This window comes from Sphaerisporangium siamense (assembly GCF_014205275.1).
Lineage (GTDB): Bacteria > Actinomycetota > Actinomycetes > Streptosporangiales > Streptosporangiaceae > Sphaerisporangium > Sphaerisporangium siamense.
The window spans coordinates 1-457,672 of the sequence record NZ_JACHND010000001.1; the positions used below are offsets into that span (position 1 = coordinate 1).

406 protein-coding genes, 6 tRNA genes, 7 pseudogenes and 1 riboswitch (1 of these 420 cut by a window edge) are annotated in these 457,672 nt (G+C 70.8%); of the genes and pseudogenes, 183 read left to right on the forward strand and 236 right to left on the reverse strand.

Annotated features, from left to right (window positions below; genetic code table 11):
- The 11 genes from rpoB to BJ982_RS00055 form a co-directional block, all read right to left on the reverse strand.
- A partial coding sequence (gene rpoB, locus BJ982_RS00005; RefSeq protein ID WP_184875302.1) for a DNA-directed RNA polymerase subunit beta occupies positions 1-3,429 on the reverse strand: 3,429 nt, incomplete at its 3' end.
- A 457-nt stretch (positions 3,430-3,886) separates the two neighbouring features.
- The gene (locus BJ982_RS00010; RefSeq protein WP_311772213.1) at positions 3,887-4,483 is read right to left on the reverse strand and encodes an Rv1363c family protein; all 597 of its coding nucleotides are present in this window, start codon (positions 4,481-4,483) and stop codon (positions 3,887-3,889) included.
- Positions 4,453-5,070, reverse strand: a complete 618-nt coding sequence (locus tag BJ982_RS00015) for an Rv1363c family protein (RefSeq protein ID WP_184875304.1) — start codon at positions 5,068-5,070, stop codon at positions 4,453-4,455. The genes BJ982_RS00010 and BJ982_RS00015 overlap by 31 nt, the downstream gene beginning before the upstream one ends.
- Before the next feature lie 226 nt (positions 5,071-5,296).
- Positions 5,297-5,689, reverse strand: coding sequence for a 50S ribosomal protein L7/L12 (gene rplL / locus BJ982_RS00020; protein ID WP_184875306.1), 393 nt, complete (start codon positions 5,687-5,689; stop codon positions 5,297-5,299).
- A 107-nt stretch (positions 5,690-5,796) separates the two neighbouring features.
- Positions 5,797-6,336: a 50S ribosomal protein L10 gene (gene rplJ / locus BJ982_RS00025; protein ID WP_184875308.1), complete on the reverse strand. Its 540-nt coding sequence runs from the start codon at positions 6,334-6,336 to the stop codon at positions 5,797-5,799.
- Positions 6,337-6,659: 323 nt separating this feature from the next.
- A complete protein-coding gene (locus BJ982_RS00030; protein ID WP_184875317.1) occupies positions 6,660-7,547 on the reverse strand; it encodes an SCO4651 family lipoprotein in 888 nt (295 codons plus the stop codon).
- A 259-nt stretch (positions 7,548-7,806) separates the two neighbouring features.
- Positions 7,807-8,526, reverse strand: a complete 720-nt coding sequence (rplA, locus tag BJ982_RS00035) for a 50S ribosomal protein L1 (protein ID WP_184875319.1) — start codon at positions 8,524-8,526, stop codon at positions 7,807-7,809.
- 100 nt (positions 8,527-8,626) lie between these two features.
- Positions 8,627-9,058 carry a 50S ribosomal protein L11 gene (gene rplK / locus BJ982_RS00040; protein ID WP_184875321.1) on the reverse strand — a complete coding sequence of 144 codons (432 nt, stop codon included), beginning with the start codon at positions 9,056-9,058 and terminating at the stop codon, positions 8,627-8,629.
- Positions 9,059-9,238: 180 nt separating this feature from the next.
- Positions 9,239-10,012, reverse strand: a complete 774-nt coding sequence (gene nusG, locus BJ982_RS00045) for a transcription termination/antitermination protein NusG (protein WP_184875323.1) — start codon at positions 10,010-10,012, stop codon at positions 9,239-9,241.
- An 83-nt stretch (positions 10,013-10,095) separates the two neighbouring features.
- On the reverse strand, positions 10,096-10,347 hold the full coding sequence (secE, locus tag BJ982_RS00050; RefSeq protein ID WP_184875325.1) for a preprotein translocase subunit SecE: 252 nt from the start codon (positions 10,345-10,347) through the stop codon (positions 10,096-10,098).
- Between the two features lie 75 nt (positions 10,348-10,422).
- Positions 10,423-10,495: transfer RNA gene (locus BJ982_RS00055), tRNA-Trp, on the reverse strand.
- A gap of 210 nt (positions 10,496-10,705) precedes the next feature.
- On the opposite strand from BJ982_RS00055, the gene BJ982_RS00060 reads away from it, so the two are divergent.
- Positions 10,706-11,911 (forward strand): pyridoxal phosphate-dependent aminotransferase, encoded by a 1,206-nt coding sequence (locus tag BJ982_RS00060; protein ID WP_184875328.1) that lies wholly within the window; start codon positions 10,706-10,708, stop codon positions 11,909-11,911.
- Positions 11,912-12,002: 91 nt separating this feature from the next.
- Here BJ982_RS00060 and BJ982_RS00065 read toward each other — a convergent pair whose 3' ends face one another.
- Both BJ982_RS00065 and BJ982_RS00070 read right to left on the reverse strand, forming a co-directional pair.
- Complete coding sequence (locus tag BJ982_RS00065; protein ID WP_184875330.1) at positions 12,003-12,803, reverse strand: hypothetical protein; 801 nt, start codon at positions 12,801-12,803, stop codon at positions 12,003-12,005.
- On the reverse strand, positions 12,800-13,300 hold the full coding sequence (locus BJ982_RS00070) for a SigE family RNA polymerase sigma factor (protein WP_184875333.1): 501 nt from the start codon (positions 13,298-13,300) through the stop codon (positions 12,800-12,802). Before BJ982_RS00070 ends, BJ982_RS00065 begins: the two co-directional genes overlap by 4 nt.
- 97 nt (positions 13,301-13,397) lie before the next feature.
- Here BJ982_RS00070 and BJ982_RS00075 point away from each other — a divergent pair, with 97 nt between their 5' ends.
- A complete protein-coding gene (locus tag BJ982_RS00075) occupies positions 13,398-14,411 on the forward strand; it encodes an adenosine deaminase (protein ID WP_184875335.1) in 1,014 nt (337 codons plus the stop codon).
- A gap of 101 nt (positions 14,412-14,512) precedes the next feature.
- Here the strand turns inward: BJ982_RS00075 and BJ982_RS00080 are convergent, their stop codons facing one another.
- Both BJ982_RS00080 and BJ982_RS00085 read right to left on the reverse strand, forming a co-directional pair.
- Positions 14,513-16,162, reverse strand: a complete 1,650-nt coding sequence (locus tag BJ982_RS00080; RefSeq protein ID WP_184875337.1) for a hypothetical protein — start codon at positions 16,160-16,162, stop codon at positions 14,513-14,515.
- Between the two features lie 32 nt (positions 16,163-16,194).
- Complete coding sequence (locus BJ982_RS00085; protein ID WP_184875340.1) at positions 16,195-17,925, reverse strand: RNA polymerase sigma factor; 1,731 nt, start codon at positions 17,923-17,925, stop codon at positions 16,195-16,197.
- Positions 17,926-18,137: 212 nt separating this feature from the next.
- Between BJ982_RS00085 and BJ982_RS00090 the strand changes: the two genes are divergently transcribed.
- Positions 18,138-18,794: a hypothetical protein gene (locus BJ982_RS00090; protein ID WP_184875342.1), complete on the forward strand. Its 657-nt coding sequence runs from the start codon at positions 18,138-18,140 to the stop codon at positions 18,792-18,794.
- A gap of 35 nt (positions 18,795-18,829) precedes the next feature.
- Here BJ982_RS00090 and BJ982_RS00095 read toward each other — a convergent pair whose 3' ends face one another.
- Both BJ982_RS00095 and BJ982_RS00100 read right to left on the reverse strand, forming a co-directional pair.
- Complete coding sequence (locus BJ982_RS00095) at positions 18,830-19,594, reverse strand: hypothetical protein (protein WP_184875344.1); 765 nt, start codon at positions 19,592-19,594, stop codon at positions 18,830-18,832.
- Positions 19,581-20,090: an RNA polymerase sigma factor gene (locus BJ982_RS00100; protein ID WP_221482252.1), complete on the reverse strand. Its 510-nt coding sequence runs from the start codon at positions 20,088-20,090 to the stop codon at positions 19,581-19,583. The genes BJ982_RS00095 and BJ982_RS00100 overlap by 14 nt, the downstream gene beginning before the upstream one ends.
- Before the next feature lie 236 nt (positions 20,091-20,326).
- Between BJ982_RS00100 and BJ982_RS00105 the strand changes: the two genes are divergently transcribed.
- From BJ982_RS00105 to BJ982_RS00115, 3 genes are all read left to right on the forward strand, one after another.
- Positions 20,327-21,058 carry a class I SAM-dependent methyltransferase gene (locus BJ982_RS00105; protein ID WP_184875347.1) on the forward strand — a complete coding sequence of 244 codons (732 nt, stop codon included), beginning with the start codon at positions 20,327-20,329 and terminating at the stop codon, positions 21,056-21,058.
- A 182-nt stretch (positions 21,059-21,240) separates the two neighbouring features.
- Complete coding sequence (locus BJ982_RS00110) at positions 21,241-21,954, forward strand: response regulator transcription factor (protein ID WP_184875349.1); 714 nt, start codon at positions 21,241-21,243, stop codon at positions 21,952-21,954.
- 64 nt (positions 21,955-22,018) lie between these two features.
- A complete protein-coding gene (locus BJ982_RS00115) occupies positions 22,019-23,374 on the forward strand; it encodes a sensor histidine kinase (RefSeq protein WP_184888254.1) in 1,356 nt (451 codons plus the stop codon).
- Between the two features lie 66 nt (positions 23,375-23,440).
- On the opposite strand, the gene BJ982_RS00120 is transcribed toward BJ982_RS00115, so the two are convergent.
- From BJ982_RS00120 to BJ982_RS00160, 9 genes are all read right to left on the reverse strand, one after another.
- On the reverse strand, positions 23,441-24,412 hold the full coding sequence (locus BJ982_RS00120; protein ID WP_184875351.1) for an NAD(P)-dependent alcohol dehydrogenase: 972 nt from the start codon (positions 24,410-24,412) through the stop codon (positions 23,441-23,443).
- A gap of 10 nt (positions 24,413-24,422) precedes the next feature.
- Positions 24,423-24,746 (reverse strand): helix-turn-helix transcriptional regulator, encoded by a 324-nt coding sequence (locus BJ982_RS40815; RefSeq protein WP_376697680.1) that lies wholly within the window; start codon positions 24,744-24,746, stop codon positions 24,423-24,425.
- Positions 24,635-25,063 carry a hypothetical protein gene (locus tag BJ982_RS00130; RefSeq protein WP_184875356.1) on the reverse strand — a complete coding sequence of 143 codons (429 nt, stop codon included), beginning with the start codon at positions 25,061-25,063 and terminating at the stop codon, positions 24,635-24,637. Before BJ982_RS00130 ends, BJ982_RS40815 begins: the two co-directional genes overlap by 112 nt.
- 580 nt (positions 25,064-25,643) lie before the next feature.
- Positions 25,644-26,789 carry an acetyl-CoA C-acetyltransferase gene (locus BJ982_RS00135; RefSeq protein ID WP_184875358.1) on the reverse strand — a complete coding sequence of 382 codons (1,146 nt, stop codon included), beginning with the start codon at positions 26,787-26,789 and terminating at the stop codon, positions 25,644-25,646.
- Between the two features lie 103 nt (positions 26,790-26,892).
- Positions 26,893-28,680 carry a hypothetical protein gene (locus BJ982_RS00140; RefSeq protein WP_184875360.1) on the reverse strand — a complete coding sequence of 596 codons (1,788 nt, stop codon included), beginning with the start codon at positions 28,678-28,680 and terminating at the stop codon, positions 26,893-26,895.
- Positions 28,681-28,866: 186 nt separating this feature from the next.
- Complete coding sequence (locus BJ982_RS00145) at positions 28,867-29,772, reverse strand: class F sortase (RefSeq protein WP_184875362.1); 906 nt, start codon at positions 29,770-29,772, stop codon at positions 28,867-28,869.
- 13 nt (positions 29,773-29,785) lie between these two features.
- Positions 29,786-30,664 (reverse strand): hypothetical protein, encoded by an 879-nt coding sequence (locus BJ982_RS00150; protein ID WP_184875365.1) that lies wholly within the window; start codon positions 30,662-30,664, stop codon positions 29,786-29,788.
- A gap of 413 nt (positions 30,665-31,077) precedes the next feature.
- The gene (locus BJ982_RS00155; protein ID WP_184875367.1) at positions 31,078-31,404 is read right to left on the reverse strand and encodes a DUF397 domain-containing protein; all 327 of its coding nucleotides are present in this window, start codon (positions 31,402-31,404) and stop codon (positions 31,078-31,080) included.
- A complete protein-coding gene (locus tag BJ982_RS00160) occupies positions 31,338-32,177 on the reverse strand; it encodes a helix-turn-helix domain-containing protein (RefSeq protein ID WP_184875369.1) in 840 nt (279 codons plus the stop codon). Before BJ982_RS00160 ends, BJ982_RS00155 begins: the two co-directional genes overlap by 67 nt.
- Before the next feature lie 143 nt (positions 32,178-32,320).
- Between BJ982_RS00160 and BJ982_RS00165 the strand changes: the two genes are divergently transcribed.
- Positions 32,321-32,806, forward strand: a complete 486-nt coding sequence (locus BJ982_RS00165; protein WP_184875371.1) for an ATP-binding protein — start codon at positions 32,321-32,323, stop codon at positions 32,804-32,806.
- On the opposite strand, the gene BJ982_RS00170 is transcribed toward BJ982_RS00165, so the two are convergent.
- Complete coding sequence (locus BJ982_RS00170; protein ID WP_184875373.1) at positions 32,803-33,585, reverse strand: hypothetical protein; 783 nt, start codon at positions 33,583-33,585, stop codon at positions 32,803-32,805. The two genes, BJ982_RS00165 and BJ982_RS00170, sit on opposite strands and share 4 nt — an antisense overlap.
- Positions 33,582-33,896, reverse strand: coding sequence for a hypothetical protein (locus BJ982_RS00175; protein ID WP_184875375.1), 315 nt, complete (start codon positions 33,894-33,896; stop codon positions 33,582-33,584). Before BJ982_RS00175 ends, BJ982_RS00170 begins: the two co-directional genes overlap by 4 nt.
- A gap of 303 nt (positions 33,897-34,199) precedes the next feature.
- Between BJ982_RS00175 and BJ982_RS00180 the strand changes: the two genes are divergently transcribed.
- Positions 34,200-34,886 carry a class I SAM-dependent methyltransferase gene (locus BJ982_RS00180; RefSeq protein ID WP_184875377.1) on the forward strand — a complete coding sequence of 229 codons (687 nt, stop codon included), beginning with the start codon at positions 34,200-34,202 and terminating at the stop codon, positions 34,884-34,886.
- 54 nt (positions 34,887-34,940) lie between these two features.
- Here BJ982_RS00180 and BJ982_RS00185 read toward each other — a convergent pair whose 3' ends face one another.
- Positions 34,941-35,816: a class F sortase gene (locus BJ982_RS00185; RefSeq protein ID WP_184875379.1), complete on the reverse strand. Its 876-nt coding sequence runs from the start codon at positions 35,814-35,816 to the stop codon at positions 34,941-34,943.
- A complete protein-coding gene (locus tag BJ982_RS00190) occupies positions 35,813-37,135 on the reverse strand; it encodes a hypothetical protein (protein ID WP_184875381.1) in 1,323 nt (440 codons plus the stop codon). The genes BJ982_RS00185 and BJ982_RS00190 overlap by 4 nt, the downstream gene beginning before the upstream one ends.
- A 267-nt stretch (positions 37,136-37,402) precedes the next feature.
- Here BJ982_RS00190 and BJ982_RS00195 point away from each other — a divergent pair, with 267 nt between their 5' ends.
- The 3 genes from BJ982_RS00195 (at position 37,403) to BJ982_RS00205 (ending at position 39,963) form a co-directional block, all read left to right on the forward strand.
- Complete coding sequence (locus tag BJ982_RS00195; RefSeq protein WP_184875383.1) at positions 37,403-38,548, forward strand: acyl-CoA dehydrogenase family protein; 1,146 nt, start codon at positions 37,403-37,405, stop codon at positions 38,546-38,548.
- Positions 38,549-38,782: 234 nt separating this feature from the next.
- Positions 38,783-38,947, forward strand: coding sequence for a hypothetical protein (locus tag BJ982_RS00200; RefSeq protein WP_184875385.1), 165 nt, complete (start codon positions 38,783-38,785; stop codon positions 38,945-38,947).
- A 386-nt stretch (positions 38,948-39,333) separates the two neighbouring features.
- Positions 39,334-39,963, forward strand: a complete 630-nt coding sequence (locus BJ982_RS00205; protein ID WP_184875387.1) for a hypothetical protein — start codon at positions 39,334-39,336, stop codon at positions 39,961-39,963.
- Positions 39,964-40,116: 153 nt separating this feature from the next.
- On the opposite strand, the gene BJ982_RS00210 is transcribed toward BJ982_RS00205, so the two are convergent.
- From BJ982_RS00210 to pdxH, 4 genes are all read right to left on the reverse strand, one after another.
- Positions 40,117-42,339, reverse strand: coding sequence for an ATP-binding SpoIIE family protein phosphatase (locus tag BJ982_RS00210; RefSeq protein WP_184875390.1), 2,223 nt, complete (start codon positions 42,337-42,339; stop codon positions 40,117-40,119).
- 171 nt (positions 42,340-42,510) lie between these two features.
- Positions 42,511-43,215, reverse strand: coding sequence for an iron-dependent transcriptional repressor DtxR (locus BJ982_RS00215; protein ID WP_184875392.1), 705 nt, complete (start codon positions 43,213-43,215; stop codon positions 42,511-42,513).
- 235 nt (positions 43,216-43,450) lie between these two features.
- Positions 43,451-44,647 carry an MFS transporter gene (locus tag BJ982_RS00220; RefSeq protein ID WP_239123035.1) on the reverse strand — a complete coding sequence of 399 codons (1,197 nt, stop codon included), beginning with the start codon at positions 44,645-44,647 and terminating at the stop codon, positions 43,451-43,453.
- 125 nt (positions 44,648-44,772) lie between these two features.
- The gene (pdxH, locus tag BJ982_RS00225; RefSeq protein ID WP_239123034.1) at positions 44,773-45,426 is read right to left on the reverse strand and encodes a pyridoxamine 5'-phosphate oxidase; all 654 of its coding nucleotides are present in this window, start codon (positions 45,424-45,426) and stop codon (positions 44,773-44,775) included.
- 168 nt (positions 45,427-45,594) lie between these two features.
- Between pdxH and BJ982_RS00230 the strand changes: the two genes are divergently transcribed.
- Positions 45,595-46,701, forward strand: a complete 1,107-nt coding sequence (locus BJ982_RS00230) for a citrate synthase 2 (protein ID WP_184875398.1) — start codon at positions 45,595-45,597, stop codon at positions 46,699-46,701.
- Positions 46,702-46,961: 260 nt separating this feature from the next.
- Positions 46,962-48,074, forward strand: coding sequence for a phosphoserine transaminase (serC, locus tag BJ982_RS00235; RefSeq protein ID WP_184875400.1), 1,113 nt, complete (start codon positions 46,962-46,964; stop codon positions 48,072-48,074).
- A 39-nt stretch (positions 48,075-48,113) separates the two neighbouring features.
- Here serC and BJ982_RS00240 read toward each other — a convergent pair whose 3' ends face one another.
- From BJ982_RS00240 to BJ982_RS00280, 9 genes are all read right to left on the reverse strand, one after another.
- Positions 48,114-48,530: a BlaI/MecI/CopY family transcriptional regulator gene (locus BJ982_RS00240; RefSeq protein WP_184875402.1), complete on the reverse strand. Its 417-nt coding sequence runs from the start codon at positions 48,528-48,530 to the stop codon at positions 48,114-48,116.
- A gap of 93 nt (positions 48,531-48,623) precedes the next feature.
- The gene (locus tag BJ982_RS00245) at positions 48,624-49,280 is read right to left on the reverse strand and encodes a rhomboid family intramembrane serine protease (RefSeq protein WP_184875404.1); all 657 of its coding nucleotides are present in this window, start codon (positions 49,278-49,280) and stop codon (positions 48,624-48,626) included.
- 177 nt (positions 49,281-49,457) lie between these two features.
- Complete coding sequence (locus tag BJ982_RS00250) at positions 49,458-50,222, reverse strand: crotonase/enoyl-CoA hydratase family protein (RefSeq protein ID WP_184875406.1); 765 nt, start codon at positions 50,220-50,222, stop codon at positions 49,458-49,460.
- 16 nt (positions 50,223-50,238) lie between these two features.
- Positions 50,239-51,012, reverse strand: a complete 774-nt coding sequence (locus BJ982_RS00255; RefSeq protein ID WP_184875408.1) for an SDR family NAD(P)-dependent oxidoreductase — start codon at positions 51,010-51,012, stop codon at positions 50,239-50,241.
- Positions 51,013-51,059: 47 nt separating this feature from the next.
- Positions 51,060-51,401 (reverse strand): STAS domain-containing protein, encoded by a 342-nt coding sequence (locus tag BJ982_RS00260; protein ID WP_184875410.1) that lies wholly within the window; start codon positions 51,399-51,401, stop codon positions 51,060-51,062.
- A 142-nt stretch (positions 51,402-51,543) separates the two neighbouring features.
- The gene (locus tag BJ982_RS00265; protein WP_203959123.1) at positions 51,544-52,287 is read right to left on the reverse strand and encodes an energy-coupling factor ABC transporter ATP-binding protein; all 744 of its coding nucleotides are present in this window, start codon (positions 52,285-52,287) and stop codon (positions 51,544-51,546) included.
- Between the two features lie 2 nt (positions 52,288-52,289).
- Positions 52,290-53,054, reverse strand: coding sequence for a cobalt ECF transporter T component CbiQ (cbiQ, locus tag BJ982_RS00270; protein WP_184875415.1), 765 nt, complete (start codon positions 53,052-53,054; stop codon positions 52,290-52,292).
- Between the two features lie 16 nt (positions 53,055-53,070).
- Positions 53,071-54,102, reverse strand: a complete 1,032-nt coding sequence (locus BJ982_RS00275) for an energy-coupling factor ABC transporter permease (protein ID WP_184875417.1) — start codon at positions 54,100-54,102, stop codon at positions 53,071-53,073.
- Positions 54,103-54,199: 97 nt separating this feature from the next.
- Complete coding sequence (locus tag BJ982_RS00280) at positions 54,200-56,032, reverse strand: glycosyltransferase family 2 protein (protein WP_184875419.1); 1,833 nt, start codon at positions 56,030-56,032, stop codon at positions 54,200-54,202.
- Positions 56,033-56,172: 140 nt separating this feature from the next.
- Here BJ982_RS00280 and BJ982_RS00285 point away from each other — a divergent pair, with 140 nt between their 5' ends.
- From BJ982_RS00285 to bluB, 4 genes are all read left to right on the forward strand, one after another.
- On the forward strand, positions 56,173-56,544 hold the full coding sequence (locus BJ982_RS00285) for an STAS domain-containing protein (protein ID WP_184875422.1): 372 nt from the start codon (positions 56,173-56,175) through the stop codon (positions 56,542-56,544).
- Positions 56,545-56,686: 142 nt separating this feature from the next.
- Entirely contained in the window at positions 56,687-59,002 is a 2,316-nt protein-coding gene (locus tag BJ982_RS00290; protein ID WP_184875424.1) for a HelD family protein, read from the forward strand.
- A 216-nt stretch (positions 59,003-59,218) separates the two neighbouring features.
- Complete coding sequence (locus tag BJ982_RS00295) at positions 59,219-60,472, forward strand: monooxygenase (protein ID WP_184875426.1); 1,254 nt, start codon at positions 59,219-59,221, stop codon at positions 60,470-60,472.
- A 244-nt stretch (positions 60,473-60,716) separates the two neighbouring features.
- A riboswitch (cobalamin riboswitch) is annotated at positions 60,717-60,915 on the forward strand.
- Between the two features lie 31 nt (positions 60,916-60,946).
- Complete coding sequence (gene bluB / locus BJ982_RS00300) at positions 60,947-61,567, forward strand: 5,6-dimethylbenzimidazole synthase (RefSeq protein WP_184875428.1); 621 nt, start codon at positions 60,947-60,949, stop codon at positions 61,565-61,567.
- 4 nt (positions 61,568-61,571) lie between these two features.
- Here the strand turns inward: bluB and BJ982_RS00305 are convergent, their stop codons facing one another.
- Together BJ982_RS00305 and BJ982_RS00310 are read right to left on the reverse strand one after the other, a co-directional pair.
- Complete coding sequence (locus BJ982_RS00305; RefSeq protein WP_184875430.1) at positions 61,572-62,684, reverse strand: winged helix DNA-binding domain-containing protein; 1,113 nt, start codon at positions 62,682-62,684, stop codon at positions 61,572-61,574.
- Positions 62,685-62,829: 145 nt separating this feature from the next.
- Complete coding sequence (locus tag BJ982_RS00310; RefSeq protein ID WP_184875432.1) at positions 62,830-64,383, reverse strand: glycosyl hydrolase family 18 protein; 1,554 nt, start codon at positions 64,381-64,383, stop codon at positions 62,830-62,832.
- A gap of 401 nt (positions 64,384-64,784) precedes the next feature.
- Here BJ982_RS00310 and BJ982_RS00315 point away from each other — a divergent pair, with 401 nt between their 5' ends.
- Both BJ982_RS00315 and BJ982_RS00320 read left to right on the forward strand, forming a co-directional pair.
- Positions 64,785-65,105 carry a trypco2 family protein gene (locus tag BJ982_RS00315; RefSeq protein WP_184875434.1) on the forward strand — a complete coding sequence of 107 codons (321 nt, stop codon included), beginning with the start codon at positions 64,785-64,787 and terminating at the stop codon, positions 65,103-65,105.
- Positions 65,106-65,112: 7 nt separating this feature from the next.
- The gene (locus BJ982_RS00320; RefSeq protein WP_184875436.1) at positions 65,113-68,733 is read left to right on the forward strand and encodes a tetratricopeptide repeat-containing S1 family peptidase; all 3,621 of its coding nucleotides are present in this window, start codon (positions 65,113-65,115) and stop codon (positions 68,731-68,733) included.
- Between the two features lie 22 nt (positions 68,734-68,755).
- Here BJ982_RS00320 and BJ982_RS00325 read toward each other — a convergent pair whose 3' ends face one another.
- The 5 genes from BJ982_RS00325 to BJ982_RS00345 all read right to left on the reverse strand — a co-directional run bounded on the left by BJ982_RS00325 (position 68,756) and on the right by BJ982_RS00345 (position 71,874).
- A complete protein-coding gene (locus BJ982_RS00325) occupies positions 68,756-69,304 on the reverse strand; it encodes a DinB family protein (protein ID WP_184875440.1) in 549 nt (182 codons plus the stop codon).
- 277 nt (positions 69,305-69,581) lie between these two features.
- Positions 69,582-70,166, reverse strand: a complete 585-nt coding sequence (locus BJ982_RS00330; RefSeq protein ID WP_184875441.1) for a hypothetical protein — start codon at positions 70,164-70,166, stop codon at positions 69,582-69,584.
- Between the two features lie 327 nt (positions 70,167-70,493).
- Complete coding sequence (locus BJ982_RS00335) at positions 70,494-70,832, reverse strand: alpha/beta fold hydrolase (RefSeq protein ID WP_184875443.1); 339 nt, start codon at positions 70,830-70,832, stop codon at positions 70,494-70,496.
- Positions 70,833-70,840: 8 nt separating this feature from the next.
- Positions 70,841-71,452: an alpha/beta fold hydrolase gene (locus BJ982_RS00340; RefSeq protein WP_184875445.1), complete on the reverse strand. Its 612-nt coding sequence runs from the start codon at positions 71,450-71,452 to the stop codon at positions 70,841-70,843.
- On the reverse strand, positions 71,449-71,874 hold the full coding sequence (locus BJ982_RS00345; RefSeq protein ID WP_376697706.1) for a DUF6461 domain-containing protein: 426 nt from the start codon (positions 71,872-71,874) through the stop codon (positions 71,449-71,451). The genes BJ982_RS00340 and BJ982_RS00345 overlap by 4 nt, the downstream gene beginning before the upstream one ends.
- Before the next feature lie 30 nt (positions 71,875-71,904).
- On the opposite strand from BJ982_RS00345, the gene BJ982_RS00350 reads away from it, so the two are divergent.
- Positions 71,905-72,819 carry a hypothetical protein gene (locus BJ982_RS00350; protein WP_184875449.1) on the forward strand — a complete coding sequence of 305 codons (915 nt, stop codon included), beginning with the start codon at positions 71,905-71,907 and terminating at the stop codon, positions 72,817-72,819.
- A 56-nt stretch (positions 72,820-72,875) separates the two neighbouring features.
- Here BJ982_RS00350 and BJ982_RS00355 read toward each other — a convergent pair whose 3' ends face one another.
- The 3 genes from BJ982_RS00355 to cuyB form a co-directional block, all read right to left on the reverse strand.
- Positions 72,876-73,304, reverse strand: a complete 429-nt coding sequence (locus tag BJ982_RS00355; RefSeq protein ID WP_239123033.1) for a GNAT family N-acetyltransferase — start codon at positions 73,302-73,304, stop codon at positions 72,876-72,878.
- A 93-nt stretch (positions 73,305-73,397) separates the two neighbouring features.
- Positions 73,398-75,050: a flavin monoamine oxidase family protein gene (locus BJ982_RS00360; protein WP_184875453.1), complete on the reverse strand. Its 1,653-nt coding sequence runs from the start codon at positions 75,048-75,050 to the stop codon at positions 73,398-73,400.
- A 91-nt stretch (positions 75,051-75,141) separates the two neighbouring features.
- A complete protein-coding gene (cuyB, locus tag BJ982_RS00365; RefSeq protein WP_184875455.1) occupies positions 75,142-75,873 on the reverse strand; it encodes a cysteate racemase in 732 nt (243 codons plus the stop codon).
- A gap of 136 nt (positions 75,874-76,009) precedes the next feature.
- On the opposite strand from cuyB, the gene BJ982_RS00370 reads away from it, so the two are divergent.
- Positions 76,010-77,047 carry an Lrp/AsnC family transcriptional regulator gene (locus BJ982_RS00370; RefSeq protein WP_184875458.1) on the forward strand — a complete coding sequence of 346 codons (1,038 nt, stop codon included), beginning with the start codon at positions 76,010-76,012 and terminating at the stop codon, positions 77,045-77,047.
- Between the two features lie 3 nt (positions 77,048-77,050).
- Here BJ982_RS00370 and BJ982_RS00375 read toward each other — a convergent pair whose 3' ends face one another.
- Together BJ982_RS00375 and BJ982_RS00380 are read right to left on the reverse strand one after the other, a co-directional pair.
- A complete protein-coding gene (locus tag BJ982_RS00375; protein WP_184875460.1) occupies positions 77,051-78,268 on the reverse strand; it encodes an amidase in 1,218 nt (405 codons plus the stop codon).
- A gap of 136 nt (positions 78,269-78,404) precedes the next feature.
- Entirely contained in the window at positions 78,405-79,280 is an 876-nt protein-coding gene (locus BJ982_RS00380) for a LysR family transcriptional regulator (RefSeq protein WP_184875462.1), read from the reverse strand.
- A gap of 113 nt (positions 79,281-79,393) precedes the next feature.
- Between BJ982_RS00380 and BJ982_RS00385 the strand changes: the two genes are divergently transcribed.
- Genes BJ982_RS00385 through BJ982_RS00400 form a run of 4 tightly spaced genes read left to right on the forward strand, consistent with a single transcriptional unit; the run spans position 79,394 to position 83,626 of the window.
- Positions 79,394-80,962, forward strand: a complete 1,569-nt coding sequence (locus BJ982_RS00385) for an amidohydrolase (protein WP_184875464.1) — start codon at positions 79,394-79,396, stop codon at positions 80,960-80,962.
- An 11-nt stretch (positions 80,963-80,973) separates the two neighbouring features.
- Positions 80,974-81,936 carry an ABC transporter substrate-binding protein gene (locus BJ982_RS00390; protein WP_184875466.1) on the forward strand — a complete coding sequence of 321 codons (963 nt, stop codon included), beginning with the start codon at positions 80,974-80,976 and terminating at the stop codon, positions 81,934-81,936.
- A gap of 2 nt (positions 81,937-81,938) precedes the next feature.
- Complete coding sequence (locus BJ982_RS00395) at positions 81,939-82,847, forward strand: amino acid ABC transporter permease (RefSeq protein ID WP_239123032.1); 909 nt, start codon at positions 81,939-81,941, stop codon at positions 82,845-82,847.
- 29 nt (positions 82,848-82,876) lie between these two features.
- On the forward strand, positions 82,877-83,626 hold the full coding sequence (locus BJ982_RS00400; RefSeq protein WP_184888256.1) for an amino acid ABC transporter ATP-binding protein: 750 nt from the start codon (positions 82,877-82,879) through the stop codon (positions 83,624-83,626).
- A 52-nt stretch (positions 83,627-83,678) separates the two neighbouring features.
- Here the strand turns inward: BJ982_RS00400 and BJ982_RS00405 are convergent, their stop codons facing one another.
- Positions 83,679-84,614 carry a TIGR03619 family F420-dependent LLM class oxidoreductase gene (locus BJ982_RS00405; RefSeq protein WP_203959119.1) on the reverse strand — a complete coding sequence of 312 codons (936 nt, stop codon included), beginning with the start codon at positions 84,612-84,614 and terminating at the stop codon, positions 83,679-83,681.
- Positions 84,615-84,711: 97 nt separating this feature from the next.
- Here BJ982_RS00405 and BJ982_RS00410 point away from each other — a divergent pair, with 97 nt between their 5' ends.
- The 8 genes and pseudogenes from BJ982_RS00410 (at position 84,712) to BJ982_RS38760 (ending at position 92,132) form a co-directional block, all read left to right on the forward strand.
- A complete protein-coding gene (locus BJ982_RS00410; protein WP_184875470.1) occupies positions 84,712-85,917 on the forward strand; it encodes an ABC transporter substrate-binding protein in 1,206 nt (401 codons plus the stop codon).
- Positions 85,917-86,774: a branched-chain amino acid ABC transporter permease gene (locus BJ982_RS00415; protein WP_184875472.1), complete on the forward strand. Its 858-nt coding sequence runs from the start codon at positions 85,917-85,919 to the stop codon at positions 86,772-86,774. The genes BJ982_RS00410 and BJ982_RS00415 overlap by 1 nt, the downstream gene beginning before the upstream one ends.
- Entirely contained in the window at positions 86,761-88,608 is a 1,848-nt protein-coding gene (locus tag BJ982_RS00420) for a branched-chain amino acid ABC transporter ATP-binding protein/permease (RefSeq protein ID WP_184875474.1), read from the forward strand. The genes BJ982_RS00415 and BJ982_RS00420 overlap by 14 nt, the downstream gene beginning before the upstream one ends.
- A gap of 15 nt (positions 88,609-88,623) precedes the next feature.
- Positions 88,624-89,307, forward strand: a complete 684-nt coding sequence (locus BJ982_RS00425) for an ABC transporter ATP-binding protein (protein ID WP_184875476.1) — start codon at positions 88,624-88,626, stop codon at positions 89,305-89,307.
- The gene (locus BJ982_RS00430) at positions 89,304-90,884 is read left to right on the forward strand and encodes an amidohydrolase (protein ID WP_239123031.1); all 1,581 of its coding nucleotides are present in this window, start codon (positions 89,304-89,306) and stop codon (positions 90,882-90,884) included. The genes BJ982_RS00425 and BJ982_RS00430 overlap by 4 nt, the downstream gene beginning before the upstream one ends.
- 37 nt (positions 90,885-90,921) lie before the next feature.
- The gene (locus BJ982_RS00435) at positions 90,922-91,419 is read left to right on the forward strand and encodes a MarR family winged helix-turn-helix transcriptional regulator (protein ID WP_184875478.1); all 498 of its coding nucleotides are present in this window, start codon (positions 90,922-90,924) and stop codon (positions 91,417-91,419) included.
- Positions 91,420-91,532: 113 nt separating this feature from the next.
- A pseudogene (locus BJ982_RS00440) lies at positions 91,533-91,706 on the forward strand (low molecular weight phosphatase family protein); the annotation flags it as partial.
- Positions 91,698-92,132, forward strand: a complete 435-nt coding sequence (locus tag BJ982_RS38760) for a GNAT family N-acetyltransferase (protein WP_311772303.1) — start codon at positions 91,698-91,700, stop codon at positions 92,130-92,132. The pseudogene BJ982_RS00440 and the gene BJ982_RS38760, both read left to right, overlap by 9 nt.
- Here BJ982_RS38760 and BJ982_RS00450 read toward each other — a convergent pair.
- From BJ982_RS00450 to BJ982_RS00455, 3 genes and pseudogenes are all read right to left on the reverse strand, one after another.
- The gene (locus tag BJ982_RS00450; protein ID WP_203959118.1) at positions 92,126-92,479 is read right to left on the reverse strand and encodes an acyl-CoA dehydrogenase family protein; all 354 of its coding nucleotides are present in this window, start codon (positions 92,477-92,479) and stop codon (positions 92,126-92,128) included. The two genes, BJ982_RS38760 and BJ982_RS00450, sit on opposite strands and share 7 nt — an antisense overlap.
- Positions 92,430-92,633, reverse strand: a pseudogene (locus BJ982_RS40820) (acyl-CoA dehydrogenase family protein); the annotation flags it as partial. The gene BJ982_RS00450 and the pseudogene BJ982_RS40820, both read right to left, overlap by 50 nt.
- A gap of 74 nt (positions 92,634-92,707) precedes the next feature.
- Positions 92,708-93,433: a MaoC family dehydratase gene (locus BJ982_RS00455; RefSeq protein ID WP_239123030.1), complete on the reverse strand. Its 726-nt coding sequence runs from the start codon at positions 93,431-93,433 to the stop codon at positions 92,708-92,710.
- On the opposite strand from BJ982_RS00455, the gene BJ982_RS00460 reads away from it, so the two are divergent.
- The 3 genes from BJ982_RS00460 (at position 93,432) to BJ982_RS00470 (ending at position 97,532) form a co-directional block, all read left to right on the forward strand.
- Entirely contained in the window at positions 93,432-94,967 is a 1,536-nt protein-coding gene (locus BJ982_RS00460; protein WP_203959117.1) for a M1 family metallopeptidase, read from the forward strand. The genes BJ982_RS00455 and BJ982_RS00460 overlap by 2 nt on opposite strands.
- A 324-nt stretch (positions 94,968-95,291) precedes the next feature.
- The gene (locus tag BJ982_RS40175; RefSeq protein ID WP_184875480.1) at positions 95,292-96,623 is read left to right on the forward strand and encodes a M20 family metallopeptidase; all 1,332 of its coding nucleotides are present in this window, start codon (positions 95,292-95,294) and stop codon (positions 96,621-96,623) included.
- A gap of 99 nt (positions 96,624-96,722) precedes the next feature.
- The gene (locus tag BJ982_RS00470; RefSeq protein WP_203959116.1) at positions 96,723-97,532 is read left to right on the forward strand and encodes an IclR family transcriptional regulator; all 810 of its coding nucleotides are present in this window, start codon (positions 96,723-96,725) and stop codon (positions 97,530-97,532) included.
- Positions 97,533-97,575: 43 nt separating this feature from the next.
- Here the strand turns inward: BJ982_RS00470 and BJ982_RS00475 are convergent, their stop codons facing one another.
- From BJ982_RS00475 to BJ982_RS00490, 4 genes are read right to left on the reverse strand one after another with little or no spacing between them, the layout of a single operon-like run.
- Positions 97,576-98,454: an alpha/beta fold hydrolase gene (locus BJ982_RS00475; protein WP_184875482.1), complete on the reverse strand. Its 879-nt coding sequence runs from the start codon at positions 98,452-98,454 to the stop codon at positions 97,576-97,578.
- 38 nt (positions 98,455-98,492) lie between these two features.
- The gene (locus BJ982_RS00480) at positions 98,493-99,383 is read right to left on the reverse strand and encodes an alpha/beta fold hydrolase (RefSeq protein ID WP_184875484.1); all 891 of its coding nucleotides are present in this window, start codon (positions 99,381-99,383) and stop codon (positions 98,493-98,495) included.
- Positions 99,380-100,336, reverse strand: a complete 957-nt coding sequence (locus tag BJ982_RS00485) for a DODA-type extradiol aromatic ring-opening family dioxygenase (protein WP_184875486.1) — start codon at positions 100,334-100,336, stop codon at positions 99,380-99,382. Before BJ982_RS00485 ends, BJ982_RS00480 begins: the two co-directional genes overlap by 4 nt.
- A 36-nt stretch (positions 100,337-100,372) precedes the next feature.
- A complete protein-coding gene (locus tag BJ982_RS00490; protein WP_203959115.1) occupies positions 100,373-101,620 on the reverse strand; it encodes a Rieske 2Fe-2S domain-containing protein in 1,248 nt (415 codons plus the stop codon).
- Between the two features lie 264 nt (positions 101,621-101,884).
- Here BJ982_RS00490 and BJ982_RS00495 point away from each other — a divergent pair, with 264 nt between their 5' ends.
- The gene (locus BJ982_RS00495; protein ID WP_184875488.1) at positions 101,885-102,871 is read left to right on the forward strand and encodes an NAD(P)/FAD-dependent oxidoreductase; all 987 of its coding nucleotides are present in this window, start codon (positions 101,885-101,887) and stop codon (positions 102,869-102,871) included.
- Positions 102,872-102,917: 46 nt separating this feature from the next.
- Positions 102,918-103,262 (forward strand): ferredoxin family protein, encoded by a 345-nt coding sequence (locus BJ982_RS00500; protein ID WP_184875490.1) that lies wholly within the window; start codon positions 102,918-102,920, stop codon positions 103,260-103,262.
- A 49-nt stretch (positions 103,263-103,311) separates the two neighbouring features.
- Here BJ982_RS00500 and BJ982_RS00505 read toward each other — a convergent pair whose 3' ends face one another.
- From BJ982_RS00505 to BJ982_RS00525, 5 genes are all read right to left on the reverse strand, one after another.
- Positions 103,312-104,346 (reverse strand): LuxR C-terminal-related transcriptional regulator, encoded by a 1,035-nt coding sequence (locus BJ982_RS00505; protein ID WP_184875492.1) that lies wholly within the window; start codon positions 104,344-104,346, stop codon positions 103,312-103,314.
- 151 nt (positions 104,347-104,497) lie between these two features.
- The gene (locus tag BJ982_RS00510) at positions 104,498-104,962 is read right to left on the reverse strand and encodes a flavin reductase family protein (RefSeq protein WP_184875494.1); all 465 of its coding nucleotides are present in this window, start codon (positions 104,960-104,962) and stop codon (positions 104,498-104,500) included.
- Between the two features lie 29 nt (positions 104,963-104,991).
- Positions 104,992-106,203 (reverse strand): acyl-CoA dehydrogenase family protein, encoded by a 1,212-nt coding sequence (locus BJ982_RS00515; protein ID WP_184875496.1) that lies wholly within the window; start codon positions 106,201-106,203, stop codon positions 104,992-104,994.
- Positions 106,204-106,243: 40 nt separating this feature from the next.
- On the reverse strand, positions 106,244-107,743 hold the full coding sequence (locus BJ982_RS00520) for an aldehyde dehydrogenase family protein (protein ID WP_203959114.1): 1,500 nt from the start codon (positions 107,741-107,743) through the stop codon (positions 106,244-106,246).
- Position 107,744: 1 nt separating this feature from the next.
- Entirely contained in the window at positions 107,745-108,137 is a 393-nt protein-coding gene (locus BJ982_RS00525; protein ID WP_184875498.1) for a YybH family protein, read from the reverse strand.
- A gap of 983 nt (positions 108,138-109,120) precedes the next feature.
- On the opposite strand from BJ982_RS00525, the gene BJ982_RS00530 reads away from it, so the two are divergent.
- On the forward strand, positions 109,121-110,206 hold the full coding sequence (locus tag BJ982_RS00530; protein ID WP_184875500.1) for an AAA family ATPase: 1,086 nt from the start codon (positions 109,121-109,123) through the stop codon (positions 110,204-110,206).
- A 5-nt stretch (positions 110,207-110,211) separates the two neighbouring features.
- Entirely contained in the window at positions 110,212-110,883 is a 672-nt protein-coding gene (locus BJ982_RS00535) for a DUF4276 family protein (protein WP_184875502.1), read from the forward strand.
- 675 nt (positions 110,884-111,558) lie between these two features.
- Here the strand turns inward: BJ982_RS00535 and BJ982_RS00540 are convergent.
- Genes BJ982_RS00540 through BJ982_RS00565 form a run of 6 tightly spaced genes read right to left on the reverse strand, consistent with a single transcriptional unit; the run spans position 111,559 to position 122,880 of the window.
- Positions 111,559-116,967: a non-ribosomal peptide synthetase/MFS transporter gene (locus tag BJ982_RS00540; RefSeq protein ID WP_184875504.1), complete on the reverse strand. Its 5,409-nt coding sequence runs from the start codon at positions 116,965-116,967 to the stop codon at positions 111,559-111,561.
- A complete protein-coding gene (locus BJ982_RS00545; protein ID WP_184875507.1) occupies positions 116,967-118,073 on the reverse strand; it encodes a 2-oxo acid dehydrogenase subunit E2 in 1,107 nt (368 codons plus the stop codon). Before BJ982_RS00545 ends, BJ982_RS00540 begins: the two co-directional genes overlap by 1 nt.
- Entirely contained in the window at positions 118,066-119,049 is a 984-nt protein-coding gene (locus BJ982_RS00550) for an alpha-ketoacid dehydrogenase subunit beta (RefSeq protein ID WP_184875509.1), read from the reverse strand. The genes BJ982_RS00545 and BJ982_RS00550 overlap by 8 nt, the downstream gene beginning before the upstream one ends.
- Complete coding sequence (locus BJ982_RS00555; protein WP_184875511.1) at positions 119,046-119,987, reverse strand: thiamine pyrophosphate-dependent dehydrogenase E1 component subunit alpha; 942 nt, start codon at positions 119,985-119,987, stop codon at positions 119,046-119,048. The genes BJ982_RS00550 and BJ982_RS00555 overlap by 4 nt, the downstream gene beginning before the upstream one ends.
- On the reverse strand, positions 119,984-121,480 hold the full coding sequence (locus tag BJ982_RS00560) for a condensation domain-containing protein (RefSeq protein ID WP_184875513.1): 1,497 nt from the start codon (positions 121,478-121,480) through the stop codon (positions 119,984-119,986). Before BJ982_RS00560 ends, BJ982_RS00555 begins: the two co-directional genes overlap by 4 nt.
- Positions 121,477-122,880, reverse strand: coding sequence for a class I adenylate-forming enzyme family protein (locus BJ982_RS00565; protein WP_203959113.1), 1,404 nt, complete (start codon positions 122,878-122,880; stop codon positions 121,477-121,479). Before BJ982_RS00565 ends, BJ982_RS00560 begins: the two co-directional genes overlap by 4 nt.
- A 313-nt stretch (positions 122,881-123,193) precedes the next feature.
- On the opposite strand from BJ982_RS00565, the gene BJ982_RS00570 reads away from it, so the two are divergent.
- From BJ982_RS00570 to BJ982_RS00585, 4 genes are read left to right on the forward strand one after another with little or no spacing between them, the layout of a single operon-like run.
- Positions 123,194-129,274, forward strand: coding sequence for a non-ribosomal peptide synthetase (locus BJ982_RS00570; RefSeq protein ID WP_184875515.1), 6,081 nt, complete (start codon positions 123,194-123,196; stop codon positions 129,272-129,274).
- Positions 129,271-129,507 (forward strand): acyl carrier protein, encoded by a 237-nt coding sequence (locus tag BJ982_RS00575; protein WP_184875517.1) that lies wholly within the window; start codon positions 129,271-129,273, stop codon positions 129,505-129,507. The genes BJ982_RS00570 and BJ982_RS00575 overlap by 4 nt, the downstream gene beginning before the upstream one ends.
- Positions 129,504-130,805, forward strand: a complete 1,302-nt coding sequence (locus BJ982_RS00580) for a condensation domain-containing protein (RefSeq protein WP_184875519.1) — start codon at positions 129,504-129,506, stop codon at positions 130,803-130,805. Before BJ982_RS00575 ends, BJ982_RS00580 begins: the two co-directional genes overlap by 4 nt.
- Positions 130,802-132,658 (forward strand): N,N-dimethylformamidase beta subunit family domain-containing protein, encoded by a 1,857-nt coding sequence (locus BJ982_RS00585; RefSeq protein WP_184875521.1) that lies wholly within the window; start codon positions 130,802-130,804, stop codon positions 132,656-132,658. Before BJ982_RS00580 ends, BJ982_RS00585 begins: the two co-directional genes overlap by 4 nt.
- Before the next feature lie 548 nt (positions 132,659-133,206).
- Here the strand turns inward: BJ982_RS00585 and BJ982_RS00590 are convergent.
- The 3 genes from BJ982_RS00590 to BJ982_RS00600 all read right to left on the reverse strand — a co-directional run bounded on the left by BJ982_RS00590 (position 133,207) and on the right by BJ982_RS00600 (position 138,805).
- Positions 133,207-133,971, reverse strand: a complete 765-nt coding sequence (locus tag BJ982_RS00590; protein ID WP_184875523.1) for a lytic polysaccharide monooxygenase — start codon at positions 133,969-133,971, stop codon at positions 133,207-133,209.
- Between the two features lie 206 nt (positions 133,972-134,177).
- Entirely contained in the window at positions 134,178-137,063 is a 2,886-nt protein-coding gene (locus BJ982_RS00595) for a peroxidase family protein (RefSeq protein ID WP_203959112.1), read from the reverse strand.
- A gap of 314 nt (positions 137,064-137,377) precedes the next feature.
- Positions 137,378-138,805 (reverse strand): oxidoreductase, encoded by a 1,428-nt coding sequence (locus BJ982_RS00600; protein WP_184875525.1) that lies wholly within the window; start codon positions 138,803-138,805, stop codon positions 137,378-137,380.
- A gap of 994 nt (positions 138,806-139,799) precedes the next feature.
- Between BJ982_RS00600 and BJ982_RS00605 the strand changes: the two genes are divergently transcribed.
- A complete protein-coding gene (locus BJ982_RS00605) occupies positions 139,800-141,878 on the forward strand; it encodes a trypsin-like peptidase domain-containing protein (RefSeq protein ID WP_311772214.1) in 2,079 nt (692 codons plus the stop codon).
- Positions 141,879-142,244: 366 nt separating this feature from the next.
- On the opposite strand, the gene BJ982_RS00610 is transcribed toward BJ982_RS00605, so the two are convergent.
- From BJ982_RS00610 to cysS, 3 genes are all read right to left on the reverse strand, one after another.
- A tRNA-Thr gene (locus BJ982_RS00610) sits at positions 142,245-142,317 on the reverse strand.
- 100 nt (positions 142,318-142,417) lie between these two features.
- Complete coding sequence (gene rlmB, locus BJ982_RS00615; RefSeq protein WP_184875529.1) at positions 142,418-143,380, reverse strand: 23S rRNA (guanosine(2251)-2'-O)-methyltransferase RlmB; 963 nt, start codon at positions 143,378-143,380, stop codon at positions 142,418-142,420.
- A 21-nt stretch (positions 143,381-143,401) separates the two neighbouring features.
- Positions 143,402-144,796, reverse strand: coding sequence for a cysteine--tRNA ligase (gene cysS, locus BJ982_RS00620; protein ID WP_184875531.1), 1,395 nt, complete (start codon positions 144,794-144,796; stop codon positions 143,402-143,404).
- A gap of 372 nt (positions 144,797-145,168) precedes the next feature.
- On the opposite strand from cysS, the gene BJ982_RS00625 reads away from it, so the two are divergent.
- A complete protein-coding gene (locus BJ982_RS00625; protein ID WP_184875533.1) occupies positions 145,169-146,542 on the forward strand; it encodes a DUF2637 domain-containing protein in 1,374 nt (457 codons plus the stop codon).
- A 202-nt stretch (positions 146,543-146,744) separates the two neighbouring features.
- Here the strand turns inward: BJ982_RS00625 and BJ982_RS00630 are convergent, their stop codons facing one another.
- The 3 genes from BJ982_RS00630 to BJ982_RS00640 form a co-directional block, all read right to left on the reverse strand.
- The gene (locus BJ982_RS00630; protein ID WP_184875535.1) at positions 146,745-147,020 is read right to left on the reverse strand and encodes a GlsB/YeaQ/YmgE family stress response membrane protein; all 276 of its coding nucleotides are present in this window, start codon (positions 147,018-147,020) and stop codon (positions 146,745-146,747) included.
- Between the two features lie 197 nt (positions 147,021-147,217).
- Positions 147,218-147,721: a 2-C-methyl-D-erythritol 2,4-cyclodiphosphate synthase gene (gene ispF, locus BJ982_RS00635; RefSeq protein WP_184875537.1), complete on the reverse strand. Its 504-nt coding sequence runs from the start codon at positions 147,719-147,721 to the stop codon at positions 147,218-147,220.
- Positions 147,722-147,723: 2 nt separating this feature from the next.
- Positions 147,724-148,206, reverse strand: a complete 483-nt coding sequence (locus tag BJ982_RS00640; RefSeq protein WP_114028347.1) for a CarD family transcriptional regulator — start codon at positions 148,204-148,206, stop codon at positions 147,724-147,726.
- Positions 148,207-148,469: 263 nt separating this feature from the next.
- Here BJ982_RS00640 and BJ982_RS00645 point away from each other — a divergent pair, with 263 nt between their 5' ends.
- The gene (locus BJ982_RS00645; RefSeq protein WP_239123029.1) at positions 148,470-149,099 is read left to right on the forward strand and encodes a copper chaperone PCu(A)C; all 630 of its coding nucleotides are present in this window, start codon (positions 148,470-148,472) and stop codon (positions 149,097-149,099) included.
- Positions 149,100-149,176: 77 nt separating this feature from the next.
- Here the strand turns inward: BJ982_RS00645 and BJ982_RS00650 are convergent, their stop codons facing one another.
- Together BJ982_RS00650 and BJ982_RS00655 are read right to left on the reverse strand one after the other, a co-directional pair.
- Positions 149,177-149,857 carry a response regulator gene (locus BJ982_RS00650; protein WP_507763466.1) on the reverse strand — a complete coding sequence of 227 codons (681 nt, stop codon included), beginning with the start codon at positions 149,855-149,857 and terminating at the stop codon, positions 149,177-149,179.
- Between the two features lie 5 nt (positions 149,858-149,862).
- A complete protein-coding gene (locus BJ982_RS00655; protein ID WP_239123039.1) occupies positions 149,863-151,047 on the reverse strand; it encodes a sensor histidine kinase in 1,185 nt (394 codons plus the stop codon).
- 106 nt (positions 151,048-151,153) lie between these two features.
- Here BJ982_RS00655 and phoU point away from each other — a divergent pair, with 106 nt between their 5' ends.
- Positions 151,154-151,813 carry a phosphate signaling complex protein PhoU gene (gene phoU, locus BJ982_RS00660; protein WP_184875543.1) on the forward strand — a complete coding sequence of 220 codons (660 nt, stop codon included), beginning with the start codon at positions 151,154-151,156 and terminating at the stop codon, positions 151,811-151,813.
- 61 nt (positions 151,814-151,874) lie between these two features.
- Here phoU and BJ982_RS00665 read toward each other — a convergent pair whose 3' ends face one another.
- The 3 genes from BJ982_RS00665 to mshA form a co-directional block, all read right to left on the reverse strand.
- Complete coding sequence (locus BJ982_RS00665) at positions 151,875-152,618, reverse strand: phosphoglyceromutase (protein WP_184875545.1); 744 nt, start codon at positions 152,616-152,618, stop codon at positions 151,875-151,877.
- Between the two features lie 66 nt (positions 152,619-152,684).
- Positions 152,685-153,173 carry a type III secretion system chaperone family protein gene (locus BJ982_RS00670; RefSeq protein ID WP_184875547.1) on the reverse strand — a complete coding sequence of 163 codons (489 nt, stop codon included), beginning with the start codon at positions 153,171-153,173 and terminating at the stop codon, positions 152,685-152,687.
- Positions 153,174-153,229: 56 nt separating this feature from the next.
- Positions 153,230-154,519 (reverse strand): D-inositol-3-phosphate glycosyltransferase, encoded by a 1,290-nt coding sequence (mshA, locus tag BJ982_RS00675; RefSeq protein ID WP_275411692.1) that lies wholly within the window; start codon positions 154,517-154,519, stop codon positions 153,230-153,232.
- Between the two features lie 243 nt (positions 154,520-154,762).
- Between mshA and BJ982_RS00680 the strand changes: the two genes are divergently transcribed.
- Positions 154,763-155,503: an SDR family NAD(P)-dependent oxidoreductase gene (locus BJ982_RS00680; protein ID WP_184875551.1), complete on the forward strand. Its 741-nt coding sequence runs from the start codon at positions 154,763-154,765 to the stop codon at positions 155,501-155,503.
- Complete coding sequence (locus BJ982_RS00685) at positions 155,500-156,318, forward strand: class I SAM-dependent methyltransferase (RefSeq protein WP_239123028.1); 819 nt, start codon at positions 155,500-155,502, stop codon at positions 156,316-156,318. Before BJ982_RS00680 ends, BJ982_RS00685 begins: the two co-directional genes overlap by 4 nt.
- 4 nt (positions 156,319-156,322) lie before the next feature.
- Here the strand turns inward: BJ982_RS00685 and BJ982_RS00690 are convergent, their stop codons facing one another.
- Positions 156,323-156,838: an O-acetyl-ADP-ribose deacetylase gene (locus BJ982_RS00690; RefSeq protein WP_184888279.1), complete on the reverse strand. Its 516-nt coding sequence runs from the start codon at positions 156,836-156,838 to the stop codon at positions 156,323-156,325.
- A 2-nt stretch (positions 156,839-156,840) separates the two neighbouring features.
- On the reverse strand, positions 156,841-157,461 hold the full coding sequence (locus BJ982_RS00695) for a TetR-like C-terminal domain-containing protein (protein ID WP_184875553.1): 621 nt from the start codon (positions 157,459-157,461) through the stop codon (positions 156,841-156,843).
- Positions 157,462-157,539: 78 nt separating this feature from the next.
- Between BJ982_RS00695 and BJ982_RS00700 the strand changes: the two genes are divergently transcribed.
- The 8 genes from BJ982_RS00700 (at position 157,540) to BJ982_RS00735 (ending at position 164,308) form a co-directional block, all read left to right on the forward strand.
- A complete protein-coding gene (locus tag BJ982_RS00700) occupies positions 157,540-158,604 on the forward strand; it encodes a substrate-binding domain-containing protein (protein WP_184875555.1) in 1,065 nt (354 codons plus the stop codon).
- Positions 158,601-159,605, forward strand: coding sequence for an SDR family oxidoreductase (locus BJ982_RS00705; protein WP_184875557.1), 1,005 nt, complete (start codon positions 158,601-158,603; stop codon positions 159,603-159,605). Before BJ982_RS00700 ends, BJ982_RS00705 begins: the two co-directional genes overlap by 4 nt.
- Positions 159,606-159,711: 106 nt before the next feature.
- The gene (locus BJ982_RS00710; RefSeq protein ID WP_184608353.1) at positions 159,712-160,068 is read left to right on the forward strand and encodes a BlaI/MecI/CopY family transcriptional regulator; all 357 of its coding nucleotides are present in this window, start codon (positions 159,712-159,714) and stop codon (positions 160,066-160,068) included.
- Positions 160,065-160,991, forward strand: coding sequence for a M56 family metallopeptidase (locus BJ982_RS00715; protein ID WP_184875559.1), 927 nt, complete (start codon positions 160,065-160,067; stop codon positions 160,989-160,991). The genes BJ982_RS00710 and BJ982_RS00715 overlap by 4 nt, the downstream gene beginning before the upstream one ends.
- Positions 160,992-161,061: 70 nt before the next feature.
- Positions 161,062-161,544 (forward strand): helix-turn-helix domain-containing protein, encoded by a 483-nt coding sequence (locus tag BJ982_RS00720; RefSeq protein ID WP_184875561.1) that lies wholly within the window; start codon positions 161,062-161,064, stop codon positions 161,542-161,544.
- A 3-nt stretch (positions 161,545-161,547) separates the two neighbouring features.
- Positions 161,548-161,997 (forward strand): hypothetical protein, encoded by a 450-nt coding sequence (locus BJ982_RS00725; RefSeq protein ID WP_184875563.1) that lies wholly within the window; start codon positions 161,548-161,550, stop codon positions 161,995-161,997.
- 258 nt (positions 161,998-162,255) lie between these two features.
- Positions 162,256-162,588, forward strand: coding sequence for a DUF2516 family protein (locus tag BJ982_RS00730; protein ID WP_184875565.1), 333 nt, complete (start codon positions 162,256-162,258; stop codon positions 162,586-162,588).
- Between the two features lie 88 nt (positions 162,589-162,676).
- On the forward strand, positions 162,677-164,308 hold the full coding sequence (locus BJ982_RS00735; RefSeq protein WP_184875567.1) for a DUF2207 domain-containing protein: 1,632 nt from the start codon (positions 162,677-162,679) through the stop codon (positions 164,306-164,308).
- A 41-nt stretch (positions 164,309-164,349) separates the two neighbouring features.
- On the opposite strand, the gene BJ982_RS00740 is transcribed toward BJ982_RS00735, so the two are convergent.
- Positions 164,350-165,306, reverse strand: a complete 957-nt coding sequence (locus tag BJ982_RS00740) for an asparaginase (protein ID WP_184875569.1) — start codon at positions 165,304-165,306, stop codon at positions 164,350-164,352.
- Between the two features lie 110 nt (positions 165,307-165,416).
- Between BJ982_RS00740 and dtd the strand changes: the two genes are divergently transcribed.
- Complete coding sequence (gene dtd / locus BJ982_RS00745) at positions 165,417-165,842, forward strand: D-aminoacyl-tRNA deacylase (RefSeq protein ID WP_184875571.1); 426 nt, start codon at positions 165,417-165,419, stop codon at positions 165,840-165,842.
- A 105-nt stretch (positions 165,843-165,947) separates the two neighbouring features.
- On the opposite strand, the gene ygfZ is transcribed toward dtd, so the two are convergent.
- Positions 165,948-167,054, reverse strand: coding sequence for a CAF17-like 4Fe-4S cluster assembly/insertion protein YgfZ (gene ygfZ, locus BJ982_RS00750; protein ID WP_184875573.1), 1,107 nt, complete (start codon positions 167,052-167,054; stop codon positions 165,948-165,950).
- 126 nt (positions 167,055-167,180) lie between these two features.
- The gene (locus tag BJ982_RS00755; protein ID WP_184875575.1) at positions 167,181-167,603 is read right to left on the reverse strand and encodes a type II toxin-antitoxin system VapC family toxin; all 423 of its coding nucleotides are present in this window, start codon (positions 167,601-167,603) and stop codon (positions 167,181-167,183) included.
- A 5-nt stretch (positions 167,604-167,608) separates the two neighbouring features.
- On the opposite strand from BJ982_RS00755, the gene BJ982_RS00760 reads away from it, so the two are divergent.
- Positions 167,609-167,857, forward strand: a complete 249-nt coding sequence (locus BJ982_RS00760; RefSeq protein WP_184875577.1) for a hypothetical protein — start codon at positions 167,609-167,611, stop codon at positions 167,855-167,857.
- A 186-nt stretch (positions 167,858-168,043) separates the two neighbouring features.
- Here BJ982_RS00760 and BJ982_RS00765 read toward each other — a convergent pair whose 3' ends face one another.
- Together BJ982_RS00765 and BJ982_RS00770 are read right to left on the reverse strand one after the other, a co-directional pair.
- Complete coding sequence (locus BJ982_RS00765; protein WP_184875579.1) at positions 168,044-168,538, reverse strand: Fur family transcriptional regulator; 495 nt, start codon at positions 168,536-168,538, stop codon at positions 168,044-168,046.
- A gap of 394 nt (positions 168,539-168,932) precedes the next feature.
- On the reverse strand, positions 168,933-169,421 hold the full coding sequence (locus BJ982_RS00770) for a heme-binding beta-barrel domain-containing protein (protein ID WP_184875582.1): 489 nt from the start codon (positions 169,419-169,421) through the stop codon (positions 168,933-168,935).
- A 98-nt stretch (positions 169,422-169,519) separates the two neighbouring features.
- Between BJ982_RS00770 and BJ982_RS00775 the strand changes: the two genes are divergently transcribed.
- A complete protein-coding gene (locus BJ982_RS00775; RefSeq protein WP_184875584.1) occupies positions 169,520-169,882 on the forward strand; it encodes a DsrE family protein in 363 nt (120 codons plus the stop codon).
- Between the two features lie 23 nt (positions 169,883-169,905).
- On the opposite strand, the gene BJ982_RS00780 is transcribed toward BJ982_RS00775, so the two are convergent.
- From BJ982_RS00780 to BJ982_RS00795, 4 genes are all read right to left on the reverse strand, one after another.
- Complete coding sequence (locus BJ982_RS00780; protein ID WP_184875586.1) at positions 169,906-170,619, reverse strand: type 1 glutamine amidotransferase; 714 nt, start codon at positions 170,617-170,619, stop codon at positions 169,906-169,908.
- Positions 170,609-171,838, reverse strand: a complete 1,230-nt coding sequence (locus tag BJ982_RS00785; protein WP_184875589.1) for a MurT ligase domain-containing protein — start codon at positions 171,836-171,838, stop codon at positions 170,609-170,611. Before BJ982_RS00785 ends, BJ982_RS00780 begins: the two co-directional genes overlap by 11 nt.
- Positions 171,839-171,913: 75 nt before the next feature.
- Positions 171,914-174,979: an ATP-binding protein gene (locus BJ982_RS00790; protein WP_239123026.1), complete on the reverse strand. Its 3,066-nt coding sequence runs from the start codon at positions 174,977-174,979 to the stop codon at positions 171,914-171,916.
- Between the two features lie 62 nt (positions 174,980-175,041).
- Positions 175,042-176,970, reverse strand: coding sequence for a hypothetical protein (locus tag BJ982_RS00795; RefSeq protein ID WP_239123025.1), 1,929 nt, complete (start codon positions 176,968-176,970; stop codon positions 175,042-175,044).
- 223 nt (positions 176,971-177,193) lie between these two features.
- On the opposite strand from BJ982_RS00795, the gene BJ982_RS00800 reads away from it, so the two are divergent.
- The 3 genes from BJ982_RS00800 to BJ982_RS00810 are packed head-to-tail and all read left to right on the forward strand — an operon-like array spanning position 177,194 to position 179,200.
- A complete protein-coding gene (locus tag BJ982_RS00800; RefSeq protein ID WP_184875595.1) occupies positions 177,194-177,862 on the forward strand; it encodes a hypothetical protein in 669 nt (222 codons plus the stop codon).
- Positions 177,862-178,521, forward strand: coding sequence for a hypothetical protein (locus tag BJ982_RS00805; RefSeq protein WP_184875597.1), 660 nt, complete (start codon positions 177,862-177,864; stop codon positions 178,519-178,521). The genes BJ982_RS00800 and BJ982_RS00805 overlap by 1 nt, the downstream gene beginning before the upstream one ends.
- 4 nt (positions 178,522-178,525) lie before the next feature.
- Positions 178,526-179,200, forward strand: a complete 675-nt coding sequence (locus tag BJ982_RS00810) for a hypothetical protein (RefSeq protein WP_184875599.1) — start codon at positions 178,526-178,528, stop codon at positions 179,198-179,200.
- On the opposite strand, the gene BJ982_RS00815 is transcribed toward BJ982_RS00810, so the two are convergent.
- A complete protein-coding gene (locus BJ982_RS00815; RefSeq protein ID WP_184875601.1) occupies positions 179,164-180,525 on the reverse strand; it encodes a hypothetical protein in 1,362 nt (453 codons plus the stop codon). The two genes, BJ982_RS00810 and BJ982_RS00815, sit on opposite strands and share 37 nt — an antisense overlap.
- A 181-nt stretch (positions 180,526-180,706) precedes the next feature.
- Here BJ982_RS00815 and BJ982_RS00820 point away from each other — a divergent pair, with 181 nt between their 5' ends.
- From BJ982_RS00820 to BJ982_RS00830, 3 genes are read left to right on the forward strand one after another with little or no spacing between them, the layout of a single operon-like run.
- On the forward strand, positions 180,707-181,375 hold the full coding sequence (locus BJ982_RS00820) for a hypothetical protein (protein WP_184875602.1): 669 nt from the start codon (positions 180,707-180,709) through the stop codon (positions 181,373-181,375).
- A complete protein-coding gene (locus BJ982_RS00825; RefSeq protein ID WP_184875604.1) occupies positions 181,375-182,034 on the forward strand; it encodes a hypothetical protein in 660 nt (219 codons plus the stop codon). The genes BJ982_RS00820 and BJ982_RS00825 overlap by 1 nt, the downstream gene beginning before the upstream one ends.
- Positions 182,031-182,867 carry a hypothetical protein gene (locus BJ982_RS00830; protein ID WP_184875606.1) on the forward strand — a complete coding sequence of 279 codons (837 nt, stop codon included), beginning with the start codon at positions 182,031-182,033 and terminating at the stop codon, positions 182,865-182,867. Before BJ982_RS00825 ends, BJ982_RS00830 begins: the two co-directional genes overlap by 4 nt.
- Here the strand turns inward: BJ982_RS00830 and BJ982_RS00835 are convergent.
- The 10 genes from BJ982_RS00835 to BJ982_RS00875 all read right to left on the reverse strand — a co-directional run bounded on the left by BJ982_RS00835 (position 182,752) and on the right by BJ982_RS00875 (position 189,025).
- A complete protein-coding gene (locus tag BJ982_RS00835; RefSeq protein WP_184875608.1) occupies positions 182,752-184,101 on the reverse strand; it encodes a hypothetical protein in 1,350 nt (449 codons plus the stop codon). The genes BJ982_RS00830 and BJ982_RS00835 overlap by 116 nt on opposite strands.
- Positions 184,102-184,350: 249 nt before the next feature.
- Entirely contained in the window at positions 184,351-184,653 is a 303-nt protein-coding gene (locus BJ982_RS00840) for a DUF1416 domain-containing protein (RefSeq protein ID WP_184875610.1), read from the reverse strand.
- Positions 184,650-185,489 carry a sulfurtransferase gene (locus tag BJ982_RS00845; RefSeq protein ID WP_184875612.1) on the reverse strand — a complete coding sequence of 280 codons (840 nt, stop codon included), beginning with the start codon at positions 185,487-185,489 and terminating at the stop codon, positions 184,650-184,652. Before BJ982_RS00845 ends, BJ982_RS00840 begins: the two co-directional genes overlap by 4 nt.
- Before the next feature lie 15 nt (positions 185,490-185,504).
- A complete protein-coding gene (locus tag BJ982_RS00850; RefSeq protein ID WP_184875614.1) occupies positions 185,505-185,915 on the reverse strand; it encodes a DUF4395 domain-containing protein in 411 nt (136 codons plus the stop codon).
- Between the two features lie 84 nt (positions 185,916-185,999).
- Complete coding sequence (locus BJ982_RS40825; RefSeq protein WP_358546035.1) at positions 186,000-186,083, reverse strand: putative leader peptide; 84 nt, start codon at positions 186,081-186,083, stop codon at positions 186,000-186,002.
- Between the two features lie 32 nt (positions 186,084-186,115).
- Positions 186,116-186,562: a TlpA family protein disulfide reductase gene (locus BJ982_RS00855; protein WP_373869643.1), complete on the reverse strand. Its 447-nt coding sequence runs from the start codon at positions 186,560-186,562 to the stop codon at positions 186,116-186,118.
- A 41-nt stretch (positions 186,563-186,603) separates the two neighbouring features.
- The gene (locus tag BJ982_RS00860; RefSeq protein WP_260413495.1) at positions 186,604-187,389 is read right to left on the reverse strand and encodes an anti-sigma factor family protein; all 786 of its coding nucleotides are present in this window, start codon (positions 187,387-187,389) and stop codon (positions 186,604-186,606) included.
- Positions 187,386-187,937 (reverse strand): sigma-70 family RNA polymerase sigma factor, encoded by a 552-nt coding sequence (locus BJ982_RS00865; RefSeq protein ID WP_203959110.1) that lies wholly within the window; start codon positions 187,935-187,937, stop codon positions 187,386-187,388. The genes BJ982_RS00860 and BJ982_RS00865 overlap by 4 nt, the downstream gene beginning before the upstream one ends.
- Positions 187,930-188,607 carry an LmeA family phospholipid-binding protein gene (locus tag BJ982_RS00870; protein ID WP_184875619.1) on the reverse strand — a complete coding sequence of 226 codons (678 nt, stop codon included), beginning with the start codon at positions 188,605-188,607 and terminating at the stop codon, positions 187,930-187,932. The genes BJ982_RS00865 and BJ982_RS00870 overlap by 8 nt, the downstream gene beginning before the upstream one ends.
- 160 nt (positions 188,608-188,767) lie before the next feature.
- Positions 188,768-189,025, reverse strand: coding sequence for a MoaD/ThiS family protein (locus BJ982_RS00875; protein ID WP_184875620.1), 258 nt, complete (start codon positions 189,023-189,025; stop codon positions 188,768-188,770).
- A gap of 308 nt (positions 189,026-189,333) precedes the next feature.
- Here BJ982_RS00875 and BJ982_RS00880 point away from each other — a divergent pair, with 308 nt between their 5' ends.
- Positions 189,334-190,053, forward strand: a complete 720-nt coding sequence (locus BJ982_RS00880; protein ID WP_184875622.1) for a response regulator transcription factor — start codon at positions 189,334-189,336, stop codon at positions 190,051-190,053.
- A gap of 61 nt (positions 190,054-190,114) precedes the next feature.
- On the opposite strand, the gene BJ982_RS00885 is transcribed toward BJ982_RS00880, so the two are convergent.
- Positions 190,115-191,827 carry a bifunctional metallophosphatase/5'-nucleotidase gene (locus tag BJ982_RS00885; protein WP_184875624.1) on the reverse strand — a complete coding sequence of 571 codons (1,713 nt, stop codon included), beginning with the start codon at positions 191,825-191,827 and terminating at the stop codon, positions 190,115-190,117.
- A gap of 101 nt (positions 191,828-191,928) precedes the next feature.
- Here BJ982_RS00885 and mshD point away from each other — a divergent pair, with 101 nt between their 5' ends.
- Complete coding sequence (gene mshD, locus BJ982_RS00890) at positions 191,929-192,837, forward strand: mycothiol synthase (protein WP_184875626.1); 909 nt, start codon at positions 191,929-191,931, stop codon at positions 192,835-192,837.
- Between the two features lie 127 nt (positions 192,838-192,964).
- Positions 192,965-196,732 (forward strand): tetratricopeptide repeat protein, encoded by a 3,768-nt coding sequence (locus tag BJ982_RS00895; RefSeq protein WP_184875628.1) that lies wholly within the window; start codon positions 192,965-192,967, stop codon positions 196,730-196,732.
- Between the two features lie 13 nt (positions 196,733-196,745).
- On the opposite strand, the gene BJ982_RS00900 is transcribed toward BJ982_RS00895, so the two are convergent.
- The 3 genes from BJ982_RS00900 to dcd form a co-directional block, all read right to left on the reverse strand.
- Complete coding sequence (locus tag BJ982_RS00900; RefSeq protein ID WP_184875630.1) at positions 196,746-197,744, reverse strand: inorganic phosphate transporter; 999 nt, start codon at positions 197,742-197,744, stop codon at positions 196,746-196,748.
- Positions 197,745-198,362 carry a DUF47 domain-containing protein gene (locus BJ982_RS00905; RefSeq protein ID WP_184608389.1) on the reverse strand — a complete coding sequence of 206 codons (618 nt, stop codon included), beginning with the start codon at positions 198,360-198,362 and terminating at the stop codon, positions 197,745-197,747. It lies immediately after the preceding gene.
- 640 nt (positions 198,363-199,002) lie between these two features.
- Positions 199,003-199,578, reverse strand: coding sequence for a dCTP deaminase (gene dcd, locus BJ982_RS00910; RefSeq protein WP_184875632.1), 576 nt, complete (start codon positions 199,576-199,578; stop codon positions 199,003-199,005).
- 142 nt (positions 199,579-199,720) lie between these two features.
- On the opposite strand from dcd, the gene BJ982_RS00915 reads away from it, so the two are divergent.
- Positions 199,721-199,794, forward strand: a tRNA-Gly gene (locus tag BJ982_RS00915).
- A 91-nt stretch (positions 199,795-199,885) separates the two neighbouring features.
- Here the strand turns inward: BJ982_RS00915 and BJ982_RS00920 are convergent.
- The gene (locus BJ982_RS00920; protein ID WP_239123024.1) at positions 199,886-201,118 is read right to left on the reverse strand and encodes a tyrosine-type recombinase/integrase; all 1,233 of its coding nucleotides are present in this window, start codon (positions 201,116-201,118) and stop codon (positions 199,886-199,888) included.
- Here BJ982_RS00920 and BJ982_RS00925 point away from each other — a divergent pair.
- Positions 201,027-202,243 (forward strand): IS3 family transposase gene (locus tag BJ982_RS00925; RefSeq protein ID WP_184875636.1). Its coding sequence is split into 2 segments (ribosomal slippage): positions 201,027-201,336 and positions 201,336-202,243, totalling 1,218 coding nucleotides; the frame shifts between segments, so codons are not numbered across the junction. The genes BJ982_RS00920 and BJ982_RS00925 overlap by 92 nt on opposite strands.
- 429 nt (positions 202,244-202,672) lie before the next feature.
- Here the strand turns inward: BJ982_RS00925 and BJ982_RS00930 are convergent.
- Both BJ982_RS00930 and BJ982_RS00935 read right to left on the reverse strand, forming a co-directional pair.
- Positions 202,673-204,847 (reverse strand): tetratricopeptide repeat protein, encoded by a 2,175-nt coding sequence (locus tag BJ982_RS00930; protein WP_184875639.1) that lies wholly within the window; start codon positions 204,845-204,847, stop codon positions 202,673-202,675.
- A gap of 1,048 nt (positions 204,848-205,895) precedes the next feature.
- Positions 205,896-206,336: a tyrosine-type recombinase/integrase gene (locus tag BJ982_RS00935; RefSeq protein WP_184875641.1), complete on the reverse strand. Its 441-nt coding sequence runs from the start codon at positions 206,334-206,336 to the stop codon at positions 205,896-205,898.
- Positions 206,337-206,598: 262 nt separating this feature from the next.
- Between BJ982_RS00935 and BJ982_RS00940 the strand changes: the two genes are divergently transcribed.
- Positions 206,599-207,117 (forward strand): ribonuclease FAU-1 family protein, encoded by a 519-nt coding sequence (locus BJ982_RS00940; protein WP_184875643.1) that lies wholly within the window; start codon positions 206,599-206,601, stop codon positions 207,115-207,117.
- A 471-nt stretch (positions 207,118-207,588) separates the two neighbouring features.
- Here BJ982_RS00940 and BJ982_RS00945 read toward each other — a convergent pair whose 3' ends face one another.
- Positions 207,589-207,945 (reverse strand): helix-turn-helix domain-containing protein, encoded by a 357-nt coding sequence (locus BJ982_RS00945; protein WP_239123021.1) that lies wholly within the window; start codon positions 207,943-207,945, stop codon positions 207,589-207,591.
- Positions 207,942-208,232, reverse strand: a complete 291-nt coding sequence (locus tag BJ982_RS00950; RefSeq protein ID WP_239123023.1) for a type II toxin-antitoxin system RelE/ParE family toxin — start codon at positions 208,230-208,232, stop codon at positions 207,942-207,944. The genes BJ982_RS00945 and BJ982_RS00950 overlap by 4 nt, the downstream gene beginning before the upstream one ends.
- 389 nt (positions 208,233-208,621) lie before the next feature.
- Here BJ982_RS00950 and BJ982_RS00955 point away from each other — a divergent pair, with 389 nt between their 5' ends.
- A complete protein-coding gene (locus BJ982_RS00955) occupies positions 208,622-209,578 on the forward strand; it encodes an alpha/beta fold hydrolase (RefSeq protein WP_184875646.1) in 957 nt (318 codons plus the stop codon).
- A 100-nt stretch (positions 209,579-209,678) separates the two neighbouring features.
- The gene (locus BJ982_RS00960) at positions 209,679-210,077 is read left to right on the forward strand and encodes a hypothetical protein (protein WP_184875648.1); all 399 of its coding nucleotides are present in this window, start codon (positions 209,679-209,681) and stop codon (positions 210,075-210,077) included.
- A 50-nt stretch (positions 210,078-210,127) separates the two neighbouring features.
- Here the strand turns inward: BJ982_RS00960 and BJ982_RS00965 are convergent, their stop codons facing one another.
- Positions 210,128-210,964 carry a TetR/AcrR family transcriptional regulator gene (locus tag BJ982_RS00965; protein WP_203959099.1) on the reverse strand — a complete coding sequence of 279 codons (837 nt, stop codon included), beginning with the start codon at positions 210,962-210,964 and terminating at the stop codon, positions 210,128-210,130.
- Positions 210,965-211,171: 207 nt separating this feature from the next.
- On the opposite strand from BJ982_RS00965, the gene BJ982_RS00970 reads away from it, so the two are divergent.
- A complete protein-coding gene (locus BJ982_RS00970; RefSeq protein ID WP_184875650.1) occupies positions 211,172-212,725 on the forward strand; it encodes an MFS transporter in 1,554 nt (517 codons plus the stop codon).
- Positions 212,726-212,863: 138 nt separating this feature from the next.
- Here the strand turns inward: BJ982_RS00970 and BJ982_RS00975 are convergent, their stop codons facing one another.
- The 3 genes from BJ982_RS00975 to BJ982_RS00985 all read right to left on the reverse strand — a co-directional run bounded on the left by BJ982_RS00975 (position 212,864) and on the right by BJ982_RS00985 (position 214,753).
- A complete protein-coding gene (locus BJ982_RS00975) occupies positions 212,864-213,010 on the reverse strand; it encodes a hypothetical protein (RefSeq protein ID WP_184875652.1) in 147 nt (48 codons plus the stop codon).
- Positions 213,011-213,320: 310 nt separating this feature from the next.
- On the reverse strand, positions 213,321-214,196 hold the full coding sequence (locus tag BJ982_RS00980) for an ATP-grasp domain-containing protein (protein WP_184875654.1): 876 nt from the start codon (positions 214,194-214,196) through the stop codon (positions 213,321-213,323).
- Positions 214,197-214,273: 77 nt separating this feature from the next.
- Entirely contained in the window at positions 214,274-214,753 is a 480-nt protein-coding gene (locus BJ982_RS00985) for a hypothetical protein (protein ID WP_184875657.1), read from the reverse strand.
- Between the two features lie 303 nt (positions 214,754-215,056).
- Between BJ982_RS00985 and rph the strand changes: the two genes are divergently transcribed.
- Complete coding sequence (gene rph, locus BJ982_RS00990; RefSeq protein WP_184888288.1) at positions 215,057-217,651, forward strand: rifamycin-inactivating phosphotransferase; 2,595 nt, start codon at positions 215,057-215,059, stop codon at positions 217,649-217,651.
- A gap of 14 nt (positions 217,652-217,665) precedes the next feature.
- Here rph and BJ982_RS00995 read toward each other — a convergent pair whose 3' ends face one another.
- Both BJ982_RS00995 and BJ982_RS01000 read right to left on the reverse strand, forming a co-directional pair.
- The gene (locus tag BJ982_RS00995; protein ID WP_184875659.1) at positions 217,666-218,244 is read right to left on the reverse strand and encodes a hypothetical protein; all 579 of its coding nucleotides are present in this window, start codon (positions 218,242-218,244) and stop codon (positions 217,666-217,668) included.
- Positions 218,245-218,364: 120 nt separating this feature from the next.
- Positions 218,365-220,296 carry a primary-amine oxidase gene (locus BJ982_RS01000; protein ID WP_184875661.1) on the reverse strand — a complete coding sequence of 644 codons (1,932 nt, stop codon included), beginning with the start codon at positions 220,294-220,296 and terminating at the stop codon, positions 218,365-218,367.
- Between the two features lie 1,011 nt (positions 220,297-221,307).
- On the opposite strand from BJ982_RS01000, the gene BJ982_RS01005 reads away from it, so the two are divergent.
- The 7 genes from BJ982_RS01005 to BJ982_RS01035 all read left to right on the forward strand — a co-directional run bounded on the left by BJ982_RS01005 (position 221,308) and on the right by BJ982_RS01035 (position 227,713).
- Positions 221,308-222,882: a pyridoxal phosphate-dependent decarboxylase family protein gene (locus tag BJ982_RS01005; protein ID WP_184875663.1), complete on the forward strand. Its 1,575-nt coding sequence runs from the start codon at positions 221,308-221,310 to the stop codon at positions 222,880-222,882.
- The gene (locus BJ982_RS01010) at positions 222,879-224,420 is read left to right on the forward strand and encodes a phenylacetate--CoA ligase family protein (protein ID WP_184875665.1); all 1,542 of its coding nucleotides are present in this window, start codon (positions 222,879-222,881) and stop codon (positions 224,418-224,420) included. Before BJ982_RS01005 ends, BJ982_RS01010 begins: the two co-directional genes overlap by 4 nt.
- A gap of 45 nt (positions 224,421-224,465) precedes the next feature.
- Entirely contained in the window at positions 224,466-224,969 is a 504-nt protein-coding gene (locus tag BJ982_RS01015) for a DUF8788 domain-containing protein (RefSeq protein ID WP_184875667.1), read from the forward strand.
- A 25-nt stretch (positions 224,970-224,994) separates the two neighbouring features.
- Entirely contained in the window at positions 224,995-225,777 is a 783-nt protein-coding gene (locus BJ982_RS01020) for a hypothetical protein (RefSeq protein WP_184875669.1), read from the forward strand.
- Positions 225,778-225,811: 34 nt separating this feature from the next.
- Positions 225,812-226,270, forward strand: a complete 459-nt coding sequence (locus BJ982_RS01025; protein ID WP_507763465.1) for a DUF8788 domain-containing protein — start codon at positions 225,812-225,814, stop codon at positions 226,268-226,270.
- Complete coding sequence (locus tag BJ982_RS01030) at positions 226,267-226,815, forward strand: DUF8788 domain-containing protein (RefSeq protein WP_184875672.1); 549 nt, start codon at positions 226,267-226,269, stop codon at positions 226,813-226,815. The genes BJ982_RS01025 and BJ982_RS01030 overlap by 4 nt, the downstream gene beginning before the upstream one ends.
- 145 nt (positions 226,816-226,960) lie before the next feature.
- The gene (locus BJ982_RS01035) at positions 226,961-227,713 is read left to right on the forward strand and encodes an MBL fold metallo-hydrolase (RefSeq protein ID WP_184875674.1); all 753 of its coding nucleotides are present in this window, start codon (positions 226,961-226,963) and stop codon (positions 227,711-227,713) included.
- A 15-nt stretch (positions 227,714-227,728) separates the two neighbouring features.
- Here BJ982_RS01035 and BJ982_RS01040 read toward each other — a convergent pair whose 3' ends face one another.
- Positions 227,729-228,343: a TetR/AcrR family transcriptional regulator gene (locus BJ982_RS01040; protein WP_184875676.1), complete on the reverse strand. Its 615-nt coding sequence runs from the start codon at positions 228,341-228,343 to the stop codon at positions 227,729-227,731.
- A gap of 200 nt (positions 228,344-228,543) precedes the next feature.
- On the opposite strand from BJ982_RS01040, the gene BJ982_RS01045 reads away from it, so the two are divergent.
- From BJ982_RS01045 to BJ982_RS01075, 7 genes are all read left to right on the forward strand, one after another.
- Entirely contained in the window at positions 228,544-230,133 is a 1,590-nt protein-coding gene (locus BJ982_RS01045) for an MFS transporter (RefSeq protein WP_184875678.1), read from the forward strand.
- A gap of 125 nt (positions 230,134-230,258) precedes the next feature.
- On the forward strand, positions 230,259-231,260 hold the full coding sequence (locus BJ982_RS01050) for a phosphotriesterase family protein (protein WP_184875680.1): 1,002 nt from the start codon (positions 230,259-230,261) through the stop codon (positions 231,258-231,260).
- A gap of 48 nt (positions 231,261-231,308) precedes the next feature.
- Positions 231,309-232,262: a phosphotriesterase family protein gene (locus BJ982_RS01055; protein ID WP_184875682.1), complete on the forward strand. Its 954-nt coding sequence runs from the start codon at positions 231,309-231,311 to the stop codon at positions 232,260-232,262.
- Positions 232,263-232,276: 14 nt separating this feature from the next.
- A complete protein-coding gene (locus BJ982_RS01060; RefSeq protein WP_184875684.1) occupies positions 232,277-233,440 on the forward strand; it encodes an FAD-dependent monooxygenase in 1,164 nt (387 codons plus the stop codon).
- Between the two features lie 4 nt (positions 233,441-233,444).
- Entirely contained in the window at positions 233,445-234,371 is a 927-nt protein-coding gene (locus BJ982_RS01065; protein ID WP_184875686.1) for an alpha/beta hydrolase, read from the forward strand.
- The gene (locus BJ982_RS01070; protein WP_184875688.1) at positions 234,368-235,300 is read left to right on the forward strand and encodes an MBL fold metallo-hydrolase; all 933 of its coding nucleotides are present in this window, start codon (positions 234,368-234,370) and stop codon (positions 235,298-235,300) included. The genes BJ982_RS01065 and BJ982_RS01070 overlap by 4 nt, the downstream gene beginning before the upstream one ends.
- A 20-nt stretch (positions 235,301-235,320) precedes the next feature.
- On the forward strand, positions 235,321-237,051 hold the full coding sequence (locus BJ982_RS01075) for a CocE/NonD family hydrolase (protein WP_184875690.1): 1,731 nt from the start codon (positions 235,321-235,323) through the stop codon (positions 237,049-237,051).
- Between the two features lie 42 nt (positions 237,052-237,093).
- Here BJ982_RS01075 and BJ982_RS01080 read toward each other — a convergent pair whose 3' ends face one another.
- Entirely contained in the window at positions 237,094-237,999 is a 906-nt protein-coding gene (locus BJ982_RS01080) for a hypothetical protein (protein ID WP_203959098.1), read from the reverse strand.
- A gap of 275 nt (positions 238,000-238,274) precedes the next feature.
- Here BJ982_RS01080 and BJ982_RS01085 point away from each other — a divergent pair, with 275 nt between their 5' ends.
- A complete protein-coding gene (locus tag BJ982_RS01085; RefSeq protein ID WP_184875693.1) occupies positions 238,275-239,489 on the forward strand; it encodes a cytochrome P450 in 1,215 nt (404 codons plus the stop codon).
- A gap of 12 nt (positions 239,490-239,501) precedes the next feature.
- Here the strand turns inward: BJ982_RS01085 and BJ982_RS01090 are convergent, their stop codons facing one another.
- From BJ982_RS01090 to BJ982_RS01115, 6 genes are all read right to left on the reverse strand, one after another.
- On the reverse strand, positions 239,502-239,855 hold the full coding sequence (locus BJ982_RS01090; protein ID WP_184875695.1) for a cupin domain-containing protein: 354 nt from the start codon (positions 239,853-239,855) through the stop codon (positions 239,502-239,504).
- 158 nt (positions 239,856-240,013) lie between these two features.
- Entirely contained in the window at positions 240,014-240,901 is an 888-nt protein-coding gene (locus BJ982_RS01095) for a VOC family protein (RefSeq protein ID WP_184875697.1), read from the reverse strand.
- 53 nt (positions 240,902-240,954) lie between these two features.
- Positions 240,955-242,139, reverse strand: a complete 1,185-nt coding sequence (locus BJ982_RS01100; RefSeq protein ID WP_184875699.1) for an acyl-CoA dehydrogenase family protein — start codon at positions 242,137-242,139, stop codon at positions 240,955-240,957.
- Between the two features lie 166 nt (positions 242,140-242,305).
- The gene (locus BJ982_RS01105; protein WP_221482256.1) at positions 242,306-242,911 is read right to left on the reverse strand and encodes a TetR/AcrR family transcriptional regulator; all 606 of its coding nucleotides are present in this window, start codon (positions 242,909-242,911) and stop codon (positions 242,306-242,308) included.
- A 166-nt stretch (positions 242,912-243,077) separates the two neighbouring features.
- The gene (locus BJ982_RS01110; protein ID WP_184875701.1) at positions 243,078-243,290 is read right to left on the reverse strand and encodes a hypothetical protein; all 213 of its coding nucleotides are present in this window, start codon (positions 243,288-243,290) and stop codon (positions 243,078-243,080) included.
- 97 nt (positions 243,291-243,387) lie between these two features.
- Complete coding sequence (locus BJ982_RS01115; RefSeq protein WP_184875703.1) at positions 243,388-244,551, reverse strand: 3-ketosteroid-9-alpha-monooxygenase, oxygenase component; 1,164 nt, start codon at positions 244,549-244,551, stop codon at positions 243,388-243,390.
- Positions 244,552-244,815: 264 nt separating this feature from the next.
- Between BJ982_RS01115 and BJ982_RS01120 the strand changes: the two genes are divergently transcribed.
- On the forward strand, positions 244,816-246,261 hold the full coding sequence (locus BJ982_RS01120) for an MFS transporter (protein WP_184875705.1): 1,446 nt from the start codon (positions 244,816-244,818) through the stop codon (positions 246,259-246,261).
- 59 nt (positions 246,262-246,320) lie between these two features.
- Here BJ982_RS01120 and BJ982_RS01125 read toward each other — a convergent pair whose 3' ends face one another.
- Positions 246,321-247,820: an MFS transporter gene (locus BJ982_RS01125; protein WP_184875707.1), complete on the reverse strand. Its 1,500-nt coding sequence runs from the start codon at positions 247,818-247,820 to the stop codon at positions 246,321-246,323.
- Between the two features lie 240 nt (positions 247,821-248,060).
- A complete protein-coding gene (locus BJ982_RS01130; RefSeq protein ID WP_184875709.1) occupies positions 248,061-249,521 on the reverse strand; it encodes an FAD-dependent oxidoreductase in 1,461 nt (486 codons plus the stop codon).
- A 389-nt stretch (positions 249,522-249,910) separates the two neighbouring features.
- Here BJ982_RS01130 and BJ982_RS01135 point away from each other — a divergent pair, with 389 nt between their 5' ends.
- The 3 genes from BJ982_RS01135 to BJ982_RS01145 are packed head-to-tail and all read left to right on the forward strand — an operon-like array spanning position 249,911 to position 253,288.
- Positions 249,911-251,395 (forward strand): FAD-dependent oxidoreductase, encoded by a 1,485-nt coding sequence (locus BJ982_RS01135; protein ID WP_184875711.1) that lies wholly within the window; start codon positions 249,911-249,913, stop codon positions 251,393-251,395.
- The gene (locus tag BJ982_RS01140; protein WP_184875713.1) at positions 251,376-252,920 is read left to right on the forward strand and encodes an FAD-dependent oxidoreductase; all 1,545 of its coding nucleotides are present in this window, start codon (positions 251,376-251,378) and stop codon (positions 252,918-252,920) included. The genes BJ982_RS01135 and BJ982_RS01140 overlap by 20 nt, the downstream gene beginning before the upstream one ends.
- Positions 252,917-253,288 carry a nuclear transport factor 2 family protein gene (locus BJ982_RS01145; protein WP_184875715.1) on the forward strand — a complete coding sequence of 124 codons (372 nt, stop codon included), beginning with the start codon at positions 252,917-252,919 and terminating at the stop codon, positions 253,286-253,288. Before BJ982_RS01140 ends, BJ982_RS01145 begins: the two co-directional genes overlap by 4 nt.
- A gap of 165 nt (positions 253,289-253,453) precedes the next feature.
- Here BJ982_RS01145 and hsaA read toward each other — a convergent pair whose 3' ends face one another.
- The 7 genes from hsaA to BJ982_RS01180 form a co-directional block, all read right to left on the reverse strand.
- Entirely contained in the window at positions 253,454-254,674 is a 1,221-nt protein-coding gene (gene hsaA / locus BJ982_RS01150; protein WP_184875717.1) for a 3-hydroxy-9,10-secoandrosta-1,3,5(10)-triene-9,17-dione monooxygenase oxygenase subunit, read from the reverse strand.
- On the reverse strand, positions 254,671-255,693 hold the full coding sequence (gene dmpG, locus BJ982_RS01155) for a 4-hydroxy-2-oxovalerate aldolase (protein WP_184875719.1): 1,023 nt from the start codon (positions 255,691-255,693) through the stop codon (positions 254,671-254,673). Before dmpG ends, hsaA begins: the two co-directional genes overlap by 4 nt.
- A 19-nt stretch (positions 255,694-255,712) precedes the next feature.
- Positions 255,713-256,615: an acetaldehyde dehydrogenase (acetylating) gene (locus tag BJ982_RS01160; RefSeq protein ID WP_184875721.1), complete on the reverse strand. Its 903-nt coding sequence runs from the start codon at positions 256,613-256,615 to the stop codon at positions 255,713-255,715.
- A 10-nt stretch (positions 256,616-256,625) separates the two neighbouring features.
- Complete coding sequence (locus BJ982_RS01165; protein WP_184875723.1) at positions 256,626-257,426, reverse strand: 2-keto-4-pentenoate hydratase; 801 nt, start codon at positions 257,424-257,426, stop codon at positions 256,626-256,628.
- 67 nt (positions 257,427-257,493) lie between these two features.
- Entirely contained in the window at positions 257,494-258,528 is a 1,035-nt protein-coding gene (locus tag BJ982_RS01170) for a ferredoxin--NADP reductase (protein WP_184875725.1), read from the reverse strand.
- Positions 258,525-260,198 (reverse strand): FAD-binding protein, encoded by a 1,674-nt coding sequence (locus tag BJ982_RS01175; RefSeq protein WP_184875727.1) that lies wholly within the window; start codon positions 260,196-260,198, stop codon positions 258,525-258,527. Before BJ982_RS01175 ends, BJ982_RS01170 begins: the two co-directional genes overlap by 4 nt.
- Positions 260,195-261,064 carry an alpha/beta fold hydrolase gene (locus tag BJ982_RS01180; RefSeq protein ID WP_184875729.1) on the reverse strand — a complete coding sequence of 290 codons (870 nt, stop codon included), beginning with the start codon at positions 261,062-261,064 and terminating at the stop codon, positions 260,195-260,197. The genes BJ982_RS01175 and BJ982_RS01180 overlap by 4 nt, the downstream gene beginning before the upstream one ends.
- A gap of 249 nt (positions 261,065-261,313) precedes the next feature.
- Here BJ982_RS01180 and BJ982_RS01185 point away from each other — a divergent pair, with 249 nt between their 5' ends.
- Positions 261,314-261,916: a flavin reductase family protein gene (locus BJ982_RS01185; RefSeq protein ID WP_203959097.1), complete on the forward strand. Its 603-nt coding sequence runs from the start codon at positions 261,314-261,316 to the stop codon at positions 261,914-261,916.
- Positions 261,917-261,928: 12 nt separating this feature from the next.
- Here the strand turns inward: BJ982_RS01185 and BJ982_RS01190 are convergent, their stop codons facing one another.
- Both BJ982_RS01190 and BJ982_RS01195 read right to left on the reverse strand, forming a co-directional pair.
- Entirely contained in the window at positions 261,929-262,822 is an 894-nt protein-coding gene (locus BJ982_RS01190; RefSeq protein WP_203959096.1) for an IclR family transcriptional regulator, read from the reverse strand.
- A gap of 423 nt (positions 262,823-263,245) precedes the next feature.
- A complete protein-coding gene (locus BJ982_RS01195; protein ID WP_184875731.1) occupies positions 263,246-264,064 on the reverse strand; it encodes an enoyl-CoA hydratase/isomerase family protein in 819 nt (272 codons plus the stop codon).
- Positions 264,065-264,481: 417 nt separating this feature from the next.
- Between BJ982_RS01195 and BJ982_RS01200 the strand changes: the two genes are divergently transcribed.
- Complete coding sequence (locus BJ982_RS01200) at positions 264,482-264,814, forward strand: DUF6247 family protein (RefSeq protein ID WP_184875733.1); 333 nt, start codon at positions 264,482-264,484, stop codon at positions 264,812-264,814.
- A 250-nt stretch (positions 264,815-265,064) separates the two neighbouring features.
- On the opposite strand, the gene BJ982_RS01205 is transcribed toward BJ982_RS01200, so the two are convergent.
- Positions 265,065-265,733: a hypothetical protein gene (locus BJ982_RS01205; RefSeq protein ID WP_184875735.1), complete on the reverse strand. Its 669-nt coding sequence runs from the start codon at positions 265,731-265,733 to the stop codon at positions 265,065-265,067.
- A gap of 147 nt (positions 265,734-265,880) precedes the next feature.
- On the opposite strand from BJ982_RS01205, the gene BJ982_RS01210 reads away from it, so the two are divergent.
- Together BJ982_RS01210 and BJ982_RS01215 are read left to right on the forward strand one after the other, a co-directional pair.
- Entirely contained in the window at positions 265,881-267,017 is a 1,137-nt protein-coding gene (locus BJ982_RS01210) for a sensor histidine kinase (protein WP_184875737.1), read from the forward strand.
- On the forward strand, positions 267,014-267,700 hold the full coding sequence (locus tag BJ982_RS01215; protein WP_184875739.1) for a response regulator: 687 nt from the start codon (positions 267,014-267,016) through the stop codon (positions 267,698-267,700). Before BJ982_RS01210 ends, BJ982_RS01215 begins: the two co-directional genes overlap by 4 nt.
- Before the next feature lie 116 nt (positions 267,701-267,816).
- Here BJ982_RS01215 and BJ982_RS01220 read toward each other — a convergent pair whose 3' ends face one another.
- The 3 genes from BJ982_RS01220 to BJ982_RS01230 all read right to left on the reverse strand — a co-directional run bounded on the left by BJ982_RS01220 (position 267,817) and on the right by BJ982_RS01230 (position 270,047).
- The gene (locus BJ982_RS01220) at positions 267,817-268,062 is read right to left on the reverse strand and encodes a hypothetical protein (protein ID WP_184875741.1); all 246 of its coding nucleotides are present in this window, start codon (positions 268,060-268,062) and stop codon (positions 267,817-267,819) included.
- Between the two features lie 133 nt (positions 268,063-268,195).
- Entirely contained in the window at positions 268,196-268,915 is a 720-nt protein-coding gene (locus BJ982_RS01225) for an MBL fold metallo-hydrolase (protein WP_184875743.1), read from the reverse strand.
- A 637-nt stretch (positions 268,916-269,552) separates the two neighbouring features.
- Entirely contained in the window at positions 269,553-270,047 is a 495-nt protein-coding gene (locus tag BJ982_RS01230) for a DUF4232 domain-containing protein (protein WP_184875745.1), read from the reverse strand.
- Positions 270,048-270,275: 228 nt separating this feature from the next.
- Between BJ982_RS01230 and BJ982_RS01235 the strand changes: the two genes are divergently transcribed.
- Entirely contained in the window at positions 270,276-271,160 is an 885-nt protein-coding gene (locus tag BJ982_RS01235; protein ID WP_184875747.1) for an alpha/beta fold hydrolase, read from the forward strand.
- 13 nt (positions 271,161-271,173) lie between these two features.
- Positions 271,174-271,824, forward strand: coding sequence for a histidine phosphatase family protein (locus BJ982_RS01240; RefSeq protein WP_184875749.1), 651 nt, complete (start codon positions 271,174-271,176; stop codon positions 271,822-271,824).
- Positions 271,825-271,845: 21 nt separating this feature from the next.
- Here the strand turns inward: BJ982_RS01240 and BJ982_RS01245 are convergent, their stop codons facing one another.
- Positions 271,846-272,784, reverse strand: coding sequence for a GNAT family N-acetyltransferase (locus tag BJ982_RS01245; RefSeq protein ID WP_203959095.1), 939 nt, complete (start codon positions 272,782-272,784; stop codon positions 271,846-271,848).
- 274 nt (positions 272,785-273,058) lie between these two features.
- Positions 273,059-274,684 (reverse strand): amidase, encoded by a 1,626-nt coding sequence (locus tag BJ982_RS01250; RefSeq protein ID WP_184875751.1) that lies wholly within the window; start codon positions 274,682-274,684, stop codon positions 273,059-273,061.
- 351 nt (positions 274,685-275,035) lie between these two features.
- On the opposite strand from BJ982_RS01250, the gene BJ982_RS01255 reads away from it, so the two are divergent.
- The 3 genes and pseudogenes from BJ982_RS01255 to BJ982_RS40835 form a co-directional block, all read left to right on the forward strand.
- The gene (locus tag BJ982_RS01255) at positions 275,036-275,368 is read left to right on the forward strand and encodes a YciI family protein (RefSeq protein WP_239123020.1); all 333 of its coding nucleotides are present in this window, start codon (positions 275,036-275,038) and stop codon (positions 275,366-275,368) included.
- A 76-nt stretch (positions 275,369-275,444) separates the two neighbouring features.
- Positions 275,445-276,671: pseudogene (locus BJ982_RS40830) on the forward strand (RNA polymerase sigma factor); the annotation flags it as partial.
- 90 nt (positions 276,672-276,761) lie between these two features.
- Positions 276,762-277,559: pseudogene (locus BJ982_RS40835) on the forward strand (tyrosine-type recombinase/integrase); the annotation flags it as partial.
- A gap of 15 nt (positions 277,560-277,574) precedes the next feature.
- Here the strand turns inward: BJ982_RS40835 and BJ982_RS01265 are convergent.
- Entirely contained in the window at positions 277,575-278,168 is a 594-nt protein-coding gene (locus BJ982_RS01265) for a dihydrofolate reductase family protein (RefSeq protein ID WP_184875757.1), read from the reverse strand.
- Positions 278,169-278,386: 218 nt separating this feature from the next.
- On the opposite strand from BJ982_RS01265, the gene BJ982_RS01270 reads away from it, so the two are divergent.
- Positions 278,387-279,139: a peptidylprolyl isomerase gene (locus tag BJ982_RS01270; protein ID WP_184875759.1), complete on the forward strand. Its 753-nt coding sequence runs from the start codon at positions 278,387-278,389 to the stop codon at positions 279,137-279,139.
- Between the two features lie 50 nt (positions 279,140-279,189).
- Entirely contained in the window at positions 279,190-280,068 is an 879-nt protein-coding gene (locus tag BJ982_RS01275) for an aminoglycoside phosphotransferase family protein (RefSeq protein ID WP_239123019.1), read from the forward strand.
- Positions 280,069-280,115: 47 nt separating this feature from the next.
- On the opposite strand, the gene BJ982_RS01280 is transcribed toward BJ982_RS01275, so the two are convergent.
- The 8 genes from BJ982_RS01280 to BJ982_RS01315 form a co-directional block, all read right to left on the reverse strand.
- A complete protein-coding gene (locus BJ982_RS01280) occupies positions 280,116-281,624 on the reverse strand; it encodes an alpha/beta fold hydrolase (RefSeq protein ID WP_184875761.1) in 1,509 nt (502 codons plus the stop codon).
- Positions 281,625-281,886: 262 nt separating this feature from the next.
- Positions 281,887-283,422: a multicopper oxidase family protein gene (locus BJ982_RS01285; RefSeq protein WP_184875763.1), complete on the reverse strand. Its 1,536-nt coding sequence runs from the start codon at positions 283,420-283,422 to the stop codon at positions 281,887-281,889.
- Between the two features lie 10 nt (positions 283,423-283,432).
- A complete protein-coding gene (locus BJ982_RS01290) occupies positions 283,433-283,894 on the reverse strand; it encodes a hypothetical protein (RefSeq protein ID WP_184875765.1) in 462 nt (153 codons plus the stop codon).
- A 190-nt stretch (positions 283,895-284,084) separates the two neighbouring features.
- Positions 284,085-285,140: an LLM class flavin-dependent oxidoreductase gene (locus BJ982_RS01295; RefSeq protein ID WP_203959094.1), complete on the reverse strand. Its 1,056-nt coding sequence runs from the start codon at positions 285,138-285,140 to the stop codon at positions 284,085-284,087.
- A gap of 94 nt (positions 285,141-285,234) precedes the next feature.
- The gene (locus tag BJ982_RS01300; protein WP_203959093.1) at positions 285,235-285,960 is read right to left on the reverse strand and encodes a phytanoyl-CoA dioxygenase family protein; all 726 of its coding nucleotides are present in this window, start codon (positions 285,958-285,960) and stop codon (positions 285,235-285,237) included.
- 57 nt (positions 285,961-286,017) lie between these two features.
- The gene (locus BJ982_RS01305) at positions 286,018-286,479 is read right to left on the reverse strand and encodes a MaoC family dehydratase (RefSeq protein ID WP_184875767.1); all 462 of its coding nucleotides are present in this window, start codon (positions 286,477-286,479) and stop codon (positions 286,018-286,020) included.
- 75 nt (positions 286,480-286,554) lie between these two features.
- Complete coding sequence (locus BJ982_RS01310) at positions 286,555-286,971, reverse strand: VOC family protein (RefSeq protein WP_184875769.1); 417 nt, start codon at positions 286,969-286,971, stop codon at positions 286,555-286,557.
- 5 nt (positions 286,972-286,976) lie between these two features.
- Complete coding sequence (locus tag BJ982_RS01315) at positions 286,977-287,357, reverse strand: helix-turn-helix transcriptional regulator (protein WP_203959103.1); 381 nt, start codon at positions 287,355-287,357, stop codon at positions 286,977-286,979.
- A 301-nt stretch (positions 287,358-287,658) separates the two neighbouring features.
- Here BJ982_RS01315 and BJ982_RS01320 point away from each other — a divergent pair, with 301 nt between their 5' ends.
- The gene (locus BJ982_RS01320; protein WP_184875773.1) at positions 287,659-289,089 is read left to right on the forward strand and encodes an alkaline phosphatase PhoX; all 1,431 of its coding nucleotides are present in this window, start codon (positions 287,659-287,661) and stop codon (positions 289,087-289,089) included.
- A gap of 80 nt (positions 289,090-289,169) precedes the next feature.
- On the opposite strand, the gene BJ982_RS01325 is transcribed toward BJ982_RS01320, so the two are convergent.
- From BJ982_RS01325 to BJ982_RS01330, 3 genes and pseudogenes are all read right to left on the reverse strand, one after another.
- The gene (locus BJ982_RS01325; RefSeq protein ID WP_260413516.1) at positions 289,170-290,072 is read right to left on the reverse strand and encodes an alkaline phosphatase D family protein; all 903 of its coding nucleotides are present in this window, start codon (positions 290,070-290,072) and stop codon (positions 289,170-289,172) included.
- 82 nt (positions 290,073-290,154) lie between these two features.
- A pseudogene (locus BJ982_RS40180) lies at positions 290,155-290,376 on the reverse strand (alkaline phosphatase D family protein); the annotation flags it as partial.
- A complete protein-coding gene (locus BJ982_RS01330) occupies positions 290,373-291,470 on the reverse strand; it encodes a serine hydrolase domain-containing protein (RefSeq protein ID WP_184875775.1) in 1,098 nt (365 codons plus the stop codon). The gene BJ982_RS01330 and the pseudogene BJ982_RS40180, both read right to left, overlap by 4 nt.
- A gap of 164 nt (positions 291,471-291,634) precedes the next feature.
- Between BJ982_RS01330 and BJ982_RS01335 the strand changes: the two genes are divergently transcribed.
- The 3 genes from BJ982_RS01335 to BJ982_RS01345 all read left to right on the forward strand — a co-directional run bounded on the left by BJ982_RS01335 (position 291,635) and on the right by BJ982_RS01345 (position 294,121).
- On the forward strand, positions 291,635-292,024 hold the full coding sequence (locus tag BJ982_RS01335; protein WP_184875777.1) for a RidA family protein: 390 nt from the start codon (positions 291,635-291,637) through the stop codon (positions 292,022-292,024).
- A 247-nt stretch (positions 292,025-292,271) separates the two neighbouring features.
- Entirely contained in the window at positions 292,272-293,570 is a 1,299-nt protein-coding gene (locus BJ982_RS01340; protein WP_184875779.1) for a PP2C family protein-serine/threonine phosphatase, read from the forward strand.
- A 257-nt stretch (positions 293,571-293,827) separates the two neighbouring features.
- Positions 293,828-294,121, forward strand: coding sequence for a hypothetical protein (locus tag BJ982_RS01345; protein WP_184875781.1), 294 nt, complete (start codon positions 293,828-293,830; stop codon positions 294,119-294,121).
- A gap of 51 nt (positions 294,122-294,172) precedes the next feature.
- On the opposite strand, the gene BJ982_RS01350 is transcribed toward BJ982_RS01345, so the two are convergent.
- Positions 294,173-294,574 carry a DnaJ family domain-containing protein gene (locus BJ982_RS01350; RefSeq protein WP_184875782.1) on the reverse strand — a complete coding sequence of 134 codons (402 nt, stop codon included), beginning with the start codon at positions 294,572-294,574 and terminating at the stop codon, positions 294,173-294,175.
- Positions 294,575-294,833: 259 nt separating this feature from the next.
- Here BJ982_RS01350 and BJ982_RS01355 point away from each other — a divergent pair, with 259 nt between their 5' ends.
- The 3 genes from BJ982_RS01355 (at position 294,834) to rnhB (ending at position 298,299) form a co-directional block, all read left to right on the forward strand.
- Positions 294,834-295,946 (forward strand): methyltransferase domain-containing protein, encoded by a 1,113-nt coding sequence (locus BJ982_RS01355; protein ID WP_311772215.1) that lies wholly within the window; start codon positions 294,834-294,836, stop codon positions 295,944-295,946.
- Positions 295,947-296,305: 359 nt separating this feature from the next.
- Positions 296,306-297,355 (forward strand): alpha/beta fold hydrolase, encoded by a 1,050-nt coding sequence (locus tag BJ982_RS01360; RefSeq protein ID WP_239123017.1) that lies wholly within the window; start codon positions 296,306-296,308, stop codon positions 297,353-297,355.
- A gap of 155 nt (positions 297,356-297,510) precedes the next feature.
- Positions 297,511-298,299: a ribonuclease HII gene (rnhB, locus tag BJ982_RS01365; RefSeq protein WP_184875784.1), complete on the forward strand. Its 789-nt coding sequence runs from the start codon at positions 297,511-297,513 to the stop codon at positions 298,297-298,299.
- Positions 298,300-298,339: 40 nt separating this feature from the next.
- Here the strand turns inward: rnhB and BJ982_RS01370 are convergent, their stop codons facing one another.
- Both BJ982_RS01370 and recQ read right to left on the reverse strand, forming a co-directional pair.
- A complete protein-coding gene (locus BJ982_RS01370; protein ID WP_239123016.1) occupies positions 298,340-299,335 on the reverse strand; it encodes a sulfite exporter TauE/SafE family protein in 996 nt (331 codons plus the stop codon).
- 95 nt (positions 299,336-299,430) lie between these two features.
- Positions 299,431-301,452: a DNA helicase RecQ gene (gene recQ, locus BJ982_RS01375; protein ID WP_184875786.1), complete on the reverse strand. Its 2,022-nt coding sequence runs from the start codon at positions 301,450-301,452 to the stop codon at positions 299,431-299,433.
- Positions 301,453-301,617: 165 nt separating this feature from the next.
- Between recQ and BJ982_RS01380 the strand changes: the two genes are divergently transcribed.
- A complete protein-coding gene (locus BJ982_RS01380) occupies positions 301,618-301,863 on the forward strand; it encodes a hypothetical protein (RefSeq protein ID WP_184875788.1) in 246 nt (81 codons plus the stop codon).
- Positions 301,864-301,991: 128 nt separating this feature from the next.
- On the forward strand, positions 301,992-303,941 hold the full coding sequence (locus BJ982_RS01385) for a Xaa-Pro dipeptidyl-peptidase (RefSeq protein ID WP_239123015.1): 1,950 nt from the start codon (positions 301,992-301,994) through the stop codon (positions 303,939-303,941).
- A 32-nt stretch (positions 303,942-303,973) separates the two neighbouring features.
- Here the strand turns inward: BJ982_RS01385 and BJ982_RS01390 are convergent, their stop codons facing one another.
- Positions 303,974-304,318, reverse strand: a complete 345-nt coding sequence (locus BJ982_RS01390; RefSeq protein WP_184875791.1) for a hypothetical protein — start codon at positions 304,316-304,318, stop codon at positions 303,974-303,976.
- A 483-nt stretch (positions 304,319-304,801) separates the two neighbouring features.
- Between BJ982_RS01390 and aspS the strand changes: the two genes are divergently transcribed.
- Positions 304,802-306,091, forward strand: coding sequence for an aspartate--tRNA(Asn) ligase (gene aspS / locus BJ982_RS01395; protein WP_184875793.1), 1,290 nt, complete (start codon positions 304,802-304,804; stop codon positions 306,089-306,091).
- Between the two features lie 62 nt (positions 306,092-306,153).
- On the opposite strand, the gene BJ982_RS01400 is transcribed toward aspS, so the two are convergent.
- On the reverse strand, positions 306,154-306,627 hold the full coding sequence (locus BJ982_RS01400; protein ID WP_184875795.1) for a hemerythrin domain-containing protein: 474 nt from the start codon (positions 306,625-306,627) through the stop codon (positions 306,154-306,156).
- A gap of 84 nt (positions 306,628-306,711) precedes the next feature.
- Here BJ982_RS01400 and BJ982_RS01405 point away from each other — a divergent pair, with 84 nt between their 5' ends.
- Positions 306,712-307,722, forward strand: coding sequence for a zinc-binding alcohol dehydrogenase family protein (locus BJ982_RS01405; RefSeq protein ID WP_373869641.1), 1,011 nt, complete (start codon positions 306,712-306,714; stop codon positions 307,720-307,722).
- Here BJ982_RS01405 and BJ982_RS01410 read toward each other — a convergent pair whose 3' ends face one another.
- The 3 genes from BJ982_RS01410 to BJ982_RS01420 form a co-directional block, all read right to left on the reverse strand.
- Complete coding sequence (locus BJ982_RS01410) at positions 307,723-308,586, reverse strand: NAD(P)-dependent oxidoreductase (RefSeq protein ID WP_203959092.1); 864 nt, start codon at positions 308,584-308,586, stop codon at positions 307,723-307,725.
- 16 nt (positions 308,587-308,602) lie between these two features.
- Complete coding sequence (locus BJ982_RS01415; protein ID WP_184875800.1) at positions 308,603-309,076, reverse strand: HIT family protein; 474 nt, start codon at positions 309,074-309,076, stop codon at positions 308,603-308,605.
- A gap of 107 nt (positions 309,077-309,183) precedes the next feature.
- On the reverse strand, positions 309,184-310,509 hold the full coding sequence (locus BJ982_RS01420) for a glycoside hydrolase family 18 protein (RefSeq protein ID WP_184875802.1): 1,326 nt from the start codon (positions 310,507-310,509) through the stop codon (positions 309,184-309,186).
- Positions 310,510-310,723: 214 nt separating this feature from the next.
- Here BJ982_RS01420 and BJ982_RS40185 point away from each other — a divergent pair, with 214 nt between their 5' ends.
- From BJ982_RS40185 to BJ982_RS01435, 3 genes are all read left to right on the forward strand, one after another.
- Entirely contained in the window at positions 310,724-313,729 is a 3,006-nt protein-coding gene (locus BJ982_RS40185; RefSeq protein ID WP_275411691.1) for a helix-turn-helix transcriptional regulator, read from the forward strand.
- A gap of 851 nt (positions 313,730-314,580) precedes the next feature.
- Positions 314,581-315,267: a class I SAM-dependent methyltransferase gene (locus tag BJ982_RS01430; protein WP_184875804.1), complete on the forward strand. Its 687-nt coding sequence runs from the start codon at positions 314,581-314,583 to the stop codon at positions 315,265-315,267.
- Between the two features lie 107 nt (positions 315,268-315,374).
- Complete coding sequence (locus tag BJ982_RS01435) at positions 315,375-318,902, forward strand: phosphodiester glycosidase family protein (protein ID WP_239123014.1); 3,528 nt, start codon at positions 315,375-315,377, stop codon at positions 318,900-318,902.
- Positions 318,903-318,940: 38 nt separating this feature from the next.
- Here the strand turns inward: BJ982_RS01435 and BJ982_RS01440 are convergent, their stop codons facing one another.
- The gene (locus BJ982_RS01440) at positions 318,941-320,755 is read right to left on the reverse strand and encodes an ROK family protein (protein WP_203959091.1); all 1,815 of its coding nucleotides are present in this window, start codon (positions 320,753-320,755) and stop codon (positions 318,941-318,943) included.
- Between the two features lie 225 nt (positions 320,756-320,980).
- Here BJ982_RS01440 and BJ982_RS01445 point away from each other — a divergent pair, with 225 nt between their 5' ends.
- From BJ982_RS01445 to BJ982_RS01470, 6 genes are all read left to right on the forward strand, one after another.
- The gene (locus BJ982_RS01445; protein WP_184875806.1) at positions 320,981-322,363 is read left to right on the forward strand and encodes an extracellular solute-binding protein; all 1,383 of its coding nucleotides are present in this window, start codon (positions 320,981-320,983) and stop codon (positions 322,361-322,363) included.
- Between the two features lie 84 nt (positions 322,364-322,447).
- Positions 322,448-324,346 carry an ABC transporter permease gene (locus tag BJ982_RS01450; RefSeq protein ID WP_184875808.1) on the forward strand — a complete coding sequence of 633 codons (1,899 nt, stop codon included), beginning with the start codon at positions 322,448-322,450 and terminating at the stop codon, positions 324,344-324,346.
- Positions 324,343-325,167 (forward strand): aldose 1-epimerase, encoded by an 825-nt coding sequence (locus BJ982_RS01455; protein WP_184875810.1) that lies wholly within the window; start codon positions 324,343-324,345, stop codon positions 325,165-325,167. Before BJ982_RS01450 ends, BJ982_RS01455 begins: the two co-directional genes overlap by 4 nt.
- Positions 325,168-325,186: 19 nt before the next feature.
- On the forward strand, positions 325,187-325,954 hold the full coding sequence (locus BJ982_RS01460; RefSeq protein WP_184875812.1) for an SDR family NAD(P)-dependent oxidoreductase: 768 nt from the start codon (positions 325,187-325,189) through the stop codon (positions 325,952-325,954).
- A gap of 116 nt (positions 325,955-326,070) precedes the next feature.
- Positions 326,071-326,895 (forward strand): SDR family NAD(P)-dependent oxidoreductase, encoded by an 825-nt coding sequence (locus tag BJ982_RS01465; protein WP_184875814.1) that lies wholly within the window; start codon positions 326,071-326,073, stop codon positions 326,893-326,895.
- A gap of 43 nt (positions 326,896-326,938) precedes the next feature.
- Positions 326,939-327,679, forward strand: a complete 741-nt coding sequence (locus tag BJ982_RS01470; protein WP_184875816.1) for a class I SAM-dependent methyltransferase — start codon at positions 326,939-326,941, stop codon at positions 327,677-327,679.
- Here the strand turns inward: BJ982_RS01470 and BJ982_RS01475 are convergent.
- Positions 327,676-328,296, reverse strand: coding sequence for a TMEM175 family protein (locus BJ982_RS01475; RefSeq protein WP_184875818.1), 621 nt, complete (start codon positions 328,294-328,296; stop codon positions 327,676-327,678). The two genes, BJ982_RS01470 and BJ982_RS01475, sit on opposite strands and share 4 nt — an antisense overlap.
- A 711-nt stretch (positions 328,297-329,007) precedes the next feature.
- Between BJ982_RS01475 and BJ982_RS01480 the strand changes: the two genes are divergently transcribed.
- The 7 genes from BJ982_RS01480 to BJ982_RS01510 all read left to right on the forward strand — a co-directional run bounded on the left by BJ982_RS01480 (position 329,008) and on the right by BJ982_RS01510 (position 337,706).
- Positions 329,008-330,021, forward strand: a complete 1,014-nt coding sequence (locus BJ982_RS01480) for a helix-turn-helix domain-containing protein (protein ID WP_184875820.1) — start codon at positions 329,008-329,010, stop codon at positions 330,019-330,021.
- 116 nt (positions 330,022-330,137) lie between these two features.
- Positions 330,138-330,737, forward strand: a complete 600-nt coding sequence (locus BJ982_RS01485) for a hypothetical protein (RefSeq protein WP_184875822.1) — start codon at positions 330,138-330,140, stop codon at positions 330,735-330,737.
- A 9-nt stretch (positions 330,738-330,746) separates the two neighbouring features.
- Positions 330,747-331,463: a hypothetical protein gene (locus BJ982_RS01490; protein ID WP_184875824.1), complete on the forward strand. Its 717-nt coding sequence runs from the start codon at positions 330,747-330,749 to the stop codon at positions 331,461-331,463.
- A gap of 393 nt (positions 331,464-331,856) precedes the next feature.
- On the forward strand, positions 331,857-334,754 hold the full coding sequence (locus BJ982_RS01495; protein WP_239123013.1) for a M36 family metallopeptidase: 2,898 nt from the start codon (positions 331,857-331,859) through the stop codon (positions 334,752-334,754).
- Between the two features lie 207 nt (positions 334,755-334,961).
- Positions 334,962-335,411, forward strand: coding sequence for a protein-tyrosine phosphatase family protein (locus BJ982_RS01500; protein ID WP_184875828.1), 450 nt, complete (start codon positions 334,962-334,964; stop codon positions 335,409-335,411).
- A gap of 272 nt (positions 335,412-335,683) precedes the next feature.
- The gene (locus BJ982_RS01505) at positions 335,684-337,003 is read left to right on the forward strand and encodes an MFS transporter (RefSeq protein WP_184875830.1); all 1,320 of its coding nucleotides are present in this window, start codon (positions 335,684-335,686) and stop codon (positions 337,001-337,003) included.
- Between the two features lie 70 nt (positions 337,004-337,073).
- Positions 337,074-337,706, forward strand: a complete 633-nt coding sequence (locus BJ982_RS01510) for a TetR/AcrR family transcriptional regulator (RefSeq protein ID WP_239123012.1) — start codon at positions 337,074-337,076, stop codon at positions 337,704-337,706.
- Between the two features lie 1,362 nt (positions 337,707-339,068).
- Here the strand turns inward: BJ982_RS01510 and BJ982_RS01515 are convergent.
- The 3 genes and pseudogenes from BJ982_RS01515 to BJ982_RS01525 all read right to left on the reverse strand — a co-directional run.
- Positions 339,069-339,317, reverse strand: a pseudogene (locus BJ982_RS01515) (transposase); the annotation flags it as partial.
- Positions 339,318-339,338: 21 nt separating this feature from the next.
- Positions 339,339-340,994, reverse strand: coding sequence for an IS1182 family transposase (locus tag BJ982_RS01520; protein WP_184875834.1), 1,656 nt, complete (start codon positions 340,992-340,994; stop codon positions 339,339-339,341).
- Between the two features lie 102 nt (positions 340,995-341,096).
- Positions 341,097-342,095: pseudogene (locus tag BJ982_RS01525) on the reverse strand (IS256 family transposase); the annotation flags it as partial.
- Between the two features lie 221 nt (positions 342,096-342,316).
- On the opposite strand from BJ982_RS01525, the gene BJ982_RS01530 reads away from it, so the two are divergent.
- Complete coding sequence (locus BJ982_RS01530) at positions 342,317-343,084, forward strand: NgoMIV family type II restriction endonuclease (protein ID WP_184875838.1); 768 nt, start codon at positions 342,317-342,319, stop codon at positions 343,082-343,084.
- Between the two features lies 1 nt (position 343,085).
- Here the strand turns inward: BJ982_RS01530 and BJ982_RS01535 are convergent, their stop codons facing one another.
- Complete coding sequence (locus BJ982_RS01535) at positions 343,086-343,772, reverse strand: KpnI family restriction enzyme N-terminal domain-containing protein (protein ID WP_184875840.1); 687 nt, start codon at positions 343,770-343,772, stop codon at positions 343,086-343,088.
- Between the two features lie 109 nt (positions 343,773-343,881).
- Here BJ982_RS01535 and BJ982_RS01540 point away from each other — a divergent pair, with 109 nt between their 5' ends.
- The 3 genes from BJ982_RS01540 (at position 343,882) to BJ982_RS40840 (ending at position 347,946) form a co-directional block, all read left to right on the forward strand.
- Positions 343,882-345,285: a ParB N-terminal domain-containing protein gene (locus BJ982_RS01540; RefSeq protein ID WP_184875842.1), complete on the forward strand. Its 1,404-nt coding sequence runs from the start codon at positions 343,882-343,884 to the stop codon at positions 345,283-345,285.
- Entirely contained in the window at positions 345,282-347,102 is a 1,821-nt protein-coding gene (locus BJ982_RS01545; protein WP_184875844.1) for a DEAD/DEAH box helicase, read from the forward strand. The genes BJ982_RS01540 and BJ982_RS01545 overlap by 4 nt, the downstream gene beginning before the upstream one ends.
- Positions 347,103-347,514: 412 nt before the next feature.
- Positions 347,515-347,946 carry a protein NO VEIN domain-containing protein gene (locus BJ982_RS40840; RefSeq protein ID WP_373869709.1) on the forward strand — a complete coding sequence of 144 codons (432 nt, stop codon included), beginning with the start codon at positions 347,515-347,517 and terminating at the stop codon, positions 347,944-347,946.
- Between the two features lie 239 nt (positions 347,947-348,185).
- Here the strand turns inward: BJ982_RS40840 and BJ982_RS01555 are convergent, their stop codons facing one another.
- Entirely contained in the window at positions 348,186-348,701 is a 516-nt protein-coding gene (locus tag BJ982_RS01555; protein ID WP_373869707.1) for a very short patch repair endonuclease, read from the reverse strand.
- A gap of 73 nt (positions 348,702-348,774) precedes the next feature.
- On the opposite strand from BJ982_RS01555, the gene BJ982_RS01560 reads away from it, so the two are divergent.
- Complete coding sequence (locus BJ982_RS01560) at positions 348,775-350,046, forward strand: DNA cytosine methyltransferase (protein WP_239123722.1); 1,272 nt, start codon at positions 348,775-348,777, stop codon at positions 350,044-350,046.
- Positions 350,047-350,266: 220 nt separating this feature from the next.
- Here the strand turns inward: BJ982_RS01560 and BJ982_RS01565 are convergent, their stop codons facing one another.
- Together BJ982_RS01565 and BJ982_RS01570 are read right to left on the reverse strand one after the other, a co-directional pair.
- On the reverse strand, positions 350,267-350,488 hold the full coding sequence (locus BJ982_RS01565; protein ID WP_307784666.1) for a DUF397 domain-containing protein: 222 nt from the start codon (positions 350,486-350,488) through the stop codon (positions 350,267-350,269).
- Entirely contained in the window at positions 350,485-351,354 is an 870-nt protein-coding gene (locus tag BJ982_RS01570) for a helix-turn-helix domain-containing protein (RefSeq protein ID WP_184875852.1), read from the reverse strand. The genes BJ982_RS01565 and BJ982_RS01570 overlap by 4 nt, the downstream gene beginning before the upstream one ends.
- A gap of 205 nt (positions 351,355-351,559) precedes the next feature.
- Here BJ982_RS01570 and BJ982_RS01575 point away from each other — a divergent pair, with 205 nt between their 5' ends.
- From BJ982_RS01575 to BJ982_RS01590, 4 genes are all read left to right on the forward strand, one after another.
- Positions 351,560-352,027, forward strand: a complete 468-nt coding sequence (locus BJ982_RS01575) for an ATP-binding protein (protein ID WP_184875854.1) — start codon at positions 351,560-351,562, stop codon at positions 352,025-352,027.
- Positions 352,028-352,595: 568 nt separating this feature from the next.
- Positions 352,596-352,805, forward strand: coding sequence for a hypothetical protein (locus BJ982_RS01580; RefSeq protein WP_221482258.1), 210 nt, complete (start codon positions 352,596-352,598; stop codon positions 352,803-352,805).
- Positions 352,798-353,418: a DUF6879 family protein gene (locus BJ982_RS01585; protein ID WP_184875858.1), complete on the forward strand. Its 621-nt coding sequence runs from the start codon at positions 352,798-352,800 to the stop codon at positions 353,416-353,418. Before BJ982_RS01580 ends, BJ982_RS01585 begins: the two co-directional genes overlap by 8 nt.
- Before the next feature lie 8 nt (positions 353,419-353,426).
- Positions 353,427-354,167 carry a DUF6082 family protein gene (locus BJ982_RS01590; RefSeq protein ID WP_184875859.1) on the forward strand — a complete coding sequence of 247 codons (741 nt, stop codon included), beginning with the start codon at positions 353,427-353,429 and terminating at the stop codon, positions 354,165-354,167.
- Here the strand turns inward: BJ982_RS01590 and BJ982_RS01595 are convergent.
- On the reverse strand, positions 354,132-356,123 hold the full coding sequence (locus tag BJ982_RS01595) for an FAD/NAD(P)-binding protein (RefSeq protein WP_203959461.1): 1,992 nt from the start codon (positions 356,121-356,123) through the stop codon (positions 354,132-354,134). The genes BJ982_RS01590 and BJ982_RS01595 overlap by 36 nt on opposite strands.
- 133 nt (positions 356,124-356,256) lie before the next feature.
- Between BJ982_RS01595 and BJ982_RS01600 the strand changes: the two genes are divergently transcribed.
- Positions 356,257-357,210 (forward strand): glutathione S-transferase C-terminal domain-containing protein, encoded by a 954-nt coding sequence (locus BJ982_RS01600; protein ID WP_184875861.1) that lies wholly within the window; start codon positions 356,257-356,259, stop codon positions 357,208-357,210.
- 25 nt (positions 357,211-357,235) lie between these two features.
- On the opposite strand, the gene BJ982_RS01605 is transcribed toward BJ982_RS01600, so the two are convergent.
- Both BJ982_RS01605 and BJ982_RS01610 read right to left on the reverse strand, forming a co-directional pair.
- The gene (locus BJ982_RS01605; protein WP_184875863.1) at positions 357,236-357,913 is read right to left on the reverse strand and encodes a response regulator; all 678 of its coding nucleotides are present in this window, start codon (positions 357,911-357,913) and stop codon (positions 357,236-357,238) included.
- A gap of 10 nt (positions 357,914-357,923) precedes the next feature.
- Complete coding sequence (locus BJ982_RS01610) at positions 357,924-359,129, reverse strand: sensor histidine kinase (RefSeq protein ID WP_184875865.1); 1,206 nt, start codon at positions 359,127-359,129, stop codon at positions 357,924-357,926.
- A 270-nt stretch (positions 359,130-359,399) separates the two neighbouring features.
- Here BJ982_RS01610 and BJ982_RS01615 point away from each other — a divergent pair, with 270 nt between their 5' ends.
- The gene (locus BJ982_RS01615; RefSeq protein ID WP_184875867.1) at positions 359,400-360,098 is read left to right on the forward strand and encodes a hypothetical protein; all 699 of its coding nucleotides are present in this window, start codon (positions 359,400-359,402) and stop codon (positions 360,096-360,098) included.
- Between the two features lie 212 nt (positions 360,099-360,310).
- On the opposite strand, the gene BJ982_RS01620 is transcribed toward BJ982_RS01615, so the two are convergent.
- From BJ982_RS01620 to BJ982_RS38795, 4 genes are read right to left on the reverse strand one after another with little or no spacing between them, the layout of a single operon-like run.
- Positions 360,311-361,051, reverse strand: coding sequence for an ABC transporter permease (locus BJ982_RS01620; protein WP_184875869.1), 741 nt, complete (start codon positions 361,049-361,051; stop codon positions 360,311-360,313).
- 25 nt (positions 361,052-361,076) lie between these two features.
- Positions 361,077-361,970, reverse strand: coding sequence for an ABC transporter ATP-binding protein (locus BJ982_RS01625; protein WP_184875871.1), 894 nt, complete (start codon positions 361,968-361,970; stop codon positions 361,077-361,079).
- A 48-nt stretch (positions 361,971-362,018) separates the two neighbouring features.
- Positions 362,019-362,315, reverse strand: a complete 297-nt coding sequence (locus BJ982_RS38790; RefSeq protein ID WP_184875874.1) for a transcriptional regulator — start codon at positions 362,313-362,315, stop codon at positions 362,019-362,021.
- Positions 362,312-362,932, reverse strand: coding sequence for a transporter (locus tag BJ982_RS38795; protein WP_184875876.1), 621 nt, complete (start codon positions 362,930-362,932; stop codon positions 362,312-362,314). Before BJ982_RS38795 ends, BJ982_RS38790 begins: the two co-directional genes overlap by 4 nt.
- 130 nt (positions 362,933-363,062) lie before the next feature.
- Here BJ982_RS38795 and BJ982_RS01640 point away from each other — a divergent pair, with 130 nt between their 5' ends.
- The 4 genes from BJ982_RS01640 (at position 363,063) to BJ982_RS01655 (ending at position 370,544) form a co-directional block, all read left to right on the forward strand.
- Complete coding sequence (locus BJ982_RS01640) at positions 363,063-363,875, forward strand: ABC transporter ATP-binding protein (protein WP_373869708.1); 813 nt, start codon at positions 363,063-363,065, stop codon at positions 363,873-363,875.
- A complete protein-coding gene (locus tag BJ982_RS01645; protein ID WP_184875878.1) occupies positions 363,875-366,109 on the forward strand; it encodes an ABC transporter permease in 2,235 nt (744 codons plus the stop codon). The genes BJ982_RS01640 and BJ982_RS01645 overlap by 1 nt, the downstream gene beginning before the upstream one ends.
- 125 nt (positions 366,110-366,234) lie before the next feature.
- A complete protein-coding gene (locus tag BJ982_RS01650) occupies positions 366,235-369,354 on the forward strand; it encodes an ATP-binding protein (protein WP_184875880.1) in 3,120 nt (1,039 codons plus the stop codon).
- 137 nt (positions 369,355-369,491) lie between these two features.
- Positions 369,492-370,544: a DNA polymerase ligase N-terminal domain-containing protein gene (locus BJ982_RS01655; RefSeq protein ID WP_184875883.1), complete on the forward strand. Its 1,053-nt coding sequence runs from the start codon at positions 369,492-369,494 to the stop codon at positions 370,542-370,544.
- 5 nt (positions 370,545-370,549) lie between these two features.
- Here BJ982_RS01655 and BJ982_RS01660 read toward each other — a convergent pair whose 3' ends face one another.
- Positions 370,550-370,726 (reverse strand): hypothetical protein, encoded by a 177-nt coding sequence (locus BJ982_RS01660; protein WP_184875885.1) that lies wholly within the window; start codon positions 370,724-370,726, stop codon positions 370,550-370,552.
- Between the two features lie 113 nt (positions 370,727-370,839).
- Positions 370,840-371,697: a hypothetical protein gene (locus BJ982_RS01665; protein WP_203959462.1), complete on the reverse strand. Its 858-nt coding sequence runs from the start codon at positions 371,695-371,697 to the stop codon at positions 370,840-370,842.
- Between the two features lie 436 nt (positions 371,698-372,133).
- Between BJ982_RS01665 and glnII the strand changes: the two genes are divergently transcribed.
- Positions 372,134-373,147 (forward strand): glutamine synthetase, encoded by a 1,014-nt coding sequence (gene glnII, locus BJ982_RS01670; protein ID WP_184875889.1) that lies wholly within the window; start codon positions 372,134-372,136, stop codon positions 373,145-373,147.
- Positions 373,148-373,198: 51 nt separating this feature from the next.
- On the opposite strand, the gene BJ982_RS01675 is transcribed toward glnII, so the two are convergent.
- A complete protein-coding gene (locus tag BJ982_RS01675; RefSeq protein ID WP_184875891.1) occupies positions 373,199-373,882 on the reverse strand; it encodes an ATP-dependent Clp protease proteolytic subunit in 684 nt (227 codons plus the stop codon).
- A 25-nt stretch (positions 373,883-373,907) separates the two neighbouring features.
- Complete coding sequence (locus BJ982_RS01680; protein ID WP_203959467.1) at positions 373,908-374,489, reverse strand: ATP-dependent Clp protease proteolytic subunit; 582 nt, start codon at positions 374,487-374,489, stop codon at positions 373,908-373,910.
- A gap of 757 nt (positions 374,490-375,246) precedes the next feature.
- On the opposite strand from BJ982_RS01680, the gene erm reads away from it, so the two are divergent.
- The gene (erm, locus tag BJ982_RS01685) at positions 375,247-376,104 is read left to right on the forward strand and encodes an ErmE/ErmH/ErmO/ErmR family 23S rRNA (adenine(2058)-N(6))-methyltransferase (RefSeq protein ID WP_184875895.1); all 858 of its coding nucleotides are present in this window, start codon (positions 375,247-375,249) and stop codon (positions 376,102-376,104) included.
- Between the two features lie 48 nt (positions 376,105-376,152).
- On the opposite strand, the gene BJ982_RS01690 is transcribed toward erm, so the two are convergent.
- Genes BJ982_RS01690 through dnaK form a run of 7 tightly spaced genes read right to left on the reverse strand, consistent with a single transcriptional unit; the run spans position 376,153 to position 384,880 of the window.
- A complete protein-coding gene (locus BJ982_RS01690) occupies positions 376,153-377,856 on the reverse strand; it encodes an FAD-dependent oxidoreductase (RefSeq protein WP_184875897.1) in 1,704 nt (567 codons plus the stop codon).
- Positions 377,853-378,290, reverse strand: a complete 438-nt coding sequence (trxA, locus tag BJ982_RS01695; protein ID WP_184875899.1) for a thioredoxin — start codon at positions 378,288-378,290, stop codon at positions 377,853-377,855. The genes BJ982_RS01690 and trxA overlap by 4 nt, the downstream gene beginning before the upstream one ends.
- A gap of 10 nt (positions 378,291-378,300) precedes the next feature.
- Complete coding sequence (gene clpB / locus BJ982_RS01700) at positions 378,301-380,940, reverse strand: ATP-dependent chaperone ClpB (protein ID WP_184875900.1); 2,640 nt, start codon at positions 380,938-380,940, stop codon at positions 378,301-378,303.
- Between the two features lie 58 nt (positions 380,941-380,998).
- Complete coding sequence (locus BJ982_RS01705; RefSeq protein WP_184875903.1) at positions 380,999-381,283, reverse strand: chaperone modulator CbpM; 285 nt, start codon at positions 381,281-381,283, stop codon at positions 380,999-381,001.
- Between the two features lie 42 nt (positions 381,284-381,325).
- Positions 381,326-382,300 (reverse strand): DnaJ C-terminal domain-containing protein, encoded by a 975-nt coding sequence (locus tag BJ982_RS40190; RefSeq protein ID WP_184875905.1) that lies wholly within the window; start codon positions 382,298-382,300, stop codon positions 381,326-381,328.
- A gap of 10 nt (positions 382,301-382,310) precedes the next feature.
- Positions 382,311-382,955, reverse strand: coding sequence for a nucleotide exchange factor GrpE (locus BJ982_RS01715; RefSeq protein ID WP_184875907.1), 645 nt, complete (start codon positions 382,953-382,955; stop codon positions 382,311-382,313).
- 29 nt (positions 382,956-382,984) lie between these two features.
- Positions 382,985-384,880, reverse strand: coding sequence for a molecular chaperone DnaK (gene dnaK / locus BJ982_RS01720; protein WP_184875909.1), 1,896 nt, complete (start codon positions 384,878-384,880; stop codon positions 382,985-382,987).
- Positions 384,881-385,197: 317 nt separating this feature from the next.
- On the opposite strand from dnaK, the gene BJ982_RS40195 reads away from it, so the two are divergent.
- The 6 genes from BJ982_RS40195 to BJ982_RS01750 all read left to right on the forward strand — a co-directional run bounded on the left by BJ982_RS40195 (position 385,198) and on the right by BJ982_RS01750 (position 393,524).
- Positions 385,198-388,086, forward strand: coding sequence for a helix-turn-helix transcriptional regulator (locus tag BJ982_RS40195; protein WP_184875911.1), 2,889 nt, complete (start codon positions 385,198-385,200; stop codon positions 388,084-388,086).
- Between the two features lie 148 nt (positions 388,087-388,234).
- Positions 388,235-389,119: an ABC transporter substrate-binding protein gene (locus BJ982_RS01730; RefSeq protein WP_184875913.1), complete on the forward strand. Its 885-nt coding sequence runs from the start codon at positions 388,235-388,237 to the stop codon at positions 389,117-389,119.
- A complete protein-coding gene (locus BJ982_RS01735; RefSeq protein ID WP_184875915.1) occupies positions 389,110-390,102 on the forward strand; it encodes an amino acid ABC transporter permease in 993 nt (330 codons plus the stop codon). Before BJ982_RS01730 ends, BJ982_RS01735 begins: the two co-directional genes overlap by 10 nt.
- Positions 390,099-390,881 carry an amino acid ABC transporter ATP-binding protein gene (locus tag BJ982_RS01740; RefSeq protein WP_275411776.1) on the forward strand — a complete coding sequence of 261 codons (783 nt, stop codon included), beginning with the start codon at positions 390,099-390,101 and terminating at the stop codon, positions 390,879-390,881. Before BJ982_RS01735 ends, BJ982_RS01740 begins: the two co-directional genes overlap by 4 nt.
- Entirely contained in the window at positions 390,878-392,539 is a 1,662-nt protein-coding gene (locus BJ982_RS01745) for an N-acyl-D-amino-acid deacylase family protein (RefSeq protein ID WP_239123723.1), read from the forward strand. The genes BJ982_RS01740 and BJ982_RS01745 overlap by 4 nt, the downstream gene beginning before the upstream one ends.
- A 103-nt stretch (positions 392,540-392,642) precedes the next feature.
- Positions 392,643-393,524, forward strand: coding sequence for a serine hydrolase (locus tag BJ982_RS01750; protein WP_184875917.1), 882 nt, complete (start codon positions 392,643-392,645; stop codon positions 393,522-393,524).
- Here BJ982_RS01750 and BJ982_RS01755 read toward each other — a convergent pair.
- Complete coding sequence (locus BJ982_RS01755; RefSeq protein ID WP_184875919.1) at positions 393,511-394,422, reverse strand: LysR family transcriptional regulator; 912 nt, start codon at positions 394,420-394,422, stop codon at positions 393,511-393,513. The genes BJ982_RS01750 and BJ982_RS01755 overlap by 14 nt on opposite strands.
- 63 nt (positions 394,423-394,485) lie before the next feature.
- Positions 394,486-394,914 carry an ATP-binding protein gene (locus tag BJ982_RS01760; RefSeq protein ID WP_203959463.1) on the reverse strand — a complete coding sequence of 143 codons (429 nt, stop codon included), beginning with the start codon at positions 394,912-394,914 and terminating at the stop codon, positions 394,486-394,488.
- A gap of 324 nt (positions 394,915-395,238) precedes the next feature.
- On the opposite strand from BJ982_RS01760, the gene BJ982_RS01765 reads away from it, so the two are divergent.
- The 3 genes from BJ982_RS01765 to BJ982_RS01775 all read left to right on the forward strand — a co-directional run bounded on the left by BJ982_RS01765 (position 395,239) and on the right by BJ982_RS01775 (position 397,832).
- Positions 395,239-396,156 carry a Sco1979 family transcriptional regulator gene (locus tag BJ982_RS01765; RefSeq protein ID WP_184875921.1) on the forward strand — a complete coding sequence of 306 codons (918 nt, stop codon included), beginning with the start codon at positions 395,239-395,241 and terminating at the stop codon, positions 396,154-396,156.
- Between the two features lie 78 nt (positions 396,157-396,234).
- Positions 396,235-396,780 (forward strand): type 1 glutamine amidotransferase domain-containing protein, encoded by a 546-nt coding sequence (locus tag BJ982_RS01770; protein ID WP_184875923.1) that lies wholly within the window; start codon positions 396,235-396,237, stop codon positions 396,778-396,780.
- 164 nt (positions 396,781-396,944) lie between these two features.
- Positions 396,945-397,832, forward strand: coding sequence for a sugar kinase (locus tag BJ982_RS01775; RefSeq protein ID WP_184875925.1), 888 nt, complete (start codon positions 396,945-396,947; stop codon positions 397,830-397,832).
- Positions 397,833-397,849: 17 nt separating this feature from the next.
- Here the strand turns inward: BJ982_RS01775 and BJ982_RS01780 are convergent, their stop codons facing one another.
- The 3 genes from BJ982_RS01780 to BJ982_RS01790 all read right to left on the reverse strand — a co-directional run bounded on the left by BJ982_RS01780 (position 397,850) and on the right by BJ982_RS01790 (position 402,190).
- A complete protein-coding gene (locus BJ982_RS01780) occupies positions 397,850-398,260 on the reverse strand; it encodes a RidA family protein (RefSeq protein ID WP_184875927.1) in 411 nt (136 codons plus the stop codon).
- Positions 398,261-398,343: 83 nt separating this feature from the next.
- Positions 398,344-399,618: a cytochrome P450 family protein gene (locus BJ982_RS01785; protein WP_184875929.1), complete on the reverse strand. Its 1,275-nt coding sequence runs from the start codon at positions 399,616-399,618 to the stop codon at positions 398,344-398,346.
- Positions 399,619-399,787: 169 nt separating this feature from the next.
- Positions 399,788-402,190 carry a GcvT family protein gene (locus BJ982_RS01790; protein ID WP_184875931.1) on the reverse strand — a complete coding sequence of 801 codons (2,403 nt, stop codon included), beginning with the start codon at positions 402,188-402,190 and terminating at the stop codon, positions 399,788-399,790.
- Between the two features lie 71 nt (positions 402,191-402,261).
- On the opposite strand from BJ982_RS01790, the gene BJ982_RS40200 reads away from it, so the two are divergent.
- Both BJ982_RS40200 and BJ982_RS01800 read left to right on the forward strand, forming a co-directional pair.
- Positions 402,262-403,236, forward strand: a complete 975-nt coding sequence (locus BJ982_RS40200; RefSeq protein WP_184875933.1) for a phosphotransferase — start codon at positions 402,262-402,264, stop codon at positions 403,234-403,236.
- A 77-nt stretch (positions 403,237-403,313) separates the two neighbouring features.
- Positions 403,314-404,882, forward strand: a complete 1,569-nt coding sequence (locus BJ982_RS01800) for an amino acid permease (protein WP_184875935.1) — start codon at positions 403,314-403,316, stop codon at positions 404,880-404,882.
- 54 nt (positions 404,883-404,936) lie between these two features.
- On the opposite strand, the gene lipB is transcribed toward BJ982_RS01800, so the two are convergent.
- Both lipB and BJ982_RS01810 read right to left on the reverse strand, forming a co-directional pair.
- Complete coding sequence (gene lipB / locus BJ982_RS01805) at positions 404,937-405,587, reverse strand: lipoyl(octanoyl) transferase LipB (protein WP_239123724.1); 651 nt, start codon at positions 405,585-405,587, stop codon at positions 404,937-404,939.
- Between the two features lie 46 nt (positions 405,588-405,633).
- A complete protein-coding gene (locus BJ982_RS01810; RefSeq protein ID WP_184608545.1) occupies positions 405,634-405,831 on the reverse strand; it encodes a PspC domain-containing protein in 198 nt (65 codons plus the stop codon).
- Between the two features lie 139 nt (positions 405,832-405,970).
- Between BJ982_RS01810 and BJ982_RS01815 the strand changes: the two genes are divergently transcribed.
- On the forward strand, positions 405,971-406,561 hold the full coding sequence (locus BJ982_RS01815) for an LURP-one-related family protein (RefSeq protein WP_184875937.1): 591 nt from the start codon (positions 405,971-405,973) through the stop codon (positions 406,559-406,561).
- On the opposite strand, the gene BJ982_RS01820 is transcribed toward BJ982_RS01815, so the two are convergent.
- The 5 genes from BJ982_RS01820 to deoC all read right to left on the reverse strand — a co-directional run bounded on the left by BJ982_RS01820 (position 406,518) and on the right by deoC (position 411,354).
- A complete protein-coding gene (locus BJ982_RS01820; protein ID WP_184875939.1) occupies positions 406,518-407,513 on the reverse strand; it encodes a lysylphosphatidylglycerol synthase transmembrane domain-containing protein in 996 nt (331 codons plus the stop codon). The genes BJ982_RS01815 and BJ982_RS01820 overlap by 44 nt on opposite strands.
- A 270-nt stretch (positions 407,514-407,783) precedes the next feature.
- Positions 407,784-408,656: an aldehyde dehydrogenase family protein gene (locus tag BJ982_RS01825; protein ID WP_184875941.1), complete on the reverse strand. Its 873-nt coding sequence runs from the start codon at positions 408,654-408,656 to the stop codon at positions 407,784-407,786.
- Positions 408,649-408,858 (reverse strand): hypothetical protein, encoded by a 210-nt coding sequence (locus BJ982_RS01830; protein ID WP_184875943.1) that lies wholly within the window; start codon positions 408,856-408,858, stop codon positions 408,649-408,651. The genes BJ982_RS01825 and BJ982_RS01830 overlap by 8 nt, the downstream gene beginning before the upstream one ends.
- Positions 408,842-410,281, reverse strand: a complete 1,440-nt coding sequence (locus BJ982_RS01835; RefSeq protein ID WP_184875945.1) for an aldehyde dehydrogenase family protein — start codon at positions 410,279-410,281, stop codon at positions 408,842-408,844. Before BJ982_RS01835 ends, BJ982_RS01830 begins: the two co-directional genes overlap by 17 nt.
- 110 nt (positions 410,282-410,391) lie before the next feature.
- On the reverse strand, positions 410,392-411,354 hold the full coding sequence (deoC, locus tag BJ982_RS01840) for a deoxyribose-phosphate aldolase (protein WP_184888331.1): 963 nt from the start codon (positions 411,352-411,354) through the stop codon (positions 410,392-410,394).
- Between the two features lie 263 nt (positions 411,355-411,617).
- Between deoC and BJ982_RS01845 the strand changes: the two genes are divergently transcribed.
- The 4 genes from BJ982_RS01845 to BJ982_RS01860 all read left to right on the forward strand — a co-directional run bounded on the left by BJ982_RS01845 (position 411,618) and on the right by BJ982_RS01860 (position 417,129).
- Positions 411,618-411,782, forward strand: coding sequence for a hypothetical protein (locus tag BJ982_RS01845; protein ID WP_184875947.1), 165 nt, complete (start codon positions 411,618-411,620; stop codon positions 411,780-411,782).
- Positions 411,783-412,002: 220 nt separating this feature from the next.
- Entirely contained in the window at positions 412,003-414,888 is a 2,886-nt protein-coding gene (locus BJ982_RS40205; protein ID WP_184875949.1) for an ATP-binding protein, read from the forward strand.
- A 337-nt stretch (positions 414,889-415,225) separates the two neighbouring features.
- Entirely contained in the window at positions 415,226-415,792 is a 567-nt protein-coding gene (locus BJ982_RS01855; protein ID WP_203959464.1) for a TMEM165/GDT1 family protein, read from the forward strand.
- A 95-nt stretch (positions 415,793-415,887) separates the two neighbouring features.
- Positions 415,888-417,129: an IS701 family transposase gene (locus tag BJ982_RS01860; protein WP_184875953.1), complete on the forward strand. Its 1,242-nt coding sequence runs from the start codon at positions 415,888-415,890 to the stop codon at positions 417,127-417,129.
- A 126-nt stretch (positions 417,130-417,255) separates the two neighbouring features.
- Here the strand turns inward: BJ982_RS01860 and BJ982_RS01865 are convergent, their stop codons facing one another.
- The 13 genes from BJ982_RS01865 to BJ982_RS40210 form a co-directional block, all read right to left on the reverse strand.
- Positions 417,256-418,392: a UDP-N-acetylmuramate dehydrogenase gene (locus BJ982_RS01865; RefSeq protein ID WP_184875955.1), complete on the reverse strand. Its 1,137-nt coding sequence runs from the start codon at positions 418,390-418,392 to the stop codon at positions 417,256-417,258.
- Positions 418,393-418,480: 88 nt separating this feature from the next.
- Positions 418,481-418,876, reverse strand: a complete 396-nt coding sequence (locus BJ982_RS01870) for a hypothetical protein (protein WP_184875957.1) — start codon at positions 418,874-418,876, stop codon at positions 418,481-418,483.
- A gap of 82 nt (positions 418,877-418,958) precedes the next feature.
- Positions 418,959-419,387 (reverse strand): MaoC family dehydratase, encoded by a 429-nt coding sequence (locus BJ982_RS01875; RefSeq protein ID WP_184875959.1) that lies wholly within the window; start codon positions 419,385-419,387, stop codon positions 418,959-418,961.
- Positions 419,384-419,833, reverse strand: coding sequence for a MaoC family dehydratase N-terminal domain-containing protein (locus BJ982_RS01880; protein ID WP_184875961.1), 450 nt, complete (start codon positions 419,831-419,833; stop codon positions 419,384-419,386). The genes BJ982_RS01875 and BJ982_RS01880 overlap by 4 nt, the downstream gene beginning before the upstream one ends.
- A 407-nt stretch (positions 419,834-420,240) precedes the next feature.
- Positions 420,241-420,405 (reverse strand): 50S ribosomal protein L33, encoded by a 165-nt coding sequence (gene rpmG, locus BJ982_RS01885; protein WP_184608557.1) that lies wholly within the window; start codon positions 420,403-420,405, stop codon positions 420,241-420,243.
- Between the two features lie 76 nt (positions 420,406-420,481).
- Positions 420,482-420,555, reverse strand: a tRNA-Met gene (locus BJ982_RS01890).
- A gap of 221 nt (positions 420,556-420,776) precedes the next feature.
- Positions 420,777-420,849 (reverse strand) — tRNA-Thr (locus BJ982_RS01895).
- 123 nt (positions 420,850-420,972) lie between these two features.
- A complete protein-coding gene (locus BJ982_RS01900; RefSeq protein WP_184875963.1) occupies positions 420,973-421,191 on the reverse strand; it encodes a transposase in 219 nt (72 codons plus the stop codon).
- 134 nt (positions 421,192-421,325) lie between these two features.
- A complete protein-coding gene (locus BJ982_RS01905; protein ID WP_184875965.1) occupies positions 421,326-421,850 on the reverse strand; it encodes a MarR family winged helix-turn-helix transcriptional regulator in 525 nt (174 codons plus the stop codon).
- 51 nt (positions 421,851-421,901) lie between these two features.
- Entirely contained in the window at positions 421,902-422,777 is an 876-nt protein-coding gene (locus tag BJ982_RS01910; protein WP_184888334.1) for a YceI family protein, read from the reverse strand.
- Positions 422,778-422,796: 19 nt separating this feature from the next.
- Positions 422,797-425,262: an MFS transporter gene (locus BJ982_RS01915; RefSeq protein WP_203959446.1), complete on the reverse strand. Its 2,466-nt coding sequence runs from the start codon at positions 425,260-425,262 to the stop codon at positions 422,797-422,799.
- The gene (locus BJ982_RS01920; RefSeq protein ID WP_184875967.1) at positions 425,259-425,726 is read right to left on the reverse strand and encodes a MarR family winged helix-turn-helix transcriptional regulator; all 468 of its coding nucleotides are present in this window, start codon (positions 425,724-425,726) and stop codon (positions 425,259-425,261) included. Before BJ982_RS01920 ends, BJ982_RS01915 begins: the two co-directional genes overlap by 4 nt.
- A 173-nt stretch (positions 425,727-425,899) precedes the next feature.
- Positions 425,900-426,490, reverse strand: a complete 591-nt coding sequence (locus tag BJ982_RS40210) for a MarR family winged helix-turn-helix transcriptional regulator (protein ID WP_203959447.1) — start codon at positions 426,488-426,490, stop codon at positions 425,900-425,902.
- Positions 426,491-426,624: 134 nt separating this feature from the next.
- Between BJ982_RS40210 and BJ982_RS01930 the strand changes: the two genes are divergently transcribed.
- Positions 426,625-427,284, forward strand: coding sequence for an FMN-dependent NADH-azoreductase (locus BJ982_RS01930; RefSeq protein WP_184875971.1), 660 nt, complete (start codon positions 426,625-426,627; stop codon positions 427,282-427,284).
- A gap of 86 nt (positions 427,285-427,370) precedes the next feature.
- Here the strand turns inward: BJ982_RS01930 and BJ982_RS01935 are convergent, their stop codons facing one another.
- A complete protein-coding gene (locus tag BJ982_RS01935) occupies positions 427,371-429,422 on the reverse strand; it encodes a glycosyl hydrolase family 18 protein (RefSeq protein ID WP_184875973.1) in 2,052 nt (683 codons plus the stop codon).
- 650 nt (positions 429,423-430,072) lie between these two features.
- On the opposite strand from BJ982_RS01935, the gene BJ982_RS01940 reads away from it, so the two are divergent.
- Positions 430,073-431,194, forward strand: a complete 1,122-nt coding sequence (locus BJ982_RS01940; RefSeq protein ID WP_203959448.1) for an alpha/beta fold hydrolase — start codon at positions 430,073-430,075, stop codon at positions 431,192-431,194.
- A gap of 181 nt (positions 431,195-431,375) precedes the next feature.
- Positions 431,376-432,188, forward strand: a complete 813-nt coding sequence (locus BJ982_RS01945; protein ID WP_239123719.1) for an alpha/beta fold hydrolase — start codon at positions 431,376-431,378, stop codon at positions 432,186-432,188.
- A gap of 257 nt (positions 432,189-432,445) precedes the next feature.
- Here the strand turns inward: BJ982_RS01945 and BJ982_RS38385 are convergent, their stop codons facing one another.
- Together BJ982_RS38385 and BJ982_RS38390 are read right to left on the reverse strand one after the other, a co-directional pair.
- Positions 432,446-432,898: a helix-turn-helix domain-containing protein gene (locus tag BJ982_RS38385; RefSeq protein WP_203959449.1), complete on the reverse strand. Its 453-nt coding sequence runs from the start codon at positions 432,896-432,898 to the stop codon at positions 432,446-432,448.
- Positions 432,895-433,647 carry an RsbRD N-terminal domain-containing protein gene (locus BJ982_RS38390; protein ID WP_507763476.1) on the reverse strand — a complete coding sequence of 251 codons (753 nt, stop codon included), beginning with the start codon at positions 433,645-433,647 and terminating at the stop codon, positions 432,895-432,897. Before BJ982_RS38390 ends, BJ982_RS38385 begins: the two co-directional genes overlap by 4 nt.
- 469 nt (positions 433,648-434,116) lie before the next feature.
- Here BJ982_RS38390 and BJ982_RS01955 point away from each other — a divergent pair, with 469 nt between their 5' ends.
- The 4 genes from BJ982_RS01955 to BJ982_RS01970 all read left to right on the forward strand — a co-directional run bounded on the left by BJ982_RS01955 (position 434,117) and on the right by BJ982_RS01970 (position 438,022).
- Complete coding sequence (locus BJ982_RS01955) at positions 434,117-435,001, forward strand: DUF4394 domain-containing protein (protein WP_184875977.1); 885 nt, start codon at positions 434,117-434,119, stop codon at positions 434,999-435,001.
- A gap of 151 nt (positions 435,002-435,152) precedes the next feature.
- Positions 435,153-435,635 (forward strand): HIT family protein, encoded by a 483-nt coding sequence (locus BJ982_RS01960; protein ID WP_184875979.1) that lies wholly within the window; start codon positions 435,153-435,155, stop codon positions 435,633-435,635.
- Positions 435,636-435,905: 270 nt separating this feature from the next.
- Complete coding sequence (locus tag BJ982_RS01965; RefSeq protein WP_373869704.1) at positions 435,906-437,546, forward strand: IS1182 family transposase; 1,641 nt, start codon at positions 435,906-435,908, stop codon at positions 437,544-437,546.
- A gap of 89 nt (positions 437,547-437,635) precedes the next feature.
- A complete protein-coding gene (locus BJ982_RS01970) occupies positions 437,636-438,022 on the forward strand; it encodes a hypothetical protein (protein WP_184875983.1) in 387 nt (128 codons plus the stop codon).
- Between the two features lie 272 nt (positions 438,023-438,294).
- Here BJ982_RS01970 and BJ982_RS01975 read toward each other — a convergent pair whose 3' ends face one another.
- Both BJ982_RS01975 and BJ982_RS01980 read right to left on the reverse strand, forming a co-directional pair.
- Positions 438,295-438,597 (reverse strand): hypothetical protein, encoded by a 303-nt coding sequence (locus tag BJ982_RS01975; RefSeq protein WP_184875985.1) that lies wholly within the window; start codon positions 438,595-438,597, stop codon positions 438,295-438,297.
- A gap of 325 nt (positions 438,598-438,922) precedes the next feature.
- Positions 438,923-439,007: transfer RNA gene (locus BJ982_RS01980), tRNA-Tyr, on the reverse strand.
- Positions 439,008-439,149: 142 nt separating this feature from the next.
- Between BJ982_RS01980 and BJ982_RS01985 the strand changes: the two genes are divergently transcribed.
- The 3 genes from BJ982_RS01985 (at position 439,150) to BJ982_RS01995 (ending at position 441,771) form a co-directional block, all read left to right on the forward strand.
- Positions 439,150-439,638: a YajQ family cyclic di-GMP-binding protein gene (locus BJ982_RS01985; protein WP_184875987.1), complete on the forward strand. Its 489-nt coding sequence runs from the start codon at positions 439,150-439,152 to the stop codon at positions 439,636-439,638.
- Positions 439,639-440,315: 677 nt separating this feature from the next.
- Positions 440,316-441,143, forward strand: coding sequence for a hypothetical protein (locus BJ982_RS01990; protein WP_184875989.1), 828 nt, complete (start codon positions 440,316-440,318; stop codon positions 441,141-441,143).
- Positions 441,144-441,195: 52 nt separating this feature from the next.
- On the forward strand, positions 441,196-441,771 hold the full coding sequence (locus BJ982_RS01995; protein ID WP_184875991.1) for a pyridoxamine 5'-phosphate oxidase family protein: 576 nt from the start codon (positions 441,196-441,198) through the stop codon (positions 441,769-441,771).
- A gap of 20 nt (positions 441,772-441,791) precedes the next feature.
- Here BJ982_RS01995 and htpX read toward each other — a convergent pair whose 3' ends face one another.
- The 7 genes from htpX to BJ982_RS02030 all read right to left on the reverse strand — a co-directional run bounded on the left by htpX (position 441,792) and on the right by BJ982_RS02030 (position 449,591).
- Complete coding sequence (gene htpX, locus BJ982_RS02000) at positions 441,792-442,646, reverse strand: zinc metalloprotease HtpX (protein ID WP_184875993.1); 855 nt, start codon at positions 442,644-442,646, stop codon at positions 441,792-441,794.
- 145 nt (positions 442,647-442,791) lie between these two features.
- Positions 442,792-444,255 (reverse strand): NADH-quinone oxidoreductase subunit N, encoded by a 1,464-nt coding sequence (locus tag BJ982_RS02005; RefSeq protein WP_184875995.1) that lies wholly within the window; start codon positions 444,253-444,255, stop codon positions 442,792-442,794.
- On the reverse strand, positions 444,252-445,994 hold the full coding sequence (locus BJ982_RS02010; RefSeq protein ID WP_184875998.1) for a complex I subunit 4 family protein: 1,743 nt from the start codon (positions 445,992-445,994) through the stop codon (positions 444,252-444,254). The genes BJ982_RS02005 and BJ982_RS02010 overlap by 4 nt, the downstream gene beginning before the upstream one ends.
- A gap of 67 nt (positions 445,995-446,061) precedes the next feature.
- Positions 446,062-448,011 (reverse strand): NADH-quinone oxidoreductase subunit 5 family protein, encoded by a 1,950-nt coding sequence (locus BJ982_RS02015; protein WP_239123709.1) that lies wholly within the window; start codon positions 448,009-448,011, stop codon positions 446,062-446,064.
- Complete coding sequence (nuoK, locus tag BJ982_RS02020) at positions 448,008-448,370, reverse strand: NADH-quinone oxidoreductase subunit NuoK (RefSeq protein ID WP_184876000.1); 363 nt, start codon at positions 448,368-448,370, stop codon at positions 448,008-448,010. Before nuoK ends, BJ982_RS02015 begins: the two co-directional genes overlap by 4 nt.
- Position 448,371: 1 nt before the next feature.
- Entirely contained in the window at positions 448,372-448,902 is a 531-nt protein-coding gene (locus BJ982_RS02025) for an NADH-quinone oxidoreductase subunit J family protein (RefSeq protein WP_184876002.1), read from the reverse strand.
- Complete coding sequence (locus BJ982_RS02030) at positions 448,899-449,591, reverse strand: NuoI/complex I 23 kDa subunit family protein (RefSeq protein ID WP_239123711.1); 693 nt, start codon at positions 449,589-449,591, stop codon at positions 448,899-448,901. The genes BJ982_RS02025 and BJ982_RS02030 overlap by 4 nt, the downstream gene beginning before the upstream one ends.
- A gap of 185 nt (positions 449,592-449,776) precedes the next feature.
- Here BJ982_RS02030 and BJ982_RS38845 point away from each other — a divergent pair, with 185 nt between their 5' ends.
- From BJ982_RS38845 to BJ982_RS02060, 6 genes are all read left to right on the forward strand, one after another.
- Positions 449,777-450,889, forward strand: coding sequence for a ComEA family DNA-binding protein (locus BJ982_RS38845; RefSeq protein WP_239123713.1), 1,113 nt, complete (start codon positions 449,777-449,779; stop codon positions 450,887-450,889).
- A gap of 136 nt (positions 450,890-451,025) precedes the next feature.
- Positions 451,026-452,441: a serine/threonine-protein kinase gene (locus BJ982_RS02040; RefSeq protein WP_184876004.1), complete on the forward strand. Its 1,416-nt coding sequence runs from the start codon at positions 451,026-451,028 to the stop codon at positions 452,439-452,441.
- Between the two features lie 217 nt (positions 452,442-452,658).
- Positions 452,659-452,919 (forward strand): hypothetical protein, encoded by a 261-nt coding sequence (locus tag BJ982_RS38850; RefSeq protein WP_184876006.1) that lies wholly within the window; start codon positions 452,659-452,661, stop codon positions 452,917-452,919.
- Between the two features lie 21 nt (positions 452,920-452,940).
- Positions 452,941-454,341, forward strand: a complete 1,401-nt coding sequence (locus tag BJ982_RS38855; protein WP_184876008.1) for a hypothetical protein — start codon at positions 452,941-452,943, stop codon at positions 454,339-454,341.
- Positions 454,338-455,288, forward strand: a complete 951-nt coding sequence (locus tag BJ982_RS38860; RefSeq protein ID WP_239123714.1) for an MBL fold metallo-hydrolase — start codon at positions 454,338-454,340, stop codon at positions 455,286-455,288. The genes BJ982_RS38855 and BJ982_RS38860 overlap by 4 nt, the downstream gene beginning before the upstream one ends.
- Before the next feature lie 113 nt (positions 455,289-455,401).
- The gene (locus BJ982_RS02060) at positions 455,402-456,145 is read left to right on the forward strand and encodes an SDR family NAD(P)-dependent oxidoreductase (protein ID WP_184876010.1); all 744 of its coding nucleotides are present in this window, start codon (positions 455,402-455,404) and stop codon (positions 456,143-456,145) included.
- Here BJ982_RS02060 and nuoH read toward each other — a convergent pair.
- Complete coding sequence (nuoH, locus tag BJ982_RS02065) at positions 456,142-457,095, reverse strand: NADH-quinone oxidoreductase subunit NuoH (protein WP_184876012.1); 954 nt, start codon at positions 457,093-457,095, stop codon at positions 456,142-456,144. The two genes, BJ982_RS02060 and nuoH, sit on opposite strands and share 4 nt — an antisense overlap.
- Positions 457,088-457,672, reverse strand: partial view of an NADH-quinone oxidoreductase subunit C gene (locus tag BJ982_RS02070; protein WP_184876014.1) — the 3' portion only. 63 nt of this gene lie beyond the right edge of the window; 585 of the gene's 648 nt are visible here — the last part of the coding sequence; the start codon falls outside the window, past its right edge; its stop codon occupies positions 457,088-457,090. The genes nuoH and BJ982_RS02070 overlap by 8 nt, the downstream gene beginning before the upstream one ends.

Sequence of the window (457,672 nt, forward strand, 5' to 3'; positions counted from 1 at the left end):
GTCGATGCCGAGCTCCTCCGCGGCGCGGAAGACGTCCTCGTCGGTGTCGCGCATCTCGATGGACATGCCGTCGCTGGAGAGCACCTCGACGTTGAGGCACAGCGACTGCATCTCCTTGATGAGCACCTTGAAGGACTCAGGGATACCCGGCTCGGGGATGTTCTCGCCCTTGACGATCGCCTCGTAGACCTTCACCCGGCCGAGGACGTCGTCGGACTTGATGGTCAGCAGCTCCTGCAGGGCGTAGGCGGCGCCGTAGGCCTCCAGCGCCCACACCTCCATCTCACCGAAACGCTGGCCGCCGAACTGGGCCTTACCGCCCAGCGGCTGCTGAGTGATCATGGAGTACGGACCGGTCGACCGCGCGTGGATCTTGTCGTCGACCAGGTGCAGCAGCTTGAGGATGTAGATGTAACCGACGGAGATCGGGTGCGGGAAGGGCTCGCCGGAGCGGCCGTCGAACAGGCGGGCCTTGCCGTTGACGCCGACCATGCGCTCGCCGTCCCGGTTGACCAGCGTGTTCTCCAGAAGGCCCGTGAGCTCTTCCTCGTGGGCGCCGTCGAAGACGGGGGTGGCCACGTTGGTGCGCGGCTCGACCTGGCCGAAGCCCTTGTCGCGCAGCCGCTCGGCCCAGGCCTCCTGGATGCCGGTGATGTCCCAGCCGCGGGCGGCGATCCACCCCAGGTGGGTCTCCAGCACCTGGCCGACGTTCATCCGGCCGGGCACGCCCAGCGGGTTGAGGATGATGTCCACCGGCGTGCCGTCCTCCAGGAACGGCATGTCCTCCACCGGAAGGATCTTGGAGATCACGCCCTTGTTGCCGTGCCGGCCCGCCAGCTTGTCCCCATCGGTGATCTTCCGCTTCTGCGCCACGTACACGCGCACCAGCTCGTTGACCCCCGGCGGCAGCTCGTCGCCGTCCTCCCGGGAGAACACCCGGACCCCGATGACCTTGCCCATCTCCCCGTGCGGCACCTTCAGCGAGGTGTCACGCACCTCACGCGCCTTCTCCCCGAAGATCGCCCGCAGCAGCCGCTCCTCCGGCGTCAGCTCCGTCTCACCCTTCGGCGTGACCTTGCCCACCAGAATGTCCCCCGGCACCACCTCGGCCCCGATACGGATGATGCCCCGCTCGTCGAGATCGGCCAGCACCTCCTCCGACACGTTGGGGATGTCACGGGTGATCTCCTCAGGACCCAGCTTGGTGTCCCGCGCGTCGACCTCGTGCTCCTCGATGTGGATCGAGGACAGCACATCGTCCTGCACCAGACGCTGCGACAGGATGATCGCGTCCTCGTAGTTGTGCCCCTCCCACGGCATGAACGCCACCAGAAGGTTCTTGCCCAACGCCATCTCACCGTCGTCGGTGCAGGGACCGTCGGCGACGACCTGGTTCACCTCGACGCGGTCGCCCTCGCGGACGATCGGCTTCTGGTTGAAGCAGGTGCCCTGGTTGGAACGCTTGAACTTCGCGACACGGTAAGTCGTGCGGGTGCCGTCGTCGTTCATGACGGTGATGTAGTCGGCCGAGACCTCCTCCACCACGCCCGCCTTCTCGGCGGTGATGACGTCGCCGGCGTCGGTCGCGGCGCGGTACTCCATACCGGTGCCGACCAGCGGGGCCTCGCTCTTGAGGAGCGGCACCGACTGGCGCTGCATGTTGGAGCCCATGAGGGCGCGGTTGGCGTCGTCGTGCTCCAGGAACGGGATCATGGCGGTCGCCACGGACACCATCTGGCGCGCGGAGACGTCCATGTAGTCGACCTCGTTCGGCCGGATGAACTCCAGCTCTCCGCCCTTACGGCGGACGAGGACGCGGTCCTCGGCGAAGGTGCCGTCGGAGCGCAGCGGCGTGTTGGCCTGCGCGATGACGTGCCTGTCCTCCTCGTCGGCGGTCAGGTAGTCGATCTCGTCGGTCACCCGGCCGTCCACGACCTTGCGGTACGGCGTCTCGACGAAGCCGAAGGAGTTGACGCGGCCGTAGGACGACAGCGAGCCGATGAGGCCGATGTTCGGGCCTTCCGGCGTCTCGATCGGGCACATGCGGCCGTAGTGGGACGGGTGCACGTCGCGGACCTCGAACCCGGCACGCTCACGGGACAGACCGCCCGGGCCCAGCGCGGACAGACGCCGCTTGTGGGTCAGTCCGGCCAGCGGGTTGGTCTGGTCCATGAACTGCGAGAGCTGGGAGGTGCCGAAGAACTCCTTGATCGACGCCACCACGGGGCGGATGTTGATCAGGGTCTGCGGTGTGATGGCCTCGACGTCCTGGGTGGTCATGCGCTCGCGCACGACCCGCTCCATGCGGGCCAGCCCCAGACGCACCTGGTTCTGGATCAGCTCGCCGACGGTACGCAGGCGGCGGTTGCCGAAGTGGTCGATGTCGTCGGTCTCGACGACGATCTGGCCGTTCGCCCCGGGCATCTCGACCTCGCCGGCGTGCAGCCGGACGATGTACTCGATCGTGGCGACGATGTCGTCCTCGGTGAGCGTGCCCTGAGTGATCTCGGCGTCGACGCCGAGCTTCTTGTTGATCTTGTACCGGCCGACCTTGGCCAGGTCGTACCGCTTGGGGTTGAAGTACAGGTTCTCCAGCAGCGTCTGCGCCGACTCCTTGGTCGGCGGCTCGCCCGGACGCAGCTTGCGGTAGATGTCCAGCAGCGCGTCGTCCTGACCGGAGGTGTGATCCTTCTCCAGCGTCGCCCGCATCGACTCGTACTGACCGAACCGCTCAAGGATCTGCTCGCTGGTCCAGCCCAGCGCCTTCAACAGCACCGTCACGGCCTGCTTGCGCTTACGGTCGATGCGGACGCCGACGCTGTCGCGCTTGTCGATCTCGAATTCCAGCCACGCACCGCGCGAGGGGATCACCTTGCAGCTGTACAGGTCCTTGTCGGAGGTCTTGTCGACCGACCGGTCGAAGTAGACGCCCGGGGACCGCACCAGCTGGGAGACGACGACACGCTCGGTGCCGTTGATGATGAAGGTGCCCTTGGAGGTCATGAGCGGGAAGTCGCCCATGAACACCGTCTGGCTCTTGATCTCGCCGGTGGTGTTATTGATGAACTCCGCCGTGACGAACATCGGGGCGGAGAAGGTCATGTCCTTGTCTTTGCACTCATCGACCGAGTACTTGGGCGGCTCGAACCGGTGATCACGGAACGACAAGGACATCGTCCCGGAGAAGTCCTCAATCGGACTGATCTCCTCGAAGATCTCTTCGAGACCGGACTGGGCCGGAACGTCCTTGCGCCCGGCCTGGCGAGCCGCCTCCACCCGCGACCGCCATTTCTCATTGCCCAGCAACCAGTCGAACGACTCGGTCTGCAGAGCGAGAAGATCGGGAACTTCCAGCGGCTCCTGAATGCGCGCGAAAGAAACGCGGCGGGGACCGGCGGGTACGGCGAAGGCGTTGCGCGAGGCTGCCAACAGATGTCCTTCCGAGGGCTCGCGGACTGACTACACGCACGCCAGACGACCGGGACTCAGAAGTTACCTAGAGAGACGGGTCGTCAAAGGGCAGCGCAAAGGGGCAGTGTAGCCGATAGGCATACACCTGTCCACTCCCGTCTCGCTCTGCGCTCCACGTTGGACGCAGCATCGCCCGTCAGCGCCGAAACGTCAAGCCCGAGAGGCCCGGTTCGCGCGAACCGATGGCCGTCACGCTGGGTTTTCTTCCCTCAGGGAGCCAGAGCCCGAGCCGGATCCAGACGATACCCACGCGGCGGATCGGCTAACGCTCTGTCACTCCGAGGGTCGAAGGCTTACCCGCCATCGACGCTGTCGTGCCGTAATACCTGCCCCGGTTCGCGATCCTCAAACCCAAGCTTTACTAACAATTGAATAACGTGCCACGCCCGGACCGGTGCGGCCCGCCGGACATGACTCAGTTTGCCGGGGCGTTTCCGATCAAGGTCGACAACTCAGCCACCAACCAGTGGTCCTCGCCTCTGACCAGCACGAACCGGGCACGGCTCTGGAGGACCTGCCGCTGGGGTCGGCTCTCGCCCGGCACCACCTTGGTCGTTCCCATGTTGACGAACAGCAACACCTGCACCCGGTCCGGTGTGGCCGACTCCACGGCGGCCGCGGCCACCACCGCCTGTTGCACGGTCTGCTGACGTTTGACGGTGGGCGCGAGCGTCCGCGCGAGTTCGCGGTAGTTCTCGGCCAGCGTGCCGGTGGCGTACCCCCGCGCCCGGGCGAGGTCGGCGTCGATCGTGCGGTAGTCGTACGACAGCATGTCCGGCGCGTAGGCGCGTGCCGCCGCCAGCGCCTCGGCGGAGGCGGCCTCGCTCACGCGGAGGTCGCGGAGGCGCAGATGACCCACCACCACCAGAACGGCCAGAACGGCCACCACGACCGCCGCGACGCCCGTCGCGAGCAAATAGCCGAGGGACGCCCCACGACGGCGCTCGGGCCGCTCCAGGGCCGCGGAGAGCCCTTCGCCGGTCACGTCACCTGCTCCAGCTTCGACACCCACCACGCTCCACGGGTCTTGGTGACCTCCATGTTCCAGCGGTAGAAGCGCTCCTGCGGCGCCGTCTTGACGCCCTCCCAGCGGATCACCGAGTCGGCCACCACCAGCACCCGGGCGCTGGTCCCGCGGGCGTCGATCGACACCAGGCCGGCGGCGCGCACCACGCCGGTCTGGACGGCCTTGTTCCGCAGCGTCGCGGCCTTGAGCCGCTCGACGTCCCTGGCGTAGTCGCTCCTGGCCTGGCCGACGGAGGAGTCGAGCACCCGCCGCACGTCGCGGTCCAGGGTGCGGTGGTCGACGGCCATGAGCGTCAGGGCGTAGCGCTCCGCGGCCTGCACCGCGGCCGAACGGTCCCGCGCGGCGGCGCGGGCGGCGTCCAGGTCGGCGCCGACGCGCACCCAGGCGACGCCGAGGCCGGCGATGAGGACGGCCAGCGCCGTCAGAACCAGCAGCCGTGTCCTTCGGGGGGAGCGAGCCGCGTGCAGCGCCACCTGTTCCTCCCATCGCCCGGTGACCGCCTCCGGAGGCGCCACGACGACCACGACGACCGGGACGCGCCGCGGCCCCCGGGCGGCCGGTCGCCGGATCATAACCCGGTATCGCGCCGCCCCGGCGGCGATCACCGTTTTCTCACAGCCGCGCCGGAGCGGCGGCGCCGAGAGGCGATCCGGACCACCGCCCCACGGCGACATGTCCGGCGATGACTCTCATAAGAACCGTTGACACGCGCGAGGACCCCGGGCACACGGAAGGGGCGGCCCACCCGGCACCTGGGTGGGACCGCCCCTTCTCGACGTGCGGATCAGTCGCGCGAGGTCACTTGACGGTGACGGTGGCGCCGGCGCCCTCCAGGGCGGCCTTGGCCTTCTCGGCGGCTTCCTTGTTGACCTTCTCCAGGACCGGCTTGGGAGCGCCGTCCACGAGGTCCTTGGCCTCCTTGAGCCCGAGGCTCGTGAGGGCGCGGACCTCCTTGATGACCTGGATCTTCTTGTCGCCGGCCGCGTCGAGGATGACGTCGAACTCGTCCTGCTCCTCGGCCTCCTCGGCGGGGGCGGCGGCGCCACCGCCACCGGGGGCGGCGGCGACCGCGACCGGCGCGGCGGCCTTGACGTCGAAGGTCTCCTCGAAGAGCTTCACGAAGTCCGCGAGCTCAAGAAGGGTCATCTCCTTGAACGCGTCGAGCAGCTCGTCGGTGCTGAGCTTCGCCATGGTGGTTCCTCCGTATGAATTGCAAAAACTTGGAACAGGTCCGCGGTACGCGGCTGAATCCCCTGCCGTGACGCTCTCGCGCCGTGCTTACTCCGCTTGCTCCGCGCTCACTCGGCGGCGTCCGCCGTGCCGGACTCCTCGCGCTTGGCGCGCAGGGCCTCGGCGAGGCGGGCCATCTGAGTGGGCAGCGCGTTGAGGGTGGCGGCGGCCTGCGACTGCTTCGCCTTCAGCGCGCCGGCCAGCTTCGCGAGCAGGACCTCGCGCGGCTCCAGGTCGGCAAGCGTGTTGATCTGGGCCGGGGTCATCGACTTGCCGTCGACGACGCCGCCCTTGATGATCAGGAGGGGATTGGCCTTGGCGAACTCACGCAGCCCCTTGGCGGCCTCGACCACGTCGCCGCTGACGAACGCGATCGCGGTGGGCCCCTGGAACAGATCGTCCAGGGAGTCGACCCCGGCCTGGTTGGCCGCGATCTTGGACAGCGTGTTCTTCGCCACGGCGAACTTCGCGTGCTCACCGAGTGAGACGCGCAGCTGCTTGAGCTGCGCGACGGTGAGACCGCGGTACTCGGTCAGGACAGCGGCGTTCGAGCTCTCGAAACGATCCTTGAGCTCGGCGACCGCGGTCGCCTTTTCCGCCCTCGCCATGGGCCTCCTTCCAGATGTGCCGCCGGCGAAGTGCTCAAGGAGTCGGAAAAACAGAAAGGCCCCGGCGCAGGCGCACGGGGCTCGCACACGGACGCGCGTGGGGAGGCCACGCGGGACGCCATATGGAAACTCGTATCACACCTGCGCTGGCCGTCCACGTCGTGGATCCTTGGGCCACCGAACCATGACAGGCTCGGCGACGACCGGCGGTCTTCGGCACTGGACACTTTACGTCCTCCTGCCTCCTGGCGCCAAATCGCGCCCCAGGCAGAACGGCGCGCTCCGCGGAACCGTCCCGCGGAGCGCGCCGGCGCGGTCTCGCGTCAGCTACCGCCACCGGTGGTGTCACCGTCACCGGCCGGGACGTTGCCGAAGTTGCTCGGCAGCTCCCCCACCTCGGCGGCCGGCGGCGGCGTGACCTCGGCCGCACTGTTGAAGTCGCCGAACGTCGAGGTCAGCTTGAAGCTCCCCTCGTTCTGGGCGCCGTTCATCTCGACCTTGCGCGGCAGGTTCTGCGCGTCGATCCAGGCGTCGAACTTCATGTCCTGGACGTTGGAGAGCTGGCCCTCCAAATTCTGCCGCAGCTCGGGCGCGAGCTGCTTGATCGCGTCGGCGACGACGAACGTGCCCTTGTAGTGGGTCGTCTCAACCCCGCCGACGGTCTCGGTGCCGGCCGTGGTGACGTCCTTGGATGTGGTCAGCATCTTGACGCTGGTCTGCAGGTCGACCTGCTGGGCCTGCCGCAGCAACTGGTCGACGTCGACGCCGCCCTGCTGACCGGCCTTGGTCAGGTCGACCTTGATCCACGGCTTGGTGCCGCCCATGACCTTGCTGAGCATGTCCATCTTCAGGTACGCCGTGTCGCCGAGGAGGATCAGGCGGACGCCGCCGGGCACGTTCTGCCCGCCCACGCTGATCTGGTCGAGCTTGACGTCCGAGGCGATCTGAGGCTTCTGGTGGTAGACCACCGAACCCTTGACGACGCCCGCCCCACCTGCGCCCCCAGCGCCCTCCTTGGGAGCCGTGAAGTTCACGACGAGCTGGGCGCTGTAGGAGTTCACGCTCTCGGCGCTCTTGGCGCTCTGCTGGAGCGTCTCGGCGGCGGAGAGCTGGACCGCGCCGAGGTCGGCCGACTGCCGCTGCGGCGTCTGGCCGCACGCTGATACCGCGATGAGCATGGCCGAGCCCACGGCCGCGATCACGGGGGTCATTCGCCGCTTCACTACCTGTCCCTTCGTATCCCCTGAAAGTGTTTCGACCCTACGTGGGTGCACTACCCCGTGCGGCGCGTCAATCGCATGAATCACGGGCCCGCCCGGCGAATTCGCCTCCTATGGGCCCTCTGACCAGCGAAAAAGGGAAATGTAGAAAGAGTGTGCAGAAACGGGAAAGGGCCCCCACCCGTGGGTGGAGGCCCTTCACGCCCGCTCCCGGCGCGACGCGGCGCGCCGGGAGGACGACGGACGGTCGTCAGGCGTCGAGCTCGGCGGTGATGCCCCGCGTCACGTTCGGGTCGACCGGGATGCCCGGGCCCATGGACGTGGAGAAGGTCACCTTCTTGAGGTAGCGCCCCTTCGCCGCGGACGGCTTGAGACGGATGATCTCGTCGAGCGCGGCGGAGTAGTTCTCCAGGAGCTGGCGCTCGGGGAACGACACCTTGCCGATGATGAAGTGCAGGTTGGCGTGGCGGTCGACCCGGAACTCGATCTTTCCGCCCTTGATGTCGCTCACGGCCTTGCCCACGGCCGGCGTGACGGTGCCGGTCTTCGGGTTCGGCATGAGGCCGCGCGGGCCGAGGACGCGGCCGAGACGGCCGACCTTGCCCATGAGGTCGGGGGTGGCGACGACGGCGTCGAACTCGTTCAGGCGGTTGCCCTTGGAGATCTCGTCGATCAGCTCGTCGGCCCCGACGATGTCGGCGCCCGCGGCGCGGGCCTCCTCGGCACGGTCACCGGTCGCGAAGACCAGGACCCGGGCGGTCTTGCCGGTGCCGTGCGGGAGGTTGACGGTGCCGCGGACCATCTGGTCGGCCTTGCGGGGGTCGACGCCCAGCCGCAGGGCGACCTCGACGGTCGCGTCGAACTTGGTGACCGAAGTGGTCTTGGCCAGCCGGGCCGCGTCGACAGGGCTGTACAGGTTCTCCCTGTCGACCTGCTGATCGGCGTTGCGGTAGGTCTTGCTGCGCTTCACGTGCCTCTCCTTGTGGAGTTCGTGGTCGTGGGCCAGCGCGTGGCCCTCCCACGGTCATGTGCTGGTTCGCGGTGCCGCGCTCGGCGGCTCGGGGCCGCGGTCAGTCCGCGATGGTGATGCCCATCGACCGGGCGGTGCCGGCGATGATCTTCTCGGCCGCCGCGATGTCGTTGGCGTTGAGGTCGGGCATCTTCGTCTCGGCGATCTGGCGCAGCTGCTCCTTGGTGAGCTTGCCCACCTTGTCGCGAAGCGGGTTGGCGCTGGCCTTGTCGACGCCCGCGGCCTTCTTGATCAGCTCAGGCGCCGGCGGCGTCTTCGTGACGAAGGTGAAGCTGCGGTCTTCGAAGATGGTGATCTCGACGGGGATGATGTTCCCCCGCTGGGCTTCGGTCGCGGCGTTGTACTGCTTCACGAAGTCCATGATGTTGACGCCGTGGGGGCCGAGCGCCGTACCGACCGGCGGCGCGGGCGTGGCCTGGCCGGCGGGGAGCTGGACCTTGACCAGGGCCGCGATCTTCTTCTTTGGAGGCATTTCTACTCCGGGTCCTTGACTGCTGCCTGACCCCGCGGGACGCGGGGGCCCCGAGGGCACGCGCGGGCCACCAAGGGGCCTGCTTCCTCGGGATTTCACCCCGCGGGCGGCGGTACGCCGGCCGCGGGGACGAGTTATCAGTGTATGCGCGCCGTCAGATCACCGAGACCCGACCGTGGGTCAGATCTTGGAGACCTGGTTGAACGACAGCTCCACCGGGGTCTCACGGCCGAAGATCGACACGAGCACCTTGAGCTTCTGGGACTCGGCGCTGATCTCACTGACGGTGGCGGGGAGCGTGGCGAACGGGCCGTCCATGACCGTGACGGACTCGCCGACCTCGAAGTCGACGGTCGCGGCGGCGGCCTTGGCGGTGGTGGTCTTGGCCTGCTCGGTCGGCTCGGGCGCGAGCAGCTTGGCGACCTCGTCCAGGTTCAGCGGGCTCGGGCGGTTGGACAGGCCCACGAAGCCCGTGACGCCGGGCGTGTTGCGCACCGCGGACCAGGACTCGTCGGTCAGGTCCATGCGCACCAGGACGTACCCGGGCAGGACGCGCTCTTTGACCGGGGTGCGCTTGCCACCCTTGATCTCGGTGACGGTGTGCACCGGGACCTCGACCTGGAAGATGTAGTCCTCCATGTTGAGGGACTGGGTGCGGGTCTCGATATTGGACTTCACGCGGTTCTCGTAGCCCGCGTAGGAGTGGATGACGTACCACTCGCCGGGCAGGCCGCGCATCGCGCGCTTGAACTCTTCGACGGGGTCGACGTCGGGAACGAGATCGCCGTCTTCGTCGGCGGCGCCTGCGGAGGCGGCGACGGCGTCACCCTGCTCCTCCACGGCGTCACCGGGAGCGCCGGCCTCGCCGGACTCCTCGGTGATCTCGATCGCCTCTTCCGGCTTTCCCTCCCACTCTTCGTGGGAAGCGCCGGCCGACAGCGGGGACTCGGACACGGTGGCTCTTTCTTCTCTCGACGATGTTGCGATCTTCGGCCGCCCCAGAACTCAGGGCGGGTTGTCGCGTAGCGACGGCAGGATCAGCCGAAGACCGCCAGCACACCCTTCGTGAGCAAGGCGTCCACACCCGCCACGATCCCGACCATGATCAGAACAAAGACGAGGACAATTGTGGTGTAGGAGATGAGATCCTTGCGCGTCGGCCAGATGACCTTACGAAGCTCGGCGACGATCTGCCGATAGAAGAGTGCCGGCGAAGTGCGCTTCTTAGCGGGGCGGCCGGTCGGCTTGCTCGGCCTGTCCGCGGCCTCGCCACGTGTGTCGATCGCCACAGTCCTCACCTGATCCGTCGTTCCTACGCAACTTTGCGGCGGCTTACACGCCATCGGTGCGCGGACCGCACTTCGCAGGGCACGAGGGACTCGAACCCCCAACCGCCGGTTTTGGAGACCGGTGCGCTACCAATTGCGCTAGTGCCCTCTGCCGTGAACCACCTTACCCCGAGCAGTCGGGGGCGCGTTGCTCACTAGTTGCAGAAGTGTACGGGTGAATGGGCCTCACGTCGAACCAACGCGGCAAGCAGGCCGCGGCGATCCGCCGGCGCGCGCGCGTCACGCGCGTCGTCCCACGTCGCGGCGGGGGCGGGAATATGCGGCGACGATGGTCCCGGGCGTCTGGAACCATGGAGGTATGACCCGTCCTCGCATCTCAGCGCGCATTTCCGCGATCTCCGAGTCCGCCACGCTCGCCGTCGACGCCAAGGCCAAGGCGATGAAGGCCGCCGGCCGGCCGGTCATCGGCTTCGGCGCCGGCGAGCCGGACTTCCCGACGCCCGACTACATCGTCGAGGCCGCCGTCGAGGCCTGCCGCACCCCGAGGTTCCACAAGTACACGCCGGCCGGGGGGCTTCCCGAGCTCAAGCAGGCCATCGCCGACAAGACCCTGCGCGACTCGGGCGTGGCGGTCGAGGCGGCCCAGGTGCTGGTCACCAACGGCGGCAAGCAGGCCGTCTACGAGGCCTTCGCAACCCTGCTGGACCCGGGCGACGAGGTCATCGTCATCGCGCCGTACTGGACGACCTATCCGGAGGCCATCAAGCTCGCCGGCGGCGTCCAGGTGGACGTCGTGACCGACGAGTCGACCGGCTACCTGGCCTCGGTGGAGCAGTTGGAGGCGGCGCGCACCGAGCGCACCAAGGTGCTGCTGTTCGTGTCCCCGTCCAACCCGACCGGCGCGGTGTACTCCCCCGAGGAGGTCGAGGCCATCGGCCGCTGGGCCGCCGAGCACGGCCTGTGGGTGGTCACCGACGAGATCTACGAGCACCTGGTGTACGGGGGCGTCCGATTCACCAGCATCGCCGCGGCCGTGCCCGAGCTCGCTGACCGCGTGGTCGTCCTCAACGGCGTCGCCAAGACCTACGCCATGACCGGCTGGCGGGTGGGCTGGCTGATCGGCCCGAAGGACGTCGTGAAGGCCGCGACGAACCTGCAGTCGCACGCCACCTCGAACGTCTCCAACGTCTCGCAGGCCGCCGCGCTCGCGGCCGTGTCGGGCGACCTGTCGGCGGTGGCCCGCATGCGCGAGGCGTTCGACCGGCGGCGCCAGACCATCGTGCGCATGCTGAACGACATCCCGGGCGTCGTGTGCCCCGAGCCCTTCGGCGCGTTCTACGCCTACGCCTCGGTCAAGGAGCTTCTCGGCAAGGAGATCCGGGGCGGCCGGCCGCGGACGTCGGCCGAGCTGGCCGAGCTGGTGCTGGAGGAGGCCGAGGTCGCCGTGGTGCCGGGCGAGGCGTTCGGCACGCCGGGCTACTTCCGCCTGTCCTACGCGCTGGGCGACGACGACCTCGTCGAGGGCGTCAGCCGCCTCGGCAAGCTGCTGTCCGAGGCCCACTAGAGGCGCACTAGAGGCGCACCGGCCGCCACGCGGCACGCGAGCCGAAGGCCCCGGACCACGCCGGTCCGGGGCCTTCGGCGTGTCGCGGTGGTCAGCGCGTGGCGCGGACGCCGCCGGCGATCGCCCGCAGCTCGTGCCGGGTGCGCTCGGGGCCGAGGCGCTCGGCCATGGGCGGGCTCATCATGACCTCGACCGCCGTTCCGGAGCCGAGCGTCCACAGGATCGTCGGCGTGCCCGCGTCGGTCACCTCCGACCCTTCGCCGAGGCTGGCGATCACGCCGTCGGCGCCCCGCACCGACACCTTCTCGGACCGCTCGTCCCTCCGGTACTCGGCGAGCAGCGTTTTCATCCGCTTCGCGGCGCCTTTCTCGAAGACGACGATCTGCACGCTGTATTCGCCGGGCGCCTGTTCCGGGCTGACGTACGTGGTCGTGTAACTGGTCGTCCCGAATCCATTTTTCCCTGACCATTTACCCCATATAAGTCCGTCCGGAAGATAGCCCACCCGGATTCCGCCGAACGCGCGCCCGTCGCCGAGATCTCCGAGATCCTGCGGCAGCTTCACCTCGTCCGGCGCGGGCGACTCCTCGGCCGGCGGGGGCGTGGCCACCTCCACCAGGTCCTGGCCGCTCTCCGACGGATCATCCGAGGGCGTCACCTGCCCGGCGGGCGGGCCTCCGGTCGCCGGGTGCGCGGCGTCTCCCGAGGTCAGCGCCGCGTAGGCGGGGAACGCCGCCGCCGCGACCACGGTCAGTGCCGCGGCCCCCGCGACGCGGAACCGCACCGTGTGCGCGCGGCTCCGCCTGCGCACCTCCCGCCCCATCATCGCCGGGGCGCGCACGTCCGCGACATGGGCGGACATGGCCTCCTTGAGGGCCTCTTCGACGTTCATACCGATGTTCCCTTCAGTACGCCCATGCGCTCCCGTATCCGGGCCAGCCCCCGGGCCGCCTGGCTCTTCACCGTTCCCGCCGAGCAGCCGAGCATCGCGGCGGTCTCGGCCTCCGACATGTCCTCCCAGTAGCGGAGGACGACGACCGCCCGCATCCGCGCGGGCAGGCGCCGGAGCTCCTCGATGAGCACGCCCCGCAGGTCGGGGTCGGACTCGGGGGCGGGGGTGTCGGGCGGCCGTGCGAACGTGATCTCCTGGATCACCCTCCGGCGCCGCGACCGGGAGATCGCCGCGTTGACGACGATCTTCCTGGCGTACGCCTCGGGGTTGTCGTGGCGGATGCGCGGCCAGTGCCGGTAGACCTTCTCCAGGGCGCCCTGGGCGAGGTCCTCGGCGTCGTGGGCCGACGCGCCGCAGACGAGGATGGCCGTGCGCAGGAGCGCGGTGCTCCGGGCGGCCAGGAACTCGTCGAAGGCCGCTTCGTCTTCTTCCGTCATTCGAGTCCCCTTTCGCCCTCCCAACGCGCCGGGGCCCTCGGAGGTTGAGTGCCGGGAGTGGCGCCGGGACGTGCCGCGCGTACGGCAGGATATGGAGATGGCACGCCCGCTCGACCAGCTCCCCAAGGCCCATCTCCACCTGCACTTCACCGGCTCGATGCGCCACTCGACGCTTCTGGACCTCGCGCGCGAGCACGGGGTGCACCTGCCGGACGCCCTCGTGCAGGACTGGCCGCCGAGGTTGCGGGCGACGGACGAGCGCGGCTGGTTCCGCTTCCAGCGCCTGTACGACATCGCGCGCTCGGTGCTGCGCCGCGACGAGGACGTCTACCGCCTGCTGCGCGAGGCCGCGCAGGACGAGGCGGCCGAGGGGTCGCGCTGGCTGGAGATCCAGGTGGACCCTTCGGGGTACGCCCAGCGGTTCGGCGGGCTCACCGCGACGCTGGAGCTGGTCCTCGACGCCACCGAGAAGGCCGCGCGGGAGACCGGCGTGGGCATCGGCCTGATCGTCGCGGCCAACCGCACCCGCCATCCTCTGGACGCCAAGACCCTGGCCCGGCTGGCCGGCCAGTACGCCGACAGGGGCGTGGTGGGGTTCGGGCTGTCCAACGACGAGCGGCGCGGCCGTGCCCGTGACTTCGACGGGGCCTTCCGCATCGCCAGGCGCGCCGGGCTGCTGGCCGTCCCGCACGGCGGCGAGCTGTCCGGGCCGGCGAGCGTCTCCGAGTGCGTGGACGATCTGGAGGCCGACCGCATCGGACACGGGATCCGGGCCGCCGAATCCCCGAGGCTCATGGACCGGCTGGCCGACCGGCAGATCACCTGCGAGGTGTGCCCTACCTCGAACGTGGGGCTCGGCGTCGCCAAGGGCACGGCGGACGTCCCGGTCAAGCGCCTGTTCGACGCCGGGGTGCCGATCGCGCTCGGCGCGGACGACCCGTTGCTGTTCGGCGCGCGGCTGCTGCCGCAGTACGAGCTGGCGCGCCAGGTGTACGGCTTCCGCGACGCCGAGGTGGCCGAGCTGGCCCGGCAGTCGATCCGCTTCTCGGCCGCGCCCGACTCCTACAAGAAGGAACTGCTGGCGGCGATCGACGCCTGGCTCACCCGCTGATCCCGTCCCGGCGGACCGGCCGGCCCGGAAGAAGGCGAAGGCCCGGCGGAGTGCTCCGCCGGGCCGTGCCCGCCCGGCCTCTCAGGGGCCGGGCGGCCGCCTCACTGCGCGTGGATGTAGATGGTGTCGAAGACCTCCGCGAGCTTGGTGAGGTCCTGCGTGACGCCGCGCTCGGGGTCGCCGGCGTCGAAGGTCACCGCCATCCTGCCGAGCCCCTTACGGGCCTTCAGGGCCTTCCAGAGGGTGTTGTCCTTGAGCCCCTCGTCGAGGATGCGCCACACCGCGCCGTCCCAGTCCTGCCGGTGGGTCCACAGCATGACGGTCTGCACGCCCGCCTGCAGGGGCAGGTCGACGCGCAGCTTGGCCGCGGCCTCGGCCTGGGCGGCGGTGAGGTTGGTCGGGCCGCTGTGGGCCAGGCCGACCTCGCGGGCGCCGATGTGCACGCGGGTGTCCCAGCCGCGGGCCCGCACGGCGATCCACTGGTTGCGCAGCGCCTTGTCCGGTGTGACCTTCCACTTGGAGTACTCGCTGGCGAACAGGCCGCTGGAGAGGTTGACGTGGTCCACGTCGCCGGTGAGCACGTACTTCTCGACGTTGGCGCGGGTGATCAGCGGGTACTTGGTGCGCAGCGCCGCCTGGCACGGCTCGGAGGCGCCGCAGCCGAGCTCGGGGACCACCACGTCCACGGCGAGCTGCTTGCCCGCCGGCATCGCGGCGCGCAGGGCCGTCGAGGACTCCTTGACGAACTTGCGGATGTCGTCGGCGGACTTGAAGCCCCAGTAGCCGAGGTCCTGGGCGAACTTGACGCCCACGACGCCGGGCCTGCTCGCCTGCGCGGCCAGCGAGGCGACGGCGGCGTCGAACTGCTCCTTGCCCGCCGTCCACGCCGGGGCCAGCTCGCTCTCGACCCACACGCGCATGCCGAGCTTGACGGCCGCGGCGGCGGCCTTGCCGGTGGCGTCGTTCGGCGGCGTGAGGGTCTGCTTGTCCGTGGTCGTGGTGCGCGGCGCGGTGGAGGCGTCGGGGCGCGGGTCGGCCTGGCCGGTCGGCTCGGGGTCGGCGGGCGCGGACGGCTCGGCGGACGTCTCGTTCTCGGGCAGGGCGTTGGTCTGGTTCTCGGTCTGGTTCTGGGTCTCGTCCGTCGACAGCGGCTGTCCCTCGTCGGGGCCGGTGGAGTTCTCGACGACGGGCGCCTGGTTCTCCTCGACGGGGGCGCCGTTCACGTCGTTGCCCGCTTGCGGGCTCGACGACGGGCCGGGCGTGCCGTTCTGCTTGTCGGAGGTCGTGCTGCCCTCACCGCGCGTGCAGTCGTACTCGCCGCCGAGACACGCCTTGGACGGAGGGTTGGTGGGGTTGCCGTCGGTGTCCTTGCAGACGTACTTGCCGACGCTCTGGTCGTACTTGCACAGGACCTGGTCCTTGTCGGCGCAGTCCTGCATGCCGGGACCCTTGTTGTTCTTGTCCTTGCAGAACAGCACCGGGCCGGGGAAGGGGACCGCCTCCTCCAGCTTCTTGTTCCCGTCCTGGGTCCAGAAGCGGACGACGTCGAGCGCGTCCCGCGGGGTCTCGGCCATCCAGGAGCAGTACATGTACTCGGGGGTGCCGGTGCCGAGGATCTCGTCGCACTGGTTGTTCACGCCCTCGGGCGTGGACGGCGCGGCGAGGGCCATGCCGGTGGGGATGCCTATGGTCAGCGTGAGAAGCACCGCGACGAGCGCGATGATCCATTCGCGTTTGCGAAGCCGGGGCATACGCGGTCTCTCCTCGTTCTTGGCGGGGGTTCCTAGCGGGGGACGGGGCAGGGCTTCACGTAGGTGATCGTCACGCCGACGCTTCCGGAGCCCGCGGTGCCCTTGTTGTCACCGGTCCAGGAGATGGACAGCGACGTGCTGAGCGGCTTTCCGCAGTTCTCCTCGCCCGTTCCCGAGTTGACGGAGAACTGGATCGTCGTGCTCTCGCCGTCGGCGACACGTCCGCTGCCCGGCGAGACGTTGACCATCGTCCCCGCGGCCGTCCAGTTGATCGAGCCGCGCTGCGACCGCACGGAGACCGAACCCTGGCGGGTGGTGCCCACGTCCACCGAGCCGGTGGAGGCGGCGAACTGCGGAGGGGGCGGTGGCGGGGGCGGAGGCGGCGGAGGGGGCGGCTGGGAGGACTGCTTGGCCTGCGGCTGGGAGGACTGCTTGGGGGCCGAGGTGGGCCGTGAGGTCTGTTTCGGCGGGGGCGGCGGGCCGTTCGGGCCGTCCGCCGACGGCGGGTCCGTGCGCCGGGGCTTGGCCGACGGGCTCGCGGAGGGGCGGGAGCTGCTCGACGGCGGCGAGGCCATGGGCGCCGAGGACGTCGGCAGCGTCACGCCGGGCTGCCGGACGCCGCCGGTGCCGGTCGGCGCGGCGGAGCCCACCGGCGTGCCCCCGGTGGCCACGGGCGGCGGAGGAGGGGAGTCCACGAGTGCCGGCAGCGATTCGCCCGGCGAGACGACGATCGTGCCGCCCGCCGCCTCCACGTCGACCGGCGCGGTGCCGCTGGGCGCGAAGATCAGCGACCAGATCGCGCCCGCGGAGACGACCGAGGCGAGGGTGACGAGCGCGACGCGTCCCCAGCGGATGCGGCTCTCGGGGTCGTCGGCGTCGGGGTCGGGCTCCCAGAACTCGGGCTGGGACGCGGCGGCCTCCGCCTTCTTCTCGGGCGTGAACCCCTCTTCGACGGTGAGCGGGGCCTCGGGAGGGGGCGGGTCCTCCAGGGCGTCGGGCTGCACGGGGAAGCCGTCGGGGTGCCAGCTCTCGGTGCGGGTCTCGGCGGCGGTGAAGGAGGCGTCGGCGCCGGAGAAGAGCCGTTCCATGGGGGCCGGGCTGGCGAGGATGGGCATGCGCGTCATCAGTGCCGTGATCGTCACCCCGGCCTTGGCGGCCCCGCAGTCCTTGCAGGAGCGGATGTGCCGGGTGATGTGGGCGCGCAGCAGCCGCGTCGGCGACGCGGCCCACGACTTCACGAGGCCGGGCAGCACCGAGCAGCGCGGGTCGGCGCTGCGCGCGTCCACGACGGCGGCCAGCCACTGCTCGGCGTTCTTCCGGCCCGTGCGGGCCGCGGACTCCACGGCGTCGACCGAGATGTCCAGAACCCTGGCGACCTCGTCGGACTTGAGGCCGTGCCGCAGGGTCAGGTCGAGGATCTCGCGTTCGCGCGACTCCAGGCAGGCGAGCACCTCGACGCCCAGTTCCGGCGAGCCGCCACGCCCCTGGCGGGCGTAGGAGCCGGTGTGGGTCACGCCGGCGAGCCGGGACTGGCACTCCGCCCGGGCCAGGGAGTACATCCAGGCGCGCAGGCGGGTCGCGTCGTACAGGCGGTCGGTGTGGGCGACGGCCCCGTGCAGGGCTCCGACCGTCGCCGAAAGAGCGTCGTCGTCGTCCAGCAGGGATTGGCAGTAGTCGTAGAGATGATCTCCGTACTCGCGGCACAACCGCTCCAGAGCGGCGGGATCATCCCTCCTCAGCACGGGACTCAGCTCTCCTGACATGGTTGCAAATGATAAATCTGGTACCGGCAAAGCAGTCAGAAATATACGGGAGGATGCCTCAGCTTCTGATATCACTTTTGTTACATAACAAACTTCTATACTCTGTTGACTGTCTTGACGTCTTAACCTCCCCATGAATGCACATGTAGTGACGAATCACCGCATTGTGCAAGAGAAGCCGACGCCCACCCCGCCCCGGAGACGAGAGCACCGTGTCAGACAGCTGGGAGGATCCGCCGCGGCGTCGTCCCCCGTACGCCAAGGATTCAACGGGCGGACGTCCGGCGGACGAACGATGGCGTACGTGGGAAACCTCGCTCGACCTGGAGGGCGAGGAGGAGCCCTCCCTGTGGCGCAGGCTCGGCGGCGACCGGCGCGGCGGCATCGTGATCGGCCTCATCCTGCTGCTCGCCGCGGCTCTCGGGATCTGGTTCGCGCTGCCGGAGTCCTCCGGCGGGTCCGGCGTCCCGGCCGCCGTGCGGACGGACCTCCCGGGCGCCGGCTCGGGCGCCGCGCAGACGTCCCCCACGGGGGCCTCCTTCGGCATCGAGTCCCCGCCTCCCCCGCCGGTGATCACCCCCAAGGCCCCCGGGAAGACCACGGCCGCGCGCCCGCGCCGTACCGCGGTGCCGCCCCCGCCCGCCTCCTCGGCGCCCTCGCGCCCGCCCGTCCCCCGCACGAGCGCCACCCCGCGCCGGACGTCGAAGCCGACCCCCAAGCCGACGCACCGGCGGACGAGGAAGCCCGTGCCCACCACCGGGCCCACCGCTCCCCCGCCGCCCCCGAGCTCGTCCCGCCCCACCTCCCGCCCGACGCGCACCACGCCGCAGACGGGCCCGAGCGTCCCCCCGCCCCCGCCGGGAGGATGACGCCCCGCGACGGCGGCAGGTGACGGCCCGCGGCCTCAGCGGAGCGACTCGGCGACGCGGCGGGCGCGGTCGAGCTCCGCGGGGCCTTCGAGGCGGTAGGCGACCCCGCCGCGCCGCCAGATCAGCGTGGGGGCGGCGGCGCGGGGCAGCGTGCGGGTCGAGCCGTCGCCGGGCAGGTACGTCACCTGGTGCGGCCCGCTGATCCACCAGCCCTCGGCCGTGCCCACCACGACCTCCTCGGGGAACGGCGCGCCGAGGTCCTTGCGCCACATGGGGGTCAGGACGCCGTCGTAGGCGTCCAGCCGCACGCCGGGCCAGAACAGCGACACCACGCGGCCCCCGTCGCTCACCCGCACGTCCCGCGTCTCGCCGAGCGCGGCGGGGACGGCGAACGGCAACCGCACCAGGCGGCGGGCCTCGTCGAGGGTCACCCTCCGCTCGCCGGGCAGCGGGCTCGGGACCCCGCGGGGCGGCGGAGGCGGCTCCTCGCCGATGTGCGCCTCGATGCCCGCGAAGCGCAGGACGGCTCCCACGGCGGCCTGCCCCTGCGGGGTGAGCCCGACGAGCAGGGCGACGACCGCCGCCACGCCCGCGGCCCCCCATCGCCACGTCCGCCGCCGCCCCGGACGCTCCGGCCGGCGCGGTTTGAGCGAACCGGCACGCTCCGGCCCCTCCAGGCGTGCCCGCACGGCCCGCGCCACGTCGGCGGGCGGCGGCTCGGGAACGCGGAGGGCCTCGCCGAGCGCGCGCAGCTCGGCCTCCATCTCCTCAGCGCCGCCGGCGTCGTCAGGAGAGTTCATGGCCCACCTCCTTCCGCAGCCTGGCGAGCCCCCGGAACGTGCGGGACTTCACCGAACCGAGCGGCCAGCCGAGCACCTCGGCGGTCTCGGCCTCGGACAACTGCAGGAAATACCTGCAGACCACCGCCTGCCGTTCCCGCTCGGGCAGCGCCCGCACGGCCTCCAGCAGCCGGGCGCGCCGGTCGCCCGCGATGGCGACCCCCTCGGGGTCGTCGGGCACCCGGGTCTCCGGCTCGACGCCGATCTTGAGCACCAGGTCGTTCCTGCGTCCGCGCGAGCGGGTGAGATCGTGGGTCAGGTTGGCGACGATCCTGAGCAGCCACGGCTTGAACGCGGCATCCCTCCGGAAGCCGGACAAATACCGAAATGCTCTGACGAAGGCCTCCTGGACCACGTCCTCGGCCTCGTCACCCGCGCCGAGCAGCGCGGCCGTACGGTGGGCCACCGCACTGTAGCGCGTGACCAGCACCTCATAGGCGGCGAGGTCCCCGGCCAAGGACCGGGTTATCGCCTCGTCGTCGTCCGTCGGGAGCTCCTCGGAGTGCGCCTTCGCGGCAGAAAGGTAGTTCGCCCGGCCGCCGTTCGCAAAGGATCAGCATGACCCGTTTCCCGTGCCGCTACGGGGGAACTCGGACTTCTCGCGCGGGCGGGCCGGTAGACTCGGAGGCCATCCGTGACCGTGGCACCCGACCGGGGCCGCGGTCTTCGAGTGAACGAGGCTGGGCGGGACGCATGTCTGGGTATGACCGCGTGGTGCAACCGGCGGCCGGCGACGAGGCTCTGGAGAACCACCTCGGCGGCGACGAGGCCAAGAACTACCGGCGGTACGAGTACGACATGGTCGCCCCGCACGTCGGCAGGTCGATGCTCGAGATCGGCTCGGGTCTCGGCCACTTCGCCGAGCAGTTCCTGCCGCGCCTCGACCGCCTGGTGGTGAGCGACTTCGACCCCTACTGCGTCGAGCAGCTCGCCAAGCGGTTCGAGGGCCGCGACGACATCCAGGTCCTGCGGTTCGGCCTGCCCACCGAGATCCCGCTCGCCGAGCCGGTCGACACGGTCGTCATGATGAACGTCCTCGAACACATCGAGGAGGACGTCGAGGCCCTGCGCTCCCTGGCCAAGGTGACCGCGCCGGGCGGGCGCATCATCATCTGGGTGCCCGGTTACATGCAGCTCTACGGCGACTTCGACCGCAAGGTCGGCCACGTCACCCGCTACACCCCCGCCACCCTGGGCCGCACGGTCAGGGCGGCCGGGCTGAAGCCCGCGGTGCTCAAGCCGATCAACTTCCTCGGCGGCATCGCCTGGTGGGCGGCCGTCCGCCGCGGCGGCGTCGGCTACCCCGACCCGCGCCTGGTCAAGATCTACGACCGCACGGTGGTGCCGACCACCCGCTTCATCGAGCGCTTCATCCGCCCGCCCTTCGGCCAGACCGTCTTCTGCGTGGCCCGCGTCCCGCACTGACGCCGGCTCTCGGCGATATCACAGGGTTTCCTCCTGCTTCTCCTAGCGGCGTGGGCTGAGCTGCCGCCATGAGACTCGTCTCCACGGTGCTCGTCCCCGCCCGGCAGCGCGACGGCCTGACCTTGGCCTGGGCGACGAGCCCGGATACTGGAGTCCGGCAGAACGGTGCGAAGTGAGCAGGCATGAGCGACCAGCAGAACAAGCCGCGCGTCCTCGTCGTCGACGACGAGCGCAACATCCGTGACCTGGTGGGCGTCGCCCTGCGCTTCCACGGCTTCGAGGTGGTCAGCGCCTCGCGGGGGTACGAGGCGCTGGAGCTGGCGCTCTCGGGGGCGCCCGACCTCATCGTGCTGGACGTCATGCTGCCCGACCTGGACGGGTTCGAGCTGTGCCGCCGGCTGCGCGCCCACGGCGACGACGTCCCCGTCATCTTCCTGACCGCCCGCGACACCTCGGCCGACACCGTGCACGGGCTCACGCTCGGCGGCGACGACTACGTCACCAAGCCGTTCTCCGTGGAGGCGCTGGTGGCGCGGGCGCGGGCGGTGCTCCGGAGGGGCCGTCGCGCGTCGGAGGACACCGGCGCGCCGGACCAGGAGGTGCTGACCGTGGCCGACCTCGAACTGGACGAGGCCCGCTGGGAGGTCAGGCGCGGCGGCGCCCCGGTCGAGCTGTCCCCCACCGAGTTCCGCCTGCTGGCCTTCCTGATGCGCCACCCCGGCCAGGTGCTCACCAAGGCGCAGTTGCTGGAGCACGTGTGGGGCTTCGGCACGCAGTCGCAGGTCGTGGAGACCTACATCTCCTACCTGCGCCGCAAGCTGGACCCGCTCGGCCCGCCGCTCATCCACACCCAGCGCGGCGTGGGGTACGCGCTGCGCCCCGCGCAGGACGCGTGATGCCGCGCCCGAATACTCCGGCGAAGGCGCCTTTCGTCCGGAGACCAGGCACGATGGCATCGTGATGACGCTCAGAGGACGCCTCCTCGCCGGACTGCTCTCGGTGACGCTGGTGGGCCTGGCCGTCCTGTCGGTGGTCAGCGTCCTGGTGCTGCGCAGTCACATGATCGACCGCACGGACGCGGCGCTGGCCGCCGCCGCGCGGGCGTCGGCCGCCCGGCTCGGCAAGGCGACGGGCATCGCCCTGGTCAACGCCAGCCCCACGTACGCGATCGCCGTGCTGAACACCACCACCAACCGCGGCCGGCTGCTGTCCGGCGACGACGCCGAGGCGGCCGGGCTGCCCGCCGTCCTGGAGGGCCTCGGCGCGGCGAAGGTGACGGCGCTCGCCGACGCCGGCCGGCCGTTCGCGCTCAGCGAGCGGCTGCGCGCGGCGGCGGCCCACATGCCGAGCGGCCAGCGCGTGATCGTCTTCGCGGTGCCGCTCGACGAGGTGTCCGACTCGATACGCCAGCTCGTCGTCACCGAACTGGTCACCGGGGCCGTTCTCATGATCCTGCTCGCGCTGCTCGGCAGGTCGCTGATCGGCAAGGGCCTCGCGCCGCTGTCGCGCATGGCGACGACCGCCAAACTGGTCGCCGAGGGAGGCGACCTGTCGGCCCGCATGCCCGAGGGCAGGTCCGAGGCCGGGCACCTCGGTTCCACGATCAACGTCATGCTGACCCGCATCCAGGACGCCTTCGCCGCCCGCTGGGCGTCGGAGGAACGCGTCCGCCGCTTCGCCGCCGACGCCTCCCACGAGCTGCGCAACCCGCTCACCACGATCTCCGGGTACGCCGAGCTGTACCGGCAGGGCGCGATCCCCGACGAGGAGGTGCCGCAGGTGATGCGCCGCATCGAGGACGAGGCGGGCCGCATGACCCGGCTGGTCTCCGAGCTGCTGGAGCTGGCCCGGCTGGACAAGGGCTCGCCCCTCAGCGTCGCGCCCGTCGATCTGACCGCGGTGGCGATGGAGGTCGCCGACGACTTCGCCGCGCTGAACCCCGACCATCCGGTGCGGGTCGCGGCGCCGGACAGACTGGTCGCGGTGGTGGACGAGGCGCGGATCCGCCAGGTGCTGGTCAACCTGCTGGCCAACGTCCGCGCGCACACCCCGCCCGGGACCGGGGCGACCGTGCGGCTGGAAGCGCCGGTGGTGCTGGAGGTGAGCGACGACGGCCCGGGCATGTCCCCGGAGAACGCGGCGCGCGCCTTCGACCGGTTCCACCACGCCTCCTCCGACGACAGCGACGGCAGCGGCCTCGGCCTGGCGATCGTCCAGGCCATCGCGAGCGCGCACGGCGGCCAGGCGACCCTGCGTTCCCTGCCCGGGCAGGGAACCGTGGTCCGCGTCGAGGTCCCCGACCTCGCGGCCCGCTGACCCGCGCGGCCGCTCCCCCGCCGTCCGGCCACGGTTCAGGAACGTTCCAGCGCCGGTGGCGCGCGGTCAGACGGTGATGACGAACTTGCCGCGGGCGCGGCCTTCGCGCAGGTGGCGCAGGGCCTCGGGGGCCTGGTCCAGCGGGTAGGCGCGGTCGATGACGGGCCTGAGCGCGCCGGACTCGATGAGGTCGGTCAGGGCCAGCAGGTCCTCCAACGGCTCCGCCGAGAGCAGCGGGCGCAGGGTGTGGCCGACGAACGGGTTCAGGACCAGCGAGACGAGCTGCCGATGGGTGCCGCCGAGCCAGCGGCCTCTCCCTTCGCCGCCGGCGAGGACGAGAGTGCCCCGGGGCGCGAGGGCGGAGCGCATGACCCGGAGCGAACGGACGCCCGCGATGTCGATGGCGACGTCGAACCCGCGCGCCCGGGTGGCGAAGTCCTCGCGGGTGTAGTCGATGACGTCCTCCGCGCCGAGCGAGCGGACCAGGTCGGCCTTGCCGGTACCGCACACGCCGGTGACCTCGCCGCCGAACGCCTTGGCGATCTGCACCGCGTACGTCCCGACGCCTCCCCCGGCGCCGGTGATCAGCACCCGCTGCCCCGGCCGCACCCGGCCGGCGTCCCGGACGGCCTTGAGCGCGGTGCAGGCGGACGCGGGGACGGCCGCCGCCTGCTCCAGGGTGAGGCTCGGCGGCTTGGGCGCGAGCCGGTCCTCACGGACGGCGGCGTACTCGGCGTACGACCCGTCGCTGGTGCCGAACACCTCGTCTCCGGGGGCGAACCGGGTCACGTTCCGGCCGACCTCCTCGACGACCCCGGCGATGTCGCGGCCCCGGACGGGGAGCTTCGGCCTGCGCAGCCCGAAGCCCGCGAGCCTGACCGGGTACGGCAGGCCGGTCATCAGGTGCCACACCCCCTGGTCGACGCCCGCCGCGTGGACCCGGACGAGCACCTCGCCGTCCCCGGCCACCGGCCGCGGGATGTCCCGTAACGCGAGGGCGTCGAACGAGCCGTATCTCTCCTGCACGATCGCCTTCATGGCGTCTCTCCTAACTGTCCGGATACTGGAACACGTCGTCGAGCGGTACGTCGAACACCCGGGCGATCTGGAACGCCACCTCCAGCGACGGCGAGTACTTGCCCTGCTCAATGGCGATGATCGTCTGCCGGGTCACGCCGATGCGGTCGGCCAGGTCGGCCTGCGTCATCTCTCCGTGCGTGAATCTGAGGGTCCTGATCGAGTTGGTGATCCTGGTCCGTTTCACCACGGCTGGAAGCCCCAGCGGTAGGCGGCGATCTTGGCGATCGACCCGAGGATCGCCGACAGGACGAACGCCAGGTACATCACGTTGGCGATCCAGAACGTGTCCCACTCGGCCAGCGCCATGAGGATCACGGCGACGCCGCCGATGACCACGAACGACTGGCCGATGTGCTCGCCGAACCGGTAGATCTCGCGGTCACGGACGTCCTTCTTGCCGGCGTCCCGGGGCGAGGCGATGGCGACGGCGATGTTCAGGACGATCCCTGCCACGATGCCGCCGCCGATGGTCCACAGCATCGTCGCCGCGTACGGCACGTCGGCGAGCGGCTTGTCGCCCGCCCGGCCGAGGACGATGACGACGTACACCGCGTACGCCGCGATCGCGACCAACCCCATGATCCACGCGTTCTTCTCTTCTGAGGGCATGCCACGAATGTAAAGCAGACGCGACACGATGTCTAGTTTTTTTGACATTACCCAGCTCGGAAGGGGTATCGCCTACCCCAGGGCGGGTGGCGAATAAATCGGTTGCGGGCGATCCCGGCGGTCTCGTACCGTCAGGGCATGCGCATTTTTCCTTACTGACGGCCTCGATCGGTCCTCGCCGACCGATCCGCCGGCACTCGGCTCTCTGATCCCGTCCATCCAGACGCGGTAGCTGAGCGGCTTCCCGCGGCATGACCTTCTGCCGCGTCGCCATCCGTAAGGAGACCTTCTTATGCGTGCTCGTTCTTTCCCCACGCCGGTATCCCAGCCGGGCGCCCAGCCGGGACCTACTCCACAGCCCGCGCGACGCCTGCCTCCGGTTCCGAGGCGTGTGCCGGTGCCGCCCGCGCCCATGCGGCGCGTACCGCCGCCGCGCCGTCAGCCGAAGGGCCGCTGACCGGTGTAAAGACGGGACCGTCCGCGCGCCGGGCGGCCCCGTGACGGCGGCGCCCTGCCCCCGCCCTTGACCGCGGTCCCCTATCCGCAGGTCGGGCCGGGGCGGAGCGCCGCCCTTCCGGGCCTACAGTCGTTCGATGATGGTGACGTTGGCCTGGCCGCCGCCTTCGCACATGGTCTGCAGCCCGTACCGGCCGCCGGTGCGCTCCAGCTCGTGCAGCAGCTTGGTCATCAGGATCGCCCCGGTGCCGCCCAGCGGGTGGCCGAGCGCGATGGCGCCGCCGTTCGGGTTGGTCCGGGCCGGGTCGGCGCCGATCTCCTTGAGCCAGGCCAGCGGAACCGGCGCGAACGCCTCGTTGATCTCGATGACGTCGATGTCGCCGATCGACAGCCCGGACCTCTCCAGCGCTCGCCGGGTGGCCGGGATCGGCGCGGTGAGCATGTACACCGGGTCGTCGCCGACGAGGGCCAGCTGGACGATCCGGGCACGCGGCGTGAGCCCGTGCGCGCGCATCGCCCGCTCGGAGGCGATCAGTATCGCGCCGGAGCCGTCGGAGATCTGCGAGGAGGTGGCCGCGGTGATCCGCCCGCCGTCGCGCAGCGTCTTCAGCCCGGCCATCTTCTCCAGCGTCGTGTCCGCCCGGGGGCCCTCGTCGTCCTCGACCCCGTTGAGCGGCGCGATCTGCTCCTTGAAGTAGCCGTTGGCGACGGCCTTGGCGGCCCGCTGGTGGCTCTCGTACGCGTACCGTTCGAGCTCGTCGCGCTCGAAGCCCCACTTCTCGCACATCAGCTCGGCCCCGCGGAACTGCGAGATCTCCTGCTTGCCGTACCGCTCGACCCACATGTCGCCGAAGGGGAACGGCATCCCCTTCTCCAGCGCGGCGGTGACGCTCGACCCCATCGGCACGACGCTCATGGACTCGACGCCGGCCGCCACCACCAGGTCCTGCGTACCCGACAGCACGCCCTGGGCCGCGAAGTGGATCGACTGCTGCGACGAGCCGCACTGCCGGTCGATCGTGACGCCCGGCACGGACTCCGGCAGTCCCGCTGACAGCCACGCGTTGCGGGCGATGTCCATGCTCTGCGGTCCGAACTGCATGACGCAGCCCATGATCACGTCCTCGACCGCCGCGGGATCGACACCGGTGCGCTCCACCAGGGCCTTGAGCGTGTGCGCGGCCAGATCGGTGGGGTGGACGGTGGACAGGCCGCCCTTCTTCTTGCCGACCGGGCTACGGACCGCCCCGACGATGTACGCCTCTGCCACGGTGCCTCCTGGGGTTCGTCCCACCTGAAACCGAGCAACGTTCGGTACCTGCGAGCGTATTACAGAATAATGCTCCACGGAGAACCGAGCCCGCCCGCGCGCCTCACCGCACGTACTCGACCTTCTTCCCCGACCGGCCCGGGAACACCACGATCAGGTGCTGCTCGTAGGCGTCCTCCCCGCCCCCGGCGTAGACCCGCACCCGGTACCGCCCGGGGCCCTTCACCGCGAGGTTCGGCAGACGTACCGCGGTCCCCTGCTCGGCGCCGTCCTCCATCATGGGCACCAGCAGCCGGCCGCTCGTGCTGACCACGCCGACCTCCGTCACCTGCTCCCACCCTTTCAGCCGCAGCGGCGGGGCCGAGTCGAACGCCTTCACCGTCAGGCACATCGGCTGGTTCTCGCTCTCGGTCATCACGGTCACCGCGCCCCCGGCCGCGCCCACGAACCCGTCGTCCAGCGCCGCGTCCCAGCTCTCCTCGCCGATCTCGCCCTCGGGGTCGTAAACGGCGTACCCACCACCCTCGAACAGGAAGTACGCGGACGTGCCCTCCCGTCGTGCCCGCACCCGCGGCCAGGCTTCAGGGCACCGGGCGTTCTCCTCGGCCACGAACCGGTCCTCGTCGGCCTTTTTCTCGGCCTCCGAGCGCAGCAGGTCGGGCTGCCGCGCGCCGACCACGTCCGGGCACAGGAACACCAGATCGTCGGGATCGGCGCCCCATCCGCTGCGCTCGCTGCCCGCCTCCTCCAGCAGGGCCACCTGCTCCTCGCGTTCCCGCGCCTGGCACAGCCGCCTGCCGTACGCGAGGACGTACTGGTCGGCGAGGGTGTCGGGGAACATCGGCGGGACGCCGTCCATGGTGGTGCGCGCGTGGCAGATGAACGCCCTCTCCCGGTCCTCCGGCCGGGTGTCGCCGTAGGGACGGTACTGCATGGTCCACTCGTAGCACCTGTCATCCCAGCCGCTGTAGGTGAGGCGTGGCCTTTCCTCGGGCTCGATCATCCCGATCACCGGCACGAGCACGACCGCCGCCGAGACGATCCTTACGGCACGAGGCGGCCCGCCGGAGGCGACCCCGGCGGGGGCGGACCCGGCGCCGGGACCGGCGAGCTCATGGGCCGAGCGGGCGAGCCACACCGTGTAGAAGACGTTCAGCTCGTCCGACAGCCAGTTGATCACCAAAGCCTCGGGGCCGAGGAAAGGCACCAGAAGCGCCCCGAAGAACTCGAACGCGAACGGCATCGTCAGGCCGGCCAGGCCCAGGGTGACCGTGGCACGGCTCCAGCGCTCATCCCGCCGCTGGGCGAGGAGGATCATGAGCAGCCAGGCGGAGTCGACCAGTGAGAGCAACCAGCCGGTGTTCGGCCACACGACTCCCGGCAGCTCGTCGATCGCGCTCTCCACGGACAGGGCCACGCAGATCGCGGCGAAGACCAGGCCCAGAGCACGGAACCGCCAGGACTCACCGGTCAGGACCAGGAGGAAGGTCACCCACAGTGGGGCCCACACCAGCAGGAAGAGGGCCTCGGCGAGCGCGTCGGGAAGCAGCTCGCTCGGCAGCCAGAGGACCGCCGAGTAGGCGGCGGCCAGGTAGAGCAGCCGCCGCAGCCGGATCACCCGCCGGTCGGCGCCCTTGTCCGCGCGTGGGGGCAGGCGCAGGACCTGCCAGAACATCCACGCGTTGAGGACGGCGACCACGGCTAGCCCGGCCGCCATGTCCCCGGCCTCCGGGAACCCGTCGCCGAGCATGAATCCACCGCCGGCCCACTCCCAGACCACGCCCAGGTAGAAGACGCGCAGATCGTCGTTGGCGATGGCGATCACCGCGGCGACGGCCACGGACACCAGGTAGAGCCCGGCCGCGAGCAGCCCTAGATGGCGCCTTGACACACCGTCCCCCTCATCCGACAGGAGGATGATCTTAGGGGTGAACCACCACGAAGTATGGCGAATGCCGTGAACCTCCGGAGATTTCCGGAAAAGATCACTCAGCGCAACCTCAGAGCTGCTCAGCGGGAAGTCATCGGGCACTCATTCGGCGATCCACCAGGGCTTCAACAGAACGTGGGCGACCACTCAGCGTGAGGAGGAGGTCGCCTTCCGGGTGCCCGTCATCCGGGCGTACACGATCACGTTGTCGACGTAGTGACCGGTCGTACGGTTGTACGTGCCGCCGCAGGTGATCAGCCGCAGCTCGGCCGCGTCCGCGTTGCCGTACACCCGGTTCGTCGGGAACGTCTTCTTGTCCGCCTGCTCGATGCCGCCCACGGTGAAGATGGCCACCGTGCCGTCCATGCGGGTGACCTCGATCGTGTCGCCGTACTGCATCTCGTGCAGCCGGCTGAACACAGCGCTGCGCGTGGTCGTGTCCTTGTGACCGAGCATCACGGCCGGACCGGACTGCCCCGGCGTCGGGCCGTAGCGGTACCACCCGACCAGGTTGTGGTTGTTGATCGGAGGCGTCTCGATCGCGCCGTCCTTGTCGGTGCCCACCGACTTGATCGGCGCGTTGATCCCCAGCTTCTGGATGATGAGCCGCTTCGGGCTGGACGGTTGCATCGGCGGCGCGGGCGGCAGGCTCGGCACCGGAGGCGGCGCCGACGACACGGCCTGCGTCAGCGGCTGCCCCAGGCCGCCCGGCCCCACCGACGGAGCCAGGGACGGCTCGGACTGCAGGCGCAGCGGCGTACGGGACTCCTTCAGGCCGTACTGGTCGGGCGCATTCACCATGAACAGCAGCCCGACCACCACCGTGACCACACCCGCGACCGCCGCGATGATGAGCACGGTCCGCATCATCTGGCCCCGGTCGGAGCGCTGCGGCTGCCCCCACTGGTCCCCGCCGGGGTACTGGTAGTAGAACTGCGGCGGGTACGGCGCCCCCTGCCCAGGCTGTGGATAGCCGTGCGCGCCCTGCGCTCCCGGGTCGGCGTGCGGATGGCCGCCGTTATCCGGGAACGGGTACTCGGGAGGCGTCGTCATCGCGTGCCTCCGATCAACCCCGGTTCGGGCGCCGGTGCCGGACCACGAGACCGCCCACACCCGCCCCGACCACCAGCACCATCCCGGCCGCCACGAACAGACGCCCGTCAGGCCCCGCGTCCGCACCCCCACCGGTCGCGGCACCACCGGACGGCTTCCGCTTCACCTGCTCCGGATTGTGCGTCACGGTCTCGTAGACGGTGTGCGTCGGCTTCGGCGTCCTGGTGGGCGTAGGCGTGGCTGTGGGGGTATTCGAAGAAGTGGTCGAACCCGTGGGCGATGCAGAGGGAGACGCGCTCGGGGACGCGACCACAATGGTCAGCGGAACCGCCGTCGCGTTGGCCGGTGATGGCGCTGCCGCGATCTCACATGTGTAGGTGCTGTTCGCCCCGAGTTTCAGGGTGAAGTTCCCGGGCTTGACCGAGAACTGGCCGACCGCAGTAGGTACCACGGTGGCCGTCATCGTGGGCAGCGGAAGGGGGTCCCCGGGGGAGATGGTGGCCAACGGGGCGTAGGACGTCGTCGGCTTGGGAGTGATCGGGGCGGGACCCAGCGGCGGGCCGCTGGCGACGAGCTGACCTTCGATCTGAACCGCAGTACTGGGTGTGATCACGGACGTGGCAGTGAAGCTCGGGGTAGCCGTGGGCTGCCCGACCACCCAGGTCAACGTCACGGTCTCGCTAGGCGAGGGAGTCGTCAGCGGACCATCCAGTGACACTTGGAAGTTGTAGGTGCCAAGGGTGGTGTTACCCGACTTACAGGTATAGGTGACGGGGGTCGGGCCGACGAAGGCGCCCAATGCGGGAAGGGCGCCGAAGATTACGCCCGTACCGATGACACCGGCTACGGCTGCCTTGGTGGCGATGCGACGGCGTGCTCGCGACTTCAGCACGTAATCTCTCCATTCCAGCGGCGATGACCGGTTCGCTAGGCGTAACAGGATCCCAGTCTGTGGTTACAGTTCAGTTGAGATCCTACGGAGGCTTCGTCCCGCCTTGCTGTGGTTTGACGGGTCTTCTCGCGCTGTTCATCCATCACCGCAGGTCACAAAGTCGCAGCGCGTCAACTTAATTTGTGAGACCCGTCAACCCGGCCGAGAAACCGTCACTGTACGTGTGCGACGGTGTTGCTCCTGTGACTGGTGAGGTCGAGTCCAGCCACAATCGTTCCGCAAGGATCTTCGTACCGCAATTGCGGTGAACGTCCCGGTCTACGCGACCGATGATGGCGGAGCGATCACCGCGATCCGCCCCAGGAGTCGGCGGTGGGGCCGTCAACAGCCACCCGCCGACTCCCGCAGGAGCTCTACCTACGACTGAACTCGTCGACCTTCACGCCGGAGATGAAGGCGGTCCACTCATCGTGCGAGAAGAGCAGCTTCGGCCCCTCCGGGTTCTTGGAGTCCCGAACCGCGACCACCTCGTGCGTGACCGGCTGAGCGACTTCCAAGCAGTCGCCGCCGTTGTTGCCGCTGTGGCTGGACTTCTGCCAGGGGTCAGCGACCTCTACGCAGTTCCCTCCGTTGTCACTGGTGTAGCTCGACTTACGCCACAGCTCCGCGATCTCTACGCAGTTTCCTCCATTGCTACTCGTGTAGCTGGATTTCCGCCAAGTGACGTTGCTGAGGTCCATCGGTCCTCCGCCGTTCTGTTGATGAGGTCTACTGACATTTGCTGCGGTAGTGCCTCTACGCGAATGGCTTCGAATTTGGCCATGGCTGCCGTGACATCATCTTGATCGGCGGTCACTAGGCCACGCACTGCCGTGTCTAGGTAAGCCAGCTCGCTTCCGCCTTCCAGCGTAGCCACCATGAAGCCCGCATCAAGTCCTGGATGCATACCACCGACCGGCACTATTTGTACGCTGATGCGAGGACTGACCACCGAGACGAGATGTCTCAACTGCTCGTACATGGTCTCCGTAGTACCGATCAGCCGATGCAGCACCGACTCGTCGATCACGAAGCGCAGCATGGGAGGCGGCGGGTCCCGGCGCATGAATATCTCCTGACGCGCCAACCGCGCCTGTACGGCTGACTCGTCACCAAAGAGCACCTCAGTGGCGTACGCGGGGGTTTGAAGCAGACCGGGTATCAGCAGTGATTCATATGCCTTGACCACGGTGGCCACACGTTCCTTGTCCTGCCACTTTCCGAACCACTCAGGGAACGGACTACCCTTTCGCCAGTCGAGTAGCCGGTGAAGGGCTCCCCCCGTACTCAGGGTGGTGTCGCACGCCTGAGCGAACTCCGGGCTCGCTGGAAGCTGTCCTGTCTCAATGCCGCTGATCAGCGACTCGCTGAAGTGGATCCTCTGTGCGAGCTGGGCCTGGGTGAAGCCGGCCACCTGCCGGTAGTGACGAAGCTCCCTGCCCCAGATGGCCTGAGGTGTGTACTTGTCCGCCATCGTGCTCCCAATCGCCGGGGTTCAACGAACCGATCCTGACGTTCAAAGCCATGGACTAGTAATCATTCACCTACGGAGAGTAGCGCCACCTCGGCACGCTTGGCATGCGAAATCCACACGGCGAGCAAAGATCATGAGGGGTCATGGCGATTCAGATGGCAATGTCCGGCCACGACATCGAGCAGGACGGCGACATACCTCTGCTGGGGCAGAAGTGGATACCGGCGGACGAGAAATGTATCGCCTCCGCGCGACGCTTCGTCCGCGACGTCGCCCTCGACTGGAAGGCGGCGGACAAGGTTCCGGCCGTCGCGGAGCTGCTCACCTCGGAAGTCGTCACGAACGCCCTCGTCCACGGGATGAAGGCGCTCCCCGTCTCCAGCACCATACGCATCGCCGTCCGCCGGGACGGGTCATTGATGACCGTCGAGGTGTACGACTCGTGCGTCACCATCCCGCGCATGAGATCGGCCGAGTCGATGGAGACCTCCGGCCGGGGCCTGGCCATCGTCCAGGCCCTCGCCTGCAAATGGGGCTGGATCCTCCACCACCACGGAAAAACAGTCTGGTTCCACCTCACCGCCTGGCCCCAGAGCGACCCGTCCGTCCCGTTGAAGCTCCTCCCCTAGTCATTCGGGCGGGAACCGCCTCGTTCCTTCATCCGCTGGGCCCGCTTCCGATACTCGGCCTGACGGCACGCGTCCGTACAGTACAGACGCGGCCGGCCGGAAGCGGACCGTTCGCCGGTGAACCCGTAGGAGGCCAGCAGCGCTCCACAGTGCCTGCACGGCCTGCTGTCGGCCTTCAGCCAATCCCGGAACCTGTCCACGAATTCATCAGGCCCGATAACCCAGAACAACCCGGCGTCATCCTCGACGAACCCACGTAACGCCCCGCTGAGCCGCATGAAATCGCGAATCCGGTCGGCCTGGTGACGTACGTCGCAGCCGCACACGCATTTTCCACGGTGGAAGTCCTTGATCACCGGCTTGCACCGGGTCACCATGCGCAGCGCTTCATCCAGACGGTGTACTACCGGCGGGTTGCTCCCTGCAATGCCGTTCAAGATCGTCATGTAAATCGCCGTGTACGTCGGAAAGGCCGCATAGGGGTTGAGTCCCTGGTCGTCACACACCAGTCCGTACAGAAAGCCCCGCTCATCAGCGGAGGACGTGCATTCGATGAGGTGGAGCGCCGAACGGGCCGTCTCGCGGTTCCTGCTGAGGAGGCACCCATCGACGAAGGACTCGAAGTCGTAATCGTAGAGGGACTCCCAGCCCCACAGGAGGGAATCCCAGTCCGCATCGGGGGACGCGGCCAGTTCAGCCAGCAGGAACAGTTGGTGGACGGTGCGCCGTTCGATCGGCCGGGCCGCCGCCCTGCGAGGCGGAGGGACATGGACGCTCATGGCATGTCCTCCGATGCCGTCGGCTCCCCGGTACCAGTCTGCCCGCGCGGCGGGTCCACCGGGAGGCGTACGGGCCCCGTACCGAGCGGAGGGCGCGTGACCACGTTCCCGACGCTGTCCACCAGCGACCGCAAGGCGGCCAGCACCTGGGGCAGGTCGTCGGCGTCGGCCTTGTCGATGACGCGCTTGACGATGGCGTACAGCAGGACGGCGACCACGACGAGGGCCGCGAGCGCCACGCAGGCCAGTTGGACGGGCCACGGCATGGCCGGTAACGCGGGAGACGCGGTGGCGATCGGAACGGGGGGCATGCCTTCCTCCGGGAAAACGCGAGACGGCCCCCGCGTGCGCATGACATGGAGGCCGTCTCGGTGGGGATCGATGGACTTGCCCGTGAACGACAAAAGGCCCTCCCCCCGGCGCAGCCGGAAACGAGGGCCTCAATGAGGTCGCGGACTTCGGCGCAAGAGTACATCCCGGTCCCGGACCGCCCGTGCACAAGAGGTATAGACCATCATCGATGGAATGCGTTTCGCCAGGTCGCGGGCATGAGCCGAGTCGACGGACATCATTCAGGGTTTCGTAACGCCGGCCGTTTTTGCAGGATGGCAGGCATGAGTGCGAACAGGGTGTATCACGGCACCGGTCCCGGAGCGATCACACCGGACGGGTGCGCGGTCGACTTCTACGCGACGCTCAAGCCCCGGGGCGAACCGGAGTTGATCCACGCGGCCATCCCCGAGGGGGCGTCCATTCTGGAGCTCGGCGCGGGTGTCGGACGGATCACGCACAGCCTTGTGGCCCTCGGGCACGAGGCGGTGGCCGTGGACGAGTCCGCCGAGATGCTCGCGCACATCAAGGGCGCCGAGACCGTCCGCTCGCCGATCCAGTCTCTGTCCCTCGGCAGGACGTTCGACGTCGTCCTTCTCATGTCGTTCGTCGTCGAGACGGCGGACGACGACCTGCGCCGCGACTTCCTGCGCGCCTGCGCGCGGCACGTCGCCGCCGGCGGGTGCGTGATCCTGCAACGCCAGCCGCCCGAGTGGTACGACACGATCGAGCCCTTCGAGCGCGTCGCGAGTGAGGGCCACAGGGTGCGCGTGGCCGGGCTGGAGCGGCCTGGCCCGGGGCTCCTTCTTCTGACGCTGGAGTACACCCTCGGCGACCGGCAGTGGACGCACACCTACCTCAGCAAGCGCCTCGACGATGACTACCTGGAGGCCCAGCTCAACGAAGCGGGCCTGACCATATCCGGCTTCCTCGCCGACGACCGCGGTTGGGTGCGCGCGGTCCCCCGATGACCTGTGCCCCGGCCGGCGGAACGCACGACATGGGACCCCGGCCGGGGCACCTGGTCAACGGCGCGCGGCGGAGGTGAGGGTGGCGTAGATGATGATGTTGTCGGTGTAGCTGTGCGCGCGGGGGTTGAAGATGCCGCCGCAGGTGATGAGTCGCAGGCTGGGACGATCCACGTGACCATAGACGCGCTTGGTCGGAAACCTGTTCTTGCTCGCCTGCTCGGCACCGTCCACCGTGAACCGCGCCGACGACCCATCCGAGCGAACCACCGTGATCACGGCGCCCCGGCCCAGCTCGCGCAGGCGGCTGAACACCGCCGGTCCCTTCCGGGTGTTCACATGCCCGAGAATCACCGCCGGGCCCATCTCGCCGGGCGCAGGCCCGAGCCGGTACCACCCCGCCAGCTTGGGACGGCTCAGGGACGGCACCTGGATCTCGCCGGACTTGTCCACACCAAGAGAGACCAGCGCCGCGTCCACCCCGATCGAGGGGATCTTGACGCGCACGGGGGCCGCCTTACGCAGCGGCTTCGCGGGGACGGCGGCTGCCGGGGAGGGCGGCGGGGCCGTGGGCGCGGCCTCCACCAGCGGGACGTTCGCTCCTCCCGGCCCGACCGTCGCCATCGCGGCAGCGGCGGGATCGGCGACCTGGACGCCGACCGGGTTCGTCCCCGACGTACCACCGGACAGGCCGGGATCCCCGGCCGTACCGCCGGACGAGCCCGGATCTCCTGCGGCGTCCATCCGAGCAACCCGCGCCGCGTCCGGGGACGCGTTCGACGCGTTCTCCTGCACGGGTGAGAGGTACATCAGCAGGCCCACCATCACGGCGCCTACCCCGGCCAGCGAGCCCACGGTGAGCACGACAGGGGCCAGCGCCGCCTTCCAGCGGGCTTCGCGTGGAGCGTCCTCGGGCGGCATGGGCGCGCTCAACCGAGCTTCCCTCGTCCGGCGGAGCCGCGTGCCATACGCCGGCGTCTCAGCAACAGGCCACCGCCGAGCCCGCCCGCGGTCAGGACGGCGCCGTACCCGATCAGCAGCGACGCGGCACCGGCGTTCCGCTCGGGCGCCTCACCCGTGTGCGCGCCACCCTTCGGCGTCACCCGCACCTGCGGCGTCGAACTGACCTTCTTCGTCGGCTTCGGCGTGACAGTAGCCGTAGCGGTAGCCGTAGGCGCCCCATGCCCCTGCCCGCCACCAGACAACACGACAACTCCCCGAGCCGAGTCGTCTCCGTCACTGATCTGCCCACTGGTGGAGGGACTACTGGACGTACTGGCGCTCGGCGCAGGCACGATCTCTACGGTCGCCGTCTTCAGGTCGCCGTTGTCCTTGACGCTGCAGGTCGTGCGGAAAGAGTCCGAGGGAACCCTGCTGGGATCAGTGCTCACCTTGAAGGCATCAACCAACATGTATTTGCCGTTCTCGGCCTTATTGGTGAATGTGACCGTGTGCTCGCCATAGGTGAAGTCGTTCTTCTGCCAGAGAACTTGCTTGAACTCGCGAGCATCGACCGGGACCGGGGTCGTCTTGTCTTCTTTGACAGACGCGTCCACTGTCTCCGTGGTGACTCCCGTGCCGGTCACTTCGACCTTGCCCATCGCGGCATGCCGCTCGGTGATGTACTGAAGTCCCGTCCCGTAAAACGTCACCGTCGCCTTGTCACCCTGCTTGGTCGTGTGGTGTACGTCGCCTTGATAGTCGTCGAACTTGGGCCGCTCAGACGGCCCTGACAGTGACCAACCGCCTTGCGGCAGGGACGGAGCTGCGCCCGCATAAGTGATCGGCCCATTGGCCCCGGTAGCGGTGTTATTTAAGAGCGTCTCCTCGGCCGGTGGCTGGAAATCCACCACCAGATCACCGGGCTTGACGGTGAGCTTGCCGACCTTGCTCGTGGCGACGGCCCCCGTTATCGCCGTGGGCAGTGACACCACGCCACCAGCGGCAAGCTCTCCCTGATCTTTGGTGCCGAGGGAGTCCAACTGCCCCTGCCACAAGCCGCTGACTTGAAGAATTCCCCGGACGGATATCTTTCCGCCGACCGGAAACTTGCGCGGAACCGCCAACGTGGAGTTCGTGAGCGTCCACTCCACGGGAATCTGCTGGCCAAGTGGCACGGACTTCGGCACCGCGACCTGGACGTCGACCTTCTTCGGATTCGTAGCCGGCAGCAGAGGCCCAGACAGGCATTCATAGGTGTAGATGTAATTGTCCGTGTCGGCGGCGCCAGGGCTGGCCTGCAGCACCACCACGCCCGTGCACGCGGCCAACGACAGTGCCGCTAATGATCCACGGACCCTGGATCCCCACGCGTTCACGAGCGTCTCCGATCATCCCGGCGGCCGAAGGACGGACCGAAGGTAGATCGTATGACTTTCAACTCATCCACGTAGGAGCAGATAGGGAACGGATACCTGACGTGGCTGATTCGTAACGTTGGGCGGCTCGGGAGGCGGACGCGACAGACCGGGCCGCTAACAGAATCGTATTCTGGTGAGGGAGCCCCTAGGAGGATGCGAATGCGGCGAGACCTGTTCGACGAGGAACATCTGCTCTTCCGTGAGACCGTGCGTGAGTTCATGAACCGGGAGGTGGCGCCCCGGCACGAGCAGTGGGAGAAGGACGGGATCGTTCCCAGGGAGGTGTGGAAGAAGGCCGGGGAGCTGGGCATGTTCGGGTTCGGGGTGCCTGAGGAGTTCGGGGGGGCCGGGATCACGGACTTTCGGTACAACGCGATCATCGTTGAGGAGATCCTCAGGTTCGGCGCGACCGGGCTCGGGTTCGGCCTGCACAACGACATCATGGCGCCGTACCTGGTGGACATGACCGACGACGAGCAGAAGCGGCGCTGGCTGCCCGGGTTCGCGTCCGGCGAGCTGATCACGGCCATCGGGATGACCGAGCCCGGCGCGGGCAGCGACCTGCAGAGCATCAGGACGACGGCCGTCCGGGACGGCGACCACTACGTCGTCAACGGGCAGAAGACGTTCATCACCAACGGCATCAACGCCGACCTGGTGGTGGTCGTCGCCAAGACCGACCCGGCCGAGGGCGCGCGGGGCACGACGCTGCTCGTGGCGGAGCGGGGCATGGAGGGCTTCACCCGGGGCCGCAACCTGGAGAAGATCGGCATGCACGCCCAGGACACCGCCGAGCTGTTCTTCGAGAACGTCCGGATCCCGGTGGCCAACCGTCTCGGCGACCAGGACGGGCAGGGCTTCTTCCAGCTCATGACGAACCTGCCGCAGGAGCGCCTGTCGATCGCGGTGGCGGCGGTCGCGGCGGCCGAGTCGGTGCTGGAGATGACGATCGAGTACTGCAGGACGCGCAAGGCGTTCGGCCGCAGCATCGGCTCCTTCCAGAACACCCGTTTCGTCCTCGCCGAGCTGTCGACCGAGGTCGAGATCGCCCGCCACTACGTGGACAAGTGCATCCGGGCGCTCAACGCCAAGGAGCTGACCGTGGTCGACGCCGCGAAGGCCAAGTGGTGGACGACCGAGCTGCAGAACAAGGTGATCGACCGCTGCCTGCAGTTGCACGGCGGCTATGGCTACATGACCGAGTACCCGGTGGCGAAGGCGTGGATGGACGGCCGGGTGCAGACCATCTACGGCGGCACGACCGAGATCATGAAGGAGATCATCGGGCGCTCGTTCGGCTTCTGAGCGTTTCGCCGGTGGTCCGTACGCGCACGGCCGGACGTGCGGACGTGCGAACCCGTGCGTGTCCGGGATACGCGGGCCGCCGCGTGCCGGAAAAACCCGGGGGCGCGGGGCCGTGGAAGCCCGCGCCGGACGGCCGGGGGCCGCATACTGGTCAGCGGAGGATCCCTGAGGCGGGCTCCCCGCGTCGGCCCGGCGGAAGCCGGCCTCACGAGCGAGCTCCCGGAGGCGGTGGCGGTGGACAACGGCGGACTGGTCCTGTTGGTCTTCCTGGCGTTCCTGTTCGCGTGGGGCCTGAACCGCGTCCGCAGGGCGCTCCGCTTCGGCCCGATGGCCTACACCGGCGTGATGATCACCTTCGTCATCGTGATGCTCGCCGTGTACACGCAGACCTTCCGCTGACCCCGGCCTCTCGCCGTCCCGTCCCGTCCGCGGACTGACACCACGGGCGGGTCGCGGCTTTTCACGCGCGCATCCGGTTTCTCCCGCGAAACGGATACTCCCCCCTGCTCCGCTAGATAGCCAGCCATCATCCTTAATACGTTCAAGCGGGCGAACGGCCGCGAGAAACCACATATCACCGGTGATGGCGGGCCGAGAAAATTCCTTTCTCCATTTGTCGGCCAATTTTGCGCCGGAGCGGCCCCGTCGTGGCCGGGCATGCGGCCGGGCGCAGGGTAATCATGGACGAAGCGCTATCACGATGGCGCGACAAGTCTGATTCACCAGAAACACGTTGACATGGGAGAAACCGAGTGATTCCTCGGGATGAAACGCGGGTTTCGCGAGTGAGCGTACCCTTCTGGACCATCACGGCGGCGACGCTCGTGACGGGCGGGCTCTTCGCCGTGGCGGCCCCGGCGCAGGCCGGCACCGCCTCCGGCGCGGGCCACCAGAGCACCGCCGGCGCTTCGGTGACATACACCAGGGCCGACAACTGTCCGGGCAACTCCAGAGACGAGCACTGCAGGGACGGGGAGAAGTCCCACAAGAGGAAGTGCAAGGTCTGCATCGGCCCCGAAGGCCCCCAAGGCCCGCCCGGACCCCAGGGTCCTCCCGGACCGCAGGGCCCTCCCGGGGCCTCCGGTCCACAGGTGGACACCGCCTTCCAGGGCAACAACAAGTTCATCGGCCTGGCGCCGGGCAACGGAACCACGTCGGTGCGGGACCCGCGGACGATTCCGCCGTGGCACAGCCTCACCAGCCTCACCGGATACCCCGGCAACGTCACGGACGTCTCTCTCGCGGTGATGGGCAACAACCTGCACGTCACCGTGGCCAGCGCGAACGGCTCGGTCGCGCAGACGTCGTGCACGGTGAACCCGACGCCCGGCACCGGGAACAACCCCGCCTGGCCGGGCAACTGCACGGCCTTCGTCAACCTCACCCCGCCGCTCAGGATGGCGACGCCGAGCTGAGCACGGGCCCGCACCGCGCCACGTGACGCCTCATCGCGCCGTCGCGGCCGGTGAACGTCTCACGTAGACCGACGGCGGGCGATCGTGGTGATTCCACGGTCGCCCGCCGGCCTGTCGCGAGCGGTCCCGAGGGACGGCCGAAGGGACGGAAGGTCAGCGGCCCCGGGTCGGGATCTCGAACCAGACGGCCTTGCCCTCCTTGGTGGGGCGGGAGCCCCAGCGCTTGGCGAGCTGGTCGACGAGGTACAGGCCGCGGCCTCCCTCGTCGTTCTCGCCCGCGCTGCGGATGCGCGGCAGGCGCAGATCTTGGTCGAAGACCTCGACCCAGATCGACTCCTCTCCCCTGCGCAGGCGGAGGGTGAACTCCTTCTCGTTGACGACCTCGGTGTCGAAGCCGGGGACGTCCCACGACTCGTCGAACGGCAGCGGCGGGCCGTCCAGGACGAGCTCGCGGCGCGGGACGCTGGAGCTGGCGGCGTGCAGGACGACGTTGGTGACGACCTCCGAGACCAGCAGGCAGGCCATCTCGGCGCTCTCGTCGGGGACGCCCCAGCTCGCGAACGCCTCCGAGGCCATGCGCCGGGCCTCACCCACCATGATCGGCTGGGCGGGGAACGTGCGTTCCTGGAACTTGAGCTCTTTGCCCGCCGATCGGATGACGAGGATCGCCATATCGTCGTCGATCTCACCGGGCACCGCGATCGTGGCGGCGTCGGCGATGCGCTCGACCGAGTCGGCGGACGCCTCCGCGACCTTCTGCCGCAGGACGGTCAGCGTCTCGTCGTCGCTGAGCGGGGGCTCGCCCCGCGCGGGACGGCGGTCGACCAGGCCGTCGGTGTAGAGCAGGAGGGTGGCGCCGGGCGGAAGGACGCGGCTCTCCTCCTTGTAGACCAGGTCGGCGTGCACGCCCTTGGCGCTGACGCCGAGCGGCTGGCCGACCTCGGAGATGTCGAGCTCGCTCACCATGCCGTCGACGATCATCAGCGGCGGGGAGTGGCCGGCGTTGGCGAACGAGAGCTGCCGCGACCAGGCGTCGTACACCAGATACTGGCAGGTGACGATGGGCGGGGTGCTGACGTCGGCGCCGTAGTCGTCGCGCTCGGGCGGGCCGATGATCCGCGTCCACTCGTCGAGCCGGGCCAGGATGTCGGCGGGGGACTTGTCGTCCTGCGCGAAGGCGCGCAGCGCGGCCCTGAGCTGGCCCATCACGGCGGCCGCCTTGGCTCCCCTGCCCTCGACGTCGCCGATGACGATGCCGACGCGCCCCGCGGACAGGGGGATGACGTCGTACCAGTCGCCGCCGACCTGGGTCTGGATGCCCTGGCCGTGCGAGGCGAGCGGCGCCGCGGGGTAGTAGCGGACGGCGATCTCAAGGCCGTCGAGCTTGGGCAACTCGCGGGGCAGCAGATGTTTCTGGAACGACTCGGCGGTGTGGCGTTCCTCTTCGAAGAGCAGGGCGTTGTCGACGGCGATGGCCACGCGGGTGGCGATGGCGCCGACGAAGTCGCGGTCGAAGGCGTCGTAGTGGGGCGAGCGGCGGTCGGTGAGGTTGGACAGGCTGAGGTACATCAGCCCGAGCGTCTCGCCGCGGGCGCACAGCGGGGCCACGATGGCCGAGGTCATGCCGATCTCGCCGCACAGCTTGGCGCTCTCTTCGCTGGGCGTGGGGTAGCTCATCTGCGCGAAGTCTTCGACGATGATCGTTTCCTGGCGGCGCATCGCGATCTCGGCGTAGTGGCCGGCCGGGTAGCGGATCTCGGAGCCGACGGGGCGCCAGGTGCCCGGCGGGGGGTTCCAGCCCTTGACGTGGGTGGAGACCTTGCGGACGAGCTTGTCGCCCTCGGTCAGCTCGATGAAGCAGTGGTCGGCGAACTGGGGGACCAGCATCTCGGCGACGCGGTTGAGCGTCTCTTCGACGTACAGCGAGCCGGCGAGGCGCTCGCCGATGCGTTCGAGCAGGCCGAAGCGGTCCTTCTCGCGCTCGTTGCTGCGCATGGCCTCGCGGGCGGTGATGACGACGCCGGTGACCGACCCGGAGGGGTGGCGCAGCGGGACCGCCTGGGCGCGGACGTAGATGATGGTGCCGTCCGCGCGCAGGACGTCGAAGGTGCCCTCCCAGACGCCGCCCTTGAGGACGTGCCTGGCCAGCTCGACGGCGAGCGGGTGGTCCTTCTCCATGATGCCTAAGGACAACACGGTCTGATCGCCGTCGACCGTGCGGTCAGGGCGCCCGAAGAGGCGCTCGGCGAACGGGTTCCAGTACAGGACGTTGCTGAAACGGTCGGTGACCACCACCGCCATCTCGGCGTTGTTCAGCACCGAGTCGGACGTGAGGTGATCGGCCGCGTCCTGCGAAAGGTCCCCCCATCGCTTCATCTGGCGGCCACCCCCCGAAGAAGGGGATTTCCGGAGAGAAGGACCACATACGCTCCTGGAGAGACCCCGGCGGCCTGCCGCGGGCTTCCCACGAGCCCCGGGAAAACCGGGTTGCCTGACATGGAAAGGGGGAACTTTCTGTCGGGAACCAACCGAACACGCCCTGAAAGATCAGCGTCTGGAGACGAAGACGTGCGCGGCGACATCGCGCGGGAGATCCGCGGGAGTGTTGTCCGCCTCATCGTCACCTGTCACCCGTACACCGTCGTCGCTCGCCGCGAGCGTCACCTCGCGTCCGGGTTGTATCCCAACTTGCTTGAGTTTAAGCATCACGACGGGATCACTTTGCACTTGTTCGCTAATTCGGCGCACGACCACCGGCGTATCGGCGGGCCCCGCGGCGGCGACCATGGCCGTGATCATCTCGTCGGCGGAAGGGGCGACCTTGGCGACGCCGAGCTCGTCGAGGCCGGGAATTGGGTTGCCGTGCGGGCACACCATGGGGTTGCCGAGCAGGGCGACGAGACGGGTCTCGACCGACTCGGACATGACGTGCTCCCACCGGCACGCCTCTATGTGGACCTCTTCCCAGGGGAGACCGATGACCTGGGTGAGGAGGCACTCGGCCAGGCGGTGCTTGCGCATGACGCGGGTGGCGAGGGCACGGCCGAGGTCGGTCATGGCGAGGTGGCGGTCGCCCTCGACCTTGACCAGGCCGTCACGTTCCATGCGGGCCACCGTCTGGCTCACCGTCGGGCCGCTCTGCTGCAACCGTTCGGCGATGCGGGCACGGAGAGGGGTGATTCCCTCTTCCTCCAACTCGTAGATGGTGCGGAGATACATCTCGGTCGTGTCGATGAGGCCGTGTGCGGTCAAGGCGTCCTCCCCTCACATTTCCGATGCTACGTCCGGCTTCCTGGGGTTACAGCCATCCGTGATTTGGCCGTGCGCCGTTTCGGAAGCGGAGATCCGTGTAGGAACAGAGCTTACGCAGACCGACTGACAGAACGGTCCGAGATGGGGAACGTGATCGTTCCTCACCATCATCTCAGGCGCCACGCCCCGCGTCACACGGTTGTGCGGGGCTCCGCGGCCAGGTCTCGCGGGGGCGTCAACGCTTCTGCCGCGTGTCGTATTTCCAGAAGGACCGCACGGCCACTCCGGTGATCACGACGAGCAGCGCGCACAGCAATCCCCCGCCCGCCCAGGCAGGTACGAGACCGACCGCGCTCGACGTCGCGCCGGCCCTCAGGTCTCCGAGCCTCGGCCCTCCGGCGACGACGACCATGAACACGCCCTGCATGCGCCCGCGCATCTCGTCGGGGGCGTAGGTCTGCAGGATCGTCTGCCGCCACACCGCCGACACCATGTCGATGCCGCCCGAGACGGCGAGCAGGAGCACGGCCAGCCAGAGCGGCCCGGCGAAGGCCGAGGCGGCGACGGTCAGGCCCCACAGCGCGATGGCCACGGTCAGCGCCACGCCCTGGCGGTGGATGCGCCCGACCCACCCGGACACCAGGCCGGCCGCGACCGCGCCGATGGCCAGGCTCGCCGAGAGCCAGCCGAACGCGACGGCGGACCCGCCGAACCGCTCGGCCGCCATCTCGGGGAACAGCGCCCGCGGCATGGCGAACGCCATGGCGATGATGTCGACGAGGAAGGACATCATCACGATCGGCTGGCCGGCGATGTAGCGCAGGCCGTCGGTGACCGAGCGCAGGCCCGGCCGCGACACGACGCCGAGCGGCTCCAGGGCCGGCAGCCGGACCGCCGCGTAGAACCCGGCGCCGAACAGGACCGCGTCGATCAGATAGGCCGTCCCGTACCCGCCCTGGGCGAGGACGACGCCGGCGAGCAGGGGGCCGACCACCGAGCCGATGCTGCTGACCAGGTAGTTGAGGGTGTTGGCCGCCGCGACGTGCTCCAGAGGGACGAGCCTCGGGATGATCGCGCCGCGGGTGGGCGAGGTGACGGCGAAGCCGGTGGCCTGGACGGCCGTCGCGGCGAGGATGACGTAGACGTTGCCCCAGCCCGCCGCGGCCTGCGCCAGCAGGACGAGGGTGGCGAGCCAGGCGACGACCGAACCGGCGAGCAGGAGCTTACGACGGTCGACCGCGTCGGCGACGGCGCCGCCCCACAGGCCGAACACCACGAGCGGGATGAGGTTGGCCGGGCCGAGCAGGCCCACCCACAGCGAGGACCCGGTGATGGCGAACACCTGGGCGCTGACGGCGACCGAGGTGAGCTGGAAGCCGACGAAGGAGACGCCCTGCCCGAGGAGCAGCCGCCGATACGCCGGCCGGCTCATGGGCTGGGTATCGACGGCGATCCGTCTGAGCGCTGCCTGGACGACCCCCGCCATTCCCCACCCCGTCGAACCGGAAACTACCCAACATCTCCGGGCACTCTACTCAGACGGGTGGGATGATCCGGTCACGGGGCGAGCCGTTCCAGCGTCCACCCCGCCTTCGTGTGCCGGTAGCGGAGCCGGTCGTGCATGCGGTCGATCTGGCCCTGCCAGAACTCGACCTCCGAGGGGACCACGCGGAGCCCGCCCCAGAAGTCCGGCAGGGGCGGGTCCTCGGGCCAGCGCTCGGCCAGCTCGCGGAACCGGGCGTCCAGCTCGTCCCGTGACCTGACGACCGCCGACTGCCGCGAGGCCCAGGCCCCGATGCGCGAGCCGTACGGCCGGGAGTGGAAATACGCGGCGGAATCCTCGCGCGGCAATTTTGTGACTTTTCCCTCGACGCGGACCTGCCGGCGGAGGGGGTGCCAGGGGAACAACAGGCATGCGCGCGGGTTCTCGGCGAGGTCGCGGCCCTTGCGTGACTCGTAGTTGGTGTAGAAGACGAACCCCTGCTGGTCGTACCCCTTGAGCAGGACCGTCCTGGCAGTGGGAAGGCCTCCCGCGGAGGAGGTGGCCAGCACCATGGCGTTCGGCTCGGGCAGCCCGGCCTCGACGGCGTCGGCGAACCACGACGCGAACTGCGAGACCGGATCGGGGGCCATGTCGCTCTCGTTCAGAGGACGACCTTCGTATGTACGGCGAAGCCCGGAGAAGTACGGCGGGCTCGATGCGGCATCCACAGACCGGTATTCTTCCGCGTCCGGCGCCGCGAGCGCGCGGTGCCCCCTACCAGCGGGATCGCGTTTCGGAGGCCCCCACGACAGATCGCCGCCGCGGAGGGGGTTGAATATGACCCGCCGGTATCTCGACATCAAGGCTTTGACTTCAAGAAAGGGAGGCGGCCGCGAATGTCCGACTTCAAACCCGGGTTGGAAGGCGTCGTAGCGTTCGAGACCGAGATCGCGGAACCGGACAAAGAGGGGGGCGCCCTCCGGTACCGGGGCGTCGACATCGAAGAGCTGGTCGGCCGCGTGTCCTACGGGCACGTCTGGGGCCTGCTCGTGGACAACAAGTTCAAGCCGGGCCTCCCCCCGGCCGAGCCGTACCCGATCCCCGTCCACTCCGGTGACATCCGCGTCGACGTCCAGAGCGCCCTCGCCATGCTGGCCCCGGCCTACGGGTTCCGCCAGCTCCTCGACATCGACGAGGACCAGGCCCGCGACGATCTCGCGCGCGCCTCGGTGACCGCCCTGTCCTTCGTCGCCCAGTCCGCCCGCGGGCTCGGCCTGCCCATGGTCCCGCAGTCCCGCGTCGACGAGGCCGACACGATCGTCGAGCGCTTCATGATCCGCTGGCGTGGCGAGCCCGACCCGAAGCACGTCAAGGCCATCGACGCCTACTGGACCTCCGCCGCCGAGCACGGCATGAACGCCTCCACGTTCACCGCCCGCGTCATCGCCTCGACCGGCGCCGACGTGGCCGCCGCGCTGTCGGGCGCCGTCGGCGCGATGTCCGGCCCGCTGCACGGCGGCGCGCCCGCGCGCGTGCTGCACATGATCGAGGAGGTCGAGCGCATCGGCAGCGCCGAGACCTACGTCAAGAAGGCCCTGGACTCCGGCGAGCGCCTGATGGGCTTCGGCCACCGGGTGTACCGCGCCGAGGACCCGCGGGCCCGCGTGCTGCGCCGCACCGCCCAGGAGCTCAACGCGCCGCGCTACGAGGTGGCGTGCGCGCTGGAGAAGGCCGCGCTGGCCGAGCTGCACGCCCGCAAGCCCGACCGCGTGCTCGCGACGAACGTGGAGTTCTGGGCCGCGATCATGCTGGACTTCGCCGAGGTCCCTCCGCACATGTTCACCTCGATGTTCACCTGTGCGCGTACCGCGGGCTGGGCCGCGCACATCCTGGAGCAGAAGCGCACCGGGCGGCTCGTGCGGCCGAGCGCGCGTTACGTCGGCCCGCCCCAGCGCTCGATCGACGACGTGCCGGGCGCGGCCGAGGTCGCCGGCAAGAACTGACACCCTCCTGTCCGTCCCGCTTCCCCCTGCGAGCAGGGCATCCCCCGCCGTCCCGGCCCTCGCCGGACCGGCTCGCACACCCGTACAGGGCCCGCAGCCCCCGGTTGCGGGCCTTGAGCGTGTCCGGGGCCCTGTGGCCCTCCGAGGCGTGCCGTGGAGACCCGTGGCACGCCCACCTGGGCGTTCGCCCGCGGCTCGCCCGTATCTCACGATCCGGACCCCCGGCATGACCACCGGGCGGGCTCACTACCCTTGGTTGGGTGGCTGACATCGAGATTCCCGCTGACCTCAAGCCCGCGGACGGCCGTTTCGGCTGTGGGCCTTCGAAAGTACGTCCGGAGCAGCTCGCCGCCCTGGCCTCCGCCGGCGCGGGCCTCATGGGCACCTCCCACCGGCAGAAGCCGGTCAAGAACCTCGTCCGCCGGGTCCGCGAGGGCCTGTCCGACCTGTTCTCGCTCCCTGAGGGGTACGAGGTCGTGCTGGGCAACGGCGGCACGACCGCGTTCTGGGACATCGCGGCGTTCGGGCTGATCAAGGAGAGGTCCCAGCACCTGCACTTCGGCGAGTTCTCCTCGAAGTTCGGCGCGGTGGCGGCCAAGGCGCCGTGGCTGGGCGAGCCGTCGGTGATCAAGTCCGAGCCGGGAAGCCACCCGCTGCCCTCGGCCGAGGCCGGGATCGACGTCTACGCGCTCACCCACAACGAGACCTCGACCGGCGTCGCCATGCCGATCAAGCGGGTCGGTGGGGACGACTCGCTGGTGCTGGTGGACGCCACCTCCGGCGCGGGCGGCCTGCCCGTCGAGGCCGGCGAGTTCGACGTCTACTACTTCGCCCCGCAGAAGAGCTTCGCCTCCGACGGCGGCCTGTGGATCGCGCTGTTCTCGCCGCGCGCGCTGGCCCGGGTCGAAGAGATCTCCGCGAGCGGCCGGTACGTGCCCGAGTTCTTCAGCCTGCCGACGGCCATCGACAACTCGGCCAAGGACCAGACCTACAACACCCCGGCCGTGGCCACGCTGTTCCTGCTCGCCGAGCAGATCGACTGGATGAACGGCAACGGCGGCCTGGCCTGGACCACCGCGCGCACGGCCGACTCGGCGTCCCGGCTCTACACCTGGGCCGAGAAGACGTCCTACACCGCGCCGTTCGTGGCCGACCCGGCGCAGCGCTCCAACGTCGTCGGCACGATCGACTTCACCGACGGGGTGGACGCCGCCGAGGTGGCGAAGGTCCTGCGCGCCAACGGCATCGTGGACACCGAGCCGTACCGCAAGCTGGGCCGCAACCAGCTCCGCGTCGCGACGTTCCCGTCGATCGACCCCGACGACGTCGAGGCGCTGACGGCGTGCGTCGACCACGTGGTCGAGCGTCTCTGACGCCCGGCCCGTCGCGCTCCTGAGGGCCCGGCCGGGCTCTCAGGGGGACGGTGGCGGCACCCAGCCGGGGCCGCCGCCCGCGAGGTCGTCGTGCCCGGCCGTGCGCCGGGCGAGCTCCTCCAGCAGGCGCAGGGCGTCGTCCAGGTCGACGCTACGGGCGAAGCAGGACAGCACGGGAGCCCGGTCGGGGCTGGCGGCGAGGGCCTCCAGCATCACGGCGGTGACGTGCTCGTCGCGGGTGCGGCTCGCGGAGTAGCGGAACGCCTTGCGCTCGGCCGTGCGCCGCACCAGGCCCTTCCTGGCCAGCCGCTCGGCGACGGTCTGGACCGTGGTGTAGGCGAGCGGTTTCTCCGCCCCCTCGTTGAGCAGGCTCAGCACCTCGCGGACGAGCAAAGGGTGCGGGGAATCCCAGAGCACCTCCATGATGGCGCTCTCCAAGGACCCCAGATTGTTCACGCGGCCATTCTCTCCAATCGTCCGGGTCCGCGGCCAGGCGAACGGAGAAGGCTCCGGGCCGCCGCGGCCGGGGCTCCCGGACGGCGATGGGGGTCAGGCCGGGAGCGCGCGCCTCCTCCTGCGGAGCGTCCAGGCGGCGAGCACGCCGCCGATCAGGCCGAACAGGTGGCCCTGCCACGAGATGCCGGGCTGGCCGGGGAGCACGCCCCAGATCAGGGAGTAGTACAGGACGGCGACGCCGATGCCGAGGGCGATGTCGAGGATGTGCCTATCAAAAAGCCCGCGCGTCACGACATATCCGAAATAGCCGAAGACGAGGCCGCTGGCCCCGACGGTGAGCCCGCCCGGAGAGCTGAGGAACCAGACGCCGAACCCGCTCACCAGGATGATGATCAGGCTGGCGGCGAAGAACCGGCCGAGGCCGCGCAGGGCCGCCAGAAAACCGAGAATGGCGAGCGGCAACGTGTTGGCCATGAGGTGGCCGAAGCCCGCGTGCAGGAACGGGGCCATCAGGATGCCCCCGAGGCCGTTGACGTCGTGGGAGACGATGCCGAGCCGGTCGAGGTCCATCGGCAGGATGTAGTCGGCGATCTCGACGGCCCATTCGAGCGCCACGAGGAGGGCCACGATCACGGCGGCGGCCGCCGCCCCGGTGACCAGGCTGCCCACGCGCCGTTTGACCGCCTGCCCGGAGTACCCGGTCCCTCCGGACGTACGTTCCGGGGTCAGCCCGGTCGCGTAGTCGTTCATCGCTCTCCTCTTGTACCGCCCCGCTCAGCTCTTCCTTTACCGTACGCAATGCGGGTTTAACCCGCGATTTCGCGGGAGACACGAAAAAGGCGCATGTTGCCCACATTGAGGCGGCAACATGCGCCGAACCACCGCAGTGATCGTTTATGCGGATAAAGATCACTTAGCGTTTGGAGATCATTCTCCTGCCCACCGGGGCGCCCGCTTCTGCGCGAACGCCGCCGCGCCCTCCTGGGCGTCCTTGGAGCCGAACACCGGATCGCTGATCGCCGCCTGCCGCGCGAACATCTCCTCGCGCGGCCAGTCGGCGGACTCCACCACGATCCGCTTGGTCGCCAGCAGCGACAGCGGCGCGTTCGCGGCGATCTTCCCCGCGACCTCCCTGGCCGCCGCCAGCGCCTCGCCCGCCGGGGTCACCCGGTTGACCAGCCCCAGCTCGTACAGCCGGTCGGCCGGGTAGAAGTCGCCCGTCAGGGCGATCTCCATGGCGATGTGGTACGGGATGCGGCGGGGCAGCCGCATGGTCCCGCCCGCGGCCGCCACCAGGCCGCGCTTCGGCTCCGGCAGGCCGAACCTGGCCTCCTTCGAGGCCACGACGATGTCGCAGGACAGCACCAGCTCGAACCCGCCGGCCAGCGCGTAGCCCTCCACGGCCGCGACGATGGGCTTCTTCGGCGGGCCTTCGGTGATGCCGCCGAACCCTCGCCCCTCGACGACGGGGAGATCACCGCTCAGGAACCCCTTCAGGTCCATGCCCGCGGAGAAGTCGCCGCCCGCCCCGGTCAGGACGTACACCGAGACGTCGCTGCGCTCCTCCAACTCGTCCAGCGCCGCCGCCACGCCGCGCGCGACCGCGCCGTTGATGGCGTTCCTGGCCTCGGGCCTGTTGATGGTGATGACGGCGACCCCGCCGTCCACCTCGACGAGAACCTCGTCGGACATCCTGGACCTCCCTGGATCACTTGGGCTGGAAGCGGATGCCGCCGTCGAAGCGGATGACCTCGCCGTTCATGTAGTCGTTCTCGACCAGCGACCGGACGAGCCGGGCGAACTCCGACGCGCGGCCCATGCGCTTGGGGAAGGGGACCGGCGCGGACAGCTTGGCCTTGAACGCCTCGGCCTCCGGGCCGCTCCCGTAGATCGGGGTGTCGATGATGCCGGGGCAGATCGTCAGCACCCGGACGCCGATCGCGGCCAGGTCGCGCGCCGCGGGCAGGGTCATGCCGATGATGCCGCCCTTGGAGGCGGAGTAGGCGACCTGGCCGGTCTGTCCCTCGATGCCCGCCACCGAGGCGGTGTTGACGATGACGCCGCGCTGGCCGTCCTCGTCGACCGGGTCGGTCTTGGCGATCGCGGCGGCGCCGACGCGCATGAGGTTGAAGGTGCCGATCAGGTTGATGTCGATCACGCGCCGGTAGGCGGCCAGATCGTGCGGCGCGCCGTCGCGGGCGACCGTGCGGGCCGCCCAGCCGATGCCGGCGCTGTTGACCACGCCGCGCAGGGGCCTGCCCGTCGCCACGGCGGCGTCCACCGCCGCCTGGACCGAGGCCTCGTCGGAGACGTCGGTGTGCGCGAAGACGCCGCCGAGCTCGTCGGCGATCGCCTTGCCGCGATCGGCGTTGACGTCCGCGATGACGACCGTGGCGCCGACGCGCGCCAGTTCGCGAGCCGTGGCCTCACCGAGGCCGCTGGCACCGCCTGAGATGATTGCTGCTGCTCCGTTCAGGTCCATATCGTGGACCCTAACGGGCACCCGAATGAAGTTCTACTACGGGTGGCTCAAATCTCGCCGGAGATCGCGGCGTCGACGTCGGAGTACACCTTGATGCGGCGGTCGAGGCCGGTCGTCCGTAAGATGCGCGCCACCGGAGGCTGCGGGGCGGCCAGGGAGACGCCGCCGCCCTCGCCGGTCGCGAGGCGCCAGGCCTCGATCAGCACCGACAGGCCGCTCGAATCCATGAACGACAGCTTCTCGAGGTCGAGGACGAGGCGGTTGCCGTCCTGCAGGATGGCCTCGCGCACCTCGTCGCGCAGGAACGGCGCCGTGAAAAGATCGAGCTCGCCTTCGACCGCGACCACGACGGCATCGGCGTACACGTGCCGCGCGAGCCGCAATTTCATAAGGAACCTCCTCCGCGGGCCCCACTTTACTTCGCGGAGACGGTGACGGCGGTCACGCCGCGTAAGATCGCCGAAATCGGTGGCCGCGCACACGAGCGCCACTGACCTCCGCTTTCCGGCGCGGGCTCGCCGGCGGGGCGGCTCAGGAGGGCCGGTCGGCCACCGCGAACCCGAACGGAAGCTCCAGGCGGTGGGCGGCGAGCAGGGCGTCGTCGGCCAGGATCTCGCGGGTGGGGCCGTCGGCCGCGATGACGCCGTCGGACAGGATGAGCGAGCGTTCGCACAGCTCCAGGGCGTACGGCAGGTCGTGCGTGACCATCAGCACCGTGACGTCCAGGGACCGCAGGATCTGCGCCAGCTCGCGGCGCGAGGCCGGGTCGAGGTTGGAGGACGGCTCGTCCAGCACGAGGATCTCGGGCCGCATGGCCAGCACCGTGGCCACCGCCACCCGGCGGCGCTGCCCGAACGACAGGTGGTGCGGCGGACGGTCGGCGATGTCCGGCAGCCCGACCTGCTCCAGGGCGTCCTTGACGCGCAGCTCAAGCTCGGCGCCGCGCACGCCGAGGTTGGCCGGGCCGAACGCCACGTCCTCGCGGACCGTGGGCATGAACAACTGGTCGTCGGGGTCCTGGAACACCAGCCCGACCCTGCGGCGGATCTCGGGCAGGGTGTCCTTGCGGACCGGCAGGCCGGCGACCTCGACCGTCCCGTGCCCGGCGGTCAAAATGCCGTTGAGGTGCATGACCAGCGTGGTCTTCCCCGCGCCGTTCGGGCCGAGCAGCGCGACCCGCTCGCCGCGCCCGATGGTGAGGTCGACGCCGAACAGCGCCTGGGTGCCGTCGGGGTAGGCGTAGGCGAGCTCGCCGACGCGCAGCGAGGGGGGCACGGTCACGCGAGGCTCCACGAAAGCGCCGCCGTGGCCAGGGCGGCCGCCGGGAGCAGGGCGGCGACGGCCCAGCTCGCCGCCGGGGCCGCGATGTCGTCGATGATCGGCATGGACCCGTTGTACCCCCTGCTGAGCATGGCCAGGTGCACCCGCTCCCCCCGCTCGTAGGAGCGGATGAACAGCGCGCCCGCCGACTTGGCCAGCACGGGCAACTGGCGGACGTCGCGGGCCACGAAGCCGCGCGACTCGCGGGCGACGCGCATGCGGCGCATCTCGTCCAGGATGACGTCCATGTAGCGCAGCATGAACATCGCGATCTGCACGAGCAAGGCGGGCAGCCGGAGCCGCCGCGCGCCGAGCAGCATCATGCGCGGCTCGGTCGTGGCGGCGAGCAGGATGCTGGCGACGACGCCGAGCGTCGCCTTGGCCAGGATGTTCCACGCCGCCCAGAGCCCCTCGGCGCTGAGCGACAGGCCGAGCACCTGGACGCGCTCCCCCAGCCCGATGATCGGCAGCGCGAGCGCGAAGACCACGAACGGCACCTCGATCACCATGCGCCGCAGCACGAACGCCGCGGGCACGCGCGCCAGGGCCGCCACCGCCGCCAGCAGCAGGACGTACACCCCGAAGGCCCAGAAGGCGTCTCTCGGGGTGGCGACCACGACGACGGCGAACGCGGCCACGGCGGGCAGCTTGCACTGCGGGGGCAGGCGGTGGACCACCGTGTCCCCCGGCCGGTAGAGCTGGTGGTGGTGCCCGGCGCCCACTACGCGCCCGACCTCACTACGCGCCGGCCTTCTCGGCGTGGCGGTTGCGGCGGCGGACCCCGTAGAAGATCGCTCCCCCGGCCAGCACCGTGATGCCCACCCCGGCCACGCCCGCGACGCCGACGGCCAGGCGCTCGTTGTCGACGCCCCTGACGCCGTAGTCGGCCAGCGGCGAGCCGCCGAGGGCGTGGTCGCGCTCCTGGGCGTTCATGCCCTTGTCGCCGGCGACCTTCTCCAGGCCGTCGGGGCTGCTGGAGGCGTAGAAGGAGACCACCCCGGCGAGCAGGACGGCGACCAGCGCGCCGCCGACCAGAAGCGGGCGCAGGCTCCGGGCGGGCGCCGGCGCGGGCTCGGGGGCGACATCGGTCTCGACGCCGTCCCTGCTCAGCCTGAGCGGCGCGGTGAGGCCCCGCGCGCCGTACACCAGGTCGGGGCGCACGGCGAGCACGCTGCTCACCGTCAGCGCGGTGATCAGGCCCTCGCCGATGCCGATGAGGACGTGCACGCCGCCCATGGCGACCGCGACCGAGGAGACGTCGATCGGCGCGGTGCCGCCGATCCAGAACAGCAGCGTGAACATCAGCGCGGAGGCGGGGACCGAGACCAGGGCTCCGGCGAACGCGGCGACGGGGACGGCGGCGCGCCCGCGCGGGAGGGCACGGGCGACCAGGCGGAACACCGCCCATCCCACGGCGGCCGTCACGATCGCCATCAGCGTGATGTTGACGCCGAGGGCCGTGAGGCCGCCGTCCGCGAAGAAGAAGCCCTGGACGAGCAGGACGACGGCGACACAGAGCACGGCGGTATAGGGCCCGACGAGCACGGCGGCGAGGGCGCCTCCGAGGAGGTGGCCGCTGGTGCCGGCGGCGACGGGGAAGTTCAGCATCTGGACGGCGAAGATGAACGCCGCCACGAGCCCGGCCATGGGGGCGGTGCGGTCGTCCAGCTCGCGGCGCGCGCCGCGCAGACAGACCCCGAGCCCCGCCACGGCGAACGCTCCGGCCCCGAGGGACACCGCTGCGTTGAAGAAACCGTCAGGTACGTGCACGTGGAGCCTCCGGCGATGGTTCAGATCGCCCCAACTCTATGCCGACGGGTTGTATTTGCAAAAGACTGGCATTAAGGGCGGCGGCGTGAACGTGCCGTCAACGCTCGGTGCGCGCCCGGCGGCGGCCCATGCGCATGGACCGGCGCACGACGGCGCGCGGGCCGGTCGCCAGCACCGTCACCACCAGGCGGCGGCGCACCTTGGAGGCCCTCGCCCAGGCCGTCCACCGCCGCCTCCCGCGCCACCACACCGCGCCGGCCCCCAGCCTTCCAGGCTCGGCCTCGGTGATCTGCACCGGGTAGCGGACCGGCGGCCCGCCGAGGGTCAGCTCCAGGTCGGCCTCCCAGACGCCGGGGGCGTCCAGCGTGGCCGTGGCGGTGAACGCGGCCTCGCCCACCGCGGAGGCCGGCGCCCTGCGCTCGTTGCCCGAGGAGCGTTCCCGCCACACCAGATGGCGCACGCACCGCGCCGCCGGGCACCCCGCCCCCACGCTGACCGTGCCCTCGACGGTGAGCACGCCCTTGCCGCCCCAGGTGAGACGGGCCAGGCGCGCCGAGCCCCGCACCCTGACCACGTGACCGCCGACGTCGATGCTGAGGTTGCCGTGCGTGCGGGTGAAGTACGGGGCCGCGACGGCGGTCACGAGGCGCGGGACCGGGCGGGCGACTCCGGGGTCGCGGCGCGCGCCGAACCGCGCCACCCGGCGCACGCCCTCGCAGGCGACCACGACGTGGACGTCCCACACCCCCGGGGGAAGGCGCGAGACCTTCACGCCGCCCGCGAAGACGTCGGCCACGGACGTCACCGGGACGCGCCGCTCGGCGGCGGTGAAACGCTCGCGCAGGAGCAGGCCGACCGCGACGCCGTTCCTGGAGTCGGTGAGCGCGGCGCGGCCGGAGACCTCCAGCCGGTCGCCCGCCCAGGCGAGTCCGGTCAGATGGTGGCGCAGGCCGGCCGTCTCGACCTGGGCGATGCGGACCAGGCGTTCGGCGTCGCCGAGCGCGGCGACGCGCAGGCGGTCGATCGGGCGCAGCCGTTCCAGGACGCCGTCGGTGAGCCAGGTGGCGCACATGTCGGCCACCTCGCGGATCGTGGCGTGCCGCGCGGCGGCGTCCAGCGACAGCAGCGGGGCGGCGAGCTGGGCCAGGATGTCGAAGCGGAAGTGCCTGCGCAGCAGATGGTCGCGCAGGGGGCCCGCGGGGATGTGGCGGGTCATCAGCTCGATGGGCGTGCGGATCATGCGCAGCCAGGACAGCGGGTCGCGGCTGCCCGGCTCCTGCATGACGCTGGTGCCGTCCGGGCGGGCCACGAGGTGGTAGCAGTCGTGGTCGGCGACCACGGAGATCGTCTCGGCGTGGCAGTAGGCGTGGACGGAGAACACGATGTCCTCGCCGACGCGCAGCGACTCGTCGAAGCGGATGTGGTGGCGCGTGAGCATCTCGCGGCGGAACAGCTTGAAGCAGGTCAGGACGTTGTAGACGGTGGTCTCGCCGAGCGGCGCGCGGTCGCGGTTCTCGCGGAACATCGAGGCCGGCACGCGGCGGCCGTGCCCGACGATCTTGCCGAGGACGATGTCGGAGCCGTTGCGGTCGGCCATGGCGAGCATGCGCGGCAGCGCCTCGGGGCCGAGGTGGTCGTCGGCGTCGCAGAAGAAGACGTAGCGGCCGCTGGAGTGGGCGATGGCGCGGTTGCGCGGGCGGGCGGCGCCCCCGGAGGCGGGCTGGTGATAGAGCCGGATCTCGGGGAACTTCGCCGCGTAGTCGGCGAGGAGGTCGCGGCTGCCGTCGGTGGACCCGTCATCGACGATGACGATCTCCTTGCTGACGGCCTGCTTCAGCAGCGAGGCGAGGCAGCGGTCGAGATAGGGGCGGCAGTTGTGGACGGGCACCACGATGCTCACGTCGACAGGCCGGTCACTTTCCGTCTTCATTGCGATTCATTATGTAACCGCCGACCCGTGCGATGAAGGGCAATCATCCGTGATGGCACCACCTGGACTACCCGGTTGTTTGCCTTTGGGGGCTTATTGCCTTTTCGTCAGGGTAACGACTGTGCAACGGAGGTGATGACATGGCGTATCCGACGCGCCAGACAGGACTGGAGATACACCAGAGGCGCCAGGGAACGTGCACGGTGGTCGAGGTCGCGGGCGAGCTCGACATGAACGCCGTCCCGCGGTTGCGCGCCGAACTGGACGTGGCGTTGAAGGCCAGGAGGCCGCCGCGCATGGTGCTGGACCTGTCGGCGACGGCGTTCTGCGACTCGCTCGGCCTCGGCCTGCTGGTGAGCACGCTGAACCGGGTTCGCGAGACAGGGGGCGCGCTGGCCCTGGTGGTGGCACCGGGAATGATCTCAAGGCTGTTGACGATCACGAATCTGGACCGGCACTTCGCCACGTTCGACACGGCGGACGACGCGGTCAGGGGGCTTGAGGCCGCCTGACCCGGACGGGGCCGGGCGGGACGCTCCTCGGGGGCGGTGCGGCGAGAGGGTGCGGGCGGGAACGGGAGCTGTTACGCTCGCGCGGTTAGCCATGCCATCGCAACCAGCCGCACACCCTGCCCGTAAGGAGTATACCACACCGATGCAGCCCCGTGCATCCGAATCCGCCCGCGCCGAGGCGCTGCGCGCGGAGCAGTCCTATGTCACCATGCTCTACGACCGCCTGGACGTGACCCGCGAACGCGCCGAGGCGTCGCTGCGCGACGAGCACGGGCGCGGGGCGGAGGGGGGCACGCACCAGGCGAGGCTGGAGCGTGACGTGTCCGCCGCCGAGCACGCGCGCCAGGTCTCCCGGCTCTCCTCGATCGAGCGCGGGCTGTGCTTCGGCAGGATCGACGACACCGGCGGCGAGACGTACTACATCGGCAGGGCGTTCCTGCGCGACGCCCGCGACGAACTCGTGCTCGTCGACTGGCGCGCCCCGGCCGCGCGGCCGTTCTACACCGCGACGCCGAGCGACCCGGGCCCGCTGGTGCGCCGCCGGCACCTGCACACCCGGGGACGCACGGTCGTCCACATCGACGACGAGGTGTTCGACCTCGCCCGCATGAGCGAGCCCGACCGCCGCGCGCTGGTCGGCGAGGCCGCGCTCCTGGCGGCGCTGCGGCGCGGGCGCACCGGGCGCATGGGCGACGTGGTCGCCACCATCCAGGCCGAGCAGGACCAGGTCATCCGCTCGGGCCTGCCCGGGGTGCTGGTCGTCCAGGGGGCGCCCGGCACGGGCAAGACCGTCGCGGCCCTGCACCGCGCCGCCTACCTGCTGTACACGCACCGCGAGACGCTGGAGCGCCGCGGCGTCCTGGTGGTCGGGCCGAACGCCCTGTTCCTGCGCTACATCGGCCAGGTGCTGCCCTCGCTCGGCGAGACCGACGTCGTCCTCACGACCGTCGGCGAGCTGTTCCCCGGCGTGCGGGCCACCGCGCGGGACACGCCCGAGGCGGCGGTGGTGAAGGGCGGCGCGCGGATGGCCGAGGTGGTCAGGGCCGCCGTGCGCGACCGGCAGCGGGTGCCCGAGGGCGACCTCACCGTGCTGATCGACGTGCGCACCTCGGTGCGCGACGGGGTCGAGGTGGTCGTGGAGCAGATGGCGCTGCGGGTGGACCACGCCACCTGCGTGCGCGCCCGCGACCGCGCCCGCGCGGTCCGCAACCCGCACAACATCGCGAGGAAGCTGTTCGTCGACTCGGCGCTGACCGCGCTGGCGCTGGACGAGGCGCGGCAGCTCGACCTGCCGATGGACGAGGAGGACCTGCGGTACGCGCGGGCCGCGCTGTGGAGCCGTCCCGCGGTGCGCGAGGCGCTGGACGCGCTGTGGCCGCCGCTCACGCCGCGGCGGCTGGTGGCGGAGCTGCTGTCCGACCCCGGGCTGCTGCGCGCGGCCTCCTCGGGCCCGGACGGCGAAGTCCTGCTCTCGCCGCAGGAGCGGCGGGCGCTGCTGCGCCCGGCGGGCTCGCCGTGGACGACCGGTGACGTCCCGCTGCTCGACGAGGCCGCCGAACTGCTCGGCGAGGACGACGCCCCGCGCAGGGCCGCCGCCCGCGAGGACCGGCGCCGCCGCGACGAGGAGCGCGCGTACGCGCGCGGCGTCCTGGAGATCAACGAGCTGACCGAGGTGATGGACGCCCGCGCCCTCGCCGAGCGCAACCCGTCCGACGCCGCCGCCCTGACCACCGCCGAGCGGGCCGCGGGCGACCGCGCGTGGGTGTACGGGCACGTGATCGTGGACGAGGCGCAGGAGCTGTCGGCGATGGCCTGGCGCACGGTCATGCGCCGGGTCCCCACGCGCTCGCTGACCGTGGTCGGCGACGTCGCCCAGACCGGGTCGGCGGCGGGCGCGCGCTCGTGGGCCGAGGTGCTCGACCCGTACGTGAAGGGCCGCTGGCGCGAGGCGCGCCTGCTGGTCAACTACCGGACCCCCGCGGAGATCATGGCGGTCGCCGCCGACGTGCTGCAGGCCGTCGATCCTGACCAGGCGCCGCCGATCTCGGTGCGGGACGGCGAGGCGCCGCCCCGCGTGGTGCGCGCCGCCCGGACGGAGCTGGCCATGGTGCTGCCGGAGCTCGTGCGGTCGGAGCTGGCGCTGGTGACCGGCGGTGGCGCCGGCCGCCTGGGCGTGCTGACGCCGGACGCCCGGCACGGGGAGGTCGCGGCCCTGCTGCCGGAGGCGGCGTCCGCGCTGACCGCCGAGGCGCTGGACGCGCCGTCGGTGGTGCTGACCGTGACCCAGGCGAAGGGGCTGGAGTTCGACGCGGTGATCGTGGTCGCGCCCGACGAGATTCTGGCGCAGGGGCCCAAGGGCGGGCAGGACCTGTACGTGGCGATCACCCGGGCCACCCGGCGGCTCACGGTGGTCCATGAGAACGGGCTGCCGCCCGTGCTCGCGCGCCTGCGTGATTGATGGGGGTTTCAGGGGACTTGTTGATGAACATCACGTTCGTCTACGACCGTGGCTGCAGATGTCCCGGGACGGGTCAGCCCACGGGATGAGTCGCTTCGGCCTCAGGACGGATGCCGGGCGCTTTCCGCAGCGGGGAGGCTGGAAAAGGATCGGCCGGCGCGCCGGATCCGCAATGCGCACGCCATCTGAAACTCCACGGGGACAGCAGGAGGCTCAATGAACAACGCGGCCCGGCCGGCGCGATGGTTCGGCGGAGTGGCAATCGCCCTCGCCGGCGCCCTTCTCGTCGCGTCATGCGGGGGAGGTGGCAACGCGACCACCACCGGGGCACAGAGCAGCGCGACGGCCCAAGCCTCACAACAGGCCCAGACACCGTCGACCGGCGCCCACGGCGGGCACGGCGGCACCTTCTCCGCACCGCCCGCGGCTCCCTTACGCGAGTCCGAGCGCTTCGTCGAGGTCAAGCTGGCCGAGCCCTACAAGCCCGCGGCGCCGAACGGCGGGACCGACGAGTACCGCTGCTTCATCGTCGACCCCGGCCTCACCGAGCAGGCGTTCCTGACCGGCAGCCAGTTCTTCCCGCAGAACACCTCGCTCGTCCACCACGCGATCATCTTCCGCGTCGACCCCGACAAGGTGCAGCAGGCCCAGGACCTCGACGCGAAGACGCCGGGCGAGGGCTGGACCTGCTTCGGCAACTCGGGCGTCGACGGCGGCGGTTGGGTGGGCCACTGGGCGCCCGGCGCGAACGAGACGCTGCTCAAGCAGAAGGTCGGCTATCCGCTCCAGCCCGGCAGCAAGCTCGTCATGCAGATCCACTACAACCTGCTCGCCTCGGGCGGCAAGGCCGACCAGAGCGACCAGTCGAGCATGCGGCTACGGCTCACCGATGGCAAGGCCGAGCTCAAGCCGCTGGCCACCGGGTTGCTTCAGGCCCCGATCGAGCTGCCCTGCACGAGCCAGGAGTCCGGTCCCCTCTGCGACCGTGACACCGCCGTCAAGGACGTCGTGAGCCGCTTCGGCACGGACTCGGGCGAGAACGTCGCCCAGCTCGCGCAGTACTGCGGCCAGGGCAAACCGCTCACCCCCGGGCCTACCCAGCACTGCGACAGCAAGTTCGAAGGCAAGGCGACGATCTACGCCACCGCGGGGCACATGCACCTGCTCGGACGCGCGATCAAGGTCGAGATGAACCCGGGCACGCCCAAGGCGAAGACGCTGCTGGACATCCCGTCCTACGACTTCGACGACCAGCAGATCCGCCCGTTGCCCGAGCCCGTCACCGTCAAGCCCGGCGACAACCTCCGCGTGACCTGCACCCACGACGCCGGCCTGCGCAAGACCCTGCCCGCGCTCCAGGGCCTGCCCGCGCGGTACGTGGTGTGGGGCGAGGGCACGAGCGACGAGATGTGCCTCGGCCTGCTCGTCATGTCCCCCGAGGGCCGGCAGCGGGCGGGCGCGGGCGGCTGAGCCACGCCCGGCCCACCACCGGGGTGCCGCCGTCCGCTTCCAGGACGCCGGCACCCCGGCGCGTGCGTTCGCGCGGCCGCCGGTCGCGCGGCACCGGCGCGTTCGCCGGAACCCTCACCACCGTCCCCGCCATCGGCGGCCGGCGTGACCGCTCCCGTTCAGGTGAGCGCCATGCCGTCGTCCGGACAGGCGATTGCGACGCCCCCGGCGATACGGCGGCGGCAGGTGATCGTTTATGGTTTTCCACGGAGAGTCGTAGTGAGGTGCCTCGCCTCGGCGGGGAGAATCGGGAAGCCGGTGTGATTCCGGCACGGGCCCGCCGCGGTGACCGGGGAGCCACCACCCACGCGCGAGTGCGCGGCCACTGGCCCGGAAGGGCTGGGAAGGCGGGTGGCGGGCGTCGATCCGGGAGTCCGAAGACCGGCCTCGCGCCCACCGCCCCGGGTATGGGGCACGCGCAGCGGGAGCCTGCCCATGGACAACCGGTTCTACGACGTCATCCACCGCCGCCGGGACGTGCGCGGCCAGTTCACCGGCGCGCCGATCCCCGATCGGGTGCTGCACCGCGTCCTGTCCGCGGCGCACGCCGCGCCGAGCGTCGGTCTGTCCCAGCCGTGGGACTTCATCGTCGTGCGGGACGACGCGGTCCGCGCGGCCTTCCACGAGCACGTGACGGCCGAGCGTGAGACCTTCGCCGCGACGCTCGACGCCGCGGCGGCGGAGCGGTTCGCCCGGATCAAGATCGAGGGCGTGCTGGAGTCGACGCTGTCGATCGTCGTCACCTACGACCCCGGGCGCGGCGCGCCCGCCGTGCTGGGCCGGCACGCCATCGCCGACACGGGCCTGTACTCGGTGTGCCTGGCCATCCAGAACCTGTGGCTGGCCGCGACCGCCGAGGGCCTCGGCGTCGGCTGGGTGTCGTTCTACCGCGAGCCGTTCGTCGCCGGGCTGCTCGGCGTGCCCGCGGGCATCCGCCCGGTGGCCTGGCTCTGCGTCGGCCCCGTGACCCACCTGGAGGCCGCGCCGGACCTGGAACGGCACGGCTGGCGGCACCGGCGCCCGCTGCGGAAGGCCGTCCACCACGACCGGTGGTGACCGATCACGAGATCGCGATCGAGATCGGCCTTCCGCCGCTCAGCAGGGCGCCGAGGTGGGTCGCCTCGGTTTCGAGCGCGGCGGTGTCCGGCTTCGGGGCGCCCGGGAACAGGGACACGGAGAGCGCCCCCTCGTCGTTCTCCCACACCCCGGTCACCGTGCCGGCGTGGACGAGGACGGGCGAGATCCATCCCGCGGTCCTGCTGACGTCCTTGCGGTGCGCGGCCGGGACCACGCGGGTGTCGTCGGTGCCGACGCCGAGGACGTACTGGTCGAAGGCGGGCAGGAGGCGGAGCATGTCGGTGGGCGCGGCCGAGGCGAGGGAGCCGGCGTCCTCGGTGCGTACCCACAGCCGCTCGCCCTCGACGTCGACCTCGGTGAGTATGTCGCCGAGGTCGGCGAACCACCGGCGCACGGTCGTCTTCTTGAGCGCGCCGCGCACCAGCCAGCGGTTGAAGGCGTCCGGCCCGGCCGGGCCGTACGCCGACAGGTAGGCGGGGATGGCGACCCGGGCGGCGGCGTCGGGCTCGGGCAGCCCCGGCCAGCCGGGAAGGTAGGTCGCGGGGTTGGTGAAGGTGACCCGGCCGTCGTCGCCGTCGCCGTTGCACAGGTCGCCGAGCCAGGCCAGCGGCTTCAGAACCGTGCCCCAGCCGGACCGCACGGCCTCGGAGATCGTGGCGTCCCTGGTCCGCCTCTCGACGGCCGCGACCAGTTCCTCGCGGGTGAGCACGGCGCCGTCCAGCTCGGCGCGGACGGCGTCGGCGAGCCGCGCCATGCGCGGCGCGTCCAGGAAGGACCGCTGCCAGGCGCCCTTCTCCCAGGTGCGGGCCGAGGCCAGCAGCGACAGGAAGGCGGGCGCGTCACGGGTGGACAGGGCGTGCAGGGTGCCGCGCATGGCCCAGGTGCGCATCAGCGCCTTGGCGGCGATCCCGCGCTGGACGGCGTCCTTCGCCGGCGCGGGCGAGCGCACCGCCACCGCGAGTTCGGCGTAGGACCTCACCTGGCTCTGGACCCCGCACAACCGGCGGACGACCTGCTCGGTGGAGACGGACGCCGGGCGGTCCAGGAACTGCCGCCGCATGCGCCAGGCGAGAACGGCGTCCCAGGTCAGCTTCATCGTCGGTCCCCCAGGTTTCGCGTGCCGGCGCCGCCCGCAGCCGAGAATACCGGCATGAAACCCTCCGACCAGGGCGCTCACCGTCCCCTCTCACGCGAAAAGGCCGCTCCCGGTCACCCGGGAGCGGCCCTTCACGTCCTGCCGGCTAGCGGCCCTGCAGCCCCTTCACGGTGTCGCCGAAGGTCCAGTTCCGCGAGCCGTCCCAGTTGATGGACCAGTCCATCAGGCCCTTGAGCTGGCCGTTGAACGCGTTCCAGCTCTGGCTCACCAGCGACGGCGACATGTAGCCGCCGCCCGCGCCCGCCTGGGCGGGCAGACCAGGAACCTGCTTGTCGTAGGGCACCTTGATGGTCGTGCCCTGGATGACCAGACCGTTGTTGAGGCAGGTGGTCTGGGCGGTGAAGCCCTGCACCGTGCCGGCCTGGTAGGAGTCGCCCGAGCAGCCGTACATGCTGCCGTTGTAGTACTGCATGTTCAGCCACCACAGGCGGCCGTTGTCGGCGTACTTCTTGATGATCGGCAGGTACGCGCCCCAGATGGAGCCGTAGGTGACGCTGCCGCCGGTGACGTACGCCGTCTCGGGCGCCATGGTCAGGCCGAAGTTGGACGGCATCTGGGCGAGCACGCCGTCGATGATGCGGATCAGGTTGGACTGCGAGGCCGACAGCGTGTTGATGTTGCCGCTGCCGGACAGGCCGGTCTCGATGTCGATGTCGATGCCGTCGAAGTTGTACTTCTTCAGGATCGGCACGACCGTCGCGACGAAGCGGTCCGCGACGGTGCTGGAGCTGAGGTCGATGCCGGCCGTCGCCCCGCCGATGGACATCAGGATCGTGGCGCCCGCGGCCTTGGCGGAGCACATCTCGGCCGGGGTGGAGACCTTCACGGTCGCGTCCATCCCGTCCTCCCACAGCACGGTGCCGTCGCTGCGGATCACCGGGAAGGCGGCGTTGATGACGTTGTACCCGTGCTGCTTGATCCGCGGGTCGTTGATCGGGACCCAGCCGAACGGCGGGTGGACGCCGTTGATGGCGCCGTCCCAGTTCTCCCAGTAGCCCTGCAGCACCTTGCCGGCCGGGCGGCTCTTCACCGCGCAGGTGGCGTCACCGGTCGGCGTGGGGGTCGGGGTGGGGGTGACCGTCGGGGTCGGCGTGGGCGTCGGCGAGACCGTGGGGGTGATCGTCGGCGTCGGGGTCGGCGTGGAGGTGGGCTGGGTGCCCGGCCCGTCGAAGCTGACGTCGTCGGCGTAGTAGGTGCCCTGGCCGTACCAGCCGTTCACGTACACCGTGGCGGAGGTCTGGTTCGCGCCGGTGGTGAACGAGATCGTGATCTGCGTGTACGCCGAGGGCGACGACGCCCAGCGGGACGTGCCGTTCTGCACGCCGACGTACACGAAGTTGCCGCGCACCCACGCGCTCAGCGTGTAGGCGGTGCTGGCACGCAGGCCGGTCACGGTCTGGGTGCACTGGGCGATGTCCTGCCCGCCCGCCTCGCCGGACAGCGCGCCCGAGCCGGAGTGGACGGGCGTGCTGACCACGGAGCCTTTACCGCTGGCGCAGGTCCACGACGAGAGGCCGGACTCGAAGCCCGGGTTGGACAGCAGGTTGGCCGCGAAGGCGGAGGACTGCGTGACGAAGACGCCCACTGTGGCGAGCAGCAACGAGACTGCCAGCAATAGTAGGCGAAGGGGTTTCTTCATGGGGGGTACAACCCTTCTGTCGCCCGGTCTGGGGGGTGTTTCCGGGCACGACGACGCGGCGGAGGGTTGCGAGGTGCGGGGAAACTCGCAGCTGGCACCAAATTATCGGAAGAAATCCGATCAGTGTCCATCAAATGTTTCATTCCGGCAACGCCACCCCTTGTCCGCTATGCCCCCTACTTAGCGGCCCGTCCCCCCTGTCCCCCTCCTGACCTGCGCCGACTCCGTCCCCTCGCGGGACCGGGGCCGGAGGATGCTGGTGCCCGAACGACCAAGGCGGTGAACGCGCGCGGCGAGTGGCGCGTCTGATTGGGCGCGTGGGCGGTTCTCTGCGATCGCAGTAATTACGTGAAAGCACTCATTGATGACGTTAGTGGGGCAATGTGGGCGAGGGTGCGTGGGTGGGGCTGGCCGAAGCGGTGCGCGGGGTCCGGGAGGAGCTGGCCGCGGCGATGGAGTCGGCCGACGGGGAGCGGCTGCGGTTCGAGGTCGGCCCGGTGGAGCTGGAGTTCATGGTCGAGGTGCGCCATGAGGGCCAGGCCGAAGGCAAGGTGAAGGTGTGGGTGGTGGAGGCCGGCGCCTCGGGCACCGCCGCGCGCGGGTCCTCGCACACCTTGAAGGTCGTGCTCAACCCCGTCGACACGAGCACCGGCGCCGCTCCGCTGGTGAACGACGAACTGGCGGCGCCGCCGCCGCGTCCGGGCCGCGCCGGGCAGAGGTAGGCCGGCGATGCGGCCGGAACGGGTGGTGGACGTCACCGGCAGCGGGCCGGGTGGCGGGACGGTGTTCGGATCCGGGTGCCTGGTCGGCGATGGGCTGGTGCTGACCGCCCGGCACGTGGTCGTGGACGCGGCCTCCGGGCGTGCGGCGCGGGGGTTGGCCGTCCGCTCCCTGGAGGACGATCGGGCCCGGCCGTGCGAGGTGGCGTGGGCGGGGACCGATCGGCTGGACGCGGCGCTGCTGCGGGTGGTGGATCCGCAGGGGTCGCGGGCCGGGCCGGTGCGGTGGGGGCAGGTGGCCTCGGCCACCGGGAAGGTCGCCTGCGAGGCCATCGGGTTCCCGCGGGCGATGGCGCAGACCCACGGGCCGGACGCCGGGACGCGTGACACCGAGCGGTTCACCGGGAGGGTCAACGCCGGGACCGGGCTGCTGGGCGGGCGGTTGCACGTGAGCGCCGACGACCAGGTGCCCGAGCGGGGTGGCTGGCAGGGGATGTCGGGGGCGGCGCTGTGGGCCGGTGAGCTGCTGATCGGGGTGATCGTGGCGGACCCGCCGGCCTGGCGGGCGCGGCGGCTGGTGGCCGAGCCGGTCTCGCTGCTGTGGGCCGAGCCGGGGTTCCGCGAGGCGCTGGGGCCCGGGGCGGTGCTGGAGTCGGTGGAGTTCGCCGGGCCGCCCCGGGTGGCGGCGTCCTCGCCCGCGTACCTGCTGCGGGCGGACGCGCAGACGGTGCGGTTCCGCTCCCGGGTCAGGGAGCTGGTGTCGCTGACGCGGTGGTGCGATGGAGGCGGGCTGCGGGTGCGGCTGCTGACCGGCCCCGGCGGTCAGGGCAAGACCCGCCTGGCCGAAGAGCTGTGCCAGCGCCTGGAGCAGACCCCGGACCCGGGGCCGCGTGTGGAGGAGCGGTGGTTCACCACCTGGTGGAACGACCGGCCCGCCGGAGGCGGGCACGGGCGGTCGCGGGCGCTGGAACGGCCGGACGGTCCCGTCCTGGTGGTGCTGGACTACGCCGAGACGCGGCCCGACGTCGTCGCGGAGGTGGTGGGCCTCGCCCATCGGGCCGCCGCGGCCGGGGCGACGGTGCGGGTGCTGCTGCTGGCCCGCAGCGCGGGCGACTGGTGGCAGCGGCTGATGGAGTCGGACGGCCTGCTGGAACAGGTGCTGGACGGCGCGCTCGTGGAAGAGCTCGCCCCCTTGGAGACCGAGCCCGGCGCCGTGCCCGTGGCCTACGACGAGGCCCTCGCCGACCTGGACGCCGCGCTCACGACCATGGGCTGGCCGCACCACCCGCCGTCCGCCGTTCCGCCCCTCGACGACCGGGCGGCGGGACGGTTCACCGGTCCGGGCGCCGCGCTCAGCCTGCAGATGAACGCGCTGGCCGCCCTGCTAGGCGAGGACGCGGAACCGGAGCCGGCGACCGGGACCCGCGGCCCGGTGAACTCCCCGCGGCCCCCGGACCCACCGGTGGAACCCGGGGAAGGGGTCGGTCCCGGCGGACCGGTGGAGGAGGTCATCCTGCGCCATGAGCGCCGGTACTGGAGGAACAGCGCGCGTCACCACGGGCTGACGTTGACGGACCTGACGCTGCGGCGGGCGGTGGCCGTGGCCACGCTGTGCGGAGCCTCGGGAGAAGACCAGGCGGTGGCCCTGCTGGAACAGGTGCCCCGGCTGGGAGACCAGAGCGAGGACGTGCGGCTCGCGCTGGCCCGGTGGCTCCGCGACCTCTACCCGCCCGCGGGAACCCCCGCACCGGACCGGTTCCGGGCGACTCCGCCGTCACCGGCATCCCCTTCCGGCGGTCCCTCGCCAGGCGGGTGGCACGACGGCGGGCCGGTCGACTCCGCCGCTCACAACGCCTACTGGAGCCCGCTGCAGCCCGACCGCCTGGCGGAACACCTGGTCGCCTCGATGGTGAGCGAGTGCCCGGGCTGGTTACGCCAGTTGGCCGGGCACACCTCACCCGACCAGGACTTCCAGGCGCTGACCGTGCTCGCCCGCGCCTGGGTCCGCCACCACGAGATCCTCCCCGAGGTGGTGGCGATGATCGCCGCCCAGCCCGCGGTGGCGGCGATCGCGATGCGCGTCGCCACCCAGAGCGAAGACCCCACCGTGCTGCTCTCCGGCCTGACGGCCCTGCTCCGCGACACGGGCCTCCCCCTGCTGGAGGCGACCGCGCTGGCGGACCTGCTGCCGCAGCGGACCCGCGCCCTGAGCGGTTTCGCCGTGGACATCACGTCGTCCCTCGCCGGCATGTTCGAACGCCTCGCCGCGAGCGCGCCCGACACGTACCTGCCCATCCTCGCCAACGTCCTCAACAAGCTGTCGGTCCGGCTGGGCGCGGCGGGCCGGAGCGAGGAGGGCCTGGCGGCGAACCGGCGCGCCGCCTCCATCTACCAGCGTCTGGCCGAAGATCACGTCCACCTCGCGGCGTTCGCCGACGCGCTGAACAATCAGTCGAACCTTCTCGGCCATCTGGGACGGCACGAGGAGGGTCTGGCCACCATCCGGCGCACCGTGGAGATCCGCGAGCGCCTCGTGGGAACCGACCCGGACGCCGCCTCCTCCTCCGCGCTCGCCAACTCGCTGACCAGCATGTCCAACATTCTGGCCTCGCTCGGACGGTACGAGGAGGGCCTGATCACCAGCCGGCGCGCCAACGCGATCCATGAGCGGCTCGCCGAGAGCGCCCCGGACGCCCACCTGCCCGACCTCGCCGCCTCGCTCAACAACCTGTCGATCCACCTGGGCGAGCTGGGGCGGTACGAGGAGGGCCTGGCCGCCATCCTGCGCGCGGTCGAGATCCGCGAGCGGCTGGCGGGAACCGACCCCGACGCCCACCTGCCCGACCTCGCCGGTTCGCTGTCCAACCTGTCGATCCGGCTGGGCGAGCTGGGACGGCACGAGGAGGCCCTGGCCCCGGCCGAACGCGCCACCCGGACCTACGAACGCCTGGCGGAGACCGACCCGGCGGCGTACCTGCCCGGTCTCGCCTATTCCCTCAACAACCTCACCACCCGGCTCTACCTGCTCAGCCGGTACGAGGAGGCTCTGGTGGCCGGGCAGCGGGCCGTCCAGGTCTGCGAGCGCCTCGCCGAGGCCGCCCCGGACGCCCACCTGCACCACCTCGCCGCCGCGCTCAACAACCTGTCGGCGCCTCTTCGCGAGCTCGGACGGCTCGATGAGGGGCTGGCCGTCGTCCTGCGCGCCGTCCACGTCTACGAGCCCCAGGCCGCGGCCAACCCGGACGCGCACCTGCACCGCCTCGCCGGCCTGCTCAACAACGTGGCGGACCTGGCGGGCGAGCTGGGACGGCGTGACGAGGCCGTGGCGGTCCTGCGCCGGGCGATCGGCATCTACGAGCCCTTGATGGAGACCCACCCGGACCGCTTCTCGCTGGACCTCTTCAGGTGCTACCTGACCGGGGACAAGCTGGCCCCGATCCCCGACCCCCGCGAACGCGCCACCCTGTTGATCAGCACACTGACGATCGCCCTCGACCGAGGCCACGAGCCCATGGCGGAAGCCGCGGCCCAAAGGCTCCACGACCTCCACCGCACCCACCCCACCGAGGTGACCCAGACCTGGCGCGAACTAACGGAAACCGATCCCCCCGACTGGCTCCTCCAAAACTGACCACAGCACCAAGGAACAGGCGTCAGCCCATGGTCTTGGCGCCGTCCAGGGACTCGCGGAGGATGTCGGCGTGGCCGGCGTGCTGGGCGGTCTCGGCGATGATGTGCAGGAAAGCGCGGCGGGCCGTCCACGTCTCCTCCTGGAACCAGGGGGCCTTCGGCAGCGGGAGCGCGACGTTCAGGTCCGGGACCGTGGCGACCAGCTCGTCGGTCCGACGTGCGACCTCGGCGTAGTCCTCCAGAATTCCGGCCAGCGTCTCCCCTGGCAGCATCCGGAACTCGTCCGCCCGCCGCGCCCAGTCCTCCTCGGTCATCGCCGTGAAGTCCTCGATCGCCCACCGCCCCTCCACGATGAAGTCGGCCCAATTCCGCTCGACGGCCGCCACATGCTTGATGAGCCCTCCAAGACACAACTCACTCGCGGTCGTCCGCCGCCCGGCCTCCTCATCACTGAGCCCCCGCGTCGTGAACCGCAAAAAGTGCCGATGCTTCTCCAGCATGGCCAGCAGATCGGCCCGCTCCCCGTCGATCACCGAAAACTCCACCCGCGCGCTCTGCTCACTGATGCTCATGCCCTCCGCCTTCCCTGGCTGTCCTCCGCTTCTTCCTCCACGCTAGGCCCCATAGCGGTCACTTCCTGACCGCAATAGACAAGAGAACGGGTTGCTGTGGGTGACCGGACCAGTAGGACGCCGTCGAAGGCGCCGACATCCTGTGTCGCCCCCTCACCATCCGGAGCAGACCACCAACGCGTGCTCCAGGAGACCGTCCGCCATGGCTGAGATCGGACGAAAATGCTGGTGGCTCACAGCAGCGGGTCGTGTGCCGGTAAGGCCCTACAGGAACACGTCAACCGACCTGCACGGCGATAACCGATCCATCGACATCGATATTTATCTCGCTGGGCCTGATCTCTTTCGCGACGTCCCAGACCACGCGAATGTTGTTCTCTGTGACACCGGGATTCAGGTTCTGCTCCCCCGGCATAGTCCAACCCTTGGGCTCGAAAGTGGTGCCGTCACCGGTCACGAGCTTGGCCGTGGGGATACCCGTGGCCCCGATGTCCGATGGAGACTTACCGACGTTCTTCGCCTTGAAGTACGCGACAATCAATTGTCCCTGCGTGGTGACGACGGTGTCCCATGTACCCCTCTCAGACCTGGCGCCGGTGACCACCTTGACCGTCTTGATCTTCAGGTCACCGATCTGGAATATTTGGCCTACAGAAGGAGTGGCATTGCCCACGGCGGTGGTGTCCGCAGGACTGGGCACCGCGGGCGGCCGCGTCTCGGCCGGTACAGCCAAACTTTCGCTTTCTCCTCCAAGCGCCTCCCTGAGCTCATATCTCAAGTACTCCATGCGACCGAACCATCCTATGAGAAAGAACAGCACCGCAGTCGCAACGAAGCCGGCGATGACCTTACCTCTGCCCATGTTCCCCCCTGACGGCGCTGAACTCTCATGGACAACCGATCGACCGCACCAACACCTATGCCAGTTTTGTATCGCCCCGGGATTCACGAGAGTTACATGTACGGGTCGCCGAATCGACGTCGAGAACACGACCCGAGGCCCGCTGACACGCTCTGTGGATTTTCGTCCCATTTTGGGCGTGTTATCTAGGCCGAGGTCTCGTGCGTGATCCTCAAGGAGAACGCGCCGCGGTCGTCCGCGGTAGCGTCCGATACCGCGGACGGATGCTCGGGGTCGAAGGGGCGGGCCCCTGGGAAGAACAGCCCGGAGCGGAGCGGAGGACGATTTCTACGGCGGGTCCGCACAACCTGGACGGGGGTGATGATCTGGACTCGCGGCCGGCACCTCCAAGTTCGGTGCGGAACCGCCAGGGGTTTGCGCGAGCGACTCCACAGGGGCGGACGTGGCGGGCTGGTGGGGAGTCTTGCGGAAGAAGTTCAGAAGGGCGGGGTTGAAGATGTCCGGGCGTTCCCATTGGGGGGCGTGGCCGGACTCGTTCACGACGAGTGTCTCCACGCGGGGGAGGTGTGCGGCCAGCATGCGCTGCACGCTGGGCGGGCTGTAGAGGTCGGCGTCGCCCCAGGCCAGCAGCGTGCGGACGCGGAGGCGTTCGAGGTCCGGCCACATGGGCTTGTTCAGGACGCCTGCGAGATGGACGTGGTCACGGCGCGGTGGTGGAACTCCAGCCACTGCTGGACGCCCTCGGGGTTCGCGGCCCGGTACGCCGGGCCGAGTTCGATGAAGTCGGCCGGCATGCCGAAGAACCCCTCCGGGCGCAGCCGCGCGAGCGTCTCCCGGTACGCCGGTTCCTGGAGGCCGGTCAGGCTGCCGCTGATCACCATGCCGCGCAGCCGTTCCGGGTACGACAGGGCGAAGTCCAGCAGGTGCCCGCCCCCGGCCGCGACGCCCACCCCGTGGAAGCGGTCCACGCGCAAGTGGTCCAGCAGCAGCCGCAGGTCATCCGCGCCCGTGCCGGGCCTGTCCGCCGGCCCGCTGTCCGACCGGTAGAAGCCGCGCCGCGAGTAGGCGATCACCCGGAAGCCCTTCCTCGCGAAGAACGGCTGCTGGTACGGCCAGCTCTCCACGCTGCCCGACGCCGGGTGCAGAAAGACGATCGGCACGCCGGAACCGCCGGTGTCCCAGTACCACAGGTGCGCGTCGGGCAGCGGCGCGAGCCCTTCCGTCGCTTTCACCTGCGGCGGGATGGGGATGATGGGCAGCGGGCTGTCGCGCCGGGGGACGTTCACACCCCCCATCGTGCCCGCCGCGGCGGCCTCGCCGCCCCCGGCCGGTACCGCGCTCCCAGCCGCCAGCGCGGCGCCCGCGCCGAGCAGCCGTCCCATTGCTCGTCGTCCGGTTCCTCGGGCGACAGGCCGACCCGGCGCATGAGCTCGTTGAGCCGATCCGGCTCGCGGCCCCACCGGCTGCCCGGACTCTGGGGCGTGAAGCCGGTGACGACATTTCCTTCGACCGCGTACTCGAAGCCGTCCTCGGCGTAGTCATGCCGTCCTACGGCGACCACCTCGGACCCTTCGGACAGCCGGTGCAGCGTCTCGGCGAGCGTCGCCTGCCATCCCCAGAGTTCGACGGCCACGCACCACTTCCGGCGGCGTCCCCTCCGAGGCCGGCCGATCGCGGCTCCGATGCCCGCGAACCGGCCACGGGGAATCGACGTCTACAAGCTGTGAAGGTTTCCCGGTTGATCGGCCTCGGCCTCATGGTGGCCGGGGTGTGCGCGGTGGCCGTGACGGTGTCGGCGTCCTCGCCCGACAGGTCGCCGCCCGTGCCGTCCACGTGCCCGCAACGCTGGGACAGCGTCGAGATCGGCGGCTGGGTTCCCGCCGCCGCCCGCGTCGACGGCGCGGCGGAGTCGCTCGTTCCCGGCTCGCCGGTGGCGGCCCTCATCTGCGCCTACCCCGGGGACAACACGCGGCCGGGCGGCGAGCGGCTCGCCGGTTCACGGACGCTGACCGGCCAGGCGGCGGCGATGGCCCGCGACCTCGCCTACCTCCCGGTCGCCGGCCCCGAGGTGAGCCGTGCGTGCACGCTGATGGGAGGACCGATGACCAACTACCTCGTCCGGTTCGCCTACCCCGACGGCCGCGCCCTGTGGGTGGGCAGCGCCGAAGAGGTCAACCACTGCGTGCGGACCACGAACGGCACGGCCGTCAGCCACGCCTACCTCGGGCCCGCGATCACCACCGCCTACAGGAACGGCGTCTGGCGCCCCGTGCCGCCGGACGACCCCTGCCGGGGCCCCGGTAACCGGCGCGGCCAGGAGAATACGGTCGTTCCCGGACGACCTGGGCGGGTCACCGTGTGCAGGGACGCCGTCTACAACCGCCCCCCGTACCGGAGACGGCACGGCAGGGACGTCGCCCGCGCGCTGGCCGCGGCGCTGAACTCTCTGGACACCAGGCCAAGCCAGAACGGTTGCCAGGGCATACACGGCTCCCAGGAACGCAGCGTCCGTCTCGTGTTCGACTATCCGCAGGGGCCGCCCGCCGCGGTGACGATCATCATGAGCTGCGAGCCCGCCATCGACAACGGTCTCCTCCAAGCCGGCCTGACGCCCGAGATCCGCGAGGAGGTCCTGCGCCTCGCCCCGCCCTGACGAATCCACGTCGCCACGCCGACCGCTCGAATCGGGACGATCTCACACCGCCGAGGTCAGTCCAGGGGCTTCACCCAGCGGCCCCACTGGGGCTGGCGGGCGTAGCCGGACGCCGACCAGGCGTGGTGGGCGAGGGTGTTGTCGTGGAGGACCATCGCGTCGGCGCGGAAGGCGCCGAACGTCCTGAACCGCGCCTCGGCCGCCTCGATGAGCCGCGAGCCGATGCCCATGCGCCGATGACCGGGATCCACGGCGAGCCGGTAGAGGTGGGCGCGCCAGCCGTCCCACCCGGCGATGAGGGTGCCGACCATCCGCCCCTCCAGCTCGGCGACCAGCAATGCTTCGGGGTCGCGCTCGACGAGCCGGACGACCTTGTCCGGGTCGTCGTGCCGATCGGTTCCCTCCGCCGCCTCGGCCCAGAAGCGGAGCACCGCCTCGATGTCGTCCAGGTTCCCGTTGCGTATGGTCAGTCCGGATGTCCTCACAGCCGGGAAGCTACCAGCGATCTTCAGCCCCTGCTGCCGGGTCATGCGGCGTCCGTACGCCTCGGGGGTGAGGAGCGCCGGACGAGCCCCATGTCAATCGGTGTCGGCTCGCGTGGCGCCGGTTCGTGCCTGAATGCTCTGGAGTACGTGATGCGTGGCGCGGATGGAGCCTTCCTGCCAGCCGTTGATGTGGCTCATGTGCTCGCCCGCGAACCAGTACGGCCCGTCCGGCGGCAGGAGAACGGGGTAGACGTCGCGGCGCGCGTCCGGGTCGTTACCCCATTCGACCCACGCTCCTCCCTGGAACGGCACCTTCGACCATGCGACGGAGACGGGGCGCCGCACCAGACGGCCGTAGCCGGGGAACAGGTGCTCGCCGTCGGCGATCGCCGCGGCGGCGCGCTGCGCGGGCGTCATCGCCGCGAAGGCATTCCCGATCGCGGTCGTCCAGATGTAGGCGCCGACGAGGATGCCTTTGCGGCCGTGGATGCCGGAACTCGGGTACCACATCTGCGTGATGTCCCGGCCGGTCCATGAGATGCCGCCGTATATGCGGTGATCCTGCTCCCACCACCGCCGCTCCGCCTGGAAGGCGATTTTGACGCCGGGTATGTAGAGCCGTCCGCCCGCTTCCACGGCCGATTTCACCTTGGGCGAGAAGTCGTTGTCGATGGCGTTGACGACCGGAAGGGGAACCGTCACGATCACGTGATCGGCCTCCCACGCCTGCACGCGTCGTGTGCCACGGTCGCGCCAGGTGACACGAGCGCCGGATCCCAGCCGCTGGAACTTCGTCACCTGTGCGTTGAGCGTGATGAACTGTCGGGTCCGCTGGTAGAAGGCACGTGCGACGGCGTCCATGCCGCCGATCGGCTCCATGATGGTCGACTGCTGGTCGTAACGCTCGGCGAAGATGGTGAACCACGGCAGCCACGAGCCTTTGGCGATCTCGGCGAGGCCGAGCGGCTCCAGGATGCGGCCCGGGGTGGGCCCGCCCGGCGGCTCCGCGTATCCGGAGCTCCACGACCCGCGGTACCGGTAGTTCTCGTCCAGCGTGCCGAAGTTCTTGAGGAAGTCACGCACCCGGGCGAGGTCTTCCTCCGACATCTCCCCGTCCATCTCGTGACGGAGCGCGCGTGCCGCGAGTTCCGCGACCGCCCCGCGCGTGTCGTTGATCACGCGGCGGGCGCGCTGCGGACGTCCGCCGAACGCGTCGTCGTCGTGGAAATAGGCGTTGCGGTTGTCGTTGACGAACACCTGTAGAGGCACTCCCAGGTCATGGCAGTAACCGAGAAGCGCCTCATGGTGGTGCGGTATACGCGCGGGCCCCGCGTTGAAGTAAAGGCTCGGATCGCGGTCCCAGTCGACGCGCTGGACCGAATCATTCTCGACAACGGTGTCGCCGCCGCGGTAGGTCCTGATCCGGCCGCCGACGCGCTCCTGCGCCTCGAATACCCGCACCTCATAATGGGCGGCCGAAAGTTCGAGCGCGGCGACCATGCCGGAAATGCCGGCGCCGATCACCGCGACCCTGACGCCCCGCCCACCGCCACGTCGGGCGAGGTCAGGTCGGCCGGCATAGGCCTCCGGCACGGGCAGCAGCCCCATCGCCGCCATCGTCCCGTACGCGGCTCCCACGCCGCCGGCGCGACCGACCAAATTGACGAACGTCCGGCGTGTTAACCGGCCATTCCGCATGTGCCCTCCGATATAGGGGGTGAGCATGTCGGCTTTGGTGAATGTCACCCGACAGCGGAGGATGCTACATGCGAGCCCCTTCAGGGCCTACAGTCTATTTGACCAATATTGACGGCGTATGTAGCGATGACTTTCGCCTTTATGCCGCACCGAGCGCCAGGCCGGCGACCCGGCGGGCCAGCAGGCGGGCCGGGTCGAGGGCCGGGACGGGGACGAGGGAGGCGTCCAGGGCCAGCACGATCTCCGTGCAGGCCATGACGACCCGCTCGGCGCCCTGGTCCGTGAGGGAATGGGCGATCCGCGCCAGGGCCTCCCGGTGGGACGGCTCGGCGCCGCCGCTCTTGACGGCGGCGATGGCGGCCATGACCTGCCGCTGGGCGGGCTCGTCCGGCTCGATCACCGTCATGCCGCGCCGCCGCAGAGCGTCGGTGTACAGGCCCGCGCGCAGGGTGCCGGTGGTGGCCAGCACGCCGGCCGTCCGGACGCCGTCGGCGGCGAGGGTGTCGGCCGTGACCTCGACGATGCTCACCAGCGCCAGCCCGGCCTCGTCGGCCAGGCGGGGGACGAAGGCGTGGGCGGTGTTGCACGGCACGGCGAGCACCTCGCATCCCGCCCGCTTCAGCGCCTCGATGCCGCGCCGCAGGTACGGGGTCGGGTCCTCGCCGCGCCCGAGCAGGTTCAGGGAACGGTCGGGCACTCGGGGGTCGCCCCAGATGACGACGGGGACATGGCCCTGATCGCAGGTGGCGGTGGTCTCCTCCACGAGCTTGCCGTAGAAGTCGACGGTGGCCGCCGGGCCCATGCCGCCCAGGACGCCGACCAGCCGCGGCGCGTTCACCTGGGCATTGTCACGGTCAGCCGTCAGAGTCATCGCAGGCGTCCTCTCCCTCGCGGCGAACCGGGCGCGGAGCCGGGCGCGAGGATGAACCGGCGACCGCCGCACAAGGATCCAGGTATAAGGTGATCCGGATCTCGAAACGCAGCAAACAGGCATTAAAGGAGTGACTGTGCAGGAATCCGACATCCAGCCTCAGCGGTTACTGTCGGAGACCGATCTGGAACTCATCGACGCCCTCCAGATCAACCCGCGAGCGAGCTGGACCGAGGTCGGAGCGGCGATCGGCGTGGACCCGGTGACGGCGGCGCGGCGGTGGCAACGGCTGCACAGCCACGGCGAGGCATGGACCACCGTCGCCCTCGGGCCGCGCCTGACGGACGCGATGAGCATGACGTTCCTGGAGATCGACTGCGAGCCGGGCGCCGCGGTCGAGGTCGCCGAGACCCTCGCCGGGGAGGGACATCTCATCACCGTTCAGCACGTCGCCTCCGATCACGACCTGTTCGCGATCGCCGTCGCCGCCTCGATGCCGGCCCTGGCGCACTACCTGCTCACGGACCTGCCGCGGGTGCCCGGCGTGGCGAAGGTGCGCGCCCATGTCGCCACCCGCGTCTTCGAGACCTCGTGCCGCTGGCGGCTGCGCGTGCTGCCGGCCCGGTCCGCCGACGCGCTGGCCAGGCGGCACGCGGCGCCGGCGAGCACCCGGCAGATGGACGAGATCGACAGGCGGCTGTTCAAGGCCCTGGGCATGGACGGCCGCGCCGGCTACTCCGAACTCGCCGGAGCCGTCGGCACGTCCGAGCGCACGGTGCAACGCAGGCTGTCACGCCTGGTCGCGACCGGCGACATCGACTTCCGGTGCGACCTGGCGCGCGCGCACGCGGGCTGGCACTCCTCGGCTGTGCTGTGGCTCCGGATGCCGGACGGGCTGCTGGAGGAGACGGGCAGAGTGCTGCTCGGCTGGCCGGAGACCCGCACGTGCGCGGCGCTCGCGGGGGCGCGCAACATGCTGCTCACCGTCGGCCTGCACGGGGTCTCCGACCTGCACGCGCTGGTCGTGCGCCTTGAGGAGCGGTTCCCGCACGTCAGCGTCGCCGACCGGCAGATCGTGCTGAGGCAGTCGAAGCTCTACGGGCGTCTCCTCGACCACTCCGGCCACTGCACCGGCGTCGTCCCGGTGGACCCGTGGAGCCTGTCGCGCCCCTGACGTTCAGCGCGGCGCCGGGATCCCTCCTCCGGCGGCCTCCCAGCAGAGGCCCGCGCGCAGCACGTCGGTCTCACTGCGCCCCACGATCTGCAGGTCCCCGATGGCGAGGGCGGGCAGGCCGAGCGCGGACACGACGGCGGTGATCCGGCCGACCTCCCCGCGGATCGCGGCCTCGTCGCACCCGACCCGAGGCGCGGGGCCGCCGAGTGTCGGGGTGACCAGAAGGTCGATGCCGGACATGTCAGCCGAGAACCCCGTCCGGAGCGCCGAAAGCTCCTCGACGGCCCCGCGGTACTCCCGGTGACCGACCCCGGCGGCGCCGTCCAGCTTCCGCCGCACGCCGTCGCTGTAGGCCGCGGCGTTCCTCGGATACGTGGCTTCGTGGGTGCGCCGCGCCTGCGCGCCCATGATCGTCCAGTACGGGGTGAGGATCTCCTGCGGCAGAGCGATCTCGCGGACCTCGGCACCCAGGTCCGCGAACCGTCCGGCCTGCGCGCACCCGTCGGCGACGCCGACGACCAGCCCCGACAGCGAGCGCGGCGGCTCGGCGGCCTCCCCGGTGAGCGCCCGCCACACGCGCGCGCAGTCGGCGACCGATCCCGCCATCGGCCCGACCACGTCGAACATCGGCGCGAGAGGCGCGACGCCCTCGCCGGGCACGGCCCCGGCCCGGGGGCGCAGCCCCACCACGCCGCAGCAGGCCGCCGGGATCCGCACCGAGCCGCCGGTGTCCGTGCCGAGCCCGAACCGGGCGATTCCCGCCGCGATCGCCGCCGCCGTGCCGCCGCTCGACCCGCCGGAGGTCAGGTGCGCGTGGCGCGGGTTGCCCACGTCTCCCCAGTGCGGGTTCTGGCTGGTGACGCCCCAGGCGAACTCGTGCTGGTTCGCCTTGCCGACCAGCAGCGCCCCGGCGCGCTCCAGTTTCTCGACGCACGGCGCGGTGGTGACCGCCTCCTCGCTCCCGTACAGGACCGAGCCGCGGGTCGTGCGCAGGCCGGCGACATCGATCATGTCCTTGACCACGAACGTCCAGGCCCACAGCGCGGGCGGCGTGGCGGGCGCCGGCCGGTCGCGGCGGGCGAGCCGGTCGATGACCCGCTCGGCGCCGGACTCGATGAGGATGTTGTGCTCACGGTGCAGCCGGATGGCCTCGGCGGACGTGGCGATCGCCGCCTCCCGGTCGGCGGCCGACGCGGCGGATGCGGTCAACGGGATCGACACGGGCGAGGACCTCCTGACGTCCGTCCGGCGGACCGGACGCCTGCCGGTGAGGCGCGACGGGTCGTCACCGGCCGCACACAATCCGGCAAATGCTGACATATCCCCCGATGCCCGTCCAGTCGCCGCCGCTCGCCGGTCACACCGTCAGCGCGTCCAGCAGCGACCGCAGGCGGATGGTCTCACGGTCGGGGCGGACGAGGCTGAAGATGCTGCGGCTGGTGTTCAGCCACGGCACGTCGGCGACCACGACGTCCGGGCCGTGCCCGCGCAGCGCGAGGTCGGGGACGAGCGCCGCCCCCATCCCCGCCCCGATCATGGCCATGGTGATCTTGAAGTCGTCGGAGTGGCAGACCACCCGGGGATTCAGGCCCCAGCGGGCGAACACGCCGTCGAAGAAGGAGGCGTCGCCGCTGGCCGGGTGGTGCATGATCCACGGCAGGTCGACGAGCTGCTCGACCCGGTAGGGCTCCAGGTGGCACCAGTCCCGCGGCAGGACGACCTTGTAGCGGTCCTCGGCGATCCAGCGCCGGCTCAGCGCCGAGGGCCACGACAGGCCGGAGTTCGCCACCTGGTAGACGATCGCCGCGTCCATCTCGCCACCGGCGCCGAGGCGGGGAATGAGCTGAGAGCACTCCGCGACGGAGACCCTGATGCCGGCGCGTTCCTCGGGGTCCATCCCCCGCAGGGCGTCGGTCAGCACGCCGGCGAAGCTGGGGAAGATGCCGACATGGATCCGGCGCCCGCTGTTCCTGTGCACGGCCTGGACGGTGGCGACCATGCGCTCGATGTCCATGAGCACGACCTTCGCGTGCCCGGCCAGCACCTCGGCGGCGCTGGTCGGCAGCACGCTGTGGGCGGAGCGCTCGAACAGCTTCACGCCCGTCGTCCGCTCCAGCGCGGCCATCTGCTGGGAGACGGCCGAGGAGGTGTATCCGAGCCGGTTGGCCGCGGCGGCGAAGGATCCGAGCTGCACCACCTCCACCAGTGTGCGTAGGTGTTCTGGCTTCAGCATCAGATTTCCTTGCTCTCAGCGTGGCTAAAAGTCGTGTTTATATCGCTTCATACTTCTTTGCGCCACTCCTACAGTGATGGCCACCGTTCCCTACGAGCCCCCCTGAGAGGCACATGAGCATGCGTGTTTACCGCAACGCCGCCATCCACACCGGACATCGCGGCACCCCGTTGGCCCAGGCCATGGCCGTGGAAGGCGAACGGTTGCTGGCGGTCGGCACGGAGGCCGAGGTGCGTGAGGCCGCCGGCCCGGGGGCGGAGCTGATCGACCTTGAGGGCGCCGCGGTGCTCCCCGGTCTCTACGACGCCCACATCCACACGGCGCAGTACGCCCAGAGTTTGGACGCGGTGGACCTGCGCGACGTGCGCTCCCTGGACGACGCCCTCGCCCGGGTGGCCGCGCACGCGGCCCGGCTGCGGCCGGGCGCCTGGCTGTTCGGCGGCCGGTGGAACAGCAACACCTGGGATCCGCCCGCGCAGCCGGACCGATACGCGCTGGACTCGGTCTGCCCGGACCTGCCGGTCGCGCTGCCCAGCGTGGACGGCCACACGGTGTGGGCCAACTCCGCGGCCCTGCGGCTGGTCGGCATCGACGCCTCGACCCCGGACCCGGTGGGCGGCGAGATCGTCAGGGACGCGAGCGGGGAACCCACGGGAATCCTGCGCGAGTCGGCCTCCTACCCGCTACGCGACCGCATGGTCTCCGCCGACCTGCGCGACCAGCTCCGCGCCGCGCAGGAGGAACTGCTCGCGCTCGGCCTGACCAGCGTGCACGACATCGACGGCGAGGACTGCCGCGCCGCCTACCTGGCGCTGCGGGAGGCCGGCGAGCTGAAGCTGCGCGTGCACAAGGCCATCCCGGCGATCCACCTGGAGGCGGCCATCGCCGAGGGCCGGCGTACCGGGCAGGGCGACGACTGGTTCCGCACCGGACCCGTGAAGATCTTCAGTGACGGCGCGCTGGGCTCGCACACCTGCCACATGAGCGAACCTTTCGCCGGCGAGCAGAGCAACGCGGGCATCGCCGTCACCCCGTACGAGAACCTGGTCAAGCTGGTCGCCAGAGCCGCGGACGCGGGGATCGCGGTGGCCACGCACGCGATCGGCGACCAGGCCAACCACCTGGTCATCGACGCCTACGAGGCCATCGGCCGCAGGGAAGGGCTGCGGCACCGCATCGAGCACGCCCAGCACCTGCGGCCCGCCGACCTGGCGCGAATGGCCAGGCTCGGCATCGTCGCCTCGATGCAGCCCGTGCACTGCACCAGCGACATCGATCTCGTCGACTCCCTGCTGGCAGGCCACGACCTGGCCTCCTACGCCTGGCGCGGGATGCTGAACGTCGGCGTCGCGCTGGCCTTCGGCTCCGACGCCCCCGTCGAGCACCCCAACCCCTTCCCCGCGCTGTACGCGGCCGTCACCCGTACCCGCACCGACGGCACGCCGGCGGGCGGCTGGCAGCCCGAGGAGCGGCTGAGCATGGGAGAAGCCCTCACCGCGCACACCCTCGGCGCCGCCTACGCCGCGGGCGAGGACGACCACAAGGGGGTCCTCGCGCCCGGCAAGCTCGCCGACTTCATCGCGGTGGACACCGACCCCTTCGTGGAGTCGCCGGACGCGGTGCTGCGCACCAAGGTCATGACCACCGTCGTCGGCGGCGAAGTCCGCTGGCGGCGAATCTGAAGGAGCCCCCGTTGAACACCCGGATCCTCACCACGCTCGCCGCCGGCGCGCTCCTGGCCGCCACCGCCGCCTGCGGCGGCCAGTCCCTGGACGACGACAACACCTCCGCCGGGACGGGCTCGGCCGCACCGGCGAACGTCGTCCTCGACCCGGCTCCCACCGAGGAGAAGGCGGCCGACGTCATCAACGCCATCACCCCGGACAAGGACCTCGCGGCCAAGGCGGCGCCGAGCCTGAAGGGCGGCGTCCTCAAGGTCGTCTCGTCCATGGGGTACCCGCCGATGGAGCTGTTCGCCAGCGACGGCAAGACGGCGATCGGCTTCGACCCGGCCCTGGCCAGGGCCATCGCCAGGAAGCTCGGCGTCAAGGTCACCATCACCGACGAGGAGTTCAACTCCCAGATCCCCGGTGTGCTCACCGGCCGCTACGACTTCGTCATCTCCTCCATGACCGACACCCCCGAGCGACAGGGCCAGGTCACCTTCGTCGACTACGTGCGGGCCGGGGCGGGAATGCTGGTCAAGTCAGGCAACCCGGCCGGCATCACCGGGCCGAAGGACCTGTGCGGCAAGACGGTCTCCGTCGTCGACAACGGCTCCTCGATGGAACTGGCCGAGGACTACGCCGCCGACTGCGAGAAGAGCGGCGGCAAGAGCGTGAACGTGCTGAAGTTCCCCGGTGACCAGGAGGCTCTGCTCCAGGTCAGCGGCGGCCGCGCGCAGGCGAGCCTCACCGACTTCGTGGTGGCCGCGAGCAAGGCCGCCGACCCCAAGCTCGCGGTCGACGCCGTCCCGCTGGACGGCACCGAGAGCCCGTGGGGAATCGGGATGAAGCCTGACAACAAGGTGCTGATCGAGTCCGTGAAGGGCGCGCTCGACTCGCTCATCCAGAGCGGTGAGTACGCCAAGCTGCTCAAGGCCTGGAACCTGGAGAAGCTGGCCGTCCAGTCCGCCGTGGTCAACGGCGGTAAGTGACCGTGCGCACCGAACCGATCACCGGCGCGTCGGGAACGCCCGTCCCCGTCGTCCGGACCTGGCACTGGGGCCGCTGGCTGGCCGGGGCCGTCGCGCTGGCGGTCGTGGGCTGGCTGGTCTACCTGCTCGTGGTCAACCCCCACCTGAACTGGGGCAAGGTCGCCGAGTACCTGTTCAACGGCCGCATCCTCGACGGGGTCTGGGTCACCATCGAGATCTCGGTGCTGGCGACGGTGCTCGGGCTGGTGCTCGGCGTGGCGATCGCCATCATGCGGCTGTCGCACAACCCGGTGCTGAGCAGGCTGGCCACGTTCTACATCTGGTTCTTCCGCGGCACGCCGGTGCTCGTGCAGCTCATCTTCTGGTACAACCTCGCCTTCCTGTTCCCGGAACTGGTGCTCAAGATCCCGTTCACGAGCATCGGCGTCAAGTGGGACACCAACGAGGTGATGACCGGCTTCACCTCGGCCATGCTGGGGCTCGGGCTGAACCTCGCGGCCTACTTCGCCGAGACCGTGCGCGCCGGCATCCAGGCCGTCGACCACGGCCAGACCGAGGCGGCGTACGCGCTGGGCATGACCCCGGCCAAGAGAATGCGGGTCATCGTGCTGCCGCAGGCGCTGCGCATCATCATCCCGCCGACCGGCAACGAGTTCATCTCCATGCTCAAGACCACCTCGCTGGTCTACGTGGTGGCCGGGCACGACCTGATGACCAACGCCAGCCAGATCTACAAGGCCAACAATCTGATCATGGAGCTGCTGATCGTGGCGAGCCTGTGGTACATGCTCATGACCGCCGTGGCCACCTTCCTGCAGAGCAGGCTGGAACGCCGCTTCGGCGCCGAGGCCGTACGGCTGGTCCGCGGCGGCGGCCTGGCGGCCAAGTTCATGCCGAAGGTGGCCACGTGAACGCCGTCGTGAGCGCCTCGGGCGTCCGGATGAGCTACGGCGACGTGCAGGTGCTCAACGGCGTGGACTTCACCGTGGCCTCGGGCGAGGTGAGCTGCATCATCGGCCCCTCCGGGTCGGGCAAGTCCACGTTCCTGCGCTGCCTCAACGGCCTGGAGCCGGTGCTCGGCGGCAGCCTGCGGGTGCTCGGCGAGGAGGTCGGCCACGCGCTGCGCGACGGCAGGTACCACCCCTGGACGCCCAAGGAGTTCGCCGCCTTCCGCAGGAACATCGGCATGGTGTTCCAGCGCTTCAACCTGTTCGCCCACCAGAGCGCGGCGGAGAACGTCGCCTGCGGTCCCGTCCACGTCCTCGGCACCCCGGCGGACCGGGCGCGGACGGTGGCCATGGAGCACCTCGACCGGGTGGGCCTGGCCGAGCACGCGCACAAGCGGCCCCACCAGCTCTCCGGCGGGCAGCAGCAGCGGGTGGCGATCGCCAGGGCCCTGGCCATGAACCCGGCGCTGATGCTGTTCGACGAGCCGACCTCCGCGCTGGACCCGGAGTTGGTGGACGAGGTCCTGGAGGTCATGAAGGCACTGGCCGCCGACGGGATGACGATGGTCGTGGTGACCCACGAGATCGGCTTCGCCCGGGAGGTCGGCGACCGGCTGACCTTCTTCGCCGACGGCGTGGTCGTCGAACAGGGCCGGCCCCGCGAGCTTCTGGCGGCTCCCCGGCACGAACGCACCAGGACCTTCCTGTCCAGCGTCGCGTCACGCTCCACAACGCACGGGTGAACCGAGCGTACCTCCGCGTGACCGGAAGGGGACCGGCCACGCGGAGCCGCCGTCACGACGTCAGCGCGGCGACCCGGCGGATCACCTCGCGGCAGAAGTCCCCCACCTTGTCGGGGTCGTCGGTGAACTGCGACGGCTTGATGCAGAACGTTGTGTAGCCCTCGGCCATGCGCGCCGGGATGTGCTCCAGCGCGGGCCCGAGCGGGGCGCACGAGGTGTCGTCGGGGAACACCGCCCTGGTGCCGCCGGCCAGTTCCAGCTCGCCGAAGTCGCGTCCGGCCGCCCTCATGCCCTCGGCCAGCGCCTTCATGTCCGCCTCCGGCGGGTAGCCGAGCGGGTTGAAGCCGCTCCCCCATCGCGCCAGCCTGCGCACCAGGTGCTCGCTCGCCCCGGCGCCGCCGAACCACAGCACCGGTCCGCTCTCCCGGTACGCCTTCGGCTCGAAGTACACTTCGTCGAACCGGTAGTACTCCCCGTGGTAGGAGACCGGCGAGCCCCGCCACAGCAGTTCCCAGATCTCCAGGTGCTCGTCGAGCAGCCGGCCGCGGCGTTCGAACGGCACGCCCAGCGCGGCGTACTCGTCCCTGCTCCAGCTCACGGTGGGCACCACGATCAGCCGGCCCTCCGACAGCAGGTCCAGCGTGCCGAGCTCGCGGGCGAGCGCGAGCGGGTGCCGCAGCGGCGCGAGCACCGCGGTGGCGGACAGGCGCAGCGTGGAGGTGACCGACGCGATGGCGGCCAGCAGGCTCAGCGAGTACGGCCACGGCGTGTAGGGGTCCTGGTTGCCTGGCAGCGCGTACTCACGCGGGTTGGCCATCCGCCCCCGTGCTCCCGCGTCGGGGCCGAGCACGATGTGCTCGCTGATCATGACCGAGTCGAACCCGGCGTCCTCGGCCTCCCGCGCCCATCGGACCAGCGTGGTCAGGTCGCGGCCGGAGGTCATCGTCCAGTTCTCGGACAGCACGAGTTGCATGCGGGGTTGTTCCATCTTGCCTTCATACCCGAACGATCTTCATCAATCGAGCTCTTGAAACAGGTCGTTTGGAGCCTTACGATCCCTCCACGATTCCCAGAGAGGCTCGCCCATGATTCCGAAGAGGGCACTCGCCGTCCTGCTGCTCGCGATCTCGCTCGCCGCCACCGGGTGCGGCCTGTCCGACGAGCCCTCGGCCGCCTCCCCCGGCGGCACCGGCGGCGGCACCGGCACGATCAAGGTGGGCGGTGTCAGCTCGCTGAGCGGAGCCGTCACGTTCCCGGACTCCTCCGCCGCCGCCAAGGCGGTCTTCGACCGGGTGAACGAGCAGGGCGGCGTCAACGGCCAGAAGATCGAATACATCAGCGCCGACGACAAGGGCGACCCTGCCGCGGCCGCCCAGGCGGCCAGGGACGTGGTCACCAACCAGGGCGTCGTGGCGCTGGTCGGCTCGGCCAGCCTGCTCGACTGCGCCGTCAACGCGCCCTTCTACCAGCAGTCGAACATCGTCTCCATCCAGGGCACCGGCGTGGACCCGACCTGTTTCGAGTCGCCGGCGATCTCTCCCGTGAACACCGGGCCCTACCTGAACATGGCCATCAACCTCTACTACGCCTCCGAGGTGCTCAAGCGGGACAAGGTCTGCATGTTCCTGGCGATCCTCGGCAACACCAACGACGCCTACGGCGGAGCCGTCAAGAGCTGGACCACGCTCACCGGCAAGAAGCTCACCGTCGACGACCGGACGGTCAAGCCGGACTCCGACCCGACGCCGTTCGTGCTGCGGGCCAGGAAGGAGGGCTGCCAGGCGGTCCTGTACAACGGCACCGAGCCGATGGCGATCGCCTGGATGAAGGTGGTCAAGCAGCAGGACATCACCGGGATCGACTGGCTCATGACCACCGCCCCGTACACCGAGGCCGTGGGCAAGGCGCTGGGCGCGGACGGTGACGGGATGTACGCCAACGCCGAGTTCGAGCCGTTCACCGACGCCGAGTCGGCCGCGCTCAAGGACTGGCGCACGCTGATGACCGCCAAGAACGTGCCCCTCACCTCGTTCGGGCAGGGCGGCTACCTGGCGGCCACGTACTTCGTGGACGTCCTGAAGAGCATCAAGGGCCCGATCACGCGGCAGTCGGTCGGGGAGGCGTTCAAGGCGCTCCAGCCGATCCAGACGCCGATGACCGGCACCCCGTACGAGTTCGGGCAGGCCGCCAAGCACATGTCCAACCGGGCCGGGAAGATCGTGCGGCTCAAGGACGGGCAGTGGCAGGTCGTCACGTCCGACTGGGTCAAGTACCCCGGGACGCTCGGCTGATGTTCCAGGGCCTGGTCTCCGGGCTGGCCGCGGGCGGCACCTTCGCCGCCCTCGGCCTCCTGCTCACCGCCATGTACCGCCTGACCGCGACCGTGAACCTGGCCATCGCGGCCACGGGCGTGGCGGGCGTGTACGTGATGGCCGCGCTCGCCGGGATCGGATGGCCGTACTGGGCCGCCGCCCTGGCGGGGATGGCGGCGGGGGCGCTGGTGTCGGCCGGGTGCGGCGCGGTGATGACGCGGTGGTTCGCCGAGAGCGGGCCGCAGACGCGCACCGCGGTGTCGATCGCGCAGCTCATCGGCATCATCGCGCTCGCCTACATCGCGTTCGGGGACGAGCCGCGCGTCCTGCCGAACCCGGCCGCCGGGCGGGTCGCCACGGTCGCCGGCGTGGTCGTCACGCAGGGGGCCGTCGTGCTCATCCTGCTCGCCGTCGTGATCGGCGTGGGCACGTCCCTGCTCCTCACCCGGACGCCGCTCGGGCTGCGCCTGCGGGCCATGGCCGAGCGGCCCGTCACGACCGAACTGCTCGGCATCGGCACCCAGGCGCTCACGATCACCGTGTGGGCGCTGGCGGGGGCGCTGTCGTCGCTGGTGCTGCTGCTGGTGGCGCCGGTGCGCTCCAGCGACATCCTCTCGCTGAGCATGCTCATCGTGCCCGCGTGCGCCGCGGCCCTGCTCGGCGGGCTGCGCCGGCTCGACGGAGCGCTGGCGGGCGGGATCGCGCTCGGGCTGCTGGAAGGAGTGCTCGCGGGGTCGTCGGTGGTGCAGCAGTACCGGGACGTGGTGCCGTTCGCGGCCATTCTGCTCATTCTCGTGTGGAGCCGGCGCAGGGAGGTGTGGGATGCGTCCCGCTGACGAATCGACGGCCCCGCGGTCCGCGCCGGCCGGCGCCCCGGAGACGGGCATCGCCGCTGAGCCCCGCGCCGCGCAGGGCGGCATCCGCGCCTTCGCCGCGCGCGGCGTCGTGCGGTGGGCCGGAGGCGCGGTCGTGCTGTCGGTGCTCGCCTACGGGCTGGCCGCCGGGCTTCCGCTCTACTGGGTGTTCCTCGCCATGTCGGCGGTGATCTCCGGGGTGCTGCTGCAGAGCCTCGGCGTGGTGGCCGGTCAGGCGGGAATGGTCTCCCTGTGCCAGATGGCCTTCGCCGCCATCGGCGCCTGGACCACCTCCCAGCTCAACGTGTGGGGCGTGCCCGGCGGCCTGTACGTGTGGCTGCCCCTCGCGGGCCTGGCCGCCGTGCCGTTCGGCCTGCTGATCGGCCTGCCCGCGCTGCGGCTGCGCGGCGTCCATCTGGCGATCATCACGCTCGGCTTCGCCGCCACCATCGACATCGTCATGGCCGCCAACTCCTTCCCCGGGGTGAGCCAGGGCATCGTGGTCGGCCGGCCCGCCGGGCTCGGCTCGGACCGGCAGTACTTCCTGTTCTGCTGCGGGGTGTTCGCGCTGGTGGCCGTGGCGCTGGCCCTGGTACGGCGCACCCGGCTCGGGGCCTCGTGGCGGGCGCTGCGGGAGTCCGAGCGTGCCACGGCGGCGGCCGGGACCAGCGTGCCCGGGGCCAAGCTGAGCGCCTTCGCCGTCAGCGCGTTCATCGCGGGCGTCTCGGGCGCGTTGCTCGCCGGGCAGCTCGCGATGGTCGTGTCGCGGAACTTCGATCCCGGCCAGTCGCTGGTCGCGTACGCGGTGGCGATCATGGCGGGGGCTCATCACGCCGAGGGAGCGCTCATCGGAGGCGCGCTCGGGGTGGTGGTCGCCGAGTTGCTGCGGCGGTTCGACGTGCCGCAGCAGTGGGCGAACGTGGTGTTCGCGGTCGGCGCGATGCAGGCGATGACGCAGGGGTCCGGCATGAGCGACGGCCTGCGCGCGGTGCTCCACCGGCGCCGCCGTCCCCGTACCGCCCCCGACTCCCCCGCCGCGGCACCGTCCCCCTCAGCCGCACCCGCGCCGCCACCTGCGGAAACGCGCGCGGAGGTGGCGCGTGACGCGCCGGACGCGTTGCGGATCACCGGGGTGAGCGTGCGGTACGGGCAGGTGGTCGCCGTCGACGACGTCACGCTCACCGTGCCCGCCGGAGAGGTGCACGGCCTGGTCGGGCCGAACGGCGCGGGCAAGTCGTCCCTCGTCGACGCGATCAGCGGCTTCGTCCCCGCCGGCGGCGGCACGGTGGAGGTCGGCGGCGTGGACGTGTCCGGGCTGGCCGTGCACCGGCGCGCCAGGGCCGGGCTGCGCAGGACGTTCCAGCAGGACCGGGTGCCCGTGGGGCTGACCGTGCGCGAATACCTGCGCTTCGCCTCCCGCCGGCCCCTCGGCGACGCCGAGCTGGCCGACGGGCTGGCCGGGCTGGTGGCGGTGGCGCCGGGCGACCCGATCGCGGCGCTGGACGTGGGCACGCGGCGGCTGCTGGAGGTGGCGGGCACGCTGCTGGCCCGCCCCGCCGTCGCCGTCCTCGACGAACCGGCCGCGGGGCTCGGGCACTCGGAGAGCGAGCGGCTCGGCGCGTGGCTGCGGCAGGTGCCCTCCAGATACGGCACGTCGGTGCTGCTCATCGAGCACGACCTGGACCTGGTCAGGGCGGCGTGCTCGGGCGTGACCGTGCTCGACTTCGGCGAGGTGATCGCCGCCGGGCCACCGGCCGAGGTGTTCGCCGAGCCCCGGGTTCAGCGGGCCTACCTGGGCGAAGAGCCCACGACCTGACCGGAGGAAGGACCAATGGATCTCCAGTTGCGGGACGTGAGCGTGGCCAGGGGCGGCCAGCCGGTGGTCAGGGACGTGACGCTGACCGCCGGCGAAGGCCGGGTCACGGTGCTGCTCGGGCCCAACGGCGCGGGCAAGACGACGTTGCTCGAAGCGGTCTCGGGCGTCGTCCCGGCCGTCAAGGGCGAGATCGAGCTGGGCGGCCAGGTGCTCACCAAGTGGCCGCGCACCCGCCGGGCCCGGTACGGGCTGGCGCACGTGGAACAGGGCCGCGCCGTGTTCGGCACCCTCACCACCCGCGAGAACATCACGCTGGTCGGCGACCCCGCGCGCGCCGTGGAGCTGTTCCCCGAGCTGGAACGACGGCTCGACGTGCGGGCGGGACTGCTGTCCGGCGGCGAGCAGCAAATGCTGGTCCTGGCCAGGGCCATCCTGACCGGCCCGGCCGCGCTGCTGCTCGACGAGATGTCCCTGGGCCTCGCCCCGGGCATCGTGCGCCGCCTGCTACCGGTGATCCGGGGGCTGGCCGACGACGGCTGCGCGGTACTACTGGTAGAGCAGTTCGCGCACGCGGCGCTGGCCCTGGCCGACACGGCCTACGTGATGGCACACGGAACCATCACGTACGGCGGCGACCCCGCGCCGCTGCGCGAGTCCGACGCCGCGCTGAAGCGCGCATATTTGGGAGATGATTCGTGAACTTCGTGAACGCCGACAACACTGCAGATCTGGTACTGGTCAACGGGCGCGTGCTCACGATGGACCCGGCGCGGCCGTACGCGACGGGGCTGGCGGTGCGCGACGGGAAGATCGTGCACGTCGGCGACGCCGCGGGGTGGACCGGCGCAGAAGTGGTCGACCTGCGGGGCCGCGTCGTGCTGCCGGGCATCAACGACTCCCACCTGCACGCGTGCGGCTACGCTCTGCTCAGCCCGCCGCTCTGCCTGAACGTCGGGCTCGGCTCGATCGCCGAGGTGCGCGAGACGGTCGCCGACGCCGTACGGCAGGCCGGGCCCGGCGAGTGGATCCGCGGGACCGGCTGGAACCCCGGCGTCCTGGCCGAGCACCGCATGCCGGGCAAGGCCGACCTGGACGACGTGGCGCCGCACCACCCCGTGGTGCTGCAGGACTTCTCCGGCCACACCACCTGGGTGAACTCCAAGGCGCTGGAACTGGCCGGGCTGGACGGCGACGGGTTGCTGCACCACGGCGAGCAGGGGCTGGTGCAGCGCCTGGTGCCGCCTCCGGCGGGCGGCCTGACGCGGGTGCTGCGCGACGTGGTGGCCGAGCTGAACGGGTACGGCATCACCAGCTTCACCGAGCCGGGGCTCGGCCCCGGCGGCGGGTCGACGTTCGCGGGCGGGATGGGTGCCGGAGTCCTCTCGGCGTACGCGGAACTCGCGCGCGCGGGCGAGCTGACCGCGCGGGTGAGCGTGCTCGGCCTGCCCAGCCCCATGTCCGGCGCGTCCGTGGCCGACACCCAGGCGTACCTCGCCGACCTGCCCCAGGACCTGGACGGAGTGGACGAACGGGTGCTGCGCCTGCTCGGCGTGAAGGTGTTCGCCGACGGCATCCCGCCGACGGAGACCGCGTGGATGCGCGAGGCGTACCCCTCGGGCGGGCACGGCTCGCTGTGCACGCACGGCGCGACGGAGACCGAGCAGGTGGCCGAGCTGGACGAGATCCTGCGCCTGGTGCACGTGGCCGGGCTCCAGGCGGGTGTGCACGTGGTGGGCAGCCGGGGCATCGACGCCGTGGTGGACGCGCTGGCGACGATCGCCCGCGAACACCCCAGGCCGGACGCCAGGCACTACGTGATCCACGGCCAGTTCGCCTCCAAGTCCGCCCTGGCCACGCTCGGCGAGCTGGGCTACGGGATCAACCTGCAGCCGGTGCTGCAGGCCATGGAGTCCAACACGACCCGGGACATGTTCGGCGCCGAGGCGGCCGAGCGGGAATGGCCGGCCAGGTCGGCCATCGACGCGGGCGTGCTGACCGCGTGCAGCTCCGACGCCCCGGTGACCGGCCCCGACTGGCGGGTGGGCGTGTCCGCGCTCGTCGCGCGGGACGGCGAGGGGATCACGCTGGAGGAGGCGCTGGCCACGTACACGGTCGCCGGGGCGCGGCAGGACTTCGCCGAGGCGTGGAAGGGCACGATCAGCGAGGGCAAGGCGGCGGACCTGTGCGTGAGCGGCGCGACGGACGCCGCGGACGTCGTGGTGGCGCCGGTCGAGCTGACCGTGTTCGACGGCCGGATCGTCTGGTCCCGTCCTTGATCCGCGACCGTTCGCTGCCGAACTACACTTTCGCGCTATGACGGGACACCACACGTTGCGCCAGACCGAGGAGGCGATCGGCCAGCGGCTGGGCGGCCTGAACGTCGATTCCGAGGCCATGTGGGCGGTGTCGAACATCTACCGCGCCTCCTCGGCCATCCGCAACCACCTGGAGCAGACGGTGCTGCGGGACACAGGCCTGACCTGGACCGGGTTCGTGGTGATGTGGGTGGTGTGGATCTGGGGCGAGAGCGAGCCCCGGCACGTCGCCGCCGAGGCGGGCATCTCCAAGGGCACGCTCACGGGCGTGGTCAAGACGCTGGAGTCCTACCGGCACCTGCGGCGCTTCCCCCATCCCACGGACGGCCGCCGGGTGATGCTGGCGCTCACCGCGACAGGGGACCGGCTGATGCGGGAGCTGTTCCCGCAGTTCAACCGGCAGGAGGCGTTCGTGGTGAAGGAACTCGACAGCGAACGCCGCCGCGAACTCGCCACCTCACTGAAGCGAATCCTGGAGCACCTGGAGAGCTCCTGACCGGGCTGCCTGTCGTCTGCCCCTGTTCTGGAACAGATCTTCTTGAAGAAGGCCCCTGCCGACGTCCGGCGCAGGGGCCTGGGAGCCGACGCGAGAATCGCCCCCGGCCTATGGCGAGCGACGTGGTCATCACCATGGGCTGCGGGGACGCCTGCCCGTTCTCCCCGGGCAAGCGCTACTTCGACTGGCGCTTGGACGATCCCGCCCAGCAAGGCGTGGACGCCGTCCGGCCGATCCGCGACGAGATCGAGACGAGGGTACGCGCCCTGATCGCCGAGATCCTTCCCTCCGCTCGAACCGGGACGGACTCAGCCGCGTCGCGCATCGTGCCCATGACGCCCGAACACGCCGCCGAAGTCCTCGCGATCTACCGGCTCGGCATCGACGAGGGCCAAGCCACCTTCGAGACGACCGCCCCCACCTGGGAACAGTTCGACTCGGCCAAGCTCCCCGGCCATCGACACGTCGCCCTGGACGAGGCCGGCCACGTGCTCGGCTGGGTCGCGGACGGTACAGGGCTTATGCGAGCCGACGCGGAGATTGTTGCCGAACGCATGCGATCTCCGGCCCCGCGGTCCTTCACCTCGGGGTCGAAGGGGCGGGCCCCTGGGAAAACCGTCCGGAGCGGAGCGGAGGGCCGTTTCCAGGGGCGGTCCTCGGATCTCCTGCCAGTGACAGCCGCTACGGTGGCGGCGATCATGGTCCGTCAGTAGGAGCGGGGTAAACCGAGGACGTGTTGGCCGAGGAAGGCCAGGATCAGGTTGTTGTTGACGGGGGCGACCTGGTAGAGGCGGGTTTCGCGGAACTTTCGTTCGACGTCCCAGGTGTCGACGAAGCCGTTGCCGCCGTGGATGTCCAGGCAGACGTTGGCCGCCTGCCAGCCGGCCTCGCTCGCCAGGAATTCGGCCGTGTTCGCCTCGGCGCCGCTGTGCTGCCCGCTGTCGAACAGGGCGGCCCGCGCGGGTGCGCATCTGGTCCGCCGCGGCGACCTGGGTGTAGGCGCGGGCCAGCGGGAACTGCACGCCCTGGTCGGCGCCGATGGGGTGACCGAAGACGTCACGCTCCCTGGCGTACGCGACCGCCCGGTCGAGGAACCAGTACCCGTCGCCGATGGCCTCGGAGGCCAGCAGGATGCGTTCGGCGTTCCAGCCGTCGATGACGTAGCGGAATCCGTGCCCCTCCTCGCCGATCAGGCTGTCGGCGGGGATCCGCATGCCCTTGTACCAGACCTGGTTGGCGGCGTAGTGGACGCGGCGCACCTAGCGCGTGCGGAGCCACGCTCCGGCTCTCACGGCCCCGGTACCGCCCGCCGTGCTCGTTCGTCCCAGACCGGCCGCACGGCGGTCACGTCGGGCCCGTGACCCCGTCGGTAGATCATCATGGTGCGTTCGAAGACGATGACGATCTCGCCACGCTGGTTGAAGCCGATGGTGCGGACCGTCACGATGCCCACGTTGTGGCGCGAGCGCGACTCCCGTACGGACAGCACTTCCGACTGCGAGTAGATCGTGTCGCCCTCGAACACCGGGTTCGGCAGCCGCACCTTGTCCCAGCCGAGGTTCGCCATCACGTGTTGCGAGACGTCCGTGACGCTCTGACCGGTGACCAGCGCCAGCGTGAACGTCGAGTCCACCAGGCGCCGGCCGAACTCGGTCTGGGCCGCATAGTGCGCGTCGAAGTGCACCGGCATGGTGTTCTGGGTCAGGAGCGCCTGCCATACGTTGTCCGTGGCGGTCACCGTCCGCCCCAGCGGATGCCGGTACATGTCGCCCACGGAGAAGTCCTCGAAGTAGCGGCCCGGCCACGAGACCCGCTCTGCCGATTCGGTGGTCATCTCGACCTCCTCTTCGGTCGGCTTCTTTCCCAGTCTGCTACCCGAGGAGTTTCGGTACGACACACAGACGGTTCGGAACATGGCGCGTCTCGGTTGACACACAGGTGATACAGAGCCGAGCGACAGCGGATACGCGGCTTCGACAGGGCGGATACCCGGCTCGCGCAGGATGACGGCCATGTTCTCCATCCGAATTTCCCGTACGTCGGCGGTCCGGGCGGCGGCCGCGGTGGCCGTGACCGCGATGGTGTCTTCGACGGTCGGTTGTGGCGGCTCGACACCGGCGGCCACGCGGTCCCCGACGGCCGAGCCGGGCGCGCAGAGCGCCGGGGACCCGCTCTTCGCCTACCTGGGCAACGGCGGCTACGACGTCGGTTCCTACGACGTGCGCTACGACTACAGGAGCGGCCGCACGAAGATGAACGCCTCGGTGCGGATCGAGGCCGTCGCGACTCAGGCCCTGTCGTCATTCAGCCTGGACGCGGCGGTGGAGAGGATCGACGCCGTCACCGTGGCCGGCCGTCGTGCCGCGTTCCGCGTCTCGGGGGAAAAGCTGCTGGTCACCCCCGAGCAGGTCCTGCCCCAGGGCCGTTCCTTCCGCGTGGAGGTTTCCTTCCGGGTGGACCGAAGCGCCAATCCGCAGTCTCCCGCGTTTCCCCCTGGCGAAGAGCCGCACCGCACGGCCTGGGTCGGCAAGGACGACGGATTCGCGGTCCTGGGCCAGCCTGACCGGGCCCACATGTTCTTCCCTTCGAACGACCACCCCAGCGCCAAGGCGAAGGTCACCTTCCGCATCACGGTCCCGAGGGGCCTGCAGGCGGTCGCCAACGGCACGTTGCGCTCGCGCGAGGAGAAAGCGGGTCGTGTCACCTACACCTTCACCACCCGCGACCCCATCCCGACCCATGTCGTCCAGGCGGCCGTCGGCCGCTTCACCTTGATCAAGGGCACGGGGCCCGGAGGTATGCCGCTACGCAGCTACGTCGCCACGGGCCAAGCCGCCAAGACCCGCAGGCTCGTGGACGGCATCCCCGCCCAGATGGCCTGGCTCGAGAAGCACCTCGGCCCCTACCCCTTCGAGACCTACGGCGTGCTCGGGGTACCCGGCGACTACAACGGTGTCGCCCTGGAGACCGCGACCATCTCCACCCACGCCGTGCAGTCTCTGACCGGCACCGACCCCGAGGGCCGCGTCACCAAGGAGGCCATGCAGGACGACGCGATCACCATGATGCACGAGCTGGCCCACCAGTACTTCGGCGACGCGGTCGCCGTGCGCGACTGGAACCAGATGTGGATCAGCGAGGGTCACGCCGAGTTCTACCAGGTCCTCTATGCCGTGGAGAAGGGGTACCGGGACCTGGACGACCCCGGACGGGGCCTTCGCGCCCGCTACGAGTTCGACGGTGAGAAGCGCGTCGAATCCGGCCCGCCCGGGAACATGAAGCACGCCCGCGACGTGCTGGTGGGCACCAACACCGCGGGCCTGCTGATGCTGTTCGGCCTGCGCGAGCTGGTCGGCGAGGCCACGTTCCAGCGGATCGAGAAGAGCTTCTTCAGCGAGTTCAAGGGCCGCTCGGCCGGCACCGAGGACTACATCAAGGTCGCCAACCGGGTGAGCGGAAAGGACCTGACCGGCTACATCAACAGCTGGATCTACGACACCACGACCCCGCGGATGCCGGGCCACCCGGACTGGAAGCCCACGCGATGAGCCGGCCTTGAGCTCTGCCGTACGGCAGAGCAGGGCAACCGGACCCAGACCCGTACGGCCGGTCGGTGGTCAGGAGGGGACTCTGTTCCGCTGAACGGGACGTTCCCATGGGCAAGCTCTTGCGTTGGGGCGATCATCGCGACATGGCCGAGGCGACAGGAGCCCGCCGGGAGGCGGGCCGCGCGCGGCACGACGTGACCCCCGAGGAGATCCCATGCCACGCATTCCGCTGATCCTGTTGGTCTGCGGCGTCCTCGCGGCGGCGCCGGTGCTCTGGCGCTGGTTCGCCCGGGCCAGCGACACCCAGGTCCGCCGGATCAACCAGTGAAGGCCCCGGACGGACTGGCCGGCCTCGACCGCGACCGGCGTGACCAGGTCGCGGCGGCCTGGCGGCATGTCACCGCGGCACGGCTGCGAGAACTGCTCTGCGGCCTGGTGAACGTCCCCAGCCCGACCGGCGGCGAACGCCGCCTCGCCGAGCACATCACCGGCACCCTGGTGGCCGCCGGCATCACGGCGGCGACCCAGCCGCTCGACGACCGGCAGGCCAACGCGTGGGGACGGCTGCGCGGCGACGGCACCGGCCCGGACCTCATGCTGTACGCGCCGCTCGACACGCTGACCACCGGCCGGGAGGACGAGGACGTCCCGTGGGCCGGCCCCGGAGCACGGCCCGACATGCGGCCGGCCGCCCGCGTCGAGGGCGACCTGGTGATCGGGCTCGGCGCCGGCAACCCGAAGGGCCACGCCGCCTGCGTGCTGATGGCCGCCGAGGCCGTCCACCGCGCCGGGTTGCCGCTGACCGGGGACCTGCTGGTCGCGTTCGGGGCCGGCGGCATGCCCGTCAACGCGCCGCCCGGCGGCGGGCGGCGCAACGTCGGGCAGGGCGTCGGCTGTTCGTTCCTCCTCGAACAGGGAGTCTGGGCGGACTTCGCAGTGATCGCCAAGCCCGGCTGGACGGTCTCCGCGGAGGAGGTGGGGCTGGCCTGGTTCGAGGTCACCGTCCACGGCGTGCACACCTATGTCGGCTCACGGCATCGCCTGCCGTACGAGAACGCGATCGCCCGGGCGGGTGAGGTCGCCGTACGGCTGGAGGAGTGGTTCGCCGGCTATACCGACCGGCACACCGGGGGGACGGTCGCCCCCCAGGGCATCGTCGCCGCGGTGGAGGGAGGCCGGCCGCACATGGCGGCCGTCACCCCGGCCACGTGCCGGCTGCTCGTGGACCTGCGCCTGAGCCCGCGCACGACTCCCATGCGGGCCAAGCGGGAGTTCGGCGCCGCGATCGAAAAGATCCGCGCCGAACTGCCCGGCACCGTGGTGACGTTCGAGATGGTGCTCGCCGTCCCCGGCACCGCCTCCGACCCGCGAAGCTGGGTGGTCCGCAGCGCCACCGCCGCCTGGGAGGCCATGGAGGGGCGCCCGCACGAGGTGATCCGCGGCAACAGCGGCGCGACCGACGCCAACATCCTGCGGAGCCGGGGAATCCCGACCGTGCGCATCGGCATGCCCAAGGTCACCGACGTGCCGTTCGAGATCGACTTCTCGATGGGGATGAACACCGCCGACGTCCGGGAGATGGAACGGCTCACCCGCCATCTGATCCGCACCGCCGTCACCACGGTCACCCGGTCCCGATCAGAGGTGGGCGTGTGACCGGGACGGTGTCCCCGTCATGACGGCCGGGGGTGGCGGATCCGGACGGAACGCACCAAACTTCTCACAGGTCTCCGAAGCAGCCGGGAGGTTCCCGCCATGACGACGCTTCCGTTCGCCCGTCCCGGCTCGGCGGCGGGCACCACTCCCGCGGGCACCGGCGACGCCGAGGCGATGAACTCCGTCCTGGGCAAGGCGCGCCTGATCATCGAAGCGTTCACGGCGGAGGACGACTCCCTCTCGCTCGCGGAGCTCGTCCGGCGCACCGGGGTGGCGAAGGCCAGCGTGCACCGGCTCGCCCAGGAACTGCTCGGCTGGGGGGTGCTGGAGCGGGCGGGGAACCGCTACCGCCTCGGCCTGCGGCTCTTCGAGATCGGCCAGCGGGTGCCCCGGCAGCGGATCCTGCGCGAGGCGGCCCTGCCCTACATGGAGGACCTGCTGCTCGCCACCCAGGAGACGGTCCACTTCGCCGTCCATGAGGGCCTCGACGTGCTGTACGTCGAGAAGCTGATGGTGCACCGGGGACTGCGCAAGCAGTCCCGGGTCGCCGGGCGGCTCCCCCTGTTCTGCACCGCCACCGGGAAGGTGATCATCGCCTTCTCATCCCCGGTGCTCTTCCACGAGGTCGTCCGGCACGGCCTCACTCCCCTGACCCACAAGACGATCGTCCAGCCCGGACGGCTTCTGGCCCAGCTCGACAGGATCCGGGCCGAACGTCTCGCGGTCGAGGTCGAGGAGACCAGGCTCGGCTACACGAGCTTGGCCGTCCCCGTCTTCGCCGACGCCGGCACGCTGGCCGGCGCGCTGTCGATCACGGCCCCCACGTTCCGGATGAACCAGGACCGGTTCACGGCCGCGCTGCGCACCGCCGCACTCGGCATCTCCCGCACGCTCCAGGCGACGGGCTGACCGCCCGGGAGGACGGCCGCCCGCCTCAGAGAACTCTGGTCGCTCACCTGGAGACCGGATGCTTGGCGAGGAAGGCGAGGCTCACCTCGTTGTAGCGCACGGCCTGCTCGTGCTGGGGCCAGTGGCCGCACGCGTCGAACAGCACCAGCTCCGAGCCCGCGATGGCCTCGTGCATCGCGGCGGCCTCGGGTACCTCGCCGAAGGGGTTGTCACGGCCCCACACGATCAGGGTGGGCGCGGTGATCCGGGCGAGGTCTTCCGGGCGGAGGACGTTCCGCAGCCGGGTCTCCATGTTCTGCAGGCACAGCAGGTTGTCGATGGTGGCGACGAAGTCGGGCCGGTGGTAGATGGTGTGCCTGATCGCGACCAGTTCCTCGGTCGCGTCCTCGGCGTCGGCCATCAGCAGCCGCATGCGCGCCCGGGTCAGCTCGACGTCGTCCCGGGTGACCGCCTGCCGGGTGGTGGTGCGGATGCGCTCCATGACCTTCGGGTTGGCCACGGTGCCTCCGGCGCAGAGCAACTGGAGGGAGGCGACCCGCTCCGGCGCGTCGATCGCCGTACGGGCGCCGACCCATCCGCCGAGTGACTCCCCCACGATGTGGGCGGACTCGATCCCGTTGGCGTCCATGTAGGCGAGCAGGTGGTCGCGGTAGCGGGGGATCTCATAGGGGAAGTCCGGCTTGCCGGTGTAACCATGTCCGAGCATGTCGATGGCGTGGCAGGCGTACCGCCTGGCGTGGTCGCCGATGTTGCGGGCGAAGGCCTCCAGGTGGCCGCTGGTGCCGTGGAGGAAGATCACCGGTTCGCCGGCGCCCGCCTGGAGGGAGCGGGTCGGCACCCCGCCGGCGTCGACGGTGGCGACCCGGAAGTCGACGCCGGCCAGTTCGGTCCAGATGGTGGGAACGATGGTGCTGGAAGTCATGGGTTGCTCCAATGCTCGGGGGGATCGGGTGGGCCGGGTCACGGGTGGTCGACGGAGCGGAGGAACCCGTCGACGACCGCGTGGTAGGCGGCGGGCCGTTCCTCCTGCAAGTGGTGGGAGACGTGGTCCATGACGTGCAGGTTTCCGCGCTCGACCATCCGCGACAGCATGAGCGGGTAGTCCGGGGTGAGGAACGCGTCCTCGCGTCCCCACACGAAGAGCACCGGCGCCGCGATGCGCCCGAGTTCGCCGGTGAGGTCCTGCCAGTCGCCGCGTGGTGAGTCCGACATCGCGGCGAGCTCCCGTTCTCCCGGGTCGAGGCTCTGCCGCCATCGCAGGTCGACGGTCTCCTCGGGCAGGCGGCCGGCGTCGTACCACTCCAGCCGGGTGATCAGGTGTCGCATCTTCTCGCGGGTGGGTCCCTCGCCGCCGTAATAGACGTCGCGGGCGGCGCGGCCGCGGTGGCCGCGTTCGGGCAGGGGCGCGAGCGGTCCGTAGAAGACCGGCATGCTGCCGGTCACCACGAGGGAGCGGACGCGGCCGGGATACCGGGCCGCGAGACACAGCGCGATGGTGCCGCCCCAGGAGTTGCAGATGAAGTCGGCCCGTTCGACGCCGAGGGTGTCCATGAGCGCGACGGTCTTGGCGGCGTGGAAGTCCCACATCGGGCCGCTGATACGGCATTTGTCGGACTTGCCGTACTGGAGGATGTCCACGATCAGGCAGTGCCGGTCGGCGGAGAAGTACGGCGCGACCGGGCCGAAGTCGCTCCAGCCCGTGCACCCGGGGCCGCCGCCGTGCAGGAAGATCGTGTCCGGGCCCGCGCCGAGCTCGTGGAAGTGGTAGGTGACGCCGCCGGCGTCGGCGAAGCGGCTCTCCGGCGCGGCGCCGGCCGGGGGTGAGGGGAGGCGGGCGGGCGTGATCGTCATCGGTGGTCTCCCGAGGCCGCGGTGGGATCGAGCACGGCCACGCCCATCCCGGTGAGCCACTCGGGCATGGGCGCGTACACCAGCGGTGTGCCCGGCGCGAAGCCGAGGGCGGCCGCCATCACCAGCCAGGTGCGCAGTTCCTGGCCGCCGTTCCCGGCCGCGGACTCCACCTCGTCGGTCGTCATCGACGCGTACCGGCGCAGGCGGCCGTTCGCGAGGTCGTCGAGGAACTCCCGGTCGAACTCGGGAGAGATCGTCGGGCGGGCGGCCACGATGATCTCCCGGCGCCGTTCGTCGTACCGCTCCCACTCGCCCCGCCCGTTGGTCCACGCGTCCACGAGAAAGGCCTCGTCGTCGCCCTGCGGATCCGTCCAGTCGCTCGGCCACGGGAGCCGGTGGGACAGCCCGCCGGAGGCGATCACGACCACGCGGCGCTCCCCGGCGATCCGTTGGACGGCCGCGGCGAGGTTCTCGCCGAGCCGGACGCAGCGCGCCAGCGTGGGCAGCGGCCGGGCGAAGACGTTGACGACCAGCGGCACCACCGGCACGTCCAGTCCGCCGAGCAGGTACTGGATCGCGTGCGACTGCCCGTGGTCGATCTGCAGCCGGGCCGAGATCGCCACCTCGGTTCCGGCCTCGACGAGGTCGGCCGCCAGCGCCTGCGCGAACCCGGGGTCCGTCTTCTGCCGGCCCTTGGGGGTTCCCGCCTCGCCGGTGGCGACGACCTCGCCGACGCCCACGGTGAAGGCGGGGATCAGGTCGAGCCAGAAGCCACGGAAGTGGTTCGACCCGACGATCACCGCCACGTCCGGGCGCGCCTCCGCGACGCGCCGCCGGGCGGTGTCCAGGGCGCCGCGGAAGGCCTCGGCCCGGTCGGTGTGCACGACCTGGTCCCAGTGGGTGTTCATCAGGGTTGAGTGGGACGCCCCCACCCCGAGCACGATGTCGGACATCGGATTGTCTGGCTCCGTTCCTTGTGCGGCCGTGGCTCAGCCCGCGGTGGCGTCGGCGGGCTCGATGCCCTGGGCGCGCAGCCGTTCCAGCCGTTCCTCGGTGGTGTCCTCGGCGAGCTTGCGCCACTGCAGCAGCGAGTCGTCGGGGCGGTAGAGCTTCTCCGGCGGCGCGTCGGTGACCTCGACCATCCACTTGTCCTGTCCGGAGAACTGACCGTGGAAGAGCCACCGCACCGCGCCGAGGTACTTCGCGTAGAACGGCAGCGTCCGCACGCCCTTCTTGAAGTCGGCCAGCATGCCGACGTACAGGTGGTTGCCGGCGTCCACCGGCACGTAGAACTCGTAGTGGATGAAGGTGGGGTAGGCGATCCGCAGGACGCCCGGCATGCTGACGGAGGCGAAGCCGGGGAACTCCTGGGCCGCGATCGTCGGGTCGACCTTGCGGTGCGAGGCGGTGTTGCCGAGGTTCTGGACCCCCTTCGGGCGACGGGCCTTGTACCAGGCCGTCCCCGACCAGGTGCCGAGCCCCGGGAAGTCCGCCTCCCAGTGCTGCTCCTTCTGCACCCGGTAGATCCAGCGGCCCCGTTTGACGATCTTGGTGGTGTTCCAGACCGGCATCGGCTTGAACAGCCGCCACAGCGCCGTGCGGTGCAGGTACTTGGCGTGTCCCTCGTCGTAGCCGTTCTCGCAGGCGAACCGCCAGTCGCCCGGGCGGGCCTGGATCCGCTGGCCCACGACCGCCGGGTTGCCGACCAGTTCCTCGGGGAGCTGCCCGTCGATCGGGTGCGGCTCCTCGCCGTCGCCGATGTACACCCAGACCAGGCCGAGGCGCTCCTCGACGTCGTAGGTCGGCTGGGTGACCTTGCCGCAGATCGGGGACAGCGGCCCGTCGGTGATCGCGGCCTTGAGGTCACCGGTCTCCAGGTCGAAGGTCCAGCCATGGTAGACGCACGAGATCGTGCCGGGGAACTGCTTGTCGCCGTAGCTCAGCGGCACCCCCCGGTGGGGGCACCGGTCCTTCATGCCGTAGACCTTGCCCTTGTCGCGGATGACGAACAGGCGCTCGCCGAGCAGGGTGACGGCACGGGGCTTGTCTCCGACCTGCGAGGAGAAGCAGACGGGGTACCAGTAGCCACGGAAGCCGGCCCCGGCGGCCTGGTAGTGCGGCCAGCTCGACCAGTCCTGGCGGCCTGGCAGCATGCCCGCGCGGTGTCTTCGGACCGGCGTGGCCGGAGCGGGCCTCACCTGGGCGGGCACGGGCTGGGGGTTCACGGTCTCGGTCATGTCTGCTCCACGGGTCTTCACGGCGGCATCTCCCGCTGCGATCGAGATCGCCGTATGCCGGTGCCGAGAGCAGACCATCCGGCCGGAAGGGCGGGCAACGCGTCCGGTTCGCCCAGCGGAACGCGGCGGCCGGCGGCGCGGGCGGCGGAGGAATTTCGCGGACGGTTCCGGTGAGCGGTCCTGCTCAGAGGACTACCCGGGGCCGCCGTTCCTACATTCGACGGCGAAGCGCATCGCCTAACTCCCCGGAGGCCTGTGGTGACCATGTCCGAGACCGTGTCGGCCGATGTCCTCATCGTCGGCGCCGGACCGACGGGCCTGTACGGCGCCTACTACGCCGGCTTCCGCGGCCTCGCCACCGTCGTCGTCGACGTCCTGCCGCAGGCCGGCGGCCAGGTGACGGCTCTGTATCCGGAGAAGGAGATCCGCGACGTCGCCGCGCTTCCCGCGATCAGGGGCCGCGACTTCGTCGCCGCCCTCCTGGAGCAGGCGTCGGCCTTCACCCCGACGTACCTCCTGGGCAGGCAGGCGGTGACGCTTGAGCACCGCGACGGCGAACCCGTCGTGACGCTGGACGACGGCACGGTCGTCCACGCCCGCGCCGTCGTGCTGACGTCCGGCATCGGCACCCCGACCCCGCGTCCGCTCGGGTGCGGGGAGGAATGGCTCGGCACGGGCCTGTCGTACTTCGTGGTGGATCCTCGGGCGCACACCGGCCGGGACGTGGTCATCGTGGGCGGCGGCGACAGCGCTCTGGACTGGGCGGACGCGCTCGAACCGATGGCGCGCTCCGTCACCCTCGTGCACCGCCGGGCCGCCTTCCGCGGGCACGCCGCCACCCTCGCGCGCGTCCGGGCCGGGCGGACCCGGATTCACACCGACACGCACGTGACCGCGCTCGACGGAGACCTCGCGGCCGGCCGCCTCGCGAAGGTGACGCTGCGGTCGAGGTCCGGGGACGAGACGGTGCTCGCGGCCGACCACGTGATCGCCGCGCTCGGTTTCGTCAGCGACTTGGGGCCGCTGCGGGACTGGGGCCTCGAACTGCGGGCGAGGTTGGTCGCCGTCGACCGGTCGATGCGGACCAACCTGCCCCGCGTGTACGCCGCCGGCGACCTCGCCGACTACGAGGGCAAGGTGAGGCTGATGTCCGTCGGCTTCGGTGAGGTCGCCACCGCCATGAACCACGTGGCCGTCGACCTCGATCCCGGGCTCACCCTGTTCCCCGGCCACTCCACCGACGGCGCCTGACCTCGCCCCCTCGGGCGAACACCCCTCCACTCCGGAAAGGACACCCATGAGCTACGTGATCGGCGCCGCCTGCATCGACGTCCTCGACCGCTCCTGCGTCGAGGTCTGTCCCGTCGACTGCATCTACGTCGGCGAGCGGAAGAGCTACATCAACGCCGCCGCGTGCATCGACTGCGGCGCGTGCGAGGTCGAATGCCCCGTCTCCGCGATCGTCGTGGACCGTGTCGCCCGCAGGGACGAGACGTTGAACGCCCATCTGGAGGATTCCCTCCTCTTCTTCGCGCAGCCGCTGCCGGGCCGTGCCCTGCCCCTCGGCGACCCGGGCGGCGCGCGGAACATCGGCGAGGTGGGCGCCGACACCGCCCTGGTCGCCGGCCACCCCGCCCCATGACGAGAAGGGAGCCGCCGTTCGAGGCGGGCTCCCGGACCTGAAAGCGGGTTCAGAACAGCAGCCGGTCGAGCAGTTCCGCGCGCGTGTGCACGCCGAGCTTCGCGTAGATCGACTTGAGATGGTGCTTGACCGTGTGCCGGCTGATGACCAGATCGGCCGCGATCTCGCCGTCCCGGCGGCCGGTGAGCGCACGCGTGGCGATCTCGACCTCGCGTGGCGTGAGCAACGCCAGACGGGCCGGCGCGATCGCACGCGATGACGCGTCCCGCGTGGCGATGACCGACACGATCACGTCCGGCTGGCTCGGCAGCCGCTGCGAGGTGATCGTGAGGTGCAGCCCGGCCCCCTGGCCGCCGCCGGCGGTCCAGGAGGCCACCGCCCTCTCGTCGTCGTCGCAGTCGAGCAGCCGCTCGACCTCCGGGCGGGCGTCCCCGAGCCGGTCGAACAAGGCGGCCGCGGGCGCGTTGAGGTGACGTCGCGCCAGCCCCAGGTCGGTGAGCACCACCGGCGTGCTGCAACGGTCCAACGCCTCGGTCAGCTGGACGCGCTCCCGCTCGGCCGAGGCACGTTCACGCACCGCGGACACCGCGATGCCCAGCACCGTGGCCGCCGCACGAGCGGCGTCGCGGTCCTCCTCGGTGAACTCCGGCTCCCCGTCCCGCCGGGCCAGGTTCAGCGTGCCGACCACCTCGGCGCCGACGACGAACGGCGCGCACAGCACCCGCGCCATGGCGTGCGGCGCGAACACGTCGTGCACGACCGGGAGCTTCAGCCACTCCTCCCGCGACATCAGGGAGTCGCTGTCGCAGACCCGGCGGTCGCGCAGGGCGCTCTGGACGACGGGATCGCGGTCCCGGCCGTGCCGTTCGTAGCTGCGCACGTAGTAGTTGCCGAGGCCCCGCACCTCCGCGGCGGCGGGACGCCCGGTCGCGTGGTCGTGCACGTAGACGCCGGCGGCGAAGGAGGAGAGCCGGCGCGGCGCCTCGTCGAGGAAGCGGTTCAGCAGTTGTTCGAGAGAGGGTGAGGTGACCAGTTCGGCGACGAGCGTGGGCGGCAGGACCGGCTCGATGAGGGGGTTCCCCATGACGTGCTCCACTCTGGATGCGCTCGGCTGGGCAGTCCCGCACCGAGCGTCCGCCCAGACTAGCTCCGCCCCCACCTTCCAGGAAGACGTCGTCGCACGCCAACCGCCGGGTCCGCTCAGCGGACCCGGCGGGGCGGGGTGCGTGGCACCGTCATCCGGTCAGGCGGCCACGGAGGAAGAGCAACGACTCGCGGCTCGGGTCGGAGGCCAGCGAGACCACGCGCCCGATGATCATCCAGTGCGAGTTGTTGCGCAGTGTCCCGGCGAGTTCGCACTCGAACCGTGCCGCGGTCCCGGCCAGCAGCGGCGCCCCGACCGCGCCGGGAACGTGGTCCACGCACCCGAACTTGTCGGGATCCTTCGAGGCGAACAACCGGGCCGTGGCCGCCTGGCCGGAGGCGAGCACGTTCACCGCGAACACCCCGGACCGTTCGATCGCCGACCACGTGCGAGACGTCGCCGCCAGGCAGACCAGCACCTGGGGCGGTTCCAGGGTGAGCGAGGTGAAGGCGTTGACGGTGCTGCCGTACAACTTCCCGTCGAGGGCCGTGGTGACGACCACGACCCCGGTGGGGAACTGGGCGCACGCCGACCGGAATGCCTCGGGGTCGGGCATCAGAGCCGGCTCACAGGAGGTGGCCGGGGTCATGACGCCGCGCGCAGGGCCGGCGCCTGGCCCGGATCGAGCCCCATCGAGATCAGACCGGCCATCTCCGCGCAGGCCAGCGCGTTGGGCGGCATGATCGGACCGGTCATGGCGTCACGCAGCATCAGCTCGTAACCGCGTTCGCGCATCAGCGAGTTGAGCCCGCCGGCGGTCGTGCCGAGCGTGGAGATCGTGTGGATCGCCGTGCCGACCATCAGCTTCGCCCGCAGGAACGCCGCGCAGGTCCGCAGGCTCGGCCCGCTGTTCTCGTCGGCCTCCCACGCCGCGTGGTACATCATCAGCCGGGCCGCCTCGACCTGCGCCGCGATGTGCCCCATCGCGGTGCTGATCGTCGGGTGGTAGCCCATCGGCTGGGCGTGGCCCTTCGCCGTACGGGTCCCGAGGGCGTCCTGCAGCCACTCCGCCATCGCCTCGGCGACGCCCAGGTAGCAGCCGGTGTATCCGCCCCAGGCGATGTGCGCCTGGGCCACGATCCAGTTGCCGAGGAAGTCGTCGAACTCGCACAGGATCAGGTCCTCGGGCACGAACGCGCCGGTGATCTGGACCTGGTTGCTGCGGGTCGACCGCATGCCCAGCGTGTCCCAGTTGTCGGTGACCTTTATCGCGCCGTCCTGGCGTGTCGGCATCAGGAAGCCGACCACGTGCGTCGGGTCGTCCGCCCACTCCGGGTGGGCGAACATGAAGGCGTAGTCGCTGGCCTCCCACAGGGAGGCGAACATCTTCGTGCCGCTGATCTCCAGCCCGCCGGGCACCCGGCGCGCCGAGAGGGTCGGCATGTAGGTGGCCGGCAGCAGGCTCGACGCGGACGGCTCCGAGAGCGGCGCGCAGATCAGCGCGCCGTCCCGCACCACCAGGTCGGCGACCCGCTTCTTCGCGTCGGCCGGCACGGCGTCGAGCGTGGCGATGATCCGTGTCGCCACGTAGTGCATGTTGAAGCCCAGCGCGGTCGAGGCGTCGCCCTTGGCGAGCGCCTCGACGGTGGCGAGCCACTGGGTGGTCCGCGCCCCCAGGCCGCCGAGGTCGCGTGGGAGCGCGACGGCGTACAGCCCGGCGTCGCGCAGCTTCGCGAAGTTCTCCGTGGCGATGCTGCGGTCGCGGTCGTGCTCCCGGGCGTGGGGGGCGAACTCGGCAGCGAGCCGGGCGCCCAGCCCGGCCAGCTCCCGGCTGTGTTCGTCGAGTTCGAAGTGCATGGTGTCCGTCCTCTTGGTCGTTCGGTGTGACTGGTGCGCCTCAGGTCCACATCGGCGGACGCGTGGTGTCGAGGCTGGCGTGGACGACTTTGGTCGCGGTGTACTCAAGGAGGGTCGCGGTGGCCCCCTCGCGGCCGAAGCCGCTCGCCTTGACGCCGCCCTGCGGCTGGCCGAGCGGCGTCGCGAACCAGGTGTTGACCCAGACCATCCCGGAGTCGAGACGGTCGGCGAGCCGGTACGCCTGGGCGAGGTCGGCGCTCCACACCCCGTTGGCCAGCCCGAACGCGACCCGGTTGACCCGTTCGACCACCTCGTCCTCGGACGTCCACGCCTCGACGGTGAGGACGGGACCGAAGAACTCCTCGCACGAGGCGCTGGTCGCGCCGTCGGGCGAGGCCAGGACGGTGGGCCGGTAGTAGCTGCCCCCGGCCAGCTCGCCCGGCATCTCCGGCACACGGCCGCCGGCCCGGAGTTCCGCTCCCTCCGACAGCGCGGTCCGCACCCGTGCGGCGACCAGGTCGTGGTGCCGCGCCGTCACCAGCGGGCCGAGCTGCGTCGCCGGGTCGAGGGCGTCACCCACGACGATCGCCTCGGCGCGTGCGGTGATCCGTTCGAGCAGCTCGTCGTACCGGTCACGGTGCACCATGAGCCGCGAGGAGGCGAAGCACACCTCGCCGTTCGCGGCGAATATGCCGGTGAGCACGTCCTCGGTCACGGTGTCCAGGTCGGCGTCCGGGCACACCACCATGGCGCCCTTCCCGCCCAGTTCCATGAGGGCCGGAACCAGCCGGTCCGACACGTCGCCGAGGATGCGGCGCCCGGTCTCGGTGCCCCCGGTGAAGCTCACCTTGGCCACGCCCGGGTGCGACACCAACGCCCGCCCCGCGTCGTGGCCGAACCCGGTCACGACGTTGACGACGCCGGGCGGGAACAGGTCCTGCACCAGCCGCACGAACTCCACCGTGCTGACCGAGGCGAGCTCGGACGGCTTCACCACGACGGTGTTACCCGCCGCCAGCGCGGGCGCCAGCTTGTGCGCGACCGAGATCAGCGGCGAGTTCCACGGAACGATCGCCGCGACGACACCCACCGGCCGCTGCGTGGTGGACACGTGAGCACCGGGCCCACAAGGAATGGTCCGCCCGTGCAGATCCCGGACAACACCGGAGAAGAACCGAAAGATCTCCGCCGCCGTCGGCACGTCGATCAGCCCCGCCTCGCGGATGGCCCGCCCGTTCTCCGTCGCGAGCAGAGCCGGCCACCGCCCCGCGTCCTGCGTCAACCGCTCGGCGACAGCCCACAGCAACGCCTGCCGAGTATCGAGCGAACTCTTCCGCCACGTCTCGAACGCCCTCCGCGCCGCCACGACCGCCCGATCCACGTCCCCGGCCGTCCCCGCCGCCACCTGCGCCCAGACCCGCCCGGTACTGGGCTCGACGGCGGGAAACGACTGGCCGGCCTGAACTTCCCGGCCGCCGATCAGCAGGGGCTGCGGCTCCGTCAGCGTCAGCCGCTGTGTCACGGCTTCGGTGGCGGTCACGTCAGAAGCCGATGTGCTGGGAGTGGAACGGGTTGTCGATGCGGATACGCCACGTACCGTCGGCCTGACGACAGAAGACGTTGCTGTCCACGGCCCCCATCTCGACCGTCTGCCCGTCCGCCCCGGTCCCGACCAAATGCCACTTGAGCGCGACCAGCACGACGTCCCCCGCTTCGACCCGGTGCAGCTCCTCGATCGTCAGATGAGGCTTGGTGTCGATGAACTGCTGCAGCGCCCCCCGCAGCCCGCCCAGCCCACGAACAGGCTCGGTCCCCGGCGCGGTCTGAAAGACGGTGTCCTCGTCCCAGCAGGACATCGCCAGATCAAGATCTCCGGCGTTCATCGCCTCAACGAACAGCTCATTGAGCTCGGTAACGCTATTGCGCGAACCCATGGTCGCTCCTCCCGGAAAGGGCCTGAATGCCCTTCACCGTAGGATTCGCCCACAGACCCCCACATCCCACCAAAACGGTGTCCCACCCCCATCCCCCACCCAGGGGATGCCGATCGCCTCTCCGCCCTACGACACCCAGGTCACTGCGGTCTCACTCGGAGCACAGGTGGTCCGGAAGGCCTTGACGGGGCAGGTCTCGTCCGTTTGACATCCTCTCCGCCCTACAAGACGGGGATTTCCTGTACGCCGGCCGTGCGGCTTCGGGGGGTTCACTACTCCGCCGCGCGATGGCGGAGCAGTACTCAGCCAATGAGCAGTTCCGGCCACGCCATCTCCGGCCCTGCGGCCCTTGACCTCGGGGTCGAAGGGGCGGACCTCTGGGAAAACCGTCCGGAGCGGAGGGCATTTTTCACGTACAACGCCCGTATCCGGCCCCTCATAGGACAGGTCCTCACGGAGAGGGCACTGGAGAGCGGCGCGGGGCCCTGGAGAGCCAACAAGGGAATCGGACCCCTGACCTACGGTTCACAAGCCGGAAGAAGATCGTCTCTTGACGTCTACCGCCGGACATACAGACGCACGAGACTCTACTCAGACAGCAGCCGGCGTTACTGGATGACAAGGGGACCCGTACCGCAGGACCGTCAGGTCCGAGGAACGGAAGCCCGCGACACCCCAAAGAGCACCGCTTTAGGAGTATGCGGCTTGAACGACCCTGATATGTGGTATGAGCTGCACGAACGCGACGCGCTGTGTGCATCCTTTACAAGATCATATTGCACATGTCCACTACCGGTCACGGTCAGCCACCACGTCATTCGTGGCCTTCTACGCCCCAGTTACGCAAGCCGCGACTTCGCTCAGAGAACCCTCGGGTCTCCGGCACCTCCGGCGCCAGGATCTGAGTCGAGCAGTGGTGTGCTCACTCTCCGACCGCAGGAGGGTGGACTCCCCGCATGCGAGGATCACTCTAAGCTGGGCACATGGCGCCACAGAGATTGCAGTCGATCAGGATCAAGGGATACTCCTCGATCCGCTCCACCAAGGTGGAGTTGCGTGATCTCAATGTTCTGATCGGTGCCAACGGTGCAGGCAAGAGCAACTTCATCTCCGTCCTTGCCCTGCTGGGCCGGATCGTCGACGAAGAGCTGAACCTGTTCGTCGGCCAGGCGGGGGGGGCCTCCGCCCTGCTCTATCGCGGAGGCGAGAGCGTCCCAGAGATCGCCCTGCGCCTGGAATTCGCGTTCGGCGAGTACTGGGCCAGGCTCATACCGGCAGCTCGCGATGAGCTGATCTTCGGCAATGAAGGTATCGAGTTGCGTGGCGAACGACATGTCCTAGGACGGGGCCATCGAGAGACCCGCCTCTTGGATGAGATCGATGAGCGAGACTTGTCATCCGTCGCCAGGCATGTAGTTGACACGCTTCGGGGCTGTCGCGTCTTCCATTTCCACGACACCAGCGCGAACGCCCCCGTCAAACAGACAGGGTTCGCCTCCGACAACATCGCACTGCACCCAGATGCCCGAAACCTGGCCGCCATCCTGCTTCGCCTTCAGCAGGAAGACCACGCCGCATACAGAAGAATCGTCCGAACGATCCAGCAGGTCGCGCCGTTCTTCAGGGATTTCGTGCTCATCGAGGAGAACGGCCGGCTCCGACTACGGTGGCAGCAAGAGGCCTCGGACGTCGTCTTCCCCGCAGACGCGCTGTCGGACGGAACGCTCCGCTTCATCTGCCTCACCACCTTGCTGAGCTTGCCCGACCTTCCCAACCTTGTCGTGCTGGACGAACCGGAGCTCGGTCTGCACCCCTATGCCATCATCCAACTGGCCGACATGCTGCGCGCCGCGAGCAGCGCCAGCCAGGTCCTAATCGCCACCCAGTCGGTGACGCTCATGAACCAGTTCGAGGTAGACGATCTCATCGTCGTCGAGCGCGATAGGGGAGCGTCGGTCTTCAATCGCCTTGACCCCGCAGTGCTAACCGACTGGCTGGCGGAGTACTCCTTGGGTGAGTTGTGGGAGAAGAATCTGCTCGGTGGCAGGCCGCAGGCCGAGCCGCGGTGACGGGAATGCGCCGACTGCACATCCTGTGCGAGGGCCAGACCGAGGAGACCGTGGTACGCGAAGTCATCGAGCCCTACCTGCTCAGCTTCGATGTCTACGTCACTTGGTCCATCTTTACAACCAAACGTCCCGCAGCTGGCCCTTCCCACAGGGGAGGACTGTCCACGTGGGGCAGACTCGCCTCAGAGATCCGCCTGCTCCTGGGCGATTCCTCTATCACCATCCTGACAACCATGCTGGACTACTACGGGCTCCCAGCCGAGGTGCCCGGCATGGCGACACGCCCCTCCAGTTCGCCACATGACCGTGTGGCTCACGTCGAGCGTGCTATGGCCGATGCCATTAACGACCCTCGCTTCCTGCCGCACCTGGTACTCCACGAATTGGAGGCGTGGGTCCTGCTGGGCCACGAGGCACTCGGCGAACTCACCGGCAATGACGCACTCGCCCAGGCCGTCCAAGCGATTGTGGCGCAAGCCCAAGGTGCCGAACTGGTCAACGACGGGGTCAGCACAGCCCCCTCCAAGCGTCTAATGCGTCTATATCCGCGGTACCGCAAGACCTCCGACGGCCCACTCGTCATAGCCGAGATCGGCATCGACGCCATCAGGAGTGCCTGCCCTCACGCGGACGCCTGGTTCTCTGCGGTGAATACCGCACTTAAGCAAGAATCCTGACACGAACCGGATCTGGTTGCTGTGGCTCTACCAGGATTCCCGGCGCGGTTCACAGGTCCTTCCACGCTTCGTTGATGAGGCCGGCCACCTCGCCGGTGAGGGCGGGTGAGGGTCCCGCTTGACGCTGAGGGCGTCTCGGGTTCCAGGGGGCAACATGCGACTCCGTTGGGGCCGTCGGGGACGATCAGACCGCTCCCAACCACTGCCTCGGCGCGCTTTGCGTCCTGGCGAGCCGTCTCGGCCTGCACGGGAACTCCGGGGCTTCCGTGGGAGAACGTTGATCTAGAGGCCGACCCTTGAGGTGATCCAAACACTCCGGCCGGTCGGCGTTCCGCTCCAGCGCTTCGCCCAGATGGGGACTAGAGATCGTCTACCCGACCCTCGCCCTACGCCGAGGGGTTTTCCTGTTCAGGACACCAAAGCGCTTTGCGATGACCCCGAACAGAGCGGACGAGGGAGTAGTCGGCGATCGCATGCCTTCTCGGGCACTGCGGTCGTGCGCCTCGGGGTTGAAGGGGCGGAGCCCCTGGGAAAGGCAGCCCTGAGCGGAGCGAAGGACCATTTCCGGTCGGCGACTGGAAGCAGGAAGGCCCCCGGCGCAGAGCGCTAGGGGCCTGGTGGGGGTCCGACGAGGGGAAGTGAACCCCTGACCGGCCGTGTGCCGCCAGCGGGCGGCTACGTGGCTGCGGGGGTCTTGGTCTTGCGGCGCTTTTGGATGGTTTCCATGCCGACGAGGTCGTCTGGGAGGGCGTCGGGCATGTCGGCGTCGAAGCGGGAGAGGCGGCGGATGCGCAGGGCGCCTGCTACGACGGCGGCCATGCCCAGCGCGCACACCAAGTAGAGGAAGGCGATTCCGCGGCCGGGGCCGACGCCGATCAACGCGCCGGCCGTCGAGGCGAGGGCTCCGTCGGGGGCGAGCATGGGGTCGAACAACGCGGCGCCCAGGGGGGCGACGAGTCCCATGCCGATCGGGAGGGTGGACCAGGCTACAAGGGTGTTCAGGGCGAAGACGCGGCCGTGGTAGCGGTAGGGGACCTTGATCTGGACGATGGTCGAGTACATCGCGTTCATCAGGGTCAGGAAGTACGTCAGCGCGAACGCGCCCACGCCGATCACGATCAGGGAGGGGCGTAGGCCGGTGACCACGCTGCCGGCGGCGATGGCCAGCGTCGACACGAGCACCCCGCGGAAGCGCCACTTGGCGGGCCCGCCCCAGATGGCCATCGTCAGGCCGCCCAGCATCACGCCGAGGCCGGTCACCACGGAGATCACGCTCACCTCGGTGAGGGTGGCGAAGGACAGGACGAGCGGGGAGACGAGCAGCAGGAGCGGGGAGAGGAAGATGTTCAGCACCGCGAAGAAGACGAGCATCGCCCGCAGGCCGCGTTCGTTCCAGGTGTAGGCGAAGCCCTTGCGGATCTCGGTGCTCAGCGGTTCGCGCGGCCGCCACGGGAGCGTGTTCGGGAATCGGACCGCCAGCACGGTGACGATGGCGAAGGCGTAACTCGCCACATCGATGATCACGATCCCGCCCAGGTCGATCCAGGCGAGCAGCCCGGCGGCGATCAGCGGTACGACGAGCTGCGCGACCCCGTTGGTCATCTGGGTGACGCCCATCGCGTGCCCGAGGTAGCGCTTGGGCACGAGCTGCGGAATGGCGGACGTGTACGCCAGGCGCTGGAAGTTCGTCGCGATCGACAACGCGACGATCAGCAGGTAGACCTGCCAGAGCCCGAGCTCGCCGAAGAGGAGTAGGGAGGCGAGCACGACCTGGATGCCCGCGCAGGCGATGTCGGCCAGGAGCATGACCCGCCGTCTGTCGCCCCTGTCGACGATCGCCCCGGCCAGCGGCGAGATCAGCAGGCCGGCCAGGTTGAGCACGGCCAGGATGGAGAACTGCGCGATGGAGCCGGAGTCGACGAGGATCGTCAGCGGCAGTGCCCATCCGGTCAGGGCCGACCCGATCATCGAGATCTGCTGGCCGGCGGCGACGGTGAGGAACCGGGCCATGCCGGGCTTGACGGCGGGCTCGGCGGCGGCGTCGGTGGCGGGGCCGGCGTCGGGCGTCCCCGGCGTGCTCACGCCGTGGACCCACCAGGTGTCGTCCGGCTCGTGCGGCGGGGGCCGGTCCAGCGAACGGTGGGTCCGCAGGATCTCGGCCAGCTCGGCGGCCCGGTAGCGCAGGAAGTAGTGGCCGCCCTCGTCCAGCACCACCAGCGCGTTCGTGTCGGAGAGGAAGGACCACTCCCGGTAGCGCTCCTCGTAGAAGTCGGTCGCCGGGTCGCGCTCGCCGACCACCGAGATGATCGGAGCGTTCAGTCGCCGCCGGTCCGGGGAGTCGAACAGGTCGGTGAAGAACTTCTCGGCCGCCTTGGAATCCTGCCGCATCGTCCGGATGATCCGGTCGGCCACGCCGGGGTCGAGCTCGTCCAGGTCGACCCCGCGCGCCTTGAGCCGGTTGATGTCGGTCTGGCTGCGGCTCAGCCGATCGTTGCCCACGAGCCTCGACAGCCTGCCCAGCACTCCGCGTGGCCGGGCGAACGGGAAGATCGCCCCGATGTAGAGGGCCTCGACGTCCCGGCCGGCCGCCTCGACCCGCCGGGCCAGCTCGACCGCGAGAGCCGCGCCCACCCCGCAGTGCCCGTAGATCACGATCGGGCCCTCGATCGCGAGGATCTCCTCGGCGCAGCGGGCCGCGAGGGCGTCGAACTCCATCGGCTCCTCGTCCAGGCCGATGTCGTGGCCGGGGATGGCGAGGGCGTACAGCGCCTGGTCGCCGGGCAGCGCGTCGGCGAGGGGCTGGTAGACGACGGCGCTGCCCGAGCCGTACGGCACGCAGACGTAGGTGAGGCGGGCGGTCCGCTTCGCCGGGGTGAGGCGCTGGAGCAGGGGGCGCGGACCTTCCGGGACCGGCCGCTCGGCGAAGGCGGCCAGCTCACGCACGGTCCGGTGGGAGAACACGTCGACCAGGCCGATCTGACCGATGTCCGCCTTGCGGAGCTTGGCGACGATCTGGATGGCGAGCAGCGAGTGGCCGCCGAGGTCGAAGAAGTCGTCGTCGAGGCCGACCCGTTCGGCTCCGAGGACCTCCGCCCAGATGGCCGCGATCGCCGTCTCGGTGCCGGTCGTCGGCTCGGCGTACTCGGTGTCGCCGGCGGAGGCGGCCGGGGCGGGCAGTGCCGTACGGTCGAGCTTGCCGTTCGGGGTGAGCGGCAGGGCCTCCAGGAAGACGAACCGCGACGGCAGCATGTATTCGGGCAGGATGTCGCGTACGGCCGCCCGCATCGCGGCCGGCTGCGCGGCTTCCTCCGGGACGCCGACCAGATAGGCGACGAGCCGGTCGTCCCGCACGAGGACGACGGCCTCGCGGGCGCCCGCCTTCTCGCGCAGCGCCGCCTCGATCTCGCCCAGCTCGATGCGCAGCCCGCGCAGTTTGACCTGGTTGTCGAGGCGGCCGAGGAAGTCGATGGTGCCGTCGGGTAGCCAGCGGGCGGCGTCGCCGGTCTTGTAGAGGCCGTCGAAGAACCGCTCGGCGGTCAGCTCCGGCCGGTCGTGGTAGCCGAGCGCGACGCCGACCCCGCCGATGTGCAGCTCGCCGGGCATCCCGACGGGCACCGGCCGGCGATGCCGGTCAAGGACGTGCAGCGTGATGTTCTGGATGGGCGAGCCGATCGGCACGCGTACGCGTCCCGAGAGCCGGTCGAGGGTGCACTCCCAGGAGGACACGTCGATGGCGGCCTCGGTCGGGCCGTACAGGTTGTGCAGCTCCGCCGGGATCGTCCGCAGGCAGCGTTCGGCCAGGTCGACCGGGAGCTCCTCACCGCTGCAGATGACGCGGCGCAATGAGGTGCAGGTGGCCGCGTCCTGCTCCGCGAGGAACAGCGCCAGCATCGACGGCACGAAGTGCGTGGTGGTCACACCCTCGGCGTTGATCAGATCGCACAGGTAGGCCGGATCGCGGTGGCCTCCCGGCTCGGCCAGCACCAGCCTGGCCCCGGTCGTCAACGGCCAGAAGAACTCCCACACCGACACGTCGAAGCCGGCCGGGGTCTTCTGCAGCACCACGTCGCCGGAGGTGAGGCCGTACCGCTTCTGCATCCAGTCGAGCCGGTTGACGATGCCGCGGTGGCTGTTGGGCACCCCCTTCGGCCGGCCCGTCGAACCGGAGGTGTAGATCATGTACGCGGCCGTGCCGGGCTCTCCCGCCGGCGCGGGGGAGGTCACGGGGACGTCCGCCGCCTCCGCGGGCCCGTCCAGCAGGAGGACCGTGGCGTCACCCAGCCGATCGGCCAGATGCGTCTGGGCCAGCACGACGGGCGCGCCCGAGTCCGACAACATGAACGCGAGCCGGTCGGCCGGATAGTCCGGGTCCAGCGGCACGTACGCCGCGCCCGTCTTGAGCACGCCGAGCAGGGCGGTCACGAGCTCGATCGAGCGTTCCGCGCAGACCGCGACCAGCGAGCCCGTGCCCACACCCCGTTCGATCAGCCGGTGCGCCACCCGGTTCGCCCGCTCGTCGAGCTCCCGGTATGTCACCGACGCGCGCCGGAACGTCACGGCGGTCGCGTCGGGGGTGCGCGCGACCTGCTCCTCGACCAGGCCGTGCAGGGTGGCGTGGGCCGGGAAGCCGGCGGAGGTGTCGTTCCAGGACGCGATCAGGTCGGCGTCGTCCCCCAGCGGCAGCGGCAGCCCGCTGACCGGCACGTCGGGCTCGGCGACGGCCGCCCGCACCAGCGCCTCCAGGTGCGCGGCCATCCGCTCGACCGTGCCGGCGTCGAACAGCGTGGTCTTGTACGTGAACGTGCAGCTCAGGCCACCGTCCGGGGTGGGCACGAGATAGAGTTCCAGGTCGTGGCGGGCCGAGCCGGGGCGCAGGGGAAAGTCCGACACCTCGCCGTCGCCGCTTCGGTTGGCGAAGTCGTGCATCGAGAACAAGGTGTCGACCAGCGGCTGCCTGCTCGGGTCGCGCGGCACGCCGAGCGCGTCGACCAGCCGGCTGAACGGCAGCTCCTGGTGGTCCAGCGCCTCGATCACGGTGTCCCTGGTGCGGGCCAGCAACTCGGCGAAGCTCGGGTCGCCGTCGAGCCGGGCGCGCAGCACCAGCGTGTTGACGAACATGCCGACCACGTCGTCGAGCTCGGGCCGGGTCCGCCCGGCCACCGGGGTCCCGACCCCGAAGTCGTCCTGCCCCGAGTACCGCGCGATCAGCGTCTGGAACGCGGCCAGCATCGTCATGAACCTGGTCGCGCCGTGCCGTCTGCCCAGCTCGGTGAGCCGCTCGACCAGATCGGGGGCGAGCTCGCGGACGTGCGACGTTCCGTCGAAGCACTGACGTGGCGGCCGGGGCCGGTCCACGGGCAGGTCCGCCCTCGGCAGCGCGGCCAGTTCCCGCTGCCAGTAGGCCGACTCCCGGTCGAGCCGCCGCCCGCCCTGCCACAGCGCGACGTCGCCGTAGCGTACGGGGGGCGCGGCCGGATCCTCTCCGCGGTAGAGGGCCAGCAGATCGCGCACGAGTAGCTGAGCCGATTGGCCGTCGGCGACGATGTGGTGCACGAACAGCGCGAGAACGTGCTCGTCCCCGGCCTCCTCGTCCGGGCCGTCCTCGTCCGCGAGCCTGGCCACGAGCAGCGCCTTGAGCAGCGGCCCCTCCGCGAGGTCGAACGGGATCGCGCTCTCGGCGTCGATCAGGGCGACGGTCTCCTCGTCCGTCGCGGCCGACGCCTCGCGCAACGGCACGTCCGCCTCGGCCGCGACGTGGACGGCGGGCAGCCCCTCGTCCGTCACCGGAAACCGGTGCCGCAGGCTCTCGTGCCGCTCGGGCAACCTGGCCAGCGCCTCCCTGAGGCGGCCGGCGTCGAGCGGCCCGCGCAGCCGTACGGCCATGGCGATCGTGTAGGTGGCGGTGCCGGGGGTGAAGTGCTCCATGAACCAGAGCGGTTCCTGGGCGGGGGCGAGCGGCGGTTCAGCGCCCTCGGGGCGGCGCGGGATCCCCCGATCCGCCTGGCCGGCCTGGCCGGCCTGCTTGGACCGCAGCCGTTGTCTGAGCAGTTCCTTCTTCGCCTCGGACAGGTCGGCCACGGACATCAGGTGAGCCTTTCGACGACGTCTTTGAGCGCGTTCAGGAAGAGGGCGGCGTCCCTGCCGTTGATCAGGCGGTGGTCGTAGGCCAGTCCGATGTCCGCGAGGGTTCCGTCACGCGGCCCGGCGACCGCGAGCGCGCAGACGGTGCCGGGGAAGACGAACGGGATCGCCAGGACGACCCCGTGCTCGGTGTGCAGGGTGACGACGAAGTTGGCGCCGGACAGGTCGCTCTCCTTGAACTCGCCGGTGGCGGCGGCGAGCCGGTGCTTCATCAGGGTCGTCGCGATGTCCTTCGTCGTACGGTTCGCCGCGTCGTGGACGACGGGGACGTACAGCCCTTCGCCGACGTCGACGGTGACGCCGATGTGCGGAGCCTCGGACAGCAGCGCCCGTGTGCCGTCGACGGTGGCGAAGAACAGCGGGAATCGCTCGTGCAGGCCCGCGACGGCCTGGACGAACACCTCCGCGTACCCCACGGGGCGGCGGATCTCCCTCGTCGTGGCCCGCGCGTGTTCGATCGCCGGGCCGAGATCCATGCGCACGACGGCGTACGCGGCGGGGATGGTCTGGTGGGACAGCTCGACGGACCTGGCCACGGCCCGCTGCACCCGCGAGATCGGGTGCTCGGCACGCCCGGCGGCGGGGGTCTCGCCGCTGGCGGCGTCCGGCGTGGCGCCGGCGGCGGCAGGCGCGGCGGCCAGGCGTTCGACGTCGGCCCGCCGGACGACGGGGACGCCGAGCGCCCTGACCCGTTCGGGGTCGATGCCGAGCTCGTCGATGAGCGCCTGCGCGGGGGCGGTGACGAGTGGCGCCGAGTCGCCGGCCATGTCCGGCTGCGCCGTGACCGGGGACGCCGGCTCGGGGCCGGAAGCTTCCGCTGCCTGCTCGATCGAGGCGATCACGTCGTCCGGGTGGCACCAGAGTCCCGGCCGCAGCCTGTGGCGCAGGACGCCGGAGGCGCCCGCGGTGAGCTCCTCGGCGGCCTTGGACGTCTCCACCAGCACGACCGCGTCGTCCTCTGCGACCCGCGCGCCGTCGGCGGCGAGCCACTCGACGAGGAGGTATTCGGTGTCGTTGTTGTTCAGCTTCGGCACGCGGAGCTCAGCCACGGAGGGCCTCCCTGATCGTGCTGTGGATCGTGGACTCGTTCACGAGGGCCGCCCGCTCCAGATGAGCCGCGGTGGGGATGACCCCGCCGAGGGAGTGGATCAACGTGACCGGCAGGGCCAGGCGCCCCCAGTGCCGTCGATGGAGGAGGTGGGCCACCTCGGCGCCCCACGTCCCCCCGGCGGTGCTCTCCTCGACGACGAACACCCGGCGTGCCGCGCGGACGTCCACGTCGAAGACATCGGGCTGGTCGAACGGGTACAGCCTGGACGGCACCAGCAGCGTGCAGGTGATCTCCTCCTCGACCAGCAGCGAGCGCATCGCGGCCAGCGCCCGATGCGCCACCCCGCCGGGGGCGATGATCACGCAGTCGGGGGGGCCGTCGAGGGACACCCGGGCCACGCCGCCGGAGGTCTCCACGGAGAACGGCGGCTCCACGGCGCCCATCTGACGCGTGTAGAGCACCTTGTCCTCGAAGAACACGCACGGTTCCTCCCGGGCGAACATCTCCTCGAACACGGCCAGGTTGTCGTGGAACGGCGACAGCTCGTAGAGGGCCAGCCCGGGGATGCCGACGAAGTGCTTCTGCGGGCTCTGGCTGTGGGTCGGCCCGTAACCGCGCCCGCCGCCGACCGGGCAGCGTACGACCATGCGCATCGGCAGGCGGGAGCCGTACATGGAGACCGACTTCGACGCGAAGTTGAACAACTGGTCGAAGGCGAGCGCGGCGAAGTCGCCGAACATGATCTCGACGATCGCCAGGTCTCCCGACAGCGCGAGACCCGCGGCGACGCCGGTGATGGCGTTCTCGCTGATCGGGGTCGACAGGACGCGGTCGGGGAAGTCCGTGGACAGTCCCCGGGTGATCTTGAAGGCGCCGCCGTACGGATCGACGACGTCCTCTCCCAGCACGTAGAGGTTCGGCTCCCGGGCGAGCAGGGCGGCCAGCGCCGCGTTCAGGTTCTCCGCGACCCTCACGACCCCTCCCACTGTGACGGAGCCCGCGCCATGACCTCCGCAGCGACCGCGTCGATGTGCGCGCGAGCCTCCGCGTCGAGCCGCGGGAAACGGCCGGGGAACGCCGCCGCGCACCGCGCGTACCAGTCCTGCTCGCGCAGATCCTGGACGGCACGGGCCGGCCGGGTGTCGTCGCCCTTGCTGTGCGGTCCGAGGCGCCGGGTGACGAACTCGACGACGAGAGGCGTCGCGCGGGAACGGACCCGCGACACCAGGGGTTCGAGCGTCCGGCGGATCTCGGTGACGTCGGAGGTCTCGACCAGGCGGTGGTCGATGCCGAACGCCGCCGCCCGGCCCGCGATGCTCCCCGCCAGGTGCCGGGACGTGGGCGTCGACTGGGCGATGCCGTTGTTCTCGACGACGACGAGCAGCGGCAGGCCCCACAGTGCCGCGATGTTGAACGCCTCGTAGACCGCGCCCTCGCCGAACGTGCCGTCCCCGACGTAGACGCAGGCGAGGCGGCCGGGCTCGGCCCGCTTGAGGTGCAGCGCGACCCCCGCGGCGACCGGCAGGCTCTCCCCCTGCACTCCCGTGGACAGGAAGCGGTCCCTGCGGATGTGCTGGCTGCCGCCGACCCCCGCGCAGACGGCCCCCTCCCTGCCCATGATCTCCGCGAGCAGTCCGGCGGGGTCGCGGAAGCGCGCCAGATAGTGGCCGTGCCCGCGATGGTTGCTGAACACGTGGTCACGCCGGTCGAGCAGCGCCTCCACGGCGACCGGGACGTACTCCTGCCCGAGACAGGTGTGGGTCGTGCCGTTGAGCAGACCCCGGCCGTACAGGTCGAGCAGCTTCAGCTCGAACGCCCGGATCATCAGCATGAGCGAGAGATCGGCGTCCTGCGGCGAGGAGGCCGCCGGATCGGACGTCTCGCCCTGCACGGCCGTGGCCGGCCGCGTCATCGGCGGATCACCTGGAGCACGCCGGCGATCGTCGGGTTGTCGAAGAAGTCGTCCAGCTCGACCTCCACGCCCAGCCGCTTGTGCATGCGCGCGATGATCTGCGTGATGGTCAGCGAGTGGCCTCCGAGGTCGAAGATGTCGTCGTGCGGCTCGATGGGAGCGAGCTTGAGCACCTCCTCCCAGATGGCGCGGATCTCGGCCGCCAGCGGATCGTCGAGATCCACGCCGGCGCCGGTGTCCTCCGCCTCCGGTACGGCGGGCTCCGGTACGGCGGAGGGGACGGGCGGGGCGACCACCCGGGGCAGCAGCGTCTCCAGAGGCCGGGCGGGATCCTGGGCGATCGCCGCCAGCACCGCCCGGAGGTCGTCGGCGAACCCGGACGGATCGGTCAGCTCGGCGGGGTCGTACCGGAGGCTGGCGGTCATTCCCGGCGCGGCCGTGCCGGTGGAACGGCCGGCCTGGTCGAGGACCTGAAGCTGCAGGGCACCCCGCACCGCGTGGTTGAACGCCAGCCAGTCGACCTGGCCGAACCCTTCCGCCGGACTCTTCTGCCCATCCTGGCCCGGACCGCGCCGGTAGCTGACCGAGACGGGGGCGAGCGCCGCGTGCGGTCTCACCCCGGCGACCGCCCTGGCCAGGGGGACCTCGCGATAGGTGTAGAGGCTCCTGAGCTCGGCGCGCAGCCCGGCGGCGAACGTCGCGAACGGCGCGTCGGGCGGCGGGCTGGAGAAGACGGGCAGTTCGGTGACGAAGGGGCCGATGTGTCCCTCCGCCTCGGCGGTGCGGGTCGACAGGTCGATCGCGGTGACGACGTCGGCGTTGCCGTACGCCATGAGGAGCGCGTGCAGCGCCGCCAGCAGCACCTCGAACCTCGTCAGACCCGGTAGGTCGGGGACGTCGAGCGCGAACTCCAGCAGCCGCCCCGGTCCGCCTCCGCGGGAGCGGAGCGCTCCGCCCGGTACGACGGTCTCGCCAGGTTCGCGCCACCTGTCCGCCCAGAACGCGCGAGCCGCGCCGAGCGAGGCGGCCACCCGCTCCCGCTGGCCGGCGGCGTGGTCGACGGGTCCGAGCGGCGGCGGCACGGCACCGGCCGCGAAAGCGGCGAGGTCGGCGACCAGGATGTCCTTGGACCCGCCGTCGAAGACCAGGTGGTGGGCGACGATGACGAGGGTGTCGCCGACGAGCGTGAAGCGGACGAGCGGGCCGTTCTCCAGGTCGAAGGGCCGTCTGACGGCCTCCTCCACCGACTCCCCCGTCTCCATGGACGGGGGCCGGGTGGCGGGCACCAGGTGCGGCACGCCGTCGTGCTCCCGCACGGCTCGGCCCAGCAGCGGATGCCGCTCCACCACGCGTGCGCACGCCTCGGCCAGCACGGCCGGATCGGGGGCGTGCGAGCCGTCGAAGCGGATCACGATCGGCATGTGGTAGGCCGTCCCCGCTCCCATCCGCTCGGTGACCCACATCCCATGCTGGGCGAACGAGACCTCCGTCATGATGCGACCTCTCGGAGTGAGCGCTTGTCGACCTTGCCGCCGTGGTTGCGCGGCAGAGCGTCGAGGGTGATGAGCCGTAAGGGAAGCTCGTGCGGGGCGAGCAGGTCCTTCAGAAAGATCCGCAGCTCTTCGTGCGGGACGGTCCCGACGACGGCGACCGCGACGGCCTTGCCGAGCGTGGGGTGCGGCACCCCGAAAGCGGCCGCCTCGACGACGCCGGGGTGCCGGTGGACGGCCTCCTCGACATGGATCGTCGACACCTTGTAGGCCCCGGACTTGATCACGTCGCTCTCGCGGTCGACCAGGTAGAGGTAGCCGTCGCCGTCCAGGTAGCCGAGATCTCCCATGCGCACCCAGCCTCTTCGGAAGACCTCGCCGGTGGCGGCCTCGTCGCCGTAGTAGGCGCGGGTGACGGCCGGCGACCGCATCCACACCTCGCCGGTCGTGCCGGGCGGCAGCGCCCCGCCGTCCGCCGCGGCGATCCTGACGGCCCCGCCGGAGACCGGGCGGCCCACGCTGGACGGCCGCTCGGGATCGAAGATCATCACGGTCTGCGCGGGCGCGGCCTCGGTCGAGGTGTAGTAGTTCGTGATCGTCGCGTTGGGGAAGGCGGCGCTGAGATCGCCCGCGACCCGCGCCGGCAGCGGCGCCGCCGCCGAGCCGAGCAGCAGCACGCTCGACAGGTCGTGCCTGGTCTGCACCCCGGCGGCGAGCATCTCGATCGCCATGGCGGGGACCACGAAGACCGTGCCCGCCCGGTAGTGCTCGATCAGCGCGGCGAACCTGCCGGGCGTGAAACGCGGCAGCGTGACCACCTCGGGGTGCGCGTCCACGGCGTTGACCAGCATCCACTGGCCGGCGTTGGTGCCGACGGGGAAGGCGTGCGCGAGGTGCCGGGAATGGGCGAACGGCCTACGGCGGCCCCCGCAGCCGTAGGCCAGGTTCGCGTGGGTGGCGGCGACCCCCTTGGGCCGGCCGGTGGTGCCGGACGTGTAGAGGATCTGCGCCGGGTCGCCGGGCGCCACCGGTTCGAGATCCTCGCCGTCCTCGGCGTACGGCAGCTCGCCCGGCCGCAGCACCGCCGTGGCGCCGCAGTGCGCGAGCATCTCGTGGACGTCCACGCCGGACAGGCGGTCGGAGAGCGGTACGGCGACCGCCCCCGCCCTGATCACGCCGAAGAACGCGACCGCGTAGTCCAGCCAGTCGCCGTTGCCGAACACGAGGCCCACCCGGTCGCCGCGCCCGATCCCGCGGCCGCGCAGCGCGCGGGCCACGCCGCGGGACCTGCGCTCCCACTCGCCGAAGGTCAGCGAGCCTGAACCGTGGACGGTCATCGCCACCTGGCCGGGGTCGGCGGCGGCCCGCTCTCGAAGCAGGCCGGGAAGAAGAGTCATGCTCATGATCGGCTCCCCGGAAAGTCGCCAGGACGCGCACCCGGTGTGCGTAACAGGACGCGAATCCCCAGATCAGAGGCCACACAGCCATGCGGGTACGCGTGGTCGTCCTAGACCTCTAATAGGAAAGTTTCCTTTTTAAACTCCGCGGCGGTCAGTTTGGCACGAGCCCGCCGAGGGCGGCAACCCTGTGCGCCCCGACGCGTGCGGCGCCGCCTCCGGCGAAGCCTTGCGAGTGGCCGAAGATCCATGGAACACTGCGGCCAACCCGAAAACAGTTAATAATCTTTCCAAAACCACACCTTCCGGGGGAAGGCACGTGAAGACAGGTCCGCTGTCCCGTGGCCAGGAACGACTCTGGTTTTTGAACCAGCTCGATCCCGACGATCCCTCCTACAACACCGTCTACGCGTACCGGCTGCGCGGGGAACTCGACATCCCGGCCCTCGAAGCCGCCTTCAGCGCCGTCACGGCCCGGCACGGCGCGCTGCGCACCCGCTTCGTCCAGGTCGACGGACGGCCGGCGGCGGTCGTGGACCCTCCGGCCCCGGTGACGATCGAGCAGGTCGCGGCGGGATCGGAAGACGAGGCCAGGAGGATCGTCCGCGCCCGCACCAACACCGCGTTCGACCTCGCCGAGCGGCCGCCGTTCCGGGTCACGCTGGTCCGCCTCGGTCCGGCCGACCACGTGCTGTGCGTCGTGCTGCACCACATCAACGGCGACGGCTGGTCGCTCAACGTGCTCAGGACCGAGGTGGCCGACCACTACGCGGGCCGGGCGCTGCCCGAGAGGCTCCCGCCGCAGTACGGCGACCACGTGCTCGCCCGCGACGACTCCGCGGACCTGGACTGGTGGGTGTCGCGGCTGGCCGGGGCACCCGTCCTGGAGCTGCCCGCCGACCGGGTGCGTCCGGCCAGGCGGGGCACGGAGGGCGGGGAGGTGCGTTTCCGTATCCCGCCCGAGCTGGCCGCCAAGGTGGCGGAGTCGGCCCGGCAGGCGCGCTGCACGCCGTACATGGTGCTGCTCGCGGCCTACCAGGCGCTGCTCTCCCGGCACAGCGGGCAGGCGGACTTCTGCGTGGGAACCCCCTCGGCCGGCCGCGACAGCACCGAGCTGGAGCAGATGATCGGCTATCTGTCGACGACCATGGTGCTCCGCTGCGACCTGTCCGGTTCGCCGACCTTCGCCGAACTGCTCCGCCGCACCCGCCGGGCCGTCCTGGACGCGCTCACCCATCGGGACGTGTCGTTCGAGCGGCTGATCGGCGTGCTCGGCGTGGAACGCGACCCGAGCAGGACACCGCTGTTCCAGACCATGTTCGCGCTGCACACCCACGGCGACGTGGCCGATCCGGTGCCGGGCCTGGACGCCGGGCCGTTCCCCCTCGGCTGGCACCCCGCCAGGGTCGACCTGTCGCTCGACCTGTACGCGGAGGACGACGGCGGCGTGCTCGGCGTCGCCATCTACAGCGAGGAGCTCTTCGACCACGAGACGGCCGAGCTGCTGACAGAGCGCTACCTCGTGCTCCTCGCCTCGGCCGTCGCGGACCCCTCGCTGCCCGTGGGACGGCTCGACCTGCTCACCGGGCGAGAGCGGGCCAGGCTCGCCGCGTGGAACGACACCGCGGCAGAGCTGCCTCCGCTCACCCTGGTCGACCTGGTGCTCGACCAGGTGGCCGCCGCGCCCGGCGCGGTCGCGGTGGTCTCCGAGGACACACCCGGGATCCGCCGGGAGCTGACCTACCGCGAGCTGGCCGTACGGGCGGGAGGGCTGGCGGCTCGGCTGCGCGACCAGGGCGCCGGGCCCGGTTCCGTGGTCGCGGTGCGCATGTCGCGCGGCCCGGCGATGATCGTCGCGCTGCTCGGCGTCGCGATGTCGGGTGCCGCCTACCTGCCGGTGGACCCCGACTACCCGGAGGCCCGGGTCGAGTACATGATCGAGCACTCGGGCGCGGCCCTCATCGTCACCGACGCCGACCTCGACGACCTCCTCTCCGGCGAGCTCCCGACCGGCGTGGCGCCGGTCGGGGGCCCCTCCCCCGACGACACCGCCTACGTGCTCTACACCTCCGGCTCCACGGGACGGCCGAAGGGGGTGGTGGTGCCGCACCGCGCGCTCACCAACTTCCTGCTCGCCATGCGCGTCCTCGTCGGCTCGCAGCCGTCGGACGTCTGGCTCGCGCTCACCTCGCTGTCGTTCGACATCTCCGCGCTGGAGCTCTACCTGCCGCTGGTCACCGGCGGCCGGGTGGTCGTCGCCGGCGCGGAGACGGCGCGCGACGGCGCGGCCCTCGCCCGGCTGATCGCCGGCACGGGCGTGACCCACGTCCAGGCCACCCCGTCAGGCTGGCGGGTGCTGCTCGCCGGCGACCTGCCGCCGGTCGTCGCCCTCGCCGGCGGCGAGCCGCTCCCGCTCGCGCTCGCCGCCGAGCTGCGGGCGCGGGTACGCAGGCTCGTCAACATGTACGGCCCGACCGAGACCACGATCTGGTCGACCGCCTGGGAGGTGCCCGAGCGGCCCGAGCGGGTGAGCATCGGCAGCCCGATCGTGAACACCACCGTCCACGTGGTCGACGCGGACGGCGCCACGGTGCCGATCGGCGTGCCCGGCGAGCTGCTGATCGGCGGCGCCGGCGTCGCGGACGGCTACCTCGGCCGTCCCGATCTCACGGCGGAGCGGTTCGTCCGGCACGGCGGCGAGCGGGTCTACCGCACCGGCGACGTCGTCAGATGGTCGGCGGACGGCACGCTGGAGTTCATCGGCCGCACGGACAACCAGGTCAAGTTGCGCGGGCACCGGATCGAGCTCGGCGAGATCGAGGCCGTCCTCGAAGCGCACCCGGCCGTCCGCCAGGCCGTGGTCGCCGTACGCGACGACCTGCTCGTGGCCTTCGTCGTCCCCGACGTCCCCGGCATCCTCGACGTTCCCGACGGCTCGGACGCCCTCGACCTCCGGCGGCACGTCGCCGGGCAGCTGCCCGGCTACATGGTCCCCGCGACCGTCGTGGCGCTCGACGCGCTGCCGCTCACCCCGAACGGCAAGGTCGACAGGAAGGCGCTGCCGCATCCTCAGGTCGCCAGGTCCGCGGGCGTCCCGCCGCGCACCGACGCCGAGCGGCTGGTGGCCGGCGTGTTCGCCGAGGTGCTCGGCGCGGCGGACGTCCGGGCGGACGACGACTTCTTCGCGCTCGGCGGTCATTCGCTGCTGGCCACCATGGTCACCGCCCGGTTGCCGGTACGGATCCCGGTGCGTGAGCTGTTCACCCGCTCGACCGTCGCGGCGCTGGCCGAGCTGCTCGACCAGACCGCCGCGGCGGGCGGCACGGGAGACCGAGCCGCCGCGGGGGACGGCGGCGGTCCGCGCCCCCGCCCGGCCGGAGAGCCCGCGCCGCTCTCGCCCGGCCAGGAACGGCTCTGGTTCCTGCACCGGCTCGACCCCGACGACGCGTCGTACAACATGTGGCTCGTCCGGCGGTTGCGCGGCCCGCTGGACGCGGAGGCCCTGGAACGAGCCGTGGCCGCGCTGGTCGCCAGGCACGAGAGCCTGCGCACGAGGTTCCCTGAGGCCGACGGCGCCCCGGTCGCGGTGGTCGAGCCGCCGGGGCCCGTGCCCGTCGAGGCGCTCCAGGCCGCCGACGTCGCGCACGCCGAGGCGCTGGTCGCCAAGCGCACGAACGCGCCGTTCGACCTGGCCTCCCGGCCGCCGCTGCGCGTGACGCTGATCCGGCTCTCCCCCGACGACCACGTCCTGTGCGTGGTCCTCCACCACATCGCGGGCGACGGCTGGTCGCTGAACGTCATGCTGGACGAACTGGGCCGGCTCTACTCCGGCGAACGGCTCGACCCCGTGCCGCTGCAGTTCGGCGACATCGCCCGATGGCAGCGCGCGCGGAACCAGGACGAACTCGTCGCCTACTGGGGCGAGCGGCTGGCCGGCGCGCCCCGGCTCGACCTGCCGACCGACCGGCCGCACACCTCGCCTCCCGCAAGAAAGGGCGGCTTCCACACGTTCCGGCTTCCCGCCGAGGACGTGGCGCGGCTGGCCGCGCAGGGCAGGGAACGCGGCGCGACGCTGTTCATGACGTTGCTGACGGCCTATCAGGCGGTCCTCGCCGCCCAAAGCGGGCAGAGCGACATCACGATCGCCACCGTCGCCTCCGGCAGGGACTGGGTCGAGGCCGAGAAGACGGTCGGCTACCTGGCCGACGTCCTGCTGATCCGCGCCGACCCGTCCGCCACGGGTCCCGCCGCGACCGACCGGCCGAGTCTCGGAGAGTCGCTGGAGCGGACCCGCGACGCGGTCCTGTCGGCGTTCGAGCACCAGGGCATCCCGTTCGAACGACTGCGTGTCCCCGCCTTCGAGACGATGGCGATCCTGCACAACCAGGACACCGGCACCACCCCGGCCGCCTTCTCCGGGCTGGTGGCCGAGCCGTTCGCGCACGGCTTCGCGCAGGTCAAGTTCGACCTGATGCTGGAGGCGTGGCAGGACGAGCGCGAGTTGCTCGTCGTCCTCTCCTACGACGCCGCGCTGTTCGACCACGGCACCATCGAGGCGATGGCGGCCCGGCTGGAAGGGGTGCTGCGGCAGGACTTCGCCGCTCCCCCGCGGTTGACCACCGCGGCGGACGAAGCCCGTCTGCTGGAGCTCGGCCGCGGGCCCGACGTCGCGGCCGAGCCGTACGTCCCCGAGCTGGTGGCCTTGGCCGTACGCGCGGGCCGCGACTCCTGCGCGGTGGACGACCTGACCTACGGCGAGCTGGACGCGCGCGCCGGCGAGCTGGCCGCGCTGCTCCAGACACGCGGCGCCGGCCCCGGTGACGTCGTGGGCGTCCGCCTCGGCAGGACGCCGGACTCCATCGCCGCGCTGCTCGCGGTCTGGCGCACCGGGGCGGCCTACCTGCCGCTCGACCCCGGACTTCCGGGCGAGCGGCTGGCGTTCATGCTCGGCGACAGCGCCGCCGCGCTCGTCCTGACCTCCGGCGACCTGGCCGGCGAGCTGCCGCCGGGCGTCCCGGTGGCGTACACGTCGCAGGCCGTCTCCGGGAGCGCGCCCGAGCCCGTGCCGGTCACGGGCGACGCCGCGGCGTACGTCATCTACACGTCCGGCTCGACCGGGACGCCGAAGGGCGTCGTCGTGGAGCATCGCAACCTCGCGGCCAGGGTCGCCTGGATGGTCCGCGAGTACGGCCTGGGGCCGGGGGACCTGGTCGTGCAGTTCGCCTCCCTCGGCTTCGACACGCACGCCGAGGAGATCTATCCGACGCTGGCCGCCGGCGCCCGCCTGGCGCTCCTGCCGGACGGCGCGGTGACGCTCACCGACCACCTCGACGGCGTCACCGTTCTGGATCTGCCGACCGCCTACTGGCACCACCTGGTCGACCAGATCGATTCGATCGCCTGGCCGCCCGAGCTGCGGCTGGTCATCCTGGGCGGGGAACAGGTGCACGAGGCCGCGGTGCGCCGCTGGCGCGCGCGGTTCGGCGACCGGGTCCGGCTGGTCAACACCTACGGCCCGACAGAGGCGACGATCATCGCCACGATCGCCGAGCTGGACGGCTCCCCCGGGCGTCCGCCGATCGGCAGGCCCATCGGAGGCACGCGCGTACACATTCTGGACGCGGCCGGGCGGCTCGCCCCCCGCGGCGCCGCCGGAGAGCTGTGCGTCGGCGGGGCCGGTGTGGCCCGCGGCTACCTCGGCCGTACCGAGCTCACCGCCGAACGGTTCGTCGATTCCTGCGGCGAGCGCGTCTACCGGACCGGTGATCGGGCGCGGTGGCGGCCCGACGGGCAGCTGGAGTTCCTGGGCCGCCTCGACGCGCAGGTGAAGGTACGCGGGTTCCGCATCGAACCGGGCGAGATCGAGGCGCGCCTACTGGCCCATCCCGAGGTGGGCGAGGCGGCGGTCGTCGCGATCGGCGACACGCTGGCCGGCTACGTCACCGGATCCGCCGACTTCACCGAGCTGGCGGAGTTCGCCGGCGCCGCGCTTCCGCCGTACATGGTGCCGACCGCCTGGGCACGGCTCGACCGGCTGCCGCTGACGCGGAGCGGGAAGATCGACCGGGCCGCGCTGCCCACCCCGCAGGCGCACCGGGAGGAGTACGTCGCACCCGGCACCGACGCCGAGGAACTGGTGGCCGAGGTCTTCGGCGAGATACTCGGCGTCGAGAAGGCCGGGGTCCACGACGACTTCTTCTCGCTCGGCGGCCACTCGCTGCTCGCCGTACGGATCGTCGCCCGGCTGCGCGACGCGACCGGCCTGGAGCTGCCGATCCGCACGCTGTTCACCCATCCCACGGTCGGTGGGCTGGCACGGGCGGTCGAGGAACTTCTGATCGCCGAGCTCGACCAGATGTCGGACGAGGAGGCGGAACGCCTCGCCAAGGAGCTGAGATGATCAAGCAGAGGTTAGCGGAGCTCGTCGCGGAGTCGTCCGACGGCGCCGTCACCGCGGACGAGGTGCTGGCCGCGAACGTGCCGCTGACGGCCCTGGGCGTCACGTCGATCATGACGCTGCGGCTGATCGACGCGATCGAGACGGAGTTCGGCGTGGAGTTCGATCTCAGCGAGGACGGCATGAGCCTGCTGGACGACCTCGACCGGCTGGCCGGGCACCTGGCGTCCCGATGAACGCCACCGACCGGATGCCGCACGTCGAGTTCGCCGGTCCCGGCTCCGGCACCGCGCCGCTCACCTGGGGCCAGCGGGCCATCTGGGAGGCGATCGTGCGGACGGCCCCCGACGATCATTACTTCAACTTCGGCCAGGTGCTGAAGGTGCCGGGTTCCCGCACCGTCGCCGAGGTGTGCACGGCGCTGGCCGCCCTGGTGGCGCGGCACGGCGCGTTCCGCACCAGGCTGGCCGAGCCGTACGGGCAGGCCGAGCCGTACCAGCGGCTGGCGGAGAAGGGGCGGCTGCCGGTCATCGTCACCACCGAGGACCCCGAGCGGGTGATGGGCGAACTGGAGGCGCGGCCGTTCGACTACGCCGGCGAATGGCCCGTGCGGGTGGCGCTGGTCCTCGACGGCGATCGGGTCTCCCATGTGGTGCTGGTCTTCTGCCATCTGGCCGCCGACGGTTTCGGCGCGGACGTCGCGCTGCGCGACCTGCGGCTGCTCCTGCTCAGGGGTGACATCCGGCGGCCCGGCGCCTCCCAGCCGCTCGATCTCGCGCGCTGGCAGGCCGGTCCGGAGGGGCGGCGGGCGGCGGAGACGGCGGCGGCGCACTGGGAACGCGAATTCCGGCGGATCCCGCCGACGATGTTCTCCGTGCCGAGTGGCTCTCCGGCCGAACCGCCCGTGTGGCGGGCGCTGCTGAGCTCCCCGGCCCTGGACCTCGCCGTCCGCTCGGTCGCCGCCGCACACCACGTCTCGACCTCGACCGTGCTGCTGACGGCCACGGCCGAACTGGTCGGCCGGTTCACCGGTCACGACACGTGCGCGGTGTTGCCGATCTCGGCCAACAGGTTCCGGCGGGACACGACGGACATCGTCGCCACGATGTCGCAGGAGGGGCTGTTCACGCTCGACCGCCAAGGGACGTCCTTCGCCGACCTGCTGCGGGCCGCCAGGCCGGCCGCGCTGCGCGCCTACCGCAGCGCCTACCACGACCCTGCCGACCGGGACCGGGTCACCGCGTCGGTGGGCGCCGAACGCGGAGAGCCGATCCAGCCGTACTGCTGCTTCAACGACATGCGCTTCGCCGACCAGGGACCCGCCCGGTGCGATCCGGCCGAGATCACGGCGGCGCTGGCGCGGACGTCCGTGACCTGGCCGATGAGCCAGGACAAGCTGAACTGCCGGTTCTGCGTCCACCTCACCACGGAGGGCGTCTCGCTCACCGCCGACACCCGATATCTGTCCCGGCCCGCCATGGAGCGCTGTCTGCTGGAACTGGAAAGTCTTCTCGTCGAGGCGGCCGTCCCATGACCGTTCGCGCCTACGCCACCTCCACATCCTGCGTTCAGGGGGCCTCGCTCGGCTTCGTCCTCGACCGCCCGGCGCCCGTGGTGGTGACCGACGCGATCGACGACCGGGTGGTGTTCGAGGGATCCGCCGACGCGCCGCGGTGGGAGCTGGACATTCCCGCCGGCTGGCGCAGCTCGCTCTATCGGGCGCGCTTCGGAGCCGAGGAGCCGTGGCCGTTCGGACTGCCCGGGAGCGTGCCATGCCCGGACAACGAGGTCTACTTCGTGGTACGGCAGGCCGTGCCCAGCTCGCCCATGCTGCTGAGCGTCCCCTTCACCACCTGGCAGGCGTACAACAGGGCGGGGGAACCGGGGCAGGGCCTCTACTGGACCGAGTCGCCCACGCGGGCCACGCGGGTGACCTTCGACCGGCCCGGCAGCGGACCTTCACCCGAACGCTGGGAGGAAGGGCTGATGCGCTGGCTGCGCCGCGGCGGCCACGACGTCGCGTACTGCTCCAACCTCGATCTGCACGACGGTCTCGGCCTGCTGTCCCCGCACCGGCTGCTGATCGTCAACGGGCATGACGAGTACTGGTCGCTGGGGATGCGCGACAGCGTCGAGGAGTTCGTACGGCGGGGCGGCAACGTCGCGTTCTTCTCCGGCAACACGTGCTGGTGGCAGATCAGGCTGGAAGACGGCGGCCGCACCATGGTCTGCCACCGCGACGCGCTGTCCGATCCCATGGCCGCCGCCGACCCCCGCCAGACGACCGTCGAGTGGTCGGCCGCGCCGGTGAACCGCCCGGAGAACACGCTGACGGGGGTGAGCTTCCGCGCGGGCGCCGGAGCCTGGGGGCAGCACATGCCCCGCATGCTGGAGGAGTCGTACACGACGCGGTTCGCGGGGCACTGGGTGTTCGAGGGGACGGGGCTGACCGACGGCGACAAGTTCGGCCAGGGTTGCCTGGGCTACGAGACCGACGCCGCCGAGTTCGAGGAGATCGGCGGAATCCCCCGGGCGACCGGCAGAGACGGCACCCCGTCGTCGTTCGTCGTCCTCGCCACCGCGGACCTGCGACACTGGGGCGAGTACGGCCAGGGCGGCATGGCCACCATGGGCGTGTTCACCAGCGGCCTCGGGACCGTCTTCACCGCGGCCACCGTGAACTGGGGCAACGGCCTGCGAGATCCCGTCGTCGACCAGATCACCCGCAACGTGATCGACCGGCTGTCGGCCCCCGACGGCGCCAGGCGCTGGGACGTGATCGGCCCGCCCGCCGACCTCCGGGCGCTCGCGGTACTCGGCCGGACGCTGTACGCGGTGAGCGCGGACGACACGCTGCTGGCCCGGGAGCTGTGCGGCCAGAACATGCCCTGGCGGCCCGTCGGCCCCGCCGAAGGCGTACGCGGCCTGGCCGTCCCCCGCGAGGCCGCGGGCGGCCTCGCCTCCGGCCTGTACGGCGTCACGCATGACGGCCGGCTCCTGCACCACGGCGAGCAGGGATGGCGCGAGGTCGGCACCGCCCCCGAGTCCGCGATCGGCCTGGCCATCGCCGACTGCACGTTCTGGGTGGCCACATCCTCCGGCGAGCTGTGGCGCCAGCCCTTCGGCAGCGGTGGCTGGAAACCCGCCGGCTCCTCGGCAGACGCCGTCTCCCTCGGCGGGATGAACGGCAGACTCTTCGCCCTGAACTCCGAGAATCGCCTACTGACCCGGCTCCCCCCGCCCGCGCTCGAAGAGCCGGAACCCGAAAGCCCCGACCCCAAATGGGAGAGCCTGGCGGAAGCGGTCCCGGGCAGCACCTTCACCGCCCACGCCGGCCTCATCATCACCGCCGGCCACGACATCCCCCTCCGCTGGCGCCACGCCTGACAGGCGCGGCGCGACCCTGCTCCTCCCCCAATGGACCGGCCCCCGCTCCTTACGCTGCCACCACCGTCCCTACCCGGCCACCGCCGAGCGGGCGGGGTTCAGGGCGTGCGTGAGACCAGGCCGCCGTATGAATCTGTGTCAGCGTCACGAGCCATGCGAACCTGTCCCACAGGACAACGGGGTTCGTCCCTGAAAACGGCCCTCCGCTCCGCTCCGGACAGCTTTTCCCAGGGGCCCGCCCCTTCGACCCCGAGGTAAAGCACCGCAGGGCCGGAGAAGGCATACGACCGGCAACTACTCCTTAGCCAAGTACTTCCGAAGGCCCCTGGCGGATGGCGCAGGGGCCCGGAAGCCGAACGAGGGTAATCGAACCCGCGCTCGTAGGCCTGCCTCCTGGACAGGTTCGCACGGAGAAGGCCCCTGGCGGGTCGCGCAGGGGCCTTGGGAGCAGGCGAGGGGAATCGAACCCCTGACCGGCGGTTCACAAGCCGAAGAAGGTCATCTCCTCACGTCTCCCGATGTCTCCGCGCTGGTCGAACGGTAGTGGATCAGACGCGGGCCCAGAGCGCCGGGACGTTCGGCGGCTCCCAGCCGGGCAGGGCGGTGTGCGGCTGCAGGCACCGGTAGGTGACGCCGTTGTAGGTGGCCTGCGAGCCCACGGTGTAGGCGGTGCCCGCCGTCCACGGACCGTTGGGGACGACCGTCGGGGTCGGGGTCGGGGTCGGGGTCCGGGTGGGGGTGGGCGTGGGGGTCACGGTCGGCGTGATGGTCGGCGTGGGGGTGGGGGTCGGGTCGGGACCGCCGGAGCCGACCTGCAGGTCGACGCAGTTGTAGAACGCCATCGCCGTGTCGGCGATGTTCCAGATCGCCAGCAGCTTGATACGGCCGGTCCTGCCGCCCAGGCTCACCGTGTGCGAGACGGTCGAACCGGGCTGCCTGCCCTTGTCGTCGAAGACGGCGATCCGGGTGCCGCCGACGTAGTACTCCCAGGTGCTGGTGGCGTGCCGGGCCTCGATCGTCCACTTGAAGTTGACGGTGTCGGAGACCTTGGCCACCGGCCACGCCTTGCTGTCGTCGTCCAGGGGCGCCCAGCGCCCGTCGCCGCCGCTGCAGTTCTTCAGGCCCTTCGGACCCTCGACGCTGGCCGGCTCCCAGATGATCTGACCGCAGTTGGAGACCTTGCCCTGGGCGCAGTTCGCCTGCCGGCTGGGGGGCGAGACGATGTAGCCGTGCGCGGAGGCCGGCGTCGCCACGAACACCACGCTGGCCGCGGCGATGGCCGCCGAGGACAGCAACGTGACCGCTCTTCGCATGTCGTGCTTCTTTCACTGGGGGGTGATATGCCTAATATAAAAGAAACTTTCCTAACAGTGAAGGCCACAGTCAGCGCGTCGCCACCACGCTCGGCGACAAAACCGCACGTCGTAGCGGCGATACCGCAGAGTTCCCCGGCGGCACCTCCGGGTGAGCAAGAGCTTGCCATGTGCTCAACCCTCGTCGGCCGCCGGAGCGCTGCCTGTCAGGGCTGCGGGCAGAGAGTCGCGCGCCACGGCGCGAACGCGCTGGCCGTTCTTGGTAGGGAACCCGCCAGCTCGGGGCAGTGGCGCAGGATGACACTGGTCATGCCATTGCGTTCGATCCAATCCATCCCCAGCGGTGTGTAGATCTCCGGTCTGAAGTCGACCGTGAGAAAGCGGTCGCTCTGGAGCCGTCGGCTGGCCATGAGGATGAAAAGACGGAAGGCGGTGTCGCTGAAGCCGAAGCCCTTGGGTGGATTCTCGGCGAAGAGCCCGACCATCGTGTCGATCTCATCGACCGTGCGGTAGACGTCCTTGAGCCGCGCCAGCGTCTCCGGTCGAGACGTGAGCTCCTCGAACCGCCGGAGGCGCGGCTTGTGCAGCCCCGCGCGGAAGTCGTTGTAGCGGGGAATGCCGCGGCGCCGGTCACGTACGAGATCGACGACGGACAGGTCGATCACCTCACCCCCCCGCTCGAACTCCTGGAGCCCGCGCGGGAAGTTGTGCAGGGTGATCGCCCCCGGGTGAGCGATGCCGAACGAGTAGAGCGAGTTGACCAAGCCGGTCCTGCGGATGATCGCCTCGGTGGCGGCGCCCCGGATGTCGGTCAGCGACAGGGTTTCCAGCCGCCGGCCGGAGGTGTGGTCGGCGATTTCGAACTCGTCCGGGATCAGCGGGTGCATCCGATAGATGGCGACGAACTCCTCGGTGAGGGAGTAGGGCACGTTGTGATGGTCAGGCAGGGTCTTGGGGACGCCGGTGAGGGCGTGCGCGTCGTACAGCCACAGGCCCAACTGGGTGAGCCAGTTCTTCGGAGGGCCGTACCAGTTGGAGTTCAGCGCGGTGTCGATCAGGTCGGTGGCCAGGATCGCGGGAGTCCACTCCACCGTATGGATCTTGGCGATAAGGGCGGAAATGACAAGCCGTGCGGTGTGATAGAGGCTGTCGTCGCTCATATTGGGGTACTCGCCGCGCAATGCCTGGCACACGGCGTTGTGCTCGCGGGCGAACAGGGTGTGCATGATGCTGAGACCAAGCCACCAGTTCTCCCTGAAGCCGGTGATGGGGGTGCCGTCCGGGCCGGACGGCAGGTGGCCCCGGTCTAGACGCAACTCCGCGGCGCCGTCCGGTTCGCGGAGTGACTTGGCGACGGTCTCGTCTCCGCCGTAAACCTCCGAACCGTCCCACCAGTGCGACGCCATGTTGCCGAACAGGATCGGCGGCCGTGTGTCCCCGGCGGAGAGGATTCCCTCGTTCTCGGCGAAACGCATCACTTCTTCCAGCGGCCCTTCGGGGGTGTTACGCCATCTCATGCCCGGCGGCAGCGGCACTTCCACGCTCTTTGTTCCGACCGGATAGCGTTTGTGGTCGACCCAGTCATGCACTTGGAACTGGATCCACGCGGCGGCGAGGATGTTCAGCGACCGTGCCGGTATGAAGGTGTCACGACGGAGCAGTTCACTGCTGACGACGACCGGATTGGGCGTGTCGAAGAGATCGGGACGATAGACGGATGCGAGATTGCGGCCGAAGGCGGAGCCGATGCCGCCCATGGCCGGCGCGGACAAATCGTTGTGGCTGCCGTCATAGCTGCGTCTGATCCGTAGCTGCTCATCGATGGGCGGAGGCACCTGATGCGCCTTCGGTGGAGCCTGCCCTATCTCGGTGTCGATGAGGTTGGCTCGGCGCAGCGCCTGTCGCAGGGCGTCGAGGTTGAGGAGGCCGAGCCGCGAGGGAAGCCGATGCCAGGGTACGACTCGGTTGAGGGAACGGAATCCGGCTCGTACGGGGACGCCGAGCACGGTGTTGCGCCGCGGCACCGGCGTCATGAACCGGTAGCCCAGGCGATGAGCGCTGCTGGCCTCGTAGGCGGCCTTACGCGCGCGGTTGAGGTTGCCGAGGGGCCGGAACTCATCAGTGGTGTTCCACGGATTGAACGCAAGCTCGTCGACTCGCCGCTCGGCGGCACGGGCCTCGGCGGTGTCGGTGTCCTGACGAGGGATCGTCAGCGTGGCCACCGGGATGACCGGCGCGTCCTCCTCCCGCCAGTCGGCCGCACCGTCCTCGATGGGCGTGCGCGTGGAGTCCACGTAACGCTGCACGCACAGCTGGAAGACGACGTCCGTCGTGGCCAGCCGCCTGGACAGCTCGCGCCGCAGGTAGTCGGGATCGGTGCGCGACGGTGAGGGAGCGGGCGGCGCGTTTGTGGCAGGGCGGAGCTGGTAACGTACCGGCCCCGTCTCTCCCCACAGGATCGCGCTGCGACTCCAGAACCTCTCGAGCGCGAGGCTCCGGACCGCGCGCCGGGTCCCCGCCTTCAGGTTCCGCCGCATGCGTGCGGCGGAGGACCAGCCAAGCGCCATGGGCAGCTTGATGAACCACGCGAACGCCTTGCGAGGGGGCGAGTTCGCGCCGACCATGGCCTGCGCGAACATGACGAGCTCCCGCGCGTGCCGGGCATGGGAGACCGGGAAATTCGTCATGAGGAGGTCGTGAGCCTCGCCGGCCCCTGCCTGGATCCGCAGCGCCGCACTTCGCAGATCAGGCGCGAAATCCGGCTGGCGGACACCGCTGGCGTTGGACAGCCGGACGATGACCGGGTATTCGGCACCCGGCTGAGCGAAGCCGACTCGCAGGTCGCCGGGAAGGTCGTCGCGGAAGGTCAGCCTGGCGTTCTCGACGGCGAGGATCGTCTTCGCCTGGAAAGCCCTCGCGATATCGGCGGCGCCGGTGGTCTTCTTTGTTTTCAGCTGCACCAGCATGAGGTCCTGGGCGAGCTTCTCGAATATCTGCCGCTCCGCCTCGGGATTACCACCGACATAGCGCTCATGCCACATGGCCGCAGGCGCCATGCCGACGTGGCGTTCTTGTTTCTCGACCTTACGCATCCGGCGTCCCTTCCGGCACCGCCCCTCAGAGAAGGCGTCCGGGCATACTCGGGAATGGCTTCACGATTGTCGGCAGACGAGGTACACCGCCGTCGCCGATGGTCTCATCGAATGAGGATCCGATCGTCTCCGGCCGGCTGATAGGTACACCTTCCCCGAACTTCCTCACCGGGCACGCGGGCCACAAAACGTGCGATTGACAGCACTTGGGCTCTGCATGTGCAAATACCTACTGTTCGCGAAAAACCGGATTTCACCCCGGTTGGACGCCCGGCGCAGGTGTGGTCACTCGCGGTCCGCGGCTCCTGCTGAGATCACCCGTCGCCGCCGAGGCGACCCGCCCGGCGAGCGTCTCCCGAGCCGACCGGCGAGGGGACCGTCGGGTCGGACGGGTCCCACGGGAGTGGCTCGGTGATGTCGGGCCGGGCCGACCAGTCCAAGATCTGCGCCTCCATCTCCGCGTCCGAGTCGAAGCGCAGGGGTTCATAACAACCGAGCGGGAACAGCGTCGTGCGGATTGCGCAACGATTACAGAATGTGCACGGCCGGGCGGGAGCCTCCCCGCCTTGCCGGAACAGCTCGACAAGGTCGGGGTTCGCCAGCAGTGGCCGTGCCATCGATATGAGGTCGCAGGCACCAGAGTCGAGTGCATCCTTGATCAGTGACCGTCTTTGGAACCCGCCGTTGGCGATCACCGGCAACCCGACCTCCTGGCGGAACCGCCGCGCGTCATGAAGATTGGCCGCTTCGCCGGTCGTCCACCCAATGCCCAGGACCCGGTCGAGCACCATCTTGGGTACCAGGTTGAGAATCGTCGCCCGAACCGCCGCCTTGGCTGACAGGTGACGGGTGGAATTAGCGAACTGCCGCACCTCGTCGACCGGGAATCGGCCAGGGGTCTCGCCCGGGTTTATGAAGCCATAGCCGTTGCTCACGTGAAGGTAGTCGACGCCCAGGTTCCGCAGCCACCTGCCATAGCGGAGGTAGGTGCCGATGTCGTTGCCCCGGAAGAACGCGCGCAGCGGCCTCGTCACCGGCCACCGGATGTTGACCGGCTGGTAGTTGCGGTCCCAAGCCGAGATGCGCACGCCGACCAAGAAGTCGTCGCCGACTTGCAGGCGCACCGCACCGATGACCTCGCGCAGGAGTTGGAAGCGTCTCTCGGGGGAGCCGCCATAGCGGTCCTGACGGCGGTTGATGGCCGGGTTCAGGAATTGATGGATCAGGTAGCCTTTCGACGCGGTGATCTCGACGCCGTCGGCACCGGCCTCACGCGCACGCCGTGCCGCCTGTCCGAATTCGTGCACCGTCTGCTCGATGTCGGCGAGCGTCATCTCGGTCCGCCGGGTGCGGTAACCGAAGAGGAGGTCGAAGCCCGACGACGGACCGTAGCCGTCCTGGGGTTGGCTGAACAGGCTTGTCTGGACGTGCGAGCCGCCGTCGCCGATCTGGATCACGTACTTGCAGTCCTCGGCGTGGATGGTGTGGATCGCCTCGCTCAGATGTTTGATGAACTTGTCGTGGCTGATCTGGGGATACTCAAGCGGTGACCACCGCACGGGGTTGACGTTGAGCGTGGCCGAGACGATGGCGGCCACACCGTTCTGCGCAAAGCGCAGCTCGAAGTTCTTCCACGCGTTGCTCACCGTTCCGTCGTAATACGCCGTCCTCCCACCGATCGACGACCGGATCACGCGATTCTTGAAGGTGACGCCACCGATGGTGAACGGTTCGAAGATCATGCTTGCTCCCTCCGCCGTATAGCTCCCTGCCGCTACAACGTCAGGGTCACAATGCGTGCGGCTGAGCTTTACCATGGAGAAAACGGAAACCGGACCCACGTTCCGCCGGTCTGCGAAAATGTGATTCTGGGGACGGTGAACTCCGGATCGACAACGCCCGAAGCCGGCGATCTCCACCACCCGGACTTGTGAGATGGACTACGGTGCCGGCGACTTCATGCATTGATGAAGGCTTGTCCGAAAAGCCGGCCAGTGGCAACCAGCGGTAGTGATGGTGGCAGACATGCCCGTCGAACAATGCCCGAAAACCTGTGCCGCTCACATCCGTTGCATTGTGCCTCAGAAACCTCAGGAGCATCGGCACTCACAAGCGACCACGGCGCCTACAGGCCTTCACAGATCTGGCGATGTAGAGCCACGTAGGCCAGAGCATGCAGGCAGATGCTTAACTGATTAGTCGCCATGGGCGGGCAGTCGATCGCAAAGCCCTTTTGCCTGGCGTGGCCTCGATGCCAGAGGTTTGACGTGCGCGTGATGTGACATCCGAGTCTTTCCGATTGATCAACCTTCTGGGGCGAAGTTCCTGGTTACCTTGGGTGCCGGGCAGCTCGCATCATGGCCTCATGGGCAAGCGACGGTGGCACGACAGCGAGCGGCTGACCGCGAAGGTCTTCGACGACATTCGCGTTGCCCTCGGCATGGTCGGCGGCCGGCCGGGCGAGTGAAGGGGCATCGCGAGAGATGGGACGTTCGTTGAGCTTCTTCCCGGCTCAGTCGACCGTCCAGGGGACGTGACGGGCCGCTGGCAGCACCAGGAGGGGTGGCCGGGTGCGCATCTCATTTCCCGAAAGGGACCGTGCGTCGTTCGAACTGGCGGGGCTCTCCTGCACGGAAGGGGTGCTCACCGTCGAGAAATGAAGCGGGATGACCGGTCGGTCGCAGGAGTCAGGTATCCAGATCGGAGCAGTGCATAGACATGGACATACCTGATGAGGTGCGGGAGAAGGGCTTAGAGCATGCCCAGGCCGCCGCCGAACGGTATCGCCGGAGCAGTGCCGTACGAGACGAAGTCCACCGCCGGCAGGAACAGGGTGACGCCTTCCCCGACTCACCGGAGTCGCTCGCGGCCCGCGCCGCCCGCCTCATTCAGCAGCAAGGAGTGCCTGTGGAGGCGGTCATGGAGGCCACGCGGGCCGCGTCCCTAGACCGGCCTTCCATGCACGAACGGATCCTGGGAGTGGCCAAGGACCTGCAGGCATGGAGCTTCCTTCCGCGCGGAGTCCGTGCGGCGCGTACCGTCGGCAGGATCTCGGTCAGCGAGAACGGCCGCGAGCTACCGATCGGCACCGGCTTCCTGGTCTCGCCGCGACTCCTGCTGACCAACCACCATGTGTTCCCCCGAATCGGGGCCGTACGGCAGGCCTTCGTGGAGTTCGACGCCCAGGTCAGCGTCGACAACACGCCTGAACTGGCCAAGCGGTTCACTCTGGACCCGGACACCCTCTTCGTCGCTGACCAGGACCTCGACTACGCCCTGGTCCTGGTGAACGCCGATGCGTCCGGTCGGCCGGTGGGGGAGACATTCGGCTGGAACAGGCTCAGCGTCCAGCTCGGCAAGCTGGTCCTCGGCGAACCGGTCAACATCGTGGGTCACCCCAGCGGCCGGCTGAAGGAGATCTCCATCCGCGAGAACAGCCTGGAGGTCCGGCTCGATCGTTTCCTTCAATACCAGACCGACACCGAGCCCGGCAGCTCCGGCTCCCCTGTGTACAACGACCAGTGGGAGGTCACGGCGTTGCACCATGGCGGTGTGCCGCGGACCGACGACCAGGGCCGGATCCTGCGGCGAGACGGCCGGCTCTGGCAGCCCGGTGACGGTGACGACGCTGTCGACTGGATCTCCAATGAGGGCGTCCGCATCAGCGCCATCCTCAAGCACCTGGCCTCGCTGCCACTCGATGACGCCCGCAGAGGGCTCCTGGCGGAGATGGGCCCGGAGTCGGGGTTCTGTGACGGCGTCGCCCCGCAGCCGGCCATCAAGGAGCAGCCGGCTCCAGCCGCCACGCGCCCGCTTCACAGCCCAGTCGGCGAGACGGCCCCTCGTCCCGGGCGGTCCCCGGCGGTCGCGGCCCGCACTGGCCTGACCGCCGCCACCACCGCGTTCGGAGGCGACCTCCACCTGATCTTCCTGCACGGCCGAGACCAGCAAGGACGCGCCCCAGAGCGCCTGCGCCGATATTGGACCGCCGGCCTGAACTGTGGGCTCACCCGTGCCGGGCTGTCCACCATCGATCCGGCCGACGTCTGCTTCCCCTTCTACGGGGACCGGCTCGCCGAGGCCCTGCAGCCGTTCAGTACCGTCCCGCATTCACTGGAGGAGATCGTCGCCGATCCGATCATGGCGACCGCTCCGATCTCCGACACCGCGCGGATGCTGTACGAACGGCTGATCATCGAGGCCGCGGCCCGCGCCGGCATGCCCGCCCTGCGGCCGGTCCCTGAGGAAGTGGTGACCGACGCCGTCCATCAAGGGCTGAGCTGGTTGGCCGCCGTTACCGATCTGGACCGGCTGGCCATTGCCGCGATCTTCGGAGACGTCGCCGCTTACCTCGATGATCAGCATGTCCGGGAGATGGTCCTGGAATGCGTTCTGCGGACGATGCCACAGACCGGTCGGATGGTGTTGGTCAGCCACAGCCTGGGCACGGTCGTCGCGGTGGACCTGCTCACCCGCCTCGACCCGAAGGCGGATGTCGAGTCGCTCGTCACCGTCGGCAGCCCGCTGGGCATGGACAGCGTCTATCACCGCCTGCTCATCGGCGGACCCACACGCCTCGACCGGGTGGCCCATTGGTTCAACGCCTGGTGTCCGACCGACCCGGTCACCCTCGGCTGCCCACTCGGTGACGATTGGCACGGAGAGCTGGTCGAGACCTCCGTCGTCAATCCCGTCGGGCGGGTGCACGACGTCGAGGAGTACCTCACTCACCCTGAGGTCGCCCGCGAGATCGGTGTCGTGCTCACCGGCCACACCAAATCGCGGACCGCTTCAGCAACAGCGCCTCATTCATAAGACGCGCCGCACCGGCCTTTCGACACTCGGCTCGTGCCGATTCCCCGGCTTCGGTGGAGATCCGACGTGAGCACGTCTCGGTGTGGCCCGCGACAGCAGTGCTGTCCGCCACGAGCAATGGCGGGGCGTAGGGGGCGTCGTAGGCGTGGATAAGGGACCTGACCAACGAGTAGTTGCCGATCGAATGCCGTCTCCGGCCCTGCGGTCCTACACCTCGGGGCCGAAGGGGCGGAGCCCCGGGCGGAGCCCCTGGGGAAAACAGCCCGGAGCCGAGCGAAGGACCATTTTCAGGGACGGCTCTCGTATCTACTGCTCGGGAAAGCTCCACATGAAAAAGGCCCCTGGCGCTGGCGCAGGGGCCTGGGGAGCCGACGAGGGGAATCGAACCCCTGACCTACGGTTTACAAGACCGTTGCTCTGCCGATTGAGCTACGTCGGCGGTGGTGTGTGCTCTCTGAGTTTAGTGGGTTGGGGTGGGCGGTGGCACCGAGGTTCTAGGGGGCCGGGGCGGCAGCGGCCCTCCAGTGCCGGACTGCGGGTCAGTGGCGGCGGTGGCGGGCGATCTCGTAGAGGGCTATGGCGGTGGCTACGCCGGCGTTGAGGGATTCGGCGGCGGCGCGCATGGGGATGCGGGCGACGACGTCGCAGGACTCGCGGACGAGGCGGGACAGGCCCTTGCCTTCGGAGCCGATCACCACGACGAGGGGCTCGGTGGCGAGGTCGACGTCGGCGATGTCGGTGCGGCCCTCGCCGTCGAGGCCGATGACGAACAGGCCGCGTTCGCGGTACTCGCGCAGGCTGCTGGTGAGGTTGGCGGCGCGGGCCACGGGCATGTGGGCCAGCGTGCCGGCGGAGGTCTTCCAGGCGCCGGCCGTGACGCCGGCCGAGCGGCGGGCGGGCACGAGGATGCCGTGGGCGCCGAAGGCGGTGGCGGAGCGGGCGATGGCGCCGAGGTTGCGCGGGTCGGTGACACCGTCCAGGGCGATGATCAGAGGAACCTCGGCGGCGTCCTGGGCGCGCTCGACCAGGTCGGCCGGGTGGGCGTAGTCGTAGGGCGGGAGCTGGAGGCCGAGGCCCTGGTGAATGGTGCCGTCGGTGAGCCGGTCGAGCTTGTCGCGGCTGACCTCCAGCAGGGCGATGCCGCGGTTGGACGCGATCTTGATGGCCTCGCGGACGCGGTCGTCGTGGTCGATGCGCTGGGCGACGTACAGCGCGGTCGCGGGGACCTCGGCGCGCAGGGCCTCGACGACGGGGTTGCGCCCGCCGATGACCTCGGGAGCGTCGTCGCGGCGCGCGCGGGACGGCCGTGCGGCCTGTTCCTGGGGACGGGTCCCCCCCGCCGCCGCGGCGGCGGCGCGCTGCCGGTCCTTGAACCAGTGCCGCTCGCTGGCCGGGGGCGTCGCTCCCTTGCCTGCCAGAGTCTTACGGCCCTGGCCGCCGGTGCCCCGTGTGGGGCCTTTCCTCTTCGCGGGCCTGCCGGACCCTTTACCCCCACCTGCCATGGTGTCAGCCTACCGTCGTGATCAGTGCGCGATTTCCCACCGCGGGCCCTGGGGGGTGTCCTCGACGACGACGCCGGCCGCCGCGAGCTGGTCGCGGATGGCGTCGGCGGCGGCGTAGTCCTTGCGGGCGCGGGCGGCCTGGCGCTGTTCCAGGGCCACCTTGACCAGGGCGTTCACGGTCTCGCGCAGGCCGGTGTCCGCGGAGGACGACCGCCACTGCGGCGAGCGCGGGTCGAGCCCGAGGACGTCGAGCATGTTCTGGGTCTCGGCCAGAAGACGGGCGACCTGTTCCTTGTTGCCGGCGGCGAGGGCCACATTGCCTTCGCGGACGACCTCGTGGACGACGGCGAGGGCCTGCGGCACGCCGAAGTCGTCGTTCATGGCGTCGGCGAAGGCCTGCGGGAGCGGCGCGGCGGCGTCGACGTCGTGGATGACCTCGGCGGCGCGGGTGACGAAGCCCTCGATGCGCTGGTAGCCGGCGGCGGCCTCGGCCAGGGCCTCCTCGGAGTAGTCGATCGAGGAGCGGTAGTGCGCGGCGACGAGGTAGTAGCGCAGCTCGACGGGGCGCACCTTGGTGAGCATGGCCGGGACGAGAAGGGAATTGCCGAGCGACTTGCTCATCTTCTCGGCGCCGACCTTCAGCATGCCGTTGTGCATCCAGTAGCGGGCGAAGCCGTCGCCTGCCGCCTGGGACTGGGCGACCTCGTTCTCGTGGTGCGGGAAGATCAGGTCGACGCCGCCGCCGTGGATGTCGAAGGTCTCGCCGAGGTACTTGGTGGCCATCGCCGAGCACTCGATGTGCCAGCCGGGACGGCCGGTGCCCCACGGCGTGGGCCAGGTGGGCTCGCCGGGCTTGGCCCCCTTCCACAGAGCGAAGTCGCGGGGGTCGCGCTTGCAGTCGTTCTCGGTGTCCCCGGCGGCGCGCATGTTCTCGGGGCGCTGGTTGGAGAGCCTGCCGTAGCGCTCGGCGTAGGACATGACGTCGAAGTAGACGTCGCCGCCCGCGGCGTAGGCGTGGCCCTTGTCGATGAGCCGGTGCATCAGCTCGACCATCTCGGGGATGTGGCCCATCGCCCGGGGCTCGACGGTGGGCGGGAGGCAGCCGAGGGCGTCGTAGGCCCAGGTGAAGGCGCGCTGGTTACGCTCGGCGACGACGTACCAGGGCACGCCTTCCCCGGCGGCCACGCGGAGGATCTTGTCGTCGAGGTCGGTGACGTTGCGGCAGAAGGACACCTCGTAGCCGGAGCGGGTCAGCCACCGGCGGACGACGTCGAAGTTGACGCCCGAACGGATGTGCCCGATGTGCGGCGGAGCCTGCACGGTCGCCCCGCACAGGTATATCGAGACCCGGCCCGGCTGGACGGGGACGAACTCGCGGACCGCACGGGTTCCGGTGTCGTATAGGCGCAGACTCACGAAGGCAAGGCTAATGCCTCACAGGCCCTGACAGGACGGGTTGCCGTACCTCACTGGCCTCCAACGCTAATGTGAACGGCCCGGGGTTTCCGGATGCGTGGTCCGGCTGTCCACCTTCTCCCTCATAGAGTCACTTGTCGGGAATGATTTGTAGGGGAACAGTAGCCGAAGTCCTGGATCTCACTAAAAATCGGGAATCTTGTGGCATGTCCGGATGCCGGATTCGGTCCGGTAAGGCTCCTGTCAGACCCCGGAGTCGGACGGAGAGCCGTGCCGAGCCACCACGACCGGCGCGACCTCGTACGGACGCCTGGCGTGGCGCGGCCGCGCCGCCCGGTGACGCGAGCCGTGATTCTGTAGGCTCGAAACGCCATGGACGTCACTCCCCCGCTGCCGGCGGCGCGCTCTTCCCGCCGGTCCGAGATCCCACCCGCCCAACAGGCAGGAGCGGCGCTGGCGCTGCGCCGTGTGGGCACCGCCGTCGCGGCCCTCGCGGTCGCCGGCCTCGCCGCCACCGCCTGCGTGCTCTCCTTCGAGCCCATCCGCTCCCTCGCCGTGACCGGCGGGGCACGCGCCGACTTCGCCTACCTCTACCCCGCCGGGTTCGACGCGCTGCTGGCCATCGCGCTGATCAGCGTGCTGCTCCTGCGCCCCGCGCGGCTCCTGGTCCGCGCCCAGGCCATGGCGATCCTCGCCCTGCTCATCGTGGCCGCCGCCGCGGCGAACATCGTCGTCGCGACGGGCACGGTGATCGAGCCGGGGCGCGCCACGGTTCCGGTCGCCGTGGCGCCGTGGGTGATGTTCGTGATCGGGCTGTGGCTGTTCCTGCTCCCGGCCCGGCGCTTCCCCGCCTACGACGCGGCGGCGGCGCCACCCGCGGAACGTGACATCGTGCCCTTCGGCGGCGAGGAACGCGACCCCGAACTGGCGCCCCCGCTGGAGACGGCATCGGCCGCGAGCGCCCACCCCGCGCGCGATCACGGCCCCGCGACGACCGCGGCCGAGCCGGACGAGCCCGAGATCACGCCGGTCGTCCCTCCGACGGCCGCTCCCGAGACCCCGACCGTGGACGAGCTTCCGCCGCTGCGGGAGGACACCGCGGAGGATCACGGAGCCGGCGACATTCACAGGGCCGAGGACCCGCACGACGAGCCGCGCGAAACCGGCCTACCGGAAACCGGTCCACGGGAAACCGGTCCACGCGCGACCGGCGGGGACGAACCGTATGAGCAGAACGGCCCCGAGCAGGACGCCCCGAAACAGGACGGTCCGGAGCACGGCGGCCCGGAGCACGGCGGCCCCGAGCACGGCGGTCCCGAGCATGTCGTTCCTCCGCCGGAGCCGGAGCAGCGGCTGGTGCCGCAGCCTCGCCCGAGCGCGGCGGGCGGCCCGCCGGAGAGGTCCCCTGACCGCCCGATCCGCTGGGGCGATCTCGTACGGCCCGCGAGCGGCGACGTCCTGGTTCATCCACTTCCCAAGCCCTCCGAGCGCGACCTGGGTGACACGCAGCCGTACCCGCAGGTCACCGACCGCGAGCCCGAGCGGGACGAGGCGCCCGCTCAGGACGAGCCGCGCGCCCAGGAGCAGGAGCAGGACACCCAGCCGTACCCGCACCTCCGCGAGGAGGCCCTCCCCGGTACGGGCGCGCAGGACGAGACGCCCGAGGCCGGCCGCCGTCCCCAGGGGGGCACCGCGGCGCCGCCGTCGGGACGCATGCGGAGCACGCCGCTGCCCCCCGAGGAGTAGGCACGGCACCGCGCAAACCCCCAAGGAGCAGGCGCGGCACCGCACAAAGGACCGCATGACAAAGACCCGCCCGATCCGTGAGGATCGGGCGGGTCTTGCTGGTTCCTGGCGGAGTCATCGCACCGCCCGCGGGTCTACCGGGCCGCTGCCGCAGATCCCCTTACCCCCGAGGGCAGGGCGAAGCGGTGCGCTCCGCTGAAGGTCAGACCCTCGTGCGGCCGCGGCCACGGATCCCGGCCACCAGGCCGACACCGATCACGGCGACGACGACCTGCAGGATGATCTCGATCCAGTCGATCCCGGAAGTCGTCTCGACCCCCAGCACCTGGGCGATGGCGGTCCCGATCAGAGCGGCGACGATGCCGACGATGATCGTGACGAGCCACCCGATGGGCTGGCGGCCGGGCAGAACAAGGCGCCCGAGGGCGCCGATGATCGCGCCGATGACGATAGCGCCGAGAATGCTTTCGATGGTCATCTTGTGCCTCCACTAGAGGGTCGCACCTTCACGCTGTGAAGACGGCTACCCCCTGGAAGACAACTAATCATAAAAGGGAAAAGTGCCTGGTCAAGGCTTGGTAAAGGGAGAACGACGCCCCGCACCGCGCCGGTTGGCGGGGCGCCGTCCTCCGGTCTCGCGGGCCGGTGAGCCCGCCGGATTCCGGGATCCCGCTATTAGGACGTGTACGGGGCCGCTTCGGTTGGCGCGACCGGGAGAACGAGCGCCGTGGCGATCGCGGCCACGCCTTCGCCGCGCCCGGTGAGGCCGAGCCCGTCGGTGGTGGTGGCGCTCACGCTGACCGGAGCGCCGGCGGCCGCACCGAGGACTTTTTCCGCCTCGGCGCGACGCGGTGCGAGTTTGGGGCGGTTTCCGATGATCTGTACGGCGAGGTTGCCGATCTCGAACCCGGCCGCACGCACGTGCCGGGCCGCCTCTTCGAGCAGGGAGACGCCGGACGCACCGGCCCAGCGCGGGTCGGAGGTACCGAACAGACCACCGAGATCGCCGAGACCGGCCGCCGACAGGAGGGCGTCGCAACACGCGTGCGCGGCGGCGTCGCCGTCGGAGTGGCCCGAGAGCCCCGTCTCCCCCGGCCAGTGGAGGCCGGCCAGGTGGAGCTCACGACCCGATGCGAACGGGTGGACGTCCACCCCGACGCCCACCCGTGGATGTTCCATTTTCAGGAGTTGAGAACCTCGTCGAGCAGGGCCTCGGCCTTGTCCTCATTGGTCTTCTCCGCGAGGGCGAGCTCACTGACCAGAATCTGCCTGGCCTTGGCGAGCATGCGCTTCTCACCCGCGGAAAGACCGCGCTCCTTGTCTCGCCGCCAAAGGTCGCGCACCACTTCGGCCACCTTGTTGACGTCGCCGGACGCCAGCTTCTCGAGGTTGGCCTTGTAGCGGCGGGACCAGTTGGTTGGCTCTTCCGTGTGCGGCATGCGCAGAACATCGAAGACACGCTCTAGACCCTCTTGGCCTACAACGTCACGCACACCAACGAGTTCGGCGTTTTCTGCCGGCACCTGAACGGTAAGGTCGCCCTTGTCGACCTTCAGCACCAGATAGGTTCTGTCCTCGCCCTTTATCGTGCGGGTTGTGATGGCTTCGATTCGAGCAGCCCCGTGGTGGGGGTAGACGACAGTGTCGCCGACCTGGAAAGTCATGTGACAAGTACCCCTTCCGCTGTCCTCCAGGATACCACGCGCCAGTCCCCTCCCGGAACAGTGAAATCAACATAACTGCAGGTCAAAGCCTCGATTTGGGACTTGACAACTGCTCGACCTCATGAATCCGGCGTCCTGACATGCGCGGTGACCTGCGGCTCGGGCGGCCCCGCCGCAGGTGCCAGGGCGCTTCCGGAGGCATGGCACGGCACGGATAAGGTTGCCGTTGGCCATACTCATGTGTATCAAGGAGAGCTCGAACCGTGACCAGCACCAGCCGTCGCAGGGTGATCATCGCCACCGCGCTGCTCGCAGCCGTCCCGGCGCTGGCCGCGTGCGGAGCGGGGACCGATGCCAACACCAGCAGTGCGTACGCCCCGACCGAGGCGAACGTGCTGATCGACGGTGAGGGCTCGGCCAAGACCTACGGCAGGAACGGCATCAAGATCGCCCAGGCGTTCGCCCTCGGCCCCGACTCCGGGCAGCAGATCGCCTCCGGCGGCTCCGTCCCGCTGTACATCTCGATGGTGAACGACGGCGACGGCGCCGACACGCTGGAGAGCGTGGCGATCAACGACCGCAGCGCCACCTCCGTCAAGGGCGGCGCCATCCAGTTGCCGCCGGGGCAGCTCGTCAACACCGGCAGGCCCTCTCAGATCATCCTGGAAGGCGTCCAGAAGCCGCTGCGGGGCGGCGAGAGCATCTCCCTCACCCTCCGGTTCTCCAACGCCGGGGACATCGCCATGAGGATCCCCGTCGTGACGCGCAGCCGCGAGTACGCGAGCCTGTCCCCGGCGCCGAGCGCCGCGCCGTCCACCTCGGCCACGCCGTCCGGCACCCCGACCCCGACCCCGTCGGCCACCCCCTCCACGGACCCCACCGCGGACAGCTGACCTCACGCGCGAAGGCCCGGTGGCGAACACGCCACCGGGCCTCGTCGTCTCTGGCGCAGAGCCGCCTACAAGGACTCTCACGCCTCCGCGGGGTCGAACTTGTAACCGAGGCCGCGGACGGTGAGGATGCACCGCGGGTTGGACGGATCGGACTCGATCTTGGCCCGCAAACGCTTGACGTGGACGTCCAGGGTCTTGGTGTCCCCCACGTAGTCGGCGCCCCACACCCGGTCGATGAGCTGGCCCCGGGTCAGCACCCGCCCCGCGTTGCGCAGCAGGACCTCCAGCAGCTCGAACTCCTTCAGCGGGAGCTGCACCTGCCGGCCGCGCACGGCGACGATGTGGCGGTCGACGTCCATGCGCACCGGGCCCGCGGCCAGGACGGCCGGCTCGACCTCCTCGACGTCGCCCTGCCGGCGCAGGACGGCCCGGATGCGGGCCACCAGCTCCCGCGAGGAGAAGGGCTTGGTCACGTAGTCGTCGGCGCCGAGCTCCAGGCCGACGACCTTGTCGATCTCGCTGTCCTTGGCGGTCAGCATGATCACCGGCACCTTGGAGCGCTGGCGCAGGGAACGGCAGACCTCCGTGCCCGGCAGGCCGGGAAGCATCAGGTCGAGCAGGACCAGGTCGGCGCCGTTGCGGTCGAAGGTGTCGAGCGCCTCGGGCCCGGTGGTCGCGACGGCGACCTCGAAGCCTTCCTTGCGCAGCATGTAGGACAGGGCGTCGGAGAAAGACTCCTCGTCCTCGACGACGAGCACGCGGGTCACTTCGCGGCCTCCAGAGGGGTTGATGTGGTGCTGGGCACGGCGATCGCCGTGCCGCCGAAAGCCGGCAGACGGAGGGTGAAGGTGGAGCCGGAGCCTTCCTTGCTCCAGACCGACACCTCGCCGCCGTGGGCGACGGCGACGTGCTTGACGATGGCTAGGCCGAGGCCGGTGCCGCCGGTGGCGCGCGAGCGCGCGGCGTCGACGCGGAAGAACCGCTCGAAGATCCGCTCCAGCGAGCTCTCCGGGATGCCGATGCCCTGGTCGCTGACGCTGACCTCGACGACGTCCCCGGCGGGCCTGGCGCTGACGACCACGCGGGTGCTCTCGGGGCTGTAGGCGACGGCGTTGTCGATCAGGTTGCGCAGCGCGGTGACCAGCAGTTCGTCGTCGCCCCAGACGCGCAGCCCCTCGGTGCCGCCCGCGACGAGGACGATCTCCTTGGCGGCGGCCTTGGTGTTGCAGCGGTCGATGGCCTCGTGGACGACCTCGTCGACCGGCACGCAGCCCGGGGTCGGGATGGGCTCGCCGCCCTGGATGCGGGACAGGGTGATCAGGTCCTGGACGAGGTAGGTGAGGCGGGCGGCCTCGTGCTGCATGCGCCCGGCGAACCGGGTGACGGCGACGGGGTCCTCCGCGGCGTCCTGGATGGTCTCGGCCAGCAGGCTCAGCGCCCCGACGGGCGTCTTGAGCTCGTGGCTGACGTTGGCGACGAAGTCGCGGCGCACGGCCTCGACGCGGCGGCGCTCGGTCTGGTCCTCGGCGAGGACGAGCACCTGCCCGTGGGTGCCGAGGGGGGCGACGCGGACGGCGAAGGTGGTGGCCTCCAGGCCGAACTTGTGCCCGGCGACCTCGAACTCGCTCTCACGGATCTCGCCGTCCCTGCGCACCTGGCGCGCCAGCGCCAGCAGCTCGGCGGCCATGAGGTGATCTCCTTTGACCAGCCCGAACGCGCGGGCGGCCGAGCTCGCGCGCAGCACACGGTCGTCACGGTCGAGGACCACCGCCGAGGACGGCAGCACGGCGAGCACGGAGGCCACGCCCTGGGGCAGGGTGCTGTCGGAGTTCTCGACGACGTCGGCCCGCGCACGGTCGCGCGGACGCACCGCCATCATCGCGATCGCCCCGACAACAAACCCCGCCAGAGCGGCCAGGCTCGTCACGATCTCACTCACGCCCTCCAGGGTAGGCGGGACTCTTCCCTGGCCAGACCCCCCCAAGTGGGTCTTTCCCGGAGAGTTCATCTTTCGGACGTGGTTCGTTCATGCACGCGCGCGTAGCGTGAGCCGCATGCGCGATGCCTTCCACGAAGAACTCAACGCTCTGAACGACCGGTTGCTGCAGATGACCAACCTGGTACGCTCCGCCATCTCCCGGGCGACCACCGCCCTGCTGGACGCCGACCTGCAGCTCGCCGAGAGCGTGATCTCCCACGACGCCGAGGTCAACCGGCTGTACGCGGAGATCGAGACCTCCATCTTCGAGCTGATGGCCACGCAGCAGCCCGTCGCCGTGGACCTGCGCACGGCGATCACCGCCCTGCGGATGGGCGGCGACCTGGAGCGCATGGGCGACCTCGCCGAACATGTGGCGAAGATCGCCCGGATGCGCCACCCGGACTCGGCGATCCCCGCCGAGGTGCGGGACACGATTCTGGAGATGGGGCAGATCGCCGAACGCCTGGTCACCAAGACCGGGAGCTGCATCGCGACGCGCGACATCGAGCTGGCCAAGGAGCTCGACGAGGACGACGACGCCATGGACCGGCTGCACCGCCGGCTGTTCCGCGTGCTGCTGGCCAAGGACTGGCGGCACGGCATCGAGCCGGCCATCGACATCACGCTCGTCGGCCGCTACTACGAGCGGTACGCCGACCACGCCGTCCGGGTCGCCCGGGACGTGGTCTACCTGGTCACCGGCAGCCGCGAGGACGACGACGCGGCGTCGTGACCCGTGGACGCGAAGAAGCCCCGGACGGCGGCGTCCGGGGCTTCCTTGTGTGCGTGAGGGGCTAGCGGCCCTGGTTGGCGACGGCCTGGATGGCGGCCTCCGCGGCCGCCGGGTCGAGGTACTCGCCTCCGGCCTTGACCGGCTTGAACTCGGCGTCGAGCTCGTAGCGCAGGGGGATGCCGGTGGGGATGTTGAGCTTGGCGATCTCTTCGTCGCCGACGCCGTCCAGGTGCTTGACCAGGGCGCGCAGCGAGTTGCCGTGCGCCACCACCAGGGGGGTGCGGCCGGCGGCGAGCTCGGGGACGATGGCGTCGTACCAGTACGGCAGCATGCGGCCGACGACGTCCTTCAGGCATTCGGTGCGCGGCAGGAGCTCGGGCGGAAGCTGGGCGTACCTGGCGTCGCCGACCTGCGAGAACTCGTCGTCGTCCGCCAGGGGCGGGGGCGGCACGTCGTAGGAGCGGCGCCACAGCGTGAACTGCTCGTCGCCGAACTCCTCGCGGGTCTGCGCCTTGTTCTTGCCCTGGAGCGCGCCGTAGTGGCGCTCGTTGAGCCGCCAGGACCGGGAGACGGGGAGCCACGACAGCCCGGCCGCGCCCAGGGCGTGGTTGGCGGTCTGGATGGCGCGGGTCAGGACGGAGGTGTGCACCACGTCGGGACGCAGACCGGCCTCCACCAGGAGCCTGCCGCCGCGCCGGGCCTCCTCCTCGCCTGTGGGCGAGAGGGCGACGTCGACCCATCCGGTGAACAGGCCCTTCGCGTTCCACTCGCTCTCGCCGTGCCGCAATAGCACCAAAGTAGCCATGCGCCCAAGCTTAGGGTCTGCGGCGCGGGCCCGTAGCGGGCGCACACCTGGTGAGACGGGCCGCGCTCAGCCGTCCGATCTGCCGACGACGTGCTCGAAGGCGCGCAGGTTGGCCAGCGACTCGCCCCGCTTCACGCGCCATTCCCACTCGCGGCGGATGGAGGAGGCGAACCCCAGCTCCAGCGCGCGGTCGAACCACTCGTCGGCGTAGGTGAGGACGCAGCCGAGCACGCGGTCGATCTCGGCCACCGAGACGGCCTCCAGGGGCAGGCGCCCGACGAGGTGGACGTCGCCGACGGCGTCCAGGGCGAAGTGGACGCCGTACATCGACCCGTTCTTGGTCAGCAGCCAGCGGTAGAACTCGACGTGGTTCTCGTCGGGCCTGCGGCAGAAGAACGCCTCGACGTGCAGGGCCTGCGCCGAGACGGTGAGCCAGGTCATCGTGGCGAGCTTGTGGTGCCCGGGCAGCTTCACCAGGAACGCCCCGGGCTTCGGGCGTTCGTAGGCGACCTCCGCCGCCTTCAGGGCGGACTCGACGACGGCCTCGTGATCCATGGCGTGCACACTCCCCGCTCGAAACCCGGCCACACCTTTTCTACCCGGTCATGTAATCAGGTCCGCGCGGTGGTCAGCAGGGAGTGGTGCCGGGCGAGGGCGGCGGTGTAGACCTCCATCAGGCGGGCGGCGGTGGCCGGCCACCCGAAGCGGGCGGCGTGCGCGCTGGCGTTCGCGGCCATGGTGTCGCGCCAGAGGGGACGGTCGACGAAGCGGCGCAGCGCGGCGGCCCAGGCGTGCGGCTCGTGCCCGTCGATGAGCAGGCCGGACACGCCGTGCTTGACGGCGGTGCGCAGGCCGCCGACCCTGGCGGCGGCCACCGGGGTGCCGCAGGCCTGTGACTCCAGGGCGACGAGGCCGAACGACTCGTTGTAGGAGGGGACGACGGTGACGTCGGCGGCGCGGTACCAGTCGGCCAGTTCGTGCTGGGGCGCGGGCGGCGCGAGCCGTACGACGTCGGAGATGCCGAGTTCGGCGGCGAGGTCGGTGAGGTAGGAGGGCTGGTCGAGCCCGTTGCCGCTCGGCCCGCCGACGCAGGCGATGACCAGGCGGGAGCGCAGCGAGGGGTCGTCGCGCAGCATGCGGGCGGCGGCCCTGAGCAGGACGTCGGGGGCCTTGAGGGGCTGGATGCGGCCGACGAAGAGCATGACGTGGGCGCCCTGCGGGAGGCCGAGGCGGTGGCGGGCGGCGCCCTTGGACGCGGGCTGGAACACCTCCAGGTTGACCCCGGGGTTCACCACGGCCACCCGCCCGGCGGGCGCGCCGTAGAGGTCGATCAGCTCGCGGGCCTCGGCGTCGGTGTTGGCGACCAGGCGGTCGGCGACCTCGACGACGTGCTCCTCGCCGGCGACGCGGGCGGCGGGCTCGGGGCGGTCGCCCTTGGCCAGCAGGACGTTCTTGACCTTGGCCATGGTGTGCATGGTGTGGACGAGGGGGACGCCCCAGCGTTCCTTGGCCAGCCAGCCGACCTGGCCGGACAGCCAGTAGTGGGAGTGGATCAGGTCGTAGTGCCCCGGCTCGTGCATGGCCTCGGTGCGCAGCACGCCGGTGAGGAAGTCGCAGAGCTGGCCGGGCAGGTCGCCCTTGTCGAGTTCTTCGTACGGCCCGGCGGTGACGTGGCGCACGGTCACGCCCGGGGTCAGCTCGACGGCGGGCGGGAGGTCCCTGGCGGTCTGCCGGGTGAAGATCTCGACCTCGACGCCCAGGTCGGCCAGCCGTTTGGCGACCTCGACGACGTACACGTTCATGCCCCCGGCGTCGCCGGTGCCCGGCTGGTCCAGCGGGGACGTGTGCATACTGATCGTCGCGATCCGGCTGATCCGGCGTGCGACCGGCGATCCCGGCACCTGACACCACCTCCAGAGGGGTTATAACCGTCGGAAACTTCACCAGATTCCCGGCAGGACCGGCCCAAGGGGTCCCATACCACCTCTGCCCACGGGCGCTGGCAGGATGACGAACGGCGATTCGCCGGGGGCGGTGACGCGGCGCGCCGTGGTGGAAGAGCGTGGAGGCGTGCCGGGCGAAGGGTCGGGTTCGCGGCGGGCCCACGAGGACAGAGCACTTAAAGGCGAACATAAGGACGGCGAATGAGCAAGACAGCGGTGGTGACGGGCGCGAGCAGCGGCATCGGCGAGGCCACGGCGCGCAGGCTCGCGGCGGAGGGTTTCCAGGTCGTGGCCGCCGCCAGGCGCAGGGACCGCCTGGAACTCCTGGCGGCGGAGGTGCCGAACATCCGCCCGGTCACGCTGGACGTCACCTCCGACGAGTCGGTGGCGGAGCTGGCGGCGTCGCTGGAGCGCTGCGACGTGCTGATCAACAACGCGGGCGGCGCGGTCGGGCTGGAGTCCGTGGCCGAGGGCCTGGTGGACGACTGGCAGCGCATGTACGAGGTGAACGTGCTGGGCTCGCTGCGCATGACCCGGGCGCTGCTTCCCAAGCTGGTCGAGTCGGGAGACGGGGTGCTGCTGATGCTGACCTCGGTGGCGGGCCTGGTGTCGTACGAGGGGGGCGGCGGCTACTGCGCGGCCAAGCACGCGCAGACCTCCATGGCCGAGACGCTGCGCCTGGAGCTCGTCGGGCAGCCGGTACGGGTCGTCGAGGTGGCGCCCGGCATGGTGCGCACCGAGGAGTTCTCGCTGACCCGCTTCCGCGGCGACGCCACCGCCGCCGACAAGGTGTACGAGGGCGTGCCCGACCCGCTGACGGCCGACGACGTGGCCGACGCGATCGCCTGGTGCGTCACCCGGCCCGCGCACGTCAACGTCGACCGCCTGGTGATCCGCCCGCGCGCCCAGGCCGCGCAGCACAAGGTGCACCGGGTGTCGTGATCGCTGAAGGGACGCGGGGCCGCCGGCGCCCCGTGGGCGAGATCACCCGCGGCACGACGGGGCACAACCGGCTGCGCAGGTCCGACCGGTGGGTCACGGCCGTGTACGGCCCGCTGCTGCGGTCGGCCCCGCGTCCCCTGGTCGTGGACCTCGGGTACGGCGCCTCGCCGGTGACGACGTCGGAGATGTTCGCCCGGCTGCGCCGCGTGCGGCCCGACGTCGAGGTGGTGGGCGTCGAGATCGACCCGATCCGCGTCGCGGTGGCCAGGGCGCACGAGCGGGAGGGGCTGTCGTTCGTCCTCGGCGGCTTCGAGCTGCCCGTCGCGCGGCCGCCGCTGATCGTGCGGGCCTTCAACGTGCTCAGGCAGTACGGCGAGGCGCAGGCGTGGCAGGCGTGGGACCTGCTGCGCGACCGCCTCGCCCCCGGCGGGGTGATCGTCGAGGGCACGTGCTCGGAGATCGGCCACCGGGCCGCCTGGGTGGCGCTGGACGCCCGCGGGCCGCGCACGCTCACCCTGTCCACGCGCCTGACCGGCTTCACGCGCCCCTCCGACCTCGCCGAGCGGCTCCCGAAGACGCTGATCCACCGCAACGTGCCCGGCGAGCGCGTGCACGCCTTCCTCCGCGACTTCGACCACGCCTGGGACGTGGCCGCGCCGTACGGCGCCTACGGTCAGCGCTCCCGGTGGATCGCCGCGGTGGAACGGCTGACGGCCGACTGGCCGGTCGCCACGGCTCCCCCGCTGGGCGGCCGGGCACGCTGGCGGCTCGGCGAACTGACGATCCCGTGGGACGCTCTGGCGCCGGAGCGGTGAAGGCTCAGCCGAGGGCGTCGCGTGCCCGCGTGAACGCGGCGTACGCTTCGGCGTCGTACAGGACGAAACGTACCTCGGTCACGCTGGTGGACGCCTGGCGGACGGTGGTGAGGGCGATGCGGGCCGCGTCGTCCATGGGCCAGCCGTAGACGCCGGTCGAGATCGCGGGGAAGGCGACGGTCGCGGCGCCGAGCGTGTCGGCGACCTTCAGGGACTCGACGTGGCAGGAGGCGAGCAGGGGCGAGCGGTCCTCCGACCGGGCGTACACCGGGCCGACGGTGTGGACGACCCAGCGCGCGGGCAGCCGCCCGGCCGTGGTCGCGACCGCCTGCCCGGTGGGCAGCCCGTCGGCGTACCGGGAGGCCCGCAGCGCGCGGCACTCCTCCAGGATCGCGGGGCCGCCGCGCCGGTGGATGGCGCCGTCCACGCCCCCGCCGCCCATCAGCGACGAGTTGGCCGCGTTGACGACGGCGTCCACCGCCTGCTCGGTGATGTCCCCCTGAATCAGCGTGATCTCCATGGTCACCCCACTTCCCCGCGGACGAGCCGGTCCACGTAGGCGTCCTCGGCGGGCAGCGTGAGCCACGGCATCGCGGCGCCGAGGTGGGCGCGCCCGTGGAGGCCGAACCAGAGCCCGCAGGTCACCTCGAACGCCTGCTCCGGGGTGGTCTCGCGGCCGGAACGTTCGCGCAGGGCCTCGGCGACGGCGTCCTGCAACGGCTGGAAGGCCTCGAACCCGGCACGGATCACCTCGTCGGGCGGGGCCGCCCCCGTGCGCGGCGGGCCGACGTGGAAGACGGCCGCGTAGTGGCCGGGATGCTCCTCGGCGAAGCGCAGGTAGGCGCGGGCCATGGCGCGCAGGCGGGCGCGCACGTCGCCGGGGTGCGGCTCGGCCGCGGCGCGCAGCCGGGCGCTCAGCTCGCGCATGATGCGGACCTTCAGCGTGCGCACGAGCTCGGTCAGGTCGGCGAAGTGCAGGTACAGGGCGGTCGGGCTGACGCCGGTCGCGGAGGTCACCGTGCGCACCGACAGGCTCTCGACGTCCTGGCCGGCGTCGAGCAGCGCGGCCGTCGTCGCGAGCAGGGCCTCGCGCAGTTCCTCACCCGAGCCCCTCTTGCTGCGGGGACGGCTACCAGCGGTCATCGTCCGGAGTCTACCCCTTGGATCTTGCCGGGATCGATAGGTTGACAGTCGTACATTTACGACTGTACACATAGCCCTATGATCACACAGCAGCGGCGCATGGGCCGCACCCTCGGCGCGGCGGCCTGTGCCGTGGCCGCGATCACCCTGACGGCCCCGGCGGCGCAGGCGTCCGCGTCCAGCTCGTCCGCCTCGTCCCGCGCCGACCTGGTCGTCGGCGTCGGCAGCGACACCACCGAGGTCCTGTTCGACAAGCTGGCCCGGCACCACAACCGCGGCCCCGCCGCACGGGGCCGCGTCGTGAACCACTGGGCCACCGGCACACCGACCATCACCCCCAAGCCCGGATGCGCGCCGATCCCCCGCCCGAACGGCTCCTCCCCCGGCATCGCGGCGCTCGCCACGCGCGGCACCGCCGCCGACGGCAGCCCCTGCCTGGACTTCGCCCGCTCCGTGGCCCCGCGCTCCCCCGGCGCCCCGGCCGACGCGGTCTTCTACCCGGTCGCGCGGGACGGCCTGTCCTGGGCGTCGAACGAGAGCGGCAACGCGCCGGCCTCGCTGACCGTCCAGCAGGTCGCCGACATCCTGGAGTGCGACGCCGTGCGCTGGGACCAGGTCGGCGGCACCTCGCGGGAGACCATCGACGTCTACCTGCCCGAACGCGGGCCGGGCCTGGTCGGGCTGCTGCGTCACCTCGTCGGCGTCGAGCGCGTCGGGGACTGCGTCGGCGTCACCCAGCAGGACGACGGCACCACTCCCGAGGTGAAGGACAACCCGAACGCCCTGGTCTTCTACTCGATCGGCAAGTACATCGGCCAGACCGTCCACCACCGCGCGGACGTCCACGGGGACCTGCGGCTCGGCCTGGTCGGCGGGGTCGCGCCCACCGTGCGCGACCCGGCCACCGGGCGCGTGGAGATCAACCTCGGCCAGGTGCCCGGCGTGGCGGGCCTGCCGGAGTCGCTGCGGATCACCGAGTGGGTCGCGGTACGCAAGGACGCCGACGGCACGGTGCCGCCCAAGCTCGCCCGCCTGTTCTCCGGGCCGGGCTCGTGGCTGTGCGCGAGCCCGGTCGCGCGGCGCGACATCCGCGACCACGGCTTCCTGCCCATGCCCGACGGCGCGTGCGGCGTGCCGTCGTGACCGCCACGGTGCTGGTGACCGGCGGGACGGGCTACCTCGCCGGCTGGTGCGTCCGCGAGCTGCTGGACCAGGGGTACGAGGTCAGGGCGACCGTCCGCGACCTCGCCCGCGCCGGCGAGGTGCTCGCCCTGGCGGAGGACCGGTCGCGGCTGAGCGTCGTGCGGGCCGACCTCGGCTCCGACGAGGGCTGGGAGCGCGCCGCCGACGGCTGCGCCTATGTGCTGCACGTGGCCTCCCCCTTCCCGCGCGCCGCGCCGAAGGACCCCGACGCGCTGGTGCGGCCGGCGCGCGACGGGACGCTGCGGGTGCTGCGGGCCGCGGCCGGCGCCGGGGTCACGCGCGTCGTGCTGACCTCCTCAAGCTCGACCGTCGGGCACGGACGGCCGGCGCGCGGCGGGGTGCTGGACGAGACGGACTGGGCCGATCCCGCCCGGAGCCGCGCCTACGTGCGGTCCAAGATCCTCGCCGAGCGCGCGGCCTGGGAGTTCGTCGCCGAGCGGGGCGCGCGCGGCTCGCTGGTCACGCTCGCGCCGAGCACGATGATCGGCCCGGTGATCGGCCCGCACCTGTCGTACTCGGTGCTCGCGGTGTCGCGGCTGCTCGACGGGGCCATGCCCGGCCTGCCGCGGCTCGGCTTCTCGCTGGTCGACGTGCGCGACGTGGCGGCGCTGCACGTCCGCGCCATGACCGAGCCCGCGGCGGCGGGCGGCCGGTTCATCGCCGACGCCGGGTTCCGGTGGATGACCCAGATCGCCGAGGTGCTGCGCGCCCGCCTCGGCCCGGCCGCCGCGCGCGTGCCGTCCCGGCGGCTGCCGGACTTCGCCGTGCGGCTGGCCGCGCTGTTCGATCCCGAACTGCGGCAGGTGATCGACGAGCTCGGCGTGCGCACCGACTACGCGACCACGGCCGCCCGCACGGCGCTCGGCTGGGCCCCCCGCCCGCTCGACGACACCATCGCCGAGTGCGCCGAGAGCCTGCTGACGCGGCGGGTCGCGGCGTGAGCGTCCCTGGCCCGCGAGAAGGGGAGCCGGTCTTCCCGCAGGCCGGGGCGCGCGCCCCGGCCGACCCTCTACACGACGTAGTACTACCCAAGGTAGGCTTGCCTGCGTGAAGGGTCTCGGCGAGCTTGAACGCAGCATCATGGATATCCTCTGGGCCCACGAGGGCCCCCTCACCGCCAGGGAGGTCGGCCGCCTCATCGCCGATCGGGATCTCGCCCCGACCACGGTGATGACCGTTCTCGACCGATTGACCCGAAAAGGTTTTCTGAACCGCACCCGCGACGGCCGGGCATGGCGCTACGCTCCGGCGGCGAGCCGTGACGCGTACGTCGCGGAGCTTATGCTGGAAGCACTCGACATGACCGGGGACCGTTCGGCGGCGCTCACGCGCTTCGCCCAGACGGTCTCGGGCTCCGAGGCCGAAATCCTGCGCAAAGCACTCACGGAGCTGGAAGAAGAGTGATCATGGCCGCCGTCCTGACCGTGCTCGCCGTCGCGTGCGCGTTCGGAGCCTGGCGACTCACCTCCGCGCGCTGGCCCTGGCGGGCCCCGCGCTCGGCCATCCTGCTCTGGCAGTCCCTCGGCGTCACCTGGGGCCTCGCCACCGTCGGCGCGATGCTCGCCTACGCGCTCGAACCCTACGGCGAGGGCGTCGTGTACGGCCTGCACGCCTTCGCCGACTCGGCCATCTCCTTCGGCATGGGCCTCGGCCTGATCCAGCCCTACGACCTGCCCCGCGTCACCGCCCTCGTGGCCGGGCTCACGCTGCTCGCCGTGCTCGTGGCCATCCTGCTCGGGGCCGGGGCGCAGACGCTGCGCGCCCGGCGGCGCCACCGCGCCCTGCTGTCCCTGATCGCCCGCGACGACCCGGGCGTGCCGGGCGTGCGCGTGGTCGACCACCCCGGCGCGGCGGCGTACTGCCTGCCGGGCCTGCGCTCGGAGGTCGTGGTCAGCGCCGGCACGCTCTCCCTGCTCCACCCGGACGAGCTGCGGGCGGTGCTCGCCCACGAGACCGCCCACGTGCGCGAACGGCACGATCTGGTGCTGCTGCCGTTCGTCGCGCTGCGGTGGGCGCTTCCCTGGCTGCGCGTGGTGCGCGACGCGCACTCCTCGGTCGCCCTGCTGGTCGAGATGGCCGCCGACGACCGGGCGCGCCGCTACTGCTCGCCGCGCCGCCTGGCGACCGCGCTGCTGCGGTTCGGCACGGCGGACGCGGTCCCCGCGCCGAACGGCGCGCTCGGCGCGGCGGGCGAGCAGGTCATGGCCCGGGTGAACCGCCTGATCAAGCCGCGCGCCGAGCTGCCGCGGCGCTTCCGCTACAGCCTGGTCACCTTCTCCGTGCTGCTGTCCGCCTCGGCGCCGCTCCTGTGGATCTACCCCGGCTGATCCGGCCCGGTGCTTGCAACCGTTAGCCAGCGTGTTTGCAATTGCAAGCAGCGTGTTGCAGACTGGAGGCATGGAACTACCCAAGGTCGGCTCGATCGGCGAGTACATCCGCGATCAGCGGAAGCAGGCGAAGATCTCCCTGCGCCAGCTCGCCACTCAGGCGGGTGTGTCCAACCCGTACCTGAGCCAGATCGAGCGGGGTCTGCGCAAGCCGAGCGCGGAGATCCTGAACCAGATCGCCAAGGGCCTGCGCATCTCGTCGCAGGCGCTGTACGTGCAGGCCGGGCTCATCGAGGATCGTGAGCCCGACAGCGACGTGCTCGCCGCGATCAGGGCCGACCGCGGCCTCAGCGAGCGGCAACGCCAGGTGCTGACCGACATCTACGAGTCGTTCCGCAAGGAGAACCGCGCCGAGACCCCGACCCGGACCGGGCAGACGGACCAGGACGCCCAGGCCGGATCGGAGCCTCTGGTGGCCGACGCGGTTCCCGACGAGGAGGGTGCGACCTCCGCGCGGAGCGGCCGCATTCAACCGGAACCCAAGGAAGGTTAACCCATGCCTATCAACGACGAGGTCAAGAGGCTCGCCGAGTCCAAGCCGTTCTACGCCGTCGCCGGCGCGGGCGACTTCGCGGTGGAGAAGCTGCGCGAACTGCCCGAGCAGTTCCATCGCCTGCAGTCCCGCCGCTCCGAGGCGGGCGCCACCGCGCGCGAGCTTCCCGGAATCGCCCGCAAGTACGCCGAGAACGTGCAGGTCAAGGCCGAGGCCGTCGCCCGCGACCTTCCCGGCAAGGCCAGGGAGTACGCCGACACGATCAGTGCCAAGGCCGCCGAACTGTACGAGGACTTCGCCACGCGCGGCCGCAAGGTCGTCGGCAGGGTGACCGGCGAGGCCGCCCTGGAGCTGGAGGAGGTCTCCACCTCCGCCGAGCCCGCGACCGCCTCCCGCGCCCAGGGCCAGACCCGCAGGACGACCGGCACCCGCTCCACGGGCGCCAAGCGCTGACACCGGCGCGTCCGCGCCAGCCGTTCGGCCCGCTCCGGAACTTCGGAGCGGGCCGAACGCGTTGTCCCGGTGTCGTTGTCTCCGTCCTTGCGTTGTCCTGTCCATGCCCTGTCGTCGTCCCCGCACCGTCCTTACACAGTTCGGCGATCCTCACGCCCCACGCGTTCGGACCAGGTCGCGGCGATCGCCGGGGCCGGTCGGACGTCCTCCGTTCGGGGCTAGGCTGAATCCCGTCGAACACGTGACCTTGGAGAGGCCATGTTTCAGATCTACGGCGCCCTGGACCTCATCTTCCTGGTGCTCGCCATCGCGGCGTTCGGGCTGTGCGCCTGGGCCCTGTTCCACGCGCTCAAGACCCCGGCACGCGCCTTCGCCCTGGCAGGCAAGCTGAAGAAGCCGCTCTGGCTGGTGATCCTCGGCCTCGCCAGCCTGTTCACGTTCGCCGCCGTCGTCGGCTGGGGCGGGCTGTCGGTGCTGAGCATCTTCACGGTCGCCTCGGTCATCGGCGCGGGCGTCTACCTGGCCGACGTCAAGCCGGCCGTCGGAGAGATCGGCAAGGGCGGCGGTAGCGGGCCGTACGGACCATGGTGATCTGAACCCTCCCTGCCGTCCTGTTCGCGGGCATTCGCCCATCGATGTACCACTCCTGATGCCGTGCGGGCCGCTAGGCTCACACGCCATGGTTGATCTCGCCCGTCGGCTGACGCTCGCCCTCGCCGCGCTGAGCGTCCTCGCCGCCGCGCCCGCCGCCCACGCCGCGGCCGACAGCGTGAACAGAACGGACGTCACCGTCGAACTGCGCGCGGGCGGCATGCTGCACGTCAAGGAGCAGATCTCCTTCACCGGCCAGGTGCGCCGCACCCTTCTCACCCGCACCCGGTACGACGACGGCAACGACCGCGTGTACCGGATCACCGGCTTCAAGGGCGACGGCGCCCTGTCCGGCGACGTCATCACCCTCAAGGGGAACGGCAGCGCGACCGTCGAGTACGACGTCGCCGGGGCCGTCACGCCGCTCAGCGACGGCGAGGAGCTGCGCTGGTACGCCGTGAACGGCTGGTCCGCCCCGGTCAAGGAGGCCGTCGTCCGGCTGACCGGCCCCGCCCCCATGACCAACCTGTCGTGCTTCGCCGGGGACATCACCTCCGCCACCGGCTGCACCGCGGCGTCCATGACGAGCGAGAGCGGCCTGCAGGCGGAATACCAGCAGTCCGGCCTCGGCCCGTCCCAGGCCCTCACCGTCGTCGCCGGGTTCCCCAAGGGGGCGAGCGGCGGCAAACCCATCCTCGAACGGCGCTTCGACCTCGCGACCGCCTTCACCGTCAGCCCCGTCACCGGCGGCGCGCTCGGCGGGCTGCTGGTGCTGCTGCTCGGCGGGGTCGTCCTGCTGCACCGGCTGCAGGGCAGGGACGCCCGCATCATCGACCACGAGTCCGGCGGCCGGGTCACCGCGGTGCGCGACGGCCGGTTCGCCCCGCCGGACGGCGTGCGCCCCGGGCAGATCGGCACGCTGATCGACGAGCAGGCCGACGTGGTCGACGTGACCGCCACCATCGTCGACCTGGCCGTACGCGGCTACGTCCGCATCGACGAGCAGCCGCGCGGCGCCTACGACGCCCCCGACTGGATGCTCGTCAAGGTGCCGGACGCCCGCCTGGACGAGCTGCTCGACTACGAACGGGCCCTGTACCTGGCCATCTTCGACGGGCGCAAGGCGGTGCTGCTGTCCCAGCTCCACGGCTCGTTCGCCTCGCGGCTCGGCCGGGTGCGGGACGCGCTGTACCGCGACGTCGTCGCCCAGGGCTGGTTCGCCCGCCGCCCCGACTCGGTGCGCACCCGCTGGACCACGCTCGGCGTGACCGTCGCCGTCCTCGGCGTGCTGGCGACCGTGCTGCTGGCCTGGTTCACCACCTACGGGCTGCTCGGCCTCGCCCTGATCATCGCGGGCGCGGCGCTGGCGGTGGGCGGGCAGTACATGCCGGCCAAGACCGCGCGCGGCTCCACGGCGCTGGCCCACACGCTCGGCTTCCGCGACTACCTGGCCGGCGGCGAGATCGGCGAGGTGCCCGCGGCGCAGCGGATCGAGCTGTTCTCGCGCTACCTGCCGTACGCGGTCGTCTTCGACAACGTGGACCGCTGGGCGCGGGTCGTCTCCTCGATCGACGGCGACGGGCGGCAGGCCGACCACCTGTACTGGTACCAGGGCCCCGCCGAGTGGGACCTGACCAAGTTCGCCGACTCGATGCGCACGTTCACGCTCACCACCTCGGGCGCGATCTCCGCCTCCCGCCCGTTCCGCCGCTCACTCTGACCCGGTACGACGGGCTGACCGATCTCGCTGCCGGCCCCGGCTCACACCTGGCCGCGGACGCGGATCTCCCCCACCGGCGCCCCGCCGCCGTACTGCGGCGGGGTCCCGAGGGCGTCCAGCTCCGGGGAGTCCAGGCCGAGCCCGAGCGCGCGCAGCACGGCGACCGTCACCGGCGTCCGCGCCCGCTGGCCGCCGTCCTCGATCTTCACGGTGGCGGCGCGGCCGTCCTCGTACGCGAACGCGTCGAACGCCTCCGCGCCCGCCTTGAGCATCAGCCCGGGGACGGCCCGCATCAGCGCGGCCTCCGGACGCCTGGTGCCGGACGTCCACTCGGGGTGGGCGCGCATCACGTCGGCGATGCGGCGCTCGTGGGTGCCCGGCGCGGCCAGCGTGAACGCGCGGAACGCCCGCGCGACCCCGGCCATGGAGGCGAAGAACAGCGGCGCGCCGCAGCCGTCCACGCCGGTCGCCGCGATCCGCTCGCCCGTCAGCTCTTCGGTCGTCGCACGGATGGCCCGCTGCAGGGGATGGGCGGGGTGACGGTAGTCGTCGGTCCGCCAGCCGTTGACGACGCAGGTGGCGAGCATCGCGGCGTGCTTGCCGGAGCAGTTCATGGTGATCCGGGCGGGTCCGCCGCCCGCACGGATCACCCGGTGGGCGGCCTGCGTGTCGAGCGGCAGGTCCTCGGGACACCGGAGCGCGCTCTCGTCCAGGCCCGCGCCGGAGAGGATCTTGGCGACCCCCTCGACGTGGAACTCCTCCCCCGCGTGGCTCGCGCAGGCGAGGGCGAGCAGTTCGCCGTCCAGGCCGAGCCCGGCGCGGAGCATGCCGAGGGCCTGCATCGGCTTCATCGACGATCGGGGCGACGCCGCGGCGGCGACGTCGCCGTGCACCGCGACCGGCTTCCCCTCGGCGTCCAGCGCGAACACCCGCGCCCGGTGGACGGACTCCACAAACCCAGAACGAACGATTTCCACAGTCAACGGGTCAAGCGACACCTTTGTCTCCTTCCGCCCGCAAAGTGTACGAAGGAACTATGGCGTAGCCCGACCCACCGCGTTCCGCCCGGGTTCGCGGGCATCCTCACTCGATGGGAGAATCGGGGACCATGCGTGCGGTGGTGCAGCGGGTGGCGTCCGCGTCGGTGGTCGTCGACGGGCGGACGGTCGGGGCGATCGACGAGCCCGGCCTGCTCGTGCTGGTGGGCGTGACCCACTCCGACGGCCCGGCCGAGGCCGCCAAGCTGGCCGCCAAGCTGTGGGGCCTGCGCGTCCTGTCCGGCGAGAAATCCTGCTCGGACATCGGCGCGCCCCTGCTGGTCGTCAGCCAGTTCACCCTCTACGGCGACGCCAGGAAGGGCCGCCGCCCCACCTGGCAGGCGGCGGCGCCCGGCCCCGTGGCCGAGCCGCTGGTCGACGCGGTCGTCACCGAACTGCGCGCCCTCGGCGCCCGCGTGGAGACCGGCGTCTTCGGCGCCGACATGAAGGTCCACCTCGTCAACGACGGCCCCATCACCCTGATCATCGACATCTGACCGCGTCCGGCGGCGACCGGGCGGCCCCGAAGCGGCGCTCCAGGACGACCCGGCCATCTCACGACCCTGGCGTCATCGTGGCCGGCGCGACCCGAGAAGCCGGTGTCAGCGGATCCGGCGGCGCAGGGCCGGGTCGATCTTCACGTTCCGGCCGGCGTCCGGGGGGACGATGACCTCCTGGGTCGCGGCGACGCCGCCCGCCAGCAGGGCGATGTCGACCGGCACCGTGCGCTTGACCAGCGCCAGCGCGATCGGCCCCAGCTCGTAGTGGCGCACCGCGGTGCCGACGAAGCCGATCTGGCCCGGCTCGGCGCTGCCCTCGGTCGCGGCCTCGGGCTCGGCCTCGACGGGCGAGCCGACGCCGAGGGTGACCGGCGCCCCGTGCGGCGGCAGGGTGTCCACGCTGCCGTCCAGGTGCAGGAACACCAGGCGGCGCGGCGGGTGCCCGAGGTTGTGGACCCGCGCGACGGTCTCCTGACCCCGGTAGCAGCCCTTCGACAGGTGAACGGCCGCGCCGATCCATCCCAGCTCGTGCGGGATCGTCTTGTGGTCGGTCTCGAACCCGGCGCGCGGCAGATGCGCCTCGACCCGCAACGCCTCGTACGCCCACAGCCCCGCCAGGCCAAGCCCCAGTTCCTCGGGCAGCCCCGCCAGCCGCTCCCGAGGCACCAGAAGATCCCCTTCGATGGCGATCGCCCCCTCAGGCACCGCGACCGGCGCACTCTCCTCTCCGGAGCCGTCCAAGGAAGGCGAACTGTAGGACGACGCCGTGGCGGGACGCGGAGGCGCGACGGTCACGACCGCGTACGCGGAGGTCTCATCGGCGACCTCGACGCGCAGCATGAACCGCATCTTCTCCAGCCAGGCGATCAACGCCGCCGACGCGCCCGGCTCGACGTGCCCCCAGACGGACGTCCCGTCGTCCACGAGCGTCAGATGGTGCTCCACCCGCCCCTGCGCGTCCAGGAACAACGTCTGCGCCGGAACACCGGGAGCCAGCGTGTCGAGCTTCTGCGAGCTGAGATCGTTCAGCCACTTGAGCCGGTCGGGCCCGGTGATCCGGACCACCTCACGGTCACTGCGGTCCACCAGAGCCCGCCCCGCCGCGAGCGCCCGCTGCTCGGCGTACGGCTCCCCGTAATGCGCGGCGACACTCTCATCGGGCACCTCGCCCGCCACCGCACCCGACCTGTCCAACAAAGGGCTTCGCATGTCTTCAGGCTAGTCTGACGCCCGCGGATTGTGATCCGCAGGCGCGTGGACCCGATACACCTCGGCGAGTACCGCGCGGGGCCACGCGAGCCAGAACTTGGTCACGGTGCCGTACGGACAGATGGTCTACGCGGGAATCAGGGTGAACGCGTGAGTATGTACAGGCCGGACCACGGAGAAGTGGCGGACGTCGACAGTGGCCACTTCGGTCACCCGCATGCGCTCCGCCACGGCGACCACTGAGGCGTCCGCGGCCCCCAGGGGAAGATCGTGATATCGCTCGACCAGGACTGCGATCCTCGCGAGGTCGGACTCGGTGAGATCGACAATCCGGAACCAGCCGGACTCAAGCAGCCGGAGGAACGCCGCCTCTGCCTTGGAGCCGCCGAGCTTGCCGAGCATGTAACAGCTTTCACCGGCGACGAAGCTGGGGACGAGCAGCGGGCGCTTGGCAACGCGGAGTCGCATGAATGCCTGGACGCACCGCTGATGGTTCTTGTCGTCCTGGAAGGTCGCGGCCACGATCGGGCCGGTGTCGACAACGATCACGCTTCGTGACCGTAACCCTCCGCGAGGATTTCTTCCACCTGTTCAGAGGCGTCGCTTCGCCCTGCTCGGAAGGCGCCGAAAAGTGTGGGCAGGCCATCTGGTCCCAGTTCCGGCTCTTCGGTACGCGAGTGGACCAACTGGAGGAGACGCGCACGTTCTTCACGCACCTGATCCGGCCTGAGCTGGTCGATCAGCCGATGAAGATCTTCGTACTCTTCCTGCGGCGCCGTCATGCCGTCGAGTTTACGCTCTGATCCCATGCAAGAAGGGTGAGCAGCCCAGGATCCCGGCACAGACATTCACCCCAGATGATTGGGGCCTGTACGTGGGGAGTTCGAGGGGTGTCCCCTCGACTGGGGGTCGAAGAGGAACCGAAGGTCCCCCTGGGAAACGCGGTCCGAGCCGGAGGCGAGGGCCTTTCCCTGGACTGGGTTCTGCGGTCAGGGGCGGCAGGTGCGGCAGCGGCCGAAGATGGTGAGGTGTTGGACGTCGGTTTCGAAGCCCAGTTCTTTGTCGAGGGTGGTCACCAGGTCGCCCACCAGGGTGGGGCTGATCTCGGTGATCTCGCCGCAGCCGCGGCAGACCAGGTGGACGTGGTCGGCCTCGCTGGCCAGGTGGTAGGTGGGGGCGCCGTGGCCGAGGTGGGTGTGGGTGACCATGCCGAGCTGTTCGAGCAGTTCGAGGGTGCGGTAGACGGTGGAGATGTTGACGCCGCGCGCGGTCTCCTGCACCGCGGCGCAGATGTCCTCGGGGGTGGCGTGGCCGAGCCGGGTCACCGCCTCCAGCACGAGCTGGCGTTGCGGGGTGACGCGGTAGCCGCGCGCGCGAAGTTCCTCGTGCCACGTCTGCCCTGCCTGATGGGGCTCGCGCGATTGGTGCGCCTGCTGAGTCTGCTGCCCGTGCCGCGCCTGACCTGTTTCCCGGGTCCCGGTCATGCATCGAGTCTACGAGCAACGGCCCGGCGATGAGATCCGCGCGACGCCCGCGCCGGGAGTCCGGGCGGCCGGTTAATCGCTTGCTTGTGCGGAACTGCTCGCATAGCCTGCGAAGCACGCAGAAGGGAGGTGGTCCGAACAATGGTTAGTCATTATTGGGCTAGCGAGGTGGCTGTCCGCTAGGACGCGCCAAGTCAGGACCTTCCGTCCAGACGTCGTGCCCTCCCGGGCACTGGTGGCGTCCGGCGTAATCCAAGGCAGACACCGGAACCCCGGGCAGCCGGCGGGGGGAGTTCCCCTCTCCCCATGGTCCAGCCGGCCCTTCCCATCGTGACCGATCACGGCGGGCAGGAGCGCGCCCGGGGTTCTTTCATGCCCGCAGGTTCTCCGGCGGTCACCCCACCTTCTTGAGCTCCGCCGACAGGTGGGAGGTCAGAGGCTGGCCTTCCGCCGCCATGTCGTAGGCGTACATCAGGTTGCCTTCGACCAGGCCGTAGAGGCGGTGCCCTGCCGTGTACTCCTTGGCGGTGGCCGTGCGCGCGACGACGTCGCTGCGCAGCTCGATCTTGTGGAAGATCACCTCGCCGATGTAGATCTCGACGATGCCGGTCGGGTGGGCGAGCAGCACTTCGAGCTGCCGTTCCGGCAGGGCGCGCCAGTACCCCGTCTCGGTGGCGAGCGGGCGCACCATGGTGCCCTCGTCGTCCAGCAGCCAGGTCCTGCTGACGTAGCTGAGGAACGGCTTGCCGTTGTGCTCGAAGGTGATCTCCTGGCCGAACCGGAAGCTCTCGATCGTGGGGTAGCCGCCGACCCCGGCGCCCTCCCACCTGCCGAGGAGGAAGGCGATCGGTTCGAGGTCGGGATGCAGTGACTGGGAGTCCATGGCACATGAGCCTAAATGCCCGGACCGTGCGCCACGCCGCCGACACCGGACCGGCGATGACCTGGTGGAGCGGCCCTGACGGCGCATAGGCTCAGATCATGGCACGATCAATGGTGATAAAAGTGACGGCCGGTTCTGATGCTCCCGAGCGTTGCAATCAGGCGTTCACGGTGGCGGCGGCGGCGGTCGCGAGCGGCGTCCCGGTCTCCTTGTGGCTGACCGGCGAGTCCGCGTGGTTCGGCCTGCCGGGCCGGGCCAAGGAGTTCAGCCTGCCGGAGGCCACTCCTCTCACCGACCTGCTCGACGCCGTCCTCGCGGGCGGCAAGGTCACGGTGTGCACGCAATGCGCGGCGCGGCGCGGCATCGGCGTGGACGACCTCATCGAGGGCGTGCGCATCGCCGGCGCCCCGACCTTCGTGGAAGAGGCGCTCGGCGAGGGCGTGCAGGCGCTCGTCTACTGACGGACACCGATCGGGGGGCCACCTCAGCGGGGCAGGACGGCCCGCAGGCGCTCGTCGCGGAGCCGGTCGTACCAGGTGTCGTCGATCGGCCCCAGTTGCCCCACCGTCCAGCCCAGCAGGACGTCGGCGAGCCACGGGTTGCGCGCCAGCGCCGGGCCGTGCAGGTAGGTGCCCACGATCTTGCCGGCGTGGCAGCCTTCCGTGCCGTCACCGTTGCCCGTGCCCACCACCGTGCGCGAGAGGGGGCGCACGCCCGGCCCGAGCCGGGTGACGCCCATGTGGTTCTCGAAGCCGGTGAGCATCTGCCCGCCGAGGCCGGAGTCGACCTCGGCCGCCAGCTCGCCGACCGCGCGCGCGGGCCCGCGGGCGCTCTGGATGTCGAGCAGGCCGAGGCCCGCCACCGGCTGCCCCTCCTCGCCGCCGAACACCGTGCCCATGATCTGGTATCCGGCGCAGACGGCCAGCAGGGCGGCGCCGCGGTCGAGGGCGCGCCGCAGCCCGTCGTCGCGGCGCAGGCGCTCGGCCGCGAGGATCTGCGGACGGTCCTCGCCGCCGCCGATGAGGTAGATGTCCCCGGAGTCGGGCACCGGGTCCGCCGAGCGGACGTAGACGGTCTCGACGGGGATGCCCCGTCTGCGGGCACGCTGTTCGAGGATCAGGACGTTGCCCTGGTCGCCGTACGTGCTCAGAAGGTCGGGGTAGATCCACACCAGGCGCAGGGCGCTGTCAGACGGCACGGCCGAACTCCGCTCGAATCCGCTGGAAGGCTGTGTAGTTGGCGATCACGTCGACGCGGCCGGGAGGCTGCGGGTCCACGGCCTGTTCGAACGTGTCGCAGAGCTGGAAGGGCACCTCGGCGACGTCCAGCCGCAGGGCCAGGTCGAGCCGCCGCTCGCCGGTGACGTACACCGGGCGGCCGCGCAGGACGCGGTAGTCGACGTCCCACAGCCACGAGGTGTCGCGGCCGTCGGGCCCCTGGGCGTTCACCGACAGGATGATCGGCAGGGACGGGTCGGAGACCTCGAACGCCTCCAGCCATCCGGCGGGGTTCTTGGCGAGCAGCAGCCGCAGCGACCTGCCGTCCCGTTCGACGGTGGTGTAGCGGCCTGCCACCGAGCGGACCTCGCGCAGCCGGGGCAGGGCCCGCTCGACCGGCAGGCCGAACGCCTCGGCGGTGGCCAGGGCGATGGCGGCGTTGGCGCGGTTGGCCCGGCCGGGAAGCTGGAGGTCGAGCACCCAGCGCCGCCGGGCGGAGTCGATCACGGCGTCGTCGTCGAGCAGCCACACGGGCTCGGGACGGCGGAACGAGCACTCGCGGCACGCCCAGTCGTCGCCCTTGCGGTCGAGCGGGCCGCCGCAGCGGGGGCAGCACCAGGAGTCCTCTTTCCACGGCTGCCCGCACGAGACCCACGTCACCCGGCTCGCGGTCGAGGCGCCCCAGGTGACGAGCGGGTCGTCGCAGTTGGCGATGACGTGGGTGTTCTTGCCGGTGAGGGCGCGCTGCCACTTCTGGGCCAGCAGCCAGATCTCGGCCGCGCGGTCCATCTGGTCGCGGCTGAGGTTCATCAGGACGACCACGGAGGCGCCGGTCGTGTCGAGAACCTCGGGCAGGTACTTCTCGTCGACCTCCAGCACCGCGAGCGGCGCCTGCTTGGCCTGTGAGAGGGCCGAGACGTGGCCGGCGGGCATGTTGGCGCCGAAGGCGTTGGTGGCGACCTCGCCGAGCTCCTGCAGCGCGGAGGTGATCAGCCGGGTGGTGGTCGTCTTGCCGTTGGTGGCGCTGACCAGCACGAGTTTGCGGTCGGCCGCCAGTTTGCGCAGAAGGTCCGGCTCCAGCATGAGCCCGACGCGGCCACCGATCACCGATCCGTCGCCACGCCCGGTCACCCGGGACAGGGTGGCGGCCGTACGGCCGAGCGCGGTCGCGAGCTGAGCACGCAGCGGTAGCTGGGTCATGCCCGAGATCCTAGTGCGGCCCACCCGATGAACACCCAACCCGAACCCAAAGCCGCCCTTTTGTGGTGGCATGCCTCAGTCGATGAAGGACAGCTCGGCGTCGGTGTCGGCGCCGCCCTCGAAGGGCAGGACGAACCTGCCCGGCCAGGACAGGACGGTCTCCAGCCAGGCCGCCCCCATCGTCTGGGCGATGTGGCGCACCCGGTCGCGCGGCTCGACGCCGAGGGCGACGGTGGCGAAGTCCTCCTCGACGCGCTCGTGCTCGTCGTCGCCGAGCAGCACCCGCCAGGCGAGCGCCCGGTTGCGCTCCATCTCCATCGACAGCGGGTGGTGGCGCAGCGCCTTGGCGCGGTGGCCGAGCAGCTCCGTGCGCCCGCCGTCGCCGGACCCGTTGAGCCCCGGGTGGGGGTAGGGACGGCCGGTCTGGTCGGTGCCGAACAGCGGGTACTCCATGGCGGGCGCGGGGCTGCGCAGGTCCGGCGCCTGCCGTCCGTACGGGAACAGCCGGTCCACCTCGTGCAGCCAGCGCACCTGCGGGATCACCCAGGCCGCGCCGGGACGCTCCCCGGCGGGCGAGCGGGACTCGCCGGAGCCGTCGAGCAGCGCCGTGGCGGCCTCGGCGGCCTTCACCGTGAGCAGGGCGGGGTCGTAGGAGCTGCGCAGCGCCCACGCCCGTACGGCGACCGCGCGCTCGACGAGCGTGGCGAGCAGGCACTCGCGGCGCCGGCGCGGCAGCTCGGCCCAGATGTCGGCGAGGACGCGCGGCACGCCCGGCAGCGACCGGTTGGCGCAGAAGGCCAGCACGACGGTGTCGGTCCAGACGCGCAGCCACGCCCATTCGGGGGCGTCGGCGAGCAGGTCGGCCTCGCGCAGCTCGAACAGCGTGCACGCCTTGCCATCGGCGCACTCGCGCCCGCAGGCGGCGCTGCGGCGGCCCCGGATGGGCGGGATGGGGCCGGGCACGGTGTGCTCCCGGTCCTCGCCGAGGGGGACCTGGATGCGCAGCGGACGGTCCATGCCGTCGGCGAAGACGGCGGCGATGCCCGGCTGCAGGGAGACGACCTGGCGGGACTGCTCCTCGCTGAGGTTGATGGCCGCGCCGACCAGGCGGCGGTCGTCCTCGGCGGGCAGGCGGTGCACGACCTTCAGCGCGGTGTTCTTGACGACGTCGGCGATGAGCTTGGTGGGGATCTGCTCGGCGACGACGATGCCCTCGCCGTAGGCGCGGATCTCGGCCAGCATGCCGGCGAGCAGCTCGACCGCGTGGGTGGCGGCCCGCTGGGACCCGCGGTCGCGCAGCAGGCGGTGGGCCTCCTCGATGACGATGACGTGCTGGAGCCCTTTGGCCTTCTCCTGGCGGGCGCGCATGCGCAGGTGCTCGACGATGCGGATGATCAGCGTGCCCATGAGGAACGCCTTGTCCTCGTCGTTGGCGACGTCCTCGATGGCGAACACGACGTTGCGCTGTAACAGGCCCCCGATGTCGGCGGGGTGTCCGCCCTCGAAGAAGCGGCCCGCCGAGCCGACGCGCAGGCTGCGCAGCCGCAGGCTGATGAAGCCCTCGACGTCGGCCTGCACCTCTTTGCCGTACCCGATCTCCTTGATGACCTCCAGGGCGTGGGTCTGTAACTGCGCCAGCGTGGGGACGGCGGGCCGCACGGCCGCGCCGGGGACGCCGCCGCCGGTGACGACGTCCCACCCGTTGGCCTCGTAGACCCGTTGCAGGGCCAGCGACATGATCTGCGGGAACGGCTCCTCGGCGTCGAAGGCGGCCATGAACAGGGCCCTGACCATGTCGATGTGGGCCTGCACCGGGTAGCCGGGCTCGGGGGCCAGCGGGTTGACGCTGAAGGGCACGGTGTCGGGCGCGGACGGGTTGATCACCGTCAGCGGCGCCAGGTGGCCGACGCGCCCGGCCATCGCGGCGTACTCGGACTTGGCCGGCTCGATGGCGAGCCAGGGGATCCCGGCCGCGGTGAGCTGTTCCAGCAGATGGCGGACGGTCTGCGACTTGCCGGAGCCGGTGGCGCCCGTGACGAAGGCGTGGCGGTTGAGCGTGGCGAGCGGCACGCGGAAGGACCCGACCGCGCGGTCCTGCCCGTCGATGATCGCGCCGAGGTCGAGCACGGGCTCGCCGGTGCTGCGGATGTCGGCCTCGCTGGTCACGTCGAAGAAGCCGGCGTCGAGCACGCGGACGCCGGGCACCTCGCGGCGGGGCAGCCCGGCGAGCGCGGCCAGGGCCCCGGCCGTCGCGGCGAACGGGGCGGCGGCGCCGTCCGAGGGGTCCTGGAGGGTGACGCCGAGCACCTCGGCGAGGCCGTAGACCGGCTCGACGGCGGAGGTGCGCCCGAAGGTGGGCAGCGACAGGGCGCTGCGCAGCCGGTAGGGGTGATGGTTTATCTCGACGGAGCCTACGAGCACGGGCGCGATCTGCCGCAGCTCGTCCGGCCCGGCCGCGCCCGCGAGGACGCGCACGTTCCACAGGCCCGCCTCGCGGAAGGCGTCCAGCTCCTGCATGCGCCGCTCGGCGCGCTCGGCGTCGTACCGGCTGCGCTCGGAGGCGTCGCCGTACTGGCGCAGCACGTTGAGCTGGGTGCGCAGGTGGGCGACCTCGGCGTCGAGCAGGTCGGTGGGCTCGGCGACGACCAGCCAGGCGAACGGCCGGGACATGAGCGTGACCAGCGTGGACTCGAACAGCGTGGGCCGCAGCAGGTCGTCGGGGCCGGGCTCCCTGCGTCCGTTGAGCGGGGGCGCCTGGCGGCCGGGGCAGGGCGTCCAGGTCAGGTCGGCGAGGTCGGCGAGCCAGTCGTCGGTGATCTCGACACCGCGCGCGCCGCCGGGGAACAGCAGCGGCTGCGGCCCGTGCGGCGGCTCCTCGACGGTGGCGCCGGCGGCGCGGCGCGGCGGGCGCGGCGGCGTGAGCGGGCCGGCGTTGGTGATGAGTTCGAGCGGCGCGCCCGACCCGCGGGACAGCCAGCCGATGACGAAGGGCCGGTTGCGCTGGGCGGCGGACAGCACGGCGGGCAGCACGGTGACGAAGTCCCACTCCGCGGACGAACTGCGCGAGGGGGCGGTGATCGCCTGGATGCGGTACCACGGACCGCTCAGCGGGAACGGCGCGCTGGGCGCTGCGGAGGACACGCTTGCCTGCATATCAAGCCCAAATCCCTTATGCCACCGACGTTTGCCAGGGGATTACCAGTTCAATGCGTTCTCCTCCAGTCCAGCCGCTCGGGCGGCGGGCCGAGGTTGGGGGCGAACGACTCCTCCTCGGCGGCCGGTTCGGACTCGCCCGGGCCCAGCATGCTCCGGCGTACCTCCTCGAACTCCCCCAAAGTGGTCTTGGGGAAGGTGAGGATGGCCGGGTTGGCGTCGGCGAGCCGCACCTGGCGGCCCTCGGAGGTGGCGTGGGTGACGATGACCGAGGTGGTGGGGAGCTGCTGGAGCTGGTGCGGCTCGACGAGGAACTCGCGGCTGCGGTGCAGCACGCGCTCCTCGCCCATGGCCTTCCTGGCGCTGCGGCCCCACTCGGTGGACTCGGTGATGCTCTCCTTGAGGTCGGCCTTCTCCTCCTCGGGGTCGCCGCGGTCGGCGTCGTCGCCGACGGTGGAGGTGTAGGTGCCGTTCAGGCCGTCCACGGCGGGGCTGATGGTCTCGGTGAGCTGGGCCAGCTCCAGGCGGTGCTCGGTGCCCATGTGCTCGCTGGCCACGCGGGCGTCCTCGGCGTTGCCGAGGCGCATGAACGCGACGGCGGCGTGGCCGCGGCCGAGGCGCTCCCTGACGGTCGGGGTGAGCGAGCGGTAGGTGAGGACGAGGCCGGTCCTGGAGGTCTCGCAGGCGTCCATCAGGCGGTCCAGCACGTCGCCGCGCAGCTTGTCGGCGCCCGCGACGATGATCGTGTGGTACCAGGGCCGCTCGGAGGCCGGGGACTGGCGCAGGATGTGCGTGAGCGCGGTCGCGACGTAGGTGCCGAGGACGCGGTTGCCGAACACCCCGGCCTGGCGGTCCATCGACACCACGCGCAGCCGGGCGGGTGGCAGGCGCACGGCCTCCGAGCCGAGCGTCTCCAGCTTGCGGAGCTGGGACTCCAGGGCCCAGGCGCGCTCGATGACGACGCGGTCGGTGACGCCCCGGCCGAACAGCGTGCCGATGCGTTCGAGCTGGGTGGCGGTGAGCAGGCCGAACCGCAGGTCGTCGCGCGGGTCGCCGACCTGGGCCAGGGCGCGCAGGGCCGCGGTGACCTGGTTGATGGTGGCGTTCTCGCCCAGCACCTCCAGCACCCGTTCGAGGATGGCGTTGTCGAAGCTCAGGTCGCGGGTGGTGCGGTGCTCCTCGCTGACGCTGACGACGTGCGCGAGGACGTCGGCGAACGCCTCGGGCGGCAGCGTGGCGCCGAGGTCGAGCCGGGGCAGGTCGACGGGCAGCACCCACACCAGCGGGTCGTCGCCGCCGCGCCGGGCCAGCTCGATGAGGTCCTTGGCGATGGCGCCCTCGGACAGGTCGAGGACGGTGAGGTGGCCGCCGCTGTAGAGGCGGGTGGCGCCGAGCAGGGTGATCAGGGCGGACCAGCCGGGCAGGGTGCCGCCGGCGACGTCGATGCGGTCGATCTCGTCGGGGACGGCGACGGCGTACCAGGTGAGCTGCCGGTCGTACCGCTCCTTCTTGGCCGCCCACTCCCGGTACCGCTCGGCGTGCAGTTCCTGGGCGTTGAACAGCTCGCGCTCGCGGTCCTTGCGCCGGTGCTCGGCGCGCGCCTGCTGCTCCTTGATGCGGGCGCGCAGCGCGCGCTCGCCCCGGCGGACGACGTACCCGCAGATCGCGGCGACGCCGCCGGTGACGACGAGGCCGGCGGTGACGAACGTCCAGCCCATGGTCTCGGTGAGGCCGAGCACGAGCATGACCACCGCCAGGATGATCATGACGGCGCCGACGACCTTCACGGGCCGGTTGAGAAGGTCCTCCTGGAGGCGCTCCCTGCGGACCCAGGCGGGGTCGACGAGGGAGGTGGGTTCCTCGGGGATGTCCTCGGGCGAGGGGCGCTTGGGCGGGGGGCCGGGCTCTGGGTACAGCGTCGCGTACTGCCAGCCCAGATAGATCCGGTCAGCTTGAAGCTGCGCATGCTCTGGGTGCACGTCCGCCACCGGACCTCCACCTGTCAATGGTCGCGCTCGCCGGGAGCCGACCGTCTCGTGCCGCTCCTTGCCGCTTGGTCGGCTTCCCAACTGTGACAGCGTATGAGGTGCCCCTCGCATTCGGGCAGGGTTCTCGGCATTAGGCCCGAATTCCTCGCTCCCGGCACCATTAAAGGGACAAACGAGGCGGATGGGATAGGGCCACCGATTACGATCGTGTGACATGACGTCTCCCGCCCGGCACGGCAGCCGCCGCCGGCGCCCCGTGCTGGTCCCGGCCACCGGGCTCCTCGCCGCCGCGGCCCTCCTCGTCACCGCGGTGCTCGGGGGGTTCCGCGAGGCCCCCGACCCCGGGCCCGAACAGCGGCAGGCCGGCGAGGACGTGGACCAGGACGTGTTCCGCACCGTGATCATGGACGCGGTCGCGCACACCGTGCCCGGATCCGGCGACCAGGAGCGGCCGGTCCTGGACCTGAACCTGAAGGTGTACAACGACGCCGAGGTGAGCGTGCCTCTGAGGTACCTCGAAAACTCGCTCCTGCGGGTCGCGGGCCGTCAGGGGGAACGGCTGCTCGACCCCGCGGCGCGCGCGAACGGAGGGGGCTGGATGTACGACCTGACCGTGCCCGGCGAGGGCGCCCCGAGCCGGCTGCTGCCGCCCAAGCGGACCTCCGAGGTCCTGCTGCGCTTCCGCCTGCCGGCGTCCGCCGAGCCGAAGCCGGGCCAGACGTGGGCGGGTTCGTTCCCGTCCCTGCTCGACGTCGACCTCGGCCGGTACGAGAACCACGAGGACCTGCTCACCGGCAGGCGCCGCGCCGAGCTCGTCGAGGAGGACGACGGCGCGCCACTGATCGCCGGCCGGGTCACCGTCCCCGTACGGAAGGCGGTGTGATGGCCGGGGCCACTCCCTGGCGGCGCGCGGGCAACGCGCTCGCCGCGCTCGCCGTCGGCGCCGCCGCCGTCTACGCGCACACGTTCGTGATGGACAAGGAACGGCTCGACGCCCCGCTCACCGCCATGGCCGCCGCCGGGGCCGCCGCCTCGACCGGCCGGTTCGCCGCGCGGCTCGACGGCGTCGTCGCGGCCAGGTCGCTGCGGCTGGTCACCACGGGCACCGACGTGGAGACCGGCGCGACGACCATCGAGGAGTCCACCTCGATCGGCACCCGCGACCTGTTCCTCGTCGCCACGGTCGGCGCCACCTCGCCCAAGGACCCGACCTACCTGCCCAGCGCCTGGCTGCGCACCCGCGACGGGATCGAGTACGCCGCGAGCGACCGGCCCGGGGAGGCGTTCACTCCGCGCAGGCCGGCGCAGCACGGCTGGTGGACGACGCTGACCTTCGTGTTCGAGGTCCCGCCCGAGGCGGTCCCGGGGGCCTTCGTCGTCATCACCGCGCCGTCGACCAACGGCATCTACGACACCGTCTACCCGGACCGGTACGACCAGCTCCTGCCCGAGGTGCGGCTGCCGCTGACCGCGGGAGACGCGGCGACCCGGCGGCTGCTGACGGACGTGAAGACGAGCTGGCAACTGACGGCGCGGAGGTGAGGACGTGACCGAGCAGAACGGCACCGTGGGGAACGACCCTGTGCGGAACGACTCCGTCTGGAACGACACCGTGTGGAACGGCGCCGAGGACGACACCGCCACCTGGGACGCGTTCACCCCGGTGAACCGCGCGGCTCCCCCGCCCGAGCCGTCCCCGCCGCCCCTGCCGCCCGAGCCCCCGGCCCCGCGGCCGGCGCGCCGGGCCGTGCGGGGGACGCTGCTCGCCGTCGCGGCGGTCGCCCTGGCCGCGGTGACGGTCGGCGTCCAGTGGGCCGACCGCGCGGCCTGGATCGCCGACCGGTACCCGGACGAAGCGATCAAGGACGTGGGGCCCGGCGCGATCGGCACGCTGCACGGGATGAGCTGGGGGGCGGCGCTGGCCGTCCAGCCGCCTCCTCCGGGCGGCGTCCCCGGCGTCACCACGCTGCTGGCGGACGTGCGGCTGACCCCGGCCTCGGCCGAGGCCGTCCGCGACTACCTCACCCCCCGCTTCGAGGTGCGCGACCGGGCCGGGCACCGCTGGGAGGCGCTGCCCGCGAGCACGCCGATCTCCTCCGACCTCGCGCCGGGCGAGGAGACGCGGTTCCAGGTGGTCTCGGCCGTCCCCGAGACGGTGTCGGGGACGGCGGAGCTGGTGCTGACCTACTCCCCGGCCGAGACGCTGCGCTTCGCCCGCTGACGGGTCGCCGCGATGTCGAACGTCGCGGCGAACAGGCAGAGGGTGAACGTGGTGAACAGCAGGTCGCGGGCGAAGTGCACCGGTATCTGGTACGCCTCCCACCAGAGCTGGCGGTGCGCGGTGCCGATCAGGTAGTACGCCCCGCGCTCGGCGTAGTCCGCGGCGACGGTGAGCAGCACGTAGCACAGGCACATGACCGTGAACAGCGGCGCGCCGGCGCGCAGGGTGAGGCGCAGGGCGTGCAGCACGGGCGGCCACCGGTCGAGGCCCGCCCGGGTGACGAGCATGCCCGCGCCGCGCCGGGTCATCCGGTGCGTCCTGTCCTGCAGGGCGCCGGCGGCGCGGTCGGCGGCGGTGCCCCTGATCAGCGCGCGGGCGTCCTCGGAGTAGGCGCCGTAGACGAGGATGGCCAGGGTGAGCCAGGTGAGCGGGACCAGCAGCGCGGCGACCATGTGCGGGCGCGCGCCGCCGAGCCATTCCATGGCGCTCTGCCAGCCGGGGACGGTCTCCTCCAGCGCCGCCCACCGCTCGTTCCACCACGCCGTGACGGCCCGCCGCCCCACCCACGCCGAGCGCTCGCCGGCGAAGGTGACCAGGAGCGTGGCGGCGTAGAAGGTGTAGGCCAGCTCGCAGAAGGCCACGCCGAAGGCGAGTTTCCTGCCGCCCCTGCGCTCGTGCAGCGCCGAGAGGACGTAGCGGGCGACCAGCGCCACGGCCGTGCAGACCAGCGCCACCTTCAGGTCCAGCACGAGGTTGGTCCCCGCGTCCGGCAGGGCGGGCGCGGGGGTCTGCGCGCCGTTGCCCGCCAGCGCGTTCAGGATGCGCTTGGCCTCGTAGACGTCGTACTGGACGGCGTAGCGCTCCATGTCCGCGTCGGAGAACTCCCGCGCGTCGGCCGTCTGCCATCCCCAGGCCAGGTAGATGGCGACGAACACGATGATGGCCCGGCCGAGGCCGGTGAGCAGCGGCTCCGGATCCTCGCCCCCGGCCCGCCGGACGCGGGTCTCGATCAGCGCGCCGCGCAGCGAGTGCAGCATGCCGACGGTCACGACCATGAAGAGCATGACCATCACGATGAAGATCACCATGACGGCGGCCAGCCGCCACTCGCGCAGGGAGCCGTGCGACAGCTCCGAGCCCGCCGTCAGCAGCGCGAACCGGCCGAGCTCCCCGGCGGAGAACCACAGCACCAGCGGGACCAGCCGGCGCAGCCACAGCTCTCCCGCGTAGAGCGGCAGGCCGTACGGCGACCGCCTCCACCAGCGCGGTGACGCCTGCACGGCCGCGGGCCGCGACCCAGCCCCCAAGGTCAACGAATCGGACATCCTGCGCATGCTATCGATCACCGACACGAACCGCAGGCGGTCCCGGGAAAGATCGGACTCTTCAGACCCGTTTGAAATATCGCCCAGGTAAGACGGCTTTCCTCATGTTTCGCCGCCCGATCCCACTTCCGCGGGACGAAAGCGACGGAAGGTGAAGAAGCAACGACTACCATCCTGTGCCATGACGTCCGCCGCGCCCGCCCCCAACCGCCGGGCGATCCTCGTCCCGGTGGTGGCCTTCCTGGCGGCGGCCACCGTGGCGGTCAGCGCCGCCTTCGGCGGCCTCGAAGAGGCCCCGGCGAATCCCTTCCCCCAGCTCGGCAAGGGCGCGACCTTCGACCACGGGCGGGTGAAGACCGTCTTCGAGGACGCGGTGATCCGCCCGGGACGCCTCGGGCTCGGCGTCATCGGCAAGCGTTACCTGCAACTCGTCCTGAAGGTCACCAACCGGTCGGACGCCACGATCTCCGCCCAGACGATGGACGGCGCGCTGCCCACCGTGCGCACCGACACCATGGTGCTCAAGCCGTCGGACGATCCCGCCGACCTCGGGCCGCGCATCGTGGTGATCGCCGGAGAGAAGACCTACGGCCAGCTGCACCCCGGCGTGCCGGAGACGGTGGTCATGTCCTTCGAGCTGAAGCCGGGCACGCCGTTCCCGAAGACCGTGTACATCGACGCGGGCACGTACGAATGGCACGAGCTGTTCTCCAACCGCACCCACGAGTGGTGGCCGGTCACAGAGGAAGGCCCCCCGACGGCCGAGGACCGCAAGCAAGGCAAGACGTCCACTTCCATGCCGGTCGTCGGGGCCCGGATCACCATGCCCGTCAGGGTGGAGAACGCGTGATGGCGACCTCGCCGGGGCTCGTCCCGGAAACCCTGCCCGCGCCGCCGCCGCCGCGCCCGGCCGGCCCGCGCGTCCCCGCCTGGCGCCGTCTGCTCGCCGCCGTCGTCGGCGTGGCGCTCGTGTGCGGCGCGGTGTACACGCGGTCGATCGAGCTCACCCCGGACGAGCTGAACGACCCTCTCACCACCTCGGGCGGCATGGGGGACGCGCTCGTCACCGGCCAGTTCACCACCCGCGCGGAGAAGGTGGAGTTCGCCAGATCCGTCCGGGTGAAGCGGACCTACTCGACCGACGACGCGCCGACCGACCACATCTTCATGATCGTCAAGGTGAGCGCCACGGCGCCCCGGCGTCCGATCCAGCTCGCCGCGCATCTGGTCACCGCGGACGGGGCCCGCTTCGACACCACCGATCGCGTGGAGACCACCGCGACCTTCGCCTACAAATGGGTGCAGTCCGGGTGGTGGGCGTCGGGCCTCTTCTTCTTCGAGATCCCCCCGGCGCGAGTGGCGGGCGCACGCCTCGTCGTCTCGGTGCCGAACACCCTCTACGGAGACGTCTACCAGCCCGAGACGTCCGCCGACCTCGGGCTGGACGCGGCCGGGGCGGCCCGCCTGATCGACGCGGCCAAGGACGCCTACGAGGTGAAGGGCACATGACCGAGCAGAACGACACCGGCGTGTGGCCCGCCGGCGACCCCTCGTGGTTCACCCCCACCAAGCGCGCCCCCCGGCCCGACGCGCGGGTGTGGCCCCCGGCCCCGCCGGAGGAGCCGCCGGGGAGCTCCACCGTGCCCATCCCCGTCGTCGGGCACCGGCCCACGTACCAAGGCCCGCCACCCGGATACCGGCGGCCTCCCCCCGGCATGGCGGCGCCAGAGCCCGCCCAGGCGCCGGCGGCCTCCCCGCCCGCCCCCGAGGCGCCGGCGGCCTCTCCTCCCGCTCCCGCGGGGCCGCGGTCGCGCCGGCGCAAGCGGCCCATGCGCACGGCGACGAAGATCGGCCTCCAGCTCGCCGGCGCCCTGGTGCTGACCGCGGCGTACCTGGCGGTGAAGGGCCACGACGAGATCAGCCAGTACCAGGAGAAGATCCCCGTCGCCTCCGTGCGGTACGTGCCGCACGGGCGGTCGGCGCCGCTCGGCGACGCCACCTGGCGGTTCATCGGCGTCACCCCCGCCCCGGCCCAGTACCGGACGCCCGAGACGCCCGACCGTGACATGGTGCAGATCGAGGTGGAGGGCACCGGCCTGAACGCCGACGCCAAGTACTACACGACCACGCTTCCCGGGTTCTACCTGACCGACAAGGCGGGCCGGCTCTGGCTGGCCCTGGCGGCGAAGACCCCGGAAGAGCTGGGCAAAGGGGTGACCGGCCGCTTCACCTTGGTGAGCGCGATCCCGAAGGCACTGGTGAACCAGGTGGAACTGGTGATGTACCCGACGGAGCGTGCGGGGAAGGGCGAGTTCGGGCCGTCTCTGCGGTTCGCCCGCTGACCCCCGCCGCGCGCCGCCGGCGCTCGGCGCCCGCGGCGATGTCGAAGGTCGCCGCGAGCAGGCACGTCGTGAGCACCGTCACCACCAGCTCGATGGCGAAGTTCGCCGGCACGAGAAGGACGTCCCAGGCGAGCTGGGGGTGATCGGTGCCGATGAGGTACAGGACACCCCGCCGGGCGTACCCCTCGCCGACGTGGAGGGCCGCGAAGCACAGCGCGAACAGGCCGAACAGGGGCGCGCCGCCTCGGACGGTCAGGCGGACGGTGTGCGCGAACGGGACCCAGTGGCCCCAGCGGCCGAAGAACCGGGTGAGGAGCTGCCGGGTCAGGGAGTGCGTACGGGCGGTGATCATGTCCCCGGCCCTGACCGCCCCGCCCTCCAGCCGCGTGCCCCTGATCACCGTGCGGGTGTCCTCGGCGTAGGCGCCGTACATGAGGATGGCGACGGTCAGCCAGACGCCGGGCAGCACGAGTGCGCCCCAGACGTACGGCCAGACCTCGCCGACCAGCCCCCAGAACGTCTCCCACCCGGGTATGTGCAGGTCAAGGGTGCCGAGCAGGTCCTTCCACCAGCCGTACGCCGCCCGGCCGCCCACCCAGTCGCCGCGCGAGGCGACCACCTGGGCGCCGTAGTAGAAGAAGGAGAGCTCGCAGAGCGCGAGGGCGAAGGCGGCGGTGCGGCTCTCCCCGCGCTCGTACCAGATGGCGCAGAAGTAGCGGCCGACGAAGGCGGCGACCACGATGACGAACGTGATCGTGTAGCTCAGGTCGATGAGCCCTCTGCCGGTGTCCATGCTCGCCCCGGTGGCGAAGTCGTAGAACGCCCCGAGCGCGCCGTACTGCGAGCTCTGCCGCTGGATGTCGGTGTTGTAGAAGTCGCGGACGTCGTCGGTGTACCAGCCCCAGCTCAGGTAGAGCACCACGAACGGGACGATCACGCGGCTCAGTCCGTCGGAGAAGCGCTCGTCCCGATCGCCGTCGCCTCGCCGGGCGCGGATCTCCCACAGGGCGCCGCGCAGCGAGGCGAACATGCCCGCGGTGACGACCAGGAAGACCATGACCATGAGGATGAAGACGAGCATCGTCAGGGCCAGGCGCAGGTCCCGCATCGAACCGTGCGACATCTCCGTACCGCCGACGAGCAGCCCGAAACGCACGAGCTGTCCCGCCGAGTACCACATGACCAGCGGCAGGAGGCATCGCCCGGCCAGCCGCAGGGTGTGCCACGGGAGCACCCAGACCGACAGGGTCCGGGGCTCCTGAGGCGGCTGGGAACTATGGGGAGATTCGGACATCCGGTGCATCCTATCGACGGCGCACCGTCGATCGCAGCGGCATCGCGCGACCCGGGGGCCTATTTCAAGAGGCGTTGAAAAGCCGCGGCCGGGCATACGAAAGGGCCGGTGCTCCGCGAGGAGCGACCGGCCCTCAGGCGTCGGCGCCCTGCGGCGCGCGCCGGGAGCGCGCACCGGAGGAGCGGCAGGTCAGACGGCGACCTGGAGCTGCGAGACCTCGCCGAGGCGGGCCTCGACCGGGATGTCCTTGGTGAAGCCGCCGCCCGCGATGATGCGAACGGTCCAGGACCCGGGCGCCGCGAAGAAGCGGAAGATGCCCTCGTCGGACACCACGACCTCGCCGGTGAACTCACCGGAGTGGTCGAGCAGCCGGGCGTAGGCGGTGCCGGTGCCGGTGACGACGCCCTGGATCACGGCCTGGCTCGCCAGGTCGATGCCGGCGGGCAGCGCGACGGTCTGCTCCGGCGCGGCGCATCCCTGGATGGTGGTCATCGGGCCTCCCCCAGCTCGATCGGCACGCCCACGAGCGAGCCGTATTCGGTCCATGAACCGTCGTAGTTCTTGACGTTCGCCTGGCCGAGGATCTCGTGCAGGACGAACCAGGTGTGGGCGGAACGCTCGCCGATGCGGCAGTAGGCGATGGTGTCCTTGCCGAAGTCGACGCCGGCCTCGGTGTAGAGAGTGCGAAGCTCGTCGTCGGACTTGAAGGTGCCATCGTCGTTGGCGGCCTTGGACCATGGGATGTTGCGCGCGGTCGGGATGTGCCCGGCGCGCTGCGCGGCCTCCTGCGGGAGGTGGGCCGGGGCCAGCAGCTTGCCGGTGAACTCGTCGGGCGAGCGGACGTCGACGAGGTTCAGCTTGCCGATCGCGGCGACGACGTCGTCGCGGTGCGCGCGCAGCGCCGGGTCCTGGTCCTTGGCGGCGTACTGCGTCTCGGGACGCGCGGGCGCCTCGGTGACCAGCTCGCGGGAGTCGAGCTCCCACTTCTTGCGGCCGCCGTCGAGCAGGCGGACGTTCTCGTGGCCGTAGAGCTTGAAGTACCAGTACGCGTACGCGGCGAACCAGTTGTTGTTGCCACCGTAGAGGACCACGGTGTCGTCGTTGCCGATGCCCCGAGCCGAGAGGAGGGCCTGGAAGCCCTCACGGTCCACGAAGTCACGGCGGACCGGGTCCTGCAGGTCTTTCTTCCAGTCGATCTTGACGGCGCCACGGATGTGGCCCTTGTCATAGGCGCTGGCGTCCTCGTCGACTTCGACGAGCACGACGCCAGGGGTGTCGAGGTTGGCCTCGACCCAGTCGGCGTCCACCAGTACGGCGGAGCGGCTCATTACGGAACCTCCCGGTTATGGGGTTGCGGCGGGCATTAGACGGCGGATGATCAAGTATGTTTCGCAGCCGAGGCAGAAGCCGAAGGCGGCGTTCAGGAAGGCGGCCATCAGGGCCGCGGCGGTCGCGCCGAGCGCGAGCGGTGTGATCTGTGCGGCGAATCCGGCCACACCGACCAGGGCGAACACCAGGCCCACACCCTGCGCGAAGCGGGGCGGGACCGCGTCCTCCATCTGGGCCGGGGGGCCGAGCTTCGGCCGCACCAACCGTCTGAAGAGCAACCCGTACGGCGAGGCGCCGGCGAGTCCTAGGCCGAAGACGACGCTCTGGGCGAGAAGCAGCCAGGCGTTGCCGGTGACCAGGACCAGCGCCAGGATGAGCGTTGTGACGGCCGCGGCGAACCGCGTGCTTCGTGGATCAACCTGCATGGCGGGAAGCTCCTGAAGGGATTCGTGCCGGAAACGCGTGGGCACTATTCAGATCGGTGCGGCGGGAAGGCCGCCAGATCGCCCTCAGGCCATACGACAGAGCGCGGTCGCGACGCGGCAGAAATCAACCGCGCGCCGCTTCGTCAGCAGCTCTGTCGAGGGTGTCATGTCCACGACAGTACCTGCCCATTCGCCGTCTGTCACGTCCCGTCCGTTTCATGAGATGTCACGAAACCCAGCGCGGCGATCACGTCAACCTTGCGCGGCTGGCCGGACGCCCTTTTGACAACGCGCCCCTCGCGGTCGAGCACGAGCACGGTCGGAGTGCGCAGGACGTCGAAGCGCCGGACCAGGTCGAGCCGGGACTCGGCGTCGATCTCGACGTGCCGGACGCCCTCGACCATGCCGGAGACCTCCGACAGGACGCGGCGGGTCGCCCGGCAGGGCTGGCAGAAGGCCGTGGAGAACTGGACGAGCGTCGCGCGGTCACCGAGCTCGTGCCCGACGTCGGCCGCCGCCATGACGTCCATGTCGCTCCTCGTCTCGCGCACGCGCCCGCCGCGGGCCTTCATCACCACCCCGGTGACCAGGCCCGCGGCGAGCGTGGCGCACAGCACCACCAGTCCTGTCATCGTCGGCGACAACACGTGCCCACCCTCCGCCATTCCCGCCGCGGGCGGGGAATCGGCTAACTCCTGGCCACCGACACCAGCAGTTCGCCGTCGGAGGTGCGGAACTCGAAGGCGCGGATGCGCTCCATGGTCAGGTCGGTGTGCCCGGTGAAGTTGGCGGGCCCTTTCACGCGGTACTCGGGGTCGTCGACCGTCCAGCTCCCGGCCGGGGACTCGACGCCGTCCGGCCCGACCGCGACCACGCGGCAGGGCGTGCCCTTGGGAACGCCGGTGATGGTGATGTGCACGGTGGTGCCCGCGCCGCCGGGAATCAGCGTGACCTCGGCGCGAATTCCCTTCCGGTCGCCCTTGAGCACCAGGGGCGCGTCCGTGGCCATCAACGGGCCGGGCGAGGCGGGCGCGGCCTCCCCTGTCCCGGTCGGCGAATCCTGGTTCTGCTTGGGGGCGAAGCCGGACCCGCCCGCGGGACTGGACACGGCGGGACGTGCCGCGGAGGTGGTCCCGTGATCGCCTTCGCCCAGGGCCAGCCACGCCGCGCCGCCGACCACGACGACGCCGACGGCGGCCGCGGCGCTCATCAGGATCCTGTTGACCCGGTGGCGCCGGGCGGAGGCGGCGACCAGGCGGTCGAGCACCGCACGGGGCGGGCTGGCGACCTGCTCGATGTCCCCCTCGGAGACGCGCCCGAGCAGGGCGGTGAGCCCGTTGAGCTCCTCGAACTCCGCCTGGCATTCCGGACATGTCGCCAAATGCGTCTCGACGCGGGCGGCCTCGTCCGCGTCGAGCGCCCCCACCGTGTAGGCCCCCAGGGACATCCGAACATCCTCACAGCAACCGCTCATGGCGCGAGACCCCGCTCCTCCAGCGCCAGCTTCAGCGCGCGAAGCGCGTAGTACGTGCGCGACTTGACCGTGCCGGGCGGGATGCCCAGCACCTCGGCGGTCTCCTTGACCGACCGCCCCCGGTAGTAGGTCTCCAGCAGCACCTCGCGGTGCTCGGGACGCAGGGCGGCGATGGCGTCGGCGACCCCCCAGGACTCCACCGCGCGCTCCAGCTCGTCATCGGCGGGCAGCACGGCCAGAGCCTCGTCGGTGGTCTCCTGCGGCCTGGAGCGGCGGGCGCGGTGGTGGTCCACGACGAGGTTGCGGGCCACCGTGAACAGCCACGCCCGGATCGGGCGGTCGGCCAGGACGTCAGGATGCTTCCACGCCCGCAAAAGCGTCTCCTGCACCACGTCCTCCGCCTTGCCCGGATCGCCCGTCAGCCGCAACACGTAACCATAGAGTGACCCCGCGTGCTCGTCGAAAAGACTGCGGATCAGTTGCTCGTCGGCGGTTCCGGCGGGGCTCACATCCTCAAGACGTACGCCCCGGCGCTTCGGTTCAGCCACGAAGGGGCACGTCCCTGGCCAGCCCCTCGACCGCCAGCCCTTCCGGCGTGGTGCGCACGCTCTGGATCTTCAGGTTGAGCGGCAGGTCCTTGACCGGCACCGTGAACCCGAGCGCCCGCGTGGCGTCGGGGATCTTGATGCCGTTGACGTCGGACGGTGTGAGCCGGACGCCGCCGGTGACCACTTCGATCTTCATCCGGGCGTTGACCGGCACGGAGATGCCCGCGACCGAGAGGGTGCCGCTGACGTTGAGCGCGTCGTCGCCGTCGCCCGACAGGCGCAGGCCCTGCGGCACCCGCGCGTCCAGCGTCTTCTTGGAGATCACGATCGTGCCGGTGACCTTGTCGGCCCGGATGTCGGCCGTGGCGGAGTCCTGGATCAGGTCCATGAGCGGGGCGCTCACCCCGTGCAGGACGGCGTCGATGCGCGACAGCTCGGCGCCGTCGGGGGTGGTCATCCGCCCCATGCGCACCTTGATCTCTTCGTACCGCCCGGAGACGGCCTGGGTGAGGAAGGGGATGCCCTCGACCTCGACCGTGGGCGGGGGCGACAGGTCGTACTTGGCGGCGACCTGGCGGGCGACCTCGCGCTCGACGCCGGCGACCGCGACGCGGTCCAGCACGGCCAGGAGGACGCCGAGCAGGATGAGGAAAACGACGAACTTGCGCATCCGACTCCTCCGGGGGACGGGCCGTCCAGCCTATCCGCGTCTACTCCCCCGCGTGATTCCCGGAAAACGCGGATTTCGTGGGGTATGCCGGAAAGAACGGCGAACAGCGGAACGCACGCATTCCCGGCCTATTACGGGGAGTTTCCCCCGGCGAGGGGCCTCACCCCCCGGCGAAGGGCGGCAGGACCTCCACCGTCGCGCCCTCGGGCAACGCGACCGCGCGCCGGTCCCGGATGCCCGCCGGCCGGCCGTCCACCAGGAAGGACGACCGCCCCAGCACCACCGGCAGGTCGGAGGCCCCATGTCTTTCCGTGATCTCCGCCACCAGATCGTCAAGGTTGTCGGCCTCGAACGGCTCCTCCGCCACGCCGGCCGCCGCCCTGGCCGCGGCCCAGTAGCGGACCGTACCCCTCGCCATCAGGCACCCTCCCCGATTTCCGCCCGCGCGGCGCCGCGCGCGGGCCCGCCCACGCGCCGCGAGGCGACGCTCACGGCCGTCCCCGGCGTGACGGAGTCCTCACCGGCGGACCGCCTATGGGCGCCGACCGCCCGTGGGCTATCCTCACGTACTGACGGGACCTGGGCAGCGTAGCCCCCGGGTCCTTTACGTGTTTGTACGGCTGCCACCGTTACAGCGCGGGGAGGAGGCCGATGCGGTGAGTGAGCGAAGACGCCGTCCCGCCACGTCGCCTCCGTCCTCGACGAGCCTCTCCACGAGGAGGTGCCGTGAGTAACCTGCTCCTGCTCACCAACGCTCTGGAACCATCGGCGGAGGTCCTGCCCGCCCTCGGGCTCCTGCTGCACTCCGTGCGCGTCGCGCCCGCCGAGGCGTCCGCGCTCATCGACGCCCCGCCCGCCGACGCCGTGCTGGTGGACGCGCGCCGGGAGCTCGTCCACGCCAAGAGCCTGTGCCGCCTCCTGCGCACCACCGGCGTGCACTGCCCGCTGATGGTCATCGTGACCGAGGGCGGGCTGGCCGCGATGACCGCCGAGTGGGGGGCCGACGACGTCCTCCTCGACACGGCGGGCCCCGCGGAGGTCGAGGCCCGGCTCAGGCTGGCCATCGGCAGGCTCTCGATCGCCGCCGCCGAGGAGGTGCCCGACGAGATCCGCAGCGGCGACCTGTCGATCGACGAGGCCACCTACACCGCGCGGCTGCGCAACCGCGCCCTTGACCTGACCTTCAAGGAGTTCGAGCTGCTCAAGTACCTCGCGCAGCACCCCGGCCGCGTCTTCACGCGCGCCCAGCTCCTCCAGGAGGTCTGGGGCTACGACTACTTCGGCGGCACCCGCACGGTCGACGTCCACGTCCGGCGGCTGCGCGCCAAGCTCGGCGCCGAGTACGAGTCGCTGATCGGCACCGTGCGCAACGTGGGGTACCGCTTCGTGCCCGACCGCGGCGGCGAGCAGAACGACGACCGCGAGCCCGAGCCCGTCACCCGCTGACCGGCCGGCGAAGGGCCCGCGCCGCACCCCCCGGTGCGGAGCGAGCCCCCTGCCACGGGTCTCAGCCCGCGAGCGTGATGCGCGCGGTGGCCGGCGGGGCCACCGGCGAGTGGGCGCCGAGGTAGGCGACCAGCGCGTCGATGTCCAGCGGGCCGCTCCAGAGGTTCGTGCCCTCCTTGAAGACCGAGAAGCCGTCGCCGCCGCCGACGAGGAAGTTGTTGGCCGCGACGCGGATCTCCTGAGTGTCCGTCACCGGCGTGCCGTTGATCTTGATGTCCGACACCCGCGAGCCGATCGGCTGCGACAGGTTCATCGTGTAGGTCAGCGACGCGGACGGCTGCAGAATCCGCGTGATCGCGCCGCCGTTCTGCCACTGCTGCTCCAGCAGCGCGTCGAGCCGGGCGCCGGTCAGCGTGACGACCTGCATGAGGTTGTTGAACGGCTGCACGGTGAACGCCTCGCCGTAGGTGACGACGCCGTCGCCCTCCGACCCGCTCTGCGCGTAGGTGAGGTCGGCGCGCACGCCGCCCGGGTTCATCAGCGCGATCTCCGCGCCGCCGCCCGTCTTGGTGGCCTCCAGCTGGGCGTCGGCGATCACGTCGCCGAGCGGCGTCTCGCCCGTCTGGCCGCCGGCCCGGCCGAGGTCGGCGGTGATCTTGCCGATCGGCTTGTTCGCCACGGTCGCGACCCGGTCCTTCCAGGTCTGCACGAACGCCGCGGTGGTGGCGTCCGGGGTCACGTCACGGGTGACCACGTGGTTGTCCGGCGTGACCGAGGAGCGGACGACCTCGCCCGTCTTCTTGTCCACCTGGAAGTCGACCGTGGTCAGCACGCGGCCGAACGACGAGCCCTGGGTGTAGTAGCGGTCCTGGCCGGCGGGGTCCTTGGTCTTGCAGATGTACGCCTGGTGCGAGTGCCCCATGATCACCAGGTCGACGTCCGCGCTGAGGCCCTGAGCGATGCGGGAACCCGCGCCGGGGGTGACCGGGCAGGCGTCCGGGCTCTGGTTCGGGGTGATCTGGTCCCCCTCGTGGACCAGCGCCACGATGGCCTTCACGCCCGCCCGGCGCAGCAGGCTCGCCGCGCGGTTGCCCGACTCGACCTCCTCGGCGAACTTCAGGCCCGCGATGCCCGAGGCGGTGACGATCGTCGGCGTGGTCCGCGTGACCAGGCCGATGAAGCCGACCTTGACGCCGCCGACCTTCTTGACGGCCACGGGCGGAAGCGCGTACCGGTCGTTCTTCTCCTTCAGGACGTTCGCCGCCAGGTATTCGTACGACGCCCCTCTCCACCTGCCCGCCGGTGAGCAGCCGTCGACCGGGTGGCAGCCGCCGTCCTGGACGCGCCTGAGCTCGTCGATGCCCTCGTCGAACTCGTGGTTGCCCACCGAGGAGACCTCGAGACCTAAGTTGCCGAGTAACTCCACGGTCGGCTCGTCGTGGTAGGCGGCCGAGATCAGCGGCGTGGCGCCGATCAGGTCGCCCGCGCCCACGACCACGGTGCCGTTCTCGTTCTGGCCGGCCAGCGACTTCAGGTGCGTCGCCAGGTACGCCGCGCCGCCCGCGGGGACCGAGACGCCGCTCTCGTTCACGATCGCGCCGCCGGACCCGGTCGGGGGCTCCAGGTTGCCGTGGAAGTCGTTGATGGAGACCAGCCGGACGAGAACCGTCTTGGGGGGCTTCGGGTGAGCCGTCGCGGGCGCGGCCGCCATGGCGACACCGGTCGCGGCCACGAGGGCGGCCAGGCTGATGCGCGTGAGGGTAGGTGCACTCATATCCGCCGAGAGTAGAGACGCAACCCCAGCGCAAAACGACGTGGAGGTAACAAATAGCCCCACTAATTAGTGGCGTCTTTTGCCGGATTAGAGTTCCACCCATGACGACGCGCGTGGAAATTCTGGAGCGACTGGACGATCGGGCGGCGCGGGACGCGACCGCCCTCGCCGACGCCGCCGCCGAGGCGGACGGGGCGCGCCCGCTCAGCGAACACGTCATGCTCCAGCTGCGGTACGGCGTCGCCCCGGGCGGCCGGGCGCTGCTCGTCCACGACGACGGCGCGCTCGCGGGCTTCGCCTGCCTCGACCCGGCCGGCCCCGAGGACCGGGGCGGCGAGCTGGTCGTCCACCCGGCCCGCCGCGGGCGCGGCCTGGGCAGGCTGCTGCTGGAGGCCACGCTCGCCGAGGCCGGCGGCCCGCTGCGCCTGTGGGCGCACGGCGACCATCCGGCGGCGGCACGGCTGGGCGCGGCCCTGGGGTTCGCGCGGGTCCGCTCGCTCTGGCAGATGCGCCGCCCCCTCGCCGACCCGCTCCCCCCGGTCGTCCTCCCCCAGGGCGTCGCGCTGCGGACCTTCCGCCAGGGCGCCGACGAGGACGCCTGGCTCGCCGTCAACGCCCGCGCGTTCGCCCACCACCCCGAGCAGGGCGCCTGGACCGGCGAAGACCTCGCGCTGCGCGAACGCGAGCCCTGGTTCGACCCGGCGGGCTTCTTCCTCGCCGTGCGCGGCGACCGCCTGGCCGGCTTCCACTGGACCAAGGTCCACGACGCCGAGCCCGACACCGGTGACGCGGCGATCGGCGAGGTGTACGTCGTCGGGATCGACCCCGCCGAGCAGGGCGGCGGCCTCGGCAAGGCCCTCACCGTGGCGGGCCTGGAACACCTGCGCGGGCGAGGGCTCCCCCAGGTCATGCTGTACGTCGACGAGGACAACCCCTCGGCCGTCCGCCTGTACGAGTCCCTCGGCTTCACCCGCTGGGCCGTGGACGTGATGTACCGCCACCCCGCCTGAGCACTTCCGGCACATCACTCGCGCTGTGGCAATTGCCACATCCGGCGACCTGACGAGGCGTCACGCTGGAGGCTGCGCGCGACCCGCGCGAGCCGGCCCCGCCGCCAACAAGCACAGCGAGGCACACGTGAACAACTCCAACCCCGGAGGACCGGGGACCTTCTGGTCCCTGCTCGGCCCGATCGAGCGTGACTCCCTGCACGCCATCGGCTGGATCAGGGAGTTCGCCCCCCGCCAGACCCTGGGCGACCGCGACACGCTCCCCGACCGCGTCACCGTCCTGCTCGACGGCTACGCCAAGGAACTGTACGGCTCCGCCGACGGCGACGAGTCGCTGATCGAGATCTTCGGCCCCGGCCACCTGGAAGGCGAGCTGGCCCTGTGGGACTGGCCCTGCCGGGGACGCATCGAGGCCCTCACCTCCGTGCGCACCCTCCAGGTCCCCAAGGACAGGTTCGTGAACTTCCTGGCCGAGGAGCTGTCGGCGGGCGCGGCCCTCATGAAGAGCCTCGGGCACCGCCGCATGCTCGCCGCCCGCCGCCGCGCCCCCGGCCCCGGCGTGCGCGCCCCGGCCAGGATCGCCCTCCACCTGATCGAGCTGGCCCTGCGCTTCGGCCGTCCCTCCGGCGCCGGGGTCGTCATCGGCCCGCCGCTCACCCAGACCGAGCTGGCCAGCTTCGCCGGCGTCGACCGGGTCGCCGTGGCGCGCGCCTTCCACGTGTGGCGTCCCAAGGGGAACGGCGCCGCCTGCGTCCACGCCCACCACGACATCGTGGAGCACCAGGGCTCGACGATCCGCGTCAAGGACATGGACGCCCTGCGCGCCGCCGCCGGACCGTGGGCGGCCGAATGGGACCCCTCCTCCGTCGCCTCAAACGGCGGCCCCGGCAGGACGGCGGCGCGGCGGCAGCTCCCGGCCATGCGGATCCCCGCCACCGGGACCGCGCCCGCGCAGCTTCCCGCCGCCGTGCCCTGCTTCACCGGAAGGGACGCCGAGATCCGGTTCCTGAACGGCCTGGCCGCCTCCCCCCACCGCCCGCGCGCGGTGATCGTCGAGGGCATGGCCGGGGTGGGCAAGTCGGCGCTCGCCGCCTACTGGGGCCACCTGGTCAAGGACGAGCACTTCAGCGGCGGCCAGCTCCACCTGGACCTGCGCGGCGCCCCCAACCGGCCGCTCACCACCGCCGAGGCGCTCGGCCAGCTCCTGCGCGGCCTCGGCGTCACCGGGCACCAGATGCCCGTGGACGAGAACGAGCTCCTGGCCGCCTACCAGCGCAGGCTCGCCGACCGCCGCATGCTCGTCCTCGTCGAGAACGCCGGCGAGGACCCCGAGCTGATCAGGCCGCTGCTGCCCCCGTCCAACCGCTGCCTGCTGCTGGTCACCACGCAGGCGGCGCTGGCCGGCCACCCCGGCCTCACCCCCGCCGACGGCGTCGAACCCCTGGCCCTGGACGTCATGCCCGAGCACGAGGCGCTCCAGCTCATGGCCGCCGTCCTCGGCGCCGGGGACGCGCGGCTGCGGGAGCACCCCGCCGACGCCACGCGGCTCGTGCGGCAGTGCGCGCTGCTGCCGCTCGCCCTGCGCATCACCGCCGCCAGGCTCGTCCAGCACCCCGACGAACGCATCGCCGACACCGTGCGCGACCTCGACGGCCAGGACCGCCTGTCCAAGCTGGCCCAGGACGACGAGCCCCGCGCCGCCGTGCGCCCCGCCTTCGAGGTGTCCTACCGGGTCCTGACCGCCGAGCTGCGCCGCACCTTCCGCTACCTCGGCCTCACCACCGGCCCCGACATCGGGATCGACGCCTGCGCGGCGCTGCTGGACGAGACCGTGCCCGACACGCGGCGCCGCCTGCGCGCGCTGAGCAGGCTGAACCTGCTCACCGCCCGGTCCGGCGAGGAGGAAGGCGAGCGGTTCGCCGTCCACGACCTGCTGCGGGTCTTCGCCAAGGAACGGGTGCTGCTGGAGGACAGCGAGGCCGAACGCACGGGAGCCGTCCGGCGCCTGCTCACCCACTACCTCGCCACCGCGATGCGCGCCGGCGACGCCCTCGGCCGTCCCCGGCGCGTCCTGCACGACCGCGCCGTACGGCCGCACGCCGCCTCCGAGGCCGAGCGCGACCGGCACCTGACCTGGTTCGAATGCGAGCGCCGCAACCTGGTCGCCGCCGCGCACCAGGCCGCCAGGCACGGGCTGCACCCCTTCGCCTTCAACCTGGCCGACGCCGTCTACGACTTCATGACCTCCCGCGGCTACGTCAGGGACGTGATCGGCGTCCACAAGGCCGGGCTGGCGTCGGCGCAGGCGATGGACGAATGGCCCGCCACCGCGCAGATGCTGCACCACCTGGCCATCGCCCACCGCAGCATCGGGCAGAACGTCAAGGCCCTCAGCTACGGCGAGGACGCGCGGTGGGGCTTCCAGCGGCTCGGCGACAGCCTCGGCGAGGCCGAGGCGCTGGACAACCTGGCCGACGTCCGCGGCGTGCTCGGCCGGTACCGGCTCGCCATCGAGCACTCCGAGGCGTCCCTGCGGCTGCACCGGGTCGCCGCCAACAAGGCCGGCGAGGCCGAGGCGCTGGACACGATCTCCCAGAACCTGCGCCGTCTCGGCGAGTACGCCGCCGCCGAGGAGCACGCGCTGCAGGCGCTGCGCATCCGCCGGGCCATCAAGGACGGGGCCGGGGAGGCCGAGACCCTGCTCAACCTCGCCCGCCTGCACTACTACCGGGGCGCGCCGCGCACGGCCGTCGTCCACGGCCTCGAAGCCCTGTCCCTGCGCATCGACCTGTCCCTGCGCGCGCACCGCGGCGACGAACCGAAGTCGGCCGACCCTTACCGCGAGCTGGCCCGCATCCACCGCCAGCTCGGCCTGCGGGGGCTCGCCCGGCGCGACGCCGAGCAGGCCCTGCGCCTGTCGCGGGCCAGCGGCGACCGGCACGGCGAGGGCGAGACGCTGACCGTGCTCGGCAAGCTGCTGCGCGACGAGGGCGCCCACGCCGAGGCGCTGTCCCGCCTGTGGCAGGCCGTCCGCCTCGGGCACGAGATCGGCCACAAGCGCGGCGAGGCCGAGGCGCGGGCGGCCATCGGCGTCGTCTACTTCAAGCTCGGACGGTACGCCGAGTCACGCGAACACCTGAACCTGGCCCTGGAAATACGCAGGGAGATCGCCGACCGGGCCGGAGAGGCCCACGACCTGGAGAACCTCTCCCGTACGCTGCGCCGGCTGGCACGCTACGAGGACTCCCTGCAGCACGGGCTGCAGGCGCTGAAGCTGTGGCGCGAGCTCGGCGTCCCCGCGGGCGAGGCCCGCACGCTCGGCGGCCTCGCCCGCACCTACATCCGCGTCGGCCTCACCGAGGACGCGCTGCGGGCCGCCGAGACGTCCCTGGCCATCCGGGAACGTCGCGGGGACGCGATGGGGCTCGGCCTCGACACCATGGCCCGCGTCCTGCTGCGGCTCGGGCGGCCGGGGCGGGCGCTGGACATGGCCGTCCGGGCGGTGGGAGAGATCCGCGAGATCGGCGACCGGCAGTACGAAGGGTCGGCCGTGAACAACCTGGGCAGAATCCTGCTCGCCCTCCGCAGGCCCGACGAGGCGGAAGACCACGCGCGCCGGGCCCTGGAGATCGTCAAGGACGCCGGCGACCTGCGCGAGCAGGCCTCGTGCCGGCACACGCTCGGCCTGGTCGCCCAGCACCGCGGCGACCACGCGGGCGCGCTGCGCGACCTGGAGGAGAGCCTGCGGCTGCTCCGCGAGACGGGTAACCACTCCGGCCAGGTGGAGGCGCTGCGCGCGCTCCGCCTCTCGCACGAGGCCATCGGCAACGTGCGGGAGGTTCAGGAGTGCGAGCAGCGCGTCCACAACATCGAGCGGTGGCTGGGCGGCTCGTGACGGGGGCCTGCCGCTACTCGACGACCCAGTGGAGGAGGTAGTAGGACAACGCCGCGACCAGCGCCGCCGCCGGGATCGTCAGGACCCAGGCGGTGATGATGTTGCCCGCCACGCCCCAGCGCACCGCCGACAGGCGCTTGGTGGCGCCCACGCCCATGATCGCGCTGGTGATGGTGTGCGTGGTGGAGATCGGCGCCTTGGCGGCGATCGCCATCGTGTAGAGGACCAGGGACGCCGCGCTCTCGGCGGCGAAGCCCTGGGCGGGGGACAGGTGGATGATGCGACGGCCCAGCGTCCGCATGATGCGCCAGCCGCCGGAGTAGGTGCCGAGTGAGATCGCCGCGGCCGCCGCCAGGATCACCCACTGCGGGATCGGGTCGTGCTCGGCGACGTACCCCCCGGTGTAGAGGGCGAGGAAGATCACGCCCATCGTCTTCTGGGCGTCCTGCAGGCCGTGGCCGAGCGCCATCGCGGCGGCCGAGACCGTCTGGGCGTACCGGAAGCCTCTGCCGGCCTTGTGGGGGTTGGCCCGGCGGAAGATCCACAGGATCGCGATCATGATGGCGGCGCCCAGGCCGAAGCCGATGAGCGGCGAGAGGACCATCGGGATGAGGACCTTCTGCACCACGCCGTTCCACTGGACGACGCTGGACGCCGCCAGGGCGGACCCGACGAGCCCGCCGATCAGCCCGTGGCTGCTCGACGACGGAAGCCCGAAGTACCAGGTGACGAAGTTCCACACGATCGCGCCGATCAGGCCCGCCCCGACGACCACCAGGCCGTGGGAGCCGGACGGCGGCTCGATGATGCCGGTTCCGACGGTCCGCGCCACCTCGGTGCTGATGTGGGCGCCGACGAAGTTCATCGCCGCCGCCATGAACAGCGCGGCGCGGGGGGTGAGTGCGCGGGTCGAGACCGAGGTCGCGATCGCGTTCGCGGCGTCGTGGAAACCGTTGGTGTAGTCGAACACCAGGGCGATCACGATCACGCCGACGACGAGTGCGAACTCCACTTAGCTTTCCTTGACCGCGATCGACTCGATCGTGTTCGCCACGTGCTCGAAGGCGTCGGCGGCCATCTCCAGTTGGTCGATGACCTCCTTCATCTTCATGACGGTGAGCGCGTCGTACTCACCGCTGAAGAGCTTGGCGAGCAGGCGGCGGTACACCTGGTCGCCCTGGTTCTCCAGGCGATTGATCTCGATCCAGTACTCGTTCAGGTTGTTCATCGAGCGCAGCCGCGGCATGGCCTCGGCGGTCAGCTCGGCCGCGCGCTCCAGCACTTCGACCTGGCGCACGACCTCCTTGGGGAGGTGCTCGATCTTGTAGAGGCCGATCAGGTCGGCGGCGGCCTCCATGTAGTCCATGACGTCGTCGAGATTCGACGCGAGACGGTAGATGTCCTCGCGGTCGAACGGCGTGATGAAGCTCTCGTTGAGGCGATTCATGATCGCGTGGGTTCGCTCGTCACCCGCGTGCTCGCAGGCACGCATCTTTTCGGCCAGGGCTTCCCTGTCCGAACCGTCGCTGATGATCTCTACCAGCAACCGGGATGCGGTGACCAGATTGTTCGCCGAGTCGGCGAACAGGTCGTAATAGCTGTCCTCACGCGGTGTGAGACGCAGGCGCACGTCGTTCTCCAGATGTGCGGGGACTGTCCGCAGAGAAGAGTAAGGGGTACCAGCTGAAATGCGAAGTTCGCCGCACGAACCCCGTCTCGTAACCCTCCCTTCGTCCAGGAGTTGCCCAGCATTCGCCGAACGACACCGGTCGGCGCCCCGGTTCCTCAGAAGGCCCGCTGGAGCCCCAGTTTCTCGGACGGCAGAGGTATCGGCCGCACCGGCCCACCGGACCCCACGACCGAAACCCTCTGCCCCCGGGGGTCGGATCACACGCGGCGCCCTCCACCGAACCTACGCCCCGCCACCCCTCCCGAACCCCCCAACACCCCAAGAACCCCCAGAAAACCCAAACCCGCCACACCCGCCCCCGAGCCCACCACAACGCCCCGCCCCGCTCGGGGGTACACCCCACCCCGAGCGAGGTGAACGGCCCGTCCACGGGCGGGCTCACGCCCGGTCCCGGCCGGAGAACGCCCCACCCCCAGCCAGGACGACAGAGTCCCCACGGCGCGGCAAACGACCTACCTCCCACTCCTGGGTGAACGGGGTGGGCACACACTCCGGAAAGAACGCGCCGGCTCACACTCCGAGAAGAACGGGCCGGCTCACAATCCGGGCAGAGCGGGCCGGATCGCACTGCTCACGCTGATCACACTGACGTTCGGTGGAAATTCAGGAACGAGCGGCTGGGCGTCGGGCCGCGCTGGCCCTGGTACCGCGACCCGTACCGCGCGCTCCCGTACGGATGCTCGGCCGGCGAGCTCAGCCGGAACATGCACAACTGGCCGATCTTCATCCCCGGCCACAGCTTGATCGGCAGCGTCGCGACGTTCGACAGCTCCAAGGTCACGTGCCCCTCGAACCCCGGATCGATGAACCCCGCCGTCGAGTGCGTGAGCAGCCCCAGCCGCCCCAGGCTCGACTTCCCCTCCAGCCTCCCCGCGATGTCGTCCGGCAGCCCGATCACCTCGTAGGTGGACGCCAGCACGAACTCCCCCGGATGCAGGATGAACGCGTCTTCCCCCTCCGGCACCACCAGCCGCGTCAGCTCGGCCTGCTCGATCGACGGATCGATGTGCGGGTAGCGGTGGTTCTCGAAGACCCGGAAGTACCGGTCCAGCCGGACGTCGACGCTGGACGGCTGGATCATCGTCGCGTCGAACGGGTCGATCCTGACCCTGCCCGCCTTGATCTCGGCACGGATGTCACCATCGGATAGCAGCACCTCAGCAACCTACCAACGCCCCACCCTCCCACCCGGCCCCGATCCCACGGCACCACCCCCAATCCGAACTCGCCCCCCTCCAGGGAGGTGCCCGCCCCCAAGTTCCGCTAGAGTTACTCCCGTCGTCAGTCCCCTGACCGACGCGGGTGTAGTTCAATGGCAGAACATCAGCTTCCCAAGCTGACAGCGCGGGTTCGATTCCCGTCACCCGCTCCACGAGCGAAGGCCCAGGTCAGCAGCATGATCCCGACCCGGGTCCTCTTTGTTTCTGAGCAATTTCCCACTCGCGTGCCAGATTCGTGCCAGATCAGTTGATCTTGGCTTCTGCGGACGTCGGCTCGTCGCTGTCATCAGCTTTGACTTTCAGCCCCTCTTTGACGATCTCCCCCAGGGCGTCGGCGATGGCACGATCACGATCCTTTGCGGCGTGCAGATAGATCATCGCCGCCTTGGTACTGGAGTGCCCCATCCGGGCCATCAGTTCTTTGAGCGATGCGCCGGTCATCGCGGCGAGCGTGTTGCCCGTGTGCCGGAGATCGTGAATGTGGATCCTCGGAACTCCGGCCTTGATGATCGCCTTGGTCCAGATCTTGGGGAAGTTGCTCCGCCAGAGCGGTGCGCCGTGCTCGCCAACGAAGACGAGACCACCGGGCTCAGGCTCGCTGAACCGCTGGAGATGCCACGTCAGATCACCGACGATGATCTCCGGCAGGTTGACGACCCGAGCCCCGGCGTCCGACTTGGGCCGTCCGGTGATCAACTCCCCTGTCTTCATCTCCGACACGGACACCTCGATCTTGACCGTCCGCGCGTCGAGGTCGAGATTGAACCGCCGCAGCGCGGCCAACTCACCCCATCGCAGACTGCCGAAAGTCGCGAGGAGCACCAGTGCCCTAAACCGCGGAGGCACGGCGCCGGCCAGAGCGAACACCTCGGCCACGGTCAACACCGGCCGCTCTTCCGGACGCTCGACACCCGCGTTCTTGATCCGGCATGGATTCTTCTTGATCAGGTCATCCTCGACCGCCGTGTTCAGGATGCCCCGCAACAGCCGGTACGCCTTGGCCACCGTGGAAGCGCCAGGGCCGCCGTCCAGAAGGTCGGTGTGCCATTGCCGAACGTGACGCGAGGTGATCGCGCTCAGATGCTTATCACCGAGCTTAGGATTGATGTGCAGCCGTAGCAGGCCCTCGTACAATTGCGCCGTCTTGGGCCGGAGCGATCCTTCCGTCATCCAGTCAGCCGCATAGTCGCGAAACGCGATCTTTCCGGCATCCGGGTCGGTCCACTCCTGTGAGTGGATTTCGGCTTCTTTCCGGGTTAGCCAGATCTCCGCATCCGTCTTGCTCGCGAAGGTCTCCGGCGCTCTGTACTCGGCCCCTCCCCCCGAGGTGTGGACACCCTGAGCTCCCTGGATCATGGAGGTCTGGGGGTGAGAGGGGTCCCGTGTGGGGATGAAGGTGTATTCCGAGGCGTTCAAGGCCGACGCTGTGGCGTTGTACTTGTCGGATCCGTCGCGGACGTATGCGTCGGTGGCCAAGGACCTGGGGGTGAACCGGGAGACTCTGCGGCTGTGGGTGCGCCAGGCCCGGGCCGGGCAGGCCGGTGGGTCGGGGAAGGTGTCCCGGCGTCGGGAGCCGGAGGCGGTCTCGGTAGGTTCGGACGCCGTGCTTGAAGAGGAGAACCGCCGGCTCCGCAAGAAGGTGCGGGAGTTGGAGGCCGAGCGGGACATCCTGCGGCGGGCGGCCAAGTATTTCGCGGGAGAGACGAACTGGTGAGCCGTTTCCAGTTCGTTGAGGACCATCGGGAGCTGTTCAGCGTCAAGCGGCTGTGTCATGTCCTTGAGGTGTCCAGGTCGGGGTATTACCGGTGGCGCGACGGGATCGGGGCCAGGGCTGCGCGGCGGGCCGCCGACACCGCGCTGGCGCGGGAGATCCGCCGGATCCACGGCGACCAGGACGGGACCTACGGGGAGCCGCGGGTCACCGCGGAGCTCCGCGAGCGAGGGCGGCGGGTGAATCACAAGCGGGTAGCGCGGGTGATGCGGGCGTTCGGGATCGTCGGGCTGCATCTGCGTAGGAAAGTCCGTACGACCGTGCCCGAACCGTCCGCTCAGCAGGTGCCCGACCTGCTGAAACGCGACTTCACCGCGCCGGCTCCCAACCAGCGGTACGTGGGTGATATCACGTATCTGCCGGTCGGAGACGGCCGGTTCTTCTACCTCGCCACCGTCATTGATCTGTGTTCCCGCAGGTTGGCGGGCTGGTCGATCGCCGGCCACATGCGCACTGGACTCGTCATCGACGCGCTGGAGGCCGCCGCCCGAACGCGGGGCGGACGCCTGGACGGGGCGATCTTCCACAGCGATCACGGCGCCCAGTACACCTCGGCGGACTTCGCCGCCGCGTGCGCCCGGCTCGGCGTCGTCCAGTCGAGAGGCGCGGTCGGCACGAGCGCTGACAACGCCCTGGCCGAAGCGTTCAACGCATCTCTCAAACGCGAGACACTGCAGGGCCGCAGACGCTGGTGCGGGCCTCGTGAGGCACGGCTCGCGGTGTTCCGGTGGCTCACCCGCTACAACACCACCAGGCGACACTCGGCCCTCGGCCAGATCAGCCCAATCAACTACGAACAACAGTCCTATAAGGCGACAGAAGCCGCATAACAACCGGTGTCCACACTTCGGGGGGAACCCCCGACATCGACGGCACCCCGCACACCACCCGATCCAGCGCCACAATCGCCGCCGCCCCCGGCATCCTCGCCGACATCATCGCGCTCGCCAGCGGAGCGCATCGACCCGACGTATAGCGCGGATCTTGCCGAATTGTTCTTGTGAGTATCAAGGCGGCAGCGCTCCGCGCCGCCGCACGGTCCGCCGCCCGCTCCGCCGGCCGGGCGTGCGGCGTGGGCGCCGGTCCCGAACGGCGGTGGGAACGCGGACCGCCCGCCGACCACCGCACCCGCCGCACCAAGCCTCACCCGCCACACCGGGTGCCGCACTGCCGCCGCGCCGATGCAGCACGACGATCGCCAGAGGGTGGCTGGACTCCGTACCAGGTTGGGGGCGATCGAAGGTCCAGGACCTCGTTCCTCAGTCCCGGCCCACCGAATCCTGCGCTACAGCCAGATTGCGGCGCACCGTTGCGGTCATCGGATGATCGGCACCCATCACACGCAAGCAATCGGTAAGGGTTTGTTCGTACATGGCGATGGCCTTGTCGAGTTGCCCGGCAGAGATGTAGGCGCCTGCGACGTTGTTGCTGCTGGTCAGGGTGGTGGGGTGATCTTCGCCCAGCACCCGCCTGATATCGCTGAGGGTTTGTTCGTACATGGGGATGGCCTTGTCGAGTTGCCCGGCAGAGATGTAGGCGTAGGCGAGGCTGTGGCGGCTGGTCAGGGTGTCGGGGTGATCTTCCCCCAGCACCCGCCTGCGGTCGGTGAGAGTCTGCTCAAACAAGGAGATGCCCTTATCGAGTTGCTCAGCCGTGGTGTAAGCGGTGGCGAGGTTGTTGCGGCTGGTCAGGGTGTCGGGGTGGTCTTCGCCCAGCAACCGCCTGCGGTCGGTGAAGTTTTGTTCATACAGGGGGATGGCCTTATCGAGTTGCTCAGCCGTGGTGTAAGCGGTGGCGAGGTTGTTGCGGCTGGTCAGGGTGGTGGGATGGTCTTCGCCCAGCACCCGCCTGATATCGCTGAGGTTTTGTTCATACAGGGGGATAGCCCTGTCGAGTTGCCCGGCCGAATTGTAGGCGCCGGCGAGGTTGTTGCGGCTGGTCAGGGTGGTGGGATGGTCTTCGCCCAGCACCCGCCTGATATCGCTGAGGTTTTGTTCATACAGGGGGATAGCCCTGTCGAGTTGCTCGGCCATGGTATAGGCGTGGGCGAGGTTGTTGCGGCTAGTCAGGGTGGTGGGATGGTCTTCGCCCAGCACCCGCCTGCGGTCAGTAAGGTTTTGTTCGTACAGGGGGATGGCCCTGTCGAATTGCCCGGCCATGGTATAGGCGCCGGCGAGGTCGTTGCGGCTGGTCAGGGTGGTGGGGTGGTCTTCGCCCAGCACCCGCCTGCGGTCGGTGAGAGTCTGCTCGTACAAGGAGATGGCCTTATCGAGTTGCCCAGCCAATTGGTAGGCGTGGGCGAGGTTGTTGCGGCTGGTCAGGGTGGTGGGGTGGTCTTCGCCCAGCACCCGCCTGCGGTCGGTGAGAGTCTGCTCGAACACTGGGACGGCGCGAGACAGATCGCCGACCGCTTCCAGATACATACCAGCTTGGTTTTGCAGGACAAGAGCCTTGTCGATCACCGACCTTGGGCTATCGGAGGCCGGATGGTTGGCATTGAGCCATAAGGCAGCCGCCTGCTGAACGAACGCCTCCATCTGGGGACGATCCAGCGATACCCGCGCTGAATCCACAGACCGGTCAGCCACCAATTGCCCTGCCCTGGCAAAAATCGCGTCCAGGTCCTCGTTGACTCGGGCGGCATCACGCAGAACCCGTTGCACGAACCGGTGCATGGTCACCGTCGAGCCGTCCACACTCAGCGTCACCAGCGACGGTTCAGCCAACCGCCCGATCGCGGCATCCACCCGTCTCGCGATATCCCCGCTCACCTCGCCCGCCAAGCCCAGCTGCACCGCCCGGTGCAACCACAGGCGAGGCACCCCGGCTGGCGACAGCACCGCCAGCAGATCGAGCAGCCCTCGCTCCAACCGGACCGCACGGCCACGCCCGATGTGCGCCAAGGACAAGATCACCGCCTCGGCCGCTCCATGCGGATACCCCTCACCCCGCACCGGCCGTAACTCCTCAGCCACCGCCACCGAGCGCAACCGCTGAACATAGTCCGCATAGGACATCCCCTCCTGGCGGATCACCCACGCCGCCTGCGCCAAGACCAGCGGAAGATGGCCCACCTCCTCGGCCAGCACCCGAGCCCCCTGCTCATCATCCCGGCCGGTCCGCTCGGCCAAAAACGCCAGCGCCTCAGCGTCGGTGAACACCTCCACCGGGACCGGAACCCCCAGCGCCAGCACGCTTTGATGGTTACTGGAGATCACCACCTGCGTCCGGCCGATCGCCGGCAACCAGGGCGCCACCACCTCCGGATCGGCCACATTGTCAAACACCACCAAACACCGATCCGCCTGGCCACTCAGCCAATCACGAACCCGCCCCGCGGTCACCGCCGAGTCCTCATCTGCGCCCGCCACACCCACCGCCGCCCCGATGGCCTCCAAACCTGCCAGCACCTGGTCAGCGGTCTCGGCATTCATCCACGCCACCAACGGCCACCCCTGCTCGGCACACCACCGGGCATACGCCGCCGCCACCTGCGTCTTACCGACCCCCCGCCTTCCGGTCAGCGCACATACCACCACCGCCCGCCCGGAACCCGCAGCATCCCTCAACGAGTCCACCAGCTCTGCACGCGGCTGAAAGGCCACCGGCTCGCGAGGAATCTCCCCCACTACACGGATCCCCCCTCCTGCCCCGCTAGAGGTACTGACCGTGACAGCAGGGACCTGCGCCCGAGCTGGTTTACCGTTTGCGGGGGCGCGCCGTGCCATCCACTGGCCCACCAAGCCCAGCGCCACCGCCCCGCCGAACCACCCGGCCTGAGCCCACCAAGAGCCTTCGACCCGGTTGATCGCCACGCTTCCCGTGACCGCTACCACTGTTCCCACGATCGCCGGTCCCCAGCCGTCACCCCGCCGCAACCTCATAGCCACCACACAACCTCAAGCGACGTCGAAAGGCCGGGAAACCACTCAATGAAATTAAACTGCGACGATTCGTCACCGAGCCCCGAACGGCCTACATACAGACGTCTACTGCAATGCGTACTGCAACAGCCCCATACGACTACTCACGCTCACGGCCACCGGTCACCATCACGAACTAGGCCAAGGCCATCCGATCACGGCCCGAACGGTCCTACTAGGGGAGCCGTAAGGATCTTGATCGCGTGCCAGATGCGTGCCAGAACAGACGGGAAGCTATGGGGACTCACGGGCACTCACGGGCACGGCACTCGCTCTCACCAGCGACCGTAGATTTCCCAGCTCAGCACAGCAGGATCAGTAGCCGGTTCCCAAGCTGACAGCGCGGGTTCGATTCCCGTCACCCGCTCCACTCCGAAAGCCCAGGCCAGGAAGCACATTCCGACCCGGGCCTTATTCATCTTCGCCGCCTCATCGATCTCCCGTGCCCGTCACGTGCCCGATCCCTCTTGATCTTCACGGCAACTCATGATCTGCTCGGCCAGTCTGCCCATGCCGTCAGCGATCAGCTTGCCCCGCTCATCCTCAGTGTGGAGATAGATCAACACGGCCCGCGTAGTCGAGTGGCCATACGGTTCATCAGCTCACGAAGAGTCGCCCCTGACTGCACGGCGCACTTGTTGCCCGTGTGACGCAGATCATGAAAGTGGAACCCAGAAAGCGCCGCCGCCTTCAGCGCCCTGGCCCAGATCCGGGAGAAAGCCGGCCGACGCAGAATCGCACCCTTCGCGCCAACGAACACGAATGCGTCGTCATGGTCGTCGGTGTACTCGTCCAGGTGCGCCCTCAGCTCAGCGATCACGATTTCAGGCAGCGCCACCGTACGGACACCCGCCGCAGACTTGGGTGGCCCCACTGGGACCGAGCCGTCCTTGAGTTCCGTCGTCGAAGCCACGACCCGGACCGTCCGAGCCTCGAAATCGACGTTCTTACGCCGGAGCGCTGCCAGCTTCCCCCAACGCAGGCTGCCGAACGTGGCCACCAGGACCAGTCCAGCTCCACGCCGAGGCCCGCACTAGCGGGAGAGATGCCGTCTCCCATGATCCGGAAAATGTACGGAACGATCTCTGAGGTGGGCCATTCGCCGCCCGGCTGCACCGCAGGTCAGAGGCTCTAGGGCATGAGAACAAGTGACGCCCTGTAAAATCGTCGGCTCAGCCTACTCATGTTCGACCTTGCACCTCCTAGCTTGCAGAAGCAACGGCCGGGGCGCGCTGCATCCCGACGCAGCCATACTGCGCTTTGTGACCCTTGAAGAGGTACGTGTCCACCACCGCACTGGGCGATGGTGCTCCGGTGTCCGAACCGGTGACAACATCGTGGCCTACGACGTTGAGATCCTTCCCCCGTGGCGGGTTCCCGGCCGACCCGTAACGGATCGCTGCTTCGTAATCGCTGACGAAGGGATACAGATCCGAAGGCCGGTCACCTTCGTCGACGCCCTCGAAGGCGGTTGGTACATCGACCTGGTCGAACTAGAGGAAACGGGCCCGAAGCGGCTGGTAGTTCACGACCTCTACGTGGACATCGTCGTGCCCCCGGTCAGCCGGCGCTACGAAGTCCTGGACCTGGACGAGCTTGCTGACGCGCTGCAGGACGGCGCCATCGATGCCGCCACCACAGTCAGGGTTTTGCGCAATGCTCAGCGCTTCATCGACAAGCACCTGCGCAACCTGAACCAAGACCCGCCGAGCTCGTGGCCGGACTTCCCGCCAGCAGCCATTCTGAACCTGGCTGAGCTGCCGCCCTTCGACATCGGATGAGCCTCTCGCAGGCTATTCTGCTGCCTCGCGGGATATATGCGGGATGATCTTCCCCGGTAGGGGAAAGGCGAGAGTCATGCCTCGAGGTCAGAGGCCTGATGCAGTCAGGAATGTCAGCCCGCCGTAAAGCCGCCGGCAGGCAGCCCGCGTGCCCGTTGCGTGCCCGATGGAGCGGTGATCAAGGGGGAATGACGGGGAGTCGCGAGAAATCCCGCGTCATGATGCAGTTCAGTCATCGTCCAGATAGGGGCGGTGATCGGAAGAGACTTCCCAAGCTGACAGCGCGGGTTCGATTCCCGTCACCCGCTCCAACATCAAAGGCTCAGCTCAAGCACGTGAGTCCGAGCTAGGCATTCCTTGTTCCCACGGCGCTGAGGACCTCGGAGCAGAGCCCTCGCACGGTTGGAGACTCGCCACTGCGTACGAGCAGCGGAGGGCAACGGACCGAGCCTTGAAGTGGTCGCCTTCAAGCTATGCGTTCGCGAGCTGTCGGTGATGCACCGTCAGGGGCTCGATTTCAGTGGTGTCGTCGTCGTCGACGAGCTCGACGCGAAACCGAACCCCCATTGCCATACCGAGGCGCAGAAGCGTAGCTATATCTGGTATGCCGCCGCCGCCCTCGATGCGGGACAGAGCAGGTTGAGACATCCCGGCACGCTCCGCTACCACCTTCTGGGACAAGCCTCGGCGCTTACGGATCTCACGCAACTGATCGCCGAGCTCCAGGTCACGGCCCGCCTGCTCGTATTCAGGCTGAGGCTGCGCATCCGCTTCCGACTGGCGCAGACGCTTCGCCTTGTAGGTTTCCCAACGGCTGTGACCCATCATGCGCTCCTCTCGAATACATGCGTGATGGTGAGGTCGTGCTCTGCCTCGCACCGCTTCTTAGCAGCGATCGCTCGGTCGATGTCGGCAGTCTGCGTGCCGTCCTGAGTCTTGCGGAAGACCGTAAGGACCACGATCACTTTGTTGGATGGCTTCCAGAAGGTCAATCGCCAGGTCGTGCGGTCGAGAGCAACACGCAGCTCATGTACACCTTCGGCATCCTTCAACTTCTTCACGTGATCTCCATCGGGGATACCGCCAGTGACGAGGTAGTCATCTACGTTCCGCATAACCCGCTGGTAGAGCGCAAAGGAAGGCCCGTCCAGCCAAGACTCCACCTCCGGCTCTAGATCGATTTCCCAACCGAGACATACCTTCAATGGTATATACACTCGATGGTAACTCGTGGGGAATGAACACCAGCCCAACCCCGCGTTCGTACCTCGCTCCCGTCGGCGCGAAAACCACCGGCACCGTGAAGAACCGGGCCGCTCTACACCCGCCTTCTTGATCTTGCAGGGTGCAGACGCGGATCCGGCGGGACGTGATCTCCGTGAGCATGCAGCCGCCGAAGATGGGGTTGATGTGTCCTATTGCTGGAATGGCAACAAAACTTAGGCCCTGACCTCCCTCGACCCTACAGTCAGGACGATCAACGAGTACTGGTCGGGGAGGGACGATGACGGCGAAGCACCGGATCTTGGAAGTGGGCGGGGAGCGGATTCACGTCGTAGAGCAGGGCAGCGGGCCGCTGGTGCTGCTCGTCCATGGTTTCCCCGAGTCGTGGTATTCCTGGCGGCGGCAGCTTCCCGTGCTGGCGACAGCCGGTTACCGGGCCGTCGCGCTCGACGTACGGGGCTACGGGCGTTCGTCCAAGCCGCAGGACCCCGCCGCGTACCGAATGCTCGACTTGATCAGTGACAACGTGTCGGTGGTCCGGGCATTTGGTGAAAGCTCCGCTGTGATCATCGGCCACGACTGGGGGGCGACGATCGCAGCGCAGTCCGCACTCGTCGAGCCCGAGGTGTTTCGTGCGGTCGGATTGTTGAGCGTCCCTTACACCCCGCCCGGCGGGCCCCGGCCAAGCGAAGTGTTCGCGGGAATGGGCGGCGGGCAAGAGTTCTATGTCTCCTACTTCCAGCGCCTCGGACGAGCCGAGGCCGAGATCGAGCCCGACGTGCGCGGCTGGCTCGCCGGGTTCTACAGCGCCCTGTCGGCGGACACGATGGCTGCGGCGGACGCCCCAGACCCGCACTTCGTCGCCCCGGGCGGCACACTGCGCGAGCGTTTCCCGACCGGCGCGCTGCCGTCCTGGCTGACGCAAGACGACCTCGACTTCTACGCCGCCGAGTTCGAGCGCACGGGCTTCACCGGTGCCCTCAACCGCTACCGCAACATGGACCGCGACTGGGAGGACCTGGCTACGTACGCGGGCTCCGCGATCAAGCAGCCGTCCCTCTTCCTTGGCGGCACCCGTGACGCCTCCACCATGTGGCTCTCCGACGCCATGGACGCCTATCCGCGAACGCTCCCCAACCTCACCGGCAGCCACCTCCTGGACTGCGGCCACTGGATCCAGCAGGAACGCCCCGACGACGTCAACCGCCTGCTCGTGGAGTTCCTCGACAGCCTCTGACCGGGACAGGCTGACAGCGCGGGTTCGATTCCCGTCACCCGTTCCCATGCCTGGTGCCCTGGTCAGGGATGCGCCCTTATCCCTTGACTAAACTGCACGCATGCACTCTCCCTCAAGTGCGGGGGACACGGCCAAAGGCAACTGGTCGCTACTCCGCGAGAGCGTGCGACACCTCGCTCTCACCGCCGGCGAGCAGCTTGAATGGATCGGACCCGCAAGCCCCGATGAACTGGCGCTCGACTACGACGCCTTCTACCTCGCCGCGTGGCAATCGCGGAACGAGGGATGGATCTCCGAGGAACTCGATACCACACTCGGTGATATCGACCAGAGGTTGATCAACCTCACCGACGAGGGTCCCGCGGCCTGGACGGCGGAGGCCCTGCACGCGCATCCTCGCTGGGAAGAGCTCAGAAGAGTCGCTCACCACGCCATGGTCCTCATGCCCGCCGAACCGTGGAACGCCTCAGATCGACCTAGGACACGTGGCAACGGCTGAGATCACAAGTGTGATCGGATTCCACCTCTGCGGGATGACCCCTGACGACTTCAGCGGGAATCGATGCCTCGTCTCGCCAGGTCGGCTTCGATGCCATCCAAGACGCCGGCGAGACCTGCGGCGAACAAGGCGTCGAGGTCCCAGGGGGCTCCGCCTGCGCGCATCGCGCGGGCGAGGCGGGGGTATGCGCCGGGGGTGAAAAGCGGATTCTGTGCCTGGTCCGGGGCTTTCGTGCCCTGGGTCATGGCGGTTTGTGATTGCCGTTCCGCCTCCACATCGCTGACGTAGGTCAGTGCCACGCCTTGCACGTACGAGGCGAACATGAACATGTACCGGAAAGCCTCGGCGGGTTCGAGGTCGAGCCCGTCGAATGCGGAGAGGGCGCTTTCGCTTTCCGCGGCGAGTGCCGGACTGAAATGCGTGCGGGTCGTCAGCATGACCCTCGGCAGGATCCATGGATGGCGGTGGTACAGGTCCCAGTCGCGGTACGCGGCGCGTTCGAGGCCGTGACGCCAGCCGCTCGGCGCCGAGTCGGGCAGGGGCACGTCGGCCATCGCGGCCTCGACCATCAGGGCCACCAGGTCGTCCTTGGATGTCACATGCCGGTACAGAGACATGGTTCCGGTGCCGAGGTCCATGGCGACCCGGCGCATCGACAGCGCGTCGAGGCCCTCCGCGTCCGCGATGGCGATCCCGGCCCGCACGATGCGCTCGACGGTGAGATGCGGCACGCCGTCATCGCCCTCCGGGGCGTCGGCCGGCGCTTCCACCCTGCGCGCTCGATACGCCTTCGCCTGGCACGCGCGGGAGCAGTAGAGCCTCGGCCGTCCTCGATCGGCGGGCTCCAGCGACTTTCCGCATGACGCGCATGCCAGTGGCACCGACATCACCACACTCCTTTTCGTCACACCGTCAGGGTCGTGTCGAAATTCTAGCCCACTGAGGGCGCCGGACACTTATCACACGTGAACGCACACCTCAGAAAGCAGTTGTGCCGATCCGACGTGCATGCGTATCGTGTACGCTTCAGCGCGTACTAAGTACGCTTCGAGGGTGGTCAACTCCCCTTGTCGACACGACTCAGGAACAAAGGAATGACTGAAGTAGACAGAACAGCTGGAGTCAGGGAGTGGGTCGGGCTCGCCGTCCTGGTACTGCCTTGCGTGCTGGCGTCCATGGACATGTCCGTCATGTTCGTTGCGCTTCCGTCCCTGTCGGCCGACCTCAAGCCGAGCAGCTCCGAACAGCTGTGGATCATGGACGCTTACGGCTTCCTCCTCGCCGGCCTGCTCATCACGATGGGCACACTCGGTGACCGGATCGGACGGCGGCGGGTGCTGCTCGCAGGCGCCGCGGCCTTCGGCGTCGCCTCCGTTCTGGCGGCCTACTCGACCAGCTCCGAGACGCTCATCGCGGCCCGCGCGCTCCTGGGCATCGCCGGATCCACGTTGGCGCCGTCCACGCTCTCCCTGATCCGCAACATGTTCCACGACGCCAGGCAGCGAGCCACCGCGGTCGGCGTCTGGACGGCGGGCTTCGCGGGCGGCGCCCTGATCGGCCCGATCATCGGCGGACTGCTGCTGGAGCACTTCTGGTGGGGATCGGTCTTCCTGATCAACGTGCCGGTGATGGTGCTGCTCCTGGTCCTCGGCCCGCTGCTGCTCCCCGAATACCGCGACCCCAGGCCGGGCCGCTTCGACCTGCTCGGCGCCCCCCTGTCCATCTTGGCCGTGCTCGGCGTCATCTACGGCGTCAAACTGCTGGCGGAGCACGGCTTCGGGTGGGTCCCTCTGGTGTACTGCGCCGCCGGACTCGCGGTGGGGGTGGCGTTCCTCCATCGTCAACGCGTGGCCGCGAACCCGATGATCGACATGACGCTGTTCCGCACACGCCGGTTCAACGTGCCCTTGTTCGTCGGCGCGCTGGCGACGTTCGGACTGGTCGGCTTCAGCCTGTTCAACTGGCAGTTCATGCAACTCGTCCTGGGCATGGAACCGTTCGAGTCGGCCCTGTGGTCGTTGCCCACCTTTCTCGTGATGCCCGTGGGCATCGCGCTGGCCACCGCGATCGCACCTCGCATCGGCAAGCCCAACGTGATCGCCGCCGGGCTGCTCGTGGCAGCGGCGGGCTACGCCATGCTGGCCTTCATCCAGGCCGGTTCGGGAATCGTCTACCTCGTCGGCGGCCTGACGGTCGTCGCGATCGGAATCGGCGGGGTCTCCGCCGTGGTCACCGACGTGATTCTGTCCGCCGCACCGCCGGAGCGGGCCGGGATGGCCTCCGCCATGTCCGAGACCTCCACCGAGTTCGGCGGGGCGCTGGGCATCGCGATCCTGGGCAGCATCGGCACCGCCGTCTACCGTTCGGAACTGGCGGCCAAGGCTCCTGACGCCCTCACGCCCAAGGAGTTGGAAGCCGCGCGGAACACCCTCGGCGGCGCCGTCGACACAGCCGCGACCCTCCCGAAGGGCACCGCGGAATCCCTGCGAAACGTGGCATTCGACGCCTTCGCCCGAGAGACGCGGATCGCCTCGGTGGTCAGTGCCGTTCTGATGGCGGGCGCGGCCATCCTCATCGCCACCCTGCTCCGCACCGCGCACACCCGGCCCGGATCGTCTGCGGTTGTCGCGACGGCAAAGGGTGGGTAACCATCTGGCCCGCGCGTCATTCGGGGTAGGGCTGATGCTTCGTGGCGGGGTAGAGGAACTAATGTCACTGATATGCATCTGACGTATCCTCCCGTCATGAAGTGATACGAGAGGGCAGGTGTGCGGCCGAATGATTCGTCACGGTGCGGAGAATCCGCGGGCTTCGATGGGCATGAAGGCGTGGCGGGTCATTCCGGTCGCCATGGTCATCTTGACCTGCGGAGTTCTGGCGTCTCCGCAGGCGAGCGCGGGCGTTGCGGCGATCGGCGAGAACCCCAGGGCCACGCCGACCGATGATCGCGGCCCTATCAATATCAACATGCACGTCGGAAACGGCACTCGCAACAAGAATGACCTGAGAGTCTTCAACACCACCACCCAGCACGGCCTGCAGAACGTATCAAGCACAAATGTGAGCGGAATAAGTAGTATCCGGACTTCTTCCTGCAGAAAGACCTCTCGCCTCTGCAATATCTTTCATAGGCAACGGCACCATCGCCGATAAACGCCGGCCACTCGGCACTACCACGGAGCCGGACCCCGAGGTGGAAGCTGTATGCCTTGACCGCATCGTCGTCTTGATAGAGGTTTCAGATCAGCCTGGAGTAGCCGTGGCTTCGCGCAGCGCGGCGTAGAGCAGGGCGGGGTCAGCGCCGGACGGCCAGTCGCTTACCTGGCCGTCGCCGACCTCGATCACCCGCCTGACGCCGTCGGCCCGCCGTACAAGGTCAGTCGTGACGAAACGGCACCCGAGCCGGCGGACCGCGGCACGCACATCGCTCAGGTCCCCGGGCGCTTCGATGTCGGCTTGGGGGCTGTCGGGATGCCGACCGGCGAACACCGGCTCACCATCGATCCACCAGACTCGCAGCTCGCGGTGCTCGAAGTCCTCGAAGCGGCGGATGACCAACCCGCCGGCCAGGTCCTCCCCCTGTAGTTCGACGAACTTGGCCACCACATCCGGTAGTCGGGCGAGGTTCGGCGCGTAACAGGCGTCCGACCACTCATGCTTGCGTGACTTGACGTAGTCCTTGATCACAAAACCGCCATCGCTCCACCCGGCCACCGCCAGAGCCAACCGTTCCGCACCTGGAGCAGGGGTGCCCTGCGCCATCGGCAGCACGACGGTCTGCGGTGTCAGGTGCCGGAAGGAATCGATCCAGCCGGGCAGCTCGTGCGCCGCCCGATAGTCCCGCGCGCTGACGAGCAGTTGGCAGCCGCGGGCGCGCAGTGCCTCCTCCATCGCCCGGTACTGCTCGGCCCGCAGCATCCAGCCCCGGTACCACGCCGGGCCGAACCCGATCGGAACCCGTGCCACCGCCTCGGCGACCCGGCCGGCCACGATCGCGTCATGGTCGATCAGCGCCGGCCGTCCGTCCACGTTCCGCGCGGGCTGCGCCTGCTGCTCGAAATGCGGATCGACCCGCCGCGGCCGGAGCGGATCGGCACAGAACAGGAAACCCACCGTCATGATCGACAGACTAGAAGCCACCAGCCCGCGTCTCATCCTGTTGTTCCGTTGCCTGAGTTGAGTTCGATTCGTATCGGTCACGAGGGTTGGAGTCCAGGGCCCGCCTTGTCCGGGCAGTCGGCCTCTGTCCACGTGACGAACAGGTCTTCGCACGTGACCGCTATGGATCCGGAGATCAAAGCCAGCTCGTGGCGACAACCGTCCGGGTGCGGAAGGATTTCGTCCAGCACCACGGCGGACCATGCGGTCATCCCGGTCGACAGGGTGGACTCGTAGCGGACCACGCCCTGATAGCGGATCGTCAGATCCTCCTCGTGCTTCCAGCAGTTGTGCCGGAAGCCGAGTTCCATGAAGTCGTCATCTTCCTTGAAGGTGACCCGTTCGAGAGCGAGATCTTTGACGCACCGACGGCTGTAGAAGTCGTAATGTTCTGGATCGGTCGCGAACTCACGGGCCCCTGGCGGCAAGCTTGCGGCCAGTTGGGGAAGCGCCTCCAGATAGGGGCGAGGATCCATCTCGTTGCCGCCACGGCTGATGCGGACTCTCACGTACTTCATGACGGTGAGTGTCGCAGCCTGAAGCGCCTAGTGAGGTGGACCGCAGATCCCAGAGCCCCTGCCTCAGCGGCTCCATGAGTGTGTTGCCCGTGTGCCGAAGATCGTGGACGCATCCTCGGCACTTCGGCGCGGCGCGCGGCTTCGGCGCCGGAGGGGGAATACGGGTCGGGCCGTGCGCGCCACTTCCCGCCAGTTTCACTTTATAGCAGACTGCGGCGCCTCATGAGACATCGGGAAGTGGTTCATACTTGCCCGTTGCGAAGCGAGCCGACGAGCGATGGAGCAGCGGAATTGGGCTACGTGATGGGTTTTCAGCAGGTCGACTCGGCGAATGTCGCGGACGTCGGGGGGAAGGGAGCGCACCTCGGTGAGCTCTCGCGGATCGAGGGCGTGCGTGTGCCGGAGGGGTTCTGCGTCACGACGGAGGCCTTTCGGCGGGTCGTGGCCGGGGTGTCGTCGATCGACGCTCAGCTCGACGTGCTGTCGCGCGTGGAAGCGGATGACCGTGCGGCGATCCGGACCCTGAGCGCGGATGTCCGCCGCGTCATCGAAGGCCTCGAACTGCCCGATGATCTTGTGGCGGCGATCGGGGAATCGCTCGCCCGGCTCGGGGAGGAGGCCTCGTACGCGGTGCGTTCCAGCGCGACGGCCGAGGACCTGCCGACCGCGTCGTTCGCCGGACAGCAGGACTCGTTCCTGAACGTCGTGGGGCTTGAGGAGATCCTCCGGCACGTCCGGCGGTGCTGGGCCTCGCTGTTCACCGAGCGGGCGGTGACCTACCGGTGCCGTAACGGCTTCGACCACCGCAAGATACGGATGGCCGTGGTCGTGCAGCGGATGGTGTTCCCGGACGCGGCCGGGATTCTGTTCACCGCGGACCCGGTGACCTCGAACCGGAAGATCGCCACCGTGGAGGCCGGGTGGGGGCTCGGCGAGGCGCTGGTCTCCGGTCTGGTCGCCGGGGACGTCTACACGGTGCGCGACGACCAGGTCGTCACCGCGGCGATCGCCACCAAGCAGCGGTCCGTCCAGGCGGCGCCGGAGGGCGGCACCCAGGACGCGCCGATCGAGCCGGGGCGGCAGACGCAGCCGACTCTGACGGACGCGCAGGTCCTGCGCCTGGTGCGGCTGGGCCGGCGGATCGAAGCGCATTTCGGCCGGCCCCAGGACATCGAATGGTGCCTGGCCGGCGACGACTTCCACATCGTCCAGAGCCGGCCGATCACCACCCTGTTCCCCGTCCCCGCGACCGATGACCAGGAGAAACACGTCTACGTCTCCGTCGGTCACCAGCAGATGATGACCGACGCGATGAAGCCGCTGGGACTCTCCCTGTGGCAGCTGACGACCCCGGCGCCGATGCACGAGGCGGGCGGACGGTTGTTCGTCGACGTGGCCCCCGTCCTGGCGACGTCCGCCGGTCGCACGCGCCTCCTGGAGACCTTCGGGAAGGCCGACCCGCTGGTCCGGGACGCGCTGCAGAGCGTCCTCGACCGGGGCGACCTCGTCCGCACGCTGCCGGACGAAGATTCCGGCACCGCGCCCGTCGCCGATCCGCCCGCCCCGATCGAGACCGATCCCGCCATCGTCACCGAGCTGATCCAGCACAGCGAGGCGTCCGTCGCCACCCTGCGGCGCGAGATCCGGGATCTGTCCGGGCCGGCGCTGCTCGACTTCATCCTGGCCGACATCGCGGAGCTGAAGCGCGTCCTGTTCGATCCGCGGAGCCTCCAGGTGATCATGGCGGGGATGGAGGCGACCTGGTGGCTCAACGACCGGCTGGAGGCGTGGCTGGGCGAGAAGAACGCCGCCGACACGCTCACCCAATCCGTCCCCCACAACGTCACCTCGGAGATGGGGCTGGCACTCCTGGACGTCGCGGACACGATCCGGCCGCACGCGGACGTCGTGGCGTTCCTGAACCGCCTCGCGGACGAAGGCCGGGAGGGCGACGGCTTCCTGGACGAGCTGGCCGGGCTGACCGGCGGACGGGAGGCACATGACGCCATCCGGGGCTACCTCGACGAGTACGGCATGCGCTGCGCGGGCGAGATCGACATCACCAGAACGCGGTGGAGCGAGAATCCCGCCACGCTCGTGCCCGCCATTCTCGGCAACATCAAGAACTTCGAACCGGGCGCCGGCGAGCGGCGCTTCGAACAAGGACGTGAAGAGGCACGGCGGAAAGAACAGGAATTGCTGACGCGCCTGCGCGCCCTCCCCGACGGGGAGCAGAAGGCCGAGGAAACCAAGCGGATGATCGACCGCGTCCGCGCCTTCGCCGGATACCGGGAATACCCCAAGTACGGCATGGTCAGCCGCTACTTCATCTACAAGCAGGCGTTGCTGCGGGAGGCCGATCACCTCGTCCGCTCGGGAACCCTGCGCGCGAAGGAAGACATCTTCTTCCTCCGCTTCAACGAGTTGCGAGAAGTCGTGCGCACCAACAGCGTGGACGCCGAGCTGATTCGGGAGAGACGGGAGGCGTTCCGATCGTACGAGGCGCTCACACCGCCCCGGATCCTCACGTCGGACGGCGAGGTCATCACCGCCCGGTACCGGCGTGACGACGCCCCGCCCGGCGCGCTGGCCGGCCTCCCCGTCTCGGCCGGAACCGTCGAGGGCCGTGCCCGTGTCGTCCTGGACATGGCACAGGCGGATCTTGAGGCGGGCGACATCCTGGTCACCGCCTACACCGACCCGAGCTGGACCCCCCTGTTCGTCGCCGTCGCGGGACTGGTGACGGAGGTGGGCGGCCTGATGACACACGGGGCGGTGATCGCACGAGAGTACGGCCTCCCGGCCGTCGTGGGCGTGGACCAGGCCACCCGGCTCATCCAGGACGGACAACGAATCCGCGTCCACGGAACCGACGGGTACGTCGAGATCCTCGACTGAACCGTCCCATTTGATCAATCCATCCAGTGGAACCACGCGTCGAACACCGTGTACGGCGGATCGCCGAGGATCGTCTCCACGTGGAGCCCCTCATCCAGGGGAAGGCCGAGCACCGGTGAGCCGAGCAGGACGACGCCGTGCCGATCAAGCACCTGGTGGACCTGGCGGCATTCCTGTTCCCATCCCGGAGGATCGGTATCGGCGACCCGCGAAAGCTCGGGCAAGGAGTAGGTGCCGGCCCCATCGGGGCCGGAGGATCGTCGGCTGGGCGTGAGGAGCACCGCGAAGGGGGCCAGTCGGCACAGAGCCAGAGATACCCCTTCAACCTCCGTCCAGTCGTTCGCGGCGCGACGCATCGAACCGTCGCGCTTGGTCAGGAAGACGTCTGTGTAGGACGCATATCCTGACCCGTAGTGTCCGAACTCGGCGTGGTGAACGATCAACCGTGGCAACCGGTTGAGATCGGCGACGACCCTCCGGAGGAATCCCTCGACGGGGCCCTGGCCACCGCTCCAGGCTCCGGCGGTACTCACCGCCTCGTCGTGCACGGCACGCCGAAGGGCTCCCGGATCAGTGGCCGGTTCAGTGGTCATTGATCCGTCCCCTCGACATGGCCGGCATGTTCACTCGTACGCGCGACCGCCGTCGCGGCTCGGGCGCCGAGACGAGGGAGACCCCGTCCCGGGCGCCGGTGCCCGCTCTGTCCTCGCCGCTCAGTCGCCGGGGTGGCAGTGGGCGGTGGTGTTGGCGGGGAGGTTCAGGGTGGGGTTGCGGTCGAAGAAACCGTAGGGGGTCAAGGAGAAGCCGGCGTAGTCGACGGGCATTACCGGCCAGTCCTCGGGGCGTGGGAAGTGGGTGACGCCGAAGGTGTGCCACAGGACGACGTCCTCGCCGTCCAGGGGGCGGTCGCCCGCGACGTACGCCGGCAGGCCGTCGCCGCCCGGGTTCTGGTTGACGAACTCGCCGGCCGGGTAGCGCTCCTCGGGCGCGTAGCGGGTGATCCACAGGTCCCGGGTGGTGAACGCGGCCCGCGCGGCGATCGACGAGGACGGGTCCGCCAGGAGGGTCGGGTGCTGCTCGGCGCGCAGCACATAGCCGGTCGGCTGACCGAGCCGGTTGGTGCGTTCGGTGCTCACCACGTGCCAGGTCCGGCCGACCGAGGCGTCCGCGCCGCGCACCCCTTCGGCCTCGCTCGCGATCCGGGTCCTGGTGTGGCTGAAGGCGTTGCCGTACGGATTCTCCGGCGAGATGGGCACCCGGACCGCGTCGACCTCGTCGACCGCGTTCCGGACGCCGTCGACCATCATGTCGAGGCGGGCGCTGAACAGGTGCTGGTGGAAGGGAGCGCCCAGGCCGGGGGCCACCTCGCTGGCGTAGGGCCATTCCCCCGGCCCGCGGTAGGCCGAGGTGAAGAGGATGCCGGTGAGCTTGGCCTCGCACTCGATCCTGCCGTCGAGGTAGAGGTACCAGTAGAAGCCGTAGTCGTAGTTGCCGACCGTGGTGAAGAACGAGATCACCAGGCGGCGCTGGCGGCGGACCTCGGCCGAGTTGGGGGTGAAGATGTCGGTGTGCTTCCAGAGCGTGCCGTGGTCCTCCTCGTGCAGGCAGATCGCGTTGGGGATCCGCTGGACGTTGCCGACCTCGTCGGCCAACTCGACGTCGACGTAGTGGATCTCGCCGAGGCAGTCGCAGCCCAGGGTGAGTGAGTTCGCGAACCGGCCGAAGAGGTATTCGCCGGTGTCGAAGTAGTTCTGCCAGAACCGGACCGGCGCCGGGTCGCCGTACGGCACCACCATCTCGGCGATGGAGGCGCGGTAGACGACCGGCCGGACCTCGCCGTCGTGGTCCGGGTCGGCGTAGGCGAGATGGTGGAGCACCAGGCCCTCGCGGGCGTCGAACCCGAAGTTGAAGGACCAGTTCGCCCAGGTGATCCGGTCGCCCTCGACCTGGAACGACGGCCCGTCGGGCTGGGTGATCTCGATGGGTCTCAGGGTCTCCAACGGCGCCGGGCGCCCCTCCGGGAGGTGGAACTTGCTAGGTTCCTCCGGCAGCGGGAAGACGGCGATGTCGAGGACCTCGGTCGCCTTCCTGTCGATCAGGTCGACGTAGGCGCTCAGCCCGTCCACCGGGTGCGCCCAGACGTGATCGTCGGGGTCGGACGCGGCGAAGCAGAGCACCCGGATGATCCGCCTGCCCTTCTCGCCGGGCAGGTCGAAGACGCCGGCGGAGAGCGGCGCGCATCTCACCTGCTCCGGGGTCAGGCCGCGCTTGGCCAGCGCGTCGACCCAGGCCGCCTCCTGGGCGAGGATCCCGTCGACCGCCACGAACTCCTCGACCAGGATCGGCATCCCGCCGCGGGAGCCGTCGACGTCGGCGATCGCGGTCACCGCGCCCGCGGTGAGGTCGACGGTCACGTCCCGGGCGTCGCCGGTCGCGATGTCGAGCAGCAGGACCCGCGCCCGGCGGTCGGGCCTCGGCCCGGTACCGGCCTGGAACGCGAGTACCTCCTGCTTGTGCGGTTCGAGCAGGCCGACGTAGACGAAGCGGACGTTCTCGCCGGCCAGGCCGGCCTCGCGTACCAGGGCGGCGGTCCGCTCGATCTCGGTCGCGGTGAGGCTGGAAACCGGAGTGGTCAGGGTGGTCATGGGATCCTCTCTCGGGTGGGGCCGCGTCGAGCCGCTCGGCCCGACGCTCTCGGCGACCGTCGCGTAGGCCGCGGGCCGCCCGGCGCGCGGCCAGGCCGCCTGAACCGCCCCTCACGTTCAAGGCAACACCGCTCCGTGGCCGCGGGCTAGAGGGGAAATACCGAGCGGTTCTCGCGATCCGTGCTCGTCAGATCGAAGCGCGTCTGGCGCTGACCGGCCTTCCGCGGCGCCGGCCGCGAGCCGCGGCGGGGCGGGCAGCGCCCGAGAGCGCCTGACGTGCCCCGTTTCGCGTAGACACGCCGGAAAAGACAGGTATGTCATGGCGTCGGGCTCCTTACTGGATTTTGGTAACTACAACCAGACACGCCGATAGTGTCCCTTTCACGCGATCGCCCACCGAGGCGGCGACCTCGAACGCCGAGCCTGATCCAGGTTCATGAGAAAATCTCATAAGCTCTGAAAAACCAGGACTAACCGAACATCTCACCATCCCCGTCACCATGCGTGACAGTGACGCAAACCTGTCACTCCATCTGCATCTGAGGCTTGCGTCAGCCATGTCATCAATGATTAGGTCTTCTACATGACAAGCGTGCCGCCGAGTGCGACAGGTGAGAGTAAGGTCGGATTCACCGTGATTCACCCACGATGGATATCCACCCGGTCCTGATCGTCGACGACATCGCCGTCGAACCGGCTCGAACTGCTTGAACGTAGCGTTACGAGAGAGTTAAGGCTTCCTCCGCGCAACCCGCCACCGCCACGGGTCGACATTTCGTCCCGACATTGGACCGATTCAACCAGTCAAGGCGGGTCAGCAAGGGCGCGAATGCCACCTCGCGTCCCCGACGCCGAAGGCTTATTCCTCTCTCGACGTTTCACCGCAGATCACCATTTATTCGCGAGAGCTTTCATGTGATCGTCCGGGAATTCATTTCACCATGCCCGAATTCCCGGCCGAACGCGATCACATGAGCGTTTCTCGGCGCCGGATCATTTGGAGTCCCCTCCGTGACGAGTTCGCTTTCCGATGTCCAGAGTTCTTTTCCGAAGCCGGCGACCGGTGAAAGCTCCACGTCACCCACGCCGGCCCTCACTGCGGCCTTCGACCCCGGCCGTTTCCACGACGGCGCCGCGGACATCGTCGGCCGCCTGACGGCGTATCTGGGTGACCGGTCGGTCCGGGGACTCGACCTCCTCCATCCCGAGACGCTGCTGAAGGCCGCGCGAGAGCTGATGACGCTCGAACGGCACGGCATCGCCGACTTCGACGCCGACCGGGTGAGCCAGATCGTCGACCTGTACACGGGGACCGGTATCCCGGTCTACTCACCCGGCTACATGGGACGGCAGTTCTCCGGCGTGGTGCCCCTGGCCAGCCTCATCGACCTGGTCGGCTCGGTGGTCAACCAGCCGTCCTCCTTCTATGAGGCCGGGCAGCTCCCCAACGTCGCCGAGCGGCTCATGGCCGAGGAGCTCAACCGGTTCATCGGCTGGGACCTCGACCGGTTCGCCATGGTGACGACCTCGGGAGGCTCCCTGGCCAACCTGACCGCGCTGCTGGCCGCCCGCAACCGCGCCTTCCCGCAGATCTGGACGGCCGGCGCCGAGGGCACGCCGGGTCGCCCCGCCATCGCGGTCAGCGAGGAGGCGCACTACAGCGTGACGCGGGCGGCGGGCGTGCTCGGCATCGGGGAACGGCAGATCGTCCGGCTCCCCGTCGATCGCGCCGGCCGGATACGCCCCGATCTGGCCGCCCCGGTGCTGGACGAGGCGCACCGGCGTGGCCTGCGGCTGTTCTGCCTGGTGGCCTCGGCCGGGACCACGTCGATGGGCGCGTTCGACCCGCTGGAGGAGCTCGCGGCCCTGGCGCGCCGGTATGGGCTCTGGCTCCATGTGGACGGGGCGCACGGGGCGAGCCTGCTGCTGTCGGACCAGCACCGGGACAAACTGCGCGGCATCGAACAGGCAGACTCCCTGACCTGGGACGCCCACAAGATGCTGTTCATGCCGGCGCCCTGCACGTTGCTCTTCTACCGGGACAAGACGGCGGCGCGCGGCGCGTTCCGGCAGCGCGCCAGCTACGTCTTCGACGAGGAACCGGACGTCTACAGCGCCTTCGACAGCGCGGAGAAGAACTTCGAGTGCACGAAACGCCCGATGATCATGCCGCTCTGGACGGTCTGGTCGGTCTACGGCCCGGCGCTGTTCGCGCAGAAGATCGACCGGCTGTGCGCGGTGGCCCGCCAGGCGTACGAGATGGTCGCCGCCGAGCCGGACTTCGCCGTGACGCACGAGCCGGAGTCCAACATCCTGTGCTTCCGGTACCGGCCGGACGGCCTGGACCCGGCGACCGTGCACCGGCTGCAGCTGGAGATCCGTAACCGGATCCGGGACGGCGGGCGCTTCTTCATCTCCAAGGTCGACATCGACGGGGTGGCGGCGCTGCGCGTGGTGGTCATGAACCACCTGATCGACGCCGACCACCTGGCCATGCTCATCACCGAAATCAGGGACATCGGGCAACGCGTGCTGCGCGCGAGCGCCACGGCCCGGCACGACCAGCGCAACGGGAGTCATTCATGACCATGACGGAACTGGACATCGCCGCCTCGGCGGAGCTGGCGGCACGACTGATCCCGGAGGAGGAGCTGCGGCCCCGCTCCGTGGACGACGTCACCCGGCTGCCATCGTTCAGCGAGAAGCTGGAGGAGTGCGGGCGGCTCACCGGAACTCCGTACTGCGAGTCCCCGCTCGGCCTCCAGAACGCGCTGGTGTTCCGCCGGCTGCAGCAACTCGTCGGCATCGCCCTGCTCAACCCGCTGTGGCGCGAGCGGCTGCACTACTTCGGGATCCGCGACGCCCCCGCCGACATGTCCGAGTGGGAGCGGATCCCGCTCTCGGACAAGACCGTGCAGCGGGACATGTTCATGGGCCCGCGGGCCGGGATGGTCGTACCGCTCGACCGCGGCGGGTTCGAGGTGGTGGCCAGCGGCGGCACCGGTGACGGCATGCCCCTGGAGATCGTGTACTCGCTGCGGGAGCTGCGCGACACCTACCGCATCGCCGGGGCGTTCATGGGCGCCTACCAGCTCGGCCGCTACCTGCGGGGCCCCGCGCCGCGCTGGCTGTTCACCACGCTGGCCGACTACCAGATGTGGAGCAGCGGAACCATGGTCGGCGGCGTCCTGTCCCAGGTGCCGGGGGTCAACTACATCGGCGCGGGACCGGTGAGCGCACCGGTGCTGGAGCACATGTTCTCCTACCCCGGTCACAAGGCGCTGATGGGCATCACCGCGAGCATCGCGCTCCTGCCCGAGCTCGGCGCGGGCCTGACGCCGCAGGCCAGGGCGAGCTTCCGGGTCGCCATGTACGGCAGCGGCTCCCTGCCGCAGCGCAAGCGCGACGAGCTGCAGGCGTTCTTCCCCAACGTGTCGATCCTCAGCTACTTCGCCGCGACCCAGGCCGAGTGCGTCGGGCTCCAGCTCGACCACGCCTCGCCGGCGCTCTCGGCCGTGCCGGGGCTGCACCTGGTGGAGATCGTGGACGAGCACGGCCGTGCCGTCGCCGAAGGCGAGGAGGGCGAGCTGGTCGTCACGCGGCTGCACGCCGACGAGGCGCCGCTGCTCCGGCTCAAGCTCGGCGACCGGATGATCCGCCGCCCCGCCCTGGACGGGCCCGGGTTGCGCACCGAGCGCTTCGAGTTCGCCGGGCGCACCGCCGACGTGCTGCACCTCAACGACAGCCAGTACTCGGCGACGCTGGCCTACGCCGCCCTGCGCGCGCGGCTGCGCTCGGCGTCCGGCGTCGACCTGGACCTGGCCGCGCACGAGGTCCAGTTCCACAACCACCGTGAGGACCGGACCCTCACCCTGCTGGCGGCGGTGGACGACGCCGAGGGCACGACCGCGGCCGTCGAGCGGGCCCTCGGCGCGAGCGGGACGCGGCGGCTGTTCACGCAGGCGCTGCCGAGCTCCCTGTCGCTCTTCAACGACCGGGAGGCGAACGCGGTGGCCATCGAGCAGACCGGATACGAGTTCCGGCTGGTGTTCGTGCCCCCCTCCTCGCCGCAGATCGAGCGGACCACCGTCGGCAAGACGCCGCTGGTCAGGGACCGGGGCTGAGCACGTGGCGGCCCCTGAGCGCAGGAAATCCGACAAGGAGGATGGATGAAGGAGAAGGTCAGCATCGTCGTGATGGTCGACGCCGTCGGGGCGTTGTCCGACCGGACGCTGCACAACGGCAACATCTCGCTGGTCGACGACAGCACGGCGGGGAGCCGGCACCAGGGCACCCCTGACCTCATCACGGCGGTGGTCCCGGGACAGGTCGTCCAGTGGACGCCCATCCACGTGGACGTGCAGACTCCGGTCGAGATCCAGGCCATCGAGTTCCTGCCCGGCGCGCCCGTCGCGCCGGCGGCCGACCAGGCAGACCCGGACGCCCCGGCCGTGCCCGCCGTGCCGGCGTATCCGGTGGAGCCCTCTGTCGTTCCGGCGCCCGACGCCACGGCTTCCAACGGGCACGAGAACCACGACCTGCTGGTGTGGGAGGGCGTCGTGCCCTACTACATGGTGCCCGGCGTCCCGTACCGGTACCGGCTCTCGCTCAAGCTCCACGAAGGACCCAACAGCGTGCTGCACATCGACTCGCCCGCGCTGCTGCGCGTGTGAGCCACGTTCTGCGAAAGGCGGTTTCATGGCCCAGCAACACGGGATCATCGTGCTGTTCGACGTCGAGAACGCGCTTCGGACGCGGTCGCTCGACGGCAACACATACTGGTTCGACAACATGAAGTTCCTCGGTTCGACCGGGGAGGGCACCGGCGATCTGGTGACGATCGTGCCCGGCACCTATTTCCTCGACGGGTCGCAGGCGACCGAGCAGGTGCTGAACTGGCTGCCCGCGGCTCTGGGGTCGATTCCCCCGACGGTGCCGCGCAACTACCTGGCCGAGCGGGAACGCGCCCATGACCAGCGCACGCTGCAGCAGCTGGCCGCGCTCGGCGGCGAGGGCGACGCCGGCGGCGCCGAGCTCACGCGGCTGAAGCAGCGGGTCGGCAAGCGTCCCCGCAAGCAGGCGAGCGGGCGTGGCCTCACCGCGACCAAGCTGCTGGACGTCACCGGGAGTACGACCAACAGCGCCGCCGCGTACAACTATCCGGCTCCGGTGATCACCGACATCACCGGCCAGGCCGTCAGCGAGAAGATCATCTACCCGGCGCAGTACGGGTCGCCCGACATGGTCTACGACGGCTGGTACTGGGCCGCGACCGTGGACACGAGCCGGCCGGGGGTCTACCCGTACACGGTGCACGTCCAGCTGCACGAGCTGGTCGAGCAGAACGACGAGATGGTCTGGCAGTCCGTGGACCTGACCTGCGAGTCCAGCCTCAAGATCACCAGTGACCCCAAGCGCAACGCCTTCACCGGCGGCGGACTGGGCGTCCTCCCCCTGCCCGCCGTCCCTCCCGCCGGCTGAACCGGCCGGAGCATCTTCGAAACAGAGGAGCCGCATGCCCCCGAGGAGCAGACAGTCCGAACCCCGGCCCGCACGGCCTGTGACGATCACCGCGGTGGTCGACCCCGTGGCCGCGCTGGCGTCGGAGAACCTGGACGACAACCTCTATCTGTACGACACCAACAAGGCCGCCGGGTCCTCCGGTTTCGGCACTCCCGAGCTGCACAGCCGGGTGCGCAAGGGCGACACCCTGCTGTGGAACGTGATCCCGCTGGAGTGCGAGACCTACGTGGCCCTCGCCGACATCGAGATCGACCCGAAGATCGCCGAGCCCACGCGCAAGGTGTACCCCGACACCGACATCGTGTTCTGGACCGCCGAGGTCAAGCAGGACCTCACCAAGCCGGTGCCGTACCGGCTCTCGTTCCTGCTCGGCACCGTCGCCACGCCGTTCACTCCCACCGCCCGGCCGACTCTGTCCGGTCCCGCCGACGAAGGAAAGGAAGGCCGATGACCCAGGCGTACGCGGCCACGGACTTCGCCGACCGCGGCCAGCTCAACTCCGTCCAGCTGAACGTGGTGACCCTCGTCGACATGGAGAGGGCCGCCGCGACGAAGTCCCTGGACGGCTGCCTCTACATGATGGACAACAGCGTCGGCGGGGTCGGGCAGGGCGGCGACCACCTGGAGACCATCTGCAAGCAGGGACAGGTGATCAACTGGATCATCCGCCCGATCGACATGCACCGCCGTCCGGACGGCACCTGGCCCCCGATGCCGAAGATCAACAACATCGTGTTCCTCGACATCGAGAAGGGCGACGAGGACGACGTCGCCGAGCGGCGGATCATGACCGAGCTCAAGGTCTACGGCGCTCCCGACCGGATGCGCGACCAGTACACCGCCGTCTACTACTACTGGGCCGGCGCGGTGCTGAGCGACGCCAAGCCGGGCGTCTACCGTTACCGGTTCGTCCTGGAGCTGGAGAAGGAACACGGCACCGACAAGTTGTACCTGAACTCGGCCCGCTATCCCGCCCTGCGGGTACTGCCCGTCTGACGGTCCCCCGGGACCGGCGAACGCGGTGTGGTGAAGACGGCCGGTCATGGCCACCGCCCGGCGGCGGCCATGACCGGCGGCCCGCGTCCCGTTCGGCTAACGTGGTGCGCACGATGCTCGACGGCGCGCCGAAACGGAGCTGCTCATGACGACCATCATCACCGTGATAGGCGGTCCGACGGCCCTGCTGGAACTCGACGGGCTGCGCGTCCTCACCGATCCGACCTTCGATCCGCCGGGAGATCACTCCGCCGGCCCGCTCACGCTCACCAAGACCATCGGCCCGGCCCTCTCCCCCGCCGACCTCGGCCGGGTGGACCTGGTGTTGCTCAGCCACGACCAGCATCCCGACAACCTGGACAAGCTGGGCCGCGAGGCGATGTCCGCCGCGCCGCTGACGCTGAGCACGCCCGAGGCCGCCGCGAACACCGGCGCCACTCCCCTGCGCCCCTGGCAACACCACGACGTCGGCGGGGTCCGCGTCACCGCCGTTCCCGCCCTGCACGGCCCGCCGGGAAGCGAGCCCATCGTCGGTCAGGTCACCGGCTTCATGCTCACCGGCGCCGAGATTCCCACCATCTACGTCAGCGGGGACAACGCCTCACTGGAGTACGTGGAGCTCATCGCCGGGCGGTTCCCGGCCATCGACGTCGCGCTGCTGTTCGGCGGCGCCGTCCGCGTCCCCATGCTGGACGAACGGCTCACCCTGAACGCCGCTGAGATGGTGATCGCCGCGCGCCTGCTGAAGGCCCGGCACGTCGTGCCGCTCCATGTCGAGGGCTGGAGCCACTTCACCGAGAACGAGACGGACGTGCGCACCGCCTTCTCCGAAGCCGGCCTCGGCCACCTGCTCGTCTCCCCCGCTCCCGGCCGGCCGGTCACCCTGACGCCCGCCTGAGCCGCGAAGCCGCGCTCAGGGGCGTCCGATCGAGCCGGCCCAGCTTTCCGTGAGGACGTCCAGCATCTCTTCGCGCTCGACCCCCCAGGTGCCCGGCTTCCAGTGGCGGGCGACGTGGTCGAGTTCGGTGATGGCGAGCACGCTGCGGAAGTGGCGGGTGGCGGCCGGGAAGCGGCCGGCGCGGTCGAGGCCCTCCTTGACGTCGCCGATGGCCTCGTTCAGCCACTCGTCGAGGAGGGCGCGGATCTCGGGGTCGACGGCCGCGGCCTCGAAGGCGGTCGTGGTGTAGGGACGGATCGCGTCCCATCGTTCGGAGGTGGACGCGAGCCACGCGCGGATGCGCTCACGTGAGCCGTCCTCGACCACGGCGACCAGCTCGCGGGCGGTGGACCCGTGCTCGGCGGAGGGGAGCCGGTCCAGCGCGGCGTTGAGCCGCTCCGAGATGAGGGCCTTCATCAGGTCCACCTTGGAGGGGAAGTACGCGTAGAAGGTCACCCGCGTCGTGCCCGCCGCCGACGCGATGTCGTCGACCGTCGTCGTCGCGTAGCCCTTCGCCCCGAACAGGTCCAGGCCGGCGTCGAGCAGGAGCTTTCGCGTCATCTCCTTCTGTGCCGCACGCAGTGTCGCCATGCCCGCCAGCATAAAGCACGGCGGCCGCGTTCCACTCTCACTGATCGTTCCTAATACGTAGTGCTCAAACACTTGATGCGATGTTAAGTGATGTGACACCTTGCACATCCAACGGGTGGTCGCGCTCACACGGGCGGCCGATCCCGAGCGGCCGGAACACGGAACAGATCACCCGGCCCATGGACAAGGAAGACATCGCAATGACGCAGACCGCCGCACGCAAGCAGGGCCACACCGCCACGGTGGTCGCCGGCTGCTTCGCCGTACTCCTCGCGCAAGTGGCGTACTCGCTGCCCGGCGCGCTCAATGGCACCTTCCAGCAGGAGTTCCAGACCACCGGCGCCGAGCTGACCTGGGCCACGGCCGCCTTCGCCATCCCCATGGTCGTGTTCGAGCTGACCACCGGCGTGCTCGGTGACCTGTTCGGACGCAAGCGGCTGCTGCAGGCGGGCGCACTGCTGACCGTCGCCGGCTCGCTGGTCAGTTGCGTCGCCGGAACGGTCCAGATCCTGTGGGTCGGGCAGGCCGTCGCGGGTCTCGGGGCCGCGATCCTCTACCCGATCTCGCTCGCCATGCTGGCCGCGGTCAGCCCCTCACCGGAGGCCCGTTCCAAGGCCATCGCCGTCTGGGCCGGCTTCCTCTCGATCGGCGCGGCGATCTCCCCGCTGATGGGCGGGTGGCTGGCCGCGGAGGGCGACTGGCGAACGTCGTACATCGTGGTGATCACGGCCGCGGTCGTCTCGATCGTCATCACCCGGTTCGCCGCCGACTCCTCGGCGCCGGAGGGGCGCAAGCTGGACGTCCCCGGCCAGGTCACGCTGGCCCTCGGCCTGATCGCCATCCTCTTCGCCGCCACGCAGGGCTCCGAGGCCGGCTTCGCCCGCCCCGAGATCATCGGCGCCTTCGCCGCGGGCCTCGTGCTGCTCGGCGCCTTCGTCGTCATCGAGACGCGGGCCGACGTCCCGCTGCTGCGCCTCGACATATTCGCCAACCGGTCCTACGCGATCGTCGCGATCGCCACGGTGGTCGGCATGTTCGCGTTCCTCGCGACCTGCTACTCGATGAGCATCTGGCTCGGCGCGATCCAGCACCAGAGCGCCCTGAGGATCGGCGTGCTGTTCCTGTTCATCCAGGGTCCGGCCTTCGTGCTCGTGCCGGCCGTCTCCCGCCTGATCCGCGACTTCTCGCCCCGGTGGACGCTCACCGCCGGTTTCGCCCTCATCGCCGTCAGCGGCGTCTGGTGCTCGACGTTCGACGTCCACGACATGAGCTGGACGCGGTTCATCGGCCCGATGCCGGCCCTCGGCGTCGGGTTCGCGCTCACCGTCGGCTCGATCACGGCCGTCGCGATCAACACCGTGCCGCTGCGGCTCGCCGGCATGGCCAGCGCCACCACCAACCTGCTGCGCGACTTCGGGTTCGCCCTCGGCCCGGTGCTCATCGCCGCGTTCGCGGTCAGCCGGGCGAACAGTGACCTGAGCGCCGGGTTCGGCGGCGCGATCGCCGGGTCCGGGCTTCAGCCGCCGTACACCGACATCGCCGGGGGTATCGCCCATGGGAGCGGCGCCATGGCGATCAACTCGATGCCGGTCGTGCCCGGCGCCGGTCCGGACCTGCCGCCGGTGCCGATGCCGGAGAGCCTCCGCGCGCTCGCGCTGGAGTCGCTCGGCAGCGCCTACAGCCTCGCCTTCCTGGTCGCCGGTCTCTGCGCCGCCGCGGCGGCGGCCCTGACGCTGTTCGGGCTCTTCGGCGCGAAGCACGCCGGGGCCTCGACGCCTTCATACAGGTAGATTGTATAACTTACCTATTGGATAGTCGGTTGACATGATGTTAAATCTACGTCACATGACCCACGTCGCGGCGTGACCGCAGTCGCTCGCCGAGACCGGAAGCGAGAACGAAAGGAGGGGCAGCGATGGGTGCCCAGACCGCCGAGTACGCCGCCGACACCGCCGTGAGCAGGGTCAACACCGTCCTCGGCCCCGTTCCCGCGCGGGAGCTCGGGGTCGTCGCGGTGCACGAGGCCCTGCTGTCGGTGGTTCCGGGAGCGGAGCACGCGTTCGACGTCAGCATGGACCGTGCCGAGATCTTCGAGACCCTGGCCGAGAAGCTGACGGACTTCCGCGAGCACGGCGGCGGGACGATCGTCGACAGCACCGGCATGTTCCACGGGCGGGACGTGCGGCTGTACGAGGCCCTCTCACGCACGACCGGCGTTCACATCGTCGCCTCGACAGGCCAGGGCCCCGAAGAGATGCTCGGCGGCTACTTCCTGACGCCGCAGACCGACCCGCCGACGCCGTGGCCGGCCGAGAAGTTCGCCGACCTCTTCGCCAAGGAGGTCACCGAGGGCATGGTGGTCCCCCGCGTCGAGCGGCGCGGCGCCGCGGGCCTCGTGGCCACCGCCGCGACCCGCACGGGCATGACCGCGACCGACGAGAGCCTGTTCCGCGGCGCGGCCCGCGCCGCCCTGACCACCGGCGTCCCGGTCTCCATCCGCTACGGGGACGACGCCGTGCGCGACCTCGGCGTCGTCCTGGACGAAGGGCTTCCGGCCGGCCGCGTCGTCGGCGGCGGGCTCGACCGCACGGACGCGGTCAGGGCCGGCGCGCCGCACGCGGTCGCGGCCCGCGGCGCCTATGTCGCCCTCGACCACGTGGGCGCCGACGACGACGCCCACGTCACCGACGCCGAGCGCGCCGCCCTGGTCGCCGGCCTGATCGAGGCGGGCCACGGCGATCGGATCCTGCTGTCCAGCAACGCGACCGGCGTCGCCAAGGGCCACCCGGCCACCGGCGTGCGCTACAGCCACGTCCTGACCGCGTTCGTCCCGCTCCTCACGGCACAGGGCCTCGGCGACGCGGACGTCCGGCGGATCCTCGTGGACAACCCGCGCGACCTGCTGTCGGTGCGCTGAGCCCGCGACAGCCCAAGACCATCGAGTTTCCTCCCAAAGGTGAGCGTCGTGTCGAGAGTGAACACCGTCCTCGGGCCGATCCCGGCCGAAGAACTGGGTCTCGTGGCCGTCCACGAGCACATCGGGTACGGCATGCCCGGCTCGGAACTGGACACCAAGTGGTGGAAGACCCCCGAGCAGCGGTACGAGGAGACCGTCCCGAAGCTGCGCCGGTTCCGTGAGCACGGCGGCGGCACGTTCGTCGACGCGACCGGCATCTGCAACGGCCGCGACGTCGACTACTACCGGTCGCTGTCCGCGAAGACCGGCGTGCACATCGTCGCGAGCACCGGCTTCGTCGGCGGCGACACCGCGCTGCCGCACTTCGCCCGGGCGAGCGTGGAATACCTGGCCGCGCAGTTCGTCCACGAGATCACCGCCGGCATCGGCGGCACCGGCGGTCGCGCCGGCATCATCAAGGTCGGCGTGAGCCGCGGCGGCCGCATGACGGATCTGGACAAGCGCATCTACCGCGCCGCCGCCCGCGCCGCCGTGGCCACCGGCGTACCCGTCCTGACCCATCTCGCGATCGACGCCGAGAACGCGATCCCCATTTTCGCGGCGGAGGGCCTCCCGCTCGACCGCGTCCTGTTCGGGCACGTCGACGACGGCGTGAACGCCGGCAAGACCCGCGACACCTGGATCGCCGAGCAGGGCGGCCGGGTCGGGTTCGACACCTTCGGCTACGAGACCGAGCTGGAGGACCCGCCCTTCTGGGCCCGTCCGCGCAAGGAGCGGCTGGACCACTTCCTCCGGTTCATCGGCCAGGGGCACCTGGACAAGGTGCTGGCCTCGGCCGACGCCAACTGCAGCCCGCTGGGCTGGCCGGGCGTGAAGGGCCACACCGTCAACTACATCTTCACCGACCTCATCCCGGACCTGCGCGGCGCCGGGCTCGACGAGGCCGCGATCAAGACGATCTTCGTCGACAACCCCGCCGACTTCCTGACGATCCGGAACTGACAAGGACCAGCCCCATGCAGCCCTCAGACCTGAAGAACCTGACCATCGCCGTCGTCGGCGCGGGGTACGCCGGCGCCGCCGCGGCCAAGGCCCTGAGCCTCCTCGGCGCCACCGTCGGCGTCTACGAGCAGGCGAGCCGGATCCGCGAGGTCGGCGCCGGCATCGGCCTGCGGCCGTCCACCATGGACCGGTTCCGCCAGTGGGGGATCTTCGACGCGATCGCGAAGGTGAGCTCGCCGAGCGACTACTTCGAGATCCTCACCGCCACCGCCGGCCCGATGTTGAAGGAGGCGTGGCCGGAGATCGGCACCTTCGGCGAGAAGACCCACCTGATCCACCGCGGGGACTTCATCGAGGCCCTCCTCGGCGTGCTCCCCGACGGCATGGTGCACCTCGGACACAAGCTGGAGCGCGTCGAGGACGAGGGCGACAGGGCGACGCTGATCTTCGCCAACGGCGCGTCGGTCACCGCCGACCTGGTGGTCGGCGCCGACGGCATCAAGTCCGTCGTGCGCGGGCAGTTGTTCGGGGACGGGCAGCCGGTGTTCTCCGGCGAGCACGCCTACCGCGCGGTGATCTCCGTGGACGACGCCCACGGGATGGCCGTCGACGACAACCTCCGCATGTACATCGGCCGGGGCACCAAGGTCTACTTCCTGCCGCTGCGCCACCGCGGCCAGGTCTCGTTCGACATCACCGCCCTGTGCCCGGACGCCACCTGGGCGCCGGAGGTCACCAAGGACGACCTGCTGAGGACCGTCGAGGGCTTCGACGAGCGGATCGTGGACATCACCCGCGGCCTCGACATGGACGCCGTCAACTGCCGCGCGGTCTACGACATCGACCCGGTCGACACCTGGCACTCCGGCTCCGTCGTCCTCGTGGGCGACGCGGCCCACTCGATGCTGCACCACCAGGGCCAGGGCGCGAACTCGGCGATCCTGGACGCGGGCGCCCTCGCCGACGCCCTCAAGGAGGCCGGCTCCGTGAAGGAGGCGCTGGCGCGCTACCAGGCCGTCCGCAAGCCGGTGACCGACGAACTGCAGCGGATCTCGCGCCAGGGCTGGACCGAGGACGAGATCAACGACGTCTTCCCGGGACAGAGACCCGCGTCCCAGAAACCGGCCTCCCAGCAGTCCCCGTCCCAGGGGTCCGCGTCCCAGAAGGCGAAGGCCTGACGCCATGCCACTGCACCCCGACATCGCCCGCGCCCTCGCCACCCTGCCGGCGCCACCGCCCGGCCCGCTCGATCCGGTCGCCATGCGCGCGGCCGAGGAGGCGCAGGTCCCTCCTCTGGAGCAGCGCCTGCCGCTCCACTCGGTCGAGGACACCATCGCGCGGACCCCGGCGGGCGAGGTCCCCGTGCGGATCTACACGCCGGTGGACGCCGAGGCGTACGGCCTGCTGGTCTACTTCCACGGCGGCGCCTTCTTCCTCGGCAGCCTGAATACCCACGACCACGTGGCGCGGTCGCTGGCGAAGGAGACCGGGCTCAAGGTCGTCTCCGCCGGCTACCGCCGGGCGCCCGAGGCCGCCTTCCCCGCCGGCCTCCAGGACTGCCACGCGGTGGTGCGCTGGGCCGCCGAGAACGGCGGGCGCCTCGCATGGGACGGCACCACGCTCGCCGTCGCCGGTGACAGCTCGGGCGGCACCTTCGCCGCGGCCGTCGCCGCGATGGCCCACGACGAGGGATTCGACCGCATCACGCACCAGGTGCTCTTCTCCCCTTCGCTCGATCTGGACTTCGACGCCGACCGCTACGCCTCGTTGCGCGAGAACGCCGTCGGCTACGGCCTGGAGACGGCGGGGCTGAAGCCGTTCAACGCCTTCTACCTCGACAGCGGCGCCGACCCGGCCGATCCGCTGGTCTCGCCGATCAAACGGGCGGACCTCACCGGGCTGCCGCCCGCGCTGATCGTGACCGCGGAGCACGACCCGCTGCGTGACGAGGGCGAACTCTACGGCCGGCGCCTCGACGAGGCCGGCGTCGGCGCCACGGTGCGCCGCTATCCGGGCGCGGGGCACGGGTTCGTGCAGCACTTCTCCTGGATCCCGGCGTACCACCGCGTCTTCCAGGAGACGGCCGCCTTCCTGAGGAGCCGGCCATGACGGACGTGCATCCCCTGGTCTCGCCGTGGGGCCGGTTCAGCCTGTACAGCTTCTTCATCGACGCCCCGGAGCCGGCCATCGTCGACACCGGGATCGCCTCCTCGCCCGCCGAGGGCATGGTCCCCGCGCTGCAGGCCATCGGGCGCCGCGTCGAGGACGTGCGCTGGATCCTGCTGACCCACGGTCACATCGACCACGTCGGCGGCGCCCGCGCCCTGTGGGAGCTCACCGGCCGGCGCGCGCGGGTGGTCGTCCACGAGGCCGACGCCCCGATGCTGCGCTCGCGCCGGGCGCACGTGGACGAGTACCTCCACGGCCGGGGACGCTACCTGAACGACCCCGACGGCGCGGCGAAGGTGACGGCCGCCGCGAACTCGGTCATCTCCGGCGAGATGGAGCCGGCCATGCTGCTCAAGGGCGGCGAGACCCTCTCGCTCGGCGGCGGCGTCACCGTCTCCGTCCACGCGGTCCCCGGCCACACGCCCGGATCGGTGGCCTATGCGATCGACGGCTCGCGCTCGGTGTTCGTCGGCGACGCCGTCCAGGTCCACGGGGCGGCCAACGGCTTCCCCGGCTACGCGGACCCGGTCGCGTACCGCGCCGGCCTGCGGTACCTGCGCGACGAGATCCGCCCGCGGCGGCTGTACCTCGGGCACCCGTACCGCCGCGCGGACGGCACGGCGTACGGCGTCGAGCTCGACGCCGCCCAAGCCCGGGAGGCGCTCCAGGCGAGCCTGGACATCGAGGCCGGCGTCGGCGAGGCGGCCCGCCGCTGCCTCCGGGACGGTCCGCGGGAGACGGACTCGCCGTACTCCCCGTTCGCCCCCGTCGCCGAGAGGCTCGGCTACACCGGCGACCCGGCGCTCGAACCGTCGCCGTTCTTCACGTCGATGCACGGCTACCGCACGCACTTCACCCAGAACTCGTGACAGCAAGGAACTTCGCACTCATGGCCGAATTCCAGACGATCCAGGCGGGCGAGCGGACGATCGCCGTCCGCAAGGATCTGCGGGTGCCGATGCGCGACGGGGTCACCCTCGCCGTGGACGCCTACCACGGCACGGAGGACAAGCCGCGGCCGGCGTTGGTCGCGATGAGCGCCTACGGCAAGGAACTGCAGGCCCTGGCCCTGACCACACCGCCGCAGCGTCGCCCGAGCCCGATGTGGGACGGCTGCATCGAGGCCGGTGACGTCGCGCGCGTCGTCGAGGAAGATTACGTCCACGTCATCGGGGACATGCGCGGCACCGGCGACTCCGGCGGCGTGATGATCGGCAACTACAACGCCGGTGGCGTTCCGCAGGGTCAGGACCTGTACGACGTCATCGAATGGGTCGCCGCGCAGCCGTGGTGCGACGGGAACGTCGGCATGATCGGCATCTCCTACTTCGGGTCGATGCAGGTGCTCGCCGCCGCCGAGCGGCCGCCGCACCTGAAGGCGATCTTCGTCAGCGGCGGGCATTTCGACTTCTACGAGACCACCTACCACGGCGGCGTCATGTGGTTCATGCCGCGGGCCGCCCGCGAGGGGCGCGGCGGCGACTCCGGCATCGCGCACACCGACGTGCGGTCCCGCATGCAGGAGGTCCACTCCCCGGAGGAGCTCAGGAGGCTCGTCGACGAGCGGCTCCGGGACCCGGACGTGGCCGCGTGGCCGAACCTCGTGCACGTGCTGAAGTACCCGAAGAACCGCGAGTTCTGGTTCGACATCGTGATGAACCACCTCGACGGGGAGTGGTACGAGGAGCGCAACCCCATCAGGCTGGCCGAGAACATCGACATCCCGGTCTACCTGCAGATCGACCAGGGACGCGGCTGGACCGTGGACGGCCACATCGAGCTGTTCGACGTGCTGAAGGGTCCGAAGAAGCTGGACATCGGCTCCTACCCGCCGATGCAGTCGCGCCCCTGGATCGAGGAGCACGACAAGATGTTCCGCTGGTACGAGTACTGGCTCAAGGGCATCGACAACGGCGTCATGGACGAACCCGCCGTGCGCGTCTTCGTGGAGGGCTCGCGCGAGGTGGTCACCGCGGAACGGTGGCCGCCGAAGGAGATCGAGTACAGGCCGCTGTACCTGCGCCCGCGCCACAAGCTCTCCCCGGAGCCGGAGCCGATGGGCGCCGAGCACGCCGCCCCGGACGGCTTCTACCAGGCGCCGCTGACGGTGACCGACAAGGTGGAGACCGTCGCCTGGAGCACCGAGCCGTTCGAGGAGCCCACGGAGCTCATCGGCACCGGTGCGGCGCACCTGTTCGCCGAGATCGACCAGGAGGACACGAACTTCATCCTGCGCCTGTGGGACGTCGCCCCGAACGGCGCCCGCCAACTGGTCACCACCGGCTTCCTCAAGGCGTCACACCGCGAACTGGACGCCCGGACCACCGAAGGCGACCCGTACCACCCGCATACCCGGGCCGTCCCGGTGGAACCCGGAAAGATCGAGGAGTACGTCCTGCGCCTCTACCCGTTCGCGGCCACGCTCCTCCCCGGCCACCGCCTCCTGGCCGAACTGTCCAACGACGAACCCCTGTCCGACGCCCACAACTCCTTGCTCCCCCCGGACGCCTTCCACCTCCCGGTGGGCCGCCCCGTCACCCACAAGATCCACCGCGACGCCACCCATCGGTCCCGGCTCGTCCTGCCGTTCACGAAGCGCGCCGCGGCGGGGAGCGGGTGACGGGGCACGCGTCCGCAGGAGGGCGACTCCTCGCGTCCGGCGTCAGGTGGTGCAGTTCTTCTGGGTGTCGGTGCGGACTCTGGCGCCGGTGAACTCCTCCAGGATGGCGAGGTTCTCGGGGGCGTAGTTCGTGATGGTGATCTTGTCGGCGTTGGGGCCGCCCAGTTTGCCGGTGTAGGGGGCCGACTTCTCCAGCCAGTACGCGGTGCGGAGGAACTGGGTCAGGACCAGGGTGCGGAGCTTCGGCTCGTTCTTGATCTTGGCCCAGTAGTCGGGGTGGCGGTCCTTGGCGACGCGCAGGTAGAGCAGCAGGTAGCGCAGGTTGGTGGCGGCGATGTCGCGGGCGTTGCTGGCTCCGATGCCCTTGATGTACTCCTGGACCACCGTCACCGCGGGCAGGCCCATGAGGCCCGCGTTCAGTTCGGCCAGCACGCCCTGGAGGTGGTACTCGCCCTGGGTCCGGTCGCGCAGGTAGATGCCGTCCATGGAGTCGCTGAGCCGGTCCTTGATCAGCGGGATGATCTCCTTGCGGGGGAAGCCGTCGTACAGCGGCACCGTCGTGTCCTGCCGGGAGGCGTTGATCCAGGCCGCGGTGTGCACGTTCCACCGGGTCCGCGACGGGTCGAGGTCCCACATGTGGGTCTCCTCGTGGATCGCCACCATCATCGACTCGGCGAACGCCTCGAAGCTGTTCTTCTGCACGAACTGGTTCCAGTACTGGTCCCTGACCTGGGCGACGGCCAGCCCCTGGCCGCTCGGCCACCGGCGCTGGTACATCGTCTGCAGGGTCTGCATCCAGTTGGCGGAGGTGAACCTCGCCTTGAGGTCGCTCACGTCCGCGGTGGGCTGCGACGGTTCCTCGTAACAGTAGGGTGCGGCGGCGCTCGTGACGGGAGCCGCGGCGGCGATGGTCGTCGCCATCGGCGACAGCGCGAGGAGCACGGTCACGACAGACAGACCGCGTGTTCGACTCACCGGGACCTCATTCCTGAGCGGACGCGCCGCCGGCAAGCAGGGCACGGGCAGCCGCCGCTCTCTTCGTCGTCACGCTGGATGGTACGGACCGTCGCGGCCCGGCGCCTCATCCCAATTTCGGCATAGCTTCGGCGCACCCCCGGGACGGGCCGGAGACCCGGGCGCACGGGAGTGTTGACGAGTGTCACGGCGTCTCATACGTTCCCCCTGGGTCGTCACCCGGGCGTCCAGGAATCGCGGAGGCGGCGATGACCGGCGAACCTGACCGAGACGAGACGTGGCCGGACATCGTTCCCGGCCCCCTGGGGACGCCGTCCCCGGAGCTCGCCCGCAGGCGGGAGTCGGGGCCGCTGGCGCCCGCGACCATGCCCAGCGGCGACCGCGTCCCGGTCGCCGTCGGATACGACGACGTGCGGGCCGTGCTGGCCGCGCCCACCTCCAGCCGTAACCTGCGATCACCAGGGATGCCCCGGATGGTGAGCGGCACCGCCATGGACGACGACCCGGTGTCCCTGATCAACCAGGATCCGCCCGAACACACCCGCTACCGCCGCATCCTGTCCGGCACGTTCACCCCGCGCAGGACCGAGCCGTGGCGGCCCCGCATCGCCGCGATCGCGCGGTCGCTCCTGGACGGCCTCGGCGACGGGTTCGACCTGGTCCAGGCGTACGCGATGCGGATCCCCGGCCAGGTCATCTGTGAGCTGCTGGGCGTGCCGGAGGGCCACCACGAGCAGTTCATCCGGTGGACCGCCATGTTCCTCACCACGTCCACGGACACCGAACAGGCCCGCTACCAGGGCTACACCGACCTGCTGGCCTACTCCGCCGAGCTGGTCGCCCGGCACCGCCGCGAACCGGGCGACGACCTGGTCGACCTGCTCATCCAGGCCAGGGACGAGGAGGACCGGCTGACGGAGGCCGAAGTGGTGAACGCCGTGTACTCGCTCATCACGGCGGGGTACGAGACGACGGCGGCGATGATCTCCCGTGGCGTCCTGCGGCTGCTCCTGCACCCCGCCCAGTGGGCCGAGCTGGTCGCGGCTCCCGCATTGTCGGCCACCGCCGTGGAGGAGGTCCTGCGGTACGACGGCCCGCCCGCCAACCCCTTCATGCGCCGGATGACGCGGGACACCGACATCCCCGGCGGCACCCTTCCCGAGGGCGCCGTCGTCCTGCCGCTCATGAGCGCGGCCAACCACGACCCGCGCGCGTTCCCCGACCCGTCGAGGTTAGACATCCACCGCTTCGACGACCACTCTCCCCGCGCTCATCTGGCCTTCGGGCACGGTCCGCACCGGTGCCTCGGCGCCGCCCTGGCGAAGGTCGAGCTGACCGAGGCCGTCAGGGCCCTGGCCGTCAGGCGCCCGGCCCTGCGCCTGGCCACCCCGCCCGAGTCGATCCCCTGGACCGACGGCCTGGTCCTGCGCCCGCTCACCCTGCACGTCACCTCGGCCGGATAGCACGGCCCGCGATCAAGGGTCGTGCCGGGGCGGGCGGCCGGGGACGGCGGTGAGGAGCACCACGGCCGGCTCGATCGCCTCCAGGTCGTGGCGGGCGTCGGGGACGATCAGCAGGTCGCCGGCCGAGCCGTCCCAGGAGGCGTCGCCCGTGCTCAGCCGGACCCGTCCGCGCAGGACGTGCAGCGTGGCCTCGCCGGGGTTGTCGTGCTCGCCGAGCCGCCGTCCGGCGTCGAGCGCGAGCAGCGTCTGGCGGAGCGAGCGCTCGTGCCCGCCGTACACGGTCTTCGCGCTGCGCCCGCTCGACGCGCCGCGCGCGAGTTCGAGCTGCTCGGTGACCAGCGCTGCCAACGGCACCTTGTCGGTCATGGTGAATCGTGTCCCTTTTGCACGGTGAGGTGGTCCACGCCACTGGTATTTCCCACCACGGCGGGGATCTCCCCAACGCGACGGCCCCGAAGGCTCTCTGCCTTCGGGGCCGTGGTGTGTTCGTCAGGGTGCGGTCGTCCGGGCGGACGGGCGTGTCGTCAGCTCCAGTCCCACTTGTGACCCCAGTAGCTGTCAGCGGTGATCTCCTCGGCGGTGTAGGAGGTCTCGTCGACGAGCATCCCTTCGCAGCCGACCTCCAGGTCCCACCCGCCGGGGGTGCGCACGTAGAAGGAGACCATCTTGTCGTTGGTGTGCCGGCCCAGCGTCGAAGAGAGGTGGTAGCCCTTCGCCATGACGCGGTCGAGGGCCTGGCCGACCTCGTCGAGGGTCTCGCACTCGACCATGATGTGCACCAGCGCCGGCGCCTTGAGGTCGGGGGTCGGCATGATCGCCAGGCTGTGGTGGCGGGCGTTGACCCCCATGAACCGGATCCGGACCGGGCCGTACTCGGGCGGCGCCGGCAGGCGGAACCCGCCGCGGGGCAGGAAGCCGAGGGTCTCGGCGTAGAACCGGTAGTCGGCCTCCAGGTCCCGCACCGGCACCACCGCGTGGCCCATGCCGAGCTCGCCGCTGACGAAGCGGTTGCCGAACTTCGTCCCGAGCGGGCTGTGGTCCAGCGCGGGACCGTGGAAGATCTCCAGCCGGGTCCCGCCCGGAGTCTCGAAGGCGATCCCCGCCTCGATCCGGCGGAGGTCCGCGTCCTCCAGCGACAACGGCTTCGTCGCCACTCCCGCCGCCTCGACGGCCTCCTGGACCCGCCGCAGCGCCAGGTGGTCGCGAACCTCCCATCCGATGGCCTCTACCCGGTCCTCCTCGCCGGGCAGCAGCACGATGCGGGCGTGCCGCTCGTCCATGCGCAGGTACAGGGCGTCGGATTCCGGCCCGGCGCCTTCGGCGAAGCCGATGGTGTCGAAGGCGAACGCGCGCCATGCGTCCAGGTCGGTCGCCCGGACGCGCACGTAGCCGAGCGCACTGATGTCGGTCATGCCCATCTCTCCTGATTCGGTTGAGGTGTTGGTCGAAGGTCGGCCGGCGCGGGTCAGATCATCAGGCGCAGCGCGCCCTGCGGCTCGACGCCCATCTGGATCTGGGCCGTCGCGTGGTAGGCGCTGCCCGGGATGTGGATGGCGTGCTGCAATCCCACGTGCGCGTCGCGCCAGAACCGCTGCATCGGGTTGCCGCGGCGCACGGCGTTGCCGCCGGAGCGCGCGAAGATCTCGTCGACCGCCGAGACCGCCCGCCAGGCGCAGCGGATCTGGTTGCGCCGGACCACGGCCCGGTCCTCGAAGGTGATCGGCTTGCCGGAGTCGGCCAGGTCGTAGAGCCGGCTGATGCCGTCGAGCAGTTGCAGCCGCGAGGCCTGGATCTCGGAGGCGGCCTCGGAGATGGCGAACAGCGTGTACGGGTCGTCCTTCACCTTCGTGCCGGCGGCCATCACCCGGTCACGCTGGTAGTCCAGGTGCGCGGCGAGCGCTCCCTCACAGATGCCGACCACCGCCGAGGTGATGCCCAGCGGGAACATCGACCAGAACGGCAGCCTGTACACCGTCTCGGTACGGCCGGCCCGCTCGGCCGCGAGATCACCCGCCGCGACCTCCTCGGCGTCGATCGTCCGGTAGGCGGGGATGAACGCGCCGTCGACGATGACGTCCTTGCTGCCGGTGCCGCGCAGCCCGATGACGTCCCAGGAGTCCTCGACGATCGTGTAGTCGGAGCGGGGCAGCACCACGTGCATGGCCTTCATCGGCTGCGCCGGCCTGCCCTCGGCGTCCCCGAGCAGCGCGCCGAGGAAGATCCAGTCGCAGTGGTCGGTGCCCGAGGAGAACTGCCAGCGGCCCTTCAGGATGTACCCGCCGTCGGTCGGCGTCGCCACGCCGCTCGGCATGTACGGCGAGGCGATCCACGTGTTGGGGTCGGAACCCCACACCTCCTGCTGCAGTTTCCGGTCGCACAAGGCCATCTCCCACGGGTGCACGCCGCCGACCCCGCACACCCAGCCGGTCGAGCCGCACGCCTTGGCCACCGCCATCACGGCCTCGGCGAAGTCCCGCGGGTGCGCGGCGTACCCCCCGAAGTCGGTCGGCTGCAGCAGCCGCATCACCCCGGCCTCGCGGATCAGCTTGACGCTCTCGTCGGCCAGCTTGCCCAGGCGCTCGGTCTCGTCCGCGACCGCGGCCAGCCGGCCGGCGATCTCCTCTACTCGGGAAACAACTTCATGCGCCATCGAGGCACCTCCGGACTGGATTCGAGAAGGTCGCGACCCGCCGTCTGTGTGGCGGCCCGCTGACGCTAAGCCGCGTGCGAGCACCGGGTCCACGGCACATCCCGCTGGCCGGGACTGCGGGGTGAGAACGGCTTCCGGGCGTGAGGAAAGGGCGCGACCCGCCCGGTCAGCGGCCGGAGTACGGCGCGAGGAGCAGCCGCGCGGCCAGCTCGATGTCGGTCTTCGCCTTCTCGGGCGTGGTCTGGCCGCTGAGCGTGGAGACCAGGGCGCCCCACCAGCAGTGGGCGAGCAGCCGCACCACGCTCACGTCCTGCTCGTTCGGCTTCTCCGCGCCGATGATGCGCAGGAGTATGCGGCCGAGCGCGTCCTTGGTCGGTTCGACGTCGTCCATCGCCGCCGCGAAGTACTCGGCGGTGGACGCCTGGATCATCGCCGCGGCCAGCACCGGCCGGGCCAGCAGGTGGCGGCTCAGCCCCACCAGGAGTTCGGCGGCCTGGGTGACGGGGTCCGTACCCTGACCACGCGGCCGTCCCGCGTCGAAGGCGCCGACCTCCATCTTGAGGAGGGCGGAGAACAGGGCGTTCTTGGAGGGGAAGTAACGGTAGAGGGTCGCGATCGCCACGTCGGCGTTCTTGGCGACCTCGTGCATCTGCACGGTCTCGAACTTGTCGCGGGCCCCGAGTTCGGCGGCGGCGCGCAGGATGCGTTCGCGCCGGGCGATCTGGCGCTCGGAGGTCGGCGACGCCGGAGCCCGGGGTTCGGCGATTCTCACCAGGAAATCCCCCGTCCGTTCTTTCCGTCCACGCGCGCCGGAACGCCGGGTTCCTGCCGACCACAGGATATCGGCCGTCCCACGGGCATGGGCTCCACCCCGGCGTCGGGGTGGAGCCCATGCCCGGTTCGCCGCCTCTCGCGGGTGGGCGGCCCGGTCCGTGGTCTCAAAGGTCGGGGACGGGGACGGCCCCGAGGCGGACGGAGTTCTCGATGCTGTCGCGCAGTCGCGTGCAGGTCGGGAAGAGGCCGGGCTCGGCGTGCCGGCTCAACTCGACGCACTGCTCGGTGTCGGTGGTCCACTGGACCAGCGTGTGCGCCAGGCTGTTCTTCTTGACCAGGACGCACGTACCGCAACTGCTGCAGGACACGGGACGCACGGGACATCTCCTCGGTTGCGATCGCTGATGTGCTCGACGGTGGTGGCGCCTCGCCGCGAGGCGCCACCACCGGTTCGGACAGACCAGCCGGGATGGGCTAGGACGGGGTCGAGGCGATGACGGTCCGGCCGTTGGCGATGTTGTCGTCGACTTCTTTCTGCCAGAACTGGTTGGCCCGCTCGGTGTCGATCTCGAACTCGAACCGCTGGGTCATCTCCGGGGTGACGTCCTCGACATCGACGTAGAACTGGTCGTACCAGCGGCGCAGCTGGTAGACGGGGCCGTCCTCCTCGCACAGCAGCGGGTTGTCGATCTTGGCCTTGTTCTTCCAGATCTCCACGTCCTGCAGGAAGCCCGTCTCCACGCCCGCCGCGAAGCCCTCCGCCATCGCCTGCGCCTGCTCGTCGGAGACGCCCTGCGGCTTCTTGACCATCGCGCCCCACTGGAGCACGAAGCCGGTCGGCGACACCGGGTAGTGGCAGTTGATCAGCACGGACTCGATCGTCTGGTCCCCCACGGTGTTCCACAGGTAGTCGATCATGTACGACGGCCCGTAGTACGCCGCCTCCGAACGCCCGTCGGTCTTGTCGCCGGAGTAGTTCGTGCCGAGCTGGACGTCGGGCCGGGCCCGGCTGTTCATGTTCTGCGCGGCGATGTGCCCTTCGAAGACGTTCTTGAAGTACGTCGGGAACGCGTAGTGAATATAGAAGAAGTGGGCCATGTCCACGACGTTGTCGACGATCTCCCGGCAGTTGGAGCCCTCGATCTTGATCCGGTTCCACGTCCACGCGGTCCACTCGGACGTGCCCACGGCGGCGATCTCCGGGATCGTCACCTCCGGCGGGGGCGGGTTGCCCTGCGGGTCGTGCCAGACGAAGAGCTGCGCGTTGCGCTCCAGCGTCAGCCACGTCCTGGTGCGCGCCCGCGGCGGCACCCGGCGGGCGTAGGGGATGCTGGTGCAGCGGCCATTTCCCGCCCAGCGCCAGTCGTGGAAGGGGCAGGCGATCGTGTCGCCCTTGATCTCCCCCTGGCTGAGGTCGCCGCCCATGTGCGGGCAGTAGGCGTTGAGCACCTTCAGTTCACCGGCGCTGTCGGCGAACACCACCAGCTTGGTGCCGAACGCCTCGATCTTGTGCGGTTTGCCGTCCCGGAACTCGTCCGCCAGGCCGAGACAGTGCCAGCCCCGCGCGTAGCGCGCCGGGGGCGGGGCCGCCTCGATCACGCGAATCTCGTCGTCACCGGCGGTGTGTAGCGACGTCATGAAGTCTCCTTGCCGTCCCATGCGCCCGGGCCGAATCTTCCTGCCCGCGGACTTCACATCATGCGAAGACTGAGGTGTGCGTCACTGTCCTTTTCCCACTGACCGGGACCTCGTCTCCCAAAGCGCCGCGCCCCCGTCCCGTCCGGCGGGCGGGGCCGGCGACGAGGCCGTCCCGCTCGCCGGGAAGCCGGTTGTGGCGAAGCCGCGGGCGCCGACACCGTGGGGTCGACCGTTCGGGGCGTACGAAGGAGACCCAACGCCGCTATGACGACTCACCAGATCTTGAGCGGGCCCGAGAGCGAGAAACCGGCACGAGCTTCGGCCGGGGCCGGGCACCCGGTGCGGGTGGCCCTGGTCGTCGCCTTCGCGGCCCTGGTGACCACGCTCAACCAGACGCTGGTGGTCCCGGTGCTGCCCGGGCTGCCCGCCCGCTTACAGGTGACGCCGTCCGTCGCCGCCTGGCTGGTCACCGCGACGATCATCGCCGGCGCGGTGGCGCACCCGGTGCTGGGCCGGCTGGGCGACCAGTTCGGGATGCGCAGGATGATGATCGTGGCGCTCTGCGCGATGGTCCTCGGGTCCCTGCTGTGCATGGTGAGCGACGACATCGCGGTCCTCATCGCCGGCCGGGCGCTCCAGGGGCTCTCCAGCGCGACGATCCCGCTCGGGATGAGCCTGGTGGGGGTGGTCCTGGAGCCCCGGCGCCGGGCCGCCGCCATCGCCACCGTCAGCGCGATGATGGGGGTCGGCGGCGCGCTCGGGCTGCCCGCCGCGGGGCTGGTCTCCCGGCTCTGGGGATTTCACGGCCTGTTCGCCGTCTCGGCGTCCGCGGGCGTCGTCGCGATGACCGCCCTCCTGCTCGCGGTCCCGGCACCGCCCCGGCGGGAGCGGGCACGGCGGATCGACCTCGCCGGCGCGGCGCTGCTCACCTGCTCGACCGTCGGCCTGCTGGTCGGGCTCGACCGCGGCGGCGAGTGGGGCTGGACCAACGCGCTGACCGTCGCCTGCTTCGTCGCGGCGCTGGTGGCCGGGTGCCTGCTCACCCTGGTGGAGCTCCGCCGCCACGATCCGCTCATCGACCTGAGGGCGGCGGTGAGCCGCTCGGCCGCCGCGATCAACGGAGGGTCCGTCCTCATTGGTTTCGCGCTGTTCGCGAACTTCCTGGGGATCGTCGGACGCCTCCAGGCCCCGGCCGCGACCGGGTACGGGCACGGCCTGTCGGTGCTGGCGACCGGCCTGTGCCTGCTTCCCGGAGGGTTGCTGGCGGCGACGGTGGCGCCGCTGTCGGCCAGGCTGAGCACGGCCGCCGGCCCGCGGGTGACGATCGTGACGGGCTGCGCCGTCTCCGCCGCCGGGTTCGCGGCCCAGATCCCGCTGGGGCACGGCGCGCTGTGGGGGCTGATATGCGTCGTCGCCGTCATCTCGGCGGGCAACGCGATGGTCATGGCGGCCCTGCCCGCGCTGATCCTGCGGGTCACCCCGGAGACGGACATCGGCGTCACGAACGGGCTCAACGCGCTGGCCCGCGCCATCGGCATGTCCGTGAGCAGCGCGGTGTTCGGCATCGTGACGACGGTCCCGGCCGGCGCGGCGTTCGTGCCGCGTGGCGCGTTCGACGGGTTCACCGTCGCCGGCGGGATCGCGACGCTGGTCGCGCTCGCCCTTTTCCTTCTCCAGCGCTCCGGTCACGACGCCGACCGCGCGAGATGAAGGGAGCGGCCGCTCCGCCGATCAGCAGATCGCCGGAGCGGCCGCCGGGCCTGTGAAGGTCAGCGCCTGCCCTCGGGGCCCGCCGCCACGGTGGCGGCGGACGGCTCGGCCAGGGAATCCGGGAGCGGGTCGATCATCGAGTCCTGCTTGCGGCCGCGCAGGACCGTCGAGGCGAGCAGCAGTCCGACGACGATCAGGATCCCCATGAACACGGCGCCCGCGTTGATGGAGGAGTCCGGGTACAGGACGGTGCCGTCCGGGGTGCGGGTCGCGAACTGCCCCATGATGACGAACAGGACGACCGGCGTGGTGCTGGCGAAGCCGCTGTAGCTCACCTGCACCATCCCGGCGATGGAGCCCTGCTTGTCGGCCGGGGCTCCGGCGATGACCAGACCGGGGATCGAGCCGTAGGCCAGGCCCGTACCGGCGCCCAGGAACAGGGCGGCGACGAGGACCGGCAGGTAGTCACCGTGGTAGAAGCCGAGGAGCAGACCGCCCACGCCCAGGAGCAGCAGGCCGGTCCTCATCATGGTCGCGCCGCCCACACGGTTGAGCAGCTTGCCGACGACGACGCCCATGATCACCGTGACCACCGCCTGCGGGGCGGTGACCGACGCGAACTCCGACGCGCTCATCCCCAGGCCGTAGCCGAGCTTGGCCTCGCCCGGCGTCAAGCCGATCATGGCGGAGAGCGAGGAGGCGATGGCGGTCGATCCGTACGCCGTGGCGGCGGTCACCGCGGCGAGCACGATCGGCCGGCGCGTGAAGATCCGCAGGTCGACGAGGGGATCGGGGAAGTTCAGCGACCGCACGACGAACCCGGCCATGAGCGCCAGGCCGACGACGAACGCGCCGAGCGTGTTGACCGAGCCCCAGCCCCAGGTGCTGCCGAAACTGATCCCCAGGAGCACGATGCCGAGGCCGAAGCCCAGCATGCCGGCGCCCAGGAAGTCGACCCGCGCGGGGACGCGCAGCGGCGTCTCCTGGGTGGTCGCCAGCAGCAGCGGGGTGAGGATCGCCATCCACAGCACGTCGAAGGCGAACAGGCCGCGGAAGCCCCAGGTGTCGAGCAGCCACCCGATGAGGAACGGCGTGCCGATGGAGAACACGCCGGTGCCGGTCATCGTGACCGCGCTGGCCAGAGGCAGGATCCGCCGCGGGTACACGTCGCGCATCAGCGAGTAGCTCAGGAACATGGTGGGCAGCACGGCGCCCTGCAGCAGCCGGCCCGCGATGAGGACGCCGAATGTCGGCGCCACGGTCGAGACGAGCGAGCCGACGGTGCTCACCAGCAGGCAGGCGATCATCATCCGCCGCTTGCCGTGGATGTCCGCCAGCTTCCCCACCAGCGGGCAGAGGATGGCCCCGGAGAGAATGAAGCCGGTGAGGAGCCAGCCTCCCTGGTCGGTCTTGAAGTGGGTGGTGACGGCCGGCAGCGCCGTCGTGACCAGGCTGTAGCCCAGCGCGGTCCCTTCCAGGATCATGACCATCGTCACCGTGGAGAGGACGAGCCGTGGGGTCCACCCGCCCGCCTCCACCCTTGTGTCTGTCGTACTCATCGTCTGGCCTCCAGAAGAACGTGGTGTTTCGTGGATCTCGGCGTGGCCGGGGGTCCGGCTCCTCGCACGGACCCCCGCGGGGGGATGCGGTTCCTCCTTGGCACCGCGCGGACACCGTGGTGTCACGCACGTCTTACGGGTGGTGACGGACCGTCCCCGGCGCCGGGGAGCGGTCATCCCAGGCCCGGCGCGCTCGCCGGGCCCGGGGAGATCGTGGATGGATCGCGCCGGTAGGTACGTTCAGGCCGTCGCGACGGCCCGTCCGGCGCGGCGGCCGAAGAAGGTGCTGTCGCCCAGCGAGGTGCCGCTGCAGTACCCCCAGGACGGGATTCCGCTGGTCGTCCGGCCCGCGGCGAACAGCCCGGGGAGCGGGTCGCCCTCAAGGCCGAGGACCTCGCCCCGCGTGGAGGTGTGCAGGCCTCCGATGGTGAAGACCCCGTACGGCCCGTCCCGCAGGTCCAGCACGCCGTACGGCGGGACGAGCGGCCGCAACCACCGCGCCGCCTTGTGGCACTCGGGGTCCTCGCCCCGCGCGGCACCGGCGTTGTACGTCGCGACGGTGGCGGCCAGGACTTCGGGGGCGATGCCCATCTCCTTCGCCAGCTCGCCGAGGTCATCGGAGACCCAGGTGGGCTGGACGACGTGCTCGGCCTGGCGCGAGGCCTCCTCGTTCGTCGCCTCGTCGTAGAGCAGGAACGCCTTGCGGTCCTGCTGGAACAGCGTCGTCTGCCCCACTCGTCCGGGATAGGTGTCCTCGTTGATGAACCGGTGCCCGCGCCCGTTCAGCAGCAGGGACCGGAACAGCAGGGCGGGGTCGGCGGGGAAGGCCGACTGACCGGCCTCCATGTGCCGCACCGCCGCGCCGACCGCCTGGCCCATGCGGATGCCGCGGCCGTCGTCGTTGTCGGTGCCGACCAGGAAGTTGCCGGGGGCGGCCAGCTTCGGCGCGTGCTGGGCCAGCATCGCCGGGTTCGCCGCGAAACCGCCCGCCGCGAGGACGACGCCGCGCCAGGCCCGCACGAAGTAGCGCTCACCGAAGGACACGACCTCGGCTCCCACCACCCGCTCGCCGTCGACGACGAGCCGCTCGGTCCTGGTGTTGTAGCGCACCTCGACGCCGGCGCGCTCCTGCGTCGCCGCCAGGTGCTTCATCAGCATCCAGCCCGCCGACCGCTCGCCGGGCTGCTTGCCCTCCATGTCCACGATGTGGCCGCGGGGAGCGGGCGGGACCAGGTCGGCGAAGGGGTAGGCGTTCTCCCCGCCGGTGTACATCAGGCCGTACCCGGTCGGCGCCTCCCAGGATGGATTTGTCCACAGCTTGGGCACGAACGTGACGCCGCAGCGGACGAGCCAGTCGAAGTGCTCCAGGCTGCCCTCGCAGTAGACGGCGAGCTTGTCCTCGGCGGGGTCCGGCCCGGTGGCGAGCTTGAGGAAGGCGTACATCGCGTCCACGCTGTCCTCGAAGCCGCATGCCTTCTGCACGGAGGTCCCGCCGCCGAGGTAGATCTCGCCGCCGGACATGGCCGTGGCGCCGCCCCAGCCGCCGGCGGCGTCCACGACCAGGACCTCGGCGCCCGCCGCCACGGCCTCGATCGACGCGCTGGCTCCCGCGCACCCGTTCCCGGCGACCAGCACATCGGCCTCGGCGGCCCAGTGGTGGACCCGCGACACCGGTACCGGGGCGGTACTCGCCGTGCTCACGCGCTCTGCTCGCTTCCGGGTTCGGCGCCGCCGGTCGCGCCGGTCGGCGAATCAGTACCATCCATGATCAATTTCGGTCTCCGTCTCGGCATGGCCTCGCCCTTCACCGGACGTGCACGGTGAGAGGCATCCTGTGCTGGCGCCGACGTTAAAAGCACAGTGGGATGAGTCACACGAGGCGTCCCGATGAGCGGGACCACGCCGTGCGAAGTCCGTAACACGGGGTCCGTCCTCCGGCGACGCCGACCGCCGGCCGCCTGCCCGGCGAACCCGCGCGTCCTGCTGAGCGGGACGGCCTCAGGAGTGTCGCGAGCCCGTTGATTACCGTCCGGTTACCCGAAAGAGCACGCTCTACGGAATCCGGAGAGCCGATGCGGACGGAAGTGACGATGCCGTCATCCCCCCAACAATATGACCGGCAGACCGATGTGCTGATCCTCGGCGCGGGCGCGGCCGGCCTCGCCGCCGCCATCGCCGCCCGCGGGGCCGGCGCCGAGGTCCTGATCCTGGAGAAATGCCCGCCCGAGACCGCGGGCGGCAACACCCGCGTGTCGGGCGGAAGCTGGTTCGAGAACCTCGACGCGGGCCAGGCCGCGACCTATCTGCGCAGCCTGTGCGGGGACTTCCCGCTGCCCGAGGCGGTGCTCAGGACCTGGGCGGAGGAGACGCGGCACAACACCGGGTGGCTGCGGAGCCTCGGCGCGAACGTGGCCGTGAACGGCGCCTACACCCCGGAGTTCCCGCACCTCGACGGCGCGGACTGCTACGGCGGCTACCGCAGCGTGGACGGCAGGATGGGCGACCAGCTCCTGTACCGGTTCCTGGTCGACGCGGCGCTCGCCCACGGCGCCGAGATCCGCTACGCCACGCCCGGCCGGGAGCTGATCCTCGACGGCGCGACGGTGACGGGCGTGCTCGCCGAGTCCGCGGACGGGCCGCTGCGGGTGCGGGCCAGGACCGGCGTGGTGCTGGCGACCGGCGGGTTCGAGAACGACCCCGCCATGGTCCGCGACTACCTGCGGCTGGCGCCGTGCCCGGTCTGGGGCACCCCGGCCGCCACGGGTGACGGGCATCGGATGGCGCAGAAGGCCGGGGCCGACCTGTGGCACATGGGCAACATGACCGCGTTCAGCGGCATCCGCGTGCCCGGCTCGGAAACCGGCTTCTTCCTGGCGCCGCCCGCGGCGGGCTACATCTGGGTCGCGCCCGACGGGCGGCGGTTCGTCGACGAGGCCCCGGCGCTCGGCGGCCACGGCCAGCACCGGATCCGGGGCCGCGACGAGCTGCACCCGGCGCAGCCGGCGTACGTCGTCTTCGACGAGCGCACCCGCCGCGCCGGGCCGCTGTGCCCGCCCCGCACGTACCTCCCGGTCGGCTGGAAGGTGCTGATGGAGGGGTACGACTGGAGCCCCGACAACCAGGCCGAGATCGACCGCGGCTGGATCCGGCGCGCCGAGACCGTCGAAGCGCTGGCCGCCGAGCTGGGCATCGCTCCGGAGATCCTCGCCGAGACGGTCCGCGACTGGAACGCGGCCTGCGCCACCGGCCACGACGCCCGGTTCGGCCGCCGGCCGGAGAGCCTCACCCCGCTGGACCAGGGCCCCTACTACGCGTTCGAGCTGGCCCCGCTGCTGGGCTGGACCAGTGGCGGGCCGCGCAGGGACGAGCGCTGCCGGGTCCTGGACCCGTTCGGCGCGGCCATCCCCGGCCTGTACGCGGCGGGGTCGGTGAGCTCCACCTACAGCTGGGCGAAGGACGGCGGGTTCCACATCGCCGACGCGCTCGCCTTCGGACGGGTCGCCGGCCGCACGGCCGCCGCTCCGTCCGCCGACCTGAACGATCTGGAGGAGATCAATGCCGGTTCAGTGGGATGAGACCACCGACGTCTGCGTCGTGGGCTCCGGAGGCGCCGCGCTGACGGCGGCCTACACCGCGGCGGCGAACGGGGCGCGCACCCTGGTGCTGGAGAAGACCGAGTACTTCGGCGGCACCAGCGCCTACTCGGGGTCGGGCCTGTGGCTGCCGGGTAACCACATCCTGCGCCAGGCGGGCGTCGAGGACAGCGTGGCGAGCGGGCTGGAGTACTTCCGGGCCACCGTCGGCGACCGCTCCCCGGCGGCGCTGCAGGAGGCGTACGTGTCGACGGCGCCCGAGCTGGTGGAGTTCCTGGACCGCGACCCGGCGCTGGAGTTCGAGTTCCTGCCGTTCCCCGACTACTACACGGCTCCGGGGCACGTCGCCGGCGGCCGGGGGATCGTCCCCAAGCCGCTGCCGGCGGCCGAGCTCGGCGACAGGCTCGCCCAGGTGCGCCCGCCGATCTCGATCGACCAGTACGGCGTGCCACAGGACCGGGAGACGCTGAGCGGGGGTCAGGCCCTCGTCGGCCGGCTGCTGCTCGCGCTGGACCGCACCGGGAACGCCACCCTGCGGACCGGGACGCGGATGCGGTCGCTGGTGGTCGAGGACGGCCGGGTGGCCGGTGTGGAGGTCGAGCACGAGGGCCGCACCCTGTTCGTCCGCGCCGAACGCGGCGTGATCGTGGCCGCCGGCGGGTTCGAGCGCAACGCGGAGCTGCGGCGCGAGCTGCAGGGCCTGCCGGGCGGGGACTGGTCGTCGGCGGCGCCCGGGTCGAACACCGGGGACGCGCTCGCCGCGTTCCAGGCGCTCGGCGCCGCGATCGACCTCACCGACGAGGCGTGGTGGTGCCCGGCGGTGCTGTTCCCCAACGGCCACGCCGCCTTCACCCTGGGGCTGCGCGGAGGCATCTTCGTGAACGCCGCGGGCGAGCGCTTCGCCAACGAGTCCCTGCCCTACGACCAGATGGGCCACGAGATCCGCGCCGGGCACGCCACCGGGGTGTCGCACCTGCCGACCTGGTGGATCTTCGACGCCCGTTTCACGAGCACCCCGGGGATCACCCAGCCCGCTCCCGATCCCGAGACGTTCCAGGCGGCCGGCCTGTGGCGCACCGCCGACACCCTCACCGGTCTCGCCGAGCTGATCGGCGTCCCCGCCGACGTCCTCGGCAAGACCGTCACCCGGTTCAACGGGTTCGCCGCCTCCGGCGTGGACACCGACTTCCACCGCGGCGAAGCCCCCTACGACCGGTTCTTCGCGGCCGGTGACGGCCCGAACCCCGCCCTCGTCCCGATCGACCGGGCCCCGTTCCACGCGGTGCAGGTCGTGCTCGGCGACCTCGGCACCAAGGGCGGCGCGCGGATCGGCACGGACGGGCAGGTGCTCGGCGAGGACGGGGCCGAGATCCCCGGCGTGTACGCCATCGGCAACTCGGCCGCCTCGGTGGGCGGGCACGTCTACTCGGGCCCCGGCGTCCCGCTCGGCTCCGGGATGGTCTTCGGGTACCGCGCCGTCACCCGGATCCTGGCGGGGAGCCGATGAGCACCGAGAAGATCACCGACGCCGTCGTCCGTTACCTGGACGCCGTGGCGAACGGGACCGCGGACGACATCGCGGCGTGCTACGCGCCGGACGGGACGCTGGAGGACCCGGTGGGCAGCGAACCCCGCCGGGGCCGTGCGGCGATCCGCGAGTTCTATTCAGGACTGGAGGGCGCACGGCGGCGCACCGAGCTGCTGACCGTCCGGGTCGCCGGCGACAGCGCCGCCTTCCACTTCCGTGTACGGACCGAGCTGGCGGACCAGACGTTCGAGGTCGAGCCGATCGACGTGATGACCTTCGACGAGGAGCAGCGGATCACCAGCATGCGGGCGTTCTGGAGCCCCGGCGACATGCGGGTGGCGCGGTGACCGCCCGGCGGCGGTGAGGCGAGCCCGTCCCGCGGAGAAGCCCGGCACGTCCGCGAGCCGGGTTTCGGCTCGCCGCGCGCCGGGCTTCTCCATCGCCGTGGACAGGGCGGTCAGGTCGTCGCGGGGCGGGTTCCCGGCCGTCCGGGGTGGACGGAAGACCTGCCGTCAGACCAGTTGGTCCTCCACGGTCAGGCCGAACTCGCCCTTGCCGTACATGACCAGGGCGCGTTCGACGTCGTTGGCGACGTGCACGCTGCCCGCGTGCGCGTCCCGCCAGGCCCGCTCGATCGGGTTGCCGCGGGCGAGCGAGTTCCCCCCGGCGGTCTTGAAGAGGATGTCGACCGCCTCCAGCGCCCGCTCGGTGGCGCGGACCTGGTCCCTGCGGACGCGGAGCCGCAGCTCCATCGGGATCCGCTCGCCCCGGGCGGCGTGCTGGTACACCTCGCGCAGGTTGTGGTCGGTCTGCAGCACCGCGGCGTCGATCTCCGACGCCGCCCGGGCCACCGCGACCTGGGCGAACGCGTCCTCGGCGAACCGGCCGCCGCCCAGGCTGAGACGCACCCGGTCGCGCATGGCGGTGACGTAGGCCCGGTGGCACCCGGCCGCCACGCCGACCACGGGAGCGGTGACCGCGTTGGTGAAGACGCTGCCGAACGGCATCCGGTAGAGCGGGCCGGTGTTCACCTTCTGCCCGGGACCGCGCAGCCGCGCCTGCTCGTGGCCGCGCAGGACGCGGTGCCCGGGCACGAACGCCCGCTCGACGATGATGTCGTTGCTGGCGGTGCCGCGCAGCCCGACCACGTCCCACACGTCCTCGATCGCGTAGTCCGCCCGGGGGACGAGCGCGGTCATGAAGTCCACCGGCCTGCCGTGACTCTCCACCACCAGGCCGCCGACCAGCGCCCACGACGCGTGCTCGCAGCCGGAGGAGAAGCGCCACCGGCCGGAGAGCTCGTACCCGCCCTCGACCGGGACGAGCCGCCCGACGGGAGCGTAGGAGGAGGACACGAGCGCGTCCTGATCCGGGCCCCACACCTCCTGCTGCGCGGCCGGATGGAACAGGCCGAGCTGCCACGGGTGCACGCCGAGCACGGAGACCACCCAGCCCGTGGAGCCGCAGGCCGCGGAGATCTCCCGGACGACCCGGAAGAAGTCGGCGGGGTCGCGCTCGGCGCCGCCGTGCCTTCTGGGCTGCAGCATCCGGAAGACCCCGGTGCCGAGCAGTTCCCGGATCGACTCCGGCGGCACCCGCCGGTTCTCGTCCGCCGACGCGGCACGCGCCGCGATGCCCGGCAGCAGCGCGCGCACCGCCGCCAGAACGTCGTCGCCCTCCGGCGGGACGCGTCCCCCACGACGGTCCCGCGCGTGTGCCGCGCCCGCGCTCATCGCCGTGCCGCGAGGGCGACCGCGATCTCGATGAGCTGGTCCTCCTGGCCGCCGACGAGCTTGCGCCGCCCGGCCTCGATGAGGATCTCGGCGCCCGACACGCCGTACTTCCTCGCCTGGCGGTCGGCGTGCTTGAGGAAGCTGGAGTAGACGCCGGCGTACCCCATGGTGAGCGACAGCCGGTCGAGCAGGCACTCGCCGTCCATGACAGGCCGGACGACGTCCTCGGCGGCGTCGATGATCTTCAGGGTGTCGACGCCGGTGCGGATGCCGAGCTTCTCGGCGACCGCGACGAAGCCCTCCACGGGCGTGTTGCCGGCGCCCGCGCCGAACCTCCGCGTCGAGCCGTCGATCTGCAGCGCCCCCGCCCGCACGGCGATGACCGAGTTGGCCACGCCGAGGCCGAGGTTCTCGTGGCCGTGGAAGCCGACCTGGGCGTCGGAGCCGAGCTCGGCCACGAGCGCGGCGATCCGGTCGCCGGTCTCCTCCATGATCAGCGCGCCGGCCGAGTCGACGACGTACACGCACTGGCAGCCGGCGTCGGCCATGATGCGGGCCTGCCGGGCCAGGACCTCGGGCGGCTGGCTGTGCGCCATCATCAGGAACCCGACCGTCTCCAGGCCGAGCCGCCTGGCCAGCCCGAAGTGCTGGACGGAGATGTCGGCCTCGGTGCAGTGGGTGGCGATCCTGCAGATGCTCGCGCCGTTGTCGGCGGCCTCGCGGATGTCGTCCTGGAGTCCCAGTCCGGGCAGCATCAGGAACGCGATCCGCGCGCGCGTCGCCGTCGCCACCGCGGTCTTGATCAGTTCCTGCTCGGGGGTGTGGCTGAAGCCGTAGTTGAACGACGAGCCGCCGAGCCCGTCGCCGTGGGTGACCTCGATCACCGGCACGCCCGCGTCGTCGAGGGCCGCGACGATGGACCGGACGTGCTCGACCGTGAACTGGTGCTGCTTGGCGTGCGAGCCGTCGCGCAGCGACGAGTCGGTGATCCGGATGTCGAGGTCGGCGCTGTAAGGCATGGAAGGGATCCCCCTGGGACTAGGAGCGCTCGGCGAGGACGCGCCGCGCGAAGCCTTCGCCGACCTTGGCGGCGGCGGCGGTCATGATGTCGAGGTTGCCGGAGTACGGCGGGAGGAAGTCGCCCGCGCCCTCGACCTCGATGAACACGGCGACCCTGGCCAGCCCGCCGCTCACCGGTGTGGGGTCGTCGAACTGCGGCTCGGCGCGCAGCCGGTATCCGGGCACGTACGACGCCACGACGGCGGCCATCTCCTTGATCGAGGCCGCGATGGCCTCGCGGTCGGCGTCGGGCGGGATGGCGCAGAACACGGTGTCCTGCATGAGCATCGGCGGCTCCGCCGGGTTGAGGATGATGATGGCCTTGCCCTTGCGCGCGCCGCCGATCGTCTCGATGCCCCGCGCGGTGGTACGGGTGAACTCGTCGATGTTGGCCCGCGTGCCGGGGCCCGCCGACGGGGAGGCCACGCTGGCGACGATCTCCGCGTAGGCCACCTCGGCCACCCGTGAGACGGAGTACACGATCGGGATCGTCGCCTGGCCGCCGCAGGTGATCAGGCTGACGTTGGGCGTGTCGAGGTGCGCCCCGAGGTTGACCGCGGGCACCACCGCCGGGCCGAGCGCGGCCGGGGTCAGGTCGACGGCGGGGATGCCGAGCGCCTCGTACTTGGGCGCGTTCTCCTTGTGCACGTACGCGGAGGTCGCCTCGAACACGATGTCGGGCCGCACGGTCTCGGCGAGCAGCCGGTCGACGCCTTCGGCCGAGGCGATCAGGCCCGCCTCGGCGGCCCGCTTCAGGCCGGGACTGTCCGGATCGATGCCGATCATCCAGCGCGGCTCGATCACGTCGGAACGGAGCAACTTGTACATCAGGTCGGTCCCGATGTTGCCCGAACCCACGATCGCGGCGGTCGCCTTGGTCACTGTGTCACCCTTATTCGAATCGAGCGGTCACGGAGCCGAGCCCGGCGAACTCGGCGCGGAAGACGTCGGCGGCGCGCGCGTCGACGGCCCGGGTGCAGGACCCGGGGAGGATGACGTGCCCGGCTTCGAGCTTCACGCCGAAGGAGGCCACCTTCCTGGCCAGCCAGGCGACGGCGGTGGTGGGGTCGCCGAGCACGGCGCTGGTGTTGCCCCTGGTGATCTCGGTGTCCCCGGCGTACAGCACGACGTCGATGTCGGCGATGTCCATGCCCGCGGCCGTCAGCTCGGCCGGGGTCATCCGGGCGTCACCCAGGATCACGCCGGCCGAGGAGGCGTTGTCGGCGATCGTGTCGGCCAGGCGGATCCGCCAGTCCCGGACGCGGCTGTCGATCAGCTCGATGCTCGGCACGACGTACTCGGTGGCGGCGAGCACGTCCTCCTCGGTGCACCCTTCGCCGGGCAGGCTCGCGCCGAGCACGTAGCCGATCTCCACCTCGATGCGGGGGTAGCAGTACCGCCCGGCCGGGATCGGCACGTCCTCGGGCAGCACCATCGTGTCGAGCAGATGACCGTAGTCGGGCTCGTCCACCCCCATCATCCGCTGCATCACCGGGGACGAGAGCCCTACCTTGTGCCCGTACACCCGGGCCCCGGCGGCGAGGCGGCGGCGGATGTTGATGAGCTGGATCTCGTAGGCGTCCACCACGTCGATGCCCGGGTAGGCGTTGGTCGGCGGTTCGATCGGCGCGCGGTCCCGCTCGGCCTCCCAGAGCCGTTCGGCCACGGACGCGCGTTGCGTCCCATCCAGCATCAGGTCCTCCTGCGGTCGTGTCCCGCGTCCGCGCCGGGGCGGAGCGGGTGGTCGATGGCGACGGGGCTCACCCGTCGTACGTGATCTTGACGTGGTCGCTGACCGGGGTGGCCTGGCAGGACAGGGTCAGCCCGTCGGCGAGGTCCTGGTCGTCGAGGATCGTGTTGCGTTCCAGCGCCACCTCGCCCTCCAGCAGGACGCAGGCGCAGGCGCTGCACGACCCTTCGCGGCACGAGTACGGCGCCTCCATGCCGGCCGCCAGCATCACGTCGAGCAGCTTGGTGTCCTTCGGCCAGGTCAGCGTCCGCTTCTCGCCGTCGAGCTCGACCTCCACGGTGCCGCCGGGGCCCGAGGGGTCGATCACCGGCTCGGGCGCGGCGAACGGGTCGGCGGCCAGCGACTCGAAACGCTCGACGTTGACCCGCCGCCGCGGGACGCCCAGGCCGGTGAGCACCTGGACGGCGAGGTCCATGAACGGGCCGGGGCCGCAGACGAACGCCTCCCGGCCGGCGTACGGCCGGGTGAGCGCGGCCAGCGCGGCCGGGCCGGGCAGGCCCTGCACCGACTCCAGCCAGTGGACGACGGTGAGCCGCTCGCCGTGCTCGGCGCTCAGCGCGATCAGCTCGTCGCGGAAGATCACCGAGTTCTCGTCCCGGTTGGCGTACACCAGGGCGACCGCGCCGGTCCCGGCGTGCAGGCACGACTTGAGGATGGACATGACCGGGGTGATGCCGCTGCCGCCGGCCAGCAGCAGCAGGTCCTCGTCCAGCGAGGCGGGGACGAACGTGCCCGCCGGGCGCAGCACCTCCAGCACGTCGCCCTCGGTGACGTGGTCGCAGATCCAGTTGGACCCGTAGCCGCCCCGGGTGCGCTTCACCGTCACCTTGAGCTTCTCGTCGCACAGCGGGGAGCTGCTCAGGGAGTAGCAGCGCGCCGCGCCCTCCGGACGGGTGGTCGGCACCCGGACGGTGAGGAACTGGCCCGGCCGGTAGCCGAAGCGGGCGTGGTCGCCGTCGGCGGGTTCCAGCACCAGCGAGTGCGCGTCGGCGGTCTCGCGGATGACCTCGACGACGCGGGCCCGCAGCGTTCCCGCCCTGGTCACGTCCGGGACTCCGCGGCGGCGGTACGGGACCGCAGGGCGGCGTGCCGGGCGGCGATGTACCCGAACACCATGGAGGGGCCGATCGTCGCGCCAGGGCCGGCGTACTCGTTGCCCATGACCGAGGCGGAGGTGTTCCCGGTGGCGTACAGCCCCTCGATGACCGAGCCGTCGGGCCGCAGCACCCGGCTGTGCTCGTCGCAGACCAGCCCGCCCTTGGTGCCGAGATCCCCGGCCTCGACGCGGAACGCGTAGAACGGCGCCTTGTCGATCACGTCCAGGTTCGGGTTCTTCAGGGTGGGGTCGCCGTAATAGCGGTCGTAGGCGCTGTCGCCGCGGCCGAAGTCCTCGTCCTTGCCCGCCCTGGCGAACCCGTTGAACCGCTCGACGGTCTCGGTCAGCGCACCGGCCGGGACGCCGATCTCGCCGGCCAGCTCGGCGAGCGTGCCGGCCCGGAAGGCGATGCCCTGCTCGTAGAAGGCCTCCGGGATCGGCATCCCGGGGAGGATCTGCGCGAACGGGTACCGCGCCCGGGCCTTGGCGTCCATCACGAACCACACGGGCACGTGCTCACCGTCGAGTTGGTCGTGGACGAAGTTGACGTACGGGGAGGACTCGTTGGTGAACCGCCGCCCCTCCGAGGACACGATGACCGACGGCGGGATGCACCGCTCGGACACCAGCGGGATGACCGCGCCCGCCGGGTGCCGCACGGCGGGCATCCACCAGGCGTCGTCCATCAGGCCGAGGGCCCCGCCGGCCCGCTCCCCCGCCAGGATGCCGTCGCCGGTGTTCTCCGCGGCGCCCATGCCGAAGTCGGCCTGGCCGCCGTAGGGCAGGTACTTGTCGCGCATCTCCTGGTTGTGGTCGAAACCTCCGGTCGCCAGCAGCACGCCGTGCCTGCCGCGGATCCGGACGGTCTCGCCGTCGCGCCGGGCGACGATGCCGGTGACGACACCGTCCTCGATGACGAGCTCGGTCATCGGCGTCCGCAGCCACAGCGGGATCCGCGCGTCCTTCAGGACCATCCGCAGCCGGGCGACGAGCGCGCGTCCGCCGGTGGACATGTGGCGGCGGCGGACCAGGTTAGAGGAGACCCGCCAGGCGGCCACGACCGTCGTCCAGCGGCCGCGCCAGGTCCGCTTGACCATGGCCAGGTCGTGGTAGTCCTTGCTGGTGACCCACAGGCCCAGCGGGCCCTTCATGCCGTTGGGGCGCTGGTACTTCTCGTCCTCGCCCAGCGCCCGGGTGTCGAAGGGCACCGGCTCGATCGACCGGCCCAGCGGCCTGCCGCCCTCCAGCTCGGGGTGGTAGTCGGCGTATCCCTTGGTCCAGAAGAACCGCATCCACTTGCTCTTGGCGAGCAGTTCCATCGTGGCGGGCCCGTTGTCCACGAACGCGTCGATCCGGGCCGCGGGGACCCTGCCCTCGGTCAGCAGGCCGAGGTAGCGGCGGATGGACTCGCGGCTGTCGTCATGTCCCTTGGCCCGCAGGGTGGGGTTGTTGGGAATCCAGACGCCGCCACCGGAGACCCCGGTGCTGCCGCCGAACACGGCGCCCTTCTCGACCACCACGGTGGACAGGCCGGCGTCGTGCGCGGTCAACGCGGCCGTCATGCCGCCGCCGCCACTGCCGACGACGACGAGGTCGAACTCGTGGTCCCAGCCGCTCACCGCTCGTCCTTCCGGGTGAGGAAGGACAGGACGACGCTCTCCCAGGCGGCCTTCTGCTCGATCATCGCCCAGTGGCCGCAGTCGGAGAAGATGTGCACCTCGACGTCGGGGATGGCCCGCATCGGCAGGATCGCCATGTCGACCGGGCTGACGCGGTCGTCGCGGCCCCAGGTGATCAGCGTCTTGGCCTTGATCTTGTGCAGCATCGCCCAGTACGGCGGCGCGTCCGAGGCGGCCGCGGCCGCCATGGCGGCGGTGAACGCGGCCCGGCTGTACATCCGGCGCGCGCCGGCCAGCGTGGCCGGTTCGGTGGCCAGCGCCCAGCGCTCCTCGATCAGCTCCTCGGTGATCAGGGACCGGTCGTAGACCATGGAATGCAGCCACTGGACGAGCCGCTCGCGGCTGGGGTCGTCGGTGAACTGCATCAGCAGCTCGATGCCCTCACCGGGGGACGGGCTGAACAGGTTCCTGCCGACGCCGCCGATGGTGACCAGCCGGCGCACGCGGTCGGGATGGGCGATCGCCACCTGGGCGCCCACCCCGCCGCCCATGGAGTTGCCGATCACGTCCACCTGCCGCAGCCCGAGTCCGTCGAGGAAGGGGATGACCGCGGCCTGGGCGGCCACCGCGGGATGCATATCGGTGGGATGGCTGACCCCGAACCCGGGGAACTCCAGGATCAGGCAGCGGAAACGCTCGGCCAGGACCGCCAGGTTGCCGCGGAAGTTCCGCCAGCCTGTGACTCCGGGTCCCGAACCATGCAGAAGCAGCAGCGGCGGACCGTCGCCGGCCTCGTGGTAGCGCAGCACACCCTGGTCGGTCGCAAGTTCCCGCGCCGTCGAATCATAGGTCAGCTCGGTGAGCATTCGTCCGTCCCATCCATCGGAGTATCGGCTTCGGGGAAGGTAGCCCGCGAAGCCGGGCGAACGGGGCGTCCTTCCCGATGAGTGAGACCCGGCCCGCTCCCCGCCCGGAACGGGGCCGGAACACCGGACGGCGCGCGACGGCGCTTCCGCTCAGCGGGATCCGGTCCGGACGCGGCGCCCGATGGCCCGTAACTTCGTCACCCCGGGCCGCCGATGGGGCGGCGCCCGACGTTTCCCGAGGTGAACCACATGACAGCCGAGCACGCGCTCGTTGTGGAGGCTACCGGCGTGACCCCTCCAGACCCTACGGAGATGCGGCGGGCGATGAGCCTGTTCGCGAGCGGCGTGACGGTCATCACCGGCATCGACGAAGGAGAGCCGGTGGGATTCGCGTGCCAGGCGTTCGCGTCGGTGTCGCTCGAACCGCCGCTGATCCTGTTCTGTGCCGGGCACGGGAGCCGGACCTGGCCCAGGATCAGGAAGTCCGGGCGGTTCACCGTGAACGTGCTGGGCGAAGACCAGACCGACCTGTGCGCCCGGTTCGGCTCCAGTGCGGGCAGGAAGTACGACGGGCTCGACTGGGAGCCGTCCCGCTGGGGCACTCCGGTGTTGCCCGGCGCGCTGCTGCGCGTGCACGCCGAGGTCGGCGACGTGCACACCGCCGGGGACCACGATGTCGTGATCGGGCGGGTCCTGGAGCTGGAGCGGGGCGCCGAACGGCGTCCCCTGGTGTTCTACCGCGGCCGGTTCGGTGTCGACCACGACAGGGACGCCGATCAGGCGCTGTTCGCTCCCGGCCTGTGGGGCTGGGCGGACCACTGGGACTGGAACCGCGTGGGCCAGGGGGAGTGAACCGGCCGTGCCTCACAGCCAGCCGTCGGTGCCGCCCATGCTGAGCCAGCGGTCCATGGTCTCCGTCGACCAGGTCCGCCCCTGCACCCGGGCGGCCTGACGGGAGCGTCCCCGCTGGTCGTCCTCACAGGAGAAGAGGGCGAGCGACGCCTGCCGGGCCGCGTCCACCACCAGCGGGGCGACGTTCTCCAGCGGCGTCTGGCTGTCGCCGACGAGAGAGATGCTCGCCACGGGGCCCTCCTGGCCACGGATCGCCGCGGCCGCGCAGGCGATGGCGGGGAAGCTCTCGCCGCGTTCGAAGGCCAGCCCTTGGCGCCGCCGGATGCGGTGGAGTTCCTGGTGCAGGGTGCCGAGGTCGCCGATCGTCCGGCTGGTGAGCCGGCTGATCCTGTCGTGGACCAGTTCCTCGACCCGCTCGGGCTCCAGCCAGGCGAGGATCGCCTTGCCCAGCGCGGTGGAGTGCGCCGGGGCCCGGCCGCCGACGCGTGAGGGCACGGCGAGGGCGAAGCGCCCGCCGACCTTGTCCAGGTAGAAGACCTCAGGGCCGTCCAGGACCGCGAGGTGGACCACCATGCCGGTTCTCATCTGCAGGTCGTGCAGCAGCGGCGCGGCGGCCTCGCGGATCTCCCCGTGGCTGCCGTCGCCACCGCCGAGCCCGAGGGCCCGCTTGCCCAGGCTGTAGCCCGAGGAGGTGTGCTCCAGCCACTGGAGTCGTACGAGTTGGTCAAGGATGCGATGCGCCGTCGAGCGCGGCAGGTGCGTGCACCGGGCCACGTCCTCCAGCGTGAGGTGGGTGAAACGTCCATCGAACGCGTCGATGATCAGCGTCATCCGCTCGACCATCGACGGCGGGAGCTCTCGCCGCGCGGACGTCGCTTGGCCTGGCTCGGCAGAGAGAGCGGTCATCACATCTCCCCAGAACTGAAATGAATTCTTGTTTTGAATGTAGCAACGAGATGGACATCAGGGAAGAGAGTGAAGAAGATCACAGAAAGCGAGCTTTCGCCGGATTCGTCCCTAGCCGTGAGCCGCCAACCACACCCGCCTGCACCCGAGAGGAGTTCCGGGTGGCGGGAAGCGCCCCGCCACGCCGCCTGGGGACGTGTTCCACCGAACTGAATGGGATTCAAGCCATGTGTAACATCCACCCGGTAGTGCGTCAACGTACACAGAGCCGTCACGGGACCGAAACCAGCCAAGGGCGGCCGAGTCCCGCGACGACACCTGCATCCACGGGCGTGTTCAGCACGGCGACTGTCCGAAACCCCAAAGGGCGACGGTCCGCATCGGAGGCCGCCGCACAGTGAACACCCTTCAGATGTGAGGCTCTCAGCCCGGGGGGCGTGGCCTTTCCTGGCCGCGGGTCCAGGCGGGGTCGCGACGCTCGGCGAAGGCCCGGGGCCCTTCGGCCGCGTCCTCGCTGCCGCCCATCACGAACTGGAACATCTCCGCGAAACGCCACTGCTGCTCGACGCTCAGCTCCCGGCCCTCGCGCACGACACGCTTGATGAACCGCACGGCCAGTGGCGACCCCTGCAGGATCTGCGCGACCACCTCGTCCACCTGCGCGTCCAGCCCGTCCGCGTCGTCGGCCAGCGCCTGCACGAGCCCGATCTGGTGCGCGCGCTCCGCGGTCATCCGCGCGCCCGTCAGGTGCAGCCACAGGGCTTCGCCGAGCGGGACGGCCCGCGACACGTGCGCCAGGCCGGCTCCGCCCATCAGGCCGCGGCGCGGCTCGGGCAGCCCGAACGTGGAGGAGCGGGTCGCGACGCGCACGTCGCACAGCATCGCCAGCTCCAGCCCCCCGCCCAGGCAGTAGCCGTCGATCGCGGCGACGACCGGCGCGGCGCACCTCGCCACGGCGTCGAACCCGGGAAGCCGGCCCGGGCGGGGGACGTCCGGGTAGGCGCGCGGACCCCGCCGCGCCGCCCCTCCCCCGGCGTCCCGCAGGTCGAACCCGGAGGAGAAGGCACGCCCGCCCGCACCGCTGATCACGATGACGCCGACGCCGTCGTCCGCGTCGAGCTCGGCCACGACCCGCTCCAGCTCCGCCAGCACCGTCACGCTCAGCGCGTTGTGCACCTCGGGCCTGTTCAGCACCACCCTGGCGCAGCCCGCGTCCCGGTGAACGGTCAGTTCGTCTCCCATGCACCCTCCAGGTTCACGCGGCGACAGGCGGACCGCGGCGCCCGTGCCGCGGTCCGCCCCGCCCTTCCGCGCGACCCAGTTCAGCAGCGAACCGCCCACCGGCGTACGCCCAGTCCCGCTGAGCGGGCGCCCCCCGATCCCCGGCGGCGAGCCCGCCTCGTCTCAGCGCGCGCCGGCGGGGTGTTGGGACGTCACACGGGAGACGACGATCTCGGCGGGCCTGCCCAGGACCTGTTCCAGATCAGGTGACCGCCTCTCCGGGGCGCCGGCGCGCACCTGTCCGGTCAGCCATCCCATGAGGCCCGAACCGGTATCCGCCACTCCTCTTCCCGCCGATCGACCGTCGCGCCAGGATCGAGGCAGCCCATCACGCCCTTACTCGGTAGGCTCTAGCTACAAGGGACGGGAGGCGCGACCATGACGGCACAACCCCAGGACTTCACCCCTTCCGGCTCGCCCATTCCGGAGAGGAACCTGCGAGCCATACGTGCCGCCCTGATCGTGCCCCAGGACCGTACGGCGTTCGACTCAGGACTGAAGACGGTCTTGGACGAGGTGCGAGTGACCCTGGACCTCGGTGCGCTGAACGACTTCGTCCATCGGTGGTGGATCACCGCGTGCGACTCGGCGAAAGATCCCGAGGGGCGCCGCCAGATGCACGCGAAGGCCGCACAGATCCTCACCGGCGAACCCACTTCCACGGGAAGACCGTGGCGTGAGGTACTCGCCGCGCGCGGAGTCGAGCTGTAGGTGTACGTAGTCATCCTCGACCCGATCGCCGAGGAACAAATCGCCGCTCTTCCCGAACAGGCCCTGTCCCCCCTCGCCGAACTGTTCACCCTGCTTGAGACCGCACCATGGAGTGGTCGGGGGTACGACCCGGCCAATCCAAAGGGCAACATGCTCACTCACACCTCGGCGAACGCGGCCTGGTCACGTATGTGGTCATGGACGAGCAGCGTGAGGCGTACATCATTCGCATCGAGTGGCCCTGAGGACTTCAGTGCTCAGCTCCGGTTCTGGCCGGGGACCACTGCTCGTCCGGCATGCGGATGAGGGAGACGCCGACGGCGCCGAAGACGACCAGCAGGAGGACGGGGCCGCCCAGGCCGAGGATGAGGTTCCAGGAGCTGGCGCCGACGAGCCAGATCGCGATGCCGGCGAGCACCCCGGCCGGGAACCACCAGCCGGCCCGGCCCGCCCTGGCGTACGCGACGGCGACCAGGACCAGGCCGAGGAAGGAGCCGATCATCCCGGGCAGCTGCCAGGCGGCGATCATCGCGGGCTGCGCCGCGTCCTGCATCAGCTTCTCGGCCTGGTCGACGGGCAGGTTCCGGAACAGGACGATGTCGAAGAAGTCGGAGATCATGAGGCTGGAGAAGTTGATGAGGCCGAGGACGGCCACCACTCCGGCGATGTGGGCGAGCACGACGCCCTTGCGGCGCACCAGGTGGACGAGCCCGATGACCCCGGGCACCCACAGCACCCAGGCGTAGTGCAGGAGCGTCGCGCTGACGCCGACCGCCACCGGGTTGTTCGCGTACACCAGCGGGTCGTCCACGCCGGGCCGGGTGGGGTCGGCGGCCATGCCGAGGAGCAGGCAGAGCGGGGCGAGGACGAGGCTTGCGCCCGCCGCGACGCGGCGGAACGAGTTCGCGTGGGAAATCATGCGGAGACCGTAGAAATCGATGCCCCGTCCCGTCGTCAAAGCACTCGTTGATCCGGGGTCCTCCTGGAGGCGGAGGCGCACGGGGCGCGCGTGGCGGCACGCCGACCCGTGGAACGGTACCGCGACGGCCGCGGCTAACCTTCGCTCATGTTCCGTCGCAATCCCCCCACGCTCGCCGACTGGCTGGTCGCGGGCGTCGTGGGCCTGTTCGCGATCGCCGAGGAGATCAGCGGGCGCACGGCCGCCCCGTCCCGTGAGCACCTCGCGCCGTGGGTCGTCGTCGGCGCCGCGGCCGCGGTCCTGGTGCTGTTCCGGCGCCGGGCGCCCTTCGCCGTCCTGCTGATCTACTCGGGCGCGAGCATCGTCTCGTTCGCCCTGCTGCGCGAGTCCCCCGCCGCCTGGCAGTTCTACACGCAGCTCGTGCTGCTGTTCACGCTCCTGTCGGAGGCGCCGTCGCGCGGCGCCAGGGCCGCGACCGGGCTGGCCGCGACCGGCGGCTACCTGTTCTTCATGTTCTCCAACTCCTCCCCTCCTCCCGGGTGGGGCGACGTCGCCGTGGGGCTGGTCATGTCCGCGATCGCCGGCGGCGCCGGGGTGGCGGTGCGACGCCACCGGGTGCTCGCCGTGCAGGCCGCCGAGCGCGGGGAGCTGCTAGCCCGCGAGGCCGTGTCGGAGGAGCGCGCCCGTATCGCCCGCGAGCTGCACGACATCGTGGCGCACAGCGTCAGCGTGATGACGATGCAGGCCGGCGGCGTACGGCTGATGCTCGGCGAGGAGCAGGAACGGGAGCGGCGGATGCTCACCACGGTCGAGGAGACGGGCCGGGAGGCCGTCGACGAACTGCGGCGCATGCTGGGGCTGCTGCGCGGGTCGCGCGACGACGAGCTCGACGGGCAGCCCCGGCTCGACCGGCTGGACGACCTGCTCGACCAGGTCCGCGCGGCGGGGCTGGAGGTGACGCTCGACGTGCGGGGCGAGCCGGTGCGGCTGCCCGCGGGACTCGATTTGTCCGCCTACCGCATCGTGCAGGAGGCGCTGACCAACACCCTCAAGCACGCGGGCCCGACGAAGGCCGCGGTGACCGTCGGATACCACCCGCACGAGCTCCACCTGGAGGTGGTGGACCAGGGGCCGCGCGGAAACCCGGCGCGGGCCGCCGCCGCACGGGAGGGCGGGCACGGCCTGATCGGCATGCGGGAGCGGGCCGCGCTGTTCCGGGGCACGCTGACCACGGGGCCGCTGGGCTCCGGCGGGTTCGCGGTGCGGGCGGTGCTTCCCCTGTGACCGGGCCCGCCGCGGGTGGCGGCCCGGTCGGGATCCTCATCGCCGACGACCAGGCGATGATCAGGGCCGGGCTGCGCCTGGTGATCGGCACCCAGCCCGACCTGTCCGTGCTCGGCGAGGCGTCCGACGGGGAGCGTGCCGTGGAACTGGCGAGAAGCCTGCGGCCCGACGTCGTGCTCCTGGACATCGCGATGCCGCGCGTGGACGGGCTGGAGGCGGCCCGGCGGATAATCGCCGCGCCGGACCCGCCCCGGGTGATCATGCTGACGACGTACGACACCGACGAGAACCTCGACCGCGCGCTGCACTCCGGCGTCAGCGGCTTCCTGCTCAAGGTGTCGCCGCCCGAGCACCTGTTCGCGGCGATCCGCAGCGCGGCGCGGGGCGGCATGCTGCTCGACCCGACCGTCACACGGCGGGTGATCGACGCCTACCGGCGCACCCCGGCGGCCCCCGCCGCCTCCGACTCCGGGTTGACCGCGCGGGAGGAGCAGGTGCTCCGCCTCGTCGCGCAGGGCCTGTCCAACGCCGAGATCGCCACGGCACTGTTCATCAGCCACGCCACGGTGTCCACGCACATCAACCGCCTGCTGGCCAAGCTCTCCCTGCGCGACCGGGCCCAGGCCGTCCGATACGCCTACGAGACCGGCATCGTCCGCCCCGGCTCCCCGGAGCCCGACTAGACGGAAACCCTTTCATCCCGCTTCCTCCCATGGCTTGTCGGCGCTCCCGGCGTGCGGACACATGACGAGGCCCCCGGAGCACTCCTGCTCCGGGGGCCTCGTCCGTGTGCCGGTCGTCACGGGACGTAGAGGTACCAACGGCCGTTCCGCAGGAAGCAGTACCCGCCGGACCCGGAGGCCGCCACCGAGCACTGGCGCAGGTCCCAGTAGGGGCCGTAGGTGGCCGCCGCCGTGGTGACGGACGCCTTGGGGGTGGACGACGGCGCGGTGGCCGCGTGCGCGGTGAGGGGAAGGGCGAGGGCGGCGAGGACGAGGCTGACGCCCACGGCCGCACGACGAATCGGATTCGCGGTGATTTCCATGGGTCAAAGGTAGGAAGCGGACCCGTCCCCGGTCGTCAAAGCCGTCTTTGATCCCCCGTCCACCGCCAGGCGGATATCCGTCCGCCAGGACGTCCTCCACCCGGCCCACCGCCGCCTTCCGCCCGCCGACGTCTCACAGCCAGTCCTTCTCCGGAGTGGACGCTTTCAGCAGAGCGCCGGCGCCCTCCACGACCGGGTCGCCGTGCGGGACGCACAGTGTCTCCACGTCCAGCTCCGCCAGCCGGTGGAAGGACGCGATGGCCTCCTGCCTGGCCACGTTGAACGGCCCGAGGATCACGCGTCCCTCCGCGGCGGCGACATTGTCGCCCGGGAAGAGCACGCCGCTGGAAGGCAGATGGAGCGCGACGCTCCCCGGGGTGTGCCCGGGCACGTGCAGAACCCGCACGGTCTCCCCCCAGCCGTCGAGGACGTCGCCGTCCCGCAGTTCCACATCCACCTCCACATGCCTCAGGGGCGGGAGCCCGGCCGCGGCGAACCCCGCCATGACCTGCTCGTGGAGAACACGCTCGGAGTCGGTGAAGGTCACCTCGGGTTCCGGGCGCAGCCCACGGATGACCGGGGCGTCCGCGGCTCCGGCCAGCACGCGGGCGCCGGTCGCCTCGACCAGGTCCGCGGCCGACCCCATGTGGTCGACGTGACCGTGAGTCAGCACGATCTCCCGGACGTCCCGGGGCCGGGCGCCGACCTGCGCCAGAGCATCGAGGATCTCAGGCGCGGATCCCGGCACACCGGTGTCGATCAGCGCGTATCCGCCGGGTATTCGAACGAGGTAGACGTGTCCGACAGGAGAAGGGAACTGCCATATGACCGGTGTGACCTGAACAGGACGCATGGCGCGACGCTAAAAGAAGGCCACGAACTTTTCGATACTTCTGCGCTGAAAGCGAAGCCCCTCCGCCGAACGCGAAACCAACCCCCTGCACGCGACACACGTCGCGCGGCAGGTAGTTCGCTGGTCACGCCGAGCACACTTCTCATCTCGCGCGACTCGCGGGCGCTTACAGCCAGCAAACGCCCACACGAAGGCATTGAAGTGATCGAGCCCACCCCGTGCGGGCTCGCCGTGGCCGGCCACCGTAAGCCCACCCAACAAGTGCGCACCTGTCGCGCTGCACGCGGGCGCGCAGTTGTGGGTGGGATCACGGTGCTCGGCCACGACGGCGCCGCACGGGTGGGCTCCACACACCTCAACCACCACGCCCCTCTCCTCATCGCCCCCGCCATACAGCCGACCCGCCAGACACCTGCGCGAAGGCATTGAAGTGATCAAGCCCACCCGTGCGGGCTCGCCGTGGTCGGCCGCCGTAAGCCCGCCCAACTAGTGCGCAACTACTGACGGCGCGAAGCCCCAACAGCCCGAAGCACAACAGCGCGAACCCCACAGCCCGAAGCCCGACGGCGCGAACCCCACGGCCCGAGATCAACCACCCCAGGTGAACACCCGCGCGACCATCCGCCGCGCGGAGTGGTCAGCGGAAGGGGGTGGTGTCGATGCGGCCGTCGTCGCAGACGGTGGCGGTGAAGGGGATTTCCAGGTGGGCGATCTCGTCGGGGGGGATGATCATGAGGCGGGCGGCCGGGGGGCAGGTTCTCTCGTCGCCCGTGGTCATCACGGTCCAGTGCAGGGTGGAGCGTGCGGCGCGTCCGGGTCGGAGGGTGACGCGGTGCGGGACGGTGTTCGTCCTGCGGGTCCTGGTGCGGAGGGCGTCACCCTTGGCGTCGATCATGACGAGGCCGGCGAAGCCGTAGACCCAGCACGTCCTGGCCGAGGTGTTGGTGAGCACCAGCGGCACGTACCGCTGGCCGGCCCCGGAGTCGAGCCGGCCGAGGCTCGCCTTGAGCTGCGTCGTACGGCAACGTGCCGGCGCGGCCTCCTTGGCCGCCTGGGCCTGGGCGGGGACGCCGGAGGCGGCGAGCGCCGCGAGCAGGGCGATCGACAGGACGAACGGTGTACGCGTCTTCACAGCGAATAGGACGCGCGGCCCGGGCGTCTTGTTCACGGCGAGATTCCGCTTCCACGTCCCGGATCCAATCGGATTGGACGCGCGGCCTGGGTGCCTGTTCGCGGCGAGATCTTCCTCTCACGTCCCGGGTCCATCAGGCCGTCCACAGATTCGTCGATATCACCTCCCCAGCTCTCGAACTGGTGTACGATTCCGCGCCATGACGAGCATCGATGAAGGGTTGACCGCATGACCGACCCCAGGACCCACACCCTTGAGGTCCCCGGCTGCGTCCTGCGTTACGACGTGCGGGAGGCGGCCGAGACGAGCACCGCGCCGATCCTGCTGATGATCGGGTCGCCGATGGACGCGAGCGGGTTCGCCGCCCTCGCCGAGCGCTTCCAGGACCGCACGGTGGTGACCTACGACCCGCGCGGGGTCGGGCGCAGCGAGCGGACGGACGGCGCCGCCGAGTCCACCCCCGACCTGCACGCGGACGACCTGCACCGGCTGATCGCCGCGCTCGGCGGCGGGCCCGTCGAGATCTTCGCCAGCAGCGGGGGCGCCGTCAACGCGCTCGCGCTGGTGGCCCGGCATCCGGAGCAGGTGCGCACGCTCGTGGCGCACGAGCCGCCCGCCTTCCAGACCCTGCCGGACCGGGAGCGGGCGCTCGCCGCCGTCGCGGACATCCGCCGCACCTACGAGCGGGACGGTTTCGGGCCGGCCATGGCGAAGTTCATCGTGTTCGCCGGCCTGCGCGGCGAGATCCCCGCTGACTTCGCCGACCGCCCCGTGCCGAGCCCGGCCGAGTTCGGCCTGCCCACGGAGGACGACGGCTCCCGGGACGACCCGCTGTTCCGGCAGAACTGCATGACGTGCACCCACTACGCGCACGACTTCGGCGCGCTGCGCGCCGCGCCCACCCGTATCGTCCTCGGCGTCGGCGCCGAGTCGGAGGGTGAGGTGGCCAACCGCGCGGGCGCTGCGGTGGCGGAACGGCTCGGCACGAAGCCCGTGGTCTTCCCCAGCCACCACGGTGGCTTCGCCGACGGCACGTTCGGCATGCCAGGAGACCCGGACGCCTTCGCCGCCACGCTGCGTCAGGCACTGGCCGAGGGGGATGGCTCCGCTTGACATGATTCGTCGTATGCGGACCCGCATCTTCTTCGTGCGTCACGGTGAATCCATCCATGCCGAACAGGGCGTCATCGGAGGGCCGCAAGGATGTCAGGGCCTCACCGCGCGAGGACGACGGCAGGCCGCGCGGCTCGGGCGGTGGATCACCGAGGAGATCGGGGACGATACGGCGTCCGTCCATTCCTCGACCCTCCGGCGGGCCGTGGAGACGGCCGCGGCGATCGCGGCCGTCGGCGGCCTGCCCGTCTCCCAGGACTGCGGGCTCTGCACGTGGCACACCCCGCCCGAGGCGGACGGGCTCACCCACGCCGAGTTCGCGAGGCGTCTCGGCACGGAGGGCGGCGGCGTCTACCGGCCCTTCCAGGTTGGCAATGAGACCTGGGCCGAAATGGTGACACGGACCAGTCGCGCCGTCGTCGACCTCGCCCACCGCCATCGAGGCGAGACACTCGTCATAGTCGGCCACGCCGAGACGGTCGAGATCTCGTTCAACGCCCTGGGGCTGTTGCCGGTCCACCGCTCCTTCGATCTGAAGGTGTCCCCCGCCTCGATGACCGAATGGGTGACCGACCAGGACCCCACCCAATGGCCACCGCCCCGATGGACGCTGTCCCGTTTCAACCAGTCCGCCCCCGCAGAGGACGTTCCGGCCTCGGGGTGACGGCCATCGGGGGCGAGCCGATCAGGACCAGGTCATGGTGATGAGCCGCTGGTAGGTGATGTAGCCCGCGCGGTGGAAGGCGTCGGCCATGGGGACGTTGCCGACGTCCGTGGCGGCCCGGATGCGGGGCGCGCCGCGCGCGGCGAGGACGCGGGTGCCTTCGGCGAGGATCTCGTCGATGTAGCCGTTGCCGCGGTGGCGGGGCAGGACGCCGATGTAGGCGATGATCGGGTTGTAGTCGTTGCGGGCCGGGAAGACGAACCCGACCGGCTCACCGCCCGGCAGGGTCGCGACCCGCCACCAGTCTTCCGGGGTCGGATAGCGGGCGAGTTCGTCCTCGTAGTGCCGGGTCGCCGCCTCCCTGGGCGACATCCGGGTGAGGTCGTCGCGGCCGTGGGCGTCCAGGGTCCCGTCCAAGACCGAGGTCATCAGCGACACGATCTCGTCGCGGCCGGCGAAGGGCCGGAAGGCCAGCCGTCCGCCGGGCTCGGGCAGCGGCGTCCCGGCGCGCCATTCCAGGGAGAGCCGCTCGACGAACAGGCGGGCGCCGGTCCGCTCCAGTGCGGTCATGCGCGCGTGCACGGCGTGCCGGGTCGCGGTCTCCGCACGCCAGTCGGACGGGGCGAAGCAGATGTATTCGGGCGCAGACGCCCCGGCCGGCAGGACGCCGGCCATGGCCGTCCGCAGGAGCAGCTCGCCGGTGTCGAGGTCGCCGGCGTCGTCGAGGTCGAAGACGTCCAGGCAGTACGGCGTGTCGTCGCCCGCCCGCCCCCACCAGGCGACACGTCCGGCGAGGCGGTCACCCCGCAGCGCCACCCACATCCATTCGGGACGGCGGCGACGGGCGTCGAGGTCGCCGGCCAGTTCGTCGTTGAGGACGCAGGGCAGCCGGTTGAAGAGGCCGAGTTCTTCGCGCCCGGTGATCGGGCGCATGGTCAGGTCGTTCTGTTCCACGGTCAAGGCACACTCCGGGTGAGAGCGCCGCGTCCGCACGAGGGTCAGGACAGGTCCGCACCCCGGGAGGACGTCGGCGCGGTGAGCTTGGGGTTCATCGGCTCGTCCCTCCTCTCGTGTTCTGGTGCCCGGCGCGTGTGCCGGGGTGTCTCGCCGAGATTTGTATCCGGGCCGCGGGCGCGCCGGCAACTGATTTCGTTCGACCGTCGCCGCCGCGGACGTCCGCGCACGCCGCCCCCTCCGCGTTCGACGGGGCGGCGTGCGGCGAGGACGCCGGGGCTCAGGGCAGCGTACGCAGGTAGGTCGGGGGCTTGCGCACGTGGGCGGCCTGCTCGAACGCGTAGCCCAGGGCGATCAGGGTCGGCTCGGACAGCCGGCCGCCGAAGAAGGTGACGCCGAGCGGCAGCACGCTCCTGGCGTATCCGCCGGGGACCGTGATCGCGGGGTAGCCGGACATGGCCGAGGGCGAGGAGGAGGCGACGAAGCCGGTGAAGTCGTCGCCCTTGGTCAGGCTGGTCACCCAGGCGGCGTTGTTGGTCGGCGCGAGCACCGCGTCGAGCCGGTTCTCGGCCACCACGGAGTCGATCGCCTTACGGGAGAGCGAGGTCGCCTTGTCCCTGAACGCGCGGTACTCGGGGTCGGTCAGGTCGCCGGTGGTCGCCTGCGCCTGTTCGAACAGTTCCTGCCCGAAGTAGCGGAGCTCGGTCGAGGCGTGCCGCTTGTTGAACTCGATCAGCCCGGCCAGGTCGTCGGGGTGCCGTCCGGGCGTGGCGGCCAGGTAGGCGTTGACGTCGTGCTTGAACTCGGTGAGCAGGGCCGGGTACTCGGCCTCGCCCGCCTGGTCCATCCCCGGCAGTTCGAGGCCGTCGACCACGGTCGCGCCGCGCGCCCGGAGCGTGGCGACGGCGGCGTCCAGGGCGGCGATCGCCTCCTGGTTGTCGCCCGCCGCCGAGCGCCAGACGCCGATGCGCTTGCCGGCCAGCGCGTCGGGCTTGAGCGCCTTGAGGTAGTCGCGGGCGCCGTCCGGCACGGTGGCCGGGTCGCGCGGGTCCACGCCCTGGATGACCGAGAGGACGGCGGCGGCGTCGGTGACGTTCCTGGTGATCGGGCCCGCGGTGTCCTGGGCCAGGGAGAGCGGCACCACTCCGGCGCGGCTGACCAGGCCGAGGGTGGGTTTGATGCCGACGACGCCGTTGACGCTCGCCGGGCAGACGATCGAGCCGTCGGTCTCGGTGCCGATGGTGACCGCGGCCAGGCTCGCGGCGGCGGCGACCGCCGAGCCGCTGCTGGACCCGCAGGGGTTGCGGTCCAGGACGTAGGGGTTGTTGGTCTGGCCGCCGACCCCGCTCCAGCCGCTGGAGGACGGGCTGGAGCGGAAGTTGGCCCATTCCGACAGGTTGGCCTTGCCGAGGATCACGGCGCCGGCGCCGCGCAGCCGCTGGACCAGGTAGGCGTCCCGGGTCGGGCGGGCCCCGGCGAGCGCGAGCGAGCCCGCGGTCGTGCGGAGCGGTCCCGCGGTGTCGATGTTGTCCTTGAGCAGGACGGGGATGCCTTCCAACGCGCCGTGCGCGCCGCGGCGGCGCCGCAGGTCGCTCTGCCGCGCCTCCTGGAGAGCCGCGGGGTTGGTGGCGATGACCGCGTGCAGCAGCGGGTCCACCGCGCGGATGCGGTCGAGGTAGAACCGCGTGAGCGTCACCGAGTCGAAGTGGCCCCGGTCCATGGCGCGCTGCATGTCCAGGACGGTCGCGCGGTCGAGGTCCAGTCCGCGCAGGACGGTGCCGGAGGCCAGGGTGGTGCCGGAGGAGGGGGGTGCGGCCGCCTCGTGGGCGTGTGCCGGAGCCGCCACGGACAGCCCCGCGGCGAGTGATAACGCCGCCAGCCATCGCGCGGGATGCGTGAAAGTCATGAACGATCAGCGTAGCGATCGGACTCAGAACTGAAAACATTCTTAACTGAAGAGTCCGAGGGCCGGCGCGGGACGCCGCCGTACGCCGCCCGGGGTACGTCCGGCCCGCCCGCTCCGGCGGAGGTGCGATGCAGGGTGCGCATTACCTGTCATATGCGCGTTACCTGTCACATCGATGGCATAATCCCAGGTCACGGCGATCCGGCCGTGGGTCCGGTCGATTTCGGCGCCGCCGGCGCGACGTGTAGGTGAAGGCAGGGGCGAGCGAGCCCCGGCCGACGCGGCACGGGAGACCACACCCGGCCGTGACCACGACAGGATCAGGAAGAAAGAGAGACGATCATGCGGTTCATGCTGACGACCTGGGACGACGGCGCGGGGCAGCCGGACGAGGCGCTGATGGCCGAGATGGGCGCGTTCATCGAGGAGATGACCAAGGCCGGCGTCCTGCTGGCGACGGGCGGCCTGGAGCCGGGCGGCGTGCGCATCAGCTCCTCCGGCGGCGAGATCACCGTGACCGACGGCCCCTTCACCGAGGCCAAGGAGGCCATCGTCGGCTTCGCGCTGATCGAGACGCGCTCGCGGGAGGAGGCCGTGGAGCTGTCCCGGCGCTTCTGGAAGATCGTCGGTGACGGGCACGGCTACATCCAGCAGGTCTTCGGCCCCGACCTGGGCCCCCGCTGAGCCCGCCTGAGGTCGCGGAGCACGGAGGGGCGGTGCTCTCATCGGTGGCGTGACGTCCGGGGACGCCCATCGCGTGATCGACGCGGTCTGGAAGCTGGAGTCCGCGAGGATCGTCGCCGGCCTGGCGCGGATGGTCGGCGACGTGGGCCTGGCGGAGGAACTCGCCCAGGAGGCGGTGCTCGCCGCGCTGGAGCAGTGGCCGGAGTCGGGCACCCCGGACAACCCCGGTGCCTGGCTCACGGCGATCGCCAAGCGCCGCGCCATCGACCACCTGCGCCGGGAGGACCGCCAGGATCGCGGCCGCGAACGGCTCGCGCACGATCTCGCCACCCGCCCGGACGAGGGCACGCGGGACGTGGACGCCGTCTTGGAGGCGCTCGACGGGGAGGTCGGTGACGACGTCCTGCGGCTGATGTTCGTCTCCTGCCACCCGGTGCTGTCCACCGAGTCCCGGGTGGCGCTGACGCTGCGGCTCGTCGGCGGCCTGCGCACCGACGAGATCGCGCGGGCCTTCCTCATCTCCGAGCCCGCCGTGGCCCAGCGGATCGTCCGGGCCAAGCGGGCGCTGTCCGAGGCGGGCGTCCCCTTCGAGGTCCCGGCGGGTCCGGAGCGGGCCGCCCGGCTGGGATCGGTGCTCGACGTCATCTACCTGGTGTTCAACGAGGGGTACGCGGCCACGGCGGGCGACGACCTGATGCGCCCCTCACTGTGCCTGGAGGCGCTGCGCCTGGGGCGGGTCCTCGCGGGCCTCGCCCCCGACGACGCCGAGGTGCACGGCCTCGTCGCGCTGATGGAGCTCCAGCAGTCGCGGGCGGCCGCGCGCACCGGCCCGTCCGGCGAGCCCGTGCCGCTGCACGAGCAGAATCGGGGCCGCTGGGACCCGCTGCTGATCCGGCGCGGCTTCGCGGCGCTGCTGCGGGCGAGGGAGGCCGGCGGCCCGCTCGGGCCGTACGTGCTGCAGGCCGCCATCGCGGCGTGCCACGCGGGGGCGGCCAGCGCGGCGGACACCGACTGGCCGCAGATCGCGGCACTCTACGCGGCGCTGGCGCGGGTGCTGCCGACCCCGGTCGTCCAGCTCAACCGCGCGGTCGCGCTGGCGATGGCCGACGGGCCGCGGGCGGGGCTGGACCTGGCGGACACGCTGGCCGGCGAGCCCGCCCTGAAGGGGTACCACCTTCTGCCCGCCGTGCGCGCGGACCTGCTGGCCCGGCTCGGCCGGCACGCCGAGGCACGCGCCGAGTTCGAGCGGGCCGCGTCCCTGACCCGCAACGGCGCCGAGCGGGCGATCCTGCTCACGCGGGCGGCTTCCGCGGCGAGGGCCGCCGAGGCGCCCGCGGGCGTGACGCTGGCCGAGGCGGTGCGCGGGTTCCTGGCCCGTGCGGACCTGAGCGCCGGCACCGTGCGCTCGTACGGCAAGACGCTGGCCCGGCTGGGCCGCCACCTGGGCGAGGACGCGCCGCTGGCCGAGGTCTCGCCCGCCCGGGTGGAGGAGGTCTTCGCCGCGGCCTGGGGGTCGGCGGCCGGCGCGACGTGGAACCGGCACCGGGCCGCGCTGCGGTCGTTCGCCGGGTGGGCGGCCGGGCGGGGCTGGACCTCCGCCGACCTGGCGGCCCCGCTGGACCGCAGGCCCGAGCCGCGCGGGCGTACCCGTCCGATCGACCGGGAGCGGCTGGCGGCGCTGTGGGAGCGTCCCGGGATCGCGCCGCGCGAGCGCGCCCTGTGGCGGCTGCTGTACGAGAGCGCGGCCCCGGCGGAGTGGGCGCTGTCGCTGGACGTGGAGGACCTGGACGTGCCCGGCATGCGCGGCCGGGTCGAGGCCAGAGACCGGTGGGTGCGCTGGGAGGCGGGGACGGCCGCGCTCCTGCCGCTCCTGCTGGGGAACCGCCGCCGCGGCCCGCTGTTCCTCGCCGACCGCAGGCCCGGACCCGGCCGCGTGCTGCCCGCCGCGGATCTCTGCCCGCACACCGGCCGCGGCCGGCTGTCGTACGAGCGGGCGGAGTACCTGTTCAAGCGCGCCACCCGGGACCTCGATCCCGACGGCGACGGGTACACCCTGCGCCGGCTCCGCCACTCCCGCCTGGCCCACCTCGGGGAGGACGGCTGGCCGGCCCCGATGCTCATGTCCCTGTCGGGCCACGAGAGCGTCCGCAGCCTGCACCCCTTCGTCTCCCGCACGGCCGGCGCGCCGTGAGCGCGCGGTGAGGCCTCACGCCGTGGCGGCGCGCTCGTAGGTGCACACGTTCACGCCCGCGTCGCTGGTGACCGTGGAGACCAGCTTCAGCGTGTGGAGCACGCCGCCGTCGGGGAAGATCCGCTTGCCGCCGCCGAGCAGCACCGGCATGATCACGAGCCGCAGTTCGTCGAACAGTCCCTCCTGGACGAGGGTGCGCGCGAGCGTGGGGCTGCCCATGACGACCACGTCGCCGCCCTCGGTCTCGTGGAGCTCGCGGATCCGGGCGACGGCCTCGCCGCCGGGGATCCGGGTGGTGTTCCAGGCCAGCTCGCCGTCGCCGAGCGTGTCGGACACGACGTACTTGCCGATCGCGTTCATCTGGTCGGCGAAGGGGTCGCCGGCGCGCTCGGGCCAGGCCGCGGCCATGTTCTCCCAGGTACGGCGCCCGTACAGCAGGGCGTGGGCGTTGGTGAGCGTGCCGGCGAAGGCGCCGCCCGCGATCTCGGGGTCGAAGAACGGGTGGGTCCAGCCGCCGTGGGCGAAGCCGCCGTCGGTGTCCTCGCCGGGACCGCCAGGGGCCTGCACGACGCCGTCGAGGCTCATGAACTCGACGATCACGATACGCATGGGACTCGCTCCTTCAGGGGTTGGCGGCCGGGGATCGGCGGGGGCGCCCGTCGTCCGGCATGGCTCCACCGTAGCTACCGACAAACTTTTTTGTCAAGCACAGATTCCCTGTCGGCGGATGGCGCGGCCCCGCCAAGGCGAAATTCCGGGCCCTTGACGGCCCCTGTCAGATGGAATAGATCACAGTAAGCCTGTGGATCATCTCCTGGAGGGGCACCATGTCCGACAGAGCGTTGTTACGGCTGGCGGCGCGTGCCGTGGTGGCCGCGTGCACGATCGGCTCCCTGGTCGCGGTCGGAGCCGTGCCCGCGTCCGCCGACGGGGCGGCGGACAAGCCGCCGAGGACGACCAAGGGCCCGTGCCACTACACCGAGACGCCCGACGAGCCGGCCGCCCGCAAGGTGCCGCTGCCGCCGGACCCGCGCCGCACCCCGACCCGGCGGACCTCCGCCGTGCTCAAGACCAACCACGGCGACATCGGGCTCACGCTCGACGCGGCCAAGGCGCCGTGCACCGTGCAGAGCTTCGTCCACCTGGTCAAGCACCGGTTCTACGACGTCACCTCGTGCCACCGGCTGACCGCGTACGACCGGCTGAAGGTGCTGCAGTGCGGCGACCCGAACTTCACCGGCGAAGGCGGGCCGGGATACCGCTACAAGGATGAGCTGCCGACCGACCTGCCGCCGTGGCCGGGTGACACCACCGGGACGCGCAAGACGTACGCGCGCGGCGTGCTGGCGATGGCCAACGCCGGCCCGGACACCAACGGCAGCCAGTTCTTCCTGGTGTACGGCGACTCGGGGCTCCTGCCGAACTACACCGTCTTCGGCACGGTCGACGCCGCCGGGCTCGCCGCGCTGGACCGCATCGCCGCCGGGGGCATCCAGCCGACGCCGGACGGGCCCACCCCGCCGGTGGACGGCAAGCCCGTGCTGCCCGCCGACATCAAGGACGCCCGCGTCTGCCACTGAGCGCACCGGGATTCTCGCGCGCGGACGCGGCCGTCCGCGCGCAGACTTGAATGATGGTCGACATCGACGCCGGGCTCGTGCGCGGGCTGGTCTCCGGGCAGTTCCCCCAGTGGCGTGACCTGCCGGTCGAGCCCGTCCCCCGTCAGGGCTGGGACAACCGGACGTACCGGCTGGGCGGCGAGCTGTCCGTGCGGCTTCCGAGCCACGAAGGGTACGTGGCCGCGGTCGAGAAGGAGGACCGGTGCCTGCCCGCGCTGGCCGGGCACCTCCCGGTGCCCGTGCCGGTGCCGGTCGCGACGGGGCGGCCCGCGGGCGGCTACCCGTTTCCCTGGTCGGTACGGCGGTGGCTCACCGGGGAGACCCTGGAGAGCGCCGCGGACGTCGACCGGTTCGGGCTGGCGCGGGATCTCGGCGGGTTCCTCACCGCGCTCCGGGCCGCTCCCGCCCGGGAGGGACCGGCCTGCGGGCGGCATTCCTTCTTCCGCGGCTGCCACCCCAGCGTCTACAGCGACCAGGTGGAACAGGCGCTGGAGGAGCTCAAGGGCGTGGTGGACACCGCCGCCTGCGCGGCCGTCTGGGCGGAGGCGCTCACCACGGCCTGGGCGTGCCCGCCGGTGTGGTTCCACGGCGACATCGCCGCGGGCAACCTGCTGATCGCGGACGGGGCCCTGTCCGCCGTGATCGACTTCGGCACCTGTGGCGTCGGCGACCCCGCGTGCGACCTGGTGATCGCCTGGACGTACTTCCGCGGCGAGGAGCGCGGGGTCTTCCGCGAGTCCGCCGGGCTCCCGGACGACGCCTGGCGCCGTGCCCGCGGCTGGGCCCTGTGGAAGGCCCTCGCCACCATGTCCGGCCTTTCCAGCCCCGATCCCGAGGGCTTCCAGGCCCGGGTGCTCCCCCACATCCTCGACGACCCGGTCATCGCCTGACGGGGCCTCTTCCGGCCGGAACGCGCCGGAAGAGGCCGGAACGGAGATCAGAAGAGCGACGGCCGGCCCGGGAGGACGGGTGTCGGGGCGAGGCGAGGCGTTCGCCGGTCGGCGGTCAGCGCCGGGAACGGCTCGACGGCGGGACAGCGCGCGCCGGGGGGCGGCAGGGCGCGGGAGATCAGGTAGCGGTCGATCGTGCCGGTCGTGCAGTCACTCCAGCCGTAGATGCCGTGGCCCCAGCCCTCGTAGGTGAGGACCCTGGCGTACTTTCCGAGCTGACGGGCGGCGCCGAGCGTCCACTGGTAGGGCGACGTGGGCTCGTGCAGCGAGGAGCCGAGCAGCAGTGGAGCGCTGCCGCGGACCCGCAAACGCTCCTGGGGGTTCGGGATCGGCGTGGGCTGGGCGAAGCAGACCGGGGTCACCCGGACGTTGACCGGGCCGTACCGCATGTCGGGCGCCAGCTTGGCCGACCGGCGCAGGATCGCGTTGTACTCCTTGAACGAGGACACGTTGAAGTCGAAGTCCTGGCACAGGATCGGGATCGGGAAGTTCGCCACGGCACCGGGGGCGCCGCCGCCCGGCACGCGCGTGGGGAGCGGGAGCGGCAGGGGCGCGCCGGTGTCGAGCGCCGCCATGATGACGGCGAGAAGGTCCCACTCGGGGAGGTAGAACAGCAGGTGTGCCAGGCTGATCAGTTCGAGTGACGTCACCGGGACAGCGGGCTGGTCCGGGTCGATCAGCTCGCCGCGGTCGGCGCGGGCGAGCAGGCGGGTCCAGACGGGACGCACCCCCTCGTCGTGCAGGGCGCACCTGTCGGACCGCTCGCACCAGGACGCGAACGCTTCGAACGCGTCCTGCGCGGCGGCGGCCGTGGTCTCGTAGAACTCGCCGATCCCCAGGCTGTGGTCCATGTTGCCGTCCAGCGCGAGCGCCCGGACGCGGTGCGGGAACATCTCGGCGTACTGCTGGCCGATCAGCGTGCCGTAGGAGATGCCGTAGTAGGTGAGCTTGTCGTCGCCCACGGCGGCCCTGATGGCGTCGAGGTCGCGGACCACGTTGCGCGTGTTCACGTGGTCGAAGAGGGGGCCGGTCCTGGCCCGGCAGTCGGCGCGCAGCCGCGTGCTGAGGGCGCGCAGCTCCGCGAACTGCGCGGCGTTCTCGGCGATCGGGTACTGCATGGGGGACAGCAGGTCGGCGGAGCAGACGATGGGGTGGCTGCGCCCCACGCCGCGCGGGTCGAAGCCCACGATGTCGAAGCGGCGCTGTAGCTCGGCGCTCGGCCAGCCGGGCACGTTCGTGACCAGGTCGACGCCGGACCCGCCGGGGCCGCCGGGGTTGATCAGGAGCGAGCCGATCCTGGCGGCGGGGTCGGTGGCCTTGCGCCGGGCCAGGGCCAGGTCGATCGACGGCCCGCCCGGCCTGCTCCAGTCGATGGGCACCGACAGCGTGCCGCATTCCGCGGCGGGGTTCTGCTCGCACGGCGACCAGGAGACGGCCGGCGGCCGTGGGGGCGTCGCTGCCGGGGCGGCGGTGGCGGGGACGGACGGTAACAGCACCGTGAGGACGAGAAGGGTGATGCCTAACAGGGCTGACAGGGACGGTGTTCTGCGCAATTTTCCTCCGCGCGGTGGGGGAGTCCCGGCGCACCGCGCCAGCCCGGAATGCCCAAGGGCCGGACGTCGGATGCGAGGGCTCCTGCGTGCCCGGCTCGATGGTGCGAGCCACCTGAATTCTCCGGTACGCCACCCATGCCGACATATAGCGTGTTGGGAGGAGATATCACCCCGTGACCCTCCACGAGCCGGACCCGGCCCTGGATCACTCCGGCAGGTTCCCCACGGAGTCGCCCGCCAGGAAGGGGGTGGTGACGCCCTCGTACATCAGGTGCGCGACCAGCCCTTCCGTGGCGTGCGGAAGGTTGTGGCAGTGGTCCATCCAGATGCCCGGGTTGTCGGCCACGAACGCGATGTCGTACGACTCCCCGTTGCCGACCTCCAGCGAGTCCACCCACCACGGCGCGCCCGTCGCCGGGACGCCGTCGCGGGCGAGCACCACGGCGTGGTGGCCGTGCAGGTGCATGGGGTGGGTCTCGCCGCTGTGGTTCGAGACGCGCATCCGCACCACGTCGCCCTCCGCGACCACGAACATCGGCACGTCCGGGTACATGTGCCCGTTGACCGTCCACCACACCCCGGGACGCCCGTCGAGGAAGCCGGGCCGCCGCCCGATGTCGTAGGTGAACCGCCGGTCGGCCTTGGCGGGGTCGAAGCCGATGGGCGCGGGCTTTCCGTAGGAGAGCAGGTCCAGCGTGGCCGTGGGCCGTGCGGCGGCGGGCGCGTCGTAGGAGCGCGAGCCGAGCACGACGCCGGCCGGGCCGCCGATGTGCACCCGCACCGGGGAGCCGTCCGCCGGCATGGTCACCTCGATGTCGGCCCTGCCTCCCGCGGTCACCAGGACGGCGGTGTCGCGCACGGGAGCGGGCCCGTTCAGGTCGGTGCCGTCCACGGCGAGCAGCCGGAACGGCGCACCGCCCACCCACACCGGCGTCTGGCCGTTCTCGGTGTTGACGACGCGGACGCGCACGCGCTCGCCGGGGCGGGCCTCGGCGCGCAGGTCGCCCTCGCGCCCGTTGACCGTCCGCGCGCCCTCGTACAGGTGCAGCAGGGCCACGACGTCGACCGTCCCCGCGGGCGGCGGCGCGGCCGGGGACACCACCAGGGCGCCGAGCAGCCCCCGGCGCACCTGCTCGTGCGACATCTGGTGGGAGTGGTACCAGAACGTACCGGCCTGGTCGGCGACGAAGCGGTAGGTGAACGAGCGGCCCGGGGGGACCGCGTCCTGGGTCACGCCGGCGACGCCGTCCGCCGCGTTCGGCACGTCCACGCCGTGCCAGTGCAGGGTGACGCCGTCCGGCACCGACGCGTTGACGAGCCGGACCTCGACGAGCTGCCCGGCGCGGGCGCGGATCTCCGGGCCGGGCGACACGCCGTTCAGCGTGTACCCGTCGACGGAGCGGCCGGTGGCCAGCCGGAACCGCTGCCGCCGGGCGACGAGGGAGACCGCGACGTCGGCCGGGCGGTCCGGGTCGGCGGTGAGCGAGGTGACGCCGCGCGCGCCGCCCGGCGTGCCCGTTTCGTGCTGAGCGCCGTGCACCGGCGAGCCGGCCGCCGCGTGAACCTGGTGGCCGGCGGAGGCAGGAGGACGGCCGCCGTGGTCGGCGTACCCCATGTCCATCACGGAGTACGCCGACGGCATCAGGCTGGCCTGCCAGAACCAGGCCAGCGGGCCGAGGATGGCGAGGGTGGCGGCGCCCGCGACGGCGAGGCGGGCGCCGCGCCGGCGCGTCGCGTTCATGACCGCGCCGTCAGCTGTAGGCCCCGACGCGCGACGGCGCGGCGACGGCCTGCGCGACGCGGTCCCGGCGGGCGGCGTAGAGGGCGGTGGCGAACAGCAGCAGCGCGTTCAGGCCGTGCACCGCGCCGAGGGCGGGCACGTCGTGACCGAGGATGCCCAGGCCGATCTGGACCACGACCAGCAGCAGGACCAGGCCGGCCGCCTTGACGGCCCCGGGGACCTTCGTGAAGAACGAGAAGATCAGCAGGAGCAGCGCGGCCACCGGGATCACCATCATGCCGTTGATGGCGTGGACCATGAAGCCGACGATCTCGGGGAACGGCGACGCGTCGCTCTCCATGGTCGCCTTGTCGAACACGCCGCCCTGCTCGACCCACTTGCTGAGGCCCGCGTCAGCGAGCACGATCATGGCCGCCTGCACGGCGACCTCGACGGCGATCAGGTAGGCCAGCACCTTGTATGCGAGTTTCACGGGGTTCTCCCCATCGAGGCCACGAAGGGCCCGGTCGTGCCGCGGGGCATGCGATCCTCCGCCTGCGTCGGACGGCGTCCGTCACCGGACGCCGGTTGCTTACGCGGGCGACGCTAGGGAATCCGCCTTGGCGGGCACTTGTCGATGAGTTGGACCGCGGCCACGCGCGGCGGCCGCTCGGCGAACCGGCTCAACCGGTCGCGACCGGGGCCTCCGACAGCAGGCGCCGCACCCGGGGCACCACTTCCTCGCCGTAGAGGCGGATCGTGGTCATGAGCTTCTCGTGCGGAAGCGGGCCGGAGCTGTACTTGAGCTCGAAGCGGTCCACGCCGAGCCCGCGCACGGTCTTGGCGATCTTTTCGGCGACCGTGTCCGGCGCGCCGACGTACAGCGCGCCCTCGTCGGCCTCGGCCTCGAACCGCTCGCGGGTGGTCGGGCCCCAGCCGCGCTCGCGGCCGATGCGGTCGTGCATCGCCTTGTAGTGCGGCCAGAGCTCCTCGCGCGCCTGCGCGTCGGTCTCGGCGATGTGGCCGGGCGAGTGGACGCCCACCGGCAGCGGGTCCACCTTGAGCTGCTTGAGCGCGCGGTGGTACAGGTCGACGTACGGCGCGAAACGCTCGGGCGCGCCGCCGATGATGGCCAGCATGAGCGGCAGGCGGTAGCGGGCCGCGCGGATCACCGACTCGGGGCTGCCGCCGACGCCGACCCAGGTGCGCAGCCGGCCGGACTCGGTCTTCGGGTAGACGTGCTGGTCCTTCAGCCCGGGACGCAGGCGGCCACGCCAGGTGACCGGCCCCTCGTCGAGCAGGTGCGAGAACAGGTCCAGCTTCTCCTCGAACAGCTCCTCGTACTGGGCGAGGTCGTAGCCGAACAGCGGGAACGACTCGGTGAACGAGCCACGGCCGAGGATGATCTCCGCACGGCCGTTGGACACCGCGTCCAGCGTCGCGAACTTCTCGAACACCCGCACCGGGTCGTCGGAGCTGAGCACGGTCACGGCGGTGCCGAGGCGGATGCGCTCGGTGCGGCCGGCGATCGTGGCCAGCACGATCTCGGGGGCCGAGATGGCGAAGTCGTCCCGGTGGTGCTCCCCGATGCCGATGGCGTCGATGCCCACGCGGTCGGCGAGCACGGCCTCCTCGACGACGTTGCGGATCACCTGCGCGTACGGCAGCCGGTTCCCGTCCGCGTCCAGGGTGACGTCCCCGAACGTGTCGACCGCGAACTCCAGTGGTGCGGACATCATTCGCCTCTTTCTCTCCAGCCTGAGCCGTACACCGGCAACCATGGCGGCCGTCCGGGAATTCCGGCGCGCGGCCGAGGGAAGAGTCAGGCGAGGGTCACGCGATGGCCCGGGCGAGGGCGTTGCCTCCCTCGGGCGTCAGCGGCTCGGTGAGGAAGACGGGGCCCTGCGACATGAACCTCGGCTCGGCGCCGCGGTGCTCGTCGGCGGCGTGCACGGTGAAGGGGTGGACCAGGTACATGTCGCCGGGGATCCCCGTGGCGTACGCGAGCGGGCGGTGCGCGGAGGCGGCGTCCACCAGGGGGCCGGCCTCGAACGGGTCGATCGCGAGCCCGGCCATCGCCGCGGCGGCGTCGCGGTGCGAGCCGACCCGGATGCGGGTGGGCGCGTCGTCGGGGCCGACGTCCGACAGCAGGACCAGCAGCAGCATCGACTCCGGCCGCCCGCTGCACAGGTAGCCGCCGCCGTCGGGGATCGCGGCGTTGGCGTCGATGTGCCAGCCCCGGTCGTCGACGGTCGGGGGAAGAGGGAAGCGGACCGGCACCATGCCGAGCGCGCCGCGCGGGGCCCAGCCGCCGGGCCCGCAGATCTCGTCGAGGGCCGCGGCCAGCCGCGGGCTGCGCATGAGCTGCCCGAACGCGCCCACGCCCGTGAGGTCGGAGGCCCACACGACCGGCTGCTTCCAGCCGGCGCGGTCGTCCGGGGAGAGGCCCATCTGACGCCACAGCAGCGCCCTGGCCGCGTCGCCGACCTCACGGGGCACCGCGCCCTCCAGCTTGACGAACCCGTCGGCGATGAACCGGTCGACATCGATGATGGCCATGCCCCGCACGCTAACAGCGTCGTCCACCGGTTTTCTCGCGCGCCTTCCGGGGTGCCGCTAGCCCTCGGCGGGCACGTACAGGAGCAGCACCTCGGCCGTGCAGGCGGGGCGGCGCTCGCCCTCGACCTCGACCGTGACGTTCAGCGTGGTCAGGCGGCCGGCGGGCGAGTTCTTGACGGCGGCGAGCTCGGCCGTGGCGCGGACGCGGGCGCCGACGGGCACCGGCCTCGGGAAGCGGACCTTGTTGAGGCCGAAGTTCACCGCCATCTGGATGTCCTTGACCTCGACCAGTTCCTGCAGGAACGCGGGCAGCAGGGAGAGGCTCAGGTACCCGTGGGCGATGGTGCCGCCGAAGGGGCCGTCCGCCGCGCGCTCGACGTCCACGTGGATCCACTGGTGGTCGTCGGTGGCGTCGGCGAACAGGTTGACCTGCTCCTGGGTGACGGCCCGCCACTCGGTGGGGCCGAACGTCTCCCCGACGCTCTCCTTGAGCTCCTGCACGTTCCCGAATATCCGCATGCGCGAAACCCTACCCGCGCGGGCCGTCCCCTGATCGCCACGGCTACGCCCACGCCGGACGGGTGTGGCGGGGGCCTACCGCGTGGGCTGCTGGGCGAAGCGGAGCATGTTGCCGGCCGGGTCGCGGAAGGCGCAGTCGCGCACGCCGTACGGCTGGTCGATCGGCTCCTGGACGACCTCGGCGCCCGAGTCGCGGATGCGCGCGAAGGTGGCGTCGCAGTCGTCGCTGGCGAAGACGGCGCCGCCGAGCAGGCCCTTGGCGAGCAGTGCCGTGAGCGCCTCCCGGTCGGCGGGCGAGGCGTCCGGGTGGACGCCGACGGGGTGCAGGACGATCTCGAGGTCCGGCTGGGCGGGCGGGCTGACCGTGAGCCAGCGCATGCCCTCGAAGGAGACGTCGTTGCGCACCTCGAACCCGAGGACGTCGCGGTAGAAGTGCAGCGCCTTGTCGGAGTCGTCGACGGCGAGGAAGAAGTTCTGAAGCTTGAGCTGCATATTCGTCACGCTATGTGAGGCGACGGGTCTTTCGCTGCCCCATGTCGGGCCGGGCGCGTAAAGATCTTGGCGTAGCAGGCCGGGATGGCGGCCCCCGCGTCGTGGCGGCGGGCCCGGTAGGCGCTCGGGGTCTCCCCCACCAGCTCGGTGAACCGCGAGCTGAACGACCCCAGCGACGAACACCCGACCGCGAAGCAGACCTCCGTCACGCTCAGATCGCCTCTGCGCAGCAGCGCCTTGGCCCGCTCGACGCGGCGCGTCATCAGATAGCTGTACGGCGTCTCGCCGAAGGCGGCGCGGAAGCTGCGGGAGAAGTGCCCCGGGGACATGAGGGCGGTGCGCGCCAGGGCCGGGATGTCAAGGGGCTGGGAGTAGTCGCGGTCCATCTGGTCACGAGCCCGTCGCAACCGGGTCAGATCATCTGGTGTCACCTGGTCAGCATCCCACATGCCACCGACAGATCCGCAGCTCAGCGCCCGTCACGGCCGACCCCACGCCATGGCGGCGGCTTCGTCCCGGGCCCGCCTCGCCGCGGGCCGGCGTGCGCGCGTGCGAGCGAAGCGATCGGCGGGGTTCATCACCGTTGGCCGCACGTTCACCCGGCCGTGGGTGTCAGGGAAGGGCGCGTTCAGCCGTGAGGAATTAGGTCCTACTGCTCACTTATGTCTGCCGAAGAGGTGCTTTTAAGTGACTTCTCCCATTTCTCGCCGCAACCTGCTGCGTTCCAGCGCCGCGGGCGGGCTCGGCATCGCGATCGCCGGCAGCATCGAGGCCATCGCGGGCCCCGCCGCCGCCCAGGCCGCGCAGGCCGGCCTCGGCAGGACCGCCGGCTACGGCCCGGTGGTCGCCGACCCCGCCGGGCTGCTCGCGCTCCCCAAGGGCTTCACCTACAAGATCGTCGCTCAGGCCGGCAAGACCGTCCTGGAGACCGGCGAACCCACCCCCAGCGACGCCGACGGCACCGCCTGCTTCCGCGGCCCCAAGGGCTTCGTCCTGGTCAACAACCACGAGATCGGCGGCGGCGAGCCGTACGGCGTGCCCACCCTGGAGGGCCTGACCTACGACCCGGGCGCGCGCGGCGGCTGCACCAACATCGAGGTCGACTCCCGCGGCGACCGCGTCCGCGAGTATGTCAGTGTCGCCGGCACGCACAACAACTGCGCGGGCGGCGTGACGCCGTGGGGCACCTGGCTGACCTGCGAGGAGACCGAGCAGAAGGCCGGCGGCGCCTACCAGAAGGACCACGGCTACGTCTTCGAGGTGGACCCGTTCGACCGCGAGGCCAACCGCGACCCCGTCCCGCTGAAGTTCCTCGGCCGCTACTCGCACGAGGCCGTCGCGGTCAACCCGCGCAACTCCGAGATCTACCTGACCGAGGACGCGAGCGGCCCCAACGGCCTCTACTACCGCTGGACCCCGCCGCGCGGCTTCCGCGGGCGCAAGGGCGCGCTGCGGCGGCTCGCGCTGGGCGAGGGCGGCGACACCGCGGGCACGCTGGAGGCCCTGAGCGCGTACAAGGGCGGCAGGCACGTCAAGGACCTGTCCGAGGCCACCCAGCCCGGCACGAAGTACAAGGTCAGGTGGGTCGCCGTTCCCGACCGCGACGCCAGGACCGTGTCCACGCGCAAGCAGTTCACCGACGACCAGGTCACCCGCAGCCGCAAGCTGGAGGGGGCCTGGTGGGGCGACGGCGGCGCCTACTTCGTCGCCAGCTACGCCCGCCACGACGACGGCAGCGTCAACGAGCACGACGGCCAGGTCTGGTTCTACGACCCCGAGTCCGAGACGATCACGCTGAAGACCATCTTCGGCGTGAACCCCGACCCGGACGCCGACACGAACTACGACGGCCCGGACAACATCACGGTCTCCCCCTACGGCGGCGTGATCCTCGCCGAGGACGGTGAGGGCCTCTCGCACCTGGTGGGCGTCACCGACTCCGGCAAGACCTACCCGATGGCGCGCAACGAGCTGAACGACAGCGAGTTCACCGGCCCGACGTTCAGCCAGGACGGGAAGATCCTGTTCGCGAACATCCAGACCCCCGGCTACGTCTTCGCCATCACCGGCCCCTGGGGCGGCCGGCACGGCGACGACCACGGGCACGGCGGCCGCTGACGGCCCGCGCGTCCGGCGGCCACCACGGACGGCCGGTGCGTCCGGCGGCTCCCGCGAGCCGCCGGGCGCGTTTCCCGGCGCTACGTGACCGGGCCGGACTTCTTCGTGAGCTTGCGACTGCCGTAGGCGCTGGAGTACGAGCCGAACCACGTGGCGCGCGCGTCCGCCTGCGTACGGCTGGAGACCTTGTACCAGTCCATCTGGACGCGCTCGGGGCGCACGTCCAGCACGCCGTACCCGTGCGAGTCCAGCTCGACCGCGCGCACGTGACGGTTCGTCGACCTGATCAGGGCCTCGGCGGTGAGCGACACCGTCCGCGCGGGGACGTTCAGGATGTCGTCCACGTTGTCGCTGGTCACCGAGGGCACCACGAACTCCACCGCGACCGGAGGAGTGGACGGGTAGGTCGCGGCGTTCAGCGGCACGTCGTTGGCCCAGGCGGTGTGGATGTCACCGGTGAGGAAGACGGCCCCGGCCGGCAGGACGGCGAGCAACTCCTTGCGGTCGGCGGTGTAGCCGTCCCACTGGTCGCTGTTGAGGCCGTAGCCGCCCTCGGGGACGCCGAGCAGCTCGCGCAGCGGCCCGAGCACGTTCGCGGGCAGGGCTCCCAGGGCGAGCGGGCTGATCATCACGGAGTTGCCGATCAGCCGCCACCGCGCGTCGCCCGTGGTCAGGGTGTTCTTCAGCCAGGCCATCTGCGCGTCCCCCGTGATCGTCCTGGACGGGTCGTCCACGGCGGCGCCGGAGGTCTGCTCGGAGCGGTAGCTGCGCAGGTCGAGCATGGTGAGGTCGGCGAGGGTGCCGAAGCGCAGGCTGCGGTGGATCTCGCCGGACGGGCCGGTCCGCACCGGCATCCACTCGAAGTACGCCTGCCGGGACGCCGCCGGCCGCGCCGGCCACGGCCCCTCGGTGGCGGGGGTGTGGTTCTCCGCGCCGCCCGCCCACGCGTCGTTGGCCACCTCGTGGTCGTCCCAGACGACCATCCAGGGCAAGGACGCGTGCAGGGCCCCGCAGGTCCGGGTCGGTCTTGTACTGGCCGTGCCGGATCCGGTAGTCCGCCAGCGTGAGGATCTCGTGGGCGGGCTCGTGCGGCCGCACGACGACGCCCCGCGCGGCGTACTCGCCCCGGCCGTACTCGTAGATGTAGTCGCCCAGGTGGACGACGCCGAACAGGTCGTCGCGGGCCGCGAGGTGGCGGTAGGCGGCGAAGCGCCCGGCCCCAACGTTCCCGCCCGCGCCGGCCCCCGGCCCCTCCCGCCACCGCCGCCCGGCACGGCGCGGCGTCAGGCGTGGCTCATGACCGTCCGGGCCACGCGTTCGACGGTGGAGAAGTCGCCGGCGGAGATGCGGTTCTTGGTGACGCCCACCGCGAAGCCGGAGGCGGTGTCGGCGAAGCCCGCCGTGCCGCCGCTGCCGGGCATGCCGAAGACGGTCGTGGCGCCGAGCGACGGCATGAGACCGATGGAGTAGCCGAGGCCCCAGGTCGCGGTCATGCCGGTGACCTCGTCCTGACCGGACGCGGCGGGCGAGGTGACCTCGCGCAGCCGCTCGGGGGAGATCAGCCCGTTCAGCAGCGCGTCGTACACGCGGGCGAGCGCCCGGGCGCTCATGGTGGCGCCGGAGTCGGAGGTCAGGACGTCGGGCCGGTTGCTGAAGGCGGCGTCGGGCATGGCCTTCAGCGGCGCGGCGGTGTAGCCGTCGACGACCCGGAAGAAGGGAATGGACTCCAGCATCTCGGGCGGCAGCTCCATGGGCGGGGCGCTCTCTTCGATGACGGCGAGGCGGGGCAGCTCCTCGGGCGGGACCGCGAGGAACAGCTCGTCGGCCACGCCGAGCGGCTCGCCGATCTCTTCGCGCAGGACCCGCGAGATGGACTTGCCGGTGGCGCCCCGGACGACCTGGCCCAGGATGAACATGAACGTCTGCGGGTGGTACCCGATCTTGGTGCCCGGCTCCCACCACGGCTTGGCCTCGGCGATGGCCTCGCACATGGCGTCCCAGTCCGCGAAGCGCGCGGCGGTGGTGTCGGCGGGCAGCCCCGGCACGCCCGCGGTGTGCGTGAGCGCGTGGCGGACGGTGGCGGTGTGCTTTCCGTGGGTGCCGAAGCGCGGCCAGTAGGTGGCGATCGGCGCGTCGTAGCCGAGCACTCCGCGATCGGCGAGGAGGTGGACCAGCGCGGAGATCACGCCCTTGCCCGTGGAGGTGACGTAGACGGGCGTGTCGGAGGTGAAGGCACGGCCGGCCAGCGGGTCGGCGACGCCCGCCACCGCGTCGGCCAGCAGCTCGCCGCGCCGGTAGACCGCCGCCTGCACGCCGCGCTCGACGCCGGACTCGACCAGCTCGTCGACCAGGGCCTGCACATCACTCTGAAGGTCGGACATGGGCTTCCCTTTCCATCGTGCCGCTGGATGGACGCGGCGGCCCGCCCGTCGCCGCCGCGCCGTCACCGATCACCTGCACTCCGACGTTAGAACACACGTCCGACAGAACTCGGCCTTCCGCCGCCCGATGGACATCCGCCGGTGCCGCTGTGAGGATGCGGGGCATGACGGAACGGCGGTTGATCAGCAGCGGGTCGGAGTTCGAGAAGGCCATCGGATACTCCCGGGCTGTCGTCGTCGACGGCTGGGTGCACGTCTCCGGGACCACCGGCTTCGACTACGGGTCGATGACGATCGCCGACGACGTGGTCGCGCAGGTGGAGCAGTGCATGCGCAACATCGAGGCCGCCCTGCGGGAGGCCGGATCGTCCCTCGCCGAGGTCGTGCGCGTGCGGTACATCCTGCCCGATCCTGCGGACTTCGAGCCTTGCCGGCCGACTTTGCAGCGCTATTTCGGTGAGATCCGGCCGGCCGCCACCATGATGTCCTGCCGGCTCCTGGACCCGCGCATCCGGATCGAGATCGAGGTCACCGCGCGCGCCGGCGGCGTCTGAACTTTCGCCGGCCGAGAATCCGCAGACCAGGGGTCCGCGAGGAAGGCGGGGCAGGCGACGCCCGGCATCGTTCCGGTAACCTGACATCACAGGTCAGAAAAGCTCCCCGCCCACACGCGGCAAGCCACGAAATGGCGCGATATACAGGCTTATTCTTGAGGCTCTCAAGATGAGGCCCGCATAATCGGGAGGACACTGCCCGGTGAATCCTGATCTGGTGTTGAAAGACCCACGCGATCGTGCCACGTTGCGGCTCAAGGGAACGGCTGGATCCGAAGAGCGGCTCACGTTTTTCCATGACGCGAACAAGCGCATCGGCAGCACACTCGACCTGACCCGCACCTGCCGCGAGTTCATGGACGTCGCCGTCCCCCGGCTCGCCGACTGCGGCGCGATCAACGTTCCCGAGAGCATCATCGCCGAAGGCGAGTTCCCCGCGCCTCCGGCCGCGGCGCCGGTCCGGCGGGTGGCCACCGCGGTGGCCACCGACAACCCGTGGGACTGGGACACCGCCTTCCCGATCGGCGAGATCGTCCACTACCCCGGCCACGTGCTGCCGCAGGGGCAGGCCATGGCGATGCGCAAGCCGATGCTGGTGCCGAGGCTCGACCAGGCCGCCGCCGACGACAGCGCCCGCGCGTTCGGCCGCGAGATCATCTCGCGGCTTCTGCCGGGGTGCTCCCTGCTGGCGGTTCCCTTGCTGGCACGCGACGACGTCCTCGGCTTCTTCGTGCTGACCAGGCTGCCGCACAGCGCGCCCTTCGCCGAGGCCGACGTCGCCGTCGTCGAGGAGCTGGCCGCCCGCACCGCGACCTGCATCGACAACGCGCGGCTCTACGTCCGCGAGCGGTACACCGCGCTCACCTTGCAGAGCAGCCTGCTGCCTACGTGCCTGCGGCATCCGCCGGGCCTGGAGGTCGCCCACCGCTACCGGCCCGCCAGCGCCCTGGCCGCGGTGGGCGGGGACTGGTTCGACGCGATCCCGCTGCCGGAGGACCGCACGGCGCTGATCGTGGGCGACGTCATGGGCCACGGCGTCCAGGCCGCCGCGACGATGGGGCAGATGAGGACGGCGATCCAGACCCTGGCCAGCCTCGACCTCGACCCGGACGAGCTGCTGGCACGACTGGACCACGTCTCGCACCGCCTGAACCCCCACCAGTTCGCCACCTGCGTCTACGCGCAGTACGACCGGGCGGCCGGCGTCGTGAGGGTCGCGAGCGCCGGGCATCTGGCGCCCGTGCTCGTCGACCCCACCGGGAAGGCCGCGCTCGTCCCCGTCGTGCCCGGGCCTCCGCTCGGCGCGGGCGGGGACGGTTACGAGATCTGCGAGGCCGCCATGCCCACGGGCAGCATGCTCGCCCTGTACACGGACGGGCTCGTGGAGAGACGGGGACACGACATCGGCGAGGGAATCGACACGCTGTGTTCTTTGCTGAGCGGCGCGCCGCGCGGAATCGAGCGAATCTGCGACCTTGTCGTCAAGTACCAGCGTCCGGTGGACGAACTCGACGACATCGCTTTGCTTCTCGCCAAGGCGGTCTAGGGATATAACAGCCGATAACGGATCCGATCCCGCGCTGTAACACCCCACGGGAATCCTCCCGGGGACAACTGACCTGATATCTGGGTTCAGCGAAATAAATTGGGGTCTGGGGCTTGCAGTGACATAAAAGAGGGCTCTATGAACAGAATGCACTTATGTCCGCTTCCCTCCATGGACGCCCGACCAAGGCCGGGATTGTCCGGATCTGCCCAGGAACACCGCGCGGAGACGCGCCACCTCGGCGTACGCTGGCCCGCATGACCCAGGGACACCGCGCCGACCCCATGCCCCGCGGCTACACGCCCATGCCGCTCACCTCTGAGGAAGAGGTGCGGTTCCAGCGGAACATGAGCGAATGGGTGCGGGAGATGATCCTCACGAAGGGCTCGGTGAGCGTGTCCGCCGACACCGAGCAGGACCGGCGGCGTTGGCAGGAGGTCGCCCACCACGTCGGCGAGATGCTGGGACAGCCCGTCGTCAGCTACGCCACCCCCTGGCGCATCACCATCACCGTCGACCGCGGCGAGCGCCAGACGAGCTTGGGCTCCTGACCACGTGGACCAGACGGGCCAGGCCGGGCTGGGCGACGTGGGTCAGGTGGGCTACTTCGGGTGCCGCTCGCGCCATTCCCGGGCGACGCGGTCCACGTCGAAGGGCATGAGGTTGAGCGGCGGTCCGGACAGGCCCGTCCTGATGGCCTTGCGGATCTTCTCGTTGACGGCCTCGACGATCTCGCGCGCCTCGGCCTCCGACCTGGCGCGCGCGGCGGCGGCGAGCGCGTCCTCCGCCTCCTTGCGCAGCACGAGCGTCGGCGGCAGCATGGACGCGCCCTCACGGCGCAGCTTCTGCTTGACCCACCACAGCTCGTCGTAGGGCTTGTCGATGTCGGGGATCGGCTTGCCCGCGCCGGGCAGGTCGTCGAACTCGCCGCGCTCCATCGCCTCGCTGATCTGCCGGTCGATCCACGACTCGAAGCTGACCCCGGGCGGTTTGCGCTCTGTCATGAGAGATGCCCCCAACCCTCGCATCCGGCACGTCCGCGCAGTCTCATGCTACCCAGGCCACCCGGACGACCGGCCCCGGTGACCGATGCGGCGGTACGGCGGGCGGCGTTCCGGGGCGTAAACCGGTGGCGCGCGCGTGCCGTGGCCGGTACGGTCGCGCCGTGTTCTTCTTCCACCTGCGCTGACGACCCGCCGGCGGGCCGCGGCGTGACCCACCGCCGGCGATGCGGGACGGCGATGCGCCGCCCCGGGTCGCGACGTGGGAGAAGAACAGGTGCGCAACCACGCGATCACGCGTGCGAACATTTCCCCCGGGCCGTCCCTGCTCGCGCGCGCGACGCGCGGCATCGAGCCCTTGCTGGCGGCCGAGATCGGCCGCCTCGGCGTCGTCACACGCCTCCGTCACCGCGAGGTGTGGTTCCGGGTCCGCGAACCCGGGCCGCACGTCCTGCGGTTGCGGACCGCGGACGACGTCTTCGTGCTCGCCGCGGTGGCGGCCGGCCTCGGCACGTCCAAGGCGTCCCTCGCCGGGCTGACGGACGCCGTGCGCGAGGCCGGCCTGAAGGAGGCGCTGGCGCTGCGCGCGCGGTGCGGCGGCGGGCGGACCACCGGCGTGGACGTGTCGGCGTCCTTTCTGGGCCGCCGCGCCTACACGCGCTACGACGTCGAGGACGCCGTCGGCACGGAGCTGGCCCGCGCGCTCGGCGCCCGCTACCACTCCCGGCGCGGCGGCGGCGCGCCCCCGCCCGGCACGTTGTCGTGGCGGGTCGCCATCGAGGACGACCGGGCGACGCTCGCGGTGCGGATCGCCGCGCGCCCGCTGCACCGCAGGCCGTACAAGCGGGCGTCGGTGACCGGCACGCTGCACCCGCCCGTCGCCGCCGCCATGGCGCGCCTCGCCGGGCTGGACGGCGCCGGTACCGTCCTCGATCCCTGCTGCGGGGCCGGGACGCTGCTCGTCGAGGCGCGCGCGGTCGCGGCGCGGCCCCGCCTGCTCGGCGTCGACCACGATCCGGAGGCCGTGCGGGCGGCGGCGCGCAACGCGGCGCGGGACACGCGGTTCGGGTGGGCGGTCGCGGACGCGGGATGCCTGCCGCTGCCGTCCGGGCACGTCGACCGGGTGCTGGTCAATCCGCCGTGGGGGCGGCAGGTCCGCGCGACGGGCCTGCTGTCGCGCGGCGACCGCGCGCTGTGGGAGGAACTGGCCAGGGTCGTCGCCCCGGGCGGGGTGGTGGTGGCGCTGCTGCACGCCCCCGAGGCGGCGGCCCGCATGGCGGCCCCGGACGCGGCGGGGTTCGAGCTGCGCGAGGCGATCGAGGTGAGCCTGTCGGGCGCGCATCCCGTGATCGGCGTGTTCACATGCTCACGCTGATGGGCCGTCCTGCCGTAGGGGTGGGGTGTTGGGGGACTTGTACGGATATTTCGGCATGGCCGCTACCCAGCGTCCGCCCCCGGCGCGGCGAATCCGCAGCCCGCGTCCTGTCAACTGATCACACTGACTCTGCTGTGACCGAGGGTGTCGATGTGAATAGCACGCTCGAAGAAGACGCCGCCGTCGTGCGGGGTGCAGGCTTCATTTCGGACCACACGGTCACCTCAGGTGACCGTCCGGCTTCGCCGTCGTTCGCGCAGGCGCCCGCGGCCGGGGTTCGGTGCGCCAACCAAGTGGACTCGCGACGCTCGACGCCGGACCGGCCAGTGGTCCACGGGGTCCACGGAAAGGAAGTTGCTATGCCGCCGGAGAACACCATCCCGCGCGACGCCGGGCGAGCATCGAGAACCCGCCGTCTGAGGGCCGGGCGCGTGCTCAGCGCCATGGCCGTCGCGCTGATCGCCCTCTTCGCCATGACCGCGGGCGCGGGCGCCAGCGCCGCGCCGCGCGAGCCGTCCACAGGCCAGGCGCGCTTCTCCCCGATCTTCACCCATGGCAGGGTCGCCGTGGACGGCGGCTCCACCCTGCACTACGTGCGCGGCGGATCCGGCCCCGCGATCGTGCTCCTGCACGGCTGGCCACAGACGTGGTGGATCTGGCGCAACGTGATGCCGGAGCTCGCGCGCACGCACACCGTCATCGCGTTCGACCTGCCGGGTCTCGGCGACTCCACCGCGCAGAGCGGCGGCTACGACAAGGCCACCACCGCCAAGCGCATCCGCCAGGCCGTCAACAAGCTCGGTTTCCGCCAGGTCGGCCTGATCGGCCACGACCTCGGCGCCCTCATCGCCTACCCCTACGCGCGTGACTTCCCGAACGAGGTCACCAAGCTCGCCGTGCTGGAGACGCCGCTCGCCGGGTTCGGCCTGGAGAACCTGTACGGCATCAGCTTCCACTTCAAGTTCAACATGGCGCCGGCCCCGGTCCCCGAGAGCATCCTCGACAACGACGACGTGCCGACCTACCTGGGCTTCATGTTCGGCTTCAGCCAGCATCCCGAGCTGATCGACAAGAACACCTACTACCGGGCGTACGCGGACCCGGCCAAGCGCAGTGCGGGCTACGAGTACTACCGCGCCTTCGCCGAGGACGGGACCAACAACACCGCCAACGCCTCGCGGCGGCTCACCCAGCCGGTGCTGGCCCTCGGCGGGGCGGCGTCCTTCGGGCCCGGCGTCGCCGACTCCTTCCGTCTGGTGGCCGACGACGTCCGGCCGGTCGTCGTCCCCGACTCCGGCCACTACATCGCCGAAGAGAACAGCAGCTACCTGGGCGACTGCGCCGAGCTGTTCTTCGGCCCGCCCACCACCACCCCGCCGCCGGCGTCCCTGGCCGGCTGCGCCCCCTGAGAACCTCGATTCCGCACACCCACCCGAGGCCCGGAGCCGCGACGGCTCCGGGCCTCGCCCTTTCCGCCTTCCGGGTCCTCACCCACCCGCCCCTGGCACGGTGAAGTTCCCGTGCCCGGCCGATGCGAGGCCGCCGGGCCTGCGATGATGATCCGATGCCGACCCCGCGCGCCCCAGAGGACCCCTCCCCCGCGACCCTCCCCGGCCTGGAGGCCACCGAGGGACCCAGGAGGGCCGCGCCTCGCCGCGAGGCCGGGTACGAGATCGAACGGGAGCTCCGCGCCGCGGGATCGACCGTGATCGCCGGGGTGGACGAGGTCGGCCGCGGCGCGTGGGCCGGGCCCGTGGTCGTCTGCGCGGCCGTCACCGACCTGTCCGCGCCGCCCGAGCCGCCCGGCCGGGGCGGGCGGCCGGTGCGGCTCACCGACTCCAAGCTGCTCACCCGCGCCCATCGCGAGGCGTTCGCCGAGGCGTTGCCCGGCTGGCTCTCCTGCCACGCCTTCGGCGAGGCCGGCGCCGAAGAGATCGACGAGGTCGGTATGACCGAGGCGCTGCGCCGCGCGGCCGAACGCGCGCTCGCGTCCCTGCCGCGGCGCCCGGACGTCGTCATCCTGGACGGCGCGCACGACTTCCTGCGCGGGGCGTGGCGGGTGAGGTGTGAGGTCAAGGCCGACCAGCGGTCGGTCACGGTGGCCGCCGCCTCGGTGCTGGCCAAGGTGCGCCGCGACCGGCTCATGGAGGCCGTCGGCGCCGGCCACCCGGCGTACGGGTTCGCCGAGAACGCCGGCTACCCCTCTCCCGCCCACCAGCGGGCGCTCGCCGAGTCCGGCCCGACGCCGCATCACCGGCTGAGCTGGTCCTATCTGGACGACCTCCCCGCCTGGCGCCACCTCCGCAAGCACCGCGACCCCCTGGCCCCGTCCGGCCAGATGACCCTCCTCTGAGCCTCGGCGCCTCCCCGGGCGCGAGGAACGGCGCGTCCGGTCACTTCTCGCCCGGGTTCACGGAGCTGCGCGCGTCCTGCGAGGCGGCGTCCGTGGCGGCGGCGCCCCACGGGAACGCGGGGAGGCCGTGGCGGGTGCGCAGGAACATCCACAGCAGCGGGGTGGCGACCAGCACGCCGACGAGGATCCAGGCGGTGGCGAGCGTGCTGACGTCGAACATCTTCAGCGCCGAGGCCAGCAGGACGAACGCGAGCACGCGGCGGATCAGCGTGCCGGGGGCGCGGGAGGAGATGCGCGAGCCGATGTAGACCCCGGGGATCGAGCCGACGAGCAGGGCCGCCGTCACCGAGAGCTGGAAGTCCCCGAACAGCACGTGCCCCAGCGCCGCGGACATCACCAGCGGCACGGCCTGCACCAGGTCGGTGCCGACGAGCTGGTTGGCCTTGAGCACCGGATACAGCCCCAGCAGGGCCACGATGATCAGCGAACCCGACCCCACGGAGGTCATCCCGACCACCAGGCCGCCGACGATGCCCACCAGGACGGTGGGAAGGGGACGGATGGTCACCTCGGGGATGCCCGTCGCGGCCGGCTCGCCGGGGAGCGCGGTGCGGGAGGCGCCGGGGGTGGCGCGTCCCTCCGCGCGGTCCCTCAGGGCGAGGTAGCCCCGGATGCCGAGCCCCGCCGCCGCGATGAGCAGCGCGACGCCGAGCGCCTTCTGGATCACGCTCTGGACGTCCTCGCCGTCGCCGAGCGCCTTCGCCAGCAGAACGCCGCAGAACGCCGCCGGGACCGAGCCCGCGCACAGCCAGCCGACCAGCTTGAGGTTGACGGTGCCGCGGCGCAGGTGGACGAAGCTGCCGACCGGTTTCATCACGGCCGCGGCCACGAGGTCGCTGGACACGGCCGCGAGCGGCGGCACGCCGAAGAACGTCACCAGCATGGGCGTCATCAACGCGCCCCCGCCCATGCCGGTCAGCCCCACGACGATGGCGACCAGAAAAGATCCGATCGCCATGGTGAAGTCGAATTCCACGCCCTCAACCTACCCAAACCATAGGAATACCAGGACATTACCCCCGCCCCCCACACCACCACCCCAGGTCACAGCGGAAATACCCGCCCCAACCGTCATGAGGGTTCGGTATCGAGAGGAGGTTCGGCGTCGGGGGGAGCTTCGGTGTCCGGGGAGGCTTCGGCGTCGAGGTCGGGTTCGGCGTCGAGGGTGGGTTGGGTGGGGTGGGGGGTGGTCAGGGTGGCGAGGACCTGATCGCCGTATTTGGCGAGTTTGTTCTCGCCGATGCCGCTGATCTCGCCGAGGGCGGCCAGGGAGGACGGCATGGTGGCCGCGATCTCGCGCAGGGTGGCGTCGTGGAAGATGACGTACGCGGGGACGCCCTGTTCCTTGGCGGTCGCGGCGCGCCAGGCGCGCAGGCGCTCGAAGACGGCGGTGGCGGCCTCGTCGAGCTCGGCGGCGGGCGAGGCCGCCCGGCGGGCCTTCGCGGCGCGGGCGGGCTTGCCGGGATCACCCGGCCCCCGCGCGTCGGGCTCATCCGGGCGACGGGTGCCCGGAGCGGCCATCGGCCGGGCGGGCTTTTCGGGCTCGCGGCGCAGCAGGACCTCGCGGCGGCGGCCGAGCACGTCGCCGCTGGCCTCGGTCAGGACGAAAGCGCCGTAGTCGCTCTCGACGCCGAGGAGGCCCTGAGCGATGAGCTGGCGCGCCACGCCGCGCCACTCGGGCTCGCTCAGCTCGGTGCCGACGCCGAACACCGTCAGGGAATCGTGCCTGAACTGGCTGACCTTGGGGGTGCGCCTGCCGAGCAGGATGTCGATGATCTGGCCCGCCCCGAACTTCTGGTCTCGCTCGCGCTGGAGCCGGTACACCGTGGACAGGAGCTTCTGCGCCGCGATCGTGCCGTCCCAGGACTTCGGGGGGTTCAGGCAGGTGTCGCAGTTGCCGCAGGCGGTGGCCTGCTGCCCGAAGTAGTCGAGCAGGCGGGCCCTGCGGCACTCGATGGTCTCGCACAGCGCGAGCATGGCGTCGAGGTGGACACCGAGGCGGCGGCGGTGGGCGTCGTCCCCCTCGGAGGTGTCGATGAGCTTGCGCTGCTGGACGACGTCGCCGAGACCGTAGGCGAGCCAGGCGGTGGAGGGCAGGCCGTCGCGCCCGGCCCTGCCCGTCTCCTGGTAGTAGCCCTCGACGGACTTGGGCAGGTCGAGGTGGGCGACGAACCGGACGTCGGGCTTGTCGATGCCCATGCCGAAGGCGATGGTCGCGACCATGACGAGGCCGTCCTCGCGCAGGAAGCGGGCCTGGTTCTCGGCGCGGGTGCGGGAGTCGAGCCCGGCGTGGTAGGGCAGAGCCTGGATGCCGTTCTGGACGAGGAACTCGGCGATCTTCTCGACGGAGGCCCGGGACAGGCAGTAGACGATGCCCGCGTCGCCGGCATGCTCCTGGCGCAGGAGCTTGAGGAGCTGGCGCCTGGGCTCGTCCTTGGGGACGATGCGGTACTGGATGTTGGGGCGGTCGAAGCTCGCGACGAAATGGCGGGCCTCGCGCAGGCCGAGCCGGGCCGCGATCTCCTGCCGGGTGGCCTCGGTGGCGGTCGCGGTGAGCGCGACGCGGGGCACCTTGGGCCAGCGTTCCTGGAGCACCGACAGGGCGAGGTAGTCGGGACGGAAATCGTGGCCCCATTGGGCGACGCAGTGGGCCTCGTCGATGGCGAAGATCGAGACCTCGCCGCGGGCCAGCAGCGACAGCGTGGACTCCAGGCGCAGGCGCTCGGGCGCGAGGTAGAGAAGGTCCAGTTCGCCGGCGAGGAACGCCTGTTCGACGAGACGGCGGTCCTCGTGATCTTGCGTGGAGTTGAGGAACCCGGCGCGCACGCCGAGGGCCATGAGGGCGTCGACCTGGTCCTGCATGAGGGCGATCAGCGGCGAGATCACGACGCCGACGCCCTCGCGGACCAGCGCGGGGATCTGGTAGCAGAGCGACTTTCCGCCGCCGGTCGGCATGAGCACCAGCGCGTCGCCACCCGCGACGACGTGCTCGATGATCTCTTGCTGGCCCTCGCGGAAGGAGGGATAGCCGAAGACGCGGTTCAGCACGCCGAGCGCGTCGTCGGGCCGGCTGCCGGGATCAGGGGAAGTCACCGCGCCAGTTTACGAGCCCGTCCGGGGCCGTCCGGGCGGCAAAGGCCCGCCTGTGGACAACGATTCCGCCGTCCACAAGACGGCCGTCCCACGAAGTCCCATGACTCATATTCAGCGTGGAAGATTGGCTTTCATGAAATTTCTGGATATGCCATGCTTCGGGCCATGAGCGATCCGGGCACATCCCCTTCGGACGACGTGGGCGGCGTTTCCGGCCCCGAGTCGATCCGCGACGCCCGGACCGTGCGTTCCTTGGGCACCCTGGCCCTGGTGGCGGGACTGACCCTCATCGTGATCTCTCTGCTGGGCGCGCGGGAGATCCCCCTTCCCCTGCTGGGCGGCGTGCTCATCCTCGCGGTGGTCGGGGTGGGATTGCGCATCGAGGCCGCGATACGACTCCGGGGCCGGTAGAGCGTCCGATTCCGGCCATACATATACGGATGTGTCGGTATTTACATAATTTGTCCGGTGGGATAACTGTTGCGATACATGATCCGTGCTGATCCCCCCGGAGGCACCCCTTGCGGCAATCAACAAGATTGCTCTGGGCCGTCGGCGTCACTCTCGCGCTGACGGCCACCACGGGCGGCGTGGCGTCCGCCCAGGCCACCCCCGCGATCGACGTCGTGAACGGCAGGACGCAATCCGTCTTCTCCTACGCCGACGCCATCCGCGAGCACGTCAGCGTCGAGACCACCGTCGACAGCGACGGCGACGGCAGGAAGGACCGCGCGAACGTCGACATCATCAGGCCCCGCGAGACCGACCGGGGCCTCAAGGTGCCGGCCATCATCGACGACAGCCCGTACTACGACAACGTCGGGCGCGGCAACGAGTCCGAGCGCAAGCGGTACGACGACGCGGGCCGCCCGGTGAAGTTCCCGCTGTTCTACGACAACTACTTCGTGCCCCGCGGGTACGCCGTCCTGCTGGTCGACATGGTCGGCACCAGCAGGTCCGACGGCTGCCCGGACGTGGGCGCCGCCGCCGACATCGCCGCGGGCACGGCGGTGATCGACTGGCTGAACGGCCGGGCCACGGCCTACGGCGCCGACGGGGCCCCGGTGACGGCGCGCTGGGCCACGGGCAGGGCCGGCATGATCGGCAAGTCCTACGACGGCACGCTCGCCAACGCGGTCGCCGCCACGGGCGTCAAGGGCCTGGAGACGATCGTCCCCATCTCCGCGATCACGAGCTGGTACCGGTACCAGCGCATGAACGGCGTGAGGTACAGCGAGGACTACATGCCCTGGCTCGCCGACTACGTGGACACCGACCCGCCCGCGAAGTGCGCGGCGACGCGGCAGGCGCTGCACGAGGGCCAGGACGACGTGACCGGCAACTACAACGCCTTCTGGGACGAGCGCAACTACCTGTCCGGCAGCCTCGCCGACGTGAGCAAGGTGCGCGCCAGCGTGTTCGCCGTGCACGGCATCGGCGACATGAACGTCAAACCCGACGAGTTCAGCACCTACTGGCAGGCCCTGGCCAGGCGCGGGGTGCCCCGCAAGCTGTGGTTGTCGCAGTACGGGCACGTGGACCCGTTCGACTACAAGCGCGAGGAGTGGATCGACACCCTGCACGGCTGGTTCGACCGCTGGCTCTACAAGATCGACAACGACGCGGCCCGCGGCCCGAAGGCGGACCTGCAGCTCGCCTCCGGCCAGTGGGTGAAGCTGCCGGACTGGCCGTCGCGGTCGCTGGACGTGCCGCTGTGGCTGCGCCCCGGCGAGGAGGGGCAGGGCGGCGGCCTCGGCCTGCGTCCCGCCCCCAAGGGCTCGACGCTGAGCTTCACCGACGACCCGGCCCAGACCGAGGACCGCATGGTCTCCGACCCGACCGCCTCCTCGCCGAACCGGCTGGTGTTCCTCACCCCGCCGCTGAAGCGGGCCGTCCGGTTCTCCGGCACCCCGGTCGTCGACATCCGCGCCAAGCTGGACCGGCCGGACGCCAACCTCACCGCCCTGGTGGTCGACTACGGCGACGACCTGCGCGTGGACCACTACGGCCCCGGGAGCGGCATCAGGACGCTCGCCGAGGAGAGCTGCCACGGCGAGAGCACCGCCGACGACGACGGCTGCTACCGCCGCACCGAGACCACGATGGCCACCAGGCCCCTGGAGATCGTGGCCAGAGGATGGCTGGACGCCGGCAACCGGCGTTCGCTGACGACCACGGAGACGCTGACCCCGGGCAGGAACTACCAGTTCGCGTGGAGCACGCTGCCCGCCGACTACGTCGTGCAGCCGGGGCACCGGCTCGCGGTGATCCTCGCCGCGAGCGACCGGACCTTGACGGTCCCCGACCAGCCGGCGGCGGCCACGGTGACCGTCGACCTGGCGGCGAGCAAGGTGTGGCTACCGCTCGCCTCGGCGGAGGCCGTGCAGAACGCCACGCCGCCGGCCACGCTGGAGTTCGCGCCGGCGCCCGAGCGGTGGCGCGGGCCGAAGGACGTGGTGCTGCCGAAGCAGCCGCGCGACTTCTTCTGACCCCTACCCGGCCGGGCCTGCTTCTCCGGCCCCTACCCGTCCCCGGGGGACACCGTCCCCCGGGGGCAGGCGGGCGCGCGGAAGACCCTTCCGCCGATGTATTCGGCGAGCGCCCGCGCGGCCCCGGGGGCGTCGCGGACCGGGTGCCGTTTCTCGGCCGACTGCCACGAGTAGTACGCGCCGCCGTACCCGACGAAGACCCACAGCGGCAGGCCGACGTCCGGGCGCTGGACCAGCAGCGCGCTCCCGGCGGGGCACAGGTCGGCGCTCAGGCCGAGCAGCCTCAGTTGGTCACGCAGCCGCAGAAGCCCGGCCCCCTCACCGGGGGCCTCGGGTCTGTTCCCGCGGTCCGCCTCCCGTACGTCGATCGTCTCCATGCCACGCCCTCCGACCCGCGGCGCCGAGACGGCGTCCCCAGCAGGGGACGCACGTCACCTGATTCCAGACAAACACCGCGTCTCTCGCGAAGCACCCCACACCCCACCCCTCACCCGAATTCCCGGGTGCCCCTACGGCGCCGCCGTCCCCCGGCGCGGCACGGCGCGATAACCGGAGGCCCGCACGGCGGGGACCAGGTAGGATCCGGCGCAATGCGATGACGGAGACGAGTAGCTCCGGGGTTCGCGCGAGCCAGAGAGCCGCCGGTAGCTGGAAAGGCGGCCTCGCGTCCCGGGGTGAAGACCCTCCCGAGTGCGAGGAGGAACGGCGCGGCCCCGGGCCCGCCCAATGCCCCGCCGGCCGGCCCCCGTGACAGGGCTTTCGAGGCCGCCGCCCAGGCGGCGGCGAAAGCGCGGTGGCACCGGGAGTCCCCTTCTCCCCCGCGCTCCCAAGGGATCGCTCACGACCCGAAAGGGATTGTGATGATCTCACGCGTCCTCGCCGCCGACCTGCCCGAGCACGTCGGCCGCCGTGTCCGTCTCGCCGGGTGGCTGCACCGCCGGCGCGACCTGAAGTCCGTCTCGTTCCTGGTCCTGCGCGACCGCTCCGGCCTCGCCCAGATCGTGCTGAGGGAGCCCGTGCGAGCGCTCGCGGAGGAGACCGTGATCGCCGTCACCGGCACGGTCGCCGCGAACGCCCAGGCCCCCGGTGGCGCCGAGGTGACCGGCCCGGAGATCGAGGTGCTGTCGGCGCCCGTCGCGCCGCCGCCGTTCGACCTGTACCGGCCGGTGGTCGGCGGCACGCTGCCGACCGTCCTCGACCACGCGCCGGTCGCGCTACGGCACCCGCGGCTGCGCGCCCCGTTCGAGATCGCCGCGGCCGGGGTGGCCGGGTTCCGCGCCGCGCTGGACGGGCTCGGCTTCGTGGAGACCTCCACACCGAAGATCGTCGCCTCGGCGACCGAGTCGGGGGCGAACGTCTTCGGCATCGACTACTTCGGCGCGCCCGCCTTCCTCGCCCAGTCGCCGCAGTTCTTCAAGCAGGCGCTGGTGGGGGTGTTCGAGCGGGTGTACGAGGTCGGGCCGGTGTTCCGCGCCGAGCCGCACGACACCGCCCGCCACCTGGCGCAGTACACCAGCCTGGACGCCGAGCTGGGCTTCGTGACGGACCACCGGGACGTCATGGCGGTGCTGACCGTGGCGGTCGCGGGCATGCACGCCGCGGCCGCCGAACGCGCCGGGGCCGCCCTGGAGTCGCTGGGCCTGACGCCGCCGCCGGTCCCCGAGGAGATCCCGTCGATCCACTTCGCCGACGCCCAGGAGCTCATCGCCCGGCTCACCGGCGAGGACCCGCGCGGGGAACCGGACCTCGCCCCCGCCCACGAGCGCCGGCTCGGCGAGTGGGCGCGGCGCGAACACGGCTCGGAGTTCCTGTTCGTCACCGGATATCCCATGGCCAAGCGGCCGTTCTACACCCATCCCGACCCGGACGCGCCGGAGTTCTCGCAGAGCTTCGACCTGCTGTTCCGGGGAATGGAGCTGGTCACGGGCGGCCGGCGGCTGCACCGGCACGCCGACTACCTCGCCGCGCTGGCCGCGCGGGGCGAGGACCCGGCGCCCTACGCGGGGTACCTGGCCGCGTTCGCTCACGGCATGCCGCCGCACGGCGGGTTCGCCCTCGGGCTGGAACGCTGGACGGCCCGCCTGACCGGCGCGGCCAACGTGCGCGAGACCACCCTGTTCCCGCGTGACCTGCACCGTCTGACCCCCTGACGGCCCGGCCGAGGGATCAGGTCGCCGCGCGGGCGCGACGTGATCCCCGGCCGGGGGGCCGCCTACTGCCGGGCGCTGGACACGGCGAGCGGGTCGGCGGGGGCCTCGGCCTTGGCCTTCTCCATCTGCTCGCCGAGCTCCCGCAGCCGGTTGCGGCCCAGGGACTCCCGCACCTTCGGGAACCACTCCTGCTCCTCTTCCTCCACGTGGTGGCGGACGTTCTCGATCAGGACGGTGACCTTGGCGTCGTACCGCTCGTCCTCCGGTTCGAGCTTCCGGAGCTCCGAGAGCATCCAGACCACCACGTGGTGCTCCTCGACGCTCTCCAGGACGTGGTCCTCGGTCTCGGGGACGGCGGCGCGCGCGGCGGGGTAGAAGATCTCTTCCTCGATGTAGGCGTGCGTGGTGAGCTCGTGGATGATCTGCTCGACGATCCGCTGCTTCTCCTTGTACGCGCGCTCCCCCGCGTTCTCGAACTTCTTGAACAGCTCCTCGACGGTCTTGTGGTCGTCCTTCAGCAGCACGATGGCGTCCATCGGCGGCCCCCTCTCGTCAGGTTCCGGTGCCACCAGTGCTTCCGCGTGGGAGGGATTTGAAACGGCGTGTGTGAGCATGGGCGCGTGGCGGAGACGATGAGCGCCTGGGTCGTGGAGCGGCCCGGCCCCATGGAGAGCCGGCCGCTCCGGCGGGTACGCCTGCCCGTGCCGGAGCCGGGGCCGGGAGAAGTCCTGGTCAGGGTCGAGGCGTGCGCCGTGTGCCGGACGGACCTGCACCTGGCCGAGGGCGACCTGCCGCCGCGGCGGCCGGGCACCGTCCCCGGCCACGAGGTGGTCGGGCGGGTGGCCGGTCACGGCGCGGGGGCGGGCCGCCTGGCCACGGGCACGCGGGTGGGGGTGGCCTGGCTGCGCCACACGTGCGGCGCGTGCCGCTACTGCCTGCGCGGCCTGGAGAATTTGTGCCCGAACTCCCGCTACACCGGCTGGGACGCCGACGGCGGCTACGCCGAGTACACCACCGCGCCGGAGAACTTCGTCTACACGCTGCCCGAGGACGTCCCCGCCGAGCGGCTCGCGCCGCTGCTGTGCGCCGGGATCATCGGCTACCGCGCCCTGACCCGCGCAGACCTCCCCCCGGGCGGCAGGCTGGGCGTGTACGGCTTCGGGGCCTCGGCGCACCTCACCGCCCAGGTGGCGATCGCCCAGGGCGCGACGGTGCACGTCCTCACCCGCTCGGCCCGCGCCCGTGAGCTGGCGCTGGAGCTCGGCGCGGCCTCGGCCGGGGGCGCCTACGACGCTCCTCCCGAGCCGCTGGACTCGGCGATCCTGTTCGCCCCCGTCGGCGACCTGGTCCCCGTGGCGCTGCGCGCCCTGGACCGGGGCGGCACGCTGGCGATCGCGGGCATCCACCTCACCGACGTCCCGTCCCTGACCTACGAGGAGCATCTGTTCTACGAGCGCGCGGTGCGCAGCGTCACCGCCAACACCCGCGAGGACGGCCGCGCGTTCCTGGAGCTGGCGACGCGGCGCCCGCTCAGCGTCACCACCGTCCCCTACCCCCTCGACCGGGCCGGCGAGGCCCTGGCGGACCTGGCGGCGGACCGGGTGAACGGGGCCGCGGTCCTGCGCGTCTGATCAGGGCTCGCGGGGGCGCACGAGCTCGATCACGGCCGTGATGTCGTCGTCGCCGTGCCCCTGGGCCGCGGCCTCCTCGTAGCGGCGCTCGACCAGCCGGGCGATGGGCAGGACGACGCCCAGGGACTCGGCCGTCTCGGCGAGCAGGCGGACGTCCTTGGCGCCGAGCCGGGTCGTGAACCACCCGTCGTGGTCGCCGTCCAGCATGCGGCCGAGCCGGTTGCGCAGCGCGGGGGCGATGGTGGGCAGCGGGAAGAACACCTCGCGCAGCAGCCGCGGGTCCAGCCCCGCGCCCTCGGCCGCGGCCAGCGCCTCGGCGGCGACGGCGATCCCGGCCATCATCTGGTAGTTGCTGAGCAGCTTGACCGTCGTGGCGTTCCCGGGGTCCGCGCCGCAGTACCAGTGGGTGGCGAACAGCGACGCCCAGACCGGCTCCAGCGTCTCGGCGAGCCGCCGTTCCCCGCCGAGCAGGCCGGACGCCGTGCCGTCCTCGACCGCACCGGGGGCGCCGAGGACGGGGGCGGCCACGAAGCGCCGCCGGGGGGCGACGTCGCGCAGGCTCCGCGAGGTGTCCGGGGCGACGGTGCTGGTGTCCACGATCACCGGGGAGTCCCGGTCGCCCTCCAGTTCGATCAGCCCGCGCATGACGGCGAGGACGGCGGCGTCGTCGGACAGCGACATCAGCGCGGCGTCCGCGCCCAGCGCGGCCCCGAGCGGCGAGGACGCCTCGGCGGCGCCCGCCCGCACCACGTCCGCGGCCTTGCCGGGGGTGCGGTTCCAGACGGTGACCTGGTGCCCCTGCCCCAGCAGCCGCAGCGCGATCGCCCGGCCCATGTGCCCGATTCCGAGTACGGCCACCCGCATCACGCCACGCCTCCTCTCACCGGCCGGAGGGGGCGTGGCGCGGGAGCGACGCGAGCGCGAGCCCGCGCATGGCCTCCTTGAGCACCCACGCCTCCTGGTCGAGCAACCGGCGGTCCCGGGGCTCGCAGTCGGCGTCGATCACGAAGTTGTCCTCGGGGAAGCGGGGGAACACGTGGATGTGCGTGTGGGGGACGTCCTGGAGCGCGGCCTCCCCGTCGCCGAGGTACATGGTGACGCCCTCGCAGCGCAGGCCGCTGCGCCGCAGCCCGCGGGCCACCCGGTGGGCGATCAGCCACATGTGGGCGCCGGCCTCCTCGGCCAGGTCCTCCAGGCCGGGGGCGTGGACGCGCGGGATGACGAGGGCGTGCCCGGGGTTCACCGGGTTGCCGTCCATGATCACGACGGTGGTGTCGTCCTGGAAGGCCAGGCTGGCCTCCACCCTGCCCGCGCAAATATCGCAGAACGTGCAGGTACCGGCAGGCATCTCCATCTTTCAATGATGCCCCCGGCGCATCCGATCACCTCGCGGTGGGCCGGAGCGGGAAAGGCGAGGGCCCGGCCTCCCCCCGAGGAAGGCCGGGCCCGGTCTGTGGTCCGTCAGCGCAGGATCTTGTAGAGCGCCGAGGTGAGGGACGCCTTGGTGTCGTCGCCGTCGAGCGACCACATCATCGAGCCGCCGAGGCCCTTGAGCCGGATGTAGGCGGCCTTCTGGGTGAGCGACGCGGGGTCGTCGTAGGACCAGAACTCGTTGCCGTCGTAGGACCACATGGCGCCGGTGAGCAGGTCGTGGTACCGCTTGCCGGGCTTGGCCGCCAGGACCTTGTAGTCCTCGGTGCCCGCGGCCCAGGTGGCGGGGGCGGGGCCGGCGGACTGCGCCCAGAGGCCGTTGCCGGTGGACTTCACGCCGGTCCAGCCCTGCCCGTACGCCGGCACGCCGATCACGAGCTTCTTGGCGGGGGCGCCGCGCTTGAGGAAGTCACGAACGGTCGTGTCGACGCTGAACTTGATCGGCCGCGGGTCCTTGCGGTCGGGGAACAGGTTGCCGTTGTGGCCGGTCATCGTGTCCCAGGTGCCGTGCAGGTCGTAGCCCTGGATGGTGGCGAAGTCCAGGTTGCGGAACACGGCGGGCACCTCGAAGCCGGCGTCGATCTTCGCGGCGGCGGCGGGCAGGAAGGCCGTCAGGATGCTCTTCCTGCTGAAGGCGTCGAGCTGGCGGCGCAGCTCGGCGACGAACAGCGTGAAGTTCTGCTTGTCCTCGGGCCTGACGATGTTGCCGGTGTTGCCCTCGGAGCCGGGCCACTCCCAGTCCAGGTCGATGCCGTCGAAGACGCCGCGGCCGGACCCCTCCGGGGTGCCGGGCAGATTGCCCTTCATCCACAGGTCGACGCAGGAGGCGGCGAGCGTGCGGCGGGACTCGGGCGTGAGGACGGCGTCGGAGAAGTACTTGGAGCCGGTCCAGCCCCCGAGGGAGATCAGCGCCTTCAGGCCCGGGTGGAGGGCCTTGAGCTTCTTGAGCTGGTTGAGGTTGCCGTTGAGCGCCTGGCCCTCGGCGTCGGCGACGCCGTCCACGCTCTGCTCGGCGGGCACCGGGCGCTGCCAGTCGGCCCAGGGGTCGGACGAGACGCACTTGAGCGAGGCGTCGACGTTGCCGAAGGCGTAGTTGATGTGGGTCAGCTTGGCGGCGGCGCCGCTCGTCTCGACGTCCTTGACGTGGTAGTTACGGCCGTAGACACCCCACTGGATGAAGTACGCGACCCGCTTGTACCGGTCCTCGCGCCCACGGTCGTTGTCGTGATCGGTCGTCGTCTGGGCTTTGGAGGGCGTGGTCACCGTCGGCGCGGCGAGGGCCTGGCCCGGCACGGCGACCGCGGCGAGCCCGGCGGCGAGCGCCGCGGTAAGGAGGTGTTGGAAAGGTCGTCGCACGGCCGTCTCCACTCGCTGCTTGGGGGGTTATTCATAGGAAAGTTTCCTATAAGTTTCACCGGATCGTAGAGCCCTCCGTGCGCGGCGTCAATGCCCGATCACGCCCCGGGGGCCGCCCGTTCCCGCGTCTCGCCGGCCGCGATCATGACGGCCGGACGATCTCGGACATATCGACACCGCCGTTTTGTCGTCACCGGATGGCATCCTGGGAGGCGTGACGGTGCACATGGTCAGCCCCCTGTTCGTCGGGCGTGAGCGCGAGCTCGAAACGCTCGGGCGCGCGCTCGCGCGTGCGCGTGAGGGTGCGGCGACCACGGTGTTCGTCGGCGGCGAGGCCGGGGTGGGCAAGACCCGGCTGATCCGCGAGTTCTCCCAGCGCGCGGGCGGCGCCCGGGTGCTGGTCGGCGGTTGTCTGGAACTCGGCACGGACGGCCTGCCGTTCGCGCCGTTCACCGCCGTGCTGCGCCGGCTCGTCCGCGACCTCGGCCACGCCGGCGTCGCGGCCCTGGTGCCCGGCGGCAGAACCCGCGCGCTCGCCCGCCTGCTGCCCGAGTTCGGCGAGCCCGACGACGACGGGGGTGAGGCGCGGGCCCGGCTGTTCGAGCAGGTCCTCGGCCTCATGGAGCGCCTCGCCGAGATCGGGCCCACCATCCTGATAATCGAGGACGCCCACTGGGCCGACCGCTCCACGCGCGACCTTCTGTCGTTCCTCGTCCGCTACCAGCGCCCCACCACCCGCCTGGTCACCCTCGTCACCTACCGCTCCGACGAGCTGCACCGCACCCACCCGCTGCGCCCGCTGCTGGCCGAGCTGAGCCGCATCGACTGGGTCACGCGGCTGGACGTCCGCCGCCTCAGCAGGCGCGAGGTCGTCCTGCAGGCCGCGAGCATCCTCGACAGAGAACCCACCACGCTCGACGTCGACCTCATCTACGCCCGCAGCGAGGGCAACCCCCTGTTCGTCGAAGCGCTGCTGGACGGCGGCGAGGCGGCCGCCATGCCCGACTCCCTGCGCGACCTTCTGCTCGTCGGCGTCGAACGCCTCCCCGAGGACACCCAGGAGCTGCTGCGCGTCGCCAGCGCCGGCGGCGACCGGATCGAACACGCCCTGCTGTCCGCCGTGGCCGGACTCGACGACGCCGCGCTGTCCCAGGCCCTGCGGCCGGCCGTCTCCGGCAACGTGCTCGTCGTCGACGGCGAGGGGTACGCCTTCCGGCACGCGCTGATCCGCGAGGCCGTCCACGACGACCTGCTGCCCGGCGAGCGCGTGCGCCTGCACACCCGCTTCGCCGAGACCCTGGAGCGCGACCCCGGCATCCTGCCCGACCCGCGCGGCGCCATCGAGCTGGCCTACCACTGGTACGCCGCGCTCGACTCCCCCTCCGCGCTCCTCAGCGCCTGGCGCGCCGCCGCCGTCGCCCGCAAGTCCACCGCCTACGACGAGCAGCTCCGCATGCTGACCCGCGTGCTCGAACTGTGGGACCGGGTGCCCGACGCCGCCGAGAAGATCGGCGCCGACCACGTCGACGTCCTGCGCCAGACCATCACCGTCGCCCACCTCGCCGGCGAGTTCGAACGCGGCATCTCCCTCGCCAGGGCCGCGCTCACGGAGATCGACACCGAGACCGACCCCGTGCGCGCGGCCCGCCTGCTGCGCCAGCGCGGCCTGGTCCGCTACGACCTCGGCCGCGAGGGCTACCTCGACGATCTGCGCACCGCCGTCCGCCTCGTGCCCGCCTCCCCGCCGTCCCGGCTGCGCGCCCAGGTCCTGGAGAACCTCGCCCGCGTCATCCACGACCCCAACGCCTGGGCCGAGAAGGAGTCCCTCGCCGAGGAGGCCATGGCGATGGCCCGCGAGATCGGCGACCCCGAGACCGAGGCCCACGCGCTCACCTCGCTCACCTGGGCGCGGTGCCGCTACTCCGCCATGCACGACCAGGCCGGCGCGTTCAGCCTGGCCCGCGAGATCGCCACCCGCGGCAACCGCTACAACGCGCTCATGCGGGTCGCGATCTCCGAGTCCGACGCCTACGAGGGCGCCGGGTGGCACGAGAAGGCGGCGCAGGTCGCCCGCCGGGGCATCGCGGACGCCGAGGCGTTCGGCCTCGCCCGCACCTCCGGCGCGTTCCTGGCGATCAACCTGGCCGAGCCGCTGATGTCGCTCGGCCGCTGGGACGAGGCCCTGGAGGTCATCGACCGCGCGCTGGAGGTCGTGCCTCCCGCCCCCTACCGCGCGAGCCTGCAAGGCTTCGCCACCGACATCGCCCTCGCCCGCGGCGAAACCGGCCGCGCCGAGTCCCTCTTCCACGCCTCGACGCACGTCCTGACCCGCGGCTACTACCGCGACCAGTCCGTGCTGCCACACCTGCGCCGCGAGATCGAGATACGCCTCGCCCAGGGCCGCACCGACGACGCCCACGCCCTGGTCCTGCGAGCCGTGCGCGAACACGAATCGGAGTCCACCCCCCGCTACGTCTGGCCGGTCCTCATCACGGCCACCGAAGCGGCCGGCCCCCTACTCCCCGAACTCCGCCTGATCGCCGCAAAACTCCCGGTAGAAGGCGACCTCCAAGAGGCCCAACGCCTAACCTTCGCCGCCCGCTACCTCCAAGCCTCCAACACCCCACCCTCCCCCGCCACCTACACCGGCGACGGCCCGCCCTCCGCCGATGGCCTTCCCTCCCCGGGTGAGCTTCTGTCAACCACCTGGCTGGAAGGCCGGGTCCCCCCGGCGGCCGTGTCGGCGCTGTGGGACAAGGCCGTGGCCGCGTGGGCGGCGCTGCGCCAGCCGTACGCCGAGGCCCGGGCGCTGTTCGGCGCCGCGCAGGCCGCCATCACCGCCGGAGATCGCGACCGGGCCGCCGAGCGACTGTCCCGGGCGGCCCGCCTGGCCGAAGAGCTCCGCGCGGCCCCGCTCTCGGCCGAGATCGACTCCCTCGCCCGCCGGGCCCGTCTCCCCCTCACCGACGAGCCCACCTCGTCACCCTCCTCCAGCCCGCCCGGCGACACCGGCCTGGGCCTCACGGCCCGCGAACGCGAGGTGCTCCGACTGGTCGCCACCGGCCGCAGCAACCGCGAGATCGCAGCCGAGTTGTTCATCTCCGCCAAGACCGTCAGCGTCCACGTCAGCAACATCCTCGCCAAACTGGGCGCAACCTCCCGCGGCGAAGCCGCCGCCACAGCCCACCGCCTCCACCTGTTCGACGACCAACCATCCTGACCCCGAGGCCTGCGCGGTTGGCGGGCGGTTGATGGGCCGCCGGTCGCTGGCCTGCGCTGTCAGCGCCGTGGTGTGTTGAGTCACTCCATGACACGCGCATCCAACAGGCGAAATCACGGTGCTCAGCCACAACGGCACAGCAGGACGGGATCAACAGACCTAGACCACCACAGCCACCTACTCATCACACCGCTCAACAGCACACGGTCAGCCTGTCGAGCCGCTCGGTGACGCGCGCGTTGGTGGGTGGGATCGCGGCGCTCAGCCACAACGGCCCGGCACGGGTGGGATCAACACACCCAAGCCACCACAACCACCCCGTCATCGAATCGTTTGGGGTCTGCCTCGTCACACAAGGTGGGTCGTTGGGCGCCGAGCTGCTGTGGCTGTTCGATGGGCGGTCGGGCCGGCCGCGGATTTTTGGGTCGGGGACGGGGTTGGTTGGTCGTGACTGGGTGAACCGATCTGCATATAGGCAGTTCTGTGGTTTGACCTTTTCGCGGTCGATGGTCAGGAACAACCTCGTGCGATGGTACTGCCTGGGGTGAAGCTTTTCTCCATGTTGTTTCGCGGTCAGGGTGCCGGACTTCGAGGCGGAGGTGAGGCGGTTGTTCCGCGTTGTCGCCCCTGCGGTGATGGCCGGAGCCAGGAGTGGCTTGACCAGCCGTAACAGCCTTGGGCGATGCCTAGAGATCCGGAATCGAAGGCGGAATGCCTTTTTCTTAATGGACATCCTGTTATTGCTGGTTGTGGAGCCCGCGTCCGGAATGCCGAGTGGTCGGGAAAACATCGTCCGGCCATCTGGTGAATGCGTCTGTTTCGTGGTCTGGGGACTCGGTTAATCTCCTCGCATGAGCGCTCAGGTGAACAGTGGAACGGGGCCGGGAGTCATTACGCCCGATGGGTCGCCCGTGGAGTTCTACCGGCGGATGCGGGCCGGGGGTGAACCCGGCGTGGTGGCGGCCGTCGTGCCCGCCGGTGGGGTGATCCTGGACCTCGGCGCGGGCACCGGCCGTCTGGCCCATGCCTTGCTGGAGGCGGGCTACAAGGTCGTCGCGGTGGACGAGTCGGCCGAGATGCTGGCGCACATCGAGGGCGCCGAGACGATCACGGCCCGTATCGAGGGCCTGCGGCTCGACCGGCTCTTCGACGCCGTCCTGCTGCCGTCCTATCTCATCAACGTCCCCGACGACGTGGTGCGCCGCGAGTTCCTGGCCACGTGCCGCCGTCACGTCCGGGAGGACGGCGCGGTGCTGGTCCGGTGGGAGCCGCCCGAGCAGTACGCCCGGTGGCGGGTGGGCAAGGGCCGCGCGTGGGAGGACGGCGCGGTCATGATGACCGCCTTGGAACGGCCGGGTCCGGAGTTGTTCAGGGCCACGCTGCGGTATGAGACGGGCGATCTGGTGTGGACGCAGACGTTCACGCAGCGCCGCCTCACGGACGAGGAACTGGAGTTCCAGCTCGCCGAGGCCGGGCTGATGCTGTCCGGCTTCCTGACCGCCGACCGCGGGTGGATACACGCCGTCCCCCATCCCTGACGCCGTGCCGTCACCCCTGACCGCGGGCTTGATGCACGCCGTCTCCTCCCCGTGACGCTGGATCTTGTCGTCTGAGGTTCACCGGACATGCGTGGAATTGTCCGGATGTGACGGATTTACTGCGCACTGTCGATATTGATCGCGGACCTTCGGAGGAATCCCTGTCCAGCATCCGTCCGGACCGGAGACGCGGGGCGGCGCTCGCGGCGCTGCTGCCCGCCCTGGTTCTCGGGCTCACCGTGCTTCCCGCGCACGCGGCCCCCGCCGACCCGGTGTCCGACCCGGTCGCGGCGACCGCGCTGGAGGCCCGCCGCGCCTCCTCCTATCCCCCCGTCACGACGCCCCTGCCCGGCACGGCCGAAACCGCCGGCCCGGCGGCACGGACCGCCGCGGCCCCGGGCGGCCCGATCGAGACCTACCGCACCGGCCGCCCCGTGGCCCCCGGCGTCCGCCTGGACTCGGTCGACACCCTGGACGCCAAGGGCTGGCAGCGGGCCGACGCCCTCACCGTGGACCTGACCAAGGGCGCCACCGTCGGCTACCTGGACGCCGGCCGGATCGCCAAGGGCGGCAGGATCTCCCAGATGGCCGAGGCCAAGGGCGCCGTGGCGGCCGTCAACGGGGACTTCTTCGACATCAACAACTCCACCGCCCCGATCGGCCCGGCGATCTCCGGCGGCGGGCTGCTCAAGTCCGCCTCGGGCCGCACCACCGCCGTGGGCTTCGACGCCTCGGGCGCGGGCCGTGTGCTGGACATCCTCTTCGAGGGCACCGTGCGCCTGCCCGGCCAGGCCGGCCCCGCGCCGCTGGTCCGCCTCAACAGCCCGGACCTGCCCCGCGACGGCATCGGCGCCTACACCCCGCTCTGGGGCGCCCACCCGCGCACCCGCGCCGTCCAGGACGCGGGCCAGGTGACCGAGGTGCTGGTCTCCGGCGGCAAGGTCGTCAGCGTCGCCGCCAGACCCGGCGAGGGCGAGCTGCCCTCCGGCACCACCGCGCTGGTCGGCCGGGAGGCCGGGGCCGCGCTGCTCGCCCGGCTCGCCCCCGGCGACCCGATCGAGATCGCCTACCGTCCCAGGACCTCGGACGGCTCCACGCTCGCCACCGCGATCGGCGCCAACCACCTGCTCGTCAAGGACGGTGTGGCCCAGCCGATCGACGACACGACCGTCGCCGCGCGCATGGCCCTCGGCCTCACCGCGGACGGCATGAAGATGTTCCTGGTCACGGTGGACGGCACCCGGACCATCCACAGCCGCGGCGCCACGCTGCGAGAGATGGCCGACCGTCTCGTGGCGCTCGGCGCGCGCTCCGGCGTGGAGATCGACGGCGGCGGCTCGGCCACCATGGTCACCCGCGAGCCCGGCGCCGACCGGCTGCGCGTCGACAACGAGCCCAACGACGGCGAGGAGCGCGTCGTCTCCAACGGCCTCGCCATCTACCGCCCGGAGGGCAGCGGCAAGGCCCAGGGCGTGTGGGTGAAGCCGGCCGTGGACCCGGCCGCCGCGCCCGGCACCGGCCCGGTCGCCGGGGGCCGTCCCGACCGCGTCTTCCTCGGCCTGACCCGCACGCTGACCGCCACCCCGTACGACGAGGTGTACGGCCCGGTACGCGACCGGACACCCGTCCGCTGGTCGGCCACGCACGGCACCGTCACGGGCGGCGTGTTCCGCGCGGCCCTGCCCGGCGCCGCGACCGTCTCGGCGTCCGCGGGCCGGGCCAAGGGGAACGTCAAGGTGGAGGTGCTCGGCCCGGCCGTCCGCCTGGACACCACCCAGCCGACGCTGAACGCCGACGCCTCCTCCACCGCGTCCTTCGGCGTCGTGGGGTACGACCGGTACGGCGACTCGGCGCCGATCGAGCCCGCCGACGTGCGGCTGAAGTACGACGCCACGCTGCTGAAGGTCACCCCGGACAATGGCGGCGGTTTCACGGTCGGCGCGGCCCGGGAGTCGGGCGCGGGGCTCATCACGGTCACGGTGGGCGGTCTCACCACGTCCGTCGCGGTCAGCGTGGGCGTGACGAAGACCGTTCTCTCCACGTTCGACGACGCGGCGCAGTGGACGGCGGGTTCGGCGCGCGGCACGGCCACCGTCACCCCCGTCGCCGAGGGGCGGGACGGTCCGGGCCTGAGGCTTTCCTACGACTTCACCCGCTCCACCGCGACCCGCACCGCGTACGCCATCCCGCCGCGGCCGCTCGGGGTGGCCACGCGCGCGCAGGCGTTCGGCGTCTCGGTTCTCGGGCACGGCCAGGGCGAGTGGACGGCGTTCACGGCCGTGGACGCGACCGGCAAGTCCTACTCCATCTACGGCCCGTACATCACGTGGGAGGGCTGGCGTGAGGTGGAGATCCCGGTGCCGGCGGCGCTGCCCCAGCCGGTCACGGTCAGCAGGTTCTACACGATCGAGCTGAAGGCCGACCGCCAGTACCAGGCCGAGGTGCTGCTGGACGATCTGTACGTGAAGGCCGCCCCGGCGATCGACCCGCCGCCCGCGCCCCGCGTCCAGGATCCCGTGATCGTCCCCTCGGTGGACGGCGAGCCGTGGCGCTTCGCGGTCATGTCGGACGCCCAGTTCGTGGGCCGCGCTCCGGACTCCCCGCTGGTCGCCGCCGCCCGCCGCACCCTGCGCGAGATCAGGGCCGCCCGGCCCGACTTCCTGATCATCGCCGGGGATCTGGTGGACGAGGCGTCCGAGGCCGACTTCCAGCTCGCCAAGCGTGTCCTGGACGAGGAGGTCGGTGACGCGCTGCCGTACGTCTACGTGCCGGGCAACCACGAGGTGATGGGCGCGGCCATCGACGACTTCAGGAAGTACTTCGGCGACACGAGCCGGACGTTCGACCACAAGGGCACGCGGTTCGTCACCCTCGACACCTCGCGCGGCACGATCAGGGGCGGCGGGTTCGACCAGCTCGAACGCCTGCGCGCGGCGCTGGACGGCGCCGCGTCCGACGACCGGGTCACCTCGGTCGTGCTGGTCGAGCACCACCCGCCGCGCGACCCGACCCCGGCCAAAGGCAGTCAGCTCGGCGACCGCAAGGAGGCCGCGCTGGTGGAGAACTGGCTGGCCGGCTTCCAGCACGACACCGGCAAGGGCGCGGCGTTCATCGGCGGGCACGTCGGCACGTTCGACGCCGCGCGCGTGGACGGCGTGCCGTACCTGGTCAACGGAAACGCGGGCAAGACCCCGGCGACCAGGCCCGCGGAGGGCGGCTTCACCGGCTGGACCCTCCTCGGCGTCGACCCGGTCTCGCGCGCGGAGCAGGCCGCGGCCCGGCTGCTGCCCTTCGCCGGCGGCCCGCGCTGGCTGGCCGCCGAGACCCGCCCGCACGTCGACGCCCTGACCCTCGGCGTCCCGCCGACTGTGCCGGTTGGAACCCCGGTGAAGGTGACGGCGACGCTCACCCAGGACGGCCGCGCGGTCCCGGTCGCCTACCCGGTGAGCGCCCGGTGGACCGCGAGCCCGAACGTCCACGTCGGCGACCCGCGGCGGGCCCGCGGCCACCACGTCGCCGCGTTCGACCCCGCCACCGGAACCCTCACGCCCCGCCGGCCTGGCGAGATCACCCTCGCGGTCCGGGTCAACGGCGTGACCCGGCAGGCCCGGATCACCGTCACCGGGCCCGCCTGAACCTGGTTCCGCGCCGGGGGCGAAGGTCGCCCCCGGCGTCAGGCGAGCAGGTCGAGGGACTGGGAGAGCACGAGTCCCGCCGCGCCGAGCATGGTCATGTCGTCCTCGACGTCGGCGAAGGTCACCCTGGGCTCGCCGCCGGGGTGGCTCGGAGTGCCTTCCAGCAAATAACGCTGGACCAGGGCGCGCAGCTCCTCGCCGCCCTCCACGACGTCCCCGTGCAGGATGAACAGGCCCGGCGCGAGGACCTGCTGCAGGTTGATGAGGCCGACCGAGAGGTTGCGCGCGTAGCGGTCCAGCAGCGCGCGGGCGCCCGGGTGGTCCTCGGCGGCGAGGCGCGCCAGCGGCCCGGCGGTGAGGGTGCGCGCGCCGGGCAGCCCGATCGCGCTCGCCTGGCTGCGCAGCCACCGGTGCGTCGCGATCGTCTCCCAGCATCCGCGGCGCCCGCAGCGGCACACCGCGCCGTTGAAGTCGACGATGGTGTGCCCGGCCTCGCCGCCCGCGCCGGCCGCGCCGCGGTGGACGGTCCCGTCGATGACGAAGCCGACGCCGATCGCCTCGGCGCAGTACACGGAGGCGAAGGACGAGATGCGCCGGCCCGAGCCGAACCAGCGGTCGCCGATGGCCTGGATGCGCGGGTGGAGGTCGATGTGGACGGGCAGGCCGAGACGCTCCGAGAGCTCGGGGCCGATCCGCAGGCCGGCGAGCCTCGGCGCGAGGTTCACCTCGACGACGCGTCCCTCGTCGGTGTTGACGACGCCGCCGACGGCGACGCCGACGCCGAGCACGGCCGTGCGGTCGTCGGGGAGCACCTGCTCCACGCAGGACGCCACCCGGTCGATGATGGCGGGGTGGTCCAGCTTGACGGCGGAGAAGCGCGCGGACGCCTGCTGGACGATCGCCCCCGTCGGCCGCACCAGCGCGGTGTGCACGGTGCCCGGCCCGAGGAACACCGACGCGATCGGGCGGCCGTGCGGCGAGAACCACAGCGGGCGGGCGGGCTTGCCGCCCTGCACGCTGCTCGGCTGCGGCGGCCCTTCGATCAGGATGCCGTCGTTGAGCATGGGCTGGACGATCGTGCCGATCGTCGTCTTGGTCACTTCCGAGATGCGCGCCAGCTCCGCGCGCGACACGGGACCGACGTCGTAGAGGATCTGCAGGAGCCGGCTGCGGTTGAGCCGTCCGGTGCCGGTCGGAGAGATGAGCCGCGGCGCCGAGGACGCCCGGGCCGGCGCCCGGTACGCGCCGCCGGACGCCGTCGCGTCGGAATCCCCCGCGAGATCTTCTGCGTGCTTCATCGCTCGGGGTGGTGGGGGTTGGTCAACACGGATGCTCTCTGCTCTCGCGCCGTCGGCGGCCGTCAAGTTCGTCCACTTACTGGACGATGTTCTACACGACTCGTCCCCCGGCGTAAATAGCCTTCCGGGACGGGCGGCCCCGTCGCCGGAGCCGGGAGCCTGAGTCGCGGCGCCCTGCGGAGGTTCGCCGGCGATGCCCCGTCCGGCCTGGTCAGCAGGCACCTCACCCAGGGACGGCGCCCCCGCGAGGTAGGCCGGACGCAGCTCACGCACCCGCGTGCGCAGGACCGTGGCCGAGCGCGTCCAGCCGATCCGCGCCGCGATGACCGTGGCGGGCGCCGTCGGGTCGCGTGCCAGCTCCGCGCGGATCAGCGGTTCCGCCGCGTCGGCGACGGATCCCGCCGCCGTCCGCGTGTACCTGGGCGGCTCGGACGCCGCGAGCGCCCGGCGCACGGTGTTGCGGGAGACGCGCATGCGCGTGGCGATCGCGCGGACGGATACGCCCTCGACTTGGTGTAATCGGCGGATCTCCGCCCAGTCCTCCACACTGATCATGCCCCTCTTGTGTCACATGTCGTGACAGGGGTGGGTCAGTTTGCGGATTTTGCCAATGGGTCACTTTTCACCCCTCGCTACCCTTGACACTCTTCACGTAAGTCATGAAGGTGTACATACCTAGTCCGCTGAGCCCATGGCAAACGCGACCGCCCGGCGTCGCCGGCGCGTGAGCCGTCTGCGGTCGCTCGCGTCTCCCCACCTGTCCTGGACTTGGAGTGTCCTATGAAGAGAACGGTCAAGAAGCCCGGCGTCCCCCTGCTGGCGGGGGTCGCCGCCTCACTTCTGCTTACTGCGTGCGGCGGCGGCGGCTCCACGGGTGAATCGAGCGCTCTCACCCAGGAGAAGTGCGACGCGCTCGTCTCCAAGGAGGCGGCCCCGACCGCGGCCGCCGCCCCGTCGTCCCCGGCGGAACCGGCGCCGTCCGCCACCTCCGGCGGTGGCTCCGGCACGCCCGCGGCCGGCGGGAAGAAGGAGATCACCTTCGTCGCGGGGTCCTACACCTCGACCACGGCCGCGTTCTGGAAGGACCTGATCGGCAAGTTCGAAGGGGCCAACCCCGGCTTCAAGGTGAAGCTCCAGATCGTGGACTGGAACAACATCGACCAGCAGGTCGCCACGCTGATCCAGACCAAGCAGTACCCGGACATCCTCAACCAGAACAAGTTCTCCGGCTGGGCGGCCAACGGCATCCTGCAGCCCGCCGCCGACCTGGTGTCCCCCGAGGTCCAGAACGACTTCATCCCCGCGTTCAAGAACGCCAGCGTGTACGAGGGCGTCCAGTACGGGCTGCCGTTCATCACCAGCACCCGGGCGCTGTTCTACAACAAGGACGCCTTCGCGAAGGCGAACATCACCGCGCCGCCCACCACGTGGCGCGAGCTCGTCGACGCCGCGAAGAAGCTCCAGGCCGCCGGTTACACCGGCTTCGGCCTGCCCCTCGGCTCCGAGGAGAGCCAGGCCGAGTGGTCCATCTGGCAGTGGGGCAACGGCGGCGACTGGGAGTCGGCACCCGGGAAGTTCACCATCAACAGCTCCAACAACGTCAACACGCTGAACTTCCTGAACTGCATGACGAACGTCTACAAGGTGACCCAGGCCAACGCCGGTCAGACCAACCGCACCGACGGCGTCTTCCGCCCGTTCGCCGACGGCAAGGTGGGCATGATGTCCGGAGCCAGCTTCGCTCCGGCGCTGTTCAAGCAGTGGAACTCCACCGTGAACTACGGCGTCGCGCCGCTGCCCGTCAACGGCGACGTCCCGCCGTTCACGCTCGGCGTGCAGGACTACCTGATGTCCTTCAAGAACCCCGGGAACACCGAGTCCGTCAGCAAGTTCCTCAACTTCGTGTACCAGCCCGACAACTACCAGCGGTTCCTCACCAGCCAGGGCTTCCTGCCCGCGACGCAGAGCGCCTCGACCGCGCTGGCCGACAACGCCGACTTCGCGCCGTTCCTGAAGCTCCTGCCCACCGCGCGGTTCTACCCGGCGACGGACCCCAAGTTCCCCCTGGTCCAGGGCGCCATCCAGAACCAGATCGGCACCGGCATCGCCCCCGGGGCCGACGCCAAGAAGATCCTCGACGCCATCAACGCCGCCGGGAAGTAACCCATCCCATCGCGGCCCCGCCCGCCCGCGCGTCACCGGGCGGGCGGGGCCGCGAGTCACCCAGTCAGGAAAGTGGAAATGCCCATGGCGGACGTGCTACCCCGGGCCACGCCCTCCCCGCAGGCGGAACAGGAACCGACGCGGGGCGCCGCGATCCGCGCGACGCTGAGGTCCATGCCGTGGACCGGGCCGGCGACCCTGCTCATCGCCGCCGTCATCGTGATCCCGATCGTCATCATGGTGCGGTCGTCGTTCATGGTGACCGACTCCTCCGGCGTCACGCACGGCTTCGCGGGCCTCGGCAACTACCGGGAGCTGTTCGCCGAACCGGCGTTCGCGGAGGTCGCCCTCCACACACTGACCTGGGTGGTCGTCGTCGTCGGCGCCTCCCTGGCGATATCGCTCGGCCTGGCCCAGTTCCTGAACAAGAACTTCGCCGGACGCCGGTTCGTCCGCTGGTCGCTGATCGTCCCGTGGGCGGCGGCGCTCGTGATGACCTCGACGGTCTGGCGCGTCATCCTCGAATACGGCAACGGGATCCTCAACCGGGTGCTCATGGACCTGGGCCTGATCGCGCAGCCCATCGGGTGGTACCAGGACCCCGCGTACGCGTTCACCTCCGTCATCGTCGTCGGCATCATCGTGACGGTCCCGTTCACGACGTACGTGATCCTCGCGGGGCTGCAGACCATTCCCGGGGAGGTCTACGAGGCGGCCAAGACCGACGGCGCGGGCGCGTGGCGCACGTACTGGGGCATCACGTTCCCGCTGCTGCGCCCGTCCCTGGTGATCGCCACGATCCTCGTGGTCGTCTACGTCTTCAACTCGTTCCCGGTCATCTGGGTCATCACCGGCGGCAACAGCGGCAACGGCACGGACACCACGATCACCTGGGCGTACAAGATCGCCTTCCGGCAGCAGCTCGACACCGGCGAGGCGGCGGCGTTGTCGGTGCTGAACGTCGTCTTCCTCTGCGTCGTCATCTTCTTCTACTTCTCCGCCATCGCCGCCAAGGACGGCCGGCGCCGCCCGCTCACCGCGGCCGTGGCGCGCCTGCTCGCCCCGGTGGGCGAGCAGTGGACGGCGTTCACCGCGCGTCGCGGGGACCCGCGGGCCCGCCGGCGCAGGGAAGGGCAGACGCGCGGCGCCGGGGTGTGGCGCGCGGTCCGCCCGGTCGGCATGCCGGTCATCGGGCTGCTGATCTCCCTGTTCTTCCTCGCCCCCTACGTCGTGATGTTCCTGTCGACGTTCAAGACGTCCACGGAGCTGTTCGCCTCGCCCGCCACCTACCTTCCGGAAACCTGGATGTGGAGCAACTGGGCGGACATCTGGACGCAGCTCGACCTGGCCGCGTTCATCAAGAACAGCCTGATCATCTCGGTCGCGTCGACGGCACTCGTGCTGCTGGTCTCGGTGCCGGCCGCCTACTACAGCGCGCGCAACCGGTTCGCCGGACGGGCGCTGTTCATGAGGCTGGTCCTGGTGACGCAGGTGATCGCGCCGGTGTCGGTGGTCGTCGGCCTCTACCAGGAGTTCGTCTGGGTGGGGGCGGTGAACCAGTACTGGTCCATCATCCTCACCAACGCCGCCTTCAACCTGGCGTTCTCGATCTGGGTGCTCAGCGGCCAGTTCGAGTCCGTGCCGATCGACATCGAGGAGGCCGCGAAGCTGGACGGTCTCGGGCAGCTGCGCACCATGGTCCGCATCGCCCTGCCGCTGGTCCGCCCCGGCCTGGTGACCGCGCTCATCTTCTCGTTCATCCAGGTGTGGAACGAGTTCCCGGTCGCGCTGACCCTGTTCAACAACCCCACCGAGGGGCTCCAGACGCTGCCGGTCGGCATCCAGCAGTTCGTCGGCCTGGCGCAGACGAACTACCAGTACCTTTTCGCGGCTTCGCTCATCGCGATCGTCCCGGTGGTCCTGCTGTTCATCGTCATCGAGAAGCACCTGGTCGCCGGGCTGACGGCGGGGGCGGTCAAGTGAGCGCGGCGGGCCGCTTCGAGGACCTCGGAGCGGGACTCGTCGGCATGCGCACGCCGCGGTCCTCGATCGCGCTCGACCCGGGTGACGGCGGACGGCTGGTCTCCCTCCGCGTGGACGGCCACGAGCTCCTCGGTTCGACGGCGCCGGTGCCCGGCCGCCCCTCGGACATCTTCCACGGCTCCTTCGTCATGGCGCCGTTCGTGGGACGCACCGCGCACGGGCGGTTCACCTTCGACGGCGTGGACCGGTCGGTCCCGGTGAACTTCGGCGCGCACGCCATCCACGGCTTCGTCTTCGACCGTCCGTGGCGGGTGGAGGACGACCTGCTCGTCATCGACCTCGACGAGCGGTGGCCGTTCGGCGGACGGGTGAGCCAGCGCTTCGACCTCGGCCCGGACCACCTCACCGTCGAGGTGACGGTCGCCAACGACAGGCGCGCCATGCCCGCGATCGCCGGCTTCCACCCGTGGTTCCGGCGGCGGCTGGCCGACGGTACCGAGGCGGACTTCGACTTCCGCCCCGGCACCCGGTACGTGTGCGACGACTCCGGCATCCCGGTGGGCACCGCTCCCGGCGGAGGCGACCGGCCGTGGGACGACTCGTTCACCGGCGTCGAACGCCCGCCCGCGATCCGCTGGGGCGACCGGCTGGAACTGCGCGTCGAGACGACCGGTACCCATTGGATCGTCTGCGAGACGATGCCCGACGCGTTCTGCGTCGAACCTCTCTCCGGCCCGGTGAACGGACTGGCCACCGGGCGGTGCACACGTGTCGAGCCGGGAAATCCGCTGCGTCTGTCGATGACGCTGCGCTGGAAATGACGAGCGATTGGAAGGGCCCATGAACGCTCTGGAGAAGTTCTCACTGGAGGGGAAGACCGCGCTGGTCACCGGGGGCAACCGCGGCCTCGGCCGCGGGATCGCTCAGGCCCTCGGCGAAGCGGGCGCGGCGGTCGCGGTGACCGCCAGGACGGAGGAGGCCGCCAAGACCGCAGCCGCCGAACTGGGCGAGCTCGGCATCCGCGCGTACGGCCTGCGCCTGGAGGTCTCGGACATGGACGACGTCGAACGGGCCGTGGCGACGATCGCCGCGGAGTTCGGCGAGATCGACGTCCTGGTGAACAACGCGGGCGTCAGCATCGGCGGCGCCGCCTTCGACGCCCCCGACAGCACCTGGCGCGAGGTGATGTCGACCAACGTGGACGGCGTCTGGTACTGCAGCCGCGCGGTCGGCCGCCGGATGCGTGAGCGCTCCGGCGGGACGATCGTCAACATCGGCTCCATCTCCGCCGAGATCGTCAACCAGCCGCGCTGGCAGGTCTCCTACCTGACGTCCAAGGCCGCCGTCCACCAGATGACCAGGGCCCTCGCCGCCGAGTGGGCTCCCTACGGGATCCGGGTCAACGCCGTCGCCCCCGGCTACTTCCTGACCGAGGCCTCGCCGGTGGACCAGCCCGAGTACAAGCCGTACTGCGTGGACCCCGCGGCGATGAAGCGGTACGGCGAGCCGGACGAGCTGGGCCCGACGGTCATCTACCTCGCGAGCGACGCGTCGAGCTTCATGACCGGTTCGATCGTCAAGATCGACGGCGGCTATACCCTCTTCTGATCAGACCGCTACCCTCTCGTCCTTGTAGATCCCGTTCGACACGGACGAGAGGATCGTCGGCTTCGCGCTCGTCGGCCCCGGGCTTCCGGCCGGATTCAGGGAACAGGAAGGGAGACATGTCCGCGCTGCGACGATTCGACGGCCACATCGTTGTCGTCACCGGAGGGGGACGCGGCATAGGGCGTGCGACGTCGCTCCGCTTCGGCGCGGAGGGCGCGCACGTCGTCGTGGCGGACGAGGCGGTCACGTTCGCCGACGAGGTGTCCGCCGAGATCCTGGAGCGCGGCGGATCCAGCGAGTCCTGGGGTGTCGACGTGGCCGACCCCTCGTCCGTCGGGCGGTTCTTCTCCGAGGTGGGCGAGAGATGGCAGCGGCTGGACGTCCTCGTCAACTGCCCGGGACACGCCACCGACACGCCCTTCGAACGCGTCACCGAGAGCGAGTTCGTGGAGGACCTCTCGGTCACGTTGAAAGCGCCGTTCCTGTGCATCCAGGCGGCGATCCCCTACCTGCTGCGCTCGGGGAAGAACCCGAACGTCGTCAGCATCGGGTCGGTGAACGGCTTACGGGCGTTCGGGAACGAGACGTACGGGGCCGCCAAGGCCGGGCTGATCAACCTCACCGAGAACCTCGCCATCCGCTACGGCCCGCGCGGCCTGCGCGTCAACGTCGTGGCGCCCGGCACCATCGCCACCCGCCTCTGGGACGCCCGCGTCGCCGAGGAACCGGCGATCCTGGACCGGGTCACGACCCTGTACCCGCTGCGGCGGCTCGGCACCCCGGAGGACATCGCCGCCGCCTGCCTGTTCCTCGCCTCGTCCGACGCGAGCTGGATAACCGGCCACACGCTCACCGTGGACGGCGGCATCACCGCCGGCCACGGCGCCTTCATCGACACGGTGTTCGGCGACGCCGGGCCCTTCGCGCCCGGGGATCGGTGAGGCCGTCCCCGCGCGTCCGCCGGGAACCGGGGAAAATGTCCTGGTGCTGAACTACGACGCCGAAGCGTCCACGTACGACCGCACGCGCGGCGGAGACGCCCGGGCGGCGAGCGCCGCCGCCGCGATCACGAGACTGCTTCCGTCGCGGGCCACGCTGGTCGCCGACCTGGCGTGCGGCACCGGCATCGTCACCGCCCGCGTCGCCGCGCCCCGGGTGGTCGGCATCGACCTCTCGCACGGCATGGCCCGCCTCGCCGCGGCCCGCCTGCCGGGCCGTATCGCCCTCGGCGACGTCACGGCCGTGCCGCTCGCGGACGGCTCGGTGGACGCCGTCGTCATGATCTGGCTGCTGCACCTTCTGGACCACACGGCCTCGGCCCGCGCCCTGTCCGAGGCGGCGCGCGTGCTGCGGCCCGGCGGCACGTTGCTCACCACGGTCGACAAGGACGCCGCCTACTACGTGACGCCGTCCGACGTGGCGGACCTGATCGCCCCGGTGCGCGCCCGCCACGTCCCGCCGCCGTCCGACGCCCACGACCGCGTCACCGATCTGGCCACGGCCCTGGGCCTGTCGCCCGCCGGCCGGACCACCTTCCCCGGCGACGGCCAGGGCCACTCCCCGCGCGGGTGGGCGGAGCTCATCCTCACCCGGCGACTCCCCTGGACAAAGCGGGCCGACCCCGGCACGCTCACCGCCCTGACCACCGGCCTCCACACCCTGCCCGACCAGGACCGGCCGCGCCCGGACCCGGTGTACCCGCTGGTGAGCTTCACCAAGGGCTAGCCGACAGGCAGGAGGCGACGGGCCGCGCGGAGGCTCGCCGCCGCGACGAGCGGCGTCAGCATCCACAGGAACGCCACCCCCTCCATCAGCCAGCCCAGCCCCGCGGTGAGCGCCCAGAACGCGGCGATCCCGGCGAGCATGACCGACACGGCCCGCAGCCGCCGGGTGTCCGTACCGGGGCGCAGCACACCCGCGCGTACCGCGGCGGCCACCAAAAGGCTCTGGCAGAGCAGCAGCACGGCCTCCGACCCGGCGAACAGCGTCACAGAGAGGGGGTTCGCCGTCGATTCCCCGATCAGGGTGGTCGGGTAGGGCAGCAGCACCACGAAGATCAGCAAGGGGATATGCAGGAAGGACATCCACCGGGTCATGCGCGTGATCTGGTCGAGCAGCCGGTGGTGCTGACGCCAGGTCGCCCAGAGCATCAGGAACGCGATCACGAAGGCCAGGAACGCGCCCGAGTTCTCGCCCAGGAAGTGCCACAGCTCACGGGCCGCGGCCATCCGGTCGCCTCCCTCGCCGCCCCCGCCCTCGGGCCTGGGGATCTCGATGACCAGCAACGTCATCGCGATGGCGAACACCGCGTCGGCGAACATCCCGAACCGCTCGTGGCTCATCCCTGGAGCGACACGGTCCCCCTCATCCGTCCGCGACACGTGTCTCCCATACGCCAACCGCCACGCCACGTACTACCGCAAACACCGCAATCCTCGCACAGTCTCCGCCCGCGCGAGGGGCGACCTCCGGAACCCGGAGGGACGACGCCATGGCGTCCACAGCTCGCCCCCCGGCCCCCACACGCTGATCCATGACAGAGAACCGCGGCACCGCGAAAATCGCATGTCGTGTCGAGAAATCCGGTCACACGATGAGCCGCCCAGGTGACGTCGGGTCACGGAAACAGCTCACAGGGCCACCGAAACCCTCCGCACGGCGAAAGGGGACGGGACTTTTACGATGCGCACTCCCATTTGTTGTTTCCGTGACACGTATAATTTCCGGCCTTTAGGGCCACCTAAAACCACTGATTCGGGTCGCCCGCACAGAGACAATACCAGGTCACAGGCCACCAGCCCGGACAAATCCTCCTCGGCGCGGCACCTGAATCAGGTTGACATAATCCATCGCCCCCCGCGTATGGTTCACAATATGAGAATGATTTGTAACGCGATCAGAACAGGTTGTGACACGTCATTTCCTGCTACCTGGAAGGGGATCGGCCGAATCATCACTCATTGATTCTTCCCGGTCACTCGCCGGCACACCGACCGTCCGCTTCTGGGCGACCACTCGGCGAACGCACAGCCGGAGGTCAGAGAGAAGGTTCGTTGCTCGAAACGGTGATGTGTAGTGATGAATTGCCCGCCGCCGACCGGTTCGCCTGGTGGCACGAGCTATCTGCCAAGTCGGTGATGTCCGTTCAGATGCGCAGCGACTACGCAGCGGAGTTTCTCGGCTCCCTTCGTGTGATCAACCTCGGCGCGGTGCACCTGGTACGAATGTCTCACCATCCGGTACAAGCCGTACGCACCCCGCGGCTCATCCGCCGCTCCGACCCTGAGACGCTCGTTTTGATGCTCACCCAGCGCGGCACCACCGCGATGGAACAATACGGCCGTCAGGCCGTCGCCCCGGCGCCGAATCTGCTGATCTGCGATTCTTCCCAGCCTTTTCGATCCGTGAGCAATAACGCGCAGAGCGTGGAGGGAACGACCGTTCAGATCCCCAAGACGTTACTGCCGTTTCCGGAACGCGACCTCGCCCGACTCCTCGCCACCCGCCTGCCCGGTCACAACGGCATCGGCGCGCTGCTGAGGAGCCACCTCACCACACTGACCCGGCACACGGCCGACTACACCGCCGCCGACGTCTCCCGCCTGTCGGCCCTGACCGTGGACCTGGTGGCGGCCATGTGCGCCCACCACCTCGAAGCGAATGCCGCGTTGTCGCCGGAAACCCATCGTCAGGTACTGCTGACGCGTATCCGCGCTTTCATCCGGCAGCACCTGGGCGACCCGGACCTGTGTGCCGATACCGTGGCCGCCGCCCATCAGATCTCCGTGCGCCATTTGTACCGGCTGTTTCGGGACCAAGACCTGACCGTGGCCGCTTGGATCCGTCACCATCGACTGGAGCGTTGCCGCCGCGATCTCGCGGACCCGGCCTTACGAGGTCGGCCGATCCACGCGATCGCGGCTCGGTGGGGTTTCACCAGCCTCCCTCACTTCAGTCGCCTTTTCCGCGCCACCTACGGCACATCCCCGGCCGATTACCGGCATCATGCCTGCCGAGAGACGTGGCACAAGTCGTCAACGACTGGGCAGAGATCGTCAACGACCTGATGAACATGTTTCGCCATATTGATCAGCACGATTTCCAGTCGAGATCGACAGAAGGAGCAAGTGTGACAGTTAGATTCAGGCGAAGAGGGTTACACGCCGTTCGCGGGACACTCGCCGTGCTCGTCGCCCTCGCCGTGGGGCTGGTCCTGGCGCCGCCGTCCTCGGCAGGAATCACCCACTTCGACCAGTCAGCGCAGGACGGCGGCAATGTCTCCTACTGCTACACCAGCAGCGTGCCCGCATATCTGAAGGACAACATCAGCGGTGGGATGGACTACATGGACACCCGCCTGTCGGGCATTCCGGCGGTCACCTACCACTCCTCGTGCGACGTCGCCGTGAGCGACGGCACGCCCCGCACCGACATCGCCTGGTTCGAAGGCTGGCGCGACGGTGTGTACGGCGAGACGTTCTGCAAGTACGCCTGGCCGAACGACGGTTCCTCCAACGAGGGCGAATGCGACCAGGACCACATATGGCTCGTCGCCGAGGCCGTCCGCCGGGACGCCCCCAACGACGAACACGGCTACTCGTCGCTCGTCTGCCATGAGGGCGGACACGCATTGGGATTCATTGGCGACTATGACGCGGACCACCCGCCGGGCGGTATCGACCAGCAGGATTGCATGGGCGGTCGCAGCATGTTCGAACCGAGTCCTGCCGACACCGTCTATAGCAACCACCACGTCAGCGACTTCAACGCCTACTACAACTAGGAGAGCGACGTGCGAACACGACACCTGAGACGGGCCGGAGCGGGCCTGGCTGTCGCCGTTGCCCTCTTGGCGGCAGGAGCGTGCGGCAGCGGCAACGCCGACATGGCGGCGACATCCGACGCGACAAAGCAGGCGGCAATGCCCCTCGACCTGTCGCCGCTGCGCAGCCACAGCTACAACTTCGCCCCGAAGAGGACCCCTGAAGAGTTGGCTCGGCAGTCCTATGTCAAGGTCACCGCGGTAGGAACCGTCGAAGGCTGGCAGGAAGGCCCCACCTTCATCACCGAGCCGAGCAACACTCCCTACATGCGGGTCTATATGGTGGTCCGGCTTGACAAGACGTTCAAGAAGCTTGAGGCCGACCATGCCCTGCGAGGAGGGCGGGTGTACGTCGACCTCGATCGGGGGCCGATCAACACCCTCGACGGCAGAACCCCGCTGACATCAATGGCCGACTTCGAGCGGGCGGTGCCCAAGGGGACGAAGGTCGCGCTTTTCCTCACCAACACTCCGAAGATCTCCGACCGCGTCCAGGACGCGCAGCGGACCGCTCCTGTGCGGCCACTGGCTCCCCACCCACAAGGCATGATCATCGAAAAGCCCAGCGGCCTCAGCGGCGCGCCACTTCTCGGCGGCCTCGTCGACCTCGGCCGATACCCGCAACAGTGGAAGGACATCCGTAGTTTCGACGAGCTGGCCAACCGGATGGCGGCCATCACTCAGTAACGAAACGCGGCGGAAAGCGCAGGACCGCTCACCCGCCAGGATCGACAGGACCTGGCGCAGAACTGCTCTCCCGCCAGGATTCACACGATCTCCGGTGGGAGAGCAGTCACGTGGCCCGTCCCACCGCGCATCTCACCCCCGCCCGCCTCGCCCCGCCAAGCCGGCCGAGGCGGTGAGCGTCCACCTTCGCCGGGCGGGGTTCGCCGATCAGGTCGAGGTCACCAATGGTTTCTACGCGCCGCGGGGGCATCGAATAGCGATCCTCAACGGGTACGTATATGCCTGTTTTCGACACTTTGCAAGATCTTGTCAGCCTTTCTGTCTGGTGTTACCACTGTCGCATCAGATGGGACGCGGCCAATGGCAGCAACGTCCCCATTCCAGGAGGCAAGAGTGTCGTCGTCTCACCCCCCAATACGTACCGTCATCGTCACGATCGCCGCGGCCGCCCTCGCCCTTTCCTCAGCCGGGATCGCCCAAGGCGATCAGCACCACGAACCGCGGAAATCCGCGACCGTCCAGGGCGACGGGCACGGTAAACCGGATAAGGACAACAGGAAAGGCCGGGTCGCACCGCCGATTTCGGCCAGAAATTTCGCCGACGCGACCGTCCGATGGAACGACCTCGGCACTCCCGCCCTCGTCACCGCGGACAAGCCGCTCGCCGAAGGGCTCGCCGCCGACCCCGTCCAGGCGGCCCGCGCCTACCTGAAGGCCAACACCGGCCTGTTCGGTCTCGGAGCCGACGCCGTGGACGCGCTGGAGACGGTCGCGGCCAACCCGATCGGCGCGGGGTACGCGGTGCTGCTGCGGCAGAGGTTCGGCGGCCTGCCCGCCGGCCGCGACGGCCTGGTCTCGGTGGGCGTGCGCGAGGGCAAGGTGCTGTACGCCTCCTCGACGCTGTCCCGCGACACGGGCGCGGCGCCCGCCGCGGCCATCACGGCGCAGCGGGCCCTGGAGATCGCCGCCCGCGACGGCGAGATCGACCTCGCCACGGCCTCGGTCAAGCGGGCGGACGAGGTGGCGGTCCCCGCGCCCGACGGCGTGCACCGGGCCTTCCAGGTCACACTGATCGCCGCCGGCCAGGAGGCCGAGCCCTCCGCCTACACCACCTACGTGGACGCCGTCAGCGGCGAGGTCCTGGTCCGGGAGAACCTCGTCGACCAGTTCGACCCGGAGAACCCGTCGTGGTCGGTGTTCCCGGCCACTCCCCCCGCGGACTACTCCTCCGCCGACACGCGGCAGACCTGGTGCGCCGCCCCCGGGCCGGGGTGCGACCTCGTCGTCGGCGGTGACGCGGCCACCGGCACGGCGTGGGACGTCGACCACGCCACCGGCACGCCGACGAACACCAGCATCGGCAACGCGGCGCGCACCTACGAGAACCGCGCCAGCGGCGACGCCACGTCCGTCGGCACGCGCCCCAACGTGACCACCCCGAGCCGGAACTACCGCTTCCCCTGGCAGAACCAGTGGTTCACCGCCAAGTGCGACCCGGCCACGCTCGACCAGCGCGGCGAGGCCGACCTCGAAGCGGCGATCTCCAACCTGCACGTGATGCACAACCGCATGCACGACTGGGCGTACCGGCTCGGCTTCACCGAGACGGCCTGGAACATGCAGGCCGGCAACGGCGACCGCGGCGGCCTCGGCGGCGACCCCGAGCAGGGCAACGCGCAGGCGGGCGCCCGGGTCGCGTCGGTCCGCAACAACGCCAACCAGATCACGCCGGTGGACGGCGTCGCGCCGATCACCAACATGTACCTGTGGCAGCCGCAGGCCGGCGGTTTCTACGCGCCCTGCGTCGACGGCGACTTCGACATGTCGGTCATCGGGCACGAGTACACGCACGCCATCTCCAACCGCATGGTGGCCGGGCCGAACGCCGGGCTCAGCGGGGCGCAGGCCGGCGCCATGGGCGAGAGCATCTCCGACCTGTTCGCCATGGAATACCTCTTCGAGAACGGGTTCCGCCCGCGGGGCGACACACCGTACGTGACCGGCGGCTACGTCACCGGCGACGCGGAGCGGGGCATCCGCAACTACGACATGTCGAAGTCGCCGCTGAATTACAGCGACATCGCCTACGACCTGGTCGGCCAGCAGGTGCACGCCGACGGCGAGATCTGGTCGGCGACCCAGTTCCACGTCCGGGACGCCTTCATCGGCAGGTACGGCAAGGGCACCCGGGAGCTCCAGCGCGCCTGCGCCGCCGGACGCAAGCCGGTCGACAGGTGCCCGGGCAACCGCCGGTGGGTTCAGTTGCACTTCGACGCCTTCCTGCTCACGACGGCCGGCAACCTCAGCATGGTTGACATGCGCGACGCGATGCTCGCCGCGGACCGGATCCGGTTCGGCGGTGCGAACCAGGACATCCTGTGGCAGGAGTTCGCCGAGCACGGTCTTGGCGAGGGAGCGGCCAGCAACGGGCCCGCCGACCCCGACCCCAAGCCCGGCTTCGCCTCCCCGCAGGGCGGCAACGCCACGGTGACCCTGCGCCCCGCGGGCGAAGCCGCCGACGCGGGCGCGCCGATCCGCCTTTACGTGGGTGACTACGAGGCCCGCGCGGTCCCGGTCGCGGACACCGACCCCGCCACCGAACTCGGCGCGACCTTCAAGATCGTGCCCGGCACGTATTCCTTCATCGCGGTGGCCCCCGGGTTCGGGCACAAGCGGCTCACGTTCACGCTGAAGAAGAACCAGGTCAGGGACCTCCCCGTCCAGATGTTCCGCAACCACGCCTCGGGTGCGGCGGGCGCGGCGGCGACCGGCGACGGAGCCGACCAGGCCAAGCTGATCGACGAGACGGAGGCGACGAACTGGGGCGTGCGGGCTCCGGTCGCCGGCCGTTCCGTCATCGTGGACCTGGCGGGAGACAAGGCCGTCAAGATCCGCAGGGTTCAGGTCAGCGCCATGATCGGGCCCGGGGCCGTCGCGCAGAACCGGTTCACCGCACTACGCGCCTTCGAGGTCCTGGCGTGTGACGCGACCGCCGGCGCCGACTGCGCCGATCCGGCGAACTTCGCCAAGGTCTACACAAGCGCCGACAACGCCTTCGACGCCGACCTCCCGCGTCCGCGCGGCGCCGACCTGATCATCAAGTCCTTCGACATCCCGAAGACCACCGCCACCCACCTGATCCTGCGCACGGTGTCCAGCCAGTGCACCGGCAACCCGCTCTACGCCGGCGAACAGGACAACGACCCCAGGTCCAGGACCGACTGCGCCACCGCCAGCGCCGCCGGCTCCTACGAAGTCCGCACCGCCGAGTTCCAGGCCTTCTCCCACTGACCCACGCGACACCGCCGGGGCGGCCCGACCCACCGGGCCGCCCCGGCGACGTGCCTCGTCCCCTGACCGCCTGGGCCGGCGGGACCGTACGCCACAGGGATGCACTCACGACGGTCGCCCACACACCCATACCTGCTCGCCGTGACGCAGCCACAGTTCCATGAGTCCATCCGTCGGTAGGTCCCGTCCATAGGTGACAATCACCCCATGACCACCCCGCTGCCCGGCTCGATCCAACTCCCCGACGGCACCTGGATCCGTGGCCGCGGCCTCCGCAACCCCACTCCGCCGGGGCCGGTGCCCGACTTCGCGCTCTACCTCGGCACCTCCCGCCTCCGGCGCCGCCACTCCCACGCCCTCACCTGGCCGCACGAATGGGTGGACTGGCCCGACTTCCTCCTCCCCCGCGACGCGAAGTCCGCCGCCGAATCCCTGAAGGCCCTCCACGCCCGCGCCGAATCCGGCCGACGAGTCGAAGTGGCCTGCGGCGGCGGCGTGGGCAGAACCGGCACCGCCATCGCCTGCCTGACCACGCTGACGGGCCTGTCCCCCGCCGAAGCCGTCACCTGGACCCGCGCGCACTACAACCGCCGCGCCATCGAAACCCCCTGGCAACGCCGCTGGGTGACGTGGTTCGCGACGCACTCCGCATCGTGACCGGCGGGCCGGAAGCGCTCCCGCCGGCTCACCACCCCTTTTCGGGTGGCCGCTGACCACCGGTTTTCGGGTGGCCGCTGACCACCGGGACCGTCCGGCGCGCGGGAGCCCCGCCGCTCACCGCCCCCTTTCGAGTGGCCGCTGACCCCTATGTCGTACACGGCGACCACTATTGCCGGTTCATGGCCGTCGCCCCGATCGATCGATCGTTAGATTGACCTGACGATCGATCGATCGGGACGTTCACTCCGACTTTCCGATGGGGGAGGCCCATGTCCGTCACGTCAGCCGGCCCGTCCACCACCAGCCCGCCTCGCACGAGCCCGCCCAAGGCGTCGCTCGGACGCGTGACGGCCGCCGGGTTCGCCGGCACCGTCATCGAGCAGTACGACTTCCTGCTCTATGGCTTCATGTCCGCCCTCGTCTTCGGCGTGCTCTTCTTCCCGAGCGCCGACCCCACGGCCGGCACCCTGGTCTCCTTCGCCGCCTTCGCCATCGGCTTCGTGGCCCGGCCGATCGGCGCGATCGTCGCCGGCCACTACGGCGATCGGATCGGCCGCAAGAAGGTGCTGGTCACGACGCTGCTCGTGGCGGGAGTCGCCACCACCCTCATGGGGTTCCTGCCCGCGTACGCCGACATCGGGGTGTGGGCGCCGATCCTGCTGGTGGCGCTGCGCCTCGTCCAGGGCTTCTCGTACGGCGGCGAGATCACCGGCGCGGTGCTGATCACCACGGAGTCCGCGCCGCGGCACCGGCGCGGCTACTACGGGGGCTTCATCTCCGCCGCGGGGTTCGCGGGGCTGCTCCTCGCCACTGCGGCGATCCTCACCGTCAGCGGGATGGACCGGGCCGCGTTCCTGTCCTGGGGTTGGCGGATCCCGTTCCTGCTGTCGATCGTGCTCGTGGTGGTCGGGCTCGTCATCAGGGTGGGCGTTCCCGAGACGCCCGCCTTCGCCGCGGCCCACACGCGGCACAGGGCGCCGCTCCTGGAGGTCTTCCGCCGTCACACCCGGCAGGTGCTGCTCGGCGTCGGCACCGGGTTCGGCTTCTACGTCACCTTCTACGTGCTCCTGGTCTTCTCGGCGTCGTACCTCACCGTGCAGCTCAAGCTCCCGGCCCGGGTGCCGCTGGTGGCGGTGGCGATCGGCTCGGTGGTCGCGCTGGCCGTCAGCCCGCTCTGCGGCCGGCTCTGCGACCGTTTCGGCCGCCGGCCGATGCTCGTCACCGGGTCCGGCTTCATGGCGGCCTTCAGCTTCGGCTTCTTCCGCATGCTGGACAGCGGCGACGCCTCGCTGATCTACCTGGCGTACGCGCTGGCGTTCGGCGGCGTGATGATCATGTTCTCGCCCCTGCTGACCTTCATCGCCGAGCAGTTCCCGACCGGCGTGCGCTACAGCGGCTCGTCCATGGCGGGCCAGCTCGGCGCCGTCCTCGGCGGCGGCCTGGCCCCGCTGGTGGCGACCGCCCTGCTCACCGCCTCGGGCGGCAGGTCCGTCAGCGTGGCCGCGTACGTGTGCGTCGCGATGCTGGTCACGCTCGTGTCGGCGCTCGCGCTGCGGGAGACCAACCAGGCGGACATCACCGGAGACTAGGTTCCTAGGGGTGTTCGGGGCACCCCTAGGGCACAATAGGGGGAGGCTGGACGATCGATCGGCAGGAAACGTGGCCATACCCCTGGAACAGCGGCGGATCGCGGCCGACGAAGTACGGCTACCGGCCGGCGTCCCGCTGGAGGGCACCAAGGGCCGCATCTTGCAGGAGGCGCTGCGCCTGTTCGCCGAGCGCGGCTTCCACGGCACCTCGATCAGAGACCTGGCCGACGCGTGCGGCATCCGCTCGGCCACGCTGTACGCGCACTACCCGACCAAGGAACACGTCCTGGCGGAGCTGATCCGCATCGGCCACGAGGACCACCGCGACCGGCTGCTGCGGGCGGAGGGCGCCGACCCCGTCTCCCGGCTGCGCGCCGTGGTCCGGGCCCACGTCCTGGCACACGCCGAGCATCCCCTGCTCGCCGTGGTCGCCACCAACGAACTGCACGCCCTCTCCCCCGAGATGGCCGCCCCGGCCCTGCTCATCCGCGCCGACGCCCGCCAGCTGATGTACGACATCCTGGACGAGGGCCTCGCCCAAGGGCTCTTCGAGATGCCCGACACCTTCCTCGTCCTGAACGCCATCAGCGGCATGGGCATCCGCGTCGCCAACTGGTACGGCACAGGCGTCCCGTACACCCCGCAGGAGATCGCCGACGCCTACGCCGACCTGGCCCTCCGCGTCGTCGGCGCGGCACGCTGAGCCCTCCTGCGGACCCTGGCGCATGGGGCTTCGCCGCCGCATGCCCGCCGCCGTGGTCATCTGTCGGCCCGGTGGGGCACATATTACTATTTCCCTACATGTGATAGGGAAATAGGGAGGGCGCCAGGTGGCGGGGGGCATCCTGCAGATGTCCCAGCGGGTCGCGGCGGCGGTCTGCGTCTCGGCGGTGTCAGCGTGTACCAGTCCGGTTCCGCCGCGGGCGCGTCCGGATACCGCCCGGCCTACTGGCACGCGGCCCTCGCCTGCGCGGGCGTCGCCGCCTTGGCGCTGCTCACCTCGCTGCTCGGGACACACGGCCGCACATCCCGCCCGCCGGCCGTCACCCAAGCCGGGACGCCTGCGCCGGGAAGCCGACTGTCCCCGCTAGACGGGAATAGATAGAGATTTTCCATCCTTCCTACTAATAATGTCGCTAATACCCATGGCGGCAGGAGACAGGGAGAGCCGACTGATGAGCGACCGACGCAGCCTGCTGATCGCCGTCGACCTGGAGGGGGACGGCGCCCACCCGGCCGCAGGCGATCATCCGCGCCCGAGACGCCGACCTCGGCCGCTGAATCCCTGCGGGTGAGGGGCACGGACGCAGGAGGGCCGGAGGTGCTTGAGAGTGCCGGGGGCCGAGAGCCTCGCAGATGCCTGACCTGCGGCGGGGCGCATGCCCGCTGCCACCGGCCGGACCGGCTTTCAGGCTCGCGGCGCGCCATAAGCGGGCCAAGCGAGGCGGCTTCAGCCGTGGCTATGGCTCGATGAGGTGACGTCAGCCGACTGAGCAGTGCCGATCTTCGTCGGTGAGGTTCGATTCATCCTCTGCGGTAGCGTGCCATCGTGGAAAGCGTAATGAGGCTCACACCTTCATCATGGCCATGGCTGCTGCATGAAACAGACATTCGAGCAATCCGGCGGAGATAGCCCTGCGAGTACGCTCTTCGGCATCGTGCGCCAGGTTCCGTCGCCACCAACGAGCTGCACACGCTCTCCCCCGAGATAGGCCCCGCCCTGTTGATCCGCGCCAACGCCCGCCATCTGATGTACGACATCCTCGATGAGGGCCCCGCCCGGGGCCTCAGCGACCAGTTGGGCCAACTCGCCCCGAAGATAATCACACACCGCGATCAGAGACCACCGGAATGCGTCAGAGCTGAATGCTTACCAGAAGGGGTCAAACTTTCATCCGCCGCTACGAGGACAGGGATTCAGGCGTCGCCGAGAAGACGCCGCTGCCTCACCAGGCGTCTGGGGCTACAGGCCAAGTCATGCTGGGCTGGGGAGGTCGGGCATCAGGATGGTCACGTCCAGCGAAGTGGTGTATGAGTCAGCCTTCGCGTGATCCGTTTCTGCAGGTTAAGCGGTGAGTGTCTCGGGGAGCTGGTGCGGGGGCGGTGTGTCGCCGTGGATGAGGTGCAGGCGTGCTTTGGCCAGGACCTCCACGCCCATGTAGCGGCGGGCTTCGCTCCATTCGTCGGTCTGTTCCGACAGCACCGCGCCGATCAGGCGGATGATGGCGGGCCGGTCGGGGAAGATCCCGACGACATCGGTGCGGCGGCGGATCTCCTTGTTCAGCCGTTCTTGCGGGTTGTTGGACCAGATCTGACACCGTTGGCGAATCCGTGGTCACGCGCAGGCAACTGCCTGGAGTTGCTCAAGGTGATGGCTGCGGGTGGTGGCGAGTGGTGTGCCGGTAAGCCAGGCGTCGATGCGGACGAGGTTGATCGCAACTGCGGTCAGGACGTGCTGCAGGTGGGTCTTGGCCAGGCCGAGATAGCGGGATCGGCGCAGGTGAAAACCTCGAACGGCTTGAGATATCGTGCCTTCGATCCCCGAACGCAGCGCGTACTGCTTCTTCCAGGATTCGGTGCGTTGTGCGGCCCTTGCATGGTGCAGGGCTTGGTGGACGTCGCGGGCGTGAAGGGTGAGTTGACGGGGTTCGCGTTTAGCGCGGGTGCATTTTGAGCGGGCCGGGCAGGGTGTGCAGTCGGCTTTGGAGAAGTCGATGTGGATGGACTCCTCACCGGCTTTGGTCCGCCAGGGTGCCCAATTGATCGAGGACTTGCCCTGCGGGCAGGTGACCGTCTGGGTATCCCAGTCGATGGTGAACCCGGAGGTGTCGAAGCCCTCGCCCGCCTTGGCCTGCCAGCTGCAGTCCTGCCGGGCCGGGCCGAACAGGTCCACCCCGTAGAGGTTGCGGCTGATGACCAGCAACTCGCCGCCGGTATATCCCGAGTCGATCAGATGAACCTGCGGCAGCAGGTCGCGCCTGGCCAGGCCGGCATGGATGGCAGGAATCATGTCGTTGTCGGCGACCTGTCCAGCAGTCGTGGTGACGTTCACGATCACGTGCGGGGCGTCCGGTTCACAGGTCTCGGTCAGGTGGGTCTTGTAGCCGACCCAGCCACTACCACGTTTGACCGCGTAGCGAGCGTCTGGGTCATAAGGTGAGGCCAGGCGCTCCCCAGAAGGGAGCAGATCTTTGGAATCGCGCCAGCGTAGGTTCCCGTGCTCATCAGTTAGATACTGCTGGTCCCAGATCCGGACAAGTGTCGTGATCGCTGGAACCTCTTGCAGCCAAGACGGTGCGTCCTGAGAGGTGATATGCGCCAGCAGACCAGCGCCATCGGCACCGATGCTCTGTGCGTAGGCGAGCCTTTCGGTGTCGTCTTTGGGCAACTGGTACTCCTCCACCCGATGCCCGTATCGATCGGCCCAGTGCTGTTCGATAAGCGGGGCCAGCCAATCGGGAGCAGCCACGGCCAAGGCGCTCAGTGCCGCTCGCATCGTCTCGCCCACCAGTTCCAGCCGGTTGACCGTGCGGATCGCCGCAAGCACGTGCGTGGAGTCGGTCCGCTGGCGGCCACCTGCATTGATCAGGCCAGCCTTCCGCAGCCGCTGCAGCATCAGATCCAGTAGCCGGTCGGCGCCGGCCTCCACCAGCCGAGACCGAAACTCGCTCAATACCGAGAAGTCAAAGCCCGGGTCGGCCAGGTCCAGGCCCAGGGCGTATTTCCAGTCGATCCGGCCCCTCACCGCATCCGCAGCCTGCCGGTCCGACAGTCCTTCCGCGAACTGCAACACGCTGACCAGCGCTAACCGCCCTGGCGATAACCCGGGCCGGCCACGACGCGAGAACATACCAGTGAACTGGTCGTCCTCGAACAATGGCCCCAGCCCATCTCGCAACCGGACAGACAGACTGCCCTTGGGAAAGGCCGCCCTGCAGACTCGAACGGTCTCTTCAGGGATCTTGTGAACCTGAACCGGACGCAGGGACACTACCGACTCCCTCGACCACCTGTCCCCGACCGACAAGGCCACCATGATCTCAATGTGATCACCCTCCGCGCATGCGATCGCACGGATTCGCCAACGGTGTCAGATCTGCTTCCAGATGTCTTTGGGGAAGGCGGCGAAGGCCAGCAGGTCCTCGCGGGAGACCTCCAGATGGTCGGCGGCGGCCGGATACTTGGCGGCCAGGGCGTCGATGACCCACTGGTGCTGGGCGAGCACGGCCTGGGCGGTGTCCTGGTCGAAGATGGTGCGCACCAAGGTGGCGACCCAGGGCTGGGCGGATTTGGGGACACAGGTCAAAAGGTTGCGCAGGTAGTGGATGCGGCAACGCTGCCAGGACGCGCCTGGCAGGCAGGCGCCGATGGCGTCCACCAGCCCGGCGTGGGCGTCGGAGATGACCAGATGGACCCCCGACAGGCCGCGGGCGACCAGGCCGCGCAGGAAGGACAGCCACCCGGCGCCGTCCTCACGGCTGCTCACCTCCAGCCCCAGGATCTCCCGCTGGCCGCCTGCGTTCACCGCCGTGGCGACCAGAACATGAACGTTGATGATCCGCCCGCCCTCGCGGACCTTCTGGGTCAGGGCGTCCAGCCACACGAAGGTGTAAGGGCCGGCGTCCAGCGTGCGGGTACGAAACGCCTCGACCTGGGCATCCAGAGTCTTGGCCATCTGGCTGACCTGGCTTTTGGAGATACCCGCGATGCCCAGCTGCTCCACCAGCTCGTCCACCCGGCGGGTGGACACTCCCAGCAGGTAGGAGGTGGCCACGACACTGATCAGTGCCTGCTCGGCCCGGCGGCGGCGCTCCAGCAGCCAGTCGGGGAAGTAGGACCCTTGCCGCAGCTTCGGGATCGCCAGTGCCACGGTGCCTGCCCGAGTGTCCCAGTCACGGGTGCGATATCCGTTGCGGGAGTTGGTGCGCTCGCTGCTGCGCTCGCCGTAGCCGGCTCCGCACCGGCTGTCGGCCTCGGCCGACATCAACGCCTCGGCCATGGTCTTCACCATGGATCGCAACAGATCCGGATCCTGGGTCTCGATCTGCTTCGCCAGCCAGGTTGCGGGGTCCACACTGTCGTTCACGGCCATCGCTCGGTTCTCCTTCGATCTTGGAACATCGAAAGGATCACGCGATGGCCGTCCTCATTTCACGACGCCACGCCCACGACCAGCGGAAACTCGTGCACCACCTCCGTGGACGCAACCCATCAGGATAGAGTGCGACCGCGTCATGAGGAGTACAGGACGGCCCATAGTCCTGCGCTAGTGTGGCATCGTGATCAACGGCTCTCACCCTCGCGAGGCCCTGCATGAACGCCCCCTTCGCATCTGATCTGCTTGGCTGGAAAGCCACTAAGAACAACAGGCTGGTCCCTAACACCGCAGATACCGACAATCGCGCCTCGCTCGCTATTGCCGCGACAGCGCTCGACAACCTCGGTATCCCTAGAGATGCCGCCTCTGGAGTCGCTGACCCCGCAAGCGGGCGCCCATTGGAGCGAGCAGTAGCCGCAAGCTTACGCTGTGCAATGCCACTAATTGACAACGATCGAGAATGGCAAATCTACGATATCCCGGTCTCCATTAGTGACTTCATCCAGTACAGCCATCTCAAGAAGGTTGATGCCCTCGTCCGGACCAATACCGAATTACGGATCACGCTCGGCCGAGACTATCTGATCAAACCCGATGTCGCAGTAGGACTGCCGGGCCGTAACCTAAACGGCCTCCCTTTTCTCCATGCTGCAATCTCATGCAAGTGGACGATTAGGTCAGACCGGGTCCAGAACATCCGGCATGAGAATAACCAGATGATTAGGCATCGCAGAGAACGCCTCCCACATCTTGTGACGGTAACAGCGGAACCACTACCAAGTCGTCTAGCATCAATTGCTCGCGGGACCGGGGAGGTGGATGCGGTATATCACATCGCCTATGATGCACTGGACCAAGCGTTGCGCATTCTGGTCACAAGAGACGAGATCCAGACCAGTCAGCTTGATTACTGGGAGGAATGCATTGGGCAGGGGCGCGTGCGGCCGTTCAGCGACCTTGCCCCGACCCTCGCCCACTGGTAGATCAACCTAGTAGCCGCCTGCGGACATCACCTCGCATCTCGGCAGGCAGCCGCCGGTAGGCCGTCCAAGCCCGGTCGAGGGGGGTTGCCCCACGCCTCCCACGCTCCATCCAGCGGATGAGCCGAGCCCGTTCCGTGTCGTCGAGGTCACGAATGTCGGAGAGTAGACGCCCCACGTCGCTCGTCTCACCGTCCGTTCCAGCGCGACAACGCTTACACTCAGTGACCAATTGCACTTCCACACGTTCCCCTTGCAGGAGAACATCGCGGCGTGAGATGGAGAGAACCGCGCTGTCGTTGAGTGCGTCAGGGTAACTCTCGCCGCCGGCGATGCCACAAACGACGCACTGATAGTCATCTGCGGCGAAGACTGCCTGCCGTTGCTTGGCTGTGATCGTGGTAGCCGCTACACTCCGTCGGATGCCGGGTTGCCATACTGGCAGACCCGTTTTCACGAAGCGCTGCTCTTCGGGCTTGAGGGCCCCGTCGTCGCTGTTGGTGTGGATCACCCAACCGAAGTCGCGCAGATCGCGCAACCTGCGATCAGCCTGCGCGATGCCGGGAAACGCATCCCGATGCTGCTCCTTAGTGAAGATGTTACCTTCACCAACCTCGCTTACCAGCCACAGCGCGGTCTTGATCATCGTCCCAGCCTTCAGAGCAGGGTCGTTCCACTTCGGTACGGTCACTGTCGGCTCCCCAGTTGATCTATGGTGGCATGTCATTATGCGCCTGATTTGTCAGCGAGAGATGCCATGCTGCTTCTAGCGTGAGCACGGAGCGAGGGAGCATTCACACATGGTGACAAAGTATGACATTCCACCACAAGGTCACGAGATCCAGTCCATGGTGGAGGATCGTCTCGCTGAAGCCGTACAGACCAACGGCGAGAAGATCACCATCGAGTGGCGTGGCCAGCAGAAGCATCTCTACGTAATTTCGGTACCAGTCGACCTGCTGTACTACAACCCTGACACTCATCGCATCCGCGCGCAGCGGACTCTCGACCCGATCCGGGATCGCGCTCTGGACGACAACCCGTGGGGAAAGATCGGCCAGGACTACCTGGGTACCTTGCTTAAATGCCAGCCATCAGACCCGGACAAGGTCGATCCAGACTTCGAAACGCTCCGCGATGATCTCGAAAGCTTTGGCCAGAAGGATCCTGGCATCATCACCCAGTACGGGATCTTGGTCAATGGCAACACGCGTTGCGCCGCCCTACGCGAACTCGGCGAGAGGTACATTCGCGTAGGCGTTCTGCCTGAGTCCGCAACCTGGGATGACATCAATACTGTCGAGTTGTCTCTCCAGCTCCGTAAGGACGACTACTCATACATCAACCGGCTGATCGCGATCGATGAACAAACTAAGGCAGGTCGTCGTACGGACGACATTGCGAGGGAGTTCCGTATCAAAGCCTCAACACTCGAACGTGACCGGTGGGTATACAGCGTGATCCGGGAGGCCATCGAGCGCAGCCGCACCCCGGACGGCGCGGCACTACGACTCGTGGACTTCGAGAGGCATCAGGAGACGTTCCGGGAACTCCACCGCGTGTACGCGGAGAAGGCAGCCACTGACCGAGATGCCGCTGAGGCAATCAAGGAGTCGCGTCTCGCGATGATCCTTCTCGGTTATGCCAAGACTGACGTACGACTTGCCCAGGCTGACTTCCACGAGAAATATCTTGAACCGAAGCTTCCCTCCGCGATCAAACCTGCCCGACAAGCGTCTGCGCCGGTCGAAATCCCCGGCTTGGGCGGACTCTCCGTACCTGACGCCGCCCCGGCGGCAAAGGCAACGAGGGCCCTTACAGACAAGCTACTCCAGGCTAGAGCGACCGCCCAAGCTGGCACAAAGATTGATACCGCCCAGGTCGCTGCGGCAACGGACATCATGAAGGCGGCCAAGGATTCGTTTGACCGCGCCCTCGATCCCGCCGGCCGGGACTCTCGACTGCGGCAGCGTAAGCTAGCAGCTCCAGAACGGCTGTCGGATGCCTGTGATGACATCGAGTTGTGTGCCGGAGAGCTTGCCCAGGCGCGCGCCACCCGCGTGCTTGACGAAGAGGCCTTCGACGATGCAGTCATCCGACTGAAGCAGGCCCTGGACAAGCTCGCTAAGCAGGTAGCGCGCACCTTCACCGAACCGGGTGACGGAGTCGCGTGGCTTCTCGAAGCGGTGAAAGACCGCTCATGAGCGAGTCTGTACCGAGCCTAGAAATTGTCTTCGGGGACAACGCATCCATGGCGCTGCTCCGGGTGCCTGATGGTTACGACGATGAGCTGCGCCGCCTGGTGACTCGGTTCCGAAGCGGCCGTCAGCGCAATCGCAGCTCGGCAGATGTCGCCCTTGACGACCTCCTGGTAAATCTTGCGGAACTGGCGACCTGGCCTTACCCCGAATCAGTCACTTGGGAGCCGACACTAGCCGTCCTCGCGCGGGATACCACGATGGACGCCCGCACTGTGAGTGAACGACTCAGTGGCGGAGAGGAGAATCCGGTTACGCCCCATTCAGTTCCCGATCGCCTTGGGTCTGGATGGATTGGACCTCTAACTACCTTTCAAAAACGAGATATTGCCAAACTACTATCGCTGCGCCATGGCGCCAATTTTTCTGTGCCTGGAGCAGGAAAAACTCGAGTAGGTCTGGCTATCTTCCAAGCGCTACGACACGAGGGACACGTACAGCGCCTCCTAATCGTCGGGCCGAAATCCTGCTACGAGTCATGGCAGTCAGAAAATCCCGAGTGCCTGGCTGAGCCACTGCGCATGTCAATTCTCGACAAGATCATCGATCCCGCTGCCGATGCATTGATTATTAACTACGAGAGGCTACAGAACGCTCTCGCCCCACTAGTTCGCTGGCTAACTGCCCAGCCGTCACTTCTCATCCTCGATGAGGCACACCGTATGAAACTGGGCGCCGAAGGCACGTACGGCGCGGCCTGCCTCGCACTTGGCCCGCGCGCCCATCGACGCCTCATCCTGACTGGGACACCTGCCCCCAACGGAGCAAAGGACCTGGAGAATCTGCTCGGCTTCGTATGGCCGGGGCATGGTCGACGGACCGTCGTGCAGGCGGTCGCGGGCGGCGATCTGAGCAAGGCGAGCAGGGTCCTCCGTCCCCTGTTCGCCCGCACCACAAAGGACGAGCTTGGCCTGCCCGCGGTCACTATCACTAGACGAGATATCCCTCTACCACCCCTCCATCGCGAGATCTACGACGCATTGATCGGTCTGTACTCCGCCCGTGCCGCTACCTCACAGAACGATTTCCACGCTCTAGGCAAGGTTCTCGTATACCTGCTGATGGCCGCGATCAGCCCCGCATTGCTGTCGGTCGGGACTACGCGATATGAACCACTCGCCTATCAGGTCTCGCCCCTGGTGGTGCCTGAAGGCTCGCCACTGCTGGATCTCATGCGGGACCTGCCCAGCTATGAATTATCTCCAAAGTATCGAGAGACACTCGCCATCGTCGCGGACAATGCCGCAGTCGGCCGAAAGACCCTAGTATGGTCAACCTTCATCCGCAGCATCACCACATTGGGGCAGATCCTCAAGGACTTCTCTCCAGCGATTGTTCACGGCGGAACTGAGGACCGCGAGGCACAGATCGATCGATTTCGACACGATCCGGACTGCATGGTCCTATTGTCTAATCCAGCGACTCTCGGCGAAGGTATCAATCTGCATCACGACTCCCATGATGCAGTGTACGTCGACCGGGACTTTGCGGCCGGCCGCTTCCTGCAGAGTCTCGACCGCATTCATCGACTCGGTCTGCCTTCTGGCACCGTGACAAGAATCACTGTCCTGACCTCTCAAAACACGATCGATGACGTTGTCGCTCAGCGACTGGAGGACAAACTCCACTTCATGGGCCAAATCCTCGATGACCCGGCTATCCAACAACTTGCCGACCTTGACGAAGAACCAGAGATCGGAGGCGGACTGGATCCGCGCGATCTCCAAGCCTTACTAGGGCATCTGCGTGCCGGTTCCCCCTGACCCAGTACTGAAAGCTGCCGTCCGCTGGCTGGAACACCTACCCACCTCGGAGGTTACCCGCACCCGTGCCCTCTTTATCTCATACAACGCATTCGGCGATCTCACCCCAACGCAGTACTCAGCCGCATACGATTGGCTGCAGAAAGTCGGGATAATCGACACCTCTGGGCGAGTTATCTCACCCTCGCCGCAGCGGTCGGAGTTGTTCGAGGCAGCCATAAGTGGCACTCTTTGGCTGGCCGACGCTGACGTGCTCGTATCCTCAACGACAGAGTTGCCTGAAGATGCGATGCGCGCTGCAAATACTCTCGGGCTAAGTCCCCGCCAGGCCTTGGCCTTGGTCCGTCACAGCTGGGGAAAGGTGGACACTGCCGAGCGTCACCGCATCGGCAGTGCAGGGGAACATGCGCTGATGAAGCTTCTCTCTGATGCTACCAGCGCCACCGTCCGACATATGGCTGCCGAGTCGGACGGATATGGGTATGACATATCCGTAGAAACACCTTCCCGATCCATTCACCTCGAAGTAAAGACGACCATTCGTCGCGGACGACTAAGGATCTATCTATCACGCAACGAGTTCGAAACCTCGACCCAGGATCCCACATGGGTCCTCACGGTTCTCCGGCTTAGCCACGATCTGCAACCTCTAGCTGTAGCAACCGTTGATCGCGACTGGCTTCTCGCAGCTGTCCCTGCGGATCAGACGCTAGGCGGGCGTTGGGAGTCAGCACGACTGGATGTGCCACCGGAGGCAACCAGCTCCGGCATGCATCCGATGGTCACATCACTACTGACTTCCCCCGTCCCTATTCTAGTCGGAGAACCCCCATGGCCAGGATAATCATCACAAATCCCTATGAAAGGAAGAACCACCATTTCCCGCCCGGGCGGGACGCGGCCCCCCAATCCACCTCCACGCAGCCCCGCGCCGGATAATCGGCACTCGAGAAAACGCGGGCGCTCGGAGCAGTACGCCATACGGAGCGTCTCTGCCATATCGTCTCATTAGAGGTGGGCTTGGCTGGCCGACCCCAGGAGACTCACTAGTTGCTGCGGCCTTCGAAGGTCACAGTGAAAGCGTCAGCCACTTGCGCTAATATCGCTCACATGTTCGGACTGGGAGGTCAACACTGCGACCACCGCCTCGACGGCGGAGGTCAGGGGTTCGTGCTCCCAGAGACGAACTATCCGCCACCCCGCACCTTCCAGAGCAGCGTTAACGGTCCTGTCCCGTTCCACGTTCCGGCGCAGCTTCGGCGCCCAGTACCACTCGTTGGTCGTCGGCTGCCGCCCATGAAGTGGACAGACGTGCCAGAAGCAGCCATCGACGAACACCGCAACCTTGCGTGCCGTGAAGACGATGTCTGGCCGGACCTTCACTCCCTGAAGATCAAGCCGGAAGTCCTTCCGATAGCGGTAGCCCAATCGATGCAACGCACTGCGCAGCACAACCTCCGGCTTGGTGTCCGCCCGGCGGTTGGCCTGCATGTTCCGCGATCTACCCTCGTTGAGCGGTGCAGGGTAGAGCCCTCGCTCGTGGGCCTGTTCTCTGGCTTGCACTCTCTTACCGTTAGACACATTCTTTCCAGTGGGCACGGGCTCCCGATCTCGTCCGCGACGATACAGCTCCGATCGCCCGCATTGCACCCAGACTATGAAGAAGGCCCTCGTGACTGAGCAACCACTCCGTGTCATCGAGATCTGTGCCGGCGCCGGCGGCCAGGCTCTAGGCCTGGAGCAGGCCGGCTTTGAGCACGAGCTCGCCGTCGAACTAGATCAGAATGCCGTGAACACCCTGCGACACAATCGCCCTCAGTGGAAGGTCGTTCAGGGTGATGTTGCGGACCTCTCGGTATGGGATCCTGCAGACTACGCACCTGGGCCCGGCCGCTTCCCGATCGATCTCCTGGCAGGTGGTGTGCCTTGCCCGCCGTTCACCATCGCCGGGAAGCAACTAGGTGCCACCGACGAGCGTGACCTCTTCGCCTGGGCTGTAGAGCAGGCCAGGACCATGAAGCCCCGTGCGCTCTTGCTGGAGAACGTCCGCGGTCTGAGCATGCCCCGCTTTGCCGGTTACCGACAGCACGTACTTGATCGACTGCAGGAGCTTGGCTACGCCGCCGAGTGGCGACTGCTGCAAGCGTCGCACTTCGGCGTTGCCCAACTCAGACCGCGGTTCGTTCTCGTAGCGATGGAGCCAGCGGATTTCGCCTACTTTCACTGGCCAGAGCCCGCTGGTGAGGCGCCCACGGTCGGCGAGACCTTGCTCCCTCTCATGTCAATCAATGGCTGGAGAGGTGCCGAGGAATGGGCAGAGAAGGCTAACGATATTGCACCTACAATTGTAGGCGGATCGAAGAAGCATGGCGGTGCGGACCTAGGCCCTACAAGGGCCAAGCGTGCCTGGGCCGACCTGGGGGTGGATGCCCTAGGCATTGCCAATCATGCCCCGAATCCTGACGACGAGTTCCTAGTCGGACCTAAACTGACCTGTGAGATGGTCGCCCGCCTCCAAGGTTGGGATGACAATGAATTCAAGTGGATCTTTACCGGCAAAAAGACCTCAAATTACCGACAGATCGGTAATGCTTTTCCACCCCCAGTAGCCAAGGCGATTGGTATCGCAATCAGAGCTGCTCTCAACCGGACGACTGATCGCCGGGAGCACGATCTCGATACAGCACACGATCCGATTTATCGAGCTCTGCGCGACAACGGTGACTTCATGACTGCCGCCCAGATCATCCGTGCTACCAAACTGGCATTGGAGCCCCACGAACTAGAGCGCCGCATCGCCCTTCTCAGCCGCGACTTTTACATCAACATATGTAACGGAAAGGCAGCGACTGCCTACAAGCTCGGTCAGTTCAAGGCCTTCCTCGGCCAGGAGGACCATGTGCGTCATGAGCAATTTAATCAGCACCGCACCAAGATCAGCTAGGCCCGTTGAGATTTCGGCGCAACAAGTAAGGGTAAGCGTTCAGGTACCAGCGGCTTCGATTTCCTGGCGCCTCGCAGAGACCGTCTGGAGATAAATTTACGACGTACATGCCCCAGACCGAGCATCGCCGATTTCGCTTTGTTCATCCAGTCTGTCGTTTCCGGTCGCGATGCCGTCCGACCAGTGACCACCTGGTGCACGACCGCAGTAATACAGGCTGTCATAACTGCCCAAGCAGTATGCCTTGATGGAAAACGTCCCACTCGGAGGCTGTGAAGCACAGGACACCGCCGTCCGGGTTCTTGGAGTCGCGTACCGCCTTGGCGCCCCCAGATAGATTGGCCACCTCGACGCAGTCGTTCTCTGCGGCACTGGCCGCAGGCTTGCGCCAGCCGAGACTTGCGAGGTCACAGGTGTAGTGATCCATCTCGCGGTCGTTCACCGCATGTTGCCTTCCTCTAAGCATGCGATCAGTGCTGTGGAGTCATCCACCGGCAATGCGGCGGCGACAATCCGGTCGAAAGCGTCAGCAAAGGTATTTACCTCAACGACGCCTTCAACATACGTGGCGCCGATGAGGTTTTCCAGGAGGACCACCTCGGGCATGGCGTTCGGGAAGCCGACGAGGCTGAAGCCGCCTGCGCAGCCTGGGTGTGGGGTGGCATGCAGGGGCATGATCTGGATCGTCACATTGGGGAGTTCGGCGTACTCGCGGAGTCGGCGGAGCTGGTCTCGCATGGTGTCGGGTCTGACGGCGAAGCGTTGGTGGAGGACGGCTTCGGGGATGATCGCCCAGACCTTCAAGGCGCCGGTGGGGCGGGTAAGGACAGCCTGGCGTGCCAGGCGTATTTCTGCGAGGGCTGCGATCTCTTCAGGAGTGCGGGTCATTGTGATGCCGGCGATGGTCTCGCGGGCGTAGGCAGCCGTCTGGAGCAGGCCCGGGACGAGTAGCGGGGCGAAAACTCGGATGCTGTCGGCGTCGGACTCCAGGGAGATGTAGTCCGCGTAGGCGGGAGCGACCAAGCCGCTGTAGGTCTGCCACCAGCCCTTTTTGCTCGCGTCCCTGGCGAGGTTCTCCAGCGCCTCGAAGATCTCACGATCGCGCACGCCATACGTCTTGAGTAGCGCGGCGACCTCGGCCGGGCGGATGTGGGCGTTCGCGTTCTCTATGCGGGACAGCTTGGGGGCCTTCCACCCCACCGCATCCGCCGCGGCGTCCAGGCTGAGCCCGGCGGCGTTGCGGAAGCTGCGCAGAGACTCACCCAGCCGCCGTCGGCGGACGGTCGGAACAGGACGCGCGTTCGGCATAGGCGCAGTGTTCCATCACGGTCGGCGAGGGATCAGTAGATCACCAAAGTCGCTGTTCGAATTTCGGTGACAAGGTTGCAGGCAACGGTCACAAGGTCCATGCTTCCAGCACGGCATTCGTCACCGTCCGTGTCGCTCTCGGTGCGTACTGCGACATTTCGACTGCTGCATAGATACAACAACCGTCAGCGGAAGGAGGGGCACCATGGGCAAGGATCGAGTGGAGGCCGGGCTGGGGTTCTACCTGGCGGTCCGGGAGGACGGGTTTGTTGTGCACATGAATGTGTGTGAGGAGAACCTTCGGGCGGTTCGGGAGGTTACGCAGGTGGTGTTGGGGGCCGCCGGCGTCGAGATGGAGGTGGTTGAGTCGGCGCGGTTGGTGGCGTCTGAGCTAGTTGGGAATGCGGTGCGGGCGTGTGGGCACTGGGCGCCGGTTGTGGTGGAGGTTGAGGCGGACAGCCGCGGGGTGTGGGTGAGGGTTCATGACCCGTGTCCCGATCGGCTGCCGGTACGGACGGGTGTCGCGCCCGGTGACGCTCAGGCCGAGTCGGGGCGAGGGCTGTGGCTGCTAGATGCGCTGGCGCCGGGGTGGGACGTCGCGTTGACGCCCATCGGGAAACAGGTTCGGTGCCTGCTGCCGAATCCGACGAGTGCGGCAGTTCGTATTGCTTAGCGTAGGGATTGATCGAACCTGTGCACGCTCGCTCACATCTGCCCGTACATCGGAAATGACCGCGTGGCCGGCCACCCAGCGTCCAATCGCGCCGCCAGGCGACCTGGCCTGAGCGCGCATGATGGCCACAAGACGCCTGAACGCGTATGACACCCATGACCGGGCTGACCACGTGGCGTCGTCGCCGAGATGGGCTGTGGGGCTGGTGCCGCTGCTACTCCACGGGCCACGTGCGAAGCGATTGAATGATGAATCCGGACGCGTGGCTCCGGCGTGGTGGCACGTGGACGGCAGGCTGAAGATCGTGTCCTCATGGCCTTACACGCAGAGAGAGCACCTGGCGCTCCAGGTGAAACCGTTCCGAAGTCTAGTCCGCGAGCGCGTCGCAAAACGTCCCTTTCGGGTGCGACATATATCAGCGCTCGTCATGATTTATTGATATATATCCACAACCGTGTGACGCTGAGAGTGACCCTGAGCCTGTTTATGTGCCTGGAAGGTGCGGCCAGTGGACACACCGTGGGAAGCGGAGACTGGGGCCGAGTTTCTGCGTAGACTCGGGAAATCCATGCGTGAGCTGGGAGGCACCGCGAATACGGACGGCTGCCCCGACATATGGGAGATGGAGAACGGGGACATCGTTGTGGTGGGAAGAGATGTCACGACGAGTTATGCGAGCCGACTCCCTGACGATGTCACCGTTCGCGCCGACGAGCGCGTTGTGATGATTCCCCGGTTCCTTCTCCAGGCGGCGAAACCGGACATTCCAGATGATTGAGCAGCTCAGCGACATCCCCGCACAGTATCTAGCGCTAGACGACTACAAAAAGGACTTCCAGCTTCATTTTTGGAAGATTGACGCATCTTGGAAGTTGGAGCGACAACTTACCTTCAAGGAGCCAACTACCCCGAGCTGGCTGGCCATGGCCGAAGGGGACTGGGACGAGTCGCTGAGGCTGGCCAGTGAGATGCGCCCCGGTCGAAGGGCACACCAGGGCGAGCTTGACCGCTGCGGGATCGTCCAACGGCGCATCCGGTTCGTATCCGAACCACCGACTCCTTACCTCCAGTGGGAACTGCACCTGCTCATGATGTGGGCCGAGTTGGGCGAGGAGATTCGGATACTGCCTGTGGAGGCCGCCGCACCTCGCGAGACGCGGACCCCTCTGCCCGAGGTCGTAGTGCTCGGACACCACTCCGCATCCCCGGTGATGTACGACATCCAGTACACGGACGGCGTTCTGTCGGGAGCGCGTAAGTTCACCGACGCCGACCTCATCGACGTGTGCCGTCGTGAGATCATCGAATACTGGCAGACCGGCGAGGACCTCCTTCGATACTTCCCCAGGAAGATCGCGGACCTTCCGCGTCCGGCTCCTCAAGGGGTATGAAAGGCGGTATGACCGCCCAGCCCTCCCAGCGTCCCGCGAAGCTCAAAGCACAGACAAGCTTACCTTCGGCACGCCATCTCACCACTTTCCTGATCGTCGTGCTCCTGCTGCTGGCAGTGGGGCTTGTCGTGCTGTCGCCACTGGCGGTCGACCTGCTGGATGATGGCGGTGGCTGGTCACGGAGGAGCGAGATAGGACAGACCTATGGGGCGGCCGCCGCGCTGATCTCTGTCTTCGCACTGGCAGCGATCACGGTTTCCTTGGTACTACAGGCGAGAGAGGCCAAGCTCGCCAGGGAACAGGCCTCGCGGACGACGCACAATGAGCTGATCACGATGGCCTTGGATGAGCCGCTCTATCGTGAGTGCTGGGGAGTGTTCAGCGCCGAGAAGGATGAGAAGTCCCTCAGGCAGCAGCTCTACACGAACCTCATCGTCTCCTACTGGCAGACCAGGTTCGAGCTTGGCACGTTCTCCGAGACCCACCTTCGTCATGGCGCGACGGCTATTTTCTCTGCCAACCCGGGGCGGGTCTTCTGGAGGGACGCGCGGGAAGCCCGGATCAGGACCTCGCAAACACGTAAAGCGAGGCGGTTCCACGCGATCATTGATGAGGAGTACAGCAGATCGATCGCGGCGAAGCCTGTGCTGGACCCGTCGGCGCGGGACATGGCGCCACGTGCTCATGACAGGTCGCCGCGAGTGGCGACCGTTCTACGTCGGATCGCCGATCGTCTGGACAAGCAGTGACCGGGGGGACCCTGTTGGGATGGTGGGGTGAGTCAGTTCGGTGAGGATTTGGCGGGCTAAGGCGTCGGCGGTGCGGAAGGGGAGGGCGTTGGTGCTTGGGCGGGCGAAGCCGGTGATGGTGAAGCCGCGGCCTACCCAGTGGCCTAGGGCGAAGCGGCGGGGGTGTGGCTTGCCGGAGGCGTTCACCAGGCGGTTGTTCTCGACGCGGAGGCGGCCGAGGGGGTAGGGGGTGCCGTCCTGGGCGGTCAGGATCTCTTCGGTGATGGCGCCGCTGTCGTACAGGGTGCGTAGGAGAGGGTCCTGCGCGCGGGTGATGCTCGCGGTGGGGAGGCGGGACTCGATGAGGGTCCGGGCTTCGACGTGACCGGGTATCTGGGTGCCGTGGGCGCGGAAGAGGCCGGACTCCCGGTCGGCGGTTACGGTGATGCCGCCGCCGAGGAAGTGGACGATTCCGGCGCGGGAGAGGGCTTCCAGTTCAAGGAGCCGCTGGGGCGGAGGGCCGGAGGCGTAGTAGCTGAAGACGATTTGGAACCACTCCATGAGTTCTTCGGCGTGGGATCTGGCTGAGAGCAGGCCCCGGTTGATGACGTCGAGGATCAGGCCCAGCATCACCAGCATGCCCTTGAAGAGCGCGAGGTCGGCGCTGTGGGCGGGGTCGGCGTGGCGTGCGACGTTGGTGATGATGTACGAGCGGAGCCACTGCTGGAGATCCTCGGGGGCGTCGAAGCGCAAGCCCTCCAGCGGCGACAGCAGGGTCGCCAGGTCGAGCCGGTCCTCGGGGTTCGGCACGGCCTCCGCCACGAGCGCAGCCTCCGCCACGACCACGGCCTCCGTCACAGGCGCGGACTCCGTCATGAGGGGGCTGCCGTCGTTGTTCTGGAGCGGGCCTTCGGGCGGCTTGGTGAAATGCTCGTCGGCGTTCCAGGCGGTCTTGTCGTATCGGTGGAGGAAGTCCTGCCAGGGCAGTGTGACGCGGTCGGGGTGGGTGGTGAAGAGTTCGTGGTAGTAGAAGTGGCCTAGTTCCTTGGCGATCAGGGGCCACAGGTGGCGGTAGAGGTCGAGTGGGCCGTGCCGGTCGTGTAGCGCGGTGAGGGTTTCGGGCACGAAGTACCGGGGGGCGGGGAGCGGCGACCCGAGGTCGGTGTAGGTGATTTTGGATTGGTTGGGGACGCCTCGGCGGGAGCCTACGTACATGATCGGTTCGGCGCCGGAGGGGTGGTAGACGTAGCCGCCGCCGGGGCGGGGCTCGAAGTGGCCGCCGCGGCCCTGGGCCAGCAACACCATGGTGTCGATGAAGCCCAGGCCCATGCCGCGCAGGATCATCGGCTCGCCGGCGGGGATCACGTCCAGGTCGACGTCGGCGACGTAGTTCGGCGGGATGTAGACCAGGCCGTGCGCGGCGGCGAAGTCGGCCAGTTCCCGGTGGATGCCGCCCGGGGCGGCGTCGAGGTAGCCCTGGACCAGGAGGACGGCGTCCGCGTCGAGGGGCTCGCTTCCGTCGTCCAGCCGGACCCGTTGACGGCCGTCGGCCTCGGTGAGCGACTCGGCCGTGGCCTGGTGGACGTGGACGGTGACCTCTGGCGGCGCCGACGTCACGATGTGCGCGAAGCACCACGAGAGGTAGGCGTTCTGGATCACCCGGGGGGTGAAGGTGGCAGGGGTGACGTCGTGGCCGTGCTCGGCCGCCCACTCGTAGATGGCGGGGCCGGGGCGGATCGGCCCGTCGATCCGCACGCTCGCGTCGGTGAACAGGCTCACGTCCACGGCCTGGGAGTTCATCCACATCAGCTCTGACTGCGCGCGCCGCCAGGTCCGCCCGCCGCCCGGGGGGTGCGGGTCCACCACGTGGATCTCCAGCGGACGGCCGGGGGGCGCGTTGGCGATGAGGCGCTCGACCATGACGGTGCCCCCCGGCCCGGCTCCCACGACCACGATCGTCAGAGGTTCGCTGCCCACAGCTAGGAGATTTGCACCAGTTCATGACATAGTCAATATTCCCTACCAGGAGACCCTTAAATAGGGTGGCGTTCCTGACGCCCCCGGCCGGCGCGCGTCCGCGGCCGAAGGGCACCCAGCGAGGAGGAACACCGTGTCTCTGTACGCAGACCCCGTGGACCACGGCACCTATGGGCAGTACGGCCCCGGCAACGGGTTCGAGCGGGGCGAGCGCCCCCTCTACCCGTTCCAGGGACGCGTCACCGCCGACGGCTCCAGCGGGTTCAAGGCCGAGCCGGGCCGCTACCACCTGTACTCCGGCTGGTTCTGCCCCTGGGCCCAGCGCGCCGTGATCGTCCGCACGCTCAAGGGCCTGGACGACGTCGTCTCGCTGTCGTACATCGACGAAGGGCGCGACGCGCGCGGCTGGGCGTTCCGGGAGCGGCGGGGCGCCGATCCGGTCAACGGATTCCGCTTCCTGCGCGAGGCCTACGAGGCGACCGAACCCGGCTACCCCGGCCACATCTCGGTGCCGGTGCTCTGGGACCGGACGACCGGGAAGATCGTCAGCAACGACTTCCCCGACATCACCCTCGACCTGAACGCGGCGTTCGGCGCGTGGGCCAACGACCTGGACCTCTACCCGGAGGCGCTGCGCCCGGAGATCGACGCGCTCAACGCCCAGGTGTACGACACCGTCAACACGGCATCCTCCCGCGTGGCCGGGGCCACCACCCCGCAGGAGTACGAAGAGCGCAGGCAGGCGCTGATCGCCACCTTCGAGCGACTGGACGAGAGGCTGGCCGACCGGCGCTTCCTTCTCGGCGACCAGATCACCGAGGCCGACGTCCGGCTGTGGACGACGCTCGTCCGGTTCGACGTCAACGACAACCCGTCGGCGAGGATCAGCGAGCGACGGCTGGTGGACTTCCCGAACCTCTGGGCCTACGCCCGCGACCTCTACCAGCGCCCAGCCTTCCGCGACACCACCGACTTCACCTCGTTCACGTACGCCGGCGACGCACGTACGCGGGAGCCATGGCAGATCGCGGTGGACCCGTACCAGGCCGACTGGGACGCGCCGCACGGCCGCGAAAAGCTCGCGTGACCGTCCGTCGGAAGGCCCGCGGAGGTCAGGGACGGTCGTGGTCGCCGGGGCGGACCAGGCCGCTTTCATAGGCGAAGACGACCGCCTGGACGCGGGTGGTGAGGTTGAGCTTCATCAGGACGCGGGACAGGTGGGTCTTCACCGTCGCCTCGCCGAGGTAGAGGCGGGCGGCGATCTGGGTGTTGGTCAGGCCCTGGGCCAGGAGCTTCAGGACGTCGGTCTCGCGGGCGGTGAGGGAGTCCAGCTCGGCCGCCCGGACCGGCGTGCGGGCGGGGTCGGGCCGGGCGGCGAAGGCGGCGATCACGCGGAGGGTCACCGCCGGGTGCAGCAGGCCCCCGCCGGCCGCGACGGTCCGTACGGCCTCGATGAGGTGCTCGGGCGGGGAGATCTTCAGCATGAACCCGCTGACCCCGGCGCGCAGGGCGGCGGCGACGTGCTCGTCCTCGTCGAACGTGGTGAGCACGATGACCTTGGTGTCGGGGTGGTCGCGGACGAGCCGCCGCGACGCCTCCAGGCCGTCCATGTTGGGCATGCGGACGTCGATCAGCACGACGTCGGGCCGGGTGCGGGCCACCAGGGCGAGGGCCTCGGCGCCGTCGGACGCCTCGCCGACGACCTCGATGTCCGGCTCGCCGCTGAGCACCATCCGCAGGCCCACGCGCACCATCGCCTCGTCGTCGGCGAGTGCCACGGAGATGGTCATGTCGCTTTTCCTACCAGACGCGGGGAATCGGGAATCGGGCGCGGACCGCGAAACCGCCGTCCGGTTCGGGGGCGGCGTGCAGGGTGCCACGCACCATCGCGAGCCGTTCACGCATGCCGACCAGCCCGTGGCCGCCGCGCCGAGGGGCCGTTCCGGCCGGTCCGCCCTCATGCCGAACCTCGCCGCCGCGCCGAACACCTGCCGGTTCGGGGACCGGCCGCCCCGGGTCGTTGCGGACCTCCAGGGTGAGCGCCTGGGCGGTGTAGTCGATGGTGACCACGGTCGCCACCTGGCCGGCGTGCCGCAGCACGTTCGTCAGGGCCTCCTGGAGCACCCGGTACGCCGTGAGGTCCAGGACCGGCGGCAGGCGCGGCGGTTCGGCCGGGGCGTTCAGCGTCACGTCCAGACCGGCGGCGCGGACGTCCGAGATCAGCTCGCCGACCCGGGCCAGCGACGGCGCGGGCGTCGGCCGTTCGCCGTCCACGCGCTCGCGCAGGATGCCGACCAGCCCGCGCATCTCCTCCACCGTCTGCCGTCCGAGCTGCTCCAGCCCGGCCACGACCTCCAGCTCGACCGGGCGGTCGGCGAGCATCCGGCGCAGGCCCCCGAGCTGCAGGGTTATCACGCTGACCGAGTGGGCGACGGCGTCGTGCACCTCCCGGGCGATGCGCGTACGCTCCTGGGCCACCGCGGCCTGGGCGTTGGTCTCGCGTTCGGCGTCGAGCGCGGCGGCCAGCTCGGCGAGCTTGACCGCGCGTTCGCCGCTGCGCCGCGCGAGCAGCCCCATGAACCAGCCCGGCAGCAGCACGGCGGGCACGAAGAACAGCTCCCACACGGTGCCGCCCGCCGCGATCGACATGCACGCGAAGGACACGCCCGCGACGCACAGCGCGACGGCCGAACGCCGCGGCGGCTCGCGCCAGCCGGTCCACGCGACCACCCCGATCAGCCCGATCATCGCCGCGCCGCCCACTCCCGGCGCGTCGAACGCGACCACGGCGACGGGCAGGAAGGCGGCCGCGATCGCCGTGCCCGCCAGCGGGTGCCAGGCCGCGACCACGACCCCGAGGCCGAGCGCGACCCCGGAGATCCAGGTCGCCGTGGCGCTCGCGCCGAAGGAGTCGTCGAGGCGCGTCTCCAGGATGGCGAGGAATCCGATCAGCGGCCCGAACACCAGCGGAATGAGGCGGACGTCCCTCAGCCGGGTCATCGTCATGGCAACCGATCGTAATCACGCGCGGCTCTGGGCGACTCCGCCGGATGACGGACCCGCGCAGCTCGCGGCGTCCGCCGAACAGGGGACCCGGGGGGCGGCCGTTCCGCCGGAGCGAGGAGCGACCACGGTGCGCGATGGCTGATCCGGCGCGGCGGGTCCCGGCGGGAGAGTTCTCCCCGTAAGCGACGACCCGCCGCGGCCCTACGGAGCGGTCACCAGGGTCGCGACCTCACCTGGGTCCACGAACGGCCCGCAGTACGGAGACACGCCATGACCTCTCTCACCCACAGCACCACGACCACCACGGGGCCGCGCGCCGACCAGGCGAACCTGACCGGCGGGTTCCTGCGCCGCGCCGCCGGCGGCGCCCTGATCGCCGGCCCCCTGCTGATCCTCGGCGGGATGATGACCTGTCCCCCGCAGGCATCCGACTCGGCGGTGGACTACATCACGTCGCTGGCCCGCGACAGTTTCCTGACGGAGCTGTCCGCCATGCTGCTCCACTACGGGCTGATCGCCTGCGCCCTCGGCGCGCTGGCGGTGCCAGGGCTGGTGCGCGGTCGCAAGGGCCGGTGGCCGACGCTGTTCGGCGCGCTCGCCACCGCGCTCGGCCTGCTGAACGTGTCAGGGGCCGTGCGCGACGACTGGTGGCGGATGGTCACCGGGCGGCAGCTCCCGATCGACGTCGCGGCGCGGATCTCCGACACCGTGGACGCCTCGGCGTTCATGCCCCTGTGGAGCGGCACCGAGATCCTCGCCTTCCTGGGCCTGCTCTCGCTGAGCGTCGGCCTCGCCCGTGCGGGCGTCGCCGGCTGGTGGCCGGCCGCGGTCTTCCTCGGCGCGTTCGCCTCGATGATGTTCATCCCGGTCAGCATGACGTACGTGGTGGGCGGCGCGTTCGCCCTGATGTACGTGCCGCTCGTGGTCGCCGGACTCCGCACCTTCCAGCGCGAGCACGCCACCGTGTGACCCGCCCGGGCGTGCCCGCGTCCCTCTCCTCCGCTATTGGGGATGGCCCGAAAGACCGGCTTGGGCCGGTCCTGTGGGTGAACGTCCGGCGCCCCCATCCCGGTCGCGATGACCGGGATGGGGGCGCGTCTCGGGTGCGAGACCCTCGGTCCGCCGCCGCGCTGACGGCCCCCGCCGTCGATACATCAGCGCCGGCGCGGCCGGATGGATGGTCAGGAGAACCTGCGGCCCTCGTCGCGGCGGTAGGCCCAGGTGGACAGGGCGCCGAAGACGGCGATCCACGCGGCCAGCATCACGAGGGACAGGACGTTGGGCGAGAACGTCGTGCTGGCGGTCCAGACGAGTTCGACCGCGCCGCGGGTCGGCAGGTAGGGGGCGATGGCCTTGATGAAGTCGGGGGCGACCTCCGGCGGGCCGGTGAGCAGGCCGCCGCCGACGGCCATCGGGAAGAAGACGACCTGGGCCACGACCACGGCGGCCTTGGACGGCAGCGCGTATCCGATGAACAGGCCCATCAGCGTGAACGGGAGGGATCCGACGAGCAGGGCGACCAGGCCGAGCAGCAACTGCGCGGGGGTCACCGTCGCCGCGGTGAGCAGGGCGGCGATGACCAGGACGGGGATGATCGCGATCAGCATGATGCCCATGACGGTGAGGATGCGCCCGGCGAAGCGGGGCAGCGGCCCGGCGGGCAGCGTGCGCAGGTAGGGGTCCCAGGGCTGGGCCCGGTCCTCGGCGACGCCGATGCCGTAGGTGAACAGGCAGGCCGACATGATCGCGAAGATGAGCATCGACCCGGTGGCGTAGGTCGCGGCGACCGCGTCCTGCCCGGTGAACGGCACGACGAAGAACAGCATGGCGGCGGAGGGGAAGAACGCGCTGCCGATGACGGCGATGGGGACGCGGATCGTCTCCAGGAACAGGTAGCGGGCGTGGACGAGGACGAGGGACATCGCGAGCTCCTGGGGTGGCCGGGCGTCAGGCCGCGCGCCGCGGCTGGGCGGTGATGGTGAGGAACGCCTCTTCGAGCGAGGTGGGCCGGACCTCCAGGCCGGAGAAGGGCACCTTGGCCAGGACCATCTCGCGCACGAGGGCGTCGGCGTCGTTGGTGAGCAGGTGGGCGCGGGCGCCGTGGTGCTCGACGCCGAGGACGCCGGGAAGTCCGGCCACGTCGGAGGGGGCGGGGACGGTCACCGCGACGCGGTGCACGGCGACCAGGCCGCGGACGGCCTCCATGGTGTCGTCGGCCAGCACCCGCCCCTCGCCGATCACGACGACGCGCTGGGCCAGCGCCTCGATCTCTTCCAGGTAGTGGCTGGTGATGACGACGGTTCCGCCCGCGTCGTGGAAGCGGCGGACGCCGTCCCACAGGTCGCGGCGGGCCTCGACGTCCAGGCCGGTGGTGGGCTCGTCGAGGAACACGAGCCGGGGCCGGCCGACGAACGCCAGCGCCACCGCGAGGCGCCGCTTCTGGCCGCCCGACAGGCCGCCGATCTGGCGGCGGGCCAGGTCGGCGAGGCCAAAGCGCTCCAGGAGCGCCTGCCGGGTGAGCGCGTCGGGATAGTGGGCGGCGACGAAGTCGACGCACTCGCCGACCCGCAGCGTCGGCGGCAGGCCGGTCTCCTGCGGGGTGACGCCGATGCCGCGGCGCCGGGCCGGGTCGCGGGGCGAGCCGCCGAACAGCTCGACGGCGCCGGAGGTCGGCCGCCGCAGGCCGGCGAACAGGTTGACGAGCGTGGACTTGCCCGCGCCGTTCGGGCCGAGCAGTCCGACGAGCTCTCCGGCGCGGATGTCCAGGCTGACCCGGTCCAGCGCGGTGACCGTGCCATAACGGCGGGTGACCTCCACGGTGCGGGCAAGGATCTCGGTCATGGGGGGGATTCCTCTCTGCGACGCCCAGGGCGTCTTCGATGTCGCGCCCTACGACAGGTCGAGCAGCTCGCGGATCGCGGCCGTGTAGTCCTCCAGGGCGCGGCGTCCCTGCCGGGTGAGGGAGATGTACGTCGTCGGCGTACGCCCCTTGTGGGTCTTGACGATCTCGACGTAGCCGGCCTCCTCAAGCTTGCTGAGGTGTACCGACAGGTTTCCGGCCGTCATCTGGAGCAGGTCCTTCAGGCCGGGGAAGGTGATCTGGTCACCGTGGGCGAGGGTGTTGAGCGCGACGACCACCCGCAGCCTGGCCTGGGCGTGGATGACCGGGTCGAGCTCGCGGCTCACGCGGCCCGCCGCAGTCGCCGGGCCACGCCGACGACGAGGAATCCTCCGCCCCCGCCGACGCACATGAGCAGGGCGTGCACCGTCGGACCCGCGACCGCGCCCACCAGGTTGAACACCGCGAGGCCCGTGCCGAGGAAGAACATCGTCCAGTCCCGCCAGATCGCGCCCCCGGCGACGTAGAGCGCGGCGACGAGCGCCATGGACGTCACCGCCCAGAGCAGGCCGGTCTCTTCCGGGGGCAGGAGCGGGCTGAGGCGTACGTCGATCGCGATGACGGAGGCGTAGCCGAACGCCCAGGCCAGGCCGTACATCATGCCGCGCTGGGAGGACTGGCCGCGCACCCGGCCCACCATCTTGGACTGTCCGTACGCGCTGGCGGCCATGGCGAGCATCATGCCGGCGAACAGCACCGTGATCGCCGTGTTCGAGGAGATCGCCCCGTACGCGTAGTGGGCGAACAGGGCGCCGAACCCCGTCAGCCAGGCCAGGCCCCAGGGCGCGTGCAGCAGCAGCGGATCGCCGCCGAGCCGCCTGACCGTCGAGCGCTGCTGCTCCTCGATGATCCGGAGTGTCTCTTCCGGGGTCAGGGGGCCGTCGTCGTCCTCTAGCCGGTTCATGCTCGTTCCTTCAAATCAGTTTGATTGGTAAACCTCTGGTTTGAACTGTAAACCACACTGCGCCGCCAACTCAAGTCCCTGTCAGCGTTCGGTGCTGAGGCTGTCAGCCCCGGCGAGCACCGTGGACGGCATGAAGCGAACGACGCCGCGCGGCGGGGCGGCACAGGTGGACATGCGGGTGCCGGGCGGAACCGGCGAGGCGGTCCGGCTCGACGACGTGCGGAAGGTGTACGGCCGGGGCGACGGCTCCGTCGTCGCGCTGGACGGGCTGACGATCGGCTTCCGCGCGGGGACCTTCACCGCCGTCATGGGCCCGTCGGGATCGGGGAAGAGCACGTTCCTGCAGTGCGCGGCCGGCCTGGACCGCCCGACGTCGGGCTCGGTGCGCTTCGAGGGGGACGAGATCACCGGTCTCGGCGAGGTCGCGCTGACCAGGCTTCGCCGCGAGCGGATCGGCTTCGTCTTCCAGGCGTTCAACCTGCTGCCCGCGCTGACCGTCCGGCAGAACGTGACGCTGCCGCTGCGGCTGGCCGGGCGCGAGGCCGACCCCGCGCACGTGGCCGAGGTGATCCGGCGCGTGGGCCTGGCCGACCGCGCCGGCCACCGCCCGCACGAGCTGTCCGGCGGCCAGCAGCAGCGGGTCGCGATCGCCCGCGCCCTCGTCACCCGCCCCGCCGTGGTCTTCGGCGACGAGCCGACCGGCGCGCTCGACACCCGTACGGCGCTGGAGGTGCTGGCGCTGCTGCGCGAGTCGGTCGCGGAGACCGGCCAGACGGTCGTGATGGTCACCCACGACCCGGTCGCCGCCTCGCACGCCGACCAGGTCGTGTTCCTGGCCGACGGACGCTTCGCCGGCACGCTCGACCGGCCGTCCGCCGGGCAGGTCGCCGACCGCATGACGCACCTCGGCGCGTGGGAGACCGGGATCGGCGGTGTCCGCTGATGTGGGCTCTGGCTCTGAGCACGCTGCGCCACCGCGCGAGCGCGTTCGCGGCGGCGTTCGTCGCGATGCTGCTCGGCGCGGCGATCGTCTCCGCCTGCGGCGGGCTGATGGAGACCGGCATACGCCTGGCGGTCCCGCCGCAGCGACTGGCGGGCGCGGCCGTCGTGGTGACCGGCGACCAGTCGTACGCGCTTCCGAAGGCCGACCCCAAGGACGAGGAGGAGGACGTCCAGTACGGGCTGCTGCCCGAGCGGGTGCCGCTGGACCCCCGCCTGGCCGGCGGTCTGGCCCGGTTGCCGGGCGTGGCGGCGGCCGTCCCCCACACGTCGAGCACCGGAGCCGTCCAGGCCGTGGCCGTCACGGCCAAGGACGGGACGGACGCGCGGGAACTGGCCGGGCAGGTCGAGCGCGCCGTGGGCGGGTCGGCGGTGGTGCTGACCGGGGACGAACGCGGGCTGGCCGAGTTCCCGCAGGCCCTGCCCGCCCGCGAGAACCTCGTCGTGCTCGCGGCCGTGTTCGGGGCGATGGCGATCATCGTGTCGATGTTCGTCGTCGCCGCGACGCTCGCGCTGTCGGTGCGGCAGCGGCAGCGCGAGATGGCCCTGATGCGCGCCATCGGCGCCACCCCCGGCCAGGTGCGCCGCATGGTGGTCGCCGAGACCATGGCGCTGTCGATCGCCGCGACCCTCCCGGGCGGCCTCCTCGGGCCCGTGCTCGGCGGGTGGCTGTTCGACCGGCTGGTGGACAACGCCGTGGTCCCCGGCGTCGTCGCGTACGGCCAGGGGTGGCTGCCCGCGGCCGTGGGCGTCGCGGTCTCGCTGCTGTCGGCCCTGGTGGCGGCGCTGGTCACCGCGAGGCGCGCCGCGGCGGCCCGTCCGGCGGAGGCGCTGGCCGAGGCCGCGGCACCGCCCGTACGAACAGGGGCCGTACGGCGGGCCGCGGCCGCGGTGTGCTTCGCCGGTGGCGTCGCGCTGGCGCTGGTGACCGTGCTGTTCATGCACGGCCCGCTGGTGAGCAGCACGGCGGGGCCGGCGGTGCTGCTCTGGGCGATCGGCCTGGCGCTGGCCGCCCCCGCGCTGGTGAAGGGGGTGACGTCCGTGCTGGCCCGGCCGGTGCTCGCGCTGAGCGGGCCGGCGGGCCACCTGGCCGTGCTCAACACGCGGGCGGGGACGGCCCGGCTGGCGGCGGCGGTCGTGCCCGTCCTGCTCGCCACCGGCATGGCCACCGCGAACCTGTACATGCAGACGACCCAGACCGCCGCGGCCACCAGCGCGTACGCCGGCAGCCTGCGCGCCGACCTGGTCGTCACGCCCGCCGCGCCCGGCGTCCTGGACCGGGTGCGGGCGGTCGAGGGCGTCGCCGCGGCCTCGGAGTACGTGACCAGCACCGGCTACGTCGACGCCCCGCACGACTTCTGGCAGCGCGAGGAGGGCTGGCCGCTGCGCGGCGTCACCGCCGAGGGCGCCGAGGGAACGCTGGCGACGACCGTGACCGCAGGCGATCTGCGGCGGCTCAAGGGAGACACGGTCGCGCTGACGGCCGAGCACGCCCGCAACATCGGAGGCGGCGTCGGCGTGGGCGACACGGTCACGATGCGGCTCGGCGACCGCGCCCAGGTGAGGCTGCGCGTGGTCGCGCTGCTGAAGGTCGAGACGGGGAACGAGATGGCGCTGCTGCCCGCCTCGGCCCTAGCCCCGCACACCACGGCCGGGGCGCCGTCCGAGATCCTGGTCCGCACGGCCCACGGCGCCGACGCCACGGCGGGGGCGCTGCGCGGCCTCGGGCTTGAGGTGCGGGGCCGCGACGCGCTGACCGCCGCCTTCGGCGCCGCGCGGAACACCCAGGCGTGGGTGAACTACCTGCTCGTCGGCGTCATCGTCGCCTACACCGCGATCGCGGTGGTCAACACGCAGGTCATGGCGACCGCGCGGCGGCGGCGCGAGTTCGGGCTGCAACGGCTGACCGGCTCCACCCGGGGCCAGGTCATGCGCATGACCGGCGTCGAGGCGCTGATGGTGGCGATCACCGGGGTCCTGCTCGGCACGGTGGCGTCGGCGATCAGCCTGGTGCCGTTCGCCATCGCGGTGGACGGCTCCCCTCTGCCCTCCGGGCCGTGGTGGATCTACGCGGGCGTCGTGGGGGCGTGCGCGCTGATCACGGTCGGCGCGACCTGGTTGCCCACCTGGCTGGTGACGCGCTCCCGGCCCGCGGAAGCGGCCGCCGCCCTGACCTGACGACCTGCCCGGCATCGTCCGTGACGGCCGCCGCCTGACCCGGCGGTCGCCCGGATGCCCCTGGATGCGCGCCCAGGCGCGTATCTTGTGGCGGTCTCAATAGGGATGACCCGATACTCGGGATCATGCAGTTCGGCATCCTGGGTCCCACGGAAGTCCTCCGCGACGGACGCCATGTCCCCGTCGGCGGGCCCATGGTGCGCGCCCTGCTCGCCTTCCTGCTGCTGGACGCCGGGCGGGTGGTCGGCGTGGCCCGGCTGATCGACGGCCTGTACGGGGAGAGCGCGCCGTCGGCGAACGCGTTGCAGTCCCAGGTGTCCCGGCTGCGCCGCATCCTCGGCGACGGGCTCGTCGAGTCCCACCCGCTCGGGTACCGCCTCGCCGTCGCGCCCGGCGACGTGGACGTCCACCGGTTCACGGAGCTGGCCCGGCAGGGGCACGAGGCGCTCGCCGCCGGGGACGCCGGCGCCGCCGCCGCCGTGCTGCGCGAGGCCCTGGGGCTGTGGCGGGGCGCCGCGCTCGCCGACATCGGCGGGGCGCCGTTCGCGTACGGGCAGGTCACGCGGCTCACCGAGCTGCGGGTCACCGCCACGGAGGACCGCGTCGAGGCCGACCTCGCGCTCGGCGCGCACCACACGCTGGTCGCCGAGCTGCGCGACCTGGTGGCGGCGCACCCGCTGCGGGAGCGGCTGTGGGGCCAGCTCATGCGCGCCCTGTACGCGTGCGGGCGGCAGGCCGAGGCCCTGGCCGCGTTCGCCGACGCCCGCCGGACGTTGGCCGACGAGCTCGGCGCGGACCCGTCCCCGGAGCTGGCCGCCCTCCACGTCCGCCTCCTGCGCGGCGAGGAGACCGCCGCCGGAGAGATGAGTGACGTGCCGTCCGCGGTCGCGCCGGGGCCGCGGACGGCGCTGCCCGCCGCGCTGACCGGCTTCGTCGGACGGGAGGAGGAGCTGGCGCGCGTCCGCGAGCTGATCGGCCGGGAGCGGCTGGTCACGCTGAGCGGGCCGGGCGGCACCGGCAAGACCCGCCTGGCCGTCGAGGCCGCGCGGCGGGTGGCGGCGGCGGGCGGGGAGGTCGGCTTCGTCGAGCTGGCCCCGCTCGGCGACGGCGCCGAGGTGCCGCAGGCCGTGCTGTCCGCGCTCGGGCTGCGCGAGGGCGGGCTGCGTCCGCCGTCGCCCGCGGACGCCCGGACGTGCACGGCCACCGAGCGCCTGGTCACCGCGCTGGCCGGACGGGAGACCCTGCTCGTGCTCGACAACTGTGAGCACGTCCTGGACGAGGTCGCCGCCCTGGCCGGCCACCTGCTGGCCCGCTGCCCCGGCCTGCGCGTCCTCGCCACCAGCCGGGAGGCACTGGGCGTGCTCGGCGAGACCATCCACCCCGTCCCCCAGCTCGGGCTGCCGCCCGTCGACGCCACGGCCGAGGAGGCGGGCGCGTACCCGGCCGTGCGACTGTTCGCCGAGCGCGCCCGCGCCGTGCGCCCCGGCTTCCGGCTGGACGAGGCCGGCGCGGGCGAGGTCGCGCGCATCTGCCGGGTGCTGGACGGGCTGCCGCTGGCCATCGAGCTGGCCGCCGCGCGCCTGCGGTCGCTGACCGTGGAGGAGGTCGCGGCGCGGCTGGACGACCGGTTCGGCCTGCTCACCCGGGGCAACCGCGCCGCCCAGCCCCGGCACCGCACGCTGCGCGCGGTCGTCGAGTGGAGCTGGGACCTGCTGAACGAGGACGAGCGGGCGCTGGCCCGGCGGCTGACCGTGTTCTCCGGCGGCGCGACCGTGGCGGCGGCCGGCCGCGTCTGCGGGCCCGGCACCGTGGACCCGCTCGCCTCGCTCGCGGACAAGTCGCTGGTCGAGCTGGTCCACGGGCGGTACCGGATGCTGGAGACGATCCGGGCGTTCTGCGCCGAACGGCTGGCGGAGGCGGGCGAGGAGGAGGCCCTGCGGCGCGCCCACCTGGCGTACTACCTGGACCTGGCCGAGACGGCGGAGCCGTTCCTGCGGGACCGCGCGCAGCTCACCTGGCTGGAACGGCTCGACGCCGAGCGGGGCGACCTGCACGCGGCGGTCCGCTGGGCGGCGGAGGCGGGCGAGCACGCGGCGGCGGTCCGGCTGGTCGCCGCGCTGTCGCCGTACTGGCTGCTGCGCGGCAGGCGCAGCGAGGGCGGCAAGGCGGCGGGCGATGCGCTGGCCGCGATCGGCGCGGCGGCGCCGCACGGGCTGGAGGAGGAGTACGTCCTGTGCGTGCTCGACGCCGCCGCGACCGGGGCGGCGGACAAGGCGGCGCTGGAGACGGCCGAGGCGCTGATGGCGGGCCGCCGGGTCGTCCGGCCGTTCCTCACGCTGCTGTGGGGCAGCTTCTCCGGCATGTCCACCGGCCAGGCCGACCCGCGTGACGCCGCGGACCCGTGGACGCGGGCGCTCACCCATCTCGGCCTGGGGTACCGGTCGTGGTGGGCCGAGGGCGACCTGGCGGAGGCCGAGCACGCGTTCTCGCTGGCCCTGGCCGGGTTCCGCGGCGTGGGAGAACGCTGGGGCATGGCCACCGCGCTCGGCGCGCTGGCCGTGCTCGCGGACCTGCGCGGCGACGCCGGGCGGTCGGCGGCGCTCACCGACCAGGCCCTGGAGCTGACGGGCGTGCTCGGCGCCACCGAGGACATGGCCGACCTGCTGCACCGCCGCGCCGACGCGTGCCTGCGCCGCGGCGACCTCGACGCCGCCCGGGGCGACTACGAGCGCGGGATCGAGCTCGGCCGCCGCGCGGGCATGCCCGGCGCGCTCGCCCGGGGCCACCACGGCCTGGCCGAGATCGCCCGCCGGCGCGGGAACGTCGCCGAGGCGCGGCGGCTCTGCCACGAGGCGCTGGCCGAGTGCCCGGCCGGGTGGATCACCACCGAGCAGACCCGGGCCCGCGTCTCGGTCACCTTGGCACGGCTGGCCGTGGCCGAGGGCGAGACCGCGCAGGCCAAGAGGTGGCTGCGGCGGGCGCTGTCGGGCGGCGCGGCCACCCAGGACCTCGGCGTCGCGGCCCTCGCCGTGTGGACGCTCGCCGAGGTCGCGCTGGCCGGCCACGAGGACGAGAAGGCCGCCCGCCTGCTCGGCGCGCACGCGGCCCTGCGCGGCGAGCCTCCGGACCCGGCGCTTCCCGCGCGGTGCCGGTCCCGGCTGGGCGACGTCCCGTACGAGCAGGCGTACGAGAGCGGCCGTCGCATGTCCCCAGAAGAAGCCCTCACCACCTTCTCCCCCACCTGACAAGCACCTTCCTCCCAGCCCGACCATCCCCTTCTCCCCGGCCTGACCGCCGCCTTCTCCCGGACGCACTGCGCCGATCGCATCCGGCCGGGCTTCCCGGCTGGTGCGGCCGGGCCGGAGGCGGGTACGAAACCGCAATGCAGGCCGACAAACTGGACACCTATCGGAGCAAGCGCCACGCCGCCCGCACGCCCGAACCCGTGCCGGGCCCGGGCCCGCTTCCCGAAGGCCACGACGACACGTTCGTGATCCAGGAGCACCACGCCCGTCGCCTGCACTGGGACTTCCGCCTGGAGCGCGGCGGCGTGCTGGTCTCGTGGGCGGTCCCGAAGGGGTTGCCGCTCGACCCGAAGACCAACCACCTCGCCGTCCCCACCGAGGACCACCCGCTGGAGTACGCGACGTTCGAGGGAGAGATCGCCCCGGGCGAGTACGGCGCGGGGCTGGTGCTCATCTGGGACCGGGGCGTCTACGAGACCGAGAAGTGGACCGACCGCGAGGTCAAGGTCGTGCTGCACGGCTCGCGGGTCTCCGGCCGCTACGTGCTGTTCCCGACCGGCGGCAGGAACTGGATGATCCACCGGATGGACCCCCCGCCACCCGAGGCCCCCACCTTCCTGCCGGGCCTGCGCCCGATGCTCCCCGAGGCCCGCAAGCGGCTCCCCCGCGACCAGGCGGCCTACGGCTTCGAGTTCGACCTCGGCGGCGACCGCGCCCTCGTCGCCGTCCGCGACGGCGAGACCCGCCTCCTCGGCCGCGCGGCGCCTTTCCGGGAGACCGGCCCCGACGGCACGGCCCACCCGCGCGGGGCCGGCACGCCCGCTCCGGAGGACGGCCCCGACCTGGGCGGCCTGCCCAAGGCGCTGCTCGACCTGCCCGCCGTCCTGGACGGCCAGATCGTCACGGTGGCCGGCGCGCGGGTCTACATGATCACCGACATCCTGCACCTGGACGGCGGCGACCTCCTGGACCGCCCCTACCGGGACCGCCGCCGCACCCTCGACCACCTCAAGCTGAACGGCGGGCACTGGCAGACCACACCGTGGTTCCCCGGCGACGGCAGGGCCGTCATGAAGGTGGCGCACCGGCGCGGCCTGCCCGCCGTCCTCGCCAAACGCCTGGACAGTCCCTACCTCCCCGGCGCCCGATCCCCCTTCTGGGTCCGCGTCCCCGTCCCTCCGGCCGCCTGACCGCGCTAGCGGGCGCCGAGGTCGGGGTGCTGCCGCCGGACGGGCATGGACGCCGGCCGGAGCGGGACGGTCCTCGGCCGCGCCTCGCTCCGGTCGCGAAGAAGCCGCTCGGCCTCCTCGTGCAGGGCCGCGACGAGAAGCAGCTCGAAGCCGAGCTCGTGATCAAGCGCAGGGTCGTCCATGGTGGTGCCTCCACCTACTAGACGCACCAAACCCCCCAAAGGGTGCACGACCGGGCCATCTATGTATGAGTCCGAACACCACCACAGGGGGCCGAGCGATCACAGCGCGCCGATCATCCCAAGAAGAGGTCCTCCACGGTCACCGCGGTCAACGCCCGCTGAAGCCACTCATCGAGTTGAGCGACGTCCGTGCAGGACTCGATGCGGCTCCGCGCCTCCTGCGTGACGACGATCGACCGACCGGAAAGAATCATGACGATCGCGTCTGCTTTGCCAGCCGCTATACCCTCATCTATACCCTCTTGCTTACCTTCGGCGAAGTATTTCCGGGCGAAATCGCTCTGGTACTCGTAGGTGCCTGCGGCCATCAGGACCTCCCATTGCTTCGAAGCCGCCTCAGGAAGCTTCATCATGACGAAATCAGCGTACAACTTGGCCTGCCCTTCCTCGAGGGTGGACAGGGCTGTCAGCAACGCCTCCAGGACGCGCTGCCCACCGACGTCACCGCCGTGCGCCAGCGCCGACAGGACGGCCAGTTCAGGCACTCTGATCGCCTCCGTCGGATCGGTCACCACGGGGACCACCTCGGGGCTGACGACCATGGGAGCGAGCCGCCACCCGGGGTGCCCCATCTCGATAGGCTCCGCGCACCATCGCGCCGTCCGGGCGTCGGTGCAGACGACGAGCAGGATCGCGGGACAGCGAGCCCGTGCGCGGACCGCGGCCAGGTAGACCGGCCAGCTCCACCGCTTACCGTGATCGACGGCCCGCTGCACCTCTACCACAACGGTCAGCACCGGCTTCCCGTTGGAGAACGTCACCACCGCGTCCGCCTGGTACTCCACCGGCGGGCACTGGGTCAGATCTCCCGACTCGATCCTGGCTTCGTGGTACTCCGGAACTTTCATCCCAAAAGGTCCGGCAAGCAATTTAGCCGCCAATTCAGGGCGATTCTTGAAGAGCAGGATCAACGTTTCATGTTCTTGTGAAGGCACGGCGCCGAAGGTACCGGAGAACAAAGGCTTGGCAAAACTTCGTAAACTTCCATCTCAAGACAGGAGAATCAGTCGGGATTCCCGCAAATCCTGGCAATTGCTTTGTATTCAAAAGGTAGATGGGGCTGCGCTCAGACGCAGAAGGCGATCCGCCCGGAGCGCCGTGGACGGTCGATGTGGTGATCAAGGCGGCGGCATGGTCGTGGCCCACTGGGCGAAGCTCGGGCGGGGGCCAGACCGACTCCCGATCAGCGCGGATGTGTGACGAACAACACGCCGATCCGCCCTTGAGTTCACATGCCGTTTATAAACGGGCAACAGGCCAGAAATCGCCAGTTGGCAGTCTCGGCGTTGCGGGGGACGCGGATCGCCCCTGGTACCTGCTCATATACGCCATGCCGAGGGGATCGAAGTGACCTACAGGGCCGAGTACATCTGGATCGACGGCACCGAGCCGACCGCTCGCCTCCGGTCGAAGACGAAGGTCCTCGCCGACGGCGCCGAGCTGCCGGACTGGGGCTTCGACGGGTCCAGCACGAACCAGGCGCCGGGCAAGGCGTCCGACTGCGTGCTCCGGCCGGTCTTCACCTGTCCGGACCCGATCCGCGGCGGCGACGACGTCCTCGTGCTGTGCGAGGTGCTGCTCCCGGACATGACCCCGCACAAGACCAACACCCGGGCGCAGCTCACCTCCGTCGCCGAGCGCCACGCCGACCAGGAGTCCTGGTTCGGCATCGAGCAGGAGTACACGTTCTTCAAGGACGGCCGCCCGCTCGGTTTCCCGGTCGGCGGCTTCCCCGCCCCGCAGGGCTTCTACTACTGCGGCGTCGGCGCGGACGAGGTCTACGGCCGCGACATCGTCGAGGCGCACCTCGACGCCTGCCTGACGGCCGGTCTGGCCATCTCCGGCATCAACGCCGAGGTCATGCCCGGACAGTGGGAGTTCCAGGTCGGCCCCGGCGGCCCGGTGGAGGTGGCCGACCAGCTCTGGATCGCCCGCTGGCTGCTGTACCGCATCGCCGAGGACTACGACGTGTCGGCCACGCTCGACCCCAAGCCGGTGAAGGGCGACTGGAACGGCGCGGGCGCGCACACCAACTTCTCCACGCGCGCGATGCGCTCCGGCTACGAGCCGATCATCACGGCCTGTGAGGCGCTCGGCGAGAAGGCCGACGAGCACATCGCGGGCTACGGCGCCGGCATCGAGCGCCGCCTGACGGGCATGCACGAGACCGCCCCCTGGAGCGAGTACCACTACGGCGTGTCGGACCGCGGCGCGTCGGTCCGCATCCCCTGGCAGGTGGAGGCCGAGAAGAAGGGCTACATCGAGGACCGCCGCCCGAACGCCAACTGCGACCCGTACGTGGTCACCCGGCTGATCGTGGGCACGTGCTGCGAGGCTCTGGAGAAGGCCGGCCAGGTCTGACCAGCGACGCCGCGCCCGCCCCGCCGTGTTCGGGGCGGGCGCCCTCGCGTCTCAGCGCACCGGGACCGGCTCTTTGACCGACATCCGCTTGCGCGGCAGGAAGACGTCGTCCACCAGGCCGTACGCCTTGGCCTCGTCGGCCGTGAGGATCTTGTCGCGTTCGATGTCGCGGCGCACGGCGTCGGCGGGCCGGCCGCTGTGCCGGGCGATGAGATCCTCCAGCAGCACGCGCAGCCTCAGGATCTCGCGGGCCTGGATCTCCATGTCGCTGGACTGCCCGAAGGTGCCCCCGATGGCGGGCTGGTGGAGCAGGACGCGGGACTGCGGCAGCGCGAACCGCTTGCCGGGCGCGCCCGCCGCCAGCAGCACGGCCGCGGCCGACGCCGCCTGGCCGATGCACACGGTCTGGACCTCGGGCCTGACGAACTGCATCGTGTCGTAGATCGCCGTCATGGCCGTGAACGAGCCGCCGGGCGAGTTGATGTAGATGCTGATGTCGCGGTCGGGGTCGATGGACTCCAGGGTCAGCAACTGGGCCATGACGTCGTTGGCCGAAGTGTCGTCGATCTGCACGCCGAGGAAGATGATGCGGTCCTCGAAGAGCTTGTTGTAGGGGCTGCTCTCCTTGACGCCGTACGTGGTGCGCTCGGTGAAGGACGGCAGGACGTACCTGGCGTGCACGGGCGCCACACCGGACGGAAGGCCCGGCCGTCCCCGGGAGATCGGGTCGTTCATGCTGGCTCCGTTCGGGGGGTGACGGTCATTCCGGGCCGGGCGAGGAGACGGGGCCCTCGGAAGGGACGTCCCTGGCGTTCGGCACCACCTGGTCGATCAGGCCGTACGTCTTGGCCTCCTCGGCGGTGAACCACCGGTCGCGGTCGGAGTCGCGCTCGATCTGCTCGACGGGCTGGCCGCTGTGGAAGGCGATGCGCTCGGCCATGAGCCTCTTGGTGAAGAGCATCTGCTCGGCCTGGATCTTGATGTCGGCCGCCGTGCCGCCGATGCCGCCGAGCGGCTGGTGCATCATGACGCGGGCGTGCGGCAGGGCGTACCGCTTGCCGGGGGCGCCCGCGGTCAGCAGGAACTGGCCCATCGAGGCGGCCAGGCCCATGCCCACCGTCGCGACGTCGTTGGGGATGTACTGCATCACGTCGTAGATGGCCAGCCCGGCCGACACCGAGCCGCCGGGCGAGTTGATGTAGAGGAAGATGTCGCGCTCGGAGTCCTCGGCGGTGAGCAGCAGCAACTCCCCGCAGACGCGGTTGGCGATCTCGTCGTCGACCTCTTTGCCGAGGAAGATGATGCGCTCGCGCAGGAGGCGCTGGCCCAGCGGGTCGATCAGCGAAGGTCGGACCTCGACAGGATGCGAATCCGTCTCGTGCGCGGCCGTGAGGGGATCACGGGAAGAACGCCTCGGGGTCACCGTTGGTCACCTGCTCCCATATATAAGTCGGGTCATGACGCTTTTGCCCACGTCATAAGATGACCTTCACGCTGCCAGATATACCCGCCCCGGGACAGGCTTTTCACTCTCGGCACATTCGACTCCGATGATTACGCTCTTAACGAATTTCGCTGAGAACGTATCCTCCGGCGTTTGAGCCCCCAGGATGGTGACGCGGGTCCTCGGCGTGTCCCGCTTCGAGGCCCACCCGCGCGTCCCGCACGCCGCCTCGTCCGACCGGCGCGGCCGTCTCGGCAGGGCCGTCCCGGCGGGGCCTCTCGGGGCGGCGATAAATCGGTTGCCGTTCCGGCGAGGCGGTTCCTAGGGTCGATGCGTGCTCCAGTGGTCTCTCCTCTCGGCCGGGTGGCCGGTTCGTAGCGAACCGTGCCTGGTCAAGCGCCCCCGCGTCCTGCCGGCCCTGGCCCCGCGGGGACGCGAGATCTGACGCGGCGTCCCGGCGGACGCGTCACCCGGTGCGCCCGCGCGTGACGGCACGCGCGCGCCGCCGTCGTCCTCCCACCGCGTCGACTCGGATCGTATTCACGCTCTCCTTCGCAGGCGCCTTTCCCGTGGTTCATTGCGCGGACCGGCGTCTCCCCCGCGTGCCCAGGGCCTCCGAGACCTGTTTCCTCTCGGACCCGAAGGGGCATTCACAATGGCGCGTTCATTCGCCCATGGCGATTTCTCTCACACGCAGAAAAGGCACACCGGCCGGCAGGACGGCCGGAACGGCGGCCGTACCGAGCGCGACCGCGCGCGGCGCGAGCTGTCGCAGAACTTCCTGGTCGACCGGGACGCGGTGGCCCACATCGTGAGGACCGCGGACCCGCGGCCCGCGGACCTGGTGCTCGAACCGGGCGCCGGGGAGGGCGTCCTCACGCGGGCGCTGGCGGCGCGCGCCGGAAAGGTCGTCGCGTACGAGATCGACGTCCTGCTCGCGGGCAGGCTCGCCGCCCGCACCCGGGACGACGCGAGGATCGAGGTGGTGCGCGGCGACTTCCTGGCCGCCCGCGCGCCGCGCGAACCGTTCGCCGTGGTGGGGAGCATCCCGTACGCGGCCACGTCCCGGATCGTCGACTGGTGCCTGCGGGCGCCCGCCCTCACCGGCGCGACCCTGGTGACGCAACTGGAGTACGCGCGCAAGCGCTCCGGCGACTTCGGCCGCTGGAGCCTGCTGACCGTGCGGACGTGGCCGTGGTTCTCCTGGAGCCTGGCGGGCCGTGTCGGCCGGGAGGCGTTCCGCCCGGTCCCGGCCGTGGACTCGGCCGTCCTGCGCCTCGACCGGCGGACCGCGCCGCTGCTCCCGCCGGAGGCGGCGGCCGGGTACGACACCCTGGTGGACCTGGGCTTCCAGGGGGTCGGCGGCACCCTGCGCGCCTCGCTGCTGACCCGATACGGCCCCGGGCACGTGGACGCGGCCCTCGCCCGGGCGGGCGTCTCTCCGTCCACCGTGGTCGCCTACGTCCATCCTGACCGGTGGGCGACCCTCTGGCAGGTCCTCCAGGACCGCTGAACCGGCGCCCCGGCCTGACCGCCTCCCCCGTGACGACGAGGAGCGCGGTCAGGCCGGGGGGTGGCCGGTCGTCTTCAGGTGTTCGTGGATCAGGTGGACGGCCATGGACCCTTCGCCCGTGGCCGACGAGACCCGCTTGACCGAGCCCGCGCGCACGTCGCCGGCCGCGAACACGCCCATCACGCTGGTCTCCAAGGGGAAGGGACGGCCGCTCTCGTGCCAGGGTTCGCCGGGCGCGCGGGCGGCCGTCCCGGACGCCGGGAGGCGGGCCACGTCGGGACCGGTGAGGACGAAGCCCCGCTCGTCCAGGGCGACCTCGCCGGACAGCCACCGGGTCTGGGGCTCGGCGCCGATCAGGACGAACACCGCCGCGGCCTCGATCTCGCGGCGCTCCCCCGTGCGCGTGTCCTCGGCGACGACGGCCCGCAGTTCCCCTCCGGCGTCGCCGACCAGCTCCCTGACCTCGGTGTTGAGGAGGATCCGCACGCCGGGGTCGCGCCGCAGCTCGTCCGCCAGGTACCGGGACATGCTCCTGCCGAGGTCGCCCGCGCGGACCAGGAGCCGTACGCGGGCCGCGTGCCGGGCCAGATAGATCGCCGCCTGCCCGGCGTCGTTGCCCCCGCCGACGACGACCACCGGCGCGCGCATGCAGAGCCTCGCCTCCGCGGGGGTGGCCGCGTAGTGGACGCCCGCCCCCTCGAACCCGGCCGCGCCGGGCACCTCCAGCCTGCGGTACCGGGTGCCGGTGGCGACGACGACCGTGTGCGCGCTGACGGACCTGCCGTCCTCCAGACAGATCACGTAGTGCCTCTCGTGGCGGTCGAGGGACACGGCCTTGGCGGGCACGGTGAACTCGGCGCCGGCCTTCCGAGCCTGTACGGCCGCGCGCTCGGCCAGCTCGCCGCCGGAGATCCCGGCGGGGAACCCGAAGTGGTTCCCGATCAGCGCGGAGGCCGCGGCCAGGCCGCCCGCGGCGACGGCGTCGACCACGACCGTCGACAGGCCCTCGGAGGCGGCGTAGACGGCGGCGGCCAGCCCGGCGGGGCCCGCACCGACCACGACGAGGTCGCCGACCATCTCCCTGGCCAGCGGCGCGGGCATCCCGCCCGCCCGCGCCAGCTCGGCGTTGCCCGGCGCGCGCAGCACCTTCTCGCCGCGCAGGATGACCACCGGCACGTCCGCGGGCGTGAAGCCGAGGTGGTCGAGGAGTTGCCCGGCCTCCTTGTCGTCCTCCAGGTCGATCCACTTGTGCGGGAGCCGGTTGCGCGCCGCGAACTCGCGCAGCCGCCGCGACCCCGGCGAGTGGCGTGAGCCCATGATGCGCAGGCCCGCCTCCAGCTCGGCGAGGACGCCGCGCCGGATCAGGTACGCCCGCAGGATCACGTCGCCGATGCCGGGGTGGTCGTCCACCACCCCCCGCAGGTCCGCGACGGGCACCGACAGCACCGCGCCCGGGTCGCGCACGACGGCGCGCAGCCCTCCGGCCTGCCCGGTGAGCAGGCCGAGCCCGCCGAGGAAGCGGCCGGGGCCGTGTACGCCGTGCACGCGCTCCTCGTCGCCGGACGGCTCGACCACGGCCACCGTGCCGTCGAGGACGACGTAGAAGGCGGGCCACCGTTCGCCCTCGCGGATGAGCACCTCGCCGGGCAGCGTGGGGTGCCGGGTGCCGCACGCGGCCAGAAGCGCCATCTCCGCGGGGCCGAGCCGCGGATACGCCCCGTACAGGTCGGGCGTCTCGTGTGCCGGGCTCATGCCGTGACGAGCGCCTCGTCGACCCAGCGCCGCAGCTCCGGCCCGGGAGCCGCGCCCGCCCGCTGGGCGACGATCCGCCCCCGGTTCATGATCATCAGGGTGGGTACGGCCTGGACGCCGTACCGCTCGGCCGTCCTGGGCGCGCGGTCGACGTTCACCTTGACGAGCTTGATCGTGCCCGCCAGCTCGGTGGCGAGACCTTCGAGTACCGGGGTCACCACACGGCACGGCGCGCACCACTCCGCCCAGAAGTCCACCAGGACGGGGACGGTGGCCGTCTCCACCACCTGGGCGAAGTCGCCGTCGCCCGCCTCGGTGGTCCACGGCAGCGCGTTGTGGCAGTTCCCGCAGCGCGGCACCCCGCCGGCCGCCGCGGGGAGGCGGTTGTCCCGCCCGCACTCGGGGCACCGGACGACGCTGCTCGACGATGACATCGGCCCCTCCTCACTCCGGTGGCCGCTCCCCGCCGTCGCCCGGGTCGCTCCAGGTGACGGTGAGACGGCCGTCCACGACGTCCACGCGGATCACTGCGCCTTCGCGCACGTCCCCGGCGATCAGGGCGCGGGCGACGCGGGTCTCGACCTCGCGGGCGATGAAGCGGCGCAGCGGCCGGGCGCCGTAGACGGGGTCGAAGCCCTGCTCGGCGATGTACCGCAGCGCGTCCTGTGAGACGTCCAAGGTCATGCGCCGGTCGGCGAGGCGGGCCCGGACGTCCTTGAACATCAGCGACACGATCTCCTCGATCTCGGGTTCGGTCAGCGGCTTGAACAGCACGGTGTCGTCCACCCGGTTGAGGAACTCGGGGCGGAAGTGCGCGCGCAGGTCGGCCATCACCAGGTCGCGGACGTCCGGCGCGATCTCGCCGGTCGTCGACACCCGCTCGCTGAGGTAGTGCGACCCGATGTTCGAGGTCATGATGATCACGGTGTTGCGGAAGTCCACCGTGCGGCCCTGGGCGTCGGTCAGCCGCCCGTCGTCCAGCACCTGCAGCAGCGTGTTGAACACGTCCGCGTGGGCCTTCTCGATCTCGTCGAACAGCACCACCGAGTACGGCTTGCGCCGCACGGCCTCGGTGAGCTGGCCGCCCTCCTCGTAGCCGACGTAGCCGGGAGGAGCGCCGACGAGCCTGCTGACCGTGTGCCGCTCCTGGTACTCGCTCATGTCGACGCGGACCATGTTCTCCTCGCTGTCGAACAGCGCCTCCGCCAGCGCCTTGGCCAGCTCGGTCTTGCCGACGCCCGTCGGGCCGAGGAAGATGAACGACCCGATCGGCCGGCGCGGGTCCTTGATGCCCGACCGGGCCCGGATGATCGCGTCGGTGACGGCGTTCACGGCCTCGTCCTGGCCGATCACCCGCTCGTGCAGGATGTCGTCCAGCCGGAGCAGCTTCTCGCGCTCGCCCTCGCGCAGCCGGGCGACCGGGATGCCGGTCCAGCGGGAGACGATGCCCGCGATCTCGTCCTCGGTGACGACCTCGCGCAGCAGCCGGTGGACGCCGTGCTTGGCCTCAAGCTGCTCCTCGGCGGCGTTCAGCCTGCGCTCCAGCTCGGGCAGCCTGCCGTGCATCAGCTCGGCGGCCCGGTTGAGGTCGTAGGTGCGCTCGGCCGCCTCCGCCTCGCGCCGCACGCCCTCCATCTCCTGGCGCAGCTGCTGCGCCCTCCTGAGGGCGTGCCGCTCGGCCTCCCACTGGGCGCGCATCGCGTCGGACTCGGCGCGCAGGTCGGCCAGCTCCTTGCGCAGAACCTCCAGCCGCCGCAGCCCGGCCGGGTCGTCCTCCTTGGACAGCGCCGCCTCCTCGATCTCCAGCCGCATCACCCGGCGGGTCAGCTCGTCCAGCTCGGCGGGCATGGAGTCGATCTCGGTACGCAGCATCGCGCACGCCTCGTCCACCAGGTCGATCGCCTTGTCCGGCAGGAAGCGGTCGGAGATGTAGCGGTGGCTGAGCAGGACGGCGGCCACCAGCGCGCTGTCCAGGATGCGCACCCCGTGGAACACCTCGAACCGCTCGCGCAGCCCGCGCAGGATCGAGATGGCGTCCTCGACCGACGGCTCGTCCACGAACACCGGCTGGAAGCGGCGCTCCAGGGCGGCGTCCTTCTCGATGTACCGGCGGTACTCGCCCACCGTGGTCGCGCCGATCAGGTGCAGCTCGCCGCGGGCCAGCATCGGCTTGAGCATGTTGCCCGCGTCCATGGCGCCCTCGGTGGCGCCCGCGCCGACCACGTTGTGCACCTCGTCGATGAACAGCAGGATCCGCCCCTCGGACGCCTTGACCTCGTTGAGTACGGCCTTCAGCCGCTCCTCGAACTCGCCGCGGTACTTCGCCCCGGCGATCAGCGCGCCCATGTCGAGGGCGAAGACCGCCTTGTCCTTCAGCCCCTCGGGCACGTCGCCGCGCGCGATGCGCTGGGCCAGGCCCTCGACGATGGCCGTCTTGCCGACGCCGGGGTCGCCGATCAGCACGGGGTTGTTCTTCGACTTGCGCGACAGGATCTGCATCACGCGGCGGATCTCGCCGTCCCGGCCGATCACCGGGTCCAGCTTGCCCGCCCGCGCGTCGGTGACCAGGTCGCGGCCGTACTTCTCCAGCGCCTCGTAGGCGACCTCCGGGTTGGCCGAGGTCACCCGCTGGTTGCCCCGGATACGGGTCAGCGCGTTCAGAAGGCCGTCCCGGGTCAGTCCCTGCCCGGCGAGCAGGCGTCCCGCCGCGGTCTCCGTGCCCTCGTCCATCAGGGCCAGCAGCAGGTGCTCGACCGAGACGTACTCGTCCTTCAGCCGCCGCGCCTCGCCGTCGGCGGCGTCCAGCAGCCGCGACAGGCGCTGGGTGACGTACACCTGGCCGGGCGCGGCGCCGGGGCCGCTGACCCGCGGCCGTCGCTCCAGCTCGGCGGCCAGCTCCAGCCGCAGCTTCTCCGGATCGCCGCCCGCCGCCGAGACCAGGCGGGGCACGAGCCCGTCGGGCTGTTCGAGCAGGGCGAGCAGCAGGTGCTCGCCGTCCACCTCGGTGTGCCCGTACCGGATGGCCTTGGTCTGGGCGTCGTGCATCCCCTGCTGCGATTTCTGGGTCAGTCGGTTCGGGTCCACGATGCGGCTCTCCTTCGTCGTGGTCGGGTACGGCGGCTCCGCGGGCGAGAACGCGCGGTCATGGACGGTGCCGCAGGGCGTCTTCCAGCCGCTCGATGCGGTCGAGCAGGTCCAGCACCACGCCGAGCGAGGCGTAGTTGAGGGCGAGCCCGGCGTGCAGCCGCTCGATCCTGCCGAGCAGGACGAGCTGGGCGGGCGGGAACCTCAGGTCGCCGCCCGGCCCGCCCATCGGCTCCAGCAGCCCCAGCCTGACCAGCCGCAGCACCAGCTCGGGATGCATCCCGCCGGCGCGCGCGAACGCCTCCAACCCGATGCCGGGCATCCGCACCAAAGACGTCGTCATGATCGCCTCCCTCCCGGCCCCGGCGCGCCGCCGCCGCGCCGATCACGGCGTGCCTTCCCTGGGGTCGAAGCCGGAGATCGCCGCCAGCCGCTCGAACAGCTCACGCTCCTCGCGGCCGAGACGGCGCGGCACCACGATCCGGGCCTCGGCGTACAGGTCGCCGGGCGCGCCCTTGGGGTTCGGGAGTCCGCGGCCGCGCAGGCGCAGCCGGCGCCCGCTCGACGTACCGGGCGGCACCTTGACCTTGGTGTCGCCGCCGGGCGTGCCGACGGCGACGGTCGCGCCGAGCGCCCCCTCCCAGGGGGCGAGCGCCAGCGGGACGTAGATGTCGCGGCCCTCGACGCGGTACCGGGGGTCGGAGATGCGGACGATCAGGTACAGGTCGCCGGCGCGGCCCCCGTCCGAGCCCCGCCCGCCCTGGCCGGCCAGCCGGACGCGCCGGCCGTCGGTCACGCCGGGCGGGATGGTGACCTGGAGCGTCCTCGGTCCCTCGGGTCCCTGGATCGTGATCGGCCGCCGCCCGCCGTGATACGCCTCGGCCACGCTGAGCGTGATCTCGGCCTCCTGGTCGGCGCCCGCGACCGCCCCCCAGCCGCCGCCGGCCCGCCCGCCGAACATGCCGCCGAGCAGGTCCTCCAGGTCGATGTCGAGGCCCTCGCCCGCGCTGAACCGGAAGCCCTGGCCCTGCCCGGCCGTGCGCCTGCCGCCCGCGCGTGCCCACGGCCCTCCGGCCCGGCCGGCGCCGGCCCCGGCGCGCGCCCGCGACCACGCCTCGGGGTCGACGTCCTCGGGCACCGAGCGCCACTCCGGGCCGAACGCGTCGTACCGGCGCCGCTTGTCCGGGTCGGACAGCACGTCGTACGCCTCGGAGATGTCCTTGAACTTCTCCTCCGCCCCCGGGTCCTTGTTGACGTCGGGGTGGTAGGACCGGGCGAGCTTCCGGTAGGCGCGCTGGATCTCGTCCTGGGAGGCCGTCCTCGGCACCCCCAGCGCCTGGTAGAAGTCGCCCGCCGCCATCGGTCCCGCCCTAGCCCGGCGCGGTCGAGACGATCACCGAGGCGGGCCGCAACTGGTGCCGTCCCTCCCCGTAGCCGGGGCGCACGGTCTCCACGACCGTGCCCGCCGGGACCTCGGTGTTCTCGACCGTGCCCATGGCCTCGTGCGTCTTCGGGTCGAACGGGACGCCGACCTCGTCGTGCCGGGGGAACCCCAGCCGTGCCAGCAGCCCGATCGCCTGGTCGCGGACCACGCGCACGCCCTCGATGATCGCGCTCTCCGCCGCGTCGGCCGCGCGGGCGTGCCGCAGGGCGAGGTCGAGGTTGTCCACGATGGGCAGCCACTCGCCGACGACGCGGTCCCGCTCGTCGGTGCGGATGCGCTCGGCGTCCCTGGCGATCCGCTTGCGGAAGTTGTCCAGCTCGGCGGCGGACCTCAGCCAGCGGTCCTCCAGCTCGGCGATCTTCGCCTCCATGTCCTCGACCGGGGTCCCGGCCTCCTCGGCGGCCTCCTCGGCCTCGGGCGCGCGCGACGCCGGCGACACGCGCGCCCCCGAGTCCAAGGGCCCGGTCCCGGGGGCACCGGGGACCGGGCCAGGGGAGCCGCCGCCCACGGGGCCGTCGTCCGCCGCCGGCGCCGCCGCGCCCCGCGGCCTTTCCTCATGTCGATCAGCCATGTCGCTCCATCCCCGATCCGCCGCACGGATCAGTCGGAGGTCGTGAACTCGGCGTCGATCACCTCGTCGTCACCGCCGCCCTCGCCGCGCGGGGCCCCGCTCGTCCCCGCCCCGGCGCCCGCGGGCTCGCCGGCGGAGACGGCGCCGAGCGAGTGGTAGACCTGCTGCAGCTCGGAGGTGAGGTCGCGCAGCCGCTCGATCGGGGCCTCCTCCTTGATGGCCTGCCGCGCGTCGGCGGCGAGCTGCTCGGCCCGCGCCTTCTCGTGGACGGGCACCGCGTCCCCGAGCTCGGTGACCCGGCGCTCCACCTGGTAGGCCACCGAGTCCAGCTCGTTCCTCGCGTCGATGGCCTCGCGGAGCCTGGCGTCCTCGCCGCGGTGCTGCTCGGCGTCCCGCACCATGCGCTCGACCTCGCTCTTGTCGAGGTTGGAGCTCTCGCTGATGGTGATCCGCTGCTCGGCGTTGGTGTCCTTGTCCCGGGCCGCGACGTTGAGTATGCCGTTGGCGTCCACGTCGAAGGTCACCTCGACCTGCGGCACTCCGCGCGGCGCCGGGCGGATGTTCTCCAGCCGGAACCGTCCGAGCGCCCGGTTGTCGGCCGCGCGCTCCCGCTCGCCCTGCAGCACGACGACGTCCACGGCGCTCTGGTTGTCCTCGGCGGTGCTGAACGTCTCGGTGCGGCGGGCCGGGATCGTGGTGTTCCGCTCCAGGACCTTGGTCATCACGCCGCCGAGCGTCTCGATGCCGAGTGACAGCGGCGTGACGTCGAGCAGCAGGACGTCCTTGACCTCGCCCTTCAGGACCCCGGCCTGGATGGCGGCGCCGTCGGCCACCACCTCGTCGGGGTTGACGCTCATGTTCGGCTCCTTGCCGCCGGTGAGCCGCCGCACGAGGTTCTGCACGGCCGGGATGCGCGTGGAGCCGCCGACGAGGATGACCTCGTCGAGGTCGTCGGCGGTGAGCTTGGCGTCCTCCATGGCCTGCCGCACCGGGCCCATCGTGCGCTCGACCAGGTCGTGTGTGATCTCCTCGAACGTCGAGCGCATCAGGGTGGTGTTGAGGTGTTTGGGGCCGTTGGCGTCGGCGGTGATGAACGGCAGGCTGACCGTCGTCTGGGTCACCGAGGACAGCTCGACCTTGGCCTTCTCCGCCGCCTCGAACAGCCGCTGCAACGCCTGCGGGTCGCGGCGCAGGTCGATGCCCTCCTGCCGCTGGAACTCGTCGGCCAGGTAGTCGACGATGCGCCGGTCGAAGTCGTCGCCGCCGAGGTGGGTGTCCCCCGCCGTGGAGCGGACCTCGATCACGCCCTCGCCGATGTCCAGGACGCTGACGTCGAAGGTGCCGCCGCCGAGGTCGAAGACCAGGACGGTCTCGCTGCCCTTCTTGTCCAGCCCGTACGCCAACGCCGCCGCGGTCGGCTCGTTGATGATCCGCATGACCTCCAGACCGGCGATCTTGCCGGCGTCGCGGGTGGCGTGGCGCTGGGCGTCGTTGAAGTACGCGGGGACGGTGATGACCGCCTCGGTGACCTTCTCGCCGAGGAACTTGGAGGCGTCCTGGACGAGCTTGCGCAGGATCATCGCGGAGATCTCCTCCGGCGCGTACTGCTTCCCCCTGACCGAGAAGCGGACCGCGTCGTCGGGGCCGGGCACGACGTCGAAGGACACCGCGTTGATCTCGCTCTGCACCTCGTCGTAGCGGCGTCCGACGAAACGCTTGACGGAGTAGATCGTGCCCTTGGGGTTGAGGATCGCCTGCCGGCGGGCGAGCTGGCCCACCAGCCGCTCGCCGCCCTCGGTGAACGCCACGACCGACGGGGTCGTCCGCTGGCCCTCCGCGTTGGGTATGACGACGGGCTGCCCTTCCTCCGTCGTCGCGATGACGGAGTTCGTGGTTCCGAGGTCGATTCCTACTGCCTTGGCCATGACGTCCTCCCCGGGTCCGGCCCGCTGGCCACGCGCATGCTCACGTGGTCGGCGCGAACCCGGAAACGGGCGCCGCGCCCCATACCCCACACACTCGACACTGCTCAGCGGAGCCGGGCGCCACATCCTTCAACCTGACAGTCGTTCCGCCCCGCCCGCGCACTCCCCCCGCCCGCGCCGGGCCGGGGAAACGGCCCGCGCGGGCCGCCGACGCGCCGTCATCCCTACAGAACCGGGGATGCGACCCCGTCAAACGCGCAGGTCAGGCCATGTGTACCGTGGAGGGGAGCAGGCGAGCCCCGGCGGCGGGGGGAGACATGCGAGGACGCGAGCCCGAGTGGCACATCGTCACGCGGCTGCTGCGTGAGGCCAGGAACGGCGGCGGGGGAACGCTGCTCGTCGAAGGCGAGCCCGGGACGGGCAAGAGCCTCCTGCTGTCCGAGGCCGCCGCGCACGCGTCCCGGCAGGGGCTGGTGCCGGTCACCGGCGAGGCCGAGCGGCTCGGCGAGTTCGTCCCCCTGGCCCCGTTGCTCAAGGCCCTGGACGAGCAGCCCGCCCGCGAGTTCCTGGAGGACGACGACGCGCCGGCCGAGTGGCGCGACCCCCGGCTCCACCTGCTGGAACGGCTGCGGACCCGGCTGGAGATGCGCGCCTCGACCCGCCCCGTGCTCGTCGCGCTCGACGACCTGCAGTGGGCCGACAGGGACACGCTCGCCGCGCTGCGGACGCTGCACTGGGAGCTGGCCGGCGCGCCGGTGGTGTGGCTGCTCGCCCGCGGTACCGGAGCCTGCCGCCCCGGACCCGGCGGCGCCCACGACGAGGCGCGGCGGCTGTTCGACGTCCTGGAACGGCACGGGGCCGCCCGCGTCGTGCTCGGGCCGCTGACCGGCGCCGACGTGGCCGCGGTGGCCGAGGACCTGCTCGGCGCGGCGCCGGGGCCGGACGTGCTGGCGCTCGCGGCGCAGGCCGGAGGCAATCCCTTCCTGCTCACCGAGCTGCTCGCGGGCCTGCTGGAGGAGGGCGCGGTCGAGATCGCCGGCGGGCGGGCCCGGCTGCTGTCCGCCGAGCCGCCCGGCCGCGTCCACGCCGTCGTGCGCGGGATGCTCGACGGCCTCGACTGCGACACCCGGCGGCTCGTCGAGACGGCCGCCGTCCTCGGCAGGTCCTTCACGGCCGAGGACGCCGCCGAGCTGATGGGGACCACGCCCGCGACGCTGCTGCCCGCGTTCGAGGAGGCCCTGGAGGAAGGCGTCCTCACCACCGCGGGCGAGACGCTGGAGTTCCGGCACGAGCTGGTGTGGCGGGCGGTCGTCGCCGGGCTGCCCGCCTCCCTGCGCACGGCGCTGCACCACCAGATCGGGGAGATCCTGCTGGACCGCGGCGGCTCGGCGGTGCGGGCCGCGAGCCACCTGGTCGAGGGCACCCGGCCCGGTGACGTGCGCACCCTCGGCGGCCTCGACCGCGCGGTCCGCGAGGTGCTCGGGTCCTCGCCCGGCGCCGCCGCCGACCTCGCCGTCCAGGCGGTGCGGCTGAGCGACCCCGCCGACCCTTCCAGGACGGCCCGGGTCGTCACCGCGATCCAGGCCACCGCCGAGGCCGGGCGCCTCGACGAGGCCGAGAGGCTGGCCAGGGCCGCGCTGGCGGGGCCGGTCTCCGGCGAGGCGGCGGCGGCCGTCCGCTGCGGGCTGGCGTGCGCGCTGTTCATGGACGGCCGGGCGGGGCAGGCGGTCGCGGAGGCGCGGGCCGCGCTGCGGGAGCCCGGCCTGCCCGCCCACCTGCGCGACCGCGCCACCCTCGCCCTGCTGTGCGGCCTCGCGGGCGAGCCCGGCGCGCGGGAGGCCGAGACGGAGGCCGAGGCGATCCTCACGGCCGCCGAGCGCCACGGGGACACACTGGTCGTCGGCGCCCTGACCGCCCTGGCCACGATCCGCTGGGAGTCCGGCCACCTGGCCGACGGCCTGCACCTGGCCCGCGAGGCCGTCCGCCACGCGACCACCCCGGACACCGGCGAGCGGGACCCGCGCCAGGGCGGCCGGGCCGCCGCGGACGGGACCGGGCGGGATCCGCGTGCGGACGGGCCGGGCGGCGGGTCGTCGTTCGGGGAGCGGCTGGCGTGCCCGCGGCTGACGCTGGCGTCGATGCTGGCCGACGCGCGACGCCTCGACGAGGCGCGGACGCTGCTCGCCGAGGCCGGCGAGGAGGCGGGGAGCGACGCGTGGGCGGGCCCGGCCGCGGTGCGGGCCCGGGTGGAGCTGATCGCGGGCCACCTCGACGAGGCCGCCGCGCGGGCCCGCGCCGCCCTCGACCTGTCACGGGGCCGCGGCGCCTTCGGCGCCCTGGCGTCGTCCGTGATCGCCGCCGTGTCCCTGCGGCGCGGCGACCTCCGCGCGGCGGCCGCGCATACGGCCCCGGAACAGGGCCACGCGCCCGCGACGCCCGGCGAGACCGCGCCCGCCCGGTGCGCGTTGATCGCCGGGCAGGTGGCCGAGGCGCGGGACGGTCCGGCGGCGGCGGTGCGGCTCGTCGCGCACCTGTACGCGGACGCGGGGCAGGCGCGGCGCGCCCTGGTCGCGGACCCGGACGCCGCCTCCTGGCTGGCGCGCACCGCCCTGGCCGCCGGGGACCGTCCGCGCGCCGAGGCGGCGGTCACGGTGGCCGAGGAGCTGGCGGCCGGGAACCCCGGATTCCCCGCGGTCGGCGCCGCCGCGCGGCACGCCCGCGGCCTGCTCGACGGGGACCCGGACGCGCTCGCCGCGGCCGGCGAGGAGGGGGCCGACCCGTGGGCGCGGGCGTCGGCGGCCGAGGACCTCGGCGAGGCGCTGGCCGCCCGCGGCGACCGGCAGGCGGCCGTGCGCGGCCTGGACCGCGCGCTGTCCTGCTACGAAGGGAGCGGGTCGGTCAGGGACGCGGCCCGCGTGCGCCGCAGGCTGCGCCGGATGGGCGTGCGCCACCGCCACTGGGCCACCAGCGACCGTCCGGTCTCCGGCTGGGGCAGCCTGACCGACACCGAGCGCGCGGTCGCGCGCCTGGTCACGCAGGGCTGGACGAACCGGCAGGTCGCGGACCAGATGTTCATCAGCGCCCACACGGTCGCCTTCCACCTGCGCCAGATCTTCCGCAAGCTCGGCATCGGGTCCCGCGTCGAGCTCACCCGCCTGGCCCTCGAACACGCCCGCACCGGTTCCGAGGACACCGCGCACGGCTGAGAGCCGGAAGGTAGATCTACGGAACCGCTGGTGGGTGGGTCGGAGCATCGAAGTTTTCGAGGGTCAGGGTCGCAAGGGTGCATGCGTGATGGGTCTGTGACCTGGCGTCGCCACCCTAACGTCAAGCAGCTTCAAAGTAGGAGATTTCATGACAAAGCGGCTATATGCGGCTATAGCCGCCGTGCTGGCCATTTCTGCGGTCACCGGTGGTTGCGGACGTTCGTCCTCGGGCGACGACGCGGGCAAGAGCACGGCCGCGGCCCAGGCCAAGACGGCCAAGGACCTCGTGCCCGAGGCGCTGCGCAAGACCGGCGTGCTCCGGGTGGCGACCTCCGAGGGCTACCCGCCCATGGAGATGTACAAGAAGGGCACGCAGGAGCTCACCGGCGTCGACCCCGACCTCGCCGCGGCCATCGCGGAGAAGCTGGGCCTGAAGGCGTCGGTGACCAACGCGGCCTTCGACGGCCTGATCCCCGGCCTGCAGGGCGACCGCTGGGACATCGTGATGTCCTCGCTGAGCGACACCGAGCAGCGCCGCGCCGCCGTGAACTTCGTCGACTACTTCAACGCCGGCGGCGCGATCATGGTCAAGAAGGGCAACCCCGAGGGCATCAAGACGCTCGACGACCTCTGCGGCAAGGCCGTGGTGCTGGCCAAGGGCAGCTCCAACCTGGCGATCGGCGAGAAGCAGAACGAGAAGTGCGCCGACAAGATGAAGATCACCCAGAGTGAGGACGCGCCCACCGGCCTGCTCAGCATCGACTCCGGCCGCACGGTCGCCACGATCGTGGACTCCCCCGTGGCCGCGATGTACGTCAAGGAGACCGGCAAGTACGAGGTGCTGTCCGAGCAGTACGACGCCGGGCCCTGGGGCATCGCGATCGACAAGCGCGAGGAGGACCTGCGCGACGCCGTGGCCAAGGCCATGGAGGAGCTGATGGCCGACGGCGGGTACAAGGCCGTCCTCGACAAGTACGGCGTCGCGGCCAACGCCGTGCCCGAAGTGCTCGTCAACACGAAACCATGGAAGTGAGCCCGGCGACCGGTCAGGCCGCGCGGGACGGGGCGGACGGGGCGGACGGGGTCGCGGACGGGCGTGCGGAGGAGGAGCGCTACGCGCTCCCGATCAAGGCCGCGCACCCGCCGCGGCCCGGCCGCTGGCTGCTCGCCGTGGTGGCCGCGGTGTTCCTGGTGTGGCTCGTCTACACGATCATCGTCAACGAGAACCTGCACTGGGACGTCATCACGACGTTCCTCGTGGACGGCAGGGTCCTCGGCGGCCTGTGGGTGACGATCCAGCTCACCGTCCTGTCGATGCTGATGGGCCTGGTGCTCGGCGTGCTCGCGGCGGTCATGCAGCTCTCCGGCAGCCCCGTGCTGCGCGGCGCCTCCGCCCTCTACACCTGGTTCTTCCGCGGCACCCCGCTGCTGGTCCAGCTCATCTTCTGGTTCAACATCGGGCTCGTCTTCCCGAAGTTCGGCCTCGGCATCCCCTTCGGCGGGCCGAAGCTGATGGAGTGGCAGGCCAACGAGCTGATCACGCCGTTCACCGCGGCCCTGCTCGGCCTCGGCATCAACGAGGGCGCGTACATGGCCGAGATCGTGCGCGCGGGCATCCGCTCGGTGGACCCCGGGCAGCGCGAGGCGGCCGAGGCGCTCGGCATGTCGCACCGCCAGGTGCTGCGCCGCGTCGTCCTCCCCCAGGCCATGCGCGTGATCATCCCGCCGACCGGCAACCAGTTCATCTCGATGCTGAAGACCACCTCCATGGTGTCCGTCATCGCCGGCGCCGAGCTGCTGACCGTGTCCCAGCGCATCTACCTCGGCAACTTCGAGGTCATCGCGCTGCTGGTGGTCGCCTCGATCTGGTACGTCGTGCTCACCACGCTGGCGAGCATCGGGCAGCACTTCATCGAGAAGCGGTTCGAGCGCGGCCACCACCAGCACGGCGCGCCCCGCGTGTCCGGGAGGATCCGCCGCAACCTGCGGCCTTTCGCGAAGGGCGGCCCGTCATGACGGCGTCCAACGGGTCCGCGGCCCCGATGGTCAAGATCCGCGCGGTGCGCAAGTGCTTCGGCGCCCTGGAGGTGCTGAAGGGCATCGACCTGGAGGTGCCGTCGGGCGGCGTGGTGTGCGTCGTCGGCCCGTCCGGCTCGGGCAAGTCCACCCTGCTGCGCTGCGTGAACCGCCTGGAGACGATCGACGCCGGCCGTATCTGGGTGGACGGCGAGCTGATCGGGTTCGACGAGCGCGACGGGCGCCTGCACATGCTGCGCCCGGCCGATCTGTGCCGGCAGCGGCAGGAGATCGGCATGGTGTTCCAGCGCTTCAACCTCTTCCCGCACCGCACGGCGCTGGAGAACGTCATGGAGGGGCCGGTCGCGGTCAAGGGCGTGGGGAAGGCGGAGGCGCGCCGCCGGGCGGTCGAGCTGCTGGAGCGCGTGGGCCTGGGCGACCGGGCGCACCACTATCCGGGCCAGCTCTCCGGAGGCCAGCAGCAGCGCGTCGCGATCGCCCGCAGCCTGGCCATGAACCCCAAGCTGATGCTGTTCGACGAGCCCACGAGCGCGCTGGACCCCGAGCTGGTCCAGGAGGTGCTCGCGGTGATGCGCGACCTCGCCGCGAGCGGCATGACGATGATGGTCGTCACCCACGAGATGGGGTTCGCCCGCGAGGTCGGCGACCACCTGGTCTTCATGGACGACGGCGTGATCGTCGAGCAGGGCGCGCCCCGCGAGGTGCTCGCCGCGCCCCGCCACGAGCGGTTCCGCGCGTTCCTCGGCCAGGTCCTGTGAGCGGGGACGAGGGCGCGGCGCGTGGCGCCGTGCCCGGCAACCCGCTGGATGGAGCGCGGGCCGACCTGCTGATCCGGGGCGGTCTGGTCGTGGACGGCACCGGCGGGCCCGCCCGGGAGGCCGACGTCGCGGTCGCGGGCGGACGCCTGGCCGTGGTCCCCCGGGGACGGCGCGTGGCGGCCGACGCGGTGCTGGACGCCGAGGGCATGGCGGTCGCGCCCGGGTTCATCGACGTCCACACGCACTCCGACGGCGTGGCCATGCTCGCGGAGAACGGCGCGGCCGGGGCCGTGGACCTGGTGTGGGCGTCGGTCCTGCAAGGGGTGACCACGGAGATCTGCGGGAACTGCGGCTCCAGCCTGTTCCCCGCCCTGCCGGAGCGAATGGCGGCGATGCACGCGGAGACCCGGATCTACTTCGGCGGCACGGTCGGGATGTATCAGGACTTCGCGGAGTTCGCTGCCCGGCACGCCGAACTGCCCCGGGCCAACCACATCACTTCCCTGGTCGGCCACGGCACGCTGCGGGCGGGCGTCATCGGCCACGCCGACCGCCCGGCCACCCCCGCCGAGCTGGACACCATGCGCGCGCTGCTCGACCGCGCGCTCGCCCAGGGCGCCGCGGGCCTGTCCACCGGCCTGATCTACACCCCCGGCACCTACGCGGGCACCGCCGAGGTCGTCGCGCTCGCCGAGGTCGCCGCCCGGCACGGCAAGCCGTACGTCACGCACCTGCGCGACGAGATGTCCCGCGTGGAGGAGGCGCTGGAGGAGGCGATCGAGATCGCCCGCGCCAGCGGCGCCGCGCTGCACGTCTCGCACCACAAGACCGCGGGCAAGTACGCCTGGGGGCGCACCGCGCGCACCCTGCCCAGGATCACCGCGCTGCGCGAGGGCGGCATGGACATCACCTGCGACGTCTACCCGTACACGGCGGGCAGCACGTCGCTGTCGGCGATGCTGCCGCCGTGGGCCAACGACGGCGGCTTCCCCGCGCTCGCCGCGCGCCTCGCCGACCCCGGCGAGCGCGAGCGGATGCGCCTCGCCATCAAGGGCGGCGTCCCCGGCTGGGAGAACACCGTCGGCAACGGCGGATGGGACCGCGTCTCCATCGCCTGCGCCCCCCGCCACCCCGAGATCGAGGGACGGACGGTCGCCGAGCTGGCCGCGTCGCGGAACGACGACCCGGTGGACACCGTGGCCGAGCTGCTGCTGTCCGAGAACGGCGAGGTGACGATCATCAGCCACTCGATGGTCGAGGAGGACGTCCAGCGGGTGCTGGCCACGCCGTACGCCATGATCGGCTCGGACGGCGTGCCCAAGCCGGGCGGGCGCCCGCATCCCCGCTGGGCCGGCACCTATCCCCGCGTGCTCGGGCACTACGGGCGCGAGCTCGGGCTGCTCGGACTGGAGACGGCGGTGCACAAGATGACCGGCATGCCCGCGGCACGGTTCGGCCTGCGCGACCGGGGAGTCGTGCGCGACGGCGCCCACGCCGACCTGGTGGTCTTCGACCCCGCCACGGTGGCCGACCGGGCCACCTTCGCCAGCCCGCTCCTGCCCCCCGCGGGGGTCCACGCGGTGATCGTCGCCGGCGAGGTCGTCGTCCGCGACGGCGCCCCGGCCCCGGCGCGCCCGGGAAAGGTGCTCGCGACATGACCGCCACCCCCACGCCGGATCACGCCATGACCGCCGTCCACCTCGTCCCCCCGCCGGACCACGCCATGACCGCCGTCCCCGCGTCCCTCCGCCGGGTCACGCGATGAGCGCCGCTCCGTCGGCCGGGCCCGCGCCGGACCTGGAGGTTCTCGCGCGGGAGTGTCCCGGCACGCTGGCCGTCGCCGTGCCGGGGATGCTCGCCGTCAACGAGAACGCCGAGCTTCCGCTGGCGAGCGTGGGCAAGCTGCTGCTGCTCGCCGAGGTCGCGCGGGCCGTCGTCTCCGGCTCGCTGGACCCCGGCGAGGTCGTGGCGCTCCGCGAGGAGGACCACTGCGGCGGCTCGGGGCTGCTCGGCGGGCTGTCGGCCGGCCGCTGGACGGTCGGCGACCTCGCCCTGCTCACCGCCTCGGTCAGCGACAACACGGCCACCAACGCGCTGCTGCGGCGCGTCGGGATCGACCGGGTGAACGCGGGCGCGGCCGAGCTGGGGTTCCGGCGCACCCGGATCCTGGACCGGATCCGCGAGCCGCGCCTGCCCGCGCACCCGCCGACGTTCGCCGTCGGCACCGCCGCCGAGCTGGCCGCCTTCGCCGCCCGCCTGGCCGAGGCCCTCTCCACGCCCCCCGCTACCCCTGCCTCCGGATCCCCGCCGGCCTCAGGCCGGCCCGAGGTCACGTGGGAGCGCGCGCTGGCCGGATGGATGGCGCACAACACCGACAGGAGCCTGGTCCCGGCCCTCCTCCCCCACGAGCCCGAGGACCGCGAGATCCCGGCCGCGCCGCCGCCCGGCACGGTGTGGGTGGCGAACAAGACCGGCACGGACGCCGGCACGCGGACGGACGTGGGGGTGATGGCGGGACGCCGGTGGCTGGGCTACGCCGTGCTGGCCCACGGCCCGGCCGGCGCCGAGCACGCGCTGGTGACCGCGGCACGGCGGGCGGGGCTCGCGGTGGGCGCGCTGGCGCTGCGGGTCAGCGCGCGGTGACGCGGAGCCGGGCCGAGGCGTCGCGCAGGTAGTCGATGAACGAGCGCAGCGCCGGGTTGGGGTTGGTGGGCCGTACGGCCGCGCCGATGCTGCGGTACAGCTTCGGCCCCTCGACCCGGCAGGTCTGGATGCCGGAGGCGCCCTGCGTGCCGAGGCTCGGGACCAGCGCCACGCCGAGCCCGGCGCGGACGAGCCCGAGCGTCACCTCGTAGTGGTCGCTGCGGCAGCGGATCGCCGGGTGGAAGCCCTCCAGGGCGCTGGCACGCTCCAGGACCGAGACGGGGGTGTCGGTCCCGTAGGTGGTGATCCAGGGCTCGTCGGCCAGGTCGGCGAGGCGGACGCGGGACCGCTGGCCCGCCGGGTGCCCGACCGGCATGACCAACAGCTGCGGCTCGTCGAACAGGTGGATGACCTCCACGCCCTCGGGCGGCTTCCACGGGTCGAGCGCGTGCTCGAACACGACGAGCACGTCCAGCGCGCCGCGTTCGAGGTCGGGCAGCAGTTCGTGCGGCTGGCCGAGCTGGAGGTCCAGGTCCACGCCAGGGTGCCGGGCGCTGAACGTCGAGAGCGCGAGCGGCAGAAGGCGGTATCCGGCGGAGGCGAAGAAGCCGATGCTGAGCTGCCCGGCGTCGGCCCGCGCCTGGGCGAGCAGGTCCTTCTCCGCGGCCTCGATGATGTCGAGCACCTCCTGGGCCCGGGTGGCGAGCCGCCGTCCGGCCGCGGTCAGGCGCAGGCTGTGGGCGTCGCGCTCGGCGAGGCCGACCCCGGCCTCCTCTTCGAGGCGGGAGAGCTGGTGGGACACGGCCGACGGCGAGAGCCGCAACGTGCGCGCGGCGCCGGCGATGCTGCCGGTCCTGAAGATTTCGAGAAGCACCCGGAGGCGGTGACTGCTCAGCATCCCCTCAGTATCGGCGCAGGCCAGACGTGCTGATGACCGGCAGCGGGCCCGGAGGGGACGGCGCTAGGCGGTGGCGCGGCGCTGCTGGATCACGGCGGGGGCGGTGAACGCGGCCCAGACGAGCTTGCCCCGCCCTTCGAACACCCGCCAGCCCCACGAGCAGCTCAGGCTCTCGACCAGCCGCAGGCCCCGCCCGGTCTCGGCGTACTGGTCGGCGTCGGTGACGACGGGCGGCCGGTCGGTCGGGTCGGCCACGGCGCACACCAGGTGGGTGGCGCGGTGGAGCAGGCGGACGCGGGTCGGCTCGCCCGCGTGCCTGACGGCGTTGGTGACGAGTTCCGAGATGACCAGGCGGGCGTCGTAGCTCAGCTCGCCGAGGCCCCAGGCGCGCAGCGTGGTGACGGTGAAGTCGCGCGCGGTCTTGATCGTCGTCCCGGTGCGGCCGAGCCCCGAGATCTCGGCGCCCCTCGGCTCCCAATGGTCGGTTTCCATCGCTGGAAGCAGCCACCACGGCGCGTCACCCCGTACCACATGTTGCCGGCGTGCCAGGTGTGCGGTCATCGGGGTCCTCGCTACGTTGGGGGGTCGTGGGCGCGGGGCGTCGAAAGTCAATCTTTCTTCACTGGCCGTTCCGATGCAAGTACAGATGCACGTGCAGATAGGGTTTTTCACACGGATTCGTGACATTCCGTGGCTATACCGTGGCAGAGAAGTGATCTTCGTGGAAAATCCACCAATAGAAGGGCTCGTATACGGCTGCCGGAGAATGATGAGACACTGTCGCGTCATCTGATCCGCGGCTCTCAGGGAGCTTCCATGACGTCGGCGCTCGGTCCCCGGCCACGGCCGGAGGACGACGATGTCCTCAGCGTCCTCAGCTATTCCCGTGGCGGCCCCACGGTCCTGCGCATCGTTCTCGGCGCCCAGCTCCGCAGGCTCCGCACCGCCAAGGGGATCACCCGCGAGGAGGCGGGGCACGCCATCCGGGCCTCGCACGCCAAGATCAGCCGTCTGGAGCTGGGCAGGGTCGGCTTCAAGACCCGCGACGTCGCCGACCTGCTCACCCTGTACGGGATGACCGACCCGCAGGAGCGCCACAGCTTCCTCGCCCTGGCCGACCAGGCCAACGCCCCGGGCTGGTGGCACAAGTTCAGCGACCTCCTCCCCACCTGGTTCGAGCTGTACGTCGGCCTGGAGGAGGCCGCCTCGATCATCCGCACCTACGAGATCCAGTACCTGCCCGCCCTCGTCCAGACCGAGGACTACGCCCGCGAGTTCATCAAGCTCGGCCACGCGGGCGCCCGCGGGGAGGAGATCGACCGCCGCATCGCGCTGCGGATGGCGCGGCAGAAGCGCATGACCGGCCCCGACGCGCCCCGGCTCTGGGCCCTGGTGGACGAGGCCGCGCTGCGCCGGCGGCTCGGCGACCGCAAGATCATGCGCGCGCAGGTCGACCGGCTCCTCGAACTCGTCGACGTGCCGACGATCACGGTGCAGGTGATCCCGTTCGGCCACGGCGGCCACGCGGCGGCGGGCGGGCCGTTCACCATCCTGCGCTTCACCGAGCCGGAGCTGCCCGACGTCGTCTACATGGAGCAGCTCACCAGCGCCCTGTACCTGGACAAGCGCGAGGAGACCGACCCCTACATGCGGGTCATGGACCGCCTGTGCGTCGAGGCGGCCACCGCGCCGGAGTCCCGGCGGTTCCTCGCCGCCCTGCGCCGGGACATCTGAACCGGGCGGGCGCATACACCGCCCGGAGCGGGGCACGTGCCTGAGAGAAAGGAAAACCGCAGCTCAGAGGAGTATGTCATGCTTCAGGGCAAGACGATCGCCTTTCTCACCGCCACCGAGGGAGTGGAACAGGTCGAGCTGACCGAGCCCTGGCAGGCCGTCGAGCAGGCCAGCGGGACACCCCGCCTGATCTCGACCGAGCGCGGCACCGTCCAGGCGTTCAACCACCTGGACAAGGCGGACACCTTCGACGTCGACGCCACCGTCGACGAGGTGAGCGTGGACGACTTCGACGGGCTCGTGCTGCCGGGCGGCGTCGCCAACCCGGACAACCTGCGGATGCACGAGAACGCGGTCCGGTTCGCGCGCTCCTTCTTCGACGCGGGCAAGCCCGTCGCGGCCATCTGCCACGCGCCGTGGACGCTGATCGAGGCGCGCGTCGTCGGCGACCGCGCGATCACCTCGTGGCCCAGCCTCAGAACCGACCTGCACAACGCGGGCGCGGCGTGGACCGACCAGGAGGTCGTCGTCTGCACCAACGGGCCCAACACGCTGATCACCAGCCGCAAGCCCGACGACCTCAAGGCCTTCTGCCAGGCCGCGGTCGACGCCTTCGGCGACTGAGAGTCCCGAGACGGCCCGTCCGGGGGGACGTTCCCGGCAACCCCGGACGGGCCGGACGGCCGGTCAGATCCGCTCGCGCGCATTCGTTGTGGGCGGGACGGGCCGTCTGCCATGCTGTGCGCCGTCAGTGGCAGACCGCGATACGCATGGCGGAAGAGATCCATATGACCGAGGTCTTCACGCTCGGAGAGGCGCTGGGCATCGTCTCGGCCGACCGCCTGCGCCACGACTCCGAGGTCCGCCTCGACGTCGGCGGCGCCGAGTTCACGCTGGCCGTGGGCCTGGCCCGCCTCGGTCACACGGTCGCCTGGCTCGGCCGCGTCGGCGCCGACGAGCTCGGCGCCCGGGTGCTCACCGTCCTGCGCGGCGAGGGCGTGGACGTCTCCCACGTCCGGTCCGACCCCGGTGCCCCCACCGGCCTCGTGGTCCGGCAGCGGCGCATCGGCCGGGCCGGCCACATCGTCCACTACCGCGGCGGCTCGGCGGGCTCACGCCTCGGGCCGGGCGACGTCCCCGCCCGCGCCGTGCAGTCGGCCAAGGTGCTGCACGTCACGGGCATCACCCCGGCGCTGAGCGGCACCGCCTGGAGCGCCGTCCATCACGCCGTCAAGCTCGCCAGGGACGCCGGCGTCACGGTCTCGGTGGACGTCAACCACCGCCCCCAGCTCTGGCCGGACCGGCAGGAGGCCGTCGAGGCCCTCGCCGAGCTGGCCACCGGCGCCGACGTGCTGTTCGTGAACCAGGACGAGCTCCACCTCGTGGAGCCGGTCATGGGGACGGCCCGCGAGCTGGTCGTCACGCGCGGCGGCAAGGGCGCGAGCGCCACCGTCAACGGCATGCGCTACGACGCCCAGGCCGCGCCGGTGACGGTCGTGGACCCGGCGGGCGCGGGCGGCGCGTTCGCGGCCGGGTACCTCAGCGGCCTGATCGAGGAGCTGCATCCGACCGACCGGCTCCGGCGCGGCTGCGCGCTCGCGGCGTTCACCGTGGCGAGCGCGAGCCTGTGGCAGGGTCTGCCCACCCGCGCGGAACTCCCGCCGCTGACCTTCTGACCCCCGCCGCCGTCCGCTCAGCGCGCGGGGACGACCGCCACCGCCTCCACCTCGACGAGGATGTCCGGCGAGGCCAGCGCGCTCACCACGATCAGCGAGTGCGCGGGCCAGTCCCCCTCGGGGAACCACGCGGCGAAGGCGCCGGCGCGGCCCGCGCGGCTCCCCGCGACGTGCTCGGCGCCCGCCACCATCGTGAACAGCCTGACCAGGTCGCGGGGCCCGGCCCCCGCCGCGGTGAGCAGCGCGGCGATGTTCTCGTAGATCTGGCGGGTCTGGGCCTCGGCGTCCGGTGCGGCCATCCGCCCGTCCGGCAACGCGCCGATCTGGCCGGAGACGAACAGCAGCTCCGCGCCGGGCGGCACGGCGGCCAGGTGGCTGTACTGCCCGACCGGCGCGGCGATCTCTTCTGGACTCCAGCGGCGGACCATGGCGGTTCCTCTCGTTCGCCCGGGCCACCCCCGCTCGGATGGCCTGAATCCCGACAAAGATCCCACATCCGGCCGGGCAGGCGTCAGATCCTCAGCGGCAGCCGGGCGAGCCGCCAGGCCCCGGGCACCGGCTGGCGCTCCAGGTCGTCGGGGTCCACGGCCAAGGACAGGCCGGGGAAGCGGCGCAGCAGCGCCGCGAAGGCGACCTCCCCTTCCTGGCGCGCCAGCGCCGCGCCGAGGCAGTAGTGCAGGCCGTGCCCGAAGCCGACGTGGGTCTCCTTGCGGCCGTCCGGCTCACGGGTGATGTCCAGCCGCTCGGGGTCGCCGAACGCGCGGGGGTCGTGGTTGCCGCCCGCGATCAGCGCCATCACGGGCTCGCCCTTGCGCACCCGCATGCCGCCGATCTCGACGTCCTCGGCCGCGTACCGCAGGCGGGTCGCCTGCACGGGCCCGCACCAGCGCAGCAGCTCGTGGACGGCGCGCGGCATCAGCGCGGGGTCCCTCCTGAGCAGGGCGAGCTGTTCGGGGTGGGTGAGCAGCGCCACCGTGCCGTTCCCGATCAGGTGGGCGGTCGTCTCGTGCCCGGCGAGCACGAGGGTCAGCACGAGCGTGACCATCTCGATGTCGCCGAGCCGGTCGCCGTCCTCGTCGTGCGCGCGGATCAGGCCGGTCAGCAGGTCGCCGCCGGGCGCGGCGCGGCGCCGTTCGATCAGCTCGTGGATGTAGGCGATCATGTCGCCGAGGACGGCGCCCACGCCGTCCGACTTCAGGTCGGTGAGCACCTTGCCCCACGCCCGCCACCGAGGACGCTCCTGCTCGGGGATGCCGACCAGCTCGCAGATGACGGTGATCGGCAGGGGGTAGGCGAAGTGCTCCATCAGCTCGGCCACGCCGTCCTCGGCGGTGCCGGGCAACCGGTCGAGCAGGCCCTCGGTGATCTCCTCCACCCGGGGCCGCAGCTCGGCGACGCGGCGGGCGGTGAAGGCCCGGGACACGAGCCTGCGCAGGCGGATGTGGTCCTCGCCGTCGGCGTCGAGGACACTGTCGAGCAGGTAGGGGGCGTATTCGCGGGGAATGCCCCGGGCCTCGATCATCCGCTCGCGGATGCTCCGCACATCCATGCCCGGCACGCTGGCCGGGTTGTTGACGAACCGGTGGTCCCCGAGCACGGTCTTGACGTCCTCGTACCGGGTGGCCAGCCAGATCGGCGGCGTGCCCTCGAAGACGACGCCGCGCACGAGCGGGGCGCGCTCGCGCATGGCCGCGTAGGCCACGAAAGGATCCCTCAGGACGTCGGGATCCATGAGGCTGACCGCCCCGGGCTCGCGGGTGGCGCCGCCATCGGCCGAAGTTCCCATGCTCGCCCTCCCAGGGTGAGGATTCGCGTGCCGGACGGACCTCGCCCCGGCTCCGCGCCGCACGCGCGCACCGGGTCACGAGGGGCGTGGGGTTTCTATTGACGCCTCATGCCCGCTTCAACCCTCACCCGCGAGAACGGGCTGGTCAGACCGGTGTTTTCGGCCGGCCTTAAGCGCCGGGCAGCCGGCGCGCCCGCGTGTCGCCCGGGTCGTAGAGCGGCTCGGGGACGATCTCGGCCGTCACCCAGCCGCCGTTGACCCCCACCTCGACCAGGCCGTCCGCCGGGCCGTCGGCCGGCAGGTAGGCGTAGGCGATCGAGCGGTCGACGCGGTGGCCGTAGCCGCCGCTGGTCACCCGTGAGGCCGGGACGCCGTCCACCCGGACCGGCTCGCCGCCCAGGCAGACCTGACGGGGGTCGGCGAGCACCAGGCAGCGCAGCGACCGCTCCGGCGCGGTCAGCGCGGCGCGGCCCAGGAAGTCCCCGCTGTTGCGGACGGCGAACCCGAGCCCCGCCTCCAGCGGCGTCGTCTCGGGGGTGACGTCCAGGCCCCAGACGCGGTAGCCCTTCTCCAGTCGCAGGCAGTCCAGGGCGCGGTACCCCGCCGGACGCATGCCGTGCGGGAGCCCGGCCGCCATGAGCGTGTCCCACAGGGTGAGGCCGTACTCGGAGGGGCAGTACAGCTCCCAGCCGAACTCCCCGGCGAAGGTCACCCGCTGGGCCAGCACGGGCACGTACCCGACGGTGATCTCGCGGGCCCGCAGGTAGCCGAACGTCAGATCGTCGCCGGTCAGCCCGCCGAGGATGTCCATCGCCTTCGGACCCCACAGGCAGTAGCAGGCGTACGCCGAGGTGACGTCGCGCGCCTCGACGCCGTGGCGGCGCAGCCAGGCGGCGTCGTGCACGCCGAACGCGGTGCCGGTGACCATGCGGAAGCGGTCCTCGGCGAGGCGCGTGACGGTCACGTCGGCCTCGACGCCGCCGCGCTCGTTGAGCATCTGGGTGTAGACGACCGAGCCGACGGGACGGTCCAGGTCGCCCGCGCACAGCCGCCGGAGCGCCGCCAGGCCGGTGATCTCCAGCTTGGCGAAGGAGGTCTGGTCGAACAGCCCGGCGGCGTCTCGCGTGGCGAGGCACTCGGCGCGGATCGCGGGCGACCAGACGCGCCCGGCCCACCCGGCGGGACGGTGCTCCTCCCCGTCGCGGTCGCCGTCGCGCGCCGCGAACCAGTTGACGCGCTCCCAGCCCGCCTTCTCGCCGAACTCGGAGCCGAGCTCGGCGTGGCGGGGCCAGGCCGGGGACCGGCGCAGCGGGCGGGCGGCCAAGCGCTCCTCTCCGGGGTACACCACGTCGTAGTACTTGCTGTAGGAGTCCAGGGCCTTGGCACGTGACCAGCGGGAGCCGCGCGCGTGGGAGCCGAACCGGCGGATGTCCATGCCGAAGACGTCGTACTCGGGAGAGCCGTCGACGATCCACTCGGCCATGACCTTGCCCACCCCGCCCGCGGCGGCGAGGCCGTGCACGCAGAACCCCGCGGCCACCCACAGCCCGGCGACGGATGTCTCACCGAGCAGGAACTCGCCGTCGGGGGTGAACGCCTCGGGGCCGTGGACGACCTTGGCGAACGCGGCGGCGTCCGGCGGGAGGTCGCGGAGGTCCGGCAGGCGGTGGCGCGCCGCGTCCCACGACTCCTGGAATTTCGGCATATCGGGGTCGAAGAGCGTGCGCGGCTCGGCCAGCGGCGCGGCGGCGTCCCACACCTCGGGGCTGCGGATGTAGCCGCCGACGAGGATGCCGCCGCCCTCCTCGCGGAAGTACACGATGTTGTCCGGGTCCCGCACGGTCGGCGTGCTCGCCGCCACGCCGAACGGCCGCGTCACGACGTACTGGTGCTTGATCGGCACGATGGGGACGTCCACCCCGGCCAGCCGCCCGACGGCGCCCGCCGCCGCCCCCGCCGCGTCCACCACGGTCTCGGTCCTGATCACCCGCGCGCCGACGCGGACCCCGCTCACCCGCCCGTCCCCGGTGTCGATCCCGGTCACCTCGACGCCGGTCACGACGCGGACGCCGAGCTTCTCCGCGCCCGTCGCGAGGGCACGGGCCAGGCGCGCGGGGTCGAGCCAGCCGTCCCCCGGCAGCCACAGCGCCGCCCGCACGTCGGAGACCTCCATGAGCGGCAGCATGGCGCGCGCCGCGTCCGGCGAGAGCAGCTCCATGTCCAGGCCGTAGGTCTCCGCCGCGCCGGCCTGGCGCAGCAGTTCCTCGTGCCGCTCGGCCGTGGTCGCCAGCCGCAGCCCGCCGACGCCGTGCCAGCCCGGGTCCAGGCCGGTCAGCTCGCTCAGCTCGGGGTAGAGCCCGGCCGAGTACATGATCATGCGGGTCTGGGTGACCGTGGACCTGAGCTGGCCGACGAACCCGGCCGAGTGCCAGGTCGTGCCCTCGGTCAGCTCGTGCCGTTCCAGCAGGACGACGTCCGTCCAGCCGAGGCGGGCCAGATGGTAGGCGACGCTGCACCCGGCCACGCCGCCGCCGATGACGACGGCCTGAGCCTGGGCGGGAAGCTGCTCCATCGGTACCCCCGTGTAACGACCAGACCGTGGAATCGGATCAATGGTCTGAAGGTAGACCAAAGGAGGCCCGCGTGCCAGATGTGCTCGCCTCGGCACTCGAACGCGTCGCGGCATGGGCGGGCCGCCCCGTCGTCCACACCCCGATCACGGGCGGGCTCAGCCACCACGTCGTCCGCGTCGAGACCGGCACGGGCGAGCGCTGGGTGCTGCGCGTCCTCGACCCGCGCGTGTCCGCCGCCGGGCTCGGCATCCCCCTCGACCTGGAGATCGCCAACACCGAGCGCGCGGCGGACGCCGGGGTCGGCGCGCGGGTGCTCCTGCGGCTCCCCGGCGCGGTGCTGCTGGAGCACATCGACGGCGTCACCCTCGACGCGGCGGCCGTCCGCGATCCGGCGATGACCGGGCGCGTCGCGGACGCCTGCCGCCGCCTGCACGCGGGCCCGCGCTTCGCCACCGACTTCTCGATCTTCCGCAAGCTGGAGGAGCTGCTGGCCCTGTGCCGGGCCCACGAGCTGAGGACCCCGGACGGCTTCGAGGACCGTCTGCCCGTCGTCCCCGAGATCGAGGCGGCGCTGGAGGCGCGCCGCCCGCCCGACGTCCCCTGTCACAACGACCTGCTGCCCGCCAACTTCATCCTCGACGGCGCCGCCGTGCGCATCGTCGACTACCAGCTGTCCGGCAACAACGACCCCGCCTTCGAGCTCGGCGACATCGCCGCGGAGGCCGAGTACGACCCCGAGATGGTCACGCGGCTGACCCGCGCCTACTTCGGGGACGAGGAGCCCGCGGCGAGGGTCAGGCTCCATCTGATCATGTCGAACCTGACGTGGACGCTGTGGTTCAGCGTCCACCACGGCCTGCTCGCCGACCGGGCCGCCGCCGCCGGCTTCGACTACGACGCCGAAGCGGCGGGCAAGTTCGCGCGGGCCGCGCGCGACCTGGACGCCCCCGAGTTCGGCCCGCTCATCGACGACGCCAGGGGACGCCGCGCGCCCGCCCGGCCCCGCACGCCGTCGCCTCCCCGTCCCCCCGACCGGCCCCGGTAGAGCGCCCGCTCCGCCCCGGCCATCCGCTGCCCCGTCCCCGCGCACCCCCCGCACCACCGCGCACGCAAGGAGGCCCGATGGCCCAGCAGTCCCCCCTCGACGACGACGCCCGACGCCTGGCCCAGCTCGGATACAAGCAGGAGCTGGCGCGAACCTGGAGCGGCTTCTCCAACTTCGCGATCTCCTTCTCGATCATCTCGATCCTGGCCGGCTGCTTCACGACCTTCTATCAGGCGTGGAACAACGGCGGCCCGCTCGCCATCTCCGTCGGCTGGCCGCTGATCTCGGCGTTCATCCTCGTCATCGGCTTCTGCATGTCCGAGCTGGTGTCGGCCTACCCGACCGCGGGCGGCATCTACTGGTGGGCCGCGAAGCTCGGCAGGCCCGTCCACGGGTGGTTCACCGGCTGGCTGAACCTGATCGGCCTCATCGCGGTCACCGCGTCCGTGGACTACGGCTGCGCGACGTTCCTCAACCTCACGATCGGCCTGTTCAGCGACGGCTGGGCCGCGGGCGACCCGTTGCGGCAGACGTTCGCGCTGTTCGCGGTGATCCTCGTCCTGCACGCGCTGATCAACATCTACAGCCACCGGCTGATCTCGGTGCTGCAGAACGTCTCGGTGTGGTGGCACGTCGCCGGCGCGGCCGTGGTCGTGCTCATCCTGGTCCTCGCCCCGGCGAAGCACCAGAGCGTCGGCTTCCTGTTCGAGACCTTCAACCACTCCGGCTTCGGCTCCGGCGCCACCGGGCCGACGTTCTGGCTGTACGTGCTGCCGCTCGGCTTCCTGCTCACGCAGTACACGATCACCGGCTTCGACGCCTGCGCCCATGTCTCGGAGGAGACGCACGGCGCGGCCATGAGCGCGGCCAAGGGCCTGTGGAGGTCGATCTTCTACTCGGCGATCGGCGGCTGGGTGCTGTTGCTGTCGTTCCTGTTCGCCGCCACCGACGTCGAGGCGGTGAACGCGGCGGGCGGCCAGGTCAGCGCGATCTTCATGACCGCGCTCACGCCCACGCTGGCGAAGGTCGTCTTCGGCATCTCCACGATCGGGCAGTTCTTCTGCGGGATGAGCTGCGTGACCTCGATGTCCCGCATGACCTACGCCTTCTCCCGGGACGGCGCGGTCCCCGGCTGGCGGCTCTGGTCACGCGTCGACCGCAACCGGACGCCGGTCAACGCGATCGTCGCGGGCTGTCTCGTGGCGCTGCTGATCACGATCCCCGCCCTGTACGCGCCGGAGGGCTCCAAGGTGCCGGTCGCGTTCCTCGCCGTCGTGTCGATCGCGGTCATCGGCCTCTACCTGGCGTTCCTGATCCCGATCTGGCTGCGGCTGCGCATGGGCGCGGCCTTCCAGCCCGGGCCGTGGACGCTCGGCCCCCGGTACAAGGTGCTCGGCTGGATCGCGGTCGTGGAGATCGCCGTGATCGCGATCTACTTCGTGCTGCCGGTGGCCCCCGCCGGGGTGCCGGGCGCCGACGGCTTCACCTGGACGGCCGTCAACTACGCGCCGCTCGCGGTGGGGGCCGTGCTGGCCGCCATCGCCGTGTGGTGGTTCGTCTCCGCCCGCCGCTGGTTCACCGGGCCGCGCCGCACCGTCGACGACGCGACCGGCGGGCCCGCGCGCGACCCGGAGCCGGTCGGCTGACCCCTCGAACGTACGGCTCGCGCCGGCACGGTTGGCGCGAGCCGTACCCCCGCCTCAGGCGCCGAACGCCGCCGCGACGACCTGGCGGACGTGCTCGGCGGCGGGGGCCTGCCCGAGCTCGTTCGCCAGCGAGGTCATCTGGACGTCCGGCATGCCGCAGGCGACCGCGTACCCCCACGGGGAGAGGTCGCCGTCGACGTTGAGGGCGAAGCCGTGGCTGGTGACGCCGCGGCTCGCCCGCATGCCGATGGACACGATCTTGCGGCCGGTGTCGCGGGTCCAGACGCCGGTGAGCAGCTCCGAGCCCGGCGGGGTGTCGCGGCGCTCCGCGGGCAGGCCGAGCGCGCCGAGGGCGTCGACGATCCGCAGCTCGACCTCGCGGACGTAGTCGACGACGCCTTCGTCCGGCCGGAGCTTGACGATGAGGTACCCGACGAGCTGGCCGGGGCCGTGGTAGGTGAGCTGGCCACCCCGGCCGGTCGACACGACCGGGATGCCCCGCGAAGGATCGGGAAGGTGCTCGGGGAGCGTGCGCTTCCCGGTGGTGAACACCTGTGGGTGGCTGAGCAGCCACAGGGTGTCCGGCCTGTCGTCCCGCTGGCGGGCCTCGACCAGCTCGGTCATGCGGTCCATGGCCTTCTCGTAGTCGACGAGATCGTCCTCGATGAGGGCCAGAGGCCGCGCGCGTAGAGTTGCTTCGCTCACGCCTTCGAGCATACGTCCCATGAATGGACGATTCAGGCGGGGTGGCTCACCAGCCACCCATGGACGCGCGGGACGGCGCCTTGGGGATGAAAACCCACATGAGCAGGTAGATGATGAACTGCGGCCCGGGCAGGACGCAGGACAGCAGGAACAGCAGCCGCACCATGGTGGGCCGCCAGCCCCACTTCTCGGCGAGGCCACCGCAGACGCCGGCGATCATCTTGTGTTCTCGGGACCGGTACATCTCTCTCCTCCCCCGGAATGTTCTTCACTTCGTCCAACGGTCTTGTCCTCTGCCCGGTTCCGGGATGTTCATTCGGCCGCCATCCCGGCTCAGAGCCCGGACCGCGGGGGAAGGGCCCTACAGTGGCTATCCCCCGACCATGGAGAGCGACGTGGACTTCGCGACCTTGCAATCGCAGCACCGGCTGCTCGTGCGCCAGAAGATCACCATGATGGTGAACCGCTACGTGGTCCACCTGGAGCAGCCCGACGGGTCGGAAGGCCCGATGGTCGCCTTCGCCGAGCAGAAGCGCCTGGCCTTCAAGGAGCAGGTGACGCTCTACACCGACGACACCCGGCAGTACGTCCTGGCCGGGTTCAAGGCCCGGCAGGTCATCGACCTCGGCAGCGGCTACGACGTCCTGGACCACAACGGGCAGCCGATCGGCTTCTTCAAGAAGGACTTCGCCGCGTCCCTGCTCCGCTCGACGTGGCACTTCCAGCAGCCGGGCATGCCCACCTTCACCGGCCAGGAGCGCAGCCTGCTCGTGAGCCTGCTGCGCCGGTTCGCCGACTCGCTGTCGTGGCTGCCCTACCACTTCGACTTCGGCGTGGGCGCGCAGAGGGCCTTCTCGGTGGACCGCAAGTGGGGCCTGCGCGACCGGTACATCGTCGACATCCACGACCCCCGGCTGGACCGCCGCCTGATCATCGCGATGGCCGTCGCCCTGGACGCCCTGCAGGCGCGATGACGTTCAGCGTCAGCCAGGCGCCCCATCCCACGATCAGCACGCCCCAGTACGAGATCAGCCGGTAGATCGCCACCACGGCCGCGGCCGCGGCGCCCGCCATCCCGGCCCCCGCGAACGTCGCCGCCATCCCCAGCTCGGCGATGCCGAGACCGCCGGGCACCAGCGCCAGCACGCCCGCGGCCTTGGCGGCGACGTAGCCGAGCAGCACCGTGTGGGGGCCGACGGCGACCCCCGCGGCCAGGCACACGGCGGCGAGGCAGGCGATGTCGAGCAGCCAGTTGAGCAGCGCGAGGCCCGGCAGCACCACCGCGTCCCCGCGGGTGAGCGAGATCGCCGCGCGCGCGTCCCGCAGTCCCTCGACCAGGGACCGCGCGCGGCCTCCCCGGTTCGCCAGCCACGCGGCGGCGCCCCGGGGCCGGAACCGCACGGCGAGCGCGACGGCCAGGGCCGCGGCCGGCAGGCCGAACGCGACCGGGACGCGGGTCGCGGGCTCGGCGAGCAGCGCCACCACGCCGAGGGCCAGGAACGTCATCGTGGAGGACACCGCGACCAGCACCAGGGCGGCGGCGATGAGCGGCGTGGTCGCGCCCAGCAGGCGGAGCTGCCGGGTGATGTAGGCGACGCTGAGCACCTGGCCGCCGGGCAGCGAGTTGGAGACCGCGGTGCGGGCGTAGGTGACGGCGACGGCGCGGTGCAGCGTGAGGTGCGCGCCGCCCGCGCCGAGCAGGTGGCGGATCAGCCGGGCGTAGGCGCGCATGGACGCCGCCTCCGCGGTCACCGCGACGATCAGCCAGCCGGGGTGCGCGCCGGTCATCAGTGCCCAGACCTCGCGGGGATCGGGCAGGCGGTCGCGAAACGAGACGGCCACGAAGGCCACGGCGGCGATCGCGAGCACCCGGACGGCCAGCCGGCCCCGCGAGCGGGACGTGGCGCGCGGGGGTGTCGACACCATCGCCTCCTCGGCAGGATCATGACGCCCGCCGGCGGGCCGGGCGAGTGCCGGACTCCGACAGTTGCCCGGCCGGATCTTTCCGGGTTCCCGAAACGGGCGCGTCAGCCCGGAGACCACGTCCGTCGCCGGAAGGAATCCGCCCCTCAGACATACCATTCCTACACAAAGCAGACACCAAGCGCCCCCTGCCCTTCCGCGGGCACCAATCGACGAAAAGGGGCGCCCGGCACGCGCCGGACGCCCCTTGCGCGGCCGTGGAGGCCGCTTCGGCTACACGCCCATCGGATGCCAGACCGTCTTGGTCTCCAGGAAGGCCGTCAGCCGCTCGACGCCCGGGTCGGCGAACCAGTCGACCTTGCCGGCCGGGGGACGCAGGACGCGCTTGAGGTTCTCGGCGGCGTCGCGCTCGCAGGCCACCGCGAGGTCCGCGGGGCAGCCGGTCAGGTCGATGGCGTTGACGTCCATGTGGGAGGCCAGCCACGGGGCCAGCTCGGCCACCCGGCCGGTGAGCAGGTTCACCACGCCGCCGGGCAGGTCGGAGGTGGCCAGCACCTCGCCGAAGGTGATCGCCGGGAGCGGCGCACGCTCGGAGGCCACCACCACGCACGTGTTGCCGCTGACGATCACCGGCGCGACGACCGAGACCAGGCCGAGCAGCGGCCCCATCGGCGGCGCCACCACGGCCACCACGCCGGTCGGCTCGGGGGTCGAGAGGTTGAAGTACGGCCCCGCGACCGGGTTGGCCGCCCCGCGGATCGCGCCGAGCTTGTCCGACCAGCCCGCGTACCAGACCAGCCGGTCGACGGCGGCGTCCACCAGCTCGCCCGCCTTGCGCGCCGACACGCCGTCGGCGTCGACCAGCTCGGCCGCGAACTGGGCGCGGCGGCCCTCCAGCATCTCGGCGACGCGGTAGAGGATCTGGCCCCGGTTGTAGGCGGTCGCCCCGGACCAGCCGGGGAACGCCTTGCGCGCCGCCGACACCGCGTCACGGGCGTCCTTGCGGGAGGCCAGGGCGGCGTTGGCCAGGAAATCGCCCTTGGAGGAGGTCACCGCGTAGGACCTTCCGCTCTCCGACCGAGGGAACGCCCCGCCGATGTACAGCTTGTACGTCTTGCGTACGGCCAGCCTGCCGGGCTCAGTCATCGCCTCTCCAGGTCATCTCCTCCGAGGAGAGCCGCGCCTGCACGACGACCTGGTGGCAGCGGCTCACCCCGCAGCGGTGGGCGAACCAGCCCCGGCGGGCGGGCGAGGCCGCGTATCCGGCACGGGCGTAGGCGCGGCCCCGGGTGGTCTGCGCGCGCCGCGCGCGGCGCGGCCCCCTGCGGTGCTCACATGGGTCGGACATCGAGATACGCCTCCAATCCGTGCCTGCCGCCCTCGCGGCCGTATCCGGACTCCTTGTAACCGCCGAACGGCGACGCCGGGTCGAACCGGTTGAAGGTGTTGGCCCACACCACGCCGGCGCGGAGCCTGTCGGCCATCCACAGGATGCGCGAGCCCTTCTCGGTCCACACCCCGGCGGACAGGCCGTACGGCGTGTTGTTGGCCTTCTCGACGGCCTCGGCGGGGGTGCGGAAGGTCAGGACCGACAGGACCGGGCCGAAGATCTCTTCCCGGGCGATCCTGTGCGACTGCGCCACGCCGGTGAACAGGGTGGGAGGGAACCAGAATCCCTTCTCGGGGATGGGACAGGACGGGGACCAGCGCTCGGCGCCCTCCCGCTCCCCCGCCTCGCTCAGTTCCCTGATCTTGGCGAGCTGGGCCGCGGAGTTGATCGCCCCGATGTCGGTGTTCTTGTCCAGCGGGTCGCCCATGCGCAGCGTGGACAGGCGCCGCTTGAGCGCGCCCAGCAGCTCGTCCGCGATCGACTCCTGGACGAGCAGGCGGGAGCCGGCGCAGCAGACGTGGCCCTGGTTGAAGAAGATGCCGTTGACGACGCCCTCGACGGCCTGGTCGAGCGCGGCGTCCTCGAAGACGATGTTGGCGGCCTTGCCGCCCAGTTCGAGCGTGACCCTCTTGCGCGTCCCGGCGACGGACCTGGCGATCAGGCGTCCGACCTCCGTGGAGCCGGTGAAGGCCACCTTGTCGACGTCCGGGTGGTCCACCAGCGCCCGGCCGGTGTCGCCCGCGCCGGTGACGATGTTGACCACGCCGGGCGGCAGGTCGGCCTGCCGGCAGATCTCGGCGAAGGCGAGCGCGGTCAGCGGGGTGGTCTCGGCCGGCTTGAGGACCACGGTGTTGCCGCAGGCCAGCGCGGGCGCGATCTTCCAGGCCAGCATGAGCAGCGGGAAGTTCCACGGGATGACCTGCGCGGCCACGCCGAGCGGCCTCGGGGCCTGGCCGAGCCCCGCGTGCTCCAGCTTGTCGGCCCATCCGGCGTAGTAGAAGAAGTGCGCGGCGACCAGGGGGAGGTCGACGTCGCGCGACTCGCGGATCGGCTTGCCGTTGTCCAGGGATTCGAGGACGGCCAGCTCGCGGGCGCGCTCCTGGACGATCCGGGCGATCCTGAACAGGTACTTGGCGCGTTCGCGGCCGGGGAGCCGTCCCCAGACCGAGTCGTACGCCTTGCGCGCCGCGGCGACGGCCCGGTCGACGTCGGCCTCGTCGGCGTGCGCGAACTCGGCCAGGACCTCCTCGCTCGCGGGGTTGATCGTCTTGTCGCGGGCGTCGCCCAGCGAGTCGACCCACTCGCCGTTGATGAAGAGCCCGTAGGTCGGCCGGATGTCGACGATGTCGCGCGACTCGGGCGCCGGTGCGTACTCAAACATGGAGTCCGCCTCGGTCGAGGGTGAAGTATCGACACATCACGCTGCCAGCGTAGAGGGTCGCCCGGCGTGCTCCGAGGGAACATTTCGGGCACCAGGCGCCCGGCGCGCCGTCAGTCGAGGGTGAAGTAGTCCGGCCCGGAGTAGCGGCCCGTGGCCATCTTCCCGCGCTGCATCAGCAGGTCGTTGAGGAGGCTGGAGGCGCCGAGGCGGAACCACTCGGGGGTCAGCCAGTCCTCGCCCGCGGTCTCGTTGACCAGGACCAGGTACTTGACGGCGTCCTTGGTGGTGCGGATGCCGCCCGCGGGCTTGACCCCCACCATGCGGCCGGCCCGGTCGCGGAAGTCGCGCACCGCCTCCAGCATCACCAGCGTGACCGGCAGCGTCGCGGCCGGGGACACCTTGCCGGTCGAGGTCTTGACGAAGTCGGCCCCCGCGATCATGGCGAGCCAGGACGCGCGGCGCACGTTGTCGTACGTCGCCAGCTCGCCGGTCTCCAGGATCACCTTCAGGTGGGCGTCCCCCTTGCCGGCGGCGGCGTCACGGGCGCAGGCCGCCTTCACCGCGACGATCTCGTCGAACACCTTGCGGTAGTCGCCGGACAGGAAGGCGCCGCGGTCGATCACCATGTCGATCTCGTCGGCGCCCGCCGCCACGGCCAGCTCGGTGTCGCGCACCTTGACCTCCAGCGACGTGCGGCCGCTCGGGAAGCCGGTCGCCACGCTCGCCACCCGCACGCCCGAGTCGCCGAGCGCCTCGACGGCGCGCCCGACCAGGTCGGGGTAGACGCAGACGGCCGCGACCTTCGGGACCGAGGGGTCGCCCGGGTCGGGGTGGACGGCCTTGGCGCACATCGCCCGCACCTTGCCCGGAGTGTCGGCGCCTTCCAGGGTGGTCAGGTCCACCATGGAGATGGCCAGGTCGATGGCCCGCGCCTTGGCGGTGGTCTTGATGGAGCGGGTGCCCAGCATCGCGGCACGCTGGTCGGCGCCCACCCGGTCGACGCCGGGCAGGCCGTGCAGGAACGCCCGGAGGGTCGCGTTCGAGGCCGCGACCTCCGTGAACGAGGTCGTCACAGTTGACACGGTCCCAGCATCCCCGACGGGGCCCGGTTGGTCCAACCGCGCCCGGCGCCGCCCCTCCGCGCCGTCCGGACCACGACCGCCCCGACCTGCGTGAACGCGGGCCGTCCTCGCCCGTCTAAGGCCCCCTCAGGTATGCCTAGGCGGCGCCGGGCGCGGAATAGGCCCGGAGATAAGGCATCCGCCCGATGTGGGGAGGGGGGCCTTAGCCGGAGTCTAGAGGTGTCAGAGAAAGCGACACCGCAAGGAGAACCGGGATGTCCCCCGAGATTCACTACCAGCTCATCGTCGACCGCGTGGCCGAGCTGCACCGCGAGGCCGACGACCACCGCAGGGCCCGCGAGGTCACCAACGGGAAGGCCGCCGCGAGCCGTCCGCAGCGGCGGATGCGCGCCGTCTTCGGCAAGCTCCGCACCTCGTGAACGGCCGGCACGGCGTTCGTGCCGGCCACCGCGGGGGCGCGGCCGCACGGACGACCACCGACCACACCGACGACACCGAGAACGGGCAACCGAACACCCCGAAGCCCGGCCGGAGCCTCCCTCCCGGCCGGGCCTGCCGTCCCCCGTGACCCGCCCGGCGGGCCCCCGGGCGGGGCCCTGCCTGCGGAAAACCAGTCCGTTACATCCCGAAGGTCATGACATGCTGGCAGACATGCTGGGCCGGATGGTGAGCCCCGTCTTCGTGGGACGGGAAGACGAACTGCGAACACTGTCCGAGGCGTTCGAGCAGGCGCGCAAGGAGGCCGCCTCGGCCGTGCTCCTCGGCGGCGAGGCGGGCGGCGGCAAGACCCGCCTGGTGACGCGCTTCGCCGACGACGCCGCGAACGCGGGCGCGCACGTGCTCGCCGGCGGGTGCGTCGAGCTGTCCACGGAAGGGCTGGCCTACGCGCCCTTCACCGCGGCCCTGCGCCAGCTCGTCAAAGAGATGGGCGCGGCCGACGTCGCGGCCCTGCTCCCGGACGGCGCGGCGCGCGACCTGGCGCGGCTGCTGCCGGAGTTCGGCGAGCCGAGCGGCGACAGGGAGACCGAGACCGGCAGGGCACGGCTGTTCGAGCAGTTCCTCACCCTTCTGGAACGCCTCGCCGAGCGCCGCGCGGTCGTCCTGGTCATCGAGGACGTCCACTGGGCCGACCGCTCCAGCCGCGACCTGATCGCCTTCCTGAGCCGCAACCTCAGGACCGCGCCGGTCATGATGATCGTCACCTACCGCTCCGACGAGCTGCACCGCCAGCATCCCCTGCGCCCCGTCCTGGCCGAGCTCGGCCGGGTGGAGGGCGTAGTCCGGCTCGACCTGCCCCGCCTCAGCAAGGCGGAGGTCGCCGCGCAGATCGCCGGCATCCTCGGCGCGGCCCCCGAGTTCGGGCTGGTCGAGAGCGTCTACCAGCGCAGCGAGGGCATCCCGCTGTTCGTGGAGGCGCTGATGGAGCGCGAGGACGACTGCAACGTCCCCGAGTCGCTCCAGGACCTCATCATCGGCTCGGTCGAGCGGCTCCCCGAGGAGACCCAGCGCGTGCTGCGCGTCGCCGCCGCCGGGGGCAACCGCGTCGGCCACCCGCTGCTGGCCGCCGTGACCGGCCTGTCCGACGTCGACCTGGAGAGCGCGCTGCGGCCCGCGATCGCGCGCAACGTCATCCAGGTGGCCGACGGCCGCGCCTACGTCTTCCGCCACGCGCTGATCCGCGAGGCCGTCCACGACGAGATGCTGCCCGGCGAGCACAACCGCGTCCACGCGCGCTTCGCCGAAGAGATCGACCGCGACCGCAAGCTGGTCCCGCCCGGCCGCGCGGCGATCGAGATCGCCCACCACTGGTACTCCGCCCGCGACCACCTGTGGGCGCTGATCTCCGCCTGGGAGGCCGCGGGCAAGGCCGCGCGGGCGTTCGCCTACACCGAGCAGATCCAGCTCCTCGAACGCGTCCTGGCGCTGTGGGACCGGGTCCCCGACGCCGCCGAACGTATCGGCGCCGACCACACCACGGTCCTGGAGCTGGCCTCGGAGGCCGCGGCGATCAGCGGCGAGCCCGAACGCGGCATGAAGTTCGTCAAGGCCGCGCTGGCCGAGCTGGACGAGACCGCCGAGCCCGAACGGGTGGCCGCCCTGCTCGTGCGGCGGGCCGGGCTCAAGACGGACAAGGGCCGGCGGGGCGGCCTCGACGACCTCACCTACGCCGAGCGGCTGGTGCCCGAACCCGGCTACGCCCGCGCGCACGTCCTGGCCAGGCTCGGCTCGCACCTGATGTTCGTCAACCGGACGGTCGAGGGCAGCCGTCTCACCGAGGAGGCCCTCGGCATCGTCCGGACCATCGGCGACGAGTGCCTGGAGGCCGAGCTTCTCACCAACCTCGCGCTCGGGCAGTCCCTGGCCGGCGACCTGGAGACCACGCTCCTCACCAACGACCGCGCCGCCGAGATCGGACGCGGCCTGAAGACCGGGCGCATCGTCCTGCGCGCGCTCGGCAACAACGTGGACGCGCTGAACAACCTCGGCCGCTCCGCGGAGGCCGTCGAGCTCGCCCTGGAGGCCGAGGGCCTGGCCAGGAAGTACGGCCGCTACCGCGTCTCGGGCTGCTTCATCGCCAACAACCGCGCCGAGGCCCTCACCTCGCTCGGCCGCTGGGACGAGGCCGTCGAGGTCGTCCGGCAGGCCCTCACCCTGGACCCGATCCCGAAGACGCGCGGGTACCTCCTGCAGACGCGGGCCGACATCGCGGCGTGCCGGGGCGAGGTCGAGCTGCTGGAGCGGCTGCTCGGCGAGCTCGGCGCCCTGCACGGCGAGCCCAACGAGCTGTCCCAGGAGTGGATGAACAACACGCGGCTGCTGATCGACCTGCACCTGCTGCGCGGCGACCCGCTGCAGGCGCTCAAGGTGACCGAGACGCTGCTGTCGGAGTCGTCCCGCCAGGCGTACTCCAGCAAGCCCATGCTGGGCTGGCGCGCCCTGAACCAGAGCAGGCGGACCTGCGAGGCCGCCGCCGTCGTCGACCCCGGCGCCGCCTGCGCCGTGCGGGCCCGTGCCACCGAGATGGCCGCGGCGCTCGGCGAGGGCGGACCGGTCGCCGCGGCGTTCCGGCTGTCGTTCTACGGCGACTTCGCGGCGGCCGAGGAGTCCTGGCGGCGGCTCGGCCGCCCGTTCCCCCGGGCGCGGATGCTGACCGGCCTCGCGGAGGCCGCGGCCACGGCCGGGGACCGCGACCAGGCCGCCGCGCTGCTGCGCCAGGCGCACGAGATCGCCGCCGCGCTCGGCGCGCGGCCTCTGGCCGCCGAGGTCGAGGCGCTGAGCCGCCGCCTCGGCGCGGCGGTCGCCGAGACGCCGTCGCCGGGGCAGGGCCCGGCCGACCTGACGCCCCGGGAGACCGAGGTGCTGCGCCTTGTCGCCCTCGGGCGCTCGAACCGGGACATCGCCGCCGAACTGTTCATCTCCGCAAAGACGGTCAGCGTGCACGTGTCCAACATCCTGGCGAAGCTGGGCGTCTCCACGCGCGGCGAGGCGGCCGCCGCCGCCCACCGCCACTCCCTGCTCGCCTGACCCCGGCCGCGGCATTCTTTACCCTTCCCTAGTTCCCCGCTGGGACAGGGGTTCGCGGCGTCCGCGCGTCCGTGACCTCCTCTTGCCCGTCGGAGCGTCGCGCTGGAGCGGAGGTGGATCGGATATGGTGGCGGTGAAACACCGAAGGGGAGTAGTCCCAATCGCGTGATCGACATGCTGGCGCAAGCCCGGTCGCGCGGGCCTCGGCATCGAGGCGGACGAGACCTTCGGCCTGGTGGCAATGCACGCACGCCGCCGGGCCGAGGTCGCGCGCCCTGAGACTCCCGCGGTGCACGCTTCCAGGCCCGGTGGCGGGAACATGGAAGGGCGACCCCCCGTGGAAGCGTTCTGGATCAGCCTCGGCGTCATCTTCGTGGCGGAGCTCGGCGACAAGAGCCAGCTCATGGCCATGACGTTCGCGACGCGCTTCAAACCCTGGCCGGTGCTCGCCGGCATCACCATCGCGACCGCGGTGGTCCACCTGTTCAGCGTCGGGCTCGGCGGGCTCATCGGCGACGCGCTCCCCACGACGGCCATCTCGATCGCCGCGGGCGTCGCGTTCCTCGGCTTCGCGCTGTGGACGCTGCGCGGCGACGAGCTGAGCGAGGCGGAGTCCCAAAAGGCCCAGCGCACGACCAGGAACGCGCTGATCGCGGTGACCGTGGCCTTCTTCCTCAGCGAGCTCGGCGACAAGACCATGCTGGCGACGATCACGCTGGCGACCCGGCACGGCTGGTTCGGCACCTGGATCGGCTCCACGATCGGCATGGTCGCCGCCGACGCCCTCGCCATCCTCGTCGGCCGCCTGCTCGGCAGGCACCTCCCCGAGAAGGTCATCCGGTACGGCGCCGCCGCCGCCTTCGCCCTGTTCGGCGTCCTGCTGCTCCTCGAACCCCTGCTCTGACCACGGCTCCGGAGACCCGCGACGGCCCCTAGTAGTGCTTTGTTAGGTCGGCGTGTCGCGGCGTGCTGTGGCGGTGCGGGTAGTTTCATGCTGCGGTGACCCCTCATGAGCTTTCGGTTGTGCGGCAACGTCTTGAGGCGTTCGCGGCGGAGATGTTCGCGCCTTTGGCCCGCTCGGATCAGCGGGCCAAGGGGCTGACGTATGTGCGTGGGTTGCTGCTGGAGGGGCGGCGTAAGTCGATGCAGCCGATGGCCGAGCGGCTGGGGGTGGATCACCAAGGGTTGCAGCAGTTCGTGACCACCTCGACGTGGGACACCGGGGCGGTGCGGGCCAGGGTGGCCCGCCGGGCGGTCGAGGTGGTGGGACCGGTGGCGTGGGTGGTCGACGACACGGGTTTCCCTAAGGACGGCACGGGCTCGCCGTGTGTGGCCCGGCAGTACTCCGGCACGTTGGGGAAGGTGGCGAACTGCCAGATCGGGGTGAGTGTCCACGCGGTCACCGACACCGCCTCCTGCCCGCTGGATTGGCGGCTGTTCGTTCCGGCGTCATGGGATGACCAGGCCGCCGGCGCCGAAACCCGTCCGCAGGTCCTCGCCCGGCGGGGCCGTTGCGGGATTGCCGAGGATGAGCATCACCGTCCCAAGTGGATGATGGCGGTGGAGATGCTCGATGCCCTGGCCGAAGCGGGGGTGCGGCCACCGCTGGTGGCCGCGGACGCCGGCTACGGCGACAACAGCCGGTTCCGCAGCGCCTTGGACGAACGCGGGATCGGGTACGTCGTGCAGGTCAAGGGTGACGCTCTGGCCCACGCTGCTGAGGTGGTGCCGGTCGAGCGGGTCTGGCCGGGGCGTGGCCGGCCCCCGGTCCGGACCGGCCTGCGTTACCCGGGTACCGCGGTGAGCCTGGCCGAGCACGTCCAGGCCGCCGGCCGGGCCGCTACGGTGCCGATCACCTGGCGGGAGGGCTCCAAAGGGATCATGAGCTCTGAGTTCGTCTTTCTGCGGGTGCGCCCGGCCGGGCACCGGGTCGCCCGTGACAGCGACGGCACTCTGCCGGAGCGGTGGCTGATCGCCCAGTGGCCCGAACAGGAGGACGAGCCGGTCAAGTACTGGCTGTCCAGTCTGCCCGCCGGCACCGATCTGGCCGACCTGGTCCGGCTGGGAAAGATCCGCTGGCGGATCGAACACGACTACCGCGAACTCAAGACCGGCCTTGGACTCGACCACTTCGAGGGCCGCTCCTGGACCGGCTGGCACCGCCACGTCACCCTGGTCACCGCCGCACACCTGTTCATCACCATGCTGCGCCTGGACCCAAAAGCGGCTGCGCCGGCCTGACCCTCTACAAGGTCATCCGCGAGCTGCAGCTACTGCTCGCGACCTGGACCGGCGCATGCCCCACCTGCCACCGCTCACTGAAACGATTACGCCGCAACAGCCATCAACAGACCTAACAAAGCACTACTAGAGGGTGAGGCCGACCAGGATGGGCTCGTTCACCAGGGTCACGCCGAACTTCGCCTCGACGCCGTCGCGGACCTCCCGCGCCAGGGCCAGCAGGTCCGCGGCCGTCGCCGCCCCGTGGGACGGCTCCGCGACGTGCCCGGCGGCGGACGGCGCGACGGCCATGGCCTCGGGGTCGGTCGGGAAGCCGGTGACGTGCAGGCCGCCGGGGTTGGTCAGCGCCAGCGTGTGCTTGGTGGAGATGCGGGCCGGGCCGCGGCGGTAGCCCTTGGGGAAGCCCGCGTGCTCGATCAGCCAGGCGGCCGGAACCTTCACCGCGCCCGCCGGCATCGGCCAGCCGGGGAAGTCCGGGGCCCGGAGCTTCAGCTCGGCGGCCCGCTCGGCGTCGAGGATCGGGTTGGTGAAGAACGAGCCCGCGCTACAGGTGTCGGGGTCGGCGGCGTCCAGCACCATGCCCTTGCCGCGGCGCAGGTCCAGGACGGCCGTGCGCGCCTCGTGCAGGGAGACCCGGTCGCCGATCGCCACGCCGAGCCGCGCCGCCAGCTCCTTGTACTCCACCGGGCCGGACTTGTCGGTCCTGTCCAGCTCGTAGGTGACGGACAGCACGACGTAGCGGGAAAGATCATCTTTGAACGCGCTGTGCCGGTAGGCGAAGCCGCACTGCCCGGCGTCCAGGTCGAGCAGCGTGCCGGAGCGCCGGTCGTACACACGCACGCCGGAGATCGTCTGCGCGACCTCCTGCCCGTAGGCGCCGACGTTCTGGATGGGCGTCGAGCCGACCGAGCCGGGGATGCCGGACAGGCACTCGACCCCGGACCAGCCCTCCGCGACCGCGCGGGCGGCCAGGGCGTCCCAGTCCTCCCCCGCCTGCGCGGTGACCACCGCCCGGCCGTCCCGCTCGTGGACCTCCACCCCGCGCGTGGCGACCCGGACGACCAGGCCGTCGAAGCCGTCGTCGGAGATCACGAGGTTGCTGCCGCCTCCGAGCAGCAGGACCGGCTCGCCGGCGCGGTCGGCCTCGGCCACCAGCGCGACCAGCTCGTCGCCGGAGTGCGCCTCCACGAAGGCGCGGGCGGGCCCGCCCACCCTCAACGTGGTGTACGGGGCGAGCCGTACACCTGCCACACGGTCAGCCATGCACCTTCCCCAAGACCCCGAGACCCGATGGCGCGCGCCGGCGGCGCGCGCCGGCACTCAGCCTAGACCGGCCCGCGCGCCCGCTTCGCTACCGGTCGTCCTCGGAGCGGTCCCGGCGGTCGTCGTCCCCCGCGTGGGAGGGACTCGGGGTGCGGTGGCCGGCCGCGGCGGGCGGGGACTGCACGTGGCCGCCGGGCTCCGGCGTGGCCTCGATCGCCTGGTCCAGCCGCGAGGCGGCGAGCGTCGAGTCCCACAGCACCTGCGAGCTGACCGCCCGCTCGGCGCCGGGGTCGCGGCGCGTCGCGTCGTCGGCGTCGGGAGTGCGGGCGTCGGCGGCGTCCGCGGCCTCGTCGCGCGCCTCGGCGTGCCGCTCCTCCACGGCCTCGACGGCCCTCTCCGGCCTCTGCCGTTCTCCTCCGGTGTCGGGTCTGTTCCCGCTCCGCCGCTCGGCGGGGCGTTGTTCGTGCTCAGGTGTGTCGTTCACGCTGCCCCAGTACCCATCGGGCAGGGAAGCATTCGGGCGCGCGGGTCAAGTCCGGTCGAGTCCGGTCCTGGCGCGGTGCGGGTCAGGCGAGGCGCACGACCGCGCCGGCCTTGGACAGCACCCGGGCGTCGCCGGACCTGGCGGTCAGCGCGACCACGACCCGGTTGTCGCCGAGCTTCTCCCGGACGACCCCGCTGACGGTGATCACCGCGCCCTCGTCGTTGTCGGGGACGACGACCATGGACGAGAAGCGCACGCCGTAGTCGAGGACGGCCCCGGGGTCGCCGGCCCAGTCGGTGACGAACCGTGCGCCCTGGGCCATGGTGTACATGCCGTGCGCGATCACATCGGGCAGGCCCACGGCCTTGGCGTGCCGCTCGTTCCAGTGGATCGGGTTGAAGTCGCCGGACGCGCCCGCGTACATGACCAGGTCCACGCGGTGCACGCGGTACTCGGCCGCGGGGATCTCGTGACCGGCCTCGACCTCGTCGTACTTCACGGTCGCGGTCACGCGGCCCCTCCGCGCTCGATCAGGATGTTGTAGGTGGTGCAGACCGGCTCGCCGTGGACGGTGGTCACCTCGCTGGTGACGGTGACCAGCTCGTTGCGGCCCAGGCTGCGGATCTCGGAGATCGTGGAGGTGCAGAGCAGCTCGTCCCCCGCGTAGATGGGGCGGACGTAGGAGAACCGCTGCTCGCCGTGGACGACCATCGCGTAGTCGAGGCCGAAGGCGGGGTCGGCGAGCGCCTCCGCGGCGCCGCCGAGGGTGAACACGATGGGGAAGGTGGGCGGGGCCAGGACGTCGGGGTGCCCGGCCGCGCGGGCGGCCTCGGGCTCGCGGTAGAGCGGGCTGGGGTCGCCGATCGCGGCCGCGAACTCCCTGATCTTGACGCGGCTCACCTCGTAGGGCGTGGACGCGTGGTACGTCCTCCCGACGAAGTCGCGGTTCAAAGCCATCGTGCCGGTGCCCTTTCCCGAGGCGGTCCTGCCCGACGGTAACAGGACGACCCGCGGCCACGCCCATGCCACGGCGAGCGGTGCGAAGCCGCGGATTCACGCCGGTCGATGACGGCCATCTGTGGCCAACGCCTGCTGGTCGGCCGGTGGCACGTCTTCCCGCACACCCCTGGCCGTGGCGGCATGGCTGCGGACACGCGAAAAGCCGACGCTCCGTTCTGGAACGCCGGTCATTCGCGAAGCGGGGCACCGCCGCGTCCCCGGGCACGATGGCTCAGGGACCCCTGTGCCGGGCGAGCCCGGCACCTCAGGCCGGCGCCCGGGAATGGCGACGACCGTCTACGGGACTCGGCCCCGTGAGGGACCGCCCCTCACCCACGCGCCCACGCGCGGGGCGTCGTGCGTGCCTAGCGCGTCTCGCGGTGCGCGCGGTGGCACTTGCAGTTGGGGCAGTACTTCTTGAGCTCAAGCCGGTCCGGGTCGTTGCGCCGGTTCTTCCGGGTGATGTAGTTCCGGTGCTTGCACTCCTGGCAGGCCAGCGTGATCTTCGGCCTAACGTCGGTGGCAGCCACGTGGGAGTGCCTTTCTACGTTCGGGACACATGGACGACCCGCACCCGGCCTCCGTGGAGGGAACCGGGGAGGGTAGTAGCGGAGGCGGGACTTGAACCCGCGACACAGCGATTATGAGCCGCTTGCTCTGCCTGACTGAGCTACTCCGCTTCATGGCCGGCGAAATCGACCGGCCTCGAAAGGATACCCGACCTGTTCGGCGATCGCGCACACGTGTTCACGTACCCGACCTGGCCTGGATGATCCAAGTATGCCTGATCGCTGGACGCCTGCACTTCCCCTATTTTCACAGGCCGACTTTGAGCGCGGTCTGATATCGCTCAAGCGAAAAGCCCTACCCCGGAAGCCGGGAAAGGGCGTTTGCGCTGCCGAGCCCCTTTACGGAATCGAACCGTAGACCTTCTCCTTACCATGGAGACGCTCTGCCGACTGAGCTAAAGGGGCCTGCCGCTCGCATCTCGCGTCACCGCGGCGCGCTGCGGACAGGTGTAACCATACACGGACCCCGCGGCCGACGCGAATCAGAACGCCCACCAGGGCACGACCTGGAGACGCGTCGGAAAGGGGTCAGCGGGCGGCCTCGCGGCGCCCGCGCGCGGGCCGTTCACCGAAGGGCAGAGCGATCACTTCGCACAGGTCCGCGAGGTCGACATGGCGTCGAAGTTCGTCGACGGAGAAGCAGTCCGCGACGTGCTCGCCGTGCCGCCGGAGACGGAGCACCTGGCGGTCGCCGCACATCGCGCCCGTGATCTCGTAGCCGTCGGGCCCGACCCAGCGCGTCTCCATAGCCGGACAGAGTATGCCTAATCACCCGTAGTTTCTCGAAATGACACGCTTCGCTATGGCACCAACCGCCCCTTCACCATGAAAGGGCACGTCGAACCCCGGAGACCCCGCCAGGGATCCCCGGGTGTTCCGCCTCACCGCTGGCCGGACGCGCCCTGGCCCTCCGGTCCGGTGTTCTCGCCGAGCGCGTTGAAGCGCTCCAGCATGCGGCCGAGCAGCCGGACGTCCTCCTGCGGCCAGGTGCCCAGCAGGGCGTAGAACCGCCGCTGCCGCGCCGTACGGGCCCGGTGGAGCCGCTCACGGCCCTCCTGCGTCAGGTCGAGCAGGTGGGCCCTGCCGTCCAGCGGGTCGGGCTCGCGGCCGATGAGGCCGAGCTCCTCCAGCACCTTGAGCTGGCGGCTGATCGTGCCCTTGCCCACGCCGAAGAACCCGGCGAGATCGCTCGGCCGCGCCGGGGCGGCCTCGTCGATGCGCACCAGGATGCCGTAGGCGCCCGGCTCCAGCTCAGGGTGCACCGCGCGGCCCATCTCGGCGGACAGCGCGCGGGAGCGCCGGAAGAGGATGCCAAGCTGACGTTCGAGCGCGCAGTACGTCTCGTACTCCTCACGGGGAATGCCCCCGAGCGCCTCGACGGGCGGCGCCTCCTGTGTCTCGGTCATCGTGCAGCCTCCTCTCCTCCACACTTTTCCGGTCCTCTGTCCGGGCAACGATCAGGCCTCGGGGATGCGTTCCCCTTGGACGGCCTGAATGTCCAGTTCCACCTTCAGGGTGGCCCCGATCAGCGTGATCCCCGCCTGAACGATCTGGTTGTAGGTCATGGCGAAGTCCTCGCGGCGCAGCTCGGTGGTCGCGCGGAACGCGGCGCGCAGGCCGCCCCACGGGTCCGGGCCCGTCCCGAGGTAGGACAGGTCCAGATCCACGGAGCGGCTGACGCCCGCCATGCTGAGCAGCCCGTGCACGGTCCAGCGGTCCAGCCCCGCCGGGCTGAGCCCGGTGCTCCGGTAGCCGATCACCGGGTGCGCCGCGACGTTGAGGAAGTCGGCCGAGCGCAGGTGGTCGTCCCGCGTCCGGTTGCCGGTGTCGATGGACGCCGCGTCGATCTGTGCGATCACGGCGGAGTCCTCGGCGCGGGCGCCGACGTCGATGTGCCCGGCGAAGGCCGAGAACCGTCCCTGCACGCTGGACAGGCCGAGGTGCTGGGCCGTCGCGGCGATCTTGGAGTGCGCCGGGTCGACCGTCCAGGGGCCGGGCGGGGGCAGTTCGGCGCCGTCCTGGCGGGCCAGGACCAGCACGCCCGCCTCCGCGGCCCCGGAGGCGGTGGCGATCGCCGTGGAGGCGGCCGGCGCGTACCCGATCGCGGTGACCACGACCGTGTACGCGCCGGGGCGCAGCGGCGGAGTCGCCACCGCGCCGTCGGCGTCGGCCGACGCCCGGACCACCTGCTGCCCGGACATGTCGGTCACGGTGACGACGGCGTGCCGCACCGGCCAGCCGTCCTTGGTCCGCACCACGGCGCGCAGCCCCCGCGCGTCCCCGGCGGGGCGCGGGGCCGCGTCCCAGGTGTTCCTGGTGCCGTTGGAGTGCATCACGTCCCGATCCCCTCGCTCAGTCGGCGTGGCCGAGCCACACGTCGTACGGCTCGTCCCCGCGCCCGTTGAGGGTGATCGTGTTCGCCACGGGCGGGTAGCCGCTCGCCACGACGGTGTACTGGCCGCCGGTGAGGTCGGCGAAGGCGTACTCGCCGTCCACGCCGGTCGTCGCCGAGCCGACCACGTTGCCCGCCGCGTCCAGGATCGTGACCCGGGCGTCGGCGAGCGGACCGCCGTCCTTGACCCGGATGGTGCCCCTGACCTGGGCGGCCGGGAGCAACTGGATGTCCTGCCTGGTCTGGCCGGTGCCGACCTCGACCGGCGCGGCGGTGGGACGGTGCCCTTCCGCGCTCACCGTCAGCGTGTAGACGCCGGCGACGATCCCGGCGAAGCCGAAGCCCCCCGCGGGGTCGGTCACGCCCGTCGAGACGACCTCGCCGCGCACGTCGGTGACGACGACCATCGCCTCGGGGACCGGCGCGCCCCCGGCGCCCAGGACCGTGCCGGTCAGCTTGCCGGAACCGGACAGGACCAGGTCGAAGTCCAGCGGCTGGTCACCGACGGCGAGCGTGGCCACCTGCGGGTCGTGGTCGCCCGCCGACGCGATGAGGACGTACGTGCCCCCGCCGGGCGTCCACAGGTCGTAGGAACCGTCGGCCTGCGTGACCGCGCGGCCGAGCTGGTGCCCGCGCACGTCGATCAGCGTGAGCGTGGCGTGCCCCACCGGCACGCCGTCCGAGCCGGTGATGAACCCGCGGATCCCGCTGCCGCCCTCGGCCCGTGCCGCGACCGCGGTGCCACCGCCGAACGTGGCGGTGTCCTCGCCGGTGAAGGCGCCCATGGCGTGGCCGTTGGACTCCGCGACCACGGTGTCGCGCTGGGCGTGGCGACCGGGGGCGGAGGCGCGTTCCTCCACGCCGGCGGCCACGACGGGCTCGGCGTTGGACGTGCGCAGCGGGATCTCCTTGATGAACAGGATGATGATCAGCGCGACCAGCGCGAACGGCGCCGCGTACATGAAGACGTCGCCGACGCCGTGGCCGTAGGAGCTCTCGACCACCGTGCGGATGGGGGCGGGCAGCTTGGAGAGCTGGGGGATCGTGCCGTCGCCCGCGGCGTGGCCCTTGAGGCCGAGCTTGGTCAGCCCCTCCTCCATGTAGTGCATGACCCGGTTGCCGAGCACGGCGCCGAGGGCCGAGACGCCGATCGCGCCGCCGAGGGTGCGGAAGAACGCGACGACCGAGCTGGCCGCGCCGAGCTCCTCGGGCCTGACCTGGTTCTGGACCGACAGGACGAGGTTCTGCATGGTCATGCCGACGCCCACGCCGATGCAGAACATGTAGACGGCGAGGAGCCAGTAGTCGGTGTCGTACCGCAGCGTCGCCATGAGGCCGAACCCGGCGGTGAGGAAGAGGCCGCCGACGACCAGGAAGATCTTCCAGCGTCCGGTCCTGGTGATGATCTGCCCCGCGATGGTCGACGAGAGCGCCAGGCCGAGGATCATCGGCAGGGTCATCACGCCCGCCATGGTCGGTGTCTCGCCCCGGGCGAGCTGGAAGTACTGGCTGAGGAAGGTGGTGGCGCCGAACATCGCGATGCCGACGAACATGCTGGCCGCGACGGCGAGGCTGATCGCGCTGCTGCGGAACAGCCGCAGCGGGACGATGGGCTCCCTCGCCCGAGCCTCGACCAGCAGGAACAGCAGCGCCAGGACCACCGCGCCGCCGACCATCGCGCCGGTCTGCCACGACAGCCAGTCGTACTTGTTGCCCGCGAAGGAGACCCAGACGAGCAGGAGCGACACCGACGCCGTGATGAGGAAGGCGCCCGTCCAGTCGATCTTGACCTCGCGCTTGAGCACGGGGACGTGCAGGGTCTTCTGCAGGACGATCAGCGCGATCACGGCGAAGGGGACGCCGACGTAGAAGCACCAGCGCCAGCCGAGCCAGGAGGTGTCCACGATGACGCCGCCGATGAGCGGCCCGCCGATGGTGGCGAGCGCGAACACCGCGCCGAGGTAGCCGGAGTAGCGGCCCCGCTCCCGCGGCGAGATGATCGCCGCCATGATGACCTGGGCCAGCGCGGTGAGGCCGCCGGCGCCGAGGCCCTGGATGACGCGGGCCCCGATGAGCATGCCCGGGTTCTGCGACAGGCCGGCGATGGCCGAGCCGATGATGTAGATGATCAGGCCGAGCTGCACCAGGACCTTCTTGCTCACCAGGTCGGCGAGCTTGCCCCAGAGGGGCGTGGAGATCGTGGTCGCGAGCAGCACCGAGGTGATGACCCAGGTGTAGGTCGTCTCGTCGGCGTGCAGTTCCGCGATGATCGTGGGGAGGGCGTTGGAGACGACCGTGGACGACAGGATCGCCACGAACATGCCGAGGAGCAGGCCCGACAGGGCTTCCAGGATCTCCTTGTGCGACATGGGGGGAGCCGGGTCGGGTGCCGCCTCCCGCACCCCGGCCGGTACTGCGGTTGTCATCGATGTCCTTTCACTACCGTGGCCGCGCGGTGGGCCCGGTGCGCGTCGAAGCTGTGGCGGAGGCGGCCGAGGAGGAAGGAGAGCTCGGCGACGTCCTCGTCCGTCCAGTCCGCCAGGGCGGTGGCGAGAAGATGGCGCACCTGGCCGAGGGTCTCCTCGGCCACGCGCTCGCCGTCCGGCGTGAGCCGCACGTACCAGGAGCGCCCGTCCCTGGGGTTAGGGACGCGCTCGATCCAGCCACGTTCCTCCAGATCGGCCACGTGCCTGCTCATCACCGACTGATCGACCTCGAACATGCACGCGAGCCGGCCGATGCGCAGCTCGCCGGACCTGCGCAGGGTCATGAGCAGGGCGAGACCGGCACGGTGGCCGGTGAACGGCATGTCGCGCTTGATCACCCTGATCACCGCGCCCATGTCGTGCAGGCCGGCGAGCAGATCGCCGCAGCCTTCCTCCGACACCATGTCCGCCTCCATCTGGTTGCCTTAGGCAAATATATATGATTGCTTTAGGCAACCTTCGGAGGGGTATGTCCACTGATGTCCGATGCGCCGCTCAGGCGTCGGGAAACGCGAAGACACCGGCGGGACCGGCACCGCTCGGCGCCGGCCCGCTCCGGTCGTACTCGCCCGAGGCGCTAGCGGGACCGCTCCCGGTGCGCCGAGATGGTGGCGGCCGAGTCGGCGGCCTCCTCTTCGCAGATCTCCTCGACCACGCCGCAGGCGCCTGGCGAGGGGTCGAGCCGGTCGGCGTGCGCGGCCGCCTTCCGCAGAAGGTCGCGGAAGGCCTCCCCCTGCGCGCCGAGGCCGGACAGGACGTGCGCCTCGACGTCGGCCAGGGCCGCACCGCACTCCGCGTAGACCTCGCGCCCGCGGTCGGTGGCGACGACGCGGCGGCTGCGCCGGTCGAGCGGGTCGGGCTGCCGCCGTACCAGCCCCGCGGCTTCCAGATCGTCGATCAGGTAGGTGAGCACCGTGCGATCGATGCCGAGCTGCGTGGCCATGACGCCCTGGTTCCCGGCGAGTTCCTGAACGGCCGAGACCAGCACCTGGTAGCCGCGGGGACCTCCGGGGATGCCGCTCAGCACCTCCTCGGCCGCGCGGCGATAGGTGCGCAGGAGCACGCCGAGACCCCAGCCGAGATCGCCCCGCAGGGCGTCGGCCGAGGCGCGCGCGGGAGCCGGAGCGCTGGGCTCCGGCGTGGACGACGAACGTGGCGAGGGTCCCACGCCTCCACCGTACCCGCCGAGGCCCATGATCGGCTGACCAAAAGATCTGTGACCAAACTCATCTGCTTGACATATGTTCTGCGCTACATAATATCTGTCGAGCAGAACAAAGCCGTTGAGGAAGGCCCAGTCCGATGATCTTGTTTCGTCTCGACGCCAGCATCCAGGGCGAACGGTCGGTGAGCAGGCAGGTCGCCGACACCGCCGAGGCCGCGTGGCGGCGCGCCACGCCCGCCGGCCAGGTGATCCACCGCGACCTGGCGAAGACGCCGGTCCCCGCCGACGCCTGGGCGCTGGCGGTGGCGGCCAACGGGACCCCCGAGGAGCAGCGCACCGACGCCCAGCGTCGCGCCCTCGCGCTCGCGGCCGAACTGGCGGACGAGATGGCCCAGGCCGACGCCTACCTGCTGGCCGTCCCCCTCTACAACTACGGCGTGTCCCAGCACGTGAAGATCTGGCTGGACCTGCTCTACACCGACCCGCGCTTCGCCCCCGGCACCGAGCCGCTGCTGGCCGGCCGTCCCACCGCGCTGGTCGTCACCCGCGGCGGCGGCTACGGCGAGGGCACCCCCCGCGCCGGCTGGGATCACGCCACCCCCTGGTACCGCCGCATGTTCGGCGACCTGATGCGCATGGACCTGCACGTGAGCGAGGTCGAACTGACGCTCGCCGAGGTCCACGAGTCGATGGCGCCGCTGCGCCCGCTCGCCAAGGAGTCGCTGCGCGCCGGGCACGAGTCCGCCGAGCGGCACGGGCGGATCATCGCCGGGCGGACGGCGTCCGTCCTCACCTGACCTTCCACGGGCCGCGCTACGCGGGCACGGAAAAGGGCCGCCGCGCCCTGGTGGGTCGCGGCGGCCCCTGTGCCGTCAGGCCGCGATCACCCGGTCAGGGTGAAGTCGTCGGCGAAGACGTTGCCCTGGCCGTACCAGCCGTGGACGGACAGCGTCACCGATCCGTTGGAACCGGTGGTGAAGGGCAGGCTGAGCTGGCTCCAGCCGCCGGACGAGCCCCACGTGGTGGCGCTGGCGCCGCCGGAGACCGACAGGAAGGCGAAGCTGCCCTGCACCCAGCCCTTCAGCGTGTAGCTGTGGTTGGGCGTCAGCGTCAGCGTCTGGGTGCACTCGCCCGTGCTGCTGGAGGACGCGGCGACCTGCAGGGCGTGCGTTCCTCCATGCGCCGGCGAGCCGACCACCGCGCTGCCGTTCTGGCAGTTCCACGGGCTCAGGGCCCCCGACTCGAAGTCGGCGTTGGCGATGCCGCCGCCGGGCGAGGCGGTCACGGTGAGCGCGTAGGTGGCGCTGTGGCCGCCCGAGGGCGCCGTGCCGGTGACGGTGATCTGGTACGTGCCCGGCGCGGTCGTCGGAGCGGTGACCAGCTTCAGCGACGAGGACGCGCCCGCCGTCACCGAGCTCGGCGTGAGCGTCGCCGTCACCCCGGCCGGAGCGCCGGTCGCGGCGAGGGCGACGGTCTGCGCCGAGCCGCTGGTGACCGCCGTGTTCACGGTCGCCGTCGCGGTGGAGCCGGCCGTGACCGAGCCGGACGCGGGGCTGACCGCGACCGAGAAGTCACTGCCGGGCGTGCCGGTGACCGTGAGGCTGAAGGTCGTGTCGTGGCTGCCGGAGGCGCCCGTCCCCTTGACGGTGATCGGGTAGGTGCCCGGCGTCACCGACGAGGTCGTCACCAGCTTCAGCGACGAGGAGCCGCCCGCGGTCACCGAGGCCGGCGTGAGCGTCGCGGTCACCCCGGACGGGGCACCGGTCGCGGTGAGGTTGACCGTCTGCGCCGAGCCGCTGGTGACCGCCGTGTTCACGGTCGCCGTGACGGTGCCGCCCGGCTGCACGGACCCGGTGGAAGGGGAGACCGAGACCGAGAAGTCGTTCGACGGTGTGCCGCCGCTGGTGAACGGCGCGAACGCCTGGCTGAAGAACCAGGTGCTCTGGGCGATGCCGGAGCAGCTGTCGGAGCCGCCGGTGCCCGGGCAGCCGCCGTTGTCCCGCTGGAGCGCCCAGAACGAGATCATCGCGATGCCCTTGCTCTTCGCCCAGTTCAGGACGGGAGCGGCGTCGGTGGTGTAGAAGGTCTCCGCGGGTCCGTAGTCGTCGATGCCGATCATCTCGGTGACGCCGATCATGCCCCACAGCTCGGTGTCCGACTTGCCGGGGTACAGGTTCTTGAGCTGGTTGAACAGCCCCTGCGCGGAGTTCTGGGTGTCGGTCGCCATCTGGTGGGTGGCGCCGTCGTAGTAGTCGAACGTCATGATGTTGACCACGTCGATCCTGGCGCCGTTGGTCACGGCGTTGCGCAGGACGGCCAGGCCGCTGGAGGCCAGTCCGCTGGTGGTCGTCGGCAGCGTGTACGAGAACTGGATCGTCTTGCCGTTGGCGGCGGCCCAGTCCTGGGTCAGCTTGATCGCCTTGTTGCGGCGGTCGATGCCGGCGCTGTTGTTCAGCGAGTTGTCCTCGATGTCCAGGTCGATACGGGTGACACCGTAGGTGGTGATGATGCTCTGGAAGACCGAGGCGATGCTGTTGACGTTCGTGCAGCTGTCGGCGATCTCGGTGCCGGTGTTGGTCGCCGTGTAGCCGCCGAAGGAGGGGATGACGTCGCCGCCCGCGGCCCGGATCGTGTTGATGGACGCGCCGAACGTGGACTGCGAGATCGGCATCTCGGTGTCGCCGTTCCAGTAGGCCGTGCACGACCCCTTGGTCGCGGCCTGCAGGAACGCCATGGTGAGGTATTTGGCCCCGGACTGCTGGGCCAGGGTGGCCGGGTCTTCCCCGGTCCAAGCCTCGAAGTAGGGGGCGAAGACGTGAGCGGGTATTCCGGCCGCCGCCTGGGCGGGCGTGCCGCCCACGACAGCGAATCCGAGCGCCGCGGCGGCGGTCGTGATGACCGCCAGCGCCATGCGCAGCATTACGCGCAGTTGCATGGAGACTCCCACACGCGAAGTCAGGCCGGGGTTCGTACCGTCCCGGCCATCTGGGGGGTGGCGCATCGGCCGGCGCGCGGCGCCGCCGATGCGTGCTTCAAGATGGGGCGTGCTGCGGATCCGCGTACCCAATCGTTGGATCAGCGGGTTCTTTTGTCAAGTTTCTTAACAGTTGTGCTAGGCAACTTTCTTAACCGTTGCGCTGCCACACGGGCCTTGACCTGCTCATTCGGCTCCAAATTCCGGCGCGAAACCGGCACCCCAATCGATCTTGTAGCCGAGCGGCCCCCGTTTCGCCCCCACGACACGGCAGGGGAGCCTCCCCACGACACGACCGGGAACCCGCCTGCGGCACGACCCGGGGAGCCCCCTGCGGCACGACCAGGGAGCCTTCTCGCGGCACAGGAGTCCCGCGCGGCGCGACCGGGGAGTCGTTGCGTGCAGGGCACTCGGCCGTCCCTGCGCTTTCATCAGCCCCAGTGACGCCTTTGGAGACCAGCACCCCTGCCGTAACGCGAGACACCCCTGCCTCACGGCACCCGACCCCAACGCCCCCGGCCACCCGGCCACACCGCCGTTAGCGTGTCGCCGTCCCCGCTCGTTGGAGGTAGTCGAAGGTGCGGCTCAACAGAGGATCCACCCTCATCCCCATGGCGACGCGAAGGCGGAGCACCCGCGTCGCCGGACTCGGCTGGAACGTTCTCGGCGCGATCACCACCGCGACCGTGCTCGTACTCACCACGGCCTCCGGCGCCGGCGCAGGCACCACCAGCGGCCCCCGCCCCGCCGAACCGTCAACGAACCAGGCGCAGCCCGACCCATCCCTCACACAAGGCCGGGTCCCTGTGGGCGGGCCGCACCCCGGCGCCGCCGAACCGTCAGTGGGCCGGGCGAAGTTCGACCCGTCGTTCACGCACGGGCGGGTGCCCGTGGACGGCGGCGTCCTGCACTACGTCCGCGGGGGCTCCGGGCCCGCGCTCGTGCTGCTGCACGGCTGGCCGCAGACCTGGTGGGAATGGCGCAAGGTGATGCCCGCCCTCGCCCGCACGCACACCGTCATCGCGTTCGACCTGCCCGGCCTCGGCGGCTCCACCGTCCCGCCCGGCGGCTTCGACGCGGCCACCACCTCGCGCCGGATCCGCCAGGCCGTCCACCGGCTCGGCTTCCGGCAGGTGAAGATCCTCGCCCACGACGACGGCGCCCTCGTCGCCTACCCCTACGCCCGCGACTTCCCCTCCGAGGTCAGCCGGCTCGCCGTGCTCGAACTGCCGCTCAACGGCTTCGGCCTGGAGGACGCCTACCGGCTGAGCTGGCACTTCCGCTTCAACTCCGCCCCCAAGCCGCTGCCCGAGCGGATCGTCTCCACCCAGGACGACGTCGAGGCGTACCTCGGGAGTCTCTTCGACGGGGCACACCGCCCCGCGGCCATCGACCGGCGGGAGTACTTCCGCGCCTACGCCGACCCCGCCACCCGCAGCGCCGCCTACGAGTACTACCGGGCGTTCGCCGCCAACGCCGCCGACAACCAGGCCAACGCGTCCAAGAGACTGGCCATGCCGGTGCTGGCGATGGGCGCGCAGCACGTCTTCGGCGCCCAGATCGCCGAGTCGTTCCGCCATGTCGCCGACGACGTCCGCGAGGTCGTGGCCCCCGCCTCCGGCCACTGGATCCCCGAGGAGAACCCCGCCTTCCTGACCGACTGCGCCCGCCTCTTCTTCGGCCCTCCGACCACCACCCCCTCCTCCCCCGCCCTGGCCCCCTGCGCGCCATAGCCACCGCAGCCGGAGAACTGTCGTAGCCCGCCCATATTGTGGGCGGGAGCGGCAGGCGCGCTCACGCCCTGACATGCCCGCCCGGCTCCATGCCGTGGAGCGGAGCTGGGACAAGGCACGCCCCGTGACCCACACGATCACACAACCGTCTTCACGGATCGAGGGCAGGATCTTGAGCACAGTGACCTCGCGGGACGGCACGGTCATCGACTTCGACCTGTACGGCGACGGGCCCGCCGTCATATTCATCGGCGGAGCCACCCAGTACCGCGCCATCGACCTGGGCACCCGGCGGACCGCGCGTCTGCTCGCGGACGAGGGGTTCGCGGCCGTCGACTACGACCGCCGCGGGCGCGGCCACTCGGGTGACACCTCGCCGTGGGCGCTGGAGCGCGAGGTCGAGGACGTCGCCGCTCTGATCAAGGCCGCCGGAGGCACCGCCACCCTCTACAGCAGCTCCTCCGGCGCCACCGTGGCCCTGGCCGCCGCGGAGGCCGGCGTCGGCGTCACCGCGCTGGCGCTGTACGAGCCCCCGTTCCTCGCCGGCGTCGACCACTCCGAACACCTGACCACGCTGCGCTCCTTGCTGGCCGAGGGCAAGAACGACGAAGCGATGCGCTACAACATGACGGCGGTCATCGGCGTCCCGTCCGAGGTCGTCGACGGCATGGCCGGCTCGCCCGGCTGGGCCGACATGGTGGCGGTCGCCCCCACCCTGGTCTACGACCTCACGGCGACCCACGACGTCAACACCGACCCCGACTGGGCCGCCCGCTGGTCCTCGATCACCGTCCCGGCGATCGTCTGCTCGGGCGATCAGACCTTCCCCGGCCTCCCCGAGGCCGCCGACGCGGTCGCCGCCGCCCTCCCCACCGCGACCCGCCAGATCCTCCCCGGCCAAGGCCACGGCCCCACCCCCGAAGCCATAGCCCCCGTCCTCCTCCGATTTCTCCGCTATGGGCCGGCGAAGAGCGGAGGGGACAGCCGTCCTTAATATTCGCGTGAACGCGATTCGCCTGATCGGTCAGAGGTTCACGGGTCCGGCTCGAATGCGTCGCCGAGTCTTCCCGCTCGCGAATGACGACCGCCCTCGGCGGAAACGAAGACGGAACCGAGACGAAAACCGACCGCCTTCTGGCCCGAGGAACCGCCACAGACAAAGCGAACGCCGAGCGATACTCCCGCCCCGCACCGGATTCAGCGGCGTCCGGGCGGCGGGCGCCCCCGGAATTCCTTGATTCCCGTCGCGGCTCAGGTCCAGGCGCCGGCCAGTACCCGGGCGACGGTGGTACTCAATATCCGTACTCCGCGCACCGAACCCGGATCGACATTGGTCAGCTCGCGTACACGTTGCAGGCGATAGTCCAATGTCCGTGGATGGATGTGCAGGACGGCCGCGGCGGCGAGCCGGTTCATGTCGGCACGGTAATAGGCGTCCAATGTCGTGACCAGATCGGGGCCACTCGCCAGACGGCGGGCGATCTCACGCAACCAGTGGTCGACCTCGGGGAGTTGTGCGGCGCCGAGTTCGACGAACACGTCGGCGACCCCCGAGAGGGTCCGCGGCGTGGCTTCGAGCGGCGCGACCTGGGCCACGCGCCGCGCCACCTCCGCCGTCTGGTCCAGGGCGTTCGCCGGACCGGCCGCCGTCCCCACCGCGCAGGGCCTGCCCACCCGTTCCACGATCTCGCGGAGCAGGCTCATGAGCCGGTCGCCGTCGGACGCCGCCGGCGACGACGACATGGGCGACAAGGACCCCGCGCCGTCGTGCGGCACCAGGGCGAGCAACTCGTCCGGCCGCTGCCAGGCAGCGGCACGAGGTGGTCGTTGAACACGCTCGCGATGAGATCGTCGTGCGTGGTCTCGGAGCAGGTCGCCGGGTCGCCGTGCACCCTGATGATGACCACCAGGTAGTGGTCGTGCAGGGCGACACCCAGGCTGCGCGCCAGGCTGGCGGCGATGGCGTCGCCGGTGAGCAGCAGGTGCGCGAGCGTGCGCACCCGGGTCGCCACCGAAAGCCGCAGGTGCTGCTCGTCCATGTACGCCTGGAGGTAGGCGGCGCAGCCGCGCGCGCCCTGGGCGCCGAACCACGCGAGCACGCGCAGGAGTTCCTGCACGTCGTGACCTTCGGCCGCGTCGTGGCACTCGCGGAGCATCAGATTGGCGTGCAGCGCCAGCACACGCCGTGCCGTAGGGACGGAGAAGCCGCGCCGCGCGCGCTGCTGACCGATGCTCCCGATGAGGGAGAGGTCGCCCGCGTCGAGTTGCCGATCTTCGGCGACGCACTCGACCGTGCGCCGGCGGAACCAGACCGCGTAGTCCAGCGTCTCCGCGTATGCCTGCGGGTCGGCGGCCTCTCTGCGGTACTCCGGCAGCTCGCGCATATACATGCTCACTTCGGCTCGCGCGTTCGCGTCGCATCGTTTCATCAACGTACGTAAAAGGCCGCCCATGCCGATCGATCTCCCCTTTGTGTGGACGCCATCGCACGCACCGCGCCGGCCGAATGACCCTCAGACCTTGACCTGATTTTCCCGAACTCGCCGAGCGCGCCCTCATGGTAACCCGCTACAGCACGACGTTCAGCACGGGAACCGTACGAACAATCATCGAGTCCTATAAGGGGGCCTGACACTATGCGGTTGGCGCGACCCTTATCGACCGAATCACCCGGACCCAAAGCGAAAACGCTACGCCGAAACCGGTGGCGCGATGGCCGTTATCCCAAGCCGCCTTCCATCGCCGTCACGGTTGCGGGAAATGACAAGTCGACCCGCTTCATGGCCAGATAATTCCGCATATATCACGACGACAGTTCCCCTATCTCCCGGCGAAGCTGTTGCCGCTGACAACGCCGGCATATCGCGACGACGAGAGCCGTCGGCCGAACTCGCCGGCACGACTTCGATAGGGGAGGAATTGATGCAGGTACGGACCAAGAGAGGGATCGCCGCACTCATCGCGCTGGCCGCGGCGACGGCGCTCGCCGTCGGGCCCGCGGAGGCCGGTTCCGCGGCAAGCCGCCGTTCGGCCTCCGCCGCCTCGCTGCAGGCGTTCGGGATCACCAGTGACGGCAAGCTGATGGCCACGTTCTTGACCGACAGGCCCGACCAACTCGACTGGGTCAGGCGGATCAGCGGGCTTGTCAACGACACCGCCGCGATCGGCATCGACTTCCGCGTCCAGGACCGCAAGTTCTACGCCGTCGGCAACCGCGGCGGCATCTACACGATCTCGCTGCCGACCGGCAGCCAGGACCCGGTGGTCGTCACGAAGGTCTCCCAGCTCGGTGTCGCGCTGCAGGGCACGAACTTCGGCGTCGACTTCAATCCCGCCGCCGACCGCCTGCGCGTGATCAGCGACACCGGCCAGAACCTGCGGCACAACCTCAACGACAACACGACGGTGCCGGACACCCCCTTGAGCACCGACTCGTGCGCCCCGGCCGTCACCGGTATCAGCGCCGCCGCCTACACCAACAACGACCTCAACAACACGACCGCGACGACCCTGTTCGACATCAACACCACGACCGCCCAGGTGGTCATCCAGTCCCCCGCCAACAGCGGCCTGGTGGCCCCCACCGGGGCACTCGGCACGACCGTCGGCTCGAACGCGGGCCTGGACATCTACAGCGACCTGACCAACGGCAAGACCGTCTCCAACACCGCCTACGCCACCCTCGTCCTCCCGAACGGCGACGCGACCCTCAACGCGATAGACCTCACCACCGGCGCCGCCACCCGCCTCGGCGACCCCTTCCCCCTGGCCATCACCGACATCGCCCTCGCCCTCGACTCGAACTGACCCCTCGCCCACAACCCAAGAGGCCCGCCACCGCGCATCCGCCGGTGACGGGCCTCTTCACGCCGGCGCCGCAGGTCGAGCCTTCGAACCCGGATTGCGCTCGAACCACAAGCACTCGCTGTGGACGCCTCTCGCTGTCACCATATTGACCATGAGTGATCCCGGCGGATCGGACTGCGTGTTCTGCGCGATCATTCGCGGCGAGGCCGAAGCGAGCGTTCCCTACGCAGACGACCGCGTGATGGTGATCATGGACATAGCACCCGTCACGCCCGGGCACCTTCTCGTCATTCCCCGCGTGCACGCCGTCGGGCTGGAAGACCTCGACGAGGAGACGAGCACGCATGTATGGACGCTCGGCCATCGAATGGCCCGAGCTCTACGCCGCTCTGACCTGCGATGCGACGGCGTCAACCTTTTCCTCGCAGATGGAGAAGTAGCATTCCAGGAGGTCTTCCACTTCCACCTACATGTAATCCCCCGCTTCGAGGGAGACAGCTTCCGAATAACCGCCAACTGGAAGACAAGACCCCGAAGCCTGCTCGACCAGGAATCGAAATCCGTCCGATCCGCCTTGGCGAACCTAGGATTCACCACCGCAGCCACCGCCACCAACCGTGCCGCACCCACGTGACGGCCGACCCAATGGGCATCAGATGGGCACCGCACGCAGGTGAAACCCTTGACTGTTCTGCCCCACAACCTTGGCGTACCGGTTTCGGGTCTGGCCGTTCCCTCGGCGCTGTGCTGGACGCGCGGCTTCCGATGAGTTGTGGCTGAGCACGGCGCCCCCGTCCTCCGTACTGACACTGTTGGCGAATTGATCAAAGACGAAGCGGGCCCATGATCACGTATGTGATCATGGGCCCGCTTCTGTCGTGATCTTGCTGAGAGTAGGTCATTGGTGTCCCTGTGCCCGATGGAGTCCGACCGCATCCCTTCTGTCACAGCACAGGTCGCACGTGCGGCCTTCCCTGATGGCAGCATGGCGATGCGGATCCGTGACGCCCTCGGCATGGTGTTCCGCGATGAGGAGTTCGAGCGGTTGTTCCCCTCCCGTGGCCAGTCGGCTCTGTCACCAGGCCGCTTGGCCCTCGTGGTGGTGCTGCAGTTCGCCGAGGGGCTGTCCGACCGGCAAGCCGCCCAGGCGGTGCGGGCCCGCATCGACTGGAAGTACGCCCTGAGCCTCGAGCTCACCGATCCCGGATTCGACTTCTCCGTGCTCAGCGAGTTCCGCGGGCGGCTCATCAAAGGCGCCGCCGAGCAGCAGATCCTGGACACGGTGCTGGAACGGGCGGGCACGGCCGGTCTGCTCAAGACGGCCGGTCGGGCGCGAACCGACTCCACGCATGTGCTGGCTGCCATCCGCGGGTTGAACCGGCTGGAGTTGGCCGGCGAGACGCTGCGCGCCGCCCTCAACGTCCTTGCCGTCGCGGTACCGGACTGGCTGGCCTCACTCGCCGCACCGGTGTGGTTCGACCGCTACGCCTCTCGCAGTGAAGACTTCCGGATGCCGAAGTTCACGGCTGCGCGCATCGAGTTGGCCGAGACCATCGGCGCTGACGGAATGACCCTGCTCAGAGCCATCCATGACGAAACGGCCCTGGCATGGCTGCGCCAGATCCCCGCCGTCGAGACCTTGCGGCGGGTATGGGTGCAGGAGTTCTGCACCATCGAGGACACGGTGCGCTGGCGGCACCCCAGAGATCTCCCTCCGGGCAGGTCGCGGCTGGTCTCGCCCTACGACGATCAGGCGCGGACCGGCACAAAGCGAGACTCAAGCTGGGACGGCTACAAGGTGCACATCACCGAGACCTGCGAGCCCGATGCCCCGCATCTGATCACGAACGTCGCGACCACACCGTCTCCGGGAAGCGATTTCGACGCGACCGCGCTGGTTCATGAGGGGCTGTCCCGTCGCGGCCTGGCCCCGGATGTCCACCTGGTCGACACCGGCTACGTCACCACCCGCGGGGTCATCGCCGCCAAGCGCGACCACAACGTGGAGCTGGTCGGGCCGATGATGCCCGATGCCAGTTGGCAGACCCGCTCAAAGAGCGGTTACCCTGCCCATTCGTTCGCCATCGACTGGGACAACCGGCAGGTGACCTGCCCCAGCGGCAAGACCAGTATCCGGTGGGCGATCGAGCCCGACCGTGACAAGATCGAGATCCGCGTCGAGTTCTCGCGTCGCGACTGCGGCACCTGTCCGGTCAAAGCCGAGTGCACCCGCGGCACGCGACGCCGGCTCACACTGCGTCCTCAGGCCGAGCACGAAGTCCTGCACCGGGCGCGAGTCGAGCAGCAGACCGACCAGTGGAAGAACCGATACCAGGCCCGGCAGGGTATCGAAGGCACCATCGCGCAGGGGGTCAAGGCATTCGGGCTACGCCGGACGCGCTACCGGGGCATCGCCAAGACTCACCTGCAGCACGTGCTCATCGCCGCGGCGATGAACCTCGCCAGGCTCGATGCCTGGCTTACGGGCACCCCGCTGGCTCCATCACGAACCTCTCATTTCGCGGTGCTCCGTCCAGCGGCGTGACTCGCCGAACGCTACGCTTCGCGTTGTTGATCTTACGTTATGCGTCTGTGATCTCGCCTGGCGGGAAGGCGGACCCAGAAAGGAACAGCATGATCACCACGAAGGCATGCACCCAGATTGCCGCAGGAGCGCTGGCCACCGCAGCGGTCCTGGCACCGACCGCCGCCCAAGCCGCCGGACCCTCGCCCTACGCCCAGGCCGCCGCCGCGGTCAAAGTGGACGGCACCCTGGACCACGGCAAGAACATCGTCTCCGTCTCACGGGCATCTGCAGGCCGGTACTGCGTCCGCGTCGGCAGTGACATCGACCTGTCCAAGGAGGTGGTGCACATCACCCTGTGGAACAGTCTGGGCACGACCCACGGAGCCTACCTTCCGCACCCCCTTTGCGGCAGCCAGCCCAACACCATCTTGGTCGCCTTCAATACTGCCGCCGGGGCGGCTGCCGACGCCGCCTTCTACCTGAGCATCCCCTAGACCTGACCGCATCGCTGTGGTGTCAGCCTCGCGCTCACACTGCGGCGCAGGATTTGCATGAGCCACTGACCAGGGAACACGAAAGGCCCCGGCCCCTTCCCATGAAGCGGGGAAGGGGCCGGGGCCTCGACGTGAACGGTCATCGCTGGCTCATTGATAGCCCCGGACCGAAGTGTGTACGCCGCCCCCAGAACCAAGCGGGACACTCTCAGCAATTCGCCAACAGTGTCCGTACTGGAAGCGGGGGCGTCGTCATGCCGCTCGGCGTCGCGTCAGTCGGCGAATACGGTGTATCGGTACCGCGCGTAGCACGGGCAGCTGACCGACGAGATCTCGCCCACCCCCACCAGCGGGCCGGACACCTCGATCCATCCCACCCAAGGGTTCACGTGCACGCCGCTCACGTGAACCGCCTGCCTGCCTGTGCCGCCCGTGCACTGGCTGTAGGCGACGTACCCCTCCTGCCAAGTGGTGCAGCCCGTCTGGACGGCGTGGGCGGGGGATGCGGAGCCCACCAGCAGCGAGGCGGTGAGCAGGGCGAGGGCGGACACGGCTGCGGTCCGGTTCATTCTCATGTGCGCTTCCTCCGGCTCCGAAGGTGAATGGCGCTTCCATTAAGAAACTTTCCTAACCAGAAGATACGCGCCGGACGATGCGCGTCAAGAACGGTGCCTGATGCTCGATGCGTCCCGGCCGGAGGTCACCACGATGTCCAGGACACTTCGCCGTTGCCCGGACGGAACGCGTTCCGTGAGAGGTCCGGATCATGGTGTGCGACCTGAGCGAACGGCCTTGATCCATTCCGCGTATATTCCGGGAGCAGTGACAAACGGCTGCTTTCGGCTGCATGACCCCGAAAACCAGAAGAGGCCCCGGAGGGCCTCTGAGCTGGGGTTCTGCTGGTGGCAGGTCCAGGGTTCGAACCTGGGTAGGCTGAGCCGACGGTTTTACAGACCGCTCCCTTTGGCCACTCGGGCAACCTGCCGTGTCGGCCGCTCTCGCGGTGACAGGTAGAAGAATAGCGGACTTCAGAGGTGCCTGTGACACCGGTTTGTCCCGGGCCTGATCCACACGGGACGGCGTCGGTGTCGCTAGGGTCGGGGGGACGAGAGAGGACACCTATACCGATGGCCGACAGCAGTTTCGACGTGGTGAGCAAGATCGACCGGCAGGAGGTCGACAACGCGCTGAACCAGACGGTCAAGGAGGTCGGGCACCGCTTCGACTTCAAGGGCACGGGGGCCGGGATCGCGTGGTCGGGGCAGGACATCGTGATCAAGGCGAACAGCGAGGAGCGCGCGAACGCCGTCCTCGACGTGTTCAAGGAGAAGATCATCAAGCGTGGTCTGTCGCTGAAGATCTTGGATGCCGGGGAGCCGAAGTTGTCCGGCAAGGAGTACCACCTGACCGTCGGGCTCAAGGAAGGCATCGACCAGGAGCACGCCAAGAAGATCTCGAAGCTCATCCGGGACGAGGGGCCGAAGGGCGTCAAGGCGCAGATCCAGGGCGACGAGCTTCGGGTCAGCTCCAAGAAGAAGGACGAGCTTCAGGAAGTGATCGCGCTCCTGAAGGGCAAAGACCTGGACATCGCCCTCCAGTTCACCAACTACCGCTAGGGCCGAGGGCAGGTCGCTGCTCCTGACCACCCCCAGGACGGGTGGGTGACCACCCGCAGGGCGGGTGGTCCGCTGCGGCGTGTCGCCCGGTGGCGGCTGGGGATGGCGTCGGGACTGTTGACGCCGTGGGTCGGTGGCCGTGGCACGGCCTGGCGTCTCGTCCTCGTGTGGGGGGTGCGTGGAGTAGTCGGCCGTCCGGTGTCCTGGGGGGCCGGTTGGGCCTGAGTGATGGCCGTGATCTGGGCGGCCGTCTCGGCTTCGCTCGTGTGTGAGGGTGTCGAGTCGGCTGGGCGGGGTTGGTGGTGGGGATCGGGCGCAACCTTTTGTGGTGTGGCGGCATCTATTGGTGATGTCGAAAGGATTGCGCCATGGAGAAGGTGCGCAGGGTTGGGGTCGTCGCCGGGGCCGTTGTGATGGCGGCGGGTGTGGTCGTGGGACCGGCTCGGGCGGCGACCGCCAGCGCCTCGGGGGTAGGCCAGGCTTCCACCGCGACGACGATCGGGGCCACGGCCAAGGTCGCGACGGGTACGCGGTCCTCAGCGGGGACGGAGGCGTCCGCCGCGGGGGCCCGGACGGCTGCGCGGCCGCAGGGGGCGGCGGGGACCGTTCGTTACGCGTGGCTGGGGAGTTGTGTCAAGGGGAAGTACGACGTGCCGTGTGGGCCCTGGAAGCTGGTGATGCGGAGCGGGAAGACGGTCGCGGTGCGGGACGCGACGGTCTTTCCGGTGGGGGCGAACGGGAAGGCGGACAAGGAGGCCGCCGCGCCGTTCACGGTGAGCGCGGACGGGGCGCGGATCCTGTACTTCCGTAAGTCCGACCGCAAGCTGGTCTGGAGGGCGGCCACGGGCGGCCGGGCGCACAGCCTGCCGGGGGCGACGGCGCGGGTCCCGAAGGGCATCGGCATGGGGGACGTGGACGCGACGCTGTCGCCGGACGGCGGCGTGGTGGTGCTGGACTACCTCGACGACAACGAGCGGCTCCCCACGCTCGTCGTCGACCTGGCCGACGGCCACGTGGCGCGCGTTCCGGGGTCGGACGCCGTCCACGGCTTCAGCCCGGACGGCCGCCGCCTTCTCGTGTCGCGCCAGACCAGTGACAACACCACCGAGTTCGCGGTGTACGACGCCGACGGCGCGCAGGCGGAGAGCCGCGAGGTGCCGCAGGTGGTGTCGAACAACGCGCCGGTCGCGCTGGCGGACGACGGCGTGACGGTCGCGGTGGTGATCGTGCCGTCGGAGGGCCGGCCGCGCCTGCGGCAGTACGACCTGTCGACCGACGCGGTGTCCCCGGCCGTCGACCTGCCGATCACGGCGCAGGACGCGCCGTACCAGATCTTCTGGAACGACGCGGGCAAGCTGACGCTCTGGCACATGCGGACGAAGTCGGACGGGACGGTCTCCCGGGTCACGGCCAGCGTTGTGGACCCGGCCACGGGCGGCCTGAGGAAGATCGATTCCTTCAAGGGGCCGTCGCGCGTATGGAACTGGTGGCTTCCGGGGGAATGACCTCGCGCGGGCCCCGCCGTAAAGTCCCAGAAAAAGGGGCTAGGAGGGGCACATGGGCAAGGTGCATGAACGGCTGAACGACCGGCTGCGCGAGTTCATCGCTCGCCAGCCGGTCTTCTTCGTGGCGACGGCGCCCGAGCACGGCGGGCATGTGAACGTCTCGCCCAAGGGGTACGCCGACACGTTCGCCGTCCTGGACGACACCACGGTCGCCTACCTCGACCTGGACGGCAGCGGCGTGGAGACGATCGCCCACATCCGGGACAACGGGCGGGTGACGCTGATGTTCGCGGCGTTCTCCGGCCCGCCGAACATCCTGCGCCTGTACGGCCGGGGGCGGGTCGTGACGCCGGGGGACGCGGACTTCGCCGGCCTGCTCACGTTGTTCGGCCCGCATCCCGGCGTCCGGTCGATCATCGTCGTGGAATGTGATCGTATTTCCGACTCGTGCGGCTTCAGCGTGCCGTTCATGACCTTCGACCGGGACCGCACGCTGCTGGACGAATGGGCGGAACGCAAGGACGTGCGGCAGAAGCGCGCCTACCGGGCCAGGAACAACCGCGAGAGCATCGACGGCGTCCCCGCTCTGAGCGCCGAGGAGACGGACCCCGTGACCCACCGCTCCTGACGGCGGCCCCCAAGGGTTCGTCAGCGGGGGTAGCCGGCGAGGCGTTCGAGGCGGGCCACGCGGGCGGCGGTCGACGGGTGCGTCGCGAACAGGCGGCCGACCCCGGCGCCGCGGAACGGATTGGCGATCATGAGGTGGGACGCCGAGGTGAGGCGGCTCTCCTCCGGCAGCGGCAGCTGCCGGGCGCCCATCTCGATCTTGCGCAGCGCCGAGGCGAGGCCGAGCGGGTCACCGGTGAGCAGGGCGCCGGACTCGTCGGCCTGGAACTCGCGGGACCGCGAGATCGCCATCTGGATCATGCCGGCGGCGACCGGGCCGAGGATCATCATCAGCAGCGCGCCGAAGAAGCCCGGCCCGCCGTCGTCATCGTCCGAGCCACCGAAGAACACGGCGATGTAGCTGCAGTACGTGATCATCGTGGCGAGGGCGGCGGCGACCGAGGAGATCAGGATGTCCCGGTTGTAGACGTGCGACAGCTCGTGCGCGACGACCCCGCGCAGCTCGCGCTCGTTCAGCAGCCGCAGGAGGCCGTAGGTGACGCAGACGGACGCCCTGCGCGGCGACCGGCCGGTGGCGAAGGCGTTCGGCTGCATGGTGGGCGAGACGTAGAGGCGCGGCATGGGCTGGCGGGCGTCCGTCGACAGCTCGCGGACGATGCGGTAGAGGGTGGGCTGCTCGACCTCGCTCACGGGCCGGGCGCGCATGGCGGACAGGGCGATGCGGTCCGAGAAGAAGTACGCGACTCCGTTGGCGGCCAACGCGACGACGACGGCGAGTTGCACACCACGACCGCCCCCCAGCCACGCGCCCCCCACCAGGATCAACGCGGACAGGGCACCGAGGAGAACGGCGGTTCGCAGGCCGTTGTGGTGCACGCTTCCCCCTTCCGGATGTTGCGCTCACCCCTGGCAACGCTTGTGGCCTGCCCGAACGTTCCCGGCGACCGGGCGTGGCGGCTTAAGCCCATGGCGGAGCGCACGATCGCGACAACCGGGCGGCGGGCGGCACCGCCGGGCGGGGTCAGCCGACGGCGGAGAGGACGAGTTGCGGCGCCACGGAGAACGCCACGGACACGAGCAGCGCGGCGGCGACGGCGATCGCCACCGGCCGGCCGGGGCCACCTCCCGCGGGCCGCGCGCCGGGGGCCGGGGTGAAGAGGCGGGCGGTCCAGGCGATGTAGTAGTAGAGCCCGATCACGGTGTTGACCGCCATGACCACGGCCAGCCATCCGAGGCCGCCCTGGACGATCTCGCGGAACACCACGATCTTGGCGAAGAGCCCGGACAGGCCGGGCGGGAGGCCGGCCAGGCAGATCAGGAAGAAGCCGAGCGCGACCGCGGCGGCGGGCCGGCGGAAGGCCAGCCCCCGGTAGTCCTCCAGCTCGTCGCGCCCGCCGGTGGTCATCACGACCGCGAACGCGCCCGCGTTCATGGCCGCGTAGATGGCGAGGTAGGCGGTGGACGCCGCCACGGACGTCTTCGCGGCCACGGCCAGCGCGGCGAGGATGTAGCCGGACTGGGCGACCGAGGACCAGGCGAGCAGCCGTACGGCGTGCCGCTGCCGCAGGGCGAGCAGGTTGCCCGCGGTCATGGTGAGCGCGGCCAGGACGGCCACGACCGGTCCCCACAGGGCCGCCTGGCCCGCGAGCGCGATCGTCAGGACCAGGATGAGCCCGGCGAACCCGGCGGCCTTGGAGATGACCGAGAGGAACGCGGCCACCGGGACGGGCGCGCCCTGGTAGACGTCGCCGGCCCAGAAGTGGAAGGGAACGGCGGCGATCTTGAAGGCGAAGCCTGCCAGGACGAGCACGACCGCGACGGTGACCACCCCGGCGGGGACGGCCGCCGGGGGCGCGGCGAGGCGGGCGGCGATACGGTCGAGGTGCACGGACGCGGTCAGGCCGTAGATCAGCGAGACGCCGAACAGCATGATCGCCGTGGAGGTGACCGAGACCAGGAACAGCTTCAGCGCCGCCTCCGACGCCCGCGCGTCGTACCGCTTGAGCGCGGTGAGCGCGAACACGGGCAGCGACACCAGTTCCAGCGCGACGACCAGCATGACGAGGTCGCGGGACGCGGGCAGCGTGACGGCGCCGGTCAGCGCGCACAGCAGCAGGAAGTACCACTCCCCCGCCGGGATGGCCGCGCCGGCGAGCTGGGCCATCGAGAGCAGGACGATCACCACGGCGGTGGCGAGGACGATGGCCGCGAAGATCAGGGTGAGGCCGTCGGCGACGTACGAGCACGAGGCGGGGACGCCCGAGGGCTCGGCGGGCACGCAGAACGTGCTGAGCCGGGCGCCGCGCGCGGCCTGGACGGCGACGGCGGCCAGCGCGCCGAGGACGCCGGCGAGCGTGACGAGGCCGAGGGCCGTACGGGTGGCGGGCGTGCGCGGCAGGAAGGCGTCCAGCAGCAGTACCGCCCCGGCCAGCAGCGCCAGGATCAGCGGGGGCGCGATGGCCGCGTAGTCGATCGACTGGATCATCGTGCCCCCAGGTACGCCTGGACGGCCGGGTCGGTGAGGGTGAGGAGCAGCTTGGGCCAGAGGCCCAGGACGAGCGTGAGGACCACCAGCGGGATCCAGGACGCCAGCTCGTACGGGGTCACGTCGCCTGGACGGCCGGGGCGGGCGGCCGGGCCAGGGGGCACGGCGCCCTCTCCGGCGGCGAGCCGGGCCTCACGCTCCTCGGCCACGGCGGTGTCGGTCGCGACGGGCTCGACAGGCTCCATCCCCTCCGCCCTTTCGACCGGCCGGACGGGTTCGGCGCGCGCCGGTGACGCGTCGGGCGGGGTGCGGACGCGGGGTTCCTCCGGTGTCTCGGCGGTGGCGATCAGCGGTTCCCCGGGCGCGGGGCCGCCGCTGGGGTAGGCGAGGGCGGGCAGCGGCTCGCGGGGCGTGCCGTGGGTCAGGCGGGAGAGCATGAGGAGGAAGTAGGCCGCCGTGAGCACGCCGCCGAGGCCGCCGGCGGCCATGAAGGTGAGGAACAGCGGCCGTGACTGGCCGGGGGCGGGCTGGAAGGCGCCGAGCAGCGCCAGCATCTCGCCCCAGAACCCGGCCAGCCCGGGCACGCCGAGCGAGGCGACGGCGGCGAAGGTGAGCAGTGAGGCCAGGTACGGCAGGCGGCCGAGCATGCCGCTGCCGAGCCGGGACATCTCGGTGGTGCCGTAGCGCTCTTTGACGGCGCCGGCGAGGAAGAACAACAGGCCCGTGATCACGCCATGGGCGATATTTCCGAACAAAGCGGCGTTCATCCCGACGGGCGTGAGCGTCGCCAGCCCCAGCAGGACGAACCCCATGTGCCCCACCGACGAGTACGCGATCATGCGCTTGAGGTCGCGCTGCGCCAGGCAGGCCAGCGACCCGTACACGATGCCCGCCACGGCGAACGCGCCGAGGAACGGCGCCACGGCGGCGGCCCCCTCGGGCAGGACCGGGATGGCGATGCGCGCGAGCCCGTAGGTGCCCATCTTGAGCAGGACGCCCGCGAGCAGCACCGACCCGACGGTCGGCGCCTCGGTGTGCGCGGCGGGGAGCCAGGTGTGCAGGGGCCACATCGGCGCCTTGACCGCGAACCCCAGCGCGACCGCGAGGAACGCGAGCACCTGGACGCCGCGCGGCAGGCCCGCCCCGTGGGCCCCGGCCAGCCGGACCATGTCCAGGGTGCCGGTGTGCGCCCAGATCAGCAGCAGGCCGAGCAGGAGGACGGCCGAGCCGAGCAGGGTGTAGAGGATGAACTTCACCGCCGCGGCCCCGCGCCCCGCGCCGCCCCAGACCGCGATGACGAAGTACATCGGGACGAGGACGATCTCGAAGAACACGAAGAACAGCAGCAGGTCCAGCGCCAGGAAGGTCCCGATCATGCCGACTTCGAGCACCAGCAGCGTGAACACCAGCGCGCGATGGCGTCCGCCCGCGGGACGGTGGCGGGTCAGGTAGAGGAAGCACAGGAACGACAGCAGCGCCGTCATCACCACGAGCGGCAGCGACACCCCGTCAACGCCGAGGTGGAACCGCAGCGCGAGCCCGGGGATCCAGGGGCGGTCGATCGCGAACTGCACGTCCCCGGCCCTGCCGGCGTCGAAGCCCGCGGCCATCGCCACGGCCAGGGCCAGGGTGACGCCCGAGACCGCGGCGCCGTACCAGCGGGGCGCGGCGCGGGTGAACAGCAGCACGGCCGCGCCGGCGAGCGGAACGGCGAGGAGGGCGACCGGCAGGAGGTTCATCCGGGCGTCACCGCCCCGGCCACGACGAACGCGCCCGTGGGCCCGGGTGCCGCGGAGAGCGAGGCGTTCATCCCAGCACCACCGCCGCGACCACGAGGATCAGTACGCCGGTGAGGACGCCGGTGAGGTAGAGCTGCGCGTTGCCGGTCTGGACGCGGCGCAGCGCCCCGGAGGCGGCGAGCGTGAGCCTGCCGGATCCGCGCACCGCGCCGTCCACGACGGTGTCGTCCGCGCGGGCGACGACGCCGGCCAGCCACAGCACCGGGGCGACGAACAGCCGGTGGTAGACGGCGTCGACGTGGAAGGCCGCCTCGCACGGGGCCCGCAGGGCGCCGAGGACGCGGGCCGGGTCGGCGGCGGGGTCGGCGCGCCAGGCCGCGTAGACGACGCCCGCGCCGAGCAGGGCCACGAGGACGCTGGTGACCGCCGACGGCCACTCCAGCAGGTCCGCCCCGGCGAAGCCGAGCAGCAGCGCGGGGACGGCGAGCGCGGCGATGGGCCAGAGCATGGACGGCGGGGCCTCGCGGCCGTCGTAGACGTGGGCGACGCCGGGCTCGGGCTCGGGCAGGCCGACGTTGTGGACGCGGCTCGGGCCGAAGAACGTGCGCAGCCAGAGGCGGGTGGCGTACGCGCCGGTGACGGCGACGGTGAGCAGCGCGCAGCCGTACAGCAGCCAGGCCGCCGCGTCGGTGAGGACGTGGCCGCCGGTGGAGTGCTCGATGGCGGCGAGCACGGCGTCCTTGCTGAAGAAGCCGCTGGTGGGCGGCAGACCGGCGAGGGCGGCGAGGCCGATGGTCATGGCGGGGAAGGTGATCGTCATGGAGCGGCGCAGGCCGCCCATGTCGCTCATCAGGTTGGAGCCGACGGTGTGGATCACCGCGCCCGCGCACAGGAACAGCAGCGCCTTGAACGCGCCGTGGGTGACCAGGTGGAAGATCGCCGTGAGGTCGGACCCGGCGGCCAGCCCCCCGGCCATGTAGGCGAGCTGGCTGATCGTCGAGTAGGCGAGGACGCGTTTCAGGTCGTCCTGGGCGAGGGCGGCGAGGGCCGCGCCCAGCATGCCGAGGGAGGCGACGATCGCCAGCAGGTCGAGCGTGGGCCGGGCGAGCAGGAACGCCGGGAACAGGCGGGCGACGACGAAGATCCCGGCGGCGACCATGGTGGCGGCGTGGATGAGCGCGCTGATCGGCGTGGGGCCTGCCATGGCGTCGGGCAGCCAGGTGTGCAGCGGCGCCTGGGCGCTCTTCCCGGCCACGCCGAGCAGGATGAGCATGGTCGCCGCGACCAGCGTGGGCGTCGGTATGTACGGCGCGGTGGTGATCACCTCGTCGACGCGGAAGCTCCCGGCGGCGACGCCCAGCGTGAAGAGGCCGAAGAGGAAGCCCACGTCGCCGAGGCGGGTGACGAGGAACGCCTTGACCGCGGCGCGGGAGTTGGCGCGGTCCTCCCACCAGTGGCCGATCAGCAGGTAGGAGCACAGGCCCATGACCTCCCAGCCCACGTAGAGGACCAGCAGGTCCCCGGCGTAGACGACCAGCAGCATGGCGCTGGTGAAGAGGCTGATGAACGCGCTGTAGGACGGGTAGCGCGGCTCGTCGCGCATGTACCCGACCGAGTAGATCTGCACGGCGAGGGCGACCACGGTGACCAGGACGGCGAGGAGCGCGGCCAGCGTGTCCACGCGCAGGCCGACCGTGATGGGGATGCCGCCGGTGTCGAAGGTGAACGGCAGGGTTCCGGCGATCACGCACGTCTGGTCGTTCCAGGCGGAGCCTCCGGACGGTGTGACCGAGGGCGGGGCGTAGTGCCGGACGTAGGCGAACAGCCAGACGGCCAGGAGCATGGAGATCGCCGTGGGCAGCACCGCGATCAGCGAGGCACGCCGGTAGGCGTGACGGTCCACCGCGCCGGGCGGGGTGGCGCGCCACGGGCGGCGGGTCAGGAGCAGCCCGGCCGCGGCGGCGAGGAACGGCAGGAGGACGACGGCGACCGACGTCCAGGTGTCCGGGGCGATCACGAGGCGCCGTCCCGGGCGTGCGCGGCCTCGGCGCCGGCCTCCCGGTCGGGGCCCGGCTCGGCGAGGTCGCGGACCTGGTCGAGGGCGACCGTGCGCCGGTTGCGGAACACGGCGAGGACGATCGCCAGGCCCACACCGAGTTCGGCGGCGGCGATCACGATGACGAACAGCGTCAGCACCTGCCCGCCGTGGAGGGCGTCCCTGAGCCAGACGTCGAACGCGACGAGGTTGAGGTTGACCGCGTTCAGCATCAGCTCGACGGACATCAGGACCAGGATGGTGTTGCGCCGGGCCAGCACGCCGTACACGCCGATGGAGAACAGCAGCGCGGCCAGCACGGCGGGGTAGACGATGTGCACGTCAGTCCTTTCCGCCGATGTCGGTGCGGGAGAGCACGATCGCCCCGATCAGCGCGGCGAGCAGCAGCACCGACAGGGCCTCGAAGGGCAGCACCCAGTTGCCGAATATGCTCCGGCCGAGCGGCTCGGCGGCGCCCCTGCCGGGTTCGAGCGGGGCGTACGCGGTGCGGAAGCCGTCGATCACGGTGGTGACGAGCACCGCCGCGGTGGCCACGGCGACGACGACGGCCGCCGCCCTGTTGCCGGAGTCCAGGTCGGGGGACGGGCCGATGGGGGCGCGGGTGAGCATGATGCCGAACAGCAGCAGCACGATGACGGCGCCGACGTAGATGAGGACCTGCACCCAGGCGACGAACTCGGCGGTGAGCACGAGGTAGCAGCCGGCGAGGGCGCCGAAGGAGACCACCAGCCACAGCGCGGCGTGGACGATCTGGCGGGTGGTGACGACGAGCAGGGCGGAGGCCGCGGCGACCACTCCGAGCAGCAGGAACACGACCTCCTGTGCCGTGGGAGGCCACAGCGCGGGTGTCACGGCTCCTCCGCCGGTCCGGACGGTTCCGGAGGCTCCTTCTCCGCTCTCTCGCGCGGCCCCTCGGGTGAGGGCTTCTTCGGGAGCGCGCCCGGGGGGCGGATGGCGCGGACGGCGGCACGGGCCGTGGCCTCGGACCTGGCCGGGGTGTCACGGGTCTGAGGGGTCTCGCGTCCGGCGGGCGCGGCGGGCGCCGCCGGGGAGGGACGGCCGGGGGCGGGGCGCGCGGCGGCGGCGATCTCCTTGGGCGGCTCGGCGTTGGGGTCGTGCGCCGGGGGGATCGGGATGGTCTGCACCCACTCGGCGAGCCTGTCCTTCTCGTGGAGCAGGTCGCGGATGTCGTACTCGGCGTACTCGAACTCCGGCGACCAGAACAGGGCGTCGAACGGGCAGACCTCGATGCAGATGCCGCAGTACATGCACAGCGAGAAGTCGATCGCGAAGCGGTCGAGGACGTTGTGCGCGCGGGGGCGCCCGCCCTCGGGCGCGGGGGTGGTCTCCTTGTGGGAGTCGATGTAGATGCACCAGTCGGGGCACTCCCGGGCGCAGAGCATGCAGACCGTGCAGTTCTCCTCGACCAGGGCGATCACTCCCCGGCTGCGCGCGGGGAGATCGGGCCGCACCTCTGGGTACTGCTGGGTGACCGACTTGCCCAGCATGTGGCGCAGGGTGACGGCAAGACCCTTCGCCAACCCTTCTCCTGGTATCCCAGCCACGGTTCAACATCATGACGCACAAGCGCGTCCTCGTGAATGCGGGGCCGCCGGTCAGCTTCACCTTTTCCACAATCATCACGATTTTGGGGGACTACTCGGACACGAGGGGTGGTCCTTGTGGCCGATGCGAGACGTCGCCACGAAGCCGTATTGTTCGCGTTATGCACCCGACCAACGGCCACGGGGGCCCGGGATCGGGGCCGCGGGAAACTCCGCCCCACGACTCCGGTGATCCGAACGGCCCGACCGCACCACGGCCCCGCCAGACCGGCCGCCCCCTGCCGGGACGCGCCCCCGAGTCGCGCCGCGACCCCGCGCGGGACGCGCCGGGCGAGTCGCCGCGCCTGAAGCACGGCCCCCGGTCCGGCGCCGAGGGTGCCCGCACGCCGTCCGCCGACGGCGACCCCGACCGCACGCGGCGCACCACGCCTCCCCGGCGGTCGTCCCGCGAGCCGCGGCCCCGCCCGGAGGCCCGCCCCCCGTACGCCTCGCCGGGCGCCGGGCCGTACGTGCCGCCGTCGTATCCCCCGCCGGGCCCGCCCCTGGCCCCCTACACGGCGCCGTCCTCCCCCGCCGGCCCGTACCACGGCCCTCACGGTGGCCCCCACGGTGGTCCCCACGGCGGGCAGCCGCCCTTCCCCCCGCCGAAGAGCGACACGGCGGGGAGCATCGTGTGGGCGCTGGCCCCGATACTGACCTGCGGCGCCGCGACGCCGTTCACGATCGGATGGGCGGCGGCCAAGCTGCGCAGCACCATGCTCGCGATCAGCGCCGCGCTCTACGGGCTCGGCATGATCGCGTTCGTGGCGGCGGTCGCGGGCGACGGGTCGGACATGCTGGAGCTGCTGGGCATGCTGGGGTCCGGCGGAAGCTGGATCGGCGGCTTCGTCCACTCGCTGATCATCCGCAAGCGGGTCTTCTCCTCCTCCGAGACGCCGAACGACTACGCGATCGCCGCCGCGCAGCAGCGCCGCCAGCTCAGGCAGCAGGCCCGCGAGCTCGCGGAGAACGACCCGGCGCTGGCCCGCGAGCTGCGCATCGGCCGCCCCGACCTGCCGCGCACCTACGACGACGGCGGGCTCGTGGACGTCAACCACGCGCCGGCCGAGGTGATCGCGGGCCTGCCGGGCATGAACGGCCAGCTCGCGCGGCGGGTCGTGGAGGCCCGGGTGGAGATGGGCGGGTTCGTCTCGGCCGAGGACGTCTCGATCGCGCTGGACCTGCCGCCGCGCCTCACCGCCGACCTGGTCGAGTTGACGATCTACCTTCCCTGAGCGGACCGCACGGGGTCCCGGCGGTCGGCCAGGGCTCCCCGGGCGGCCCGCGCGGGGGTTCCGGATGGTGGTATCGGCTGGATAACCGTGCCCCCAAAGCCTGCGCGCCGCCCGCCATCTCCGTATTCTTCGCGATATGCAGCCAGCAAGGCCCTCACAGTCCAACGTCGCGATCAGCATCCTCTGGGCCCTGGCTCCATTGTTCACCTGCGGCCTGGCGACGCCGTTCACCATCGGGTACGCGGCCTACCGCAGGCGCGCCCCGATGCTGGCCGTCGCGGCCATGTTCTACTTCCTCGGCCTGTTCCTGATGGTGCTGGTCATCGTCGCGTTCGACAGCTCGCCCGAGTACCCGGGGTGGGCGGCCGTCATCGTGGTGGGCGGGCTGTTCACGAACTGGATCGGCGGGGTCATCCACTCGCTGGCGATCCGTTCGGCGGTGTTCGCGCCGCGGGCCCTGGTCCCCTACCCCGCCCCGCACGCCTACGCGCCGTCCGGCTACACCCCCGCGCCGTACCCGGGCACCCCCGTCCCGCCCGCGACGCCGCTTCCGCCCGTGCCGTCCCCGTACGGCCTCCGGCCGCCGGGCGCGCCGCCCACGCCCGGCTCGCGGCTGCGCCACGCGCCGCAGCCGCCGTACCCGGTGACGCCCGCGATGGCCACGAACCCGCCCGTGCGCGACCACGTCACCGCGCCGGGCGACGGTTCGCACCGCGCGCCGTCGCCCCTCCACGCCTCGACGCCCCCGGTCCAGGCCGTGGGGCCGATCCCGGCGGGCGAGCCGGAGCACATCGGGCGCTACCGCCTGGTCGGCAGCCTGGGCCAGGGCGGTCAGGGGTCGGTCTACCTGGGCGAGACGCCGGAGGGGACGCGGGTGGCCATCAAGGTGCTGCACGCCCGGCTCGCCGCCGAGGCGGGGGCACGGCAGCGGTTCCTGCGCGAGGTCGAGGCGGCCCGGCGCGTGGCGCCGTTCTCCACCGCGCGCGTGATCGACGCGGGCGTGGCCGGCGAGCGGCCGTTCATCGTGAGCGAGTACGTCGAGGGCTCCTCGCTGGAGCAGCTCGTCCGCGAGCAGGGGCCGCGCGGCCACGACGGGCTGGTGCGGCTGGCGCTCGGGACGGCGGGCGCGCTGGCCGCGATCCACAAGGCGGGCATCGTCCACCGGGACTTCAAGCCGAGCAACGTGCTGATCGGCGCGGACGGGCCGCGCGTGGTGGACTTCGGCATCGCCCGCGTGCTGGACAACGCGACGGCGACCTCCAGCGGCGTGCTCGGCACACCCGCCTACATGTCGCCCGAGCAGGTCGCGGGCGAGCGCGTCGGCCCGGAGTCGGACGTGTTCAGCTGGGCGGCCACGATGGTGTTCGCGGCGACCGGGCGCCCGGCCTTCGGCGAGGACAACATCGCCGCCGTGCTGAACCGCATCTTCACCGTGCAGCCGGACCTGTCGGCGCTGCCGGGCTCGCTGGCCAAGGTGGTCGGGACCTGCCTGGACAAGCGCCCGGAGAACCGGCCCTCCGCCTCCGACGTGATGCTCGCGATCGTCCACTGACCCGGGGCCACCCGTCCCCGCGTCCGGGATATGTGCATTTCCCGCAGCACATATCCCATGCCTCTGCCTATGGCCGAAACCTGGGCTAATGACGACACATGCGGTCGATTGGTAATTTCGATTTCCAGAATCGGGAAGCCTGGTGGGGCGACGCTCGCTTCACTTAGGTTTAGGCGGCATCGGGCGGAACCCCATCACGCCGCGGGGAGGAGTTCGCATGGCAGCGTCGGAGGCAGCGCAGTGCCAGGCGGACATGGCGGCGGCCACCCAGGTGGTCCACGACATCCTGCGCGCGCTCGGCGCCGTCCCCCCGATGTTCGGCGACCACACCTGGCGCGGCGGAGCGGCCGACCAGTGGGCCGAAGGCTGGAACCACAGAAGGGCCCAGCTCACCGAGCTGCTCTACGCGGTCCTCGCCGAACAGCCCCATCTCATCGCGCGCCTTTCCGAGGCCGAACGCCGCAGGCTCGCCTCCTAGACCGGAGTAATGACGAATGCCATGGGCGAATTCGTAGGCGTCGACCCCGCCAACCTGCGGGAGCTGGCCGTACGGCTCCAGCGGCTGCACGCCGTGCTGGCCCGGTACGGGCCCGGGATGCAGCAGAAGATGCAGAAGTGGGGCAGCGGGCTGGACTACACCGCGCTGCCGCGGCTGCTGGACGAGGCGCTCAACGACGCCCGGGACATGGAGGCGCGCACGTCCCGCGCCTCCGAGCTGGCGGCGCGCGCGGCCGGCGGCGTGGACGCCCCGCCGCACCACGTTCCCGCCGCGGCGGCCACCGTCGAGCTGGACTGGACGGCCAGCGGGCACAGCGCCCACCAGGCCGGGCACGACGCCGGGACGCTCGACGCGGCGCTGGCCGCGGGTCCCGAGCGCGCGGACGCGCGGACGCACCAGGTGCGCGAGAGCCTCGTGCGGCATCTCAACGACGGCTCCTACCTCGGGGCGTTCTGGGCCGGGGCGTGCCCGCTGGCGCTGCGCGCGGCCCGCTCGCTGGCCAGGCGCGCGGGCGCGGCGATGTTCAGCGCGGAGAGCGCGGGCATCCTGCGGGCGCTCGGCGCGTCGCTGGCCTCGGCCACCCAGATGCGCAAGGGCACCGGCAAGGACCGCCGCCCGCTGATGTCCGACGAGACCCGCGCCGCGATCATCGGCCACGACGACCTGTGGTCGGTGGCCATGCTCTTCAAGTACGGCCCCCGCGGCAACGCCTGGGACTCCCACTTTCTGGCCGAGATGGTCCGCGCCGTTCTCGACGCCCGGGCGGCGGGCGCCCTCGACGTGCCCCTGCCCGAGCCCACCGAGGACAACGCCGCGCGGCTGGCGCGGCTGCGCGCCGAGTTCGACCCCGTCGTCGCGGTCCTCGGCCGGGCGAGCGAGAACGGGCACGCCGCGCGGCACGTGCTCGGCTGCCCGGTGACCGGGCCGTCGTACGCGGCCATGCTCCTCAACGACGACGACGGCGGCGGCCGGCCCGCGCCCGGGGAGGGGCCCGGCCTCGGCGGCCCGGTGGGCGACTTCCTCACCGCCGCGGTCTCCGCCGGCCGGGGCGTCACCGAGGACGCCAAGGAGTCGGCCTGGTCGGTGGTCACGATCGTCAGGGCGGGTTCGGAGTTCGGCGACCGCCGCCCGGGGGCCGCGCTGCCGGACGGGATCCGCGCGGCGCTGGCGTTCACCGCCGACCGCTACCTGCCCGACCTCGCCGCGCCCGGCCCGGGCAACGAGGCCCGGCCGCCCGCCGGGTCGCCGCCGGGGTCGTGGACGCCGCACGTCGCCGAGGCGGACCTCGCCCGGTTCGTCCACCACGCGTTCCCCGACCCGCGCGACGCGGCGGCGTTCCTCGCCCGCGTGGCCGAGCATCGCGCCGGGCGCGGGCCGGACCCGGGCATAGTAGGAGGGTGACCCCCGACCCCTGCGCGCGGCCGGAGCCGGACTCCCCCGGCCTGCGCGAGATCGTGCCCGGCGTGCTGGCGTGGACCCAGCCGGACGGCTCCTGGTGGCTCAACAACGCGGGCGTGGTGACCGGCGGCGGCGAGGCCCTGCTGGTCGACACCTGCGCCACCGAGCCGCGCACCCGCCGCTTCCTGGCCGCCGTGCGCGAGGCCACCGCGGACGCGCCGATACGCCTGGCCGTGAACACCCACCAGCACGGCGACCACACCTACGGCAACAGCCTGCTGCCCGCCTCGACGGTGATCATCGGGCACGCGGCGATGCGGGAGGCGCTGCGCACCGACCCGATCATCGACGGCTGCCCGCCGATCTGGAGCCCCGTGCCCGACTGGGGGGCGGTGACCCGCCGCGTCCCGGACATCGCGATGCGCGAGGAGTTGACCGTCCACGTGGGCGACCGCCGGGTGGAGTTGCGGCATCCCGGCTTCTCCGCGCACACGCCGGGCGACGTCGTGGCCTGGCTGCCGGAGGAGCGCGTGCTGTTCACCGGCGACCTGATCTTCCACGGGCTCACTCCGCTGGTGCTCATGGGCTCGGTGCCCGGGGCGCTGCGGTCGCTGGACTGGATGGCCGCCTTCGAGCCCGAGCACGTCGTCCCCGGCCATGGCCCGGTGCTGGACGCCGCCGCGCTGCCGGAGGTCCTGGCGGCGCACGAGCGCTACTACCGGCTCGTGCTGGAGACGGCCGAGCGGGGCCGCGCCGAGGGCCGCACGCCGCTGGAGGCCGCGCGGGCGTGCGACCTCGGGGAGTTCGCTTCGTGGGCGGACGCGGAGCGGCTGGTGCTCAACCTGCACCGTGCCTACGCGGACCTGGCGGGCGGCGGCGAGCCGGACGTCCTGGTGGCGTTCGGCGACGCGGTGGCCTTCCACGGCGGCCCGCTGCCGACCTTCGTGTGACGGCCCGCCGCGTCCCATCGCACGGGGTCCGGACGCGGATGGCCGGGAAGTGATGTGACGATTCCCCGCAAGACGGTAAGAATGATCCGGTGTCACGAGAAAGGGGCCTGAGCATGGCACGACGAGTAGTGGTGTCCGGCGGAGGCACCGGCATCGGCCTGGCGACGGCCGCCGCCTTCGCCGCGGACGGCGACCAGGTGATCATCATCGGCAGGCGCGCCGCGGTGCTCAAGGAGGCCGCCGCCAAGCTGAACACCGCCCACGGCGCCGACCTGGTGACCTTCGCCACCGCCGACCTGACCGACGCCACGCAGGCGCAGACCGCCGTGGAGGCCGTCGCCCTGCACGGCCCGGTCGACGTCGTCGTCACCAACGCGGGCGGCAACGTGGCCTGGGGCGACGACGGCACGCCCGCCGGGGTCGCGGACGCCTACCGGGCCAACTTCGAGGCGAACGTCGTCACCGCCGTGCTGCTCACCGAGGGCCTGCTGCCCTACCTGCGGCGGCCGGGCGGGCGGATCGTCCACCTGTCCTCGATCGCCGCGGTGCGCGGGCCCGGGTCCTACGGCGGCGCCAAGGCCGCGCTGCACGCCTACACCTACGAGCTGGCCCAGCGCCTCGGCGCCGACGGCGTCACGGTCAACGCCGTGGCCCCGGGATACGTCGAGGACACCGAGTTCTTCGGCGGGCGCGCGACGCCGGAGTTCATCCAGTCGCGCGTGGCGCAGACCCTGGTGGGACGGCCGGGCGCCCCCGCCGAGATCGCGGCCACGATCAAGTACCTCGCCTCGCCCGAGGCCGGGTACCTCACCGGGCAGATCCTGCACGTCAACGGCGGGGCGATGCTGGGCCGCTAGCCGGCCAGCACCTTCACCACGCCCGTGAGCGCGAGCTGGAACAGCGCTAGCGGCACCAGGCCCGCCCAGGCCAGCTTCTGGAGCTGGTCGGCGCGCAGCCGCGGGAAGCTGACGCGCACCCAGATCACCACGAACGCCAGCGCGAAGACCTTGATCAGCGTCCAGACCGGGCCCGGCAGCAGCGGCCCCTGCCACCCGCCGAGGAACAGCACGGCCGTGAGGGCCGACAGCACGACGATGCCGACGTACTCGGCCAGCATGAACAGCGCGAAGCGGATGCCGGTGTACTCGGTCATCGGGCCCATGATGATCTCGGAGTCGGCGATCGGCATGTCGAACGGCGGCCTGCGCAGCTCGGCGAGTCCCGCGACGAAGAAGACGACCGCGCCGACGGCCTGCCAGGGCAGCCACCACCACCGCCACGCCTCGACGATGCCCGGCAGCGACAACGTGCCGGCCGCCATGGCCACCGACGAGGCCGCGAGCACCAGCGGCAGCTCGTACGACATGAGCTGCGCCGCCGCCCGCATGCCGCCGAGCGCCGAGTACTTGTTGGCCGACGACCACCCGGCCATGATCGCGCCGAGCACGCCGACGCCCATCACGGCGAGCACGAAGAACAGGCCGGCGTCCAGGTCGGCCCCGTACAGCCCGGGACCCACCGGGATGACGATCATGACGATGAGGTAGGGCACCAGCGCGACGGCCGGGGCCAGCGCGAACACCCGGCGGTCGGCCGCCGCCGGGATGACGTCCTCTTTCTGGACGAACTTGACGCCGTCGGCGATGAGCTGGGCCCAGCCGTGGAAGCCGCCCGCGTACATCGGGCCGAGGCGGGCCTGCATGTGGGCCATCGCCTTGTGCTCGGTCTGCCCGACGATCAGCGGCAGCACCAGGAACGCGATGACGATCACCACGAGCCGCAGCGCGACGTCGAGCACCTCAGCCATGGGCGTCCTTCCCCTCCTCGGGGCCGGCGGGCGTGGCGGGCGGCCCGCCCGGGGCGTCGGGGCGGCGGACGGCGCGCGGGCCGCGCGCGGGCGGGGGCATGCCCGCCTGCGGCCCCCAGTCGGCCGGCACGCCGGGCGGGAGGGTCTTGCGGCGGCTGGGCGAGCCCTGCCCGGACTCGCCGGGCTCCTTGGCCCCCGGCCACGGCTTGGCCACGCGCGAGGCGAGGACGAACTCCTTGCGCAGCGGGTGCCCCTCGAACCCGTCGGGCAGCAGCAGCGGCCGCAGGTTCGGGTGCCCTTCGAAGATCACGCCGAACATCTCGAACGTCTCGCGCTCGTGCCAGTCGGCGCCGCGGTAGACGCCGGTCGCGCTGGCCAGGACCGGCGCCTCGCGCGGCACGCGGGTGCGGGCCAGCAGGTGGGCGTGCCGGACGGGGTCGAAGAGGTGCGCGACGACCAGGAACGCGCCGGGCGGGTCGTCCACGCCGGTCAGCCAGTCGAAGAACGCGCAGCCGAGCCCGTCGCGGGCGAAGGTCAGCAGGTCGAGCCAGTCGGCGGGCGCGACGTCGACGGTGGT

Bases quoted from the DNA above. Each gene is read 5' to 3' on its own strand.
- BJ982_RS00305 (WP_184875430.1), bottom strand. From the start codon at position 62,684: ATGAAGCTGACCTGGGACGCCGTTCTCGCCTGGCGCATGCGGCGGCAG.
- BJ982_RS01020 (WP_184875669.1), top strand. From the start codon at position 224,995: ATGGCCCAGCAACACGGGATCATCGTGCTGTTCGACGTCGAGAACGCG.
- rlmB (WP_184875529.1), bottom strand. From the start codon at position 143,380: ATGGCAGGTGGGGGTAAAGGGTCCGGCAGGCCCGCGAAGAGGAAAGGC.
- BJ982_RS01580 (WP_221482258.1), top strand. From the start codon at position 352,596: ATGCGTGAGCTGGGAGGCACCGCGAATACGGACGGCTGCCCCGACATA.
- BJ982_RS01675 (WP_184875891.1), bottom strand. From the start codon at position 373,882: ATGAACGACCCGATCTCCCGGGGACGGCCGGGCCTTCCGTCCGGTGTG.
- BJ982_RS01095 (WP_184875697.1), bottom strand. From the start codon at position 240,901: ATGACCGACATCAGTGCGCTCGGCTACGTGCGCGTCCGGGCGACCGAC.
- BJ982_RS02005 (WP_184875995.1), bottom strand. From the start codon at position 444,255: ATGATCCAGTCGATCGACTACGCGGCCATCGCGCCCCCGCTGATCCTG.
- BJ982_RS00435 (WP_184875478.1), top strand. From the start codon at position 90,922: ATGACGGGACACCACACGTTGCGCCAGACCGAGGAGGCGATCGGCCAG.
- BJ982_RS01305 (WP_184875767.1), bottom strand. From the start codon at position 286,479: ATGCGGATATTCGGGAACGTGCAGGAGCTCAAGGAGAGCGTCGGGGAG.
- BJ982_RS00385 (WP_184875464.1), top strand. From the start codon at position 79,394: ATGAGCATGCGTGTTTACCGCAACGCCGCCATCCACACCGGACATCGC.
- phoU (WP_184875543.1), top strand. From the start codon at position 151,154: ATGCGCGATGCCTTCCACGAAGAACTCAACGCTCTGAACGACCGGTTG.
- BJ982_RS01760 (WP_203959463.1), bottom strand. From the start codon at position 394,914: ATGGAAACCGACCATTGGGAGCCGAGGGGCGCCGAGATCTCGGGGCTC.
- BJ982_RS01050 (WP_184875680.1), top strand. From the start codon at position 230,259: ATGGGTGCCCAGACCGCCGAGTACGCCGCCGACACCGCCGTGAGCAGG.
- BJ982_RS01605 (WP_184875863.1), bottom strand. From the start codon at position 357,913: ATGACCATCTCCGTGGCACTCGCCGACGACGAGGCGATGGTGCGCGTG.
- BJ982_RS01845 (WP_184875947.1), top strand. From the start codon at position 411,618: ATGTCCCCCGAGATTCACTACCAGCTCATCGTCGACCGCGTGGCCGAG.
- BJ982_RS01735 (WP_184875915.1), top strand. From the start codon at position 389,110: ATGGAAGTGAGCCCGGCGACCGGTCAGGCCGCGCGGGACGGGGCGGAC.
- BJ982_RS00480 (WP_184875484.1), bottom strand. From the start codon at position 99,383: ATGACGATCACGCCCGCCCGCCTCCCCTCACCCCCGGCCGGCGCCGCG.
- BJ982_RS00475 (WP_184875482.1), bottom strand. From the start codon at position 98,454: ATGACTTCCAGCACCATCGTTCCCACCATCTGGACCGAACTGGCCGGC.
- rplL (WP_184875306.1), bottom strand. From the start codon at position 5,689: ATGGCGAAGCTCAGCACCGACGAGCTGCTCGACGCGTTCAAGGAGATG.
- BJ982_RS00460 (WP_203959117.1), top strand. From the start codon at position 93,432: ATGTTCTCCATCCGAATTTCCCGTACGTCGGCGGTCCGGGCGGCGGCC.
- BJ982_RS01645 (WP_184875878.1), top strand. From the start codon at position 363,875: ATGTGGGCTCTGGCTCTGAGCACGCTGCGCCACCGCGCGAGCGCGTTC.
- BJ982_RS00230 (WP_184875398.1), top strand. From the start codon at position 45,595: ATGTCCGACTTCAAACCCGGGTTGGAAGGCGTCGTAGCGTTCGAGACC.
- BJ982_RS00970 (WP_184875650.1), top strand. From the start codon at position 211,172: ATGACTGAAGTAGACAGAACAGCTGGAGTCAGGGAGTGGGTCGGGCTC.
- BJ982_RS01610 (WP_184875865.1), bottom strand. From the start codon at position 359,129: ATGACGATGACCCGGCTGAGGGACGTCCGCCTCATTCCGCTGGTGTTC.
- BJ982_RS02060 (WP_184876010.1), top strand. From the start codon at position 455,402: ATGGCACGACGAGTAGTGGTGTCCGGCGGAGGCACCGGCATCGGCCTG.
- BJ982_RS01990 (WP_184875989.1), top strand. From the start codon at position 440,316: ATGCGGAGCGGGAAGACGGTCGCGGTGCGGGACGCGACGGTCTTTCCG.
- BJ982_RS01190 (WP_203959096.1), bottom strand. From the start codon at position 262,822: ATGACCGCTCTCTCTGCCGAGCCAGGCCAAGCGACGTCCGCGCGGCGA.
- ygfZ (WP_184875573.1), bottom strand. From the start codon at position 167,054: ATGCGAAGCCCTTTGTTGGACAGGTCGGGTGCGGTGGCGGGCGAGGTG.
- BJ982_RS01910 (WP_184888334.1), bottom strand. From the start codon at position 422,777: ATGCACTCCAACGGCACCAGGAACACCTGGGACGCGGCCCCGCGCCCC.
- BJ982_RS00530 (WP_184875500.1), top strand. From the start codon at position 109,121: ATGGCGCCACAGAGATTGCAGTCGATCAGGATCAAGGGATACTCCTCG.
- BJ982_RS01310 (WP_184875769.1), bottom strand. From the start codon at position 286,971: ATGCAGCTCAAGCTTCAGAACTTCTTCCTCGCCGTCGACGACTCCGAC.
- BJ982_RS00245 (WP_184875404.1), bottom strand. From the start codon at position 49,280: ATGAACGACTACGCGACCGGGCTGACCCCGGAACGTACGTCCGGAGGG.
- BJ982_RS00960 (WP_184875648.1), top strand. From the start codon at position 209,679: ATGCACTCTCCCTCAAGTGCGGGGGACACGGCCAAAGGCAACTGGTCG.
- BJ982_RS01530 (WP_184875838.1), top strand. From the start codon at position 342,317: ATGAACGCCCCCTTCGCATCTGATCTGCTTGGCTGGAAAGCCACTAAG.
- BJ982_RS00070 (WP_184875333.1), bottom strand. From the start codon at position 13,300: ATGACGGAAGAAGACGAAGCGGCCTTCGACGAGTTCCTGGCCGCCCGG.
- BJ982_RS00875 (WP_184875620.1), bottom strand. From the start codon at position 189,025: ATGGCGAGGGGTACGGTCCGCTACTGGGCCGCGGCCAGGGCGGCGGCC.
- BJ982_RS01975 (WP_184875985.1), bottom strand. From the start codon at position 438,597: ATGAGAATGAACCGGACCGCAGCCGTGTCCGCCCTCGCCCTGCTCACC.
- nuoH (WP_184876012.1), bottom strand. From the start codon at position 457,095: ATGGCTGAGGTGCTCGACGTCGCGCTGCGGCTCGTGGTGATCGTCATC.
- BJ982_RS00075 (WP_184875335.1), top strand. From the start codon at position 13,398: ATGGCACGCCCGCTCGACCAGCTCCCCAAGGCCCATCTCCACCTGCAC.
- BJ982_RS00400 (WP_184888256.1), top strand. From the start codon at position 82,877: ATGAGCTACGGCGACGTGCAGGTGCTCAACGGCGTGGACTTCACCGTG.
- BJ982_RS01120 (WP_184875705.1), top strand. From the start codon at position 244,816: ATGACGACTCACCAGATCTTGAGCGGGCCCGAGAGCGAGAAACCGGCA.
- BJ982_RS00665 (WP_184875545.1), bottom strand. From the start codon at position 152,618: ATGGCTACTTTGGTGCTATTGCGGCACGGCGAGAGCGAGTGGAACGCG.
- BJ982_RS01830 (WP_184875943.1), bottom strand. From the start codon at position 408,858: ATGTCCGACCCATGTGAGCACCGCAGGGGGCCGCGCCGCGCGCGGCGC.
- rplJ (WP_184875308.1), bottom strand. From the start codon at position 6,336: ATGGCGAGGGCGGAAAAGGCGACCGCGGTCGCCGAGCTCAAGGATCGT.
- BJ982_RS38390 (WP_507763476.1), bottom strand. From the start codon at position 433,647: ATGGGCGGCCTTTTACGTACGTTGATGAAACGATGCGACGCGAACGCG.
- BJ982_RS01995 (WP_184875991.1), top strand. From the start codon at position 441,196: ATGGGCAAGGTGCATGAACGGCTGAACGACCGGCTGCGCGAGTTCATC.
- BJ982_RS01620 (WP_184875869.1), bottom strand. From the start codon at position 361,051: ATGTCCCTCGTCCTCGTCCACGCCCGCTACCTGTTCCTGGAGACGATC.
- BJ982_RS02040 (WP_184876004.1), top strand. From the start codon at position 451,026: ATGCAGCCAGCAAGGCCCTCACAGTCCAACGTCGCGATCAGCATCCTC.
- BJ982_RS01905 (WP_184875965.1), bottom strand. From the start codon at position 421,850: ATGACCGAGACACAGGAGGCGCCGCCCGTCGAGGCGCTCGGGGGCATT.
- BJ982_RS01180 (WP_184875729.1), bottom strand. From the start codon at position 261,064: ATGCTCACCGAGCTGACCTATGATTCGACGGCGCGGGAACTTGCGACC.
- BJ982_RS01135 (WP_184875711.1), top strand. From the start codon at position 249,911: ATGCCGTCATCCCCCCAACAATATGACCGGCAGACCGATGTGCTGATC.
- BJ982_RS00130 (WP_184875356.1), bottom strand. From the start codon at position 25,063: ATGCCCTCAGAAGAGAAGAACGCGTGGATCATGGGGTTGGTCGCGATC.
- BJ982_RS01815 (WP_184875937.1), top strand. From the start codon at position 405,971: ATGGAGAGCGACGTGGACTTCGCGACCTTGCAATCGCAGCACCGGCTG.
- BJ982_RS40195 (WP_184875911.1), top strand. From the start codon at position 385,198: ATGCGAGGACGCGAGCCCGAGTGGCACATCGTCACGCGGCTGCTGCGT.
- BJ982_RS00690 (WP_184888279.1), bottom strand. From the start codon at position 156,838: ATGGAGATCACGCTGATTCAGGGGGACATCACCGAGCAGGCGGTGGAC.
- rph (WP_184888288.1), top strand. From the start codon at position 215,057: ATGGGTTTTCAGCAGGTCGACTCGGCGAATGTCGCGGACGTCGGGGGG.
- BJ982_RS00595 (WP_203959112.1), bottom strand. From the start codon at position 137,063: ATGCGTAAGGTCGAGAAACAAGAACGCCACGTCGGCATGGCGCCTGCG.
- BJ982_RS01880 (WP_184875961.1), bottom strand. From the start codon at position 419,833: ATGGCTTTGAACCGCGACTTCGTCGGGAGGACGTACCACGCGTCCACG.
- BJ982_RS01625 (WP_184875871.1), bottom strand. From the start codon at position 361,970: ATGACCGAGATCCTTGCCCGCACCGTGGAGGTCACCCGCCGTTATGGC.
- BJ982_RS00155 (WP_184875367.1), bottom strand. From the start codon at position 31,404: ATGGACCTCAGCAACGTCACTTGGCGGAAATCCAGCTACACGAGTAGC.
- BJ982_RS01460 (WP_184875812.1), top strand. From the start codon at position 325,187: ATGAACGCTCTGGAGAAGTTCTCACTGGAGGGGAAGACCGCGCTGGTC.
- BJ982_RS01660 (WP_184875885.1), bottom strand. From the start codon at position 370,726: ATGGACGACCCTGCGCTTGATCACGAGCTCGGCTTCGAGCTGCTTCTC.
- BJ982_RS00030 (WP_184875317.1), bottom strand. From the start codon at position 7,547: ATGACCCCCGTGATCGCGGCCGTGGGCTCGGCCATGCTCATCGCGGTA.
- BJ982_RS01270 (WP_184875759.1), top strand. From the start codon at position 278,387: ATGTCCGACAGAGCGTTGTTACGGCTGGCGGCGCGTGCCGTGGTGGCC.
- BJ982_RS38795 (WP_184875876.1), bottom strand. From the start codon at position 362,932: ATGAACCGGCTAGAGGACGACGACGGCCCCCTGACCCCGGAAGAGACA.
- BJ982_RS01440 (WP_203959091.1), bottom strand. From the start codon at position 320,755: ATGATCAGTGTGGAGGACTGGGCGGAGATCCGCCGATTACACCAAGTC.
- BJ982_RS38850 (WP_184876006.1), top strand. From the start codon at position 452,659: ATGGCAGCGTCGGAGGCAGCGCAGTGCCAGGCGGACATGGCGGCGGCC.
- BJ982_RS00405 (WP_203959119.1), bottom strand. From the start codon at position 84,614: ATGGAACAACCCCGCATGCAACTCGTGCTGTCCGAGAACTGGACGATG.
- BJ982_RS00210 (WP_184875390.1), bottom strand. From the start codon at position 42,339: ATGAAGCGATGGGGGGACCTTTCGCAGGACGCGGCCGATCACCTCACG.
- BJ982_RS02010 (WP_184875998.1), bottom strand. From the start codon at position 445,994: ATGAACCTCCTGCCGGTCGCCCTCCTCGCCGTTCCGCTCGCCGGCGCG.
- BJ982_RS00110 (WP_184875349.1), top strand. From the start codon at position 21,241: ATGAGCGACCAGCAGAACAAGCCGCGCGTCCTCGTCGTCGACGACGAG.
- BJ982_RS01025 (WP_507763465.1), top strand. From the start codon at position 225,812: ATGCCCCCGAGGAGCAGACAGTCCGAACCCCGGCCCGCACGGCCTGTG.
- BJ982_RS00260 (WP_184875410.1), bottom strand. From the start codon at position 51,401: ATGAAATTGCGGCTCGCGCGGCACGTGTACGCCGATGCCGTCGTGGTC.
- BJ982_RS01235 (WP_184875747.1), top strand. From the start codon at position 270,276: ATGACCGACCCCAGGACCCACACCCTTGAGGTCCCCGGCTGCGTCCTG.
- BJ982_RS01350 (WP_184875782.1), bottom strand. From the start codon at position 294,574: ATGACAGAGCGCAAACCGCCCGGGGTCAGCTTCGAGTCGTGGATCGAC.
- BJ982_RS01200 (WP_184875733.1), top strand. From the start codon at position 264,482: ATGACGGCACAACCCCAGGACTTCACCCCTTCCGGCTCGCCCATTCCG.
- BJ982_RS00455 (WP_239123030.1), bottom strand. From the start codon at position 93,433: ATGGCCGTCATCCTGCGCGAGCCGGGTATCCGCCCTGTCGAAGCCGCG.
- BJ982_RS40840 (WP_373869709.1), top strand. From the start codon at position 347,515: ATGAAGCTTCTCTCTGATGCTACCAGCGCCACCGTCCGACATATGGCT.
- BJ982_RS01970 (WP_184875983.1), top strand. From the start codon at position 437,636: ATGATCACCACGAAGGCATGCACCCAGATTGCCGCAGGAGCGCTGGCC.
- BJ982_RS00850 (WP_184875614.1), bottom strand. From the start codon at position 185,915: ATGCAGGTTGATCCACGAAGCACGCGGTTCGCCGCGGCCGTCACAACG.
- BJ982_RS01445 (WP_184875806.1), top strand. From the start codon at position 320,981: ATGAAGAGAACGGTCAAGAAGCCCGGCGTCCCCCTGCTGGCGGGGGTC.
- BJ982_RS01920 (WP_184875967.1), bottom strand. From the start codon at position 425,726: ATGGTGTCGGAGGAAGGCTGCGGCGATCTGCTCGCCGGCCTGCACGAC.
- BJ982_RS00785 (WP_184875589.1), bottom strand. From the start codon at position 171,838: ATGACCCAGCTACCGCTGCGTGCTCAGCTCGCGACCGCGCTCGGCCGT.
- BJ982_RS01185 (WP_203959097.1), top strand. From the start codon at position 261,314: ATGACAGCCGAGCACGCGCTCGTTGTGGAGGCTACCGGCGTGACCCCT.
- BJ982_RS00330 (WP_184875441.1), bottom strand. From the start codon at position 70,166: ATGGGCAGAGGTAAGGTCATCGCCGGCTTCGTTGCGACTGCGGTGCTG.
- BJ982_RS00015 (WP_184875304.1), bottom strand. From the start codon at position 5,070: ATGATCCGGCGACCGGCCGCCCGGGGGCCGCGGCGCGTCCCGGTCGTC.
- BJ982_RS01500 (WP_184875828.1), top strand. From the start codon at position 334,962: ATGACCACCCCGCTGCCCGGCTCGATCCAACTCCCCGACGGCACCTGG.
- BJ982_RS00165 (WP_184875371.1), top strand. From the start codon at position 32,321: ATGGCGATTCAGATGGCAATGTCCGGCCACGACATCGAGCAGGACGGC.
- BJ982_RS01765 (WP_184875921.1), top strand. From the start codon at position 395,239: ATGACGTCGGCGCTCGGTCCCCGGCCACGGCCGGAGGACGACGATGTC.
- BJ982_RS00420 (WP_184875474.1), top strand. From the start codon at position 86,761: ATGCGTCCCGCTGACGAATCGACGGCCCCGCGGTCCGCGCCGGCCGGC.
- BJ982_RS00180 (WP_184875377.1), top strand. From the start codon at position 34,200: ATGAGTGCGAACAGGGTGTATCACGGCACCGGTCCCGGAGCGATCACA.
- BJ982_RS01940 (WP_203959448.1), top strand. From the start codon at position 430,073: ATGGCGACGCGAAGGCGGAGCACCCGCGTCGCCGGACTCGGCTGGAAC.
- BJ982_RS00955 (WP_184875646.1), top strand. From the start codon at position 208,622: ATGACGGCGAAGCACCGGATCTTGGAAGTGGGCGGGGAGCGGATTCAC.
- BJ982_RS00525 (WP_184875498.1), bottom strand. From the start codon at position 108,137: ATGGGTTCGCGCAATAGCGTTACCGAGCTCAATGAGCTGTTCGTTGAG.
- dnaK (WP_184875909.1), bottom strand. From the start codon at position 384,880: ATGGCCAAGGCAGTAGGAATCGACCTCGGAACCACGAACTCCGTCATC.
- hsaA (WP_184875717.1), bottom strand. From the start codon at position 254,674: ATGAGCGCGGGCGCGGCACACGCGCGGGACCGTCGTGGGGGACGCGTC.
- BJ982_RS01040 (WP_184875676.1), bottom strand. From the start codon at position 228,343: ATGGCGACACTGCGTGCGGCACAGAAGGAGATGACGCGAAAGCTCCTG.
- BJ982_RS01275 (WP_239123019.1), top strand. From the start codon at position 279,190: ATGATGGTCGACATCGACGCCGGGCTCGTGCGCGGGCTGGTCTCCGGG.
- BJ982_RS01810 (WP_184608545.1), bottom strand. From the start codon at position 405,831: ATGTACCGGTCCCGAGAACACAAGATGATCGCCGGCGTCTGCGGTGGC.
- BJ982_RS01780 (WP_184875927.1), bottom strand. From the start codon at position 398,260: ATGGTCCGCCGCTGGAGTCCAGAAGAGATCGCCGCGCCGGTCGGGCAG.
- BJ982_RS00730 (WP_184875565.1), top strand. From the start codon at position 162,256: ATGTTTCAGATCTACGGCGCCCTGGACCTCATCTTCCTGGTGCTCGCC.
- BJ982_RS01255 (WP_239123020.1), top strand. From the start codon at position 275,036: ATGCTGACGACCTGGGACGACGGCGCGGGGCAGCCGGACGAGGCGCTG.
- BJ982_RS01000 (WP_184875661.1), bottom strand. From the start codon at position 220,296: ATGACCACCCTGACCACTCCGGTTTCCAGCCTCACCGCGACCGAGATC.
- rplK (WP_184875321.1), bottom strand. From the start codon at position 9,058: ATGCCTCCAAAGAAGAAGATCGCGGCCCTGGTCAAGGTCCAGCTCCCC.
- BJ982_RS00640 (WP_114028347.1), bottom strand. From the start codon at position 148,206: ATGACTTTCCAGGTCGGCGACACTGTCGTCTACCCCCACCACGGGGCT.
- BJ982_RS00840 (WP_184875610.1), bottom strand. From the start codon at position 184,653: ATGACCACCATCCAGGGATGCGCCGCGCCGGAGCAGACCGTCGCGCTG.
- BJ982_RS01205 (WP_184875735.1), bottom strand. From the start codon at position 265,733: ATGATTTCCCACGCGAACTCGTTCCGCCGCGTCGCGGCGGGCGCAAGC.
- BJ982_RS01475 (WP_184875818.1), bottom strand. From the start codon at position 328,296: ATGAGCCACGAGCGGTTCGGGATGTTCGCCGACGCGGTGTTCGCCATC.
- BJ982_RS00320 (WP_184875436.1), top strand. From the start codon at position 65,113: ATGCGGCCGGAACGGGTGGTGGACGTCACCGGCAGCGGGCCGGGTGGC.
- BJ982_RS00425 (WP_184875476.1), top strand. From the start codon at position 88,624: ATGGATCTCCAGTTGCGGGACGTGAGCGTGGCCAGGGGCGGCCAGCCG.
- BJ982_RS01165 (WP_184875723.1), bottom strand. From the start codon at position 257,426: ATGCTGGATGGGACGCAACGCGCGTCCGTGGCCGAACGGCTCTGGGAG.
- BJ982_RS01085 (WP_184875693.1), top strand. From the start codon at position 238,275: ATGACCGGCGAACCTGACCGAGACGAGACGTGGCCGGACATCGTTCCC.
- BJ982_RS01400 (WP_184875795.1), bottom strand. From the start codon at position 306,627: ATGGACGCCATCGTGCTGCTGAAGGACGACCACAAGACCGTCGAGGAG.
- BJ982_RS00820 (WP_184875602.1), top strand. From the start codon at position 180,707: ATGACGTCCGCCGCGCCCGCCCCCAACCGCCGGGCGATCCTCGTCCCG.
- BJ982_RS00080 (WP_184875337.1), bottom strand. From the start codon at position 16,162: ATGCCCCGGCTTCGCAAACGCGAATGGATCATCGCGCTCGTCGCGGTG.
- BJ982_RS01755 (WP_184875919.1), bottom strand. From the start codon at position 394,422: ATGCTGAGCAGTCACCGCCTCCGGGTGCTTCTCGAAATCTTCAGGACC.
- BJ982_RS01960 (WP_184875979.1), top strand. From the start codon at position 435,153: ATGAGTGATCCCGGCGGATCGGACTGCGTGTTCTGCGCGATCATTCGC.
- BJ982_RS01125 (WP_184875707.1), bottom strand. From the start codon at position 247,820: ATGAGTACGACAGACACAAGGGTGGAGGCGGGCGGGTGGACCCCACGG.
- BJ982_RS01335 (WP_184875777.1), top strand. From the start codon at position 291,635: ATGACGGAACGGCGGTTGATCAGCAGCGGGTCGGAGTTCGAGAAGGCC.
- BJ982_RS01915 (WP_203959446.1), bottom strand. From the start codon at position 425,262: ATGACAACCGCAGTACCGGCCGGGGTGCGGGAGGCGGCACCCGACCCG.
- mshD (WP_184875626.1), top strand. From the start codon at position 191,929: ATGACGACGCGCGTGGAAATTCTGGAGCGACTGGACGATCGGGCGGCG.
- BJ982_RS01955 (WP_184875977.1), top strand. From the start codon at position 434,117: ATGCAGGTACGGACCAAGAGAGGGATCGCCGCACTCATCGCGCTGGCC.
- BJ982_RS00695 (WP_184875553.1), bottom strand. From the start codon at position 157,461: ATGACCGCTGGTAGCCGTCCCCGCAGCAAGAGGGGCTCGGGTGAGGAA.
- BJ982_RS01225 (WP_184875743.1), bottom strand. From the start codon at position 268,915: ATGCGTCCTGTTCAGGTCACACCGGTCATATGGCAGTTCCCTTCTCCT.
- BJ982_RS01265 (WP_184875757.1), bottom strand. From the start codon at position 278,168: ATGCGTATCGTGATCGTCGAGTTCATGAGCCTCGACGGCGTCGTGCAG.
- BJ982_RS00830 (WP_184875606.1), top strand. From the start codon at position 182,031: ATGACCGAGCAGAACGACACCGGCGTGTGGCCCGCCGGCGACCCCTCG.
- BJ982_RS01250 (WP_184875751.1), bottom strand. From the start codon at position 274,684: ATGACTTTCACGCATCCCGCGCGATGGCTGGCGGCGTTATCACTCGCC.
- BJ982_RS00175 (WP_184875375.1), bottom strand. From the start codon at position 33,896: ATGCCCCCCGTTCCGATCGCCACCGCGTCTCCCGCGTTACCGGCCATG.
- BJ982_RS00120 (WP_184875351.1), bottom strand. From the start codon at position 24,412: ATGAAGGCGATCGTGCAGGAGAGATACGGCTCGTTCGACGCCCTCGCG.
- BJ982_RS00580 (WP_184875519.1), top strand. From the start codon at position 129,504: ATGAACGCCACCGACCGGATGCCGCACGTCGAGTTCGCCGGTCCCGGC.
- BJ982_RS01790 (WP_184875931.1), bottom strand. From the start codon at position 402,190: ATGGAGCAGCTTCCCGCCCAGGCTCAGGCCGTCGTCATCGGCGGCGGC.
- BJ982_RS01295 (WP_203959094.1), bottom strand. From the start codon at position 285,140: ATGATGTCCGCACCACTGGAGTTCGCGGTCGACACGTTCGGGGACGTC.
- cuyB (WP_184875455.1), bottom strand. From the start codon at position 75,873: ATGACTCTGACGGCTGACCGTGACAATGCCCAGGTGAACGCGCCGCGG.
- BJ982_RS01010 (WP_184875665.1), top strand. From the start codon at position 222,879: ATGACCATGACGGAACTGGACATCGCCGCCTCGGCGGAGCTGGCGGCA.
- BJ982_RS00945 (WP_239123021.1), bottom strand. From the start codon at position 207,945: ATGATGGGTCACAGCCGTTGGGAAACCTACAAGGCGAAGCGTCTGCGC.
- BJ982_RS01325 (WP_260413516.1), bottom strand. From the start codon at position 290,072: ATGGTCGTCTGGGACGACCACGAGGTGGCCAACGACGCGTGGGCGGGC.
- BJ982_RS01220 (WP_184875741.1), bottom strand. From the start codon at position 268,062: ATGGAAATCACCGCGAATCCGATTCGTCGTGCGGCCGTGGGCGTCAGC.
- BJ982_RS00085 (WP_184875340.1), bottom strand. From the start codon at position 17,925: ATGTCAGGAGAGCTGAGTCCCGTGCTGAGGAGGGATGATCCCGCCGCT.
- BJ982_RS00160 (WP_184875369.1), bottom strand. From the start codon at position 32,177: ATGGCGGACAAGTACACACCTCAGGCCATCTGGGGCAGGGAGCTTCGT.
- BJ982_RS01410 (WP_203959092.1), bottom strand. From the start codon at position 308,586: ATGCGGGTGGCCGTACTCGGAATCGGGCACATGGGCCGGGCGATCGCG.
- BJ982_RS01930 (WP_184875971.1), top strand. From the start codon at position 426,625: ATGATCTTGTTTCGTCTCGACGCCAGCATCCAGGGCGAACGGTCGGTG.
- BJ982_RS00720 (WP_184875561.1), top strand. From the start codon at position 161,062: ATGGAACTACCCAAGGTCGGCTCGATCGGCGAGTACATCCGCGATCAG.
- BJ982_RS00965 (WP_203959099.1), bottom strand. From the start codon at position 210,964: ATGTCGGTGCCACTGGCATGCGCGTCATGCGGAAAGTCGCTGGAGCCC.
- BJ982_RS00060 (WP_184875328.1), top strand. From the start codon at position 10,706: ATGACCCGTCCTCGCATCTCAGCGCGCATTTCCGCGATCTCCGAGTCC.
- BJ982_RS01825 (WP_184875941.1), bottom strand. From the start codon at position 408,656: ATGACTGAGCCCGGCAGGCTGGCCGTACGCAAGACGTACAAGCTGTAC.
- BJ982_RS00535 (WP_184875502.1), top strand. From the start codon at position 110,212: ATGCGCCGACTGCACATCCTGTGCGAGGGCCAGACCGAGGAGACCGTG.
- BJ982_RS00115 (WP_184888254.1), top strand. From the start codon at position 22,019: ATGACGCTCAGAGGACGCCTCCTCGCCGGACTGCTCTCGGTGACGCTG.
- BJ982_RS00815 (WP_184875601.1), bottom strand. From the start codon at position 180,525: ATGTCCGATTCGTTGACCTTGGGGGCTGGGTCGCGGCCCGCGGCCGTG.
- BJ982_RS00310 (WP_184875432.1), bottom strand. From the start codon at position 64,383: ATGAAGAAACCCCTTCGCCTACTATTGCTGGCAGTCTCGTTGCTGCTC.
- BJ982_RS01145 (WP_184875715.1), top strand. From the start codon at position 252,917: ATGAGCACCGAGAAGATCACCGACGCCGTCGTCCGTTACCTGGACGCC.
- BJ982_RS00725 (WP_184875563.1), top strand. From the start codon at position 161,548: ATGCCTATCAACGACGAGGTCAAGAGGCTCGCCGAGTCCAAGCCGTTC.
- BJ982_RS01585 (WP_184875858.1), top strand. From the start codon at position 352,798: ATGATTGAGCAGCTCAGCGACATCCCCGCACAGTATCTAGCGCTAGAC.
- BJ982_RS01345 (WP_184875781.1), top strand. From the start codon at position 293,828: ATGACCCAGGGACACCGCGCCGACCCCATGCCCCGCGGCTACACGCCC.
- BJ982_RS00495 (WP_184875488.1), top strand. From the start codon at position 101,885: ATGTCCGAGACCGTGTCGGCCGATGTCCTCATCGTCGGCGCCGGACCG.
- BJ982_RS00540 (WP_184875504.1), bottom strand. From the start codon at position 116,967: ATGTCCGTGGCCGACCTGTCCGAGGCGAAGAAGGAACTGCTCAGACAA.
- BJ982_RS01575 (WP_184875854.1), top strand. From the start codon at position 351,560: ATGGGCAAGGATCGAGTGGAGGCCGGGCTGGGGTTCTACCTGGCGGTC.
- BJ982_RS00950 (WP_239123023.1), bottom strand. From the start codon at position 208,232: ATGCGGAACGTAGATGACTACCTCGTCACTGGCGGTATCCCCGATGGA.
- BJ982_RS40825 (WP_358546035.1), bottom strand. From the start codon at position 186,083: ATGACACCCTCGACAGAGCTGCTGACGAAGCGGCGCGCGGTTGATTTC.
- BJ982_RS01075 (WP_184875690.1), top strand. From the start codon at position 235,321: ATGGCCGAATTCCAGACGATCCAGGCGGGCGAGCGGACGATCGCCGTC.
- BJ982_RS40190 (WP_184875905.1), bottom strand. From the start codon at position 382,300: ATGGCGGCGGGCGACTTCTACCAGGCGCTGGGGGTGCCGAGGACGGCC.
- BJ982_RS38845 (WP_239123713.1), top strand. From the start codon at position 449,777: ATGCACCCGACCAACGGCCACGGGGGCCCGGGATCGGGGCCGCGGGAA.
- BJ982_RS01090 (WP_184875695.1), bottom strand. From the start codon at position 239,855: ATGACCGACAAGGTGCCGTTGGCAGCGCTGGTCACCGAGCAGCTCGAA.
- BJ982_RS00560 (WP_184875513.1), bottom strand. From the start codon at position 121,480: ATGACGGAGGTCTCGTTCGCCCAGCATGGGATGTGGGTCACCGAGCGG.
- BJ982_RS01195 (WP_184875731.1), bottom strand. From the start codon at position 264,064: ATGGGAGACGAACTGACCGTTCACCGGGACGCGGGCTGCGCCAGGGTG.
- BJ982_RS01800 (WP_184875935.1), top strand. From the start codon at position 403,314: ATGGCCCAGCAGTCCCCCCTCGACGACGACGCCCGACGCCTGGCCCAG.
- BJ982_RS00470 (WP_203959116.1), top strand. From the start codon at position 96,723: ATGACGACGCTTCCGTTCGCCCGTCCCGGCTCGGCGGCGGGCACCACT.
- BJ982_RS38385 (WP_203959449.1), bottom strand. From the start codon at position 432,898: ATGAGCCTGCTCCGCGAGATCGTGGAACGGGTGGGCAGGCCCTGCGCG.
- BJ982_RS00600 (WP_184875525.1), bottom strand. From the start codon at position 138,805: ATGATCTTCGAACCGTTCACCATCGGTGGCGTCACCTTCAAGAATCGC.
- BJ982_RS00565 (WP_203959113.1), bottom strand. From the start codon at position 122,880: ATGAGCATGACTCTTCTTCCCGGCCTGCTTCGAGAGCGGGCCGCCGCC.
- BJ982_RS00105 (WP_184875347.1), top strand. From the start codon at position 20,327: ATGTCTGGGTATGACCGCGTGGTGCAACCGGCGGCCGGCGACGAGGCT.
- BJ982_RS00410 (WP_184875470.1), top strand. From the start codon at position 84,712: ATGATTCCGAAGAGGGCACTCGCCGTCCTGCTGCTCGCGATCTCGCTC.
- BJ982_RS00505 (WP_184875492.1), bottom strand. From the start codon at position 104,346: ATGGGGAACCCCCTCATCGAGCCGGTCCTGCCGCCCACGCTCGTCGCC.
- BJ982_RS01450 (WP_184875808.1), top strand. From the start codon at position 322,448: ATGGCGGACGTGCTACCCCGGGCCACGCCCTCCCCGCAGGCGGAACAG.
- BJ982_RS00285 (WP_184875422.1), top strand. From the start codon at position 56,173: ATGGCGTATCCGACGCGCCAGACAGGACTGGAGATACACCAGAGGCGC.
- BJ982_RS01100 (WP_184875699.1), bottom strand. From the start codon at position 242,139: ATGGCGCATGAAGTTGTTTCCCGAGTAGAGGAGATCGCCGGCCGGCTG.
- BJ982_RS00775 (WP_184875584.1), top strand. From the start codon at position 169,520: ATGGCACGATCAATGGTGATAAAAGTGACGGCCGGTTCTGATGCTCCC.
- BJ982_RS00625 (WP_184875533.1), top strand. From the start codon at position 145,169: ATGGACGTCACTCCCCCGCTGCCGGCGGCGCGCTCTTCCCGCCGGTCC.
- BJ982_RS00515 (WP_184875496.1), bottom strand. From the start codon at position 106,203: ATGCACTTCGAACTCGACGAACACAGCCGGGAGCTGGCCGGGCTGGGC.
- BJ982_RS01770 (WP_184875923.1), top strand. From the start codon at position 396,235: ATGCTTCAGGGCAAGACGATCGCCTTTCTCACCGCCACCGAGGGAGTG.
- BJ982_RS01140 (WP_184875713.1), top strand. From the start codon at position 251,376: ATGCCGGTTCAGTGGGATGAGACCACCGACGTCTGCGTCGTGGGCTCC.
- BJ982_RS01505 (WP_184875830.1), top strand. From the start codon at position 335,684: ATGTCCGTCACGTCAGCCGGCCCGTCCACCACCAGCCCGCCTCGCACG.
- BJ982_RS00500 (WP_184875490.1), top strand. From the start codon at position 102,918: ATGAGCTACGTGATCGGCGCCGCCTGCATCGACGTCCTCGACCGCTCC.
- BJ982_RS00980 (WP_184875654.1), bottom strand. From the start codon at position 214,196: ATGACGGTGGGTTTCCTGTTCTGTGCCGATCCGCTCCGGCCGCGGCGG.
- BJ982_RS01380 (WP_184875788.1), top strand. From the start codon at position 301,618: ATGAGCGATCCGGGCACATCCCCTTCGGACGACGTGGGCGGCGTTTCC.
- BJ982_RS00170 (WP_184875373.1), bottom strand. From the start codon at position 33,585: ATGAGCGTCCATGTCCCTCCGCCTCGCAGGGCGGCGGCCCGGCCGATC.
- BJ982_RS00765 (WP_184875579.1), bottom strand. From the start codon at position 168,538: ATGACCGGGACCCGGGAAACAGGTCAGGCGCGGCACGGGCAGCAGACT.
- BJ982_RS01690 (WP_184875897.1), bottom strand. From the start codon at position 377,856: ATGAGCCCGGCACACGAGACGCCCGACCTGTACGGGGCGTATCCGCGG.
- BJ982_RS01300 (WP_203959093.1), bottom strand. From the start codon at position 285,960: ATGGCCATCATCGATGTCGACCGGTTCATCGCCGACGGGTTCGTCAAG.
- BJ982_RS00220 (WP_239123035.1), bottom strand. From the start codon at position 44,647: ATGAGCCGGCCGGCGTATCGGCGGCTGCTCCTCGGGCAGGGCGTCTCC.
- BJ982_RS01060 (WP_184875684.1), top strand. From the start codon at position 232,277: ATGCAGCCCTCAGACCTGAAGAACCTGACCATCGCCGTCGTCGGCGCG.
- BJ982_RS01785 (WP_184875929.1), bottom strand. From the start codon at position 399,618: ATGGGAACTTCGGCCGATGGCGGCGCCACCCGCGAGCCCGGGGCGGTC.
- dmpG (WP_184875719.1), bottom strand. From the start codon at position 255,693: ATGCCTTACAGCGCCGACCTCGACATCCGGATCACCGACTCGTCGCTG.
- BJ982_RS00335 (WP_184875443.1), bottom strand. From the start codon at position 70,832: ATGTGGCCGGACCTCGAACGCCTCCGCGTCCGCACGCTGCTGGCCTGG.
- BJ982_RS00885 (WP_184875624.1), bottom strand. From the start codon at position 191,827: ATGAGTGCACCTACCCTCACGCGCATCAGCCTGGCCGCCCTCGTGGCC.
- BJ982_RS00485 (WP_184875486.1), bottom strand. From the start codon at position 100,336: ATGTCCGACATCGTGCTCGGGGTGGGGGCGTCCCACTCAACCCTGATG.
- BJ982_RS01210 (WP_184875737.1), top strand. From the start codon at position 265,881: ATGTTCCGTCGCAATCCCCCCACGCTCGCCGACTGGCTGGTCGCGGGC.
- rnhB (WP_184875784.1), top strand. From the start codon at position 297,511: ATGCCGACCCCGCGCGCCCCAGAGGACCCCTCCCCCGCGACCCTCCCC.
- BJ982_RS00095 (WP_184875344.1), bottom strand. From the start codon at position 19,594: ATGAACTCTCCTGACGACGCCGGCGGCGCTGAGGAGATGGAGGCCGAG.
- BJ982_RS01115 (WP_184875703.1), bottom strand. From the start codon at position 244,551: ATGACGTCGCTACACACCGCCGGTGACGACGAGATTCGCGTGATCGAG.
- aspS (WP_184875793.1), top strand. From the start codon at position 304,802: ATGATCTCACGCGTCCTCGCCGCCGACCTGCCCGAGCACGTCGGCCGC.
- BJ982_RS00825 (WP_184875604.1), top strand. From the start codon at position 181,375: ATGGCGACCTCGCCGGGGCTCGTCCCGGAAACCCTGCCCGCGCCGCCG.
- BJ982_RS01330 (WP_184875775.1), bottom strand. From the start codon at position 291,470: ATGTCCGACCTTCAGAGTGATGTGCAGGCCCTGGTCGACGAGCTGGTC.
- BJ982_RS01045 (WP_184875678.1), top strand. From the start codon at position 228,544: ATGACGCAGACCGCCGCACGCAAGCAGGGCCACACCGCCACGGTGGTC.
- BJ982_RS00860 (WP_260413495.1), bottom strand. From the start codon at position 187,389: ATGAGCGGTTGCTGTGAGGATGTTCGGATGTCCCTGGGGGCCTACACG.
- BJ982_RS00250 (WP_184875406.1), bottom strand. From the start codon at position 50,222: ATGTCCGACGAGGTTCTCGTCGAGGTGGACGGCGGGGTCGCCGTCATC.
- BJ982_RS01070 (WP_184875688.1), top strand. From the start codon at position 234,368: ATGACGGACGTGCATCCCCTGGTCTCGCCGTGGGGCCGGTTCAGCCTG.
- BJ982_RS01465 (WP_184875814.1), top strand. From the start codon at position 326,071: ATGTCCGCGCTGCGACGATTCGACGGCCACATCGTTGTCGTCACCGGA.
- BJ982_RS00590 (WP_184875523.1), bottom strand. From the start codon at position 133,971: ATGCGAAGAGCGGTCACGTTGCTGTCCTCGGCGGCCATCGCCGCGGCC.
- BJ982_RS01240 (WP_184875749.1), top strand. From the start codon at position 271,174: ATGCGGACCCGCATCTTCTTCGTGCGTCACGGTGAATCCATCCATGCC.
- BJ982_RS01035 (WP_184875674.1), top strand. From the start codon at position 226,961: ATGACGACCATCATCACCGTGATAGGCGGTCCGACGGCCCTGCTGGAA.
- BJ982_RS00800 (WP_184875595.1), top strand. From the start codon at position 177,194: ATGACGTCTCCCGCCCGGCACGGCAGCCGCCGCCGGCGCCCCGTGCTG.
- BJ982_RS01315 (WP_203959103.1), bottom strand. From the start codon at position 287,357: ATGGACCGCGACTACTCCCAGCCCCTTGACATCCCGGCCCTGGCGCGC.
- erm (WP_184875895.1), top strand. From the start codon at position 375,247: ATGGCGCGTTCATTCGCCCATGGCGATTTCTCTCACACGCAGAAAAGG.
- BJ982_RS01705 (WP_184875903.1), bottom strand. From the start codon at position 381,283: ATGACGACGTCTTTGGTGCGGATGCCCGGCATCGGGTTGGAGGCGTTC.
- BJ982_RS00280 (WP_184875419.1), bottom strand. From the start codon at position 56,032: ATGAAGACGGAAAGTGACCGGCCTGTCGACGTGAGCATCGTGGTGCCC.
- BJ982_RS00585 (WP_184875521.1), top strand. From the start codon at position 130,802: ATGACCGTTCGCGCCTACGCCACCTCCACATCCTGCGTTCAGGGGGCC.
- BJ982_RS00735 (WP_184875567.1), top strand. From the start codon at position 162,677: ATGGTTGATCTCGCCCGTCGGCTGACGCTCGCCCTCGCCGCGCTGAGC.
- BJ982_RS01570 (WP_184875852.1), bottom strand. From the start codon at position 351,354: ATGCCGAACGCGCGTCCTGTTCCGACCGTCCGCCGACGGCGGCTGGGT.
- BJ982_RS00575 (WP_184875517.1), top strand. From the start codon at position 129,271: ATGATCAAGCAGAGGTTAGCGGAGCTCGTCGCGGAGTCGTCCGACGGC.
- BJ982_RS01985 (WP_184875987.1), top strand. From the start codon at position 439,150: ATGGCCGACAGCAGTTTCGACGTGGTGAGCAAGATCGACCGGCAGGAG.
- bluB (WP_184875428.1), top strand. From the start codon at position 60,947: ATGGACAACCGGTTCTACGACGTCATCCACCGCCGCCGGGACGTGCGC.
- BJ982_RS01430 (WP_184875804.1), top strand. From the start codon at position 314,581: ATGAGCGCTCAGGTGAACAGTGGAACGGGGCCGGGAGTCATTACGCCC.
- trxA (WP_184875899.1), bottom strand. From the start codon at position 378,290: ATGTCATCGTCGAGCAGCGTCGTCCGGTGCCCCGAGTGCGGGCGGGAC.
- BJ982_RS00325 (WP_184875440.1), bottom strand. From the start codon at position 69,304: ATGAGCATCAGTGAGCAGAGCGCGCGGGTGGAGTTTTCGGTGATCGAC.
- BJ982_RS01820 (WP_184875939.1), bottom strand. From the start codon at position 407,513: ATGGTGTCGACACCCCCGCGCGCCACGTCCCGCTCGCGGGGCCGGCTG.
- BJ982_RS00805 (WP_184875597.1), top strand. From the start codon at position 177,862: ATGGCCGGGGCCACTCCCTGGCGGCGCGCGGGCAACGCGCTCGCCGCG.
- ispF (WP_184875537.1), bottom strand. From the start codon at position 147,721: ATGGAACATCCACGGGTGGGCGTCGGGGTGGACGTCCACCCGTTCGCA.
- BJ982_RS00555 (WP_184875511.1), bottom strand. From the start codon at position 119,987: ATGACGCGGCCGGCCACGGCCGTGCAGGGCGAGACGTCCGATCCGGCG.
- BJ982_RS01415 (WP_184875800.1), bottom strand. From the start codon at position 309,076: ATGGAGATGCCTGCCGGTACCTGCACGTTCTGCGATATTTGCGCGGGC.
- BJ982_RS01835 (WP_184875945.1), bottom strand. From the start codon at position 410,281: ATGTTTGAGTACGCACCGGCGCCCGAGTCGCGCGACATCGTCGACATC.
- BJ982_RS01065 (WP_184875686.1), top strand. From the start codon at position 233,445: ATGCCACTGCACCCCGACATCGCCCGCGCCCTCGCCACCCTGCCGGCG.
- BJ982_RS00290 (WP_184875424.1), top strand. From the start codon at position 56,687: ATGCAGCCCCGTGCATCCGAATCCGCCCGCGCCGAGGCGCTGCGCGCG.
- BJ982_RS00295 (WP_184875426.1), top strand. From the start codon at position 59,219: ATGAACAACGCGGCCCGGCCGGCGCGATGGTTCGGCGGAGTGGCAATC.
- BJ982_RS00680 (WP_184875551.1), top strand. From the start codon at position 154,763: ATGAGCAAGACAGCGGTGGTGACGGGCGCGAGCAGCGGCATCGGCGAG.
- BJ982_RS00630 (WP_184875535.1), bottom strand. From the start codon at position 147,020: ATGACCATCGAAAGCATTCTCGGCGCTATCGTCATCGGCGCGATCATC.
- BJ982_RS01590 (WP_184875859.1), top strand. From the start codon at position 353,427: ATGACCGCCCAGCCCTCCCAGCGTCCCGCGAAGCTCAAAGCACAGACA.
- BJ982_RS00845 (WP_184875612.1), bottom strand. From the start codon at position 185,489: ATGAGCCGCTCCGCCGTACTGGTGGACGCCGACTGGGTCGAGGCCAAC.
- BJ982_RS01935 (WP_184875973.1), bottom strand. From the start codon at position 429,422: ATGCAACTGCGCGTAATGCTGCGCATGGCGCTGGCGGTCATCACGACC.
- BJ982_RS01865 (WP_184875955.1), bottom strand. From the start codon at position 418,392: ATGGCTGACCGTGTGGCAGGTGTACGGCTCGCCCCGTACACCACGTTG.
- BJ982_RS01775 (WP_184875925.1), top strand. From the start codon at position 396,945: ATGACCGAGGTCTTCACGCTCGGAGAGGCGCTGGGCATCGTCTCGGCC.
- BJ982_RS00510 (WP_184875494.1), bottom strand. From the start codon at position 104,962: ATGCCCGACCCCGAGGCATTCCGGTCGGCGTGCGCCCAGTTCCCCACC.
- BJ982_RS00195 (WP_184875383.1), top strand. From the start codon at position 37,403: ATGCGGCGAGACCTGTTCGACGAGGAACATCTGCTCTTCCGTGAGACC.
- BJ982_RS40205 (WP_184875949.1), top strand. From the start codon at position 412,003: ATGCTGGCAGACATGCTGGGCCGGATGGTGAGCCCCGTCTTCGTGGGA.
- BJ982_RS01715 (WP_184875907.1), bottom strand. From the start codon at position 382,955: ATGGCTGATCGACATGAGGAAAGGCCGCGGGGCGCGGCGGCGCCGGCG.
- BJ982_RS00770 (WP_184875582.1), bottom strand. From the start codon at position 169,421: ATGGACTCCCAGTCACTGCATCCCGACCTCGAACCGATCGCCTTCCTC.
- BJ982_RS00255 (WP_184875408.1), bottom strand. From the start codon at position 51,012: ATGGACCTGAACGGAGCAGCAGCAATCATCTCAGGCGGTGCCAGCGGC.
- BJ982_RS01545 (WP_184875844.1), top strand. From the start codon at position 345,282: ATGAGCGAGTCTGTACCGAGCCTAGAAATTGTCTTCGGGGACAACGCA.
- BJ982_RS01015 (WP_184875667.1), top strand. From the start codon at position 224,466: ATGAAGGAGAAGGTCAGCATCGTCGTGATGGTCGACGCCGTCGGGGCG.
- BJ982_RS00490 (WP_203959115.1), bottom strand. From the start codon at position 101,620: ATGACCGAGACCGTGAACCCCCAGCCCGTGCCCGCCCAGGTGAGGCCC.
- BJ982_RS01640 (WP_373869708.1), top strand. From the start codon at position 363,063: ATGAAGCGAACGACGCCGCGCGGCGGGGCGGCACAGGTGGACATGCGG.
- BJ982_RS01615 (WP_184875867.1), top strand. From the start codon at position 359,400: ATGACCTCTCTCACCCACAGCACCACGACCACCACGGGGCCGCGCGCC.
- BJ982_RS00985 (WP_184875657.1), bottom strand. From the start codon at position 214,753: ATGAAGTACGTGAGAGTCCGCATCAGCCGTGGCGGCAACGAGATGGAT.
- BJ982_RS38855 (WP_184876008.1), top strand. From the start codon at position 452,941: ATGGGCGAATTCGTAGGCGTCGACCCCGCCAACCTGCGGGAGCTGGCC.
- BJ982_RS00700 (WP_184875555.1), top strand. From the start codon at position 157,540: ATGATCACACAGCAGCGGCGCATGGGCCGCACCCTCGGCGCGGCGGCC.
- BJ982_RS00145 (WP_184875362.1), bottom strand. From the start codon at position 29,772: ATGACGACGCCTCCCGAGTACCCGTTCCCGGATAACGGCGGCCATCCG.
- BJ982_RS01650 (WP_184875880.1), top strand. From the start codon at position 366,235: ATGCAGTTCGGCATCCTGGGTCCCACGGAAGTCCTCCGCGACGGACGC.
- BJ982_RS01540 (WP_184875842.1), top strand. From the start codon at position 343,882: ATGGTGACAAAGTATGACATTCCACCACAAGGTCACGAGATCCAGTCC.
- BJ982_RS01740 (WP_275411776.1), top strand. From the start codon at position 390,099: ATGACGGCGTCCAACGGGTCCGCGGCCCCGATGGTCAAGATCCGCGCG.
- BJ982_RS01360 (WP_239123017.1), top strand. From the start codon at position 296,306: ATGCCGCCGGAGAACACCATCCCGCGCGACGCCGGGCGAGCATCGAGA.
- BJ982_RS01030 (WP_184875672.1), top strand. From the start codon at position 226,267: ATGACCCAGGCGTACGCGGCCACGGACTTCGCCGACCGCGGCCAGCTC.
- BJ982_RS01730 (WP_184875913.1), top strand. From the start codon at position 388,235: ATGACAAAGCGGCTATATGCGGCTATAGCCGCCGTGCTGGCCATTTCT.
- BJ982_RS01390 (WP_184875791.1), bottom strand. From the start codon at position 304,318: ATGGAGACGATCGACGTACGGGAGGCGGACCGCGGGAACAGACCCGAG.
- BJ982_RS00870 (WP_184875619.1), bottom strand. From the start codon at position 188,607: ATGCGCAAGTTCGTCGTTTTCCTCATCCTGCTCGGCGTCCTCCTGGCC.
- BJ982_RS00065 (WP_184875330.1), bottom strand. From the start codon at position 12,803: ATGAACGTCGAAGAGGCCCTCAAGGAGGCCATGTCCGCCCATGTCGCG.
- BJ982_RS01900 (WP_184875963.1), bottom strand. From the start codon at position 421,191: ATGGAGACGCGCTGGGTCGGGCCCGACGGCTACGAGATCACGGGCGCG.
- BJ982_RS00930 (WP_184875639.1), bottom strand. From the start codon at position 204,847: ATGAATGCCGAGACCGCTGACCAGGTGCTGGCAGGTTTGGAGGCCATC.
- BJ982_RS00670 (WP_184875547.1), bottom strand. From the start codon at position 153,173: ATGGATCACGAGGCCGTCGTCGAGTCCGCCCTGAAGGCGGCGGAGGTC.
- BJ982_RS00380 (WP_184875462.1), bottom strand. From the start codon at position 79,280: ATGCTGAAGCCAGAACACCTACGCACACTGGTGGAGGTGGTGCAGCTC.
- BJ982_RS01285 (WP_184875763.1), bottom strand. From the start codon at position 283,422: ATGAACGCGACGCGCCGGCGCGGCGCCCGCCTCGCCGTCGCGGGCGCC.
- dtd (WP_184875571.1), top strand. From the start codon at position 165,417: ATGCGTGCGGTGGTGCAGCGGGTGGCGTCCGCGTCGGTGGTCGTCGAC.
- BJ982_RS01655 (WP_184875883.1), top strand. From the start codon at position 369,492: ATGCAGGCCGACAAACTGGACACCTATCGGAGCAAGCGCCACGCCGCC.
- BJ982_RS01750 (WP_184875917.1), top strand. From the start codon at position 392,643: ATGAGCGCCGCTCCGTCGGCCGGGCCCGCGCCGGACCTGGAGGTTCTC.
- BJ982_RS00415 (WP_184875472.1), top strand. From the start codon at position 85,917: ATGTTCCAGGGCCTGGTCTCCGGGCTGGCCGCGGGCGGCACCTTCGCC.
- BJ982_RS00995 (WP_184875659.1), bottom strand. From the start codon at position 218,244: ATGACCACTGAACCGGCCACTGATCCGGGAGCCCTTCGGCGTGCCGTG.